General features: G+C 64.2%; 472 protein-coding genes, 5 tRNA genes and 3 pseudogenes (1 of these 480 only partly in view). 230 read left to right on the top strand and 250 right to left on the bottom strand.

What is annotated here, in order from left to right; all coding sequences use genetic code 11:
- Positions 1–102: 102 nt before the first annotated feature.
- From Harman_RS04535 to Harman_RS04460, 16 genes are all read right to left on the bottom strand, one after another.
- Complete coding sequence (locus Harman_RS04535) at positions 103–684, bottom strand: DUF7344 domain-containing protein (protein ID WP_137682611.1); 582 nt, start codon at positions 682–684, stop codon at positions 103–105.
- 113 nt (positions 685–797) lie between these two features.
- The gene (locus Harman_RS04530) at positions 798–1,274 is read right to left on the bottom strand and encodes a type IV pilin (RefSeq protein ID WP_137682610.1); all 477 of its coding nucleotides are present in this window, start codon (positions 1,272–1,274) and stop codon (positions 798–800) included.
- 194 nt (positions 1,275–1,468) lie between these two features.
- Complete coding sequence (locus tag Harman_RS04525; RefSeq protein ID WP_137682609.1) at positions 1,469–3,253, bottom strand: Na(+)/H(+) antiporter subunit D; 1,785 nt, start codon at positions 3,251–3,253, stop codon at positions 1,469–1,471.
- Positions 3,253–4,932, bottom strand: a complete 1,680-nt coding sequence (locus tag Harman_RS04520) for a cation:proton antiporter (protein ID WP_137682608.1) — start codon at positions 4,930–4,932, stop codon at positions 3,253–3,255. Before Harman_RS04520 ends, Harman_RS04525 begins: the two co-directional genes overlap by 1 nt.
- Positions 4,929–6,431: a monovalent cation/H+ antiporter subunit D family protein gene (locus tag Harman_RS04515; RefSeq protein ID WP_137682607.1), complete on the bottom strand. Its 1,503-nt coding sequence runs from the start codon at positions 6,429–6,431 to the stop codon at positions 4,929–4,931. The genes Harman_RS04520 and Harman_RS04515 overlap by 4 nt, the downstream gene beginning before the upstream one ends.
- Entirely contained in the window at positions 6,424–6,780 is a 357-nt protein-coding gene (locus tag Harman_RS04510) for a cation:proton antiporter subunit C (protein WP_137682606.1), read from the bottom strand. Before Harman_RS04510 ends, Harman_RS04515 begins: the two co-directional genes overlap by 8 nt.
- Positions 6,780–7,253, bottom strand: a complete 474-nt coding sequence (locus Harman_RS04505; protein WP_137682605.1) for a Na(+)/H(+) antiporter subunit B — start codon at positions 7,251–7,253, stop codon at positions 6,780–6,782. The genes Harman_RS04510 and Harman_RS04505 overlap by 1 nt, the downstream gene beginning before the upstream one ends.
- On the bottom strand, positions 7,250–7,795 hold the full coding sequence (locus Harman_RS04500; protein ID WP_137682604.1) for a DUF4040 domain-containing protein: 546 nt from the start codon (positions 7,793–7,795) through the stop codon (positions 7,250–7,252). Before Harman_RS04500 ends, Harman_RS04505 begins: the two co-directional genes overlap by 4 nt.
- Positions 7,792–8,112, bottom strand: coding sequence for a monovalent cation/H(+) antiporter subunit G (gene mnhG / locus Harman_RS04495; protein ID WP_137682603.1), 321 nt, complete (start codon positions 8,110–8,112; stop codon positions 7,792–7,794). The genes Harman_RS04500 and mnhG overlap by 4 nt, the downstream gene beginning before the upstream one ends.
- Positions 8,109–8,384, bottom strand: a complete 276-nt coding sequence (locus tag Harman_RS04490; protein WP_137682602.1) for a cation:proton antiporter — start codon at positions 8,382–8,384, stop codon at positions 8,109–8,111. Before Harman_RS04490 ends, mnhG begins: the two co-directional genes overlap by 4 nt.
- A complete protein-coding gene (locus Harman_RS04485; protein WP_235007168.1) occupies positions 8,377–9,417 on the bottom strand; it encodes a monovalent cation/H+ antiporter subunit E in 1,041 nt (346 codons plus the stop codon). The genes Harman_RS04490 and Harman_RS04485 overlap by 8 nt, the downstream gene beginning before the upstream one ends.
- Positions 9,418–9,557: 140 nt before the next feature.
- The gene (gene coaBC, locus Harman_RS04480) at positions 9,558–10,736 is read right to left on the bottom strand and encodes a bifunctional phosphopantothenoylcysteine decarboxylase/phosphopantothenate--cysteine ligase CoaBC (protein WP_137682601.1); all 1,179 of its coding nucleotides are present in this window, start codon (positions 10,734–10,736) and stop codon (positions 9,558–9,560) included.
- A gap of 51 nt (positions 10,737–10,787) precedes the next feature.
- Positions 10,788–12,353 (bottom strand): DUF7519 family protein, encoded by a 1,566-nt coding sequence (locus Harman_RS04475; RefSeq protein WP_137682600.1) that lies wholly within the window; start codon positions 12,351–12,353, stop codon positions 10,788–10,790.
- Complete coding sequence (locus tag Harman_RS04470; protein ID WP_137682599.1) at positions 12,350–13,675, bottom strand: DUF58 domain-containing protein; 1,326 nt, start codon at positions 13,673–13,675, stop codon at positions 12,350–12,352. The genes Harman_RS04475 and Harman_RS04470 overlap by 4 nt, the downstream gene beginning before the upstream one ends.
- A complete protein-coding gene (locus Harman_RS04465; RefSeq protein WP_137682598.1) occupies positions 13,672–14,418 on the bottom strand; it encodes a DUF7269 family protein in 747 nt (248 codons plus the stop codon). Before Harman_RS04465 ends, Harman_RS04470 begins: the two co-directional genes overlap by 4 nt.
- Complete coding sequence (locus Harman_RS04460) at positions 14,418–15,527, bottom strand: DUF4129 domain-containing protein (RefSeq protein WP_137682597.1); 1,110 nt, start codon at positions 15,525–15,527, stop codon at positions 14,418–14,420. Before Harman_RS04460 ends, Harman_RS04465 begins: the two co-directional genes overlap by 1 nt.
- Positions 15,528–15,628: 101 nt before the next feature.
- Between Harman_RS04460 and Harman_RS04455 the strand changes: the two genes are divergently transcribed.
- Positions 15,629–16,684 (top strand): M48 family metalloprotease, encoded by a 1,056-nt coding sequence (locus tag Harman_RS04455; protein WP_137682596.1) that lies wholly within the window; start codon positions 15,629–15,631, stop codon positions 16,682–16,684.
- 6 nt (positions 16,685–16,690) lie between these two features.
- Here the strand turns inward: Harman_RS04455 and Harman_RS04450 are convergent, their stop codons facing one another.
- Positions 16,691–17,437 (bottom strand): NAD(P)/FAD-dependent oxidoreductase, encoded by a 747-nt coding sequence (locus tag Harman_RS04450; RefSeq protein ID WP_137682595.1) that lies wholly within the window; start codon positions 17,435–17,437, stop codon positions 16,691–16,693.
- A 155-nt stretch (positions 17,438–17,592) separates the two neighbouring features.
- Here Harman_RS04450 and pan1 point away from each other — a divergent pair, with 155 nt between their 5' ends.
- From pan1 to Harman_RS04420, 6 genes are all read left to right on the top strand, one after another.
- Entirely contained in the window at positions 17,593–18,807 is a 1,215-nt protein-coding gene (gene pan1, locus Harman_RS04445; protein ID WP_137682594.1) for a proteasome-activating nucleotidase Pan1, read from the top strand.
- Positions 18,808–18,935: 128 nt separating this feature from the next.
- Positions 18,936–19,517 (top strand): DUF420 domain-containing protein, encoded by a 582-nt coding sequence (locus tag Harman_RS04440; protein ID WP_137682593.1) that lies wholly within the window; start codon positions 18,936–18,938, stop codon positions 19,515–19,517.
- A 64-nt stretch (positions 19,518–19,581) separates the two neighbouring features.
- Entirely contained in the window at positions 19,582–20,805 is a 1,224-nt protein-coding gene (locus Harman_RS04435) for an HD domain-containing protein (RefSeq protein WP_137682592.1), read from the top strand.
- 21 nt (positions 20,806–20,826) lie between these two features.
- On the top strand, positions 20,827–21,852 hold the full coding sequence (locus Harman_RS04430) for an amidohydrolase family protein (RefSeq protein ID WP_137682591.1): 1,026 nt from the start codon (positions 20,827–20,829) through the stop codon (positions 21,850–21,852).
- Between the two features lie 33 nt (positions 21,853–21,885).
- Positions 21,886–22,341, top strand: coding sequence for an SHOCT domain-containing protein (locus tag Harman_RS04425; protein WP_137682590.1), 456 nt, complete (start codon positions 21,886–21,888; stop codon positions 22,339–22,341).
- A 75-nt stretch (positions 22,342–22,416) separates the two neighbouring features.
- Positions 22,417–22,896 carry a universal stress protein gene (locus Harman_RS04420; RefSeq protein ID WP_137682589.1) on the top strand — a complete coding sequence of 160 codons (480 nt, stop codon included), beginning with the start codon at positions 22,417–22,419 and terminating at the stop codon, positions 22,894–22,896.
- 23 nt (positions 22,897–22,919) lie between these two features.
- On the opposite strand, the gene Harman_RS04415 is transcribed toward Harman_RS04420, so the two are convergent.
- The 4 genes from Harman_RS04415 to Harman_RS04400 form a co-directional block, all read right to left on the bottom strand.
- Positions 22,920–23,867, bottom strand: a complete 948-nt coding sequence (locus Harman_RS04415; RefSeq protein WP_137682588.1) for a biotin--[acetyl-CoA-carboxylase] ligase — start codon at positions 23,865–23,867, stop codon at positions 22,920–22,922.
- 63 nt (positions 23,868–23,930) lie between these two features.
- Positions 23,931–25,775, bottom strand: coding sequence for an acetyl-CoA carboxylase biotin carboxylase subunit (locus tag Harman_RS04410; protein ID WP_137682587.1), 1,845 nt, complete (start codon positions 25,773–25,775; stop codon positions 23,931–23,933).
- A gap of 140 nt (positions 25,776–25,915) precedes the next feature.
- Entirely contained in the window at positions 25,916–26,221 is a 306-nt protein-coding gene (locus tag Harman_RS04405) for an acc operon protein (RefSeq protein ID WP_137682586.1), read from the bottom strand.
- A 2-nt stretch (positions 26,222–26,223) separates the two neighbouring features.
- Positions 26,224–27,774 carry an acyl-CoA carboxylase subunit beta gene (locus tag Harman_RS04400; RefSeq protein ID WP_137682585.1) on the bottom strand — a complete coding sequence of 517 codons (1,551 nt, stop codon included), beginning with the start codon at positions 27,772–27,774 and terminating at the stop codon, positions 26,224–26,226.
- A gap of 141 nt (positions 27,775–27,915) precedes the next feature.
- On the opposite strand from Harman_RS04400, the gene Harman_RS04395 reads away from it, so the two are divergent.
- A complete protein-coding gene (locus Harman_RS04395) occupies positions 27,916–28,539 on the top strand; it encodes a uracil-DNA glycosylase family protein (RefSeq protein ID WP_137683130.1) in 624 nt (207 codons plus the stop codon).
- 31 nt (positions 28,540–28,570) lie between these two features.
- On the opposite strand, the gene Harman_RS04390 is transcribed toward Harman_RS04395, so the two are convergent.
- Positions 28,571–29,356, bottom strand: a complete 786-nt coding sequence (locus Harman_RS04390) for a helix-turn-helix transcriptional regulator (protein ID WP_137682584.1) — start codon at positions 29,354–29,356, stop codon at positions 28,571–28,573.
- 224 nt (positions 29,357–29,580) lie between these two features.
- Here Harman_RS04390 and Harman_RS04385 point away from each other — a divergent pair, with 224 nt between their 5' ends.
- The gene (locus Harman_RS04385; RefSeq protein ID WP_137682583.1) at positions 29,581–30,561 is read left to right on the top strand and encodes a DMT family transporter; all 981 of its coding nucleotides are present in this window, start codon (positions 29,581–29,583) and stop codon (positions 30,559–30,561) included.
- Positions 30,562–30,586: 25 nt separating this feature from the next.
- On the opposite strand, the gene Harman_RS04380 is transcribed toward Harman_RS04385, so the two are convergent.
- A complete protein-coding gene (locus tag Harman_RS04380; protein ID WP_137682582.1) occupies positions 30,587–31,924 on the bottom strand; it encodes a sodium-dependent transporter in 1,338 nt (445 codons plus the stop codon).
- A gap of 164 nt (positions 31,925–32,088) precedes the next feature.
- Between Harman_RS04380 and Harman_RS04375 the strand changes: the two genes are divergently transcribed.
- A complete protein-coding gene (locus tag Harman_RS04375; protein ID WP_137682581.1) occupies positions 32,089–33,144 on the top strand; it encodes a sensor histidine kinase in 1,056 nt (351 codons plus the stop codon).
- Between the two features lie 9 nt (positions 33,145–33,153).
- Here Harman_RS04375 and Harman_RS04370 read toward each other — a convergent pair whose 3' ends face one another.
- Together Harman_RS04370 and Harman_RS04365 are read right to left on the bottom strand one after the other, a co-directional pair.
- On the bottom strand, positions 33,154–33,864 hold the full coding sequence (locus Harman_RS04370) for an SDR family oxidoreductase (protein ID WP_137682580.1): 711 nt from the start codon (positions 33,862–33,864) through the stop codon (positions 33,154–33,156).
- 95 nt (positions 33,865–33,959) lie between these two features.
- A complete protein-coding gene (locus Harman_RS04365) occupies positions 33,960–34,916 on the bottom strand; it encodes an NADPH:quinone reductase (protein ID WP_137682579.1) in 957 nt (318 codons plus the stop codon).
- 224 nt (positions 34,917–35,140) lie between these two features.
- On the opposite strand from Harman_RS04365, the gene Harman_RS04360 reads away from it, so the two are divergent.
- Positions 35,141–37,396, top strand: coding sequence for a methyl-accepting chemotaxis protein (locus Harman_RS04360; RefSeq protein ID WP_137683129.1), 2,256 nt, complete (start codon positions 35,141–35,143; stop codon positions 37,394–37,396).
- Positions 37,397–37,398: 2 nt separating this feature from the next.
- Positions 37,399–38,109 (top strand): sensory rhodopsin II, encoded by a 711-nt coding sequence (sop2, locus tag Harman_RS04355; protein ID WP_137682578.1) that lies wholly within the window; start codon positions 37,399–37,401, stop codon positions 38,107–38,109.
- Between the two features lie 189 nt (positions 38,110–38,298).
- Here sop2 and Harman_RS04350 read toward each other — a convergent pair whose 3' ends face one another.
- Positions 38,299–38,625 (bottom strand): hypothetical protein, encoded by a 327-nt coding sequence (locus tag Harman_RS04350; protein ID WP_137682577.1) that lies wholly within the window; start codon positions 38,623–38,625, stop codon positions 38,299–38,301.
- A 147-nt stretch (positions 38,626–38,772) separates the two neighbouring features.
- Complete coding sequence (locus Harman_RS04345; RefSeq protein WP_008310442.1) at positions 38,773–39,732, bottom strand: transcription initiation factor IIB; 960 nt, start codon at positions 39,730–39,732, stop codon at positions 38,773–38,775.
- A gap of 265 nt (positions 39,733–39,997) precedes the next feature.
- Between Harman_RS04345 and Harman_RS04340 the strand changes: the two genes are divergently transcribed.
- Both Harman_RS04340 and Harman_RS04335 read left to right on the top strand, forming a co-directional pair.
- Positions 39,998–40,522: a hypothetical protein gene (locus Harman_RS04340; protein ID WP_137682576.1), complete on the top strand. Its 525-nt coding sequence runs from the start codon at positions 39,998–40,000 to the stop codon at positions 40,520–40,522.
- Complete coding sequence (locus tag Harman_RS04335) at positions 40,519–41,244, top strand: RNA methyltransferase (RefSeq protein WP_137682575.1); 726 nt, start codon at positions 40,519–40,521, stop codon at positions 41,242–41,244. The genes Harman_RS04340 and Harman_RS04335 overlap by 4 nt, the downstream gene beginning before the upstream one ends.
- Positions 41,245–41,248: 4 nt before the next feature.
- Here the strand turns inward: Harman_RS04335 and Harman_RS04330 are convergent, their stop codons facing one another.
- Positions 41,249–43,723 (bottom strand): bacterio-opsin activator domain-containing protein, encoded by a 2,475-nt coding sequence (locus tag Harman_RS04330; RefSeq protein ID WP_137682574.1) that lies wholly within the window; start codon positions 43,721–43,723, stop codon positions 41,249–41,251.
- A 301-nt stretch (positions 43,724–44,024) separates the two neighbouring features.
- Here Harman_RS04330 and Harman_RS04325 point away from each other — a divergent pair, with 301 nt between their 5' ends.
- Together Harman_RS04325 and Harman_RS04320 are read left to right on the top strand one after the other, a co-directional pair.
- Positions 44,025–44,522: an HTH domain-containing protein gene (locus Harman_RS04325; protein ID WP_137682573.1), complete on the top strand. Its 498-nt coding sequence runs from the start codon at positions 44,025–44,027 to the stop codon at positions 44,520–44,522.
- A 115-nt stretch (positions 44,523–44,637) separates the two neighbouring features.
- The gene (locus Harman_RS04320) at positions 44,638–45,057 is read left to right on the top strand and encodes a DUF7344 domain-containing protein (RefSeq protein ID WP_137682572.1); all 420 of its coding nucleotides are present in this window, start codon (positions 44,638–44,640) and stop codon (positions 45,055–45,057) included.
- Here Harman_RS04320 and gatE read toward each other — a convergent pair.
- Complete coding sequence (gatE, locus tag Harman_RS04315) at positions 45,054–46,925, bottom strand: Glu-tRNA(Gln) amidotransferase subunit GatE (RefSeq protein WP_137682571.1); 1,872 nt, start codon at positions 46,923–46,925, stop codon at positions 45,054–45,056. The two genes, Harman_RS04320 and gatE, sit on opposite strands and share 4 nt — an antisense overlap.
- An 88-nt stretch (positions 46,926–47,013) precedes the next feature.
- Between gatE and Harman_RS04310 the strand changes: the two genes are divergently transcribed.
- Positions 47,014–47,811 (top strand): DUF7537 family lipoprotein, encoded by a 798-nt coding sequence (locus Harman_RS04310; protein ID WP_137682570.1) that lies wholly within the window; start codon positions 47,014–47,016, stop codon positions 47,809–47,811.
- 34 nt (positions 47,812–47,845) lie between these two features.
- On the opposite strand, the gene Harman_RS04305 is transcribed toward Harman_RS04310, so the two are convergent.
- Positions 47,846–48,142 (bottom strand): DUF5789 family protein, encoded by a 297-nt coding sequence (locus Harman_RS04305; RefSeq protein ID WP_137682569.1) that lies wholly within the window; start codon positions 48,140–48,142, stop codon positions 47,846–47,848.
- 159 nt (positions 48,143–48,301) lie between these two features.
- On the opposite strand from Harman_RS04305, the gene Harman_RS04300 reads away from it, so the two are divergent.
- Positions 48,302–48,805, top strand: a complete 504-nt coding sequence (locus tag Harman_RS04300; RefSeq protein ID WP_137682568.1) for a GNAT family N-acetyltransferase — start codon at positions 48,302–48,304, stop codon at positions 48,803–48,805.
- A gap of 133 nt (positions 48,806–48,938) precedes the next feature.
- Here the strand turns inward: Harman_RS04300 and Harman_RS04295 are convergent, their stop codons facing one another.
- Positions 48,939–50,345 carry a class II fumarate hydratase gene (locus Harman_RS04295; RefSeq protein WP_137682567.1) on the bottom strand — a complete coding sequence of 469 codons (1,407 nt, stop codon included), beginning with the start codon at positions 50,343–50,345 and terminating at the stop codon, positions 48,939–48,941.
- Positions 50,346–50,692: 347 nt separating this feature from the next.
- Between Harman_RS04295 and Harman_RS04290 the strand changes: the two genes are divergently transcribed.
- Genes Harman_RS04290 through Harman_RS04275 form a run of 4 tightly spaced genes read left to right on the top strand, consistent with a single transcriptional unit; the run spans position 50,693 to position 54,045 of the window.
- Complete coding sequence (locus tag Harman_RS04290) at positions 50,693–50,893, top strand: hypothetical protein (RefSeq protein ID WP_137682566.1); 201 nt, start codon at positions 50,693–50,695, stop codon at positions 50,891–50,893.
- A 7-nt stretch (positions 50,894–50,900) separates the two neighbouring features.
- Complete coding sequence (locus tag Harman_RS04285) at positions 50,901–51,965, top strand: carbohydrate ABC transporter permease (RefSeq protein WP_137682565.1); 1,065 nt, start codon at positions 50,901–50,903, stop codon at positions 51,963–51,965.
- The gene (locus tag Harman_RS04280) at positions 51,962–52,891 is read left to right on the top strand and encodes a carbohydrate ABC transporter permease (protein WP_137682564.1); all 930 of its coding nucleotides are present in this window, start codon (positions 51,962–51,964) and stop codon (positions 52,889–52,891) included. Before Harman_RS04285 ends, Harman_RS04280 begins: the two co-directional genes overlap by 4 nt.
- Positions 52,892–52,908: 17 nt before the next feature.
- Complete coding sequence (locus tag Harman_RS04275; RefSeq protein WP_137682563.1) at positions 52,909–54,045, top strand: ABC transporter ATP-binding protein; 1,137 nt, start codon at positions 52,909–52,911, stop codon at positions 54,043–54,045.
- 84 nt (positions 54,046–54,129) lie between these two features.
- Here the strand turns inward: Harman_RS04275 and fen are convergent, their stop codons facing one another.
- Both fen and Harman_RS04265 read right to left on the bottom strand, forming a co-directional pair.
- Positions 54,130–55,110 carry a flap endonuclease-1 gene (fen, locus tag Harman_RS04270; RefSeq protein WP_137682562.1) on the bottom strand — a complete coding sequence of 327 codons (981 nt, stop codon included), beginning with the start codon at positions 55,108–55,110 and terminating at the stop codon, positions 54,130–54,132.
- Positions 55,111–55,201: 91 nt separating this feature from the next.
- Positions 55,202–55,750, bottom strand: a complete 549-nt coding sequence (locus Harman_RS04265; RefSeq protein WP_137682561.1) for a GNAT family N-acetyltransferase — start codon at positions 55,748–55,750, stop codon at positions 55,202–55,204.
- Between the two features lie 133 nt (positions 55,751–55,883).
- Between Harman_RS04265 and Harman_RS04260 the strand changes: the two genes are divergently transcribed.
- Positions 55,884–56,297 carry a DUF3054 domain-containing protein gene (locus Harman_RS04260; RefSeq protein WP_137682560.1) on the top strand — a complete coding sequence of 138 codons (414 nt, stop codon included), beginning with the start codon at positions 55,884–55,886 and terminating at the stop codon, positions 56,295–56,297.
- Between the two features lie 34 nt (positions 56,298–56,331).
- Here the strand turns inward: Harman_RS04260 and Harman_RS21400 are convergent, their stop codons facing one another.
- The gene (locus tag Harman_RS21400) at positions 56,332–56,499 is read right to left on the bottom strand and encodes a DUF7331 family protein (protein ID WP_200830821.1); all 168 of its coding nucleotides are present in this window, start codon (positions 56,497–56,499) and stop codon (positions 56,332–56,334) included.
- A 478-nt stretch (positions 56,500–56,977) separates the two neighbouring features.
- On the opposite strand from Harman_RS21400, the gene Harman_RS04255 reads away from it, so the two are divergent.
- Entirely contained in the window at positions 56,978–57,211 is a 234-nt protein-coding gene (locus Harman_RS04255) for a hypothetical protein (RefSeq protein WP_137682559.1), read from the top strand.
- 136 nt (positions 57,212–57,347) lie between these two features.
- A complete protein-coding gene (locus tag Harman_RS04250; RefSeq protein ID WP_137682558.1) occupies positions 57,348–58,355 on the top strand; it encodes an ornithine cyclodeaminase family protein in 1,008 nt (335 codons plus the stop codon).
- 19 nt (positions 58,356–58,374) lie between these two features.
- Here the strand turns inward: Harman_RS04250 and Harman_RS04245 are convergent, their stop codons facing one another.
- The 3 genes from Harman_RS04245 to srp19 all read right to left on the bottom strand — a co-directional run bounded on the left by Harman_RS04245 (position 58,375) and on the right by srp19 (position 60,030).
- Positions 58,375–59,454, bottom strand: coding sequence for a presenilin family intramembrane aspartyl protease PSH (locus Harman_RS04245; protein ID WP_137682557.1), 1,080 nt, complete (start codon positions 59,452–59,454; stop codon positions 58,375–58,377).
- Between the two features lie 73 nt (positions 59,455–59,527).
- Entirely contained in the window at positions 59,528–59,755 is a 228-nt protein-coding gene (locus tag Harman_RS04240; RefSeq protein WP_137682556.1) for an H/ACA ribonucleoprotein complex subunit GAR1, read from the bottom strand.
- Positions 59,752–60,030, bottom strand: coding sequence for a signal recognition particle subunit SRP19 (gene srp19 / locus Harman_RS04235; protein WP_137682555.1), 279 nt, complete (start codon positions 60,028–60,030; stop codon positions 59,752–59,754). The genes Harman_RS04240 and srp19 overlap by 4 nt, the downstream gene beginning before the upstream one ends.
- 122 nt (positions 60,031–60,152) lie before the next feature.
- Here srp19 and Harman_RS04230 point away from each other — a divergent pair, with 122 nt between their 5' ends.
- Entirely contained in the window at positions 60,153–60,920 is a 768-nt protein-coding gene (locus tag Harman_RS04230; RefSeq protein WP_137682554.1) for a CAP domain-containing protein, read from the top strand.
- Positions 60,921–61,484: 564 nt separating this feature from the next.
- On the opposite strand, the gene coxB is transcribed toward Harman_RS04230, so the two are convergent.
- The gene (gene coxB / locus Harman_RS04225) at positions 61,485–62,246 is read right to left on the bottom strand and encodes a cytochrome c oxidase subunit II (protein WP_137682553.1); all 762 of its coding nucleotides are present in this window, start codon (positions 62,244–62,246) and stop codon (positions 61,485–61,487) included.
- Positions 62,247–62,388: 142 nt separating this feature from the next.
- On the opposite strand from coxB, the gene Harman_RS04220 reads away from it, so the two are divergent.
- The 5 genes from Harman_RS04220 (at position 62,389) to Harman_RS04200 (ending at position 66,679) form a co-directional block, all read left to right on the top strand.
- A complete protein-coding gene (locus Harman_RS04220; RefSeq protein WP_137682552.1) occupies positions 62,389–63,780 on the top strand; it encodes a heme o synthase in 1,392 nt (463 codons plus the stop codon).
- Positions 63,777–64,478 carry a DUF7546 family protein gene (locus tag Harman_RS04215; protein ID WP_137682551.1) on the top strand — a complete coding sequence of 234 codons (702 nt, stop codon included), beginning with the start codon at positions 63,777–63,779 and terminating at the stop codon, positions 64,476–64,478. Before Harman_RS04220 ends, Harman_RS04215 begins: the two co-directional genes overlap by 4 nt.
- A 31-nt stretch (positions 64,479–64,509) precedes the next feature.
- Positions 64,510–64,749, top strand: a complete 240-nt coding sequence (locus Harman_RS04210; protein WP_137682550.1) for an Rdx family protein — start codon at positions 64,510–64,512, stop codon at positions 64,747–64,749.
- Positions 64,750–65,000: 251 nt separating this feature from the next.
- Positions 65,001–65,942, top strand: coding sequence for an ABC transporter ATP-binding protein (locus Harman_RS04205; RefSeq protein WP_137682549.1), 942 nt, complete (start codon positions 65,001–65,003; stop codon positions 65,940–65,942).
- The gene (locus Harman_RS04200) at positions 65,939–66,679 is read left to right on the top strand and encodes an ABC transporter permease (RefSeq protein WP_137682548.1); all 741 of its coding nucleotides are present in this window, start codon (positions 65,939–65,941) and stop codon (positions 66,677–66,679) included. Before Harman_RS04205 ends, Harman_RS04200 begins: the two co-directional genes overlap by 4 nt.
- Before the next feature lie 20 nt (positions 66,680–66,699).
- On the opposite strand, the gene Harman_RS04195 is transcribed toward Harman_RS04200, so the two are convergent.
- The gene (locus tag Harman_RS04195; protein WP_137682547.1) at positions 66,700–67,239 is read right to left on the bottom strand and encodes a protein-tyrosine phosphatase family protein; all 540 of its coding nucleotides are present in this window, start codon (positions 67,237–67,239) and stop codon (positions 66,700–66,702) included.
- 154 nt (positions 67,240–67,393) lie between these two features.
- Here Harman_RS04195 and cofD point away from each other — a divergent pair, with 154 nt between their 5' ends.
- The 5 genes from cofD (at position 67,394) to Harman_RS04170 (ending at position 70,961) form a co-directional block, all read left to right on the top strand.
- On the top strand, positions 67,394–68,386 hold the full coding sequence (gene cofD / locus Harman_RS04190; protein WP_137682546.1) for a 2-phospho-L-lactate transferase: 993 nt from the start codon (positions 67,394–67,396) through the stop codon (positions 68,384–68,386).
- The gene (locus Harman_RS04185; protein ID WP_137682545.1) at positions 68,386–69,132 is read left to right on the top strand and encodes a tRNA-dihydrouridine synthase; all 747 of its coding nucleotides are present in this window, start codon (positions 68,386–68,388) and stop codon (positions 69,130–69,132) included. Before cofD ends, Harman_RS04185 begins: the two co-directional genes overlap by 1 nt.
- Positions 69,105–69,968, top strand: a complete 864-nt coding sequence (locus Harman_RS04180) for a triphosphoribosyl-dephospho-CoA synthase (protein WP_137682544.1) — start codon at positions 69,105–69,107, stop codon at positions 69,966–69,968. The genes Harman_RS04185 and Harman_RS04180 overlap by 28 nt, the downstream gene beginning before the upstream one ends.
- Entirely contained in the window at positions 69,965–70,579 is a 615-nt protein-coding gene (locus tag Harman_RS04175) for a DUF447 domain-containing protein (RefSeq protein WP_137682543.1), read from the top strand. Before Harman_RS04180 ends, Harman_RS04175 begins: the two co-directional genes overlap by 4 nt.
- 190 nt (positions 70,580–70,769) lie before the next feature.
- Complete coding sequence (locus Harman_RS04170; protein WP_004516807.1) at positions 70,770–70,961, top strand: 30S ribosomal protein S17e; 192 nt, start codon at positions 70,770–70,772, stop codon at positions 70,959–70,961.
- 63 nt (positions 70,962–71,024) lie between these two features.
- On the opposite strand, the gene Harman_RS04165 is transcribed toward Harman_RS04170, so the two are convergent.
- Both Harman_RS04165 and Harman_RS04160 read right to left on the bottom strand, forming a co-directional pair.
- Positions 71,025–72,086 carry an Mrp/NBP35 family ATP-binding protein gene (locus Harman_RS04165; protein ID WP_137682542.1) on the bottom strand — a complete coding sequence of 354 codons (1,062 nt, stop codon included), beginning with the start codon at positions 72,084–72,086 and terminating at the stop codon, positions 71,025–71,027.
- A gap of 120 nt (positions 72,087–72,206) precedes the next feature.
- Positions 72,207–72,506: a hypothetical protein gene (locus tag Harman_RS04160; RefSeq protein WP_137682541.1), complete on the bottom strand. Its 300-nt coding sequence runs from the start codon at positions 72,504–72,506 to the stop codon at positions 72,207–72,209.
- A 220-nt stretch (positions 72,507–72,726) separates the two neighbouring features.
- Between Harman_RS04160 and Harman_RS04155 the strand changes: the two genes are divergently transcribed.
- The 32 genes from Harman_RS04155 to Harman_RS04000 all read left to right on the top strand — a co-directional run bounded on the left by Harman_RS04155 (position 72,727) and on the right by Harman_RS04000 (position 100,192).
- Positions 72,727–72,811: transfer RNA gene (locus tag Harman_RS04155), tRNA-Ser, on the top strand.
- A gap of 21 nt (positions 72,812–72,832) precedes the next feature.
- Positions 72,833–73,366, top strand: coding sequence for a 30S ribosomal protein S13 (locus Harman_RS04150; RefSeq protein ID WP_137682540.1), 534 nt, complete (start codon positions 72,833–72,835; stop codon positions 73,364–73,366).
- Positions 73,366–73,881: a 30S ribosomal protein S4 gene (locus tag Harman_RS04145; protein WP_004516803.1), complete on the top strand. Its 516-nt coding sequence runs from the start codon at positions 73,366–73,368 to the stop codon at positions 73,879–73,881. Before Harman_RS04150 ends, Harman_RS04145 begins: the two co-directional genes overlap by 1 nt.
- Positions 73,878–74,267 (top strand): 30S ribosomal protein S11, encoded by a 390-nt coding sequence (locus Harman_RS04140; protein ID WP_004516802.1) that lies wholly within the window; start codon positions 73,878–73,880, stop codon positions 74,265–74,267. Before Harman_RS04145 ends, Harman_RS04140 begins: the two co-directional genes overlap by 4 nt.
- 3 nt (positions 74,268–74,270) lie before the next feature.
- The gene (locus tag Harman_RS04135; RefSeq protein ID WP_137682539.1) at positions 74,271–75,050 is read left to right on the top strand and encodes a DNA-directed RNA polymerase subunit D; all 780 of its coding nucleotides are present in this window, start codon (positions 74,271–74,273) and stop codon (positions 75,048–75,050) included.
- Between the two features lie 104 nt (positions 75,051–75,154).
- Positions 75,155–75,239 (top strand) — tRNA-Leu (locus Harman_RS04130).
- Between the two features lie 24 nt (positions 75,240–75,263).
- Complete coding sequence (locus Harman_RS04125) at positions 75,264–75,614, top strand: 50S ribosomal protein L18e (protein ID WP_004516800.1); 351 nt, start codon at positions 75,264–75,266, stop codon at positions 75,612–75,614.
- Positions 75,611–76,048 carry a 50S ribosomal protein L13 gene (locus Harman_RS04120; RefSeq protein ID WP_137682538.1) on the top strand — a complete coding sequence of 146 codons (438 nt, stop codon included), beginning with the start codon at positions 75,611–75,613 and terminating at the stop codon, positions 76,046–76,048. The genes Harman_RS04125 and Harman_RS04120 overlap by 4 nt, the downstream gene beginning before the upstream one ends.
- Positions 76,042–76,440, top strand: a complete 399-nt coding sequence (locus Harman_RS04115) for a 30S ribosomal protein S9 (RefSeq protein WP_004516798.1) — start codon at positions 76,042–76,044, stop codon at positions 76,438–76,440. The genes Harman_RS04120 and Harman_RS04115 overlap by 7 nt, the downstream gene beginning before the upstream one ends.
- 12 nt (positions 76,441–76,452) lie before the next feature.
- Positions 76,453–76,653 carry a DNA-directed RNA polymerase subunit N gene (locus Harman_RS04110; protein ID WP_004516797.1) on the top strand — a complete coding sequence of 67 codons (201 nt, stop codon included), beginning with the start codon at positions 76,453–76,455 and terminating at the stop codon, positions 76,651–76,653.
- Positions 76,650–76,823 (top strand): DNA-directed RNA polymerase subunit K, encoded by a 174-nt coding sequence (locus Harman_RS04105; protein WP_004516796.1) that lies wholly within the window; start codon positions 76,650–76,652, stop codon positions 76,821–76,823. The genes Harman_RS04110 and Harman_RS04105 overlap by 4 nt, the downstream gene beginning before the upstream one ends.
- Before the next feature lie 2 nt (positions 76,824–76,825).
- A complete protein-coding gene (gene eno / locus Harman_RS04100) occupies positions 76,826–78,031 on the top strand; it encodes a phosphopyruvate hydratase (RefSeq protein WP_137682537.1) in 1,206 nt (401 codons plus the stop codon).
- On the top strand, positions 78,028–78,834 hold the full coding sequence (gene rpsB / locus Harman_RS04095) for a 30S ribosomal protein S2 (protein ID WP_137682536.1): 807 nt from the start codon (positions 78,028–78,030) through the stop codon (positions 78,832–78,834). The genes eno and rpsB overlap by 4 nt, the downstream gene beginning before the upstream one ends.
- Positions 78,835–78,938: 104 nt before the next feature.
- Complete coding sequence (locus Harman_RS04090; RefSeq protein ID WP_137682535.1) at positions 78,939–79,322, top strand: DUF5518 domain-containing protein; 384 nt, start codon at positions 78,939–78,941, stop codon at positions 79,320–79,322.
- A gap of 66 nt (positions 79,323–79,388) precedes the next feature.
- Positions 79,389–79,769 (top strand): DUF5518 domain-containing protein, encoded by a 381-nt coding sequence (locus tag Harman_RS04085; protein WP_137682534.1) that lies wholly within the window; start codon positions 79,389–79,391, stop codon positions 79,767–79,769.
- 71 nt (positions 79,770–79,840) lie between these two features.
- Complete coding sequence (locus Harman_RS04080; protein WP_137682533.1) at positions 79,841–81,178, top strand: cytochrome P450; 1,338 nt, start codon at positions 79,841–79,843, stop codon at positions 81,176–81,178.
- A 294-nt stretch (positions 81,179–81,472) separates the two neighbouring features.
- On the top strand, positions 81,473–83,668 hold the full coding sequence (locus Harman_RS04075) for a PAS domain S-box protein (RefSeq protein WP_137682532.1): 2,196 nt from the start codon (positions 81,473–81,475) through the stop codon (positions 83,666–83,668).
- A 64-nt stretch (positions 83,669–83,732) separates the two neighbouring features.
- Positions 83,733–84,716, top strand: coding sequence for a mevalonate kinase (gene mvk, locus Harman_RS04070; protein WP_137682531.1), 984 nt, complete (start codon positions 83,733–83,735; stop codon positions 84,714–84,716).
- Positions 84,713–85,465, top strand: coding sequence for an isopentenyl phosphate kinase (locus Harman_RS04065; RefSeq protein WP_137682530.1), 753 nt, complete (start codon positions 84,713–84,715; stop codon positions 85,463–85,465). Before mvk ends, Harman_RS04065 begins: the two co-directional genes overlap by 4 nt.
- A 158-nt stretch (positions 85,466–85,623) precedes the next feature.
- A complete protein-coding gene (locus Harman_RS04060; RefSeq protein ID WP_137682529.1) occupies positions 85,624–87,159 on the top strand; it encodes a hypothetical protein in 1,536 nt (511 codons plus the stop codon).
- A gap of 265 nt (positions 87,160–87,424) precedes the next feature.
- Positions 87,425–88,771, top strand: coding sequence for a ribonuclease J (locus tag Harman_RS04055; protein ID WP_137682528.1), 1,347 nt, complete (start codon positions 87,425–87,427; stop codon positions 88,769–88,771).
- Between the two features lie 4 nt (positions 88,772–88,775).
- Positions 88,776–89,816 (top strand): geranylfarnesyl diphosphate synthase, encoded by a 1,041-nt coding sequence (gene idsA3, locus Harman_RS04050; RefSeq protein WP_137682527.1) that lies wholly within the window; start codon positions 88,776–88,778, stop codon positions 89,814–89,816.
- Positions 89,817–89,904: 88 nt separating this feature from the next.
- Positions 89,905–90,834 carry an ArsA family ATPase gene (locus Harman_RS04045; RefSeq protein ID WP_137682526.1) on the top strand — a complete coding sequence of 310 codons (930 nt, stop codon included), beginning with the start codon at positions 89,905–89,907 and terminating at the stop codon, positions 90,832–90,834.
- A 112-nt stretch (positions 90,835–90,946) separates the two neighbouring features.
- The gene (locus tag Harman_RS04040; RefSeq protein WP_137682525.1) at positions 90,947–92,686 is read left to right on the top strand and encodes a glutamate--tRNA ligase; all 1,740 of its coding nucleotides are present in this window, start codon (positions 90,947–90,949) and stop codon (positions 92,684–92,686) included.
- A 152-nt stretch (positions 92,687–92,838) separates the two neighbouring features.
- The gene (locus Harman_RS04035; RefSeq protein WP_137682524.1) at positions 92,839–93,210 is read left to right on the top strand and encodes an Hsp20/alpha crystallin family protein; all 372 of its coding nucleotides are present in this window, start codon (positions 92,839–92,841) and stop codon (positions 93,208–93,210) included.
- 96 nt (positions 93,211–93,306) lie between these two features.
- Positions 93,307–94,272 carry an alpha/beta hydrolase gene (locus Harman_RS04030; protein WP_137682523.1) on the top strand — a complete coding sequence of 322 codons (966 nt, stop codon included), beginning with the start codon at positions 93,307–93,309 and terminating at the stop codon, positions 94,270–94,272.
- A gap of 49 nt (positions 94,273–94,321) precedes the next feature.
- A complete protein-coding gene (locus Harman_RS04025) occupies positions 94,322–94,651 on the top strand; it encodes a 4Fe-4S dicluster domain-containing protein (protein ID WP_053966083.1) in 330 nt (109 codons plus the stop codon).
- Between the two features lie 194 nt (positions 94,652–94,845).
- Complete coding sequence (locus Harman_RS04020; protein WP_137682522.1) at positions 94,846–95,700, top strand: electron transfer flavoprotein subunit beta/FixA family protein; 855 nt, start codon at positions 94,846–94,848, stop codon at positions 95,698–95,700.
- Between the two features lie 2 nt (positions 95,701–95,702).
- On the top strand, positions 95,703–97,367 hold the full coding sequence (locus Harman_RS04015) for an electron transfer flavoprotein subunit alpha/FixB family protein (RefSeq protein ID WP_137682521.1): 1,665 nt from the start codon (positions 95,703–95,705) through the stop codon (positions 97,365–97,367).
- Entirely contained in the window at positions 97,360–99,021 is a 1,662-nt protein-coding gene (locus tag Harman_RS04010) for an FAD-dependent monooxygenase (RefSeq protein ID WP_137682520.1), read from the top strand. Before Harman_RS04015 ends, Harman_RS04010 begins: the two co-directional genes overlap by 8 nt.
- Positions 99,022–99,032: 11 nt before the next feature.
- Positions 99,033–99,392, top strand: coding sequence for a hypothetical protein (locus Harman_RS04005; protein ID WP_137682519.1), 360 nt, complete (start codon positions 99,033–99,035; stop codon positions 99,390–99,392).
- Between the two features lie 68 nt (positions 99,393–99,460).
- The gene (locus Harman_RS04000; RefSeq protein WP_137682518.1) at positions 99,461–100,192 is read left to right on the top strand and encodes a GNAT family N-acetyltransferase; all 732 of its coding nucleotides are present in this window, start codon (positions 99,461–99,463) and stop codon (positions 100,190–100,192) included.
- 4 nt (positions 100,193–100,196) lie between these two features.
- On the opposite strand, the gene Harman_RS03995 is transcribed toward Harman_RS04000, so the two are convergent.
- The 5 genes from Harman_RS03995 to tmcA all read right to left on the bottom strand — a co-directional run bounded on the left by Harman_RS03995 (position 100,197) and on the right by tmcA (position 105,865).
- Complete coding sequence (locus Harman_RS03995; RefSeq protein WP_137682517.1) at positions 100,197–101,168, bottom strand: LLM class flavin-dependent oxidoreductase; 972 nt, start codon at positions 101,166–101,168, stop codon at positions 100,197–100,199.
- Between the two features lie 79 nt (positions 101,169–101,247).
- Positions 101,248–102,849: a class I adenylate-forming enzyme family protein gene (locus Harman_RS03990; RefSeq protein WP_137683128.1), complete on the bottom strand. Its 1,602-nt coding sequence runs from the start codon at positions 102,847–102,849 to the stop codon at positions 101,248–101,250.
- A 123-nt stretch (positions 102,850–102,972) separates the two neighbouring features.
- Positions 102,973–103,137, bottom strand: coding sequence for a hypothetical protein (locus tag Harman_RS21395; RefSeq protein ID WP_200830820.1), 165 nt, complete (start codon positions 103,135–103,137; stop codon positions 102,973–102,975).
- Positions 103,134–103,631 (bottom strand): DUF456 domain-containing protein, encoded by a 498-nt coding sequence (locus tag Harman_RS03985; RefSeq protein WP_137682516.1) that lies wholly within the window; start codon positions 103,629–103,631, stop codon positions 103,134–103,136. The genes Harman_RS21395 and Harman_RS03985 overlap by 4 nt, the downstream gene beginning before the upstream one ends.
- Positions 103,628–105,865 (bottom strand): tRNA(Met) cytidine acetyltransferase TmcA, encoded by a 2,238-nt coding sequence (gene tmcA, locus Harman_RS03980; RefSeq protein WP_137682515.1) that lies wholly within the window; start codon positions 105,863–105,865, stop codon positions 103,628–103,630. Before tmcA ends, Harman_RS03985 begins: the two co-directional genes overlap by 4 nt.
- 88 nt (positions 105,866–105,953) lie before the next feature.
- On the opposite strand from tmcA, the gene Harman_RS03975 reads away from it, so the two are divergent.
- The 6 genes from Harman_RS03975 to Harman_RS03950 all read left to right on the top strand — a co-directional run bounded on the left by Harman_RS03975 (position 105,954) and on the right by Harman_RS03950 (position 108,923).
- The gene (locus Harman_RS03975; RefSeq protein WP_137682514.1) at positions 105,954–106,967 is read left to right on the top strand and encodes an NAD(P)H-dependent flavin oxidoreductase; all 1,014 of its coding nucleotides are present in this window, start codon (positions 105,954–105,956) and stop codon (positions 106,965–106,967) included.
- A gap of 212 nt (positions 106,968–107,179) precedes the next feature.
- Positions 107,180–107,542 carry a 50S ribosomal protein L7Ae gene (gene rpl7ae / locus Harman_RS03970; protein WP_137682513.1) on the top strand — a complete coding sequence of 121 codons (363 nt, stop codon included), beginning with the start codon at positions 107,180–107,182 and terminating at the stop codon, positions 107,540–107,542.
- An 11-nt stretch (positions 107,543–107,553) separates the two neighbouring features.
- Positions 107,554–107,781 carry a 30S ribosomal protein S28e gene (locus Harman_RS03965; protein ID WP_004516764.1) on the top strand — a complete coding sequence of 76 codons (228 nt, stop codon included), beginning with the start codon at positions 107,554–107,556 and terminating at the stop codon, positions 107,779–107,781.
- Between the two features lie 2 nt (positions 107,782–107,783).
- Positions 107,784–108,131: a 50S ribosomal protein L24e gene (locus Harman_RS03960; RefSeq protein WP_137682512.1), complete on the top strand. Its 348-nt coding sequence runs from the start codon at positions 107,784–107,786 to the stop codon at positions 108,129–108,131.
- Positions 108,131–108,595, top strand: a complete 465-nt coding sequence (gene ndk, locus Harman_RS03955) for a nucleoside-diphosphate kinase (RefSeq protein ID WP_137682511.1) — start codon at positions 108,131–108,133, stop codon at positions 108,593–108,595. Before Harman_RS03960 ends, ndk begins: the two co-directional genes overlap by 1 nt.
- A gap of 70 nt (positions 108,596–108,665) precedes the next feature.
- On the top strand, positions 108,666–108,923 hold the full coding sequence (locus tag Harman_RS03950) for a glutaredoxin family protein (protein ID WP_137682510.1): 258 nt from the start codon (positions 108,666–108,668) through the stop codon (positions 108,921–108,923).
- Here the strand turns inward: Harman_RS03950 and Harman_RS03945 are convergent.
- The 11 genes from Harman_RS03945 to Harman_RS22130 form a co-directional block, all read right to left on the bottom strand.
- Positions 108,896–109,609, bottom strand: a complete 714-nt coding sequence (locus tag Harman_RS03945) for a hypothetical protein (RefSeq protein ID WP_137682509.1) — start codon at positions 109,607–109,609, stop codon at positions 108,896–108,898. The two genes, Harman_RS03950 and Harman_RS03945, sit on opposite strands and share 28 nt — an antisense overlap.
- 48 nt (positions 109,610–109,657) lie before the next feature.
- Positions 109,658–110,062: a peptide-methionine (R)-S-oxide reductase MsrB gene (msrB, locus tag Harman_RS03940; RefSeq protein ID WP_137682508.1), complete on the bottom strand. Its 405-nt coding sequence runs from the start codon at positions 110,060–110,062 to the stop codon at positions 109,658–109,660.
- 35 nt (positions 110,063–110,097) lie between these two features.
- Positions 110,098–110,171, bottom strand: a tRNA-Thr gene (locus Harman_RS03935).
- A 32-nt stretch (positions 110,172–110,203) separates the two neighbouring features.
- A complete protein-coding gene (locus Harman_RS03930) occupies positions 110,204–110,671 on the bottom strand; it encodes a GNAT family N-acetyltransferase (RefSeq protein ID WP_200830819.1) in 468 nt (155 codons plus the stop codon).
- Between the two features lie 80 nt (positions 110,672–110,751).
- Positions 110,752–111,327 carry a CBS domain-containing protein gene (locus Harman_RS03925; RefSeq protein WP_137682507.1) on the bottom strand — a complete coding sequence of 192 codons (576 nt, stop codon included), beginning with the start codon at positions 111,325–111,327 and terminating at the stop codon, positions 110,752–110,754.
- A gap of 67 nt (positions 111,328–111,394) precedes the next feature.
- A complete protein-coding gene (locus Harman_RS03920) occupies positions 111,395–112,168 on the bottom strand; it encodes a GTP cyclohydrolase III (protein ID WP_137682506.1) in 774 nt (257 codons plus the stop codon).
- A 95-nt stretch (positions 112,169–112,263) separates the two neighbouring features.
- Entirely contained in the window at positions 112,264–112,599 is a 336-nt protein-coding gene (locus Harman_RS03915) for a DUF7344 domain-containing protein (RefSeq protein ID WP_137682505.1), read from the bottom strand.
- Between the two features lie 55 nt (positions 112,600–112,654).
- A complete protein-coding gene (locus Harman_RS03910) occupies positions 112,655–112,954 on the bottom strand; it encodes a DUF5785 family protein (RefSeq protein ID WP_137682504.1) in 300 nt (99 codons plus the stop codon).
- Positions 112,955–113,005: 51 nt separating this feature from the next.
- Positions 113,006–114,268 carry a PGF-pre-PGF domain-containing protein gene (locus Harman_RS03905; RefSeq protein ID WP_137683126.1) on the bottom strand — a complete coding sequence of 421 codons (1,263 nt, stop codon included), beginning with the start codon at positions 114,266–114,268 and terminating at the stop codon, positions 113,006–113,008.
- Between the two features lie 267 nt (positions 114,269–114,535).
- Positions 114,536–114,922 carry a hypothetical protein gene (locus tag Harman_RS03900; RefSeq protein ID WP_137682503.1) on the bottom strand — a complete coding sequence of 129 codons (387 nt, stop codon included), beginning with the start codon at positions 114,920–114,922 and terminating at the stop codon, positions 114,536–114,538.
- Between the two features lie 57 nt (positions 114,923–114,979).
- Entirely contained in the window at positions 114,980–115,180 is a 201-nt protein-coding gene (locus Harman_RS22130; RefSeq protein ID WP_137683125.1) for a zinc ribbon domain-containing protein, read from the bottom strand.
- Between the two features lie 278 nt (positions 115,181–115,458).
- On the opposite strand from Harman_RS22130, the gene Harman_RS03890 reads away from it, so the two are divergent.
- Entirely contained in the window at positions 115,459–116,193 is a 735-nt protein-coding gene (locus Harman_RS03890; RefSeq protein ID WP_137682502.1) for an SOS response-associated peptidase, read from the top strand.
- A gap of 23 nt (positions 116,194–116,216) precedes the next feature.
- Here the strand turns inward: Harman_RS03890 and Harman_RS21925 are convergent, their stop codons facing one another.
- Positions 116,217–116,342 carry a hypothetical protein gene (locus tag Harman_RS21925; protein WP_268812787.1) on the bottom strand — a complete coding sequence of 42 codons (126 nt, stop codon included), beginning with the start codon at positions 116,340–116,342 and terminating at the stop codon, positions 116,217–116,219.
- Between the two features lie 120 nt (positions 116,343–116,462).
- On the opposite strand from Harman_RS21925, the gene cysK reads away from it, so the two are divergent.
- Positions 116,463–117,389: a cysteine synthase A gene (gene cysK / locus Harman_RS03885; protein ID WP_137682501.1), complete on the top strand. Its 927-nt coding sequence runs from the start codon at positions 116,463–116,465 to the stop codon at positions 117,387–117,389.
- A gap of 34 nt (positions 117,390–117,423) precedes the next feature.
- Here the strand turns inward: cysK and Harman_RS03880 are convergent, their stop codons facing one another.
- Entirely contained in the window at positions 117,424–118,035 is a 612-nt protein-coding gene (locus Harman_RS03880; RefSeq protein WP_137682500.1) for a translation initiation factor IF-2 subunit beta, read from the bottom strand.
- Positions 118,036–118,132: 97 nt separating this feature from the next.
- On the opposite strand from Harman_RS03880, the gene Harman_RS03875 reads away from it, so the two are divergent.
- Complete coding sequence (locus Harman_RS03875) at positions 118,133–118,522, top strand: DUF7344 domain-containing protein (protein WP_137682499.1); 390 nt, start codon at positions 118,133–118,135, stop codon at positions 118,520–118,522.
- Positions 118,523–118,530: 8 nt separating this feature from the next.
- Complete coding sequence (locus Harman_RS03870; RefSeq protein ID WP_137682498.1) at positions 118,531–119,247, top strand: DICT sensory domain-containing protein; 717 nt, start codon at positions 118,531–118,533, stop codon at positions 119,245–119,247.
- An 82-nt stretch (positions 119,248–119,329) separates the two neighbouring features.
- On the opposite strand, the gene Harman_RS03865 is transcribed toward Harman_RS03870, so the two are convergent.
- The 4 genes from Harman_RS03865 to Harman_RS03850 are packed head-to-tail and all read right to left on the bottom strand — an operon-like array spanning position 119,330 to position 124,633.
- Positions 119,330–120,442 (bottom strand): CapA family protein, encoded by a 1,113-nt coding sequence (locus Harman_RS03865; protein WP_449271437.1) that lies wholly within the window; start codon positions 120,440–120,442, stop codon positions 119,330–119,332.
- A 47-nt stretch (positions 120,443–120,489) separates the two neighbouring features.
- Positions 120,490–121,581, bottom strand: coding sequence for an ABC transporter ATP-binding protein (locus tag Harman_RS03860; protein WP_137682496.1), 1,092 nt, complete (start codon positions 121,579–121,581; stop codon positions 120,490–120,492).
- A 25-nt stretch (positions 121,582–121,606) separates the two neighbouring features.
- On the bottom strand, positions 121,607–123,496 hold the full coding sequence (locus tag Harman_RS03855) for an ABC transporter permease (protein WP_137682495.1): 1,890 nt from the start codon (positions 123,494–123,496) through the stop codon (positions 121,607–121,609).
- Between the two features lie 12 nt (positions 123,497–123,508).
- Positions 123,509–124,633, bottom strand: coding sequence for a thiamine ABC transporter substrate-binding protein (locus Harman_RS03850; RefSeq protein WP_137682494.1), 1,125 nt, complete (start codon positions 124,631–124,633; stop codon positions 123,509–123,511).
- Positions 124,634–124,780: 147 nt separating this feature from the next.
- Here Harman_RS03850 and Harman_RS03845 point away from each other — a divergent pair, with 147 nt between their 5' ends.
- From Harman_RS03845 to Harman_RS03825, 5 genes are all read left to right on the top strand, one after another.
- Positions 124,781–125,437, top strand: coding sequence for a sugar phosphate isomerase/epimerase family protein (locus Harman_RS03845; RefSeq protein WP_137682493.1), 657 nt, complete (start codon positions 124,781–124,783; stop codon positions 125,435–125,437).
- 52 nt (positions 125,438–125,489) lie between these two features.
- Positions 125,490–126,602 carry a pyruvate dehydrogenase (acetyl-transferring) E1 component subunit alpha gene (gene pdhA, locus Harman_RS03840; protein ID WP_137682492.1) on the top strand — a complete coding sequence of 371 codons (1,113 nt, stop codon included), beginning with the start codon at positions 125,490–125,492 and terminating at the stop codon, positions 126,600–126,602.
- A gap of 42 nt (positions 126,603–126,644) precedes the next feature.
- Positions 126,645–127,367: a hypothetical protein gene (locus Harman_RS03835; RefSeq protein WP_137682491.1), complete on the top strand. Its 723-nt coding sequence runs from the start codon at positions 126,645–126,647 to the stop codon at positions 127,365–127,367.
- 175 nt (positions 127,368–127,542) lie between these two features.
- On the top strand, positions 127,543–128,868 hold the full coding sequence (locus Harman_RS03830) for a divalent metal cation transporter (RefSeq protein ID WP_137682490.1): 1,326 nt from the start codon (positions 127,543–127,545) through the stop codon (positions 128,866–128,868).
- Positions 128,865–129,419 (top strand): hypothetical protein, encoded by a 555-nt coding sequence (locus tag Harman_RS03825; RefSeq protein WP_137682489.1) that lies wholly within the window; start codon positions 128,865–128,867, stop codon positions 129,417–129,419. The genes Harman_RS03830 and Harman_RS03825 overlap by 4 nt, the downstream gene beginning before the upstream one ends.
- Positions 129,420–129,452: 33 nt before the next feature.
- On the opposite strand, the gene Harman_RS03820 is transcribed toward Harman_RS03825, so the two are convergent.
- The 3 genes from Harman_RS03820 to Harman_RS03815 all read right to left on the bottom strand — a co-directional run bounded on the left by Harman_RS03820 (position 129,453) and on the right by Harman_RS03815 (position 132,262).
- Positions 129,453–129,845, bottom strand: a complete 393-nt coding sequence (locus Harman_RS03820) for a DUF7475 family protein (RefSeq protein ID WP_137682488.1) — start codon at positions 129,843–129,845, stop codon at positions 129,453–129,455.
- Positions 129,846–130,114: 269 nt separating this feature from the next.
- Positions 130,115–130,270: a hypothetical protein gene (locus Harman_RS21390; protein WP_200830818.1), complete on the bottom strand. Its 156-nt coding sequence runs from the start codon at positions 130,268–130,270 to the stop codon at positions 130,115–130,117.
- 75 nt (positions 130,271–130,345) lie between these two features.
- Positions 130,346–132,262, bottom strand: a complete 1,917-nt coding sequence (locus tag Harman_RS03815; RefSeq protein ID WP_137682487.1) for a beta-CASP ribonuclease aCPSF1 — start codon at positions 132,260–132,262, stop codon at positions 130,346–130,348.
- Positions 132,263–132,534: 272 nt separating this feature from the next.
- Here Harman_RS03815 and Harman_RS03810 point away from each other — a divergent pair, with 272 nt between their 5' ends.
- Together Harman_RS03810 and Harman_RS21385 are read left to right on the top strand one after the other, a co-directional pair.
- Positions 132,535–133,017, top strand: a complete 483-nt coding sequence (locus Harman_RS03810) for a hypothetical protein (protein WP_137682486.1) — start codon at positions 132,535–132,537, stop codon at positions 133,015–133,017.
- Positions 133,018–133,601: 584 nt separating this feature from the next.
- Positions 133,602–133,757, top strand: a complete 156-nt coding sequence (locus Harman_RS21385; RefSeq protein WP_200830817.1) for a hypothetical protein — start codon at positions 133,602–133,604, stop codon at positions 133,755–133,757.
- A 6-nt stretch (positions 133,758–133,763) separates the two neighbouring features.
- Here the strand turns inward: Harman_RS21385 and Harman_RS03805 are convergent, their stop codons facing one another.
- Positions 133,764–134,822, bottom strand: a complete 1,059-nt coding sequence (locus Harman_RS03805) for a twin-arginine translocation signal domain-containing protein (RefSeq protein WP_137682485.1) — start codon at positions 134,820–134,822, stop codon at positions 133,764–133,766.
- Positions 134,823–134,924: 102 nt separating this feature from the next.
- Between Harman_RS03805 and Harman_RS03800 the strand changes: the two genes are divergently transcribed.
- Complete coding sequence (locus Harman_RS03800) at positions 134,925–135,404, top strand: hypothetical protein (RefSeq protein WP_137682484.1); 480 nt, start codon at positions 134,925–134,927, stop codon at positions 135,402–135,404.
- A gap of 13 nt (positions 135,405–135,417) precedes the next feature.
- On the opposite strand, the gene Harman_RS03795 is transcribed toward Harman_RS03800, so the two are convergent.
- The 3 genes from Harman_RS03795 to Harman_RS03785 form a co-directional block, all read right to left on the bottom strand.
- Complete coding sequence (locus tag Harman_RS03795; protein ID WP_137682483.1) at positions 135,418–136,683, bottom strand: DUF7405 family protein; 1,266 nt, start codon at positions 136,681–136,683, stop codon at positions 135,418–135,420.
- A gap of 81 nt (positions 136,684–136,764) precedes the next feature.
- A complete protein-coding gene (locus Harman_RS03790) occupies positions 136,765–137,268 on the bottom strand; it encodes a winged helix-turn-helix transcriptional regulator (RefSeq protein ID WP_137682482.1) in 504 nt (167 codons plus the stop codon).
- Positions 137,265–137,600 (bottom strand): DUF7471 family protein, encoded by a 336-nt coding sequence (locus Harman_RS03785; RefSeq protein WP_137683124.1) that lies wholly within the window; start codon positions 137,598–137,600, stop codon positions 137,265–137,267. The genes Harman_RS03790 and Harman_RS03785 overlap by 4 nt, the downstream gene beginning before the upstream one ends.
- Positions 137,601–137,681: 81 nt before the next feature.
- On the opposite strand from Harman_RS03785, the gene Harman_RS03780 reads away from it, so the two are divergent.
- The 3 genes from Harman_RS03780 (at position 137,682) to proS (ending at position 140,830) form a co-directional block, all read left to right on the top strand.
- Entirely contained in the window at positions 137,682–138,404 is a 723-nt protein-coding gene (locus Harman_RS03780) for a hypothetical protein (protein ID WP_137682481.1), read from the top strand.
- Between the two features lie 97 nt (positions 138,405–138,501).
- The gene (locus tag Harman_RS03775) at positions 138,502–139,278 is read left to right on the top strand and encodes an SAM hydrolase/SAM-dependent halogenase family protein (protein ID WP_137682480.1); all 777 of its coding nucleotides are present in this window, start codon (positions 138,502–138,504) and stop codon (positions 139,276–139,278) included.
- Positions 139,279–139,375: 97 nt separating this feature from the next.
- The gene (gene proS / locus Harman_RS03770) at positions 139,376–140,830 is read left to right on the top strand and encodes a proline--tRNA ligase (RefSeq protein WP_137682479.1); all 1,455 of its coding nucleotides are present in this window, start codon (positions 139,376–139,378) and stop codon (positions 140,828–140,830) included.
- A 79-nt stretch (positions 140,831–140,909) separates the two neighbouring features.
- Here the strand turns inward: proS and Harman_RS03765 are convergent, their stop codons facing one another.
- Both Harman_RS03765 and Harman_RS03760 read right to left on the bottom strand, forming a co-directional pair.
- Entirely contained in the window at positions 140,910–141,614 is a 705-nt protein-coding gene (locus Harman_RS03765) for a YciC family protein (RefSeq protein WP_137682478.1), read from the bottom strand.
- A gap of 144 nt (positions 141,615–141,758) precedes the next feature.
- The gene (locus Harman_RS03760) at positions 141,759–142,715 is read right to left on the bottom strand and encodes a patatin-like phospholipase family protein (RefSeq protein ID WP_137682477.1); all 957 of its coding nucleotides are present in this window, start codon (positions 142,713–142,715) and stop codon (positions 141,759–141,761) included.
- Between the two features lie 402 nt (positions 142,716–143,117).
- Here Harman_RS03760 and Harman_RS03755 point away from each other — a divergent pair, with 402 nt between their 5' ends.
- The 3 genes from Harman_RS03755 to Harman_RS03745 all read left to right on the top strand — a co-directional run bounded on the left by Harman_RS03755 (position 143,118) and on the right by Harman_RS03745 (position 149,278).
- Positions 143,118–143,531 carry a CBS domain-containing protein gene (locus Harman_RS03755; protein ID WP_137682476.1) on the top strand — a complete coding sequence of 138 codons (414 nt, stop codon included), beginning with the start codon at positions 143,118–143,120 and terminating at the stop codon, positions 143,529–143,531.
- 153 nt (positions 143,532–143,684) lie between these two features.
- Complete coding sequence (gltB, locus tag Harman_RS03750) at positions 143,685–148,235, top strand: glutamate synthase large subunit (protein WP_137682475.1); 4,551 nt, start codon at positions 143,685–143,687, stop codon at positions 148,233–148,235.
- A gap of 59 nt (positions 148,236–148,294) precedes the next feature.
- Positions 148,295–149,278, top strand: a complete 984-nt coding sequence (locus tag Harman_RS03745) for an NAD-dependent epimerase/dehydratase family protein (RefSeq protein WP_137682474.1) — start codon at positions 148,295–148,297, stop codon at positions 149,276–149,278.
- A 9-nt stretch (positions 149,279–149,287) separates the two neighbouring features.
- Here Harman_RS03745 and Harman_RS03740 read toward each other — a convergent pair whose 3' ends face one another.
- The gene (locus tag Harman_RS03740; protein WP_137682473.1) at positions 149,288–150,358 is read right to left on the bottom strand and encodes a TrmB family transcriptional regulator sugar-binding domain-containing protein; all 1,071 of its coding nucleotides are present in this window, start codon (positions 150,356–150,358) and stop codon (positions 149,288–149,290) included.
- Positions 150,359–150,622: 264 nt separating this feature from the next.
- The gene (locus Harman_RS03735) at positions 150,623–153,226 is read right to left on the bottom strand and encodes a glycoside hydrolase family 3 protein (RefSeq protein ID WP_137682472.1); all 2,604 of its coding nucleotides are present in this window, start codon (positions 153,224–153,226) and stop codon (positions 150,623–150,625) included.
- Between the two features lie 150 nt (positions 153,227–153,376).
- Here Harman_RS03735 and Harman_RS03730 point away from each other — a divergent pair, with 150 nt between their 5' ends.
- Positions 153,377–154,435 (top strand): NAD(P)-dependent glycerol-1-phosphate dehydrogenase, encoded by a 1,059-nt coding sequence (locus tag Harman_RS03730; RefSeq protein WP_137682471.1) that lies wholly within the window; start codon positions 153,377–153,379, stop codon positions 154,433–154,435.
- Here the strand turns inward: Harman_RS03730 and Harman_RS03725 are convergent.
- Positions 154,432–154,950 (bottom strand): hypothetical protein, encoded by a 519-nt coding sequence (locus Harman_RS03725; RefSeq protein WP_137682470.1) that lies wholly within the window; start codon positions 154,948–154,950, stop codon positions 154,432–154,434. The genes Harman_RS03730 and Harman_RS03725 overlap by 4 nt on opposite strands.
- A gap of 111 nt (positions 154,951–155,061) precedes the next feature.
- Positions 155,062–156,873 carry a S9 family peptidase gene (locus Harman_RS03720; protein WP_137682469.1) on the bottom strand — a complete coding sequence of 604 codons (1,812 nt, stop codon included), beginning with the start codon at positions 156,871–156,873 and terminating at the stop codon, positions 155,062–155,064.
- Positions 156,874–156,989: 116 nt separating this feature from the next.
- Here Harman_RS03720 and Harman_RS03715 point away from each other — a divergent pair, with 116 nt between their 5' ends.
- The gene (locus Harman_RS03715; RefSeq protein WP_137682468.1) at positions 156,990–158,048 is read left to right on the top strand and encodes a glycosyltransferase; all 1,059 of its coding nucleotides are present in this window, start codon (positions 156,990–156,992) and stop codon (positions 158,046–158,048) included.
- A 40-nt stretch (positions 158,049–158,088) separates the two neighbouring features.
- Here the strand turns inward: Harman_RS03715 and Harman_RS03710 are convergent, their stop codons facing one another.
- Positions 158,089–159,828: a Na+/H+ antiporter NhaC family protein gene (locus Harman_RS03710; RefSeq protein ID WP_137682467.1), complete on the bottom strand. Its 1,740-nt coding sequence runs from the start codon at positions 159,826–159,828 to the stop codon at positions 158,089–158,091.
- A 101-nt stretch (positions 159,829–159,929) separates the two neighbouring features.
- Between Harman_RS03710 and Harman_RS03705 the strand changes: the two genes are divergently transcribed.
- On the top strand, positions 159,930–161,795 hold the full coding sequence (locus Harman_RS03705; RefSeq protein WP_137682466.1) for a DEAD/DEAH box helicase: 1,866 nt from the start codon (positions 159,930–159,932) through the stop codon (positions 161,793–161,795).
- Positions 161,796–161,822: 27 nt separating this feature from the next.
- Here the strand turns inward: Harman_RS03705 and Harman_RS03700 are convergent, their stop codons facing one another.
- The 6 genes from Harman_RS03700 to purH form a co-directional block, all read right to left on the bottom strand.
- Complete coding sequence (locus Harman_RS03700) at positions 161,823–163,316, bottom strand: globin-coupled sensor protein (protein ID WP_137682465.1); 1,494 nt, start codon at positions 163,314–163,316, stop codon at positions 161,823–161,825.
- Between the two features lie 133 nt (positions 163,317–163,449).
- A complete protein-coding gene (gene folP / locus Harman_RS03695) occupies positions 163,450–165,915 on the bottom strand; it encodes a dihydropteroate synthase (RefSeq protein ID WP_137682464.1) in 2,466 nt (821 codons plus the stop codon).
- Between the two features lie 130 nt (positions 165,916–166,045).
- Positions 166,046–166,771 carry a hypothetical protein gene (locus Harman_RS03690; RefSeq protein ID WP_137682463.1) on the bottom strand — a complete coding sequence of 242 codons (726 nt, stop codon included), beginning with the start codon at positions 166,769–166,771 and terminating at the stop codon, positions 166,046–166,048.
- A 42-nt stretch (positions 166,772–166,813) separates the two neighbouring features.
- Positions 166,814–167,353: a hypothetical protein gene (locus tag Harman_RS03685; protein ID WP_137682462.1), complete on the bottom strand. Its 540-nt coding sequence runs from the start codon at positions 167,351–167,353 to the stop codon at positions 166,814–166,816.
- Positions 167,354–167,389: 36 nt separating this feature from the next.
- Positions 167,390–168,376: a formate/nitrite transporter family protein gene (locus Harman_RS03680; RefSeq protein ID WP_137682461.1), complete on the bottom strand. Its 987-nt coding sequence runs from the start codon at positions 168,374–168,376 to the stop codon at positions 167,390–167,392.
- Between the two features lie 77 nt (positions 168,377–168,453).
- On the bottom strand, positions 168,454–170,034 hold the full coding sequence (gene purH, locus Harman_RS03675; RefSeq protein WP_137682460.1) for a bifunctional phosphoribosylaminoimidazolecarboxamide formyltransferase/IMP cyclohydrolase: 1,581 nt from the start codon (positions 170,032–170,034) through the stop codon (positions 168,454–168,456).
- A gap of 144 nt (positions 170,035–170,178) precedes the next feature.
- Between purH and Harman_RS03670 the strand changes: the two genes are divergently transcribed.
- The 5 genes from Harman_RS03670 to Harman_RS03650 all read left to right on the top strand — a co-directional run bounded on the left by Harman_RS03670 (position 170,179) and on the right by Harman_RS03650 (position 175,644).
- Positions 170,179–170,733 (top strand): hypothetical protein, encoded by a 555-nt coding sequence (locus Harman_RS03670; RefSeq protein WP_137682459.1) that lies wholly within the window; start codon positions 170,179–170,181, stop codon positions 170,731–170,733.
- A 269-nt stretch (positions 170,734–171,002) separates the two neighbouring features.
- Positions 171,003–172,070: a zinc-dependent alcohol dehydrogenase family protein gene (locus tag Harman_RS03665; protein WP_137682458.1), complete on the top strand. Its 1,068-nt coding sequence runs from the start codon at positions 171,003–171,005 to the stop codon at positions 172,068–172,070.
- A gap of 96 nt (positions 172,071–172,166) precedes the next feature.
- Positions 172,167–173,549 (top strand): adenylosuccinate lyase, encoded by a 1,383-nt coding sequence (purB, locus tag Harman_RS03660; protein WP_137682457.1) that lies wholly within the window; start codon positions 172,167–172,169, stop codon positions 173,547–173,549.
- 76 nt (positions 173,550–173,625) lie between these two features.
- Complete coding sequence (locus Harman_RS03655; RefSeq protein ID WP_137682456.1) at positions 173,626–174,933, top strand: MFS transporter; 1,308 nt, start codon at positions 173,626–173,628, stop codon at positions 174,931–174,933.
- Positions 174,934–174,999: 66 nt separating this feature from the next.
- Positions 175,000–175,644 (top strand): phosphoribosyltransferase, encoded by a 645-nt coding sequence (locus Harman_RS03650; protein ID WP_137682455.1) that lies wholly within the window; start codon positions 175,000–175,002, stop codon positions 175,642–175,644.
- 25 nt (positions 175,645–175,669) lie between these two features.
- On the opposite strand, the gene Harman_RS03645 is transcribed toward Harman_RS03650, so the two are convergent.
- Complete coding sequence (locus tag Harman_RS03645; protein WP_137682454.1) at positions 175,670–176,800, bottom strand: M20 family metallopeptidase; 1,131 nt, start codon at positions 176,798–176,800, stop codon at positions 175,670–175,672.
- A complete protein-coding gene (gene lysA / locus Harman_RS03640) occupies positions 176,800–178,035 on the bottom strand; it encodes a diaminopimelate decarboxylase (RefSeq protein WP_137682453.1) in 1,236 nt (411 codons plus the stop codon). The genes Harman_RS03645 and lysA overlap by 1 nt, the downstream gene beginning before the upstream one ends.
- A 346-nt stretch (positions 178,036–178,381) precedes the next feature.
- On the opposite strand from lysA, the gene Harman_RS03635 reads away from it, so the two are divergent.
- A complete protein-coding gene (locus Harman_RS03635; RefSeq protein WP_137682452.1) occupies positions 178,382–179,500 on the top strand; it encodes a bactofilin family protein in 1,119 nt (372 codons plus the stop codon).
- A gap of 27 nt (positions 179,501–179,527) precedes the next feature.
- Here Harman_RS03635 and Harman_RS03630 read toward each other — a convergent pair whose 3' ends face one another.
- From Harman_RS03630 to dapA, 4 genes are all read right to left on the bottom strand, one after another.
- Positions 179,528–180,055, bottom strand: coding sequence for a hypothetical protein (locus tag Harman_RS03630; RefSeq protein ID WP_200830816.1), 528 nt, complete (start codon positions 180,053–180,055; stop codon positions 179,528–179,530).
- Positions 180,056–180,390: 335 nt separating this feature from the next.
- Positions 180,391–181,221 (bottom strand): 2,3,4,5-tetrahydropyridine-2,6-dicarboxylate N-succinyltransferase, encoded by an 831-nt coding sequence (locus Harman_RS03625; RefSeq protein ID WP_137682451.1) that lies wholly within the window; start codon positions 181,219–181,221, stop codon positions 180,391–180,393.
- 321 nt (positions 181,222–181,542) lie between these two features.
- The gene (dapB, locus tag Harman_RS03620) at positions 181,543–182,292 is read right to left on the bottom strand and encodes a 4-hydroxy-tetrahydrodipicolinate reductase (RefSeq protein ID WP_137682450.1); all 750 of its coding nucleotides are present in this window, start codon (positions 182,290–182,292) and stop codon (positions 181,543–181,545) included.
- Complete coding sequence (gene dapA / locus Harman_RS03615) at positions 182,289–183,209, bottom strand: 4-hydroxy-tetrahydrodipicolinate synthase (protein ID WP_137682449.1); 921 nt, start codon at positions 183,207–183,209, stop codon at positions 182,289–182,291. The genes dapB and dapA overlap by 4 nt, the downstream gene beginning before the upstream one ends.
- A 458-nt stretch (positions 183,210–183,667) precedes the next feature.
- Here dapA and Harman_RS03610 point away from each other — a divergent pair, with 458 nt between their 5' ends.
- Entirely contained in the window at positions 183,668–184,165 is a 498-nt protein-coding gene (locus Harman_RS03610) for a LabA-like NYN domain-containing protein (RefSeq protein WP_137682448.1), read from the top strand.
- A 136-nt stretch (positions 184,166–184,301) separates the two neighbouring features.
- Here the strand turns inward: Harman_RS03610 and Harman_RS03605 are convergent, their stop codons facing one another.
- Positions 184,302–184,484 (bottom strand): hypothetical protein, encoded by a 183-nt coding sequence (locus tag Harman_RS03605; protein WP_137682447.1) that lies wholly within the window; start codon positions 184,482–184,484, stop codon positions 184,302–184,304.
- A gap of 588 nt (positions 184,485–185,072) precedes the next feature.
- On the opposite strand from Harman_RS03605, the gene Harman_RS03600 reads away from it, so the two are divergent.
- Entirely contained in the window at positions 185,073–185,540 is a 468-nt protein-coding gene (locus Harman_RS03600; protein WP_137682446.1) for a PUA domain-containing protein, read from the top strand.
- 43 nt (positions 185,541–185,583) lie between these two features.
- Here Harman_RS03600 and Harman_RS03595 read toward each other — a convergent pair whose 3' ends face one another.
- Positions 185,584–186,534: an AEC family transporter gene (locus Harman_RS03595; protein ID WP_137682445.1), complete on the bottom strand. Its 951-nt coding sequence runs from the start codon at positions 186,532–186,534 to the stop codon at positions 185,584–185,586.
- Between the two features lie 145 nt (positions 186,535–186,679).
- Here Harman_RS03595 and Harman_RS03590 point away from each other — a divergent pair, with 145 nt between their 5' ends.
- From Harman_RS03590 to Harman_RS03575, 4 genes are all read left to right on the top strand, one after another.
- Positions 186,680–187,072, top strand: coding sequence for a nascent polypeptide-associated complex protein (locus Harman_RS03590; RefSeq protein WP_137682444.1), 393 nt, complete (start codon positions 186,680–186,682; stop codon positions 187,070–187,072).
- A gap of 1 nt (position 187,073) precedes the next feature.
- Entirely contained in the window at positions 187,074–187,796 is a 723-nt protein-coding gene (locus tag Harman_RS03585; RefSeq protein ID WP_137682443.1) for a methyltransferase domain-containing protein, read from the top strand.
- A gap of 76 nt (positions 187,797–187,872) precedes the next feature.
- Positions 187,873–188,082: a hypothetical protein gene (locus Harman_RS03580; RefSeq protein WP_137682442.1), complete on the top strand. Its 210-nt coding sequence runs from the start codon at positions 187,873–187,875 to the stop codon at positions 188,080–188,082.
- Between the two features lie 2 nt (positions 188,083–188,084).
- A complete protein-coding gene (locus Harman_RS03575; RefSeq protein WP_137682441.1) occupies positions 188,085–188,465 on the top strand; it encodes a hypothetical protein in 381 nt (126 codons plus the stop codon).
- On the opposite strand, the gene Harman_RS03570 is transcribed toward Harman_RS03575, so the two are convergent.
- The 3 genes from Harman_RS03570 to Harman_RS03560 form a co-directional block, all read right to left on the bottom strand.
- A complete protein-coding gene (locus Harman_RS03570) occupies positions 188,446–189,054 on the bottom strand; it encodes a hypothetical protein (protein WP_137682440.1) in 609 nt (202 codons plus the stop codon). The two genes, Harman_RS03575 and Harman_RS03570, sit on opposite strands and share 20 nt — an antisense overlap.
- 9 nt (positions 189,055–189,063) lie before the next feature.
- Positions 189,064–189,390 (bottom strand): transcription factor S, encoded by a 327-nt coding sequence (locus Harman_RS03565; protein ID WP_137682439.1) that lies wholly within the window; start codon positions 189,388–189,390, stop codon positions 189,064–189,066.
- A gap of 89 nt (positions 189,391–189,479) precedes the next feature.
- Positions 189,480–190,586: a DUF7139 domain-containing protein gene (locus Harman_RS03560; RefSeq protein WP_137682438.1), complete on the bottom strand. Its 1,107-nt coding sequence runs from the start codon at positions 190,584–190,586 to the stop codon at positions 189,480–189,482.
- A 157-nt stretch (positions 190,587–190,743) separates the two neighbouring features.
- Here Harman_RS03560 and Harman_RS03555 point away from each other — a divergent pair, with 157 nt between their 5' ends.
- A complete protein-coding gene (locus Harman_RS03555; protein ID WP_137682437.1) occupies positions 190,744–191,031 on the top strand; it encodes a DUF5789 family protein in 288 nt (95 codons plus the stop codon).
- A gap of 148 nt (positions 191,032–191,179) precedes the next feature.
- A complete protein-coding gene (locus tag Harman_RS03550) occupies positions 191,180–191,377 on the top strand; it encodes a hypothetical protein (RefSeq protein ID WP_137682436.1) in 198 nt (65 codons plus the stop codon).
- A 76-nt stretch (positions 191,378–191,453) separates the two neighbouring features.
- Here the strand turns inward: Harman_RS03550 and Harman_RS21380 are convergent, their stop codons facing one another.
- The 8 genes from Harman_RS21380 to Harman_RS03520 all read right to left on the bottom strand — a co-directional run bounded on the left by Harman_RS21380 (position 191,454) and on the right by Harman_RS03520 (position 199,721).
- Positions 191,454–191,618, bottom strand: coding sequence for a hypothetical protein (locus Harman_RS21380; RefSeq protein ID WP_200830815.1), 165 nt, complete (start codon positions 191,616–191,618; stop codon positions 191,454–191,456).
- A gap of 89 nt (positions 191,619–191,707) precedes the next feature.
- A complete protein-coding gene (locus Harman_RS21375) occupies positions 191,708–191,872 on the bottom strand; it encodes a hypothetical protein (protein ID WP_200830814.1) in 165 nt (54 codons plus the stop codon).
- Positions 191,873–191,976: 104 nt separating this feature from the next.
- Positions 191,977–192,747 (bottom strand): creatininase family protein, encoded by a 771-nt coding sequence (locus Harman_RS03545; protein WP_137682435.1) that lies wholly within the window; start codon positions 192,745–192,747, stop codon positions 191,977–191,979.
- A gap of 78 nt (positions 192,748–192,825) precedes the next feature.
- Positions 192,826–194,550 carry a glycoside hydrolase family 13 protein gene (locus Harman_RS03540; protein ID WP_137682434.1) on the bottom strand — a complete coding sequence of 575 codons (1,725 nt, stop codon included), beginning with the start codon at positions 194,548–194,550 and terminating at the stop codon, positions 192,826–192,828.
- A 4-nt stretch (positions 194,551–194,554) separates the two neighbouring features.
- Positions 194,555–196,258 carry an alpha-glucosidase gene (locus Harman_RS03535; protein WP_137682433.1) on the bottom strand — a complete coding sequence of 568 codons (1,704 nt, stop codon included), beginning with the start codon at positions 196,256–196,258 and terminating at the stop codon, positions 194,555–194,557.
- Positions 196,259–196,344: 86 nt separating this feature from the next.
- Positions 196,345–197,427 carry a M24 family metallopeptidase gene (locus Harman_RS03530; protein WP_137682432.1) on the bottom strand — a complete coding sequence of 361 codons (1,083 nt, stop codon included), beginning with the start codon at positions 197,425–197,427 and terminating at the stop codon, positions 196,345–196,347.
- A 131-nt stretch (positions 197,428–197,558) separates the two neighbouring features.
- A complete protein-coding gene (locus Harman_RS03525; RefSeq protein WP_137682431.1) occupies positions 197,559–198,518 on the bottom strand; it encodes a nucleoside hydrolase in 960 nt (319 codons plus the stop codon).
- Positions 198,519–198,644: 126 nt separating this feature from the next.
- A complete protein-coding gene (locus Harman_RS03520) occupies positions 198,645–199,721 on the bottom strand; it encodes a polymer-forming cytoskeletal protein (protein ID WP_137682430.1) in 1,077 nt (358 codons plus the stop codon).
- 196 nt (positions 199,722–199,917) lie between these two features.
- On the opposite strand from Harman_RS03520, the gene Harman_RS03515 reads away from it, so the two are divergent.
- On the top strand, positions 199,918–200,763 hold the full coding sequence (locus Harman_RS03515; RefSeq protein ID WP_137682429.1) for a DUF7537 family lipoprotein: 846 nt from the start codon (positions 199,918–199,920) through the stop codon (positions 200,761–200,763).
- A gap of 24 nt (positions 200,764–200,787) precedes the next feature.
- Here Harman_RS03515 and Harman_RS03510 read toward each other — a convergent pair whose 3' ends face one another.
- Positions 200,788–202,242: an alpha,alpha-trehalose-phosphate synthase (UDP-forming) gene (locus tag Harman_RS03510; protein ID WP_137682428.1), complete on the bottom strand. Its 1,455-nt coding sequence runs from the start codon at positions 202,240–202,242 to the stop codon at positions 200,788–200,790.
- A 342-nt stretch (positions 202,243–202,584) separates the two neighbouring features.
- Between Harman_RS03510 and Harman_RS03505 the strand changes: the two genes are divergently transcribed.
- Entirely contained in the window at positions 202,585–203,277 is a 693-nt protein-coding gene (locus Harman_RS03505) for a 6-hydroxymethylpterin diphosphokinase MptE-like protein (RefSeq protein WP_137682427.1), read from the top strand.
- Between the two features lie 15 nt (positions 203,278–203,292).
- Here Harman_RS03505 and Harman_RS03500 read toward each other — a convergent pair whose 3' ends face one another.
- On the bottom strand, positions 203,293–204,291 hold the full coding sequence (locus tag Harman_RS03500) for a TIGR04024 family LLM class F420-dependent oxidoreductase (protein ID WP_137682426.1): 999 nt from the start codon (positions 204,289–204,291) through the stop codon (positions 203,293–203,295).
- Between the two features lie 242 nt (positions 204,292–204,533).
- Between Harman_RS03500 and Harman_RS03495 the strand changes: the two genes are divergently transcribed.
- Both Harman_RS03495 and Harman_RS03490 read left to right on the top strand, forming a co-directional pair.
- Positions 204,534–204,866: a DMT family transporter gene (locus tag Harman_RS03495; RefSeq protein WP_137683122.1), complete on the top strand. Its 333-nt coding sequence runs from the start codon at positions 204,534–204,536 to the stop codon at positions 204,864–204,866.
- Between the two features lie 42 nt (positions 204,867–204,908).
- Positions 204,909–205,589, top strand: a complete 681-nt coding sequence (locus Harman_RS03490) for a haloacid dehalogenase type II (protein ID WP_137682425.1) — start codon at positions 204,909–204,911, stop codon at positions 205,587–205,589.
- A 12-nt stretch (positions 205,590–205,601) separates the two neighbouring features.
- On the opposite strand, the gene Harman_RS03485 is transcribed toward Harman_RS03490, so the two are convergent.
- Complete coding sequence (locus Harman_RS03485; protein WP_137682424.1) at positions 205,602–206,759, bottom strand: dihydropteroate synthase; 1,158 nt, start codon at positions 206,757–206,759, stop codon at positions 205,602–205,604.
- 122 nt (positions 206,760–206,881) lie between these two features.
- Here Harman_RS03485 and Harman_RS03480 point away from each other — a divergent pair, with 122 nt between their 5' ends.
- Positions 206,882–208,069: a sensor histidine kinase gene (locus tag Harman_RS03480; protein ID WP_137682423.1), complete on the top strand. Its 1,188-nt coding sequence runs from the start codon at positions 206,882–206,884 to the stop codon at positions 208,067–208,069.
- Between the two features lie 105 nt (positions 208,070–208,174).
- Complete coding sequence (locus Harman_RS03475) at positions 208,175–209,191, top strand: phosphotransferase family protein (RefSeq protein WP_137683121.1); 1,017 nt, start codon at positions 208,175–208,177, stop codon at positions 209,189–209,191.
- Here the strand turns inward: Harman_RS03475 and Harman_RS03470 are convergent.
- Positions 209,188–210,072 carry a carbohydrate kinase family protein gene (locus tag Harman_RS03470; protein ID WP_137682422.1) on the bottom strand — a complete coding sequence of 295 codons (885 nt, stop codon included), beginning with the start codon at positions 210,070–210,072 and terminating at the stop codon, positions 209,188–209,190. The genes Harman_RS03475 and Harman_RS03470 overlap by 4 nt on opposite strands.
- 168 nt (positions 210,073–210,240) lie before the next feature.
- Here Harman_RS03470 and Harman_RS03465 point away from each other — a divergent pair, with 168 nt between their 5' ends.
- The 3 genes from Harman_RS03465 to Harman_RS03455 are packed head-to-tail and all read left to right on the top strand — an operon-like array spanning position 210,241 to position 213,537.
- Positions 210,241–211,734 carry a hypothetical protein gene (locus Harman_RS03465; RefSeq protein ID WP_137682421.1) on the top strand — a complete coding sequence of 498 codons (1,494 nt, stop codon included), beginning with the start codon at positions 210,241–210,243 and terminating at the stop codon, positions 211,732–211,734.
- The gene (locus Harman_RS03460; RefSeq protein WP_137682420.1) at positions 211,731–212,414 is read left to right on the top strand and encodes an ABC transporter ATP-binding protein; all 684 of its coding nucleotides are present in this window, start codon (positions 211,731–211,733) and stop codon (positions 212,412–212,414) included. The genes Harman_RS03465 and Harman_RS03460 overlap by 4 nt, the downstream gene beginning before the upstream one ends.
- The gene (locus Harman_RS03455) at positions 212,404–213,537 is read left to right on the top strand and encodes an ABC transporter permease (protein WP_137682419.1); all 1,134 of its coding nucleotides are present in this window, start codon (positions 212,404–212,406) and stop codon (positions 213,535–213,537) included. Before Harman_RS03460 ends, Harman_RS03455 begins: the two co-directional genes overlap by 11 nt.
- Here Harman_RS03455 and Harman_RS03450 read toward each other — a convergent pair.
- The 12 genes from Harman_RS03450 to Harman_RS03395 form a co-directional block, all read right to left on the bottom strand.
- Entirely contained in the window at positions 213,534–214,046 is a 513-nt protein-coding gene (locus Harman_RS03450) for an HTH domain-containing protein (RefSeq protein ID WP_137682418.1), read from the bottom strand. The genes Harman_RS03455 and Harman_RS03450 overlap by 4 nt on opposite strands.
- Positions 214,047–214,748: 702 nt before the next feature.
- Positions 214,749–215,822: a methionine synthase gene (locus Harman_RS03445; protein WP_137682417.1), complete on the bottom strand. Its 1,074-nt coding sequence runs from the start codon at positions 215,820–215,822 to the stop codon at positions 214,749–214,751.
- Positions 215,823–215,824: 2 nt separating this feature from the next.
- The gene (locus Harman_RS03440) at positions 215,825–216,823 is read right to left on the bottom strand and encodes a 5-methyltetrahydropteroyltriglutamate--homocysteine methyltransferase (protein ID WP_137682416.1); all 999 of its coding nucleotides are present in this window, start codon (positions 216,821–216,823) and stop codon (positions 215,825–215,827) included.
- 62 nt (positions 216,824–216,885) lie between these two features.
- Complete coding sequence (locus Harman_RS03435) at positions 216,886–217,521, bottom strand: HemK2/MTQ2 family protein methyltransferase (protein WP_137682415.1); 636 nt, start codon at positions 217,519–217,521, stop codon at positions 216,886–216,888.
- A 1-nt stretch (position 217,522) separates the two neighbouring features.
- Positions 217,523–218,380, bottom strand: coding sequence for a 16S ribosomal RNA methyltransferase A (locus Harman_RS03430; RefSeq protein WP_137682414.1), 858 nt, complete (start codon positions 218,378–218,380; stop codon positions 217,523–217,525).
- 38 nt (positions 218,381–218,418) lie between these two features.
- Positions 218,419–218,991, bottom strand: a complete 573-nt coding sequence (locus Harman_RS03425) for a DUF655 domain-containing protein (RefSeq protein WP_137682413.1) — start codon at positions 218,989–218,991, stop codon at positions 218,419–218,421.
- 173 nt (positions 218,992–219,164) lie between these two features.
- On the bottom strand, positions 219,165–219,521 hold the full coding sequence (locus Harman_RS03420; RefSeq protein WP_137682412.1) for an RNA polymerase Rpb4 family protein: 357 nt from the start codon (positions 219,519–219,521) through the stop codon (positions 219,165–219,167).
- On the bottom strand, positions 219,518–219,808 hold the full coding sequence (locus tag Harman_RS03415) for a 50S ribosomal protein L21e (protein ID WP_137682411.1): 291 nt from the start codon (positions 219,806–219,808) through the stop codon (positions 219,518–219,520). The genes Harman_RS03420 and Harman_RS03415 overlap by 4 nt, the downstream gene beginning before the upstream one ends.
- A gap of 113 nt (positions 219,809–219,921) precedes the next feature.
- Entirely contained in the window at positions 219,922–220,188 is a 267-nt protein-coding gene (locus Harman_RS03410; protein WP_137682410.1) for an elongation factor 1-beta, read from the bottom strand.
- Between the two features lie 2 nt (positions 220,189–220,190).
- Complete coding sequence (locus tag Harman_RS03405) at positions 220,191–220,370, bottom strand: HVO_2753 family zinc finger protein (RefSeq protein ID WP_137682409.1); 180 nt, start codon at positions 220,368–220,370, stop codon at positions 220,191–220,193.
- Between the two features lie 74 nt (positions 220,371–220,444).
- Positions 220,445–221,044: a DUF2391 domain-containing protein gene (locus Harman_RS03400; RefSeq protein ID WP_137682408.1), complete on the bottom strand. Its 600-nt coding sequence runs from the start codon at positions 221,042–221,044 to the stop codon at positions 220,445–220,447.
- Positions 221,041–221,913 carry a 3-hydroxyacyl-CoA dehydrogenase family protein gene (locus tag Harman_RS03395; protein WP_137682407.1) on the bottom strand — a complete coding sequence of 291 codons (873 nt, stop codon included), beginning with the start codon at positions 221,911–221,913 and terminating at the stop codon, positions 221,041–221,043. Before Harman_RS03395 ends, Harman_RS03400 begins: the two co-directional genes overlap by 4 nt.
- Before the next feature lie 144 nt (positions 221,914–222,057).
- On the opposite strand from Harman_RS03395, the gene Harman_RS03390 reads away from it, so the two are divergent.
- Positions 222,058–223,026 (top strand): sugar phosphate isomerase/epimerase family protein, encoded by a 969-nt coding sequence (locus tag Harman_RS03390; protein ID WP_137682406.1) that lies wholly within the window; start codon positions 222,058–222,060, stop codon positions 223,024–223,026.
- A 93-nt stretch (positions 223,027–223,119) separates the two neighbouring features.
- The gene (locus Harman_RS03385; RefSeq protein WP_137682405.1) at positions 223,120–223,833 is read left to right on the top strand and encodes a TIGR00266 family protein; all 714 of its coding nucleotides are present in this window, start codon (positions 223,120–223,122) and stop codon (positions 223,831–223,833) included.
- A gap of 25 nt (positions 223,834–223,858) precedes the next feature.
- On the opposite strand, the gene Harman_RS03380 is transcribed toward Harman_RS03385, so the two are convergent.
- Positions 223,859–224,239 carry a CBS domain-containing protein gene (locus Harman_RS03380; RefSeq protein ID WP_137682404.1) on the bottom strand — a complete coding sequence of 127 codons (381 nt, stop codon included), beginning with the start codon at positions 224,237–224,239 and terminating at the stop codon, positions 223,859–223,861.
- 102 nt (positions 224,240–224,341) lie between these two features.
- Here Harman_RS03380 and Harman_RS03375 point away from each other — a divergent pair, with 102 nt between their 5' ends.
- Both Harman_RS03375 and Harman_RS03370 read left to right on the top strand, forming a co-directional pair.
- A complete protein-coding gene (locus Harman_RS03375; protein ID WP_137682403.1) occupies positions 224,342–225,451 on the top strand; it encodes a Gfo/Idh/MocA family protein in 1,110 nt (369 codons plus the stop codon).
- A gap of 45 nt (positions 225,452–225,496) precedes the next feature.
- Positions 225,497–226,678 (top strand): redox-regulated ATPase YchF, encoded by a 1,182-nt coding sequence (locus tag Harman_RS03370; protein WP_137682402.1) that lies wholly within the window; start codon positions 225,497–225,499, stop codon positions 226,676–226,678.
- 30 nt (positions 226,679–226,708) lie between these two features.
- Here Harman_RS03370 and Harman_RS03365 read toward each other — a convergent pair whose 3' ends face one another.
- The gene (locus Harman_RS03365; RefSeq protein WP_137682401.1) at positions 226,709–227,638 is read right to left on the bottom strand and encodes a hypothetical protein; all 930 of its coding nucleotides are present in this window, start codon (positions 227,636–227,638) and stop codon (positions 226,709–226,711) included.
- A 77-nt stretch (positions 227,639–227,715) separates the two neighbouring features.
- Between Harman_RS03365 and hisD the strand changes: the two genes are divergently transcribed.
- Together hisD and Harman_RS03355 are read left to right on the top strand one after the other, a co-directional pair.
- A complete protein-coding gene (hisD, locus tag Harman_RS03360; RefSeq protein ID WP_137682400.1) occupies positions 227,716–228,987 on the top strand; it encodes a histidinol dehydrogenase in 1,272 nt (423 codons plus the stop codon).
- A 59-nt stretch (positions 228,988–229,046) separates the two neighbouring features.
- The gene (locus Harman_RS03355; RefSeq protein ID WP_137682399.1) at positions 229,047–229,421 is read left to right on the top strand and encodes a HesB/IscA family protein; all 375 of its coding nucleotides are present in this window, start codon (positions 229,047–229,049) and stop codon (positions 229,419–229,421) included.
- Here Harman_RS03355 and Harman_RS03350 read toward each other — a convergent pair whose 3' ends face one another.
- The 7 genes from Harman_RS03350 to Harman_RS03320 all read right to left on the bottom strand — a co-directional run bounded on the left by Harman_RS03350 (position 229,422) and on the right by Harman_RS03320 (position 233,208).
- Positions 229,422–229,622, bottom strand: a complete 201-nt coding sequence (locus Harman_RS03350; RefSeq protein ID WP_004516608.1) for a dodecin — start codon at positions 229,620–229,622, stop codon at positions 229,422–229,424.
- A gap of 47 nt (positions 229,623–229,669) precedes the next feature.
- Positions 229,670–230,329 carry a hypothetical protein gene (locus Harman_RS03345; RefSeq protein WP_137682398.1) on the bottom strand — a complete coding sequence of 220 codons (660 nt, stop codon included), beginning with the start codon at positions 230,327–230,329 and terminating at the stop codon, positions 229,670–229,672.
- Positions 230,326–230,946, bottom strand: coding sequence for a hypothetical protein (locus Harman_RS03340; protein ID WP_137682397.1), 621 nt, complete (start codon positions 230,944–230,946; stop codon positions 230,326–230,328). The genes Harman_RS03345 and Harman_RS03340 overlap by 4 nt, the downstream gene beginning before the upstream one ends.
- Positions 230,947–231,005: 59 nt before the next feature.
- Positions 231,006–231,920: a metal-dependent hydrolase gene (locus Harman_RS03335; RefSeq protein ID WP_137682396.1), complete on the bottom strand. Its 915-nt coding sequence runs from the start codon at positions 231,918–231,920 to the stop codon at positions 231,006–231,008.
- Positions 231,921–231,987: 67 nt separating this feature from the next.
- Positions 231,988–232,521, bottom strand: a complete 534-nt coding sequence (locus Harman_RS03330) for a mechanosensitive ion channel domain-containing protein (protein WP_137682395.1) — start codon at positions 232,519–232,521, stop codon at positions 231,988–231,990.
- 24 nt (positions 232,522–232,545) lie between these two features.
- Complete coding sequence (locus Harman_RS03325; protein WP_137682394.1) at positions 232,546–232,878, bottom strand: DUF7116 family protein; 333 nt, start codon at positions 232,876–232,878, stop codon at positions 232,546–232,548.
- 90 nt (positions 232,879–232,968) lie between these two features.
- Positions 232,969–233,208, bottom strand: coding sequence for a DUF5816 domain-containing protein (locus tag Harman_RS03320; RefSeq protein WP_137682393.1), 240 nt, complete (start codon positions 233,206–233,208; stop codon positions 232,969–232,971).
- A 72-nt stretch (positions 233,209–233,280) separates the two neighbouring features.
- On the opposite strand from Harman_RS03320, the gene Harman_RS03315 reads away from it, so the two are divergent.
- The gene (locus Harman_RS03315) at positions 233,281–234,639 is read left to right on the top strand and encodes a bifunctional metallophosphatase/5'-nucleotidase (RefSeq protein WP_137682392.1); all 1,359 of its coding nucleotides are present in this window, start codon (positions 233,281–233,283) and stop codon (positions 234,637–234,639) included.
- 32 nt (positions 234,640–234,671) lie between these two features.
- Complete coding sequence (locus Harman_RS03310) at positions 234,672–235,118, top strand: universal stress protein (RefSeq protein ID WP_137682391.1); 447 nt, start codon at positions 234,672–234,674, stop codon at positions 235,116–235,118.
- On the opposite strand, the gene Harman_RS03305 is transcribed toward Harman_RS03310, so the two are convergent.
- Positions 235,088–236,161 (bottom strand): mechanosensitive ion channel family protein, encoded by a 1,074-nt coding sequence (locus tag Harman_RS03305; protein ID WP_137682390.1) that lies wholly within the window; start codon positions 236,159–236,161, stop codon positions 235,088–235,090. The genes Harman_RS03310 and Harman_RS03305 overlap by 31 nt on opposite strands.
- 77 nt (positions 236,162–236,238) lie before the next feature.
- On the opposite strand from Harman_RS03305, the gene Harman_RS03300 reads away from it, so the two are divergent.
- On the top strand, positions 236,239–236,973 hold the full coding sequence (locus tag Harman_RS03300; protein WP_137682389.1) for a proteasome assembly chaperone family protein: 735 nt from the start codon (positions 236,239–236,241) through the stop codon (positions 236,971–236,973).
- Positions 236,974–237,098: 125 nt separating this feature from the next.
- Positions 237,099–237,293: a zinc ribbon domain-containing protein gene (locus Harman_RS03295; RefSeq protein ID WP_137682388.1), complete on the top strand. Its 195-nt coding sequence runs from the start codon at positions 237,099–237,101 to the stop codon at positions 237,291–237,293.
- 13 nt (positions 237,294–237,306) lie between these two features.
- On the opposite strand, the gene Harman_RS03290 is transcribed toward Harman_RS03295, so the two are convergent.
- Positions 237,307–237,528, bottom strand: coding sequence for a hypothetical protein (locus Harman_RS03290; protein WP_137682387.1), 222 nt, complete (start codon positions 237,526–237,528; stop codon positions 237,307–237,309).
- A 46-nt stretch (positions 237,529–237,574) separates the two neighbouring features.
- On the bottom strand, positions 237,575–238,426 hold the full coding sequence (locus Harman_RS03285; protein ID WP_137682386.1) for a translation initiation factor eIF-2B: 852 nt from the start codon (positions 238,424–238,426) through the stop codon (positions 237,575–237,577).
- 90 nt (positions 238,427–238,516) lie between these two features.
- Between Harman_RS03285 and Harman_RS03280 the strand changes: the two genes are divergently transcribed.
- Positions 238,517–238,945: a type IV pilin gene (locus tag Harman_RS03280; RefSeq protein ID WP_137682385.1), complete on the top strand. Its 429-nt coding sequence runs from the start codon at positions 238,517–238,519 to the stop codon at positions 238,943–238,945.
- A 36-nt stretch (positions 238,946–238,981) separates the two neighbouring features.
- Here Harman_RS03280 and Harman_RS03275 read toward each other — a convergent pair whose 3' ends face one another.
- The gene (locus Harman_RS03275; protein WP_137682384.1) at positions 238,982–240,076 is read right to left on the bottom strand and encodes a DoxX family protein; all 1,095 of its coding nucleotides are present in this window, start codon (positions 240,074–240,076) and stop codon (positions 238,982–238,984) included.
- Between the two features lie 133 nt (positions 240,077–240,209).
- On the opposite strand from Harman_RS03275, the gene Harman_RS03270 reads away from it, so the two are divergent.
- From Harman_RS03270 to Harman_RS03250, 5 genes are all read left to right on the top strand, one after another.
- Entirely contained in the window at positions 240,210–240,689 is a 480-nt protein-coding gene (locus Harman_RS03270) for a GNAT family N-acetyltransferase (RefSeq protein ID WP_137682383.1), read from the top strand.
- A gap of 39 nt (positions 240,690–240,728) precedes the next feature.
- On the top strand, positions 240,729–241,907 hold the full coding sequence (gene priS / locus Harman_RS03265) for a DNA primase small subunit PriS (protein WP_137682382.1): 1,179 nt from the start codon (positions 240,729–240,731) through the stop codon (positions 241,905–241,907).
- Positions 241,904–242,869, top strand: coding sequence for a hypothetical protein (locus Harman_RS03260; protein ID WP_137682381.1), 966 nt, complete (start codon positions 241,904–241,906; stop codon positions 242,867–242,869). The genes priS and Harman_RS03260 overlap by 4 nt, the downstream gene beginning before the upstream one ends.
- A gap of 102 nt (positions 242,870–242,971) precedes the next feature.
- Positions 242,972–244,141, top strand: a complete 1,170-nt coding sequence (locus Harman_RS03255; protein ID WP_137682380.1) for a hypothetical protein — start codon at positions 242,972–242,974, stop codon at positions 244,139–244,141.
- A 61-nt stretch (positions 244,142–244,202) separates the two neighbouring features.
- Complete coding sequence (locus Harman_RS03250; protein ID WP_137682379.1) at positions 244,203–244,634, top strand: hypothetical protein; 432 nt, start codon at positions 244,203–244,205, stop codon at positions 244,632–244,634.
- A gap of 39 nt (positions 244,635–244,673) precedes the next feature.
- Here the strand turns inward: Harman_RS03250 and Harman_RS03245 are convergent, their stop codons facing one another.
- Positions 244,674–245,756, bottom strand: a complete 1,083-nt coding sequence (locus tag Harman_RS03245) for a S1C family serine protease (protein WP_137682378.1) — start codon at positions 245,754–245,756, stop codon at positions 244,674–244,676.
- A gap of 173 nt (positions 245,757–245,929) precedes the next feature.
- On the opposite strand from Harman_RS03245, the gene Harman_RS03240 reads away from it, so the two are divergent.
- From Harman_RS03240 to Harman_RS03230, 3 genes are all read left to right on the top strand, one after another.
- Positions 245,930–246,193: a hypothetical protein gene (locus Harman_RS03240; protein ID WP_137682377.1), complete on the top strand. Its 264-nt coding sequence runs from the start codon at positions 245,930–245,932 to the stop codon at positions 246,191–246,193.
- A 145-nt stretch (positions 246,194–246,338) separates the two neighbouring features.
- Positions 246,339–248,921: a heavy metal translocating P-type ATPase gene (locus Harman_RS03235; protein WP_137682376.1), complete on the top strand. Its 2,583-nt coding sequence runs from the start codon at positions 246,339–246,341 to the stop codon at positions 248,919–248,921.
- A gap of 75 nt (positions 248,922–248,996) precedes the next feature.
- A complete protein-coding gene (locus Harman_RS03230) occupies positions 248,997–249,716 on the top strand; it encodes a metal-dependent hydrolase (protein ID WP_137682375.1) in 720 nt (239 codons plus the stop codon).
- Here Harman_RS03230 and Harman_RS03225 read toward each other — a convergent pair.
- Positions 249,713–251,065 carry a PAS domain-containing sensor histidine kinase gene (locus Harman_RS03225; protein ID WP_137682374.1) on the bottom strand — a complete coding sequence of 451 codons (1,353 nt, stop codon included), beginning with the start codon at positions 251,063–251,065 and terminating at the stop codon, positions 249,713–249,715. The genes Harman_RS03230 and Harman_RS03225 overlap by 4 nt on opposite strands.
- 361 nt (positions 251,066–251,426) lie before the next feature.
- Here Harman_RS03225 and Harman_RS03220 point away from each other — a divergent pair, with 361 nt between their 5' ends.
- On the top strand, positions 251,427–251,669 hold the full coding sequence (locus Harman_RS03220) for a hypothetical protein (RefSeq protein WP_137682373.1): 243 nt from the start codon (positions 251,427–251,429) through the stop codon (positions 251,667–251,669).
- A 93-nt stretch (positions 251,670–251,762) separates the two neighbouring features.
- Here Harman_RS03220 and ilvD read toward each other — a convergent pair whose 3' ends face one another.
- Positions 251,763–253,490: a dihydroxy-acid dehydratase gene (gene ilvD / locus Harman_RS03215; protein ID WP_137682372.1), complete on the bottom strand. Its 1,728-nt coding sequence runs from the start codon at positions 253,488–253,490 to the stop codon at positions 251,763–251,765.
- A 120-nt stretch (positions 253,491–253,610) separates the two neighbouring features.
- On the opposite strand from ilvD, the gene Harman_RS03210 reads away from it, so the two are divergent.
- Positions 253,611–254,576 carry a beta-ribofuranosylaminobenzene 5'-phosphate synthase family protein gene (locus Harman_RS03210; RefSeq protein ID WP_137682371.1) on the top strand — a complete coding sequence of 322 codons (966 nt, stop codon included), beginning with the start codon at positions 253,611–253,613 and terminating at the stop codon, positions 254,574–254,576.
- Positions 254,577–254,675: 99 nt separating this feature from the next.
- A complete protein-coding gene (locus tag Harman_RS03205) occupies positions 254,676–255,779 on the top strand; it encodes an NADH:flavin oxidoreductase/NADH oxidase (RefSeq protein ID WP_137682370.1) in 1,104 nt (367 codons plus the stop codon).
- Positions 255,780–255,785: 6 nt separating this feature from the next.
- On the opposite strand, the gene Harman_RS03200 is transcribed toward Harman_RS03205, so the two are convergent.
- From Harman_RS03200 to Harman_RS03180, 5 genes are all read right to left on the bottom strand, one after another.
- Complete coding sequence (locus tag Harman_RS03200; RefSeq protein WP_137682369.1) at positions 255,786–256,796, bottom strand: DUF368 domain-containing protein; 1,011 nt, start codon at positions 256,794–256,796, stop codon at positions 255,786–255,788.
- A gap of 108 nt (positions 256,797–256,904) precedes the next feature.
- Positions 256,905–257,156, bottom strand: a complete 252-nt coding sequence (locus tag Harman_RS03195) for a DUF7127 family protein (protein WP_137682368.1) — start codon at positions 257,154–257,156, stop codon at positions 256,905–256,907.
- Positions 257,157–257,267: 111 nt separating this feature from the next.
- On the bottom strand, positions 257,268–257,756 hold the full coding sequence (locus Harman_RS03190) for a hypothetical protein (RefSeq protein ID WP_137682367.1): 489 nt from the start codon (positions 257,754–257,756) through the stop codon (positions 257,268–257,270).
- A gap of 60 nt (positions 257,757–257,816) precedes the next feature.
- On the bottom strand, positions 257,817–258,296 hold the full coding sequence (locus tag Harman_RS03185; protein WP_137682366.1) for a hypothetical protein: 480 nt from the start codon (positions 258,294–258,296) through the stop codon (positions 257,817–257,819).
- Positions 258,296–258,928 (bottom strand): twin-arginine translocation signal domain-containing protein, encoded by a 633-nt coding sequence (locus Harman_RS03180; RefSeq protein ID WP_137682365.1) that lies wholly within the window; start codon positions 258,926–258,928, stop codon positions 258,296–258,298. The genes Harman_RS03185 and Harman_RS03180 overlap by 1 nt, the downstream gene beginning before the upstream one ends.
- Positions 258,929–259,090: 162 nt before the next feature.
- On the opposite strand from Harman_RS03180, the gene Harman_RS03175 reads away from it, so the two are divergent.
- The gene (locus tag Harman_RS03175; RefSeq protein ID WP_137682364.1) at positions 259,091–259,621 is read left to right on the top strand and encodes a hypothetical protein; all 531 of its coding nucleotides are present in this window, start codon (positions 259,091–259,093) and stop codon (positions 259,619–259,621) included.
- 138 nt (positions 259,622–259,759) lie between these two features.
- Here the strand turns inward: Harman_RS03175 and Harman_RS03170 are convergent, their stop codons facing one another.
- Positions 259,760–260,650, bottom strand: coding sequence for a DMT family transporter (locus tag Harman_RS03170; RefSeq protein ID WP_160140674.1), 891 nt, complete (start codon positions 260,648–260,650; stop codon positions 259,760–259,762).
- 296 nt (positions 260,651–260,946) lie between these two features.
- Here Harman_RS03170 and Harman_RS03165 point away from each other — a divergent pair, with 296 nt between their 5' ends.
- Complete coding sequence (locus Harman_RS03165; RefSeq protein ID WP_137682362.1) at positions 260,947–262,329, top strand: ATP-binding protein; 1,383 nt, start codon at positions 260,947–260,949, stop codon at positions 262,327–262,329.
- On the opposite strand, the gene Harman_RS03160 is transcribed toward Harman_RS03165, so the two are convergent.
- Positions 262,330–263,691: a phosphoribosylamine--glycine ligase gene (locus Harman_RS03160; protein ID WP_137682361.1), complete on the bottom strand. Its 1,362-nt coding sequence runs from the start codon at positions 263,689–263,691 to the stop codon at positions 262,330–262,332. It abuts the gene before it with no gap.
- Between the two features lie 122 nt (positions 263,692–263,813).
- Here Harman_RS03160 and Harman_RS03155 point away from each other — a divergent pair, with 122 nt between their 5' ends.
- Positions 263,814–264,086 carry a DUF7553 family protein gene (locus tag Harman_RS03155; protein WP_137682360.1) on the top strand — a complete coding sequence of 91 codons (273 nt, stop codon included), beginning with the start codon at positions 263,814–263,816 and terminating at the stop codon, positions 264,084–264,086.
- 288 nt (positions 264,087–264,374) lie between these two features.
- Positions 264,375–265,193, top strand: a complete 819-nt coding sequence (locus Harman_RS03150) for a winged helix-turn-helix transcriptional regulator (protein WP_235007150.1) — start codon at positions 264,375–264,377, stop codon at positions 265,191–265,193.
- Here the strand turns inward: Harman_RS03150 and Harman_RS03145 are convergent.
- The 7 genes from Harman_RS03145 to crtD form a co-directional block, all read right to left on the bottom strand.
- Complete coding sequence (locus tag Harman_RS03145) at positions 265,190–265,513, bottom strand: transcription factor S (RefSeq protein ID WP_137682359.1); 324 nt, start codon at positions 265,511–265,513, stop codon at positions 265,190–265,192. The two genes, Harman_RS03150 and Harman_RS03145, sit on opposite strands and share 4 nt — an antisense overlap.
- Before the next feature lie 32 nt (positions 265,514–265,545).
- The gene (locus tag Harman_RS03140) at positions 265,546–266,253 is read right to left on the bottom strand and encodes a hypothetical protein (protein WP_137682358.1); all 708 of its coding nucleotides are present in this window, start codon (positions 266,251–266,253) and stop codon (positions 265,546–265,548) included.
- Positions 266,246–267,127, bottom strand: coding sequence for a hypothetical protein (locus Harman_RS03135; protein WP_137682357.1), 882 nt, complete (start codon positions 267,125–267,127; stop codon positions 266,246–266,248). The genes Harman_RS03140 and Harman_RS03135 overlap by 8 nt, the downstream gene beginning before the upstream one ends.
- Before the next feature lie 133 nt (positions 267,128–267,260).
- Entirely contained in the window at positions 267,261–268,097 is an 837-nt protein-coding gene (locus tag Harman_RS03130) for an RAD55 family ATPase (protein ID WP_137682356.1), read from the bottom strand.
- A 66-nt stretch (positions 268,098–268,163) separates the two neighbouring features.
- Positions 268,164–269,045 (bottom strand): bisanhydrobacterioruberin hydratase, encoded by an 882-nt coding sequence (gene cruF / locus Harman_RS03125; RefSeq protein WP_137682355.1) that lies wholly within the window; start codon positions 269,043–269,045, stop codon positions 268,164–268,166.
- Positions 269,038–269,922, bottom strand: coding sequence for a prenyltransferase (locus Harman_RS03120; protein WP_137682354.1), 885 nt, complete (start codon positions 269,920–269,922; stop codon positions 269,038–269,040). The genes cruF and Harman_RS03120 overlap by 8 nt, the downstream gene beginning before the upstream one ends.
- A gap of 3 nt (positions 269,923–269,925) precedes the next feature.
- On the bottom strand, positions 269,926–271,413 hold the full coding sequence (crtD, locus tag Harman_RS03115; RefSeq protein WP_137682353.1) for a carotenoid 3,4-desaturase: 1,488 nt from the start codon (positions 271,411–271,413) through the stop codon (positions 269,926–269,928).
- A gap of 196 nt (positions 271,414–271,609) precedes the next feature.
- On the opposite strand from crtD, the gene Harman_RS03110 reads away from it, so the two are divergent.
- A complete protein-coding gene (locus tag Harman_RS03110) occupies positions 271,610–272,785 on the top strand; it encodes a M24 family metallopeptidase (protein WP_137682352.1) in 1,176 nt (391 codons plus the stop codon).
- Between the two features lie 3 nt (positions 272,786–272,788).
- Here the strand turns inward: Harman_RS03110 and Harman_RS03105 are convergent, their stop codons facing one another.
- Positions 272,789–272,938: a rubrerythrin-like domain-containing protein gene (locus tag Harman_RS03105; protein WP_137682351.1), complete on the bottom strand. Its 150-nt coding sequence runs from the start codon at positions 272,936–272,938 to the stop codon at positions 272,789–272,791.
- A gap of 206 nt (positions 272,939–273,144) precedes the next feature.
- Between Harman_RS03105 and Harman_RS21370 the strand changes: the two genes are divergently transcribed.
- On the top strand, positions 273,145–273,306 hold the full coding sequence (locus Harman_RS21370; protein WP_200830813.1) for a hypothetical protein: 162 nt from the start codon (positions 273,145–273,147) through the stop codon (positions 273,304–273,306).
- Between the two features lie 44 nt (positions 273,307–273,350).
- On the top strand, positions 273,351–273,560 hold the full coding sequence (locus Harman_RS03100; protein WP_137682350.1) for a ribbon-helix-helix domain-containing protein: 210 nt from the start codon (positions 273,351–273,353) through the stop codon (positions 273,558–273,560).
- 19 nt (positions 273,561–273,579) lie between these two features.
- Here Harman_RS03100 and Harman_RS03095 read toward each other — a convergent pair whose 3' ends face one another.
- Positions 273,580–273,990: a hypothetical protein gene (locus Harman_RS03095; RefSeq protein ID WP_137682349.1), complete on the bottom strand. Its 411-nt coding sequence runs from the start codon at positions 273,988–273,990 to the stop codon at positions 273,580–273,582.
- Between the two features lie 47 nt (positions 273,991–274,037).
- Positions 274,038–274,718 carry a hypothetical protein gene (locus Harman_RS03090; protein ID WP_137682348.1) on the bottom strand — a complete coding sequence of 227 codons (681 nt, stop codon included), beginning with the start codon at positions 274,716–274,718 and terminating at the stop codon, positions 274,038–274,040.
- 119 nt (positions 274,719–274,837) lie between these two features.
- Here Harman_RS03090 and Harman_RS03085 point away from each other — a divergent pair, with 119 nt between their 5' ends.
- Positions 274,838–275,524: a VOC family protein gene (locus tag Harman_RS03085; RefSeq protein ID WP_137682347.1), complete on the top strand. Its 687-nt coding sequence runs from the start codon at positions 274,838–274,840 to the stop codon at positions 275,522–275,524.
- A gap of 122 nt (positions 275,525–275,646) precedes the next feature.
- The gene (locus Harman_RS03080; RefSeq protein ID WP_137682346.1) at positions 275,647–275,925 is read left to right on the top strand and encodes a hypothetical protein; all 279 of its coding nucleotides are present in this window, start codon (positions 275,647–275,649) and stop codon (positions 275,923–275,925) included.
- A 33-nt stretch (positions 275,926–275,958) separates the two neighbouring features.
- Here Harman_RS03080 and Harman_RS03075 read toward each other — a convergent pair whose 3' ends face one another.
- Positions 275,959–276,261, bottom strand: coding sequence for a DUF5779 family protein (locus Harman_RS03075; RefSeq protein ID WP_137682345.1), 303 nt, complete (start codon positions 276,259–276,261; stop codon positions 275,959–275,961).
- Positions 276,262–276,404: 143 nt separating this feature from the next.
- Between Harman_RS03075 and Harman_RS03070 the strand changes: the two genes are divergently transcribed.
- From Harman_RS03070 to pfkB, 12 genes are all read left to right on the top strand, one after another.
- Positions 276,405–277,649, top strand: coding sequence for a LeuA family protein (locus tag Harman_RS03070; protein ID WP_137682344.1), 1,245 nt, complete (start codon positions 276,405–276,407; stop codon positions 277,647–277,649).
- 345 nt (positions 277,650–277,994) lie between these two features.
- Positions 277,995–279,752 (top strand): biosynthetic-type acetolactate synthase large subunit, encoded by a 1,758-nt coding sequence (gene ilvB / locus Harman_RS03065; protein WP_137682343.1) that lies wholly within the window; start codon positions 277,995–277,997, stop codon positions 279,750–279,752.
- An 8-nt stretch (positions 279,753–279,760) separates the two neighbouring features.
- Complete coding sequence (gene ilvN, locus Harman_RS03060) at positions 279,761–280,348, top strand: acetolactate synthase small subunit (protein WP_137682342.1); 588 nt, start codon at positions 279,761–279,763, stop codon at positions 280,346–280,348.
- Positions 280,341–281,372: a ketol-acid reductoisomerase gene (gene ilvC, locus Harman_RS03055; RefSeq protein WP_137682341.1), complete on the top strand. Its 1,032-nt coding sequence runs from the start codon at positions 280,341–280,343 to the stop codon at positions 281,370–281,372. The genes ilvN and ilvC overlap by 8 nt, the downstream gene beginning before the upstream one ends.
- Complete coding sequence (locus tag Harman_RS03050; protein ID WP_137682340.1) at positions 281,365–281,628, top strand: hypothetical protein; 264 nt, start codon at positions 281,365–281,367, stop codon at positions 281,626–281,628. The genes ilvC and Harman_RS03050 overlap by 8 nt, the downstream gene beginning before the upstream one ends.
- Complete coding sequence (gene leuC, locus Harman_RS03045; protein WP_137682339.1) at positions 281,625–283,046, top strand: 3-isopropylmalate dehydratase large subunit; 1,422 nt, start codon at positions 281,625–281,627, stop codon at positions 283,044–283,046. Before Harman_RS03050 ends, leuC begins: the two co-directional genes overlap by 4 nt.
- Positions 283,043–283,687, top strand: a complete 645-nt coding sequence (gene leuD, locus Harman_RS03040) for a 3-isopropylmalate dehydratase small subunit (protein WP_137682338.1) — start codon at positions 283,043–283,045, stop codon at positions 283,685–283,687. Before leuC ends, leuD begins: the two co-directional genes overlap by 4 nt.
- Positions 283,688–283,949: 262 nt before the next feature.
- Entirely contained in the window at positions 283,950–284,690 is a 741-nt protein-coding gene (locus Harman_RS03035) for an HFX_2341 family transcriptional regulator domain-containing protein (RefSeq protein WP_137682337.1), read from the top strand.
- A gap of 105 nt (positions 284,691–284,795) precedes the next feature.
- Positions 284,796–285,557: a response regulator gene (locus Harman_RS03030; RefSeq protein ID WP_137682336.1), complete on the top strand. Its 762-nt coding sequence runs from the start codon at positions 284,796–284,798 to the stop codon at positions 285,555–285,557.
- Positions 285,558–285,937: 380 nt separating this feature from the next.
- Entirely contained in the window at positions 285,938–286,921 is a 984-nt protein-coding gene (locus tag Harman_RS03025; protein WP_137682335.1) for an isocitrate/isopropylmalate dehydrogenase family protein, read from the top strand.
- An 89-nt stretch (positions 286,922–287,010) separates the two neighbouring features.
- Positions 287,011–287,772, top strand: a complete 762-nt coding sequence (gene glpR, locus Harman_RS03020; RefSeq protein ID WP_137682334.1) for an HTH-type transcriptional regulator GlpR — start codon at positions 287,011–287,013, stop codon at positions 287,770–287,772.
- On the top strand, positions 287,769–288,677 hold the full coding sequence (pfkB, locus tag Harman_RS03015; protein WP_137682333.1) for a 1-phosphofructokinase: 909 nt from the start codon (positions 287,769–287,771) through the stop codon (positions 288,675–288,677). Before glpR ends, pfkB begins: the two co-directional genes overlap by 4 nt.
- A 38-nt stretch (positions 288,678–288,715) precedes the next feature.
- Here pfkB and Harman_RS03010 read toward each other — a convergent pair whose 3' ends face one another.
- Together Harman_RS03010 and Harman_RS03005 are read right to left on the bottom strand one after the other, a co-directional pair.
- Positions 288,716–289,843 carry a hypothetical protein gene (locus Harman_RS03010; RefSeq protein ID WP_137682332.1) on the bottom strand — a complete coding sequence of 376 codons (1,128 nt, stop codon included), beginning with the start codon at positions 289,841–289,843 and terminating at the stop codon, positions 288,716–288,718.
- 3 nt (positions 289,844–289,846) lie between these two features.
- Positions 289,847–290,629 carry a class I fructose-bisphosphate aldolase gene (locus tag Harman_RS03005; RefSeq protein ID WP_053968421.1) on the bottom strand — a complete coding sequence of 261 codons (783 nt, stop codon included), beginning with the start codon at positions 290,627–290,629 and terminating at the stop codon, positions 289,847–289,849.
- 119 nt (positions 290,630–290,748) lie between these two features.
- Here Harman_RS03005 and Harman_RS21365 point away from each other — a divergent pair, with 119 nt between their 5' ends.
- Complete coding sequence (locus Harman_RS21365) at positions 290,749–290,898, top strand: DUF7557 family protein (protein WP_200830812.1); 150 nt, start codon at positions 290,749–290,751, stop codon at positions 290,896–290,898.
- Here Harman_RS21365 and Harman_RS03000 read toward each other — a convergent pair.
- Entirely contained in the window at positions 290,895–291,350 is a 456-nt protein-coding gene (locus Harman_RS03000; RefSeq protein ID WP_137682331.1) for a DUF5799 family protein, read from the bottom strand. The genes Harman_RS21365 and Harman_RS03000 overlap by 4 nt on opposite strands.
- A gap of 180 nt (positions 291,351–291,530) precedes the next feature.
- On the opposite strand from Harman_RS03000, the gene Harman_RS02995 reads away from it, so the two are divergent.
- Positions 291,531–292,814, top strand: a complete 1,284-nt coding sequence (locus Harman_RS02995; RefSeq protein ID WP_137682330.1) for an FIST signal transduction protein — start codon at positions 291,531–291,533, stop codon at positions 292,812–292,814.
- Between the two features lie 55 nt (positions 292,815–292,869).
- Here the strand turns inward: Harman_RS02995 and Harman_RS02990 are convergent, their stop codons facing one another.
- Entirely contained in the window at positions 292,870–293,265 is a 396-nt protein-coding gene (locus Harman_RS02990; protein ID WP_137682329.1) for an OsmC family protein, read from the bottom strand.
- 152 nt (positions 293,266–293,417) lie between these two features.
- Between Harman_RS02990 and Harman_RS02985 the strand changes: the two genes are divergently transcribed.
- Positions 293,418–293,789: a hypothetical protein gene (locus Harman_RS02985; RefSeq protein WP_137682328.1), complete on the top strand. Its 372-nt coding sequence runs from the start codon at positions 293,418–293,420 to the stop codon at positions 293,787–293,789.
- A gap of 52 nt (positions 293,790–293,841) precedes the next feature.
- Positions 293,842–294,696, top strand: coding sequence for a UbiA family prenyltransferase (locus tag Harman_RS02980; protein ID WP_137682327.1), 855 nt, complete (start codon positions 293,842–293,844; stop codon positions 294,694–294,696).
- A 46-nt stretch (positions 294,697–294,742) separates the two neighbouring features.
- Here the strand turns inward: Harman_RS02980 and Harman_RS02975 are convergent, their stop codons facing one another.
- Positions 294,743–295,402, bottom strand: coding sequence for a DnaJ domain-containing protein (locus Harman_RS02975; protein WP_137682326.1), 660 nt, complete (start codon positions 295,400–295,402; stop codon positions 294,743–294,745).
- Between the two features lie 129 nt (positions 295,403–295,531).
- On the opposite strand from Harman_RS02975, the gene Harman_RS02970 reads away from it, so the two are divergent.
- Together Harman_RS02970 and Harman_RS02965 are read left to right on the top strand one after the other, a co-directional pair.
- Positions 295,532–296,080, top strand: coding sequence for a DUF1684 domain-containing protein (locus Harman_RS02970; RefSeq protein WP_137682325.1), 549 nt, complete (start codon positions 295,532–295,534; stop codon positions 296,078–296,080).
- Between the two features lie 68 nt (positions 296,081–296,148).
- Positions 296,149–297,009 carry a CPBP family intramembrane glutamic endopeptidase gene (locus Harman_RS02965; protein ID WP_137682324.1) on the top strand — a complete coding sequence of 287 codons (861 nt, stop codon included), beginning with the start codon at positions 296,149–296,151 and terminating at the stop codon, positions 297,007–297,009.
- A 60-nt stretch (positions 297,010–297,069) separates the two neighbouring features.
- Here Harman_RS02965 and Harman_RS22125 read toward each other — a convergent pair.
- Positions 297,070–297,186: pseudogene (locus tag Harman_RS22125) on the bottom strand (arsenic resistance protein); the annotation flags it as partial.
- A gap of 138 nt (positions 297,187–297,324) precedes the next feature.
- On the opposite strand from Harman_RS22125, the pseudogene Harman_RS21730 reads away from it, so the two are divergent.
- Positions 297,325–297,546, top strand: a pseudogene (locus Harman_RS21730) (hypothetical protein); the annotation flags it as partial.
- A gap of 494 nt (positions 297,547–298,040) precedes the next feature.
- Here the strand turns inward: Harman_RS21730 and Harman_RS02950 are convergent.
- The 3 genes and pseudogenes from Harman_RS02950 to Harman_RS02940 all read right to left on the bottom strand — a co-directional run.
- A pseudogene (locus Harman_RS02950) lies at positions 298,041–298,385 on the bottom strand (transposase); the annotation flags it as partial.
- A 330-nt stretch (positions 298,386–298,715) separates the two neighbouring features.
- Positions 298,716–300,074: an NAD(P)/FAD-dependent oxidoreductase gene (locus Harman_RS02945; protein ID WP_137682323.1), complete on the bottom strand. Its 1,359-nt coding sequence runs from the start codon at positions 300,072–300,074 to the stop codon at positions 298,716–298,718.
- A gap of 95 nt (positions 300,075–300,169) precedes the next feature.
- Positions 300,170–300,691 carry a response regulator transcription factor gene (locus Harman_RS02940; protein WP_137682322.1) on the bottom strand — a complete coding sequence of 174 codons (522 nt, stop codon included), beginning with the start codon at positions 300,689–300,691 and terminating at the stop codon, positions 300,170–300,172.
- A 206-nt stretch (positions 300,692–300,897) separates the two neighbouring features.
- Between Harman_RS02940 and Harman_RS02935 the strand changes: the two genes are divergently transcribed.
- Positions 300,898–301,851, top strand: a complete 954-nt coding sequence (locus tag Harman_RS02935; RefSeq protein ID WP_137682321.1) for a D-2-hydroxyacid dehydrogenase — start codon at positions 300,898–300,900, stop codon at positions 301,849–301,851.
- Between the two features lie 6 nt (positions 301,852–301,857).
- Here the strand turns inward: Harman_RS02935 and asd are convergent, their stop codons facing one another.
- Positions 301,858–302,895, bottom strand: coding sequence for an aspartate-semialdehyde dehydrogenase (asd, locus tag Harman_RS02930; protein WP_137682320.1), 1,038 nt, complete (start codon positions 302,893–302,895; stop codon positions 301,858–301,860).
- Between the two features lie 68 nt (positions 302,896–302,963).
- Positions 302,964–303,398, bottom strand: coding sequence for a hypothetical protein (locus Harman_RS02925; protein WP_137682319.1), 435 nt, complete (start codon positions 303,396–303,398; stop codon positions 302,964–302,966).
- 217 nt (positions 303,399–303,615) lie between these two features.
- On the opposite strand from Harman_RS02925, the gene Harman_RS02920 reads away from it, so the two are divergent.
- The 3 genes from Harman_RS02920 to Harman_RS02910 all read left to right on the top strand — a co-directional run bounded on the left by Harman_RS02920 (position 303,616) and on the right by Harman_RS02910 (position 305,571).
- On the top strand, positions 303,616–304,656 hold the full coding sequence (locus Harman_RS02920) for a tyrosine--tRNA ligase (protein WP_137682318.1): 1,041 nt from the start codon (positions 303,616–303,618) through the stop codon (positions 304,654–304,656).
- A gap of 12 nt (positions 304,657–304,668) precedes the next feature.
- Positions 304,669–305,361 carry a class I SAM-dependent methyltransferase gene (locus tag Harman_RS02915; RefSeq protein WP_137682317.1) on the top strand — a complete coding sequence of 231 codons (693 nt, stop codon included), beginning with the start codon at positions 304,669–304,671 and terminating at the stop codon, positions 305,359–305,361.
- A gap of 139 nt (positions 305,362–305,500) precedes the next feature.
- A tRNA-Gly gene (locus Harman_RS02910) sits at positions 305,501–305,571 on the top strand.
- A gap of 292 nt (positions 305,572–305,863) precedes the next feature.
- Here the strand turns inward: Harman_RS02910 and Harman_RS02905 are convergent.
- Positions 305,864–306,178, bottom strand: coding sequence for a hypothetical protein (locus Harman_RS02905; RefSeq protein WP_137682316.1), 315 nt, complete (start codon positions 306,176–306,178; stop codon positions 305,864–305,866).
- A 387-nt stretch (positions 306,179–306,565) separates the two neighbouring features.
- On the opposite strand from Harman_RS02905, the gene dinB reads away from it, so the two are divergent.
- Entirely contained in the window at positions 306,566–307,927 is a 1,362-nt protein-coding gene (gene dinB, locus Harman_RS02900) for a DNA polymerase IV (RefSeq protein WP_137682315.1), read from the top strand.
- Between the two features lie 6 nt (positions 307,928–307,933).
- Here dinB and Harman_RS02895 read toward each other — a convergent pair whose 3' ends face one another.
- Positions 307,934–308,281: a hypothetical protein gene (locus Harman_RS02895; protein ID WP_137682314.1), complete on the bottom strand. Its 348-nt coding sequence runs from the start codon at positions 308,279–308,281 to the stop codon at positions 307,934–307,936.
- Positions 308,282–308,392: 111 nt separating this feature from the next.
- On the opposite strand from Harman_RS02895, the gene Harman_RS02890 reads away from it, so the two are divergent.
- Together Harman_RS02890 and Harman_RS02885 are read left to right on the top strand one after the other, a co-directional pair.
- Entirely contained in the window at positions 308,393–308,656 is a 264-nt protein-coding gene (locus Harman_RS02890) for a hypothetical protein (protein ID WP_137682313.1), read from the top strand.
- A gap of 106 nt (positions 308,657–308,762) precedes the next feature.
- Positions 308,763–310,616: a helicase HerA domain-containing protein gene (locus Harman_RS02885; RefSeq protein ID WP_137682312.1), complete on the top strand. Its 1,854-nt coding sequence runs from the start codon at positions 308,763–308,765 to the stop codon at positions 310,614–310,616.
- Between the two features lie 27 nt (positions 310,617–310,643).
- Here the strand turns inward: Harman_RS02885 and tpiA are convergent, their stop codons facing one another.
- Positions 310,644–311,291 (bottom strand): triose-phosphate isomerase, encoded by a 648-nt coding sequence (tpiA, locus tag Harman_RS02880; RefSeq protein ID WP_137682311.1) that lies wholly within the window; start codon positions 311,289–311,291, stop codon positions 310,644–310,646.
- A gap of 138 nt (positions 311,292–311,429) precedes the next feature.
- Between tpiA and Harman_RS02875 the strand changes: the two genes are divergently transcribed.
- The gene (locus tag Harman_RS02875; RefSeq protein ID WP_137682310.1) at positions 311,430–311,990 is read left to right on the top strand and encodes a response regulator; all 561 of its coding nucleotides are present in this window, start codon (positions 311,430–311,432) and stop codon (positions 311,988–311,990) included.
- 1 nt (position 311,991) lies between these two features.
- Here Harman_RS02875 and Harman_RS02870 read toward each other — a convergent pair whose 3' ends face one another.
- From Harman_RS02870 to hisC, 4 genes are read right to left on the bottom strand one after another with little or no spacing between them, the layout of a single operon-like run.
- Positions 311,992–312,522, bottom strand: coding sequence for a multiprotein bridging factor aMBF1 (locus Harman_RS02870; RefSeq protein ID WP_137682309.1), 531 nt, complete (start codon positions 312,520–312,522; stop codon positions 311,992–311,994).
- Between the two features lie 41 nt (positions 312,523–312,563).
- Complete coding sequence (locus tag Harman_RS02865; protein WP_137682308.1) at positions 312,564–313,172, bottom strand: CDP-alcohol phosphatidyltransferase family protein; 609 nt, start codon at positions 313,170–313,172, stop codon at positions 312,564–312,566.
- Positions 313,169–313,675 carry an adenylate kinase family protein gene (locus Harman_RS02860; protein WP_137682307.1) on the bottom strand — a complete coding sequence of 169 codons (507 nt, stop codon included), beginning with the start codon at positions 313,673–313,675 and terminating at the stop codon, positions 313,169–313,171. The genes Harman_RS02865 and Harman_RS02860 overlap by 4 nt, the downstream gene beginning before the upstream one ends.
- Positions 313,672–314,754, bottom strand: coding sequence for a histidinol-phosphate transaminase (gene hisC / locus Harman_RS02855; RefSeq protein ID WP_137682306.1), 1,083 nt, complete (start codon positions 314,752–314,754; stop codon positions 313,672–313,674). The genes Harman_RS02860 and hisC overlap by 4 nt, the downstream gene beginning before the upstream one ends.
- A 257-nt stretch (positions 314,755–315,011) precedes the next feature.
- Here hisC and Harman_RS02850 point away from each other — a divergent pair, with 257 nt between their 5' ends.
- The 3 genes from Harman_RS02850 (at position 315,012) to Harman_RS02840 (ending at position 316,885) form a co-directional block, all read left to right on the top strand.
- Positions 315,012–315,710, top strand: coding sequence for a chemotaxis protein CheC (locus Harman_RS02850; RefSeq protein WP_137682305.1), 699 nt, complete (start codon positions 315,012–315,014; stop codon positions 315,708–315,710).
- Between the two features lie 58 nt (positions 315,711–315,768).
- Positions 315,769–316,221 (top strand): transporter, encoded by a 453-nt coding sequence (locus Harman_RS02845; RefSeq protein ID WP_137682304.1) that lies wholly within the window; start codon positions 315,769–315,771, stop codon positions 316,219–316,221.
- Between the two features lie 85 nt (positions 316,222–316,306).
- Positions 316,307–316,885 (top strand): metal-dependent hydrolase, encoded by a 579-nt coding sequence (locus Harman_RS02840; protein ID WP_137682303.1) that lies wholly within the window; start codon positions 316,307–316,309, stop codon positions 316,883–316,885.
- Here the strand turns inward: Harman_RS02840 and Harman_RS02835 are convergent.
- The 3 genes from Harman_RS02835 to Harman_RS02825 all read right to left on the bottom strand — a co-directional run bounded on the left by Harman_RS02835 (position 316,882) and on the right by Harman_RS02825 (position 319,074).
- Positions 316,882–318,513 carry a GMC family oxidoreductase gene (locus tag Harman_RS02835; protein WP_137682302.1) on the bottom strand — a complete coding sequence of 544 codons (1,632 nt, stop codon included), beginning with the start codon at positions 318,511–318,513 and terminating at the stop codon, positions 316,882–316,884. The genes Harman_RS02840 and Harman_RS02835 overlap by 4 nt on opposite strands.
- Before the next feature lie 171 nt (positions 318,514–318,684).
- Positions 318,685–318,758 (bottom strand) — tRNA-Arg (locus Harman_RS02830).
- Between the two features lie 76 nt (positions 318,759–318,834).
- The gene (locus tag Harman_RS02825; RefSeq protein ID WP_137683119.1) at positions 318,835–319,074 is read right to left on the bottom strand and encodes a twin-arginine translocase TatA/TatE family subunit; all 240 of its coding nucleotides are present in this window, start codon (positions 319,072–319,074) and stop codon (positions 318,835–318,837) included.
- A 587-nt stretch (positions 319,075–319,661) separates the two neighbouring features.
- On the opposite strand from Harman_RS02825, the gene Harman_RS02820 reads away from it, so the two are divergent.
- The 4 genes from Harman_RS02820 to Harman_RS02805 all read left to right on the top strand — a co-directional run bounded on the left by Harman_RS02820 (position 319,662) and on the right by Harman_RS02805 (position 321,762).
- The gene (locus Harman_RS02820) at positions 319,662–319,907 is read left to right on the top strand and encodes a hypothetical protein (protein WP_137682301.1); all 246 of its coding nucleotides are present in this window, start codon (positions 319,662–319,664) and stop codon (positions 319,905–319,907) included.
- Positions 319,908–319,976: 69 nt separating this feature from the next.
- Entirely contained in the window at positions 319,977–320,444 is a 468-nt protein-coding gene (locus Harman_RS02815) for a redoxin domain-containing protein (protein ID WP_137682300.1), read from the top strand.
- A gap of 44 nt (positions 320,445–320,488) precedes the next feature.
- Positions 320,489–321,301, top strand: a complete 813-nt coding sequence (locus Harman_RS02810) for an HD domain-containing protein (protein ID WP_137682299.1) — start codon at positions 320,489–320,491, stop codon at positions 321,299–321,301.
- Positions 321,302–321,363: 62 nt separating this feature from the next.
- Positions 321,364–321,762 carry a hypothetical protein gene (locus Harman_RS02805; RefSeq protein ID WP_137683118.1) on the top strand — a complete coding sequence of 133 codons (399 nt, stop codon included), beginning with the start codon at positions 321,364–321,366 and terminating at the stop codon, positions 321,760–321,762.
- Positions 321,763–322,133: 371 nt separating this feature from the next.
- Here Harman_RS02805 and Harman_RS21920 read toward each other — a convergent pair whose 3' ends face one another.
- The 5 genes from Harman_RS21920 to Harman_RS02785 all read right to left on the bottom strand — a co-directional run bounded on the left by Harman_RS21920 (position 322,134) and on the right by Harman_RS02785 (position 326,511).
- Positions 322,134–322,262, bottom strand: a complete 129-nt coding sequence (locus tag Harman_RS21920; protein WP_268812786.1) for a hypothetical protein — start codon at positions 322,260–322,262, stop codon at positions 322,134–322,136.
- Between the two features lie 259 nt (positions 322,263–322,521).
- Positions 322,522–323,445: a DMT family transporter gene (locus tag Harman_RS02800; RefSeq protein ID WP_137682298.1), complete on the bottom strand. Its 924-nt coding sequence runs from the start codon at positions 323,443–323,445 to the stop codon at positions 322,522–322,524.
- A gap of 7 nt (positions 323,446–323,452) precedes the next feature.
- On the bottom strand, positions 323,453–324,289 hold the full coding sequence (gene surE / locus Harman_RS02795; RefSeq protein WP_137682297.1) for a 5'/3'-nucleotidase SurE: 837 nt from the start codon (positions 324,287–324,289) through the stop codon (positions 323,453–323,455).
- Positions 324,290–324,325: 36 nt separating this feature from the next.
- Positions 324,326–325,780, bottom strand: coding sequence for a small ribosomal subunit Rsm22 family protein (locus Harman_RS02790; protein WP_137682296.1), 1,455 nt, complete (start codon positions 325,778–325,780; stop codon positions 324,326–324,328).
- The gene (locus Harman_RS02785) at positions 325,777–326,511 is read right to left on the bottom strand and encodes a prephenate dehydrogenase/arogenate dehydrogenase family protein (protein WP_137682295.1); all 735 of its coding nucleotides are present in this window, start codon (positions 326,509–326,511) and stop codon (positions 325,777–325,779) included. Before Harman_RS02785 ends, Harman_RS02790 begins: the two co-directional genes overlap by 4 nt.
- 162 nt (positions 326,512–326,673) lie before the next feature.
- Between Harman_RS02785 and Harman_RS02780 the strand changes: the two genes are divergently transcribed.
- The gene (locus tag Harman_RS02780) at positions 326,674–327,447 is read left to right on the top strand and encodes a fumarylacetoacetate hydrolase family protein (protein ID WP_137682294.1); all 774 of its coding nucleotides are present in this window, start codon (positions 326,674–326,676) and stop codon (positions 327,445–327,447) included.
- A 26-nt stretch (positions 327,448–327,473) separates the two neighbouring features.
- On the opposite strand, the gene Harman_RS02775 is transcribed toward Harman_RS02780, so the two are convergent.
- Positions 327,474–328,358 carry a halocyanin domain-containing protein gene (locus Harman_RS02775; RefSeq protein ID WP_137682293.1) on the bottom strand — a complete coding sequence of 295 codons (885 nt, stop codon included), beginning with the start codon at positions 328,356–328,358 and terminating at the stop codon, positions 327,474–327,476.
- Positions 328,359–328,596: 238 nt separating this feature from the next.
- Here Harman_RS02775 and Harman_RS02770 point away from each other — a divergent pair, with 238 nt between their 5' ends.
- Positions 328,597–328,959, top strand: coding sequence for a winged helix-turn-helix domain-containing protein (locus Harman_RS02770; protein WP_137682292.1), 363 nt, complete (start codon positions 328,597–328,599; stop codon positions 328,957–328,959).
- Positions 328,956–329,258, top strand: coding sequence for a DUF7521 family protein (locus tag Harman_RS02765; RefSeq protein WP_137682291.1), 303 nt, complete (start codon positions 328,956–328,958; stop codon positions 329,256–329,258). Before Harman_RS02770 ends, Harman_RS02765 begins: the two co-directional genes overlap by 4 nt.
- 22 nt (positions 329,259–329,280) lie before the next feature.
- Here Harman_RS02765 and Harman_RS02760 read toward each other — a convergent pair whose 3' ends face one another.
- Positions 329,281–329,850 carry a halocyanin domain-containing protein gene (locus Harman_RS02760; protein ID WP_137682290.1) on the bottom strand — a complete coding sequence of 190 codons (570 nt, stop codon included), beginning with the start codon at positions 329,848–329,850 and terminating at the stop codon, positions 329,281–329,283.
- Between the two features lie 156 nt (positions 329,851–330,006).
- On the opposite strand from Harman_RS02760, the gene Harman_RS02755 reads away from it, so the two are divergent.
- Entirely contained in the window at positions 330,007–331,533 is a 1,527-nt protein-coding gene (locus Harman_RS02755) for a cryptochrome/photolyase family protein (protein ID WP_137682289.1), read from the top strand.
- A gap of 12 nt (positions 331,534–331,545) precedes the next feature.
- On the opposite strand, the gene Harman_RS02750 is transcribed toward Harman_RS02755, so the two are convergent.
- From Harman_RS02750 to Harman_RS02730, 5 genes are read right to left on the bottom strand one after another with little or no spacing between them, the layout of a single operon-like run.
- Entirely contained in the window at positions 331,546–332,250 is a 705-nt protein-coding gene (locus tag Harman_RS02750; protein WP_137682288.1) for a DUF2270 domain-containing protein, read from the bottom strand.
- Positions 332,243–332,632, bottom strand: coding sequence for a helix-turn-helix domain-containing protein (locus Harman_RS02745; protein WP_137682287.1), 390 nt, complete (start codon positions 332,630–332,632; stop codon positions 332,243–332,245). Before Harman_RS02745 ends, Harman_RS02750 begins: the two co-directional genes overlap by 8 nt.
- A gap of 39 nt (positions 332,633–332,671) precedes the next feature.
- Positions 332,672–333,136: a DUF6691 family protein gene (locus tag Harman_RS02740; protein ID WP_137682286.1), complete on the bottom strand. Its 465-nt coding sequence runs from the start codon at positions 333,134–333,136 to the stop codon at positions 332,672–332,674.
- Positions 333,133–333,606 (bottom strand): YeeE/YedE family protein, encoded by a 474-nt coding sequence (locus Harman_RS02735; RefSeq protein WP_137682285.1) that lies wholly within the window; start codon positions 333,604–333,606, stop codon positions 333,133–333,135. Before Harman_RS02735 ends, Harman_RS02740 begins: the two co-directional genes overlap by 4 nt.
- A gap of 1 nt (position 333,607) precedes the next feature.
- The gene (locus Harman_RS02730) at positions 333,608–334,798 is read right to left on the bottom strand and encodes an MBL fold metallo-hydrolase (protein ID WP_137682284.1); all 1,191 of its coding nucleotides are present in this window, start codon (positions 334,796–334,798) and stop codon (positions 333,608–333,610) included.
- A gap of 173 nt (positions 334,799–334,971) precedes the next feature.
- Between Harman_RS02730 and Harman_RS02725 the strand changes: the two genes are divergently transcribed.
- The gene (locus tag Harman_RS02725) at positions 334,972–335,241 is read left to right on the top strand and encodes a sulfurtransferase TusA family protein (RefSeq protein ID WP_137682283.1); all 270 of its coding nucleotides are present in this window, start codon (positions 334,972–334,974) and stop codon (positions 335,239–335,241) included.
- A complete protein-coding gene (locus Harman_RS02720) occupies positions 335,238–335,786 on the top strand; it encodes a DsrE/DsrF/DrsH-like family protein (protein WP_137682282.1) in 549 nt (182 codons plus the stop codon). The genes Harman_RS02725 and Harman_RS02720 overlap by 4 nt, the downstream gene beginning before the upstream one ends.
- Here the strand turns inward: Harman_RS02720 and Harman_RS02715 are convergent.
- The 3 genes from Harman_RS02715 to Harman_RS02705 all read right to left on the bottom strand — a co-directional run bounded on the left by Harman_RS02715 (position 335,775) and on the right by Harman_RS02705 (position 340,941).
- Positions 335,775–337,529 carry an ABC1 kinase family protein gene (locus Harman_RS02715; protein WP_137682281.1) on the bottom strand — a complete coding sequence of 585 codons (1,755 nt, stop codon included), beginning with the start codon at positions 337,527–337,529 and terminating at the stop codon, positions 335,775–335,777. The two genes, Harman_RS02720 and Harman_RS02715, sit on opposite strands and share 12 nt — an antisense overlap.
- Positions 337,530–337,581: 52 nt before the next feature.
- Complete coding sequence (locus tag Harman_RS02710; protein WP_137682280.1) at positions 337,582–340,221, bottom strand: heavy metal translocating P-type ATPase; 2,640 nt, start codon at positions 340,219–340,221, stop codon at positions 337,582–337,584.
- 129 nt (positions 340,222–340,350) lie between these two features.
- Positions 340,351–340,941 (bottom strand): winged helix-turn-helix transcriptional regulator, encoded by a 591-nt coding sequence (locus tag Harman_RS02705; RefSeq protein ID WP_137682279.1) that lies wholly within the window; start codon positions 340,939–340,941, stop codon positions 340,351–340,353.
- A 157-nt stretch (positions 340,942–341,098) separates the two neighbouring features.
- On the opposite strand from Harman_RS02705, the gene Harman_RS02700 reads away from it, so the two are divergent.
- From Harman_RS02700 to Harman_RS02690, 3 genes are read left to right on the top strand one after another with little or no spacing between them, the layout of a single operon-like run.
- Positions 341,099–342,178 carry a metal ABC transporter substrate-binding protein gene (locus Harman_RS02700; protein ID WP_137682278.1) on the top strand — a complete coding sequence of 360 codons (1,080 nt, stop codon included), beginning with the start codon at positions 341,099–341,101 and terminating at the stop codon, positions 342,176–342,178.
- Between the two features lies 1 nt (position 342,179).
- A complete protein-coding gene (locus tag Harman_RS02695) occupies positions 342,180–342,977 on the top strand; it encodes a metal ABC transporter ATP-binding protein (protein WP_137682277.1) in 798 nt (265 codons plus the stop codon).
- A 41-nt stretch (positions 342,978–343,018) separates the two neighbouring features.
- On the top strand, positions 343,019–344,047 hold the full coding sequence (locus tag Harman_RS02690; protein ID WP_137683117.1) for a metal ABC transporter permease: 1,029 nt from the start codon (positions 343,019–343,021) through the stop codon (positions 344,045–344,047).
- A 9-nt stretch (positions 344,048–344,056) separates the two neighbouring features.
- Here the strand turns inward: Harman_RS02690 and Harman_RS02685 are convergent, their stop codons facing one another.
- The 4 genes from Harman_RS02685 to Harman_RS02675 form a co-directional block, all read right to left on the bottom strand.
- Positions 344,057–344,764 (bottom strand): TMEM165/GDT1 family protein, encoded by a 708-nt coding sequence (locus Harman_RS02685; RefSeq protein WP_137682276.1) that lies wholly within the window; start codon positions 344,762–344,764, stop codon positions 344,057–344,059.
- Positions 344,761–345,456 carry a metal-dependent transcriptional regulator gene (locus Harman_RS02680; protein WP_200830811.1) on the bottom strand — a complete coding sequence of 232 codons (696 nt, stop codon included), beginning with the start codon at positions 345,454–345,456 and terminating at the stop codon, positions 344,761–344,763. The genes Harman_RS02685 and Harman_RS02680 overlap by 4 nt, the downstream gene beginning before the upstream one ends.
- Before the next feature lie 82 nt (positions 345,457–345,538).
- Positions 345,539–345,688: a hypothetical protein gene (locus Harman_RS21360; protein ID WP_200830810.1), complete on the bottom strand. Its 150-nt coding sequence runs from the start codon at positions 345,686–345,688 to the stop codon at positions 345,539–345,541.
- Positions 345,689–345,818: 130 nt separating this feature from the next.
- The gene (locus Harman_RS02675) at positions 345,819–346,067 is read right to left on the bottom strand and encodes an MTH865 family protein (protein ID WP_137682275.1); all 249 of its coding nucleotides are present in this window, start codon (positions 346,065–346,067) and stop codon (positions 345,819–345,821) included.
- A 115-nt stretch (positions 346,068–346,182) separates the two neighbouring features.
- On the opposite strand from Harman_RS02675, the gene Harman_RS02670 reads away from it, so the two are divergent.
- Positions 346,183–347,541 carry a PQQ-dependent sugar dehydrogenase gene (locus Harman_RS02670; RefSeq protein WP_137682274.1) on the top strand — a complete coding sequence of 453 codons (1,359 nt, stop codon included), beginning with the start codon at positions 346,183–346,185 and terminating at the stop codon, positions 347,539–347,541.
- A gap of 35 nt (positions 347,542–347,576) precedes the next feature.
- On the opposite strand, the gene Harman_RS21355 is transcribed toward Harman_RS02670, so the two are convergent.
- The 7 genes from Harman_RS21355 to Harman_RS02640 form a co-directional block, all read right to left on the bottom strand.
- Complete coding sequence (locus Harman_RS21355; protein ID WP_200830809.1) at positions 347,577–347,747, bottom strand: hypothetical protein; 171 nt, start codon at positions 347,745–347,747, stop codon at positions 347,577–347,579.
- A 2-nt stretch (positions 347,748–347,749) separates the two neighbouring features.
- Positions 347,750–347,977 (bottom strand): zinc ribbon domain-containing protein, encoded by a 228-nt coding sequence (locus Harman_RS02665; RefSeq protein WP_137682273.1) that lies wholly within the window; start codon positions 347,975–347,977, stop codon positions 347,750–347,752.
- A gap of 199 nt (positions 347,978–348,176) precedes the next feature.
- The gene (locus tag Harman_RS02660; RefSeq protein ID WP_137682272.1) at positions 348,177–348,767 is read right to left on the bottom strand and encodes a DJ-1/PfpI family protein; all 591 of its coding nucleotides are present in this window, start codon (positions 348,765–348,767) and stop codon (positions 348,177–348,179) included.
- Between the two features lie 66 nt (positions 348,768–348,833).
- Entirely contained in the window at positions 348,834–349,628 is a 795-nt protein-coding gene (locus Harman_RS02655; protein WP_137682271.1) for an HAD-IIA family hydrolase, read from the bottom strand.
- Positions 349,629–349,747: 119 nt separating this feature from the next.
- Entirely contained in the window at positions 349,748–351,133 is a 1,386-nt protein-coding gene (locus Harman_RS02650) for an ATP-binding response regulator (RefSeq protein WP_137682270.1), read from the bottom strand.
- 81 nt (positions 351,134–351,214) lie between these two features.
- On the bottom strand, positions 351,215–351,889 hold the full coding sequence (locus tag Harman_RS02645; protein WP_137682269.1) for a DUF2071 domain-containing protein: 675 nt from the start codon (positions 351,887–351,889) through the stop codon (positions 351,215–351,217).
- Between the two features lie 77 nt (positions 351,890–351,966).
- A complete protein-coding gene (locus Harman_RS02640; protein WP_137682268.1) occupies positions 351,967–352,668 on the bottom strand; it encodes a YqjF family protein in 702 nt (233 codons plus the stop codon).
- A 116-nt stretch (positions 352,669–352,784) separates the two neighbouring features.
- Between Harman_RS02640 and Harman_RS02635 the strand changes: the two genes are divergently transcribed.
- The gene (locus tag Harman_RS02635) at positions 352,785–353,285 is read left to right on the top strand and encodes a macro domain-containing protein (protein WP_137682267.1); all 501 of its coding nucleotides are present in this window, start codon (positions 352,785–352,787) and stop codon (positions 353,283–353,285) included.
- Between the two features lie 5 nt (positions 353,286–353,290).
- On the opposite strand, the gene Harman_RS02630 is transcribed toward Harman_RS02635, so the two are convergent.
- From Harman_RS02630 to Harman_RS02610, 5 genes are read right to left on the bottom strand one after another with little or no spacing between them, the layout of a single operon-like run.
- A complete protein-coding gene (locus Harman_RS02630) occupies positions 353,291–353,584 on the bottom strand; it encodes a hypothetical protein (RefSeq protein ID WP_137682266.1) in 294 nt (97 codons plus the stop codon).
- A gap of 57 nt (positions 353,585–353,641) precedes the next feature.
- The gene (locus Harman_RS02625) at positions 353,642–354,619 is read right to left on the bottom strand and encodes an aldo/keto reductase (protein WP_137682265.1); all 978 of its coding nucleotides are present in this window, start codon (positions 354,617–354,619) and stop codon (positions 353,642–353,644) included.
- A 43-nt stretch (positions 354,620–354,662) separates the two neighbouring features.
- Positions 354,663–355,751: an ABC transporter permease gene (locus tag Harman_RS02620; RefSeq protein ID WP_137682264.1), complete on the bottom strand. Its 1,089-nt coding sequence runs from the start codon at positions 355,749–355,751 to the stop codon at positions 354,663–354,665.
- Positions 355,744–357,621 carry an ABC transporter permease gene (locus Harman_RS02615; RefSeq protein WP_137682263.1) on the bottom strand — a complete coding sequence of 626 codons (1,878 nt, stop codon included), beginning with the start codon at positions 357,619–357,621 and terminating at the stop codon, positions 355,744–355,746. The genes Harman_RS02620 and Harman_RS02615 overlap by 8 nt, the downstream gene beginning before the upstream one ends.
- Positions 357,622–358,524, bottom strand: a complete 903-nt coding sequence (locus Harman_RS02610; protein WP_137682262.1) for an ABC transporter ATP-binding protein — start codon at positions 358,522–358,524, stop codon at positions 357,622–357,624.
- Between the two features lie 60 nt (positions 358,525–358,584).
- On the opposite strand from Harman_RS02610, the gene Harman_RS02605 reads away from it, so the two are divergent.
- The gene (locus Harman_RS02605) at positions 358,585–359,016 is read left to right on the top strand and encodes an SRPBCC family protein (protein WP_137682261.1); all 432 of its coding nucleotides are present in this window, start codon (positions 358,585–358,587) and stop codon (positions 359,014–359,016) included.
- 21 nt (positions 359,017–359,037) lie between these two features.
- On the opposite strand, the gene Harman_RS02600 is transcribed toward Harman_RS02605, so the two are convergent.
- The 5 genes from Harman_RS02600 to sucC form a co-directional block, all read right to left on the bottom strand.
- Positions 359,038–360,063 (bottom strand): sensor histidine kinase, encoded by a 1,026-nt coding sequence (locus Harman_RS02600; RefSeq protein WP_137683115.1) that lies wholly within the window; start codon positions 360,061–360,063, stop codon positions 359,038–359,040.
- 247 nt (positions 360,064–360,310) lie between these two features.
- Positions 360,311–360,547, bottom strand: coding sequence for a transcriptional regulator (locus Harman_RS02595; RefSeq protein WP_137682260.1), 237 nt, complete (start codon positions 360,545–360,547; stop codon positions 360,311–360,313).
- Positions 360,548–360,792: 245 nt separating this feature from the next.
- Complete coding sequence (locus tag Harman_RS02590; protein WP_137682259.1) at positions 360,793–361,785, bottom strand: sensor histidine kinase; 993 nt, start codon at positions 361,783–361,785, stop codon at positions 360,793–360,795.
- 351 nt (positions 361,786–362,136) lie between these two features.
- Positions 362,137–363,009: a succinate--CoA ligase subunit alpha gene (gene sucD / locus Harman_RS02585; protein ID WP_137682258.1), complete on the bottom strand. Its 873-nt coding sequence runs from the start codon at positions 363,007–363,009 to the stop codon at positions 362,137–362,139.
- Complete coding sequence (gene sucC / locus Harman_RS02580) at positions 363,006–364,154, bottom strand: ADP-forming succinate--CoA ligase subunit beta (protein WP_137682257.1); 1,149 nt, start codon at positions 364,152–364,154, stop codon at positions 363,006–363,008. The genes sucD and sucC overlap by 4 nt, the downstream gene beginning before the upstream one ends.
- Positions 364,155–364,385: 231 nt before the next feature.
- Here sucC and Harman_RS02575 point away from each other — a divergent pair, with 231 nt between their 5' ends.
- Positions 364,386–365,168 carry an NAD-dependent protein deacylase gene (locus Harman_RS02575; RefSeq protein WP_137682256.1) on the top strand — a complete coding sequence of 261 codons (783 nt, stop codon included), beginning with the start codon at positions 364,386–364,388 and terminating at the stop codon, positions 365,166–365,168.
- A 7-nt stretch (positions 365,169–365,175) separates the two neighbouring features.
- Here the strand turns inward: Harman_RS02575 and Harman_RS02570 are convergent, their stop codons facing one another.
- Entirely contained in the window at positions 365,176–365,601 is a 426-nt protein-coding gene (locus tag Harman_RS02570; RefSeq protein WP_137682255.1) for a DUF5793 family protein, read from the bottom strand.
- Between the two features lie 102 nt (positions 365,602–365,703).
- On the opposite strand from Harman_RS02570, the gene Harman_RS02565 reads away from it, so the two are divergent.
- From Harman_RS02565 to Harman_RS02540, 6 genes are all read left to right on the top strand, one after another.
- On the top strand, positions 365,704–366,204 hold the full coding sequence (locus Harman_RS02565) for a TIGR04206 family protein (RefSeq protein ID WP_137682254.1): 501 nt from the start codon (positions 365,704–365,706) through the stop codon (positions 366,202–366,204).
- Between the two features lie 144 nt (positions 366,205–366,348).
- Positions 366,349–367,971 (top strand): type II/IV secretion system ATPase subunit, encoded by a 1,623-nt coding sequence (locus Harman_RS02560; protein WP_137682253.1) that lies wholly within the window; start codon positions 366,349–366,351, stop codon positions 367,969–367,971.
- Position 367,972: 1 nt separating this feature from the next.
- Positions 367,973–370,420 (top strand): type II secretion system F family protein, encoded by a 2,448-nt coding sequence (locus Harman_RS02555; protein WP_137682252.1) that lies wholly within the window; start codon positions 367,973–367,975, stop codon positions 370,418–370,420.
- Between the two features lie 38 nt (positions 370,421–370,458).
- The gene (ligA, locus tag Harman_RS02550) at positions 370,459–372,123 is read left to right on the top strand and encodes an ATP-dependent DNA ligase LigA (RefSeq protein ID WP_137682251.1); all 1,665 of its coding nucleotides are present in this window, start codon (positions 370,459–370,461) and stop codon (positions 372,121–372,123) included.
- Between the two features lie 63 nt (positions 372,124–372,186).
- Positions 372,187–372,933 carry an MBL fold metallo-hydrolase gene (locus Harman_RS02545; protein WP_137682250.1) on the top strand — a complete coding sequence of 249 codons (747 nt, stop codon included), beginning with the start codon at positions 372,187–372,189 and terminating at the stop codon, positions 372,931–372,933.
- A 77-nt stretch (positions 372,934–373,010) separates the two neighbouring features.
- Positions 373,011–373,565 carry a DoxX family protein gene (locus Harman_RS02540; protein WP_137682249.1) on the top strand — a complete coding sequence of 185 codons (555 nt, stop codon included), beginning with the start codon at positions 373,011–373,013 and terminating at the stop codon, positions 373,563–373,565.
- Positions 373,566–373,653: 88 nt separating this feature from the next.
- Here the strand turns inward: Harman_RS02540 and Harman_RS02535 are convergent, their stop codons facing one another.
- Together Harman_RS02535 and Harman_RS02530 are read right to left on the bottom strand one after the other, a co-directional pair.
- Complete coding sequence (locus Harman_RS02535; RefSeq protein WP_137682248.1) at positions 373,654–374,760, bottom strand: DNA topoisomerase IV subunit A; 1,107 nt, start codon at positions 374,758–374,760, stop codon at positions 373,654–373,656.
- Between the two features lies 1 nt (position 374,761).
- The gene (locus Harman_RS02530) at positions 374,762–377,152 is read right to left on the bottom strand and encodes a DNA topoisomerase VI subunit B (protein WP_137682247.1); all 2,391 of its coding nucleotides are present in this window, start codon (positions 377,150–377,152) and stop codon (positions 374,762–374,764) included.
- A 139-nt stretch (positions 377,153–377,291) separates the two neighbouring features.
- On the opposite strand from Harman_RS02530, the gene gyrB reads away from it, so the two are divergent.
- From gyrB to Harman_RS02515, 3 genes are all read left to right on the top strand, one after another.
- Positions 377,292–379,220: a DNA topoisomerase (ATP-hydrolyzing) subunit B gene (gene gyrB, locus Harman_RS02525; protein WP_137682246.1), complete on the top strand. Its 1,929-nt coding sequence runs from the start codon at positions 377,292–377,294 to the stop codon at positions 379,218–379,220.
- Entirely contained in the window at positions 379,217–381,667 is a 2,451-nt protein-coding gene (gene gyrA / locus Harman_RS02520; protein WP_137682245.1) for a DNA gyrase subunit A, read from the top strand. Before gyrB ends, gyrA begins: the two co-directional genes overlap by 4 nt.
- Before the next feature lie 201 nt (positions 381,668–381,868).
- Entirely contained in the window at positions 381,869–382,915 is a 1,047-nt protein-coding gene (locus tag Harman_RS02515) for an FAD-binding oxidoreductase (protein WP_137682244.1), read from the top strand.
- Here Harman_RS02515 and rocF read toward each other — a convergent pair whose 3' ends face one another.
- Together rocF and Harman_RS02505 are read right to left on the bottom strand one after the other, a co-directional pair.
- Complete coding sequence (rocF, locus tag Harman_RS02510; protein ID WP_137682243.1) at positions 382,916–383,830, bottom strand: arginase; 915 nt, start codon at positions 383,828–383,830, stop codon at positions 382,916–382,918.
- Positions 383,831–383,886: 56 nt separating this feature from the next.
- Positions 383,887–384,804 carry an NAD-dependent epimerase/dehydratase family protein gene (locus Harman_RS02505; RefSeq protein WP_137682242.1) on the bottom strand — a complete coding sequence of 306 codons (918 nt, stop codon included), beginning with the start codon at positions 384,802–384,804 and terminating at the stop codon, positions 383,887–383,889.
- Between the two features lie 110 nt (positions 384,805–384,914).
- On the opposite strand from Harman_RS02505, the gene Harman_RS02500 reads away from it, so the two are divergent.
- Together Harman_RS02500 and Harman_RS02495 are read left to right on the top strand one after the other, a co-directional pair.
- Entirely contained in the window at positions 384,915–385,448 is a 534-nt protein-coding gene (locus Harman_RS02500; RefSeq protein WP_004515710.1) for an Rrf2 family transcriptional regulator, read from the top strand.
- Between the two features lie 136 nt (positions 385,449–385,584).
- A complete protein-coding gene (locus Harman_RS02495) occupies positions 385,585–386,754 on the top strand; it encodes an NAD(P)/FAD-dependent oxidoreductase (protein WP_137682241.1) in 1,170 nt (389 codons plus the stop codon).
- A 204-nt stretch (positions 386,755–386,958) separates the two neighbouring features.
- On the opposite strand, the gene Harman_RS02490 is transcribed toward Harman_RS02495, so the two are convergent.
- The 5 genes from Harman_RS02490 to Harman_RS21350 form a co-directional block, all read right to left on the bottom strand.
- Positions 386,959–387,783 (bottom strand): nucleoside phosphorylase, encoded by an 825-nt coding sequence (locus Harman_RS02490; protein ID WP_137682240.1) that lies wholly within the window; start codon positions 387,781–387,783, stop codon positions 386,959–386,961.
- Entirely contained in the window at positions 387,780–388,166 is a 387-nt protein-coding gene (gene cdd / locus Harman_RS02485; RefSeq protein ID WP_137682239.1) for a cytidine deaminase, read from the bottom strand. The genes Harman_RS02490 and cdd overlap by 4 nt, the downstream gene beginning before the upstream one ends.
- Before the next feature lie 64 nt (positions 388,167–388,230).
- Complete coding sequence (locus tag Harman_RS02480; RefSeq protein WP_137682238.1) at positions 388,231–389,598, bottom strand: phosphopentomutase/phosphoglucosamine mutase; 1,368 nt, start codon at positions 389,596–389,598, stop codon at positions 388,231–388,233.
- Positions 389,599–389,728: 130 nt separating this feature from the next.
- A complete protein-coding gene (gene psmB / locus Harman_RS02475; RefSeq protein ID WP_394347810.1) occupies positions 389,729–390,442 on the bottom strand; it encodes an archaeal proteasome endopeptidase complex subunit beta in 714 nt (237 codons plus the stop codon).
- 102 nt (positions 390,443–390,544) lie between these two features.
- Positions 390,545–390,715 (bottom strand): hypothetical protein, encoded by a 171-nt coding sequence (locus tag Harman_RS21350; protein ID WP_004515716.1) that lies wholly within the window; start codon positions 390,713–390,715, stop codon positions 390,545–390,547.
- Positions 390,716–390,988: 273 nt separating this feature from the next.
- Between Harman_RS21350 and Harman_RS02470 the strand changes: the two genes are divergently transcribed.
- The 3 genes from Harman_RS02470 to Harman_RS02460 all read left to right on the top strand — a co-directional run bounded on the left by Harman_RS02470 (position 390,989) and on the right by Harman_RS02460 (position 392,240).
- Positions 390,989–391,360, top strand: coding sequence for a DUF555 domain-containing protein (locus Harman_RS02470; RefSeq protein WP_137682236.1), 372 nt, complete (start codon positions 390,989–390,991; stop codon positions 391,358–391,360).
- 71 nt (positions 391,361–391,431) lie between these two features.
- Positions 391,432–391,974, top strand: coding sequence for a CBS domain-containing protein (locus tag Harman_RS02465; protein WP_137682235.1), 543 nt, complete (start codon positions 391,432–391,434; stop codon positions 391,972–391,974).
- 86 nt (positions 391,975–392,060) lie between these two features.
- Entirely contained in the window at positions 392,061–392,240 is a 180-nt protein-coding gene (locus Harman_RS02460; RefSeq protein WP_137682234.1) for a hypothetical protein, read from the top strand.
- A gap of 16 nt (positions 392,241–392,256) precedes the next feature.
- Here the strand turns inward: Harman_RS02460 and purM are convergent, their stop codons facing one another.
- The 3 genes from purM to Harman_RS02445 all read right to left on the bottom strand — a co-directional run bounded on the left by purM (position 392,257) and on the right by Harman_RS02445 (position 395,570).
- Complete coding sequence (gene purM / locus Harman_RS02455) at positions 392,257–393,273, bottom strand: phosphoribosylformylglycinamidine cyclo-ligase (protein WP_137682233.1); 1,017 nt, start codon at positions 393,271–393,273, stop codon at positions 392,257–392,259.
- Positions 393,274–393,351: 78 nt separating this feature from the next.
- A complete protein-coding gene (locus Harman_RS02450) occupies positions 393,352–394,038 on the bottom strand; it encodes a site-2 protease family protein (protein ID WP_137682232.1) in 687 nt (228 codons plus the stop codon).
- The gene (locus Harman_RS02445) at positions 394,038–395,570 is read right to left on the bottom strand and encodes a TraB/GumN family protein (RefSeq protein WP_137682231.1); all 1,533 of its coding nucleotides are present in this window, start codon (positions 395,568–395,570) and stop codon (positions 394,038–394,040) included. Before Harman_RS02445 ends, Harman_RS02450 begins: the two co-directional genes overlap by 1 nt.
- Positions 395,571–395,817: 247 nt before the next feature.
- On the opposite strand from Harman_RS02445, the gene Harman_RS02440 reads away from it, so the two are divergent.
- From Harman_RS02440 to Harman_RS02430, 3 genes are all read left to right on the top strand, one after another.
- Positions 395,818–396,093: a PadR family transcriptional regulator gene (locus tag Harman_RS02440; protein WP_137682230.1), complete on the top strand. Its 276-nt coding sequence runs from the start codon at positions 395,818–395,820 to the stop codon at positions 396,091–396,093.
- A gap of 56 nt (positions 396,094–396,149) precedes the next feature.
- Positions 396,150–396,593 (top strand): acyl-CoA thioesterase, encoded by a 444-nt coding sequence (locus tag Harman_RS02435; RefSeq protein ID WP_137682229.1) that lies wholly within the window; start codon positions 396,150–396,152, stop codon positions 396,591–396,593.
- 66 nt (positions 396,594–396,659) lie between these two features.
- The gene (locus Harman_RS02430) at positions 396,660–397,115 is read left to right on the top strand and encodes a hypothetical protein (protein WP_137682228.1); all 456 of its coding nucleotides are present in this window, start codon (positions 396,660–396,662) and stop codon (positions 397,113–397,115) included.
- On the opposite strand, the gene Harman_RS02425 is transcribed toward Harman_RS02430, so the two are convergent.
- Positions 397,116–397,673, bottom strand: coding sequence for a class I SAM-dependent methyltransferase (locus Harman_RS02425; RefSeq protein WP_137682227.1), 558 nt, complete (start codon positions 397,671–397,673; stop codon positions 397,116–397,118).
- A gap of 78 nt (positions 397,674–397,751) precedes the next feature.
- On the opposite strand from Harman_RS02425, the gene Harman_RS02420 reads away from it, so the two are divergent.
- The gene (locus tag Harman_RS02420; RefSeq protein WP_137682226.1) at positions 397,752–397,931 is read left to right on the top strand and encodes an HEWD family protein; all 180 of its coding nucleotides are present in this window, start codon (positions 397,752–397,754) and stop codon (positions 397,929–397,931) included.
- 129 nt (positions 397,932–398,060) lie between these two features.
- On the opposite strand, the gene Harman_RS02415 is transcribed toward Harman_RS02420, so the two are convergent.
- Positions 398,061–400,877, bottom strand: coding sequence for an oligosaccharyl transferase, archaeosortase A system-associated (locus Harman_RS02415; RefSeq protein ID WP_137682225.1), 2,817 nt, complete (start codon positions 400,875–400,877; stop codon positions 398,061–398,063).
- A gap of 96 nt (positions 400,878–400,973) precedes the next feature.
- On the opposite strand from Harman_RS02415, the gene aglG reads away from it, so the two are divergent.
- Positions 400,974–401,909, top strand: coding sequence for a glucosyl-dolichyl phosphate glucuronosyltransferase (gene aglG / locus Harman_RS02410; protein WP_137682224.1), 936 nt, complete (start codon positions 400,974–400,976; stop codon positions 401,907–401,909).
- A 3-nt stretch (positions 401,910–401,912) separates the two neighbouring features.
- On the top strand, positions 401,913–403,106 hold the full coding sequence (locus Harman_RS02405; protein ID WP_137682223.1) for a glycosyltransferase family 4 protein: 1,194 nt from the start codon (positions 401,913–401,915) through the stop codon (positions 403,104–403,106).
- Here Harman_RS02405 and Harman_RS02400 read toward each other — a convergent pair.
- The 3 genes from Harman_RS02400 to Harman_RS02390 are packed head-to-tail and all read right to left on the bottom strand — an operon-like array spanning position 403,094 to position 407,309.
- Positions 403,094–404,449 carry a sulfatase gene (locus Harman_RS02400; protein WP_137682222.1) on the bottom strand — a complete coding sequence of 452 codons (1,356 nt, stop codon included), beginning with the start codon at positions 404,447–404,449 and terminating at the stop codon, positions 403,094–403,096. The genes Harman_RS02405 and Harman_RS02400 overlap by 13 nt on opposite strands.
- A gap of 35 nt (positions 404,450–404,484) precedes the next feature.
- Entirely contained in the window at positions 404,485–405,927 is a 1,443-nt protein-coding gene (locus Harman_RS02395) for a lipopolysaccharide biosynthesis protein (protein WP_137682221.1), read from the bottom strand.
- Positions 405,924–407,309 (bottom strand): sulfatase, encoded by a 1,386-nt coding sequence (locus Harman_RS02390; protein ID WP_137682220.1) that lies wholly within the window; start codon positions 407,307–407,309, stop codon positions 405,924–405,926. The genes Harman_RS02395 and Harman_RS02390 overlap by 4 nt, the downstream gene beginning before the upstream one ends.
- Before the next feature lie 96 nt (positions 407,310–407,405).
- On the opposite strand from Harman_RS02390, the gene Harman_RS02385 reads away from it, so the two are divergent.
- The 4 genes from Harman_RS02385 to Harman_RS02370 are packed head-to-tail and all read left to right on the top strand — an operon-like array spanning position 407,406 to position 411,815.
- Entirely contained in the window at positions 407,406–408,278 is an 873-nt protein-coding gene (locus tag Harman_RS02385) for a hypothetical protein (RefSeq protein WP_137682219.1), read from the top strand.
- Between the two features lie 48 nt (positions 408,279–408,326).
- Complete coding sequence (locus Harman_RS02380) at positions 408,327–409,295, top strand: alkaline phosphatase family protein (protein ID WP_137682218.1); 969 nt, start codon at positions 408,327–408,329, stop codon at positions 409,293–409,295.
- Between the two features lie 45 nt (positions 409,296–409,340).
- Positions 409,341–410,675 (top strand): sulfatase-like hydrolase/transferase, encoded by a 1,335-nt coding sequence (locus Harman_RS02375; RefSeq protein WP_137682217.1) that lies wholly within the window; start codon positions 409,341–409,343, stop codon positions 410,673–410,675.
- 42 nt (positions 410,676–410,717) lie between these two features.
- On the top strand, positions 410,718–411,815 hold the full coding sequence (locus Harman_RS02370; RefSeq protein ID WP_235007144.1) for a glycosyltransferase family 4 protein: 1,098 nt from the start codon (positions 410,718–410,720) through the stop codon (positions 411,813–411,815).
- Positions 411,816–411,817: 2 nt separating this feature from the next.
- Here the strand turns inward: Harman_RS02370 and Harman_RS02365 are convergent, their stop codons facing one another.
- On the bottom strand, positions 411,818–412,660 hold the full coding sequence (locus tag Harman_RS02365; protein WP_137682216.1) for a TrmB family transcriptional regulator: 843 nt from the start codon (positions 412,658–412,660) through the stop codon (positions 411,818–411,820).
- Between the two features lie 249 nt (positions 412,661–412,909).
- On the opposite strand from Harman_RS02365, the gene aglJ reads away from it, so the two are divergent.
- Entirely contained in the window at positions 412,910–414,004 is a 1,095-nt protein-coding gene (gene aglJ / locus Harman_RS02360) for an S-layer glycoprotein N-glycosyltransferase AglJ (protein WP_137682215.1), read from the top strand.
- Position 414,005: 1 nt separating this feature from the next.
- Here the strand turns inward: aglJ and Harman_RS02355 are convergent, their stop codons facing one another.
- Positions 414,006–414,332 carry a DUF5789 family protein gene (locus Harman_RS02355; RefSeq protein ID WP_004515179.1) on the bottom strand — a complete coding sequence of 109 codons (327 nt, stop codon included), beginning with the start codon at positions 414,330–414,332 and terminating at the stop codon, positions 414,006–414,008.
- 46 nt (positions 414,333–414,378) lie between these two features.
- Positions 414,379–414,729: a winged helix-turn-helix transcriptional regulator gene (locus Harman_RS02350; protein WP_137682214.1), complete on the bottom strand. Its 351-nt coding sequence runs from the start codon at positions 414,727–414,729 to the stop codon at positions 414,379–414,381.
- 136 nt (positions 414,730–414,865) lie between these two features.
- Between Harman_RS02350 and Harman_RS02345 the strand changes: the two genes are divergently transcribed.
- Together Harman_RS02345 and Harman_RS02340 are read left to right on the top strand one after the other, a co-directional pair.
- Positions 414,866–415,285: a DoxX family protein gene (locus tag Harman_RS02345; protein WP_137682213.1), complete on the top strand. Its 420-nt coding sequence runs from the start codon at positions 414,866–414,868 to the stop codon at positions 415,283–415,285.
- Positions 415,286–415,399: 114 nt separating this feature from the next.
- Positions 415,400–417,058 carry a rhomboid family intramembrane serine protease gene (locus tag Harman_RS02340; RefSeq protein ID WP_137682212.1) on the top strand — a complete coding sequence of 553 codons (1,659 nt, stop codon included), beginning with the start codon at positions 415,400–415,402 and terminating at the stop codon, positions 417,056–417,058.
- Here the strand turns inward: Harman_RS02340 and Harman_RS02335 are convergent.
- The 8 genes from Harman_RS02335 to Harman_RS02300 form a co-directional block, all read right to left on the bottom strand.
- Entirely contained in the window at positions 417,055–417,681 is a 627-nt protein-coding gene (locus tag Harman_RS02335; protein WP_137682211.1) for an METTL5 family protein, read from the bottom strand. The genes Harman_RS02340 and Harman_RS02335 overlap by 4 nt on opposite strands.
- A 50-nt stretch (positions 417,682–417,731) precedes the next feature.
- Positions 417,732–419,279 (bottom strand): sensor histidine kinase, encoded by a 1,548-nt coding sequence (locus Harman_RS02330; protein WP_137682210.1) that lies wholly within the window; start codon positions 419,277–419,279, stop codon positions 417,732–417,734.
- Positions 419,280–419,372: 93 nt separating this feature from the next.
- Complete coding sequence (locus Harman_RS02325; RefSeq protein WP_137682209.1) at positions 419,373–420,446, bottom strand: hybrid sensor histidine kinase/response regulator; 1,074 nt, start codon at positions 420,444–420,446, stop codon at positions 419,373–419,375.
- Between the two features lie 2 nt (positions 420,447–420,448).
- Entirely contained in the window at positions 420,449–420,895 is a 447-nt protein-coding gene (locus tag Harman_RS02320; protein ID WP_137682208.1) for a response regulator, read from the bottom strand.
- Positions 420,888–422,819, bottom strand: a complete 1,932-nt coding sequence (locus tag Harman_RS02315; RefSeq protein ID WP_137682207.1) for a PAS domain-containing sensor histidine kinase — start codon at positions 422,817–422,819, stop codon at positions 420,888–420,890. Before Harman_RS02315 ends, Harman_RS02320 begins: the two co-directional genes overlap by 8 nt.
- 60 nt (positions 422,820–422,879) lie before the next feature.
- The gene (dph2, locus tag Harman_RS02310; protein ID WP_137682206.1) at positions 422,880–423,926 is read right to left on the bottom strand and encodes a diphthamide biosynthesis enzyme Dph2; all 1,047 of its coding nucleotides are present in this window, start codon (positions 423,924–423,926) and stop codon (positions 422,880–422,882) included.
- Between the two features lie 54 nt (positions 423,927–423,980).
- Positions 423,981–425,297: a methyl-accepting chemotaxis protein gene (locus Harman_RS02305; protein ID WP_137682205.1), complete on the bottom strand. Its 1,317-nt coding sequence runs from the start codon at positions 425,295–425,297 to the stop codon at positions 423,981–423,983.
- 78 nt (positions 425,298–425,375) lie between these two features.
- Positions 425,376–425,909, bottom strand: a complete 534-nt coding sequence (locus Harman_RS02300) for a hypothetical protein (protein ID WP_200830808.1) — start codon at positions 425,907–425,909, stop codon at positions 425,376–425,378.
- Between the two features lie 128 nt (positions 425,910–426,037).
- Between Harman_RS02300 and Harman_RS02295 the strand changes: the two genes are divergently transcribed.
- The gene (locus Harman_RS02295; protein WP_137682204.1) at positions 426,038–426,436 is read left to right on the top strand and encodes a YlbF family regulator; all 399 of its coding nucleotides are present in this window, start codon (positions 426,038–426,040) and stop codon (positions 426,434–426,436) included.
- Positions 426,437–426,595: 159 nt separating this feature from the next.
- Here Harman_RS02295 and Harman_RS02290 read toward each other — a convergent pair whose 3' ends face one another.
- Positions 426,596–427,045, bottom strand: coding sequence for a universal stress protein (locus tag Harman_RS02290; protein ID WP_137682203.1), 450 nt, complete (start codon positions 427,043–427,045; stop codon positions 426,596–426,598).
- Between the two features lie 167 nt (positions 427,046–427,212).
- On the opposite strand from Harman_RS02290, the gene Harman_RS02285 reads away from it, so the two are divergent.
- The 3 genes from Harman_RS02285 (at position 427,213) to Harman_RS02275 (ending at position 430,253) form a co-directional block, all read left to right on the top strand.
- A complete protein-coding gene (locus Harman_RS02285) occupies positions 427,213–428,046 on the top strand; it encodes an MBL fold metallo-hydrolase (protein ID WP_137682202.1) in 834 nt (277 codons plus the stop codon).
- 173 nt (positions 428,047–428,219) lie between these two features.
- Positions 428,220–429,317, top strand: a complete 1,098-nt coding sequence (locus Harman_RS02280; RefSeq protein WP_137682201.1) for a hypothetical protein — start codon at positions 428,220–428,222, stop codon at positions 429,315–429,317.
- Positions 429,318–429,356: 39 nt separating this feature from the next.
- A complete protein-coding gene (locus Harman_RS02275) occupies positions 429,357–430,253 on the top strand; it encodes a hypothetical protein (RefSeq protein WP_137682200.1) in 897 nt (298 codons plus the stop codon).
- A gap of 12 nt (positions 430,254–430,265) precedes the next feature.
- Here the strand turns inward: Harman_RS02275 and Harman_RS02270 are convergent, their stop codons facing one another.
- The 8 genes from Harman_RS02270 to Harman_RS02235 form a co-directional block, all read right to left on the bottom strand.
- On the bottom strand, positions 430,266–431,207 hold the full coding sequence (locus Harman_RS02270) for an ABC transporter permease (protein WP_137682199.1): 942 nt from the start codon (positions 431,205–431,207) through the stop codon (positions 430,266–430,268).
- Complete coding sequence (locus Harman_RS02265) at positions 431,204–432,187, bottom strand: ABC transporter ATP-binding protein (protein ID WP_137682198.1); 984 nt, start codon at positions 432,185–432,187, stop codon at positions 431,204–431,206. The genes Harman_RS02270 and Harman_RS02265 overlap by 4 nt, the downstream gene beginning before the upstream one ends.
- A complete protein-coding gene (nosD, locus tag Harman_RS02260; protein ID WP_137682197.1) occupies positions 432,174–433,568 on the bottom strand; it encodes a nitrous oxide reductase family maturation protein NosD in 1,395 nt (464 codons plus the stop codon). Before nosD ends, Harman_RS02265 begins: the two co-directional genes overlap by 14 nt.
- Positions 433,565–434,353, bottom strand: a complete 789-nt coding sequence (locus Harman_RS02255) for a hypothetical protein (protein WP_137682196.1) — start codon at positions 434,351–434,353, stop codon at positions 433,565–433,567. The genes nosD and Harman_RS02255 overlap by 4 nt, the downstream gene beginning before the upstream one ends.
- A 30-nt stretch (positions 434,354–434,383) precedes the next feature.
- The gene (nosZ, locus tag Harman_RS02250) at positions 434,384–436,366 is read right to left on the bottom strand and encodes a TAT-dependent nitrous-oxide reductase (RefSeq protein WP_137682195.1); all 1,983 of its coding nucleotides are present in this window, start codon (positions 436,364–436,366) and stop codon (positions 434,384–434,386) included.
- 1 nt (position 436,367) lies between these two features.
- Complete coding sequence (locus Harman_RS02245) at positions 436,368–436,877, bottom strand: plastocyanin/azurin family copper-binding protein (protein WP_137682194.1); 510 nt, start codon at positions 436,875–436,877, stop codon at positions 436,368–436,370.
- A 170-nt stretch (positions 436,878–437,047) separates the two neighbouring features.
- Positions 437,048–437,776, bottom strand: coding sequence for a YqjF family protein (locus tag Harman_RS02240; protein WP_137682193.1), 729 nt, complete (start codon positions 437,774–437,776; stop codon positions 437,048–437,050).
- A gap of 81 nt (positions 437,777–437,857) precedes the next feature.
- The gene (locus Harman_RS02235) at positions 437,858–438,583 is read right to left on the bottom strand and encodes a DUF7260 family protein (protein WP_137682192.1); all 726 of its coding nucleotides are present in this window, start codon (positions 438,581–438,583) and stop codon (positions 437,858–437,860) included.
- A 786-nt stretch (positions 438,584–439,369) separates the two neighbouring features.
- Here Harman_RS02235 and Harman_RS02230 point away from each other — a divergent pair.
- Entirely contained in the window at positions 439,370–440,692 is a 1,323-nt protein-coding gene (locus Harman_RS02230; RefSeq protein ID WP_137682191.1) for an aminotransferase class III-fold pyridoxal phosphate-dependent enzyme, read from the top strand.
- Between the two features lie 359 nt (positions 440,693–441,051).
- On the top strand, positions 441,052–441,510 hold the full coding sequence (locus Harman_RS02220; protein WP_137682189.1) for a MaoC family dehydratase: 459 nt from the start codon (positions 441,052–441,054) through the stop codon (positions 441,508–441,510).
- Between the two features lie 71 nt (positions 441,511–441,581).
- Here the strand turns inward: Harman_RS02220 and Harman_RS02215 are convergent, their stop codons facing one another.
- Both Harman_RS02215 and Harman_RS02210 read right to left on the bottom strand, forming a co-directional pair.
- Entirely contained in the window at positions 441,582–442,619 is a 1,038-nt protein-coding gene (locus tag Harman_RS02215) for a tyrosine-type recombinase/integrase (RefSeq protein ID WP_137682188.1), read from the bottom strand.
- The gene (locus Harman_RS02210; RefSeq protein ID WP_137682187.1) at positions 442,616–443,023 is read right to left on the bottom strand and encodes a DUF5805 domain-containing protein; all 408 of its coding nucleotides are present in this window, start codon (positions 443,021–443,023) and stop codon (positions 442,616–442,618) included. Before Harman_RS02210 ends, Harman_RS02215 begins: the two co-directional genes overlap by 4 nt.
- A 1,139-nt stretch (positions 443,024–444,162) precedes the next feature.
- Between Harman_RS02210 and Harman_RS21915 the strand changes: the two genes are divergently transcribed.
- Complete coding sequence (locus Harman_RS21915; protein ID WP_268812785.1) at positions 444,163–444,285, top strand: hypothetical protein; 123 nt, start codon at positions 444,163–444,165, stop codon at positions 444,283–444,285.
- 591 nt (positions 444,286–444,876) lie between these two features.
- On the opposite strand, the gene Harman_RS02205 is transcribed toward Harman_RS21915, so the two are convergent.
- Positions 444,877–445,228, bottom strand: partial view of a hypothetical protein gene (locus Harman_RS02205; protein ID WP_137682186.1) — the 3' portion only. The gene runs 77 nt beyond the window's last position; only the last 352 of its 429 coding nucleotides appear in the window; its start codon lies beyond the right edge, outside the window; the stop codon is at positions 444,877–444,879.

Raw genomic sequence — 445,228 nt, 5'->3', positions numbered from 1 at the left:
CAAGGCTGGCTGTACCACCGGATTTCGAGTTCGGGGTGATAGGATAATTCAGCAGCGAACGAAGCAAACGAAACTACGCAGCGGACGAAAATAATACGCGTTTCAATCGTGAGACTCGGACTCTTGGGCCACGTACTCGGTTAGTGTTATCTCACGACCCACGTAAGTGTGATAGCCCGCGGAGATACTGAGGACGACAGCGATTAGTGTCGCCCAGACCAGCGGTGGAATGACCGTGAACGGATAGACGCCGACCCAGAGGATTGTGACGATTGCCAGACTGACCGCACCGAGCGAGAGGTAGTACTCGCGCCAGGGGAACTCGCTTCCCGGCACGATTTCGAGGTACACAGTGAGATCTTCGGTCTGTGCGGTTCTGGAGATTGTTCCACTCTCGGAATCGTAATCAATGATACCCGTTTCGTGCATCCGCGGGAGATGCGACTGCTGTAACGTGGTGTAGACACGCTTTCGCTGCGTGCTCGTGACATCGGTGTTCGGACAGTCGTACTCCTGAGCCGCGACGTGCGAGGCAAGGTCACCGAGTTGTACCGGCCCGTCGTGTTCTCTGAGATACTGAAGCACATATCGACGCCGTTCGTTCTGCAGAACGTCGAATATTTCACCTTTTGAAAGGTCGTCATCCGAGTCAGTGGAATCCGACCGCTCTATCTGCTTACTCATGTAATGTCCTCCAATTCCCACCACCCATAGTGAGGAATACAGAGAAAATCAGGGTGTTCATCAGTTATAAACTCACGGATTTTAGCCTCGGAAAAAACGAACCGTACGCGAGTTTATGCGCCTGGTCCGGTTGCGGTGGCAAGCGTGGCGGAACTGTCGCCGGTGGCTGATTCATAGACGACACTGAAGTCGTAACTGTCACTGTCGACAGCAACTACTGCTCTGTCGCCGGCTACAACTTTACTATTACTACTCGCAGCATAGCTGGGCCACTCTTGGTTATTACCATTTATGTCGGCGCTCTCAGCGTCACCAACAGATGCGCTGGTATCGAATCCGCTTCCTCTGAAGTAGAGGTTACTTGCTGTGATTGAGTCACCGCCATCGTGGGTCACGTCAACCTCACCAGCTCCTGAATCGTAGTCCGTACTAAAGCTAGCCTGCGGAGCCGTGTTACTGACCTGATCGCCCAGACCGAGGACGAACGTTGCGATAACGGCCGCGAGGATGACCGTAATTGCGACCATCAGGATGACCCCGATGACCGGCGAAACCGCGTCGTCGTCGTTGAAGAATCGTTTGAGTTCCATGGTTGTGTCCGCACGTATCAACAGGTACCCCTGTTATGCCGTGCTTATCGAAGGGTGGCTATGGAGATATATAAGTCTGCACCTGTATTATCAGAGACTGTAATTACCACTCTGGTGGAAACCGTACAAGCAGTCAGAAGAGGCTATTTTGTCGCAGTCTGAGATGCTGTTCTCAACTGATATTCTTGGAGGAGCTACGAGAGCGCTAACAGCGCAATCGTGACAAACACCGCGAGGATGAGGATACTGAGCCCGATGCCGGCTCGCATCGGATGAACGAGCCCGTCATCGTCGCTGAGACGCGCGATCACGTCGTTCGGGGCCGTCGCCGTGTGGATGACGACGGCCGTCGTTTTGACTACGGCGCGGTCCACAGCGGCGTACAGTTCGGTCACGCCGACGACGAGCCCGCGGGAACCATAGAAGATCGCGGGATTATACAGCGAATCGATGTCCGGGACGCGGCCGAGTTTCGACAGCGGCTTCTTCGTCACCGCGAAGCCGATCAGTCCAGCGGCGGCGAGCCCGAGCCCTTCGATGATGTGGGGAATGGTGTAGGTCGTATACGTGTGCTCGCCCACCGCTGCCTCAGCGGTCACGTCGAAGGGAAGGATGGCGAACAGTGCCGTGTCATACACACCGTAGACGACACAGAGCGCAGCCACGGACACCATGGCGATGCTCTGGCCGCGGTTCGCGTCCGGAACGCTACCGTCATACGAGCCGTGGAAGAACGCGTAGTAGCCGAACTTGATGAACGACATGAACGTGCCGACGCCACCGATGAGCAGCATCCACTCAAGCGTCGTTCGGTGGTCGAAGTACAGCGGCCCGTGAGCGAACTCGTAGTGGCTGCCGGCGATGATGATGCCCTTGCTGACGAAGCCGTTGAAGCCGGGGAAGCCGGCGATTGAGAGGGCAGCGACGGAGAACGCGGCCGCGGTGATCGGCATCTCGCGGGCGAGGCCGCCGAGTTTCTTCAGGCTCTCCTCGCCGGTCCGGTAGATAACAGCGCCGGCGGTCATGAACAGTAGCCCTTTGTAGAGGATGTGGTTGAACACGTGGGCGAACGCGCCGGCCTGTGCCAGCGGGACACCGATGCCGACGCCGGCGACCATGTATCCGACCTGTGACTGGATGTGATAGGAGAGGAGCCGCCGCATGTCGTTTTGGAACAGCGCAAACAGCGCGCCGAAGATAGCCATTCCGCCGCCCATGTATGCGATAGCCTCGTGGCCGTTGGGGAACGCCCGGTACATCCCGTAGACGCCGGTCTTGGTCGTGAACACACAGAGGAAGACGCTGGCGGCGATGTGCGGGCGCGGGTAGGTGTCTGGCAGCCACGCGTGCAGGCCGATGAAGCCGACGTTGACGCCGATGCCGATGGCGGCCAGCGCGGCGGCCAGTCCGGTCGTGATGCCGGCCGTCTCCGGCCCGCCTGGCACCGACGCGAACAGGAACGTCTCCACCTCGACGTAGTGGCGGAGAATCGCGGCCATCAACAGCGTGCCGCCCAGGCCGTGCAGTAGCGCGTACCGGAAGCCGGCCCGGACCGCCTTGCCGCCGTAGTGCCACACCAGTAAGGTGCTGGTGACAGCCATCAGCTCCCAGAAAAAGATGAGCGTCAGCCAGTCGCCGGCGAAGACGGCCCCGAAGCTGGTCGCCACGTACGAGAGGGCGTAGCCGGTCTGTGTGGTGTCAGCGTCGCTCGCGTAGGAGTAGAGGACAGCGACCGCGGCGATGAGCCCGAAGATGATGCCCATCAGCCGCGAGAACGGGTCGACGTTCAGCAGCACGGCCTCGAACCCGAGGAACTGTGTCTGGAGATGTGCCCCTTCGGGTACCATGACCGCCCACGGCACCGCAAGCGCCGGCACAAGCGCACCGACGGCGTGGCCGGCCCGTCGCGGGAGCCGGGAGACCACGACGGCCAGCGCGAGCAGGACGACGACCGGTGGAACCATCGTCAGCGTCGACATCAGACGCCCACCCCCGGAAGGTTACCGACGATGGTGTCGACGATTCGCAGGAAGACGGCCGTGTACGGCATCGTTCCCAGTAGGAGCGACAGCGTTGCTGCGGTCAGTATCGGCCCGAGCATGAACCACGTGCTCTCGCCGCCGCGCCAGCCGCGGTCGTCCCAGCCACCTTCTGGTGGGCCACCGTGGTGCTCGTGATCCTCGCGGTGCATCCCCAGGTGGTCGACGTGTTGTGGGTCCGGAACGGCACTCTCGTCAGCGTGGTCGTGGGCGTCGTCGTCCGAACCGCCGTCGGCTCGCACGTCGCCCCGGCCACCGAGTGGCGCTTCGAGGAGCGGCTTCTGGTCGTGGTCCTCCGGCGATTCGAAGTACGCCTGATAGACGATGGGCCAGAAATACGCGATGTTGAGCACGCCGGAAACCAACAGCGCAGCGGCGAAGATGAGCCCGCCATCGAGGCTCAGCGCCCCGATGACGAGATACCACTTGCTGACGAACCCGGCCACAAGCGGAATCCCAGCCATCCCGGCCGCGGCGACGGCGAAGGCGGCCATCGTCAGTGGCATCCGCGTCCCGATGCCGGCCATGTCGCTGATATCGTCAGTATGCGTTTCGACGTGTATCGCGCCGGCACAGAAGAACAGCGTGAGCTTCATGAACGCGTGGGCGGGGATGTGGAGCAAGCCGCCGGTCAGGGCTTGCCCGTGGAGCAGTCCCAGCCCCAGCACAATATACGAAAGCTGGCTAATCGTCGAGTACGCCAGCCGTCGTTTGAGGTTGTCCTGTCTGAGGGCGATGATGCTTGCGGTCAGGAGCGTGAAGGCCGCAATCGCGGCCAGCGGGAGACCGACGCCGAGTTCCGCCATTGTCTCAGTGCCGAACACGTCCAGCACGACGCGAGCGATGCCGAACACGCCGCTTTTGACGACGGCGACGGCGTGCAGCAGGCCCGACACCGGTGTCGGCGCGACCATCGCATCGGGGAGCCAGGAGTGCATCGGCATGAGCGCCGCCTTGACGCCGAAGCCAGCCGCCAGGAGGGCGAACGCGGCTCTCGCCAGCGTCGGGTCAGCCGTCGCCAGACCTTCGAGACCACCGGGCGTGAACGCCGTCGTCCCGGCAAGGACGAACACCAGGACGGTCCCGCCCAGCACAGCGACTCCGCCGCCAAAGGTGTACGCGAGGTATTTTCGGCCGGCGGCGCGGGCCTCGTCCGTTTCGTCGTGAGTGACGAGCGGGTACGTCGAGACGGTCAGCAGTTCGTAACAGACGAACAGCGTCAGCAGGTTCGACGCGAAGGCGACGCCGATGGCCGACGCGAGACTGGCGGCAAAGGAGGCGAAGTATCGCGTCTGCGCGTGTTCGTCCAGTCCGCGCATGTAGCCGATGCTGTAGAAGCTCGTGACGATCCACAGCAGGCTCGCGAGCAGGCCAAACAGCAGTCCCAGCGGGTCGACGCTAAATGCCAGTTCGATACCGGTGGCGAACTGCCCGACGACAAACTCGTACTCTGTCCCGTTCAGGACGCCGGGGACCATGCTCGCAATGATAGCGAACTTTGCGAACGCGACGGTCAGAGTTACCCCCTCTCGCAGATTTGGCCGGCCTTTGAGCGAGAGAATCACGGGGATAGCCACCGCCGAGACGAGTATTGCCAGGATGGGTCGGAATTCAGTCATTGGTTTAGAATGGGGAGAAGCGTGTCTTCGAGCACCTGTTCAAGCGCCGGGACGGCTGCGGTCAGCGCGACCGCGAGGACGGCCGCGAGGACGACGACGGCGACCATCCCGAACGAAACCGCCTGTCCGCTCCCGTCCGTGACGGGGGCATCTTCAGGCACGCCCTCCTCCGCGTGGATGGTCGCCTCGGCGAAGTAGAGCCGCTCGACGAGGCGGGCGAAGTACGCCAGCGTCAACAGCGTACTCGCCAGCAGGACAGCCACGACGGGCCAGATTTCGGCGTTGACCGCGCCGAGGACGATGTACCACTTCCCGACGAAACCGACCGCTGGCGGGACGCCGACCATCGCAAGCGAGAGCACAGAAAAGGAGAACGCCGTGAGCGGGACGCGGCTCCCCATCCCGGCGTAGCCGCTGATGGTTGTCGCGCCGGTTTCGCGCTCGATGATGCCCGTCGCGGCGAACAGCCCGCCTTTCATCACTGCGTGGCCAAGCAGGTGGACTGTTGCGCCAACGACGGCCATCGGCGTCGCGATGGCGAATCCGGCGATGACCAGGCCGAACTGCGACACCGAGGAGTACGCGAGCATCCGCTGGACGCTGTTCTGTGACACCGCCAGCGCGCTACCGGCGACGATGCTCACGCAGGCCAGGCCGACCAGCGCCCAGCGAGCGACGGGCACGGCCGTCAGGAACTCGGCGGTGAACACGGAAAACAGCAGGCGGGCGAGCGCGTACGCCGACACCGTCGAGACGAGCGCCGAGATGAACGCGCTTACGGAGTCCGGCGCGTTCGCGTAGGCGTCGGGCTGCCAGGTGTGCAGCGGGAACAGGGCGACTTTCACCGTCAGCCCGCCGACCATCAGCCCGAACGCGGTCAGGACGAGCGTCGAGTCGTAGGCTGCCATCTCCCCGAGCTTGGTCGCCAGGTCGGCCATGTTGAGCGTGCCCGTCGCTGCGAGCAGGTATCCGACGCCGAGCAGGTACAGCGAGGCCCCGACCGTTCCGATGATGAGATACTTGAGCGCGGCGACGGCGGCGCTCGCGTCCCGACCGCTCGCTACGAGGCCGTAGGCCGCCAGTCCCGTAATTTCGAGGAAGACGTAGAGGTTGAACACGTCGCCGGTGACGGTCATTCCCGTCAGCCCGGCGACCAACAGGAGGTAGAGGCCGTAGAAGGAGTTCGAGTGGGGCCCGGCCTCGCGGGCGTAGGCGAGCACGCCAAGCGAGACGACGGCCACGAGCAGGGCGACGGCCCCCGACAGCCCGTCGACGACGAGTTCGATGCCATACGGGGCGGCGAAGCCGCCGACCGCGTAGGAAACGGTGCCGCTCGTGCCGACGGTCCATGCGAGCAGTCCGGCCAGGCCGACCTGTCCGATGAGCGTCAGCGTCGCGATGGGCCACCCGGCCCGGTCGCTCACGAGGCTGGCGACCAGCGGCACCGCGCCGCCGACAATCGGCAGGACGACCAGCAACACGGGGATCTGTTCAATCATAGTAGAGCTGTTTGAGTTTGTCTTCGTCCAGCGTCCCGTACTCCGTGTAGATGCGGATGATGAGCGCCAGCGCCACGGCGGTCAGGCTCACCCCGACGACGATAGCGGTCAGGATGAGGACGTGTGGCAGCGGGCTGACGTAGGGACCACCACCCTCCTCGATGATCGGCGGGTTCCCGCCGGCCCGGAACGCGAGCGTGATGAAAAACAGGAAGATGCCCGTCTGGAAGATGTTCATTCCGATGACTTTCTTCACGAGGTTCCGCGATTCGATGAGCATATAGAGACCGATACCCAGCAGGAGCATCACCGCGAAGTAGTTGTAGTGTGAGTCGAGCAGTTCGAGCATTAGTTCTCACCCTCCGGGGAGTCGACGGCGTGGCCAAAGCCGGCCGCAAGCAGGAAGAAGAGGCCGATAGCGACGCTGGCGACGATGCCACCGATACCGAGTTCGACGAGTTCGATGCCGTAGGCGGTCGCGTGCGAGACGAACTGTTCGTACAGGTGGTATTCGAGGAAGTTCCCGCCAAGCAAAATCGTTCCCAGGCCGATGGCCGCGAATACGAGCACGCCGCCGGAGGCCAGCGCGGCGACGACGCGCACGTCGACCCACTCCCGCGCCGCATCGATGCCGTAGGCGAAGGCGAGCATCATCACAACCGAGCCGGCGATGACGCCGCCCTGGAAGCCGCCGCCGGGAGAGTTCGCCCCGTGGAACATGACGAACAGGGCGAAGGTGAGCACGAACGGCGCAACGAGTCGCACTGTCGTCATGATGATCGTACTCTCGACGTACAGCCCGGTTCGTTCGTCGCTACTCATGCGAACACCTCCTGTCTGAGGACGGTCAGTGCCGCCACGCCGGCCGAGAAGACCACGACGGCCTCACCGAGGGTGTCGAACCCACGGTAGGCCGCGAGCACGGCCGTCACCGCGTTGTGGACCTCCGTGTCCGCGTACGCGTTTTCGATGTAATACTGCGTCACCTCGCCGCTGACGACGGGGTTTGCCGCACCGTCTGCCCCGACAGCAGGGAGCGACGGGACCGTCGCAAGCATGACGACGACGAACGCGCCGACCAGGGCGATAGTTCGGACGCTGATCGGTTCGAACAGACCGTTCTCCTGTGGCCGAACGGTGTTTGCCAGCGCCAGAATAAACAGGATCGTCATGATGCCGGCCCCGACTGCCGCCTCAGTCAGCCCTACGTCAGGGGCTTCGAGCATCACCCAGATGATGGAGATACCGAGGCTGTAGGCGGCAAACGCCATCAGCGCCGCCAGCACGTCACGGAGTACTGCCGCGCCGATGGCACAGCCCAGCACGAACACCAGCAACACCGCCTCGATGAGTGACAGGCTCATGACTCCCCCTCCTCGTCGCCGGCTGTCCACGGCTCGATTCCCTGGTCCTGTGCCGCCCGGGCGATGGCGTGGGCGGCCGTCGGGTTCGTCAGAAACATGAACACAAGCAGGAAGACCGCCTTGATCGTCGAGAGGTCGGTCTGAATCGCGAGCGCGGCGGCCCCGATAGTGAGGACAGCCCCCAGCGTGTCACTCTTCGATGCCGCGTGGGCACGCGTGTACACGTCCGGAAGCCGGACGATACCGATTGCGGCGACGCCGCCGAAGAAGGCCCCGACCAGTGCAAGGGCGACGATAGCCCATTCCATCGGCGTCATAGCACACCCCCGTGTTCGACGTTGAACTTCGAGAACGCTATCGAGAGCAGGAAGTTCAACAGGGCGTACACGAGCGCGATATCGAGGAACAGCGGCTTATCCAGCGCGCCGGAGACGAGCGCGATGGCGATGACGGTGTTTGTCCCCATCACGTTGACCGCGATGACTCTGTCGTGGTCCGTCGGTCCCGCGAACACGCGGTACAGCGACACGAGCGCGAACAGGACGAACGAACTGGCGATTGCCAGCAGTGCCGTCTCGAACTCAATCATCGTCGGCCACCTCTGGCTCTCCGACCTCGCTTTCCGTGTCGCTGTCCTCCCCCTGTCCGCGTTCGCGCGGCGAGGGAATCGCCGCGGCCTCCCGGCCGTAAAAGACGAACCGGACGGCCCGTTCGAGGCCGCCACCGAACAGGTCTTCGCGCGCGCTGCCGGTAAGTGAGTGGATGTCGAACGCCTGCTCGGAGACGCTGACGGTGAGCGTCCCGGGCGTCAGCGTGATGCTGTTTGCCAGCGTCGTCACCGCGGCGTCGCCCCACACCGCCGCCTCCAGATCGACCATCTCTGGGTCGATTGGTAGCGACGGATGCAAGACCACGTAGGCGATTTGGAGGTTCGCGACCGCGATTTCCTTGAGGAGGTACGGGACGTATATCGCCATCCGGGCCAGCTGTTTCGGAATCCGGGTCAGCGACGGCTGGCGACTGAACGCGATGGGCGCGAGCAACGCAGTGACGATAGTCGCGGTTATCGCGCCAGTGAAGAAATCCAGCGGCTTGTACGAACTCAACAGGAGATAAAACAGGTACGACGCCCCGAACACGGTGAGATACTTCGGGAGCGTCGCGGCGCGAGCGAGCGCGGTCGACCGCGCCGGCCGCTCGACGGGTGCGGTCTCAACCTCGATATCGCCTCGGACGAGTTCGACTTCGAGCGGCCGGAGCATCGGCGTCGTGCCGCCGGGGTTGAACTCCGGATCGAGGATTACTCGCTCGATACCGTGTTCCTCGGCGTAGGCCAGTATCACGTCAGCGTAATTACCGGGACTGAACAGGTAGCGATCGGCTCCGATGACGCCCGTTTCTACGTCGAGGTTTGATGGCCGTTCAGCACCCAGATCTTCGTCGAGCCAGACCTCGATGCGGTCGAGCAGGTCTTTTGCCTGGCCGAGTTCCGACTGGGCGTCCGGGTCGACGGAGCGCGTGCTTGCGACAGCGACGAGGTGCAGCGACACCTGTTGCTGTCCCTCTCTGGCCGCCGATTCGGCCTGTTCGACGGCGTAGGCAACGGTGTTCCGGACCGTCACCGAATCGGCTACCGGCACGAGCAGGCGACGGGGTGGTGGTGCAGTCACAGTCTCTGTTTAAAAACTCCGAATAAGCGGTTTGTCGGGCTATACTGTCGTTATCGGACCGGAACCACGGAACACGCAAAACTATTTCGTAATCAGTTACGCGCTCGCTCGTCGCTGGACAAATGGGCACTGAGGTCGTCCGCGACACAAGCGCCGAGGCCCTGTTTGTCCCCGACGTACTCCGTGGCCGTGTCGCCGTCCACGAGCAGAGCACGCGTCTCGTCGCTTCCCATCACGCTCGCGTCGTTTGCGACCACGAAGGCCAGCCCGGCCCGCTCGCGGATCTCGCGGGCACGCTCGATCAGCGTCTCGTCATCACCTTCGCTTTCGACTTTGAAGCCGACGATAGGGAGATCCGGGTGGTCCGCTCGAACGGTGTCGATGAGTTTCGGCGTCGGTTCGAGCGTCAGCGTCAGCCCTTCCTGCCCGCTCTTGATCTTCTGGGGAGCCTGCTCGACGGTGTAGTCCGAGATGGCGGCCGCCGAGACCAGCGCGTCGGCCGAATCGGCGACCCGGCTCACGGCCTCGGTCATCTCCGCGGCGGATTCGACCTGCTCGACGGCGGCGTAGGGAACGTCTGGTCCGTCGTGGACCAGCGTCACGTCGGCCCCGCGGACGTAACAGGCCCGCGCGACTGCACGCCCGGTCTGGCCCGAGGAACGGTTCGAGAGCGTCCGCACTGGGTCGACCGACTCGGTGGTCGCGCCCGCGGTCACGACGACGTGCTTGCCCGACAGTGACCGGTCGCCGGCGGCCCGTGCGGTCGCCGTCACGATGGCCTCCTCGGTGGCGATCTTGGCCTTTCCCTCCTCGATTCGTGGGTCGACGAACTCGACGCCCCAGGACTCGACGCGGTCGATGGCGTCCAGCACGCCGGGGTGGTCGTACATCGGTTCGTGCATCGCCGGCGCGATAACGACCGGCACGTCCGCACCGAGGGCGGTCGTCGCACACGTCGTTACCGGGGTGTCGTCGATGGCCGCGGCGACCTTGCCGACGGTGTTTGCTGTCGCCGGCGCGAGCAGGAGTACGTCCCCCCAGCCCGAGCGCCCGCAGAGGTCGACGTGCTCGACGCCGCCCGTGATTTCCGTGACGGTGTCGGTGTCCGTCGCGAACGAGAGCGCCCACGGGTGGATAATCCCCGTAGCGCTGTCGGTCATCACGGCCCGGACGGACGCCCCCTGCCGTCGGAGTTCGTGTGCGAGTTCCACCGTCTTGACGGCCGCGATAGACCCCGACACCCCCAGGACGACGTTGACTCCGGTCAGCATACCCGCCGGTTCGCGGTGCGGGGGTAAAAGCCCCTGTCTCTCCGGCGGGGCTTAGTCGCCATCGTTGGCGGACGGGTCGCCCTGCTGGCCGCCCCTGTCGCTGCTCAGGCGTGGTCCGTCGTCGTGTGCGTTCAACGCCAGGGTGAAGGCCCCTATCGCCAGCAGGACCAGTCCCAGTGCAACCACCGAACTGAACGAGAGCCCGGTCGCCGTGGTCGGAACCGCCATCGGGATGAGCACGTACCTGACGAGCATCACGAGCAGGATTGCGCCGCCGAGGACGGCCGCGGTTCCGGTGACGTGAACGAACTCGCTGTCCGTCGTCTCGGCGTCCCGTCCCAGCTGGTAGCCGATACTGCTGGCGTGGACGCCGCCATCCCAGACCAGCAGCGCCGCCCCACACCCGACGAGCACGAACAGCGGTGCGAGGCCGCGTTCGGCCGCGACCAGCGTCGTGCCAAACAGCAGCGCGCTCCCGGCCGCGAACCCGGTCACCCGTCGTGAGAGGAGATCCGCCCGGGCAATTCCGGTCAGCAGCCTGATGAGGGCCCGGAGTGCGACGACGGAAATGAGGACGCCGAGGAGAAGGACGGTAGCCGAACCGTAGTGGCCGGCATTGCCGAACGTGGGGGCTACGTGTCGCGTCACGCCGGCGGCCGTCAGTACCAGCGCATTCAGTAGCAGTACCGCGGGGACTGCGATACCGCCGGCCTGTCGCGCGAGCGACCGCCCGGGGCTGTCTCCGAGCCACTGCAGCAGCCACTGTCGGAGCTGTTCGGCGACGAGCAGCCCCAGCAACCCCAGACACCCGACCGCGAGCGGGAGATGAAGCGGGCCACTGAGTGCGACCCGAAGCACCGGTCCGAGCACCGGAAGGGTGGCGAGGAAGCGGTCGAACAGCCCCTGGGCTGTCGGGACGAACGCCACGAGCAACTGCAGGCCCACGGCGGCTTTGATCGGGAGGTCGATGTCCCACCAGCTCGTCCCCACCAGGGCCAATCCGTCGAGTGCCCGGTCGGTCGTTGCCGTGGGTGCCGGAATCCATGACTCCAGCACCACAGCGGCTCGGTCCAGCAGTAACAGGGCGAAGAGGAACCCGGCCTGCAGCGTCACGAAGCCAACGAGCGGATGCATCGAGAACCCAGTGATGACGCGGACGAGCACCCACGGCAGCCTGACGGCCGCGGCGACACCGCAGGCGATTGCGACACCGATGCCGACGAGCAACACCACGAAATTCTCTTCGAGCGTCTTTGTGAGTTCGTCCGGTTCGTCAGCCGGCGGCACCAGCCCGCTACTCGCGTCGATGACGACGAGTGTCGCGCCCAGCGAGAACCCGAGAGCCACACTGAGCGACCAGTAGTCGTCAGCCAGCAGCGCGGTCCCACAGATCACGGCCGCGCCGATGACGACGGCGACGCTGCCCCCGGCGATCCGTGTGTGGTCATCGCTCCGGAGCGCCCACGCGCCGGCGGCGATACAGAGCCCGCCGACGAGGCCGGTCAGAACCGGTATCGGGTCACCCACGGCGACGCCGAGGCCGAGGGCGACGAGCACCGAGACCGTTCCGGCCAGCGCCGCGCTGGACGCCGCCGGTCGGCTGTCGAGTTCGGTCATGCCCACCGCTCCGTTGCGCGGATGAGTGCTTTGGCGAGTGGTTCCGCGGGCGTCCAGTCGACGACTCGAACCGTCCCCCGGAGGTCGTCGAGGCGGGCCGTTCGGTCGATTCGCTCGACGGTACAGCCCGGGCTGTCCCCGGTCGTCATGTCCGGGCTGACGACCGTGACTGCGTGCCCGTACGCGGCGAACCGCTTCGCCGCCTCGGCCGCTCGGTCGTCCAGCAGCGGCGTACAGAACACGATCTGGGACTCGCTCGGTATCGAGCGGTCCAGCGTCGCTACCGCGTCGCCACCGTCGGCGATGCCGTACTCGTCTGCCATCTCGGTCGGCGACCGCATCCGGGGGGCGCGGGTGTCCGTGTCGAACAGCCATGGATTGCGGCTCGACGACGAGCCGTCGGTTGATCCGCCGGCAACATCACCCAGGAACCCCTCTAACCGCTGCTCCTGTGCCCGATTGGCCGACGGCTGGAGCGTCTCGCAACTGTCGTAGACGGCGGCCCCCACGCGGTTATCCATGTCAAGCAGCGCCGAGCCGACCTGCTGGGCCGCGTAGGCACAGAACTGGACGGCGGTGGGCGCGTTCGCCTCGCTCGCGACGGCGTGTCGCGAATCGACGAGCGCCACGACAGTGGCCGCTCGCGTCTCCTTGAACTCGACCGTCGCCAGTTCGTTCGTCTTGGCGAGGCGGTTCCAGTCGACCCGGCTCATCGGGTCCGCGGACTGGTGCTCGCGGATAGCGTAGAAGGCGAGCCCGTTCCCGCCGGCGTCGGTCGGCACCCGTCCGGACTGCGCGAGCGTTTTGCCGGAGAGCGAGACGGTGTTCACGTCTGCACTGCACGACACCGTCGTCTCGACGGCCACCTGCTCGGCGAACTCGACGGTTCCGGTCAGATTCCGGCAGACCACCGCCATGTCGGTGAAGGCGTGGTCGCCGCGCCGGGCTTCGACGGTGTAGGTGACCGACTCCGACGCGCCGGCTTCGAGATGGGTGCCAAAGCGCGGGGACCCCTCGACCACTTCCAGCCGCTCCGGAACGCCGTCGAGGACGCGAACGTCGGGCAGGGTCGTCTCCCCGTCGTTCGTGAGCGTCACCGTCACCGTCACTTCTGAGCCGGGGAGCGGGTCGGTCGGCTCGATGTGCCGCTCGACTGTCAGCGTCGGCTCCGGGTCACCGATGGCCGCCTGATAGGCCGCATACACCAGCGCCACCGCCGCGACCATGAAAACCGCTGGGGTCCCGGTGACGATGCCGGCTCCGCCGGCGACCAGCGCGGCCGAGACGCCGACGTTGCGCTGGGTCGTCTCGCGCGTGGTCACGCGCGCTCACCTCGCTGGAGCCGGCGTATCTCGGCTGTCGCGGCCTCGACTTTCCGGTCGAACCCTTCGCCGCTGGCCCAATCCCGAAGCTGCACCTCGATGGGCGGGTCGGGAGCCTCCGGGCCGCCGAGGAAGGCGGCCGCCCGACGGTCCTCGGTCCATGACCCATTGCGGACTGCCCGGGCGGCCTCCTCCGGCGACATGTCCGTCGTCTCGACCAGCACCTGTCGTACGGTCTCACGGAGCCTGTTCCGGACTTCGGACGCGTAGCTCGCTTCGAGTCCGCTGTAGGGGTCGACGCGGCCATCGATTTCCGACAGCAGATCGTCGATTTCGTCGCCGACGAGGTCGTCTGGTTCCGCCTGCGTTGTCTCCGGCTCCAGTAGCTCGTCGAGCAACTCCTCGGGCTCGTCGTCGTCGCCGTCGTGATACGGGTCCCGCGGTTGGCTCCCTTTCACCGGCGGCAGGTTCGAGTCTCGCGTCCGAACGACGGAGTACAGGCCGAAAAGGCCGATGACGGCAGCGCTGATACTTGCGACGACCCGGATGCTCCGGGTCGTCCCGCTGTCGACCTTCGGCAGGACCGAAGGGAAAGTCACGACGAACACCGCGCCGGCAAGCGCGGCGAGGCCCAGCAAGCTGTACTGGACGACCCTGCGTCCCGGTGCCGGGCGTTCGACGCTGACATCGATCGTTTCCCGGGCGGTTTCGCCTTGCCCGTCTTTTGACTCCACGTCGCTCATCAGTCCTCACCGCCCCCGAGGACCTGTCTGAGCGCGTCACGTGCCGATTCGGTTCGTTCCGCGGTGGGCGATTCTCCGCCGTATGTGACCTCCCGAAAGAGGACGGTCAGCCGGCGCACGGGTTCGGCCGGGAGCCCGCTGTCGATGGCCCGGCGGGCGTACTCGCCGGGCGTCGCCGTCTCGGGGTCCGACACGGACACGCGGTCAGCCAGCAGCGCCCAGGCGTCCTGAATCGACAGCGAATCGATATCCGGTCCGTCGTCCGTCTCTGTCGCGGCAGTGGTCGTCGTCCGCTCGGTCGTCGAGTCAGACGAGCCAAACAGCGATGGGCTGTCGAGACCGCTTCGAACCGAGGTGAGGAAGCCGCCGCTCCCGCCGAGGCCGCCGAGTGCCTTGAACGGGGTAACGGAAAGCGACCCAAGGGCACTCGGCAGTCCGGCGACCCCCCGCAGTGACATCGTTCCGACTGACCCAATGCCCGTCGCCAATCCGGTCAGGACGCCGCTGGAGACGGTGCTGACACCCTTTCCGACCCGTGCGAGGGCCGACGACCCCGAGAGCAGGGCGGCGGTCGTCACCTGTGGAATCCGGCCGAAAGTCCGCCCGACCGCGCCGCTCGAAACCGCCCCGGCGACCGTTCCGACCAGTTTGTCGACGACCGGGAGAAGGGTCCCGGCGGCTGTCGAGCCGTCGCGGTCCTCCTTCGATGCCGCCCGAATGACGCCGACAGCGACGAGACCGAACCCGCCGATCAGCGCCAGTCCGAACAGTTTCACCAGCAGCGGAGAACCGCTATCAGCGTCTCCTCCGGGTGTATCAGTTGCCGCCTCCGTTTCCGTCGGCGTTGCTGTCACGGTCGACTCCGCCTCGTCGTTCGTCGCCACCGGGGTCGGTGTCGCCGCCCCGTCGCTTGTCGCTACCGGCGTCGGCTCACCGTCGCTGTCGTCTGGCGCTGTCCCGTCGGGCGTGACCGGCCCGCCTGCCCCGCTGTCGAGTGGCCCATCTGAGCCGAACTCGACGCCGAGCGCGCCGGGAAACAGCGCCGTGCCGAACAGGACCGCAACTGCACAGAGGAGGGCGAGGGCGGCACGTACCAGCTTCGTTGACACTACGAGGGGGTTTCCGGCGGTGGAGTAAATATCTTCCCTCACCACCGACCCGTCGGAGCAGAAAACCTTTCATTCGCTGTGGGTATAGCTGAACCAACCCTATGCGGACACTGACCCGCCGGATGCTGTGGACCCTCCTGCTGCTCCTCGCCATCGACGTTGCGGTGATCGCCACTGCGGCGGTACTCCTGACGCCCTGGCTCGCCCCCGTGCAGGACGCCGTCGCGGCCCGCCTCCCGTTCGGTGGCGCGTCGGCGCGGATCGCCTGGTGGCTGGCGGTCCTCGTCCCGGCGCTCGTGGCGTTCGTCTGGGCACAGCTTCGCTACACGAGCGCCCAGACGATGGCCGAGGTCGACGCCCGCATCGTCGGCCCCGAGGAGTACCCCGACCTCCACGAGCGGGTGCAACGGCTCGCACAACTGGCCGACCTCACACCGCCGCAAGTCGCCGTTGCGGAGGCTGCCGTGCCGAACAGCTTCGCCGTCGGAACCCTCGGCGGGGCGACAGTCGTTGTCAGCGAGGGGCTGCTGTCGACGCTCGACGGCGACGAACTCGATGCGGTGCTGGCCCACGAACTCATGCATATCGCCAACCGCGACGCGACCGTCATGACCCTAGCCAGCTTCCTCCCGTCGCTGACCAACGGCGAGTACGACCCGCTCGATGACCTGTTCCCGGGCGGGAGTCGCTACGTACTGGGGCTGCTGGCGCTCGGTCTCGCGTACGTGTTCAGCGCCCGGGTGCTCGACGCCCCGTTCGGGAGCCTCTCGTTCACGCTGGGGTTCCTGTTTCTGTTCGCGGTGACGGTGTTGTTCGGTGGTGTCGCGCTGGGCGTGTTCACCGCGCCCGTCGTCGTCCTCGGACGCTCGCTCTCTCGCGCTCGGGAGTTCGCCGCCGACCGGAGCGCGGCGCAGTTGACCGGGAACCCTGCCGCGCTCGTCACGGCGTTGGAGACGCTCGACAGCGACGGCGACCGCCCGGGGACCGACAAGCGCACCGCGTCCGCGGGCGTCCGCGGCCTGTGCTTTCTCCCATACGGATTTGATACGGAGGCGTCGACCGACTCCCTGTCCGTCGAAACGCGGTCCCATCCGCCGACGGCCGAGCGGATCGAGCGACTGCAGTCCGTCGCACGCTCGCTCGAAACGGCGTCATAGTCACTATCAGTCTGACAGCTCGTCCTCGTCGACGCTCGGATGCATCGTCGGCTCGCCCGGCATCGGCTCCTCGAAGTACCGCTGCATGACTTCCAGTGACTCCTGTTCACGCTTCTTGCGCTCCGCTTCGTCGATCTCCTCACAGCCCGGCGGAACCGGACGGTCGCGCCCGGTGAAATACCCCTCCGGAGCGGTCCAGTCGTGATAGAAGTCAACGTCGGAGTCCTCCAGCAGTGTGAGTCCGACCTGTGCACCGTGGCCAGCGGCAACGATTGTCTGGTGGTGCTGCTCGGCCAGCCGGCCGGCCGCGTACAGCCCGTCGACCTCTGTTCGGCCCTGGTCGTCGGTCGAGATGAACTGCTTCGACCCGCGGTCGACGAGCGAGATGTCTAGCCCCGCCAGATACGACGGGTCCGACCAGGACGCGGCGATGAGGTACGTCGCGTCGTAGGACTCCCCGTCGGCGCAGGTCACCTCGAAACCGCTGTCGGTTTGTTCGACCTGTTCGGCCTCGCCGTCGATGAACCAGACGCCGGCACGCCGCGCCTGTGCCCGCATGAGTTCGAGCAGGAGCCGCGGGTTGATTCCGGCGGGGAACCCGGGGAAGTTCTCCAGGTGTGCGTTGCGGTTCAGTATCGACTCGCCCGTCGAGATGATTCGGGTCGATAGGTCGGCGCGAGCGGTGAAAATCGCCGCCGAGAGACCGGCGACACCCCCGCCCACGATGATGACTTCCTCGCGTTCGCTTGGCATGGACGGGTGTTCCGAGCGGGGGCCAAGAAACGTGCCGGTTTCGGACCCACAGACGGGAAGCGGCCAGTAGCGGCCCCCACGGCGCTCACGCCGGGCGATACAGTTTCTGGCACTACCCGAAGCCTCATAACGATACACCTACTAAAGGCGTCGTAATGACCGACACCGTCGACGAGGTCGACATGCCGTACGACGATGACGCGTCTCAGCAACAGAAGATCGAGGCGCTGCAGGAGCGGCTGGAGGTGCTCGAATCCCAGAACGAGGAGATGCGCGACAAGCTGCTTGACGCGAACGCTGAGAACAACAAGTACCAGCAGAAGCTCGAACGGCTCACACACGAGAACAAGAAGCTCAAGCAGTCGCCGCTGTTTGTCGCCACCGTCCAGGAGCTGTCCAGTGACGGCGTGATAATCAAACAGCACGGCAACAACCAGGAGGCCCTGACAGAGGTCACCGACGAGATGCGCGAGGACCTCGAACCGGACGACCGCGTCGCCGTCAACAACTCCCTCTCTATCGTCAAACAGCTCGACGACGAGACCGACGTTCGCGCCCGCGTGATGCAGGTCGATCAGTCGCCGGATGTCACCTTCGCCGACATCGGCGGCATCGAAGAGCAGATGGAGGAGGTCCGCGAGACCGTCGAGATGCCGCTGAAGAGCCCCGAGATGTTCGAGGACGTGGGCATCGACCCGCCAAGCGGCGTCCTGCTGCACGGCCCGCCCGGCACAGGGAAGACGATGCTGGCGAAAGCGGTCGCCAACGAGACCGACGCGACGTTCATCAAGATGGCGGGCTCAGAGCTGGTCCACAAGTTCATCGGCGAGGGCGCGAAGCTCGTCCGTGACCTGTTCGAACTGGCCCGTCAGGAAGAGCCCGCCGTCGTCTTCATCGACGAGATAGACGCCATCGCGGCCAAACGCACCGAATCCAAGACCTCCGGCGACGCCGAGGTCCAGCGGACGATGATGCAGCTGCTCTCTGAGATGGACGGCTTCGACGACCGCGGTGACATCCGCATCATCGCGGCGACGAACCGCTTCGACATGCTCGACCGCGCCATCCTCCGCCCCGGTCGCTTCGACCGCCTCATCGAAGTCCCGAACCCCGACAAGGAGGGCCGTGAGCAGATCTTCAAGATCCACACCCGCAGCATGAACGTCGCCGACGACGTGGACTTCGAGGCGCTGGCCGAGGAGATAACGGATGCCTCCGGTGCTGACGTGAAAGCCATCTGTACCGAGGCCGGGATGTTCGCCATCCGCGACGACCGGACCGAGGTCACGATGGCTGACTTCCACAACGCCTGGGAGAAAATCCAGCAGGAGGACACCGACGACGAAGAGGTCTCCCGGACCTTCGCCTGAGTTCGGTACCGCTTCCACGCTGACTTTTTTCTGTTCTCCGAACCGGGAGCCGCTGCTCCGAGTCGCAACACCGCTGTTGTTCTCGCCCGTTTCAGAACACAGTTACCACTCCGGGCCGGAGTCCGAGTATGGCCGTCGCAGACAGACTCCAGTCGCGTGCCCGCGCTCGTCCGCGACTCGTCACCGCCGTCGTCTCGGTCGTTGGCTACGCGCTCGTGTTCGGCGCGTTCGGCGGCGTGTTGCCGCTGCCGGAGTTCTCGCGGGACACCGTCATCCTGCTGGGTGACGCAATCGCCGTCGTCAACAGCATCGCGCTGCTGGCAATCGTCGTCGGCGTCTACTTCATCAAGACCGATCAGGTACAGAAACACCGCACGGCGATGCTGACCGCCTTCGCCCTCATCATGGCCTTTCTGGTCCTGTACATCCTCAAGGTCGGCGGCGGCTTCGAGAAGGAAATCGTCGCCGAAGGGGCCGTCTGGACCGCGTACATCGTGATGCTCGCCGTCCACATCCTGCTGTCTGCGGTGTCCGTCCCCGTCGTCGTCCACGCGGTCGTCCTCGGGCTGACCCACTCCCCGGCCGAACTCAGGGAGACGGTGCACGCCCGCGTGGGTCGCATCGCGGTCTCCGCCTGGGGGCTGAGCCTCTTTCTCGGCCTCGTGACGTACGTCATGCTGAACCACATCTACGGCTGGGTCCCGCGCTAGGGACGGCGATTGTGGCGCGTATGGTGGCGAACGGTTTTGCCGGCCGCTTTCGTAGGCCACGGCAATGACCACGATCAAAGACAGCGTCCACGACCACATCGAGGTCCAGGGGGTCGCCGCAGCGCTGCTCGATACGCCACCGGTCCAGCGGCTCCGACACATCTCACAGCTCGGCACGGTGACGCTCGTCTACCCCTCGGCGAACCACACTCGATTCGAGCACTCGCTGGGGGTCTACCATCTCGCGGACCGGGCGCTGTCCCATCTCGGCATCGAGGGCCAGCAGGCCGAACGGGTCCGTGCCGCGGCGTTGCTCCACGACGTGGGACATTCGCCGTACAGCCACAACGTTGAGGCACTCATCCACCGTCGGACCGGGAAGTACCACGACGACGTGGACGAACTGCTGGGTGAGGGTCCCGTCGCGCGGGTCCTCTCGGAACACGGCCTCAATCCGGACCGCGTGGCCGGACTGGTCGCAGGGGAGGGCGAACTGGGCCAGCTTGTCTCCGGGGAACTGGACGTGGATCGGATGGACTATCTGGTCCGTGACGCCCACCACACGGGCGTTCCCTACGGGACCATCGACCACGAGCGGCTGGTCCGAGAGCTGAGTTTCGTCGACGGCGAACTCGTGCTGGACGAGGGGAACGTCCAGACGGCCGAGTCGCTCCTGCTCGCGCGAGCGCTGATGAATCCGACCGTCTACCAGCACCACGTTGCCCGCATCGCCAAGTCGATGCTCAGGCGAGGGACGGAGAGGCTGCTCGCCGCGACGGACGCAACGGCTGAGACGCTGCGAAGGTGGGACGACAGCGACCTGCTCGTGGCGCTGCGTCAGTGTGAGGCGACGGCGGCGTACGCCCGGCGGCTGAGCCATCGGGACCTGTACAAGCGCGCCGTCTGGGCGGAGCGACAGGCCGTGCCCGACGAGGTGCTGGCGGCTGACCACGAAGCGGTCGGAACGATGGAGGAGACGATTGCCGACGAAGCGAACGTCGACAGCGACGCTGTCATCCTCGATATCCCGCCCGAGCCGTCGATGACCGAGTCGAGCAGCCGCGTCCTCGTCAACGGCGAGGTCCGCCGGCTCGGCGAGCAGTCGACGCTGGTCAACGCTATCCGCGCCGCCCAGCGTGACCAGTGGCGGCTCGGCGTCTACGCCCCGGAAGCCGAGAGCGAGCGGGTCGGCGCGGCGGCGATCCGCGAACTGGGACTCGACCTCGACGGAGCCAGGGTCCGGGACGTGCGGCCGGGTATCCACGCGACCCTCGATGAGTTTAACTGAGAGAACGGGCGAACAGCAAGTATGATTCTCGAAGGGACGATTCTGACGGGGCGGTCGTTCGAGGCTGTCGAGGGCCGCGTCGTCGTCGAGGATGGGGAGATAACCGCGGTCGAGGAGGCCGCAGTCGACAGCGACGACATCGTGGTGCCGTCGTTCGTCAACGCCCACACGCACATCGGCGACTCCATCGCCAAGGAGGCCGGTGAGGGGCTCTCGCTGGAAGAACTGGTCGCGCCACCGGACGGGCTGAAACACCGCCTGCTTCGGGATGCCAGTCAGGACGAACTGGTCGCTGCAATGGCACGGTCGCTATCGTTCATGGAGCAAGCCGGGACCGGCGCGTTCATCGAGTTTCGGGAGGGCGGCGTGGAGGGCGTCCGCGCGATACAGGACGCGCTGGCTGGGTCGGACCTCGAAAGCGTGATTCTCGGACGTGAGACGACAGACGCGATGGAGCTGGCCGACGGGTTCGGCGCGAGCGGGGCCAACGACAGCGAGTTCGGGGCGGAACGGCGCGCTACGCGGGACGCCGGGAAACTGTTCGGCATCCACGCAGGCGAGGTCGACAGTTCCGACATCAACCCCGCGCTCGACCTGGATCCGGATTTCCTCGTCCACATGGTTCACGCTGAGGATCTACACCTCCAGCGGGTCGCGGACAGCGAACTCCCGGTCGTCGTCTGTCCCCGGTCGAACATCGTCACGGACGTGGGCCGCCCGCCGGTCGAGGAACTGGCCGAGCGGACGACGGTCGCGCTCGGGACGGACAACGTCATGCTCAACAGCCCGTCGATGTTCCGCGAGATGGAGTTCACCGCGAAGCTGTACGACCTCTCGGCCCGCGAGGTGTTGCGGATGGCGACCGTCAACGGGGCCGAAATCGCAGGGCTTGGCGGCGGCCTCATCAAGACCGGACAGCCAGCACGCCTGCAAGTCCTCGACGGGGACTCGGACAATCTCTCCGGTGCGCGAAACCCGGTTCGGGCCGTCGTGCGCCGAGCGGGGGCGGCCGACGTTCGCCGGGTCCTCTATCCAGCGGCAGACTAATTCTTATCACTTTGGGAACAGTAATTCTGGGTGATGCCCTCCACCACTGACCGCGCCCTGAGTACGCCGCTGAAAGTGCTGCTGTACGGCCTATTAGGGGTCGTCTCGTTGATCGTCGTCCTCACTGTCGTGAGTTTCGTGTTCGAACTGGTGTGGGGCTTGATCGGCCTCCTGTTCGGGATCGTCTCCCTGGCCGCCACAATCGGAGTCCTGGCGGCTCTCGGCTACGCTGTGTACTGGCTCGCGTCGACCGTCATCGGTGGAGACGATGAGACGGCGTCGGCCACCGACGTATCACAGGCGCGGGGAACCGATGCGGCGGGGACGACCGGAGCCGACGGACCAGACCCCGTCGAACGGCTCTCCGAGCGCTACGCCAACGGGGAGATAGCCGAGGCCGAACTGGAACGCCGACTCGAACGGGTCCTTGACGACCCGTCGGCCGACGACGCCACCGCCGAGTTCGAACGGGAGCGAGAGCTGAACTGAGCTGACTGTCCGACATTTCTGGTATGTGCTATCAGTTACCAAACTACTATGCGCTCGGCCGGTCAACATGACAGTATGTACGACCGGATACTGGTACCGACTGATGGGTCTGCGGGCACACGAGACGTACTCGAACACGCTGAAACGCTCGCGACGGCCCACGACAGCGAGATTCACGCGCTGTACGTCGTCGACACCGGTCGGTTCTCGACGCTCCCGCATGAACCGACGTGGGAGAGTGTTACCCAATCACTCCACCGCGAGGGCGAGCAGGCACTGGACATGGTGAGGCGACTCGTTGCCGACGATGTCCCCCTCACCCGGGCCACGTCTGAGGGGAGTCCGAGCCGGGAAATCGTCGATTACGCGGGCCAGCACGACTGTGATCTCATCGTCATGGGGACCCACGGCCGCGGTGGCATCGACCGCCTGCTGCTGGGGAGCGTGGCCGAGCGGGTCGTCCGGTCGGCCCACGTCCCGGTCGTCACCGTGCCGGTAGAGACAACTTCGGAGGACGTGCCGGAAGGCGAACAGCCCGCGGGCGTTCCCCAGTGAGCCCGCTCGCTGCGTCGGCGTTCTCACTCCGCGAGCGGCCGGAGATGCTCGCAGTCGCCCGCTGAAACGATCTCGGTACCGGATTCTGTTTCGATGACGAGCGCACCCGGGAACTGGATGTCGACCGCTTCGCCCTCGACAGTCCTTGACGGCGTCTCGACACGGACCTGTTTTCCCAGTGTCGTTGCGTACTCACGCCAGGCGTCGAGCACGCTCTCGGGATCCTGTCGTAGCGCGTGGAACTCCTCTAGCAGTCGCTGCGTGAACAGTCGTCGGTCGACCGGCTCGCCGCGTTCGGCCGAGAGACTCGTCGGGTTCGCTTCGTCGGGGAGGTCCGCGGGGTCGACGTTCGCGTTGACGCCGATACCGACGACGACCCACGAGACGCGGTCGGCCTCGCCCTCCATCTCGGTGAGGATGCCGACCAGTTTCCGCTCCGTGTCGCCGTGGCGGACGAGCACGTCGTTGGGCCACTTGATACCGGCCTCGACGCCGGCTTCGCGGGCCGCCCGCGTCACTGCGACGGCCGCCGCGAGCGTAAACACCGGCGCGTGGGCCATCGGCACGTCGGGCCGGAACAGCACTGAGAGCCAGACCCCGCCGCTGGGCGAGTGCCAGTCGCGGTCGAGCCGGCCCCGGCCCCCTGTCTGTTCGTCGGCCAACACCACGACATTCGACGTGCCCTCCCCCGCCAGGTCCCGAGCGCGTGCGTTCGTGCTCGGAATGCTGTCGTGGTACTCGACGGAAAACGGTGCGTCGAGGCCATACTCGACCGCGCTCGCCCCGAACTCCGGCACTGAGTCGAGGACGTAGCCCGCGTCGTCGCTGCGGATCTCGAATCCCTCGTCACGGAGCGCTTCCACGTGTTTCCAGACCGCAGAGCGGGAGATGTCCAGCTCATCGGCGAGGGCCGGCCCCGACACGGGACCGTCCGCCAGCGCGTCGAGCACCCAGTGGCGTGTTTCGTTCATGTGCGGGGCTTCGACCGGCCGGAATAAAAGGCGTCTGCAGACGGCGAGACAGCGCTCGCTAGCTCACCCAATCACAAAGAGCAAGTCGCCCATGTCGACGGATTCGCCCTCGCTGACGGCCACGTCGTTGATGGTGCCGCCGCGCTCGGCGACGATGTCGTTTTCCATCTTCATCGCTTCCAGCACGCAGAGGACATCGCCGGCTTCTACCTCGTCGCCTTCCTCGACGTTGACCTCCAGAATCGTGCCCTGCATCTCCGCGGCGACTTCCTGGCCCTCGGCGGCGCTCGCACTGCCGCCCCCGCTGTCGGAGCTACCGCCGCCCTGTGGTCGCTGTGGCTGGTTCCCGCCGTCGGCGTCCACGTCGCCGACGTTAATGGGCGGTGCGCCGCGCTCCTCGAGGTCGACCTGGAAGCGCTTGCCGTTGACCTCGACGGTGAACTCCCGCTCGACGACTTCCTCGTCCTCACCCTCGTCGGATTCGGTGACGGTGCCCCACTTCTCCTGGGCTTCCTCGACGCGGGTGCGGTCGAGTTGCTCGTCGAGGTACTTCGTGGTGTGCGTGCCGCCCACGAACTTCTCGTCGGTGAGCATCAGGCGGTGGAACGGGATGACGGTCGGGATGCCCTCGATGTCGAAGTCTTTGAGCGCCCGTTTCCCGCGCTCGATGCACTCATCGCGGTCCCCGCCGTAGGTGATGAGCTTCGCAATCATCGAGTCGTAGTCGGTGACAAGATCATCGCCCTGCCTGAGTGCATCGTCGAGGCGGACGCCGATGCCGCCCGGCGGGTCGTAGGTGTCGAGGCTGCCGCCGGTCGCGGGGGCGAAGTCGTCGGCGGCGTTCTCGGCGTTGATGCGGAACTCCATCGCGTGGCCCTCGATCTTCACGTCGTCCTGTGCGAAGGTGATCTCCTCGTCCATCGCCACCCGCAGTTGCCACTTCACGATGTCGATGTCTGTGATCTCCTCGGTGACGCAGTGCTCGACCTGAATGCGGGTGTTCACTTCGAGGAAGTAGAAGTTCGCGTCCTCGCCGAGCAGTTCGCCGGGTTCGCGGTCGGTGTCCTCCTCGACGAGGAACTCGACGGTCCCGGCGTTGTAGTAGTCGGACTCGCGGACGCCGCGACGGGCGGCGTTCCCGATCTGCTCGCGGAGATTGTCGTTCAGCGCGGGTGATGGTCCTTCCTCGATGACCTTCTGGTGGCGGCGCTGGAGCGAGCAGTCGCGCTCGCCCAGGTGGCGGACGTTGCCGTGGTGGTCGGCGATGATCTGGACCTCGATGTGGCGGGGGTTCTCCAGGTAGCGTTCGAGATAGACGGAGTCGTTCGAGAAGTACGCCTCGCCCTCCCGTTTCGCGCTTTCGAGTTGCTCCTCGGCCTCCTCGGGGTCGTGGACGATCTTCATCCCGCGGCCGCCACCGCCCCCTTCAGCCTTAATGGCCACCGGGAAACCGTTCTCCTCGCCGAACTCGACGACCTCCTCGGGGTCCTCGACCGGGTCGGTCGTTCCCGGGACGATGGGCACGTCGGCCGACTGCATGATCTTGCGGGCTTTCGTCTTCTCGCCCAGCGCTTCCATCGACTCGCTTTCGGGCCCGACCCAGGTGACACCTGCCGTCTCCTGAACGCGCTCGGCGAAGTCGGCGTTCTCCGCGAGGAAGCCGTACCCCGGGTGGATGGCGTCGGCGTCGGCCTGCTTGGCCGCGTCGATAATCGCTTCCTGGTCGAGATAGGAGTCGGCGGCACGGGCCGGGCCGACGTTGTACGCCTCGTCCGCATACCGGACGTGCCCGGAGTGCTTGTCGGCGTCAGAGTAGACGGCTACCGTGCCGATGCCTAACTCCTCGCACGCGCGCATGACGCGCACCGCTATCTCCCCACGATTAGCGACGAGCACCTTATCGAACATACGCCCTCATACTGAGAGTCGGCCCATAAAACTATGCGCAGAAAGGGGCGAATCTTTCATATAAAATTGTGTTAGTATGGTGCACACACGCAGATCTAGTCAGCGCACGGCCAGCGGACTGACAGAAGGACTGCTCGCGGTCAGAACCGCTCGGTTCGCCCGGCGGCACTCCAGGGGTCGGTCGGCGCGTCGGAGCGTACTCGAACGGACCGTCTTTGCGTGGCTTCGACGCGCCCGGAGAACGACCACTGCTTGCCGTCCCAGGAGTCCCCGTCGTCCGCTGCGGCGGCCGCCGCTGCCGCTGCGGCCGCGCGCTGGCGGTCGGTGAGGTGTGCGCCGACGGCGACGGCGATGGCGGCCGCCTCGTCCGTCGAGGCGTCATCGAGCTGTGCGGCGATTTCCGCGACCAGTTCGGCGTCGACCGCCGAGTCTGTGTCAGTCGCCATCGTTACAGTGGGATGTTCCCGTGCTTACGGTCGGGCTGGTCCTTTCGCTTCCCTCGGAGGAGGTCGAGGTCGTCGATGAGCCGCGGCCGGGTCTCCTGGGGTTCGATAACGTCGTCGACGAAGCCGCGCTCGGCCGCCGTGTAGGGGTTGGCGAAGGCGTCGCGGTACTCGTCGATAAGCTGTTGGCGGCGGGCCTCCACGTCGTCGGCGTCTTCCAGTTCGTCGTCGTAGAGCACGTTCACCGCGCCCTGTGGCCCCATCACGGCGATTTCGGCGGTGGGCCAGGCGTAGTTCATGTCCGCGCCGATGTGCTTCGACGCCATCACGTCGTAGGCCCCGCCGTAGGCCTTCCGCGTGATGACGGTCACGAGCGGCACGGTGGCCTCGGAGTAGGCGTACAGGAGCTTCGCGCCGTGGTTGATAATGGCGTTGCGCTCCTGGTCCTTGCCGGGCATGAACCCGGGCACGTCGACGAACGTGAGAATCGGGATGTTGAACGCGTCACAGAACCGGACGAAGCGCGCGCCCTTCCGCGAGGCGTCGATGTCGAGCGTCCCGGCGTTGACACGGGGCTGGTTGCCGACGATGCCGACGCTGTGGCCGTCCATGCGGGCGAAGCCGATGACGATGTTGCGAGCGAAGTCCTCGGCGACTTCGAAGAAGGAATCTTCATCGACGATACGTCCGACGACATCCGTCATGTCGTAGGGTTTCTGTGGCGCGTCGGGGACGGCCGTCTTCAGTTCCTCGTCCTGGCGCTCGGGGTCGTCCCAGGGGTCGACGCGGGGCGGGTCCTCGACGTTGTTCTGGGGGAGGTACGAGAGGAGATACCGGATGTCGTCCATCGCCTCCTTCTCGTCGGCGGCCGTGAAGTGGGCGACGCCGGACTCGGAGGCGTGGGTCTTCGCACCCCCGAGTTCGTCGAAGCCGACTTCCTCGCCGGTCACCGTTTCGATGACATCCGGCCCGGTGATGAACATATGGCTGGTCTCTTCGACCATGTAGACGAAATCGGTAATCGATGGGGAGTACACTGCACCGCCGGCACACGGCCCCATAATCGCCGAAATCTGCGGGACGACGCCGCTGGCCTGCTGATTGCGGTGGAAGATGTCGGCATAGCCTGCCAGCGAGTCGATACCCTCCTGAATCCGCGCGCCGGCGGAGTCGTTCAGGCCGATGATGGGCGCGCCCGTCTCGATGGCCTTGTCCATCACCTTACAGACTTTCTGTGCGAACGCCTCGCCCAGCGACCCGCCGAAGACGGTGAAGTCGTGGGCGAAGACGTACACCTGGCGGCCGTCGACCTTGCCGTAGCCGACGACAACGCCGTCTCCCGGTACTTTCTTGTCGGCCATGTCGAAGTTCGTCGAGCGGTGTTCTCGAAGTGAATCGATCTCAACGAAGGTGCCCTCGTCGAGGAAGTAGTCGATGCGCTCGCGGGCGGTGAGTTTCCCGCGGTCGTGCTGGGCCTCGATCCGCTCCTCACCACCGCCCCGCTCGGCCGCAGCTTTTCGTTCTCGAAGGTCCTCGACACGGTCATCGTGGCTCACGCGATATCACTTCTCCCGGACCGGAGCATATCCGACTCCTTGCGGGCATCCGAGAAAAGCGTTATCAAAGTTAACCATTATTTGCCGTATTCGATGGCCGAAACCGGCGGAGTTTTGGGTGATGGCACGCTCCCATCGCGCGTGAAGAACGTCACGGCCCGCCAGCACAACCCCTTCGGCTTCGACGCACCCTGTGAGCCGTTCGTCCCGGGGTACGGCGACGCCAACGCCCACTTCCACGTCATCGGCGACCATCCGGGTATCCACGGTGGCGCGGTGTCCGGCGTCCCGTTTACCGGCAATGCCGCGAGCGAGCGACTCCAGCGGGCGCTCGTCACGGCCGGACTCCTGCGCGAAGCCGGCGACCCGCCGACCGTCGAGAAGACGTACCTGTCGTATCTGTACATGTGCGGCGGCGACCCGCCCACAGAGACGGATTACGACGACTTCGAGCCGCTGTTTGACACAGAACTCCGGGCGATCACCGCCCACGTGCTCTTACCCGTCGGCGAGCGCGCCACCAGACACGTGTTCGCGAACACGACGGCCGAGCCGACCGACTCGATAGATATGGACGCCCGCCACGCAACGGAAGTCGTCGGGAGCGGCTGGCTCGTCTACCCCATCAAAGAGCCCGCGGAGTGGACCGACGACGACGAGACGGCCCTCGTCGATGCGCTGACTGCGCTGTTAGAAACCGACTACCGCCGCGAGGCGGACCTCGGGCGGTTCATGCCGGGTGAGGACCCGTATCTGGTCCGGTAGCTGACGGTCGACGTTTTACAGCGAGGCGGAGTCACAGCGACCCCGAGAGCGGCTCCGCGGACTCCCAGTACGCCTCGAACGTCTCGATGGCCCACTCGCGGACGGCCGGTGCAGTCGTGTCGAGAGACGCCTGCAGGACGCCGCTGTCGTCCCGCAGCAACAGGTGGACCACGTCGTCGGCGATCATCACCGCGAGTGGCACACCGTCGGTCCGGACCCGGAGCGACGCGTCCGGTTCGGCACGCAGCGATTCGAGCCGATTTCGGAGCCGGTCGTCCGCTGTGAGCGCGTCAATCGCGCCGGGCGAGAACACGCCCGAGAACCGCTGTCCCCCGGTAGCCACCCGCTCCTGAACGACCCGGATCGTCTGGTCGTTGAACGCATGCGAGAACGTCCGGACCTCCTCGGCGTCCCGCAGCAGGTCCAGCAGCCGCTGGACCGGCGCGTTCGGGCGCGTCTGGCTCGGGACGGTAATCGTCGCGTCGGCCAGGTGCCGCAGGTCGAACTCCATCTCGTCGGTGGGGAGATACTGGACGATATCGCGCAGTCCCCGCTCGGTTTCGAGGATGTCCAGCAGGTCAGTGAACCCGTCGGCGACGATACGGCCCGTCGCCGTGGCGACGTACTCGCCGCCCGTCCGGCGTATCCACGACCGTTCCTCGAAATCCGCGATGATCCGCCCGAGCGTCGCCTGCGACGCGCCGGTTTCGGTCGCAAGTTCCCCGCGCGAATGTGGCTCCGCTGCCAGGAGGCGTAACACCTCGACCCGGTTCGACGAGAGCGCGAGGAACTCGATCTCTTCGAGCGCCGATTCCATACCGCCGCGTTGGGCACTGCGTCCTAAAGTACTTTCGCAGCATGAAATGATTTCACACCGTGAATGTTCGTCACGGGTGTTTGGCCGTTTCGCGTTATGTAATATTTTCTAAACGGCCCTATAAGCCTCGATCCCGTACCGTAGAGTACGATGACTCAGGTTTCTCTATACGTTCTCTCTGTCGGCTGTGCAGTCGTTTCAGAAATCATATACGAGGTGGGGCGATGATTTCACGCCGCACGCTCGCCTTCGCTGCGGTCGCCAGCGTCCTGTTCGGCGGCACCTTCGTCGGCGCGAAGGCCGGCCTGTCGTATCTCCCGCCGCTTCTGTTCGTCGCGCTTCGGTTCGACATCGCCGCCGTTGCCCTGCTCGGTTACGTCGTTGTGACGCGGTCCCGGGCCGAACTGGTCCCGCGGACCCGCGGCGACGTACTGGCGATTCTCTCGACGGGTCTGTTCGCTATCGGCCTCGCAAACGCGCTGCTGTTCGTCGGCCAGCAGTCCGCCACCAGCGCGGTGGCTGCCATCGTCTTCAGTCTCAACCCGATTCTGACGCCGGTCTTTGCCGCTATCCTGCTCTCCGACGAGCGGCTTTCGGCCCGCGGTGGGCTCGGCATGATTATCGGCCTGCTCGGCGTCGGCCTCGTCGTCAGCCCCGATCCGGCGATGCTCCTCAGCGGTGGCATCGGCAAGCTCGTCCTGTTCGCTGGCGCGGCCAGCGCGGCGCTGGGCAGCGTCCTCATCCGGTGGTCCAACGGTGGCCTGTCGAGTACGGTCCGGACGGCGTGGGCGCTCCCCGTCGCGGCTGTTCTCTGTCACGCGTTGAGCGTCGGCATGGGCGAATCAGCGGCCACGGCAGTCTGGTCCCCCACGGCTATCGCCGCCCTGCTGTACGTCGGCATCTTTGCCGGCGCGGTCGCCTACATCGCCTACTTCGGCCTGCTCGATGTGACTGGTGCGATCCAGGCCAACCTCATCTTCTATGTGGTCCCCGTCGTGTCGACGCTGGGCGGCTGGGCCTTGCTCGGCGAGGCCATCACCTCGACGGCGGTCGTTGGCTTCCTGACTATCTTCGCGGGATTTGCGGTGCTTGGCAGCAACTCGGTCGATATCCATTCGCTGTTTTCGGACGGCACCAACGAGACAGACGCCGCGACCGAAGGGTTTGGACTCCCCGACGAACCGCGCGGGGTTGAGTCCGACTAAGCTGAAAACTGAAGCTAGACGCTGTTTATATCGGCGGGATGATCGCGGGGTCCTCAGCGAGGAACAGCGTCTGCAGTCCCAGTGCCAGCGTCAGGATGACGCCGAGGATGACCACCGTCCGGACCATCCAGAGCCAGGTCGGGCCGAACGCCCGGAGGCCGCCCGTCCCCTGCCGGAGCTCAGCAACTGCGTTCGAGGAAAGGACCCAGCCGACGAACACTAGGATCAGCAGTACCGACAGCGGGAGGAACAGCTTGTACGCGAGCGTATCGAACCAGCCAAACCACGCCAGGTCCCAGGCTGACGGCAGACCCAGAACGAACAGCCCAACCCCGAGCAGTGCTGCCAGTGGGACCCGCGAGTACGACGTGTTGTCAACGCCATAAGAGACGACAACTTCGAGAAGGCTAATGGCGGAGGACACCGCGGCGATGAGGACAACGCCGAAGAACACGACGCCGAGGAGTCGCCCCCCGGGGAGCTGTGGGAACGCCGACGCCATCGCAACGAAGATAGCCGACGGGCCACTGGTGTCGGGGCTGACGCCGATGGCGAAGAGAATCGGGAACACGACGAGCCCCGCAAGCACACCGACGAGCGTGTTCGTCACGACGATGATGCCCCCATCAACCGGGAGGCTCTCGTCGTCACCGATGTACGAGGAGTAGGTGATCATGGCCGCCATCCCCAGTGAGAGGGTGAAAAACGCCTGTCCGACTGCGAACGGGATCAGGTCGCCGGCATTCGCGGCCAGCGTCGAGAAGTCCGGCGAGAGGAAGTAGCTGTAGCCAGCCCCTGCCCCGTCAAGCGTGGTAACCCAGGCCGCCATCCCGAGCATGAGGACAACGATGCTGGGGACCATCACTTTCGTCGCTTTCTCGATACCGTCCTCGACACCCACTGCGACAATGCCGACACAGATCAGCAGGAACAGCGCCTGTCCGGCGATGGCCTCTGGACCACTGGAGATGGCGCCGAAGTACTCCGCGGAGTTGCCGAAGTATGCACCCGTCGCGCTGCCGAGGATATACCGCATGACCCACCCCCCGACGACGTTGTAATACGAGAGAATCCAAAAGCCCGTAAAGACACCCAGGCCACCGACGATTCGCCACTGCTTGAAGCCGAGTTCGGCGAACGCGTCGACGGCATTGCGGTTCGTTCGCCGTCCGATGACGAACTCCGCCAGCATCGCCGGGAAGCCGATGAGCAACACGGCCGCGAGATAGAACACCAGGAACACCGCGCCGCCGTTCGTCGCGGTCTTGAACGGGAACTGCCAGATGTTTCCGAGCCCGACTGCGCTACCGATGGCTGCGAGGATGAACCCGAGCCGTGACGCCCACGTCTCTCTGTCACTCATTGTGACGCCGGATATTCCTTTGGCGAATAAAACCACCGTGATTCTCGTCCGCGGTACCAGTCGGTGGTACCGGTGCGGAAACGTCCCCTTCGAACCCGAACAGTATCAACCGAGAGAATCGCGGTGATACCTTTTTGCCGGTCGTTTCCCGACAGAGGGTACACGTGACTACGAAACGTATTCTCGGGTGCGGGACGCTTACGCTGACCGGCGGAGGGATGGGACTGGTGTCAGCACGGCAGTTGATTGGCGTCACAAACGGCCTCGTCGAGACGGTGATCGCGGTGTTTGGCTTGTTGATCGGCCTCGGATTTCTCGCGGGTAGCGGTGTCCTGCTCCGCAGCGATCTCCGGACGAAACACGTGCTCAGAGTCGCCGGCTGGAACCTCCTCGGCATCGTCGCAACGTCCGCCGTGCTGGTGCTGATTCTGCTCTACCAGCGGGCCAGCGGGGCGACGCTCCTCGCGCCGCTTTTCAGCGGGACGATCATCGTCGGCGTCAGCGCCACCGCGCACGTCCTCATCGGTGTGAACGATGTCCGGCGGATACGGGCGCGGAACCTCGCGCGCCAGCGGGAGAAGACGACCGTGATGAACCGCCTCATCCGCCACGACCTGAAACACAGCGCGCAGGTGTTGCTCGGGCTCGGCGACGCCCTCGCCGGCACTCCGAACCCGGACGTGGACGACATCGGGGGCCGCGTCCGAACGGTGGGGGCTGACCTCGCCGAGATAGACAGTCAGGTCGAGACGGTGACCGACCTCATCGAGACCGACGAGGTCAATCGTGAGCCGGTGACTATCGGCTCTCTCATCGAGGACTCCGTCGCGGAGCTGCGACCGCAGTTCCCCGACGCTACAGTGACCGTGCGCACTGACGAGTCCGTCCGTGCGTTGGCCGGCGATCCACTCGCAATCGCACTCAGTGAACTAATCGAGAACGCGCTGGTCCATGGTGGCGACCCAGCGACGGTAGACATCCATGTCACGGCCGAGCGAAAGACCGTCACGGTGTCGGTCAGCGACGACGGCCCCGGTATCCCGGAGAGCGAGCGTGACCTGATCAGCGGCGACCAAGAGGTAACGCAGCTAACCCACAGCAACGGACTGGGGCTGTGGCTGTCCAAGTGGGTCGTCGAGGCCTACGGCGGCACACTCGAATTCGGCGCGGACGACGACGACGGCGCGACGGTCACACTGCGACTCGACAGGGCGGACTAACTCTCTGGGTCAGGCCTCGCCGTACACTGGCACTGCCGCGCCGCTCGTGACCGTAGCGGCGTCTGAACAGAGGAACAACAGCACGTCCGCGATGTCTTTCGGATCAACCCACTTTTCGAAGTCGGAGTCGGGCATCATCTCGCGGTTCATCGGCGTATCGATGACGCTCGGCATCACGGCATTGGCTCGCACCGTCCCGAGATTCTCTTCGGCGATGGTCTCCGTCAGCAGTCGGACGCCGGCCTTCGACGCCCGGTAGATGCCGTCGCCCTCACCACCTTCCAGCGACGACCGCGCCGAGACGGAGACGATTGCCCCCTCCGTTTCCTGCAGGTGTGGCACGGCGTGTTTCGACGCCAGGAACATCGTCTTCAGGTTCACGTCGAAGAGGAAATCGAACGTGTCCGCGTCCGTCTCGTGGATCGGTGTGCCGCCGCGCCAGGTCCCGGCAATGTTCAGCAGGTAGTCCAGTCGCCCGTGTTCGTCGATGACTGCGTCGATGGTCGCGGCAACGTCGTCCTCGTCGCTGAGGTCTGCCTGGTAGAAGTCCACACGGTCGGGCTCGGCCAGCAGGAAATCCTCCGTGTTCGGCTCGATAATGTCGCTGCCACAGACGGTCGTGCCGGCCTCAACGAAGGCGTTCGCGACTGCGCTGCCCAGCGCCCCGCCGACGCCGGTGACCAGTGCTACCTCGCCGCCGAAGTCAAATTCGACTGACATACTCGTGTCAACAGTTGGCGCGCCGATAAAGGTCCGTCTCCAGTCGTCCGGGACGGGTCTCGAACACCGACGGCGGCCCGCTTGCGGCGGCAGCGCTACAGCGTAACGACGAGTTTGCCGAGGAAGCTGTCGTTCAGCACGTCCTCGTGGGCCCGGGAGACCTCGTCGAGGTCGTAGCGGCGGGCGACGACTGGCGTCAGTTCGCCGTCGGCCATGAGCGTCGCCAGCCGGGAAAGCACTGCGCCGAACTCGGGCGTGTTGAACATCGAGACGTGGTGGACACTGAGGGCTTTCGCCCGGCAGCGCGGGACGTTCTCGAAGGTCGCCGCGAGGTCGGTGTTGCCGATAGCGGCGATCCGAGCGCCCTGGGCGGCCACCTCGGCGTCGAACGCGAGGTAGTCGTCGAGCCGGTGGTCGAGAATCACGTCCGGTGCGCCGGCGTCGACCACTGCATCGGCGAGGTCGTCACGGCTGTAATCAAACACATCGTCTGCGCCGAGGTCGGCCAGTTGACTGTGGTAGGTCGGCGAGGCGGTCGTGGTGACCTTGGCCCCGTTTGCCGCCGCCAACTGGACTGCGAGGTGGCCGACGCCGCCGCTGCCGCCGTGAATCAGCGCCCGTTCGGCCGGTTCCAGCGAGCAGGCGTCGACGAGCGTCTGCCAGGCGGTGACGCCGACGAGGGCGACGGCTGCCCCCGCCTCGGCGGACACCCCTTCTGGGAGGTGCGCCAGATGCGACTCGGGGACGGTGACGTACTCCGCACAGGTCCCCTGAAGCCAGTTGCCCAGCCCGGTCGCGAACGCCCGGTCGCCCTCGGTGAAGTCGACCACGCTCTCGCCGGTCGCGGCGACGGTCCCGGCACAGTCGGAGCCGGGAGTCCAGGGTAGCTCGCCCGGTTCGTAGTCGCCGGTTCGGAAGTACGTATCGACCGGGTTGACCGCCGCGGCCTCTACTTCGAGCAGGACCTCCTCGGGACCTGGTGTGGGTCGGTCGATGTCGTCGACGCGGAGCACGTCCGCCCCGCCGTACTCGTGGAATCGTACAGCGCGCATTAGGGAACTGGTCACGTGGGATCGGGAAAACATTTCCCCACGGGAATGCTGGCGTGTGCCGTATCGTGGCACCGATTTCGGCGCTCCGGCGAAGCTGCTTATCAGCCATGAAAATTGCGTAACAACCCTTTATTAGCGGCTTTCCATAACACTGGACGATGGAATCAGATAGGGGCTCGCCACTCCCGAGTTTTATTGCCGGCAGTTACGCTGCCAGACTCGGGGTGGCGCTTTCGTTCGCGATAATTATCATTATCGCCGTCGGTGTCCTGACAAGTGTTCAGGCGTCCGCGACGTTGGAGGAAGACGTTACGGACGACATCACAGCACTGTCAGAGACACAGGCCGCACAGTTAGATGACTGGCTGACGACATCGCGGCGGAACGTCCGGTCAACGTCGCGACTCCCCGTATTTACCGAGGGGACAGGCACGGAGAAACAGCAACGACTGGAGCAACTACACACGAACGAGGAGTTGCCACCCGGTGTCGTCGCGGTTCACTATCTCGACACCGAAACGAACGAGATCCGGGCCAGTTCGAACCGGGATTTCATCGGCGTGAACGCCGCAGACCAGGGGGCTCCGTTCGCCACGAACCCGCCGCAGTTCGACAGCCCCGACGACACACACGTGACGGAACCGTTCTCCGTGTCGGTCGTCGATCACCCGGTAATCGCCGTCGTTTCGCCGATTCCAGGGGAGGACAACCGAGCGCTCGTGTATATGATCGACCTCCGCGAGAAGGCCGACCAGGTCTCGAACCAGCGTGAGGGGTCGTTCACCACGGTCGTCAGCACTGACGGCGAGTTCGTCTCGCACCCAAACACCTCGATGATCGGCGCGACCGCACCGATCTCGCAGATGGAGTCGAACCCGCTTGGGACCCTCGAACCCGGACAGAGTTCCTTCCATGAAACTGACAGTATGCTGATGGGGCTCACCCGACTCGAATCCCAGGACTGGGTCGTCATGGTCCATTCGGACCCGGCGGTCGCCTACGCGCTGAGCGACCAGATCAACTCCGACCTCATCGGACTCATTCTGCTCGCCGTCGTCAACCTCGGCCTCATCGGGGTCACGATTGGCGGCAACACCATCGCTTCGCTCCGGCGGCTCTCCGCGAAGGCCGAAGCGATGGCCGATGGCGACCTCGACATCGACCTGGAGACATCCCGTGAAGACGAGTTCGGGACGCTGTACGGGGCCTTCGACAATATGCGGACGAACCTCCGCACACAGATCTCTGAGGCCGAAACCGCCCGTGAGGAGGCCGAACAAGCGAAGGAACGGGCGGAAACCGCCCGTGAGGAAGTCGAGTCCGAACGCAACGAGATGGAGGCGCTGACCGGCCATCTCGAACTCAAGGCCCAGCAGTACAGTGACGCGCTTGAGGCCGCTGCCAACGGCGACCTCACCGCCCGGGTGGAGACGGACAGTATGAACGAGGCGATGGCCGAGGTCGGCGAGGACATCAACACGACGCTGGATGCGCTCGAAGACACCATCGCGGACATGAAGGCGTTCGCGACGAACGTCATCCAGTCCAGCGACCGCGTCAACTCGAACGCTGAACGGGTCGACCAGGCGAGCAAACAGGTGTCGAAGTCTATCAACGAGATTTTCGAGGGGACGACCGAGCAAAACGAGGGACTCGAATCGGCGGCCGCCGAGATGCAGAACCTCTCGGCGACCGCCCAGCAGGTCGCCTCCTCAGCACAACAGGTCGCGACCACCTCCCAGTCGGCCGCCGAGGTCGGTGAGGACGGCCGTGAAGCCGCACAGGAGGCCATCGCGGAGATGAACGCTATCGAGGACGAGACCGGCGAGACCGTCGAGGAGATCAACGCCCTCGACGACGAACTCGACGAGATCGGCGAGATCGTCGGCGTCATCACGAAGATCGTCGAGCAGACGAACATGCTCGCGCTGAACGCCTCCATCGAAGCGGCACACGCCGACGGGGACGGCGAGGGGTTCGCCGTCGTCGCCGACGAAATCAAGGGTCTCGCAGAGGAGACAAAGGAGGCCGCTGCCGACATCGAACAGCGTATCGAGGGCATCCAGGAGCAGGCCGGCGACACCGTCGAGACGATGGAGTCGACCAGCACCCGGATCACCGAAGGCGTCTCGACGGTCGAGGAGACCGTCGATGCGCTGGAGACTATCGTCGAGTACACGGAGGAGGTCGACACCGGCATTCAGGAGATCGACCGGGCGACCGAGGAGCAGGCCCGGACCGCACAGGACGTGATGGAGACCATCGACGACTTGACGACGATCAGTCAGCAGACCGCGACGGAGGCCGATACCGTGGCCGGCGCGGCACAGGACCAGTCGGCGTCTATCGACGAAGTGTCGGATTCGGCGACGGAACTGCGCCAGCGGGCTAACGATCTCGAATCGCTTCTGGACCGCTTCACCGTCGAAAACTCGGCCGGGACGGACACCGACAGCACCGCCGCGGTGGGGGACGACTAACAATGGCAACGATAACCACCTGGTTTACGCTGGGACTACTGGGCGAACTGCTCGGGACGGCCGTGCTGGCCTATGGCTACACGCTCGTCCCCGAAGAGACGCGAAAGCGGTACCTGCTGTTGGTTGCGATTCCCGGTATCGCAATCGTCGCCTACGCGCTGATGGCGATGGGCTTCGGATCGATTCAAACTGAGGGCCACGCAGTGTACGTGATCCGCTACGTCGACTGGCTGTTGACGACCCCGATCAACGTCCTGTTCCTGGCGCTGCTCGCCGGCGCGAGCCGACAGGACACGGTGAAACTCGTCGTCCTGCAGGCGCTGACTATCGTCTTTGGCTTTGCCGGCGCGGTCACGCCGTCGCCGGTCAGCTACGGGCTGTTCGCGGTCGGTGCGGCACTGTTCGGCGGCGTCATCTACCTCCTCTACCGGAACGTCGCGGCGGCCGCGGAGTCGACGCTCTCGGACGTGGAGATGAGCCTCTACCGAACGCTCCGGAACTTCGTCGTCGTCCTCTGGCTGGTGTACCCGGTCGTCTGGCTGGTCGGCGCGCCGGGGCTGGGACTGATGGACGTGGAGACGGCGTCGCTCGTCATCGTCTACCTCGACGTGGTCACGAAGGTCGGCTTCGGCCTCATCGCGCTGCTGGCGATGATGAACCTCGGATCAGTTAGCGAGACTGGCGAGGAAACGATGGCAGTCGCGGACGATTAGCGAGGGGCCCGAACAGTGCGAGGGACGCGAACGAAGTGAGCGGCCCTCGACAATGCGAACGGGGAACGAAGTGACCCGTGAGCGGTGAACGGATCTCGCAGGACCGCGAGCCGCGACGGAAGTGATCCGTGAGCAGTCCCGTTTCGGGAGTGAGTCACTGCACGCTGATTTTATTCGACGGAGTCAGGATTAGTCCTCAGTGCGGGTCTCAGTGGCGTCTGATTCGTCAGTCGCGTCAGCCGCTTCAGTCTCAGCGATGGTGTCGAGCGCGTCAGGAAGCTGGTTCTCGATGAGCCAGAACGTCAGTCGGTAGACGCCGTAGCCGAGCACGACGAACAAGACCAGGTCGATGAGATACAGTTCGAGGAACTCGATGAGCGAAATCTCGTTGAGCGCGAGGTCGCCGGAGAGGATGAGAAACTCAAGCGTGGCGACGACGAACAGCGCAGGGGCAAAGAGAACCACCAGTCCGATGACGAGACGGACGATCCACTTTTGCGGGTCAGCCGATGACATACCGACAGTATCGCCGTCCAGACGGATAGTTCTGTACGACGGCAGTGGCGACAATAGCTGGCATCGGAGCCGGGCTGCTCGACACAACTGACCCACGACTACCGGTCGCTCGTGAGCGCCAACAAAAGGGAGGTGAGTGCTATCCGATCAGTGGATGCCCATCGCTTCGATCTGCTCCTGATACCGGTTTCGGATGGTGACCTCAGTCACCTGGGCCACGTCGGCGACCTCGCGCTGGGTCTTCTTCTCGTTACAGAGCAGCGAAGCGGCGTAGATGGCCGCAGCGGCGTAGCCGGTGGGTGATTTCCCCGAGAGCAGGCCCTGCTCGGCGGTGGTGTCGATGATCTCGTTGGCCTTGGACTGGACCTCCTCGGAGAGTTCCAGTTCGGAGGCAAAGCGCGGGACGTACTGCTTGGGGTCGACCGGCTCCATCTTCAGTTCGAGTTCCTGAGCGACGTAGCGATACGTCCGCCCGATTTCCTTCTGCTCGACGCGGGACACGTCCGAGACTTCCTCCAGACTGCGGGGGATGCCTTCCTGTCGACAGGCCGCGTACAGGCAGGCGGTGGCGACGCCCTCGATGGAGCGACCGCGGATGAGGTCTTCGTTGAGCGCTCGCCGGTAGATGACCGAGGCGACTTCCCGGACCGACCGGGGGACGCCCAGTGCGCTCGCCATGCGGTCGATCTCCGACAGCGCGAACTGCAGGTTCCGTTCGCCGGCGTCTTTGGTTCGGATGCGTTCCTGCCACTTCCGGAGGCGGTGCATCTGGCTCCGCTTCTCCGAGGAGAGCGACCGACCGTAGGCGTCCTTGTCCTTCCAGTCGATCTGTGTGGTCAGCCCCTTGTCGTGCATCGTCTGGGTCGTGGGGGCTCCGACGCGTGACTTGGACTGGCGTTCAGAGTGATTGAACGCCCGCCACTCCGGCCCGCGGTCGATGTTCTCGTCCTCGATGACGAGGCCACAGTCCTCGCAAACGAGCTCACCGCCGCCGTCGCTGGATATGGACTCCGACTCACACTCGGGACAGGTCTGCTGGCCCGTGCTCTCGGACTCCTCCTCGCGTTCCTCCTGGTCAGAATCCCGCTGGCGCGTCGGCCGTTCCATGTGTTCTTTTACGGAGAAAAGCCAATCACGTATAAATGTTTGGGCGAGGCCGACAGTTTTGCCTGATTTGACCCCCAGTCAGGAAGGCTAGGTGGAATAATGATGTTAAATTTAGCTAGAACTGTCTATGTTTCGAACTATCGGCGGGTGTAACCGGATACGAACCCCCTGTCTCTCCGCGGGACGGCGGTGGAACGCGGCTGGCCCGACATCGCTCGACCGGCATATCGCGCTCTTTTAGTCCGGGACTCTCCCACCCTGACGTATGAGCAAGGTCAATATCGGGCTTCGGGGCTGGCGCTTCGACGAGGACGTGCTCGGACCGGACGGACGGGTCCGCCCGCTCAAGACGATGGAGCCGGAGACCCGCCAGCGGCTACTGGTGCTCGCAGAGCGGGTGGTCGACCCCTGTGATGCCTGCTGGCTGATTCACGGCGACGAGGACATCGAACAGTGCAACGTCGCCGACGCCATCTACGGGGAGCCGATGGGCGAGGTGGTCCTCTGTTCGGACCACGAGACGGACTTCATCTACTGGTTCCGCGAGGAAGGCGGCGAAGCGTACGCCGGCGATACCGACCTGGCGTCGGCCTTCCACGAGTGGTTCCGTGATGGGAACCGCGCCCCCGAGGACTACGCTGGCCTCGAACACGTCGAAGAGGACCCGACAGCACTGCCGGAGGCTCCCGACAGGGACGAGGCGATTCCGGGCCTCGAAGAGGAAGTCGAGCAGATGGACCAGGAGGACCTCGACGCGATTGATATGGACCTCAGCGACCTGGACGTATGATTTCGGTCGCCGTCGTCGACGCGGAGACGCCGGGCAACGTCGGGACCATCGCCCGGTCGATGAAGAACTTCGGCCTGTCTGAACTGCTACTCGTCGACCCGCCGGAACTGGACCCCGACGGCGAAGCGTACGGCTTTGCCGGACAGGCCCGGGACGACATTCTCCCGAACGCCCGGACGGTGACGTTCGACGAGATCGTCGAGAACTACCACACCGTCGCCTGTACGGCGACGACGAACGAGGACCCGGCCAACCACGTCCGGTATCCCGCGACGACGCCGGCCGATCTGGCCGACTCGCTTCGGGATGTGGACGGCGATATCTGCGTCGTCTTCGGCCGCGAGCGGGTGGGACTCTCGAACGACGAACTTGCCCGACTAGACGTGATCTGTTCGATCCCGGCCAGCGAGTCCTATCCCGTTCTGAACCTCGGTCAGGCAGCGACTATCGTTCTGTATGAACTCCGTGACCTGACCGTCTCGGAGACCCAGCACCCCGAGGAACTGCACACGCTGGCTGCGAAGCCGGCCGTCGAGGGACTGCACGCGGAGTTCGACCGATTCCTGCGGGCTATCGGTCATCCCGAGGAGAAACAGCACAAGGCCCGGCGGCTGTTCCGTCGGGTCCTCGGACGCGCCCAGCCGACCGGCCGCGAGACGAAGACCCTCCGGGGCCTGTTCCGGCAGGCGCGACAGCGCATCGAGCGCGCCGAGGACGACTGACCGGCTAGGTGAGCCCTTCGAATCCGGTTTCGGAGTCGAACAGCGCGCCGATAACGGCGTCGTGGGCCTTCCGCAGCCGGTAGTGAAGCGTCGGCGCTGAGATATCGAGGGCAGCAGCCAAGTCCTCGGCTGAGCTCTTTCGGGGCCAGTCGTAGTACCCGCGTGCGTAGGCTGTCTTGAGTGCGGCGGCCTGTTTCGGCGTCAGCCCGTCGCGTATCCGCGTCTGGAAGTCCGTGGCCGTCGAGACTGGCTGGTCGACGTACTGCTTGCTCCGGAGTTCCGTCCCAGGCGCGGTTTCCCGAATTGCCTCGACGACGGCGCGAATGTCCACATCCGGTGCCAGCTCCGCCGAAAAGCGCAGGTCACCGTCCGCTGCGACGGCCCGCGTCACGGCTCCACCGTAGTCCGCGAGGGTGTCAAGCGGTGACGCTGATATCTCGTCGACCGTGACTTCGAGAAGCGGCGCTCGGTTCTCCGCCGCCGCCTCGACGACGGTACAGGAGGCGACCGACGGTATCTCCCGAAGCGCCTGACACACCAGATCAGTCTCCGCACCGCTGACGCGAACGTAGTAGAGGCAGTTCCCGGCACTGGTCGGAACACGCCGTTCGAGCGTGACCGAGCAGTCGAGGTCAGCGGAGAGCCTGGCAAAGATGCCGTCGGAGTCCGGTGTCAGAAACTCCAGTTTGACAGTCGTTGCCGCCAAGAGCGACTGCTGACTGTGAACGCGCTGGATAGAGAGCGCGATGAGCCGGCCCAGGTCGGCGAGGATGTCCGACTCCCGACAGCCGATTGTGGCCCCAACCGGCGCGTACACCAACAACACGCCGTACGTGGTCTCGCCGGTCGTTAAGGGGATTGCCGCGACGGCGGAGCGGTCCGCGAGGAGGGGGCGGTCCGCTTCGGCGGCTGACGCCGTCGAAACGGCGGTGATGTCCTCGACGACCTGTACCTCGCTGGAGTCGATAGCGTCTATCGCGAGCCCGTGCTCCGCGGGCGAAATACTGTCCGGCGTCACTTCACCCAGCCCGGCGGATGCACCCAGTGCCACTGCCGTGTCGCTCTCTCTGGTCCCGGTCCAGACGGCGCGGTACAGGTCTGATTCGGTGAGGTGCGTACACACCGCCGATTCGATTTCCTCGCGGGTCTGGGTGTCCTGAAGCGCCTTCGCAATTTCGCGGCCCAGAACATTGAGCCGCTGGGCCTGTTCGAGTTCGTCGCGCTGGCGTTCAAGCTCAGTCTGGCGGTCCTTGTGTGCGGTGATATCGCGTGCGACGAGGATGGCGCTTTCAGGGTCGTACGCGCGGGTTTCGAGCGGCGCGACCCGCGCCTCGAACCACCGGTCGCCCGAGGGAGTCTGCAGTTTGTACTCCACGGACTGCAACGACCCGGTTTGGAGCGCCGTCCGAACGGTCGCGAGCAGCGAGTCGGCGGTGTCGTCCCCGAGTGCATCGTGCAGCGTCTGGCCGGCAAGCACGTCGGTGTCATCAACGAGCACCATCGTCTCGGGGTCGGCCAGACAGTCGAGCACCCGCCCTTCCGCGTCGATGACGAAACTGGGGTCGGGGAGGGCCGTGCTCAGGGCGTTGCGCTGCTCCGTGCGGCGGTGTCGTTCGAGTTCATAGCCCGCCCAGTCGGCGAGTATCCGGACGAACGTCAGGTCCCACCGGGTAAACTCAGTCTCTCGGGGCTCTAATCCGTAGAAACAGAACGTCCCGTACACCTCCCCGTCAACGACGATGGGCGCGCCGATGTAGCTCGCAATACCCCACTCCGGGTCGGCGAGTTCCGGGGCGTCCGCTTCGACATCGCGGAGTGCAAGCGGTTCGCGGTGTTCGACGACGTGTCTGCAGTTCGGGAGTTCGTCGATGCTGACCGTGGTGCCCGCATCGAGGTCGGCAGACGGCGGGGCCGTCACCGCTTCGAACACGTACTCGTCCCCGTAGACCCGGGACAGCGTCCCGAAAGCGGTTCCGAGCACGTCTCGACCGAGCTCTAACAGGGCGTCGAGTTGCTCTTCGAACGTTCGGTCCACGTCGGTACAGATGTCGTAGGCGGACTCCAAGGTCGATTCCCGCTGCTTCCGGGCCGTGATATCGATGTGTGCGACGGACGCGTATCGGGACCCGCCCACGGTGAACGGGGCGACATACAACAGGAACCACCGGTCCATCGACGGGGAGTGACACGGGTATTCGAGTTCGAATGTCGGCTGCTCGCCGGCAAGGACGGCCCTGATGCCGTCGGCTGCCTGTCGTGCGCTCGCGTCGTCCGCCATCTCCGTGATGTCGAGATAGTTCACCCCGAGCGTGTCCGGCGTCATCTGAATCCCGTTTGCCCGGCCGAACTCGCTCCAGGTCTCGTTCGTCGAGAGAATCACCCCGTCGGCGTCCACGATAGCGAACATGATAGGTACGGTATCGATGGCCGGGCCGTACAGGGCCGCGACATCGTGACTGTCGACGACACTTGGTACCATACACATACTGCGACGGCGGGCCACTTAACGCCCGACGTTTAGTTACAAATTTAATATTTACACACTTAGACAGAGGTGCATATAGACGTTGAATAATATTGCTTTCCGGACACCCATCCTAATTTACATACGAAACGTGATTGGTTCTCGGTGGCCGTGTCACCACAGCTACCTACCGAACAAGGTACAACCCGTATATATCACCCACTACTTCGAGTCTTCCTGATAGATTCTAGGCCCCTAGAGGGAGTGCTTAGGACGGTTACCGGAGTACCGATGCACACGAAACCTACGCCCCACCATGGAGCCCACCGCCAATACAGTCCGCGTCGAATTGTTCGTTCGGTCGCTGTGTCCCGAAGACGCGACACGGCAACAGAACCACGTCATCGATCAGTTGCAGGCTCTCGAAGAAGCCGGCCGCATCGACGACCTGTCGATACTGGTCTGGGGTAGCCGGATAGCACCGGCGCTCGCACAGCGGACGGCAGCAGGACGGGAGCTGTTGGACCGTCTCACCATGTTTGAACAGTGGGAGCGAGATTCTGGTGCCTCGCTGGACGCCTTCGATTGGCACCACGCGGTGACGAACATGGCCACAGATGAATCTGTAGACATCATCACGCTACCGACGATTGGCCTCGCCGAATACGTCGACGGCGACCTCCGCCATGTCGCGCCCTGCACGCGAAACGGGACCGTCTACCGCGTCGCCGACCGCGTCAACCGCCTCGCAGAGACAGCACAGCCCACGGACGAACCAGAACACAGGCCTGAAACCGTACTGGAGAGTCCCTGAACACCATCTCAGTATCGCGGCACCGCCGCGTAGCATGCAAGCGGACACGCTATGCTGTCACAGGAAACCACGCTCGAACCCCCACGTTCCAACCCATCACGAAACCCCCACAGATATGAACCCCGCCCAGACTGAGACACACGAACCGATGCCGATGGACGACCGGCTGTCGCTCCTCTCCTCGCGCTATCGTCGGTACCTCCTGTACGCGCTTTCCCAGTACACGACGCCGGTCTCGCTGGCAGTGCTGACGGACACGGTCACCGAAATCGAATACGGGACGCCGGTCGAGGAGTACCGCGACGAGCGCCTCGATATTTACACGGCGCTGTATCACAACCACCTCCCACGGCTGGTCGACGCTGGCGTCATTCGGTACGATCAGTCAGAAGACACGGTCGATGTCGGACCGAACGCACCGGCGCTCGTACCCCTGCTCGAATCGACGCTCGAACACGACTGCTCCAAGGGCAGCGATAGCCTGACACGGGAATCCGTCGAAATAGCTGCGTTGAAATCTGACCGGACAAATTAAGCCCGCTTCTGGATCTCCGAGCGCAACACGTCACTGACCGTATCGCCGTCGGCCTTGCCACGGAGCGCGCCCATGCATTCGCCCATCAGCGCCGAGAACGCGCCCATCCCCTCCTCGGCGACCTGGTCCTCGTGGCGCTCGACGACCTCGGCGACAGCGTCCCGGACCTCCGATTCGTCGACGCCGCCCAGCCCCTCCTGTTCGACGGCTTCCTCGGCCGTCAGCGACGGGGTCTCTGCGAGCGCCGTCAGGAGGTCTTCCATTCCCTCGCGGGGCACGTCCCCGCCGTCGACCAGGAGAATCGCGTCCTGTAGGTGCTGGTCGGTGAGGTTCTCGACGGGCACGTCGTCGCGGCGGAGTTCGGTCAGCGTCGACTCCAGCGTCCCGGCGGCCAGCGTCGGGTCGACGCCGGCCTCCGCCACCAGCGCCTCGAACAGCGGCCATCGCTGGCCGTAGGCGACCTGCTCGGCGAGGCCGGAGCCGAGGTCGAACTCGCTCTCGTACCGGTCGACCTTCTCGGTGAGCAGTTCCGGCGTCTCGACTTCAGTCACGTCAGGCTCGACAGGTGGCACGTCCGTTTCGGGGTACATCCGCGCCGCGCCGGGGAGCGGGCGGAGATATCGGGAGGTGGCGTCCTCGTTGGCGTCGCGGGTCTCTTCGGGGACGCCCTCCAGCGCCGTTTCAGCCCGCTCGGCGACGGCGTCGATAGCCAGTTCGGCGGTCTCGGGGTCGTCGGCGACGAGGGCGACGGCGTCCTCAGGACCGGCCCCGACGGCGTCCCGCAACGCCTCGACTTCCGCCTCGGTGACGCCGTAGGCCGGGAGTTCGTCGGTGTGGAAGATACCGCCCGCGCCGTGGCGCTTGGCGTGGTCGGACAGTTCCGTCCCGAGCCGTCGGTCCGGCTGAATCTCGCGGCCGACGAGGCCGTCGAAGCCCGAAAGTAGCAGTCCCTGCACATCGCCGCCCGAGGCGAGCGCGCCTTCGATGACGCCCGAGTCCGTGTCCTCGAACACTTCGGTCACGTCCTGTGGCTCGCCGATGGCGGCGTCGCGCTCGCCGAGTTCCTCGGCGATATCGAGCAGTTCGACCTGCCGGCGGACCTCGTTGCGGACCAGGTCGTCGATGTCGTCGAGGCTCTGGACGCCCTTCAGTTCGATGCGTGCGCCCTCCTCGATGGAGACGTTCACGTCCTGCCGGATGGTCCCGAGGCCGCGCTTGACTTTCCCGGTCGAGCGCAGCAGCATGCCGATGCGTTCTGCGGCCTCGCGGGCCTGCTCGGGCGAACTGATGTCCGGCTTCGTCCCGATTTCCACAAGTGGGATTCCGAGCCGGTCAAGCGAGAAGCGAACACCGTCGTCGGTCTCTTCGACGCGCTGGCAGGACTCCTCCTCAAGCAGCATGTCCTCGATACCGACCGGACCGTCGCCGGTCTCGATGGCCCCGTCGTTGGCGACCAGCATCGACCGCTGGAACCCCGTGGTGTTCGAGCCATCGACGACGATCTTGCGCATGACGTTCACCTGGTCGACGACGTTCATATCGAGCAGTTGCGCGATTTCGAGTGCCGTCTCCATCGCCTCGCGGTCGACGCGGTGGGGCGGCTCGTCGTCCTCTTCGACGAGACAGGTCGTATCGTAAGCCAGGTACTCGAACTCCCGGTCGACCATGCTCTCCTCCAGCGCCGCCTCGTCGATCTCCCCGAGTTCGCTCTTGGTCGGGTGGAGATAGCGGGTGAAGGAGCGCCCGCTCTCTTCGGGCTCGCGGATCGTCGTCGGACAGTCACAGAACAGCTTCGTCGCGGTGTCGAGTTGCTGGTGGATCTCCAGGCCGGCGACCAGCCCCAGCTCCTCGTAGTCGTACTCGGTCATTGTCGAGGTGTCCGGGACCGGGGGCCAAAAAACGCACCCTTCCCGCGCTCGCCGCCGCGCTTTTGGCAGTCTCTCCCGCAGTGTCAGTATGCGCTGGCTGTCGACGGTCGCTCTCGTCGTTCTCCTGTCGACAGCCGGCTGTAACGCCTTCGTCGGCACTGACACCCCCGACCGGGGTACTATCACGCCAGCGCCGGTGCCGACTGCGACGGAGCCGGCTACGGCAGCCACGCCGGACCCGCCGCCCGGCGTTACCACGGACGGCCTTGAGAACGTCGCCCTCCTCTCGGCCGCCCACCAGCAGGCGCTCAACGGGACCAGTTACACGCTGAACGAGGGGTACAACGAGTTCAGTACCGGCCGGAACGACACCAGTTCCGTCCGGCGAACCGAAACCATCGCGGTCGAATCACCGACGCGGTACCGCGACGAGATGGTTCGACTGACGACCGGTCCGAACGGCACCGTCGAGCGATACGAGCAATCGACCTTCGCCGACGGTACCAACTGGTACGAACGTCGTGACAACGGCACCGTCGAGCGCCAGCGCGGCACGGTCCGCTTTGGCGGCGACAAGTACGCCTACCGGGCGACGTTTTACCTGAACCAGTACGCCGTGGTGAACCGGAGTTCCACGACCGTCGTCACCAGAGACGGCAGACGTATGTATCGGATTCGGGGCACCGGCGGCGAGATTCCGACGAACGAGCGACTGGAGGGGTTCCGCGTCGAACTACTGGTCGAACCCGACGGCCTCGTCCGCCAGTTTGACGTTCGGTACCGCACCGAGGACCGCGTCGTTGCGTACCGGTTCTGGTACGAGCGCGTCGGCGAGACGACCGTCACCCGGCCGGCGTGGCTGAACGAAACCGCGCCGGGGAACTGACCCAGACCACGGCCAGCACTGGGCAGGAATCGAGTTACAGCCTGTCGGTCTCGATCCGAACCTCGTCGGTTCCGGCGGTGCTTCCGGCCCGGTCGTCGTAGTACTTCTGGCCGATGAAATTGTCGTCGAGGTTCCCCACAAGCGAGTTATACAGCCCCTCAGAACTCTCGTATTTTGTTTCGCCGGTTCGATTTAATACCTCACTCACCCGGACGGAGTCGCCGTTCTGGGCGACCAGTTTGACATCGCCGAGCTGCTGGACGACGGTGGTGTGGTCGGCGGGGAAATCACAGGCTTGGTCGAACAACTGCAACGTTTCGGAGTAACGCATCGATGTCGTATCTCTCGTAATCATAATTAAAAAAGATTATGAATTCTGGCTGTTGTGTAGTCGGTTCCGCAGGCCAGACTCGGGTGTCGGGACAATACCTGATATTTCACCCCCACTCGACTGGGAAAACATATCCCAGACTATGCCATATGTTTTCACATGTCAGTCAGAACGGCAACTCCGGACGACGTGACGGCCATCAATCGGATTGCGAGGGCGGCCTGGGAGACGGACTACCCGGACATCCTCACCCGCGAAACGGTCGAAGACGGTGTCAGCGACTGGTACTCACCCGAGCAGATCGAGTTGGAACTGGTCGAATCCCAGACACTGCTGCTCGTTTCCGAACGCGACGAGTCAGTCGTCGGGTTCGCACACGCGACGTGGCACGAGGCCGACCGCGAGGGGTACATTCTCCGGTTGTACGTTCATCCGGATCATCGACGAGCGGGAATCGGCCAAGCCCTGTTAGAGCGGACCTGCGAAGACCTGTTCGAGCGCGATATCGAGCGGATCAACGCGATGGTGCTCTCGGCGAACGAGCCCGGAGCCGAATTCTACGAGCGGTTCGGGTTCGAGTTCGCCGACGAGAATGACACCGAAATCGGCGGCGAGCGCTACCCCGAGAGCCGGTATGTTCTCGCCGACGAATCACGGGTTTGAGAGTGGGGCGACTGTTCGCGTCGTTGCCGCGCTCGGGCGCGGCTCCCGCGTGACGGTCGCACTCCTCGCTGCTCACGGGTCCCTTCGTTCCCCGTTCGTGATTTCGAGGAAGCGACCGTAGGGAGCTTCCTCGCTACTCCTCACCCAAAATCCCGCGCTTCGTCATTTTCTCGGGATCGAGCACGTCGTCGACTTCGTCCTCGTCGAGATACCCCTCTTCGAGGACAACCTCGCGGATGGTCTTCTCCTCGGCGAGGGCTTTCTTGGCGACCTTGCTCGCCTTGTCGTAGCCGATGGCGGGGTTGAGTGCCGTCGCCAGCGCCATGCTCTGCTCGACGCGCTCGGCGCAGTGGTCGGCGTCGGCTTCGAGTTTGGCGACGAACTTCTCGCCGAACACCGCGCTGCTGTTGGCGATGAGCTTGGCCGACTGCAGGAAGTTCGAGGCCAGCACGGGCTTGTAGAGGTTCAGGTCGATCTGGCCCTCTGCCGCGCCGGCCGAGACGGCGGCGTCGTTGCCGACGACCTGCTTGTGGACCTGATTGACCGCCTCGGCGACGACGGGATTGATCTTCCCGGGCATGATGGAGGAACCGGGCTGGTTCTCCGGCTGGTCGATCTCGCCGAGTCCGTTCCGGGGGCCGGAGGCGAGCAAGCGGAGGTCGTTGGCGATCTTGTTCAGCGAGCCGGCGACCGTCCGGAGCGCGCCGTGGGCCTCGGACATCGCGTCGTGGGCGGCCTGGGCCTCGAAGTGGTTGTCGGCCTCGCGGAACTCCAGACCGGTCTCCTCGCTGATGTACTCGGCGGCCTTCTCGGGGAACTCGGGGTGGGTGTTCAGCCCGGTCCCGACCGCGGTCCCGCCGAGTGCGAGCTCGGCCAGGCGGCCGTGGGTGTCCTGCACGCGGGAGATGCCCTTCTCGACCTGCGTGCGGTAGCCGGAGAACTCCTGGCCCAGCGTCACTGGCGTCGCGTCCTGAAGGTGGGTTCGGCCGGTCTTGACGACATTCTCGAACTCCTCCTCCTTTGCTTTGAGTTCGTCACGCAGCGTCTTCAGGCCGGGAATCACGTCCTTCTCGACGGCCTCCAGCGAGGCGACGTGCATCGCCGTCGGAATCACGTCGTTGCTGGACTGGCCGAAGTTGACGTGGTCGTTCGGGTGGATTTCGCGGGTCCCGATGTCGCCGCCGTACAGCTCGGTGGCGCGGTTGGAAATGACCTCGTTTGCGTTCATGTTCGAGGACGTGCCCGACCCGGTCTGGAACACGTCGACGGGGAACTGGTCGTCGTGCTCGGCGGCGATGACCTCGTCGGCGGCCTCGACGATACAGTCCGCCTTGTCTTCCGGAATCGTTTCGAGGTCGCGGTTTGCCTGCGCAGCTGCTTTCTTGACGACGCCGAGCGCACGGATGAACCGCCGCCCGAAGGTCACGTCGCTGATCGGGAAGTTCTCGACAGCGCGCTGCGTTTGGGCCCCCCAGTACGCGTCGGCTGGCACCTGCATCTCACCCAGACTGTCCTGCTCTGTCCGGTACTCGTCGGTCATACGTCCGGGGGGTGGTTCGCCCGGTCGTAAAACCCACCGGTACGAGTCGGGACACCACTCGCCACAGCCCCGTGACTGACGGGCCAGTCACCGCGAAACGCGACCGAAAGACGGAGACCGGGCGCTCAGAACCCCTGACTTGGATAAACGTGTATTATCATTCGGAAATATTAAGTAGAATCTCTCTCCACTTACCATGAGTTCGACGCCACAGAGACGTTCATGACTGATGCCCTCTGATGCTCGGTGACGGTGGTGTGTTGCTGCCGTCGTCGGCTCTCGGGGCCCGATGGGACACCGACGGACGTGACACACCGTGAACGCTCGCAGCCGGTGTACCCGCCGCGTTGCAACCGCTCGCCCGCTCGGCACGACGACGGGATGGCACACCCGTCACGCCGGCGTCGACGCCGCGACCGGCAGCCTGTGTTGGTGCGACAGGCTTGGCCGGGTCGCGCTTCGGCGCGCGTGCGGGCTGGCGAGTCTATGTGACTGACGACACATCCGTCGGGACGATGGACGGCGAACTCACGTCGGCGAACGACTGACACAACCATGCGCGAGATACTCAGCAGACTCCTCGCCACCGGAGGTAGGCTCCGGTCGGCGGTATCGAGAGACGAATCGGACGGTGACCAACTGGCAACAGACGGGGGGGCGACGGTGAAGACGACTCGGGGCGACTCGCTGCGGAACTCACTGCCGATCGAGTGGGAACTCATCGAATCCGCCCCGTTCTGGCTTCCGCCAGTCCTGTTTGCGGGCTTTTTCGTCTACGGCGCTATCGCCTGGAACTTCCTCCTGTCGCTGACCGATTACAGCGGCCTGGGCGGCGCACAGTACGAGACGTTCGATTTCAGCATGTACACCCGCATGCTGAACGACGGGACGTTCTGGCAGGCGGCACAGAACACGGTGGTGTTACTGGTCGTGTTCACTGTCCTCTGTCTGGCGCTTGGCCTGTTCGTGGCCATCCTCATCGACCAGCAGATACGCTTCGAGAACACGTTCCGGACGATATACCTGCTGCCGATGAGCCTCTCGTTCGTCGTCACCGCGACGATGTGGGCGTGGGTGTACAACGCCCGTAACGGCGTACTCAATCAGCTCTTCCGACTGTTTAATCTCGAAGGGGCACTCGTGGGCCTGCTTCGCCCGGCAGGGGTCAACGCCGAAGTCGTTCAGTGGCTGTCCTGGAATACGACCGCCCTGGCGGCGGTCATCTTCGCGCTCATCTGGCAGTTCAGCGGCTACGCGATGGTCGTCTTCCTCGCCGGCCTCCGGGCGATCCCGACCGAACACTACGAGGCTGCGCGGGTCGACGGCGCGTCGACGATTCGCATGTACGCGCGAGTCATCATCCCGCAGCTCCGCGCCTCCGCGGTGTCGGCGTCGGTTGTGCTGATGGTGTTCGCGCTGAAGGCGTTCGACTTCATCTACGCGCTCCGTGGCTCGCAGCCGGGAGCGAACATGGATATTCTGGCGACGATGATGTATCGGGTCGCGTTCGACAGTCTCCAGTGGGCGTACGGGTCGGCCGTCGCTATCGTGCTGTTTGCCCTCGCGCTGCTGGTCATCGGACCGTACCTCTACAGCGAATACCGACGGGGTGAACTATGAGTATCAGAGACGGCGGTTTCATCGACGAACTCCGCAGTACAGAGAACAGCCGCATCGGACTGTACGCCATGCTGTTGGCCGGCATCGTCTTCTACCTCTTCCCGGTGGAGACGGCCGTGATGACGATGTTCAAGACCGAGAGCGCGTTCGCACAGACGCTCCCGTTCGCGCCGCCGGGCGCTGACGGCTTCACGCTCGAAGCGCTCGCGACCGCTTGGAACACGCTCCGGCCGGGCCTGCTGAACTCCCTGCTGATGGCGATTCCGGCGACAATCGTGTCGGCGCTGCTTGGCAGTATGACCGCGTACGGATTGACGACGATTAGCTGGCGCGGCCAGGTCGCCGTGGTCGTCCTCATCATCGCGGGTATCTTCATTCCCTACCAGGCTGTGCTGGTCCCGCTGGCACAGTTCTGGTTCCAGGTGCTCCCGGGGCTGCTCAACGGCTTCGTCAACACCGTCTTCGGCTTCATCACGGGCGGCAACTGGCAGTATCCAAGCCGTAACGGCTACGTGCAGCTGCTCCAGCTGTCGATCACCCACGCGGCCTACGGAATTCCGATCTGTACGCTGCTGTTCCGGTCGTACTACCAGAGCATCTCCGACGAGATGATCGAGGCCGCTCGCCTCGACGGCGCGAGCGCGTTCAGCATTTACCGCAACATCATCCTTCCGCTGTCGCTGCCGATGTTCGCGGTGACGCTCATCTACCAGTTCACGCAGGTGTACAACGACCTGCTGTTCGCGCTGGTGCTCATCAACGAGCCGGCCTCGCAGGTGGCGACCCAGCGCCTCGCGGCGCTCACTGGTGGGGTCGTCCAGTCGTTCAACACCACGATGGCAGGTGCCATCGTCGCAGCACTGCCGACGCTGCTCGTCTACATCGTGTTCGGCGAACAGTTCGCGAAAGGCGTCGCTGGAGAGTAATCACGGAGGTATTCACAATGGCACAACTCACACTGGACGAGGTAACGAAGACGTTCCAAGACGACGACGGCGAGATTGTCGCGGTCGATAAAGTATCAGTCGACATCGAGGACGGCGAGTTCCTCTGTGTCGTCGGCCCATCGGGCTGTGGGAAGTCGACGACGCTGCGAATGATCGCTGGACTCGAAGACATCACGCGCGGCGAAATTCGGCTCGACGGACAGATAATCAACGACCAGCCACCGGCACGTCGGAACGTAGCGATGGTGTTCCAGTCCTACGCCCTGTACCCGCACATGACCGTGCGAGAGAACATGGCCTTCGGGCTGGAGGAGTCGACGGACATGCCCGACGACGAGATCAACGAGCGCGTCGAGCAAGCGTGTAAGGACATGGGCATCTTCGAGCTCATCGACCGCAAGCCCGGCGAACTCTCCGGCGGCCAGCAACAGCGTGTGGCGCTGGGACGTGCTATCGTCCGGGACCCCGAAGTGTTCCTGATGGACGAGCCCCTGGCGAACCTGGACGCAAAGCTCAAAGCCGAGATGCGGACCGAACTCCAGGAACTCCAGCAGGACCTCGACGTGACGACGGTGTACGTCACCCACGACCAGACGGAGGCGATGACGATGTCCGACCGCATCGCCATTCTCAACGACGGCGTCCTCCAGCAGTGTGCGACGCCGCTTGAGTGTTACCACGAGCCGAACAACCTCTTTGTCGCGGGTTTCATCGGCGAGCCGTCGATGAACTTCTTCCCGATGACCCTGGAGGGGTCGACGCTACGGGGCGAGTGGTTCGAGTACGAACTCAGCGACGAGACGGTCGCCGCAGTCGAGGGGACGACCGACATCACACTGGGCATCCGGCCTGAAGACATCGAGTTCGTCCAGGGCAACGGCCCCAACGTGTTCGATTCGACGGTCCACGTCGTCGAGCCACGTGGGAACGAGAACACGGCCCACCTACAGTTCGACGAGTCGATGGACGACCAGTTCATCGCCACTGTCGGCGGGATGAAACAGCTCAAGGCCGGCCAGCGCGTCAAAGTCCGCTTCCCCGAGAACGCGATCCACCTCTTCGACACGGAAAGCGGCGAGGCCATCCGGAACCGCAAGCTCGACGAGATCGAAACGGTCGAATCGGTCGTTTAACTCCGTATTAAGCGGCTTTTTCACGGTTCGTTTCCGCCGCCGCTGTAAGTTACTGGTCGGCCAGTCTGACCCGCTACAGCCCCGTCACGCCCAGCGGTCCAGGCCGGTCTGGACGACTGACTCGTCGATGCGCTCGAAGCCGCGAGCGACTTCGTCGGCGTCGACCTCCCACTGCTCGGTGACGAACGCGCGGGCAGAATCGATGTCCGGTTCGATGCTGTCCGGAATCTCGTAGTCGTCGGTGACCGCGGGGTCCAGAAACAGGTTCCGGATGCGGTCAGCGTGGTCGATGTGTTCGTCCCGGGCCTCCAGCACGGCGTAGAGGTCGCCGTGTTCGTGGAGTTCCTTGACGGCAGTTTTGGGGCCGATACCGGAGATTCCCTCGTTGAAGTCCGTCCCCATCAGGATGGCGGCGTCGACCAGTTGCTCCCAGGTGAGGTCGTGCTGGGCAAGCGTCGCTTCGAAGTCCATTAGCTCGGGATCGCCTTTCGACGTGATCTGGCGGAGCGTCATCGGCGCGCCAAACAGCAGCGCGTCGTAGTCCTCGGTCCCGACGTAGTCCACGTCGCCCCGGCGGGCCATCACCGACGCCTGGCCCTCGCCTTCCGCCGGGGCGTCGACGATAGGCACGTCGAGCAGTTCCAGCAGGTCCCGCGTCGTGTCGACGATGGTGTCGGTCAGGCGCTGGGTCCGGGAGTCCAGTTTCGCCACGCGGGTCGAATCGCCCGCCTCGCGGGCTTCCTCCAGTTCCGACTCGTATTTCTCGCGTTGCTCGCGGCGCTTCTCGACCTCATCGTCCTTGAGATCGGTGACCGCGCCGTCGAAGACGAACACCGGCGTCATGTCGTGCTCGAAGAACTTCGGTAGCCCCTGGATGACGCCGATGAGGTTCGCTACCTCCTTGCCGTCGCCCGTGGTGTATTTCGACTCGCTGGTGAATTTCACCGTCGTCGTCAGGTAGCGATAGAGCCAGTTGTGGGCGTCCACGGCGACAACGCTCCCACCGAGGTCGTCAAACGACACGTCAGACAGCGCTGCGAGCGACCGTAAATCAGCATTTCCCATTGGCAGGGGTTCGGGCGACAGCGGTTTGAATCTCCCGGAGACGACCTGCCACGCCGTCGGCATTGCTGACAGACCGTTGCAGTCACCCCACTCAGCCGGTCGGCGCGGACGGCTGCTCGGCCCAGTCGTCGAGAACCGGCGGCGGGTCGGCGTCGGCCTTTGCATCGAGGAACGACTCCTCTTCGGGTGAGAGATCTCGCGCCCGAAACAGGTCCAGCCCGGCCTGATACCGGTCGGTACTGCGGTCACCGGGCCAGACGAGGTCGAGTTCGGCTATGCCCGACTCCGCGCCGCTGAAGCACAACCCGGCCCGGTAGGCGGCCTGGTAGGAGAAGGGGTTGTTGACGCCGATGGAGACGCGCTCGAAGCCCCGCTCCGTGGCCTGCTCCCGGACGAACCGAAGGAGGCGAGCGCCAAGCCGGTCGCCCTGCCGGTCCTGCCGAACTGTGATGTATCGGATACAGAGGGCGTCGGGGTCGGTCCGGTCGGCGTCGAACGCGGCCGCGGCCACGACGCCGTCGTCCCCGACGACGGCCTTCCCGGTCGAGGTCATCACGAACTTGCCCGCGTACGCGAACTGCTCGTGGTCAAGTCGGAGTCGGTGTCCGTCCTCGGGCCAGCCGAGCAGTGTGAACTCCATAGTCCAACCCAACAGGGCCAACACTGTAATCGGTGGTGGTCCGGGCCGCGTCACGGCAGGGTCGTTCGGGGCACACGCCAACCGGTGTCACCGAATCCGGGAGAGCGAAGTATCCGGAGCCGGAACGGCCTGTATGAGCGTCTCGACGGTGGGGAACGGTCGTATCGAACTGTCCGCCCGGACGGCGCTGGTGGCCGTCGGCGACCTGCTGGCGATTGCGCTGTTCGTCGGGGTCGGCGAGCTGACCCACGGTATCAATCCGGTACTCAGCCCGGGCCGGTTCGCCGGGACGCTGACGCCGTTTTACGTCGGCTGGCTCCTCGTCGCGGGACTCGGCGGCCTCTACACCGCCGGTGCGACCGAGACTGTCCGGGCGGCGGTCGGCCGCGCTATCGTCGGGTGGGTTCTGGCAGTCGGAATTGCCCAGGGGCTCCGGTCGACAGCGGTGTTCCCCGGTAATGCCGCAGTGACCTTCGCACTCGTGTCCGTGGTCGTCGGTGGAACGTTGCTGATGCTCTGGCGCGGTGCAGTCGCAGTCGCAAAATAAGCGTCTGCCGCGTGGGCGCAGTGGCTGTGACCGACTATCGCATGCCGTCGACTTCAAGCGACTCTGTGGACTGAATCCATGCCTGGTGGTTCTCTCGGTCGTAGATTACGAACTCCTCGTCGCCGATGTTCAGTTCGGCGTATCGTCGTTCTTGGTCGTCGGTCGCGGCGCCCGTCGTGTTGTCCGTTGCGTTCGTGCTCATTGTCTCGGTTGGAAGTCGGCGTTACCGTCTTTCTCCGCCTCAACGTATCCTGGCACACCTAATAAGCGCACGGACCCAGTTATCACCGGAAAAAATAGGGACCATTACTACTCCACGTGCACCCTAATCTAGTTCTCAAATTCTGAAAATTGGGTGCTGATGGGTTTTATCCCACAAATCAGACTACCAGTGTCGAAGTTACCAAACCGAGAGTACTAGACACTGTTTAACATTGTCCGTGGCATATCTCACATATTAAATCGGTCCGCGGGCCAGCGCCACTGGGACAGATTCGCCCTTATATTGTCAACAACTCACAGGAATTAGTACATATTAATCTTTTCCCCATATCCAACTCATAACTTATGAGAGTGTTATACAACGGGTACTGAATAAATTTGTAGGGGCCATTGAATGTATCAATCCGCATTTTAGGGAAACATTCATATAGCCCTCTACCGTAGAATAATTCATACTTATGACGGGTTATTACGACATCATTCTCGGACTCATTCCGCTCGCCATGGCCGGCATCAGCGCTACCCTGTACGTTGCCGGGATCGGACTTACGACGGCGATTCCGATGGCCTCTGTCGTGACTGTCGGCCTCATCGGCCATGCGATGTTCGTCCGTGCTCCGGTTGACCCGGTTTCGAACGAGGCGTCGACCCAGCAGAGCGCGCAGTCAGAGCCGCTTCAGACAGCGGACTGAGCGTCGTCTCACCCGTCTACTCTCCTGTTTTTGGATTACCGTCGCTGACTGTCAGGCGTATCTACGGCCGTGACGGGGTTTCGGACCTTGTCCCATCGCCGGACAGTATAAGGGCCGGGTGGTCGAACGTCGGGGTATGACATCGGATGCGACAGCGCTGTTCCTGCAAAGTGACGAGGTCGCTGATCTCGCTGCCCCAGCCGAGTACGTCGATACCGTTCGGGAGGGGTACCGCCAGCGGGGCGCGGGTGCCCCGGCAACGCCCAGAACAACGCTGTTCTCGGACGACCCCGCGGGCATGTTGACGGGCTATCTCGCGATTCTCCCGGATACCGGCGCGATGGGCGGATACACCTACGCCGCCGGCTTCGGCGGGCGGGACGCACACTTCGCGCTTCCGATCTTCGACGCCGACAGCGGCGAACCGCTGGCCGTCCTCGACGGTGCGAGCATGAACCCCCACAAGACCGGTGCCGCTGGGGCCGTCGGTGTCGACGCGCTGGCTCGCCGTGACGCCAGCGACCTCGCAGTCATCGGCAGTGGTGCACAGGCCCGCGGACAGGTCCGAGCGACGGCGACGGTCCGTGAGTTCGACCGCATCGAGGTGTACTCGCCGACGGCTGACCACCGGGAGTCCTTCGCCGCGGAGATGAACGACGCACTGGACCCGACGGTCGCGGCCGTCGCCTCTCCTGCTGCGGCAATTGAGGGGGCCGATGTCGTCATTACGGCCACCGACGCGAGCGAACCGGTGTTCGACGGCGACCTGCTTGAACCGGGGACCCACGTGACCGCGATGGGGCAGTACCACCCCGAGAAGAACGAACTGGACGCGACGACGATCGAACGCGCCACGTACGTCCCGGACCTGCGCGAGCGGGTGACACAGGACGCCGGGTCGTTCATCAACGCACTCGATGCGGGCGTCATCGACGAGGACCACGTCCACGCGGAACTGGGCGATATCGTCGCCGGAAACGCTCCCGGTCGACAGTCACCCGAAGAGATCACCGTGTTCGACTCCGGCGGGACGGCCATCGAAACCGTCGCTGCTGGCCATCTACTGTACGAGCGAGCGAAGGCCGAAGGCCGCGGTGAGGAGATCGAGTTCGCGCCCGCGAGTCAGGCCCTGACGGGCCGGTAGCGGCGGCAGGCCTCGCCAGTTAGAGGTACGGCCCGAGACCGAGGGCATCAACTAAACTGATGCCCGCGACGAGCGCGCCGACGATGTAACCGGCGATGGTCCCGCCGTTCAACAGTGGGAGGCCCGCGTGCGCACGCCCTTTTAGTACCATCCAGAGCAGTATCGCCAGGCCGACGTAGGAGCCGGCCATCGCGGTCAGGGCCGGCAGCGGCACGCCGAACACCGTTAGCACGTCCGCCGAGGCGAAAAACGCGGCGCTGGCGACGAGTATCGACGGGATAATGGCGTCACCGAGGCCGATAAACAGTGCGTCGCGCTCCAGCGGATCGGCGTGGCTGTCGTCTGTTTCTTCGGTGCTCTCGGTTTCGGAAGCGGCTGCAGCGCCCGTCGGCTGGCTCCCATCGGCGACTGCCGGACCGCCGGCGTCAGTGTCGGGGGCGTCGGTCGCCGGTTCGTCGTTTGACTCGTCTTCCGCCATCGGATCCGGCGTCGTCGCGTCGAGGTACGAGTACGACAGCGTCATCGGGATCACGAGGACGACGGGGACCTTGAGGTCCATCACGCCGGAGGCCAGCGTGAGCATGTGTTCGGTCCCGTAGACGCTGATGGCGTCGTACACCGCGAGTACGGTCAACAGGACGAGCGCCGGCAGAATCCCGAAACTGATGCCGAACAGGCCCGCGGCGGCAGCCCCCATCACCGCGCCTGCGGCGTCGATGACGTACCACTCGGGGTAGAGAAGCAGTGCCGCCCCCAGACCCAGCGCCAACGCGACGGCAACGACGTTGAGGCCGGCATAGGTGAACACCGGCGGGACCAGTACCTGAAACACGTACAGGGAGAGCCAGGCCGCGGAGAAGACGATGAGGTCGCGGATGAGCTGGTCCACGTCGTAGCGGAAGGCGAGCAACATGACGACAGTCGCGACCAAAATTGCCCCGATATACATGAGGCTGTTCGTGGGGTCAGAGGGGTCCTCGACGGCCTGGTAGCCGGCCGACTCGAAGGGCTGGACCAGCGCCAGCGCGCCGAGTTGGACGAACAGGAAGATACCAGCGATGAGGCCACAGCCGCCGAGGATTCGCCACCGTCGCTCCATGCACACACGTCCTGCAGGAACCGGTTTGAGCGTTACGAAGCGCGTGTAGACGGGCGCAGGTGGCTGGTGGGACCTACCGCGCGTACAGGACCGTCCCGACCAGTGCCGGGAGATGTACGTCGTCGTTTGGCGAGACGGCGAGATAGGGACGGTCGACGGGACCGAAGACATCGACGACGGAACCCACGGTGTGTAGTTCCTCGTCGACGACGGCAGTCCCCACGGACGCGTACTCCTCGTCAGGGGCTCGGACGATAGCTAACCCCTGTGCGACCCGCGAGACGGTGCCGATGCGTTTCATTCACGCAGCGCCTGCATGTAGGCCGCCACGGCCCCGAGTAGGTCGCTTTTCGTCGCGTCGTCGGCGTCCTTGACAACGACCCGTCCGCGGGCCTCGTACTCCCGCGGGTACGTCTTGTCCCGTTCGATGACCGCGTCGTAGCCGACCTGCTGGACGGCCTTGGCGATCTCGTCGACAGTCGGCTCCTCGACGGCCAGATCCAGTGGAACGCGACGCCCGTCGCTGCGCGAGCGGTCCGCGTCGAGCGCCACCGGCCAGATAACGTTCTCGACCATACCGGGAGTGGCCGCCCGTGGCATATATGGGTTATCGTCACCGCCGACAGTCGCAAAAATGAAAACCAAATGAACTATATGAAGAATTAAACTTACATGTCTCTGTAATCTATCCGTGGTATATGGTAAAGAAAGGGTTACTTGCTGTCGCTGCCGTGGTACTCCTCGTGGTTCTAGGGACGGGGGTTCTTATTGGCGCACAGTTTGCGGGCGGAACGGCGGAGACGACGGCACAAACAACCGATCCACAGAGTGACGATAACGACGGTTCGACGGCGACAACGAGCAGTAGTACTACGTCAACACCGACGCCGACGCCGGAGGCGAACGGGATGGCCACACCAACCCAAACAGCGGCCCCGAAACAGGAGTCAATTCCGGCACGGGAGTTCAATGCACAGAACATCTCCGACTACATCCGTCAGTATCTCAACGAGGAACGCGAGGCCGCTGGCGTCCCGACGTTCGAATCGGGGCTCAAGACGGAGAGTGATCTCAACGAGATGGCAAAGAGCCACAGCGAGCAGATGGCTATCGAAGGGAAGGCGATCCACAAGATAGACGGTGTCTCCAGCAAGGACCGCTACAAGAGTGCCGGCCTCTACGCCCGGTGTGAGTTTAATTCTGCAGAAGGTGACTACATTGAGGATCCGGACCGGAACAGATTCGAGGCAGTCGAGAAGACGGTTGCCGGACAGCCCTACGAGGAGGGCGGTGAAGAGAAGTTCCATGCCACGGATAAGGCGGTCGCCAGGAAGATCGTCGACGACTGGATGGCGTGGCCGGACTACCGCGAACGGCTCACGCTCCGCAACGCTAACCTCGTCGGTATCGGCGTGAAGATAACCGAAACCGGTAACGTGTACGCGACCGCTAACATCTGCGGCTAACGGCTGGACAGAGTGACTGACACGGTGACCGTTCTGCTGGTCGCGTGTCAGTGAGCGTTGTTTTGCCGCCACAGTCCCACATCTCTGCTCGGTACGCCATGTTTGTCGTCCAATCGAGCACTGTCAGCAGTGCCCACGCTTGCTCTCTGCGGTGAATCGCTCGTATATAGACGCAGGACTCAATCGGCCCGTCGCGGTGAGACCCCAACCAGTACGGATTGCGTCACGGAGAACTGGTCTCGGACCTCGCTTTCTGAGACAGATAGAGCGCCAGGCCGACTATCCCAAACACCTCGTATGCAATACCTCGAATTTTCGGCGAGGGTAGAGTGCCCTTCGTTGCGTCTCCGTAGATATAGTACCCGACTGTCGGCCAGAATACGAGGAGGGACAGACCAGCGCGGACGAGGACGCCGGTGTACTGGGTTCTCCATGGGTAGAAACAGCGACCAGCAGTAAAAGAGACCCGCTACAATTTACAGCCGTATGATGCAGGCAATTCCCGGCCTGCTGAATAACAGACCGTCGCATAACTCGACGACACTCGAAGAGAGAAAGAGCCGCTCAGTTACCGCTCGATTCGGTGCTGTTCTGGGAGCTTTGCTGTTCTGCCAGCCAGCTCTCGTACTCGTCTTGTGGGACGACTTCAACGGTTCCGAGCATGTTAGAGTGGCCCGAGCCACAGTACTCGGCGCAGTAGAGCTGGTACGTGCCGGTGTTGTCGACGTTGGTCCGGATGCGGTTGTACTGGCCCGGGAAGGCGTCTGCCTTCAGTCCGAGTCCCGGGACGTGGAACGCGTGCAGCCAGTCAGTCGATGTCACGCGTATGGCGATGTCCTGGTTCGCCGGAATCTTCATGTTCGTCGTGGTGGTCACGTTGGCCTCGCCATCCCAGCTGGAACCGTTGTAATAGAACGTCCAGCCGTAGCGCTGGGCTTCTACGACGACGTGTTCCGTCTCTCCGTCCTGCAGTGCGGCCTGGTCACCGGCCTCGGCGGTGACGTACGGGCTGGCCATCACCTGGTAGGAGGCGACGCCGACGAACAGGAGAATGATCGCCGTCGCGATGGTCCACGTGACTTCGAGGCGGCGGTTCTCCTGGGTGGGAAGCGCCTCTTCCTGGTTACGGAATCGCCAGACGGTGTAGATGAGAATCCCTTCGACGAGGACCGTAATCGGGATGGCGACGTACAGGAGGTTCATATTCAGCCCCCAGATGAGGCTCTCCGTCGTCGAGTCCTGAATCTGCGCGGCGGCCGGCTCGGCGGCGAGCGCGAGCAACGCCACGCCGAACAGAGCGACCAGACCGGCACGTTTCCGGGTCATGGATTCGGGTTAGGATTTCGGGGATAAATAACTGCTGTCTTCGCCGCAGTCGCCGGATTTTCGGAAAACGCACACCCGAACATCTCCGGACAGAGCCAGCGGAATCGCATGGTCTAAGTGGACAGCACCGAAGTATAGGACAATGGCAGAGAGCCGGACCTTCACCGGATTGCTCGCCGCGACCGCCGTCGGCGTGTACCTGCTGGTTCTCGCCGGGGCAACGACGACACTTACCGACGCGGCGGCGGCCTGTACCACCTGGCCGCTGTGTGATGGCCCGGTCGCGGTGACGAACACGGCTCTGTTAATCGCCTGGGGGCACCGACTCGTCGCGGCAGCCGTCGGACTGCTCGCAGTCGTCACAACTGTTGTCGGGCTGCGGTCCGGCTGTCGCGGTCGCGTCAAAGCGGCTATTATTCTCGGGGTCGCGCTGTATCCGGTCCAGATCGCGCTCGGAGCCTTGGTCGCAACGAGCGGGGGTGCGGCGATGCTCCCCGGCGCTCACCTCGCTGTGGGTATGGGCATCTTCGGCTCGTTCGTGCTGGGTCTGGCCTGGCATCTCGAAGCCGAGACGGGTAGCGACGACGAGGACCCCGTCGAGGACCCGTCGCTCGCACCGGAACCGGTCGACGACACGCCCGACCGGACACCGACGCTGACTACCCGACAGCGGATCGTCGGGACCGCCTTCGCCTACTTCCGGCTAATGAAGCCCCGGCTGATGTGGCTCCTGTGTCTGGTCGCCGCGGCCGGGATGGCACTCGCCGCCGGCCAGACGCTCACCGTCCGGACGGTGCTGCTCACGCTCGGCGGCGGCGTCCTCTCAATCGGCGCGTCGGGGACGTTCAACCACGTGCTTGAACGCGACATCGACAAGCGGATGGACCGGACCTCGGACCGACCCATCGCGACCCACCAGATTCCGGTCCGGAACGCGCTGGCCTTCGGCCTGCTGCTCTCGCTTGCGTCGCTGGGACTGTTCTGGCAGGTGAACGCGCTCGTGGCGGTGCTGGGGCTGACTGCAATCGTGTTCTACAGCGTCATCTACACGCTGGTGTTGAAGCCAAACACCGTCCAGAACACTGTCATCGGCGGGGCCGCCGGCGCGCTGCCGGCGCTCATCGGCTGGGTCGCCGCCGACGGCTCTGTCGGCCTGCCGGGCGTCGTCCTCGCGGTCGTCATCTTCCTCTGGACGCCGGCGCACTTCTACAACCTCGCGCTCGCGTACAAGGACGACTACGAAGCGGGCGGTTTCCCGATGATGCCTGTCGTCCGCGGTGAGACGGAGACACGCAAACACATCGTCTACTACCTCGGCGCGACGCTCATCGCCTCGGGGGTTCTCGGGGTACTCACGTCGCTTGGCTGGCTGTTCGCCGCCACGTCGGCGCTGCTGGGTGCAGTGTTCCTCTGGGCCGTCGTCCGACTGCACCACGAGCAGACCGAAGCGGCAGCGTTCCGGGCGTTCCACGCGTCGAACGCCTACCTCGGGGCGGTCCTGATCGCCATCGTCGTCGACGCACTCGCACTATGAGCACTCCGACAGCGACCTTCAGAGATGCGATCCCGGACACACGCTCGCTGGTGACCTGGGCAGCCGTATTGAACGCGGAGTTCATCCTCATCCTGGGATACGTCGTCAACACGGCGCAGCCGGCAACGGACCCGTTCCTCCTCCTCTTCCCGTTCATCTGGCTCAACATCGCCGGCCTCGTCTTCCTGCGAGTACGCCCGACACTGGCCGACCGCCGGCGAACGCTGCTCAGTGCAGTCATTGCCCTGGGGTATCTGCTCGTGCTGGGGTACGTCGGAGGCGTGTACGGCACCGGCGGCCAGGGGACCGGTTTCCGTCTGGTCACGCAGGCCCCGCCCGGGTTCTCGCCGACGGTCGTGTTCAGCGGCGCGACCCTCAGCGCCGTGCTGATTCCCTGGAAGGTCGCCGGCTACCTGGCGCTTTCCTACCTGGTGTTCGTGACCGTCATCGACGCGAGCGGCGGAGCGCTGGGCGGCATCGTCGGCCTGTTTTCTTGTGTCTCCTGTGTCCTCCCGATTATCGCGTCGATACTGGGCGGGTTCGTCGGCGTCGGCGCGACGCTGTCCCAGGCGGCGCTGGCCCAGTCGTACGGCCTTTCGACGGCGGTATTCGTCATCTCAGTCGCACTCCTGTATGGCGTCCACCGCTTCGACGTGACTGTTGTCGGGCGTCTCCGGTCGCTGGTTGGCCGGCCATAGGACTTTCAGACTGCCGCCCGTGGGGACAGCTATGAGCACTGTCGAAATCGAATACTGCGTCCCGTGTGGGTTCCGCGAACGAGCGATCACCGTCCAGCAAGCGGTCCTGTCGGGGCTAGAGCGGAACCTTGACAGCGTCCGTCTGGTCATGGGTGACCACGGTGTGTTCAGAGTCAATGTCGACGGCGAAACCGTCTACGACAAGGCCGAGAGCGGTTCGGAGTTCGATGTCGACGCTATCGTCCGCGAAATCCGTTCACACGTCGTGTAACACCACTCGCTTAAACGGCTATCTGTCACTTGCACCCACACTGCACACGACAAGCTATTTATTGGTTTGCTGTGACACTATTGACACATGGCGACGAAAACCGAATTCTGTGACCACTGCGAAGACACCCAACCAGTCGTCACGGACAAGCCGTGGCTCCCGGCTGTCTGTCTGCGATGCGGGCGCAACGTGTAACCCGCTGACCGCGCGAGAACGGAACTGCTTTCGGCGACCCGACCGGACGACGGCGCATGGACGAGGTACTGGTCGCGTCGGATGTCGGGCGGCGCTACGGCGATACGGTCGCACTTGACGGCGTTTCACTGACGGCGACCGCTGGGGAAGTGCTCGCGCTGGTCGGCCCCAATGGTGCCGGCAAGACCACGCTCGTGCGGGCGCTGACCGGAACGACGGACGCCACCGGCGAGGTTCGGCTGTTCGGCCAGTCTCCCACGGCGGTCGCCCGCGATAGGATCGGCCTGCTGCCCCAGTCGTTTGACCCCCACGAGCGACTGACAGCGCGGGAACTGCTGGAGTACTACGCCGGCCTGTACGACGACACTCGTGATGTCGAGTCGGTCCTCGACGATGTCGGTCTGGCTGACACTGCCACGACAACCTACGAGAACCTCTCGGGCGGCCAGCAGCGCCGGACCTGTGTCGCCACGGCGCTCATCAACGACCCGGACTTGCTGGTGCTGGACGAGCCGACCACCGGCATCGACCCGGCCGGCCGGCGCGACCTCTGGCGGCTGTTAGAGGGGCTTGCCGACCGCGGCGTGACGATACTCGTCACGACACATTACATGGAGGAGGCCCAGCGGCTCGCGGATCGCGTCGGCCTCCTCGCCGACGGCGAACTCATCGCACTGGATTCCCCGGACCAGCTCGTGGCCGAACACGGCGGCGATAGCCAGCTCATCGTCGACGGGAGTTTCGACGAAGCCGCTGTCTCGGCTATCGATTATCCCGCAGAGATGAAACTGCGGAACGGCCGCCTAGTCGTCTACGGGATTCGTCCGGAGTCAATCGGCAATATCACCGAGCACCTGGGGCAGGCGGACATCGAGTACGACAGCCTCACCTGGAAACAGCCGGACTTGGAGGACGTGTACCTCGAACTCACCGGGACGGCCGTCGGCCAGCGCGGCGAACCCCGGCGGACCGATCCAGCGATAGGTGGTGTCCAATGAGCCGACTGGGCCGGCTCACATCGGAGACGCGTGCGGCGTCGCTTGCCTTCCTTCGACGGCGGACGGCCGTCTTCTTCACGTTCTTCTTCCCGGTCATCATCGTCGTCATCTTCGGCGTACTGGTCCAGACCCAGCCGGGTGGCGGCGGGCTGTTCACGGAGCCGCCGAGCTTCTACGCGCCGGGGTATCTGGCGGTCGTCGTCCTGTTTACGCCGCTCTCGCGCGTCGGCAGTGAGGTGGCCCGCCACCGGGACGGGAACCGCTTTGAGAAACTGGCGACGACACCGCTGACTCGGACCGAGTGGCTGCTGGCACAGACGCTCGTCAACGTCGTCATCATCGGTATCGCCGGTCTCCTGATTCTGGGCTTGATGGTATGGCTGACCGGCGCGACCATCCGTCCCTCTGTCCTGTTGCTCCCCTTTGTCGGCCTCGGTGTCGCGCTGTTCTGTGCCGTCGGTGCGATGCTTGGCAGCCTCGCGGACTCACAGGACGGCGTCATCGCGGCGAGCAACGGCCTGGCGCTCCCGCTGCTCTTTCTCTCGGAGACGTTCGTCCCACAGACTCTCTTGCCGGCGTGGCTGCCGACCTGGCTCTCGCCGCTGACGTACTTCTCGCGGGGCGTCCGTGCCGCGACGACTGGGACCGGTGATGCACTCGGCCCACTCGCCGTGCTCACAGTCTGTGCTATCGTCGGTTTCGTCGTTGGCGCGCGACTCCTCCCACGGACGGATTGAGCGTTCTGAGAGTGATTTTCCTATAAGCGTGCAACGGACGACAGCAGCTCGGCCAGTTCGTCTTCTGTCGCGTTCCCCGATTTGACGGCCTCCTCGGGGTCACGCCCCATCTCTTGGACGGTCTCGATGGCGCGGTCGGGGCCGTAGTCGTAATGATACACCAGCCACGCGGCGAGTACCTGTCCGGTGCGGCCGATGCCGGCCAGACAGTGCACGAGGACCCGTTCCTGTGCGTCACGGGCGTCAACGAGGAACGGCAGAATATCGTCGTGGAGGCGGTCTTCGGGGATGAGTTGGTGGTCGGGGACCGGTACGTGGCGGACTGACGACACGCCGAAGGCCTCCCGGTAGCGCTGGATGTTGGCCCCAGCGTCGTCGAGTTGTCGGCCGGGAAGCAGACAGCAAATCCGCTCGATGTCGTGTGCCTGCATGTGTGTGATCCAGTCGTCGATAGCGTCCTGATGCGTGGCTGCTGTATGCCAGCCTGGCGCACAGGCACCGTAGACGTACTCCTCATTGGAGGTTGCAGGCGCGAAGCGGTGTGGATTCACGATGGGCATAGCACCCGTTGTCCCCGCTATCCGGCGGACCCCCTTCACTCTACCCACCCAGTTCTCAGCTGTGATTCTCCGGATTCGGGCCCGACATCTGTTCTCCAGTTCCGACCGGTAGCAGTGGCCACGTTTATACTGTCAGTTCCCCCTACGTCGAAACATGGTGACGTTTCTCGCCGGCGGGACGGGCACGCCGAAGCTTCTCGCCGGTGCCGACGACGTGTTTTCGCCGGCGGCGACGACTGTCGTCGCCAACACCGGCGACGATATCGAGCTCGGGGGCCACCTCGTCTGTCCGGACCTCGACACTGTTCTGTTTCTGGATGGTGGCGTCCTCGACAGAGAGACGTGGTGGGGGATCGACGACGACACCGCCGAGACACACGCCGAACTGACGCGGCTTGCCGACGCCGCGGGACTAGAGGCGGGACCTCGATACCTCTCCGACGACGCACAGACAGCCGGGCGTGATATCGCTCGCTGGCGGCGCTTTTCCGGCGTCGCGGAGTTCATGCATATCGGTGACCGGGACCGCGCGGTCCACGTCACGCGGACCTCGCTGCTCGACGAGGGCCGAACGCTGACCGAGGTGACGCGCACGCTCGCCGACGCGTTCGGGCTGGACCGGACGCTGCTACCGATGAGTGATGACCCCGTGGCTTCCATCATCCATACGCCGAGCGGCCCGATGCACTTCCAGGAGTGGTGGGTCGGCCGGAACGGCGAGCCGCCGGTCGAGGACGTGGAGTTTCGAGGGTCCGAGGCGGCCGGTGCGACCGACGCTGTCCTGACGGCGCTCGATGACCCGGTCGTTATCGGCCCCTCGAACCCAGTGACCTCGCTTGGGCCAATGCTCGCTATCGACGAGATTGAACGCGCGCTTCACGAGACATCCGTCGTTGCCGTTTCGCCGTTCATCGAGGACACGGTATTTTCGGGACCGGCGGCCGACCTGATGGCTGGCGTGGGGCTGGAGCCAAGCACTGCGGGCGTGAGCGAAGCCTACCCCTTCGCCGACGCGTTCGTCCTTGACGATGCGGATTCGACGCCGCTTGACGTACCGGTCGTCCGAACCGACACCTCTCTCGACGGGGAGGCCGATGCCGAACGGGTGGCCCGCGCCGTCGAAACCGCCCTCTCGGAGGTGGCCTGATGTTCGAGCCGCGAGTCGCCCTCGCGAGTCTGAGCGGCGAGGCCGACGCGTCGTGGGCCCACGCGGTCGAATCTCATGTCGGGTGTGCGTTCCTCGGCGGTATCGCACTCGACGAGCGGACCCGCGAGGCCGCCCGAGCGATGGTCGACCGCGACCGCTCCGAATTTCTGCCCGACGACCCGGTTGCGTTCATCGACGAGCAGTTGGCTACGCTTGCCGACGCGCCGTTGCGTCCCGCGTTCAACGTCCGGAGTGCGACAGTCGATCCTGTCGAGCGTGCCGCCGCTGTCTGTCAGCGCCACGACGCCATCATCGAGATCAACGCCCACTGCCGACAGGACGAGATGTGCGCTGCGGGGGCGGGTGAGTCACTACTCCGGGAACCGGATCGGCTGGCCGAGTTCGTGGAAACTGCGGCGTCGAGGGGGGCGACCGTCTCGGTGAAAGGACGTGCTGAACTCGATGGAGTCTCGCTCCCAGCTGTCGCCCAGGTCATCGAGGACGCCGGCGGTGACATGTTCCACATCGACGCGATGGACTCGGAGCCGGTCGTCGACGACGTGACCGGTGCCACCGACCTGTTCGTCGTTGCGAACAACGGTGTCAGGGGCCGGAAGACAGCACGAGAGTACCTCTCATACGGCGCGGACGCGGTCAGTGTCGGGCGGGCGAGCGACGACCCCGAAACGCTCCACGCCGTCCGAACGGCGACGAGTGAGTGGTTCGCTCAGGAGGTGTCCCCGTGAGCGAGCGGTCGGTCGCACAGAACGCCCAGCTGGCACTGTTGCTTGAGGTCACCGGCACGCCAAAGCCCGGCAATGTCGACCGCGAGCGGGAGTACGACGACCTCCGGTTCGAGCATTTCATGGCCGGCGCTGTGGGTGTACGGTCGGGACTGGATCGGGCGGCCGCTGGTGACCCTATCGGTCCCGCATTCGAGACAGCCGTCGACGGGATGGCTGGCCAATCAGCCGGGAACACTCAGTTTGGAGCCTTGCTGGTACTCACGCCGCTGGCGGCCGCAGCGAGTGATGGGCGACTGTCGCCATCTGGTGTGGACGCCGTGGTCCGTGAGACGACCGTCGACGACGCGGCGGCGTTCTATCGGTCCTTCGAGCACGTCGACGTAGCCGTTGACGACCCACCGGACGGGCTGGAACCGCTCGACGTTCGCCGCGGGAGCGACGCGATTCCGGAACTCCGGGCGCGTGAGCTGACGCTGTTCGACGTGATGGCGGAAAGCGCTGATGTCGACGGCGTGGCGGCTGAGTGGGTGTCCGGCTTCGAGCGCGTGTTCGAGGCCAGCGAGATGTTGCTGGATGGGTCGGGACCCGTTGCCGACCGCGCGTCTGACGTGTTCATTGAGCTTCTCGCAGACGAGCCGGACACGTTCATCGTCACGCGACAGAACTGCGATACTGCCGCGGAGGTTCAGCGGCGGGCACAGGCCGTTCTCGACGGTGAGGAGGATGCGACGGCGCTCGCCGAGGAGTTTGTCGAGCGGGACATCAACCCCGGAACGACCGCTGACCTGGTTGCGGGCGCGCTGTTCGTCGCGCTGGAACGGGGGCTCGACGTGTGACCGACGACTCGCCGCCACATGGCGCTGACGCACAGACAGCGTGGCCCGTCGCCCTTTCCGGCGTTACTGAGACGGTCGTCACCACGCTGGGGCCAAACGAGCGCTGGAACGTCGCCGCGCTGGGTGTCCATGCGCCCGACGGTGACGGACCAGCCACGGCGACGACGTGGGGCCGGACCCGGACCTGGCGGAACTTCCGGGAGAGTGGTGGCGGCTACGTCCAGTTCACGCGCGACCCGGTGGACTTCGTCGAGGCGGCGCTGTCGGTCCGCGAAGAGGACGAGCCAATCCTTGACAGCGCGGACGCGTGGGTTGAGATCGAGGTTGAGCAGCGCGACTCCGGAACAGAGGGCGATACACAGTGGGTCGAGTGGGCGCTTCATCCTGTCGACAGCGCCGCCGAACGGCGTGTCGTCCCGACGACGAACCGCGGCCACGCCGCCGTCGTCGAGGCAACGGTGGCGGCGTCGCGGCTGGACGTGCCGAGCTACGACCGCGAGACGCTGCTGGAGCGGCTCGCGTACTTCGAATCCGTGGTCGAGACGGCCGGCAGCGAGCGCGAGCGAGCGGCATTCCAGCGCGTTCGTAAGCTAGTCGACGCCGAGTGGTAGCAACTTCACACGGAATTGGGGGCGAACAGGCGACACACCACAGTCAGTGACAGGCTGTGTCACACTCCTGCGGGACCTGCCACAGCGACGGTCAGCGCACGGCAGCGGTTGGTTCCGTCCCTCCTGATAAACGTTCGCGTGCGGGGTCTGTTCCGAACCCTTTTTGAGTGCGACCAAGCAAGTAGCGCGCATGGCAATCAAACCCGCCTACGTCAAGAAGACCGGGACGCTCCTCATGGAGCGATACCCCGACGCCTTCGGTGCCGACTTCGAACACAACAAGGATGTCGTCGAGGAACTGACCAACATCGAATCGAAGGGTGTGCGCAACCGCATCGCCGGCTACGTCACCCGGAAGATGAACAACCCCGTCGAAGCGTAACGCGGTTCTTTCTCTCTGTCTCTCGCGGTCCCTGAGCTGTTGCTATTTCTGACTCTCGGACTGCTACTGCTCGGGCTGGGCAGCCTGACTGTCGCTTTGTCGTTTCCGGTGGATGATGCCCTGCATGTTAGCGGTACGGGCGGCGATGTCGCGGAACGACTCGCCGACATCGCTGTTCTCGTCGAGGACGAGCGGTTCGCCAGTAGCGCCGCCCTCTCTCACTTCGGGATCGAGCGGAATCTCGCCGAGGAACGGCATCTCCGTCTCGTCGGCGAACTCGCGGCCGCCACCGCTGCCGAAGATATCGTGCGTGCCACCACAGTCCGGGCAGACAAACGAGGACATGTTCTCGACGATGCCCAGTACCGGCGTCTCGTGGCGGCCGAACATCCGCAGGCCCTTTCGGGCGTCGTCGAGGGCGACTTCCTCGGGCGTGGTGACGATGACGGCCCCGGAGACGGGCACCTGCTGGAGCATCGTCAACTGCGTGTCGCCGGTCCCCGGCGGCAGGTCAACGACCATGTAGTCGAGTTCACCCCAGAGCACGTCGTCCCAAAGCTGCGTGAGGACGTTGTCGACCATCGGGCCGCGGAAGATGACCGGGTCGTCCTTGCCGACGAGGAAGTCCATGCTCATCAGCTTCATCCCGTGTTTCTCGACCGGGATTATCTCCTCGTCCTCTGTCGCGCGCGGCTGCTCGTCGGCGTCGAGCATCCGCGGGACGTTCGGACCGTACACGTCGGCGTCGAACAACCCGACGCGGGCACCGAGTCGTGAGAGGCCGGCGGCGAGATTGACTGCGACCGTCGACTTGCCCACGCCACCCTTACCTGAGGCGACCGCGATGACGTTCTTGACCTGCGGGAGCGGGTCTTCAGCCTCTGGGACCCCGCGGTCGACGCTCGCGGAGAGGTCGATCTCGCGGTCGATGTCGCCCAGCGCCTCGCGGACCTCGTTCGCCATGCTCGTCTCCGTCGGCGAGTACGGCGCACCGAGCGCCAGGTCGATGCTGACTGCCTCGTCGGTCACGTCGACGCTGTTGACCAGCCCGAGCGACACGATGTCGGCTCCCAGATCAGGGTCCTCGACCGTTCGCAGGCGCTCGCGCACGTCATCTGTATTCATGCCCAGGAGTAGGTCCCGGAGGTGCGATAAGGATTGTGACACCGCAAACGCGGCGGCCTTCGCTTGGATTCGCCGGCCAATACCGGAAATTCCCGGGTTCCCGCGTGCGCACAGCAGTCTCTATGGGTGTCGGAACACGTAGACGCTGTCGTCGTCGAACTCGGCGCGCAGTTCGCCGTTGTCGTTGTCAAACACCAGTCGGTCGGGCGTCCCCGCGAACGAGTGTAGCGGCATACCCGTGTCGACCGTGCCGTCGGGAGCTATTGCGACGTGGGCTCGGCTACCGAAGTCGGCCCGCAGCGTTCCGTCGTCCGCCTCGGTGACGGCCTCGGGTCCCGCGAACTGTTCCAGTTGGTCACGGACTGCTGCCCGGTCGGTCGGGTCCACACTGATACCGCCGTCGCTGATACGTTGGCGCATGTCGAGACCGACAGAGTCCAAAGGGGAATATATTGGGCCGGAGTTTCGCGAACGCCGTGCTGCTTGCTATTACATGTCTTGGCTGGTATGCTGGAGACTCACGCGGCCGGCCCCCTTCGTTGCGTTTAAATACAACCCCGGAATAGAATCGGATAGACTCGTGTAGGGGGACCGGCCCCCGAGTCCGCGTGCTGCGGGCGCGAGTGTCATAGAAAAGCGTGTCGTGGTAGCCAAGCCTGGCCCAAGGCGCAGGGTTGCTAACTCTGTGGCGTACAGCCTCCGGGGTTCGAATCCCCGCCACGACGCTCACCCATCAGTACCTACATATGAGTGCAGAAGACCCCAACGCGGGCGAGGACGCGGATGCCGACGAGGAGGAGGACATCCGCTATTTCGTCCGTATCGGACAGACAGACCTTGACGGGACGAAATCCGTCGAGCGAGCACTGACAGAACTGAACGGTATCGGCCACCGGGCCGCCCGAATTATCGCCCAGAAGGCGGATGTCGACCGGCGCGCGGTCTTCGGCAAGCTCGATGACGATGTCATCGAGCGCGTCGTCGACCACGTCGAGAACTTCGCTGACGAGGTGCCCGAGTGGATGGCCAACCATCAGAAGGACTACTTCACCGGTGAGACCACCCACGAGACCGGCAACGACCTCCAACTCACCCGCCGGCAGGACATCAACCGCATGAAGATGATCGACTCCTACCGCGGTGTCCGTCACAAGCGCGGCCAGAAGGTCCGTGGACAGCGCACGAAGTCCACCGGCCGGACGGAGGGGACCATCGGCGTCAACGTCGAGGCGATCAAGGAAGAGCAGGCTGAGGAAGCCGCCGCGGAGGATGACGAATAATGGCGCTTGGTTCGAACACGAAGTTCTACGAGACCCCGAATCATCCCTTCCAGGGCGAGCGTATCGCCGACGAGGCCAACCTCATCGGCCGCTACGGCCTGAAGAACAAAGAAGAGCTCTGGCGCGCACAGTCCGAGCTGCGTGGCTACCGCCGCGAGGCCCGGAAGCTGCTGGGCAGCGCCGGCGAGCACGAAACGGAGGCCGAGGAGTTCCTCGCCCGACTCAAGCGCTACGGCATCCTCAACGAGCAGGACCAGCTCGACGACGTGCTGTCGCTTGACGTGACCGACGTGCTGGAACGTCGCCTGCAGACGGTCGTCTACCGCAAGGGCTACGCCAACACGCCCGAGCAGGCACGCCAGTTCATCGTCCACGGACACATCGTGCTGGACGACGCTCGCGTCACCCGACCCGGCATGACGGTGGAAACCGCCGTCGAGAGCTCGGTCGGCTTCGACGAGCACAGCTCACTGTCGGACGAACTCCATCCTGAGCGCGCGGAGGCCCAAGAATGAGCGAAGAAACCGAAGACATCTGGGGCATCGCCCACGTGCACGCATCGTTCAACAACACGATCATCACCATCACCGACCAGACCGGCGCGGAGACGCTCGCAAAGAGCTCCGGCGGGACGGTCGTCAAGCAGAACCGCGACGAAGCGTCGCCGTACGCGGCGATGCAGATGGCCGAGGTCGTTGCGGAGAAAGCCCTCGACCGCGGCGTCGAAGGCGTCGACGTTCGGGTCCGTGGTCCTGGCGGCAACCTCCAGACCTCGCCCGGTCCGGGTGCGCAGGCGACGATCCGCGCACTCGCCCGAGCAGGACTGGAGATCGGCCGCATCGAGGATGTCACGCCGACCCCGCACGACGGCACTCGTGCACCCAAGAACTCCGGATTCTAACCAATGACACAGGACTACGAGGTTGAGTTCGTCGAACGCGGTGAGCGCGAGGCCCGCATCCTCGTGCGCGGCATCACGCCGGCGTTTGCCAACGGCATCCGGCGAGCGATGGTCGCGGACGTGCCGACGTTCAGTATCGACACGGTCCGCGTCATCGAGAACACCAGCGTGATGTTCAACGAGCAGATCGGTCTCCGATTGGGACTGGTCCCGCTGACGACCGACCTCGACGACTTCGAGATCGGCGACGAGGTGACGCTGTCGCTGTCCGTCGACGGGCCGGCCACGGCCTACTCCAGTGACCTCGTCTCCTCGGACCCGATGGTCGAGGCGGCCGACGACAACATCCCGATCATCGACCTCAAGGACGGCCAGCGCCTCGAAGTCGAGGCCGACGCCGTCCTCGACACCGGTCGGGAACACGCCAAACACCAGGGCGGCGTGGCCGTCGGCTACCGACACCTCCAGCAGGTGGAGGTCGTCGGCGACCTCGGCGAGTTTGAGGACGACGACCCGAACATCCTGCGTGGCGTCATCGAAGAGCAGGCGGCCGAACACGCCGCCGGCGACGCCACCAACGGCGAACTCGTCGCGACAGACGAGTTCGACAACGACCTCCGGAACCGCTACCCCGGCAAAGATGTCGAGGTTTCGGACGTGCCGAACGCGTTCGTGTTCCACGTCGAGACGGACGGGTCGTTCACCGCTGAGGAACTGGTCCTGCGCGCGGTCGAGACGCTGCGTGACCGCGCGACCGAACTGAAAGACGCAGTCCAACTGTAACGACACAATGTCCCGATACAACTCCACGGCGCCGATGACCGCCCGCTCCCCGAGCGCGAGGACCGAAAGGGGTTTTACGGGGCACGCAAAACGAACAATCGCGCGCAGGGATAGCCAAGTTTGGCCAACGGCGCAGCGTTCAGGGCGCTGTCCCGTAGGGGTCCGCAGGTTCAAATCCTGCTCCCTGCACTTTTCCTACAACGGAGGAATCAAATGAGCAAGACGAACCCGAGACTCAGTAGTCTCATCGCCGACCTGAAGTCAGCCGCCCGCAGCTCGGGCGGTGCTGTCTGGGGCGACGTCGCCGAGCGCTTAGAAAAGCCACGGCGCACACACGCGGAAGTCAACCTCGGCCGTATCGAACGATACGCCCAGGAAGACGAAACCGTCGTTGTGCCCGGCAAGGTGCTTGGCTCCGGTGTCCTGCAGAAGGATGTCACCGTCGCCGCCGTCGACTTCTCCGGAACCGCCGAGACGAAGATCGACCAGGTTGGAGAGGCTGTATCACTCGAACAGGCAATCGAAAACAACCCAGAAGGCTCCCACGTCCGGGTGATCCGATGAGCGTCGCAGAGTTCGACGCGGATGTCATCGTTGACGCCCGCGACTGTATCATGGGCCGTGTCGCATCACAGGTCGCCGACCAGGCCCTCGACGGCGAGACGATCGCTGTCGTCAACGCCGAACGCGCCGTGATCACCGGCCGAGAGGAGCAGATCACGGAGAAGTACAAGAAGCGTGTCGACATCGGTAACGACAACGGGTACTTCTACCCCAAGCGACCGGACGGCATCTTCAAGCGCACCATCCGTGGCATGCTGCCCCACAAGAAGCAGCGTGGCCGCGAGGCGTTCGAGAACGTCCGTGTCTACCTCGGCAACCCGTACGACGAGGACGGCGAGGTTCTGGACGGCACGTCGCTTGACCGACTGTCGAACATCAAGTTCGTCACGCTGGGCGAGGTCAGCGAAACACTTGGAGCGAACAAGACATGGTAACGAACACGTCTGGTAAGAAGAAGACCGCCGTCGCCCGCGCGACCGTTCGCGAGGGCGAGGGCCGCGTGCGTATCGACTCGCAGCCGGTCGAACTCGTCGACCCCGAGCTGGCGCAACTCAAGATGCTGGAACCGTTCCGCATCGCTGAGGACGACCTCCGCGGCGAGGTCGACGTGGAAGTGTCCGTCGAAGGTGGCGGCGTCATGGGGCAGGCAGACGCTGCCCGAACCGCCATCGCTCGCGGGCTCGTCGACCACACCAACGACGCCGAACTCCGTGACGCGTTCATGGAGTTCGACCGCTCGCTGCTGGTCAACGACGTTCGCCAGTCCGAACCCAAGAAGTGGGGCGGTCCCGGAGCGCGGGCCCGCTACCAGAAGTCCTACCGCTGAGGTGATTCAAGCATGATGGTACCGGTCCGGTGTTTCACCTGCGGCAACGTCGTCGGCGAGCACTGGGAGGAGTTCAAGGCACGCACCCGCGAGGCCGAGGAGCCCGAGGACCCGGAGAAGGTCCTCGACGAACTCGGCGTCGAGCGGCACTGCTGTCGCCGGATGCTCGTCTCGCACAAAGACCTCGTCGACATCGTCTCACCTTACCAATGAACGCACAGGAAAGCCGCTACGAGAAGGCCCGCAAACTCGGCGCACGAGCGCTGCAGTTGGCCCACGGTGCGCCTGTGCTCATCGAGACGGAACACACCCAGCCGATCCTCATTGCAGCCGAGGAGTACGACGCTGGCGTCCTACCGTTTACGGTCAACAGGAGTGACTAACGATGACGCTCATCACTGACGTACGACTCCGCCGCGTTCTCGACTCGCGTGGCAACGCGACCGTCGAGGCCGACGTGCTCACCGAGAGTGGGGGCTTCGGCCGTGGCAAGGCACCGAGTGGTGCGAGCACGGGCGAGTACGAGGCTATCGAACTCCCCGCCAACGAAGCCATCGCCAACGCCCGCGAGGAAGCGCTCCCGCGGCTCATCGGTGAGGTCCACGCCGGGAACCAGCGTGATGTCGACGCAGCACTCCACGCCGCCGACGGCACCGACGACTTCTCCGGTATCGGCGCAAACAGCGCGGTCGCCATCTCGATGGCTGCCGCGAAAGCCGGCGCTGACGTGCTGGGCGCACCGCTGTACCAGCACCTGGGCGGCACCTTCCGGGGCAACGAGTACCCGACGCCGCTTGGCAACATCATCGGCGGCGGCGAACACGCCGCGGATGCGACCAACATCCAGGAGTTCCTCGCGGCCCCCGTCGGCGCACCGAGCGTCGAGGAGGCCGTCTTCGCCAACGCCGCGGTCCACCAGGAGGTCCATGACATCCTGGCCGACCGCGACCTGCCAGCGGGCAAGGGCGACGAAGGGGCCTGGGCACCGTCCATCTCGGACGACGAAGCGTTTGAGATCATGGACGAGGCCGTCGAGACCGTCGCCGACGACTTCGGCTTCGCAATTTCCTTTGGCCTCGACGTGGCCGGTGCGGAACTGTACGACGCCGAGGAGGACGGCTACGTCTACGACGACGGCGTCAAGTCCACCGAGGAGCAGATCGAGTACATCGCCGGGAAGGTCGAGGAGTACGACCTCGTCTACGTCGAGGACCCCCTCGACGAGAACGATTACGAGGCCTTCGCGGACCTGACCGCACAGGTCGGTGACCAGACGCTCGTCTGCGGTGACGACCTGTTTGTCACGAACGTCGAGCGCCTCCAGGCCGGCATCAACGCCGACGCCGGCAACTCCATCCTGATCAAGCCGAACCAGATCGGGACCCTGACCGACGCTGTCGACGCCATCGAACTGGCGACGGCAAACGGCTACGAGTCCGTGGTCTCCCACCGCAGCGGCGAGACCGAAGACACGACGATCGCACACCTCGCTGTCGCCACTGACGCACCGTTCATCAAGACCGGCGCGGTCGGCGGCGAGCGCACAGCCAAGCTGAACGAACTAATCCGTATCGAGGACAACGCAGTATGAGCGGCAACGAAAAAGAAGGTCTCGACGCGTCAGACTCCGACTTCGACCCGTCCGACGAGGACGAGGACGAAGCGGTCGACGCGGAGACCGAAACGGAAGCCGAACAGCCCGCCGACGACGCCGCCGAGGCGACAGAGGCCGAACCAACCGATGCCGACACGGAGGCCGACGAGGCCGCCGGCCCGCAGCTGGACGAAGATGTCATGCCTGACGAGCAGTCCGAGGCCGACCTCCTCATCCCCGTCGAGGATTACCTCGGCGCTGGTGTCCATATCGGGACCCAGCAGAAGACCCAGGACATGGAGCGGTTCATCCACCGCGTCCGGACCGACGGGCTCTACGTGCTGGACGTCTCGATGACCGACGAGCGCATCCGCACCGCCGCGGACTTCCTGGCTAACTACGAACCGGAGCAGATCCTGGCCGCGTCGTCGCGCCAGTACGGCCGATTCCCGGCCGAGAAGTTCGCCGAAGCGATCGGCGCGCGCGTCCGTACCGGCCGGTTCATCCCCGGCACGCTGACCAACCCCGACTACGACGGCTACATCGAGCCTGACATCGTGGTCGTCACCGACCCCATCGGTGACGCCCAGGCTGTCAAGGAGGCCATCACGGTCGGCATCCCGGTCATCGCGATGTGTGACTCTAACAACACCACGTCGAACGTCGACCTGGTCGTCCCGACGAACAACAAGGGGCGCAAGGCGCTGTCGGTCGTCTACTGGCTGCTGGCCAACGAGACGCTCGACCGCCGCGGTGCCGAGCCGACGTACGGACTCGACGACTTCGAGTCCGACATCTAACGTCGCTGCTGCTTCGTTTCGTTTTCCGGCCCGCCGACCAGCGAGTGGCGACGCCGGTGTCGCCAACACAAGACCTACCACGAGGCCCGGAGAAGCACCGGGAAATGGGAGAGGGAGACACGTTCGTCAACGCCGTCATCGGAGCTGTTGCAACCGCCCTGCTGAGCGGGTTCGTCCCGCTCGCGCCGTTACTCGGCGGTGGAATCGCCGGCTACCTCGAAGGGGGCGGACGAGACGACGGGGTCCGTGTCGGGTTCCTGTCCGGCGTCATCGGGCTGGCGGTCTCGCTGGTCTTCTTCGCGGTCGTGTTCGTCTTCCTGACCGCGTTCCTGGCGATCGTTCCCGACGCGCTCGGCGTATTCGGCGCGATGGGGCTACTCGTACTCGTCGTCGGAACGATCATGACCGCCGCGTACTTCCTCGGCCTGAGCGCGCTCGGGGGCTGGCTGGGCAACTACGTCAAGTACGACACCACCATTGGCGACTGAGCGGGCAGCCCTGCGGCCCGAAACCGTCGATACCTACATCAACGGGGAACCCACTACGAGCAACGCATGCGCGAGTCGGTGACCAACGCCGGTATCGGGGCGCTCGTCACGATTGCCCTGTCGTTCGTTCCGTTCTCGTCAGTGGCCGGGGGTGCCGTGGCCGCGGCGAATCAGGGTGGTTGCTACCGGACGGGTCTCTGGCTGGGGACGCTGGCCGGCGTCTGTGCGATGGTGCCGCTGCTTGCCCTCTTTATACCGGCGCTGTATATCGCCGGCCTACTCGGGTTCGGAATTCCGCCCGGAGCGCCGGGGTACGACCTGTTCCTGGCGCTAGTCTTTATCTTCTTTCTGCTGTACACGGTGGGCTTGAGCGCGCTTGGTGGCCTCGGCGGCGTCTGGATTGTCGGGCACACCGACTGGAATCTGGACGCCGACCGCTGGCTCTGAACCCGCTCGATAGTTTCTATACCCGGTGATTTGGCATGCGGTTCAAACGTGTCCGACTCTAACAAGGGGTAATGTCAAAGACGCCGCCCGGACCGAAGGGCGAACCGCTGTTCGGCAGTAGCCGCACGTACGCTCGGGACCCGTTCCGGTTCATCTCGGCACTGGAGCAGGCTTACGGAAACGTCGCCCGCTTCGATATGGGGCCGATGGACACGGTCATGCTGTGTGACCCGACGGCAATCGAGCGCGTGCTGGTCTCGGAGGCCGATCAGTTCCGCAAGCCCGACTTCCAGGGCGACGCGCTGGGGGACCTGCTGGGCGATGGCCTCCTACTGAGCGAGGGCGAGACGTGGGAGCAACAGCGGTCGCTCGCAAACCCCGCGTTCTCGATGGCGCGGCTGTCGGGGATGGCCGACCGCATTACCGGCCACGCGGAGGACCGGATTGACGACTGGGAGCACGGCGATGTCATTGACGCCGAGCAGTCGATGACGCGGGTCACGCTGGATGTAATTCTGGACCTGATGATGGGCGTCGAACTCTCCGAGCAGCGGGTCCGGACCATCGAGGAGCAACTGTTGCCGCTGGGCCAGCGGTTCGAACCGGACCCCATTCGGTTCGCCATGCCCCAATGGATGCCGATGCCCGACGACGCGGAGTTCAACCGCGCCGTGCGGACGCTCGATGAGGTGCTGGACGACATCATCGAAGTCCGCGAGGATTCGCTTGGGACGGTGGAGGACGGCCCGATGGACTTCCTGTCGGTGCTCCTTCGCGCCCGCGACGAGGGGAACCAGTCGCCCGAGCAACTGCGCGACGAGATGATGACGATGCTGCTTGCCGGCCACGACACGACGGCGCTGACGCTGACCTACACCTGGTTCCTGCTGTCGGAACACCCCGAAGTCGAACAGCGGGTCCACGAGGAACTGGACGCTGTCATCGGCGACGACCGACCGGGGATGGAACACGTCCGCGACCTGGAGTACCTCGAATGGGTGATTCAGGAGGCGATGCGGCTCTACCCGCCGGTGTACACTATCTTCCGGGAACCGACCGCGGACGTGACCTTGTCGGGGTATGAGGTAGATTCGGGAACGACACTGATGGTCCCCCAGTGGGGCGTCCACCGCTCCGAGCGGTTCTACGACGACCCCGAGACGTTCGATCCGGGGCGCTGGACGCCCGAGCGAGCCAGCGAGCGCCCGCGGTTCGCCTACTTCCCGTTCGGCGGCGGCCCGCGCCACTGCATCGGGAAGCACCTCGCCATGCTCGAAGCCCAGCTCATCACCGCGACGACGGCCAGCCAGTACCGACTGGAGTTCCAAGGGGAGACCCCCTTGGAACTGCTGCCGTCGCTGACGGCCCACCCGAGGCAGGACATGTCGATGCGCGTGCTGGAACGGTAGCTATGGCCTGGACCAACAGCCACACTGAGTCCCGGGGAATACCCCATAGCAGCGCCACAATCGTTTAGTGGCATAATCACTCTGTGATTGTAAGGACAGTCGAAAGCGGTCCTGTGGCCGACCAGCGCTACACCCCGACGCCCCGTTTCCGAGCGTTCCGGATCGGCCCACACCCGCGTTTCGATGATAGAGTATCATGGCACCCATACGTTCGAGCCACGAACTCACCGAGACGGTCAGCGGCGGTGACGACACTGGCTATGCTGGAATTGCGGACCTAGTGGAGGGCGTCGGATGACGCTTGTCCAGTCCCACGAAGCGACTGACCGAATCCGCGTGCTGCATGTCGACGATGACCCGGCGATCGGTGAACTCGTCGCGGCGTTCCTCGAACGCGAGAACGATCGGTTCGAGGTGCAGACGGTGACCGACGTTGCCGATGCCGAGGACGCGTTGGCTGACCGCAACGTTGACTGTGTCGTCTCGGACTACGACATGCCCGAGCGCAACGGCATCCAGTTTCTCGAAGCCGTTCGCCAGGATTATCCCGACCTTCCGTTCATACTCTACACCGGTAAGGGGTCAGAAGAGGTCGCCAGCGAGGCGATTTCAGCGGGCGTGACCGACTATCTACAAAAAGGGAGCGGACAAAACCAGTACGCCGTGCTGGCGAACCGCATTACGAACGCTGTCGAACACCACCGGTCACAGCAGGCGCTCAGCGAGCAGAACCGCAGGCTTCGAAGCTACGAGCGGATGGTGAACTCGATGCGGGAGACTGCCTGCATCTACGACACGGACGAGCGGTTCAAAATCGTCAACGAGGCGCTGGCGGAGTGGTACGGCATGAGCCGGGACGGACTGATAGGGCGCAAAAGCCTCCTCATCCCCCACATCCGCTCTGAAACCGAAGACGGCACTGACCCGTTTCAGGAACTGCTCGACGGGGAGCGAGACGAGTTCCGTGGGGAGACGGCACCGGATTTCCCGGACCAGGGCCACACGATAATGGACTACCGGCTGACCCCACTGAAGGTAGATGGGTCGATAGAGGGAGTCGTCGGGGTGGCGCGTCACATCACCGACCGGAAAGAGCGCGAGCGTGAACTTCACCAGATTGAGCGTCGGTACCAGGCGGTTTTCAACGACCCGCAGCTCCTCACCGGGCTGCTTGCGACCGACGGGACCGTGCTTGAAATCAACCAGACGGCGATGGAGTACGTCGACGCCACACTTGCAGACGTACAAGGGATGCCGTTCTGGGAGACGCCGTGGTTCGATCACTCCACGGACGTACAACAGTCCGTCCGGGAGTGGATCGACCGCGCTGCGACCGGTGAGTACGTTCCGTTCGAAATCGGCCTCGTTCGTCCGGACGGCGACCCCTACACGGTTGAGGGCGTGTTCAGACCGGTCACGAACGACGACGGGGATGTCGTCTCGCTGCTCGTTTCCGGACGTGACATCACTGAGCGCAAGGACCGTCAGCGCGAACTGAAACAGTACGAGGCGTACTTACAGGAGTCGACCGACATCATCACCGTGCTCGACGAACAGGGGACCATCAAGTACGAGAGCCCCTCCGTGTCGCGGATTCTCGGCTACGACCCCGGAGAGTTGACTGGACAGAACGGGTTCGATTACATCCACCCGGACGACGTGGACAGTCTCCTAGAGACGTTCCGTGACCTCCTTTCGAACCCGAACGGGACCGCCACAGCCGAATGTCGGTTTCGAACCGCTGCCGGCGAATGGCGCTGGCTCGAAATCCACGGGACGAACCAGCTCGACCACGATGCCATCGGCGGCATCGTGACGAACAACCGCGATATCACCGAGCGCAAACAGCGCGAACAACAGCTCAAAGAACAAAACAAGCGGTTAGAGGAGTTCGCGAGCGTCGTCAGCCACGATCTCCGAAATCCGCTGACAGTGGCCCAGGGCCGGTTAGCACTCCTGCGAGAGGAGTGTGACAGCGACCACCTCGACGACATCGAACAGGCACACCAGCGGATGGACGCGCTGATCGAGGACCTGCTGGAACTCGCACGGGATGGCATGTCGCCGTCCGAGACGACTGCGGTCGACCTCGCTGATTTCGTCCGGAGCTGCTGGCAAAACGTCGAGACGGAAGCGGCGACACTCGTCACCGACATCGATCTCGCTGTCGTTGCCGACGAGAGCAGGCTCCGACAGCTGTTCGAGAACCTCATCCGGAACGCAGTCGAACACGGCGGCGACGAGGTGACCGTCACCGTCGGGGAACACGACGGTGGCTTTTACGTCGAGGACGACGGTCCTGGCATCCCCGAAGACGACCGCAAGACGGTGTTCGATGCCGGCTACTCGACGAGCGCAGAGGGGACGGGGTTCGGATTGCGCATCGTCGACCAGGTCGCTGAAGCCCACGGCTGGCAGGTCCGGGTAACCGAGGGACGTGACGGTGGCGCGCGGTTCGAGATTACCGGCGTCGATGCTGCCGCTTCGTAGTCGCCTGTCCCACGCGCCCTGCCACTCCGAAAACGCCTAACGCCCTGGGTGCACACGAGCGGGTATGGTCACGTCGAGCGCTCCCGGGAAGGTGTACCTGTTCGGGGAGCACGCGGTCGTCTACGGCGAGCCGGCGGTCCCCTGCGCTATCGAGCGGCGGGTACACGTCACGGCAACCGAGATCGATGAAGGGTTACGCATTCACGCGAACGACCTGCAACTGGACGGCTTTACCGTCGAGTACTCCGGCGACGGGGAGAGCCACCCGGACGTGGATGTCGCCGAATCGCTCGTCGAAGCCGGCATGGGATACGTCAACGAGGCGGTGGCACAGGCCCGCGACGCCGCCGATGCACCGGCGGCGGGCTTCGAGATATCAGTCGAGGGCGATATCCCGCTCGGGGCTGGGCTTGGGTCCTCGGCCGCGCTCGTCGTTGCAGCCATCGACGCGGCGACTAGAGAACTCGGCGTCGAACTGCCGGCAAGTGAGATCGCCGACCGCGCGTACCAGGTCGAACACGAGGTCCAGGACGGGCAGGCCTCCCGCGCGGACACGTTCTGCTCGGCGATGGGCGGGGCAGTCCGCGTTGAGGGCGACGACTGCCGGCGGCTGGACGGTATCGACACTCTCCCCTTCGTCATCGGCTACGACGGTGGGGCCGGCGACACCGGGGCACTGGTGGCCGGCGTCCGGGACCTCCGTGACGAGTACGACTTCGCTGCCGACACCGTCGCAGCAATCGGTGATGTCGTCCGCGAGGGCGAGGCGGTGCTTGGCACGGGCGACTACGAGACGCTGGGGGAACTGATGGATTTCAACCACGGGCTGCTCTCGGCGCTGGGCGTCTCCTCGCGGTCGCTGGATTCGATGGTGTGGGCGGCCCGCGACGCCGACGCCCACGGCGCGAAACTCACCGGGGCCGGCGGCGGCGGCTGTATCGTCGCGCTGGACGAGACCGACGACGCGCTCACGGCGCTGAAGTACACGCCGGGGTGTGAGAACGTCTTCCGTGCCGAACTGGACACCGACGGGGTCCGGCAGGAATGACGGTCGTTCTCAAACTCGGCGGGAGCGTCATCACGGAAAAAGACGAACCCGAGACGGTCGACCGGGCGGCCCTGTCGGCTGCGGTGACAGCCATCGTCGAGTCGGCAGTCGGCGACGACATCGTCATCGTCCACGGCGGCGGGAGCTTCGGCCACCATCACGCCGCCGAGTACGGCGTCAGCACGACCGCGGGGACCCACAACGTGGCCGGCGTACAGGCCATCCACGGCGCGATGTGCCGGCTCAACGCCGCCGTCGTTGATGCACTCACCGACCAGGGAGTCCCGGCCGTCCCGGTCCACCCGTTCTCGGCGGCCACGCGCGACGCCGACGGTGCCCTCTCACTGCCGACGGATCAGATCACGACGCTGCTGGACGAAGGGTTCGTCCCAGTTCTCCACGGCGACCTCGTCGCGCATGCCGGCGAAGGGGCGACAGTCCTCAGCGGCGACGAACTGGTCGTCGAACTCGCGCCCGCAGTCAACGCGGACCGCGTCGGCGTCTGTTCGACCGTTCCCGGCGTCCTCGACGAGGATGGGGCTGTCGTCGACAGCATCGAATCGTTCGACGCGGTGGCAGCGGTGCTGGGTGAGAGCGATGCGACGGACGTGTCAGGCGGGATGGCCGGCAAGGTCCGTGCGCTGCTCGCGCTCTCGGCCCCAGCAGTTGTGTTCGGTCCCGACGCACTCCCCGCGTTTCTCGCTGGTGAGAGTCCCGGGACGACTATCACCGGTGACCGCGGGGACTGACGGACCTGCTTGCCCCCTACATATCGCTAATCGGCCTGTAGATCGCTCAGACTGGCCGATAAACCGATCTTGTTAGTCACCGGATCCAGACAGGTAAACTAAATACCACTTCGTCAACCGTCGTAACATATTTGTCCTCTGTTATCAATTATGCGACTATGTCTGCAGTAGGTCTGACCGACGTTTATCGATACGGAACGAAGTTTTTCGGGACATTGCTCGTTGTCGCCGGCGTCGGTGGCGGCCTCATCGCTGTCGGATATGTTCTGATACAGAACGGCACACTCAGCTCGCTGCAGGGGAACGCGGGCTATCGCGCGATACTCGGCATCGCCGTCGGCGCGCTCGGCGGGTTCCTGTTGCTCTCCGGCCTGTTCGGGCTGGTGCATAAACTCGTCGCCGACGCGACGATGGCGGGCGCGCTCGCGGCACAGACGGCCCAGCCTGATGGGAGCAGTGAGGCAACCGGCGAGTCCTCGGCGAGCGAGCAGGCGGCAACCGGGGCAGCCACCGGCAGTGCTGCGACCGCCGCCGAATCGGACGCTGGAGCCGAGGACGCGGTCCCCGAGCCAGCGGGGTCCGAGAAACCGGCTCCGGAGCCAGCGGATCTCGATCCACAGGAGACGGAGCCTGCCGATGGTCCGGAACCCGCCGAGCCGCCGACAGCCGAATCCGATGTATCGGCACCGGTCGCTGACGCCGACCCGGATGCCAGTTCCACTGATCAATCGGAGATGCATGCGTCGCCACAGCCTGAAACAGAATCTCAGGCAGCAACACCGCCCGACGTGTCCGATACTGCGGCGGCTGAACCGGGGACGGCGGCGGCCGACGACACGCTGTCGGACGATGACCCGCTGACAGATGACCGTCCGGCGGCGGACGACGACGCGCAGGTGACCGATGACCCGCTGACGGACGCTTCTCCGGCGGTAGAGGAGGACACGCCGCCGACACCGACGGCTGACGAGACGGTGCCCCAGGCGACAGACGACAACTCGATGCCGTCAGCCACGGCGGAACAAGACGACCAGCTATCGGACCACCAGCCGGCGGAAACCGGTGCCGGGTCGGCACCGGAGACTCCCACCGGCGATTCGCCCCTGTCGAAACCCCCCGCCGACGCGGACGCGCCAGCGTCCCAGTCCGACCCCGGCGAGCAGTCGGACCGCGACCTGCTCGAACAGGATCCCAATGCGGAGCCGGAGTCAGGTACAGAGCCACAGGAGTGGACCCCGCCGGACCCCGAGGAATTCGACACACAGAGCGAGGAGCCGGTGTCTGCCGACGACTGGGGAGCTGACGAGTCGTCGGAGACAGACGACTGGGAGCCCGAGGCCGGTGACGCTACCGGGACGGCGGGGAGCGACGACACGGCGACTGATGACGCGGGCCAGCGCGACGCCGTGACAGAGGACACGCGACTGTTCGACGAGTCTGGGGACTCGGACGCACCGAGTGGTCCGCGGACGACTGATGACCTGTTCGGCGGCGGCACTGACGACGAGCCAACCAGTGACCGGGTCGATGAAAGCGGACAGACGGAGACGGGGCGACTGGATTCGGACGCACCTGTGGACACGGACGAATCTGTGGACACCGACGAGGACTCGACGCTCGCGGAGGACGGCATCACCGGTTTCGATGTGTCTAGTGACGACGACCCGCTTTCGGACGCGTTAGACGACGAGTAGCGACAAACCCACACCGTTTTAAGAAGCGCCGTTGTAGTCCGGAGTAACCGAGCGCACGGCCGCCCGCGGACTGCGGGACTGGCGGCCGGCAGACGGCGGATGTAAGTTGCGGGACGGAAGTCCCTCCCACTGCGGTTGCACAGGCTACGGGCGTACCCGACTGGCCTGGAGCGCCGACGCGGACGAGGTCGCTAACATTGCAGATACCGTCGTTGCCGTGCCCCACCGCAGACCCGCGGCCGGCTTTCCACTCGGAGCTACAACCATGGAAGTCGAAATCGCGACAATTGGCGGTTACGAGGCTGTAGGCCGACAGATGACGGCCGTCCGTGCAGGGGACGACGTCGTCATCTTCGACATGGGCCTGAACCTCTCGAAGGTACTGATTCACGACAACGTCGAGACCGAACGGATGCACTCGCTGGACCTCATCGACATGGGTGCCATCCCGGACGACCGGGTCATGTCCGACCTGGAAGGTGACGTGAAGGCGATCGTGCCGACACACGGCCACCTCGACCACATCGGCGCAATCTCGAAGCTTGCCCACCGCTACGACGCACCCATCGTCGCCTCGCCCTTTACCATCGAACTCGTCAAACAGCAGATCAAGAGCGAGGAGAAGTTCGGTGTCCAGAACGACCTCGTCAAGATGGAAGCCGGCGAGACGATGTCCATCGGCGAGCGCAACGAGCTGGAGTTTGTTAACGTCACACACTCCATCATCGACGCCATCAACCCCGTGCTCCACACACCGGAAGGCGCTGTCGTCTACGGGCTTGACAAGCGGATGGACCACACGCCGGTGATCGGCGACCCCATCGACATGAAGCGGTTCCGCGAGATCGGTCGCGAGGGCGAGGGCGTCCTCTGTTATATCGAAGACTGTACGAACGCCGGCCGGAAGGGCCGCACCCCCTCTGAATCCGTCGCTCGCCGCCACCTCAAAGATGTCATGACGAGCATCGAGGACTACGACGGCGGTATCGTCGCGACGACGTTCTCAAGCCACATCGCTCGTGTCAAAAGCCTCGTTGAGTTCGCCGACGACATCGGCCGCCAGCCGGTGCTGCTGGGCCGCTCGATGGAGAAGTACTCCGGCACCGCCGAACGACTTGACTTCGTCGACTTCCCGGAGGATCTTGGGATGTACGGCCACCGCAAATCCGTCGACCGAACGTTCAAGCGGATCATGAACGAGGGCAAGGAGAACTTCTTCCCCATCGTCACCGGCCACCAGGGCGAGCCCCGCGCGATGCTCACACGCATGGGCCGCGGCGAGACGCCCTACGAGCTAGACGACGGCGACAAGGTGCTGTTCTCGGCCCGGGTCATTCCGGAGCCGACCAACGAGGGCCAGCGCTACCAGTCCGAGAAACTGCTGGGTATGCAGGGCGCTCGCATCTACGACGACATCCACGTGTCGGGCCACCTCCGCAGCGAGGGCCACTACGAGATGCTCGACGCGCTCCAGCCCCAGAACGTCATCCCGGCTCACCAGAGCCTCGAAGGGTTCGCACCGTACGTCGACCTCGCCGAAGACATGGGCTACAAGGCCGGACGGGACCTCCACATCACCCGCAACGGCAACATGATCCAGCTCACAGAGTAAATCGATGTCCGAACGCCATCAGCAGGTCGAAGACGCGATTGTCGCCCGACGGGACCGGGTCAACGACGCCCTTCCCGAGGACCTTCCGGTCACGAAGCCGGACCACCTCTACGAGGCGTCGCGCTACTTGCTGGACGCTGGCGGGAAGCGACTCCGCCCGACAGTCCTGCTGCTGGTCGCGGAGTCGTTGCTGGATGTCGACCCGCTGACGGCAGACTACCGCGAGTTCCCGAGCCTTGACGGCGGGCAGGCCGATGTCATGTCGGCCGCCCTCGCTATCGAGGTCATCCAGACGTTCACGCTCATCCACGACGACATCATGGACGACGACGCGCTCCGCCGCGGGGTGCCCGCCGTCCACAAGGAGTACGACCTCTCGACGGCGATTCTCGCCGGCGACACGCTGTACTCGAAAGCCTTCGAGTTCCTGCTCGATACGGGCGCGGCCCCCGAGCGGACCGTCGACGCGAACAAGCGACTCGCAACGACGTGTACCCGCATCTGTGAGGGGCAGTCGCTGGACATCGAGTTCGAGCAACGTGATGTCGTCACGCCCGAGGAGTACCTGGAGATGGTCGAACTCAAGACGGCCGTGCTGTACGGCGCGGCCGCCTCGATTCCGGCCACGCTGCTGGGGGCCGACGCGGAGACAGTCGAGGCCCTGTACAACTACGGGCTTGACGTGGGCCGGGCGTTCCAGATTCAGGACGACCTGCTGGACCTGACGACGCCCTCCGAGAAACTGGGCAAGCAGCGAGGCTCGGACCTCGTCGAGAACAAGCAGACGCTGGTGACGCTGCATGCCCGCCAGCAGGGCGTCGACGTGGGCGACCTGGTCGATACGGACTCCGTCGAGGCTGTCTCGGAGGCTGAAATCGACGCGGCCGTCGAGCGCCTGCGTGAAGTGGGCTCTATCGAATACGCCCGCCAGACTGGCCAGGACCTCATCGCCAGCGGGAAGCAGAACCTCGAAGTCCTGCCGGACAACGAGTCGCGCTATCTGCTCGAAGGCATCGCGAACTACCTCGTCGAGCGCGACTACTAACGGCGGTCCGGGGACCTGTTTTTCCGCGTTTTCCGACCCTGAATGGTGCTGGTCAGCTACTAAGACCGACCAGTCCTAACACTGTCACGTGACCCGATTCCTCCTCTACGGCGGCAAAGGCGGCGTCGGCAAGACGACCGTCGCCGCGGCGACCGGCCACCGGCTGGCCGAAGCGGGCTACGAGACCCTAGTCGTCTCCACCGACCCCGCGCACTCGCTTGCCGACGCCGTCGAGACGGCCGTCGGCGGCGACCCCACGGAAATCAGGTCGGGACTGTGGGGCGTCGAGGTCGACCCACAGACCGGCATCGACCGCTACCGGTCGCTGTTCGAGGCGCTGGCGGCGGAGTTCGACGACGCCGGCATTCGGATGGACGAGGACGAGATCGCCGAACTGTTCACCTCCGGCGTGATGCCCGGCAGCGACGAATTGGCGGCCGTCGAGGGCATGGCGACATATATCGAGAGCGACCGCTGGGACCGCGTGGTGTTCGACACCGCGCCGACCGGCCACACGCTCCGCCTGCTCGACCTGCCGTCGGTGATGGACCGGGGTGTGGCGACGGCGATGGATCTCCGGGACCAGGTCCGCCGGAAGGTCACCACCGCTCGGACCATGATGTTCGGCCCGATGGCGAGCCGGCGCGACGACGGCCCGGACGACTTCACCGCGATGCGCGAGCGGATGGAGCGGGTCGGCACGGCGTTGCGGGACCCCGAGCGGACGGCCTTCCGGGTCGTCACCATCCCCGAGACGATGGCCGTCCGCGAGACGGAGCGGCTGGTCGGGAAGCTCCGGGAGTTTGACGTGCCGGTGACGACGCTGGTGGTGAACAAGGTCATCGAGGACGCCGGCGACTGCAAACGCTGTCAGGGGAAGCAGGCGGTTCAAGAAAAGTCGATTGCACAGCTCCGAGAGTCACTGCCCGACCTTGATATCTGGACGGTCCCGGACCAATCCGGTGAGGTGACCGGAATCGAGGCCCTTGAGAAGATAGGGCCGCATCTCGGTGGGTGAGCAAAGCGGCGTGCAGTAATGAGCATCCGCACGAGCGAAGCGAGCGAGGAACGGCGACGCTGAAAAAGGTGGTCCGACGGCGTTTTGACCCTCGCAGTCGCAGGTTCCGGTAATGGACGACGAGCTGCGAGACCGAATCAGGGAGGCGGCGGAGACGAACGCCCTCCTCAACGCGGTCAAACACGACAGTGAGGCACAGGTCGGGGCGATAATGGGACCGCTCATGGGCGAGAACCCGGCGTTCCGCGAGCACGGCGACGAGATTCCGGGAATTATCGCGCCGGTCGTCGAGCGCGTCAACGGCATGGACGCCGAGGAACGCCGCGAGCGCCTGGCCGAATTGGCCCCGGAAAAGCTCGAAGAACTGGAGAGCGAGGATGAGGGCGAGGACCACCCGTTGCCGGACCTGCCCAACGCTCACGACTACGACACCGTCCGGATGCGGGTCGCACCGAACCCCAACGGCCCGTGGCACATCGGCCACGCGCGGATGGCCGCTGTCGTCGGGACGTACAAGGAGCGCTACGACGGCGAGTTCATCTGCCGCTTCGACGACACCGATCCCGAGACCAAGCGGCCGGATCTGGACGCTTACGACGCAATTATCGACGCCATCGACTACCTCGGCTTCGAGCCGGACGACGTGGTCAACGCCAGCGACCGGGTCGAGACCTACTACGACTATGCCCGGGAACTCATCGACAAAGGCGGGGCCTACACCTGCTCGTGCCCGCAAGGCGAGTTCTCGGACCTGAAGAACAACGGCGAGGCCTGTCCCCACCGCGAGAAGGACGCCGAGACCACCCGAGCGGAGTTCGAGGCGATGGTCGACGGCGAGTACGACAGCGGCGAGATGGTGCTGCGGGTCCGGACTAACATCACCCACAAGAACCCCGCGCTACGGGACTTCGTCGCCTTCCGGATGGTCGACACGCCACACCCGCGCGAGACGGCGGCCGACTATCGCTGCTGGCCGATGCTGGACTTCCAGAGCGGGCTGGACGACCACCTGCTGGGCGTGACCCACATCATCCGCGGCATCGACCTGCAGGACTCCGCGAAGCGCCAGCAGTTCGTCTACGACTACTTCGGCTGGGAGTACCCCGAGGTCATCCACTGGGGCCACGTCCAGGTCGACGCGTACGACGTGCCACTCTCCACCTCAAGCATCGCCGAACTCATCGCAGACGGCGACCTCGCGGGCTGGGACGACCCGCGAGCGCCGACCGTTGCCAGCCTCGAACGGCGCGGTATCCGCGGGGAGGCCGTCGTCGACGCGATGATCGAACTCGGGACCTCCACGTCCAACGTCGACCTCGCAATGTCCTCGATCTACTCGAACAACCGCGACCTGATCGACGACGACTCGGACCGGGCCTTTTTCGTTCGGGACAGCGACGACCACGGTGGCCTCGTCGAGCGCCAGATTGTCGGTGGCCCGGACACCGGCGAACCGCCGCTGCACCCGGATTACGAGGATCGCGGCCGCCGGGAGATTCCGGTGACCAGCGGCGTCGTCGTCGAGGGCGACGACCTACCGGACCACGGTGAGCGGGTCTGGCTCAAGGGGTACGGCTGCGTGCGCCACACCCGCGACGCCTTCGAGTACACCGGTGACGACATCGACGCCGTCCGCGAGCAGGGCGTCGACGTGATTCACTGGGCACCCGCTGACGGCCCCGAACTCCGCCTGCGGACCATGGACGGGGATGTGTCGGGCGTGGCTGAACCCGGCCTGCTCGACTACGACGCCGACGACGTCGTCCAGTTCGAGCGCATCGGCTTCGCCCGCCTCGACGAGGTTGCAGACGACTCGGACACAGAGTCCGTCGCGTATTTCGCCCATCCCTGACACGGTCGCGCCGTCGGCTCGTTTCGCCCCGATACCGCTTCCGTCTCATGGTCTTCGCGAATGCGGTATCTGGTGTGTTATCATCTGTCAAAATTAGCAAAATTTTTGTCGAACCGCAACACTAGTGTCAACTGGATACGAGGTGATGGCCAATGGCACTGCCAACAACCACACCGAGTTCCTGGATGCGCGGTCTCGATCTTCCGTCCCGCCTGTTCGAAACCGGTAGCGACGACTACGAACTGTACGAGGAGGACGACGAGTTCGTCCTCAACGTCGAACTCCCAGGCTTTGACGTCGGAGATATTGATGTCTCCTGGGACGACGGCATGTTGAACATCGCCGCCGAACGCGAGGACGAACAGCGCGGCGAGCGCCGAACGTATCACCGACGCTTCCGGTTCCCCAAGCGCGTTGACGACGAGCGCATCGCCGCGAACTACACGAACGGCATCCTCGAAGTGCGCCTGCCCGTCGAGACGGGCGCGACGGCCCGCGGCAAGCAGATCGAGATCGAAGGCTAACCGTCGGGCCACAGGCGTACCGCTCGATAACTGCGTTCTCTCTTTGTTCAGCGGAATAGCGTCGGGCTTAAGCCGGAGACGGCCCGACTGCAACCCGTGACAGACCCCGCTCCCGAGTCGGTAACCGTCCAGCGAGACATTCCGTTCCACGAGGCGGACGGTGAGACGCTGACGCTCGACCTGTACGACTCGCCAGCGACCGGCGGCCCGAAACCGGTCGCCGTGCTCGTCCGCGGCGGCGCGTTCACGTTCGGCGACAAGGGGGAGTTTGCCCGGCACGCGCTCGACCTCGCGGCGGAGGGCTTTCTCGTTATCGAGCCCCAGTACCGCCTCGCACCGGAGTGGACGTTCCCGGCGGCGCTGGTCGACGTGAAGGCCGCTATCGAGTGGGCCAGAACGGAGGGGGAAAGCTACGGCGCGGACACTGACCGAATCGTTGGCGTTGGCCACTCGGCGGGCGCGAATCTCGTCGTTCTGGCGGCGTTGACAGCGGACGAACCCGGGTTCGAACCCGAACTGTACCCCGGGGCGTCCTCGTCGCTGTCGGCCGCCGTCGGCTACGCCGGCGTCTACGACTTCCACGCCATCGACACCCCCACTGACGTTGAAGCAGACGCACCCCACCGAGCGTATCTCGGCGGCCGACCCGACGACGAACCAGCGGCCTACGAACTCGCCTCGCCGGTCGCACAGGTGGACACTGACGCGCCGCCGACGCTGCTGCTTCACGGCACCGAGGACAGTGTCGTGCCGCCGTCCCAGTCCGAACTGCTAGCCGACGCGCTCGGACCGATGACAGACGTGGTTCACGAGACGGTCCCCGCCGACCACGGGTTCCCGTTCCACGGAGCCCACTACGACGACGTGTACGAGCGGACCGTCGAGTTCCTCCGGCGAGTCGGCATCGCTGGCCCGGACACCGCCGACGCGACTGGCCGGACCGAGGACGCTGGTTTGCCCGGTGGCGATCCGCCGGGACCAGCTGACGGTATCGACGGCTCGGGACCGATAGACGGCAGAGACCCGAACGGCCCGGACCGCCGCGATGGCCCGGAGTTCTGACGCACAGGTCGAAACGTTAAGTATCTCGCAAAAGTGAGATAAGATACCAATGGCCATAGACCCGGAGTTCGAGGAGAACCGCGACGTTGTCGAACAGCACGACGGCCACGACGTCTGGGGGCCGGTCGAGGAACCCGAGGAGCTGGGCATCCACGGCACACACGTTGCCGTCGACTTCGACATCTGTATCGCCGACGGCGCGTGCCTGGAAGACTGCCCGGTCGATGTCTTCGAGTGGGTCGACACGCCCGACCACCCGGAAAGCGAGATCAAGGCCGACCCCGCGCACGAGGACCAGTGTATCGACTGCATGCTCTGTGTCGACGTGTGTCCGGTCGACGCTATCGACGTGGACCCAGGCCGGGCCGGTCGTATCTAAGCCGGCAAAGCCGCTGTTTTCGCAAGATAGCTGTATTCCTGGCCTGACAGATCAACGGCCGTAGCAGCCGGTTCGGTTGCCTCCAGAGCGCTGTCCGCATCTGCCCCACTGCCCTCGACCTATCACACAGAATTGTAAACATACATTTATTATCTTTTCCTGTGTGATATACGCTCACGAGGGTCGTGATACATATGCACACAGTCGTCATGACGAAGGGCGTTCCGGACTTCCGCGAGGGACAGGTATCGTTCGACGAGGAGGGGCATCTCGAACGGGGGAAGACACCGACGGTGATGAATCCCAACGACAAGCATGCGCTCCGTGCGGCGTTCCAGACGAAGGTGCGCAATGGCGGGCACGTCTCACTGATGAGCATGGGGCCGCCGGGGTACAAAGAGGTCCTGCAGGAGGGGATGAGAGACGTGTACGCCGACGACCTGTATCTCCTTTCGGACCGCGAGATGGGGGCCGCGGACACCTGGGCCACCGCGATGACCGTCGCCACCGGCCTGCAGAAACTGGCCGACCAGCCCGACCTGGTGTTTGCCGGGTTCAAGACGGCTGACGGTGAGACCGGCCACACCGGACCACAGACCTGCTGGTGTCTGGACTGGCCGATAATCACTCACGTCCTCTCGCTTGATATCGACGAGGACGCCGGTACGGTCCGGGCAAAACGGCTGGTCGACGGCGACATCTCCGAAATCGAGACGGTCGAAGCGCCGATGCCGTGTTTCATTGTCGCGGACCCGGAGTTCGAACCGACCTACCGGCGGGCCAGCCACCGGCTGAAACACAAGGACCTCCGCGAAGAGACCCAGGAGCGGGCCGAGGAGTACGAGGAGTCCCTCACGGTCTGGGACCACGAGGACCTCAACCTCGACCCGGACTACATCGGCCTGGACGGCTCGCCGACTATCGTCTCCGGCGTCGATCCGATTCCGAAGGCCCCCTCCGAGCGGGAGGCGACGATGATTGAAGCCGACGACAGCGAGGCGCTGGAACCGGTACTGGATGAACTGACGCCGTACGCGGCAGGTGACTGACCATGCCTGATATCGACCCCACAGAACACGAAATCGCCGAGCTAGGCCCGAAGATCAAGGACATCGACGACGCCGACGAACTGCGGGCAATGCTGGAACTGGAGGAAGCCGGCGAGGACCGAGTCCCGGTCAAGACGCTCATCGAGGACCGCATCGAGAAAGTCGAAAGCGAAGACGACGGCGACATCGACCCGGAAACCGTCGACCTTTCCGACCTCACGGTCGCCGACGTGGCGAACATGGTGCGAGATGTCGACGACGCCGACGTGCTTCGGGATTTGCTTGAACGCGAGAAGGCGGGCGAGGACCGCAAGACGGCCAAATCACAGATAGAGGGCCGCATCGAGTCCGTCGAAGGAACCGAGGAAGCCGAGGGCGAGGAGGCGACGGAGGTCGAGTACGTCCCGCCGGAAGAGAAATACCCCGAACTCGACCACCCGACCAACGACAAGCAGTGGGTCGAGGGCACCGTCGGCGCGGAGTACCGCGACATGTGGGTGTACTGCGAGACCCAGGCCGGCGAACTCGTCGATGTCTCGAAGGAGATGCTCGGGAAGGCCCGAGAGCTGATGGACAGCTACAACGAGGACTATGACGAGGACGAGCGCGTCGTCGCCGTCCTCATCGGGGCCGACGCGGGCGACCACGTCGAAGACGTTATCGCCTACGGCGCGGATCTGGTGGTGTATCACGAGGACCCTCGTCTAGAGCGGTTCCGCCACCAGCCATACACTGAAATCTTCTGTGACATGGCCCGGGCCGGCGGCGACCTCGCCGCCAAGGGCCGCGAGGAGGTCGACTGGAAAGCGTACCACGAACCGCGTTACACCGTCTTCCCGGCGACAAACAACGGCCGGGACCTCTCGGCGCTGGTCCAGGGCGAACTCGACTCCGGGCTGGCCTCGGACTGTTCGGGGCTGTACATCGAGAACGCGATGATTTCGAATCCCGCGAAAGTCGGCACCGCCGGTGACAAAAAGGAGTTCGAGCGCGTGCTGCACATGAAGCGTCCGGACTTCTCCGGGTTCGAGTACTCGACGATTCTCTGTATCGACAAGCCCCACCGGGACTTCCACCCACAGGGTGCCTCGGTCATTCCGGGGAGCTTCGAGATGCCCGACCCCGACTTCGAGCGCGAAGGCGAGGTCGTCGATTACGAGATGGAGTTAGACGACGACTGGTTCAAAGTTGAGGTCGAGGAGTACGACCGCCTCTCGGGCGGCGTCGACCTCACCGGAAACGACGTTGTTGTTGCCGTGGGTCGCGGCATCGGCGACGACCCGACGGAGGGCATCGAACTGGCACTTGATCTCGTGGACGCCTTCGACGACGCCGACCTGGGGCTCTCACGCGGCGTCATCACCTCGTCGTACTCCTTCGACGGGCACGTCGAGCAGTACGTCACCGAGGAACGCCAGATCGGCGAGTCCGGGCAGGAGGTCGAGCCGGACGTGTACATCGCGGCGGGCATCTCCGGCGCGATACAACACAAGGTCGGCTGCGACGAGTCCGACACCATCATCGCCGTCAACACCGACCCGGACGCGGACATCCGGGACTTCTCGGATTATCTCATCGAGGGGGACCTCTTCGAAGTGCTGCCGCAGTTGACCGAGGCGGTCGAAACCGGTGAACTGGGCGCGATGATGGAGGCCAGTGATGACTGATTCCTACGAGGAGTACGAGGCCGTCGTCGTCGGCTGTGGCCCGGGCGGGGCTGCTGCGGCGGCGACCCTCGCCCGGAACGGCGTCGAGACGCTGGTTCTCGAACGCGGCGTTGACGCCGGTTCGAAGAACGTCTCGGGCGGACTCATCTACGCAGAGGAGTCGGCCCCCTACACCATCGACGGGCTGTTCCCGGACTTCCGCGAGGAAGCCACGGAGCGGCCGGTGTCCGAGAACATCATCCACAACATCGCCGGCGAGAATGTGAAATCCTTCGACATCGGCGATTTGCACCACCACGACACGGCGTGGGCCGATTCCGTGTTGCGCCGGAAGATGGACTCCTGGCTCGCCCAGCAAGTCCACGAGCGCACCCGCGAGACCGGCGGCGGCCTGCTGACCGAGGTCCACGTCACCGGCCTACTGCGCGAGCGAGGCGAAATCGTCGGTGTGACGACCGAGGAACTGGCCCCCATCAAGGCCGATATCGTAGTGGCCGCCGACGGCGTCAACTCCGAACTCGCCCGTGACGCCGGGCTGATGGACTGGGAGGAGCCAGAGGAGTGGTTCCAGGGTGTCAAGGCGGTCGTCGACATGGAGCCAGAGATCATCAACGACCGCTTCGACGTGGCACCGGACGACGGCGCGGCCCACCTGTTCTCGGGCGACCTGTTCGACGGCGTCCGCGGTGGCGGGTTCCTCTACACCAACGAGTCCTCGCTGTCTATCGGCACGGTGTTCCACCTCGACTCTATCGCCGAGGAACGCGCTGAGCCACACGAACTGCTCGACAGCCTGCTCACGCATCCGCTCATGGCCCAGTGGCTCGGTGACGAGTACGACGAGCGCGAGTACAGCGCGAAGCTCGTCCCGGACTCGAAGAAGGCGGCCCACCCCTCGCCGCACAAGGACCGCCTCGTGCTGGTCGGCGACGCCGCCGGCCAGATGCAGGCCCAGGGGCCTATCATCAAGGGCATGAACCACGCCGTCACCGCCGGGGCGCTGGCTGCCGAGGCGTTCGCCGATGCTCGGGCGCGCGGTGACCCGTCACAGGCCGGCGAGCTGTACGAGAAGAAGCTCCACGACGAGGGCGTGATGGACAAACTCCGTCCGACCGGGTACAAGGTGTTCGGACGGCTCGGCGAGGTCGGTCCCGTTGACGACCTCTCGAACGCCATCGCAGACTCCGCTGTCGGCCGGTTCGGCGTCCGGGCGGCCTCGGAGCTGCTCGAACGGGCCTACTCGTCGCCGCGCATGGTGTCGATGATTCCCGACACCAAACTGCCCTACGTGACGCTGCCGACGGTCATCGCAGAGGAACTGGGCGAGCCGGTGACCGACGAGAACACCGTATCGCCGCCGGACCTGGCCGACCGTATCGGCGACCTGACCTACGACGTGGGCGACCCCCACATCGAACTCCTCGACAAGTCCTTCGAGGCGTCCGGCACCGCCGTCACCGCCTGCCCGGTCAGCGCGAAGGACTTCGGCGGTGGCTGTTACCGCGACGAGATGGTCCAGACGAACGGGAGTCAGGAACACCTCGTGAGCCTCGACACACAGCCCTGCGTGGAGTGTGGCACCTGCGCCATCGTCGCTGACACCGAGTGGGAACACCCCGCCGGCGGGAAAGGTGTCGAGTTCAACGAGGGCTGATCCGTTCGGCGATGAGCCGCCAGTACGGCGACCGCATTCAGGACCTTTCCCGCCGGGCCGAGCAGGTCCGCGAGTCGCTGGACCCTGACCCGCCGGATGACGAGCGCGCGATGGAGATTCTCCGGGAGGGATTCGGTCCGACGGTGGCTCTGTACTGCGAGGCCCGCACGGGCGGGTCATGGGTTCGGTTCTCCGACGCGGAGTTCGAGCGACTGGAGCGGACGATGAACGACTGGCTGGACTGTTATGCCGCCTGCTACGGGGTGGAATTAGCCGGCACCTACTCTGTCAGGGCGGCCGCCGAATTACTTGTGGATACGCACAACGCTCGGGACGTAGCGGTGCTTCTGACCGGCGTTCCGGAGCAGTAGAGAGTCTTTACCGAGACATACATGGTTTTTGATAAAGGATTAAGTACTGTCTCGTGGTAACGGATACCATGGAGCTAACAGAGCCGCTGCAGTTCGACCACGAGGACAGACGGGACATCTACGAGCACGTCGAATCGCACGGGTCTGTCGAGCCCAGAGCCGCCCGGTCGGCGCTACAGATGGATCCGCGACCCTTCGGCCATCACGTCGCGATACTCAAACGCGACGGCATGCTGGAGGAAATCGATGGCGAACTCCGCGTTGCCTACAACGACACTGTTGAGGAGGTGTTCGAGGCCGACGACATCGAGTTCACCATCCGACAGGCCCGCCAGGAGGACCTGACCGGCCTCGTCGGGGCTATTCGGGCCGCCATCGGCGGGGGCGAGTACGTCGATGCGGAGACCGTCGCCGACGTAGTGGACAGTGAGGGCGTACTGCTTCGGCACAACGAACTGGAGTCACGCATCTTCTTCGTCGCCTGCATCAACGACGATGTGGTGGGCTGGGTCCACCTCAAACATCCCGAAGTCGAGAAGCTCCGTCACACCGCGGAGCTGACGCTGGGCGTCCTCGAACAGTACCGCGGCCACGGCATCGGCTCCCAGTTGCTCGCCCGGGGCACCGAATGGGCGGCGTCGAACGGCTACGAGAAGCTGTACAACTCTATTCCCTCGACGAACGAGGACGCCATCGAGTTCCTCGAAACCCACGGCTGGGATATCGAAGCCGTCCGCGAGGACCACTACAAGTTCGGCGACGACTACGCCGACGAGGTGATGATGGCGACCGACCTGTAGCGCCCTATTTCCCCAGTTCTCGAATCGTCTTCCGAGCCAACTCTCCGTCGACCTGCTGTGGCACAGTTAGCAGGAGCTTATCGAGGACAGCCCTGTCCGCGACCGCATCCCGTTTCTCCCGCGCCTGTTCCGGCGTCCCGGCGATACCGAGATCAGCCGTCATCTCGTCGGTGACGAGGTCCGTCGCCTCGCCGCGATCTCCCGCCTGCCAGGCGTCAGCGATGCGTTCGGCGCGGTCCGGATACGTCTCCGCCACCGCACGGCGGTACCCCTCGCCGCTGCCGACGTAATAGGCGATATGCTGCCGGAGTTCCTCTGTCGCCTGTTCGGCGTCCTCGTGGACCACCGCCGGCACGTACGGCGCGACGGTGATCTCGTCGGGGTCGCGGTCGGCATCGCGTGCGGTCTCGGCGATGTACTCGAACGCCGAGTCGAGTTCGGAGAACGGGATCATGTGCGGGAGCCAGCCGTCGCCGAGTCTGGCGACGACTCGCCTATTTGCCGGGCCGAGGGCGGCGTGATACACCGGCACGTCACGATCGAGCGGCGGGACGCCGTTTACCGACACCACCTCGCCGTCGTAGCTCACCCGCTCGTCGTTCGTCATGAGCTGTTTGACGATGTCGATGGTTTCGTGGGCGCGACGGACCGGCCGCTCGAACTCCATACTGTGCATGTTCTCTATCGACCGGGCCGTGCTCGTTCCAAGCCCCAGCACCGCCCGCCCGTCCGAGACCCTGTCGAGGGTCGTCGCCGTCATCGCCAGCACGGCCGGCGACCGCGAGAAGACGTTGAGTATGGCCGTCCCGAGTTCGATATCGTCGGTGCGGGCCGCGATGTCCGTGAGTTCGACGACCGAGCTGGCCCCCCACAGTTCGTTCAGCCAAACCGAGTCGTAGCCGTGGGCCTCGGCCTCGACGGCCAGGTCGATTGTGCTGTGGTCTTCGACGCGTGGCACGACGACTCCCAGATGCATGGTCCAATCGACCGCCGGAACCCTAATAAAGAATCGTGTTAGTCTTGCGACGGCGGGTGGTTCTCCGTCTCCGATGGGTTCATTCTTGGCCGATCATCCGCTCTTGCTCGTTCCAGTACTCCTCGCGGAGTTCATACTTCTGGATCTTGCCGGTCGCCGTCTCAGGCAGCGAGTCCCGGAAGTCGACGCCGGCGGGGACCTTGTAGCTCGCGACGCGGTCCCTGAGGAAATCGAGTATCTCCCGCTCGGTCGGGTCGCTGTCGGCCGTCGGGACGACCAGCGCCATCGGCGTTTCGCCCCAGTCTTCGCTCGGAGCCGGAATGACTGCAGCCTTCAGAACATCGGGGTGGTCGTACAGTTCGTCTTCGAGTTCTATCGAGGAGATGTTCTCGCCGCCGGAGATGATAATGTCCTTCCGGCGGTCCATGATCTGTATCATCCCGTCCTCGTCCCACGTCGCGAGATCGCCGGTGTGGAAGTAGCCCTCGACGCGGTCCGAGAAGGCCTCCTCGGTGATCTCGGGCTTGTTGAGATAGCGGTCCATCACCTGGTTACCCTGCACCACGACCTCGCCGATAGTCGTCCCGTCGCGTGGTACGTCGGTACCGTCCTCGTCGACGATTCTGATGTCGGTACACAGCGCCTCCGAGCCCTGCTTGACCTTGATTTCCCGCCCTCGCTCGGCAATGCGCCGCGGGGAGTTGCTGGTCGTGATTATCGGGGCCGTCTCGGTCAGGCCGTAGATGTGGATGATGCGCCAGCCGAACTCGTCCTCGACGCGCTCGATGGTCGCCGTCGCCGGAGCGCTGCCGGCCGTGGCGATTCGTACGTCGCGGTCCCCCTGCGTCTCGATTTCGCCGTCGTTGGCCCGGTAGTGCTGGATGAGCTTGTTCAGCACGGTCGGCGCGCCACACATGAACGACACGTCGTACTCGCGGACCCGGCGGAAGGTGTCCGCGGCGTCGAAGGTCCGCTGACAGACGTGGGTTCCGCCGGTACCGGTGATGGCGTAGGTGTGGCCCCAGCCGTTGCAGTGGAACATCGGCAGCGTCCAGAGGTACGTGTCGTCGTCCCGGACCTCCATATGCTGATTGAGCACGAGCGCGTGCCAGCTCTCGGTTCGGTGGGTCCTGACGACGCCTTTCGGGTCCCCTGTCGTTCCGGAAGTGTAGTTGATGCTGGCGTCGTCGTCCTCCGAGATGTCAGGCCGGTCGGGCTCGGCTGTCGGGTGGCCGTCCAGCAGCCCGCTGTAGTCCTCCCACTCGCCGTCGATGCGGTCGGCCTCGTAGCCGATGAACGTCTCCACGGGAACGTCGTCGCGTACCGGCTGGACTTTCTCGGCGAAGTCGTAGTCGGCGATTACTGTCGAGGCCGCACAGTCGTTCAGTATATACTCGATTTTCGCGGGGTCGAGCCGGTAGTTCAGTGGGACGAACACCGCGCCTAGCTTGTTCGCCGCGTACAGTGTCTCGATGAAGTAGTGTGTGTTCGGCGCGAGGATTGCTACGCGACTGCCGTCTGTGACTCCCCGTTCGGAGAGCGCGTGTGCCAGTTGATTGACCCGCTCGTTCACTTCTGCGTACGTGTAATCGGTGCCGTCGTGGGCAACGACGCCAGTCACATCGTCGTAGATGTCGGCTGCACGGTCGATGAAGTCGGTGGTGAGCATCTCACGTTTCATGGTAACATGACCCATTTGCCACGTTCACGTCCAATTATTATTATATTTTCTTCATAACAAGTCCCCTAGTCTCTCCCGTCGGTTCCGTCGTGGGCACCAATCTGATGCAGTGACACGCCACAGCTACGGCCACTTGTCCTCGTGGCCGTCCATCGGTGCGGGGACGACGCCGTCTTTCTGCGCCCAGACGCGGGCGTGGCCCGGGCAGACTTCGCGGTTAGCGTCCCAGGGAATGTGGAGTTCGACGGCGGCCTCGTTCTCACAGCCGTCCTCGGCACAGCGGGTCATAGCACCGCGACGGCAACCATCGTGACCAGTATCGACGCCGTCAGCAGGGCCTGGACGACACCAGAGGCCAGCATACCGATTGTTGTGACGAGCGCGGCCTTTGCGCTCCCACGGATGTCGTCCTGCCGGTAGAACTCGACGACGAACACCGTGCCGGCGACACCAAGCAGGATGCCGAGCGGGCCGGTGACGAAAAAGAGGACGAGCGCCACGACGCCGGCGAGCACTGCCGTCCAGTTCGACGCCCCGCCGACGCGCGCTGCGACGGCCCCGCCCGCGATGTCGACGGCCCACGTCAGCAGGCCGACCAGCGTCAGCAGCGCCAGCAGGACCGTTCCGGGCTCGGTCATGCCGCTGGCGACCCAGTAGAGATAGACGCCGGCGAGCGAGACGAGCGCGCCGGGGACCTGGGGCGTGATGCTGCCGATGACGCCGCCGACCAGTAGCGCGAACGCAAGCACGAACAGCAGCGTTTCGAAGCCGAGCAGGCTCATTGGTGTCTGTCGAGTTCCTCCTGTACCCAACGGTCGCCGTACAGACGCGTCAATCTTTCGACTATTCCCCCGAGCGTGCGCATACACTCCCGCTCGGAGACGAACGCCAGTTCCTCGGTGACAGCCGACCAGGGACGGCCCTGCAGGACCTTGCGGACGAGCAGGCGTTCCTCCCGCGCTGAGAGGGCAGTTGGGTCGGCCGGGTCCGAGAGGTGTCGGCGGGCGAGGTCGCGGAACGGAGCGGGATTCGTGTCGAGAATCGACGCGCCGCCGGGGACGCCGGCAATCAGTCGCCACTCCCACGCAGAGAGCGAGAGCGTCGGCTCCCAGTCGGTCGCGCGAAGCACTGTCCGAACCACGTCGGGGTCACAGTCGTCGAGCGGGTCTGACAGCACCGCAGCGATGCGGTCCCGGAACCACCCACCGTGGCGCGTCGCAAGCGCCGCCCCGTCGTCTGAACACGGGTCGAGCATCACGACGGAGTACTCGCCGCTGGTCGCGTTCCGCGAGGTGGCGAGGTGGACAGTACTGTAGCCGTTTCGCGTCCAGAAGCGGACGAGGTCCGGCGTCGCGCCGTAGCCGACGCCCAGCCAGTCCACTCGCTCGGCGAACTCCGCTTTGATTTCCGAGAGGAGTTTGGAGCCGAGTCCGCGGGACCGGACCGCGGCATGGGTCGCGATGCGGAGGACCCGCTGGCCGACCGGAACCCCGGCGGCTTCGTCCCGGAGCTGTGTCGACAGCACGTCCGGAAGCATGTTCCCCCGGACACGCCCGCCCTCGTACATCGTGGCCCGTGTTTCCGCTGAGAGGCCACCCTCCTGCGCCAACAGCGCGACCGCGACGACGTGACCCTCGTGGGTCAGCGCCCGGACGGTGAGGTTCGGCGCATCAAGCAGTCGAGCGAGGTCCGAGGGCTCCGTCCGGTAATGCGCCAGCACGAGCAGGCCGAAGACCTCCCGAAGCAGGTGTTCGTCGGCACGCAGGTCCGCGGCCGATAGCTGCTGATACGCGATGGTGTCCGGCGTCGCATCCGAGATAAGCTGGTCGACCGGCGGGCGGGCGTCCAGCAACAGCGCCCGGAACGCCCACACCTCCACGGGGTCGGCGTCGCTGTACCGGATCGGCGTTGTCATCGACATGTCGGTGACGGCGTGGCCGCTTTCGGCCAGGCGGTCCCGGAACCGCACGGAGAAGCCCCGGCCCGCCCCCTCGTACCCGTGAACAGTTGTGGTGAAGGCGACCGCCGGTGCGTCAAGGAACTGCTCCAGCCGTCGGACTGGCAGGGCCGCGGCCTCGTCGACGATGACCACGTCGGGGTCGTCCAGAAGCGTCGCGGCCTCCTCCGGCGGCGCGTACCGCACACAGCCCGCGCCCGCAAGGTCGAGTCGCTGGGGTTCCGACGCCCGGTCGCGTGTGAAATCGACGCCGAGCGTCTCCAATAAGTCCGCTGCCCGCGTGAACACCTCGCCGGCGCTCCGGTACTGCGGCGCTGTCACCAGCACGTCCCTGCCTTCCGTGGCGAGATTGCCGGCGGCCAGCCCGGCGGCGCTGGATTTCCCCCGGCCCCGGTCGGCTTCGACGACGACCGCTTCGCCGCCGGCCTGCAGCGTCTCGAACGCCTGGACTGCATCCCGCTGGTCGTCGGTGAGACACTGGGCGTAGGTCTCGGGGCGAAACTGCGCGTCGGCCGGCGGGATCGGGACGGGAACTGGGCGGCTCGGTGGCGGATTCGTCAGCCCGTCCTGCTCGACGGTGTCCGTATCAACGTTGACGATGGCGATGCCCCGGTGCGCTCGCAGCGTCTCCACGAACCGCCGGCGGAAATGACCGGTCACGTCCGCGACATCGAACGGCGGGACCGCAAGCGATTCGCTGAAGCCGTCGCGTTCCTCGGGCCACTCGTTCAGCGGCGGTGCGAGGAGCACGTAGAGACCGCCGCCGTCAACCGCACCGACGGTCCGCCCGACCGCGTCCGGCCGCAGTTCCTCGTGGGCGTCCAACACAACGGCCGTCCGGGTCCGCCCCAGCAATTCCTCGGCGCGGGACTGTTCGTGGTGTTCACAGTCGAGGAACGGCTCCGGGCCGACGACGGTCGTCTCCGCGCTGGGGATGGCTGCCGCGTCCAGCGCTGCCGCTGCCCGCTCCCGCGTTCGGTCGGGGTCGCCCGCCAGCACGAGTAGTCGCCGCTCGTCTGCGCGGCGGGCTTCCGCTCGGAGCGACCGCGCGATGTCCATACCGGTGGTGGCGGACGAGCCAGTATGGACCTGACGGTCACGGTGCTACCCAGGTACGCTTTTTATTGGACCGACCGCAGTGGCCGGCATGGATTCCCTCCAAACTCCACTCTGTGGCCAGGTCGGTATCGAGCATCCAGTCGTCCAGGCACCAGTCGGCAGCGTCTCAACCCCAGACTTGGCCGCGGCTGTCGCGGAAGCGGGCGGCCTGGGTATGCTGGCGATGTCGTGGCGCGACGCCAACGCGATTCGGGAGGCGTACACGGCAGCCACTAACGCGACCGACGGCGTCGTCGGCGTCAACGTCGTCCTCGACGAGTCGACAGGTGTCCTATCCCCGTCGGAATGTCTCAACGCCTGCTTGGACGCTGGCGCGTCGGTCGTCTCGTTTTCCTTCGGTGATGCAGCGCCGTACATCGACCGGGTTCACGAGGCCGGCGGCACGGCGATGGTGACCGTGGGCAGCGCTGCCGAAGCACAGGCGGCCGTCGACGCCGGAGCCGATATTATCGTCGCACAGGGCCGCGAAGCCGGCGGCCACGTCCAGAGCGACGTGACGACGATGGCGTTGCTCCCGCGAGTAGCCGACGCGGTTCCCGTGCCGGTCGTCGCAGCCGGCGGTCTCGGCGACGGTCGCGGCCTCGCGGCGGCGCTGACGCTTGGAGCCGACGGGGGCTGGTTCGGGACCCGGTTCGTAGCGACCGAGGAATCGGGCGCTCACGCATCATACCGGGAGCGCATCGTTGACGCGTCCGAGACCGCGACACGGCTTACTGACCTGTTCGACCGGGGCTGGCCGGACCAGCCACACCGGGTGCTTGAAACCGACGAGGTCAGGCAGCAGCGCGGGGCGGCTTCGGATGCGGTCGACGACGACAACGACCCCGAACGGGTCGCTCGGATGCCCGATGGCGAGCCAATCAGTCGGCTTGCTGATATGCCCCCGCTTGCGGGCATGTCCGGCGATGTCGAAGCCCTGCCCCACTATGCTGGTCAGAGTGCCGGCCTCACACAGGACGTACGACCCGCCGGCGAGGTGGTGACCCGACTCGTTTCGGATGCGAGGGCTGCGCTGGCCGATGCATCGGCGGCCATGGAATAGCAGACCACCCGACAACACCCGTGTGCCGGCCTGGCACGCGATTTCGGCTTCGAAAGCGCTTTTAGGGCCGGTGGCACAGAATGGGGTACAGCCTGCGCCGAGTTGATGATGCTCCCAGCCTTTTCAGGATACACACCACCACGGTGTGACGGGCCTCGCGGCCCGGACACGGCGGGGGAGCCTGAGCTCGCGCGCAGGAGGTGAACATACAAATGCCAGTATACGTAGATTTCGACGTTCCCGCGGACCTCGAAGACGACGCCCTCGAGGCGCTCGAGGTCGCCCGGGACACAGGCGCGGTAAAGAAGGGTACAAACGAGACGACTAAGGCCATCGAGCGTGGCTCCGCTGAGCTCGTCTTCGTCGCCGAAGACGTTCAGCCCGAGGAAATCGTCATGCACATTCCGGAACTCGCCGACGAGAAGGGCGTCCCCTTCATCTTCGTCGAGCAGCAGGACGACCTCGGACACGCCGCCGGGCTCGAAGTCGGCTCGGCCGCCGCAGCTGTCACCGACGCTGGTGAGGCTGAGGCCGATGTCGAGGACATCGCCGACAAGGTCGAGGAGCTTCGGTGAGGTGACCTCGGATGAGCGCTGAGGAATCCGAAAGCAGCGGTTCCACGCCCGCCGAGGTTATCGAAGTCGTGGGCCGGACGGGGATGCACGGCGAGGCCATGCAGGTCAAGTGCCGCATCCGCGAAGGCGAGAACCAGGGGCGCATCATCACGCGCAACGTTCTCGGCCCGGTCCGCGAAGGTGACGTGCTCCAGCTCCGCGAGACGGCTCGCGAGGCCGACACCATCGGAGGGCAGTAACCATGCCCCGGACACGCGAATGTGACTACTGCGGCACGGACATCGAACCCGGCACGGGCACGATGTTCGTCCACAAGGACGGTGCGACCACGCACTTCTGTTCCTCGAAGTGCGAGAACAACGCCGACCTGGGCCGCGAGGCCCGCAACCTCGAATGGACCGACACCGCCCGCGGCGAGGCCGGCGAGGTCGAGGATGAGGTCGAAGACGTGGCAGCAGATGCCGACGTTGACGAGGCTGAAGCGGAAGCAGACGCCGAGGAAGCAGACGCCGAGGAAGCAGACGCTGACGAGGCTGACGAGGCTGACGAAGATGTCGAGGACGAAGAAGCCGAGGAGGCTGAGGCCTGATGTCCGAACACGAGCGCACGTTCGTGATGGTCAAGCCCGACGGCGTCCAGCGCGGCCTCATCGGGGACATCGTCTCCCGCTTCGAGGACCGCGGCCTGAAGATGGTCGGCGGCAAGTTCATGCAGATCGACCAGGACCTCGCCGAAGAACACTACGGCGAGCACGCGGACAAGCCGTTCTTCGACGGGCTGGTCGACTTCATCACGTCCGGTCCCGTGTTTGCGATGGTCTGGGAGGGCCAGGACGCGACCCGGCAGGTCCGCAACATGATGGGCGAGACCGACCCGGCTGAGTCCGCCCCCGGAACCATCCGCGGCGACTACGGTCTCGACCTCGGTCGGAACGTCATCCACGGCTCCGACCACGAGGACGAGGGCGCAAACGAGCGCGAAATCGCGCTGTTCTTCGACGAGGACGAACTCGTCGACTGGGACAAGATCGACTCGTCCTGGCTGTACGAGTAACGCCACTCTGTCGACTATCGCGTTTTTTCGAACACAACCATCTTTGAGGGCGGCGTCCGTACCGACAGCTATGAGCCTGACGCTCTACCAGCTCGACGGCTGTCCGTACTGTGAGAAGGTCGCCGACCGCCTGGACGAACTCGACATCGACTACGACAGCGTCTGGGTCGAGGCGTTGCACTCTAAGCGAAACGAAGTAAAGCGGGTCTCCGGCCAGCGGGGCGTCCCGGTGTTAGTCGACGAGGACCGCGGCGTCACGATGGCTGAGTCCGACCGTATCCTCGAATTCATCGAGTCGACTTACGCGCCCGAGGCCCGGTCGGCGTAGGCGTACTGGGCGGCTGCCCCGACGGTCGCAAATACGAGCGGGAAGAAAAACAGCAGCAACAGGAGCCACGGCACGGCGGGTGCGGCCTGGCCTTGGCCCCCGCCTTCGAACACGATCGTCCGGACAAACACGAAGCTCCCGGCGAAGCCGGTGACAACGTAGCCAAAGCTGAGTCCGGTTCCGACGAGCGCCGCCTCTTCGAGTAGGCTATCTGTCCGAGCAGCGCCGCGGTAGCGCTCGAACAGCGCGCCGACGACGAGTAGTGAGCCGACGGGAATCAGGAAATAGACGATGGGCGGGACACTCGCTCCCTGTGCACCGTACAGGAGATTCCGCGCGGCCGACCCGTACACCTCTGCATCCGTTGCCGTCACCAGCGTCGGCACATGGTGGGCGTTGTACAGCACGAATCCGTACTGGACCAGCCGGTCCGACAGTTCGGGAAGGTCGACTGACGACGGCCCGACGAGAAACAACAACGCGACAAGCAGGTACTCGACGACCAGCGTTCCGGCGGCGACGCCGGCCGCCCGGAGCCACGGAAACGTTCGGAGACTTTCTTTCAGCAGATGGCTCTCCGGCTGTGGCTGCTCGGCAGTGGCGGTCGGTGGCTCGTCGACCAGCGACTCGCCGACCGGTCCGGTTCCGGCCCCTTCGTCAGTCGCGTCGTCGGCGTGGTCAGTCACGTCTAGCCGTATCAACTTCAATGACGGAAAAAAGGGTTCCGGTGGTCGTTATTCCGATTCGAAGTCAAGCGCCGCGCCGTTGATGCAGTACCGCTTCCCGGTCGGCTCCGGCCCGTCGTCGAACACGTGGCCTAGATGCCCGCCACACTCGGCACAGACGACTTCCGTTCGCTGCATTCCGTGGCTGTTGTCCGGCTGGGTTTCGACGTTGCCCTCCTGATACACGTCCCAGAAGCTCGGCCAGCCGGTCTCGGAATCGAACTTCTCGTCGCTGGCAAACAGCTCCGTCCCACAGCCGGCACAGGTGAACACGCCCTCGTCTTTCACGTCGATGAGGTCGCTGCTGAACCGCGGCTCCGTCCCTGATTCACGGAGGATTCGGTATTCCTCATCCGAGAGTATTTCGCGCCACTCCTCGTCGTTGTCCGGGATTTCGCGTTCGGATTCACTCATGAGCTTTTGTACGTGTCCCAGCGGTAAAAACGTAGAGCCAGGGGTGGGATTTGAACCCACGAACTCTCGATTACAAGTCGAGTGCTTGGACCACCCAAGCTCCCCTGGCGCGGTTGCATACCTCGGTTGTGTGGGGACCGTTTAGAGAGTATCGTTTTCGGTCGGCTTTTCGAGTTCGATCCGGTGTGGCGCGTAGCCGTGTGCCCGGTAGAACTGTCGGGCCGCTTCGTTGTCCGCCATCGCTTCCAGGGCAAGGATGTCCGCACCGGTGCTTCGGAGCCGTTCCTCTGCCGAACCGAGCAGTTCGCTGCCGATCCCCTGGTTCCTGTAGGCGGATTCGACGAAGATATTCTCGATGATGCCCCGCCGCTCGTCTTGCTCGTAGCGGCCGCTGTCGATGGTCACCATGACGAATCCGACACTCCGTCGGTCCACGCGGGCGAGAAGAACGTTCTCGGCGACGACACGCTGCACGATGGTTTCCCGGACAGCAGTCCGGTTCCGGTCACCGAACAGGTGCGACCCGTGCGCGCGCTGGCCCGCCGCCAGCTGGACCCACAGGTCGACGATGGTGTCCACGTCCTCCATCGAAGCGGTGACGATTTCCACGGTAACACTCCGTGTCGTACGGTCAAAACAGTTCGGCTGCGGGAGCTATCGGAGGTGTTCACACGGCGTGTGCGAGACGGTCAGACATCCCGACAGTCCGCACAGAGGAGCTGCCCGTTGAACGACGCCAGTTCGCGTGTCAGTGTACCACAGGCAGAACAGATACCCTGGCTGTCGAAGGAGTCCTCCGCGGCGGACTCCATCCCGTCGGTCGTGGCCTCCTGGCCGGTCGTTGCGACCTGACGGACCTCTTCGACGACCTCCGTCGATTCGCTTTCGAGCCGTGCCGTCGAGAGGATGTCGTGTTCGGTCAGCGTGCCGAGTGGCTCACCGTCTGCCATGACCAGCAGGAACTCGGCGGACCGGGTCGCCATGCGGTCCCGGGCTTCCGGAAGGGTGGCGTCCGGGTCGACTGTCGGAATCGACTCCCGCATCACGTCGCCGACGGTGGCGGTGTCCGGGTCGCCGCCGTCGACGATGTACGCCAGCACGTCTCTATCGGTTGCGACGCCGACTGGTTCGTTCCCCCGCAACACGAGGATCGACTGCTGCTCCTCGCGGATCAGTAACTCCGTCGTTTCGAGGAGGTCGTCGGACTCGCTTGCCCCGACGTACTCTCGGTTCATAACCTCCCGCACAGTGACCTCGCCGTTCATGTGTATTGTTATCACACGACCGGTCTAAAAGATACCTCCACTACGCTTATGTCGCGGGGTTCGTAACTTACTCTGTTGTCGCTGTCTCGATGGTGACGGCGTCGCCGGTCGCCCGACAGGTCTCTAAGGCGTGCTTTGCGTCCATACCCGCCGTAGCGGCCGTCCGCCCGCGTCCGACGCCGACTTTCAGCTCTACGTCGACTTCCTCGCGGACGTGTTCGATGGCGTCGTGATACTCCGCTTCCCCTAGGTCCGGACAGACCGCGATGACGTTGTCGCCGCCGACGAAGAACGACAGCGAGTCGTGGGCCTCGCGCATGTACTTCATGAGCGACGCATAGCCCTGCTCGATCCGGATGAACGTGTCGAACTCGTTGAGCTGGTCGGTGTACTTCCCCGTGGCGTCGTCGACATCGAAGTGAGCCAACTGAACGTCCGACTCGGTCCGGAACTGCTCGTCGATAGTCTGTCCCCGTAACACTTCACGCCGGCCCTTGTCCTGTGCGCTGCCGGCCTCTTGGAGCTGTTCCGTCGCCGTTCCCAGTGCCGAGACGGGCGTCGTTCCCGTCGCGACCGAGAGGCTCATCGTCACCGGGTAGCGGTTGCCGACGGATTCCTGAATGAGTGCGTGTGCCTCCTCGTCCAGCCCGTTTGTCACGGCGATCATGTTGTCGAACCGGGAGAAGAAGATGTAGCCGTCGCGGTTTCCGAACAGTTGGGCGAGATCGGCGTACAGCCGGGACTGGAGCGTCTGGAGGTCCACTTCACGGCGGGGCTCAGGCGTCACAGTCCACGGCCCGTAGTTATCGATCTGTATATGGGTGATCTGGGTGTTGGTCACTGTCTACGGACCGTTTGGAAGCTAATGGTATTGCTCTGTCGGAATTCACCCGGAGAGCGGTCGCTCGGTCCGCCGAACCTGACGCGAAGTCCGTTTCAGTGTCGTTCTGTCGGTACCGCGTCGGGGCGCTGTATCTCGACGGTTCCGACCATCGAGTCGTAGGCTACAACACCGGTCGCCGTTAGCTTCGGCAGGTGTTCAGTGAACAGTTCCTCGGTGAGTTCGTCCCGGTCGGTGTCTGGCACTGCTGCTGGCTCGATGTCACGCTCGGCCGCCAGAACCGCCGCCGCGAGTTCGCTCACGACGATGGGTTCTCCACGATCAGCCAGTATCGAGAGCGCGCGGCGGCGGATATCGTCCGACAGCAGGTCCTCGATGACCTCCTCGGGAAGTCCCTGCCCACTGGGGCCTGTTGAACGTGTCGTCGCCATACGCGAGGCTACACCGGCCTCCTACAAGTATGTGTCGTGTACCCACACCACACAGTCAGGCGTGTTCGAGCCTGTACGGCCACCAGTCTGCCTCGCGCAGCGCGCGCCCGAGGGCTTTATGGAAGTCCGGGAAGTCCTCGAACTCCTCTTGGTCGACGTATTCGAAGATGTCCGCCACGCTAACGACCGTCTCGTAGTCAATCCGAACCGGATGATCCCCGTACTGGTCGACGTACTCCGCAGCAGTCAACGGGAAGTCCTCGTCCTCGTCGACTTTCTTCGCCAGCACAGCGTGGCCGTACTTGCGTCGGCCCTCGCTTCCCTCTTCACCGTCCGGATCGTGTGGCCAGTCCATACGCGGTTCTCTGGACACTGGCACAAAAAGGGTTTCTCTCCCCGGCTACCGTTAGAAGCCGCTGTCGTTGCGACTACCACCCTGGAAGAGAACGATAACGACGCCGAACAGGAGTAACGCCCCGACGAGGCCGCCGATGACCAACATTGTACTGACGCCCATGACTGTCGCCGGGAGCGGCCCGATACCGCCGTCCTCGCCGTCAACCGCGGGCTCGGTCTGGACCGCCGGCTCCGTCCCCGTCGGCTCCGAATCCGGCACTGCGCCGCCGTCGTTTTCGTCGGTCTGGAGCTGGCTCTGGGTTATCCGTACCTCGCCGGCGTCGACATCATTGAAGCCGATTTGGTACTGTCCCGCTGTCGTCATGACCGTCGACAGCGTCACTGTCCGTTCGGCGTCCGCTGGCACAGTCACCGACGTTTCGTTGACGACTTCGCCGTCAACTAGCATCTGTGCGTCGTACGTGCCCCCGGCGCTGCCGGTGTTTTCGACGGTTCCGCTGACACTAACTCGATGTCCGTCCGCCGCCTGTTCGCTGACGACTGACGTTCGCATTACGGAGAACGACGGCTCGATTCGCCCGATGGCGTAGGCTGTCGCACCCGTGGTATTCGCCTCGTAGATGACACGGTCTGGCTGCTCCGCGATGACGGTCGTCTCGGCGGCTTTCCAGGACCCGTTCACACGATGATACACACGGACATCCGACGAAGCGACTCCGGCCGACTGGAGTGTCGAACGAGTCAGCGCGAACTGCATCGACGACGGTTCGACCTCGTTAGCCGACCCAGCAGTCACTACGCCGAACACCGATGCGTCGTCACCTGACGGAACCGGGATGTCTGCCGTGCTGGGATCAGTGTACTCGGTCACATCCTGCGTGAACGACTGCTGTGACGGGGTGACTGTCCAGGACTGTACGGCGAAGGACTGGTTTGTCGGCTCCGATACGTTCATCTCGTAGGGTTCGTCCGTCGGGACTGCACCGGCACGGATTTTGAACTGTCGCGTGGTCGCGTCCGTTCGCGTCGTCTCGACGATAGCCGGCTTGACACTGACGGTCCCAGCCGACTTCTCCGTACCCCCCCTGACTGTTATTCTGTACGTCCCGGGGGTGTCGAACTGTATCTCCCGTGACCGATTGACCGACGAACCGGCGTCGGCGACCACCCGTTCAGTCGTTCTTGTCGTTCCGTTAACCCTGTACTCGATAGTCGTCCCACCGCCCGAGCTACCGATGTTATCAACCGTTGCTGTGACGTTTACCGATTCACCGATCAATATCGTGTTGGCATCTTTCGACGCGTCGGACACGATTAGAGCTGGTACAGCAGCAGCAGGCCCTGCTGCCGTCGCTGCGAGGAGGAGGGCAACGACACAGACGGCAAGGAGGCCCGGCAGGTGCTGTCTTGGGGACCTATCTTCGCGTACCATAGTTCAGATATAATTTGGACCATCGACATAAAACCGCCCGGTTGATTCGGTTCAGTAAACTGTCCCTACGAATCGGAAGGCGGTGAATTCTGTAATCCCCCCATGGTTCGTAAGACGGTTTTGAGTCCGCGTGAACTGGCAACACGGTCACTGCCCGTCGACGTGTCGCCTTACCGACCACGACTGCCCCCCGGTGGCCCCACACAGGCGTTCGAAGAACCGTTGCAGCCCGTCAGATTCCGTCGTCGGCAGGACGTGCAATCGGACCGTTCCGTCGCGGACGGCGACGCGGAACACGTCGGTCGTCTCCTCGTCACGGACCAGCCACAGCGGCATCGGCAGGTCGTGGAAGTCGCCGTAGCGGTACGGCCCGTTTGCGAGGATGCCGACGACGGTGTCGGCGAGTTCCGGCGTTGCCCGCTCACCCTCCGGCGTGAGCCGGAACTCCGTCCCGCCCTCGTATTCGACCCCGCTCCCGTGCGGGAAGCGCCGCTGTGGGTGGGCCGGAATGGCGAACGAGGGGTCCGTGGTCATCTACCGAGTGGTTAGGCGTGATACAAGTTAAATTCGCGGGCGGTGACTGGGTGGGAGTCACCCGCCCAGAAAGAGGTCGACGACGACATCACCATCGGGACCGCGGTAAAATTCCGTGTATCCACAGTTCGCACAGGAGACGGCTTTGAATCGCCGATTCTGTACGTCAAAGAGCTTTGTGAGCCCTGCTCCGGTCGTCGCGATTTCATCGACTTCAGCCGTTTCGTGGCCGCACTTCGGACAGCCTGCTTCGTCCATATCCAGCGTCTCCTCCGCACCAATCTGTTCTAGTCCGTCCTCGGGCGGACGGGCATCGTCCAGTGACGACTGACAGGAGCGACAATACGACCAGGATCTGGCGGCCTTCGACCCGCAGGACGCACAGTAGACGAAATCGTCCTCAGTCTCCTCGTTGTCCGCGGGACCATTCGGCGGCATACACATGTATTTTTGTGGGCATGCCAAATGGGTTACCCACAGCGAACTAGTGGCCCGCGACTGCCAGATTTATCCGCCAGCGGCTCCTGTATTCGGCTATGTGCGGCCGCTACAGTCTGTTCGCGTCCCGTGAGGACATCGAGACGCGGTTCGACGCCGAGTTTGCCTTCGAGTTCGAGCCCCGATACAACGCCGCCCCCAGTCAGGACCTCCCCGTAATCACCGGCGAATCGCCCGGCACGGTGCAGCGGATGGAGTGGGGACTGATTCCGTCTTGGGCCGAGGACCGAACGGCCCACGGGCACATCAACGCCCGCGCTGAGACGCTGACCGAGAAGCGCTCATTCGCCGAGGCCTACGCATCACGGCGCTGTCTGGTCCCCGCAGATGGGTTCTACGAATGGGTGGAACGGTCGGGAGAGGGACCGGAAGCCGGCGGTAAACAACCCTATCGCGTGGCCCTGCCGGATGACGACCTGTTCGCCATGGCGGGGCTATACGAGCGATGGGAACCGCCACAGCGCCAGACCGGGCTGGGTGAGTTCGGCGCAAGCGGTGGCGATACGAGTAGCACGGACGATGCGGGCGGCGAGGACGACCTCGTCGAGTCGTTCACGATTGTGACGACCGAACCGAACGATGCCGTCGCGGACCTCCATCACCGGATGGCCGTCATCCTCGACCCGGCCGAGGAGTCGACGTGGCTGCGTGGCAGCGCCGACGAGGTGTCCGCACTGCTTGACCCCTACGACGGCGATATGCGGACCTATCCGGTATCATCGGCGGTCAACAGCCCCAGCAACGACTCGGCGGAACTCATCGAACCGATCTGATAGCCGACGACTGGACTGTGGTGTTACTCGCTGGGTGCGTGCTGTCGCTTGAACTGGTGGACCATCTTCCAGAGCGTTTCTTCGCTGACCTCGTTTTCGGTGGCGGAAAGCTGGCGGTACAGACCCTCAGAGACGGTGATCTTGGGCATCACTGAGAACGTTATCTTGAGATAACATAAACTTCTGGAGACTCGAAACCGAGTGAATGTATTCGACCCGCAGTATTCCGGGTACACAGTTACGGCGACCACTCGCCTTCGGTCCGATGTATGCAGTCGTACGCCCAGCGAGACGACGGTACTGTCGCGTCCAGTGTGACCGAGCTCATCGGCGACACGCCGCTGGTCTGTCTCGACACCTTTGCGGACAATCTGCTCGGGAAGGTCGAAGCGGCCAACCCCTACTCAGTCAAGGACCGAATCGCGCTGTATATGGTCGAGGCGGCTGCCGAGTCCGGCGACCTCCCCGACGACGGGACCGTCGTCGAAGCGACCAGCGGCAACACCGGCATTGGACTGGCCGCCGTCTGTGCCGCGCGGGGGTACGACTGCGTGCTGACGATGCCCGAATCGATGAGCGAGGAGCGCCGGCAGTTGCTCTCGGGACTCGGCGCGGACCTCGAACTTACACCGGCCGACGGCGGCATGAGCGGCGCAATCGAGCGCGCGAACGAACTCGCGGACGCGCCGGGCACCGTCCGCCCCCGGCAGTTCGAGAACGAGGCGAACCCGCGAGCCCACCGCGAGACGACCGGACCGGAAATCTGGGCCGACACCGACGGCGACGTGGACGCTGTCGTCGCTGGCGTCGGGACCGGCGGGACGATTACCGGCATCTCGGAGTACATCGAAGAGGAGGTGGGCGCGGATCTCACTTCGGTCGCCGTCGAACCGGAACAGTCGAAACTGCTCTCGGCGGACGACCCGGATAGCCACGACATCCAGGGCATCGGTCCCGGGTTCGTTCCGGATATCCTCCGGCGAGACCTCATCGACGAGGTGCGGACCGCGAGCAAGCAGGAGTCCGTCGACGCGACCCATCGACTCGCCAGCGAGGAGGGGATCATGGTCGGCATCTCCTCGGGCGCAGCGCTGCACGCGGCCACGGAGTACGCCACCGAGAACCCCGACGAGACGGTGGTCGTCGTCTTACCGGACACCGGCGAACGATACCTCTCGACGGATCTCTGGGACTAGGCGAAGCGTCGCTACGTCGCGGAGAAAACCGCTCTTATGCGACCCGACCGAACGCCAGCGTGCCGCTGATGCTCTCGATGTAGGCTTCGACGACCTGGCCTTCGCGCGCACCGGAGACGAAGATCGTGTACTTCCCTTTCTCCGCGACGCCGTCGCCCTCGCGGCCGGTACCGGTGATCTTGACCTCGTAGGTCTCGCCCTCTTCGAGCGTGGGTCGGTCCTGCTGTGCGTTCGAACTCGCGCCCTTGGCGACCGGGCGGAACGCACCACAGGCCTGACAGCGCAGCATGTCGACGCCGTCCTCGTTCTTGAGGACAGTGTCGGGCAGGCCACACTCGGAACAGGTGACGTACTCGGCGACGTACGCGTCGACAGCAGCATCGAAATCAGCGGTGTCGAACGACCCGTTGTAGCGGGCCTCGCCGCCGTCGAACTGGCCGTTGGTCCCGAACTCGCGCTGGATGGCTCGGTGGAGATGCTGTGGGTCGCGCGAGACGGCGTCCGCGATTGCCTCCAGGTTCGTCAGGCGCGTGAACGCCCCGTCTGTCTGGCCCTCGGGATCCGGAATCGACAGCCGCTCGCCGGCTTCCCGTGGCTGGTCTGGTAGCACGTCGTACGCACGCTGTAGGGCGGACTCGTAGTTCATACGGTACAGACGGCGCTGGCACGTAAATGGATTCCGTCACGCTCATCGGACCTTAATTTTCAGTTACATTAATACGGCACGGTGTGAACTAGTTCGTATGGACCGGCATCACAACCAGGAGGCGACGGTGACTAACAACCGGCTCACCGCTCAACGGCTCGATACCCTCTTGGACGTGCTCTCGTCGGAGCCGCGCCGGATGGTGGTCGCGTACCTCCGTGAACACGGCTCGGCATCGGTCGACGAACTCACCGACGTGGTCGTGGGCTGGTCGCAGGCGCGAGGGGAGCGTGTTGCCGATGATACCTGGGAACAGACACGGACGGTTCTCTACCACAATCACCTTCCGGCGCTCGCTGCGGTGGATCTCGTTGCGTACGATGTCGACGAACAGACGGTCGAGATAGCGCCGCTGTCATCCGCGACGACCGAGTTGCTTTCGACGGTACAGGAACTGGAACACACCCTGACGGACAGCGCAAACTGACCGCTCCGATGCCAGTGCGCCAGCTCCTCGACCGCTTCGCCGGATCGGCGGTGACGATGACGGTGTACGGGTCGGAACCGGACCCCGATTTCGTCGACCGGCTCGAATCCCAGCGGATAGCGGTCGACTGGCAAGCGCTCCCTGCCCCCGATTCCGAGTCGTTCGTCGTCGTCCGGCAGGCCGGTCAGTTCGCTGGGGCTGTCCGGCTGGACGTGCTTCGGGGGTTCCTCTCCGAATCTCCTCTCCAGCGACGCGCCAGAACCCTCCCTGACCCGGACGAGGATGTGCAGTTGCTACTCTCGTCGCTCACGAACACGGTACTCCCGTCGTTGGAGCGGGGATCGCTGCTCGCCACGGCCCACGAGTTCGAGGACAGGGCCTACCGCATCGGACGGGGGACCCTGCGGGTGAGCTTCCAGTCGCTGTCGACGTTCCGCGCCCAGGTCGACCGATACCGGACACTTGCCGCCGACACCGAACTCGACATCCACATCTACGGCCGGGACGACTGGGACCCGCCGGCAATACCTGGCGTCACTGTCCACACGATATCCGACGACGAGTTCGCGCGGCTCTGGCTGCTTGCCTTCGACGGGAACGGGAACGCCACCGACAAGTGCGCGCTCGTCGCCGAAGAAACCGACTCCGGGCAGTACCGGGGCTTCTGGACGTACGACCCTCCCGCAGTCGACGAGATCTTGGCGTCAGTCGCGACATCGTTTTGAGTCCGGTGACTGCCGGCGTCTCGGCGGGCCACAGCCGCTTACCGGTAGCAATGTATCGGAAGTGGCAGTCGGGGTTCGGCCGCTACTCGTCACACGTCAGCGGCACCCGAAGCCCGTCGCCGTCGCGCTCGATTGTTGTCTCGAAAGCCCGAGACCGTTCTCGCAGCGTCGCCCGGAGCCACTCCGCCACCCCTTCGTCGGCGCGCCCGACCTGCGTGTACGCGTTCTCGACCGGCGTGAGTTCGAGCGCAACCAGCGTCCCGTCTTCGATCCGGAGTTCGAACAGGAAGCTCCGGTCGTTGCGGTAGCCGTCCTTGATCGCGTAGTCGTCGACGAAATTGCCGGTGTCGTACATGATGGGCCGGCCGCGGTACACCTCGATGCCCTGGATGACGTGGGCGCTGTGGCCGTGGACCACGTCGACCCCGTGGTCGACGAGCCAGTGGGCGAATTTCCGACGCGTCTCGGTCGGTTCGGTCACCCAGTTCGGCCCCCAGTGGGCAGTGACGACGAGCAGGTCGGGGTCGGCGTCCCGGGCCGCCGCCAGCGCACCCCCGACTCGGCGGCGTGTCAGCGGGTGGTTCGGGTCAAGCGGTGCGTAAGCCGTACCGGGACTGTCGCGGCCGGCGGCGTAACTCGGAGACTGGTCGGTGACGGCGACAACGGCGACCGAGAGGCCGCCGATTTCGACGAACGCCGGCTCGAATGCGTTCTCTCGGCTCTCTCCGGCCCCTACTGCGGCAATTTCCTCACCGCGCAGATGGGACGGCGTTTCGATGAGTGCCTCGGGTCCGAAATCCAGCAGGTGGTTGTTCGCCAATCCGGCACAGGAGACGCCGGCGCGGTCCAGGGCGGACACGGCCCAGTCGGGACTCGCCCGGAAGTGGTAGGTCCGACCGGGCCGCGGCTCGCCGCGGTCCGAGATGCAACATTCGAGGTTCGCTACCAGGCCGTCAAGCGACTGCAGGCGGTCGAACATCGAGCCCCAGACGGCCGTCGGGCCGTCCGGGTCCGCGCGCCAGCGTTCGTCGACGCTCCGACCCAGCATCACGTCGCCGACGAAGCCGATGCGCAGCGACTCGTCGGTCGGAACTGACGGCGGACACGACACGCTCGCGTCCGTTTCGTCGCGTACACAGCCCGGGAGGGCGGTGAGTGCGGCCCCGGTCAGCGCGGCACGTCGGGTCAGTGGCACGCTGGGTCTCATATGACCCGGAACCGCCTTGAATCTCCGGGCAACGACTACCGTCCGGCGGTGACAATATGCGCGTCGGCGGGATCGAAGCCGACCGTCACCGTCCCCTCGGGCAGTTCCTCGGTCCGCAACAGGAGTTCCCGGCCGTCCCAGTCGAGGTGGACGCGGGTGGTCTCGCCGAGGAACTCGGCGCTGGTCACCGTCGCGGGCATCGCATTCTGTCCGGTATCGACCGCGAGACGTTCCGGCCGGATACAGAACGTGAGTCGGTCGCCTATGGAAACCGCATTTGCACTGTAGTCGCCGTCGAGGGCTACCGAGAGCGTCCCGCCGCCGACCGCCACGTCTGCGAGGCGCTGGTCGTTCCCGCCGTCAGACTGCACCGCCGTCACCTCGCCGCTGAGGACGTTGTTGTCGCCGACGAACGTTGCGACGAACTCCGTCGCCGGTTCGCGGTAGATCGTCCTCGGGGGCGCGACCTGTTCCGGCGTCCCGTCGTGCATGACGGCCACCCGGTCCGAGACCGCCAGCGCCTCCTCCTGGTCGTGAGTGACGTAAATCGTCGTAATGCCCAGTTCCTGCTGAATCTCGCGGACCTGCACACGGAGGCGTTCCCGGAGTTTCGCGTCGAGTGCGCTCATCGGCTCATCGAGGAGGAGCACGTCGGGACCGGGAGCCAGAGCGCGGGCCATCGCCACCCGCTGTTGCTGGCCGCCCGAGAGCGTGTCGGGGTCCCGGTCCGCCATGTCGCCGAGGTCCACCAACTCCAGCAGTTCCCGCACCCGCTCGGCGTCGCTGCCGCCACCGGGCGGGTCGGTAAAGGAGAGTCCGTAGGCGACGTTCTCCCCGACGGTCATGTGCGGGAACAGGGCGTAATTCTGGAAAACGACGCCCACGTCGCGGTCCTCCGGCGGGACGCCGGTGACGGACTCGCCGCCGAACCGGACTTCACCCCGCGTCGGGTCCTCGAAGCCGGCGATGAGCCGCAGTGTCGTCGTTTTCCCACAGCCCGAGGGACCGACCAGCGTGAAGAACTCACCTTCACGCACAGACAGCGACAGGTTCTCGACGGCGGTTGTCTCGCCGTAGCGTCTGATGACCCCGTCGAGTTCGACCGCCGGCGTGCCGGTTCGGTCCACGGCAGCACTGTCCGAGAGGGGCTCCTTAGAACCCAACGTCGTCACCCCCCAGCCGGTCGATGAGCAGGAAGCTCGCGCTGGTGACCACGAGCAGGACGACACCCATTGCGGTCGCGGGGCCGAGCCGGCGGCCGATGAACCGCTCGATGGCGATGGGCATCGTGAACTGGTTCGTTCCCGATGCGAGGACGATTGTCGCCGAGAACTCCCCAATGGAGATGGCGAAGGCGAAGGCGGCCCCGGCGACGACGGCCGGCCATACTAGCGGGAGTTCGATGTCCACGAGCGCTCTGGCCCGCGGCGCGCCGAGCGCGCGGGCGGACTCGACCAGCGTGTGGTCGATGCTTTCGAGACCGGGCGCGACGGTCCGGACGACGAACGGGTAGCCGGCGACGGCGTGGGCGGCGATGATGGCGAAGCCGCCGCCGACGGCGATGCGGGAGCCGCCGACCTCGACGCCGAAGACCAAGCCTCGGAGCAGTCCGAGGCCGACGACGATGCCGGATACGGCGAGCGGGGCCATCGCGACGGCGTCGACGACCTTCCGGCCGCGGTAGTCCCGCGTCGTCAGCACGGCCACGACGACGCCCATCGGCAGCGCGACGGCGAGCGAGGTGACGCCGAACAGAAGCGAGTTCCGGACGGCGTCCCACGGCTGGACCTGGAACGACGCGCCGGTCGTCTGCCGGTCGATGAGGAACTGGTAGTTCGCCAGCGTCAGCCCCTCCGGCCCACTGAGGCTGGCGAGTACCATGCTCGCTATCGGTGCGACGAACACCGACAGCGCGACGACGGCGTAGACGGCAAGCCCCAGCCTGGGGAGCAGTTCCCGGACCGAGAGCGACGGCGGCGTCAGCGGCTGACGGGGCAGCGGGCGAATCCCCCGCGACCGGACGGTATGCTTTGCTTCGTAGCGGAGATAGGCGTACAGCAAGCTCAGCGAGATACCGAGTTCGATGAGCGCGAGCGCGGCGGCTTCGGCGTACTCCAGATCGCGGATGAGCCGGTAGACGAACACCTCCACCGTCGCTAGCTGGAAGCCGCCCAGCGCGAGAACAATGGGGAACGTGCTGAAGGTGAACACAAACGTCAGCGCCGCGCCCATCAGCACTGACGGGTACAGCTGCGGGGCGACCACATCGCGGAATGCTCGGAGCGGGCTCGCACCGAGGCTCCGGGCCGTCTCAACTGCGCTGGCGTCGACGGACTCCCAGGCGGCGGTGGTCACCCGAGCGACGAGCGGCGCGTTGTAGAAGGCGTGGGCGATGACGACGGCTTCCAGCGTGAACAGGAGATTGACTTCTCCCAGACCGAGCGCGCCGAGGACGGCGTTGAGCGTCCCGTTCCGGCCGAAGGTGGCGACGAAGCCGACGCCGACCATTATCGACGGCAGCACGAACGGGAGAATCGTCAGCGACCGGAGCGTCCGCCGGCCGGGGAACTCGTAACGGGCCAGCAGATACGCCGCCGGCAGGCCCAGAGCGACGCTGGCAACGGTCGACAGCGCCGCCTGGTACGCCGTGAAGCCGATGACGCCAAGCCGTCGGTCCGGCGAAAGAATGGCTTCAATGACGGCCCCGACCGGTTCGCCGGCGAGCAACCGTGCCGGCTCGCCGAGGTAGAACGGGTCCCGCAGTATCGAGACGAACACCTGTCCCGTCCAGCGGCCGTCGACGAGAACGCTGTCGATAAAGACTGTCGCCACCGGGTAGTAGAAGATGCCGAGCAAGAGCGCGATAGTGGCGACCGCGAGCCCGACGATGGCCCGCCGCTCGACGCTGTTGCGAATGGCGCTGCGTCGCTCTCGGGTCGCACTGCTCGCCGTCGCTGTCGCCCCCTTGTCGTTGTCGCTGGCAACGCTGTCGCCACCCGTCCTGTCGTCGCCATCGGAATCGCCGTCGAAATCTCGGGCCACAGTCGGTCGTCGTTAGTTCGAGGCGAACTGCCGCTCCCAGTCGGAGATCCAGCCCGAGACGGAGCCTTTGAGTTCGTCGTAGCCGAAGGTGACCGGCTCCGGGGGCTCTTGTGCCAGTTCGGCGTAGTCCTCGGGGAGGTCGGCGGATTCGGTCGCCGGGAACTGGACGTTCCGGACGGCGATTTCGCCCTGAATCTCCGGGCGCAGCAGGAAACCCATGAACTCCCGGGCAAGAGCGGGGGTGTCCGCGCCCTCGAAGACCGACATCCCCTCCGGGTTGGCGTAGCCCTGGTCGTTCAGGAAGCGGATCTGGTGTTTCTCCATGTTCGCGTCGTTCTGGTCGGCGAACACCTGATCGGTGGAGTAGGAGACGACCATCGGCGCTTCGCCGCCCGACCACGCGCTGTAGGCGTCACTCCACGACCCGAGGACCCGAACGTCGTTGTCCTGCAGGTCGCTCCAGTAGTCCAGATAGCCGTCGGGGCCGAACTGCTTGACGGTGTGCAGCAGGAACGCCCGTCCGGTGGCGGAACTGGCGGGGTTCTGCGTGATGAGGTCGCCAGCGTGTTCTTCGGCCAGCAGACCGTCGAACGTTTCCGGCGCTGTGGTCGCGGTTCCGTCGAACACCAGGCTGATGTAGCCGGTGTCGTAGGGGATTGCCCGGCCGTCGGGGTCGAACTGCAGGCCCGGTTTGATGTCGTCCTGACCCGCCACGTCGCCGACCTCGGCGAACAGCGGGTCGTCGAGGTTCTCGTCGACCCGGACGAGGTGGTCGGTGTTCAGCCCGAGGTACATGTCGGCCTCGATATCGACGCCGGCGTTCCGGCGCTCGATGTAATGGTTGAGTTCGTTGCTCGGCGTCTGCCAGACGAGGCGGGCGTCGAACGCCTCCTCGAAGCGCTGTTTCACCCACGCGCCCGGACTCGTCGACGGTGAGTCGATGAACGCGCTGTAGGTCCCGACGACGAGCGTTTCCTCGGCACCGCCGGCGTTGCCGGTGGTCGTTCCGTCCGCAGTCGACTCGTCCGTGCTCGACCCTTCGGTGCTCGACTCGTCGGAGCCGCCCAGTCCGGCACAACCAGCGAACGAGACGGAAACCGTCGCGCCGGCCGCTGTCAGGAACGAACGTCTATCCATTACTCCGTGGTCACACCCAGTGGTACTTAACCCCGCTGTTCCTGCCTATTCAACTCTCTGCCCCCGTCCGCTTTGTAATTGGCCTGCTGGCACGCTCCGCCTCGTGAGCGCCATCGTTTTACTACCGGCCGTCGCGGGACCCGATACATGCATCTCGTCGGCAAATGCCCGCCGTCCCCGGACGCTCTCGCCGCGGCGGCCGACAGGGGGTTCGACAGCGTCGAACTCCATCTGCGGCCGTCAGATCTCGATAGCGTCGAGGCGACGGCCGAGACAGTCGAACGCTCCCCGGTCACGGCGCTGTCGGTCCACACACTCCACGCCCGCCCGGACGATCCCGAGCCGTTTCGGCAGAGTGACGCCCTGGCCGACCGGCTCGACGCCTATCTGGTCGTTCACAGCCAGTACGCCCAGCACACGCACACGGAGCAGTTGGACGCCTACGACTTCTCCGCGCCGTACGGCTACGAGAACAACCCCGGTATGAGTGGCCATTCGTTGCGGAACCTCGTCTTGGACCGCGGCCACGACCTCGTTCTCGATACAGCTCACCTGTATATGGCCGAACCGGCGTATCTCGACGCCCTTTCTGGCCTGCTTCGGGAGTATGGTGACCAGATTCAGGTCGTGCACTTCACTGACGGCACGTCGCTGGAAGACGGGCTGGCGTTCGGTGACGGCGATATCCCGCTCGAACGGACCGCCGACGCTCTCGATGCGCACTTCGACGGAGCCGTCGTCCTCGAAGTGATGCCCGACGACCAGGCCGATGCCCGTCGTCGCGTCCTGGAGTGGTTCGACTGACCAGAATCGAACACAGCTTTTTGCTCGTCCGCTTCGAGTGTGGTGATACGACATGGCAAACGACGTGCTCGACAGGGCGTACGACGACCAGGTGCAGGCGCTGGACGCTGACGGCGAGATCGTCGACCCCGACCTCGTTCCCGATATCGGCGACGAGGCGCTGGTGTCGATGTACCGCGACATGCGCTTTGCCCGCCGGTTCGACGAGCGGATGATTAGCCTCCAGCGGCAGGGCCGACTCGGCACCTACTCGTCGCTGGCCGGCCAGGAAGGAGCGCAGGTCGGCTCGACGTACGCGCTGGCCGACGAGGACACTATCTTCTACCAGTACCGGGAACACGGCGCGCTCGTCGCCCGCGGACTCCCCTGGGAGTACGTCCTCTACTGGATGGGCCACGAAGCGGGCAATGCCGCCATCGGCGACGTGAACGTGTTCCCGCTGAACATCTCTATCGGCGCGCACCTCCCTCACGCCGTCGGGTGGTCGTGGGCGGCAAAACGCAAAGGCGACCAGCGGGCGGGTGTCGTCCACTTCGGCGACGGAGCCACCAGCGAGGGGGACTTCCACGAGGCGATGAACTTCGCCGGCGTGTTCGAGACGCCGACGGTGTTTTTCTGCAACAACAACCAGTGGGCCATCTCGGTTCCGCGGGAGCGCCAGACCGCCAGCGAGACGCTGGCACAGAAAGCCGACGCCTACGGCTTCGACGGCGTGCAGGTCGACGGCATGGACCCGCTGGCGACCTACACTGTCACCGAGGCCGCCCGGGAGCGGGCGGTGGGAGCCGATGGAGGGAAGCAGGAACCCATCTTCATCGAGGCCGTCCAGTATCGCTTCGGCGCGCACACGACCGCCGACGACCCGGACGTGTACCGGGACGAAGCGGAGGTCGAGCAGTGGCGCGACCGGGACCCGCTGGACCGCCTAGAGCAGTTCCTCAGAAACTGCAATCTGCTGGACGACGAGCAAATCGAGGTGATGGATGACACTATCAGCGAGCACCTCGGCGAGATTATCGACAAGGCGGAGGCCCACGCTGCCGACCCGACGGACCTCTTTGCCGACGTGTACGCGGAATCGACATCGAACATCGACGACCAGCGTGAGTACTTCGAGGACCTCCGCGAACGCCACGGCGACGACGCGCTGCTCGAATCGGAGTAGCCGACCGAGTCTGTTATTGCCGTCCCGCCGTTTCCGTCCACTGTGACAGAGTGGCCACCGGCCGACCCCGCCGACGCGACAGCCGTTGCACAGCAGCGTGACGAACTGGTCGCGGCGGTCCGTGACCACGCCGGACAGGTCGCCTACCAGCTCGCCCGACTCCAGGGCGGCGACTACGGGCAGGCGGACATCGAGACCGACCGCGGCGAGTGGACCGTCAAGTACGAGGGCGGCGACCTGGAGTACCTCCGGTTCTCGCCGTCCCGCGGCTCTGACACCTACGTCATCTCGACCAAACAGCCGCCGGAACCGGAGCCACTAGCCGACGCGCTGGCCGACTACGACGCCTTTGTCGAGGGGTTCAACGACTACGTCGCATCGCTGGACGGCGTGCTCGACGACGTGTCGACGGAGTTCCCGGAAATTGCGACGACCGACGGCGTCGTCGCCGAGCGCGACCGCGTCCTCGGCCGCATCCGGGAAATCTGTGACCGGATCGCCCGGGAACTCCAGCGCTACGAGGGCGGCGACTACGGGACCTTCACCGACAGAATCGGCGGCACACGCTGGGAACTCAAATGGGACACCGACGGGGCGTCGTATCTCCGCGTCGGCGGGAGCAACGGCCTCTACCTGCTCTCACAGTACGAACCGCCCTCGGCCGCCGACATCCGCGAGTACGCCCCGCAGTTCGCTGATTTCGTCGAGGCGTACAACGAGCACGTCGAGGAGCTGGAATCGGACCTCGGAACGGTCAAACTCTGAGGCGGCTCAGTCCCCTGTCGACTGCGGGAGCATTCCGACCGGTGAGCGGATAGTATGTCGAACCGGCCAGCGCTGTCGTTCTCGCGTAACCGCTGCACGGAAGTCGAATTACTTCAGAATACCACTGAAAGATATGTCGGCAGAGTTTTGAGGGGGAACCGCCCAAGCCGAAGGTATGAGTCGTGCCGAGTCAGTCGAGAATTCGGCCGTTAGCAGGGGAACAGTCGGTGACTACGTCGATGCGATGGGGCCGTCCTGGATTGCCGGCGCAATTGCCGCCGGTCCGGCGACCATCGCTAGTCTCGTCACCGCGGGGGGTACCTTTGGCTACAGCCTCCTGTGGGTCGTCGTCCTCTCAGCGGGTGCGGGAGCGCTGGCGCAGTATCTTTCGATGCGACTGGGGCTGCTGACCGAGCGGGGTATCGTCGCCGTCGTCGAGGACCACCTCGGTGAAACGTGGGCGTGGCTGCTGGTCGGCGACGCAGTGCTTGCGGCCGGTGTCGCACAACTCGTCATCATGAAAACCGTCGCCACGGTCTCGGCGACGGTGACTGGTATCGACGCGCGAATCTGGGGCGTCGCCTGGGCGCTCGTCCTCGCGGCGGGGCTGGCCGGCGGCGGCTACCGGTTCCTCGAACTGGCCGCGAAGGTCCTCGTCCTGCTGGTCGTTGTCGCGTTCGTCGCCAGTCTGTTCGTCGTCCCCATCGACGCCGGCGCGGCGGTGGCCGGACTGATTCCGTCCGTGCCGTCCGGGAGTGCGCTGGTCGCGGCCGGCATCCTCGGCGGCGCGGTCCACATCACGCTCATCACGATGCACTCCTACACGATGCGGGCCCGTGGCTGGACCCGCGAGGACTACGACCTCGCGACGGTCGACGTGGGCGCGTCCATGCTGGTGGCCTTCGGTATCTACAGCCTCGCTATCTTCCTGGTGACCGCGAGCGTGCTCACCTCCGGGGACCTGACGACGGTCGGCGCTGCGGAGGCGCTGGGGCCGCTCGTCGGCGACAGCGCCCGCTGGCTGTTCCTGCTCGGCCTCTGGGGCGCTGCCGTGTCGACGCTCGGGGGCAACACCATCGTCCCGCCGTTTCTACTCGCCGACAAGCTCGGCTGGGGTACTACTATCGAAGACAACCGCTACCGCGGGCTGCTCGTCGCCGTCGCGCTGCTCTCTGCGCCGGGCGCATTCATCGGCGGGAACGTGCTCGGCCAGCTCGTCCTCGTGCTCGCGCTCGGCACCGTCGGCACACCGTTTGTCATCGCCCTCGTCCTCTATCTCCTGAACTCCGACGCGGTCCCGGAACGGAACTCGCTGGCCGCCAACATCGGTGGGCTGGCCCTCATCGCTGTGTCGGGCGGACTAGCCGCGAACTTCGTCGTCGAACAGCTCGGCGGCGGTATCGGCCCGCTCTCCGGATTCGTGCTGGCGTTTGCTGTCGCCCTTGGGCTCGCAATGGCCGGCCTCGGCGGGAAGTTCCTGCGGGAGGAACTCCTGGCGTGACCGGCGTCGAGTTCCCGCTTTCGGGGTCGACGCTCGTCACTGGTCCCTCGAACACCGGCAAGACGCGGACGACCGCGGCCGCCCTTGACGCTTGGCTCGACCGCGAGGGGACCGACGGCGTCGTCGTTCTCGATTTCGCGCCCGAACTCGAACGGGACGGGACGATACTGGGCGGTCGCCTTGACCGGTTCATCACCGTGCCGGAGGCGGTCTGGCTCGGCCGGATCGACGCCAGCGCGCCCCGCGCCGAGAGCGAGACGGCAGACCAGGCGGTCGCACTCGCCCGGGAAAACGCTCGCCGTGCCGAGGAGCAGATGGACGCGCTACCGAAAAATCCGCGTGCGGTGTTCGTCAACGACGCAACCATCCCGTTTCAGCATGAAGCCGCAACGGTCGGCCAGCTCACCGAATACTGTGACAGAGCGAATGTGGCCGTCCTCAATGCCTTCGACAGCAACGAACTGGGCGTCGATAACCCGGTGTCCCGAACCGAACGGGACGCCCTTGCGAGGCTCCGGCACTGGGCCGACCGGACCGTCGACCTGTCGTAGCGGCCCGCTCGTGGCGAGTTCCGATACGTTGCGTTAGCTCGTCACTGCCGTATCAGTCTGGTACAGATAGGCCGCCGCGGCGGCGAACACGACCTCGGAGACCTTGGACGCGATAGCCATCTGATTGACCCGTCCACCCATCACGAAGAAGGCGGCGACCTGTGCGAGTGCGAAGACGATAGCGACCAGATACAGTTCCCGCCGCCAGTATTTGGTCAGGTACAGTATGATACCGCCGATGAACCCGAGCCCGGCCAGTATGAACAGGATCCCCTGCACGGTATTGAACTGCAGAACCATCGGTGCCAGTGAGAGGTGGATGTACGTCGATACCAGCGCCGCGAGGATCGCGACGATTGGGACGATCCCCGATGGGAGGCCAGTGAATAGCGACTGTGCGCCCGTGTTTGAATCAGTTGCTGACATGTTTCGCTACATGATAATCAGCAGTTAGTAGGCAGAAAAGGTTTGTGAAGGGAGGCACTATTTGGACGCAAATCCGCCATACGTCGCTGGTATTTGAACTATATCGTGGGCATCGAGGGAGTCGATGGTACAGACTCGATTTGCGTTTCTCTCTGGGTAATACTAGAACACATACGAAACCCAATATATGTAGGGGCGGCGTCACTGGGTGTGACTTCCGCCACTGAACGGTCCCGTAAAAACGCCTAGCAGTGGGTACCCGTTGTCACTCACCGGTTCCACTCGTAGAACCACCACGCGCCGCCCAGCGCCATCAGTCCGATCCCGAGCGTCGAGGTCGCAGGCTCCGGGATAATGAACAGTACGAGTCCAATGAGTACCATCCCGATCGGTTCGAGTTCGTCGAAATACTTGATGAGGTCCATACTCGGGGTTCACTGGCCTCCCGTATAGAGGTTCGTCCAACTGTCGGGGGCAGCGAACCGAGAACAGCGACCGACTCAGCGGAAGCGGAACGTTTCGAGGTTCTCCGGCGCGAAGGTCCGGATGTTCTGACCGTGGTACAGCGACGAGGAGAGGTCCTGTGTCGCGGATTCGTCGCCGTGGACACAGAGGATCTTCTCGGGGCGGGGGTTCATCGTCTTCACGAAGTTCTCCAGGCCCTGCCGGTCGGCGTGCCCGGAGAAGCCGTCGACGGTCTCGACGGTCATCTCCAGCGGGACGGTCTCGCTGCGTCCGCTGGCGCCGACGGGCACCTCGTCAATGCCCCGCTGGATTCGGTTGCCGAGCGTCCCCTGGGACTGATAGCCGACGAGGGCGATCGTCGAGTCCGGGTCGGGACCGAGCTGTTCGAGCCAGGACAGCGCGGGGCCGCCGGTGAGCATTCCGGAGGGCGAGAGGACGATGCAGGAATCGCCGTCGGCGATCTCCTCCCGTTCCGCGTCGCCGCCGTCGATGTGGTTGAACTGGTCGGCCAGGAACGGGTTCCGGTCTTCGTCGAAGATACGGTCTTGCAGACCGTCGCGCAGGTACTCGGGGTAGGTCGTGTGGACGGCTGTCGCCTCCCAGATCATCCCGTCGAGGTGGACCGGCATCTCGGGGATGTCGCCCTCCCGCATCGCCTCTTCGAGGACGAGCATGAGTTCCTGTGACTGGCCGGCGGCGGCGGTCGGTATGAGGACCTTCCCGTCGCGGTCGTAGGCGTTCTGGACGATCTGTTTGAGCTTTCGCTCCGAGTCCTCCTGGTCGGTCTGGTAGTCGTTGCGGCCGCCGTAGGTCGACTCCAGCACGAGCGTCTCGACTCTCGGGAAATCGTTGACCGCGCCGTCGAACAGGCGCGTGTCGTCGTAGTGGATGTCCCCGGAGAAGGCGACGTTGTACAGACCGTCGCCGACGTGGAAGTGACACACCGACGAGCCGAGGACGTGGCCGGCGTTGTGCAGCGTCAGCTTGATGTCGGGCGCGATATCGGTCACGTCGCCGTACTCAAGCGGAATGGTGTGTTTGATCGCCTCCCGGACCATTTCGGAGTCGTACGGCGGCGTCCGACCCTTATCGGCAGCAGTATCCAGATAATCGAGGGTCAACAGCCCCATCAGGTCCCGTGTCGGCTCAGTACAGTAGATGGGGCCGTCGTAGCCGTACTCGAACAACAATGGGACCAGCGCGGAGTGGTCCAGGTGCGCGTGGGTCAGGACGACGGCGTCGATACCGTTGGTTCCAGCCCCGAACGCCTCCGGGATGTCCAGATATGGCTGGTCGCCGTTCGAGCCGGGCTTGCTGCCACAGTCGACGAGGATCCGCGTGTCCGGCGTCGAGAGGATGAAGGCGGCGCGGCCCACCTCCCGACAGCAGCCAAGCGTCGTGATACGGACGTACTCGTCGTCGGACATCGGCTCGCGGTGGATCTGCCGGCCGACGCGTTCGAGGATGTCCCGGCGGTCCTCCCGCTCCTGTTTGAGGAAGTTCCGGACGTTGTCGACCGTCGAGGACTCGATTGGCGGCGTTCGAACGACCTCGGGCGTCCACCCGACCTCTTGTGTGATGTCACGTAGCGTCTCGCCGCGACGGCCGATGACGACGCCGGGCTTCTGGGCCTGTACGACCACCTCGCCGGTATCGGCGTGGAAGTTCAGGTCTACAACGCCGGCTTCCTCGGGGATGAGGTTCCGAATCGCCTCCTCGGCCTCGGCTGGCGGGGTCAGTACGTCCGGATCCGGGCGGACCGTGATTCGTTTGCGGAGTTTCGACGCGAGTCGGCGAACGAGATCACTGTTGGCAGCGAACTCCTTCGGGTCCCGCGTGTATATGACGAGTTCCGGACCCTCGTAGGTGACATCCGAGACGGAGATCCGGGGCGGAACTTCGTCGTCGATCGTTGCCTTCACGTCTTCGAGTTGTTTGTCTACAGTACTCATAGCTCAAAACGGGGTGCCATCCCGCCGTCCACGGCTGGTGCGGGCCGACCTGGAGCCGCGGGATGTACGCTCTCTAATAAAGTCATCAGTTATCGGTGAGTTGCCTCCGGACGTGGAGAGATGTCCGGAAAACCGTCCTCTATTCGTCAGTATTCCCCTCGTGTTATAAAAGCCTTCGCAATACGGCGGTCCGGATGTGAGCCGTCGTGGGTGAACTTCAGCCCGCTGTGTCGTGCCACAAGGGGTAAACCAGAACCGTGTGAGTGGCCGACATGCAGCTGACACCCGAAACTGTCGCCGAGGAGTATGAGTGGGTGCAGGAACGCGATGACGCCGTCGTTCCAGTAATCAACGAAACGCGAGCCCATCTGGGCGACCAGTTCGGCGTCGATGTCGACACGCTCACGGCAGCGGAGTACACGGCCGCCATTGACGACGTGTTCGCCGACGGCGATCGCGCAGTCAACGTCGCTGCGCTGGTTCGTCTGCTTCGAGATCTAGATGTCGAGGGCGACTACCCGGGCTTTGTCGTCGACGAACTACTGGGCCGAGAGCTAGCGGCCATGATTGCCGGCGAGCAACCGCTTCGTCTGCTCGCGGAGGCCACCTTCCACGTCGCGGACGTGCGAACGCACGGCGACGACACAGAGACCGCTGGGGCTGATGACCTCGACGCCGCGCTCGCGGCCGGGGTCCAGACGCGGGTCCCGGGTTGGCCGTGGCAACAGGAGGAGAGTCCGTTCACGGTGGAATAAGTTCGGCCGAGAATATCGACATTGTACTCGTTGTTTTGGTCTGCCTCCAAATTTATAGCTTGAAAATAATTTATAGAATGTCTATTTGGGAAATAAATATTACTCAAGAAGATAAGACTGGTAACTACATAGACAGTAAAATACATGTTTGGTGAGCAGATTCCTGGTCAGTGTCCAAAATGTGGATCAGTAGATGTCCGGATAAACAAGGTACCACCGTCCTCTCACGAACGGGGGGACAAGTGGAGCATCCGTGCGGAGTGCCCCGACTGTAGCGACTACACTGAGTGGTTCGACTAAACCACAGGAGATAGACACGCGGCCCTGCCGCGGAACGGAACATTTGCTGTGGTAGCTACTGGTGAGTGGTCGCGTACAGCCATGGATCGCAGTTAGTCATGGCAACAGACTGAACCCCGTTCACTGTGAAGTAGCTCCCGATTCCCTTGGCTAACTGATATGTGCTATATCATGCATGAATACCCCTATCGACCGAAATATATGGTAACTCACTAAATCCGATTTAGGGAAAGTAACATTACGGATGGGGCGGGAAGTGACACTTAGCGGAGGAATCCCACCAGATGTCCAGTTCCAAGATACCGGGGCAGTGCCCGAACTGCGGTTCGGTGAACGTCAGCGTGGTCAAGATTGCACCGTCGGACCACAACCGGGGAGACAGTTGGGCGACCCGCGTCGAATGCGACGAGTGTCCGGACTACGTCGAATGGATCGTCTGAGCGCGGTTAGCTGCCGGAAAACGAGAACGAGGGCGTCGTCAGGAACGCCGTCTCGTACCCCTCGTGACGGGACACCTGTGGCGGGGCGACGATATCGACACCGACCGACGGCTCCTGCGTTGTTGTTTCGACCGTTGCGCCGTAGTGATACCCGAGTTCGGGATGGACCGCGGCGGTCAGCGCGTCCTCGAACACCTGTTCGCCGTCGGCGTCCACGGTCCCATCGAGCGACATCATCGGGAGGGGAACGCGATTGTACGGCGTCCGGGCCGAAACGGCCAGATACGACTCGTCCTCGTCGAGGAACACGGCGTCCCGGAGCCACGTGACGGCGTAGACGCCGTCGCTCCCTTTGTCCGTTCCAAGCACCGTCCCGGGCAGGGCCGACACTTCGGGGACCTGCGAGGTCGGGATCATGTCCATGTTCATCAGGTCGACCGCCGCGCGCTCGCCCTGTGTGTCTGGGAACTCCTCGAAAGCGAGTTGGTCGCGGGCGCTCTGTGAGAAGTCGAACTCGACCGTGGTCTCACCGGCCTCGTCGAACCGGCCCTCGAAAGCTCCCAGTCGGCGTTCGCTCATCCCGTTGACGCGGACCGAGAGCTGGTACACGCCGTCGCCGTCGAGCGCGTAGTTGTCGCCGTAGTGAAACCCCATGTTCTGGGAGATCATCGGCCACGGGGACTTGTCGGCGACCGTCTCGCCGTCGCGCTCGATGGTGATAGAGAGGCCAGCAGACACCGGGAGGACCATCTCGGTTTCGGGGTCCCAGACGGTCGCCATCAGGTGAACGCTGTCCTCGCTCCGGATGTCGACCTTCTCCGCCGTCGTCCCGGTGACTGTCCAGAAGCGGTGGGGGAAGGAGTAGCTCAGCCCGACCATGTACTCGCCCGCCTGTGCCATCCCGGCCATCCCCATTCCCTCGGCGTGGGTGGGACGGTACGTGGCGTCGGGGCGGTCCTCGACCAGCGGCGGTGCGCGCGTCGATTGGGAACTCAGCGAGCCACACCCCGCCAGGACTGTCGTGCCGGCGAGACCGGCACCGGCGAGGAACTGCCGTCGATTCATGCTCCGGGTTTGGGCCCTCACTTGAAAGACCGTTCTGGTACGGGGATCGAAACCATCGGGAGACAGCACAAGACACTTGTCGATAGTTACGACATTCCTGGTATGTCCTCCCGAACTGCCTGCCTTGTGGTCCTCGGTGTTGTCGTTCTGGCTGCGGGATGTCTTGGTGGCCCGTCATCTGGACCGACAGAGCCGGCGACCACGACTGAGGCGGCGACTCCGACTGGGACTGTCGAGTTCCATGACGGTCCAAAAGACCGACCCGACCGGCCCGCGACGCTAAACGAGTCGTCCGTCCGCGAGTTCGTGTCCGAATACGAGTACCGTCACGTCTACAACGGCCTGTGGCAGGGCGAGTACACTCAGATGACCCTCGGTTGCCGCATCGACGCCGTCACCGAGCGCTCGTGGGGGTACGATGTCATCGTCACCTGTACGGGGTCCTCGACGGCTGAACCGCCAGCCGATTCGACAGCGACGGAGGGGGTGATAGCGGACTACTTCACACAGTCGTACCGCTACAGCGTCAGCGCCGACGCACTCGCCCGTGAGTCAGTCGAGAACCGCGACCCGGTGTCCTGACGACACCGGCCGGTTAGGCCGGGTCGGCCGGCGGAAGCGCTCGCAGCGAACGTGGCGGGAGCAAATAGTTCCCGCGCCGTCTGACCGTCATGTACTGGAGGATACCGTTGTTCACCCGCTGGCCGACGGCGGAGTTCTCGGCCACGTCGGTCCCGTTCATCGCCTGTTTCGTCTCGACGAAGTCGGCGATAGACTGCTGCAAGGAGAGGAAATGGACGCTCGCCTCGCCGCCGTCGGTCGAGTCGAAGTCGCGGCGGAGAAGCAGCGGCGAGTCGTCCTCTCTGGCCCGCGAGAGTTTCTGTGAGTGTCCGACGACCCCCTCTCTGCGACCGCTGTCGACCACATCTTCGGGGCAGCCGTCGATCCCGCTGTCGGTGCCGAGGTTCTCGCCGACGCCCTCCACTTTGTCCTCGGCGGCGTGGGCCGGACAGAACATCTTCGAGACGCGCTGGTCCCGGGAGTCCTGTTCGTACCACTGCTGGAGCTGCAGCCGGATTTTCGAGAGGTGCTGAGTCGCGCCGCCGGCGAACGGCCCCGAGTCGACCGTCACGCGGTCCTCGGAGGCCTGGTTCCCCTCGAACCCGGATTTGAAGCCCATGAACAGCGGGGCCTCCTCGGGGACCGGCTCGGAGTCGGGAATCCCGTCGGCGTCCTGGTGCTCGGCGGGCAGGCCGGCCCCGACAAAGCCCGTCCGGCGCTCCGCCTCGCTTAGGACGCCGTCGAAGGTCGCAGTCATTTCGTGGTCGTTGGCGGTGTCGCGCCGGCCTTTCAGCGCTTCCTCGGCCTCGATGACGACGCGCTCGTCGTCACTGGCGAGATGCAGCAGGGCGTCAGGCGTGTCGAGTTCGGGGTCCTCGAAGGGGGCCAGCGCCGCGGGTTCGGGAAGGTCGACGCCGGCTACGTCGGCTTCGAAGCGGTCGAAGTAAGCCGGGCTGTAGCCGAGCGTGAACAGCAGCCCCTCGTTGCTCCACTCGTAGGCGCGTTCGAGGTCCCGGAGCGCCGTTTCGACCTGCTCGCGGTCGGCATCGGTCGGGGTCTCGTCGCCGGTGTAATCAAGCAACAGGAGGACGTGATGGCGCGACAGGCGGTGGTTCCCCGCGTCGTCGGACGCCAGCGCGGCGTTCCAGGCGTGCTGGCGGTCCGGCAGTGACGAGGGGTCGTCGGTCCCCTCGGGTACTGCCCCTGACCCGCGGTCGAGACAGGCGGCCAGCGCCGCGGTCCCGCCGATGGCGACGGCGCTCTTGGCGAACTCGCGTCGGGAGATCCCGCGTTCAGTCATCACCCTTCCTAGGGACTGCCCATCCAATTGGATTGTGGTACGGGACTCGAAAGCGGTGGGGCCGCCGTAGCGGTCGTCGAGTCACCCGCTCTCGAAGAGCCGGTCGAGCAGTCGCGTAAACCGGTCCGATAGGCGGTCGGTGGCTGTGGGGTCGACCGCCGCGAGTAGTTCGACCGTCGACTCCGGCCGACAGAGCGCCAGCGTCACCTGTCCTCCGTCTCGATGCTTCTCGACGATGTCGTGGTCGACCAGGCCATCGAGATGGTGTTCGAGCGTGCTCCGGGCGACATCGAGGTGGTCGGCCACCTCACCGGGGCGGGCCGTTTCGCGCTCGATGAGCGTGACGAGGATGTCCCTGGCAGTCTCCCGCCGGAGGAAGGCGATGGCACGGCGCTCCCAGAGGTCGAACGACGCCGCGTAGTAGTGCGTGCGTCCGTTGACCGACTCACTGTGAACGCGGTCGAGGCGGGCCAGATGGTACTGGACCTGTCCCGTTGCGAGGTCAAGCGCCCGGGTCAGTTCCCGGAAGTGAACGCCGGGGTGGGACTCGATATGCCGGTAAATCCTGGCTCTGGTGTCGCTCATAGCCCCTCCTCGTCGAGCCGTTTCTCGACTGTCCGAGCGTAGTACACCGCGCCGAGGACCAGGAGAACAAAGAGGGTATCGAGCGCATGTTCGAGGAGATGATGGGTCGGCGCTGAGACAATTGCGAACTCCGATAACAGCGCGATGAGCGGTCGGGCGAACAGGGCAGTGAGGGCCAGGAGAATCAACAGGTACGCACGGGTCCCGCGCTGTCGGTACGCGAGCAGGGCGAGTCCGCACAGTACCGCCCCGGCCACGGCGGAGAGGCCAACGACGGCGGCGATGTCCAAACTTCCGCCGCCGGCGTGGCCCCCAATACTGAGCGCGTTCATCATGGTCTCGATACGGTACCGATGTGCCTCAGTCGTTCGGTTTTGCGCGGCTTTTTTATCGGACCGCTGAGATGTGGCGGTATGGACCAGATCGGCTTCATCTGCGAGCCTGAGCATCCGGTGTTCGGTGCCGTCGCAGAGCGGCTCTCCGCTCGGGGGTTCGACATCCAGTTCCTCCGGCCCGGAAACCCGGTGTCAGAAGCCGATATCGACGATCTGGCCGCGCTCGTCAACACGACGCTCCGGCCCGAATCGTTCAGCGCGCTCCGGTACGCCGACAGGGTCGGCGTCGAAACGTGGAACGGCTTCCTGCCGACGACGGCGCTGTCTTGTCGACTCGTTGCCCTGCACGGGCTGGAACAGGTCGGCTGTCAGGTACCGTCCGTCTGGTTCGAAAAGCCCGACTGCGATTACATCGCTCGGACCCGCTACGCTTGGGACGGCGTGCCGGCCGACAACGACGAGGGCGATTTCTACCAGGCCCGGGTCCGGGCGGAGCCGGTCGAGTACAAGTACTTCGCTGTCAACGACGGCCGGGAGACCCACCTGCGGGCGGTGCAGGTCCGGTCGGAACTGTCCGGACTTGACCACGTCATCAGTGAGGACACCGTCGAGGTGACGCTCGCGGCCCGCGTCCGGGAGCTGCTGGACCGATTCGGCGCGCGCGCCCTCTGCGTCGAGTTCGTCGAGGGCGAGGAGGGGTTCTACGCACAGGCTGTCGACCCTGTCCCAGGATTCTCCGGCACGGGGATGGAACGCCGCGTCGCCGACTCTATCGCCTCGCTGACGACAATCGGGGCCTGATCGGACGGTGCCGCCGGATGCAATCGACGCCACATCCCCTGTTACCAAGGCACAAGATTATACAGGCGCACCGACGTGGTAGCGACCAGAGCCTTACATGAGCACGTTCGTTCATCTCATCGCGGACTACGGCCCGTCAGACCCGGCCTTTTCGGAGGTCGTCCACCGTCTCACCGCCGCGGACCCGACTCTCTCCGTCCAGTCGACCGAAATCCAGCCGTTCTCCACCGTCGCCACGGGCTTTTGGATCGCACAGCTCGGCATTCACAACCCCGCATTCGACGACCTGCTGCTATACTCGAACACCGCCCCGCGAACGACGGAATCGACGCCGGAGCGGGCCGACACCGGCGGGGCACTGTGCTATCTCGAACTGGACAACGGCGTCCCCGTCGTCGCCGTCGACGCCGGCTACAACCTCTCGTTTATCACCGACCGGGCCACGACGTTCCGCGAGATCGAACTGCCGGCCGACACCGGCCAGTTTCGGTCGCGGGATGTGTTCCCGCGCCGGGTCGCCGAGATCGCCAACGGGAACCGCTCCTCGCTCGGTACGGAGCGGTCGCTCGACAACGTGCCGGCCCCGCCCGAGTCCGTGGTCTGTCACGTCGACGGCTACGGGAACGTCAAGACTGGTATTCGGCAGTCGGCGTTCTCGCCGGGGAGCGAATCGGTCGTCGTCGAACTCAACGGTGAGTCCCGGGAAGTCGTCGTCCGGGACGCTGTATCAGACGTTCGGGAGGGGACCCTCGCCATCGTCCCTGGTTCGGCGGGTGGGGGCGACCCCTATCAGGAACTGTTCCTGCGTGGCGGGTCCGCCGCGGACGCCTTCGGTGAGCCGGAGCCCGGCGACGAACTGACGGTTCGGACCTGACAGCCCCGGTCGACGCCGACTATCGGCCTCGGTCGGCATGCCAGCGACCAACCACCCTTCGGGGAGTTTATTAGCGCCGTGGGCCACGACACACCTAATGAGTGGCGAGCAGGAACTCGGCATTACCGAGAGCAAGGAGCATTCACCCGGCGAGTGGTACGCCGAGGTCGTCCAGAAGGCCGGCCTCGCGGACTACGCCCCCATGGGCGGGTTCATCGTCACGCGCCCCCGTGGCTACGCAATCTGGGAGCGCATCCAGAACAACCTTGACGGCTGGTTCAAGGACACCGGCGTTCAGAACGCCTACTTCCCGCTGTTCATCCCCGAGAGCTATCTGGAGAAGGAGAAAGACGTTGTTGAGGGGTTCGACCCCGAGGTCGCGTGGGTGACCCACGGCGGCCACGACGAACTCGAAGAGCGCCTCGCCGTCCGGCCCACGAGCGAATCCATCATCGCGCCGTTCATGGCCCAGTGGACCCGCTCGCACCGGGACCTCCCGATGCGGCTAAACCAGTGGTGTTCCGTCGTCCGGTGGGAGGCCACCGAGACGAAGCCGTTTTTCCGCACCAAGGAGTTCCTTTGGCAGGAGGGCCATACCGCCCACGCCGACGAGGACGGCGCGTGGGAGGAGACGATGACCCGCCTCGACCAGTACGCCCGCCTCTACGAGGAGGTCATGGCGATGCCGCCGCTGAAGGGCCGCAAGCCGCCCCACGATAAGTTCCCCGGCGCGCACACGACGACGACCATCGAGACGCTGATGCCCGACGGCAAGAGCGTCCAGGCCGCGACCTCCCACTACCTCGGGACCTCCTTCGGCGAGGCGTTCGACATCACTTACGCCGACGCTGACGAGGAAGAGAACACGGCCCACACGACCTCCTGGGGGCTGTCCTGGCGTGCGATGGGCGCACTCATCATGACCCACTCCGACGACCAGGGCCTCGTGCTCCCGCCTGCACTCGCGCCAGACCAGGTCGTCGTCGTCCCCATCTGGCAGGAGGACAACCAGGAGGAAGTCGTCGATTACGCCGCCGACCTCGCCGCAGAACTCGACGAAGCCGGCGTTCGCGTCGAACTTGACGACCGCGAACACCGCAATCCTGGCTTCAAGTACAACGAACACGAACTCCACGGCGTCCCGCTGCGAGTCGAAATCGGCCCCCACGAGGTCGAGGACGGGGAAGCCACGCTCGTTCATCGCCCCGACGGCGACACCGAGACGGTCGACCGCGACGGCATCGCCGACACCGTCACGGAGCACCTCGACACCGTCCACGCGAAGCTCTACGCCGACGCCGAGGAGACGCTAGAGGGCGAAATCCGCGAGGCCGAGTCCCGCGAGGAGATTCTGGGCACCATCGGCCAGCACGGCGGCTACGTGAAATGTGGCTGGTGTGGCGACGAGGACTGCGAGGAACCGATCAAAGAGGCTATCGCGGCCGAAATCGTGATGGTCCCGCTCAACCGCGACGAGGAGCCGATTCACGATGACTGCGCCATCTGTGGTGAGGAGGCGGAGGAGACGGCGTACTTCGCGAAGAGTTACTGATGGGACAGCGTTCGTTCCTGAGGGATACTTCTGGAAACTGTTTGATTGCTGTCCTCGGTCGCTATTTGTCGTCAGCCGGTCACGGGCTGGGCTCGTCTGCACCGTCCGTGTCGGTCACGTCGCCAGTGTCACGGTTTTCGAGGTAGATGCGAGCAAGCGAGAGCTGCGCTATCGGCGTGATGACCGCTTGAACAGGCAATGCGACGAGGCCGACCCAGACAAGCGTCATCTGGCTGTACTGCGGCAACGACTCGAATCCGCCAACGGCTACCAGGCCGAACAGGTATGCGGCTATAGTTATCATGCCCGTGATGAGCTGGATGGCAAGAATCTTCCCGAGGTCACCCTCAGTCAGGTCCCAGCTTGTCTGCATGCTAGCTCCGATCCCGCGCTGGTCGATCACACAGGCAGCAGGCGCGAGACTGAGCTTGAGCAAGAAGTAGAAGCCCGGGATGACTAACAGGAATAGTCCAAACACCGTGCCGATACCAATGAGGAGGGCGATCACGAACAGGTGTGGCAACCGGGTGAGGACGGACCGGATGGACTCGTTAAGAGAGGGACGGTGATTCGTGACCATCTCGGCAGCGTAGAGATGGATGACTCCCGCGAGGACGAGACTCAGTGGGAAGGTGAGGAGATTGCTCCAAGAGATGACCTGCGATACAGTGCTAACAGCGTTGACGACAAGCGAAATGCCGATCAGTGCTGGGGCCGCCCGGAGCCACCCGGCGGCCGTTCCTAGCGTTGCAGTCGCGTTCTTTCGTTCGACAGTGGGGACCATGCGCGAAAATCATATTGAGTGACAGAAAATAGGTTCGGTCTCCAGAACCAGTGGCGGCTTCGCCCCTCAAGTCGATGATGCTAATCCAGCGGGAGGAAACGCTAAAAATCCTGTAATCCGGCGGTACAGTGTGCGTGTCAGCAGCTACGAGAGGTGATTCAGAAACTCACCGGCTTCGGTTCGACCCTGTTCGATGAGATCTTCGATGAATCGCGGGTCGCGGTCGCGTTTCGAGGCTGCTTGCAGTTCCTCATCGAAGCGAAGCCATCGTATCTCGACGTGCTTAAACTCATCCGGGAGATACCCCTTGTCGACCCATTCGTTGACTTTTCGGACGAAGAACAGCTCCTGGTTCAGCGAGAGATTCCCGGACAGCTCTTGGCGGCGATCTGAGATTTCCGCCAGCGACGTTGGCCGTTCCTCGCGGGTCTGTGGTTCGATCTGGATAATCCAGATTTCGTCGGGTTTGGGCCGACCACTGGTTAAGAACTCCCGAATCGGTGGATTCTGAGAGAACAACCCGTCCCAGTGCCAGTGGCCGTTCAGTTCGACGGCCTTGTACAGCAGCGGGAACGCGGCCGAGGCCAGCACTGTCTTCGGCGTGATGGCATCGTCGGTGAACGTCTCGAACACGCCGCTGTTGACGTTGACCGTGCCGACGGTGACGTGTGGCGGTGCCTCGTCGGCCAGGGTATCGAACTCGTCGAAATCGATGTGGCGGTCAAGCAGCGACAGGTACCAGCCATGGCCCGGCCGGCCCGGCGTCGCGTAGGGAGAGACATCGGCCACTGGAACCATGGAGTTTTCAAACCGCCTCCGCCAGACGAGCGCCTCATTCAGCAGGAACGAGGGCGGCGTCGTGGCGGCGACATCACACCAGACATCCTCCAGTAAGTCCCTGGCGTAGTCAGAGCCCTCACCGAGCAGTCCGTACCAGGCCGTGACCGCACAGAGCGCGCCGCCGGAGGTGCCACTCAAGCTGACGAAATCGTACTCGGCGTCGACCGCCGGGAGGAGCCGTTGCAGAGCGCCGGCGGTGAACGCGCTGTGACTACCGCCGCCCTGGCAGGCGATGGCGACGCTGGTGCCATTACTAGACATGCGTCTGTGCTGATACGAACGGCCTGCACAGATAACTGGCGACCGACTACACGACGCACCGACCAACTGAAGGAAGGATGGGGTCGGGGAGCGTGTGACGTTTTCCTCCGTGCCCCCGATGAGCACTGCTGTCCCTATGTATATAAATCGCCGTCAGACTACAGTCATACAAACGCCAAACGGCGAACAGATACCGCCGTGAGAACTCGGATTTCTGATTGAACAGCGGTCTTCGGCGGTGAACTAATTTGCGAAGACGCCGCCGATACGAACGGTCTGTTCGATAACATCAGCGTTTGATATATTAAGACCTTATATATTTCTGCCAGGCTGGTTATATCGTGATATGGCTAGATATCCGGGACCGACACGGTTATATATTGAACCATGTTACCAGATACCATGGATGACCTGTTTGTCGGGCGAATTATGTCTTCACCTGTAACGACCGTTGCCGTCGACGCGAACGCGAAGGCAGTGGCTAAACGGATGCTCGATGAGAACATCAGCTCCGTCGGTGTCGTCGATGCGGACGCCAAACTGGCGGGGATTCTCACCTCGACGGACTTTGTCGAGATCGCCGCAGAGGGCGGCGATCCGGATGACCTGGCCGTCTCGGCGTTTATGAGTAGGGACTTGGTTACGGTCACGGCGAACGACCCCGTCGAGACGGCTGCAAGCCTGATGATGGACCACGGTGTCCATCACCTCCCTGTGGTCGATGAAACGGAAGGTGTCGTCGGAATGGTATCGACAACTGACATTACTGCCTACGTTTCCGGTATCGAGGAGCCGGCTGCGCCGATGCTCGGCTGAATCTCGGACGAACCGCCAGCCTGCGGCCGCTACACATCACCCATGATACAGACCGAACAATCGTGATAAATATATATGCCTTAATGTGGGGTTAAACAACACTAATACCATTAGGAGTACCCTCTTATAGGGGCACGCCTAGTCGTGAAACACATGGTTGAGCGACAGACAGGTCTCTCTGCAGGCGACGCCGGGCTTGCAGATCCCACGGACGAGCGGTCGAACTGTGGTGTCGGGGTCGTTATGGACCTCGACGGCCAGAGCGACCACTGGGTTGTATCGGACGGACTCGAACTCCTCGACAACCTCGAACATCGAGGGACGACAGGAGCCGAGCAGGACACGGGCGACGGAGCGGGCATCATGCTCCAGATCCCCCACGAATTTTTCGCTGCCGAAGTCGACGCCGACCTCCCACCTGCCGGTGAGTACGCCGTCGGCACGCTCTTTCTCCCGAAGGACGACGACGAGGTCGCCGGGAGCCTGAAAGACCTCGTCGAGACGGAACTCGCCGCAGAGGGCCTGGATGTCCTCGACTGGCGCGACGTTCCCACGGACAACAGCGACCTGGGCGCGACGGCGCTCGAATCCGAGCCTGACATCGTCCAGTTTTTTGTCACCTCGGCGACGGGCAAGACCGGCGATGCCTTCGAGAACCAGCTGTATGTCGGCCGCCGGTCGCTCGAAAATACCATCGAGGAAGAGAAACCGTCGGGCCACGAGCGATTTTACGTCGTCTCGCTCGCAACCGACGTAGTGGTGTATAAGGGCCTGCTCAAGGCCGAACAGCTCGAAGATTACTACCCCGACCTCGAAGACGAGCGGATGCAGTCGACGTTCGCAATGGTGCATGCCCGCTTCTCGACGAACACGCTCGGCGCGTGGCATCTCGCACACCCCTACCGCCGTGTCATTCACAACGGCGAGTTCAACACCATCCAGGGGAACATCAACTGGATGCGCGCTCGGGAGACAGACATCCAGAGCGACGATTTCGAGGGTGACTTGGAGAAGATTAAACCCATCATCGACGACCCCGAGCAGTCAGACACTGCGAGCGTCGATAACGCGCTCGAACTCCTGCTCCAGGGCGGCCGTGACCTCCCGCACGCGCTCCGGATGCTCATCCCCGAAGCCTGGCGCGGCGAGATGAACGACGTGACCGGCGACCGGCGTGACTTCTATGACTACCACGCCTCGCTGGTCGAACCCTGGGACGGCCCGGCGCTCGTCGCGGCGACGGATGGCGACCGCATCGGAGCCGTGCTGGACCGCAACGGCCTGCGCCCGTGTCGCTACGACATCCTTGAAGACAACACGCTCGTGATGTCTTCGGAAGCCGGCGCGCTGGAACACGACGCCAGCGAGATCAGTGAACGCGGCCGGCTCCAGCCCGGGCAGTGCTTCCTCGCCGACCCCGAGGAGGGCCGCGTCATTCCCGACGCGGAAGTGTTCGAGGATATCACCGACGACAAGTACGGCGAGTGGGTCGCCGAGGAACAGGTCGATATCGACGAGGTGGCCGACCGCGAGGACAACGAGCCCCGGGACCCCTCCGACGCCCTGCGGAGCCACCAGGCCATGTACGGTTACACGTACGACGAGGTGGACCACCTCATCGAGCCGATGGCCGAGAAGGGGAAAGACCCCGTCGGCTCCATGGGCGATGACACGCCGCTGTCGGTCCTCTCACAGTTCAACCGCCCGCTGTTTACCTACTTCAAGCAGCTGTTCGCGCAGGTGACGAACCCGCCGCTTGACTACATCCGCGAGGAACTCGTCACCTCGCTTGAGTCCCGGCTGGGCTACCAGCGCAACATGCTCGACGAGAGCCAGGACCACGCCCGCCAGCTCGTGCTTGACTCCCCGATTCTCACCGACGAGGAGACGGAGTCCATCAAGGACCTGGATGCAAACGGCATGTCCACGAAGGTCCTCGACATCACCTACGAGAAGGACGGCGACCTCCGCGAGGCTGTTGAGGACGTGCGGGCCGAGGCCGACGCCGCCGCGAAGGAACACGATATCCTCGTGCTCTCGGACCGTAACGCCGGCGAGGACCGCGTGCCGATCCCGAGCCTGCTGGCGGTCGGTGGCATCCACCACCACCTCGTCCGTAACGGTCTCCGCAACCACGTCGGACTCGTCGTCGAGTCCGGCGACCCGCGGGCCGTCCATCACTTCGCGACGCTCATCGGCTACGGGGCCGGCGCTGTCAACCCCTATCTGGCCTATCAGACCATCGAAGACCTGGTGGCCGGACCAGACGGCGCGGACCTGGCCGACGCCATCGACGCCTACATCACCGCCGTCGAGGACGGCCTCCTGAAGACGATGGCAAAGATGGGTATCTCCACGGTCGAGTCCTACCAGGGTGCCCAGATTTTCGAGGCTGTCGGCCTCTCCTCCGATTTCATCGCCGAGTACTTCGAGGGAACGACCTGCCGGACCGAAGGGATCGGCATCGAGGAAATCGAGGACGACCTCACCCAGCGCCACGAAGTCGCCTGGAGCGAGGAAGAACCCGACATGCCCCGGCAGGGCGAGTACGAGTTCCGCTCGAACGGCATCCACCACCAGTGGAACCCCAACACGGTCGGCAAGATTCAACAGGCCGTCCGCATGGGCGACTACGACACGTACAAGGAGTTCGCCGAGCTGGTCAACGACCAGAACGAGGAGCTCCAGACACTCCGTGGCCTGCTTGAGTTCGACTCCGACCGCGAGTCCATCCCCATCGAGGAGGTCGAACCGGTCGAGGATATCGTCGAACGGTTCGAGACCGCAGCGATGTCGCTCGGGTCTCTCTCGCCCGAGATGCACGAGAACAACGCCATCGCAATGAACCGACTCGGGGCCAACGCCAACACCGGCGAGGGCGGCGAGCCGCCTGAGCGGTTCGACACCGAGAAGGAGTGTACCACGAAGCAGGTCGCCTCCGGCCGCTTCGGCGTCACCTCCGATTACCTCGCGTCGGCCGACGAACTCCAGATCAAGATGGCCCAGGGTTCGAAGCCCGGCGAGGGCGGCCACCTGCCCGGCAAGAAGGTCAACGAGATGATCGCCCACGTCCGCTACGCCACGCCGGGCGTCGGCCTCATCTCGCCGCCGCCGCTGCACGACATCTACTCCATCGAGGACCTCAAGCAGCTCATCCACGACCTCAAGGCCTCGAACCCCGAGGCCGATATCAACGTCAAGCTGGTCTCCGAGGACGGTATCGGGACCATCGCGGCCGGCGTCGCCAAGGCCAACGCCGACGTGGTCCACATCTCGGGCCACGACGGCGGGACCGGCGCGTCGCCGAAGACCTCCATCAAGAACGCCGGCCTCCCGTGGGAACTCGGTGTTTCGGAGGCCAACCAGATGCTTCGGGCGACCGGCCTGCGTTCGCGCATCAAGGTTACGACCGACGGCGGCATGAAGACCGGCCGCGACGTGGCCGTCGCCGCTTTGCTCGGTGCCGAGGGGTACACCTTCGGGACCGCCTCGATGGTCACCTCGGGCTGTGTGATGGCCCGGCAGTGCCACGAGAACACCTGCCCGGTCGGCATCGCCACGCAGAACGAGAACCTCCGCGAGCGGTTCCCCGGCGAGCCACAGCACGTCATCAACTACATGACGTTCGTGGCCCAGGAACTGCGGGAGATCATGGCCGAACTCGGCTTCGAGACGGTCGACGAGATGGTCGGCCGTCCGAGCGTCCTCAAACAACGCGACGACGTGACCCAGCCCAAGGCCCAGAAGATCGACCTCTCGTCGGTCATCGCGGAGCCGGCCGACAACGACGGCCGCTACAAGCAGCGCGAACAGACCCACGAGGTCGACCAGCAGCTCGACTGGGACCTCATCGACGCGGCTGAGGGGGCTATCTACGACGGCGAGCCGGTCGCCATCGACGCCGACATCAGCAACGTCGACCGCGCAGTCGGGGCGACGCTTTCGAACCGCATTTCCCGTGAGCACGCCAGCGACGGTCTCGCTGACGACACTATCCGAGTCGACTTCAACGGCACGGCCGGCCAGTCCTTCGGCGCGTTCCTCGCACAGGGCGTGACGATGGAGCTGACCGGGACCGCCAACGACTACGTCGGCAAAGGGCTCTCGGGTGGGAAGCTGATCCTGAACACGCCTGACAACGCCCCCTTCGACCCGACGGAGAACATCGTCATCGGCAACGTCGCGCTGTACGGCGCGACTCAGGGCGAGGCCTACGTCAACGGCATGGCCGGCGAGCGATTCGCCGTCCGCAACTCCGGGGTCAAAGGCGTCGTCGAGGGCGTCGGCGACCACGGCTGTGAGTACATGACCGGCGGCGCTATCGTCGTGCTGGGCGAGACGGGCAAGAACTTCGCGGCCGGCATGTCCGGCGGCGTTGCCTACGTCTATGACGCCGACGGGACCTTCGCGGAGAAGGCAAACACTGGCATGGTGTCGCTGTCCGATACCCTCGAAGGGAAGGACCGCCAGATGATCACCCGACTCGTCGAGAACCACGCCGCCTACACCGACTCCGACCGGGCGGCAGAACTGCTGGAGAACTGGGACGCTGGACTGGAGAACTTCACGAAGGTGATGCCCGATGCCTACGCCGAGGTCATCGCCGACCGCGAGCGTGACGACGTGCGCAACGAACCACCGGCCAAGGCCGCCCCGAGTGCCGAGGCCACTGAAGCGGACTTCGCCGCCTCCACTGACGACTGAGTCGTCACTGAGGACTGCCGACGCACCGTTTTTTTGATGCTGCCGGAACAGGGACGGGCATGGACAGCGTTCTCGTCATCGGCGGCGGCAGGTTCATCGGCCGGCACACGGTCACCGAGTTCCGCGACGCGGGTTACGACGTGACGATGCTCACCCGCGGGCAGCGCCCGAACCCGTTCGCGGACACCGACGTTGCCCACATCGAGGGCGACCGGCGCGAGCAGGCCACGCTCGAAACAGCGCGCGAGCGGGTCGACCCGGACGTAGTCGTCGACTGCGTGGCGTACTTCCCGACGGACGTGCGGGTGGCGACTGACGTATTCGCTGATGTCGATGCGTACGTGTACGTCTCAAGCGGCGCGGCCTACGGCGTCGAGCGGACGCCAAAGCGGGAGGGAGAAACGCCGCTTGCCGGCTGTACCGACGAGCAGGCCACGACTGACAGCCGAGAGACCTACGGCCCGCGCAAAGCCGAGGGCGACCGCGAGGTGTTCGCCGCCGCCGAGGACGGCGTGCGGGCGATGAGCGTCCGGCCGACCGTCGTCTACGGCCCCCACGACTACACCGAGCGGTTCGCCTACTGGGTGAACCGGGTTGCCGAGTACGACCGGGTAGTCGTTCCCAGCGACGGCCTCAGCCTCTGGCAGATGGCCTACGTCGAGGACGTGGCGAGTGCGCTCCGTCTCGTCGCGGAGCGGGGAACGGCTGGCGAGGCGTACAACGTCGGCGACGAGCACGCGCCGACGCTCCGGGAGTGGGTCGACCTACTCGCCAGCGTCCACGAGACTGCAGTCGAGACTGTCGGCGTCGGCGAGCGCGAGCTCGCGGCGGCGGGGTTAGACCCTGGCGATTTCCCGATCTACCGCGACTCGCCGCATCTGCTGTCGACAGCGAAACTACGTGGCCTGGGCTGGTCGTCGACGCCCCACGAGACGGCGCTGGCAGTAACCGTCGCCGAGCATCGGGAGAACGGCCGGACTGGTCGGGAGTTCGGGCCTGACCGGGATACGGAAGCGGCGCTGCTCGACCGCCTAACTGACTGACAGAGAATACTACGCTCGGCGCAACGTCGTGTGCTTGACCTCGTAGTCTTCGAGGAACGCGCCGTACCCGCCGACGGTGAGCCGCTCCTGTCCCGTGTCGACGACCAGCGAGTTCTCGAAGCCGAAGTCGCTGTTGCTCGGTTCGAGGAGGTTCTGGCGGACATCGACCACGTCGCCGGTTATCACTTCGAAGTCGTCGTCGGAGCCCGTCGGCCGGGCGTACAGGTCGGCGACGACCGACTCCCCAGCCCGGAGCGCGAGTGTCGTCGTGAACACGACGGGGCGGAACATGTCGTACCGAACGGGGAGGCTGGGGGGTCGGGAGACCAGCACTTCCTCGCCGATGGGCCAGTAATTGCCTAGATAGGAACCAACGAGCACTGCGGCGACGGCCTCCTGCGTGAACGTGATCGCGTTCGTCTCGTCGTGATCCCAGCTGAGCATCGTCGACGGGGAAACGAGTCCGCGCTGCTGGTCCGTCGCGAGTAGCGACGGCGCGCCGTCGAGGCCGAGTCGAACCGCATTGGCGACGCCGTCCAGTTCCAGGGTCATCGACTGGGCGTCGTAGCCCGACAGCGTCAGGAGTACGAGGATACCTCGTTCGCGGGCACGGCGCAGCGGCTCGCGGAGGTCGGGCAGTCGGCGTGCCGGGAGTTGGAGCACGACCTCGCAGTCGGCGGCGTCGATGTGTTGCTCCAGTCGCTTGACGATAGTCGGCCGGGATTTGACTACCTCGAAGGAGTTGTCGGCAGTCGAATTGTCCTCATACCGGGATTGGACCGCCGTCTCAAGTGTGTCGAGTTCGCGTTTCAGCGCACCGAAGGCCTCCGACGGGGGCGTCGCACGGATGACTGTCGGCGTCCGGTGGTCGTCGACGGTGACGAAGCCGTCCGCGGCCAGCGAATCACAGATGTCGTACACGTAGCTCGTGGAGACCCCCGCCGTTTCAGCCACCGTCCGGGCCGTTGCCGGTCCCTTTTCCACGACGGCGAGGTACGTCTCGGCCTCTGTCTCGGAGAGTCCGTACTGCTGGAGTCGGTCCCGAACGGTCGCGCTCGGCTGGCGTGTGGAGTCAGGCATGGTGAGCGGGTCAGAGCGTGTCGGCTGGTCCCATATTACGGGGTCGCTGTGTCAGATTCTGTCACCGAAAGTATATAATAATTAGTGAGAGTGAGAACGGGCCGAAGTGTATCGACACGGGGTGGTGCTCTGTGGTCCAGCTTGTGGCCGGGAACAGCAGCGGGTTCGGTCGCGGTACCCGCCTCATACTGTTGGCTGTCCCTAATTCAAGATACTTGCCACCCCGGGGTGGCAACATTCTTCACAGACGTACAGCCGACAGTATCAGGAGCTGTGTCGAACCTCATCGAGGAGGTCGACAACGTCCTCCATCGTCGGGTCGCGGTTGCTGCTATTCCCGGTCCCATTGCCATTGTTTCCGCTGCCGTTCCCACTATTTCCGTTGTTACCATTCCCATTACCCCGACCGGGATTGCCTCCCGACCCGTTCGGAAGGCCCGGAACGGGGTCCGGGTCGGTAATGCTCGCCGTGTTCTGGACAGTCAGCGTCGTCGTCGGGCCGTCCTGCCCGACAGTGAGTTCGTACTCGCCGGCTTCGACGACCTTCGGGGCGAGTCCGAGCACGTCACCCGGCACGACTTCCAGCGCCGTCAGGTCGGCAGTCACATCGACCGTGGTCGATTCGCCGGAGTCCAGTGAGACGCGCTCGTAGCCCAGCAGTCGGCGCATCGGCTGGAGTACCGAGCCGTAGGATTGGGTGTTGAACACTTCGACGATGTGCTCGCCGGCCATCTCCCCGGTGTTGGTCACCTCGACGCTGACGGTCACTTCGGACTGATTAGCCGGGTTGCCGACGGTCGGCTGTGTGACCGAGACGGTCCCGTACTCGAAGTCGGTGTAGGAGAGCCCGTGGCCGTACTCGAAGATGGCTGTGTTGTCCGTCGCACCCGTCGATGTCGGGTCGTACCGGTTGTACTGGACGGGCGTAGTGCCGACGTTCTCGGGCCAGCTGAACGGGAGCTTGCCCGAGGGGTTGTACTCGCCGACCAGCGTCTCGGCGATGGCAGTCCCGCCGTCGCTGCCGGGCTGGCCGGCAAACAGGAGGGCGTCGAGCTGGCTGAAGGTGTCCGGAGAGCCCCGCGGCGCGCCGGCAAGCATGACGCCGATGATCGGGGTCGAATCGTCGGTGGACTCGACGACGGTATCGAGCAGTGCCTGCTGGGCCTCATCAAGTACCAGTTCGTCCCGGTCGCCAAAGCCTTCGTTGTGGGTCCCTTCGCCGATGACCACGACGACGGCGTCGGCGTCGGGCGCGGCCGACTCGACCTGTGATTGTTGCTCGTCGGTGAAGTCGAAGTTCCCGTTCTCGTCGCTCTGCTGGTCATCACCGTCACCCTCGCCGTTGAACCAGGTCGTGTTCTCGTAGGACGTGGGGACGTGCGTGAGATCCCCGACGCGGGATTGCAGTTCTTCTTCGAGGAGATTCTGGCGGGGATACGGGCCGCCGGCGCTGGCTCCCTGCCAGCCGAGCGTCCAGCCGCCGTGTTGCATCAGCGCGCGTGTGTTGTTGCCGTCGCCGTCGACACCGGGGCCAGTCAGCAGGACGCTCTCGTCGCCCGATAGCGGGAGCGTGTCCTCGTCGTTTTTCAGGAGGACCAGTGACTCCTTGGCCATCGTCTCGGAGGCCTCCTGTGCGCCGCCGAGTACGTTCCCGATGCGGGACTCGTCGACCGTCGGTTGCTCGAACAGGCCGAGGTCGGCCTTCAGTTCGAGAATTCGTCGAACCGCTTCGTCGATGCGCTCCATGGGGATCGCGCCGTCCTCGACGAGGCCGACCACGGTGTCGATGAACTGCACCGGTCCCGGTGCGCTGCCGCCGTTGCCGATCATGTACATGTCGACGCCGGCGTTGATGGCCATCTCCGTCGCCGTCTCGAAGTCCGGCGCGTAGTCGTGGTTCGTGATCATCCGGTTGAGGTCGTCCCAGTCAGAGACGACCATCCCCTCGTAGCCGTAGGTGTCCCGGAGCAGCGTCGTCAACAGCCAGTGGGAGGCGTGGGCCGGGACCCCGTTTATCGCGCCGCTGTTGACCATCACTGTCCCGGGCTCGGCCGCCAGTGCCTCCCGGTACGGCGGGAAGATATTCGTCCGGAGGTCGCGCATGGATGTCGAGGCCGGCGCGCGGTCGTTGCCGTTGTTCGGGATGGAGTAGGCTGCGAAGTGCTTGACACACGCCGTCAGCCGGTCGTCGTCCTCCAGTGCCCGCGCCCGGACCCGCGAGACATCCCCTTCGAGTTTCGGGTCCTCGCTGATGCCCTCGAAGAAGCGGCCCCAGCGGGGGTCCCGCTGGAGGTCCGTCGTCGGGGCGAACGTCCAGTGTGCGCCCATCGACGCCGTCGAATCGCTCGTGTGGCGTTCGGCCTCTTCAATCAGACTCAGGTCCCGCGTCGCACCCATGTTCAGCCGCTGGGGGAACACTGTCGCGCCCTCTAGCAACCCGTTCCCGTGTGTCGCGTCGACGCCGTAGAGGAACGGGATGTCGTGGTCGGCGTTCTCTAAGTTGTACTCCTGTAGGGCGTTGATGCCCTGAACCACTTCGTTACCGTCGAAGCTCGGCGGTTCGGCCCCACCGGAGAGAATCGACCCGATGCCGAGTTCGCTGAAGTACTCGCCGACAGTGTCGACCCCGAAGCTGTCGGGAACGTTCGGGTCCTCCGGCTCCGCCTCGAAGGAGCTGATCGCGACCTGTGTCATCTGGGCCGCTTTCTGCTCCAGTGTGAGGTCCTCGATGAGTGTGTCCACGTCCGCTTGCGCCGCGGCGGTCCCAACACCCGCGCCGGTCGCGGCGGCTGCCGTGGCCATCCCGGTCGCTTTCAGAAACGTCCGCCGAGACGCTCGCATGCCGTCGTCAGTCGTGTCATGTGCCATGACAGACGCACCCAAACAGGGATGTTAATAATTGTTTTTGGAAAACTTGTATGAGATACTTGTCAAAAGATTTGCTCACGGATCGCTATCGAGCCCTGACTTATCCTGTGCATCTAAACTGTTTTCACGCGTGGCCGGGGACAGGCTACCATGTTCGAGAAACGTACCTGGATCCGCCTGCCCCGCAACGTCGTGGTCGGGCACGGGGTCCTCGGGCAGACAATCGAGGCCGTCAGCGAGCTCCACCTGACCGGCCGACCGCTCGTCGTCTCCAGCCCGACGCCACACGATGTCGCCGGCAAGCGGGTCGTCGCACAGTTCGAAGACGAGGGGTACGACCCCTCCGAGATCGTCATCGAAGAAGCCAGTTTCGACGCCGTCCAGCGCGTCATCGACCACGCGAGCGACATCGACGCCGGCTTCCTGCTGGGCGTCGGCGGCGGGAAAGCCATCGATATCACGAAGATGGCCGCCGACGACCTGGGACTGGGTTTCGTCTCGGTCCCGACGGCCGCTAGCCACGACGGCATCGTCTCCGGTCGGGGCTCGGTCCCTGAGGGCGATACGCGCCACAGCGTCGCCGCAGAGCCGCCGCTGGCCGTCATCGCGGATACCGAGGTGCTGGCGGAGGCCCCCTGGCGGCTGACGACCGCCGGCTGTGCTGACATCATCTCGAACTACACTGCGGTTCGGGACTGGCAACTCGCCCACCGCCTGAAAAACGTCCACTACTCGGAGTACGCCGGCGCGCTCTCCCAGATGACCGCCGAGATGCTCGTCGAGAGCGCCGACTCGATAAAACAGGGGCTAGAGGAGTCGTCCTGGATTGTGGTGAAAGCGCTCGTCTCTTCCGGCGTTGCGATGTCCATTGCCGGCTCCTCGCGCCCGGCCAGCGGCGCGGAACACCTGTTTTCCCACCAGTTAGATCGGCTCGTCCCCGACGGCGCGCTCCACGGCCATCAGGTCGGCGTCGGCTCTATTATGACCGAGTACCTCCACAGCGGCCAGAAAGGCAAGTGGAAAGACGCCAGAGACGCACTGGCGGCCATCGGCGCACCGACGACGGCGGATGAACTCGGCATCGACGACGAGACGGTGATCGAAGCGCTGACGACGGCCCACCAGATACGGGACCGCTACACGGTGCTTGGCGACGGCATGAGCGAGGAGGCAGCGATAGAAGCGGCGACAGTGACCGGCGTTATCTAAACCAGTTCAGCGACTGCGACCTCGCCCGAGTCGTCCCAGCGAAGCGACGCCTCGGCTTCGCCGGCCGCCTCCGCGGCGTCGCCGTCTTCGAGCGCGGCGCTGTTGATCTCCGCGTCGAAGACGATGCTGAGCCGATACACCGTCTCGGCGTCCGGGTCTGACTCGTTTCGCACGCCACAGATAGTGGCCCGGACCGCGTCCCGAATCGTACACGCGACGCCGGCCGTCTCCGAGACGACCCGCTCGACCGCCGTCGCCGGCCGCTCGGCTCCCTGTGTCTGACCCTGTGGGACCTCCCAGGACCCGTCGGCGTCGCTGAGCAACACGTCGCCCGACTCGTTGTGGACGAACGCGTGTACGTCGACCTGTCCCTCCCGCGAGCGCTCGACGGCACGCTGGTACGCCGCTGCGTCCACTGAAAAGGTGGTCTGGTCCACCGGCGTCGAGCCGAACTCCTGTTCGAGACGGGCGAGGCGCTCCTGCACCCGCGCTCGCGAGCGCTCGGCTATCTCCATACGAAACGCTGCTTCGGGAACACCATAAAGCCGCCTGAACGTTTTCGCCGACTGAAACACCCGTATAAAAACCCTGCAGTGCCACCGTCCCCGGTTCTCACTCGAAACCGTTCAGACGTGTTCGTCGAGGAACTCCACGACAGCGGTGTAGGCCTCGATGCGGTTCGCCCGCTTGCTGATGCCGTGGCCCTCGTCGTCGAAGACGAGTTTCTCCACGGGAACGCCCTGCTCGGCCGCCTGCGCTGCTATCTGCTCGGCCTCGCCGACCGGGACGCGCGGGTCGTTGGCCCCGTGGAGGACGAACAGCGGCGCGGCGATGCGGTCGACGTTGTTGATCGGGGAGATGGATTCGAGGAACTCACGGTCCTCATCGAGGGAGCCGTACTCGGCTTCACGGAGTTCGCGCCGCCAGTCGCCGGTGTTCTCTAAGAACGTCACGAAGTTTGCGATGCCGACCACGTCGACGCCGGCGGCCCAGAGCTCGGGATACTCCGTCAGCGCCGCCAGTACCATGAAACCGCCGTAGGACCCGCCCATCGCCACGATTCGGTCGGGATCGACCGCCGGGTGGTCGTGGAGCCAGTCGACGCCGGCCCGCAGGTCCTTCACCGAGTCCATCCGCTTTTCAACGTCGTCGAGGTGCGTGTAGGCCTTCCCGTAGCCGGTTGAGCCGCGGACGTTCGGCTCGAAGACAGCGTACCCCCGCGAGAGGAAGTACTGGGTCAGGCCCGAAAAGGACGGCCGGCGCTGGCTCTCCGGGCCGCCGTGGATGTCGACGATGACGGGCGTGTCGCCGTTGTCTCTGGCCCCGTCAGCGGCGGCCGCCGGTAGCGAGAACAGCGCCGGAATATCTCTGCCGTCGAAGGAGTCGAACCGGACGACCTCGGGTTCGATGAACGTCTCGCGCGGGATGCCGGCGGTCGAGGCGGCCGTCCACTGCTCGCTCTCGCCGGTCTCGGCCTCGACGACGAACACGTTGGTGTTGACCGTGCGCCCGGTGACGCTGACGGCGAAGCGCTCGGCGTCGGGTCCCCAGGAGACGCCCCCGGCCAGTCCGCCCGGCAGGTCCGGTGTCGGGAACGTCTCGATGTCCGTGGGACCGGTCAGTTCGCCGACGGTGAGTTGGTTGTAGCCGTCGACGTTGCGCGAGTACGCGAGGCGGCCGCTGTCCTTGTCTAGCGCGACCCCGTCGATGTTCCACTGGTCGTCAGAGCGGACGATATCGAGGTCGCCGTCGAGCGAGAGGCGAGCCAGGTCGAGCGTGTCGCTCTCGGCGTCGGTGACGAGATACACTGCTTCGCCTTCCGGCCCCCACGACGCGCTGGTGTAGCGGACGTTCCCCTCGTGTGGCGTGAGATGGGTCAGCTCCCCACTGTCGATGTCCAGCACGTAGATGTCCTGGTCGAAACTGGAGTGGGCCTCGCTGACGAGCAGGTGCTTTCCGTCGGGCGAGAAACCACCGACTGAGAGCCAGCCGTCGCCCTCCCAGACGAGTTCTGCCGCATCGCCGGTCACATCGCGGTCCTGCACGTAGATGTCGAACACGGCCTCGTCGCGGCGGTTCGACGCGAAGGCGAACTGCTCGCCGTCGGGCGACCAGCCGCCCCAGCGGTGTTTCGCGTCGGGCATGTCTGTGAGTTCGTGGACGTGCCCGTCCGCGTCGAGCCGGTACAGCTGCGCCCGCTCGTTGCCGCCCTCGTCCATGCCGAAGACGAGTTCCTGGCGCTCGGGCGAGTAGTCGACGAAGCTCACGCTGTCGTCGTAAAAGGTCAGCTGCTCGGGCCAGCCGTGGGGTTCGGTAAGCGACCAGGCCTGGGCGACCCCGGTCGTGTTCATCAGGAAGGCGAGCGTGCCGTCCGGTGCGAACGAACTGCCGTAGGCGCTCCGGACGTTCAGATAGCGAGAGAGGTCGTACGCAGTCACGGCTTGAGGGAGGGCAGGGATCGGCAAAACCCTTTGCGAGCCGACCAGTGAACTGCTGGCGTTCGCCGTCAGCCGCGAACGGGTGGATTTTTGAGCGGTCACGTCGTCGCCCCTGTATGCGTGTCGCGGTCGTCGCCATGGAGACGAGTCAGTACCGGGACACTGTGGGCCGGACCCGGCTGGAGCGGGTGGCTACCGAACTCGCCGACGCCGGCCACGACGTGACCGTGTTCTGTTCGCAGTGGTGGACGGGGTTCGACAATCAGCGCGAACGCGACGGCGTTACCTACCGCGCTGTCACCGTCTCCCCGACCGTCCCCTCCTTCTGTGTCCGACTGCCGGCCATGCTCGCACGATACCGCCCGGACGTGGTCCACGTCCATCCGACGCCGGCGTCGGTCGCGCTGGCGGCCAAGACCGGCGCAGCGCTGTCGCGTGCGCCGCTGCTCACGGAGTGGTTCGGCGACGAGGACGTGCCCGAGAGCCGCCGGGCCGACCTCGCGCTCCGCGCGTCGGACTGTCTCATCACCCCCTCCGAACTCGTCCGCACGCGGGTCCGCGAGCGGGGGGCGACGGCGGACCAGACGGCGATTCTCCCACAGAGCATCGACATGGACCTCGTTCGGGAGACTGAGGCCGACGAGGAAATCGACGTGGTGTACGCCCACCGCCTCGATGGTAGCGCGAACGTCGAGTCGCTGCTGCTCGGGCTGGCGGAGCTCAGACAGAAAGGCTGGTCGGCGACGATTATCGGTGACGGCCCGGAGCGAGCCCACTACGAACAGGAGGCCGCCGACCTCCGCATCGACGACCGCGTGACCTTTGTCGGTGCGTGTGACATTGAGGAGCGCGTCTCGATATATAAGGGCGCGCACGTGTTCGTCCAAACGGCGTTCCGGGAGTGTTTCGCCACCGACCTCCTCTGGGCGATGGCCTGTGGCTGTATCGGTATCGTGGAGTACCAGGCCGAATCCTCGGCTCACGAACTCATTGAGCAGCGCGACCGCGCGTTCCGGGTGACGAACCCCCAGGAAATCGCCGACAAGATCGCCGAGTCAGCCGACTTCGAGCGACAGACCGTCGACGAGTCCTGCGCCGAGTTCGATCACGCGCACGTTCGCAGCGAGTACGAGCAGTTATACGAGAAGCGTATCGAAGACCACGGCTTGTTGTAACCAAATTCCGCGTTCTGACGGTGATGAACTGTTCTAGCGGTCAGTACGGAATGATGTGGAACCCTTCCGGGAGCACCAGCCCGAACACGAGAAACAGCGCCGCCGCGACGCCCGCCGCAATGAGGGCGTAGGGCGCTTGACTCCTGACGTGGACCATGTGGTCGCTTCCGCTCGTCGACGACGCCAGGACGGTCGTGTCGCTGATCGGCGAGGTGTGGTCGCCGAAGATACCGCCGCTGAACACCGCCCCGAGGACGAGCGGGAGGTTCGCGCCCGTCGAGAACGCGAGCGGGATAGCGATTGGGAACATGATGCCGTAGGTCGACCACGACGACCCGTCTGAGAAACTGACGAACGAGGTCACGAGGAAGATCCCGACCGGGATGATAAACGCCGGTACGCCGCCGAAGACGTTCGTCACGAACGACGAGATGCCCAGTATCGACACCGCGTTCTGGATGGAACTGGCGAACATCAGGATGACGGCCGCCAGGAAGATGCCCTTGAACCCGACCAGCATCGCATCAGTGGCATCGTCGTTCGAGGGGATATCGCCCTTCCAGCGGTACAGCAGGAAGGCGACAATCAGCGCCGAGAACGACGCGAGACCGAGCTGGACGCCGCCGATGTTGAACGCCCACGGGCCACTCGGCGGCGCGATCAGTTGCCAACTGCCAAGCTGGAGCAGCGTGGTCCCCATCCCCTCTTTCCCTTCGACGAAGATGACGGGGCTGGCCCGCCAGAACATCGCGCTCAGCCCGACAACGATCATGGTCAGGATGGGCCAAGCGAAGTTCTTCCAGTCCGGCGTGGCGGTCTCGGACATCTCGTACTCGTCCATCTCTTCCGATATCATCGGGTCGGCGTCGTCGCCGACGACCTTCCCCTCGGTTCTCGCGCGGGACTCCTCGACGCCCATCTCGTAGAGGTTGGGCACAACCTGCCAGGCGACCAGTCCCGCGAGCGCGAGTGCGATCCACGAATAGAAGCCGGTAAACAGCGTGTTGAAAAACAGCGGCCAGACGGCCCCGGTCGCGGCGGTGACCTGGTCGCCGCCGGTGTTCACGAAGTTGGCCATGCCCGACGGGAGCGTCCCCTGTTGCTGGGCCTCGACGAGCCCGCTACCCATGAAGCCGACCATCGCGGCACCCCAGGTGGAGTAAAACGCCAGCCGGGAGGCCGGCGACCCAGCGGAGTCGACGTAATACGCGAGCTTGGCCCGCGACACGTCGAACTTGTCCGTCAGCGGGCGCATCATCGAGCCGACCACGAGGCAGTTGAAGTAGTCGTCGATGTGGATGGCGATACCCGCTAAGAAGGCGGCCTTCTCGGCGTCTGCGGCTGAATCCGCTCGCGCCACCAGTGCCTCAAGTACGCCCTGAATCGCCCCGGCCCGTATCATCAGTCCGATCAGCCCGCCGATGGCGAAGATGGCGAGCAGGACGTTCTTGACGTACCATTCCCCGAACAGCGGGGCCGTGGCGATTATTTCGGGAACGAGCTTCAGCCCGAATATCGCCCCGAGTGCGATGCCACCGACGCCGACCGTCCATGGACTCCCGTCCTCGGCCTGTGGCTGGACAGTCGCCACGTCGCCACCGGCGGTGATGAGGTCCGACGGGACCCCGACCGCCTGGGGGTGTAACGCGCCGACCAGAACGCCCGTGACGACGATACCGACGAACAGCCCGATGAGGGCGTCACGAGTGTACCAGGCCAGCCCGATGGCCACGAGCGCGGGGACGATAGACCACGGTCCGGCAGCGATTCCCTCAACCATGCCGGCAGGTCCGGGTGGCGCTACATTAATGTACGTATTCGAGCCGGCGGTCGGGCCGGACAGACGAAACCCGTTTGAGCGTCGACCACCTCCATCCGGTAGTGACAGCCGAGGAGCCAGCCGACCGAGACGACGACTCGGACCCCGCCACGGAACTCGAACTCGACGCCGTCTACGACGCCATCGACGCCGTCGGCCGCCCGCATCTGACGGCGACGGAACTCTCCCGGAAGACGGACTTGACGCCCGACCAGGCGCGGGCGGCACTGGAGCGTCTCGCCGCCGACGGTGACATCGAGCGCCAGGACGTGACCGAGGTCGAGTCCGTGTGGTACCCGTCAGATATCGCCGAGGTGACTGACCGCGAGCGCGTGGTTCTCTTTCCGGACCGCCGGGAAGTGGTCGTCGAACACCCTGAGCAGTTTACCCGGGCGCAGCTCTCGCAGTTCGCGCGCCTGCAGGACACCAACCGCTCGGGCGGCTACGTCTACGAACTCCGCGAGGAGGACATCTGGGCCGCGCCCCACGAGTCCTTGGAGGATCTTCTGGCGACGATGCGGGACGTGCTGGGCGAGCGCTCGCCCCACCTCGAAGAGTGGGTGACGAGCCAGTGGGAGCGCGCCCGGAAGTTCCGCCTGAAGACCCACGAGGACGGCTACGTCGTCCTCGAAGCCGAGAGCGACGACCTGATGGGCAACGTCGCCCGACAGAAGCTTGACGACGACCACCTCCGGGCCCCCATCTCAGACTCGGAGTCGTGGGTCAACGAGGACGCGACTGCCGAAATCAAACGGACACTGTATGAAGCGGGCTATCCAGTCCGGGACGACCGGGACCTGGAGACCGGCGACGCCATCGAGATGGACCTCCTGTTGCGCCTGCGGGACTACCAGCAAGACTGGGTCGAGCGGTTCACCGAGCAGGGGTCGGGCGTGTTCGTCGGCCCGCCGGGGTCGGGCAAGACGGTCGCCGCGATGGGCGCGATGGCCGCCGTCGGCGGCGAGACGCTCATTCTCGTCCCCTCGCGCGAACTCGCAACCCAGTGGCACGACGAACTGGTCAGACACACTTCCCTGACCGACGACGACATCGGCGAGTACCACGGCGGCGAGAAGAACATCCGACCAATAACTATCGCCACGTACCGCACCGCCGGGATGGACCGCCACCGGAAGCTGTTCGACCAGCGCAAGTGGGGCCTCATCGTCTTCGACGAGGTCCACCACGTCCCCTCGCCGATTCACCGCCGGAGCGCGGACCTCCAGACCAAACACCGGCTGGGCCTCACCGCGACGCCGACCCGGGAGAGCGACGACGAGGAGGAGATATTCACGCTCATCGGCCCGCCAATCGGCACGGACTGGGGCAAACTGTTCGACGAGGGCTACGTCGCTGAGCCGGAGGTCGAAATCCGGCTCGTCCCGTGGGGTAACGAGACCGAGCAGTCCGAGTACAGTTCCACGTCGGGCCACGACCGCCGGCAGGCCGCGGCCAACAACAGCGGCAAAATCGACGAAATCCGGTACGCACTGGCCGAGAACCCCGCCGCGAAGGCGCTGGTGTTCATCGAGTACCTCGACCAGGGCGAGGCAATCAGTGAGGCCATCGATGTTCCCTTTATCAGCGGCGAGACGCCACACGCCCGCCGGGAGAAGCTGTTCGACCAGTTCCGGCGGGGCGAACTGGACACGCTGGTCGTCTCTCGGGTCGGCGACGAGGGCATCGACCTCCCCGACGCCGAACTCGCTATCGTCGCTTCTGGACTCGGTGGGTCCCGCCGCCAGGGCGCACAGCGGGCCGGGCGGACGATGCGCCCCGCTGGCGACGCCCGAATGGTCATCCTCGCCACGCGGGGCACGACCGAAGAAGACTTCGTCCGCCGGCAGATGCGCCACCTCGCCTCGAAGGGCATCCGCGTGACGGAGACGGAGGCCGAGGCGGTCGAGCCGCCCGAGCCAGAAGAGTAAGTCAGACGCGCTGGCTACTGGTCGAAGCTATTCCGTATCGGTATCGAGTCGCCGCGCGGTCTCGGCCACGTCCTGAATCTTCGCCGTCTGTTCTTCGTTCGTCGCCGCGAGGTCGTCGAGCTGTGCCGACATATCCTCGATGCCGCTCGACAGTTCGTCGATCATGCTAGCGACCTCCTCGGTCGAGGCCGCCTGATCGTCGGTCGCCGCCGACACCTCCTGAATGCCCTGTGACGCCTCGTTGACCGCCGACACGATTTCTTCGAGCCGTTCGGCCGCTGCCTCGACCTGCTCGATGCCCTCTGTCACCTGCTCGGTGACGGTTTCGAGGCTCTCGACGGCGTCGACGGTCTCGTCTTGAATCTCCGTGACGGTATCCTCTATCTGGTTCGCGTGTTCCTGTGAATCGCCCGCGAGCGTCTTGATTTCGTCGGCGACGACGGCGAACCCGTCGCCGGCCTCCCCGGCGCGTGCGGCCTCGATAGAGGCGTTCAGCGCGAGCATGTTCGTCTGGTCCGCGATGTCGTTTATCACCTCGACGATGTCGTCGATCTCGTCGGCCTGCTCCCGGAGACCGGCGATGTCGGTCGAGACCGCATCGACGGCGTCATCGACATCGTTCATCACCGACGCAGCTTGCTGTGCGGCCTCGTTCCCGCGTTCGGCCTTCCGTTCGGCCGACGTGCTGGTACTTGCGACCTCCTCGGCAGTCGAGGCGATTTCCTCGATGGTCGCGCTCATGTCCGCGACCTCGGCCGCCACTTCGTCCATCGACTCGGACTGGGTCTCGGCAGTGGCGTTGATCTGCTGGTTCGTCTCGGCGACCTGTTCGGCCGAGGCGCTCAGTTCGTCGATTGGCTGCTGGAGCCCGTCTTCGACTTCCCGCATCAGTGCTTGCTGGTCGTCGATTGCCGATTCCAGCCGCTTGCTGTAGGAGTCGATGTAGGTGTCCATCGCCACCTGCTGGTCGAGATTGAGGAGCTTGAAGACGGAGAGCGCACGCGATTGCATTTCTTCGAGCGCCTCGTCTCGGTCGGCATCGCCCGATTGCAGGTCATCGACGATTGTCCGCAAGAAGTGTTTGAAGTAGATGCTGTAGGCCCCGAGATAGATTTTCGGCCCGAGGTCGAGCATGTCGTGGATCTTCCCGATGCGGGCCCTGTTCTCGAAGTACTGCTTGTCGTAGCTCCCGGCGACGAGGTCGCGGAGATATTGCGCCTGGGTCTGCTTGAGCTGGTCGACGGACTTGGTGGACCGCCCGAAAATTTCGAGTGTCTCGTCAAACGACTGGAGGTGGTCATAGAAATCGTCGACGACAGATTCGGCTTGGGCGTTCGTCTCGTCTGCCATCGCGGTGAGATGGTCGACATCCGAGTCGTCGAATCCGGTGAACTCCTTGCGCCAGTGAATTTCGCTAGCGTCTAGCCCAATTCGGTCGGTAAGCGTCGTCCCATCGACGCCAGACCTCTCAGATTCAGTGATACGCTTTCGAGAGCCCGCACTCTCGCTTTGAAATGCCATGCCGGGAGTCAAACGACGTGGGGGTTATATGTTCGCTTCTGATTCTCACCATTGAGAAAAATAAATCAGCAGCGCGAACTCTGGGATTGCCCGTCGTTGTCGGAGCTCTCGCAGCGGATTGTTCCTGTTCGGGTCAGTCCTCGAACTTCTGTGGATTCTGCGTTGCCTCGGCGACCCGAACCGCCGCGACGTTCTCGGGCACGTCGTGGACCCGAACGATGTCGGCCCCCCGCTCGGCCGCCAGCGTCGTCCCGGCGATAGTCGCTTCCAGGCAGTCGCCCGCCTCCTGGCCCACCAATCCGAACAGCGACTTGTGGGAGTGGCCGACCAGAATCGGACAGCCAAGCGCCTCGAACTCCGGGAGGTGGTCGAGCAGTTCGAAGTCCTCCGCGGGCGACTTCCCGAAACCGATGCCGGGGTCGACGATGATCTGCTCGCGGTCCAGCCCGGCCTTCTCCGCGAGCAGCACGCGCTCGGTCAACTGATCGATGCAGTCCTCGACCACGTCGTCATAGTGGATGTCGCTGTCGGGGTCGACCGGCGTTTCGATGGAGTGCATCACGACGACGGGCACGTCGTACTCGGCGGCGACGAGTCGCATTTCCGGGTCTTCGAGGCCGGACACGTCGTTCAGGATGTCCGCGCCCGCATCGAGTGCCGCCCGAGCGACGGGGGCTTTCCGCGTGTCGACGGAGAGCGCGACATCCAGGTCCGAGAGCGCCTCGATGACCGGGACGACGCGGTCGATTTCCTCTTCGACGGATATCGGTTCGGCCCCGGGCCGGGTCGACTCCCCGCCGATGTCGAGAATGTCTGCACCGGCCTCGACCATCCGCTCGGCGCGGGTAACTGCGTCCTCGACGGCGTTGTACTCGCCGCCATCGTGGAACGAATCCGGCGTGATGTTACAGATGCCCATGACGGCCGTGCCGTCGTCCCAGGGGTGGACCGTCGATGTGTCGGGCTCGGGTTGCTGAATTGAGAGGGCCGCCCGCAGTTCGTCGGCGAACGAGGCGAGTCCGTAGGGCTGGCCGTCCAGTTTCTCCGCGAGGCGCTTGTACTGGGCCATCGTTGCCATCATGACTACGTCGAGGGACTCCTCGTCCTGGTCGTTCAGGCCGGAGATGGCACACTCCCCGCCCAGGGACAGCAGTTCCTCCTTGAGGTACTGGGCCTGTCGCGGCTGGACACGGGTTCGCAGAACCCGGTGGATGCCCTTGCCCCGCATCCGCCAGGCTCCGGCGTCGGTGACGTGGGCGTCCGCGATGGTCTGGCGGGCCTCCGCCAGCGAGTCGACCTGTTTGGGGATTAGCGAGCGCGACCAGCGCGTGCGGGCCTCACGGACGGCGTACAGCGACCCCGTCACGAGGACGGCATCGCCCGGGTCGGCAGCGTCGAGTGCGATACCGAGCGCGCCCGCCACGTCGTGGCGCGTCTCGACTGTCGCGTCGGTCGCCGTCTCCACTGCGGTTGCGACGACGTGGTGGGACTCCGCGCGGTCTACGTCGGGCTGGCAGGCGACGACGTGGTCCGGGTCCGGCAGCGCCGTTGCGATGCCCTCGTGGTCCTTGTCGACCATCGCGCCGATGACGACGTGGAGGTCGTCGTAGTCGAACGCGGACAGCGTCTCCGCGGTCCGGGCGATGCTCCCGGAGTTGTGTGCCCCGTCGAGGACGACCAGCGGCGACTCGTTCATCACCTCGAACCGGCCGGGCCAGTGGGCGTTTCGGAGGCCGCGTTCGATATCTGCCCGTGAAACGTCCGCGACCTGCCGGCACAGCGTAGCCGCGATACCGGCATTCTGTGCCTGGTGTGCGCCTAGCAGCGGAAGGTGCGTCTCGACCGACCAGTCTGGCCCCTCGACCGAGACCGCCGCTTCCAGTCCGTCGCGGCCGCCGTAGCGGACGGCCACGTCGGTCGCTGTCTCGTCCTCGCTGTCCTCGTCAGCGCTCCCGACTGTAACGACATCGCCGGCCGTCTCGCGGACGGCGGCGAGCGCGTTGCCGGTCGTCCCGGTCACCAGTGGGTTGCCGTCCGGAGCGACGTGGGCCTTGTCGTGGGCGATTTCCGCGACAGTGTCGCCGAGGATATGGGTGTGTTCGAGCGTCACCGACGTGACGGCGCTGGCGACGGGGTCGACCACGCTCGTGGCGTCGTACCGGCCGCCGATACCGACTTCCAGCACCGCAACGTCTACGTCTTGGCGGTCGAACTCCCACAGCGCCATCGCCGTCAGCGTCTCGAAGAAGGTGGGCGAGTCGTTGGCTGCACCCCGTTGGGTCACGTACGTCCGGACTGATTCGACGAACTCGACGAGGGCGGCCTCGGAGAGCTTCCGGCCGTTGATACGGATTCGCTCGCGCACGTCGTCGAGATGCGGTGACGTGTACAGCCCGACATCGAGGCCCGCTTCCCGAAGCGTTCGCTCGACCATCCGCGCGGTAGAGCCCTTCCCGTTGGACCCCGCGATCTGCACGCAGCGAAGCCCCTCCTGTGGGTCACCGAGCGACGAGAGCAGGTTCCGCGTGGCATCGGTACCGGGTCGCGAGGCGAACCGGCGCAACTCGAAGAGGAAGTTCGCGGCCTCGTGGAACTCCATGGTCGGGCTATCGGAGCCGCTCGCTTTAGCCTGTCGGACTGTTGTGTCGGTGTGTTCGGCAGAGAGGCCGCCGTGAACAGCCCGCGATCCGTTCGCCTCTGTGCCCGCGGTTGCGGACCTGAGTCAGGGGTTACGCCCGGTCGCTACGGTCACGCGTGGCCCACCGGCCAATCGCGCTCGAAAGAATCAGGAACGCAGCCCCCAGCAGCGGCGCGGGATCGATTTTCGCCTCCGGCCGCTCGTCGGTGTCGGTCTCATCCGCCTCTGTCTCCTCTTCTCCAAAGGTATCGGTCTTTGTCTCAAACCCAGCCACGTCAGACTGCTCCGTCTCCAGTCCGGTGTCTCGCTGCCGGTTCTCGGACTCGGTCGGTGTCGCCTCCGAGGCCAATGCCGTCTCCTGTGTTCCCGGGGTCGGCGTGTCGTCTGCGTCTCCCGCTGGTGCCGTCAGTTCGAAATCCGAGTCTGTCGGCGAGGGCGTGTCAACGGCTGATTCCGACGGGGCTGGCGTATCGACTGCGCTATCAGTGTCCCATTCCGTCGTGTAGTCGTCAACGTCTTGGCCATCCGTGTCGTCAGCGTTTCGGCGGCGGTACCACCAGAGGCCGGCCGTCGCCGCGCCCAGCGCGATCAGGGACAGGCCCGTGCCGAGCAGGCCCCACTGTCGCCACAGCGACCCGAGTCGATCCGTCAGACCGGGGCCATCAGGCTGGGAATCGTCGGCGCTGTCCGGTCCCGTCGGTGGTGGCGTTGAGACGGCGGTGGCGTCATCGACAACGGCGACGCCGGGAACGGCATCGAGTGCCGAGGCGACGGCGTCCCGTTCCACCTCGACTTCGAGGAACGTGGGAGTGTCCATAGCGGCCCTGTCGTCGGGCGGCCATGTAAAACCCGCTCAGTGTTATTCCCGGGCGGGTTCACGTTCGGTGTCGGTCGCCGAGGCCCGTACCGATTCAATATCGATCTCGGAGGCGTCCAGCGGTTCGGCATCCGACTCCTCAGCCTCGCCGAGCAGCGCCTGCAGTTCCCGCTCGTACTCGCCCTCGGAGAGTTCTCCCTCGACGTATCGTTGCGTCAACTCCTCGTGGCGCTCGTCAACCGTCGGTTCGGGCGGTTCGAACACGTCTGAGAGGGCGAGCGACGCGAACGGCGGGAGTACCGATTCGAGACTAGCAAGCCCGGCAGCGACGCGCTGGCTCTTCGGTATCGACGCTTGCCGCGCCAGTTCGCGGAACAGTGCGACCGAGAACACGATATCGACGCCCATCAACAGCAGCGTGCCAAGCAAGAACGTCCCAAAAGTCTGGACGACTGCACCACCGCCGAGCAGCGCCCCGAATGTCGCAACGACGCCCACGATGCCCAGACCAACAGCTCCCAGCGTGGTCAAGACGACGGCGGCAAACAGAAGCAGCAGGCGGTTGTTCTTCACCCAGCTCACACCATCGATAGCCGGAGCGCGTTGAAATGGTTTGTGTCAGGAGTCGTCGTCTCTCGATCCCGGATCACTTCGAGGGATTTCCTCGGTCGCTGGCACGTATGAGCGACCGGAGGCCGACCACCCGCCCCAGAGCCATTCACGGATGGTTAGCTGCCGTTTTCGCCCTCCCTCGCGGGCGGTTTCCAGCCGCCGTTCGGTCGTATGGAAGTAGTTGACAACAGTCACGAGGGCGACACCGCCGACGGAGTTACCCACAAGCACCGGCAGGACGAACTCCCAGAGGCCGACAGACAGCGCCAGTTCCCCAATGAAAACCAGATAGAACATCTCCGTCGCGGAGACGACGACGTGATAGAGGCTTCCGAACGGAATCGCCAGGAACGAGATGTAGATCAACACGAGCCGAGAGATGCTGTCCCGCAGCGAGTAGTCGACCCAGACGACACCGGCGACGATGAGGCCGGCGAACACCGCCTTCGAGAACAGCGTAATCTGTGAGGTTTCGATGGCCTTCTGGGCGAAGCCGGCAGCAGCTGTCGCCGCGTCATCCGAGAGCACGTCGGTGAACGCCAGCGCCGCCGCGCCGAGCATCCCGCCGAAGACGTTTGATACGAGGACGACGACCCAGATACGGAGCAGCGACGGGAGGCTCGCCAGCCGTTCGAGGACGAGCGCGACTGGCGGGAGCGTGTTCTCGGTGTAGAGCTGATAATCGCCGAGAATGATGAAGACGAACCCCAGCGGGTACAGCAGCGCACTCAGTATCGGGTCGCCGCCGGTTTTCGCGTACAGCGACGCGTACAGCATGAACGTCACCGTGATAGCGAACCCGCCCGCGATGCCGGCGAAGAACAGTTCCCGGGACCCGACTGTCACCTCCTCGTCGGCCGCGACGATGATACGCTGGAAGATCTCATCGGCGGAGAACCGGTCCCGGATGACACTACCACCCGCCGGCGCACCGCTCCGAGACACGTCCACAGCGTCGCGGACAGCCTCCTCCCTGTCGTTGTTGTCTGCCATCGACAGCGGGTTCAGAACCCTCCGAAAAACCTCTTTCGTTGGAATGTGGCCGGTACTTGCCGTCGCTGTCTCCGGGCTTAGTCGTGGCGGAACGACCGCTGGCCGGTGAACACCATCGTCATGTCGTGTTCGTCCGCGGCCTCGATGACGCTGTCGTCGTTCTTCGAGCCGCCGGGCTGGATGACGGCCTCGATACCGGCGTCGGCGGCCTCCTCGATGCCGTCCGGGAACGGGAAGAAGGCGTCCGAGGCCATCACCGCCCCCTCGGCGTCTTTGCCCTCAGCGTGCTCGTCGGCCTTCATCGCGGCCAGCCGGACGGCGTCGACACGGGAGACCTGTCCCATGCCGATACCGACGGTCTCGGTCCCCTTGGCGAAGAGGATGCCGTTGGACTTGACGTGTTTAAGGGTGTGCCAGGCGAACAGCATCGACTCGACCTGCTCGTCGGTCGGTTCGCGCTCGGTGACGACCTCCAGGTCGTCGGCCGAGAGGTGCTGGGTGTCCCGCTCCTGAACGAGTCGGCCCCCGACGAGGGGCTTCTCGGTCAGGCTGTCCGTGACCTCGAAGTTCTCGTTTACATCGAGAACGCGGAGGTTGTCCTTCTCGAACAGCACGTCGAGCGCGGCGTCGGTGTAGCCGGGCGCGACGACGACCTCCTTGAACGAGTCGATAATCTGCTCGGCGGTGGCGGCGTCACACTCGCGGTTCAGCGCGACGATACCCCCGAACGCGCTCATCGGGTCCGTCGACAGGGCCTTCCCGTAGGCGTCGGCCACGGAGTCGGCGGTCGCACAGCCGGCCGGATTGGTGTGTTTGATGACGGCGGCGGCGGGCTCCTCGAACTCCTTGATGAGGTTCAAGGCGCCGTCGGCGTCGTTGTAGTTGTTGTACGACAGCCCCTTCGCGCCCTCGTTGAGCTGGTCGGCATGGACGACACTGGCCTCGGAGACGGTCGTATCAGTGTACAGCGCGGCGTCCTGGTGGGGGTTCTCCCCGTAGCGCAGGCTCGACGCGAGGTCGTCCGAGACGACCCGCCGGGCGGGGAAGTCGCCGCCGTCGTCGCCTTCGACCGAGACGGTGCCCGAGTCCCAGTCGACGGTAACGCGGTCCTCGGCGAACCACTCGACGACGCGCGGGTAGGCGGTGAACTCGCCCTCGTAGAGCACACGCTCCTTGAGGCTGTCCTCGTCGTCGCCTTCGAAGACGGGGATCGGTTCCTGCGTGACGATGGGGCCGCCGTCGACGCTCTCGTCGACGACGTGGACCGTGCAGCCAGTGACCTTCACGCCGGCGTCCAGCACCTGCTCGTGGGCGTTTGCACCGGGGAAGTTCGGCAGTAGGCTCGGGTGGACGTTCAGCGTCGTCGGCGTGCTGTCGAGGAACGTCTCGCTGAGGATGCGCATGTAGCCGTCCAGCGTGACGAGGTCGAAGTCGTACTCCGAGAGCGCGTCGAGAACCCGCTCCTCGTGGGACTGGCGCGATTCGTCCGCGTCGCGCTCGACGACTTCGGTCGGGATGCCGCGCTCGGCGGCCGCTTCGAGCACCGGCGCGTCGGCGTCGTTAGTCAGGACGACGGCGAAGGACGCGCCGCCCGGGGCGCGGTCCGCGATGTTCATGAGATTTCGGCCGCGGTTGCTGGCCATACCGGCGAGTTTCATGTGCGACCGACGGACCGGCCCGTGCAAAGTTGTTGCGAAACCCCCGCCCACCCCGTCGCGTGCGACCGGGCCACACCGAGCGTCCCTAACCAGCGGCGTGTGCAGGTCCGGTGTGCATTTGTAGCCCGCCGCCAACTCGCCGGTATGGCGAAGCTACGGTGTCAGCGCGTGGGTGCGGTCGCCGCCGTCGGTGGTGTCGTCTGGATCGGTTGGGCCGTGGCGCTGTCCATGACCGAGCAGACTGCGACGAGTACACCTGTCCTGGCCGGAATCATCATCTCCGCACTCGGTGTCGTCGCCGGCCACTACGCTGTCGAGGACTTCTACGGCGCACGGATGAAACGGCCCGGGACAATCGGCGCGTGGGTCGGCGCGCTCGGTGGGCTCGTCTTTGCAGTCGGCCAGCTTTTCCGCCTGCTCACCGGCGGCGGCGAGGCGATAATCGGAATCGGCGTACTCGCGCTGGTCGGCGGGTCGGTGCTGGTCGCGGTCGGCCTTGTCAGGACCCGCATCCAGCCGCCGTGGCTGGGCGTCCTGCTGGGGTTCGGAACTGTCGTGTTCCTCGGGTTCGACATCCAGCCCGCGACTGCGACCGTCTACGGCCTCGCGTGGGCCGCGCTCGGACAGGACCTCTACCGGTTTGACCCGCCGGATGGCCGCTTCGGTGACGCTGAGGGCGACTACGGCTGGCTGGGCTGAGCGGATGCCGTTAGCGGGCACGTTCTCGGTCCGCCTCCGCGCGCCTCTGCGGCGCTTCCAGGTCGATCGAAACAGATAGAAAGCAGACATATAGCGGTGCGTAACCGGCTCCGGAAGTCGAAACGTCGTTCTCAGTCAGGAACTCTGACGTGTAGACTTGATACTATATGTCCCACAAAATAGTGGGTAGCGGAGCTGCTGCCCCGTATCAATCATGTTATAAAGAATCCATAATTTTAATTAATGAGATATTCTACATATTACTTGTAATGCAAGCAGTACTACTAGAAGAGTTTCAGGAACCGCTCACAGTACAGGATGTCGAACGCCCCGAGCCCGAGCCGGACGGTGCCGTCGCCGAGGTCATCGGCTGCGGTATCTGCCGGTCCGACTGGCACTGCTGGCAGGGGGACTGGGACTGGTTCGGCTACCGGCCCGACCCGCCACACATCCTCGGCCACGAGCCCACAGGACGTATCGTCTCCGTCGGCGAGGCTGTCGAAAACCTTGAGGAGGGACAGGAGGTCGCCATCCCGTTCAACTTCGCCTGCGGGAACTGTGACCTCTGCCGGAACGGACGCGAGAACATCTGCGAGAACCACGTCGGCCTCGGGTTCATGAACCAGGCCCCCGGCGCGTTCGCCGAGGAGGTCCACATCCCCAACGCCGAACTCAACGCCATCCCGCTCCCGGACGGCATCGACGCCGAGGCGGCCGCGGGCTGTGGCTGTCGGTTCATGACCTCGTTCCACGCGATGGCCCACCGTGCACCCGTCAGCGCCGGTGACGACGTCGTCATCCACGGCTGTGGCGGCATCGGGCTCTCCGCGGTCCACATCGCCAACGCGCTTGGCGGCAACGTCATCGGGGTCGACCTGATGGACGAGAAACTGGACCGTGCGGAAGCCCTCGGCGCTGTCGCCACCGTCAACGCACAGGAGGTAGACGACCCCGCCAAGGAAGTCAGAGACATCACTGACGGGGGTGCCGACGTGTCCGCGGACGCGCTGGGTATCGCGACCACCTGCCAGAACGCGGTGAACTCGCTCCGCAAAGGCGGCACGCACGTCCAGATCGGGCTTACCACCAGCGATGAGAAGGGGATGGTCTCGCTCCCGACCGACGAGTTCGTGGCCAAGGAAATAGACTTCAAGGGGTCGCTCGGCTTGCAGCCGTCGCGGTACAGCGAGATGCTGGATATGATCGAGTCGAGCAAACTCGATCCAACCGCGCTGGTCGAGGAGACGGTCGACATCCACCAGGTGCCCGACGAACTGGCCGCGATGAGCGACTACAACACGGTCGGCATCCCGGTCTGCAACGAGTTCAGCAACTGACGGTCCCTTCCTCCGGTCTTTCCCCGTCGCCGTGCCCTCGGGTCGCAGTTGGGGGAGAACGACACGCTTTTTCGCGCCTCCCGCGCACACTCGGGTATGACCGAAAGAGGGCCACTGACCGCCGTCTCGCCCCTCGACGGCCGATACGCCCGCTACACCGAACCGCTCGTCCCGTACGCCAGCGAGCGGGCGCTGATGCGCGCCCGCGTCGAAGTCGAAGTCGAGTATCTCATCGCGCTCGCCGACCTCGACGCCACGCCGCTGTCCATCGACGACGACCAGCGCGCGACGCTCCGGGCGCTGTACGAGGCATTCGACGACGAGGACGCGAGCGTCGTCAAACAGCTCGAAACCGAGGGCTACGGCGACTACGCGGCGACCAACCACGACGTGAAGGCCATCGAGTACTTCATCCGCCTGGGCATGCCCGAGGACCTCGACGCCGCCAACTGGATCCACTTCGGGCTGACCAGCGAGGACGTGAACAACCTCGCCCAGCGGCTGCTCGTCAAGCCCGCCGCCGAGGAGGTGCTGGTGCCCGAACTCCGCGAGATTCGGGACGCGCTGGTCGAGATGGCCCACACCTACGCCGACGTGCCGATGCTCGCTCGCACGCACGGTCAGCCCGCGACACCGACGACTTTCGGTAAGGAAATGGCCGTCTACGCCTCCCGGCTGGGCCGGGCCATCACACGGGTCGAACGTGCCGCCGACGCCCTCTCCGGCAAACTGGCCGGCGCGTCGGGGACCTACGCGGCCCACGTCGCCGCCTACCCCGACGTTGACTGGCCGGCCTTCGCCGAGGACTTCGTCGCCGACCTCGGGTTGGAGCACGAACCGCTGACGACGCAGGTCAACCCCTGTGACGACCTCGCGGTGCTGTTCGACGCGCTGCGTGGCGCGAACAATATCCTGCTGGACCTCGATTTGGACGTGTGGCTCTACGTCTCGGACCGCTATCTCGGCCAGGAGACCGTCGAGGGCGAGACGGGATCCTCGACGATGCCTCACAAGGTCAACCCCATCGACTTCGAGAACAGCGAGGGGAACCTCTCGAAGGCTAACTCTGACCTCGTCTTCCTCGGCGATTACGTCACGAACTCCCGACTCCAGCGGGACCTCTCGGACTCGACGGTCAAGCGCAACATCGGGGCCGCCTTCGCCCACTGTCTCATCGGCTACAGCAAGTGCCAGAACGGGCTGGCGAAGGTCGTCCCCAACGAGCAGGTAATGGCCGACGACTTGGCCGCGACGCCCGAGATAATCGGCGAGGCCGTCCAGACGATCCTCCGCCGCGAGGGATACGCTAACGCCTACGAGCAGGTGAAAAAGGCGACCCGAGGCCGTGAGGTCACCATCGAGGACTTCCACGAGATGTTCGCGGACCTCGACGTGAGCGACGAGGTCCGGGCCGAACTGGAAGCGCTGACGCCGGCCGACTACACGGGTATCGCGGAGCAGCAGGCCGACGGCGTCTGAGGGGACCACACCGGCCGGCAGGCTCTCCGCTGGCGAACGCAACTATCAGGAGTGTGGCCGCCTTCATAGGCGATAGATGGTCCTCGGAACCGACTCGCGAGTCCTGACGCTCGCGTTCGCCCGGATGGCGGACGCGCTCGGCAACTCGTTTCTCATCATCGTCCTTCCCCTGTATATCGCCAGCGGGCAGGTCTCACTGGCCGGTATCGCCGGCGAACAGGTACTCGGGTTCACACTCCAGACCGAGACGCTCATCGGCTTGGTGCTGTCGCTGTTTGGCCTCCTCAATAGCTTCGGCCAGCCCTTTACCGGACGGCTCTCGGACCGGACCGGCAAGCGCCGTATTTTCGTCCTCACGGGGCTGGTCCTCTTTGCTATTGGCAGCGCGGCCTACCCGTTTCTCTCCTCGTACTGGACGGTGCTGGCCGCGCGGGCGTTTCAAGGACTCGGAGCGGCCTTTACCATCCCGGCGACGGTCGCGTTGGTCAACGACTACGCGGCGAGTGATGCCGAGCGTGGCGGAAATTTCGGCGTGTTCAACACGTTCCGGCTCATCGGCTTTGGCTTCGGACCGATCATCGCCGGCGTCGTCATCACGGGCGGCCTCGCCGCGAGCGAGGTGGTGACCTACCGGCTCGCCGGCACTGCCGTCTCCGGCTTCACCGCCGCCTTCGCCGTCGCTGTGTTGGGCGCTGTCGTGAGCTTCGTTCTCGTGTGGGCTCTGATCCAGGACCCGCCGGTCGACGCCGAGGCCAGCAAGAACCTCTCGATAGCCGTGTTCGACCGGGACGGTGAAGGGCTCGACTCGGTGTTCGTCCTCGGCGTCGGCACGTTCATGATGGCGACCACCATCGCGCTGTTTGCCACCCTCGAAGGCCCGATTCGGATGCGGCTCGACGAGTCGACGCTGTTTTTCAGCGTCCAGTTCGCCGCCGTCGTCATCGCCAACGTCGTCTTCCAGGTCCCCATCGGGCGAGCGAGCGACCGCTTTGGCCGCCGGCCGTTCATCGTCGCCGGGTTCGTCGTTCTCGCCCCGTCGGTGTTCGTCCAGGGCCTCGTCACGGACCCCTGGCTCATGCTGTTGGCCCGGTTCGTCCAGGGCATCGCTGTCGCGCTCGTGTTCGCCCCCTCGCTCGCGCTCGCGGGTGACCTCGCCGGCGCGCGCGGGTCCGGGACGACGCTGTCGGTCCTGACGATGGCGTTCGGCCTCGGCGTCGCTGCCGGGCCGCTGGCGTCGGGGCTGCTGTACAACTTCGGGTCGTTCAGCACGCCGTTTACCGTCGGAGCCGCCCTCGCCCTCATCGCGCTCGTTCTGACGTACACACAGGTCGAAGAGACGCTGGCGGTCGACCGCGACCCCGGCCAGCCAGCGGCACAGGATTGACTCCAACGGGCGAAATTGGCATCTACAATCGGAATCGTTACCATGCGTGATTCCGTACCTTGTGGTATGTTTGCAGACCGCTCGGATGCAGCGCAACAGCTCGTGGCCGCGCTGCACCGGCGGGATGTCGCCGGTGATGTCGTCGTCGCGCTCGCACCGGACGGAATTCCAGTCGGAAGCGTGGTTGCCGACGCGACTGCCCTCCCGATGAATGTCATCGTAATACAGCGCATACAGGCTGCGAACCACCCGGAGTTGACCATCGGGGCCGTCGCGCCGGGCGGGTTCTCGTGGATAAACAGCCCAATGCTGCGGTTTCTGGACGTGAACTGGGAGTACGTTCAGGAGGCCAAGACCCATGCGACCGACACCGTCGAGACCCGAGCGGTCGCCTACGGGGAGACGTGGGGGCCGCTGGACGTATCCGGCAAACGGGTTCTGCTGGTCGACGACGGGATTCCGACGGGTGCGGCGATGCGCGTCGCCACGCAGCGTCTGCGGAAGGCGGGCGCTGACGAGGTCATCGCCGCTGCCCCCGTCGCACCGCCGGACGTACTCGAAGAGGTGCGGCGCTGGACTGACAACGTCGTCGTCCCGCTGCAACCCACGGCGTTCCAGTCAACCGCGGACTACTACGAGGAGTTCAGCCACATAACTGACGAGGAAGCGACGACAGCGCTGTCAGACATCGTCCAGACGCGGTCGGCGTAAGGAGAATCGGCGGCAACTGCCAGTCTCAGACAAGCCGTTCGACTGTCTCCCGCACCGCTCGCGCGGCCGTCCGAACCTCCGAAAGACGGACGTACTCGCGTTTCGAGTGGGCGACCGCGCCAACCCCGTCGCTCAGTTCGCCAGGGCCGAACACGACGGTCGGACCGTGTTCCGCGAAGTACGAGGCCTCCGTCGCGGCCCCGAACTGCCGGACCCCGCCGCCGCTGGCTTCCTGTAGCGTCCGGACCAGTTCCGCGTCAGCGTCGGTCGCAAACGCTTCGGGGAACGGCGTGTCCGGGCGGATGAGTTCCACGGTGAGGCCCATCGAGTCCGGGAGCCACTGTTCGAGATGGGCCTGCAGGTCGGCACAGAACGATTCGCTCGTCTCCGGCGGGACGCTCCGCCGGTCGAACGTAATAGTGCATTCGGCCGGGACCTGATTAGTCGCCTCACCGCCTTCCACCATCGACGGGGTGAGGATCGGGTAGCCGAGCGTCTCGTGCTCGCCGGGGCCTTTCTTATCGTCGTAACTCTCCATCGCCTGTAGAATCGGCGCAGCGGCCCGAATCGCGTTGTGGCCGCTGCCGGGGTCGGCGGCGTGGGCGCTCTCGCCGTGGATAGTGACGGTGCCCTCGAACTGCCCGCGGGCGGCCGTACACACGTCGAGGCCGGTCGGCTCCCCGACGATGTAGCCGTCGGCGTCGACGGTCTCTGCGAGGTGTGCGCCGCCGGTCTGTGTCGTCTCTTCGTCGGTGGAGATCGCCAGCGTGACCCGGCCGTCGCCGGGCGTGACGGTGAGAAACGCGTCCAGTAGGGCCGCGAGCGGCCCCTTCGCATCACAGGCCCCCCGACCACAGACGATGTCGCCCTCGCCCTCGTCACCGCCAGTGCCATCTACAGCCTCGTCCAGTCCCGGCGGCTCCCGCCGCCGCTCGTAGGGCAGGTGCGGCGGCACGGTGTCGATGTGCGTGTTGAGCAGGACGTGAGTCCCGTCGTCGCCGCCGCGGGACGCGACGACGTTGCCGAGGTCGTCTACCTCGGGGTGTTCGCCGGCGTCCTCCAGCGTGTCGACCAGCAGCGAGCGCATGTCGTCGACGCTCTCGTGAGAGGGCGTCTCGACGGCCCGCCGGTGGAACGAGGGGATGTCGAACGCCATCACTGCTCCATGCGGGTCACGTCCGCCAGCGTCTCGCGCTCCCGCACGACCCGCGTCTCGCCGCCCTCGAAGGCGACTTCGGCCGGTCGCGGCTGGGAGTGGAACTGGTTTGCCAGTTCGTAGCCGTACGCGCCGGCGTTGCCGATGGCCAGCAGGTCGGTCCGCTCGGGACGAGCGATGGGCCGGTCGGTGCAGAACACGTCGGCGCTCGTACAGCAGGGGCCGCCGACCGACACCGGTTCGCTGTCGCGCTCGGGCGCGGTGACGTTCCGAATCGGGTGGTAGGAGCCGAACATCGCCGGCCGGATGAGCGTTGCCAGCGAGGCGTCGACGCCGACGACGGTCGCCGCCGGCGTCTCCTTGATCGTGTTGACTTCGGTCAGAATCAGTTCGGCGTCAGCGACGACGTAGCGGCCGGGTTCGAGTTTGACCTGTGCGTCGAGGTCGCCGACAGCCTCGCGGACCTTCTCGCCCACGACCTCCATGTCCAGTGGCTCGACGGTCTCGCGGTACGGCACGCCGAAGCCGCCGCCGAAGTCGACAAAGTCCAGGGCCGCGCCGTCGGCGATGACCTCCCGGCCCATGTCCGCGACTTTCCCGATAGCGCGGCAGTGGTCGTCGAGGTCGTCGTGGAGGACGCCGCTGCCGGCGTGGGCGTGCAAACCGACGAGGTCGAACCGCTCGCGCACGTCTGCGGCAACATCGGGGACCTCGTCGTAGGGAATGCCGAACTTGGCGTCCTTGCCGGTGGCGACCTTCTCGTGGTGGCCCGTGCCGATGCCGGGATTGATGCGGATGGCGACCCGGCCGTCGTAGCCCCGCTCTTCGAGGCGGTCGAAGGTGTCCCGCGCACCCGCGGTGATGGTCAGTCCCGGGTTTTCGGCGGCCAGGTCGACAGCGTAGTCGAGGTCGCGGTCCGGCGGATTGACGGCCGTGTACTGGAGCGTGTTCGGGTCCGCGCCGGCGTCGATGGCCCGCTGGAGTTCTCCCCAGGCGGCACACTCGATGTCGGCCCCCGTCTCCAGCAGTTTCGAGAGGACAGCCTGCCCGGTGTGGGCCTTCGCGGCGTACATGACGTGGGCGTCGGGAAACGCCGCGGCGAACCGCTCGTAGTTCTCGGCGACGCGGTCGAGGTCGACGACGTACAGCGGCGTGCCGTACTCGGCAGCGACCGCCTCCAAGCGCTCGTGGCTCCAGTCCGCGAGGCGGCGGACCGGCGGCGAGTCGTGGCTCATTGGGGAAACAACGGCGTCGGCGGCTAACAAGGGTTCCGTTTCGGCACACTGCGACGCCCGCCAACGGCGACGAGAACACCGGTCGGCCTGTGAGTGTCGGGGCCGAGGCGATTCCGGCGGCGGGCCGCGATGTCGGTGCGTTGCGGGCAGTGGCCCCGTCGCGGCGACGGTCGAGATGACCCTGATCGGAATGTCTCCAGAGATGTCGAATCACTTCAGTGAACGGTGTCCGATCGATGGCGTCGGCCCCTTCGTTCGCGCGTCCCGGCCGGTATTCACCAACTGTGGTCCAGCCGCTACCACATATCAGCATAGATTTATTGTATTTCCAATACGACTTCCAAGTATGCCTTCCAAGCTCTCCAGCGGCGGCCGCCGGGTCGCCGCGCTAGCGCTCGTATCACTTCTCGTGCTATCAACCGTGACCGGCGTCGCCGCGGGGCAGTCATATCAGGGCGCCGGCGACACAATTGTCGTCGGCGCGGACGAGACGTACGACAGCATCGAGGGCGTCGCCGGAACGATCGTCGTCCGCGGGACGGTGACCGGAGACGTCGCCGCCGCGGCGGGGACCGTCCACGTCACCGAGACCGGTGCGGTCGGCGGAAACGTCGAAGCGGCGGCGGGGACCGTCCGCATCGACGGCACCGTCGGGGGCGACGTGAGCGCCGCCGGCGGCACGATCGAGATCGGCGAGACGGCACGAATCGGCGGGGACCTCGACGCCGGCGCGGGCTTCGTCGCTATCCACGGGACCATCGACGGGACGGTCCGCGCCGGTGCTGAGGAGATTGTCCTCGGACCGACGGCGTCGATCGGCGGCGACGTACGCTACGACGCCGCGACGATCACCCGCGCCCCTGAGGCCGCTGTGACCGGGAGCGTCATCCAAGACGAGAGCATCGGCGACAGCGCCGGGCCGGACTTCGGCGCGTTCGCGTTCCCGTCGTGGCTCGGCGTCATCTACGGCCTCTTCGTGAACCTCTTGCTGGGCGTGATCTTGCTGGCCGCCTTCCCGTCGTTCTCGGCGCGCGTCGCCGAGCGCGTCGGGGAGAATCCGGCAACGTCCGGCGGCGTCGGCCTGCTGACGCTCGTCGCCGTCCCCGTCGTGCTCGTGGTCCTCCTGCTCACCATCGTCGGCATTCCGCTCTCGCTGGTCGGTGCGGTGGCGTTCGGTATCGCGGCATGGGTCGCCGCCGTCTACGGCCAGTTCGCCGTCGGGTCGTGGGCGCTCTCGCTCGCCGACCGCGAGAACCGCTGGCTCGCGCTCGCCGTCGGTCTCGTCGGCTTTGCGATCCTCGGCGCGGTTCCGGTTCTGGGCGGACTGCTCGAACTGGTCGCGTTCCTGCTCGGCCTCGGTGCGCTGGCGCTCACGCTCCGGGAGTCCTACCGGGGCCGCGGAGAGCAGTCCCGTGGCGGTCGACAGACGGCGGTCGACGAGGGCGGTGACGCGACGGCGGCGTGAAGACGGTCGACGGAGCGGCGACGACTGTCACGCCTCGCTCGCCACGCTCCCCGAGGCGTCGCGAGTCCTGACCGCGGCGTAGATCCAGCCGAGGAGCAGGCCGTACGCGAGGTGGGCGACGCCCACCGACGCCACGACGACGAGGCTCCCGAGCATGCCCGGCAGCGGGACCAGCGGCTCGGGGAACGACTGGACGCCCAGCGCGCTCATCGAGACCGGGAGCAGGAGGCCCGTCGAAAGCAGGCCGATGGCGGCCGCGAAGACCACGCCGGCCGCGACGCTCTCGCCGACGGACTCGATCTGGCCGTGAAACACCGGCCGGGTGACGACGAACGCGAACAGCAGGCCCGCGAGAACGCTGTTCAGCAGATGGACGACCCACCCGCCGACGACGGTCGGCCACCCGTACAACGCCCCGATAAAGGGCATGAGGTTCGCGCCGGCGTGAAAGACGATGCCCATGCCGATACCGGCAACCAGTCCGCTCGCCGCTCCGGCGATCCATCTGAACCGTATCAGGCCCGCCAGCCGAGTCCTAGTGTGTTGCTGGCTCATGCGAATATGTTTAGTTCATGGTATCAAATAACAGTCGATAGTGTGGACCCGGTAATGTCGCCTTACACGTTCGCTTGCGACTGTTGGCTGTGAGAATCAGGTTTCAGGGTTTCTTGACAGGAATGCGGCACTTGCTTTCTCCTGTCCGAAGATACGCCTCGGACGCGGCTTGGCGCACGTCTGACGAGGCGTAAAGCACCGTAACTGCTCGCGGGTCACGCTGTTCCCCGCTCACACTTCCGGGGGCCGCTCACTGTGTTCGCGCGCCTCGCTACTCACGGCTCGTTCCACTCACCGTTCGCGTATCGAGATTCTTCGCTGCGCTCAGAATATCGCTACTCCCGAAGCGCGTCTTCTCTTTCCGTCGCTTCCAGCGTCTCCTCTTCAACGTCAGTCGCCACCACAGCGGGCTTGTACGCGCCGCCGGGAATCAGGTCGTTCTCGCCGACCGAGGAGTCGACGAACCGCTGGAACGCGCGCCGCTCGGGCGGCAGTTCGCCGTACAGTACCTCGTCCTCGACGAGGTCGTAAACGGGAATCCGGGGCGTCAGGAGCGTGTTCTCGCCCACAATCGACCCCTCGCCGACGACGAAGCCGCTGGTGACGCGACAGCCAGCGCCCAGCGACACCTCGTCCTCGACGATGACCGGGGCGTTTTCGACCGGTTCGAGGACGCCGCCGATGAGCGTGTTTGCGCCGAGCTTGACGTTCTCGCCGATCTGGGCGCAGGAGCCAACGGTGTCACAGGAGTCCACGAGCGTACCGTCGCCGACGTACGCCCCGATGTTGACGAAGGAGGGCGACATCATGATGCAGTCCTCGCCGAGGTACGCGCCCCGGCGGATGGTCGTGCCGTCCGGTGTGTTGCGAGTCCCGCGCTCGCCGAGGTCCGCGGTCTCCCGCAGCGGGAGCACGTCGTGGTACTTGACACCACCGTACTCCCGGGCGACGGTCTCGCGCAGGCCGAAGTTCAGCAGAATACCCTGTTTGACCCAGGCGTTTGCCTCCCACTCGCCGCCTGACTTCTCCGCGGCGCGGACCTCGCCGGCTTCCAGCGCCGCAAGGAACTCCTCAAGTACGGCGAGATGCTCGTCAGTCGCGTCAGTCGCTGACAGGCCGTCCTGTTTCCGTTGCCAGAGGTCGTCGATGTCGGCTTCGAGGCTCATACAACCCGGTTGCGACGCCGGGGGCTTACTTACCGGGGTTTCGAAATGGCTGTGCTACTGTGACTCATTCCGCTGGTCGTGTCTCGCTCTTAGTCTGATCCGCGGCCGGGGATGTAGCCGCATTCCTGGCACATGCTGATTCGTGGGGCCGTCGCTTTGAATTCACTTGAACATCGCGGGCAGTCGGTCGCTGGCAGTTGTACGTGTTGGTTCGTAGCCATACGCGACAGTCGGCGGTTCTGACGTATAAGGCTACCCGTAATATTGAGAGAAGTGTTCGTGTGTATATTATCTCATATTAATACTGGCGGTTCCGCCCGATCAGGCGTCCACGACCTCGCTGAAGTCGTACCAGCCGGCGTCGCGGCCGACGAGCCACGTCGCCGCGTCCAGCGCTCCCGCAGCGAACACGCCCCGGTCCTCGGCGCGGTGAGACAGCGAGAGGACTTCGTCGTTGCCGGCCAGAACCAGCTCGTGCTCGCCGCGGATGTCGCCGGCCCGGCGGGCGAACACGCCGATTTCGTCGTCCTCGCGTGGGGCGTGCCCTTCTCGACCGTACACCGGTTCCACGTCGCGCTCTTCCTGAATCACGTCGAGGATGCTGTTGGCGGTCCCCGACGGCGCGTCCACCTTGCGGTTGTGGTGGGTCTCCATCAGTTCGAGGTCGTACTCATCGAGCGTCCCGACAGCCTCCCGGACAAGTCGCTGGAGGACCTGAATCCCCTGAGAGAAGTTCGTCGCCTTCAGTAGCGGAATCGACTCGCTGGCGTCTTTTAGGCGAGCCATTCCGTCCTCGTCGAAGCCGGTGGTGCCGACGACCATCGGGACGCCCGCTTCGACACAAGCGTCGGCGACGGTCAGCGCGCCCTCGGGAACGGCGAAGTCGACCACGACATCCACGTCGTACTCCCGAAGCGCCTCGGCGGCGTCTTCCGGGCGGACGACCGGGACGCCGTCGACCGCGTCCGTGTCGCTGGTGGCGAAGCCGACCACGACCTCGCTGTCGGTGGCGGCCTCGATAACGGCCCCGCCCATCTGGCCGGTGACGCCGTTGACCGCCACCCGTGTCATCGCTCGGCCTCCGCGTACTCGTCTTCCAGGTCTTCGGTTTCGAGCGTCGCCAGCACGTCACGGAGGTGGTCGAGGTGTTCGTCGGAGAGGCGAGTGAGCGGGGAGCGGAGATATGCCGGGCCGTAGCCCCGAATTCGCATGGCCTCCTTGACCGGAATGGGGTTGGTCTCGACGAACAGCGCGCGGAACAGCGGGCCGAGTTCGTGGTGAATCTGGCGGGCGCGCTCGAAGTCGTCGGCCAGCGCCGCGCCGACCATCGCGCAGGTGCGCTCCGGTTCGATGTTGGCCGAAACGGAGATACAGCCGGTGCCGCCGACCGACAGCATCGGCAGCGTCATCCCGTCGTCGCCGGATAACACGGCGAAGTCCTCCCCCCGGGTCCGTTCGATGACCTCGGAGATCTGGCCCATATCGCCGCTCGCGGCCTTGTACGCCTGGATGTTCGGATGTGTGGCGAGTTCGACCGCCGTGTCCGGTTGGATGTTCTGGCCCGTCCGCGAGGGGACGTTGTAGACGATCTGTGGCAGGTCGACGGCATCGGCGATGGTCGTGTAGTGGTCGATGAACCCCTGCTGTTCGGGCTTGTTGTAGTACGGCGAGATGAGCAACAGGGCGTCAGCGCCGGCCTCGGCGGAGCGTTGGGACAACTCCAGTGCTTCCTTGGTGTTGTTCGACCCCGAGCCGGCGATGACCGGCACGTCGTCGACGGCGTCGATGACCGCTTCGACGACCTCGATGTGTTCGTCGTGTGAGAGCGTCGCCGACTCGCCGGTCGAGCCGACGGGGACGAGCCCGTCGACGCCGGCCGATTCGAGCCGCTGGGCGTCCTCTTGGAGTGTTTCGAAGTCGATACTGCCGTCCTGGTGGAACGGCGTGCACATCGCCGGGTACACGCCGCGGAAGTCGATAGCTGTCATTGCTGAGTGTGTGGTGTCGCTGTGGGTTAGGTTGTCCGGTCCGTGACTGTGGGGTCGCCGGCCGATGCCGGCGGCTGCTGTCTGTCAGGTGTTCCGACCCGAGACGGAGTCGCCACGTCCGCCACGAGCCACTAAAACGTCGGTTTGCGTTTCGCGCGGACGACGCACTCACCGGGTGGCCACGGGGCAGTTCCGGACTGGTGGCGTCGTCGCATGGTCGAGTAACCTCGTGTGATCGACTTAGCTTTTGTGTTCCCGCTGTGGGCTATCACGGCATCTCGGAGCTACCACCGAAACATTGTTTCGCCCGATACGAGAACTCATATCGCGCCACGGGTCCGATCACCCCACGAATAGCGCTGTCGTATTCACACTAGCTGATACATTGCGGGATAGGTATGGCTATATTCCACTTTTTTATCCCGAAAGCATATTCCGGGCGATAGCCAACACCTGATATGACAGTTTCACAGCCGGGACAGCGCGTGGCCGTACTGGCCGACGCGCAAAACCTCTATCACACTGCCCGGAGTCTCTACTCGCGGAACATCGACTACGAGGCACTACTGGAAGAGGCCGTCGACGGCCGCGAGCTGACCCGCGCTATCGCCTACGTCATCCGAGCAGATTCGCCCGAGGAGGAGACCTTCTTCGAAGCACTGGTCGATATCGGTTTCGAGACGCGTATCAAGGACATCAAGACGTTCCAGGACGGCTCGAAGAAGGCCGACTGGGATGTCGGGATGAGCCTCGACGCCGTCTCGCTGGCAAATCACGTCGATACGGTAGTGCTCTGCACCGGGGATGGGGACTTCGCTCGCGTCTGTCGGTATCTCCGTCACGAGGGCTGTCGCGTCGAAGCCATGGGCTTCGAGGAATCATCCTCGGAGGACCTCAAAGCGGCTGTCGACGGGTTCATCGACATGAGCGAGGACTCCGACCGGTTCCTGCTGTAGCGCGCCATTGCGCAGGCGGTCGCTCCGCTCTGATGCCCACCCTTTGGTCCGGTTCACCAGACTCAGATTTTCCGGTTGGTGGACTCACGTCTGGCCGTGCTTTGGTGTCGACAACGCAGAAGCCCAATAGTAGCGATTAGACCGGGCGACCGTCTTCTGACGTTCCAACGAGGAGCGCGCCTGCGGCCATCCCCAGTGCAGCCACGGCCCCGGCGGCGGCCGGGATGCCGATGTCGATTGCGCCTGTGCCAAGAATAAGCACGGTACTGACTGCCAGCAGGACCGCACCCAGAATCACTTTTCGCGTGTCCGTAGCCATATCACCCGTCTCTTGGAAGTCATCCGGTATAAATTTCCCCAAAACCGCCCGACGAGAGTGTGTTACAAGACACCAATAAGCATATACTTATTCGAGAGTGACCATCGTTCCATTCACTGGCCGTTCTTGACCTGGTCACCTGCATAACTGAAGCAGCATATACATCCGCTCGTAGTTCCCCAGTTCGGTTGGGTCACACAGATGACGTGTCGTCGCTTGATGACGAAACCCGTTGTGTCGGGATACCCTCGCGGCTGGCCGTCACAGGGCAGCCGCGAGATGGAGACCCACCGCAGTTCCAGGCATCGTGGTCGGTCCCTAACCGCGAACTAAACAGAGGCACACGCCCCGCGTACTCGGGACGGGGCACCCGACGGAGCGAACCAATGGCATTCCGGTTCATGCTCCGTCACTCCACAGCGCCGAACCGTTGATTCGGATCGGACGGGGGGAGTGGCATTCACATCACTTGACTCTCTTGCCCGCTCGTGGTTCGGGCAGCCACGGTCGGGCACGGTTCTCATTTCAGACTGGCCGGGCAGAGACGGAACCGAAAGGCGGTTTATCACCCGGCATCGAACACGGGCCATGAGTGACGACGAGTTCCGTGGGCTCCGGCGCGCGGCCGACTACCAGTTCGGCGGCGGTGGCGGGACGGCGCTGTTTGCCGGCGCTGACGCCCTCGACGTAACACACACCAGTTCTGGCCGCCCGCGCCAGATCCACACCACGGACGGCCGCGTCGCCACGTACGGTGATGACGGACGGTTCCGACTCGGTCTCGCCGGCGGGAGCCGACTTCTTGATGCCTTCGACGCGCCGCGCCACCGCGTGGTCGTCGGCGACGAGAGCGAGCCGTTCATCCGCGAGGGCCGCAACGCCTTCGCAAAGTTCGTGCAGTCCGCCGACAGCGCCCTCCGCCCGGGCGATGAAGCCCTCGTCGTCCACGAGGACGGCACTCTGCTCGCCGTCGGCCGCGCGGAACTGCCCGGCAGCGGCATGGACGACTTCGAGACGGGGATGGCCGTGAAGGTCCGGCAGGGTGCAGAAAAGTAGGATACGCTGCCTGACAGACTGCCTAATACCGTTTCAGCGACGGTCACAGCACCAGCCCGGACTGCAAGAGCCAGACTAACACTGTGACCGTCACCGCGCTGACGACGGTCGTCAGGAACACCGTCGCGCTCACGAGTTCGCCCGGCGAGTCCTCTCCAGCCTGGTGACTGAATGCGCCGACGAGGATGAGCGTCGTCACGCCGGTCGGCGTTGCGAGCAGGAGGACGACCACCCGCGCGACGGTCTGGTTCTGGAAGCCGACGGCCAGTACCGCGCCGAACGCGACCACTGGGGCCAAAAGGAGTTTCATCGCGCTGGCGACCCCGACAGACCGGAAATCGCTGTCCCCGTCGACGTTCGATAGCTGGATGCCGAGAATGAGCAACATCACCGGAATCGAGGCGTTGCCCAGCAGTTCGAGCGTCTGCATCACCGTCGACTCCGTGGGCGGCACCGCGTTGAGCCAGCGCAGTCCCAGCGCGGCGACGACGGCGTAGACGAGCGGGACGCCGAACACCCGTCGCATGTCCGCGAGCGGGCTGCCGCCGCTGCCCCGGGCGGCGATGTATATGCCGACAGTGTAGAGCATCACGCCCTGCAGCGCGGTCACGAGAACGGCCGTACTGCGCCCGGTCGCGCCGAAGGCGAAATCCGCCAGCGGGATGCCGTAGTTCCCGGTGTTGGGGAAGATAGTGACGAGAACGAACGCACCAAGCAGGGGTTCCGAGTGCCCTGTGAGGCGGCCGACGCTCTCCGCGAGAAGGAGCATCGCCGCGGTGAACAGACCGACGGCGAGGACGACGCTCAGAATCGTGCTGCCGGCCAGCGTTGACGTGGTCAGGCTGTGGACCACCAGCGCGGGCGCGAGGACGTACACCGTGATGGTGTTGAGCGCGTCGGCATCGGTGTCTTTCACCCGGCCGAGCGCGAAGCCGGCCGCAGCGACGACGACGACCGGGAGAATGGCCGTGGCGAAGATCGACAGCAGTGACACGGTGGGGATGGACAGCCGAGCCTTAGAACCGTTACGAAGCCGCGGGAGCGTGCCGGTTTCGGCCACCCGACGGAGCTGTCCCGAACCGAACGCTGGCCGAGTCCGGGTCGCTACGCTTTTCTGCCCTGCCCCGCCAGTCCTACGTATGTTTGGCGGAGGCGGCGGGATGAACCCGCGCAAGATGAAACAGATGATGGAACAGATGGGCATCGACATGGACGACATCGATGCACAGGAAGTAATTATCCGCACTCCGGACGAGGAACTCGTCTTCGATGACGCGGAGGTCCAGCTGATGGAAGCCCAGGGCCAGAAAACGTACCAGGTCGTCGGCGACCCGGAGAGCCGCGAACTCGGCTCAGGTGACGGTTCGACCGCAACGACCGAGGACGCCGACGAGGACGGTAGCGACTCCGGCGTCGACGAGGACGATGTCGAACTCGTTGCCATGCGAGCAGGCGTCGACGAGGACACCGCGCGGGAGGCGCTGGAAGCCAACGACGGCGACCTCGCGGACGCGGTCGACGAACTGGAGTAACGTGGCGTATCTCTTCGTCCACGAGGACCGCGAGTACCTGCTGGACCCCGGCGAGCGCTTCGAGTCCGACCTCGGCATTCTGGAGGTGCCCGAGGACGTGGAACCGGGCGATGTCGTCGAGACGCATCTGGGAACGGGCTTCACCGTCCGTCGACTCCGCGGTCCGGACCTGTTCACCCACCTCGAACGGACCGGTGCGCCGATGATGCCCCGCGACGTGGGGCTGGTCGTCGGTAAGACCGGCGTGGCCGCCGCTGACCGCGTCCTCGACGCAGGTACCGGGACCGGTATCCTCAGTGCGTACATGGGCCGTATCGGCGCTGACGTGGTGACTTACGAGCGCGACCCCGACTTCGCCGAGGTCGCGCGCCAGAACATGGAGATCGCCGGCGTCGCCGACAGCGTTGAGGTTCGGACTGGCGATATCACTGACGACCTCGACGACCTCTCGGGATTTGACGTGTTGACGCTCGATACCGAGGACGCACCCACTGTGGTCGAGCGAACGCCCACGCTGCTGGACCGCGGCGGGTCGCTGGCGGTGTACTCGCCGTTCGTGGAGAACACCCGCGAGGTCGTGGAGACAGCCAGCGAAGTCGGCCTCGAGGGGATCGAGACGCTGGATACCATCCAGCGGGAGATGGACTTCGACGACCGCGGCTCCCGTCCCTCGACCGGTGGGGTCGGCCACACCGGATATTTGACGTTCGCGCGCCGGCCCTGAAACCCCTGGCCGAGCCGGGCGACCCCTATTCGTTGGGTGCTGTTTTGAACTGTCTATAGCCCGTCAATTCGCTTGCATGAGTGAAACAGAAACGCCGTCGGAGACGACAACCTGGCCCGATCTCGCAATCGGACTGTACGACCGCTTGACCGGACGCAACGCGGAGATAACATACGACTTCGACGACATGGAGGTCGATGTTCCGAGCAAGGCCGGCGAGGACGCCGATCACGCCCGGTGGCGGGTTGACGGGACGCTCACTATCACGACACGCGACAACGAATAACAGTGACCGCCACGGCGACGACGGTCGGTGACCTGTTCGCCGTCATCGAGCGCCGACCGGACCTCCTGGTCGACGCCGACCTGACCGTCGAGAAAGACGGGACCGCGTTTGCCGTCCGTGGGTACGACGACCTCGTCGCCGTCGACCTGCCCTCTTTCGGGGCGGCGCTGGAGCTCTGGCGAGACCGACCGGTCGAGAGGACGGACGCCGCCGCGGCACTGGCCGCAGTCGGACTGACCGCCGAGATTCGCGTTCGCGGAGCGCCCGTCGTCAGACTCGGTTCGGACGCCGTGCCGAGCAGGCTGGCAAACCGGCTCGGTCTCGGCCCGCTCGAACTCCTCGCCGACGGACTGCTCCTGGCGCTTACGCCACAGCGCGGATGAGGTCTAGCAGTTCGGACTGGTAGTCCGATGGCGTCCGCCGGAGCGTTTCCGACGGATTTTCGATGGCAAGCAGTGACGACAGCGACTGGTCCGGATACGCGCCGGCGGCGATGCGGAACCCGTCGCCGTGCCAGACGCCCACCCAGCCGGTGATCGACAGCGTCACATCGACCGCTTCGAGGTCGAGCGATGCGCTGTAGGTCCGAAGTCGAGCGCGGTCGCCGCTGTCGACGCGGACCCGCTCAGTTCGTCCGCGGTCAATCGACTCGAACCCCCTGTCGGCCAGTTCGTCGGCGAAGGCCGACTGCGCCTCCGAACGGACCGTCGGCAGAATCATCGCCGGTCCGATACCCGGCGCAAGCGACGGGGTAAACGACAGGGCGGTCGCGAAAAAGAATCGCCACTGGTGGTCGAGTCCAACCGCGTCCCGGACCGCCTCGCGTGTCTCGGCAGCGTCGTACACCTTCGTCGCGCCCTCGACGCGAGCCGTGGGCAGTTCGAAGACGGTTTCGACGCTCTCGTCGACAAGCTCCCAGCCGCCGTCGCGCAGCCGGTCCGTCGGCACGTCCGGGAACGCTGGGTCAGCCACGGGCCGGCCTCAGTGGTCGTCCTCGCGCCACTTGTGCTCGCACTCGGTGCAGGTGAAAAAGCGCGTCTCGGACTCGTCGGCCGCGCGAATCTGCTTCATCTCGTAGAAGGCCCGCTCGTTGCCACACTCGGGGCAGCGGGCACCCGTCGTCGGCCCCATGTCTTCGGCGTCGACTTCGGAGGTGTCGACGACTTCCGACTCCTCCTGGCCCTGCGTGGTGACGGCCATCTCCTGTTCGGTCTCGGCGTTCCGAGCCTTCTCGTACCCGCAGCTGCCACAGACCCAGCGTTCGTCTTCCGTTTTCATCATCGAACCGCATTCGTCGCAAAACTCCATTGTAGTACCACCGTTTGCCTGCCGACCGTGTTAAACGCCCGGGTTCGCCTTCGACAGTCAGCCGTGCTGTACGGAAGCGATAACGGATCTCAGTCGTTGCGAACCCACGCCGAGCAGGCGTCCATATCGTCCATGACCTCGCCGTGGAACGAGCAGTACGGCTCGATGTCGCCGTCCTGCATCACGTACTGGAAGTGCCGACAGTTGCCACAGTAGGTGTCCGGTTCGCCCTGATGGACCGCTGTCTCGGTAATCGCGTCGTGGCCGGTCGTCGCCGTCCCGCCGTCGGTCGACGTGGACGCTTCCGGGCCGGCTTCAGCTATCGTCGGGTCGAGCGCGTTCTCTGAGGGGCCGGAGCGTCCCGTCCCGTTCGAGGAAGTGTTCCGCCGACCGCTGTTCGAGCGAGCCGACGTATCGGTGGCCGCTTGACGGTCCGATTGTCGCCCCGTCGCCGTTCCGTTATCGGACTGTCGCTGGGACTGTGCAGTGCGGTCGGACCGCGTATCGCCCGTCGGTTGGCGACTGCGGCCGTTGGCCGCGCGCGTATTTCCCGAGCGCTGTCCAGTTCCGCCGTCACTGACAGCGCCGTCGTCGGCCGTCCGAGGTCGGTTTGTCTGCGTCTCGACTGCGCCGTCCGGGTCCTGTCCGAAAAACCCGATGCCGCCCAGTCCCGGGATCGTCCGGGCTTCTTCGACGAGACGAATCGTTCCCTCCTCTGTTACCTCCATACGCGCCGTTCCGCCGGGGTCGTTGCGCGTCTTGAACGTCGCAAGCGACGCGAACAGACACCAGAACGTCGTCACGATGCCCGCGAAGTAAACACATCCCGTCAGCAGTGCCAGCAGCGGGTCACTGCTGGTCCAGTTGTAGGGGTACAGCGACTGGAACAGCCCGACGCCGACCATCGCGACGCCCGTTCCGCCGAGAGCCGTCAGCCGAATCCGCCGGCTCGCCGGCAACACCGCGAACACGCCGAGGATGACCGCCGGAAGCCCGAGCCCGGCGATGATTCCGGCGATCCGCCTGGCTGCGTAGGCGTCAAGCCCGTATCTGTTGCCGACCGTCGTCGTCGCGAGCGCAATCGCCCCGACGAGTCCGGCGGCCCCCGCGAGAAACAGGGCTGTCCCGACGAGTTGCTGGCGACGCGATGCGACGCGCCCAACCTCCCCTTCGTACACGTCGGTGAGACTAGTCATGCTCTATACTACCGTTACATCCGATAAAACTACCCGTCAGACAGACGCGTGACGCGGGCACGCGCGAGCAGAAGCGCGGACAGGCTCGGTGTCGTGACGCCGCTGCCACGCGAGTCGTTCCGAAAGCACTAATCGGACCCGCGGGCACAGTTCGAGTATGAGCGACGACGAAAGCGAAGACGCGGACGAGCCGGCTGTTGAACTCGGCGACGGCTCCGACGTTACCGGTGCGCCGCTGGCCCGCGTCTCGGCGCGGCTCACCTGGGGCATTGAACACAGCACCATCGTCGACCGCGAGGGCAACACGATGATCCGCACGCCGGACGGCCCACAGGAACTCGCAACGGTGCTTGAAGACGTTGACGTGCCGTACTTCGCCGACCGTCAGGAGTTCGAGAGCGCGGTCCGGGATGTCATCGGGACCGGTCCAATCCCGACCGAGTGACGAGTTAGGTCCCGCCACGTGCGCCACATGACCTGCGTCCGCCGCGGGCGATTTGACGCCGTGGCCGGTTCGCTACCGCGGCGTCCCTGCGATATTTTATCGAGTGTCAATCGCTGGGTTTGATACCGGCTGTTACGGACATGGATTCATGTTCCGTCGCGGTCTCTCCTGGAAAGAGACAACTGCGTTCGCTATCTGGGGTATCGGGGTTGTGATTGTTCTCCGGTTTCTGTACGACGTACTCGGCGTCGACGGCCTGGAGTTAGCTATCGCGGCTGTCGTCCTGTTCTTTGGCTCGTTCTACGCCGTTTTCATGCCAGTCTGGCGGCGGTTCACCGCGGAATGACTCGGGCGGGACCGCCCGTGGCTACTGGTTCAGTTCGCTATCGTGCCGCCGAAAAAGGTGCGTACGACCGGGAACGTTATCGCATGTTTTCAAGCGCGTAGACGGTGTCAGACATCAGCCACTCCGTCTCGCAGTCGGCGTGTTCGATGCTGAGCGCGTTGAACGTCTCTCGTCCGTCGTCGACCGTTATTTCGAACGCTCGGCTACGCAGCGACTCCGGATGGGGACGCGGTGGGGACACACCTACCTCTCATAGAGTGGGACCGATAAACGAGTCGATTCCGGTCGAGAGCGCCGGAACGGACCGATTGGCCGCCGTCTGTCGGTTTGTCAGGAATCGGCCGACTCGCTCGCTTCGGCTTTGCCGCGGCGCTTTCCGAACAGGTACGCAGCGACGATGAGCGCGAGTGGGACGATGAGAAATATTCCCATCATGATGAGGAGGATGAACAGTTCAATGGCTCCGGGCATGCCGGGGAACAGGAGGAGGGCCATATCCCACCTACACCGGCCTGTCGCAAAAATCCAACCCACGGGACGGTCTACGGGAGTGACGACGCCGCCGAACGGGTCCATCCTCACACTCTAGCGGTCCTGTCTTAGACGTGTTTCTTCGGCAGCAGGTCCTGGAATGCCTGGGCATCCAGCCACTCACAGAGCCTGACGAGCTGTTCGGTCGCGGCCTCGAACATCTCCGCGCCCTTCTCGGCCGAGGCGTCGGTCTGGTCGCCAAGGACGCCGTTGTCGGTGTTGTCGGCGGCGTCGTAGAAGGTCCGCGAGCCGAACTTTTCCGTGTCCGCCGCCTCGACGCTCGGGACGCCGCCGTCGCGTGCGTCTTCGAGGCGGTCGCCGTGAACCAGTTCGGACCGCAGGTGCTGTATCATGGATGTCTCTTTCGGGCCGCCGTGTGGCCCGTTCTGCTCGAAGAGGTCGTCCACGAGCTCCGGGATGCTCTCGTTCCACATCCACTCGATGGCGTACAGCACTTCGTCGTCCCGGAGTCGGCGGCCGACCTCACGGAGGTGTTCGACGTTGCCGCCGTGGGCGTTCACGTAGATGACCCGGTCGATGCCGTGGTACGCCAGGTTCCGGGTGAAGGATTCGACGTAGTCCCGAAACACCGGCGCGTCGACCCACATCGTCCCGTTGAACTGTCTGTGGTGGGGGCTCACCCCGACGTTGATAGTCGGCGTACAGAGATAGCCAGTCCTGTCGGCGGCTTCACGGGCAAAGGCTTCCCCGATGAGGTGGTCCGTCGCCAGCGGGAGATGCGGTCCGTGTTGCTCGGTCGACCCGAGCGGGACCAGTGCCAGCGACTCGGTTTCGAAATACTCGCCGAGGTCCGGCCAAGTCTCGTCGGCAAGATACATACGATCTGGTGGTGACGGGCGCGTCTTCAATCTGTGCTTCTTTCGGGGACGAGACTAGCCCGGACCGACGAGGGAGACTCAGTCGAACAGCTCGTAGACGCGAGCCTCGTAGGGTGCCAGCGTCACCGTCCCCGGGTCCGCGTCGTCGTGGTCGTAGTTGCTCTCTACCAGCGTCGCGTCCACGTAGTCGACCGGGAGGTCGACGGTCTCGGTGTCGCCGTCGAAGTGCAGGACGACGAGCATTCGCTCGGTTCGGTCTTCCGTCGCAAGCGACCGCGTGTAGGCGAAGACGCTCTCGTGGTCGGGCAGCAGGCCCATGTAATCACCGTACACCAGCACGTCGCGGTCCGAGCGCAACTGAATGAGCCGTCGGTAGTAGCTGTAAACGGAGTCCTCGTCCGCTCGCTGGTCGGCGGCGTTGACCGCCTCGTAGTTCGAATTGACCTGAATCCAGGGATCGCCATCGGTGAAGCCGGCGTTGTGCGAGTCGTCCCACTGCATCGGCGTCCGGGCGTTGTCGCGGGTCCGGTAGCCGACGATGTCTTTCACGTCGTCGTAGTCCTCGACGCCGTCCCGGTCGAGCAGTTCCCGCGCGTGGTTGATGGCGTCCACGTCACGGAGGTCGTCCATCGTCTCCCAGTCGGCGTTGGTCATCCCGAGTTCCTGGCCCTGGTAGATGTAGGGCGTCCCGCGGAGTGTGAGGATGAACGTCCCCAGCAGCTTCGCCGACTCTCGGCGGTAGTTCTCGGGGTCGCCGTAGCGGGAGACACTCCGGGGCTGGTCGTGGTTCTCCCAGTAGAGCGTGTTCCAGCCGTCCGCCGCCAGTCCGTTCTGCCAGCGGTCGGTGAGACGTTTCAGCTCCGGCAGGCTCCAGTCGCCGACGCTCCAGCGCTCCCCGTCGTCGTAGTCCAGCTTCGTGTGCTGGAAGTGAAACGCCATGTCCAGCGGGCCGTCAGCGCCGGCGTACTCGCGGGCCGACTCGACGGTCAGTTGGGGCATCTCGCCGACGGTCATCACGTCGTAGTCCGACAGCACTTCCTCGTCCATGGCTTCGAGATACGACAGCATCGCCGGTCCATCGATGAAATGCTCGGCCCCGATCCACTCGCTGTCGGGGTCGCCGTCGGGCAGCCCCTTGACTTTCGAGAGGAGGTTGATAACGTCCATCCGGAAGCCGTCAATACCCTTCTCCAGCCACCACTCGATGGTGTCGAAGATGTCCCGTCGAACGGCGTCGTTGCGCCAGTTCAGGTCCGGCTGGGAGGTGTCGTACAGGTGCAGGAAGTACTCGCCGCGTTCAGCGTCGTACTCCCAGGCGGAGCCACCGAAAAAGGACTCCCAGTTGTTCGGCGGCGTTCGATTGCCGTGCTCGTCCGTACCGCCATCCCGCCAGATGTAGTAGTCCTCGTATTCCGGGTCGCGCTGGCGGGACTTCTGGAACCACTCGTGCTGGTCCGAGGTGTGGTTGACGACGAGGTCCATGACCAGTCGCATATCCCGGTCGTGGACTTCCGCTAAGAGCGCTTCCCAGTCGGCCATCGTTCCGAACTCGCCGTAGATCGCCTGATAATCGCTGATGTCGTAGCCGTTGTCCTTCTGGGGGGAGTCGTACACCGGATTGAGCCAGATGACATCGACGCCGAGGTCGGCGACGTAGTCCAGCCGTTCGATGGTCCCCCGTAGGTCGCCGATACCGTCCCCGTCGCTGTCGTTGAAACTCCGGGGGTAGATCTGGTAGACGACCGCTTCCTTCCACCAGGCTCTGTTCAGTTCGTCGTCGGAGAGCATCTGAACTGTCGTCATTGTCCTATGAGAGTTCGTAGAGACGCGCCTCGTACGGTCGCAGGTGCAGGTCGGTGCCCTCGTGGTGGTCCGTGGCATCGTCCGATCCGTCCAGTTCGTTCCCGAACAGGAACGAGGCGTCGGCGTCGACCGGGACACAGACGCTTGTCTCTGCCGGTGAAACGTTCAGTACGACGAGTACGTCGTCCACGTCGACCGCCGGGTCATCGAGCGTCCGCCGGTAGGCGTACACCGACTCGTGGTCGGGGAGTAGCAGTTCGTACTCCCCGTAGACGAGTACGTCCAGGTCACTCCGCAGGTCGATGAGGTCACGGTAGTACGACAGGATTCCGTCCTCGCGTGCTTCGGCCGCAGCGACGTTGATGTCCTCGTAGTTCGGATTGACTTTTATCCAGGGGTCGCCGTCGGTGAAGCCGGCGTTTTGCGAGTCGTCCCACTGCATCGGCGTCCGAGCGTTGTCACGCGAACGGAACTCGACGACATCGCGGGCCTCGTCGTAGTCCTCGATGTCGCCCGATTCCAGAGCGAGTCGGACACGGTTCGTCGCGTCTGCGTCTCGCATCTCCTCGAAGGACTCCCACGGACAGTTCGTCATGCCGATTTCGTCACCCTGGAACAGGAACGGCGTTCCCTGATGTGTGAGCAGGAGCGTCGCCAGCAGTTTCGCCGATTCCTCGCGGTAGTCCCCGTCGTCACCGAAGCGGGAGACGATTCGGGGCTGGTCGTGGTTGCCCAGATAGACCGTGTTCCAGCCGTCGAGGTCGGTCTGCCACTCGGCCATCACCGCCTTCAGGTCGGGCAGCGACCAGTCCTCGATTGACCACCACCCGTCCTGCTGGTCGAGTTGCATGTGTTCGAAGTGAAACACCATGTCCAGCGGTCCGTCAGCGCTGACGTAGTCGCCGGCCGTGTCAACGTCGATGTCGACACACTCGCCGACGGTCATCGAGTCGTAGTCGTCGAACGTCTCGGCGGCCATCTCGTCGAAGAACTCCTGTGTCCGGGGGCCGTCAGCGAAGTGCTCGATGCCGACCCACCCTGAATCCGGGTCGCCGTCGGGGAGCCCTTCGGGCTTGGAGATGAGATTGATAACGTCCATCCGGAAACCGTCGATACCCTTCTCCAGCCACCACTCAATCATCTCATAAATGTCCGACCGAACCTCGGGATTTTCCCAGTTCAGGTCCGGTTGCTTCTCGTGGAACAGGTGGAGGTACTGCTCCCCCACCTCCTCGTCGTAGGTCCACGCGGAGCCGCCGAAACCGCTGGTCCAGTTGTTCGGGGGGACAGGGTTACCGTCCTCGTCCCTGTCGCCCTCGCGCCAGATGTAGTAGTCGCGGTACCCGTCCTCGTCCCGGCGTGAGCGCTGGAACCACTCGTGTTCGTCGGAGGTGTGATTGACCACGAGGTCCATGACGAGTCTCATGTCACGGTCGTGAATCTCCGCCAGCAGTTCCTCCCAGTCATCGAGTGTGCCGTACGCCTCGTGGATGGCGCGGTAGTCGCTGATGTCGTAACCGTTGTCAGCCTGCGGTGACTGATATACGGGGTTGAGCCAGATGACATCGACGCCGAGGTCGGCGACGTAGTCCAGTCGCTCGATGATACCCTGGAGGTCACCGACGCCGTCGCCGTCGCTGTCGTTGAAGCTCTGTGGGTAAATCTGGTAGACGACCGCTTCCTTCCACCAGGCGCGTCCTGCGGTCATACACAGAGGTAGCCTGACGTTTTCCTTAAAGCTACGGGTTCATACAACACCCGTTGTAAACGCCTTGGGAGCGGTTTCCAGCGTCGCTACAGTTCCAGTACCGTGTGTCGCGGCAGTTCGAGATCGTAGCCGACAGCCTCGACCGTCTCGGTCGGCCAGTCGCCAGTCGTCGACAGCAGTTCGACATCCTCAGCTGTGACGAGGTGTGTGTCCTCGCTCTTCGCGCCGGCGATAGTCGGATTCCAGGCGTAGCCCTGGGGCAGCACGATCTCGGCCTCGTGGCCGGGCGTGGCGATCCACTCGCGGCCGGCGAACCCCGCAGCGCCGCCCTGGTGGTGGTTCTGCCACTCGCCTTCCCAGCCGACCTCGGCGTAGGCGTCCTGAACGGCGGCGAACACGTCACCCGCTGTGCCGCCCTCCTGGCCGACCGCCTGTGTCGCGGCCAGCGCCGATGTCTCGACTCTGGTGGCCTTGCGGGTCCGCTCCCCGAACCATTCCGGCGGATCGAACGCGACCGCGCGGGTAGTGCTGACGTGCAGGCCGTTGCGCTGAGCGGTCACCGACATGAGCGCGTAGTCGCCGAGTTCGGCGTCGGTCGACGTGTAGTGTCGGTAGGACTGCGCGCGCTCTGCGCTGCCGACGAGGACGACCGGCGTGGCGATGCCTCGGCTTTCGAGCTCCCGCCGCAGCCCCGCAGTCACGTCGAGTTCGGTGTGTGACGGCTCCACGTTCCGCGCGACGGTCTCGACTGCTTCCGCTGTGTCCCGACCGAGTTCACGGTACTGCTCGATCTGTGCGTCGGTCAGGGGCTGGCGGAGCTGTGTGGCGTCGACCGACTCGAAGCCAGCCACGTCGAAATCCGCCGCCGCAGGGGTCGGACTCGCTTCTGCCACGGCGTCAGCCAGCGACTCCGCGTGCCAGTCGAACGTCTCCACGGCCACATCGCTGTCGAGTTCCTCGTCGAGCAACCGCTGCGCTTCGATGTTGTCGGTGACGACTCGAATCTCGTCGCCATCATAGCCCGCGGCGGCGACGCCGATGTCGCCTTCTCGGTCGACGACGTTGTTACCGCCGCCGGTGAGCCACGCGAAGGAGTTCGGTCGGGCGAACCATACGGCTTCCAATTTCGCTGTCTGGAGGTACTGGTCGAGACGGTCTGTGAGCGTCATGCTCCGGACATGACACCCATCGGTAGTAAAATCCAAGGAGAGCATTCGACAGCAGGGACGGCTATGACAGCACACCGGAAAATGGAATCTGCGGTGCGGCACCGTTCACAGATAGGCCTCCGGCATCCCACTTACTCTGGCAGGCCGGCGTCAGGGTCCCGAGACCGGAGTAGCGAGTACATGACCGACTCGAAGGCCTCGCTGTCGACGGATTCCACGACGCGCGTGTTCGGCTCCCCGTCGGTCACGCCGTTGACATCGACGCTCGTGTAGCCGCGGGTGAGGCCCTCACGGTCGTCCACCGCGACGTGATACGTCGACACGTCCTCTCGAAGCTCCGGATACGCCAGCAGCGCGGCAGTGACGCTGTCCGGGAGTGCCGTCCATCCGGGATCGTTGGGGCCGTCGCTATTGAACGCCCGGGCTTTCTCCGTTACCGACTTGAAGAACGACGCCAGTTCAGTGTCGAAGGCCGAGACGGTTTCGAACTCCGATGGCCCGAACACCGCGTCCCGGAGACACAGCCCCCAGTCGACGAGCGTCACCTCGAAGGCATCGAACACGCGTTTGGCGGCGTCAGGATCAACCCAGAGATTGAACTCCGCGGCGGGGGTGACGTTCCCCTCACAGTTGACGTTCCCGCCCATCACCCACACCTCATCGACGAGGTCTGGAAGCTCGGGCTCGCGGGCGTACGCCAGCGCCAGATTGGTCAGCGGCCCGATACAGAGCAGCGTGATTTCCCCTGGGTTCGCTCGACAGCGCTCGATGATCTCGTCAGGGCCGAACCCTGCCGCCGACTCGATGTCGGTGTCGGGAAACAGGTCTCCGCCGAGGCCGTCCTCGCCGTGGATATACGTCGCGTGTTCGAACTCCTTGGCAAGCGGCTGTCTCGCGCCCTCGTAGACGGGTACGTCGCGGGAAGCAGCGAGACCGAGCGTGTACTTCGCGTTCTCGACTTCCCGGTCGAAAGGGACGTTCCCGGCAACGACTGTGACCGCCTCGACAGCAAGCCGGTCACTGAGACAGGCTAGCAAGATCGCTTGGGTGTCGTCGCCCGCTGTGTCCGTGTCGATGATGACGCGTCGCATAGCACAGCATCTCAGCACTGGATAAAGAGTTTCCGGGCCCACAAACAGTGGCACATCTCTCAGGCGGCCACGGAAACGCCACCGCTCAGCGGGCTCTCGGTTCGCAGAAAGACCGCTACCGACCGGCTACTCCGTCGCTTCGGCCTCTGTGTCCGCGGACTCCCCGGCCTCTGTGTCCGCGGACTCCCCGGCCTCTGTCCCGTCCGCGTCACCGTCGTCACCGGCAGCATCCCCGTCGTCGGGAGCGGCGTCGTCCGCGCTGTCGTCGCGCTGTGTCGTAGATGGCTCCGTAGTGTCAGTGTCCCCTTCGAGAGATTCGGCCATCTCGGCCATCGCGACCGCGGATTCGTCGGGCCGGTCAAGCACCGACTCGGTGTGCATCCGCATCTCCTCGCTGGTGCGGATCGTCCCATCGACCGTCGCGTTCTCGTGGAGTTCGACGGTCGTCCCGGAGATGTCGCCCCAGATCTTCGCGCCTGGGCCGACGCGGACGGTGCCGCTGCGAGTCGTCACGTCCCCTTTGATCTCCGTGCCTCGGCCGACCACGATATCGTCCTTCGCGCGGAGGCTCCCGAAGACGACCGTGTCACGGCCGACTTCGAGGGACTTCGCGCGGATGTTGCCGTGGAGCCGGCAGTCGTCGCCGACCGTCGCCGGCGTCGAGACGCGCCAGGCGTCGTCCGAGACGCTCGCACCGCGTGGAATGAGGACTGGGTCGTGCTCGTCGTCCCCGTCGTTCAGCATTTCGTCGATGACTTCCTCGGCCGCGTCCTCCTCGCCGATTCGGAGGAGCTGTGAGAGGTAAACGAACAGGAAGACGATGGTCGGCATCGGGTTGCGGATGACGATCCAGCCGTTCGCCTCGAACCCGTTCTCGATGTCCACGTCGTCGCCGATGTCCAGGTCGCCCGCGACCCGTAGTTCGCCGCCGATATGCACCCGTTCGCCGATGTAGGCGTCCTCGCCGACCAGCACGTTGTCCGCCACGTCACACCACATGTCGAGCCGACAGTCACCTTCGGCTTCGATGTGGCCGCCAAAGCGGACCCGCTCGTCGGCGATGACCGTCCGCCCGCGCACGCCGAACTCCACGGTGGACTGGCCGCCGACGATGACATCACCGTCGGTCACCAGATCGTGTTCCTCGACGGTCGTCCCGTCGGGAATGTCGAGTTCGGATAGCGGGTCGGAGCCGAGAGGCACGGTTTACATAGCGGTTTCGTCGGTCTTAAACCCTCATGAAGCGCATGACGGGCGTCTGACGCTGGTCGGACGGAGCGACACGAAACGGATAGCTGATGCTCTGGCCACCATGACCAGTCCAGCAAACCCGCTACCAGCGAGAACGTGACAGCTGAACGGCCATAACGAACTACTCCGTCGATACAGTGACTCCGGTATGCCACTCGAACGACGCCATCTCTTGGTTGCACTCGTAGTTCTACTGACAGCCTCCGCCGGCTGTACCGGCCTACTCGGCTCAGGGCCGGAAACCGGCGGGACAGACACCGGCGGAACGACGACGCCGGCGGACGGCAACGGTCCCGCGCCGGGGTCCTCCGGGTTTGACGCGGCGGCTATCGAACGCGGCCACTTCGAGACGCTGTCCGACTCGTCGTTCACCACCTCGCTGTCCTTCCAGCTCTCGACGGTCCGCGACGGCGAGAACCGGTCGGTGTTCATCAACCGGACGGTCGCCATCGACCGCGAGAGCGACCGGTCGCTGTCGACAGGCGAACTGGTCCAGGCCACCGGCGACACGCTGGCGACAACGACCTACACCACCGATGAGGCCACCGCCGAGCGCCGGATTCTCACCCGCGGCGACGACACGATGACGGACTACCGCTCTGCATCGGCCCCATACGAGGGCGAGGTCCAGCCCGTCAACGAGAGCAGCGTCATCGACCGCTCGCTGTTGCAGTCGCTGGGTTCGGATATCAACTGGAGCTACGCCGGAACAGAGACGGTTGACGGCGATAGCGTCTCGCGGTTCGAAGCGGCTGGGAGCAACGTCACCGGTTTCGCAGCCGACGATGCCGTCTCGACGAACGTCTCGGCCAACGGGACGACACAGTCGGCCAGTGCAGCCGTCCTCGTCGACGAGGACGGCGTCGTCCGAATGTTCGAGTACAGTGTGACGACCGAGCGGGAGGGTCGACCGGTGACGGTGACGCTGTCGCTCTCCGTCTCGAAGGTCGACGACACCACCGTCGCGGAACCGGACTGGCTATCGGAGGCGTAGGACCGGAATGGTCGGGCAGTAGGATCATTTGAGGACGCTGAACTGCCTAGCGACCCACTCAGAACTGTCGAGTGCAGCGACGCTGTTCTGAAGCTGTTCTAGCCGGGTGCGGGTTTCTGCCGTATCGAGTTCCAGCGCCGCTTCAACTGTGTCCGCAATCGCGGCGATGTCGTGTGGGTTGACCGTCAGCGCGCCGTCGAGATGCGTCGCCGCGCCGGCCAGTTCGCTCAACACGAGCGCGCCGTCGCCGTCGACGCAGGCCGCCGGGTACTCGTGGGCGACGAGGTTCATCCCGTCTCGGTGAGGCGTCACGACCGCGACTTCTGCGGCCCGGTACAGGCCGGCGAGCGTCTCGTTGTCCAGTTGGGCCTCGGTGTAGACGATGGGTTGCCAGTCGTCGGTCCCGAAGCGGTCGTTGACGCGCTCGACGGCGTCGACTACGTCCGCTCGATACCGGCGATAGGCGGCAATTCCCTCCCGCGTTCGGCTCGCTTTCTGCACGTAGGTAAACTCTCCACGGAGGTCCGGCCGACGCTCCCAGAGATGCGCCAGCGCTTCGATGCGCTCCGGAATCCCCTTCGAGTAGTCGAGGCGTTCGACGCCGAGCGCGAGTCGAATCGAGGGGTCCGAGCGGCTGTCGCCCAATACGGTGTCCCGGATACTGGCCACGTCAGCGGCCCGTGCCCGTTCTCGGACCGCTTCGACATCGACGCCGAGCGGATTCGCGACTGCTCGCGTCTCGTGGCCGTTGTAGGTCACGCTGCCGGTGTCGGTGTTGACGGTCGCCGCCGGGAACGCGCTGTCGACACAGTGCAGGAACTGCTCGGCGTAGGCCGCCGTGTGGAAGCCGACCACGTCACAGGCCAGCAGCCCGTCGAGGAGCGCGTCGCTGTGGGGACAGTGGCTGAACACTGACGGTGCGGGCCAGGGGATATGCCAGAACTGCAGCAGCGTCGCATCCGGCCGCTGCTCCCGGACCACTCTGGGGGCGAGCGCTAGATGGTAGTCCTGAAACCAGACTGGCTGGCCCGCGTCGGCGACTGTATCGACGGCCTCGGCGAACTGCTCGTTGACAGCACGATACTGCTCCCAGTAGGCGGGTTCGGTCCACATTCGGCCCGTGTCCTCGTGACAGAGCGGCCACAGCACCTGGTTGGCGTAGCCGTAGTAGTAGCCCTGGACGGCCGCGTCGGAGAGCGGGACGCGTTTCAGGTCGTATGCGGGGTCCGACGGCGGGACCGTGACGATGCCCTCGTCGGCGACGGCCATATCCGCGTCGCCGCTGGCCCAGGCGACCCAGGTGCCGCCCCGTGACTGCATCACCGGGTCGAGCGCGCTCGTCAGCCCGCCAGCTGCGGACCGGACCCGTATCTCCCCATCGTCGTCCCGCTCGTGACTGTACGGTTCGCGGTTCGAGACGACCACCAGCGAGTCCGGAACTGCCCCGTCTCGCACGTCCGTCGAGAGATCCGGACCCATTTGCCCCCGGTAGGGACCGCCCCGTCTTGAGACTGTCGTGGGCTATTGACTCCTGTGAACAGCGTAACAAGTCGTCTCAGCCTGTGACAACCGTCTCTCTGTCTGACGGTAAGAGAAAACTTATACCGGAGGCCTCGAAAGACAGGGGTGAAAGCCGAAAGGGCACCCGGGTAGGGGTACACGGACGTGCCATTTCGGCTCAACTCGGTTTATCTGGACACTAATCCGATAGCGACAGCCACGCCGTGTGGCGGTTCGAAGCGAATCCGGGAGCCACCGCTCCCTGACACAGCGAGGGTGAACAAGACAAAAGCCCGTCCACGGCGTGGTCTCTGACAGGACATGGAGTTTCGCACCTGGGAACCAGTGTACGAGGCCGTCCTCGATGACTTCGGCTATCCCCGCGACGGCGACGAACAGGCCCGCGACCAGTTCGTCGATCTGCTCGGCGACGCCGGAACCTACGACCCGGACGACCTCGGACTCGACGGCGCGACGGTGGCCGTTGCTGGCGCTGGGCCGTCACTCGAAGCCGAAGCCAACCGGGCGGCTGCCGCCGACGTGGTTCTGGCGGCGTCGACGGCTACCGACCGCCTCCGGGCGGAAGGCGTCGCCGTCGACTGTATGGTCACGGACTTGGACAAGAACGCCGACACTGGACGAGAACTGACCGCAGAAGGAACGCCGGTCGTCGTCCACGCCCACGGCGACAATATCCCGGCACTGGAAGAGTATGTTCCGGCTTACGACAGCGAGTTCGTCGTGCCGACGACGCAGGCCACCCCTGCCCCGCCGGTGCAAAACTACGGCGGATTCACCGACGGCGACCGCGCCGCGTTCCTCGCGGACCACTTCGGTGCCACATCGCTGGTGTTCCCCGGCTGGGACTTCGACGACCCGGCCGTGACTGCAGAAAAGGCCCGGAAACTCAGGTGGGCCGAGCGCCTGCTCTTCTGGCTTGAACAGCGCCGCGGGGAGCGCTTCGACGTGCTCGACGGCCGACGCGACGCCATCGAGTCGGTCGGCGGCGATTGACCCCAGTCGCCGGGCTCAGGGCGCTAACACGTCGATAGTCGTATCGATAGTCTCCCGGTCAGCAGCGCGGGGGAAGGTGATGTTGACGGCGTCGACTCCCTCGATGGCCTCGAACTGCGCCACGCGGTCGCGACACTCCTCGGGCGTGCCGGCAGCGGCAATACTGTCTAGCAGGCCGTCGCCGATGGCATCGGCGGCAGCCGCTTTCTCGCCCGACCCCCACTGCTCGGCGATTTCGTACGCGGTGTCCTCGTACCCCTGGCGGGCCAGCGCGTCGCGGTAGAACGTCCCCATGCCGCCGATATAGAACGCCACGTGCTGGCGGGCCAGTTCGCGGGCCTGTTCTCGGTCGGCCATCGCACAGCAGGTCAGCGACAGCGTCACCCGCTGGTCAGCCCGGTCGCGGTCGCCGAGGTCCGCCCCGTGCTCGAAGTCTTCCAATCGGTCCCGGAGGCCGTCCGCGGTCAGCATCAGCGCGTGCCACCCGTCGGCGAAGCGCCCGGCGAGTTCGACCGACTTCGGGCCGAGGCCGCCGGCGTCGACGGACGGCGCGGGTTCGGGCGGTTCACAACGAAGTCGGAACCCCGACAGCGAGAAGATGTCCCCATCGTACTCAACCGACTCGCCGGAGAGGACCTGTTTCATGATCTCGACGGCCTCCCGCGTGTACTTGAGCGGCTTCTCGAACTCTCTGCCGTGCCAGCCCTTGATGACGATGGGGCCGGACGGGCCGACGCCGGCGCGGAAGCGGCCGTCCGACACTTCCTGTAGCGTCGCTGCGGTCTGACCCAGCAGCGCCGGCGACCGCGAGTACACGTTCAGGATGGAGGACCCGAGGCCGACTGTCGACGTGCGCTCGGCGATGCTGGTCAGCGTCGTCACTGCATCACGTCCCCACGTTTCAGGGAGCCAGACCCGGTCGTAGCCGCTGGCCTCGGCCTGCTGGCTCATTTCGACCAGCGTATCGACCGAGGGCTGTGCAGCGACCGGGAGATACATGTCCCGCGCTGTCATCTGTCGTCCCCCACGGACCGAGCAGCGACCAAAACGGTTGCCGGCGGGGCCTGAAACGGATGGTCCTCTGTCATGGCTCGCAGTGGGGTCGCACGGCGGATAAAGCCACATGAGAGGGGGAGTCTGGCCCGTTGTCCGCGGTTTATTCACCGGGACTGTGAGCGCATCGGCAGTGATTCGACAGTCGGTCCGCCACAGTCGAAATGTCTAATATCTGTCCACAGGTGTCGGCGAATGTACCCGTGAATCCCTATGCCCTCCTCGGAGCCGCTATCGTGTCCGAACTGCTCGGGACAACGTCGTTAAAACTCTCAGAAGGATTCTCACGCCCGGTGCCCAGCCTCGGCGTCGTCCTCGGCTACGGCCTGGCCTTCTACCTGGTGTCGCTGACATTGGAGGACCTCCCCATCGGCGTCGTCTACGGTACTTGGGCCGCACTTGGTATCGTCGGCGTGGCCGCCATCGGTATCGTCGTGTTCGATGAGCCTATCGACATCGCCGGCGCTGTCGGTATCTTGCTCATCATCGCCGGCGTGTATTGTGTCAACGTCCTTTCCGAGATGTCTGCACACTGAGCGGCGACCGGCTATATGTGGCCGCCGGTTCTACGTGTGCCTATGCCGTTCGACCCGGACCACGTGACGACGATTACGTTCGACTCGTACAGTACCATCGTCGATGTCGAGGCGGCCCAGAAAGCCCTGGCCGACCGGGTGGCTGACCCCCAGCCCGTCTCCCGACTCTGGCGCTCTCGCTCGCTCGCCTACACGTTTCTCGCCAACCAGATCGACGCCTACAAGCCCTTCTACGAGATGAACCGCGACGCACTCCAGTACGCGCTGGAGGTCCACGGCGTCGATATCACGACGGAGGAACGCGACGAGATTCTCGCAGTCTACCACGAACTCGACGTGTTCGACGACGTGCGTGACGGCATGAACAAGCTCTACGACGCTGGCTACGACCTCTATGTCGTCTCGAACGGCAACCCCGAGATGCTCGAATCCATGGTCGATTTCGCCGGCATCGGCGGCCTGCTCGAAGACACCGTCAGCGCTGACGAGATTGAGACGTTCAAGCCGGCAGCGGAACTGTACCGCCACGCAGCGGAGCGAACGGAGACGGATATCGAAGACATCGCCCACGTCACTGCGGGGTACTTCGACGTGTACGGCGCGATGCACGCGGGGATGCAAGGTGTGTGGGTCAACCGCGACGACGGCCCGTGGGATTCCTTCGCCGGCGAACCGGACCTCACTATCGGGTCGTTCCACGACCTCCACGACGAACTGGCGTAACGACAGGCCGGGTTAGACGCGCCGGGACAGCGAGGTCCGCAGTTCGCCAGCAAGCTCCCGGTGGCCGTCCTCGGCGAGGCTGTCGGCGACGACCTTCAGCGCGGCCGCGGAGCCACCGACGTAGCGCCCGCCGCTGTCTTTCTCGACCAGCACTACGTCGGTCACCTCGGCGACGGCGCGGAGGCTCGCGCGGGCGTCGTCGGTCAGGTCGCCGAGCAGGAACGTCAGCGTCGCGCCGTCGTCAGTGCCGCCGGCGACCGTCTCGCCCAGCGACTGATGCCGGGCCACCTCTCGGAGTGTTACGTCGGTCAACTCCGCTACGGTGTGGCCAGGCTCGGTTTCGGCGCGGGTCGTCCGTTCGTCGCCCAGCGCGTCGGCGACCTTGACCACGTCGTAGGTCTCGCGGGTGTCGTGCGTGCGGATAATGTGCGAGCCGCGTTCGACTTCCATCGTCGCTGCGGCGAGCGAGACGGCCAGTTGGTTCTCGGTCTCGGGCTGGTCGGCCAGGTCGCCGAGGAAGTCCTCGCGGTTGGTCGCGGTGAGCATCGGTCGGTCGAAGGCGCGAAACTCCCGGAGGCGGCGGAACATCTCCCAGTTGTCCGCGAACTCCTTGCCGTCGTACCAGCCGCCGAAGGCCGGGTCGATGATGGTCTTGTCGGTAAAGCCGTCGCGCTGGAGCGCCTCGAAGATGTCGTCGATGGTCTTCAGCGCGCCGGGTCGAGCCAGATCCGGCGGGCTAGCCATCTTCACGACCGGCATGTCGTGGTCCTCGATTACGCCTTTCATGTCCGGGTCGGCGAAGCCACACACGTCGTTGATGAGGTCGAAGCCGTGCCCGATGGCTTCCTCGGCGACTTCGGCGTACCGAGTTTCAAGCGAGAGCGGCACGTCGGCGTCGAGTTCGTCGACCAACGGTGCGACCTCTTGGAGCCGGTCTTTCTCCATCTCGACCGGCTTGGACTCGTATTTGGGGTTGGCCGACTGGAGTCCCACATCGATGATATCTGCGCCGGCGGGAACGAGGTTCTCCTCGATGGCATCGGCGGCCTCCTCCGGGTCCAGATACACGCTCGGCTTGTACCCGGAGTTCGAACTCATATTTAACACGCTCATGACGCGAGTCGGGTGGCCGTCGCCAACCGGGAGGCCGTCGATTTCGACCGTTCGCATACCGCTTCGTGAGGACTGTGGATACAAAGACCCCGCGACATCGGCGGGGCGGCTTATCACGTTCACCCTCAGTGACACCGGATCACCTGACTTTATGTACTATCTTGCATGAATTATACGGGATGGGTGGGGAGTCAATGGTCGCGTTCGACCTCGATTCGTTCGAGGATGTAACACAGCGGTTGATCGCCGCGGAGTCCGAGCGGGAAATCTGTGACATAGCGATTTCGGAGATTCCGTCGGTGTTCGACGTATCGCTTGGGGCGCTGTGGCTGTACGACAGCGACGCTTCGGAACTCCAGCTGGCGGCGTCGACAGAGCGGGCGGACGAAGTGTTCGACTGGCCGGTCACCTACCGTCCAGGTAACAGCCTCTCCTGGGAGGCATTCGAACAGGACGAGGTGCGGACGTACTCCGAACTTGACGCCGAACGGAGCCAATACAACGCGGATTCGTCCGTCAGCAGCGAGATAATCCTCCCCATCGACGACTACGGCGTCATCAACATCGGCTCGCTCACTGCGGTCGAGTTCGACGACGAGACGGTCCGGCTCGCCCGGATGTACGCGACGCACATCCAGGCTGCGTTGCAGAAAGCCGAGCGCGAGCACGATCTCCGCGTCCAGCGCGACCGGATGGAGCGGTTCATCGGTGTCGTCTCCCATGACCTGCGGAACCCACTCCACGTCGTCAAGGGACGGCTCGAACTCGCACGCCAGACCGGTGACCTGTCCCATCTCGAAGACGCGGAGCAAGGGGTCGCTCGTATGGAGACGCTCATCGACGACCTGCTGACGCTCGCCAGGGAAGGGTACGCCGTCGACGAGCGGACTGCTGTGGCCCTTGAGACCCTTGCTAAGCAGACCTGGGAGATGGCCAGAACGCGTGACGCAACGCTGTCGGTCGAGGCGTCGATACCTGTGTTTGGCGACGAGACCCGCCTCAAACAGGTGTTCGAGAACCTCTTTCGGAACGTGGCGGACCACGCGGGCGAGGACGTGACCGTCTGGGTCGGCCCGATTGTCGAGGACGACACAGCCGAGACAGGGACCGTCGGTGAGCAAGGCAACGACCAAGTGACCGGTTTCTACGTCGCCGACGACGGCCCCGGAATCTCGCCGGACGAACTGGCGGACGTGCTGTCGGTCGACCGGCTAGCCACCGGTGATACCGGCCTCGGCCTCTCTATCGTCGCACAGATCACCGACGCCCACGGCTGGGACCTCTCGGTGACCGAGAGCAGGGCCGGCGGCGCACGCTTTGAAGTAACAGACGACACCAGACCGGTTTCGCCGTTTCACTCCTGGTGACCGGTTGACCAGGTGACGACGGCCGACAGGGCGTCTCCATCGGCGGCGTCGCTGTCGCCGATGGGATTGACAGATTTATTTGGTCGCCGCATATACGGTATGCCAGTGCAGACTCCGGAACAGGCCATCGAAGCCGTGCTGAACGAGTCGGGACCGGACTACGAGGGGTTCCGGTTCGAGACCCCGGGTGGCGGTCATCAGAGCGATGTCTACATGGTGACGCTACGTCACAACGGTGAGGCGTACGAGGTGGTGGTGAAGTTCAAGCCGCCCGGGGATGTCCCGTTCGCCGTCGAGCCCTGTCTCCACGACTTCGTCGCCAGCCGGACTGAGGTCCCCGTTCCGCGCATCCTTGTCTACGAGGACGACCCCGACGCCGACGTGCCACCGTATTTCGTGACTGAGCGCATCCACGGCGAGAACCTGGCCGAGGAGTTCGCCGGCCTCTCGACTGAGGACCGCGAGCGGGTGCTAGCACAGGCCGGCCGAATGCTGGGTGACATGCATTCCGAGATCGGATTCGAGGCGTTCGGTCGGCTCACGCTCCACGACGACCGAATCATCGTCCGGGACTGGATGGGCAACTGGCGGGAGTACTTCGAGACGCTCACCAGATCCCACCTCGCACACCTCGATGGAACGCCCTTCGAGGACCTGACCGAGCGAGCGCGGGCCCACATCGAACCGGCTCTTGAGATGGTGCCGGAAGACGGCGTCCCCCGACTGGTTCACGACGACTTCCGGCCGGCGAACCTGATGTTCGACCCGTCGGCGGATGCGCCGGTTACGGCCGTCCTCGACTGGCAGGACGTGCTCGCGGCGCTACCCGAGTACAACCTCGCACAGACGGAGTTCCTGTTCATCGATTCGTCGTTTCAGGACCCGGAACTGCAAACGTCGCTCCGGACGGCGTTCCGCGATGGGTACCGTGAGATGCGCCCGATGTCGTTCGACGAGGGCTACGAGCGGCGACGGCCCCTGTATCAGCTCTCGACGCTCCTGTGGCGGATGGCCGGCTTCGAGGCCGTCTTCGCTGACGAGTCCGGTCTCGCCGTCGCTCGCGCCGAAGCCCAGTACCGCCAGCAGTTCGAGCGGCTCGTCGAGGAGATCCAGGCGGATTAGGGCGTCTCGGTCTCAGAAGGTGGCCCGTCGTCGACCAGTTTCCATACTGATTCCCAGTCGAGCGACGCCTGTGCGCCGGTCGACCGGGTTGCGAGCGCGCCACACGCGTTGGCGACGGCGAGCGCCCGCTTCGGGTCGCTCTCCTGTGCGTTGGCGAGGAGGTATCCGGCGGCGAAGGCGTCTCCCGCGCCAGCGGTGTCGACCGGTTCTATCGGATACCCGGCGTTCGTTATCGTCCGCCCGTCCGTGTATGCCGTTGCACCGCAATCTCCGTGTTTGACGACGACTGTCGGCACTGTCTCGAAAAGCCCGCTGTCCCTGGCGTGGTCGGCCTCCGGGCCGTTACAGAACAGGATCTCGACATGTCGGAGCACCGCAGAGTAATCCCGAAACGGGAGCCGACGGCCGGGATCGAAGCTCACTGGAATATCCGCAGTCGCGGCGTCGCGTGCGAGCGCCGCGGCTGTCCCGGGGTCCTGACCTGTCAAATGGAGGTGATCCGCTTCGGCCAGGGTTTCCGCCGGGAGATTCGACGGCCCGAACGCCTCGTTGGCCCCGTCGTTTCCAAGCACCACCACATCGCCGTTCTCGTCCACGATGAGGTACTTCACCGCTGTCGGCTCGTCAGCCTCGACCAGCAGCGTTTCGACGCCCATCGCCGCCAGTTCGCGCCGAGCCTTGGTCCCGTGGTCGTCTGGACCGACGCTACCGAGAACTAGCGGGTCGGCATCAAGCCCGGCAAGCGCGACAGCCACGTTCGCCGCGCTCCCACCGCTAGACTGTGCCCGGTCGGTAATGCGCCCCTCGCCGTCGGGCTTCGGGAGCTGATCGACGTGGAGCGTCACGTCCCAGTTGACGTGGCCGGCACAGATGACACGCATGTTCACCGCTGGGAGGGGCGCTGTGATAGCAGTTTCCCACCGGGGCATATACAGTATATTTAACATTGATCGGGACGGACCGGCGCACATGGTAACGGTCCCCGATAGCGTCCTCCCGATGAGTGGTTGGGCCGGCAGACGACTACTGCAGGTAGAGGTGATTGCGTGATGCGCCGCGGTGTGGCTGTACTCGCGTGTCTGGTCGTCGTCGGCTCGCTGCCGCTCTCGGTCGCCGGCGCGAGCGTCAACGCATCGATCTCGAACGTCGAGGTGTCGCCGTCGTCACCAGCACCGGGCGAAACCGTCACGTTCGAGACGACGGTGCGAAACCTCGAGAACAGCGACGCCCCGCTCGAAATCAACGATATCGCGATCCGAAAAGCAGGTGGGAGCGGTATCACGGAGTACGAACGCGTCTCGGATCTGGGTTCGATTTCGCCGGGCAGCACGCTGGAAGTGCCCCTGACTGCCTCCTTTGAATCGTCGGGGAGCAAGGACCTCCGCGTCATCGTGTACGGTCGTGACCGGGGGAACGGCAACAACGTCGAACTCAGATACCCGGTGAAACTGAACGTTCAGGAGCGGCACCCGCAGATGGACCTCTCGGTCAACGACTCCGTCGCCGGCATCGAATCCAGCGGCGAAGTCACCGTCGCAAACGGCCTCGACTCTCGGATAACGAACGTCGAAGTCGCCGTCGAGGGCGAGGGCGTCGAGATGACACAGAGCCGAACGGTCGAATCGAGTATCGCGGAAAACGGGTCGATGACCGCCCCGTTCCGGTTCCGGCCCGACTCCGCCGGCGAGCACTCGCTAACTGCGACGCTCAGCTACACGATTGCTGGCGACACCACGCGTAACACGACCCGAACGACGGTCATCGAGTCGGATCCGCTCCGCAACAGCGTCGAACTCGACACCACCGCAGTCGGTAGCGGTACCGATCGCGCACTGCGTGTCGCCGTCTCAAACGGGGCTAACGCCCCGATAACGGACGTTATGGTCGCGGCAGACTCGGAAAACGCGACGTTCCAGCGCGTGCTGCTTGAGAACGTCTCAGCCAGTACGACTCGCCAGGTGCGGCTGAACGCCACCCTGGACGAACCTCGTGCGGATGCCACTGTCACGGCCAACTACGACCTCGGCACCGAGACGGAGCAGGCCACCACCGAAACGACGATCCGGTCGGTCCCGGGAACGATAGATCTCACCGGTCTCGATGTCGTCAGACAGGGCGGCAGGCTCCAGATATCGGGGAGTGCGAGCAACGTCGGATCGACGGATGCCGACAGCGTTCTGGTGAGCGTCGTCGATACCGAAACCGTAACGCCGGCCACGCCGGGCCGCGATTACTTCGTCGGCACGGTCCCGGACAGCGACTTCGTCTCCTTCAACGTCTACGCCCGCACGGAGGGGAACGCCACGTCGGTGCCACTGGAGGTAACGTACCTCGTCGACGACACGCGCAAGACACAGCGGTTCGATGTGGCTATCGATCAGATGGGCGGGGCGGCACAGCAACCGGACCAGGACGGCGGCAACGAGGGCGGGAGCCAGAACAACATGCTGCCGGTGTTCGTCGCCGGCGGTCTGGCGCTGCTGGTCGTCGTCGGTGTCCTCGTGCGCCGGTACCGCCGCGGTGACGACGATATCGAGGTATGACGGTCATCGACGCACAGGGGCTGGTCAAGCGCTATCGAACCGGCGGCCAGACCCTGTACGCACTGGCGGGCATCGACTTCGCGCTCGAACCCGGCGAGTTCGTCTCGATCATGGGCCCCAGCGGGAGTGGCAAGACGACGTTGCTAAACATCCTTGGGCTGCTGGATACGCCGACGGAAGGAACCGTGCTGCTGGAAGGGCAGGACGTGACCGGACTCGGTGACAGCAAACGGACCTCGCTCCGCAAACAGACGATCGGCTTCGTGTTCCAGCATTTCTATCTCTTGCCGACGCTAACTGCCGTCGAGAACGTAGAGGTCCCGCTGCTGTTGGACAGCGATCCAGGGGTCACGAAACGGGCTCGAACGCTCCTGGAGCGACTCGGACTCGGTGAGCGACTCGACCACAAGCCAGACGAACTCTCCGGCGGCCAGAAGCAACGCGTCGCCATCGCGCGCTCGCTCATCAACAGCCCGAAGGTCGTACTCGCCGACGAGCCGACGGGTAACCTCGACAGCGAGACCGGGCGGCAGATACTCGACGAGTTCCGCCGTATCGCCGACGAGGACGACGTGGCAATCGTCGCAGTCACCCACGACGACCTTGTCAACGAATACGTCGACCGGACCGTCCATCTGGTCGACGGCACCATCGGGAGGGAACGGAAGAATGGCGGGTAGGTTCTTCCCGGCCGCGCTGATGGCGCGGCGCAACCTCACGCGGACGAAGATGCGGTCGCTGCTGGCGTCGCTCGGTATCGTCATCGGTGTTGTCGCAATCGCCTCACTGGGGATGTTCGGTGTCGCCCTTCAGTACTCCTTTACGCAGAACCTCGGCGATGTCGGGAACCAGCTCACGGTGTACCCGAACTCCGGCGAGAACGTCACCGAACTCACCGAGCGCGATATCCGTGCGATCCGCCGGGAGGCGAGTGCAACAGCAACCGTCTCGCCGGTGATGACGCGTGTGGAGCCGGTGTCGTACAACCGCGGTGATCCGGTCCGGGAAACCATCTATGGCGTCGAGAATCCGGCTGAGTTGTACGAGGCCCAGGAGGGGCGGGTCTCCCCGTTCCGGACCGGTGCACTCGTCGGGTCGAGTGTCGCGGATGAACACGATCTCCACCCGGGGAGCCAGATTACTGTCAACGGCACTAACGTTCGTGTTCAGGCCGTCCTCGAAGAAGGCGAACCGTTCTCCTCGACGAACCCCGACAACCGGGTCATCATGTCGACGAACTCCTTCAGCCAGCGCGGCTACTCGGAGGTGTACGTCATCGAGTCCACCGGGACAGCGGCCAACGAAACGGCCATGGGGATACGCGAATCGCTCAACGAGCGCGAGGAACGGGTGTTCGTTCAGGAACTGGGCTCTATCGTCGACACCATCGAACAGCAGTTCCAGATCATCAACACCGTCCTCGCCGGCATTGCGTCGATCTCGCTGCTCGTGGCCGGCATCTCCATTCTCAACGTGATGTTGATGTCCACCGTTGAGCGCCGGGAAGAGATCGGCGTCCTCAGAGCGGTCGGCTACCAGAAGCGGGATGTCCTCAAAGTGATGTTGATGGAAGCGACGCTGCTTGGCGTCCTCGGCGGCATCGCTGGTGTCGTTTTGAGTATCGGTGCTGGACTCGCCATCAATCACTACGCCGTCGGTGACGCGATGGCCGTCTTCAGGCTGCCAAACGCCTGGTACGTCGGCGCGGCGTTCACCTTTGGGGTGCTGACGAGCATCGTCAGCGGGCTGTATCCGGCCTGGAAAGCAGCGAGCGAAGAACCGGTCGACGCCTTGCGCGGTTAGACTATCGCGTCGACGCCCGGTTCTAGCAGCGGTTCGGTTCGGTCAACCGACAGCGAATCGAACTGTGCGAGCCAGTTCTCGTCACCGCGCTCGAAGGCCTCCAGCGCGTCACCGACGGTGTAGGTCCGTTCGTCGTCCGAACACGGGAACACGCCCTCCAGGTCGTCGCCGTCGTAGATCGCCAGCGAGACGACCGGGAACACGACCACGTCGTCGACGCGGTCCATCCCGACGTAGCTCCGATTCCGTCGCTCGAACGCCGGCTTGAGCGAGTGGCCGTTCCGGTCCGCCCAGTCCTGGAACTCCTCGTAGGTCTGGATGGCTTCCGAGCGCTTGTCCTCCGCCATCGTCCTGATCCGCTGCCATTCCCCGGCGACCATCGACTCGCTGAACACACCGTTTGCCTCCAGTCGCTTGACCCGATTGAGCACCTGCTGCTGTGCGTCGAACGTGCCGTAGGTATCGCCCCGAAGATACAGTTCCGCCCGAAGGTGTGTGTCCTCTGTCATAGGTTCTCGTCGCTAGCTTCTCCGGAATCCCTCAAAACTCTTTCCCAGATATACCTGCTAGCAATTGGCATGAATTTTGTTGCGGGAAAATGGGGTATCAAGCTCTCTGTACCCATAATATAGAGAATTTACCTGAATACGGAAGCCCCTTATATTATTGGTATTTCAACAGATGTTTTCTGCCCGAGTCGATGGGTAGTTCGATATCTGTCGAATAAATCTGGTTTCTGTTTCCTTCTGTTTAGGCGGTTACTTCGTAGAATTATAAGATTCTGTATGTTTAGCGGATCGGGGCCTTGCTGTTCAAGCAGCCCCGTTACGAACACCTTTGGCTCTCGCCCAACGGGGTTCTGAAAGAACCGCCAGAGACTGTTCCGGTCTCGGGCGTCGCGTGTCGCTGTTACTTTTGCCGGTTCAGGCCCCGCCGCGCCCGAGAATCTTCGATAGCTGCCGAAGTCGTGACTCGCTTGCGTCGAAAATAGACGTACTCGGGACGGGTTCTCGCTCCCGATGGTCGCTCAAACCGTGCACTTCGTTAAAACAACGTTGCTCGCGGTTCCACCGCTTGCTTTTCCGAGTGCCGCTCACTACGTTCGCGCCCCTCGCTGTTCGCGGCCGGGACCGCTCACCGATTCGTTGTCTCGCGGCTCACTCCGTTCACCGCTCGACTCTCCGAGACCCCTCACTACGTTCGGGCTCTCGCTAGTCGTCCGCGCTCGCTTCTGCACCACTCGCAACAACGTCAATTTCGCCGGCGTCCAGTTCTTCTTCAATTTCGCGGGCCGCCTGCACCATGTTCTCCATCTTGCCGTAGGCGACCTCACGCGGCAGGAGCTTCACGCCACAGTCCGGCGAAACGGTGAGCCGTTCCGGCGGGACGACCTCCAGCCCCTTCTTGATGTTCTCCTTGATTTCCTCGACGGATTCGACCTCTGCCGTGTGTGCGTCCAGCACGCCCATGGCGAAGTCCTTCGTGAACTCGTGCTCTTTGAACACGTCGAGCTGGTCGTAGTCGCCGTTAGCGAGTTCGAGGTCGTACTCGTGGACCGGGTAGTCCAGAATCTCGGGGTAGATGCGCGAGTAGTCGCCGTAACAGACGTGCAGGCCGAGGCGCACGTCGTCGGGAATCTCGTCGACGATACGCTCCAGACACTCGCCGACGATAGCGTGGTCGTCCGGCGTCGTGGCGAGGGCCGGCTCGTCGATCTGGATGTAGCGAGCGCCGGCCTCGACCAGCGCCTCGATCTCCTCGTTGACGAGGTCGGCCAGCTCGTAGGCTAGCTGTTCCTCGCTGTCGTACACTTCGTTGAACGACCAGTTCGCTAGCGTGTAGGGGCCCGTAATCGGGACCTTGACCGGGCGCTCGGCGACCTCGTCGGTGAACTCGAACTCTTCGACGAGCCACTGCTCGCCGTACTCGACCTCGTCGGCGACGCTCGGCTTGTCGAAGTAGTTGTGGCCCCACACCTTCACGCGGCCGTTGAATTCGTAGCCGTCGATGCGGTGGGCGAAGTACTCCACCATCTCGTTGCGGCGCATCTCGCCGTCACAAATGACATCGAGGCCCGCGCGCTCGTGTTCGTGGGTGATGAGACGCGAGGCGTCGTCTTTCGATTCTTCCCACTCGTCTTCGCCGAAGTCGGCGTCCTCGTCCTCGAACAGCTCCCGGGCACGGTCGTGCCACTTGGGCTTGGGATAGGAGCCGACGACGGTCGTCAGCAGGAAGTGGTCGTTCGGGTGGTCCGCCGGTTTGAACTGGTCTCGTGGTCCTGTCATTGTTATGCCTCCGCCGCCTCCAGGTCCGCGGCGTTTGCGAGTGCTTTGAGCTTGTCTTCGAACTTGTTCACCGGGAGATAGAACGTTTCCGTGTTCGCCGTCGCGTACACGGTGTCGTAGGCGGTGTTGGTCTGCTGTTCGAACCAGTCGATGCGGTCCCGAATCGTTTCGGGGGACTCGACGAGCGTGTTCTGGCCGTCGACGACGCCAAGCGCCACGTCGTCTTTCGTGCCGTACTCCTGAACGTTGTAGACGGTCTGGTCGTGGTTGGCGACGAGGTCGAAGCCGATGGCGTCGACGCCGGCGTCCATCAGGTGCGCGTAGGCCTTCTCCTCGATTGCGCCCCAGTACGTGTGGGCGACGACCTCGGCGTCGGCGGCCGAGGCGACGGCGTCGATGGCGTCGGCGGCGCGTTCGTCCTCGCCGTCGGCCGGCGCGTTCTCGACCAGCGACGGCTCAAGCAGGAACAGCGTCTCCACGTCGGGGAAGGACTTCACTTCCTCAACGAGGAAGTCGGCGATGGCGTCGAGGAACTCGGCGTCGTCGCCGTAGTACTCGTCGGTCGCGAGGTCGGCCAGCGAGTACGGGCCGGGGAGGACGGCCTGCAGTCCCGAGTCGACGTGGTCGGCTGCGGCACCGAGGTCAGCGGCCACATCGCCGCCGTCAGCACCGAGATCGCCCTGCACGACCGGCTCTCGGTAGAAGTTGTTGTTGTCGTAGTAGCGGACGATGCCTTTCGTCTCCACGCTGTCGTGGACCGCGAGCGGGTGCGCGAGCATATCGTCCCAGCGGAGCTGGCCCTCGACGACGCGGTCGAGACCGGCGTCCTGTTGAATCGAGATGACTTCTTCGCGCGCTTCGTCGTAGGCCGCGACGATTTCGTCGGACTCGTCGCCCGAGATGAGGTCGGTCTTCTGGTGGCCCTTCAGATCTGCCAGTTCGTCCTTGGCCCAGTCCGGGAGCGGAAAGAGCCCAGGCGTCGTGGCGATTACCTGTGTCATTGCTGTGGAGTAGGAAATGACGGGCTTTAATATTTCCTATTCAATATAATGCTTGACAGTAATCAAGATCGGTAGAACCGCAAGACGACGAGTGCTTCGTATGGGTGTTTTTCACTCGCAAGCTTCTCGCTCGCCAGGCCGTATTCGCTCGCGTACGCTCGCACTGCGTCCGGGTCAGTGAGGCTGCTGACGAGCATGAGCGCCTCGCCGCCTGGGGCCAGCACGCGCTCGACAGTTTCGAGAAACGGATCGACGAGCCGGCGGCCGTCATCGCCGCCCGACAGCGCGTGTTCCATCCAGTCGTCCCACTCCTGTTCGGGCGGCGTCGGCAGATAGGGCGGATTGAACGCCACGAGGTCGAACACGTCCGCTTGGAACGGCTCGACGAGGTCTCCGCGAACGACCGGGACGCCGTTGTCGGCCGCTTGCCGGCACGCCAGCGGACTCACGTCAACGCCGACCGCCCGCGCACCGGCTTCTGCGAGCGTCGCGGCGACGTAGCCGGAGCCAGTCCCCACATCGAGAACGGTATCGCCCGCGTCCACTCGCTCGCGGGCCGTTCGGGCCAGCAAGTCCGAGTCCTCCGCGGGCTGGTACACCGATTCCACGCCGCGCTGGTCGGCCAGCGTGGGGCGTTCGGTGTCGCCCTGCTCCTCGGCCGCATCTCCCTCTCCTCCGGCGTCGGATTCCTCGCCCATCTCAGGCCTCCGGCTGGCCGACTTCGTAGGCGAGCGTCGCCAGCGTGGCGAAGTCCGCAGGGGTAAGCTTCCCGGCTCGGGCGCTCATGAGGTCTTCATCGGCGGCCTCGACAACTGCGTCGGGGTCGCCCAGCCCGGAGATGTGGGCCGTGTTGCGGACGGCGTTTCGCATCGTCTTCCGGCGCTGGGTGAACACCGCCTTCAGGAAATCCATGAAGAAGTCGTCGCTGGGAACGGTGTAGTCGGGTTGTCGCGGCGTCGTTCGGACGAGCGCGCTCGTGACGCGCGGCTGCGGGTCGAACGCCTCCGGCGGCACCGTCTCGACGACCTCCACGTCGGCGTAGTGGCCCGCCGTGACCGACAGCCGGCCGTAATCGTCTGTCGCGGGCTCGGCGGCCATCCGCTCGGCGAACTCCTGCTGGAACATCAACAGGAGCGGGCGCTGCTCCGGCAGGAGTCGAAAGGCGATCTCCGAGGACGCGCCATAGGGTAGATTCGAGATGCTGGCGGTGAATTCCGGCAGGTCGATGTCGAGTGCGTCCCCCTCGATGACGGTGAGGTGGTCGGCCGCTATCTCATCGGCGAACTCCTCGCGGAGGTGGGCCGCGAACTCCGGGTCACGTTCGATTGCGGTTACCCTCTCAGCCGCCGCGAGCAAACGGTCCGTCAGCGCGCCCGGACCAGCACCGATTTCCAGTACATGCGAGAGGTCAACGTCCGCGTCTGTCGCGTACTCCGGAATACGGTCTAGGACCCGGTCGTCGACGAGGAAGTGCTGGTCCTTCCGGGTATCGGCCCGTTTGCCGGCCCGCCGGACGAGTGCGTCGGGGTCCCGAGTCCCTGTCTCGGTCGTAGTCATTAGCGAGCCGTAGCGGGTCGCGGTAGAAAAGGGTCGCCTTACGAGGACTGTTCCTCGCGCCGGACGAACAGCCGGTATTTGAGGTCGTCGTCCTGTAGCTCTTCGAGTATCCGCTCGACAAGCGTCTCTTTGGGGCTGTGGAGGCCGCTGACGCGCTCTTCGAGGTCTTCGAAGCTCTCGAAGGGCTTTCGCTTGCGCTCGTCGAGGATCGTGTTCCGGAGCTTCTTCCCGATGCCCGGCAGGAGGTTCAGCTGGTGGAGGCGCAGCGTGATGGGCTGGGCGTCGTTGTAGAAGTCGACGAACCGCTGTTCGTTCGCCTCGACGATCTCTTCGACGGCGTAGTCGAGTTCCGAGCGCGCCCCGCTGGGAATGTCCTCGAACTCGACTTCCGTCACGCGGCCGAACTCCGTCAGGTCCACGCGGTCGCCAAAGGCGATGTCTTCGGTCCCGTCGTCGAGTTCGAGTTCGTAAATGTAGAACTCCTCGACATCGAGGGCGTACGCAAGCGGCTCCTTCTGGTGTTGTGGCCGGTCGTCCCCGGGCCGCCCGTGCGGAAGGACATCGAGGACAGCCGCCGTCATAGTGTCGCCGCCGCTCTCCGATTCAGTCATGTCAGGCAGTACGAGCAGAGCACACTTAATGGCGGTGGATGGCTGGGACCGATTCACGGGATGGCGCCGCCGTCGGTCGAAACGCATCGGAGTGCGCGACACTGACCACTGCTGGGTCGCCGTCGATGGAAAGAAAAAAACCGGTACACAGCCGAACCGAGGGCTGTCGGTCGTTACGCGTACTGCTTGACGATATTGAGAATTTCGTCGAGTTCGTCGCCGTCGAGCGTGTAGCGCTCCTGGGCGAACACGGCACGGAGCTCGTCCCGGTCAAGTGGCCGCAGGTTCGCGATCTTGTAGGCCGTCGGCGTATCGACCTTCTCGAGTTCTTCGAGGTCCTCGACCAGCTGTAGCGACTCCTCAGGGTCGAGAACGGCAAAGCGGTTGACGTGCTCGATGGCCCGCTTGAGCTCGTAGCGCATCTCGCGGTCCTCCTCGGCCGCGCGCTCCATTTCGAGGTCTTCGAGTATCTCCTTGGTCTCCGCAACCGTCAGGAACTCCTCACTGACTTTTTCTTTAAATATCGTCATTCTTGCCGGCGCAGGTGCGCAGCGGTGACGATGATTGTCTTTGCCTTGCCACCGTCGACGATGTCGACCTTGTACGCGTCACCCTGCTCCCCTTCGACGGTTCCGGTCTGGCCGTCGAACCGCGGGTGGAAGCGTCCGTTCGGCACGGACGGGTCGATCTTGAGGTGGACTTTCTCGCCGGTGTCGAACTCTTCGACGGCACGCTGTGGCGGCGAGGTGCCGCGGTCGCGGGGCTTGTTCTTGAGCTTGTCTCGCGTTCCTTCGAGGGGTCCGTTTGAACTAGGCATTCTTGCTCCCCGCTAATCCGGTCGCCCTAATAAAACGTGCGTTCCGTGGCCGTCGCTGGTCACGCTCTTGCAGTCGCTACAGGCGCGGTTGGAAAACTACAGCGACGAGTCGATTACAGGCGACCGGTGCTCTCGACGGAGACCGACTCGACATCCTCGACGTTCGCGAAGGCCTCTTCGACGGCTTCCGTGCCGCCGGTGTCGTCGGGAACGATGACCGTCGGCGTCAGCGCGACGAGGCCGAACGCAACGTCCTCGCGCTCGAACCCGTTGATCTTCGTACCTTCCGGAAGCACGCCCTCGAGACGCTCCTGCAAGTCGTCGAGGTCGACTTCGGGGCTTTCCGGCATGACCTTGATCTTGGCTGCTACTTTCCCCATTGTTATGGTCCCATGAAGCCGCAGTCAGGGCATTTGTAGAGGTTGCTCTGCTTCCGGCAGGTGGCACAGCGGTAGATCTGCTGGCCACAGTCCGGGCACTTGAACGCGGCGGCGTTCGTGCCGGCGATGTTGATGCCACACGAGACGCACTTGCGCGCCCGTTTCTGTTGGCTCTCGCTCATACCACCCCGTATCCGACCGCGGCTTTTAACGATTGCCAAACGCGGCCGCCACCGCGAGAAGGGGTGGCATGGTCCTAGTTCCCGGGCAGGATGTCCCCCAGCGCAGCGCCGATAGCCATCGGAACGAACGCCACGGCACAGATACAGGCCGACTCGTAGATGACGGCGGGGTCCGACGACCACTCGACCATTCCCCAGCCGGTCAGCAACGCGACGGAGACGACCATTGCAGTCCCGGTGACGCCGACGAGCCGCCGCGGGATGATTCCGAGAATCGGATTGGCGACGCGCACGTCCTGGAAGTCGGCGACGTACAGAATCGAGATGACCAGTCCGACGGCGATGATGAGCGTCGCGGCGAGATAGAGCGGGTGCTGAGCGATGTGCAGCCCTGAGTCGACGGTCCCGCCCTCGACGGCCATGGGAATCCCGAACAGCAGCGAGCCAAGCAGCGCCTCCGCGAGGTCGGACCGACCGAACCCCCAGACGACCCGACCGAAGGTCGCGGGCTCGTGGTCCTGGGAGTCCGCAGCCGCGCGCATCGCGTCACGGACCTGCTGTCGCTCGTCCTCGGAGTCGACGAGCTGTTCCAGCTCCTGGAGCTCGTTGAACAGGGCCGCGAACTCGTCGTCTTCGTCGTCAAACTCGGCCGGTGGTGCGTTCTGCTTGCTCATCGGTGCTCAGGTTCGCTGTCCCGCGTCGGTACCGCCGGGTCCGGGTCGGCTCCGGTCACCGGCTCGCCGTCCTCCCAGACGTAGAACCCCTCGCCGGTGACAGCGCCAAGCTGACCGTCTTCGACCTTCTGTCGGAGCAGCGCCGGCGGTTCGAACCGCTCGTCGAGCCGTTCGGCGAGGTCCGCAAGCGCCGCCAGCACCGTCTCCAGCCCGTGTTTGTCAGCACGGACGAGCGGCCCGTCGCGATCCGGCCTGCCGCGCTCGAATGTCCGGTCGATGTCCCGAACGGTGGCGACGCTGTCTTCGACCATCCGAATCGCTTCGGCGATGGTGGCGAGTTCGAGCCGCAACGCGGCAAAGCCCGGCGTGTCGCGGACGACGACCGGCGTCGCGTCCACCCCCTCCACGAAGTCCACGGTTCGGTCGCGGGTCGCTGCCGTCGTCTGCTCAGCGATAACGACTTCGACAACATCGCCATCGGGCGGGTCAACGAGATTGAGGCCGACCGCTCGGTCCGGACTCCGCAGGCCGGCGGCGACGGCAGTTACCCTCAACGACGTGTCGCTGACGGCGATCAGCGTTTCGTCCTCGACCATCGTCTCCGTCTCGGCGACCAGTTCCCGGTGGCTGTCCGTATCGCCATTAGTCGCGTCGATAACAATATTAACCCCGCTGACGGCGCTTTCGAGTCCGGTCGTCCCGTCGATACCCGCCGATGTGTCTCCGCCGAGGGCGTGTCTGATCTCGTCGACGCGGTCCATCACGTCGGTCGCGTCCGTCCCGCGAAGGCGCACCGCGTGGCCTGCACGGATACAGCGCTGCGCGATATCCCGCCCCCGCTGTCCGGTCCCGAGTACGGCCACAGTCATGACAGTACCACCGCGCTCCCAGGGCTAATCATTTACGCCGGCTACTGTCGGTCGCTCTCTCCTGGCCGCCGGATGCCGCTCCTGATCCGGACCGATATCGGTATCGGCAGTACGCTTTTTTCCATACCGTCTGTATCACCAGCCATGGACATCGGTGTACTGACAGTTCCCCTAGGCGGACAGTCGCTCGATGAAGCACTGGCGTATCTCAGCGACCTGGGTGTAGATGCGGTCGAACTGGGGTGTGGCGGCTTCCCCGGCGACGACCACCTCGACCGGCAGGCATACCTCGACAACGAGGAGAAGCAGGCCGAACTGCAGGCGCTGCTCGACGACCACGACCTCCGGGTGAGCGCGTTGGCGACTCATAACAATCCGCTGCATCCCGACGACGAGCGCGCCGCCGAAGCGGATACGGAACTTCGGGAAGCGATTCGGCTGGCCGACCAGCTCGACGTGAACACGGTCACGGGCTTTTCGGGCCTGCCCGCCGGCGGTCCCGACGACAAGGTGCCGAACTGGATCACCGCGCCGTGGCCCACCGAACACGCCGACGCCCACGAGTATCAGTGGCGCGTCGCCGACGAGTACTGGTCGGACCTCGCGGCCCACGCGGGCGCACACGACGTGGATGTGGGCATCGAGATGCACCCGAACATGCTGGTGTACGAACCCCGCGGCCTGCTCGAACTCCGCGAGCGGACGAACGACCGCATCGGCGCGAACTTCGACCCGTCGCATCTGTACTGGCAGGGCATCGACGTGACCGAGGCCATCCGCCTGCTCGGCGAGCACGACGCCATCCACCACTTCCACGCCAAGGACACGAAAGTGTACGAGTCGAACGCCCAGGAGAAGGGCGTGCTCGACACCGCACCGTACACGGACGAGCCGGACCGGTCGTGGCTGTTCCGCTCTATCGGCTACGGTCACGACGAGTCCCACTGGAAGGACGTGGTGTCGACGCTGCGGATGGTCGGCTACGACGGCGCGCTCTCCATCGAACACGAGGACTCGCTCACCAGCGCACGCGAGGGACTGGAGAAGGCCGTCGACGTACTCGATCGCGCCGTCTTCGAGACCCAGCCCGGCGACGCCTATTGGGCTGAGTAAGCAATAGCACTATCAACGCGGCTTTTTCGGCACGTAGGCTTATATGGCGTCTGTGAGATACGCCAACTGGACTACCGTATCCAGTGACACGTTATGGATATCGAACTCACGCACAAGCCCTCGTACACGCACGTCCGCGTCGACCTCGACAGCGGGGAATCTATCCTCGCCGAGCCGGGCGCGATGGTCAGCCACTCGCCGACAATCTCAATCGAAACCACGACGAGCCGGGACGGCCTCCTCAGTTCCGCGAAGTCGATGCTGGGCGGCGAGTCGCTGCTCGCAAACGAGTTCACCGCCGAGGGCGGCTCCGGCATCATAACCCTCGCGCCGCCGACGCCCGGCGACGTTCATCATCACGAACTCACCGGCGAGACGCTGTACGCCGTTGACGGGGCGTTTCTGGCGTCCGACCCAAACATCGACATCGACTCGGAGTTCGGCGGTATCAAGTCGATGCTGGCCGGCGCGAGCATCACGCCCCTGGCGCTGAAAGGGACCGGAAACGTCCTCATCGAGGCCTTCGGCGGCCTGGAGACTGTCGAACTCGACGCCGGCGAGTCCTACACCATCGACAACGACCACGTCGTCGCCTGGGAGGAATCGGTCACGTTTGACGCCCACCGCGTCGGCGGACTGAAGTCGACGCTGCTCAGCGGCGAAGGGCTTGTAATGGATTTCACCGGCCCCGGAACAGTCTGGTACCAGACGCGGGGCCTCGACTCGTTCACCTCGGCCATCGCCGACGCATTGCCCGGAACGGGTGACAACGACAACGATGCGTCCGGGCTGGACGACTTCATCTAGCTGGCGAGCGTCGCCCGGGTCCGCTTCAGGACAGCGCCTGCGTGATGTCCGTCGATGACACCATACCGACGTAGTCCTGATGTTCGTCAATGACCGGGAGGTGCTTGATGTCGTAGGTCGTCATCATCGCGGCGGCCTCGCCCAGTTCAAGCGAGGTCGTCACGCGCTCGACCGGCGAGGTCATTACGTCGCCCACGGTCGCCGTCGAGAGGTCCTTTCCGGCCGCGACAGCGTCGACGATGTCGGTGGTCGTGATGATGCCCGCCTGTGCCCCCGGAACGAAGATGCCGTTGATGTTCTGCTCCCGCATCTGCGTCGCTGCTGATTTCACGGTTTCGTCGGCGGAGATCGTCTCTAACGGCGTCGACATGATGTCCTCGATACGGACGGACGTTTCAGTTGCCATGGGGTGTCAACGCAGGCATCCGGTTTTGTCTTTTCCCTCGGCCCGGCCCGCTGCCCTGCCGTCACCCCGAGCGTTATTTCGGCCCCGGGTGAACAGCCGGGTATGACACTCGATGTCGGAATGCTCGGCTATCGCTTTATGGGCAAGGCCCACGCGAACGCGCTGGACCGCCTCCCCATGTTCTTCCCCGAAGCACCGGCGGTAAACAAGGACGTTCTCGTCGGCCGCGACGAGGACGCGCTGGCCGAGGCGGCCGACCGCCTCGGGTTCGACCGGATTGCGACGGACTGGCAGGACATCGTCGACGAGGTGGACGTGTTCTACAACCTCGGCCCGAACCACGTCCACGCCGAGCCGTCAATCGCGGCGCTTGAGGCTGGGACGCCGACATTCTGCGAGAAACCGCTCGCGCCGACGCTGGATACAGCGGAGGACATGGCCCAGACCGCTGCCGATGCCGACGTGCCCGCGGGCGCGGCGTTCAACTACCGCTTCGTCCCGGCAATTCAGTACGCGAAGGGACTCATCGACGACGGGGAACTGGGCGAGATTCACCACTTCCGCGGGCAGTATCTCCAGGACTGGCTGGTCGACCCCGACGCGCCGTGGTCCTGGCGCAACGACGAGGAGGTGGCCGGCAGCGGGGCGCTCGGGGATTTGGGTTCGCACACGGTCGACCTGGCCCGGTTCCTGCTCGGCGACGCCGCCGGCGAGATAACCGACGTGAGCGGCCACCTCCGGACGTTCACCGAGGAACGCCCCGTGGAGGGCAGCGACGAGACGCGCCCGGTGACCGTCGACGATGCCTACAGTGCACAGGTCGAGTTCGAGAGCGGCGCAATGGGGACGCTGGAGGCCTCTCGCGTCGCCAACGGCCACAAGAACGCCCACACCATCGAAATCGAGGGGTCGAAAGGTGCAGTCAAGTTCGACCTCGAACGCCTGAACGAACTGGAGGTGCTCACCGAGGGCGACCGCGGCTTCCAGCAGGTGCTCGTCACCGACGCGGACGACCCGTACGTCGACCACTGGTGGCCCCCCGGCCACGTCATCGGCTGGGAGCACACGTTCGTCCACGAGAACTACGAGTTCCTTTCGGCCGTGGCCGAGGGCGGCGACCAGGAGCCGTCCTTCGCCGACGGACTCGCCGCACAGCGGGTCCTCGATGCTATCGAGCAAAGCGACGAGCGCGGCGAGTGGGTCAGCCTCTAGGGTCGAACCGAAACCCCCTTTCGGCGGCCACTGGTAGGTGCTGGCATGCTCTCTATCGCGCTGGCCGGCAAACCGAACGCCGGCAAGTCTACTTTCTACACGGCGGCGACGATGGCCGACGTGGATGTGGGGAACTACCCCTTCACGACCATCGACGCCAACCGCGGGGTCAGCCACGTCCGAACGGAGTGCCCCTGTCTCGACCGCGAGGAACGCTGTGGTGACGACAACTGCCGGGACGGCAAGCGCTACGTCCCGGTGGAACTCATCGACGTGGCCGGCCTCGTGCCCGGCGCACACGAGGGCCGCGGCCTCGGGAACCAGTTCCTCGACGAACTATCGACCGCAGACGTAATTCTCAACGTCGTCGACGCCTCCGGCGGGACCGACGCCGAGGGCGAACCCGTCGAGGTCGGCGACCACGATCCCGTCGAGGACGTTCACTTCATCGAGGCGGAGATGGACCTCTGGCTCGCCAGCATCGTCGAACGCAACTGGGAGTCCATCGAACGGCAGTCCCGCTCGCCGGACTTCAAACTCGACGAGGCGCTGGTGGACATGCTGGCCGGCGTCGGGGCCTCCGAACTCGACGTGGCGCGGACGCTGCGGGACCTGGAGTATCCCGAAGACCCCATCGCCTGGACCGACGAGCACCGCGAGGCGCTGGCGACGGAGATACGACAGCGGACGAAGCCACTCGTCGTCGTCGCGAACAAGGCCGACATCGCCCCCGAGGGGAACATCGAGGCCCTGCAGGAAGCTGCCGACGTGGTCGTGCCCGCGACGGCCGACGGCGAACTCGCGCTGCGCAACGCCGCCCAGGCCGGCGTCATCGACTACGACCCGGGGGACCCGGACTTCGACATCGTCGGCGACGTGAGTGACCAGCAACGCGAGGGGCTGAACCGCATCCGCGAGGTCATGGACCAGTGGGGCGGCACCGGCGTTCAGGGCGCGATGGACACCGCCGTCTACGACCTGCTGGATCACCTGACGGCCTATCCCGTCCAAAACGAGACCCACTGGACCGACGGCCAGGAAAACGTCCTCCCCGACGCGTTCCTCCTGCGCCGCGGGGCAACACCCAAGGACCTCGCCTACGCCGTCCACTCGGACATCGGCGACGGTTACATCCACGCCGTCGACGCCCGCGAGAACCGCCGTATCAGCGACGAAACGGAACTCGAAGAAGGGGCAGTCATCAAGATCGTCAGCGACGCGAACTGAGGGGTCTGGCCCACGACTGCTCTCTCGTTCTTATTCCGGCAGCAAGTCCCGCAACGTCGTCCGAATATCTTCACTGCCGGGACTCTGTGGCACCTGCCCGAGCACGTCCCGGCCGAGTCGGTCCGTCGCCGCTGGGACCGAAAGCTCGTCCAACAGACTCCCGTACTTCAGCGCCAGCCGCGGCGACACGTCGAACAGCAGGTCGCGCTTGCCGATGAGTGAGTGGGTTATCGACAGGACTTCCACGGCCCGGTCGACGTACTGCTGTCTCGCGTCGTCGTCGCCGCCGTATTCGGCGAGGGCAGCCAGCAAGAACCGCTCCAGTTCGGCTTCGCGGTCGTGGAGCGCTGGCGGGTCCGAGAGCATCGTCGTCCCATCGGGCCGTTCCGGAAGCATGCTCCGGCGGGGCGCGTACGAGAGGACAGCGCCGGTGGTGGGCGTGGTCGCGGCGGGGAGTGGCACGGACAGCCGCTTCGAGGGGTTCGTGTCGGTGAAGACGACGTGCAGGTTCGCCGGGTCGCCACGCACCGGTTCGTCCCACCCGTCGGGGGTGTGCGTGTAGCCGCGCCGGAGTGCTTCCCGTAGCGTTCGCGGAATCCGTCCGCCTTCGCCCTGCAGTTCCAGGTGAAGGACGACGGGGCCGTCACCGCTCTCGTCGATGAGAGACCACAGATCCGGGAGTGCATCCGCAGCACCGGCAGAGAGTTCGTAGCAGGCAGCGCCTTTTTCTGCGGCCAGCAACCGGGCGAGCGTGCTGCCGCGCCAGCCGGTCAGGTCGGCCACGTAGAACCACGGAAGGCTGTGTATCGGGCCGACTGCGGCGTCGCCGGCCGCCGGGTCGATAGTTGCCGGCACTGTCTCCAGGTAGCTCTCGATCGTCTCCAGTTCGGGCGCGAAATACTCGGTCGTCGCCGGAGGGAGGTCGGTCGTCCGGCGACGATGGTCGTCGGGTGAGGCCATAGGCGGTGTAGGCCCGAGTGTCGGAAAACGCTGACGAGAAGGGAAACCCGTTTTTTGCCCCGCCTCGAACCCGGTGTATGAACGTACGGACGATAGCCGACCTGGGTCCCGACGAGCGGGCCGCTTTCTTCGACCGTGACGCCGGCGTCGACGCCGTCAGAGACGACGTACGAGATATCGTCTCGCAGGTCCACGAGGAGGGCGACGTGGCGCTCCGGCGCTTCGCCGAGGAGTTCGACGACGTGTCGGTGGGTAATATCGACATCACGGACGCCGCCGAGCGGGCCTACGAGGAAATCGACGACGACGTGCGCGAGGCCATTGAGGACGCCGCGGCGAACATCCGCGCGTTCCACGAGCGGCAGGTCCCCGAGGACTGGCGCGACGACTTCGAGGGGAGAGAACTGGGCCGTCGGTACCGCCCGCTGGACAGCGCTGGCGTGTACGCGCCCGGTGGGACCGCAGCGTACCCCTCCAGCGCGCTGATGGGCGTCATCCCGGCCAAGGTCGCAGGCGTCGAGCACGTCGCCGTCGCCACCCCGCCGGCCGAGGAAGTCAACCCAGTGACGCTGGCCGCCATCCACGTCGCCGGAGCCGACGCGGTCTACCAGGTCGGCGGCGCACAGGCCATCGCGGCGCTGGCCTACGGAACTGAAACCGTGAGCGCGACAGACATTGTCGTCGGTCCCGGTAACCGCTGGGTCACGGCGGCGAAGGCGGAGGTCCGCGGCGATGTCGCCATCGACTTCCTGGCCGGCCCCTCCGAGATTATGGTCGTCGCCGACGGCGACGCGGGCCCGGACCTGGTCGCGGCGGACCTCGTCGCCCAGGCCGAACACGACGAAAACGCCTCAGTCGTCGCCGTGACTGACGACGAGGAACTGGCCGAGCAGGTCACGGCCGCTGTCGACGAGCAGGTCGATGGCCGAGAGCGCGAGGCGGTCATCCGCGCCGCGCTCGACAACGACGCCTCCGGCGTCTTGCTCGCTCGCTCGATGAGCGAAGCGGTCCTCTTCGCCGAGGAGTACGCTGCCGAACACCTCTCGATTCAGGCCGACGACGACGAATCGCTCCTCGAACGAATCCCCTCCGCAGGGTCCGTGTTCCTCGGCCCGTACAGTCCCGTCGCCGCCGGCGACTACGCAACCGGCACGAACCACGTCCTGCCGACCGGCGGCAGCGCACGGGTCACCGGCGGCCTCTCCGTGGACACGTTCGTCCGGTCGACGACGGTTCAGCGGCTCTCCGAGGATTCGCTGGACGATATCGCGGACACGATTACGACCCTCGCCAAGGCCGAGGGGCTGGAAGCCCACGCCGAGAGCGTCCGCAAGCGGTTCGAGGACTAAGCGCGGACGACCTCGCCGCCGGCGTCACTGTTAACACGTTCGGGCGTCCACGTAAGTGTATGAGCAGCACAGCGGAGGACGGCGACCCTGAACTCGGGGGCGAGGACGTGGCCGTCACCGAGCAGGCAGCGGCGGAGGCACTGGATCTCCTCGAAAGCGAGGGAATGGATGTCGAGGAGTCCGGGCTTCGCTTATACGTCCAGCAGGGCGGCTGTGCCGGCCTCTCCTACGGGATGCGGTTCGAGCACGCACCCGAAGACGACGACGAAGTGTTCGAGCGCAACGGACTGCGCGTCTTCGTCGACGACGCCAGCATCGACTACATCGAGGGGTCGGTACTGGACTACGAGGGCGGCCTGCAGGGGGCCGGGTTCCACGTCCAGAACCCGAACGTAGTCAGCGAATGTGGCTGTGGCGAGTCTTTCCGGACGTAGCTACTCTTCGAGTTCGAACGCCACGACAACCTCGGCCTGGTACTCGCGGCCCTCGACACTGGCGATTTCGACGCCGAGTTCCTCCACTTCGACCCATTTGAGATTGTCCAGTGTCGCCTCCGCGCGCTCGATGGCGTCGTCAGCGGCTTTGTCGAAGCTTTCCGAACTGGTCCCGATGAGTGTGATTTTCTTGAAAACCATATGCGTGCCAATTGTTCACATGGGAATGATATAAAAGTACGGACAGGTCACTGCGACTGCCGTTCGAGCCACGTCCCGACGTGCCCGACTACGTTGGTGAGGTGGGCGGTCCCCCAGATAGCCACGATGATCGCGCCGATAGCGTCGAACACCAGATCGAGCATCGTATCGCTGAGCCCGAACTGTGTCAGAATCGTGTCGTTCCCGGTCGCTGTTGCGGCCAGCGTAATGGAGAACTCGATGACCTCCCAGAACACGCCAAATGCCATCACGAACAGCAGCAGGAACACGAACATGAACCGCGGGGGAATCGAGATCTCGTCGGTGTGTTCATCAAGCGCGCGGACGGTCGTGTAGCCGACCGCTGCGACGACTGACGACGAGAGCGCGTGGGTGAAGTGGTCCCACCACCAGATAGTGACGTAGAAGTTCTCCTCGGCCCCCGGGAGTCCGACGGTCCCGAGCGCGTGGAAGAACGCGGCCGCCGTAATCCACAGCGTCAGTGCCGGGTCGAGGACGATGTCGTAGTCCCGTTCCAGCAGCGCCGGGAGTTGCGTTACCGCGATAGCGACGGCGGAGTTGACGATGATGCCAACGTTGCCCCGCTCGATACCGACCGCGAGCAGGCCGACGAGTGCCAACGACAGCACCCGCGAGAGGAGCTGCTGTGTCGACGTGCTGACGCTGAGGCGGTCACGTACTCTCATGCGTCCGGCCGGACCTCCTCGGGGACGCGGTTGGTCCCGACCTGCTGGCGCACGTAGTACGCGAAGACCACGCCGGCCCCGACGCCGGCGATGGTCGATGCGACGAACTCCCACATCAGCGCCTCCTCGATGACGTGTTCGGACACCGTCGGGTCGAGGATGAAGGTGGTTCCGAGGAACTGGTCGACCACCCAGCGGACGACCGCCCAGACACCGGCGGCGGCCATCGTGGTGATAGCGACGAAGACGACGGCGAACCGAGGGGTCATCCGGACGGGCGTAAACAGTTGGAGTTCGACGGCGAGGATGAGCGCGATGGCGGCGACCGAGAGATAGGTCGCGAGGTTTCCGGTCACCGAGAGCGTCGCGAAGACGCGGCCGACGACGGGTAACGCCGCCAACAGGAGAACCTCCCACGGGAGCATCGCGTACCGGTTGAGTAGCAGGACCGGCGGGAGCAGCGCCAGTGCCGCTACCACGGCTGCGAACCCGGCCCACAGCAGGTCACCTTGGACAGCACTCGTCACCGAGACGGCGGCCAGCATGACGACGATACACCACGCCGCAAGCGCGTTGACGCGCCTGTCCCGGACCAACTGCGTTACGTCTCGGCTCATACCACGTGGAGTGACGCGATTCAAAAAACCCTATCGACCGCCAGTGTGACGCGGCCCCGTCAGATAGCGCCGTAGGCCATCGCGTATGCGACCGCGGCGATAGTCACTGCCGCAAGGCCCGTCACGAGCGTCTCCAGCCAGTCGACGCCGTGGCTGAACGGTCGGACCGGAGCCCCGATGGCCCCCAGCGCGAGGACGCTGAACACGAAGTGCGCCGACCGTTCGAGCGTCGGGGCGGGCAGGAACAGGACGGCCGCCGCGTAGCCAATCCCCAGCGCCGCCCGCGGGCGGACGAGTTCGGTCAGCGTGTATCCGCGGAGGTGGACGTAGGTCCACACCGCGAGCCAGACCGTCGCGAGTTCGATGGCGAACGCCGCCAGGAGGTGCGTGGTCGGGTCGGGGTGGAGTAGCACCCGTTCGGCGACGAGCGTCACGTCGAAGGGGTAGAAAAACGGCGGCGGGCCGCCGGTAAAGAGGTCACCGAACGGGTGGGTGAGCAGCCCCAGTAGCGCCAGCCCGGTCACCGTCCGGGGGCTGATATCACGGGACGTTGCGAACGTGGCGACGGCGAGCGCGGCTGCGACGAACACGACCGTTACGAGTGCCGCGACGGGGCCGCTGAGTGCGCCTGTGAGCGCGACGAGTGCCGCGCCGATAGCCACCGACGCGGTTCTGGCTGGCCGCGATTCGGTCGCCCAGAGCCCGGCTGCGACGGCGAGTGCGGTCCCCAGCAGGAGCGAGTGCGTCGGTCCGCGGTGGACGACGTTCGCAGTCTCCCAGAAGCCGTCCGCCGTCAGGTTCTCGGCGGCTCCGACGAGCAACCCGAACGGAGCGTAGACGATGTCAACGTCGGGCGCTGCGGCGAACAGACCGGCGACGACGCCCAACTGGACCGCCCGCTCGCGGGAGAGCCCCAGCCACCAGGCGGCGAGGGCTCCGAGGGCGAACGCGAACAGCGCGTGCCCGACGAACATACGCTACGTACGATAGCGATAGGCTTAAGTATCGCGTGTGAACGGGTAGCGCGGCGCTCGGCCCCGCTCAGGACCCAGAATCGACTTTCGTCCAGCGTTCTTCGATGGCAGCATTAGCTCTGACGACGGTATCGCCATCGACTCGAAACCGCGTCTTCCGGAGTTCGATGGCGGCCACCTCACCGGTGGTATCGCCGGCTTTGATCGTGTCGCCGGGATTGAAGTCCGGATCACGGAGGAGGTACACGCCCGCGACGGCGTCTTTGATCATCTCAGAGAGCGCATAGGAGACGCCGAGGGCGAGGAACCCCGTCGCCGTGCCCAGCGACGCGGCGATGGCGGTCAGGCCGACGATAGAGAGGAAAGACAGCGCCACGCCGAACCACAGGAACACGAGTACGAGGACCCCGAGGAACTGTCGGTACACGGGCGACTCGCCAGGTAGCGACCGCTGTAGCACGGCCCGCACACCGTACATGATGAGTTTGATACCCACCGCCGCGACGGCGAGAAAGACGAATCCGGTTATCAGACGCGGGAGCGCGTCGACGATGTTCGAGACTAGCTGTTCGAGCGCTCGATTGATGACACCGACTTGCACGCCGGATGGTGGGCGGAGAGCTCCCTAAGTGTTGGTGTCAGCCGGTACGGCTGTGTCGCCGGGATACCGGACCACCTCGTAGGTGCCGTCTTCGGTAACGCCGATAACGGCCCAGTCGTACGATACGTCCCGCCGGTCGAGACGGCGGCTGAGATGCGTCGCCTCGCCCGTGCGTGTGACGAAACAGCGCAACTCACCGCCGTCGGGTATCGGGTCCTGCGAGTCGAGCACTGAGACAGTGACGACGCGCCAGTCGCGTTCCGCTCGCAGTTCAGTACCAGTGCGCGACACGGTGTATCCGAGATCGTCGAATATCGACCGAGCCTGCTCGTCGAGTGATGTGGTAACGGCCCCCATCTGAGAACCAGTACCACTGGCTGTCTCATAAACGTTCCCACTAACCAATAGTTTGACAAGTATTGTCAGCGGCGACGCTCGAACCGAGCGTTACTCGTGGGCGGCGTCCCACTCCTCAGCCTTGCGGAGGTTCGAACAGTCGTTACAGCGGATGCGTCCCATTGAGTCCATAGCGTTATTGAACGTCTCGCAGTTGCTACAGAAGTAGCCCCAGCGGTGCTCGCGGTTCGCATCCCGGTAAACGACGTGAAACGCGCCTTTCGTGCCGATGTCGCCGTCGCTCCTGTCGACGTACAGCGTCTCGCCGTCGGGACCTTCGAGTGCGTCCATACGTAGTCATGACAGGCCAGCGGCTAAATCACTGCGGAAGCCATTTGTGGCTGGTACCCCTGTAGTGTGGGTGTGAGTCCCCGGATCATTCACTACTCCGACGTGGAGAAGGCCTACGACACACCCGAGCGGATCGGGCGGTTTGCGGGGACAGTGGCCGCCGCCGACGGCCCGGACACGCTGGTGGTCGGTACTGGAGACAACACCGGTCCAGGGGTGCTGTCGCTGGTCACCGACGGTGAGCAGTCGCTCGACCTCTTTACCGCGCTGACCCCCGCCTTCGAGACGCTGGGCAATCACGACTTCGACCACGGCCTCGACGCGACACGTGACATCATCGCCAAATCGCCCCAGACGTGGCTGACCGCGAACGTCCAGCAGGACGGCGACCGCTTCGCCCGTCGATTGACCCGGCCGTGGGCAAGTCGGACCGTCGACGGGCAGCAGGTCGGCTTCGTCGGCGTCACCGACCCCGACACGGCGTCGGCCAATCCACAGGCGAACACGCTGACGTTCACGGACCCTCTCGAAGCCGTCGCCGAAGCGGCCGCGGCGCTTCGAGCGGACGGGGCAGATATGATTGTCGTGCTGTCGCACCTGGGACGCACCGACGAGCAACTGGCCCGCGCCTGTGATGTGGACGTGATTCTCGGCGGGCACGTCCACCAGCGCCGCATCGACCGCATAGACGGGACGCTGCTCACTAGACCGGGAGCCAACGGCCGGGCTGTCGTCGATATCGACCTTGGAGGAACCGAACCGACCGCGCGATTTCACGAGACGGCAGACGGGCCGGTCGACGACCGCGTCGCGGCGGCTATCGAGGACAGGCTCTCCGAGGCGGGGCTGGACGAGGTCGTCGGCCACGTCGCGGAGCCACTGGACCGCAGTCAGGCGACAACCTACGGCGGTGAGTGTCGGCTCGGCAACCTCGTCGCGGACGCGTACCGGTGGGCGACCGGCGCGGACGTGGGGCTCCAGAACAGCGGCGGGCTTCGGAACGACACGGTCCCGCTGACTGGGGCGCTGACGGTCGCTGACCTGATGTCGGTCGTTCCCTTTGAGGAGCCCCTGACCGTCGCCGAACTGACGGGCTCGGAACTCCGGACGCTGTGTCGGCAGGCAAGCGGGCAACAGGTCGAGTTCGGCGAACCGGACTGGTGGCACGCCCACTTCAGCGGCGTCGAACTGGTCTGGAACGACGACACGCAGACTATCGAGCGACTGCAGGTGGACGGGCGACCGGTCCGTGACACCGAGACGTACACGCTCGCGACGAGCAACTACCTCTACTACACGGAACTCGAGTTCCCGGTGTTGACCGAATCCCACCGGGTCAGCGTCGCTGCGGTGCAGTACGAGGCGCTGGCCGACTACGTTCGGGAGGCGGATATCGGACCGACCGTCGACGGGCGGCTCACTCGCCGCTAGCGATTTAAACCTCGGCACGGTACCTTTCGCCGATGCCACAGGTCGTCGTCCCGGTCAGATACCCACTCTCGGAGAACTCCCGAGCCACGCTCGCTGAGGCCATCCAGATCGCCGACGAGGAAGACGCGGACCTCACCGTGTTACACGTCAATCTCTATCAGAACAGCCACCGGGTCGACCGGACGGAACTCAAACGCGCCGTCGAACAGTCGTTCGGTCACGTCCCGCGGACGCGGTACGTCGTCCGGTCGGGGATGCTGGTCGAGGAGACGATTCTCGACGAGGTCGCCGCACAGGACGCCGATATCGTCGTCATCGGGAGCAAGCAGGCGAGCCGCTGGCGACAGATGATCCGGCGGCTGGTCGACGACCCCGATGTCGAACAGTTCCTCCGCGAGGAACTCGATTGTGAGATCGTCACGGTCGAGCCGGACGCCCAGTCGACCCGTCACTCATCGGCGAACTCGTCGGGGTCCTGACCGGGCGGTACGGGCGAGTCGCCGGTCGTCGTGGAGGGCCGGTCGATGCCGTCCAGCCCCTCCAGCCCGTTGTTGAGCGAGACGTTCATTTCCCCGCTGGTGTCGTCGAAGTACAGATGCGAGTGCGGGTAGGCGATTTCGACGTTTGCGTCCTCCAGTCGCCGCCAGATGTTCGTCTGGACGCGTGAGCGGGCAGCGAGCAGTTTGTACGGCTCAGTGACCCAGTACCGCAGCGTCAGCAACACGCCGTGATCGGCGAACTCGTTGATGTACGCCGTTGGCGATGCGGGGTACCGGGCCGCGCCGACGCGGATGTTTGGCCCGCCGGAGATGACGTTGTCCACCTCTCTGGCGGCCTCCTCGATGAGGCTTCGCGCGACGGTAATGTCGCTCTCGTAGGTGACTAACACGTTGAGTCGAAGCCGCGTCCGCGAGTCCTCCGCCGAGTAGTTGACCACGTCGCGCTGTCGTATCTCACCGTTGGGGATGACGAGAAACGTGTTGTCGAGCGTGAACATCTTCGTGTGCCGGAGCGTGATATCCTCGACGAACCCCTGCTGGCCGCTGTCGACGAGTTCGATCATGTCACCGATCTCGAAGGGCTGGTCGGCCAGCAGGAAGATTCCGGAGATAAAGCTCCCGAGGATCGGCGCCAGCACCACACCGACCACGGCCGAAAAGATAGCGACGGACAGGCCGATATCGGTCAGTTGCAGGCCGTAGATGTTCAGGATTGTCAGCAACGCGAGGACGTACACGGTGACGCGGATGCCACGCAGCGCTGTGCGAGTGAGACTCGGTCGCCGGAACTGCTGGGCGACGCGGCGACCGAGCAGACGGACGAGAAGTCTAGAGGCGACAACTGCCAGCGCGATGACGATCAGGGACTCCCCGATGTTCGCTACCCACATCGGGATCTCGAAGGGCAGCAACCCACCGATGTCAGTGGCTACGTCCGTCGCGGTTTCGGTCGCCACTCCGGTTGCGGTTTCGGTCGGCATTGGAGTGGCCTCCTGCAACGGCCAGACAGGGCCAAAACGCATGACCGGGATTCGACGCCGCCACGAGAAAAGGGTTCCCCTCCCGAACTACTTAGCCCCCGCCGCCCGTGTACTACGATATGTCTCCAGATGATATTTCTGTGGTTCTCTCAGACGACCGACCGCCGGTCGACACGCTGGCGGTCGGTGTCTCGGAGTACGGCCTTGCTGGGCTCACGGCCGTCGATTATCTGACCGACCAGCACTCGATGCAGGAGGTCGGCCACCTCCGGACGCCGGGGCCGCCGTTTATCACCCCCTTCGAGAACGGGACCCCGAGACACCACACGCGGCTGTACGCCGACGAGGAGGCGTCGTTTGCCGTCTTGGTGGGCGAGCGGTTCGTCCCGCCGGCCCAGGCCGGGGCACTCGCCGAGGCTGTCGTGACCGCCGGGCGAAAACTGGACGTTTCGAACATTACGATGCTCACCGGCGTTCCAATCGCACACGGGCCGGACGACCACGCCCCCTTCTACATCGCAACACCAGCGTATCAGGCGGCGTATCTCGACGACACCGACATCAGGCCGATGGGGAACGGGTTCCTCGAAGGGCTGAGTGCGGAACTGGTCACCCAAGGCATCGACGACGCCGTTCCAACGGGCGTGTTCACGACGCCGACTCACCCGCAAGCGCCCGACGCCGCGGCCGCGATACGACTGCTCACCGCGCTCAAAGAGACGCACGCAATCGATATCGACACCGGCCCACTGGAGGCCTTCGCCGCGAACATCGAGGCCCACTACCAGGCACTCGCAGAGCGGATGGAGGCAGCCAATACTGACCAGCCATCAGATGACCGAATGTATATGTAATAATCTAATATAGCAACAAACGTTAGTATTTATAACTCAGAAAACAACACTATCTCTGCATTGTGGGTGAATAATCAAACAGTTAGCCGACAAGTTTTTCACCGTACAGCGCGTTCTTTTCTCTGATGACCTCCACCGAAATCTATACGACCTGTACGGTCGATTCCGACCCGCCACCGCAGACGCGGACGAAGACTGCGCTGTTCTGTCCCGACTGCGGTCACGAGAGTGCAGTGACGGGCGACTGGACAGTCGAAGGAACCGAGAACCGCTTGCGACTTCGGTGTCCGGACTGTGACACCGTCGTTCAGCAACGGTAGGACCACTACGTAATTACGTCTCATCGGTTGTCGACGAGGAATTTTCAGGGTTCTCAGCAGGCGGATTCACTTTGATGAACTCAACGACGAGATACACCATTGAGACGATGGCCAGTATGAGCAAGTAGCTCGCTTCTGAAGGACTCTGCAGACTCACTCCGACAGTGGCAATGGTTGCAACGAGTACGGCAGTACACCGACGAATCGTCTGACGGAGGAGGGCAGTGTCATCCATACCTGGATTGTTCACTGCCAGCAACAAGAAAGTGCAACAGTCCGTGTCAGTACTCGTGAATCCCGTCGTCGGTGACGACCGTATCCAGCAGGTGCGTCGGCGTGGCGTCGTAGGCCGGGTTCGCCACCTCGAAGCCGTCTGCGGGTTCTCGGAGCACCTCAGACGGTGACCGGATCTCGTTTTCGAAGGCGAAGGCCCCGTCGACGTACTTCGCGGCGGACCCGACGACCGTTACCGGCACGTCGTTATCGGCTGCGGCCGTCGCAATCGGGTAGGTGCCGATGCGGTTGTACAGCGTGTCGTCGACGATACAGTCCATCCCGACGAGCACGCGGTCGATCTGTGGCATGAAGTGGCCGGCGGCGCTGTCGACGATGAGTGTCACGTCGATCCCGTCCCGTTCGGAGAGGTGGCGAGCCATCTTCCGGCCGATGAAGCGGGGCCGGGACTCGGTGACGTACACCTCGAAGCTGTGACCGGCCTCGATGGCGTCGTCGATGGCAGCGAGGACTGTCGAGGAGAAGTCATGCGTCAACAGCACGTCGTCGTCGGCGATTTCCGACACCGCGCGCGCAGCGGCCCGGTCTTTGGCCGACTCCACCGAGTCGATAACGTCGTCGATAGCCTCGATAGTCAGTTCCTTGGCTGTCGCCACGTTCTCGGGCTCTGCGTCCGAGACGGCGTTGACGATCCGGTGTTGGGTCGTATGGAGGGACGCGTGCGAAGGGTTTGCCCGCCGGAGGGCGCTGCTGTTCCGGTTGAGCGAGCGGAGGTAGTCCTCGACCGTCGGATACTCCCTGTCAGTCAAGACTCGGAGCGCCTGGGCGGCTTTGACTGCGACCACAGAGGAACTGTGTGTCTGCATCTCCGAGATCTCCTCGACAGTCTCGTCTATCATACGGGTGGCTGTGAGTTGCGCCGATATGTGTCTTCCCCTCGCTGCCGAACAGCATTTAACGCCGTCTCACATTAGGTGGGGTAGACGGCTATGGGACGGTTCAGCACTGACACGGTCGGAATGACTGAGGGGATCGGCGTCGCCGTTCTGGTCGGACTGACGCTGCTCGTCACAGCGATTGTCGGGCTGAACGTCCTCGTCATCGAGGACGACGACGGCGGCCCGCAGGCGAACTTCTCCTATGACTACGTCGAGGACAACGAACTGCTCATCGTGACACACGAACGCGGTGACGAGTTCGAAGCCGGGAACATCGAATTCGAGGGGCCGAGTAAGACGGTCACCTGGGCGAAGCTGGCCAACCGGGACCCCGACGCGACAATCGGTCCCGGCGACATTGCCCAGTTGAGCAGCGGCAGCGCCTACGAGCGGCGGGTGAGCGCACGGGACACGATCACGATCTACCACAACGCGAGCGGGAACCGGACCCAGCTGGACCAGTGGAACGGCGCGAACTGAGAGCGCGCATCGCAGCAGTCGATGCCGCGGACCGTCTCAATCCGCCGAAACGACGGTCTCCCGGTCGGTCTCGGCCGGCCGACCGAACCAGTCATCAAAGGAGAGCGGTCCCGCGCCCATCGTGAACACCGCCGAGGCCATCCCGAACAGCGTGATGTGAGCGAGCACCGGGTCGTCCGGCAGGCCAAACAGCGTCGTCGTAAACAGGACGAAGGAGACGGCCGCCGCCCCGCGGGTCATGAAGCCGAAGATCAACACCAGGCCGACCGCCACTTCGGTCAGGCCAGCGCCGAGCACCCACATGCCGGGGTCGACGGGCACGACGGCGGTGAGGTCGTACTTTTCGACGACCAGCAGCGCCTGGCCGGGCTCGGCGAGCTTCTGAATCAGCCCCAGATAGACGAAGGTCACGCCCATGCCGACCCGGACGATGACCGGGACGTACTCGCGGTAGGGGGCCGTCACCGAGTCGAGGAACCCCTTGAGGTGATGCACCGGATCGACGCGGCCGTAGTAGGTCCCGTCGGTGCTAGCGACCTGCTGGAGCATGTGGTCCGCGCTCGGGCGGCCCCCACCCAGGAGGAGCAGGGCCAGAAACGCCGGCACGTACTCCATGGCGAGAATCACGCCACCATCGACGCTCAGCGCCCAGCCGTAGGTCACCAACCCGATTGTGGTGACGATGCGGGTCGCCAGCCCGAACAGGATAGTAAACCCCAGCCCGATAAACAGCGCCCGAACGAACGGGCTCGTGGTCGGGTCGAACGTCACCGTCGGGGCGAACAGATATCCCTGGAACCCAGCGCCGACGAGGGGCAGTCCCACGCTCAGTCGGAGCATCCACGGCACGAGGTCCGCGTAGCTGGCGAGGAGGTTTCGCAGGACAACGATGTCTTTGACGGTCGGCCGGACCCAGAGATACGCCGCGAGGCCGACGGTCACGGCTAGTCCTGAGACGCCGAAAATAGTCGCATTCAGCGGATCGGAAAGGACGGACAGCGCGAAGTTGAGCGCATCTAGCGCGTCTCCCGGCCCCTCAGTCACGTAATCGACGTGTCCTGCCGCGGGTCGTGGAAGGAGCGTGAGCGCGAGCGCGATCGTCCCGGCTGTACTCGGTATGCGCGTGTCCATGCCTGAGAATTCGTGGGCCGGATACCTAACACTGTTTGTCCGTTTAGTACTGTTTGGACCGTTCGACGGGGCTCCCAGAACCCATCTCTGTAGGCGGTGGAATTATATCCACGCCTCCACTACTTATACGGCAGTGAGCGTCAACATCGAAACACAGATCGTCGAACGCGGGGACGACGAACACGTCAACGCGGCGTGGCGGCTCAAGGAGGACATCCGCGAGTCCGACGGGGTACTCCGACAGCGACGGGGGTTCTTCCGCGACGCCTACCGGCGGTCGACCACCTATCTCTACATCGACCGGTCGGAGGACCGCCTCATCGGGTTTGCCGCGGTTCGGCGGGACGGCTACATTCTCTTTCTCGCAGTCGACGACGAGTACAGGGGCCACGGCTTCGGCAAACGGCTCGTCGCCCGCGTCGCCGAGGACTACGGCAGCGTGACCTGTCACGCCCGGGCGACGAACCGGGAGGCAATCGGCTTCTACAAACACATCGGCTTCGAGATCCGGCGGCGCATCGACAACTACTACGAGGACGGCGGCGATGCCTACTACCTCAAACTCGGCGAGGACACGATTACGGACAAACTGTCGAAGTTCCTGCGCAGTTAAGCGAACGCTTTTCAAGGGACCTCCCCAACGAGGTAGCCGATGGAAGAGCGGACCCGCGCGTACCTCCGTGGCCGGTTCGGCGACCACTACCGACAGGCGTCCGTAACGCCGCCGCCGGCCGCCAACGAACGCGAATGGGGATTCATTCCGTGGACTGAGGGACCCGGCGAGACGATGGTCCGCCATCGCTCGCTGCTCGACCTCGGTGAAATAGAGGACTTCCTCGGCCGCCGGAAGCCCCGCCACGTCTACTTCTCTGCGGGCCGCTACGACGAACCGAGCGCCTCTACCATGTCGGACAAGGGCTGGCGCAACTCCGACCTCGTGTTCGACCTCGACGCCGACCACCTGCCGAGCGTCGTGCTGGGCGAGGACAGCTACGCAGAAATGCTCGAAAAGTGCAAGGACGCGCTCCTGCGACTACTTGATTTCCTCGAAGACGACTTCGGCTTCGAGGACCTGACGGTTGTCTTCTCCGGCGGCCGCGGCTACCACGTCCACGTCCGCGACGAGCGCATCCGTCACCTCGAACGGGACGCGCGCCGGGAGATCGTCGATTACGTTCGTGGCATCGGCCTTGAGTTCGACGAACTCGTCGACGAGGAGTCCGTCGCTGGCACGGCCGGCCGGTCCAGTCCGGCACAGAAACGGACGCTCTCGACAGAAGGCGGCTGGAGCGCTCGCGCGCACCGCCACATGCTCGCTGTCGTCGACGAACTGCTCGCGATGGAGGAAGCGGACGCACTCGACCGACTGCAGGAGTACGACGGTATCGGCGAGGGGAAGGCGACGGCGGCGCTGAACGCCGCCCGGTCGAACTACGAGCAACTGGAGGCCGGCAACATCGACGTGCATCCGGCGTTCTACCAGCTGGCGAAGATTTTGCTTCACGAGGTCGTCGCGGCGGACAACGCGCCGATTGACGAACCGGTGACGACGGACACGAACCGGCTCATCCGCCTGCCCGGCTCGCTACACGGCGGCAGCGGGCTGGAAGTCCAGCGTATCGACCGCGAGGACCTCGATGCGTTCGACCCGCTGGTCGACCCCGTGCCCGACACCTTCCGGGGCCACGACATCACTGTCGAGGTGACCGACGGCGGCCTCGTGGAGCTAGATGGCGATAGCTTTACACTGGAGGCGGGTAATCAAACTGTACCAGAGCACGTGGGCGTGTTTCTCATGGCCCGTGGCCGCGCTGAGAAGGGGAAAGAATGAACGTAGACGAGCTACAGTCCGTCCAATCGCGCGAGCGCCAGACCGACCAGCTCCAGCAGCTGCGCGAGACGTTCTACGAGGATGCCGGCCAGTTCATCCAACAGCTCCGGGAGGAGCGCGACCGCGCGGCCGAGCGCGCCAAGGACCCGTTCGACTCGCCCGAGGTCAACCGCCTGACCGACGACATCAAGACCGCCGAACAGACCGTCGAAGCCGTCTACGAACGGCGAGTCGGCAAGATCGTCAAGATGGCGTCGCTGGCTGCAGCGGACATGCCCACCGAGGACGACGGCCTCACGCGGGAAGAGCGGGACCTGTTCGAGACGATGGTCGAGGCCATCGAGTCCAACCGAGGTCACGTCCTCGACGTGATTGCGGGCGAGGCCCCGACCGGGACGGTCGGCGACGAACCGGACTCGGACGACCGGGAAGTCCCAGACCCGGAACCCCACCAGGAAACAGGCACGCCGGACACGGTATCGGCCGACGAGTCTGACTCGACAGCAGCCCCCGAACCGGGCGTCGACGCGGCCGACATGATGGGCAGCGGCGGCGACCAGTCGCCGCCAGCGCCACCCGCGGAAAGTGACGAGCCGACGCCACCAGCCGACATGGGAACGGAGGGCAATTCCGCTGCCGGCGGCCAGGCAGACCCGGCGGACGCGCCGGGTGGCGACGACGTTCCTGTACCACCGGCTGAAGCCGGTTCCGACACTGGACCGGCAGGCGACCCGACACATACCGATGGCGGCCAGCAGCCGCCGACAAGTGGAGCAGCCGAACGTGATGCGCCGGAAACCGCCGACGTGGACCGGCGGACGGTCCGCATCACGGACGACGTGGGCGAGATATTCGGCGTCGACCAGCGCGAGTACGACCTCTCGACGGACGACGTGGTGACGCTGCCGGCCGACAACGCCGACCCGCTGGTCGAACAGGACGCCGCCGAGCCGCTCGAATAGCGCTTCGGCGAGCACTCAGATTTGCGCTCTCTCCCGTAGCCTCCTACAGAGACAGCACCGCCAGCAACACTTATGATACCATATTTATATTAATACATCATCATGAGAGGGGCCTTCGCTGTTACCTTCGCAGCCGTCGTGGTGCTCGCGGGCTGTTCCGGGTTTTTCGGAGACGCGCCCGAAACGACGACACCGACAGAGACGGCGTCGGGGGGTGTCCCACCGACGGAAACTGCAGCTGTGACGGAAACAGCAACGCCGAGCCAGACGCCGCCTCCGACTCCGACCGCCACAGAGACGGAACCGCCCGACGGCGAGCAACAGCTCGCGCCCGGGGTCACGCGAGAGGGCATCGTCAATCCCGTCGAACTGATGAGCGCCCACCAGCGCGAGCTGCTCGCCGCGGGCTACGAAATCAACCAGACTGTTGTAAGCACGTACAACGGATCGGTCAGCAACCGGCTCGTCGTCCACACCACCGCCGGTCCGGGTGGGGAGATAGCCTACCAGAACGGCACGTCCTCCGGCTACGACGCCGACGGCAACGAGACCGTCACGGGGAACGCCATGTGGCTGAACGCGACGGCGATGGTCACCAGACACGTCGAGGCCGGGAGCACGACCTACCGCGTCCAGCCGCGCCTGTACCCGCCGGAATCGCTCATCTGGTACAGCGGACTCCAGCGCGACATCCAGTTCGCCGCCGACGACTACGAGGTGACGAGCGTCGACCAGCGAGACGGCGTCCGCGTCGTCACGCTGGAGGCGGCAATCGATCGCGTCGATGACGACGACATCGACGACACGACCTCGACGCTCCAAATCGACGAAAACGGCGTCATCAGGGACGCGGAGACGGAGGTGAACTACGGGACCGGAAACGTCTATCACACGGACTACGCAGTCGAGCGGGTCGGCTCGGAGCCGCCGGCGCGGCCCGCCTGGTTGGACGCCGTCCCGCCGAGTGCGTCCCTGGAAATGGACGTGTTCCGCTTCGACGAGACCAGCGCCGAGCTGGTCCACACCCACGGGGACGCCGCGCCCGCTGGCTCAATCGTCACGGTCGTCTCGAACGGGACGCTGTACGAGGCCACGTTGGACGAGCCGTTCCGGGACGGAACGCTGTCCCTTTGGATCGACGCGGACGACACGCTTCGGATGACGAGCGAGCGCCCCAGTTCGGACGCTGCCCGCGAACTGGGACCGGTCGTTACTGTCACCGTTCGCGCACCGGACGGCGGGGAACTGTTCTCGACGAGCCTCGCACGCTGAACACCGCGTTGCAGACGGTTTGTCGTCGGTGTATTTATATCCAGTCGCCTAGCTGACACGCATGAACACGTACGTCCGCATCGTCGTCGCCCTGCTGCTTGGCGCGTTCGCGTTCGCCGTGACGACTGTCGCGGTGACCGCCGGCTTCGAGCCCCAGATAGAGTTCTCGCTACTCATCGGCCTCCCGATGGGCGTATCGGCCGGCCTGACCGCGCTGTTTGCGGGGTACGTCCTGCTGTTGCACCGTGACCAAGCCGCGCTGGGGACGGTCTCCAAGCGGGCGGTCCGCCTTCGACTGGCTGCACTGGCGGCCGTCGCGGACTTCGTCGTCGTCACGGCGGTCGGGGTCGGGCTCTACGCGTTCGCAGATGCGAGTATCGGCATCGGCCTGTTGGTCGCAGGGCTCCCAGTAACATTGGTGCTCGCCGCCGGGGTCGGCTATCTGGTGGTCGACCGCGACCGAAGCGAACAGGCCGGGCCCCGGACGCAGTAATCCGCAGCACGCAAGCGGTCAGGTCCGACAGAGAATCTCCTACGGCTCCGGTCTGGTCCCGAGCGTGAGTTCGACCGTCTCCTGCGTTCCGTCACGTTCGACCAGCACATCGACCGTCTCGCCGGGGCTGGTCTCAAGCGCGAGGAAGCTTCCAAGCGCCTGCCGCGTCGGTGTCGGCGTGTCGTCCATCTGCCGGACTACGTCACCGCCGGTGGGGATCTCAGTCCCGGAGATCGTCGTGTCGCCGTCGCTCCCCTGCAGGACGCCCGCCGATGGGCCGTTATCGACCACACGGGTGATGTACACCCCGGATCCGGGATCCAGATCGTTCGCCTCGGCGATCCGCGGGGAGACGCTCTGGAGTCCAACACCCATGTACGGATGGTCGTAGTCGCCGGTCTGGATGAGCGACGGGACGACGCGCTGGGTGAGCGGGGCCGAGATGGCGAACGCGACGTTGTCGCCGCCGCCGGAGTTGATGACGCCGACTACGTCACCCTCCAGCGAGACCAGCGGGCCGCCGCTGTTGCCCGGATTGACCGGCGCGTCGGTCTGGACCGCGTCCGCGATGGAGAAGTTGTTCGCGCTCTGGAGCGTGCGGTCGACGCCGCTGACGATGCCCGCCGACACAGAGCCGGACAGTCCGAACGGGTTCCCGATGGCGACGACTTCCGTCCCAACTGTCGGCTCGCTGGCGACGAACGACAGCGGCGTCACGTCCGGCGTCGAACCGATTCGCAGGACAGCCAGATCACTGTACACGTCCGTACCGACGACAGTGGCCGAGCGCCAGCCGGTGTCAGCAAAGCGGACGTAATACTCGCTCCCGCCGGCGACGACGTGTTCGTTCGTCACGATGTGCTCGTCGTCGATGAGGAAGCCACTCCCTTGCCCACCGGCAGTGGTCTCGGCGTACACCCTGATCGAGACGACGGCGTCAGCGACCTCCTGGTACACGTCCGTGTAGACGCTGTCGGACTGGTCGGTGGCGGCCTGTGACGACTGGTCGGCGGAGTCTTCGGACGACTCGCTTCCCATCCCGGGAGTCTGGCAGCCGGCCGTGGCGGCGACGGCCGTGCCCAGTGCGCCGAGCATCGCTCGGCGTGAGAGAGACTGCTCCATACCCCTCCGTAGGACTGAGCCGCGAAAAAGCCACGGTTGCCACTCGACCTGAGAGCGGAGTCGACAGGTCCTGAGAAGCGTCTGTCGGGGCCGTCCAACTGCGTTGTTCAATCTGACAGCTGGCAGTGGTTTCGGGCACAAACTACAATCGTCCCGGTATCATACGGGGGGCCATGGCAGAGGATTCATCGGGAACGACCACGCCGACACCGGGGTTCGTGTTGCCCGGCCTGCGCTGTGGCGTAGAGATGGCGCTCGTCGGCACAATCGTGTTGCTCATCGGGCTGCCGACGGAGGAGCCGATACGGCTCGGAATCGTGTTGCTGTCGGCGCTGCTGGCGATGACCGTCGTACTGTTCTGGGCGGTCGGCCGGCACGTGCGTCGCTGGATTCGCTACGCGCAGGGGAAGCCGACGCGGAACACGCCGTTCGACTGAGCGTAGCGTCTGACCCAGGCCGGACTGCAGATCAATCTATCCCGGCTGATTTAATAATAGATCTGGGGCGTTTTATTAACTAATCCCACTGTAGGCCGTTATTTTAGCAGTTGAATTAATAAGACAGGGTAGCCTAGATCCGGTAATGACCGAGTCCGATGGCTGTTCGGATGGCGGATGTGACGGCGCGAGTGCCGACGGTCCCCCGACGGCGACGGACTCACGTGACGGGGTGGGCGTCGCACAGTTGTCCGTCCCGGAGATGGACTGTCCCTCCTGTGCGGGAAAAGTGGAATCGAGCGTCCGCGAGCTGGCGGGCATCGAAGCCGTGGACCCACAGATAACGACGGGTCGGCTCACCGTCGAGTACGACGAAGAGGAGACGAACGCGGCCGCGATTACGGAGCGTGTCGAAGCAGCGGGCTACACCGTCGCGGACGACGGCAGCGAGACCGTGCGGTTCAGCGTCCCGGAGATGGACTGTGCCTCGTGTGCCGGCAAAGTCGAGAGCGCGCTGGGGGACGTTGCCGGGCTCAGAGCCGTCGAGACGCACCCGACCACCGGGACGGCCGTCGTGACGTACGACCGGAACGCGACGACGGAGAGCGATATCGTGGCGGCCATCGAGAGCGCCGGCTACGAGGTCACGGAGACGACTGGCGAGGGCGAGACGACCGGCCAGCCGGACGAGAACGGCTCGATCTGGACCAGTCCGCGGGCGCTGAAGACGTGGGTCAGCGGCGTGTTCGTCGCCTTGGGCCTCGTTTTCTTCCTGGAGTTTTTGCTCCCCGGCGCGAATGCACAGGTCGGCAGCGTTCTCGGATCGCCGCTGTACGTCGACGATATTCTGTTCCTCATCGCCGTGGCGACGGGCGGCCAGGAAATCCTTCGTGGCGGCTACTACTCCCTGCGGAACCGGAACCTGGACATCGACCTGTTGATGTCCATTGCCATCCTCGGCGCGCTCACCGCGAGCCTGGCCTTCGGCGAGGCGCTGTACTTCGAGGCCGCGACGCTGGCGTTCCTGTTCAGCGTGGCGGAGCTACTGGAACGGTACTCGATGGACCGCGCGCGGAACTCTCTGGAGGAGCTGATGGACCTCTCGCCCGACGAGGCGACGGTCAAGCGCGACGGGGCCGAGCAGGTCCTGCCAGTCGACGACGTGCAGGTCGGTGATGTGGTCGTCATCAGACCCGGCGAGAAGATTCCGATGGACGGCGAGGTCATCGACGGGACCAGCGCGGTCAATCAGGCACCGATCACCGGCGAGAGCGTCCCGGTCGATAAGACTGAGGGCGACGAGGTGTACGCCGGGACCATCAACGAAGAGGGGTATCTGGAAGTGCAGGTCACCGCGGCAGCAAGCGACAACACGCTCTCGCGCATCGTCCAGATGGTCGAGGACGCCCAGTCGAACAAGACCGAGCGCGAGCAGTTCGTCGAGCGCTTCTCGTCGTACTACACGCCGGTCGTCGTGGCCTTCGCCGTCCTCGTGACGCTGGCGTCCCCCGCCGTACTCGGGGTGGCGTGGTCGACCGCCGTCGTGCACGGGCTGACCCTGCTGGTGCTTGCCTGTCCCTGCGCGTTCGTCATCTCGACGCCGGTCTCCGTCGTCTCGGGCATCACCAGCGCCGCAAAAAACGGCGTGCTCATCAAGGGCGGGAACCACCTCGAAGCGATGGGGGCGGTCGACGTGGTGGCCTTCGACAAGACGGGCACGCTGACGAAGGGCGAACTGACCGTCACCGACGTGCTTCCGCTGAACGGGAACACCGAGGAGGAGGTCCTGCAGTGTGCCCGCGGCCTCGAACAGCGGAGCGAACACCCCATCGGCGAGGCTATCGTTGCGGAGGCGGGGGCCGCCGGCGTCGAGAGCGCCGACATCGACGACTTCGAGAGCATCACCGGCAAGGGCGTCCGGGCGGACCTCGACGGGACGCCCCACTACGCCGGGAAGCCGGGCCTGTTCGACGACCTCGGGTTCGACCTCTCGCACGTCCACGCGACCACCGACGGCGGCGTCGTCACGCAAACGGCCCAGCAGCTCTGTGAGCGCAACAACTGCCTGGACCTGCTCGCGGACACTGTTCCCGAACTCCAGGCCGAGGGGAAGACGGTCATTCTCGTCGGCACGGACGAGGAGATAGAGGGCGTCATCGCCGTCGCCGACGAGGTGCGCCCGGAGGCGAAAGCCGCCGTCGCTCGCCTCCGAGAACTGGGTGTCGAGCGGACGGTGATGCTCACCGGCGACAACGAGCGCACGGCCGGAGCTATCGCCCGGGAGGTCGGCGTCGACGACTACCGGGCCGAACTCCTGCCCGACGAGAAGGTCGCCGCTATCGATAGCCTCGTAGAGGATTATGATGGCGTCGCCATGGTCGGCGACGGTATCAACGACGCGCCGGCGCTGGCGAGTGCGACCGTCGGCGTCGCCATGGGGGCCGCCGGCACGGACACGGCCCTCGAAACAGCGGACATCGCGCTCATGAGCGACGACCTGTCGAAGCTCCCGTATCTGTACGAACTGGCGAATGACGCCAACGGTGTCATCCGGCAGAACATCTGGGCCAGCCTGGCAGTCAAGGCCGGCCTCGCCGTCGCCGTTCCGTTCGGCCTCGTCCCCATCTGGGCGGCCGTGCTCGCGGGCGACGCCGGGATGACGACCGCCGTGACCGGCAACGCGATGCGGCTCTCGCGGGTCCGGCCGGAGAACGGCAACGAGGCGTAGGGCGGTTCTGTCGCTGTCGTCCGCCCCGGCCCCACTGAGGTATTAAGTGGGACCCGCGAGTAGCCAGTATCCGGTATGGAACTCACATGGTACGGCCATTCGACGTGGCACGTGACAGTCGACGACACCGAGTTACTCATCGACCCGTTCTTTGACAACCCCAAGACGGACACCGACCCGGAGGAACTTGACCCCGACTACGTGTTGTTGACACACGGCCACGCCGACCACATCGGCGACGTGGACCGCTACGAGGGCTGCGGGCTCGTGGCGACGCCGGAAATCGTCGAGTACTGCGAGGACAACTTCGGCGAGTTCGACGCTGTCGGCGGCATGGGGATGAACCTCGGCGGGACCGTCGAAATCGGTGACGCCTTCGTCACGATGCACCGGGCCGACCACACGAACGGCATGGACACCAGCTACGGCACGAGCGGCGGGATGCCGGCCGGGTTCATCATCTCGGACACGAAGCCGACACAGGTCAGCGACGAGGAGTCGACGACGTTCTACCACGCCGGCGACACCGGCCTCATGACGGAGATGCGCGATGTCATCGGGCCGTTCCTCGAACCGGACGCCGCCGCAGTCCCGGCCGGCGACCACTTCACCATGGGGCCGATGCAGGCCGCCGTCGCCGTCGACTGGCTGGATGTCGACCACGCGTTCCCGATGCACTACGACACGTTCCCACCAATCGAGATCGACACACAGGACTTCGTCAACGAGGTCAAAGGCACCGGTAGCAACGCCGAGGTCCACATCCTCGACGGCGACGAGACGTTCGAACTCTAGTCCGGTCCTTCCACGTCGGTGACGGTGAACCGAGCGCCGCCGTCCTCGCTTTCACCCACGGACAGCGACCAGCCGTGTTCTTTCGCGATCCGGTTGGCGATGTAGAGCCCGAACCCGCTGTTCTGTTTCTCCGATGCATAGCCCGCCTCGAACACCCGGTCCGGCGGCGACGCGTCGACACCGGGGCCGTCGTCCGCGACGAAAAAGCCCGACGACGTGGCCCCGACGCGAATCGCAACGTCGGGGCCGCCGTGTTCGACGGCGTTTGAAAGCAGGATTTCCAAAAACAGCCGCAGCGATTCCGCGTCCGCCAGCAACTGACGCTCGGACGTGACTTCGAGCGACGCCGTTTCGAGCGACAGCGAACTCCACACGTCCCAGACGACCGTCGACAGCCACAGCTGTTCGAGTTCGAACTCCAGGGAGTCACTCGAAGCGAGTGAGACGACCTTGTCGACGATACCGGAGAGCTGGTCAATAGAGTCCTCGACGGCGTCGATGTGCTCGTCATCGACATCGATCTGCGAGAGATGGCCGGTCGACACCTGGAGTTCGTTTCGGAGTTCGTGTGCGGCCAGAAGCGCCACCTTCCGGAGGCGTTCGTTTTGCTGTCGGAGGAGGCGCTCTCGTTCCCGCTGGTCGGTGATGTCCTGCGTGATGCCGATGAGGCCGGCCAGCTCACCGGTCTCGTCGTACCAGGGGACTTTCGAGGTCCGGAGGTGTTTCCCCATCGACGGCGAGAACTCGTGGATGTCCAGTACGTCGGTTCCGTCGTTGATGACCTGCAGGTCATCACCCCGTGCCGCATCCAGATACGTGGCCCCGGCGGGAAGCCCGTCTTCGTCGCGCCGGCCGAGCAGTTCCGGGGGTGCGTACGACGAATCGTTGAGCAGCAGGTAATGTCTGTCTGAATCTTTCACGTACAGATGTTCGGAGTACCGTTCAAACATCGTGGCGAGAATAGTTTCTGGGCGAGAGGCCGGGCGTGCGGCCAGCGTCTCGCTGCTGTCGAGTGCTTCACCGACCGCGGCCGCCAGCGCCGGCGATCCGAGAGCGTCGTCGGCAACCGTTCGAATGTGATCGCCTCGATCCGCTTCAGTGCCGTACATAATCACGGGAAGGTCCGGGTAGAGGCCGGTGGCCGCCTCCGCCAGATGTCCGCCCGCCATTGCCCCACACGTCACCGGGACGACGAGACAGTCAGTCGCCGTGCGCAGCAGTGTCGTATCGACACACTCGGGTTCGGTCGTCTGGACCGTCGCGTCGATTTCCGCCTGTTCGAGGGCCGCTTGTAGCTGCTCACCGGCGGCACCATCAGAAGCGACGAGGAGGACAGTCGGCAGGGCCATCAACACGCCCATCGTTTACATTGCGATGATAAATAGGTTTAGCAGTCATGATGCAGGTGGAACGGACAGCAAATCCGGGACGGCCCGGTCGTCAATACCGAACGCCGACCGCAAACAGGTGACGGCCGAATCAAAAGTGGAGCGGTGACACCCCGTGGAAGGGGTCCCGTCAGTGCTGCAGTGGGACGTTCCTCACCCCACATAGGGACAACGAATTGATATGTTATAAAACCACACAGCATTTGTCGGACGTATTACGTATTAGCGTCTGCGCTGTGACTGTCTGTCATCGGTGTGTCGTCGTGATGTGTGATTGAAACGAGTCATAACACCCGAGTATCCGGACGCCGTACGGGCGGATGTGTCCGAAACGTACGTGTGTGCCCGATGCCAGGCCGCCGTCGAGCGGGACTTCGAGGTTCGGTCGATCATCAGGACCTGCGACGAGTGCGGCGAGAACGGTCGCTTTCTCCACAAGGCGCTGGTCGAATCCCTCTCCGAAATCGCCACGGAGAACCGACCGGAGGGCTGGGAGCAGATGACACTGGACGAGCGGTTCGAAGCGGCGCTCAAAGAAGGGCTCATCACGATTACACGGAAGTGAGTCCGCGCTGCCGCTGTGGCGAGTCCGTCCAGTTCTGACGGCGGCCCGGCACGTGTGCCGAGCCGCTCGCGCTCGCCGAATGCTACTGGCTTCTCAGTCCCACTTCGCGCCGGGGTTCGTCACTGCACCGTTTGCGGCGGAGCCGAAGTCGTTGTGGTACTTCGCAAGCACGCCGCTCTCGTAGTTGGGTTCGGGGTCCCAGTCTTCGAGTCGCCGTTCGATCTCCTCGTCACTGAGGTCGACCGACAGTTCGTGGTTGTCGATGTCGATAGTGACGGTGTCGCCGTCCTCCAGCGCGGCGATTGGGCCGCCGACGAACGCCTCAGGTGCGACGTGGCCGATGGAGAAGCCACGGGTCGCGCCGGAGAAGCGGCCGTCGGTAAACAGCGCCACATCCTCGGCGTGGCCCTGACCGGCGACGGCCGAGGTCACGCCCAGCATCTCGCGCATGCCGGGGCCGCCCTGGGGACCCTCGTTGCGGATACAGATCACGTCGCCGGACTCGACGTGGCCTTCCTGCACGTACTCCATAGCCCCCTCTTCCTGCTCGAAGACGCGGACCGGGCCCTCGTGGTGGAGATGGTCCTCACCGGTGATCTTGATGACCGAACCGTCGGGCGCGAGGTTACCCGAGAGGATGCGGATCGCGCCGCGCTCGTGGATCGGGTCTTCGACCGTGTGGAGGAAGTCCACATCGAGGTCTTCGATTGCCGGCGGGTCGATGCGGTCGAGTTCTTCCTCGATTGTATTGCCCGTGACCGTGAGTTCGTCGCCGTGGAGCAGGCCGGCGTCGTTCAGCGCCTGCAGGACGACCGGGACGCCGCCGACCTCATGGAGGTCGTTCATCACCTTCTCGCCGCCGGGCTGGAGGTCGGCGATCTTGGGCGTCCGGGCGCTGATCTCGTTGAACGTCTCGATGTCGAGGTCGATGCCCGCCTCCGCCGCGAGCGCGAGCAGGTGGAGGACGGCGTTGGTCGACCCGCCGACCGCGACCTGCAGGGCGATGGCGTTCTCGAAAGATTCGCGGGTGAGGAAATCGGAGGGACGACGGCGTTCCTGAACCACTTCGACGGCGAGTTCGCCGGCCCGGCGGGCCTCCTCGTAGCGGGACTCGTGTTCGGCTGGCGGGGAGGCTGACCCCAGCGGGGCGAAGCCGAGCGCTTCGGAGATGGAGGCCATCGTGTTCGCGGTGAACATCCCGCCACAGGAGCCGGCACCGGGGCAGGCGTGGCGTTCCATCTCGTCGAGTTCGCCCTCGCTCATCTCGCCGTCGGCGACCGCGCCGACGCCCTCGAAGACGTTCTGGATGGTGACCTCGCGGCCGTCGTGTTCGCCGGGCATGATCGACCCGCCGTAGAGGAAGACGCTGGGCAGGTCTGTCCGGATGGAAGCCATCATCATCCCGGGCATGTTCTTGTCGCAACCGCCAATGGTGACGATGCCGTCCATGCGCTCGCCGAAGGTGACGAGTTCGACCGAGTCGGCGATTATCTCGCGGGAGATGAGCGACGCCTTCATTCCCTCCGTCCCCATCGAGATGGCGTCGGAGATTGTGATGGTCCCGAACTCGATTGGCATTCCCTCGGTGTCGTCGATACCGTCGTAGGCAGCATCCGCCACGTCGTCCAGATGGACGTTACACGGCGTGATGTCGGCGGCCGGGTTCGCCACACCAATCATCGGCGAGGACAGGTCCTCGTCGTCGTAGCCCATCGCGCGGAACATCGCGCGGTGCGGGGCTTTATCGTATCCCTCCGTCACCTCGGTACTCCGGAGTTCCGGGTCCTTCTCCGGACGCTCGTGCCGTTCCTGCTTGCTCATATTTGAGCGTCGCCGTGAGCAACCTTAAATAACTTGTACTCGCGGTAACGTCCCACGTGGAGCGCGGCGAAACCGACCGGTGACAGTAGCTTCTTTTCCGTTGGGGACCTCCGCCGCCGTATGCCGACGGTCACGACCGCCGCGCGACTCCACTTCGGGTTTCAGAACCTCTCGCTCGCCCACGAGCGCCTCTACGGCGGCGTCGGGCTCGCGCTCGACGAGCCGCGGCTGATCGTCGATGCACAGCGTGCCGAGACGATCCAGTGTGACGACGCGGCGGCCGAACCGTACGTCCGGCGTGTCGTCGACGCGCTCGATGTTCCCGGTGCAGCCGTCTCCGTCGAGGAGCGCTTCCCGCGACACGTCGGCCTCGGAAGCGGGACACAGCTCTCGCTGGCGACGCTCATCGCCGTCGTCAGAGCCTACGACCGGACGGCCGATGCACGGACACTCGCGCCGCAGCTGGGCCGGGGCGGTCGGAGCGGCATCGGCGTGGCGGCGTTCGAAACAGGCGGCTTCGTCGTCGATGGCGGCCACCCGACTGAGCGGTTCACCGCCGAGCCGCCGGCCGAGGGCGACTGGGACGTACCGCCGGTACTCGCCCACCACGACGTTCCCTCCCACTGGCGGTTCGTCGTCGTCGTGCCGGACACCGACCCCGGACAGAGCGGAACCGAGGAGGACCAGAGCATGCGGCAGGCCGTCGAGCGCGCGGACCCCGGCATCGCCGACGAGATATCGACGCTGCTGACCCGGCGGCTCCTTCCTGCAATTGCGACGAGAGACCACAGCGACTTCGGCCACGCCGCGGCGCGGCTGGGCCGGCTCAACGGCGCGTGGTACGCCGACGAACAGGGCGGCGTCTACCGTCCGCCAGCGGGCTCGCTCGTCGATTCGCTGTCGAGCGTCCCGGTCATCTCCGGGGCCGGCCAGAGCTCCTGGGGACCGACGGTCTGGGGGCTGACGACGGCGGACCACGAACCGGAGGCCCGCGAAGCCGGGGTGTTAGCACTCGATGAAGCCGGCGTCGAGGGAACGGTCCGCGTCGTTGCGCCCCGGAACACCGGGGCCTCGCTGACTGAATAACGGGTCGGACGCGCGGTCTTTCGATTCGCACCGCCAAAACTAACCACGACTCTTGCAGCCGCCAGTGCGGTTATCCGTCTCGACGGCAAACCCCCGCCGATGACTGCACTGTTCTCACCGCTGGAACTCCGTGAGACGACCGTCCCGAACCGCGTCATGGTGTCCCCGATGTGCCAGTACTCCTGTGAGGCCCGCGACGGCCTCGCCACTGACTGGCACCGCACCCACCTCGGCTCCCGCGCCGTCGGCGGCGCGGGGCTGGTCATGACCGAAGCGACGGCTGTCGAAGCCCGTGGCCGCATTTCCCCGGAGGACCTGGGCATCTGGAGCGACGAACACGCCGCGGCGCTGGAACCGATCACCGACTTCATCAGCGACCAGGGCAGCGTGCCGGCCATCCAGCTGGCCCACGCCGGCCGGAAGGCCGCCACCTCGCGGCCGTGGGAGGGCCACGACCCGCTCCAGCCCGACGAGGGCGGCTGGGAAGTCATCGGACCGAGCGACGACCCCTGGCCCTACGAGGACGGCGAGGCCCCGCCGACGACGGGGCTCGACCAGGACGGCATCGAAGAAGTCATCGACTCCTTCCGCGCGGCCGCCGAGCGCTCGCTGGACGCCGGCTTCGAGGTCGCCGAGGTCCACGCCGCTCACGGCTACCTCCTGCATGAGTTCCTCTCGCCGGTGACGAACCACCGCGAGGACGACTACGGCGGTGACTTCGAGGGGCGCACACGGCTGACCCGGGAGATCACCGCCGCCGTCCGCGAGGTCTGGCCCGACGACAAGCCGGTGTTCGTTCGAATCTCGGCGACAGACTGGCTTCCGGACCGCGACTCTTGGACCGTCGACGACTCAGTGCGACTAGCCGACCGGCTGGCCGATGTCGGTGCAGACCTCATCGACGTGAGCGGCGGCGGCATCCACCCCGAGTCCCGGCCGGAGTACGCCGGGCCGAACTACCAGCTCCGGTACGCCGAGCGCATCCGCGAGGAAACCGAATCGGACATCGCCGTCGGCGCGGTCGGCGGCATCACGACACCCGAGCAGGCCGAAGCCGTCATCGCCAACGACCGGGCTGACATGGCAATCGTCGGCCGCGAGCACCTCCGGGACCCGTACTTCACGATGACTGCCGCGAGGGAACTCGACGCGACCGACGAAATCGAGGGGCCGCCGCAGTACCGCCGCGCCTGGGGTTTCTGAACCGCCCTATACCTTATCGAGGTCGAGGTCGACGGCGTACCAGTCGAGCACCAGCAGGAAGGCCGCGCCGATGGCGGCGGCGGCGATGAACGCGATGAGCACGTCGGTCGAAAAGCCGACTTCACTCCGGACTTCCACGACGGGGGCGCGGAGCGCACCGACGACGAGCGCGACGAGGAAGGCCAGCGTCGCCCGGCGGTTGTAGTCCAGCGCGCGACGGACGACGCGGGCGATAGTGAACAGGCCGACCAGGCCACCGAGGATGAACGTCACGACCGGGATGGCGGTGGTGGTCACGTCTTCGACCGTCCCGCCGGTGGCGAGCGCGATGAGGGCGTCCACGAATTCGGTGAGCGCCGTCGACATCCTGTCGTACTGCCCGAGAATGATGAGCAACAGCGACCCCGAAATACCGGGCAGAATCATCGCGCTGACGCCGATCATACCGGCGATGAAGACGAGCACGAGACTACCGCCGTCGGCGGCGGTGTTCGAGACGCCGGAGACGACAAAGGCAAGCAGGAAGCCAACGACCCCGGTCCCGATCTGGAACGGCGAATCGACCGTGAGACTGCGCAGTAGCACGACTGCTGAGGCCGCGATGAGCCCGAAAAAGAAGCCAAACAGGAGTGCTGGCGTCTCCTGGCTCGCGATATGGACGATGCGGGTGACGATAACGACGGCGACGCCGACGCCGGCAACGAGCGAGAGGAGGAACCAGATGTCGACCTCGATGAGTTCCGCGAACGCACCACGCAGGTCAACGCCGCCGTCTAACGGGCTAAGAGCGCGGAGGAAGCGGATTATCCGACCCGGCGTGACGGCGGTGATCGCGGCGATGAGTCGCTCGTAAATACCGGCGATGAGTGCGATTGTGCCCCCGGAGACGCCGGGGACGCCGTCCGCACTGCCCATACAGAGGCCGATGAGAAACGTTCGAATCCACGCACGAAGCGGTGGCACCGAGCCCCGAATCGTTGGCTGGTCGATCGGGTCCCGGTCGGGAGGGGGAGTCATCACTGAACGCTTCCAGCATCACGCTGAAATCCCTTGTGGAGTCCCGTCGTGATGCCTTCCTGTCATGTACTACAGGGCTGCGGTCGAGCGTATCCCGCTCCGAACGTCTCAGTTCCGATGCTCTAGCGTGAGCACGCCGTTCCTGAGTGTCCGGGCCGCGCCGGCGGCCGGCAGGTCGATATCGAACTCCGTCTGGAGGTGTGGGGCGTCGACAGCGACGATTGCCTCCGTTCCGATAACGTCGACTGTCACGTGGTCGTCGCTGACCTGTAAGGAATCGAGGTCGACGGCGACCGTCCAGCCGTCGTCGTGGTCGGTATGCGAAACGTGCAGCGGCGACCGGTCAGTTTGTGCGTCCATTCGTCACCCATGGGTACGTGTTACACACTTAAATGTCCACGTTCGGCGCGTGCCAATTCACCCTAAATCTGTGGACCACTTGATACAGCAGGCCAATCACAGCAGGCAAGATTATGCGTACAGAACAGTTTCTACCACGAGCCGGACGAGCGCTAACCAGGTGACCTGAACGACCGGGGCCAAGAGGACCGCTGCCGTTGCCCGGGTTGGTCGACCCTCAGCACGTGCCGCCACCCCGTACATCACTGTCAGCGACGCCACGAACCAGAGGAACAGCCCGAGGTCATAGACGCCCGTCTCTGTGCCGGTCAACGCCCGGGGGAGGTAGTAGTTGACCACACCGAGATACACCCCGAGTATCGCGGCCCCTGAGCCGAGAAACCCCCAGACGGCGAGGGCGGCTATCCGCTGGTACGTCGCCGCTCGGAGGTGAAGATACAGCAGTGTCGCGGCCACGGGTGCGGTCACGAGTATCGGAACCGGGCCGGCGCGAACGAACAGGAACTGGTCGACCAGATGAGCGACGAGTCCGAGGCCGAGAGCTACCGCCGCGGGCACCAGCGATATCCGTGACTGTGTCCGATGTCTGAGTTCAGTCATACAGAAATGCCGGATGACAGGGGCAAATAGATAGGGTGTGTCGCTGTTCCTGCCCCGCACTCATCGGGCGAACACGAGGACCGCGGCGACGACGGTCTGTCCGAGCGGTACGAGCGCCAGCAGGGCGACCGTTCGGACGCCCCGCTGTCTGGCGGCAACAGCTGCGAGGCTGGCGGGCACGAGACAGAACCCGGCGTACAGCAGTCCGGCAAACAGCAACTCGAACCCAGGAAAGCGAGGCTGTGCCGGAAACCCGAGGACGAGGACAACTAGCACAGCAAGCGCCAGAACAGAGGTCACAAGCACCCAGCTACCGACGCCGACCAGGCGAAGCGGACCCGCAGTGGGGCGCTCGTGAACGAAGGCGGCCACGGACGCCAGGGCCGGCGCGCCGGCGTAGATGACCGGGTACCAGAGCCCGGATGCAAGGACAGCCAGTTCCTGTGCGAGCGCCAGCACGAACCCGAGACTACCGATGACGACGCCGGCGAGTTTCGCTCGGCGGCGACCGACAGCCGACACGTTATCCGCGGCTGGCATCACTGTGTCTCGACTTCGACCGTGATGTCGTCGATGTAGTGGGTCGCGTCCCCCTCCCAGATGACGCTCGTTCCGAGCGCGATGTAGAGCGTCCCCGTCGAGAGTTCGGGTGTCGTCCACTCGAAGGTGTACTCCCGCCAGCCGTCGGCGAGCCACAGCGGTTCCCGGAGCCCGCCGTACGGCGTCTCGCCGAGGTCCGTGGTGTTCACGCCGGGCTGTGGGAAGTCCTCCTCGACCTCCGGCGGCTCGGGTCCAAGCCGCATCACTGCGTCCCGCAGCGTGTTGAACGACTCCGACTCGCTCCAGAACTGGGCGCTGGCCGTTATCTGGTAGGCCTGTCCAGCCTCGACCGAGACGGGGTGGACGCCCCACGTCACGCCGTCGTCGTAATCGCCCTCGTTCCAGATTCGGAGCGACCGGTCGCCGGACGCCGCCTCTTCCTCCGAGACGCCGAACTCCCACTCGAACTCCGAGAGTTCGACCTCCGGGCCGATAGCCGCGCCGCTCTCCCAGTCGCCGAGGCCGTCCTCGAACCCTTCCTCGAACGCCGGCCCTGTGGATCCGCCCGTACACCCGGCAATAGTCGCGGCACCGGCCATTGCGCCAGCCCGGAGCAGATCACGGCGTAACATTGTCTTGATTGTCATGTCGGGCGCTTATAATCGGTGGGGTGGCCCGAGCAGGTCCACGTCAGTTGTCCGCTGACGACGACACGACTCCGCGACCCGGCCTCTCAGAACGTGTTTCGAGGTATCAATCCCAAAAAATACCCACAACCGCCTGCTACCGGGCGTATGACACTGTCGAGGCGGACCGCGCTGGTCGGCATAGCTGGGGTACTCTCGGCGGGCTGTTCGGCACCCGGTGGCGACGGAGAGACACCGACACAGCCCGGTGAGACTCCCCAATGTGACCCGGCTGATGTTTCACGACCGCCAGTGGCGACGGGGACCAACATCGAGGGGCGAGCCTACCCGCAGAAACCCGAAACGCTGTCTACCGAGTCTATCCTGTTGTATCTGGACGACTTCGAGACCGCCTTCGCCTGGAATCGCGTGCTACAGACTTCAGAGACCGTGACGAGTTTGAGCGTCGACAATCTGAACGGGTTCTGGCCCGACGAGACCGGTGACGGCTACCTCGCCGCCAGCGGTATCCGCGTCAGCTACAGCACTGAGGCGGGGTCGGCGAACGAGCGCGAATACGTCGCTAACTACTTCGTCTCCCCCGGCCCGGTGTACCGCTACGAATCGACGAACGACCCTGCGACACCCGAACCCGAATCCGAAGAAACCCTGCTCGTCCAGTGCGGGGCAGGTACCTAAGAGAGTCCCTTTCCGCGGGACGAGCCCTTGGATGGGGCCGCATCGAGATTGCGCTCCTCTTCGGTGGGGTAGTGCTCGCGCTCCCGTACGTTCTGTGAGCGAAAGCCCGACCGGGGCCGTCGACGATAGCCGGCAGCGTCAGCCCTGCACGACCAACACGACGCCGGCGACGACGAGCACTGTCGCTCCGACCAGCCGCACCGTCACGTGTTCATCGTCCTGCAGAAAGACCGCCGCGCCGCCGACGACGAACAGCGTGCTGGTGCCCAGAACGGGGGTGACGACACTGACCGGCGTCCGGACGAGTGCTGCGTAGTACGACAGCAGATACACGGTGTTGGCGACGCTCGCCACGATGAGCCAGCGGTTCACATCAAGCGAGTCCGGTCGGCTACCACGCACCGCTCGCCAGAGAAGATACAGCCCGAACCCCGCGGCCGCCGCGGCCACGCGGACGGTCACGCCCATCAGCGCCGATGTCCCCTCTGCGAACCCCAGTTTCGTGAATATCGGGTCGATACCGAGAAGCAGTGCGGCGGTGAGCGGAAACGCCAGGGATACCCAGAGCTGTCGTCCGGTGGGGGCCGTCGGGCTGTCCCGCGATTCGAGGGTGACCGCGACGCCGCCGGCGATGAGGAGGACGACGCCGCCCAGAAGTGTCGCTGTCACCTGTTCGTCGAGGACGAGGACGGCAGCGCCGACGGCAAACAGCGGGAGCAGTGCTTTCAGCGGTTCGGTCCGGCTGGCCCCGAGGCGGGCGATGCCGATGAAATAACAGTACCGAGCTACCAGCGAACCAAGCAGCCCCGAGACGGCAAAGGCCCCGAGCGAGACTATCGTGACGTTGTACCCTGGATATTCGCTGATGCCTGCCACGGGGACCAGAACGAGGAGATTCACGGCGTACATGACCCCGATGACCGCCGAAATCGAGTGGGTCTTGGTCCCGAGCCGAACGGCGAGGCTCTGAACCGCGAGACCGACAGCCGCCAGCACTGCGAACCCGACACCCACGAGAGAACTCAGCATCAGTACTGGACATTCAGGTTCCCGTGGTTTGACAGTTCGGAACCCGCTGGCTGTGTGGTTGCACCGCGAAATGGCGTCGCTGCGGTCACTGCCAGCACCACCCGACCGATACTTCTGCAGATCTATCTCAAAGTCTGAGTAGAGGCCTTCAGGAGGCCAAAAACCCGTATTGTGTGATCCTGGTCTTTGACCTGTCCTGTCATTCTGTCCCAGTGGCCCAAATATGAAATCTATATTTCTGAAATCGAAATTTCCAAAATCGGGAATTCTATTTATGCGGCGGTACATCTAGATGCATGGATCAATTCGTTGACCGGACCCTCGAACTTGAGCAACTAACAGGCTGCTACGAGTCCGAGACGGCAGACTTCGTCGTCATTTATGGACGCCACCGACTCGGGAAAAGCGAACTCGTTCGCCAGTCCATCGCTGATCGGGACGATGCCGTCTACTACCAGGCAGTTGAGTCCACGGCACCGAATCAACTCGAACAGTTCGTCGAGACAGTCACTGCGCAGTTTCCGTCGTTGCGCAACGTTCGCCGTGACTGGGAGGTACTGCTCGAAGAACTGGGGGAAGAGAACGCTGTCGTCGTCATCGACGAGTTCCCGTTCCTCATCGAGGAGGACGAATCGCTTCCATCCCGGATACAACGCGTCTGGGACATGGAACTACAGGAGTCGGGGATGACACTCGTGCTTGTCGGCTCCTCGATCAGCGTTATGGAAGACAAGGTCCTCTCCGGCAGCGCACCGCTGTATGGTCGGCGGACAGAGACGATTGACCTCACGCCGCTCTCCGTTGCCGACGCACGCCAGTTCTTCCCGGAGTATGACCCCGAGACTGCTATCACTGCGTGGTCAATCTACGGGGGCACGCCGTACTACCTCCAGACTATCGACCCCGACCAGCCGTTAGGAACGAACGTCACGCAGGCGATTCTGTCAGAACGCGGTCTGCTGTTCTCCGAGCCTGAGTTCTTGCTCCGGACCGAACTCCGACAGCCGAACACGTACTTCAGTATTCTCCGTGCGCTCGCTCATGGGCGTCGCACTCCGAACGAGATCGCGGGCATGGCCGGCGTGGATTCGGGCTCGCTCAGCACGTACCTCCAGAAGCTTCGGCGACTCCGCCTCGTCGAACGCCATATACCGGTCACCGAATCACCGACATCGTCGAAACGGGGCCGGTATCGCATCGCTGCACCACTGTTCCGGTTCTGGTTCCGGTTCGTGTATGGCAACCAGGACCAGATTCGATTGCTCGGCGACGACGCGTACGAGGAACTCGTTGCACCTGACCTGGCTGATTACGTAAGCCCGCTGTTCGAGCGTCTCTGCCAGCAAGCGCTTCCGGCCCTCATTGACCGACAGTTCCGGGATGTCGGGCAGTGGTGGTTCAAAGAACACGAGTTGGATGCCCTCGGGCTCACAGACGAGGGGCTCGTTGCAGGCGAGTGTAAGTTCACATCCCAACCCGTGAGCGAGGGTGTTCTCGCCGACCTCGAACGAACGGCGTCAGAGGTACGGTGGTCAGAAGAGCCAGCAGACGGGAAAACCCTGTACGTCTTGTTCAGTCGCTCCGGGTACACTGCTGATCTTGAAAACACCGCTGACACGCGCGATGATGTGCGCCTCTTCGAGTTGTCTGATCTCATCACTACTGATAGCGACTCGTGATTACGGCCCGAGATACCCCCACGCCTGCAACCGGTCACCGTCACCGTCGATCCACCGCTCTCCGATGTCGTCCCGGTAGTACAGATTCGGGATAATGATATCATCGACGCGCCCGTATGCCTGCTCGCGCGCCGCCTGCATCGTCTCGCCCTTGCCCGTGACGACCAGTGGCATCCCGCTCTCGCCAGCTACACGCCATTGGCCGTCGACCGCCGCTCCCGGCTCGCTTCCCTCGCCGGTCGCGCGTTCCGTGCCCTCAACGGGCACGCGCTTCGCGTCCTCGATGTGGATACCTTCGCGGCTGTCGGACGCAAAGACGACCGCGGCGTTGCGGGAGTTCTCGTCGTACGTTTGCTCGTCGTCGAACGGGAAGGGTGGCAGGACGACCCGAACCGCGATCTGATACCCCCGGTGGACTTCCAGGCCCGGATCGCGTCCGTTCGCCAGATCGAGGAAGAACTGCCCCGTTTCTGACTCAAAGGACTCCTCTTGCAGCGTGATTGTCGGATACCCGAACCGGGGTGTAAACTCCAGCGGATAGATGCCGGTGTCGTTGACGATGCAGTTGAGGTCGATGCTGCCGACGTACCCCTCATCGGCCAGCCACCCCTCCAGTTTCCCGAGCGTCGCCGTGAACAGTTCGTTTCGGCCCGCCCAGAACATCGAGGTCCCCATCTCCCCGGTCGATGGCCCGATGTTGCCCGGAAACAGCTTCTTGTGCTCGAAATTGAAGTTGATCGGCTCAATGAACGACTCGCCGTTGAAGAATCCACAGACGGCGACCTCGACGCCTTCGACTTTACGCTGGAGCTGAAACCCCTTCATCCGGTGGCCCCACGCCTTTTTGTACGCCTTCAGCACGTCCACAACATCACTCCCGTCGTCCTCGTTGCCGACGTAGAGGAGTCGCTTGACGTTTTGTACCTCTCCGAGTGGTTTGATGACGTACGGTGCAGGGTTCTCTTCGACGTGCTGGATGCCAGCGTCGAAGTCTTCGAAGACATGGTGTTCGACAGTGGTGACACCGTTGTCTTCGAGAACTTCCATCGCGTAGCCGCGGTCTTCTTCGAGCGTGTCCGTATTCGGCGTCCCGCCGACGACAGCGTGGCCCTCGGCTCGAAGGTCCTGTGCAATCTCACCAGTGCCGATATCGCTGCCAACCCAGATGTCGTCAAGGATAATGACATCGGCCCAGTCAAGGTCGCCCCGCCAGTCGTCGGTTTTCTGGACGAACCCGTCGGCGATCTCCTGATCACTGTCGGCTTCGATGTAGTACCGAACGTCGTGGCCTTCCTTCGAGACCTGCCAGGCGATGTCGCCGATGAGGGCCGCGTCCAACGAACAAAAGAGGAAGTTTGCCATGGTACGTCTGCGAGCGGACGCGGGGTAAGCGTTGCTTGTCCACTCGATGCCCACTGACATAGTTAAATAAACCCGCTCCCGTAAGCCGAATCGTTTTAGTCCCCATCTGTGAATCTCCACGTATGACACGCGACGAACTCGCATCCGCGAGCGAACTGCTTGAATCGGCTGCTGAAGACACTGACAGTGATGACGCACGCGAGCGTCTCACCGAACTCGCCGAGCAACTCGACACCCTGGCGACTGACGAGCACGGCCCCGACCACGGCCGTCTCGCCCGCATCCAGTCGGCGCTCAACGACCTCAGTAGCGGCGACGCCGGAGACGTGACTGGTGCCATCGAGGACGCCGACGACCAGATCAACGAGTACCGGTCCGACCTCGAAGGGGTCTGATACGGATTCACGCGAACCGGAGTGGCTTTCTGCGACGAAAAGACAGTTCTCACGAGCGACGGGTTCCTCCGATTCGGTTGCTGTTTCCTCGCCGGCTGGCTTGATTCGGGTGTTGCGTGGTTGCGTTCCGCCGAGCACGCAATCGATAGATGTAGCCGGACATACATCTAAATAACATCATAATTAATGTTTGTTCCTAACAAAAAGCTTTTGACATATCCCGGTGTTCAGTTCAGATGAGTATCAGGTTAGGGGGTTGAGTAGTGTCTCCCCAACGTGGTGATACCAATGAGCAAATCAACGAAGGGCCGAACGGTCCCCAAATCGATGCGTCACAAGCAAATACTCGACGTTGCGGCCGAGAATCCCGAGGCCTCCATCGCCGAGCTTGCGTCGGAAGTTCCGAGTGCGACAACGGACCTCGTCGAACGTGTCCTCGAAGAACACGGCGATCCGGCAGAGGACGACGAACCGAACGCGTCCGAGCAGTCGTCCGGCGACCAATCGTCAGCGCCCCAGTCGCTTCCGGACCCCGATGAGCTCTCGTCGACCGAGTACGAGACGATCAAAGCGATTCGGAAACACCCGACCGCGTCCCAGCGGGATCTCGCCGAGAAACTCGGCGTGACCGCCTCGACAGTGAGCAACCGCGTCAACGGGATCGCCGGGTTCGACTGGGCGAACCGCGAGGCGTTCGCCAACGCTGTGCTCGGCGACACAGAGCCCGAAGGGACCGAGTCGACAGCGAGCCCGGACGAACCCGAAACGCAGTCGTCAGACTCCGAACCGACCGAGTCCCCCGACGGAGCAGACAGACGGGCGTCAGAATCCGAGCCCAAGACGGACGACGGCGACTACCCGCCGCCGGAGACCGCGACGGCGGCCGGCGAAGTGAACACCACCATCACCACGTTCCAGTCGACCGTAGAGGACCTCTCCGAGCAACTGGCCGAGCTCGAAGGCCAGGTCGAAACTGTCGCGGACGGCGGCGGTTCCCCGCAGCCGTTTCAGGACCCGGAACTCGTCCACAAAGTCGTCCATGCGTGTCTGAACTCCGAGAATATCTCCGAGGAAGAGGAACTCAGGATACTGGATTCGCTACTTTAGTTGTACTCGCGCCATCGGTGGCCACAGTCCTGACACTTGAAAAACCGCGTCGGCGGTTCGTCGGCTGACCCCGTCTGTTTGATCGTGTACCACGCTTTCCCGTGGCCGCACTCCTCACAGGTCACGTCGTCGGCCGTCGGCTTCCCCTCGAAGTTCGAGCCCTCTTCGGTCTCGATCAGTTCGTCGCCGCTCTGTTCGGCCGTGCTGACGAACTCTTCCGCGCGGTCCTCGTCTTTGGTAACTCGCGTGCCACAGGACTGACAGACCATCTCGTCACCGTCAGCGTGCATCATCGAGCCACAGTCGTCGCAGAACTGCATACACGCCCGTCGGACACCGAGGCAAAAAGCCGTTACTGCTCGCGCTCGATCTCGTGTTGCTCGGCGACGACCGGACAGTTCAGAAGCCGGACCGTCTCCATGTCGAGAAACTCCATGATCTCGGTCCCGTCGTTCGTGCAGCGGGCGTTGGGTGGCTCGGAGAAGTGCTCGCACTGCTCGCAGTAGCGGTGTTTCGACACCTCCGCATAGCGACTCTCCGACAGGTCCTCACTGTCTCCGTCCTCGGCGATTTCCGCCCACACCTTGTCGGCGTCGATATGGTCGACATCGACCCGCTCGAACGCGCTCTCGCCGCTTCCGAACGGGTCCTCGCCAGGGCCGTCCATCCCCGAGAAGGGGTCTTCCGGGTCCGTCGACGACCCCAAACCGGCATCGTCCGTCTCGGTTACCGAGTCCGAACGGAACTCCTCGGTATCGACGGCCGAGAGGAGGTCGTCAGCACCGTCTCCAGCGGGATCCGTTTCGGGCGTCTCGGACGCTGATGTGTCACGTGACTCGCTTCCCGACCAGCCGTCGTCGGCTGACTGGTGTGACTCTGTCAGGTCGGCCGCATCGTCCCCGAACGGGGGCGCTTCCGGCGGCTCTGACGTGTCGGCATCCGTCTCGGTTTCCGGGGCTTCTTCGCTGTCAGGCCCCTCTCCGAGGCGCTCGAACGGGTCGCCCTCGCGGTCGTCGCCAGGGTCGAGCTCCTCGAACGGATCTCGCTCGTCGTCACTCATCGCTCTCTCCCGGGCCGAGCTGTGCCGCGGCCACCAGCCGTGCCTTCGAACGGATGATGCCGCCCTCGGGCCGCACGTCCGACACTGTCGCGTTGCAGTGGGGACACTGGGGTTCGGTCAACAGCCCGATTTCGACCTGCTCGCTGCAGTTCGAACACCGGGCCGTCGAGATGTTTTCCTGTGCTGCCGCGCGTTTCAGTCGATCGACGGCTTTCTGGTTCTGGTCCCGCCCGCCCTGGTCGTCGCGGAGGTCGCTGACGACCCAGGCGACGCGGGTGAGTTTGTCCTCGACATCGTCCAAGCGGTCGTCGAGCTCACCGATGTCGTCGAGCTGGTCGTCCTGTGTGTCGAGCGATTCGGTCACGTCGTCCCGAAGCGCGTCGATTTCCGTCTCCAACCCCTCGATATCTTGACTGAGCGCATCGATGCGGTCGAACTCCTCGTGGCTGTGGTCGGCTGGCGCTTTCGCGTCGGTCTCCCGTTTGACCTGCACGACGCGCTCGCGAACGTCGTCGATTTTGGCCTGAAAGTCGGCTTCGAGCGCGTCGAACCGCTCCGCGAGCTGGCGTTCCACCGTGTCGACGATATCGGGGAGGCGGGAACTTACGGCGCTTTCGGTCGCCGCTTCGACTGACTCCGCTAGCCGCTCGTCGACGGCCGCGGCGACGACGGCGTCGAGTTCGTCCGCTGGCGGGTGGGCCACGTCATCGATCCCGTCGTCGAACTCGGCCGAGGCCCTGTATGCGGCCAGTAGTTGCTCCATGACGACCTCACGCGGAACGTCAAGCGTCTCGGCCTGCTCGGTCAGCCACTCGTCTAAATCTGTGGATAGCTCGACGTGGACTCCCCCGTCTTCGGTCGACTCGGAGGACATTACGACACCATTGAGGAACAAGCCTGATAAGGGTTTACCGCCGATTTCAGATACCGAGAGCGGGAGCGAGCCGTCGACACGCCGCTCATTGTCCTTTCTCGACGGTTACAGGCAGCCGTACCGCCCGCTATCGTTATCGAATCTTGCGCACGTCGCTGATGTCGAAGCCGGCCTCGCCCAGTTCCGTCTCGAACTGGACGATGTCCTCGTCCTCGATCTGTGAGAGGACGCCGCGAAACTGCCGGACGACGAGGGTTCGCGCCCGGGAGGAGCCGCCCGACTCCCATGCGAACTCCATCGTGCCGTGGGAGGCGTCGACGAGCTGGCCGTGGCGAACCGACGACAGCGTCTCGTGGTTGATATGCAGGAGGATGAGACCGCCCCACTGGTGGGCCGCCTTCTGGATGCCCTGGACGAGCGAGCTGATGTCCGACCAGTCGATTTCTTCGCCCATCGCGCTGACCAGATCCGACAGCGAGTCGATGACGACGAGGTTGTTCGCCGCCACCTCGTTCAGGACCATGCCGAGCGTGCCGAGCAGGTCCTCCCGCTCGTGGCGCGCCCGGAGGTCGGTGATCGAGGCGGTTTCGCTGGCGTACCAGTCTCGCGGCACTGGACTGATGTGGAAGTACCGCTCCGAGAGGTCGTGGAACTCAACGGCCTGGCTCCCCTTATCGACCACCTCGTCGCTCATCGCCAACCGCATCTCGTCGACCAGTTGCGATTCGCTTGCGGTAAAGGAGATGTAGTGGACCTCCTCGGGGGCGACGGCGTCGGCCGAGAGGTCGCCGTAGTAGAGGTCGTGGCGCTCCTCGTCGACCTGCTGGAGTCCGTTGATGAGCGCGCTCGTGTGCATGAACTCCCGGGACCCGGCGCCGGCCTCGCCCGAGAGCAAGACGACGCTCCCGACAGGTGCCCCACCGTTGATGATGGAGTCGAGCTGGCGGACCCCGAACGGGATTCGCTCCATACGTCCACCTACCTACGCGGTCGCTTAAACGCTTGGCCTGCCACAGACGACAGCGGTTTCGGCGAGCTACCGCCAGACGGCCCGACCGAGCCGCGTCTCCGAGAGATCGAAGTCGAAGCGGTCCGTCCACAGCAGGCCGGCACCCAGCAGCGCCGCCAGACCGACCGGCACCCAGTTCGCGTAGAAGAGATTGATACCGCCCCACAGCAGGATGAAGCTCACGAGATCATCGAGCATGAACGGACAGTCTTTGAGCCGCTGTCGGAGGCCCGCGCGGTCGAACCCGAGGTCGAACAGCAGGACGGCGACAGACCCCGAGAGGAGCCACCCCGCGTAGTTCTGCCACGGGACGCCGTAGAACTGGGCCACGTCGTAGGTCCAGAAGCCGATAGCGACCGCGCCGGGGTCGAGCACGAGGTCGACGAGCATGACCGTCGAAAGCGTCGCCAGCAGCCGCACCGCGGTCGACGCCGCACGGTCACCGAGCAACAGCAGGACGAGCAGGTAGGCATTCAGGACCAGCGGGAAGAAAAACACCGGGAGCCCGAACGGTACCTCGCCCAGCAGCATCGGGCCGAGGTCGACGCCGTAGGTAAACTCTCCGTAGGGCCAGCCGGTCCTGACGCCGACGAGTTCGATGCCATAGGAGTACAGCGTCAGCGCGACCAGCGCTAGCCCGGCCCGGCGATCCACGAGCGGGAAGACGCCGGCCACGAGGGGCAATCGCATCACGAACGTGCCAAAGAGGACGAAGTAGGGGTTGAACGCGAGCGGGTCCGGGAGCAGGCCCTCGGCGCTGGCAAGCAGCGTAACCGCGCCGACGAGCGGGAACACGACGGCAATGGTAAAGCGGTTCTCGGTGACGAATCGGTCGAACCGCGCGGTCGCGTCGCCTCTCGTCTCCGGCAGCGCCCACCCCGCCAGTTCCCAGTCTTCGCCGTCAGCCATACAGCATCACCCACAGGGCGATGAGCGTGAACACCGTGCCGACGACGGTGTTGATTGCCGGGTACCACCAGTAGGCTTCCTCGATGTCGACGCCGATGCCCAGAATCCCGAACACGAGGCCGGGGTAGACGAGCAGTAGCAGGCCGAACACCCAGTGGGTGTAGGTGAACACGAACGCGGCCGTGAGCCAGCACATCACGCAGTAGTAGTAGGTGTTCGACTCGCCCAGGAACGTCGCCGTCGTTTGGATGCCGGCCTCGCGGTCGGGTTCGATGTCCGGAATCGCCGAGAAGGTGTGCATTCCCATCGCCCAGAGCCACGCGCCGGCGACGGCCGGCGCTGGCGGGGCGACGCCTTCGATAGCGGCGTAGGCGATAACGCCGGGCAGGATGTACAGGCCGTTGGAGATAGAGTCCAGAAACGGCGTCGTCTTGAACCGCAACGGCGGCGCGGAGTACTCGACAGAGAGCACAAGCCAGGCGAGCAAGGCCACGACGCCAAGCATCGGCAGGCCAAGGACGAACGGGAGCGCGAGTGCGCCGCTGGCGACGACGATGGCTGTGACGACGCTGTTCCCGCGGTAGCTCACCTCCCGGCCCTCGTCTTTTTTGGGATTGTGCTCGTCGATGTCGGCGTCGAAGATGTCGTTGACGCCGTAGAGGAACACGTTCGCGGGGATGGTGAAATACAGGAACAGCGCGATTGCCAGCGGCGCAAACAGTTCCCCCGGCCCGTCGGCCGCGTAGCTGACGCCGACGATGACCGGGCCGCCGAGGTACAGCCAGAACCGGGGTCTGGAGAGGCGCAACAGATACCCCACCAGCGTCTCCTCCGGCGGAATGACGGCGTCGATGCGGTCGGTCGGGAGTTCGGGCATTACTCAGGCGGTATCCTCGATGAGCGCCTTCGCAGTGTGTTCGCCGCTGATGAGACACATCGGCACGCCGATGCCGGGCGTCGTGAACGACCCCGTGAAGTAGAGGCTGTCGACGGCCGACGAGCGGTTGTTGGGCCGCAACAGGGCCGTCTGGCGGAGCGTGTGGGCCAGCCCGAGAGCCGTTCCTTCGGTAGCGTTGTATCGCTCGCCGAAGTCGGAGACGGCGAACTGCTTTTCATAGACGATGCGGTCGCGCAGGTCGACGCCGGTGTTGTCGGCGATGTCGGCCAGGACTTTCTCGCGGTACTCTTGGCGGATTTCGTCGCCGTCGTGCAGGCCCGGCGCGATGGGAACCAGCACGAACAGGTTCGAGTGGCCGTCGGGGGCGACGCTGTCGTCGGTCTTCGAGGGGACACAGAGGTAGTAGGCCGGATCGTCGGGCCATGCGGGGTCTTCAAAGATGTCATCGAAGTGGGGGTCCCAGTCCGTCGGCAGGACGAGCGTGTGATGCTCCAGGGGCTCCACGTCGCCCTCGACGCCCATGTACATGAGGAAGGCAGACGGCGCGTAGGTCTTGTCGTCCCAGTAGTCGTCGTCGTATTGGCGCTCGTGGTCGGGCAGGAGTTCCCGTTCAGCGTGGGCGTAGTCGGCGTTGACGACCACTTCGTCGGGATGGGTCGTCTCGCCATGCACCGTCTCGACGAGAAAGCCCTGCTTCCGGCGAGCGATTTCATCGACCTCGGCGTCGGTCTCGTAGGTGACGCCGAGTTCCTCGCCGAGTTCGACGAGGCCGTCGACGACCGCGCCGACGCCGCCGTCGGGGTAGTAGACGCCGAGGTTGAAATCGACGTGGCTCATCATGTTGTAGAGGGCGGGCGTTGTCCGGGGCGAGCCGCCGAGGAAGACGAGCGTGTACTGCATTATCTGCTGGAGCTTCGGATGCTCGAAGTAGTCCTCGACGTGGCCCTGCATCGAGCCGATGAGCTGGAGGCCGACCGGGGCCGCGGTCATCACATCGAGATCAATCCAGTCCCGCAGCTCCGAGCGGTCCTCGTAGACGAACTTGTTCATCGCCGTCTCGTAATGGCGCTCACTCGTTGCGAGGTACTCCTCGAATGCCTCGCCCGCGCCGGGCTCGTACGCCTCGAACTTCCGGGCCATCTCCTCGTTGTCGCCGGTCACGTCGATGCGGTCGCCGTCTTTGAAGAAAATCCGGTAGTGGGGGTCGAGCCGCTGGAGGTCGTAGTAGTCGCGTGGCTCCTTGCCGAAGTACGCGAAGAAGCGCTCGAACACGTCGGGCATCAGATACCACGACGGCCCCATGTCGAACCGGAACCCCTCGGCCTCCAGCCGGGAGGCACGGCCGCCGAGTTGCTCGTTTTTCTCCAGCAGCGAAACGTCGGCCCCCGCGTCCGCCAGGTAACAGGCAGCGGAGAGGCCGCCGATGCCGCCACCGACGACAGTCACATCCTCACCGGACAAGTCACTCATTACCAGTACAGAGGGGCTGGAGCGTGAATAAATGGGCGGCCAAACTACATCGGTATGGCACCCGTGGCCACACAACAGGGTGCGATGTCATGGTCACTCACGGTTGCTTCATCCCGACAGGAGAACTGTCCATCACCGGTTCGCTGAGTCGACCGAGTGGGAGACGTATATGGGGATGGGGACCCGACTGGCAGGCATGGAACCCGATCTCTCGGCACTGGACGCATATCTCGACGAGGCCGGCGTTGACGGCTACCTCCTCGACGCTGATTCCGAGGTCTCCGACCAGTACTACCTCTCGGGCTTTGACGCGCCGGACCCGTTCATCACGCTGTACGACGGCGACACGCACCTCCTTTTCCCGCGGAGTCTGGAGTTCGGCCGCGCCAAGCGCGAGTCGCGGGCCGACACCGTCCAGCGGTACGTCGACTTCGACCACCAGAAAAAGGTCGAGGAGTACGGTCCCGACGAGGCTGTCTCGCACGTCCTTGCGGATTTTCTCGCGGCCTACGACGTTGATAGCGTGGCCGTGCCGCCGCGGTTCCCGCTTCGAACTGCGGACGGCCTGCGCACACGCGGCGTCGACGTGACGGCGGACACCGACGGCATCGTCACGGAGATCCGGGCAACGAAAACTGAGATTGAAGTCGACCACATCCGGACGGCACAGCGGGCCAACGAGGCGGCGATGGCGGCCGCCGAATCGCTGCTCGAAGCGGCGGACATCGCGGCCGACGACACGCTCGAACTGGACGGGGAACCGCTGACGAGTGAACGCGTCAAAGAGGAAATCGAGGTGACGCTGCTTCGCAACGGCTGCTCGCTCGACGAGACAATTGTCGCCTGCGGGGCGGACGCCGCGGACCCCCACGACCGTGGGAGCGGCCCGCTTGTCGCACACGAGCCTATTATCATCGACATCTTCCCGCAGGACAAGGCGACGAAGTACCACGCCGACATGACCCGGACGTTCGTGAAAGGCGAGCCCAGCGACGCGGTACGGGAGTGGCACGACCTCACAGAGCGCGCGATGACGGCTGCCTTCGACGCGCTGGAACCCGGCGCGACCGGCGCGGACGTACACGACGCCGTCTGTGACGTGTACGAGGACGCCGGCGAACCGACGCTGCGCGACGACGAGCGAACGGAGACGGGGTTCATCCACAGCACGGGCCACGGCGTCGGACTCGATGTTCACGAACTCCCGCGGCTGTCGCCCAACGGCGGCGAACTCGAACCGGGCCACATCGTCACCATTGAGCCCGGCCTCTACGACCCCGAGGTGGGCGGGGTCAGAATCGAGGATATCGCCGTCGTCACTGCTGACGGGTACGAAAACCTGACCGAATACGAAATCCAGTTAGCCGTCTGAGCCTCAGAGCCGCTCCATCTGGCCGCCACAGGACGGACAGGCCGCCTTGGCGTCTTCGGTCCGAGTGCCACACAGCGTACATTCATAGCGCATGCCTGTCGAGTCGCCACCGTCCGTGTCGAGTAGTCCCGACAGTCGGGGTAGCAGTTTCATTCTGGGCACCGTTTGAAAATACGGTATTTCTTTTCATAACACTTGTTACCACACTTCAGTATCTTACACCTCTTCATCATGAACATTTATTATGGATGGGTCGAAAGGTGGTGGTACCCTATGCTTGTATCCGACGTACGCCTTTCGCGCCGACCCGCCACCGCACCGCCCACGAACCACAGACCTCGACCCACACGACCCCCAGGATGACAACACGAATCACGACCCCCCGAAACGACGACTCGTACCCGACAACCACGCTGCCCTTCGACGACGCGGACAGTTCTCGCCGCGCGCCGAAGATGTTCTCGCCGACGAATCACGCCACGATGGGCCAGTTCGACACTGAGGCCACGGACCCGCGCTGAACTGGGTCACAACGCATATCCCGCCGGCACGCCTCCGTCCCGACATGTCCGATTACACTACGGTGTCGATTCCGAAGGACCTCGCGGAGCGTGTCGAGGAGACGATAGAAGGGACGAGTTTCTCTAGCACTTCGGACCTCGTTCGGTTCCTGCTCCGGAGCATCGTCGTCCAGCACCAGCGGGAAGGCGAACTGACCGAAGCGGAGTTCCAGGACATCACCGACCAGTTGCGGGACCTGGGCTACTTGGAATAACTGCCCGAGGTACGGTGCGCTATTGCGGGTACTTCTCGGGCGGTTCGATATCCAGAATCGTGACCTCCCGCTCTTGTCCGGCTCTGTCAAAGGCACCGAGGGCGTCGGTGTCCCACGGGGGAATACCGACGAAGATCACCTCGTGGAGGTCGTCGGTTTTGCTGACGCCCATGTACCCGTCGGGATGGGAGACAAACCGACCCTGCGTCTGGCCGGCCGGCGTGCCCAGGTCGACACCGAACACCGCATTGACAGAGGCCCCGGCCGAGGGGAGATAGAAGTCGGTGAACACCGGCGTCTCCTCGGGCAGGTCCGCATCGGGGAGCTCCCCGGCCGGCGTAACGGCCAGCGAAATCGTCACGTCGTCGGGTTCGGCCTCGCTGGCGAGCCGTAACAGCGTCTCGACGAGTCCGCGTGTGACGTAGACCACGCTATCTTTTCGCACGGGTCGGGTAAAACGGCGTCGTTTGCGTCAGTTTAGCCGAGTACGAGCGACTTGAGGTTCTTCGCGTACAGGCCCGGTGTCCGGCCGCGCGACCCGCGGAGCGCGTACGCGATGGCCTCGGTGGCGTCCTCCATCACGCCGTGGCCGTGCCCGACCAGCGCCCGTTCGGGGTCCAGCCGGGCGAGTTTCTTCGGCGGGAACAGGCGCAACATCGGATGGACACCCAGTCGCTCGTCCCCGGCGAGGAAGTAGTCGGCCGTCCCGAGCGCCTCGGGGAGCACCAGTGTATCGTCCTCGTCGCCGTACAGCGCGGCCTCCTGCCAGAACGAGTTATCGATGATTTTGTGGACGCCGTAATCCGTCTCCGGCAGTTGCCGATGGATGCGTTCGACCGGCGCGTCAATGTCGGCTTCGACGCCGGACATCCACTCGGGGATATACACCGGCACGTCGTGGCGGTTCGCGACGGCAGCGCTGTCGCGCTTGTGCCGGTCCAGCAGGATAACAACCCCCGCGACCTCGCCGAAGTCGGCGAACAGGTCGTCGATGTCGTCGACATCGACCGGGTCGACGACGAACACGCCGGTGTCAGTCGAGAGCACGTGGCTGGCACGGACCATCATCTCGTCGGGATAGGCAATCCAGCTTGCCCCGCGGTCCCAGCGGTTCGTCTCCACCCACTTGGTCGCCGAGTCGTCTCCGTTGATTGGCATACCTGTCGTACGGGCCAGACAGGAATAAATGGTCGAGAACAGGACAAGACAGTCTCGGCGTTGTGTCACCGCCGGGCGGCGTCCACAGCGGCTTTGTCGGTGGCGGTCGAAGGACGAGTATGCTCTCTTCGCCTGCCTGGGTCACGCTAGAGGTGAAGTACCCGGACCGTGCGACGGCGTTCTACGAGGCCTTCTTGGAACTCGACGTACGCTCGGAGACGCCGGAGGAAGCCGTGCTCGCGGCCGGCGACACCGAACTCCGGCTCCGCGCGCCGGGAACGGTTCCCCGCGGCGGCCTGCACACCCACTACGCGCTCACGATTCCCGAGCGGGAGTACGACCACTGGTACGACCGACTGGACGAGCGCTTTGACCTGGTCGAGCACACCTTCGGGGACGCGCGGTCGCTGTACTTCTATGACACCGAGGGCAACTGCGTCGAACTCGGCGAGCGGGCGGTCGACGGTGACGGCGTCACGGGGCTGTTCGAACTCGTCCTCGAAGTCGAGGACCTGCCGGCGGCGTTGGAGTTCTACACCGCGCTGGGGTTCGAACTGGTCGACGACGGCCGCGACGAAGGCCGGGTCAGGCTGTCGACGGGCGACCTCGACCTGGAGCTGTGGTCGCCACGACTTGGTATCGCTGACGCCCGCGGCGGCGTCCACGTCGACTTCGGCGTCGTCGCCGAGGACCCGAAATCGACGGCCAGAGCGGTTGCCGACGACGCACTCGCCGTCACCTCTGTCGAGGAAGGCGTCCGCATCAGGGACCCGGACGGGCACTACTTGACGCTGGTGTCCGAGTAGCGGTCGCGGGTGTCGGGACGAAGCCGCTGGGCTCGGATATAATGACCTCCCCTATACTAGTAGCCGTATAGACCCCTCATAGGCAGGTTCTTTTCGTGTCGGCGGCCACCCCGTAACTGAGGATGGCCCCAACTGACGCCGGGACTGAGCGCAATGTCCCGCCGAAGGCAACCTTGTTCTGTCCGGACTGTGGGCACCAGAGTCGGTACGACGGCGACTGGATCACTGTTCAGAACCGCCGCGGGACCCATTACCGCTGTCCGGACTGTCACACCGAGATCACGACCAGAATGAGCCACACCGACGGGCGCTCCCCCCGTTTTCTCGACGACTGCTGGCACGCGTGGGACCACGGTGTCCGCGTGTGGCACGGACTGCTGCAACGATTGCTCTCGCCGTAAGCATCTCTCTCGCCAGGGAGCCTGTAACACCACTCAATCAAGCCGTTCGGAGTTGATGCTGACGCCCGGCGGCGTCACGACGAGAAAGCCACGGAAATGCATCAGTTCGCCGCCGGCCTCCCGGACTGGGCGGGCGAACCCGGCGGCGAGTTCGTTCAGGTCGCCCTCGACGTTGAGGACCAGCACGGAGCCGTTCTCGATGGTGGATATCCACTGCTCGGGCGGCTCCGACCCGTCGAGGACACCCAGCACGACCCGGTTGCTGCCCGCGCCGTCCCGGTCGTCGTCCATCTGGTCCTCCACGGCCTGCAGGTCCAGCCCCTCGAAATCGCTCATGCCGATATCAACGCCTGAAGTAGCAAAAATCCTCCCCACCTGTCTGACGCGCGGCAGCCGCGATGGCGGCGATAGCCGTGCTCGGCAGCGCCGGACCATGTGTCGTGTCCACGTGCCACTGGATTCATAGACAATTATAAATAGTGGAAGCGACCAGATACAGGTGCTTATGTCCAACAACGAGGGCACGTCGGGATCTCCGGCGGATCGAGTTCTTCCAGGGCACACTGGATTCCACGTCTGAGATTACAGACGCACGGATTTTCGACACCACGCTGCGCGATGGTGAGCAGTCACCACGCACGTCGTTCAACTACGAGGACAAACGCGAGATAGCCGCGCTGCTCGACGAGATGGGGACCCACGTCATCGAGGCCGGGTTCCCCGTCAACTCCGACGCGGAGTTCGAGGCAGTTCGGGACATCGCCGAGTCCACGCGAGTGACGACCTGCGGACTGGCGCGTGTGGTCGAGAAAGACATCGAGGCGGCCTTGGATTCGGGTGTGGACATGGTCCACACCTTCGTCTCGACGTCGGACGTACAGTTGCAGGATTCCATGCACGCGACCCGCCAGGAGGCGCTCGACACCGCCGTCGACTGTGTCGAGATGATCAAAGACGCGGGCGTCGAGTGCATGTTCTCGCCGATGGATGCGACTCGGACTGACGAGGACTTCCTCGTCGAGGTTATCGAGGCCACGTCCGCGGCGGGGGCGGACTGGATCAACATTCCGGACACGTGTGGGGTCGCCACGCCGCGGCGGTTCTACGACCTCATCGAGATTGTCGACGACTGCACCGACGCCTACATCGACGTGCACACGCACGACGACTTCGGGCTGGCGTCGGCCAACGCCATCTCCGGCTTCGAGGCCGGAGCCAGCCAGGCGCAGGTGTCGGTCAACGGCATCGGCGAACGCGCCGGCAACGCGGCCTACGAGGAGGTCGTGATGGCACTGGAGTCGCTGTACGATGTCGACACCGGAATCGACACCACCCGCATCACGGAGCTGTCGCGGATCGTCGAGGAGAAATCCGATATCGGGGTGCCGGCGAACAAGCCCGTCGTCGGGCGCAACGCCTTCTCCCACGAGAGCGGCATTCACGCCGCGGGCGTCATCGAGAACTCCGACACGTTCGAGCCGGGCGTCATGACCCCAGAGATGGTCGGGGCCACGCGCGAACTCGTACTCGGCAAACACACCGGGGCCCACTCGGTACGGGAGCGGCTCGTCGACGCCGGCTACGATCCGACCGAGGCCGAGGTTCGGGAAGTGACCCGCCGCGTCAAGGAGTACGGCGCGGAGGAGCAGGTCACCATGTCGGTCCTCGAACGGTTCGCCGAGGAGATCGGCGTGACCGAGGAGAGCGAGGAGGTCCGGGCGTAGGCCCATGCCCTCGCCTCCGGCCGTCACTACGAGCCAGCAGCCACGGGTGACCGCCCGGTCCCGCAACAGCGTTCGACAGCAGTTATCACAGAACGTTTATTATTCGGGACGAACTGCTTTCGGACGTGATGACCGCGGCCGCTGGGCGTCAGGTTCGACCGTTCGCCAGCACCGCGACCGCTATTCTCGGCGCGCGTATTGTAGGGGCCCTATAGCCCCTCACTTCACATTTTCATATCCGGTCGAATCGCTTCGCCACAACACCACAGAGTCACCAGTCATGCACGCAGCACACACATTACCGCGGTATCGAACGCAGACACGAACAGACGGAGGGATGGCACGATGAGCGAACGCGCATCAGTTCCCAAAGAGGACGAGGACGCCGAGTCCGAAACCGAACAGGAACCGGTCACGACGGGCGCACAATCGGTCATCCGCGCGCTGGAAAACGCCGGGACGGATTACGTCTTCGGCGTTCAGGGCGGCGCGATTATGCCCGTCTACGACGCGCTGTACGACTCCGACATCAACCACGTCACGATGGCCCACGAGCAGGGCGCTTCACACGCGGCGGACGCGTACGGGATCGTCACCGGCGACCCCGGCGTCTGTTTCGCAACCTCGGGCCCCGGCGCGACGAACCTCGTGACCGGCATCGCCGACGCGAACATGGACTCGGACCCGGTCATTGCACTGACCGGCCAGGTCCCGACGGAGTTCGTCGGCAACGACGCCTTTCAGGAGACCGACACCGTCGGCATCACCCAGCCCATCACGAAGGAGAGCTACTTCGCCGCCGACTCCGACACTGTCGGTGACAACGTCAGCGAAGCGTTCGCGCTCGCCGATGCCGGCCGGCAAGGGCCGACGCTCGTGGACCTCCCGAAGGACGTAACCCAGGGCGAGACCGAGGTCGAACCCGGGAAACCGGAGACGCCGGACACCTACGACGTGCCCGAGGAGGCCGACGACGCGAACGTGCAGGAGGCCGCCGAGGCGCTGTCTGAGGCCGACCGCCCGGTCATCCTCTCAGGTGGCGGCGTCATCAAGGCGAACGCGTCGAGCGCGCTCCGGGAGTTCGCCAAAGAATACGAGATTCCGGTCATCACGACGATGCCCGGTATCGGGAGCTTCCCCGAGGACCACGAACTTTCCCTGGAGTGGGCCGGCATGCACGGCACCGGGTACGCCAACATGGCGATTACCAACACCGACTGCATGCTGGCTATCGGGACGCGCTTCGACGACCGCCTGACCGGCGGCGTCGACTCCTTCGCACCCGATGCGGATATCATCCACGTCGACATCGACCCCGCCGAGATCAGCAAGAACATCTACGCCGACTACCCGCTCATCGGGGACGCCCGGGAAGTGCTCCGGCAGCTGTTCGATGCGATGCCGCGTGCGCCCGACGCCGACGAGTGGCGCGAGCAGTGCCAGGAGTGGAAATCGGAGTACCCGATGACCTACGAGATGCCCGAGGATGAGCCGCTGAAACCGCAGTACGTCGTCGAGACGTTCTCGGATCTGACGCCGGACGACACCATCGTCTGTACCGGCGTCGGCCAGCACCAGATGTGGGCCTCCCAGTTCTGGGAGTACACCGAACCCCGGACGTGGGTCTCCTCCCACGGCCTCGGGACGATGGGCTACGGCGTGCCCGCCGCCATCGGCGCGAAACTCGCCGCGCCGGACCAGGAAGTCGTCTGCTTCGACGGCGACGGCTCGTTCTTGATGACCGTTCAGGGCCTCTCCGTTGCGGTGCGTGAGCAACTCGATATCACCTACGTCGTTCTGAACAACGAGGCGGTCGGGATGGTCCGCCAGTGGCAGGACGGCTTCTACGAGGGCCGCCGGATGGCCTCGGAGTACCCGTGGATTCCGCAGTTCGACAAGCTGGCCGAGGCCTTCGGCGCGCGCGGGTTCACGCTCGAATCGTACGAGAACGTCGAGGAAACGATACAGGAAGCACGCGACTACGACGGGCCAAGCGTCATCGACGCCCACATCGACCCCGGGGAGAACGTCTTCCCGATGGTCCCGAGTGGCGGTGACAACGGCCTGTTCGCGCTCGAAGAAGACCATCTGGACCAACTATGACAGGAGGCATGCCAGGCCCCGCGCCGGACGAACGGATGCGCCCGAAGGGTCGACGCAACACGCAGGGAATCCGCGTCGACCCCGAGGCCGAAGTGACCCACGAACCGCGGCAGGCGGTGCTGTCAGCCCTGGTTAAACACCGACCGGGCGTCCTCTCGGAGGTGTCGGCGTTGTTCAGCCGGCGGCAGTTCAATATCGAAAGCCTCACCGTCGGCCCGACTGTCGACGAGGATACAGCCCGGATGACGATCCTCATCGAGGAGCCGGAACCGGGGATCGATCAGGCGAAAAAGCAACTGCGGAAGCTCGTGCCCGTCGTCTCCGTCAGGGAGCTCGAAGGCGAGTCCGTCCGGCGGGAGCTCGCGCTGGTGAAAGTCAGCGGCGAGAAGCCCGACGACGTGAACGCCGTCGCAGACATGTACGACGGGCAGGCCGTCGACGCGTCGACCGATTCGGTCACCGTTGAGATCACGGGCAGCAAGCAGAAGATCGACGCCGCCGTCGAGGCGTTCAAGCAGTTCGACGTGCAGGAGATCGTGCGAACCGGGGCCGCCGCACTGGAACGCGGCCCGAAAACATTAGAGAAAGATGTCTGACGAATTCACCACCACAGTCTACTACGACGAAGACGCTGACGTATCGACACTCGACGACGAGACCGTAGCCGTACTGGGCTACGGCTCACAGGGCCACGCCCACGCGCTGAACCTCCACGAGTCAGGTGTGGATGTGGTTGTCGGCCTCCGGGAGGACTCCTCGTCGCGGGCCGACGCCGAAGACGCCGGCCTCCGCGTCGAGGCCCCTGACGTGGCCGCCGCCGAGGCGGACCGCGTCGTGATGCTGGTCCCCGACACGGTCCAGCCGTACGTGTACGAAGCCATCGAGGACGGACTGGACGCCGGGGACACGCTCCAGTTCGCCCACGGTTTCAACATCCACTACGGCCAGATCGAGCCGCCGGAAGATGTGGACGTGACGATGGTCGCGCCCAAGTCGCCGGGCCACCTCGTGCGCCGGACCTACGAGCGCGGCGAAGGGACGCCGGGTCTCATCGCGGTCTATCAGGACGCGACAGGCGACGCCAAGGAAGAGTCACTGGCCTACGCGAAGGGCATCGGCTGCACCCGCGCCGGCGTCATCGAGACGACCTTCCAGGAAGAGGTCGAGACGGACCTCTTCGGCGAGCAGGCCGTCCTCTGTGGCGGCGTCACCGAGATGGTCAAGGCCGGCTTCGAGACGCTGGTCGACGCCGGCTACGCGCCGGAGATGGCCTACTTCGAGTGTCTGAACGAACTGAAGCTCATTGTCGACCTCATGTACGAGGGGGGCCACATGGGCATGTGGAACTCCGTCTCCGACACCGCCGAGTACGGCGGCCTGACTCGCGGCGAGGAGGTCATCGACCGCGAGGGGATGGAGAAGATCCTCGAAGAGGTCCAGAACGGCGAGTTCGCCCGCGAGTGGATCAACGAGAACCAGGCCAACCGGCCCGCCTACAAGCAGTACCGCGACGCCGAACAGAACCACCAGATCGAGGAAGTCGGTGGTCGCCTGCGCGAGCTGTTCGCGTGGGGCGAGGACGCCGACGCTCAGAAGGAAGAAGCACCCGCAGATGACTGACGACAAACCAACAACAGACACGAGCGAATCGACAGACTCGCGCGAGACGATGCGCAGCGTTCAGCACACCCACCCGAAGACGAGCGCGACCTTCGGCGCGGTGTTTCGCCGCGGTCCGGTCGTCGCCGCCGACGGTGGCGAGCGCGACGGCGAGGAGACTGACGAGACGATGGAGGATATCGACCACGAGGCACCCGGCGAGGGCGTCACCCGCGCCTACGAGCGCGGAACCGAAGGACGGGACGAGACAGTATGAGCCGAGGCACGTTATACGACAAGGTATGGGACCGACACAAAGTCACGACCCTGCCCAATGGGCAGGACCAGCTGTTCGTCGGGCTCCACCTCATCCACGAGGTCACCAGCCCGCAGGCCTTCGGCATGCTCAAAGAGCGCGGCCTCGAAGTCGCACGCCCGGACCTGACCCACGCGACGGTCGACCACATCGTGCCGACCGCGAACCAGGACCGGCCCTACAGCGACGACGCGGCCGAGACGATGATGGCCGAACTCGAAGAGAACGTCCGGGACGCCGGCATCCAGTTCTCTGACCCAACGACAGGTGACCAAGGTATCGTTCACGTCATCGGCCCGGAGCAGGGCATCACCCAGCCCGGCAAGACAATCGTCTGTGGCGACAGCCATACCTCCACCCACGGCGCCTTCGGCGCGCTCGCGTTCGGTATCGGGACCAGCCAGATCCGGGACGTGCTGGCGACCCAGACCATCGCGATGGAGAAACAGAAGGTCCGCAAGATCGAAGTCACCGGCGAACTCGACGAGGGCGTCGAAGCAAAGGACATCATCCTCGAAATCATCCGCCGACTCGGGACCGAGGGCGGCGTCGGCTACGTCTACGAGTACGCCGGCGAGACTATCGAGAACCTCGACATGGAAGGGCGGATGTCCATCTGTAACATGTCTATCGAGGGCGGCGCTCGCGCGGGCTATGTCAATCCCGACGAGACCACCTACGAGTGGCTGAAAGACACCGACTACTTCCAGGAGCACCCCGAGAAGTTCGAGGAACTCAAACCCTACTGGGAGTCCATCCGCTCGGACGAGGACGCCGAATACGACGACATCGTCGAGATCGACGCCGGCGAACTGGACCCCGTCGTCACGTGGGGGACCACGCCTGGCCAGGGCATCGGTATCGACGACCCGATTCCCGAGCCCGAGTCGCTGGCCGACGACAAGGTCGACACCGCCCGGCGCGCCCAGAAGCACATGCGCGTCGAACCCGGCGAGACGATGGAAGGCTACGACATTGACGTGGCCTTCCTGGGTTCCTGTACGAACGCTCGACTGCCCGACCTCCGTCGCGCCGCCCGCATCGTCAAGGGCCGCGAGGTCGACGACGACGTGCGAGCGTTCGTCGTCCCCGGCAGCCAGCGCGTCCAGCGCGCCGCCGAGGAGGAAGGCCTGAAGGACATCTTCGAGGACGCCGGCTTCGAGTGGCGCAACGCCGGCTGTTCGATGTGTCTCGGCATGAACGAGGATCAACTGGAGGGCGACGAGGCCTGTGCCTCCTCCTCGAACCGGAACTTCGTCGGCCGCCAGGGCAGCAAGGATGGCCGGACCGTCCTGATGAACCCACGGATGGTGGCCGCCGCAGCCATCACCGGCGAGGTGTCTGACGTGCGCGACCTGAAGGAGGTGAACTTAGCGTGAGCGACCCGACTGAGGACATCCCGTCAGTCGACTACGTCGAAGGGTCTGGCATTCCGATTCGCGGCAACGACATCGACACGGACCAGATCATCCCGGCGCGGTTCATGAAGGTCGTCACCTTCGACGGCCTGGGCGAGTTCGCCTTCTTCGACCTGCGGTTCGACGACGAGGACAACGAGAAGGACCATCCGTTCAACGAGGAGCGATTCCAGGACTCGAACGTGATGGTCGTCAACGCCAACTTCGGCTGTGGCTCCTCCCGCGAGCACGCGCCGCAGGCGCTCATGCGCTGGGGTATCGACGCTATCATCGGCGAGTCCTTCGCCGAAATCTTCGCCGGGAACTGTCTGGCACTCGGCATTCCGACAGTCACCGCCGACCACGAGACGATCAACGCGCTCCAGCAATGGGTCGACGACAACCCCGACGGCAACATCGAAGTCGACGTGCGGGCGGAGACGGTCACCTACGGTGACAACGAGGTCAACGTCAGCGTCGACCGCGCCCAGCGCGAGGCCCTCGTCGAGGGCAACTGGGACACGACGGCGCTGATGAAGGCCAACCGGAACGCTATCGAGGAGACGGCCTCGCAGTTGCCGTATCTGGACCAGACGCGGTCGGATATCGAAGCGGACGACTAACTACGAGGACCGCTTCGCGTGTCCGAGGCATAGGCGTCCGGTTCGCAGAAGCGGACGATTAGCGCGAGGGCGCCCCGCGACCTCGGTATGCGCGAACGGCGACGCCGTGAGCGCCAGAGCGCCGCTTCGCGTGTCCAAGGCGTAGGCGTCCGGTTCGCAGAAGCGGACGACTAACGCGAGGCGCAGAGCGACCTCGGTTTGCGTGAACGGTTTTTGTCTCGACTATGGTAAGACCAATAGCTGTGCGAGGCGCTCTTCCCACATGGACCAGATTCGGGAGATACACATCGCGCCGCTGGGGCACGAGCGCGACCGGATTGCCGAACCGATCCACCAGCACAACGCCGATGAGGTGTACCTGCTCACAGCGACGACGGACCCGGAACGGCTGACACCGTACCAGCAGGCACTCGTGGACGAACTGGACGACAACGGCGTCAACGTCGAACTGTACCAAGCGGATTTACACGACCTCTATGACGTGCTAGCGGTCGTGACGACACTGACCGCCGACCATCCCGAGGACATCGTGCGCGTCAACGTCTCCAGCGGGCCGAAGGTGGCGGCTATCGGGAGCGCCATCGCGTGCATGGCAACAGCGGCCACAGCGTACTACGTCCACCCCGAGGAACACGTCCCGTCAGTTTCGTCGGAACCGCTCACTCGCGGGATGGAGCGCGCGGAGGTCCTGCCATCATATCCCATCGAAGCCATCTCCCGCGACCAGGTCGCTGTCCTCGACTACCTGAAGCGGACCAACACGGACACGTACACCGCCAAGAAATCGGACCTCATCGAGTTTGCCGAAGACGCCGGGCTTTCGTTCATCGACGATGCGGACCCGGCAAACGACAAGGCGAAATTCGCGCTGTTAAACGCCAACATCATTGATCCATTGGTCGAGGACGGGTACATCGCGGTCAGCGATGTCGGCCGGACGAAACAGGTCGAACTGACCGAGACCGGCGAGAACGTCCTCCACGCGTTCCGGCACAAACTATGACGTGGCTGCAGTCTCTGTCACTCACATACGCAGAACACGTATAAACAGAACCCAACCCTTTCGTAGTTTCACACCATAATTAATTATACTTGGGAACCATCCCGCATGAACCACGTCTCGATAGATGCTATCACGGTGCTCCATCTCGACGACAATCCGAACTTTAGCGAGATCGTTTCGGAGTTTCTGGAACGAGAGGACACGGCGTTCTCGGTAGTGACTGCGACGTGTGTCGATGAGGCGCTGACGGTGCTGCACGACAACTCGATAGACTGCATCGTCAGCGATTACGATATGCCCGACAGGGACGGGCTAGATTTTCTGGAACTGGTCAGAGATGACTACCCCGACCTGCCGTTTATTCTGTTCACCGGCAAGGGGTCAGAGGAAATCGCGAGCCAGGCGATCTCGGCCGGCGTCACTGACTACCTGCAGAAAGGGACCGGGACGGAGCAGTACACCGTGCTGGCGAACCGAATCCAGAACGCGGTCCGGAGCGTTCGGGCCGAAACCGCGGTGCAACGCACGGAAGACCGGTATCACAATCTCGTCGACACTGCGCCGATTCCGATTCTCCTCTTTGACCGTGACTGGGAAGCGCTGTACGCGAACGAGGCAGCTGTGGCGTTTCTCGATGCGGACTCCTTTGCTGAGATCGCGGGCAAAAAGGCGAGTGACTTTCTCCACCCCGACGAGCGGGAGTCGGCCAGAGAGCGGTTCCAGCAGTTGATGCGTAACGACATCTCCGCTCCGCAAAAGGAGTACCGCGTGGTGACCGCCGAGGGCGACGTAAAGACAGCGACAGTCGCCACTGCCCCCGGCTACTACCGCGGCGAGAAGGTCGCCCAGGCGATGCTGTATCGGTAGTCGGACCGCGTGCACGTCGCTCATCAGTTTCTCCGGCCCGTTTCAGTTCGGTGCTCCTGTCGCTGTAGCCCTATTGTATCAATAGTTTAGATAGTATCTACTGTATAATTAGTATTGAGATAGAATATACATAGCTCTCATCGCTACGAGTAGTTGCGCACGGGTCGCCAGCGATCCTCCCCGATTCGCTTCGGCCCTCCACACGCTCACGTCGTCCGCTGGTCACCCGTGCCATTCCCCTGTGTTGTGCCTGTTTCCGGTCCATACGCCGCGTTATATGATGCTGACTCCGTCCGCCGCTGGTCGGTTTGCGTGGCTGCAGCCGGAACCGACACGCCGGAACCGAACCACTTTCACCGGCCGCCCCCGTCTCACCGGCAATGACACACGAGATAGCCGTTATCCCCGGTGACGGAATCGGACAGGAGGTCACCCCCGCTGCGGTCGAGGTACTGGAAGCCATCGACGCCGTCGATTTCGACTTCGTTGAGGGCGAGGCCGGCGACGCCGTGAAAGGCGAGACCGGTGAGGCACTACCCAACGAGACACGGAAGCTAGCAGCTGATGCCGACGCGACGCTGTTCGGCGCGGCCGGCGAAACAGCGGCCGACGTTATACTGCCACTTCGACAGGTCGTCGGTTCGTTCGCTAACGTCCGTCCAGCTCGGTCCTACCCCGGCCTCGACGCCGTCCAGCCTGACACCGACATCGTGTTCATTCGGGAGAACACCGAGGGCGTCTACAAGGGCATCGAGAGCGAAATCGCCGAGGGCGTCACCACCTGTACGCGGGTCATCACCGAAGACGCCTCCGAGAAGATCGCCGAGTACGGGTTCAGCTACGCCAAGCAGAACGGCTACGACGACGTGACCATCGCCCACAAGGCAAACGTCATGCGCACCACCGACGGACTCTTCCTCGATACCGCCTCGGCGGTCGGCGAGGACCGCGACGCCTCCTACGACACCGCGCTCATGGACGCGCTCGCGATGCATCTCGTCATGAACCCACAGGACTACGGCGTCGTCATCTCTCCGAACCTCGCCGGCGACATGCTGTCGGACCTCGCCGCCGGCCTCGTTGGCGGTCTCGGCCTGCTGCCCTCGGCCAACATCGGCGAGGAGAACGCGCTGTTCGAACCGGTCCATGGCTCCGCGCCGGACATCGCCGGTGAGGGCATTGCCAACCCCTCGGCGATGATCCTCTCCGCCGCGATGTTGCTCGATCACCTGGGGTACGACGAGCAGGGCGACGCCGTCCGGTCGGCCGTCGAGCGCGTGCTCGACTCGGGTCCCCGGACGCCGGATCTGGGCGGGGACGCGTCCACCGAGGACGTGACCGCGGCGGTCATCGACGAGCTGTAGCCGCTTTTGTTGGCCGATCTTTGGTCAGAAACAAGCACAACTCCAATAGAAAGAGGTAAAACCGAAGCGAAACAATCACAGCCGAGAGAATGCTCCCGGCCGAGCGAAAGCGCACTATCGTGCAGTTGGTGACAGAGCGAGACGGTTGTTCAGTGTCGGAGTTGGCCGCGGAACTGGAGTTCTCGAAGGCAACGATACGCCGTGACCTCCGGGACCTGGAGTCGCAAGGCCGGATAAAACGGTCTCACGGCGGCGCAGTACCGGCGTCCTCCGCGGGGACCGAACGACCGTACGGCCAGCGCGAGGTCGACCACTACGCGGAGAAACAGGCTATCGGCGACCGAGCCGCACAGGAAGTCCGCGAGGGCCACGTGGTCTGTTTCGATGCCGGCTCGACAACGATGGAGGTCGCCCGCGCGATTCCGGACACGGACTACGTCGCGGCGACGAACATGCCGGAGCTTGCCACTGAAGTGGCCGAGCGAGATGTCGACGCCAAACTCACCGGCGGGAGCCTCCGACCGCGGACCCGGGCACTCGTTGGCCCGATGGCCGAGCGAACCATCGGGCGAATGAACTTCGATCTGTTGTTTCTGGGGACGAACGCCCTCGACAGCGCTGCCGGGCTGTCGACGCCCAACGAGGACGAGGCGGCCGTCAAGGAACTGATGGTCGAGCGCGCCCGCCGAGTCGTCCTGGTTGCCGACGCGTCGAAGTTCGGCGACCGGAGCTTCGTCAGCTTCGCCGACTTAGACCAGGCCGACTTGCTCGTTACCGACGCCAGCCCGTCGGGCGCACTCGCCACAGCACTCGCGGACGCAGACGTAACCGTCGAAGAGGTCAGCACATGATTGTCACCGTTACCTACAACCCCGCAGTCGACCAGACGATTCAGTTCGACGAACAGATGGCCCCTGACCGTGTCATGCGGGCCGAGGATGCGCAGTTCGACGCCGGCGGGAAAGGCATCAACGCCGCACAGTTGCTCACCGCGATGGACCGGCCCTGCGTCGCAACGGGACTACTGGGCGGGTTCACCGGGACATTTATTCGGGAGACGCTGCAGGACGACGGCGTCGAGACGGCCTTCGTCGACGTGGACGGAACGACCCGGCTCAACACCACCGCTATCGCGGCCGCCGAAGAGTACAAACTGAACCAGGCCGGCCCGACTGTCGGCGAGTCGGTCGTCGACTCGCTGCTCGAACAGGTGCGAGCGCAGTCTCCCGACCGCGTGCTCGTCGGTGGGAGCCTGCCGCCAGGGCTGTCCCCCGACGCTATCGACCGCATCGCGGCCGGCGGCGACTGGGAGACAATCGTCGACACCGGGGGCGACATTCTCCGGGAACTCGACGCTCAGTACGGGCTCTGTAAACCGAACCGCGCCGAACTCGGCGACGCGACCGGGGCCGATGTCTCCACCGTCGAGGGGTGTGCGGACGCGGCGGAGGCGTTCCGGGAACGGGGCTTCGACCGCGTCCTGGCCTCCCTCGGTGCGGACGGTGCTGTCCTTGTCGGCGATGCGGGCCGGCTGTACGCCGAAGCGCTCGACATCGACGTGGTCGACACCGTCGGAGCCGGCGACGCGCTCCTCTCAGGCGTCCTGAGCGCCTGGGAGGCCGGCGCGGACGACGAGACGGCACTCCAGACCGGCGTCGCCGTCTCCTCGCAGGTGGTCCAGCGGGCCGGCACGGCCGTTCCCGACCTGAGCGATATCGAGACGCTTCGGGACAACGTGACGGTTCGGCGGCTGTAGCGGGCAAAAAAAGCGTCGTAGAAATCGGAGACCGCGGCTCAGAACTTTTCGAGGTAGTCGTCGACGAACGCGCGCACGTCAGTCAGCGACGGCTGATCGGCGGTCCGGACGAAGTAGCCGGCGACGGCGTTGCCGACGACGACGGCGGCCGCGGGCGGGAGGCCAGCAATGAGTGCGAGCCCCAGCCCGGCGTTGAAGTGGTCGCCTGAACTGGTCGTCAGCTCCGGGTCCGAAACGGCCGGGACGGCGACGCTGTCGGTGCCGTCCGCGGAGACGACGACCGAGCGTTCGACGCCGTGACCGACGAACCAGGTCGGCTCCAGCGCGTCGAACACCGCCTCGGCGTCCTCGGTGAACGACCACTCGGCCTCGCCGGCGTAGGCGTCCGCGAGGACGCCCGTCTCGGCCCGGTTCGACGAGACCACCACGTCAGTCACCTCGTCTAGTCGGCCGATGGCCTCACGGCCGGCGCGCAGACGGTCGGCATCGAGCTTCCGCACGTCGCCGGGGTCGACAAGGACGGTCTCCGGTGGGTCCTCGATGTCGTCCCACAGGTCACGGAGCCCATCGAAGATGGTCGGCAGGTCCGGCGTCTCGGACCAGTAGCCGGTCCCGAGTAGGCGCGCGCCGTCGAGCTTCTCGGCCAGTCGCTCGTGGCCGAAGGCCGCGTCGAGTTCGGCCCAGTCCAGGGCCATCGTGTCGCCGATCTCGGTGAGCATGAGCTTCCCGTCGTCGAACTCGACGGCGTCGGTGACGCCGGGTTCGCCCAGCGAATGGAGGTCGTACTCGCCGAACTCCGCCTCGAAGGCGTCGTGGACCGGGTCGCCGTACATCCCAATCATCACCGGGTCGAACGACCAGACGCCGAAGGCCCGGGCGAGGTGACTGGTGTGACCGCCGGTTCGGTTGCCCTGCTGGAACCACTCGAAGGAGAGAGAGCTGTCGGCTGCGACGGAGCGTTCGATGCGGTCGCCGAAGCTCTCCAGCGTGGCAAGGCGTTCGTGGCTCTCGGGGTCGATGCGGTCAGCGACGACCTCCCGAACGCGGTCGAGGTAGCCGTCGAAGCCGAACACGACTCGTCCGGTGTCGAAAGCGCCGGGAAGCGCGTCGCTGGACGGCAACGCCTCGTCCGCCGCGGCGACGGCTCTACGCGTCTGCTCGTCCATAGCCTACAGCACGTCGTCGGCCGTCGCGTCCTCGAAGATGACGCCTTCGAGCTTGTCCAGAATGTCGTAGGGGTCATCGCGCTGCCAGACGTTGCGGCCGACGGCGAGGCCGGCGACGCCGACATCCATGCAGTCCTCGACGAGTTCGAGGAAGTCCCGGTCGGATGTTTTCGACCCACCGGAGAGCAGAACGCGGTTATCAGCTGCCGAGCGGACAGCATGGGCCATCGCCTCCTTGTCACGCGGGTACTTGACCTTCGTGAAGTCGGCTCCGAGTTCGAGGCCGATGCGGGCCGCGTAGGCAATCGTTGACGGACTCCGGTGTTCCTTGATGGCCTGGCCGCGCGGGTACGACCACATCGCAATCGGCAGGTCGTGGTCGCGCGCGTTCTCTTGGACCGGACGGAAGTCCTCGAACATGTCGGTCTCGCGGTTGACACCCGGGTAGATGGTGTAGCCAATGGCGTCGGCACCGAGTTCGGCGGCGTAGTCGACGGACCAGTTCTGTGGCGAGTACGGGTCGCCCATCCAGAGGTCCGACCCGCCGTTGAGCTTCGCCAGCAGGTTCACGTCGTCCTCGTAGCTCGGGTAGTACGTCTCGGCCAGCCCCTTGCCGACGGCCAGGGCCGTCACGGCGTCGTGGGTCGCCATCTCGAACACTTCGCGGGGATCGAGGCGCTCCTCGACGCCGCTGAACTGCTTGGGACCGTGTTCCAGCCCGTGGTCGTGTGCCAGCACGAGCGTCTTGTCGTTCCGTACGAGCGGTGAGTCTCCCAGTGGTCGCATGTGGTATGTTCCTACCGAGAACGACCATTAACCGTTTTCGGTTCTGATTTGTTACTACTGTTCGCGTTCGTTTTTGATCGTGGGCGGGAATTAAGTACGTTCCAGTGAAAGGTTCGTGTATGCTATCCGTGGAATTGGACGCGGAAACGGTGGACCGCCTCGACGACCTTCGTGTCGAAGACGAATCCTACGACGACATCGTGACGGAACTCATCAACATCTACGAGGCCGAGGAGCTAACGCTGTTCCACGGTGGCGAACAGTACTAACTCCGGGCCTGCTTACAAACAGCGTCCCAGCGCCCGTTGGACTCCAGTTTCTCCTGTAGCTTCTCCGCGTACTCCTGTGCCAGACGAGCCGCTTCCTCCTCCTGTTGCTTGTTCCCGCCGCCGGACCCGCCCAGGCCCAGGGCGTCCTTCACGCCCGAGAGCAGGCCGCCGCCGCCCGAACCGCCGCTGTCCCCGCCAGGACCGCCCCCGCCCATCGGACTCTGGTTCGCGACCCGTTCCATCTCTGGCATGACACTGGACAACTTCGATGTATCGGCCACGATCCGAGCGGCGTCGGGGTCGTCCGGGTTCTCGATTTCGAACTCGACGGCGGTCATTACAAGGCCCCACTGCTGGCTGGAGAACGACGATGCCTTGACCTGTTCGTTGAACCGTTGATCGACCGCCATCCGTTCGCCAGCGATGCGGTCGGTCCAGTCTGAGTCACTCATACCCAGGTGTTTGCGGGCCGGCGGTATGAGCGTTTCCCGCTCCGAGCGGCGGTGAGGTCTATGACCGTGTGATAAGTAGCTGGCTGTAATAGAGTCCGTAGAATCATAGTACTAGGATTTATAATGGTAGTCATAACGCTTCCAACAGATTAACACGGTTCCCCGAAAGAACTCGGGTCGATGACTACAGAGTTTGGGACGGGGCAAGCGACGGGGGACGCCGGTGACGCCGCCGCGATGGACGCCATCCGGGAAGCGATGACCGACATCTCGGCCGACGAGCCGGATTTCTGTCAGATCTTCTGCTCGCCGACGTACGATTACGATGCGGTGCTGTGGGGCGCTCGGAGCGTTATCGGCTCGGAACCCGAAATCGTCGGTTGTTCGTCTTCCGGCGAGTTCATCGAGTCCGGGTCGGGGAACGGCACCGTCACGGTCGGCGTCGTCTCGTCGGACTCGATGCGGTTTTTCTCCAGTATCTCGACGGAACTCGGCGACGATCCCGAGCGCTGTCTGTTTGAGGCCGTCCACGACCTCCCTGCGAAGGAGGACCCCGCCGTCGACGGGTACCCACACCGGACGGTCATCAATCTCCACGACGGGATGGCCGGGATCGGGAATAAAGTCACCAGGCTCACCGAGCAGTACCTCGACGGCGAGGACACGCCAGTCGTCGGTGGCTCGGCGGGTGACGATCTCCAGTTACAGGAGACGCACGTCTTCCGGAACGGGCGCGTCGAGACTGATGCCGTCGTCCTCGTGCTGATCGCCTCTGAAGACCCGCTTCCGGTAACGGTCAACCACGGTCACGAACCGATCTCCGAGCCGATGACGGTGACCCGCGCCGAGGGCAGCACGGTGTACGAACTCGACGGCCGTCCGGCCTTCGAGGCCTGGCGGGACGCGATCCGCGAGGACGCGATGGAGACCTACGACATTGACGTGGATGAACTGCAAGCGGGGTCAGACGACCTCGTACTGTTGCTCGGCCGCTACGAACTCGGTATCGAGTCGGAACCGGAAGCGGACACGGACGGACTTGCCTCCCGCATCAAGAGCTTCATCGAGAGCAAGCTCATCTCGACGAAAGGGTACAACATCCGGTGGCCGGGCCATACAACTGACACCGAGGGGCCGCTTGATTTCGCCGTTGCCGTCTCCGAGGGAACGGAGGTCCGAGTGACACACAGCAATAAATCCGATCAGGTGTATGCAGTGCGGAACGCCGCGACTAACGCCGTCAATGAACTCGGCGGGGGAAACGTCGCGGGTGGGTTCGTGTACGACTGTGCCTGCCGTGCGATGATTCTCGGCGACGACTTCGATGACGCCGTCGACACGATTCACAGCGCCATTGACGCGCCCTTCGCCGGTTTCGAAACGTACGGCGAAGTCTGCTCGGCCGACGAGGATTACACTGGCTATCACAACACGTCCTCGGTCATACTGCTGTTCCCGGAGTGACGACTACAGGACTGCTGCCGCGGAAAAGTCACGGATACTCCCTGTTTCCGCCCGCTTAGACGCCAGATTCGATGCTGATGTCCGCGTGGAGTTCGTCCTGTAGCGCCGAGTGGACGTGACAGATGTCCTCGGCGAGTTCGACGATGTCCTGCTCTTCGTCGGCGAGGGACTCCTCGACCTGGACGTGGAAATCGATGGACTCCAGGTCGTCGTCCTCGTCAAGGTCTGCGGCGACTTCTACGTCGACGGCACCGATGTCCTCGTGGCCGTACTTGTCGGCGGCGACCCGCAGCGCCGGGATGTAACAGGAGGCGTAGTCGGCGGCCAACACCTCGTTGGGCGACGGCCCGTTCTCGCTCAGGGCGTCGACGATAAGTTCCCACTCGCCGTTGATGACGCTCTCTACTGTGTAGCCCTCTTCACACGTGCTTTCGACTTCGATGTCTGCCATAGCATTCTGGGGGTCACAGCCCTCCCCCTAAACGTTTCCTGCGTGGAATTCGGTCGTGCCTGGTGTTGCTCCACAGCGATTGTCTCCGTCCATTATTGTGTTCGGGTTTGGCTGCCGAAAGATAATACATCTTCAGCCCGTATCCGCGGGCAATGGAACACCTCGCACCGTCGAACGTCCCGGTGTACGCCACGCGGGAGCGCCAGCGCGAGATCTGGGAGCGCTGTCGGGACCGGGGCCAGCCGGTCCTCGCTGTTCGGGACGCGACGCGGGGGTTCATCGTCCGGTACGACCTCCAACACCTGTCCTACGAGCTTTCCGACGACACCGTCCAGGCGCTTCGTGACCGTGTGCGGTCCCGCCGGCCGTACCCGACGACGACGGACCCGATCTCCGAGACCGAGGGCGTCGGCGGTGAGGCAGGCCCGGTGTCCGGTGAACTCCACGCAGACACCGAACAGGCCGCCAGAGAACTGGCCTCGCACATCTCGGGGTTCGTCCTGGACCGGTCGAACTGGCGGTAGTACCGAAACAACGCGGATGGGGCTTTTTGCCAGAGCCGCGCCTTGGGTTCGTATGGCAGTCGCCCGACACGAACACGGTCCGGTTGCGGCCCTGAGTGCCCTTGCGTCGCAGGTCCATCCGGTGTTTATGCTGCCACCACTCGCTACCTCGCTGTTCGGCGGGCTGCTTTCCGGCGGGTTCTGGCCGCTGGTGGCCGCGCTCCACGCGGGCGCGATGTTTTTCGCCGTCTACACGGCTCACGTCAAGGACGGCTACGTCGACTTCCACGTCCGCGGCGAGGACGACGACCACCCACTCACTGATTCTGGCTGTCGCATGGCCCTGGTCGGTGCTGGACTCGGGTTCGCGCTCTGTACGGCGGCGCTCTGGCTGCTGGTCGGTCCCGGCGCGGCGCTGTTGACGGTCCCGACTTGGGTCATCGGCTACACCCACGCGCCGCAACTGGATATGCACCCCGTCGGGGCGACGATGGGCTACCCGACGGGCATCGCACTGGCGTTGCTGGGCGGGTACTACGCGCAGGTGACAACGCTGTCCGCGCGCGCCGTCGGCCTCGCGGCCGTGTTCCTCCTGTTGCTGACCGGCATCAAGATAATCGACGACGAGCAGGACTACGACTACGACCGGTCGATACAGAAACGGACTGTCGCTGTCGTGCTGGGACGGACCCGCGCCCGACAGTTCGCGCTCGGGCTGTTCGGGGCTGGACTGCTCGGCATCGTCGGCCTGTCCGTGGCGCTGCCTGGCATTCCGCCGAGCGCTGCGGCGGCCGCGCTCGTCTTCGGAGCGGTCGCGGCCATCGCCCAGCGGGGCGACCCCGAGACCGCGACGATGCTGCTGATTCGCGGGTCGTATCTCTTGTTGGCCGTCCTCGTCACCGCTGTCTGGTTCCGACCGCTGGCCTGAGTCAACGCTGTTCGAAACCGCTCCCGCCGGAACCACAACCGGTCAATCAGCCCGAGATCCGTGTGAGGACGTGGGTCGCGGAGATGACCACCGATATCATCACCATCGAAACGGCCATGACGACGGCGACGACCGGCGAGAGATCCCCGGTGAGGCCGCCGATGCCGAGCAGTACGGCGGCGGTGACGGAACAGACAAGCAAGGCGAGATGGACGAACAGCCATGGTCCGACGCGACGGAGCGACGTACGCAGCGTCTCGACGCTCGTCGGCTGTGTCGGTCGGACTCGCTGGCCGGGCTTGTAGTAGTCCGTTGCGGTCCCGTAGCCCGTGCTGCCGCCGCGAGTCTGTGTGGGCCGCTGTGTCGCTTTTGCCGTCGCCCCGCCCGCAGTTTCCGTGTCGGTCCGCTGGTCGACGTACTGCTGTGCGATGTCGCTGACACCGCCTGTGGCTGTGCCGCCGTCCGCGCCGCCGTCGACGTACTCGCTGACGTACGCGTCGTGGCCGAGCCGGTCGTAGCGCTCTCGCTCGACCTCGTCGGTGAGCACGTCCTTTGCCCGTGTGAGTCGCTTGAACCGCTCTTCGGCGTCAGGGTCGTCACTCACGTCCGGGTGGTGGGTCTTCGTCTGCTCCCGGTAGGCGCGGACTATCGTCTCTTCAGTGGCATCCGGGGCCACCCCCAGAATACCGTAGAACGTCGCTTCCATACACACCCCTGTGTGTTCGTCCGGTCGAACTGGACATATAATAAAGTAGTCACTCTCTCACGCCTCGATATTGTCCATCACCGTCGCCGAGTCGCCGGACTGAAACTGCCCGGGCACTACGGTTCGAGTATGGACATAGACAGCGAGGAGTGGGCGGCGCGACTCCGGGAGAACCGGGCCGAGAAGGACCGCTTCTTCGCGGAGCACCGCCAGTCACCGATTCCGCCGGACGAGCGCGACGATTTCGACGGGCTCAGCTACTTCGACCCGGACCCCAAATATCGGGTCGAGGCGACGGTGACCGTCCACGACACGCCGGAGTCGGTCGACCTAGAGACGAGCGACGACCGAACGGTCCGCTATCTCCACGTCGCGACACTGTCGTTCGACCTGGACGGCGAGACCCGGACCCTCCACGCGTTCCGGCAGGCTGCCGACGAGTCCCGGACGCTGTTCGTTCCCATCCGGGACAAGACGACCGGCCAGCAGACCTACGACGGCGGCCGATACATGGAATTGGAACCCGACCGCGACCTGAGCGACGGCGACGAGATCACGCTGGATTTCAACCTCGCGTACTCGCCGTTCTGTGCCTATAGCGACACCTTCTCCTGCCCGCTCCCGCCGGAGTCGAACTGGCTCGACACCGCGGTGACCGCCGGCGAGCGGATCGACTGAGGGTTCCCGACAGTTACGGCGGCGACATCAAACGAATTGTTTACACATCGCCACGACCAAGGCGGCGTATGGCAACGGCGACCCGCAAACGGCAGGTCCTACAGTCCCTCCAGTACGGTTTTACGCTCTTTTCGGCGCTCTTGTTGGGTGTACTCGGGCTCGGATTCGGCTCGATATTGCTGGCCATCGTTGCTGTTGTCCTGTCTTTCGGGGCCGGAATACAGATAACGACAGTACAGACGCTCGTGCTGGGGCTGATAACGATTCAGGGAATCGGCTGCCCGGTCATCGCGTTCACGTACATCAAGCTCAGACCGGTGATCAGAGCGAAACTCCGCGAATACTTCTCTTACCAGACAGACAGCAACGAATTCAGCATTGGCATTTCCGTGCCGAGTCTCCGTGAGGCCGGTATCGTCGTTCTGGGCTATTTCAGTGCGATGGGCGGGCTCGTGGTGGTGGCGGTCATCATCACGGCGCTGGTCTCGATGTACGGGGTCGAGCCGGCCTCAAATCAGGCGGCTGAGGTCGGGATGGCGAATCCGGATCTCCTCCTCCTGTTGATCCCCGCCTCGTTCCTCCTCATTGGCCCCGGCGAGGAACTGCTGTTCCGCGGTGTCGTTCAGGGTCGCATCCGGGACCGCTTCGGTCCGATCACGGGCGTCGGTATTGCGAGCGTTATCTTCGCCAGCATCCACTACCCCGCTCTCAGCGGCGGGTCGGTCACGGGGAAACTCGTGTCTATAAGCGCCCTCTTGCTCCCGGCGCTCATCCTCGGTGCGACCTACGAGTACACGAATAACATCGTCGTGCCCTCGCTCATCCACGGCGCGTACAACGCGACGCTGTTTACCGGGCTGTACGTCAGCGTCAAATACAGCGATGAACTCTCGTCCGCTGCGGGAGTTCTCACTGGTGGCGGGTTCTGAACGATGTCAGCAACGCCGTAGTATCCGACGAAAGTGGCGACGTTCGGTTCGGGAACACGTTTCCAGCGCACTGCTTGCACCCGGCTGTCCGAGTCCAACACCGATTGCGAGCAGGACAGCAACGGCGTACAGCCCGGCCTGATTGTACTGAATCCACTCTTTCGAGACCCCAGTCATGATGCGGTTGTAGCTGGCATGATATCGGTGTATCTCTCCTCATCGCAGGCAACGTAAGTCCACATCGACAGCGGACTGACGGACCCGGCGGTGTTTCTGATATGTCATTAAAACGCTACCCGGGGACCACTACCGGGCGAGTACGTCGGATCGATGGATGCACTCGCACCCGAGGACATCGCTCGGACGATTACCTTCGTCGTGACGCAACCCCAGCGTGTTGACATCAACGAAGTGTTGATTCGACCACTTGACCAAGTCCAGCCGTACCGTCGGATCGTACGAGTCCGTCGTATCCTGCCTTCACGGTCGGACGACCGCCAACTGCTACCCTCGTGGCTGGCACAGATTCACTCATAAACACGCTTTCCTGATAGCATCGGACCTAACTCGTATATCAACTAAGGGCAGAGCGGGTACAACAGTGGACATCACCGACGGCATTATTTTGGCTCTGTTGAAGTCCTAGTGAATCGACACCTATCCCGCTATGCAGTTGTTGGGTAGAACTGCGAACCGATCGCCGACTCTGGCACAGCTTTTTATTTATCCGATAGCATTTCCCGAGTATGAATGACCAATTCAAGTGGGGGATAGGAGCTCTCATTCTTGGCGCAGTCGGTCTTGCTCTTCTCGGAATTACTGGGGCATTTCAGAACCCACTTGGGCCAGAGATACAAAACAGACCAGTTAATTTGGTTGCAATTGGTGGTAGCCTGCTTCTCGTTATCTCTGGAGTCGCAACAGTCGTACAATCCCGACGGCCTGATTAGCGTGCCAGCTCTGTAGAACGTTCAGAGTGCCCTGTCGATATTGTGAGTGAGACAGGCGACAACGAGTTCACGGAACTGCTTTCACCAGAGTCGTGAGCGGACGAATGCGCCATATTTCCGTTTAATGCGAGACTTTACTATCTCGTTCTGACTACGTTGCCCATAGAGGTCGGCGTCCAACTGGGAGTTCCACGCCTTGTGGAGCGGCGAAAATTCTCGGTGCTTGATGACCGGACGAACACCATCTTCGCGGGCTAACGCGCGAATCTTCTGGTCGTCATATCCCTTGTCACCGAGGGGAATCTCTACGTCATCGGTATTCCGCTTCATGAGCGACGGTGCGATCTGTGAGTCGTGTTTTCGGGTCGTCGTCACGTGTAAGTCGATGATTGCGTTCGACCTCGTGTCTACGAGGAGCTGCGACTTTCGGAGGGCCTGCATTCAGTCAAACTATCGGGCGAACCTGTAACTCTCTGAGGATTTCAACAGAGCCATTATTTTCAAATAATTCTACTATTGTATCTGAAATGTACGCCCGGAACACTAACGTCCGGCATCATCCTCGGCGGTGTGCCATGTCAGCCGGCAAACCCTCGTGCCGGGCGGGTCGCCGTATCCGGCGACCGGGTGCGGTGTGAACCGCGGTCATGTCGCGTGCCCGGGTTCTCCGGGTCGTCATCGTCCCAGTAACGGGTCTCAGCCGGGGATTAAAGGCACGCATCCGTAGTTCGCCGGTCGCACACCTAAGGCTGACGTTCAGATTGCGTAGTCGTCCTCGCGCAACTGGACGTACTTGCCGTTGCGGTAGGAGAACTTCCCCCACTTGTACCCGAGGACCATTTTGATGCCGTTGAGGCCGCCCCGGAGCGCCGCGTCGGCCTTGATGCCGCGGGCGTCCATCAGGTCGTTGGCGGTCCTGAAGGCCCGGTCCCAGTCGTCGGGTCGCCAGTCCCGAACCATGTCGGCGAAGGTGGCGTTCCGGAGGATTTCGTCGCCGATGGCGTCGTGCCAGGCATCGTTGTACCGTTCGAGGCTGTCGGTGGCAGCGAGGCGGCCGGCGATTCGCCCGGTGCGAACGGCGACGTGGTCGCCGCCCTCGTGGAACGCCGAGGTGGTCCCCATCGCGCCGCCGGCCACGGCGATGCCAGCGCCCACCGGTGATTCAATTGGGCGAGTCGAGGAGATGGGGTACGTTTCTGTTCCCTTCGATTTCCCGCGGTCCTCGACAAGCGGGAAGTCCTCGAGGTCGTACGCCTGGAACTCCCGTTCGAGCAGCCGCTTGATGTATTGTCTGCCCTGTGGGATACTGTCGTCATCCTGTCTGAGCAGGTCCCACTCGCTGGGGTCGTAGGTGTCGATGTCCAGCCCGATGGGCATCGTCAGGCCGATACGAGCGACGGGGGCGTCGTTCGGGAAGATCCACGGGTACGCCGTATGGCCGGGCATGATGCCCCACCAGAACTCGATGAACTCCGGCGTGAACAGTTCCTCGGGCATGCGGCGGTGCTCCTGATAGGCGATGTGGTTCACCTTGTTCGAGGGCATGATGTCGGCCATCGTCTGCCCGGCCGGGAGGAACTGGTCAAGCGTGCCGCCGGTGACAGTACGCTGTGGGCCGTCGGCGAGAATCACGTATTCGGCGGCGATATCCTCGCCGTTTGCCAGCCGGACGGTGTGGTGGGGTGAACTCCGAAGGTCGGATTCGACACCGGTGACGCTGACGCCGACCCGGTAGTCCGCACCTGCCGCTGTCGCCCGCTCGCGGAGCCAGTCGTCGAACCGTGCGCGGTGGAAGGTGATGCCGAAGCCGTCGGCGCTGGAACTGATACCGGTCTCGGTGAGCGTCATCTCCGTCGAAGGACCGTAGAACTTCGCCCCGTCGAGTTCGCTCAGCACAACGTCTTCGGGGAACTCCGACCGCGGAATACCCATGATGTCGAACCAGTAGTCCAACAGTCCGGCGGCGTCCGTCGAGTCCGGCCCCGTCCCCTCGCGGTCGGCCCGAGGGACCCCCTTTTCGAGGACAACGGCGTCGGCCCCGTGGTCGGCTGCAGCCTCGGCCGCCGACGACCCGGCCGGGCCGCCACCCACAATGGCGACATCTACGTGTTCCATACCCGCTACGGCGTCCCGCGCCCGCTAAAACCTATTGTCTTCGGTCGAATCAACGGTCTGACTCCCTAGCGTGACCGGACTGAGGTCCCTTCGGGTTACGGTCCGGTCCTCGCATCGGCGAAGGCCACACCGTGTTTTTCTAGTCGCTCAACGGCCCGTTGGTACGCCTCGCTCTCGGCAAGCGTCGTCGCTCGGACAGCGTCGGCCACCGTAGCCCGTCGGTCGGCGAGTGCGAGTAGTTCCCGGCGTTCGCTCTCATACCCACACCGGTCCTGAACCATCGAAAGCGCAGACATCAGTGTCTCCTGGTCGGCGGGTTTCCTGAGATAGGTATCGACAGGGATATCGAGAATATCTACGTCCGGCTTGGCACTACTTATCATCACGAGACCGGGGGTGGCCGACCGGTCCTGCAGTTTCGAGGCGACCGCCGTTCCGTCCAGTTTCGGCATCTGGCGGTCAAGCACCACCGCGTCGACAGCGTCGTCGATCCGCTGAAGTCCTTCGAGGCCGTCTGCAGCCTCGACGATGTCGTACTCCTCCGGGAGCCAGAGCTTGTACAGTTGTCTGTAGTCCCTGTTGTCGTCGATTACCGCGACAGTCGTTCGATTCCCCATTCCTTGCGTGCCCTACAGTGAGGTCGTACAAATAAATTAACTATTCCAGTAGTGAGTGTAACGTGATACTTACGCTCCCCAGACAGGAATTACGAATTACCTGTCGAACAACCAACTGTTGATTTGCCGCGAGACGACGCCGGCATTGTTTTGGGGTCGCCGCGCGGAGCAGACGATATGGTTCCACGCGACACAGGAGGGGTTCGATGGCCGATATCGTCGTGACACGCTACGACGTTCACGGAATGCCGGTCGAGCAGTACGTGACAGCGCTCCGGGAGCGACTGCCGGAGTGGGACATCGCCGTCGCGGAGACGCCCCAAGAGGAACGGGAGTTGATCGGGGACGCGACGGTGTTGACCGGCAACGACCTCTCGCCGGCACTGGTCGATGCTGCTGACTCGCTGAAGCTGTTTGCAGGGACATACGCCGGATACGACCACCTCCCGCTTTCAGAACTCGCGGACCGCGACATCGCGCTGACGACGGCTTCGGGCGTCCACGGTCCGAACGTCGCCGAGAACGTCGTCGGGTCGTGGCTCGCCTTCGCCCGGGGCTTTCTCACTGCCCGTCGCCACCAGCGCAACCACGTCTGGCAGTCGTTCCACACCGACGACTTCGCCGGGAGTCGGGTCTGTGTGGTCGGTCTCGGCGAAATCGGCGAGGCCATCGTCGACCGCGTGCAGGGGTTCGACGTGGAGACTGTCGGCGTCCGCTACTCGCCGGAGAAGGGCGGCCCGACCGACGAGGTGTACGGCTTCGACGAGATCCACGAAGCCGTCGTCGACACGGAGTACATTGGGCTTGCCTGCCCGCTGACCGACGAGACAGAGCACCTCATCGACGAGGAAGTGTTCCGGACCATGCATCCCGAGACGGTGCTCACCAACGTCGCCCGCGGCCCGGTCGTCGATACGGACGCGCTGGTCAGTGCGCTCCAGCGCAACCACATCGACGGCGCGGCCCTGGACGTGACCGACCCCGAACCGCTGCCCGGCGACCATCCGCTGTGGGACTTCGAGAACGTCCTCATCACGCCACACAACGCCGGCCACACGCCGAGTTACTACGAGCGACTGGCCGATATCGTGGCGGAAAACGTCCGGCAGGCCGAGCGAACCGGCGAATGGGACGGACTCAGAAACCAGATCGACCTCTGAGAAGCGTTAGAGGTAGCCGCGCTTGTTCAGCAGTTCGCCGTTCAGCACACTCGCGCCCGCCGCGCCGCGCATCGTGTTGTGCGCCAGGCAGTTGAACTGGACGCCGTCAGTCGTCTCGCGGAACCCGCCGACTGCGACGCCCATGCCGTTGTCGATGTTCCGGTCGAGTCGGGGCTGCGGGCGGTCCGGTTCTTCGAACACCGTGATGAGCTTCTCCGGCGAGGACGGCAGGTCGACGCCGGTAACCGACTCCATCGCGGCCTCGGCGTCGGCCGTGGAGATGTCTTCGGCCGTGTCGGCCCAGACGTTCTCCAGGTGGCCGTCGAGCGTCGGGATGCGGTTACAGGACGCAGCCACGTCCATCTCGTTGAGGTGGACCTCCGCGCCGTCGAACGAACCGAGCAGTTTGCGCGATTCGCTCTCCATCTTCTGCTCCTCGCCGCCGATGTGCGGGATAGCGTTGTCGATGATTTCCATCGACGAGACCCCGGAGTAGCCCGCGCCGGAGACGGCCTGGAGCGTGGAGACGCGCACGTCGGTCAGGTTGAACTCGCGGTCAAGGCCGGCAAGCGGCGGGACCATCGTGATCGTCGAGCAGTTCGGGTTCTTCAGCAGCGCGCCGTCCCAGCCGCGCTCGTCGCGCTGGACCTCCAGCAGGTCGACATGGTCGGCGTTGACCTCGGGGATGATGAGAGGCACGTCCTCATCCATCCGGCCGTTCGAGGAGTTCGAGGAGACGACGTAGCCGGCCTCACAGAACCCCGGTTCGACTTCCGCGCCGACGCTCGACGGGAGCGAGGAGAAGATGAGATCGACATCGTCGGGCACCGACTCCGGGTCGGTGGCGTGGACTTCCAGCCCGGCCACGTCCTCGGGAATCGGGGAGTTGACGCGCCACTTGGCGGCCTCCTTGTACGTCTTGCCGGCGCTGGATTCACTGGCAGTCAATGCGGCGATTTCGAACTCGGGGTGGGGGTCAAGCAGTTGGATAAGTCGCTGCCCGACTGCGCCCGTCGCACCGAGTACACCTACGCGTACAGTCATCGGTTGACACACGGCTGTGGGTGGTCAAAACAGTTTGGATACGGAGTGATACCGCTGCCCTCGTAGGATTACTCATCACTGGTATCCTCGAACACCCACTCGATGACGCGGGCCTCCACGAGGTCCCGCTCCTCGACGTAGGGGTCGTCGCGGTTTGCCAGCGTCTCCGCGGCCTCGGCGCGCATCTCCGCCTCGATTTCTGTGTGGTCTGGCTCGTCCCGGATGTCGTTCAGCAGCGCCTCGAAGTCTTCCCGGAGGTCGAAGGAAGCTCGGGCGGCGTTACACCGGGACAGCGGGCTCATTCCGGTCTCTAATACGAGGTCCCGCACCGTCTCCCAGTCCGAGTCACAGAAGTAGATGGACACCTCGCCGACGATGTCCTGCCAGGCGATGGGGTCGGCGTGCTTGAGCAGCGGGACCGCCCGCGGCGGCAGGTCCAGACGGGTCGCAGTGTCCGGGTTGCCACACAGACAACACGCCTTCTCCGTCTTCCCCGTGTACATGTACGGGTATTGGACTGCGCGTATTTGGACCCATCGCAGGAGGGCGGTCACTCGTCGGTGATGTGGGGCTACGGTGGCCTCAGACCCGGTGACGTACTCGGACGGGAGCGATGCCCGCCATGGCTGTGCCCTACTATTATAAAACAGTACGCCCCTCCTCGACACGTCGTCACACCGGACAGGAACGTTTTAATCGCCGGACCGGCCACACATCGGTATGGATACCGCCGAGCGACTCGATCTGGTGACACAACACACGACAGAGGTCGTCACCGAGGAGGAACTGCGGACGTTGTTCGAGGACGGCGACCCGTCGGCGTACATCGGCTACGCGCCGACCGGCGAGATGCACATCGGCCACTTCACGACGATGCGAAAGCTTGCGGACTTCTTGCGGGCCGGCGTTGACGTGACGGTGCTCATCGCCGACCTGCACGCCCACCTCGACGACAACAAATCGCCCTTCGACCTGCTTGATGCCCGCTCGGCCTACTACGAGACGGCCATCGAGGGCATGATTGAGGCAGCCGGCGCAGACCCCGAAGACGTGAGCTTCGTCCGCGGGACGGACTTCCAGCTCGACGAGGACTACACGCTGGAGATGTACCGGATGGCCGCCGAGACGACCATCTCGCGCACCCAGCGCGCGGCCAGCGAGGTCGTCCGCGAGTCCGACAGCCCGAACCTCGGCGGACTCATCTACCCGCTGATGCAGACGCTCGACGTGAAGGCGCTGGACGCCGACATCGCCTACGGCGGCGTCGACCAGCGCGGCATCTACATGCTCTCCCGCGAGATTCTCCCCGACCACGGCGGCGAGTCGCCGATATGCCTGTTCGCGCCGCTCCTGTCGGGCCTCTCCGGCGGCAAGATGAGCGCCTCCGACGAGGCCTCGAAGGTGAACCTCACCGACAGCCCCGACGAGGTCGACGAGAAGATAAACCAGGCGTACTGCCCGGCCGGCGAGGTCGAGGAAAACGGCGTGCTGGAATATCTCAATCACCTCGTCTTCCCGATTCTGGCGGTCCGCGACGAATCGTTCGTCGTCGAGCGCCCGGAGGAGTACGGTGGCGACCTCACCTACGAGACCTACGACGAGGTCGAGTCAGACTTCGTCAGTGGCGAACTCCACCCCGCCGACCTGAAGCCGTCCGCTGCCAGCGCCATCTCGGACGTGATTGACCCGGTCCGGGAGCGACTGAGCGACGAGGAGGACCTGCTCGCCGAGGCCTACCCCGACAAGTACGGCGCGGAGTGACACCGATTCTCGATGCCGTCCCCCGACCAGAGCGCCAGCGGTGAGACCGACACCGAGCCATCGCGGGCCGCCGTCCGCCGGACCTACGAGGATATCGGCGACCACTTCTCGAAGACCCGCGAGTACGCCTGGCCGGAGGTCGAATCGTTCGTCGACGAGGCCGGCGGTGTCGAGACGGCGCTCGATGTCGGCTGTGGCAACGGCCGCCACGCGGAACTGCTCGCGGAGACGGCAGACGCTGTCGTCGGCCTCGACGCCAGCCGCGCGCTCCTGCGGGCGGCGACCGACCGCGTCGGCGACGACGTTGCGCTGGTCCAGGGCGATGCGACCCGCCTCCCGCTCGCCGCTGAGTCCGTCGACCTGGCGGTGTACGTCGCGACGCTGCACCACCTCCCGTCACAATCCGCCCGCCGCGCCAGTCTGGACGAACTTGCCCGCGTGCTCGCGCCGGACGCTCGGGCGCTCGTCAGCGCGTGGAGTACGGCCCACGACCGCTTCGACGCCAGCCCCGACGCGGACGAAGGCTTCGACACGACCGTCGACTGGACGCTCCCCGGCGGTGAGACAGTCCCGCGGTTCTATCATATCTACGCGCCGGCCGAGTTCGAGCGCGATGTCGCCGACAGCGACCTCCGGCTCGTGTCACTGGAGCTGTCAAGCGGCAACTGTTACGGGGTTGTCGAGCCGGAAGGGAAACGCACTTAATTGCCTTCCATCTATGGACGTGTACGTTCGCACTCGGGTGGAACGCAGTCCATTTGGCCTGTGTCCAAGCGAGTGAGCGGCGGTGGTGAGCAAATCCGACGGATTTGCGAACCTCGCCGCGAGTGAACGGTGTGAACGAGCGGCGGTGGTCTAGTGGTAGGACCTGAGCCTTCCAAGCTCATGGCCCGGGTTCAAATCCCGGTCGCCGCATCCTGCGAGGAACGGACGTGACGAGCGGATGCTGTACAGAGGGATTTGAATCACGCGAGACGAGTGAAACGAGTCTCGCCATCGGGTTCAAATCCCGGCCGCCGCATACAACCTTCTACCCATCAATTACAGGCAGTACGGCATAAACCGGTTGAAACCAGTGATAGCTCATGGCCCGGTTCAAATCCTAGCCGCCGCATTCTACAGCCCACAAAAAATTAGCCGCTGCGCTGTCCGGCGCTTGAACGTCGCTGCGTTCGTTCTCAGACAGGCTAACCGCCAGCCGACCCCGTTACTCCGGTTCGACGGCGGCCTGCTCGAATTCCTCCCAGTCGTCGCCCATCCACTCCTGTAGGCGGTCGGTGACGCCGGCGAAGTCCTCACCGTCCTCGAAGGACTCGACGACGACCCAGCCGTCGCCGTCGCGGTCGTAGCCGAGGCTGTAACCTCGGTCGCCGTTGATGATGACGACGAATGCGGCCACCACGTCGAGGTCGGGGAAGAACCCAACCGGGGCGAACCCGTAGTCGTCGTGCTGGGCTTCGAGGGCCGAGATCTCGCTCGTCGAGAGCGGTCTGTCCGGGAGTGAGTCCGTCAGTTCCGTCATCATCTGGCAGTCATGGAAAGAGAACTGAAAGCGTTTCGAGCACAGATCAGCCCAGCGCAGGTCAAAATGTGACTCAGTTGTAACCTCGGGCAACATTGAAGTACAACCATGTCTTTTGTTAACATGGAGCTTCCGACGCTCCCGGCGGGAACGACCGTCGTACCATCCGGGATTGGCATCGGCGGACGACAACTCGTCGGTGGAGCATGGCCACTCCACCGACTACGTATCGTTTCGAAACCAACGGCGCACGGAGCATTTGACACCCCCACCCCACCACCTTCCCTGCTCCCGTTTTCGCCGTATTTTTGACATACTGGGTCGGTACTGACGTGACAGTCCCAGCGAGGCCGGAGGGGTTTTCTACCAGTACGCGTAGCTTCGGGTATGGACGCCGCGCGGCTCCCTGGGACCAGCGGCCCCGAACAGATCGTCGCGCACGTCGACATGGACTGTTTCTACGCCGCCTGCGAACAGCGGCGGGAGCCGGCACTCAGGGGCGAGCCGCTCGTCGTCGGGATGGGCTACGAGAACGGCGCGACCCACGGGGCCGTCGCCACCGCGAGCTACGAGGCGCGGGCCTACGGCGTCGAGTCCGCGATGGCGATCTCCGAGGCGCTGGAACGGCTCCCCCGCAAAGTCGAGGCAGTTGAGGACCCGGATCTGGATGTCGAGGAGGCCGGGTACTACCGCCCGGTAGATATGGACTTCTACGAGTCCGTCGCCGCGGATGTTCGGGACATCCTCCACGCGGAAGCGGATGTCGTCCGCGAGGTGAGTATCGATGAGGCGTACCTGGATGTCACCGATCACCTCGCCTGGGAGACCGTCGAGTCGTGGGCACAAGAGCTGAAAGACACTATCGAGGCGGAGGTGGGCGTGGCGGCGAGCGTCGGCGTCGCGCCGACGATGAGCGCCGCGAAGGTAGCCAGCGACCGGGACAAGCCGGATGGCCTCGTCGTCGTGGAACCCGGAACCGTCCGGGAGTTCTTCGCCGACCTGCCCGTCGAGGATGTCCACGGCGTCGGCCCGGTTACCGCCAGGGAACTCGATTCACTCGACATCGAGACCGCGGGCGATCTGGCGGCCGCTGACCCTGAGTTGCTGTCCGACCGCTTCGGCGAACGCGGCCGCGAGATACGCCGCTACGCCCGCGGCGAGGACGAGCGGTCGGTGACGCCGAAAGGCGACCCCAAGAGCCTCTCGCGGGAGTCTGCCTTCACCGACGCGACGGCCGACATGGAGGCCAAATGCCGGCAGGTCCGTACCCTCGCCGACGCCGTCGCCGACCGCGCCAAGCGGAAGGGCGCGCGCTACCAGACGATCGGCATCAAGGTCGTAACGCCGCCCTTCGATGTGAACACGCGCGCCCGTTCGCTCCCCGGCCCGGTCGAGGAGCCCGACCTCGTCAGGCGCGTCGCGCTGGACCTCCTCGGGGAGTTCGACGACGACCCGGTTCGGAAGGTTGGGGTCCGGGTTTCGAACCTGGATTTCTCGGCCGGCGAACAGGCCAATCTGGACGGGTTCGGCGGTGACTCAGGTACTGGCGGGGCGACCCACAGTTCAGTGGCTACCAACGGCGCAGAGACACCTGCGGGTGAAACCGATGAAGGACAGGTCGGTCTCGGGACGTTTGCGGAAGCCGACGGGAGCAGCGAGAGCGCTGCAAATGCAGCGAACAAAGGGCCAGACGCCGAGGATGAGCGAATTTCACTCCCGGCCGGCCAGACCACGCTCGCGGATTTCTAATCGCTCTCAGGCGACACCGTGTTCCAAATTCTCCAGAAGTTTCCCGACGAACAAGCCCGCTCGCGGTGAGATGGTGTCATCCGCTGAAACTTCTGTCGGGTGCGCTGCCAGCGTCTCGACGAACCGCTGGCTGTGAGTCATCGCGTGTAACATGTCGACCACGTCGACCACCAGTCCCTCGTCGCTGGTATCCATACCGGCGTAGCGCTCTTTCTCAGCCTCGGAGTAGGTAATCGTCCAGGCCGGGCCGCCGGCGGCCGCGACGATGTCGTCGAGCGGTGCGACTTCCAGCGGGCCGTCGTCACTCCCGACGTACACCGTTCCGTCCTCGACGAACGTCTCGTATCTGTCCATGGACAGCCCCGGCCACCGAACGGATGTCACATGGTGTGCCACCACAATAGCCGTTACCCCTTGCGGAGCCAGGCTGAACGTTTTTGTCGAGTGAAACGTTACTGTGCGGGTGTGAAACGGTTCTATCTTTTTTATGTGTGTTTAGCGACGTATGGTGCAGTTTTCGGGCTCAGTGCAGTGTCTGCAATCGTTGCTGGGGATTCGAGTTTACCGATAGTTTTGGCAGGCATCGCCGGTCTTGGGATGGTCATTGGGTCACTGTACGAGATGGTTACAGGCTCCACAGCGGCGTTCAATATCGGTGACCTGGCCTTCTGGGCGGTGGTCGTGGGTACTGTTGTCATCCTCTTTCTCCAGGTGCCTAAGTTAGTCTGACTTCGGAACTGGTAGCACGGGGAACCCATTCCGAACCTGTTTCACAGTTGATGGTCGTCTGACGGAGAGTTATGGGGCGTGAGCGTCTCCATCTTGACAGAAACGCATGGCAGAGACCGAACAGATAACTGTCGCGACAACGAGTGCGGGACCGGGTGGGACCGGGGAGCCGGGCGAGACTGTCAATCTCCCGGTGGTGGAACTGCTGACCGGCCGGGGGTTCATCACCGGCAAGAGCGGATCCGGGAAATCGAACACGGCGAGTGTCGTCGCCGAGAAACTGCTTGACAACGGCTTTGGCCTGCTCATCGTCGACATCGACGGCGAGTACTACGGCCTGAAAGAGGAGTACGAAATTCTTCACGTCGGCGGCGACGACGAGTGTGACATCCAGGTCACAGAGGACCACGCCGGCAAAATCGCCTCGCTGGCGCTGGAACAGAACGTCCCTATCATTCTGGACATCTCCTCGTTCCTCGACGAGGAGGAGGCCGAGACGCTGCTGACCGAGGTCGCCAAGCAACTGTTCGCCAAGGCCAAAAAGCAGAAACAGCCGTTCCTGATGCTCGTCGAGGAGTGCCACGAGTGGATGCCCGAAAAGGGGTCGATGGGCGAGGTCGGGAAGATGCTCATCAAAATCGGGAAGCGCGGCCGGAAACACGGGCTGGGTATCGTCGGCATCAGCCAGCGTCCGGCAGACGTGAAGAAGGACTACATCACCCAGTGCGACTGGCTGGTCTGGCACCGCCTGACATGGAACAACGACACGAAAGTGGTCGGGCGCATCCTCGACAACAAGTACGCTGACGCCGTCGAGGACTTAGACGACGGCGAGGCGTTCATGATGAACGACTGGGCCGAGCAGGTCCGCCGGGTCCAGTTCCACCGCAAGCAGACGTTCGACGCCGGCGCGACGCCCGGCCTCGACGACTTCGAGCGGCCTGAACTCAAATCCGTCAGCGACGACCTCGTCTCCGAACTGGAGACCATCAGCGAGGAACAACAGGAGACGGAGAACCGTATCAAGGAACTCCGCGAGGAACTGGACAAGAAGAACTCCCGCATCGCCGAACTGGAGGCGGAACTGCAGGACGCCCGGGACCTCTCGCGGATGGCCGAGCAGTTCACCGAGGCCATGTTGAGCCAGGCCGAGGATTACAACCCAGGCCGGACGGAACAGGAGAAGATGCGCCGCCAGCGCGAGCGGTTCGCTGACTCCTCGGATTCAGATAGCGAGACAGATGCCGACAGCACCCGCGACGAGCAGCCCCCGGAGCCGGACGAGACCGCCGACGCCACGTCCGGCGGCGGATTCGGCGACGCATTCAGCGCCTTTGCCGCGGACGGGGCCGCGATGAACGGCGGTAGCGCGGATGACGAAGTAGCGACGGACGACAGCACCGTGGACGGCGAACCGACATCGAACGGTCACGCCGCAAACGCCGACGTAGCAACGAACGGAGCGAGCGCAGACGACGGTGCGGTGGCCGTCCCAGTGAACGGGCAGGCTGAGACGGACACCGCTGACGCTGACGACGCCGCGCTGAAAGCGGCCATCGCAGAAGCTGTCGAAGCCGAGGAATCGAGCGGGGAGACCGACTCTCCTGCCGGCGAGAGCGACGACTTCGACGGTCCCGCTGTTTACGGTGACTTGCGGGCCGATATCGAGGAGCTAGAGCGAAAGACCCGGCGGATGCTGGCGTACTACCGCGAACAGGGACCCGGGACGCCGCTGAACGCCCATTTCTCGGCGGGCGGCTCCGGCGACCGGACGGCGGCCTACGCGCGAAACAGGGAACTCCGGCTCCGCGGGCTGGTCGAACACGTCGGCCGCGGGAAGTACGACGCTCGACTGACGGACCTGGTCCGAGAAGAGAGCGACGGCCGACTCGACGAGGACGAAGTCGAGTCAGTTGTCGCTCGACTCGAATCGGCGTTTTTAGACGGCGACAGCGACTGAAAAGTCAGTACCGCGATACCGGCGATTTTACAGCAACGGTTCGACGAGGTCTTCGAGCGCCGCACGCGGGTCATCTGCCTTCGCGACGCCGCTTGCCAGCAGGACACCGCTTGCGCCGAGATCGCTCGCGGACACGAGGTCTTCGCCCGTCGAGATGCCAGCGCCACAGAGCACGTCCACGTCGCCGTTGACGCGGGCGGCGGCGTCGACTGCGCCGGTCACGATGTCCGGGTCGGCCTTGCTGACGGGCGTGCCGGTGCCGATGAGTTCCGGCGGTTCGACGGCCACGCCGTCGGGGTCGAGCGCAGCGGCCGCGCCGATCTGTGCGGGGTTGTTCGCACAGACGATTGTTTCGAGGTCCGCGCGGTCGGCGGCGTCGAGCGCGCCGTCGATGTCCGCGAGCTTGAGTCGGTTCTCGGAGTGGTTCAGGAGCGTCCCGACAGCGCCGGCGTCCGCGGCGGCTTCGGCGAGGGTACTGCCGGTGTGGCTGCCGTGTTCGACGGCGCTGATGTGCTGCGCCCACGTCTCGACGCCGGTTTCGGCAACAGCGCCGATCTGTGCGGCCTGTGGTGCGACGGCGACGCGAACGCCGGAGTCGTCGCTCACGTCGGCAGCGGCTGTCGCTACCTCGACCGGATCACACGGGTACGCCTTCAGATTAACAAGGACGAACATACCGAACCCACCGGCTGCTGTCGGGAAATAGATTGCGAAGCCGCCGCTGGGACGAGGGCACCCGCCTCCGTCGGTCAGATCCGCCGCTCGGGGGAGACAATTATTACTGTCCAGACGAGAGAAGAAACGAGACAAGCCGTGACAGCAGGGGATGACGACACACCGACCGTTCTGATTGTCGAGGATGAGCAACACCTGGCCGATCTGTACACTGACTACCTCAGCGACCAGTATCACGTCCAGACGGCCTACAGCGGTGAAGAGGGGTTAGAGATGCTGTCGTCCGACATCGACGTGGTGCTGCTCGACCGCCGGATGCCAGTCGTCTCCGGCAACGAGGTGCTCGCACAGATCGAAGAACAGGGCCTTCGCTGCCGCGTCGCGATGGTGACCGCCGTCGATCCGGACTTCGACATCATCGAGATGCGCGTCGACGACTACCTCGTCAAGCCCGTCACCCGAGATGACCTGCAGGAGGTCGTCGACCGACTGTACAAGATCCGGGAGTACAACGAACGCCTCCAGAAGCTAACCTCGAAGAAGCTCAAGCGAAACGTCCTCCGCGTCGAGAAAACCGGACAGGAGCTACAGGACAGCACGCGGTATCAGCAACTGCAGGACGATATCGAAACCATCTCGGCGAACGTCGAGTCGCTCGCGGACGAACTCGATGTCGAGAAAGACGACCTGCAGCTATGATCTAGTCTTTCCGCTTTACGACATCGCCGAGTGTGTACTCGCCGTCGCTACTGCCGCCGGACCACTCGGTCTCGTCGGCGCTGCCGCCGGCGCTCAGCGAGATATCGAGCGCGTTTTCGAGTTTCGACTGCACCTCGTCACTGGGCAGGGAGTTGCCCTGTTCGAGCTTCCGGATGAGGCTCGCCTTCTCGTTGAGTTGCTTGGCGAGTTCCTCTTGACTGAGACCCTGGGACTCTCGACCCTTGCGGATTCGGTCGTGGTAATCCTGTGCGATCTCGTCCATCTCGTCGAACATGTCCCGGCGACGGCCGCCGGAGCCGCCACCACCCGATGAACTCGATGTCGAGGACGAACTCGACGACGATGAAGACGAAGACGACGTTGAGTACTTCGTCGACGTGGAGGACGTTTCCTCCGTCTTGACCTCCGTGCCGAAGTCGGTACACTCGTCGCAAACGTCGAGTTCGGCCCCTTCGATTTTGACGCGGTTCGGAGACGAAACCTCCGTCCCGCACATCTCGCACTGAACCATACCGACGGCTTGGACTGGGCGCGGTATAAATGGTGCGCTGACTACTCCAGCGCTCTCATCGCGTGATAGAACCGCTGGGCGGCGGTGACGTGGCCGACGACGGCGAAGACGACGAGCAGCCAGCCCACGAGTGTCAGCCCAGTCAGCGTGGTTTGGACGAATGCAGCCACACCGGTCACGATACCTACGAGCGCAAGCCGGTCGGCGCGACCGAGCAGGCCGCCGTAGACGCGGTCGAGGCCGACCGCTTGTGCCTGGGTCCCGAGATAGGAGGTCATCAGGACGCCGGTGACGGCGGCGATGCCCAGTTCCCACTGGCTCACGCCGGCCGCGAGGCCGACGATGATGCCGATGTCGGCGTAGCGGTCCAGTACGTGGTCGAGCAGGTCGCCGCCGGAGGAGGCGACGTTCAGTTCCCGCGCGAGCGCGCCGTCCACGAGATCGAGCCAGCCGTTCAGGAAGACCAGCACTGCGCCGCCGAGATACAGCAGCGGGTCACGCGTCGCGACAGCGTACACCCCGCCGGCCCCCAGCGCGAGCAGGAAGGCGATGACGCTGACGCCGTTGGGCGAGAGGCCAGCGACCTTGGCCGCGCTGACGAACGGCCCGAGCGCGCGGTCGGCCAGCGGGCGGAATTTATCGAGCGTCATAGCCAGTCGATGTAGGAGACGGTCCCCGCACTCGGCTCGCGCTCGCCGTCCACGACGGCGCTGATTTCACTCGCCACCTCGTCGGGGTCCCGGTCCGTCGTCTCGATCTCGTAGACGGACTCCATGCCGTGTTCCTCGACGGATTCCCCGAGAATTACATCGAGGGCTTCCGACTCCGCGTTCTCGTAGGCCTTCGAATCGTCGTCGCCGCGCTCCCGGAGCCGTTCGACGATGGTTTCAGGGTGCGCTCGCAGCACAATCACGCGGTCAGCCTCGAAGTGATGTGCGAGGTGGGACTCGAACAGCACGTCGTCGCGGCCATCGAGCCACTCGGACAATTTGTCGAGGTCCGCGACGAGGCTCCCGCGGTCCTCGTCGATACCCGTCGAGAACCCCTCGTCTTTGATGACATCGTTGAGATGGAGCACGTCGAGGTCGGTGTCGAGGCACTCCGTCGCCGTGGTCTTGCCCGTGCCCGGCGTGCCGGTGACGGCGACTCTCACGCCTCGACCACCTCGATGACCTCGTTCAGCACCGAGACGGCACGCTCGGTGTCCTCGCGGGTCCCGCAGGTAATTCTGATGCATTCGGGCAGCCCGAACGAGGAGCAGTCGCGGATGATGATACCCCGCTCCTGGGCGGCGTCCGCGACGGCTGAGGCGTCGCCGACCGCAGCGAGGATGAAGTTCCCCGCGCTGTCCCAGGTCGGTGCGTCGAGTTCCTCGGCGATGTATTCGCGGGCCCACGCGGCGGTGTCGACGGAGCGCTCGACGTGGTCGTCGTCCTCAAGCGCCGCCAGCCCGGCCCGGCAAGCGAGTTCACTGGCCGAGAACGGCGTGTTGATACGGGCGTAAGCGTCGGCCCAGTCCTCGGGGACGACCGCGTAGCCGAGCCGAACGCCGGCGAGCCCGTAGGCCTTAGAGAAGGTCCGCAGGAGCGCTACGTCGTCGCGGTCGTCAAGCAACGGCCGCTTACTCGGCTGCTCGGAGAACTCCCCGTAGGCCTCGTCGACGACGACCAGCGTCTGTTCGTCGGTCTCCTCGGCGATTGTTCGGACCGCGTCGGTCGAAAACTCCGCGCCGGTCGGGTTGTGTGGGCTTGTGAGGTAGACGATGCGCTCGCCGTCGTAGTCTTTCAGGACGGTGTCGGCGGTCTGAGCGAAGTCGTCGGCCTTCGAGAGCGTGTACTCGGTGACCTCGCCGTGGTGATAGCGGGCGCTCATCGCGTAGTACGCGAAGCCCGGCGACGGGACGAGTACGTCCTGTCCGGGGTCAAGCATCGCTCGGGCCAGACAGTCAAGTGCGCCGTCGCCGCCGTTGCTCAGCCACACCTGTTCCGGCGTTACGTCCCACTTGTCAGCCAATTCGTCAACGAGGTCGGCGTGGGAGGCCTTCGGATAGGAGTGCATCCGCTCGGCCGCGCCGCGGATCGCTTCGACGGCTTTCGGACTCGGGCCGTACATGTTCTCGTTCGACGCCAGCTTCACCATGTCGTCCGGGTCGAGACCGAGTTCCCGGGCGACCTCCTCGATACCGCGACCTGCCCGGTAGACAGTGTGAGCGGAGAGGTCCCGTGGTTCCATGGCTGTGCAAAACGGACGGGGCGGCTTAAGCGTGCTCACATCGGGCGTGGCCGCGGCTCTCCAGTTAGTCTCGCATAGAAATCCGCTGGCGGCCTCCCGTGTGAAACCCGTCGATGACGGGTGAGACACGGAATAGCACGCTCCCCATCGGAGCCGTGTCAGCCAGTGGTAATGAGCGTTACGGTGGGCCACCGCTCCGTCATCGGGTTCCGGTCTGACCGAAAACGGTAACATACCGTAGATCATGATTGTGTCCAATGCCGCTTCTCATCGATATCCGGAAACTCACACTCATCACCAGACTCATTCAGGACGGAGCCGAGCAGGTCGCCGACTCGCTGGCGACGCTGGCCGGCGTCGACGCCGCCGTCGAAATCAAGAGCCTCTCGTTCGTCCAGCCGGAGGACATCGCCACGGAGATGGGCGGGGGGACCATCTACAGCGCCAGAGTTCGACTGACAGAGCCGCCCTACGGCGTCTTTCTGATGACCTTCGAGACCGAGACAGCCGCCGAGATCGCGGAGCTGATGACCGGCTCCAGCGTCGATGACGGGTTCACACAACTGCACGAGTCCGCGCTCCAGGAGATGTGCAATATCCTCACGTCGGGATTCATCGACGGTATCGCGAACACGCTGGACGCGACCATCAACATGGGGACGCCGACGGTCGTCCAGGACGACGCGACCGAAATCGCCGACAAGGCCCTCTCGCACGTCCGCCGGGACTCGCTGACTATCGTGCTCGACTCGCTTGTCGACATCAAGGAGAGCGACGTGGCGTTCTCGCTTCGCATATTCCTCATCCCCGACCCCGGCTCGTTCGTCCATCTCATCGACCAACTGGACTACGACGTTGACCGCGAGACACACATCTCGGCGGACACCGACGCCGTCAAAGAACTCGACATGTCCGCCGACGTGGACGCGCTGGACGCCCTGGACACACAGGAGTGACAGCACACGGCGAGCGCGAACCCACGACGTTGAAGGGGGTCGCGTCCAACCGCCGTGTATGAGTGTCGTAAACGCGGCTATTTTCGGGGTCCACCTGATATTCGCCGCGCTGTGGGCTGGTACCGTGTTGTTCATGACCTACGCCGTCCTTCCGACGGCGCTGAACGGCGACTCCTCGCCGGGGCCGCTGTCGGCCATTACCGGGAAGCTCCAGACGGTCTCCCGGACGAGCGCGCTGCTCCTGCTGCTGACCGGCGGGCACCTGGCTGCGACCCGCTACACCGCCGAGTCACTGACGGGGACCGGGCGCGGCCATCTCGTTATCACGATGGTCGTCCTGTGGTTCTTGCTTGCCGGTCTCGTTGAGGTCGGCGCGTCGAAACTCGCCGACGGCTTCGACCAGCAGAAGGTCCGCGAACCGGCCCGGAACGCGCGCCCGTTCCTGCTCGGTGCCTCTGTCGTCGCCATCCTGCTCCTGCTCAACGCCGGCGCGATTCTCGGCCTGTACTGAACGGCCGACGCACCGAATTTGCTGATTCGACTGTGCACATCCTGTATCAGCAGATACAAATCACTATCCGGCGTACTGAATCCCAATGTGGCCGTGGGGACACCTCGCCGTCGCTTATCTCGTCTACGTCGTCTACACTCGCCTTGAACCGACCCGTCGACAGACTGCGGCGACACTCACCGCGCTCGCGGTGGGATCGCAGTTCCCGGACCTGATCGACAAACCGTTCGCCTGGACTTTCGGCGTCTTGCCGTCGGGCCGGTCGCTGGCTCATTCGCTGTTCACGCTTCTCGTCCTCGCCGTCGTCTTGCACCGGCTCGCCGTCCGCTATCGCCGGACGGACCTCTCGACGGCGTTCACGCTCGGCGCGTTCGCGCATACGCTGACGGACATGAGCCCGACCGCGGTAGCGGGGCTGGTCGGCGGCGATCTGACACAGGTCCAGTGGCTGCGCTTTCTCGTCTGGCCGCTCCAGCCTCCGCCGCCATACGCCACCGATACCTCCTTCGTCGAACAGTTCGCCTCGCTCTCGTTCGAGCCGTACGTCCTGTTCCAGTTCGGGCTGTTCGGCCTCGCCGTCGCTGTGTGGCTCGCTCACGGCGCACCCGGGCTCCAGTCGGTCACTCGCCGGAGCAAGGCAGCCGTCACCGAATCCGCGGATTAAAGCCGCTCAGAAACGTGGTCGGCACACTTCAGTGCGAGTGCAGCGATGGTCAGCGTCGGGTTCATCGATCCGGCGCTGACGAACACCGACGAGGACGCGATAGAGAGGTTCGGAACGTCGTGGGCCTGTAGCTGTGGGTTGACCACGCTCTCCTCTGGGTCGGTCCCCATCCGCGTCGTGCCCATGTGGTGGTACGCCGGCCCGGTGTTCTTGGGACCGACCGTCCAGGAGATGTCGACGCCCAGTTCCGACAGCACGGCGTGTTGAATCTCGTTCGCACGAGCGAGCGACCGCCCCAGCCGGTCGCCCCACGACCACTGGATGTCCGGCACCGGGTTCCCGTGGTCGTCCGTCGTCGACGTGTCCAGCGTCACCCGGTTTTCCTTCCGCGGCGGCTGGCCGACCAGCCCGCCCATCGCGATGCTGTTGCCGTAACTCTCTCGGAGACTCGACAGCAGCGTATCGCCCCACTCCTCCCCGGAGAGCGCGAGTTCGACCGGCGACGGGCCGGCGTAGTTCAGAAACTCCAGTTTCAGCGGCGACAGCGCCTCGTCGGTGGCGTCGACTACTGTTTCGCCGTCCGCGACGCGCTCGACCGCTTGTCCGGGGTCGTCGTAGAACTGGTGGCACTCGCTCGTGAGAAAGCCGATGTGGTTCTGGCGCGTTTCCTGATCGAGCGTGCCGCCAGCGCCCGCAAACAGGTGATCCATGAAGTAGTGGCCGACGAGCCCGGACCCGTTGGCCAACCCCTCGGGGTGGTCCTCACTCGCCGACAGCAGGAGAAGCCGCGGCGTCTCGACGCCGCCCGCCGCGATGACGAACTCGCGGGCCGTCTGGCGGTGTTCCGTTCCGTCCGGCGTCGCGTAGACGGCCGCCTCAGTACGGCCCTCACGGTCGGTCTCGAAGCGCTGGACCGGAGCACGGTCGATGACCCTGGCCCCCTCGTCTTCGGCGTCCTCGATGTGGACGCTGGCGTCGTATTTCGCGCCGGAGGGACACACCGGCTGGCAGGTTCCGTAGCCGACACACGGCCCCCGGTCGTCGTACGGCTCGGAGTTCCGGGCGTTGGGCACGGAGTGCATCGTGATGCCCAGTTCCTCGCAGACCTCCGCGAACAGCGAGTCGCTGTACGACGGCGGGAAGCCGGGCAACGGATATGGGCCGTCCCGCGGTGGCGCGAAGGGGTTGTCCGCGTCGCCGGCGACCCCCAGCGCCCGCTCGGCATCGGCGTAATAGGGGCGCAGGTCGTCGTAGCTGATCGGCCACGCTGGGTCCTCGGTGTCGTGGCTCCCGTCGAAATCCGAGGGATGCAACCGCATCACCATCCCCTGCCAGTGCAGCGTCGACCCGCCGACGCCTTTCACCCGGGAGACGTTCAGCGGGTAGTACCGCTCGCCGCTGGTGCTGAACGCGTCGCGGTCGCCGCCCATGCCCCACACTGAACCGTGGTCGCCGGGCCGAATCGCCTGCTCCATCTGCTGTTCGCGTTTCGACCTGTCGAACCGCGGCCCAGCCTCTAACACGACCACGCTTTCCCCGTCGCTGGCGAGTTGGCTCGCGACGAGTGCTCCTGCCGGTCCGGCCCCGATGACGCACACGTCCGCCCGCTCGGACGGCTCCCGATCCATCTCAGCCGGAGTTAGGTAAGCCTAAACTTATACGTTGGCATCTCAGGTGCTGTGGATACTGTGATTCAGTTTGTTCGCTGTACGGCGTGGCGGGACTGAGCGAAACCGAAGGTTTCGCGAGGGTCGCCACGGCCGCGAGTGTGTTTCGAGCGGACACGAGAAACCACGAAGCGGGCGTGGCGGGATTCGAACCCGCGTTCTAGGGGTTAGGAACCCCTCGCCCTGGTCCACTAGGCCACACGCCCTACCGGATGGTCGATGGATCGGCGAAAAGCCCTTTCGTTATCACTACAGAGCGCTGAAAACGGAGAAGTGGTCCAGTTACGTCTCGGTTTCCGTCGCCGTCTCGGTCGACTCGGCCGAGTCCACGGTGGATGCGTCGGTTCCCTCTTTAGTGCCGCCCTCACGCATCTCTTCAAGCTCTTGCTCGACTTCTTCGCGCCCCTTCTGGAACTCGCCCATGGCTTCGCCGGTCGACCGTGCTAACTTTGGAATCTTGTTCGCACCGAACAGCAGGACGGCGATGAGGAGGATGACCATCATCTCCGTCGTCCCGGGCATCCCCGGGAACAGTATTCCGATTGTCGCTGACATTGTATCCGAAGGTTACGTGGTTGCTATTATAACCTTTTTGCCTCCTTCAGGAGGGGCTGCCAGGCGTTTCGCTACTCTCGGGACCTGCGCTACAGCATTTCAGTGCCGCACCAGTCCCGTCGCCGGGTTTTGAACCGCTTCCGACGACTAGGCCGGCGAGAAACGTGCAGTGACGGTCTATGACGGGAAGCACCAATCGTCCACGGCCGCAGAACCGGGCTCGCCGGGAACCGACGGCGAAGCCCGGAACGGGGGGAGTGGGATGTGGTGTAGAGGGGGCAACGAGACACCGTGTCCCTGGCCGTACGGTGTCCCTGGCTTGACACTGCAATTGACAGACAGGCCGCTACGTGTCTATGGGAACAGGCCGATAGCTGGTAGCTGTCCGGTACATGACTTCTGTTGTCCGCACACGGGTTCGCACCCGCAGTACTGTCTATGCAGTAGTGTCAATTTATTATACGTTTGTTAAACCACAGCTTACCGAGTACAGCGTGGGCGAAACACTGCCTTGCCCGGAGATATAACTACTGTCGGGTGCTCAGGGATACCAAATGCCGGCTGAGAGTCACACGATGGAAGTCAGAAGCGGGGAAGAGGTAACGGTTCGACCGATCAAACCCGTCGGAGAGGATGTCGTCAGAGTCGATATCGAAGCCGATGGCGTTTGGCGGCTCGATATCACGCGCGAGGGAGAAATCGCAGATGTCGTCACAACTCGTGACGCGGATGGCACGCTTGCGGACCGCGAGCTCCCAGAGTGGATCGACGAAGTGACGGCGAAGTTCGCGCAGTTTTAACCGGGGAAAAAACACCAGCTCTCGACCGCGTCGGAAAGGGTTTTACCGGACAGGGTACAGGTCGCCAGTATGGTCTCAGTCGGAGACGACGCACCAGATTTCACTGCACCGGTCGCAAACGGCGACATCGATGAGATAACGCTGTCCGAGGAGATCGGAGACGGACCGATTGTCCTCGCGTTCTTCCCGGGCGCGTTCACAAGCGTCTGTAGTCACGAGCTAAACACGTTCCAGGACCGACTCGACGAGCTCACTGAGGCGGGGACGACGCTGTACGGCGTCAGTATCGACACGCCGTTCGCACAGAACGCGTTCCGGGACGAACTCGGGATCGAGTTCGACCTCCTCAGCGACGCCGGCCGTGAGATCGTCGACGCCTACGACATCTCGATGGATTTCGAGGCACTCGGCGTGCCGAACGTGGCCAAGCGAGCCGTCTTCGTTGTCGACGAGAACCGGGAAGTCACGTACGCCTGGGTCAGCGACGACCCCGGCGTCGAACCGGACTACGACGAGGTCATCGACGCCGCCACCTGACCGCGCCGGGGGGATTTTTCGCCGTGGGTTGTCTGGGTTGTGGTATGAGCGTTGACCGAGACGACACCAGCGGCCGTATCTATGACCCCGATGAGGACCACGCGTTCCCGGACGGGCGGCTGAACGCAGTCCTCGACACCGTCACGTCTGACGAGGAGATCCAGGCGTATCTCGAAGCCCAGAACGTCAATCCCGTTGCGCGCAAGCGATACAACGACCATGGCGCAAAACACATCGGCATCGTCCGGAACCGAGCGCTGTGCCTGTATGACCTCCTCAAACAGGGCGGCGTCGAGTTCAACGGCGCGGCCGACCACGGGCTCGACGAGGCCGACGAGGCCGTCATTATCGGGCTTGCGGCGACGCTGCACGACATCGGCCACGTCGTCCACCGCGATGCACACCCGTACTATTCGATTCCGCTCGCGGCCGATATCCTTGATGACCTGCTCGATGAGTTCTACGACGTTCGACAGGCCGTTCAGGTGAAAGGCGAGGTGTTACACGCGATTCTCTGTCACCACACGGAGGAAAACCCGCTGACGCTGGAAGCCGGCGTCGTGCGCGTCGCCGACGCGCTGGACATGGAACGGGGTCGCTCGCGCATCCCCTACAAGCGCGGCGGCCGCGGCATCGACACCGTTTCCAGCCAGGCTATCGAGACGGTGACGCTGAGCCCCGGCGATGACTATCCCGTCCTCGTTGAAATCGCGATGAACAACGCGGCCGGCGTCTATCAAGTCGACAACCTCCTGAAGGCTAAGCTCACCGATTCCGGGCTAGAGGAGTACGTCCGCATCGTCGCGCTCAACACCCGGGAAGACGGCAACCAGATCGTCGAGCGAATCGAGCTCTGAGACGGACCGACACAACGGTTTTGTACCGGGGTTCCCTAGCTGTGCCCATGAGTCTCACACCCATGGATGAGCCACGGGGTGCCCGAGGCAGGACGGACGACGGCGACGTGCCGTCACCCTCGCTTCTGGAACGGGCCAGGCATCGCGTGCGCTCAGCCATTGAGACTACTTCGATTGGGGAGCGATGTCTCCAGTGGCTCGATACACGTGGTCGAGACAAGCCACAATCGAAGATCCACACCGATGGATTCGCTGACGATGTCGTCGCGCCGCCGGAGTGCCCGCCGATAAGTGACCTTCCGACGCGGTCACGGCCGTTTACGTACCCGACGCGGAATCACGCGGAGAGCAACACCGTCGATCTCATCGCTATCGAATCCGGGGACCGACTGACGGTAACACATCCCGACAATCCGAAGGCGAAGATTTCATCTGACGTGTGGGAATCCGTCGAGCAGTAAGCTCTGCATCTCGTCTTTTCGTCATTGCGGCGATAGCCGAGAAAACATACCCGTACCACCCTCGCAAACATTGGGAACTGACCCGTCGTTCCGATCAAAGGTCGTACTGCACGATATCGCCGGAGCCACAGGCCGGACAGGTCGCCCCACCCGTTTCGAGAGTGGTCCCACACTGTCGACATTCCAGATGCGACGGCTGTCGAGTCCCCACGACCTGGCGTAATCGCTTGATCATGTGTTTCGGCAATGGGCCAGAGAGACATATAACCGGGCAATCCATGGCGGAAGTGAAAACCGCACGACTGCGCGGTGGTTTCGATGGGGCCGTCAGCCGAACGTCAGACGCCACTGTCCCGGCAACTCTGCCCCGATTACGCGCGGGCCTGCTTGCGGCGGTCCCGCTTGCCGGACGCGTACAGCAGCGCCATGAACAGACCGATTGCGAACAGCCAGCCCACCACCAGCCAGACCAGTATCGACGGGACCCCACTCCCAAGCATGACTTGTTAAACGACCTGCTAATATTTAATTAATCGTACTGTACCGAAGATGGATCCAATGTGAAACGATAGATTGACCCTTCGATAGTCGCTCGGAACGGCGTAAGTCGGTCCCTACGCTACTTCTTCGACAAACTGTGGGTGCGCTGTTTGTGGTCGGCGGTAACCGTGCACAAGTTGTTGGACTCGGTGCCGACGGGGACGACATTGCTGCGTTCCTCCGGGACGTGTCTGTAACGGAGGACCACGGCGACTGAGCTCAATCGCTACGATTTGGCGTCCCGTTGAACCGCGCGACCTCGTCCCGCAGCGCGTCCCGTTTCAGGAGCGCGAACCCGACGAGGATACAGCCGAACCCGACGCCAGTGAAGACCGTCGGCCGCTCACCGAGGAAGAGGAGACCGGTCACGGCGGCGACGACCGGCGCGGCATAGGAGACGAGGTTGATTTCGATGGGGCCGAGCCGTTCCAGCAGGTCGAAGTAAATCAGGAACCCCAGCGCGCTGGCGACGACGACCAGATACAGCAGGGCCAGTCCCGCCTCAATTGTCCACTGCACGTCGGCGACTGACTCGGAGAGACCGACGCTGACGCCGTGCATGAGAACCGCCCCCAGCAGCATCGACCACGCCTCCATCGTCTCGATTTCGAGGTCGTCGTCGAACCGCCGGGTCAACACGCTCCCGAGCGCAAACGACGTGGCCGCGAGAAACACCAGGAACAGCGACACTGTCCGTGGGTCCAACAGATTGCTCGGGTCGGGGTTGCTGAGGACGCCGACGCCGACGAAACCGACGAGCAGACCGACGATGCCAAGCGGCGTGAGCCGCTCGTCCGGGAGGAATGCCCGGGCGAACCCGGTCGTCAGAATCGGCGAGAGGCTCACCACGATTGCGGCGGCGGCGCTGGTGGTCTCCTGTTCGCCGATGAACAGGAAGATGTGATACGCCGCGATCAGGAGCGAACCACCGATACCCACGACGATCCAGTCGGCCCGACTCCGGGGGACCCACTGGTCTGTGGCGTACACGGCATACCCCAGCATCAGCAGGCCGGCGAGGTCGTACCGGAACGCCGCGAACAGGACCGGCGGGAAGTACTCCAGGCCGGCTTTGATGGCGGTGAAGGCGCTGCCCCACGCGACGGCGAGCGCGACGAAGAGGATGGCGTTGCGGAACCGCATCGACGACTCAGTCGGCCGCCTCGCCGTCGGCTGACTCGTCGTCCGCCGCTTCGTCGTCTCCCGGCTCGTACGTTTCGGCGAGGGCGTCAAGGGCCTCGTGGTGTTCCGTCGTGTGTGGCGCGGTCAGCGGCGAGACGCTGACCTGTCCGTCGACGACGGCCCGGCGGTCGGTCCCCTCGGGGTCCGGGATGTCGCCCTCGGCCATGTGCTCCCAGATGCGGTCGTGGAGCGTCACGGCGTCATCCTCCCGGACGGCGTCCATCTCGTAGAGGTGCGAGGGGCGCGTGACCGACATCGGCGCTTCGCCCCACTCAGCGACGGGCGCGTTAACGTTCAGGTAGTCACACTGCTCGAACACGCCGGCGTCGACGGCGTGGTCGGCGAGATACGTCGTCGCCCGTGCGGCCTCGCCGTAGCTGTCGCCGTTGGCTTCGATATCCGAAAACGCGGCGTCCTCGCGGACCGGGATGTACATCGAGACGGCAATCGCCGGCACATCGAAGAAGGTGGCCTCCACGGCGGCGCTGACGGTGCCCGAGCGGCCCAGCACGTACGCGCCGAGGTTCGCCCCGCGGTTACAGCCCGCGACGACGAGGTCGGTATCGGTGACGAGCGCTTCGAGTCCCGCCACGACGCAGTCCGACGGCGTCCCCTCGACGGCGTAGCCGAGCTCGTGCTCGTGGACGGTCACTTCGTGGGAAATAGCCCGACCGACCGCGCTCTGGTCTTTCGCCGGGGCGACCGCGGTCACGTCGCCGACTGTCGAGAGACCGTCGTACAGCGCCCGGAGGCCGGCGCTCTCGATGCCGTCGTCGTTCGTCAGCAGAATCGTCGGCTCGTCCATACGCTCCGTCAGGTCGTCGGCGAGAAAAGCCCACCGCTAGCGGGCTCGGTCGACGACCGTCTCGCCGTCGACGACGACGTTGTAGGCTTCCTCGTCGTCGTTCCACAGCACCAAGGCGTTCTCGAAGGACAGCAGGTCGCCGTAGTCGGCTTTCCGGAGGTCTTCGTTCAGTATCGACGACTCGGTGAGGACAGCGAAGTGGTCGACCTGCTGACTGCCGTCGCCCAGCAGATACAGCGGGTTCGTACCCTCGCGTTCGGCGAGGTCGTGGCTGAGTTTCACACCCAGGAAATTCACCCGGTCGGTGACGTAGTTCTCGGCGTCGGCCATCGGCGCGTGGATGCCCCGGTCCGGCGTCACGTCGTGTTTTCGCTTGCCGTCCGTCCGCAGGACGCTGTAGGCGTACTGTACGTCCGTGTTGACGAACTCGCCGGTCCCGCCAGCGGGGTCGTCGAGGCGCTGTTGCATCGTCGGCACCTCGATGTCGGGCTTGCGGTCGAACGACCACGACTCGCTGTCGGGGGACTGGTGGGGCCAGAGTCGCACCGTCGGCCCGTACACCGTCGCCGGGCCGCCATCCGCCACTTCACGCTCGACTTTCCGGAGCTGTATCGCCGTGTTGCGGTCGGCAGGGGCCAGCGCCAGCAACGTTCCGTCGTCGGCCAGCGACTCGACGTACCGATAGAGGGTCGCGGCCGCGTCGTCGAGTTCGCTGAGGACGTTGCCGAAGATGATGAGGTCGTACCCCTCGTCGGTGCCGTCGTCGGCACCGCCACCGCTGTCGTCGCCACCGAGCGGCGACGACGGCTCGAACTCCTCGGCGAGCGCCCGGTGAATCTCCCAGCGGATGTTCTGGCCGCTGTCCTCCAGCAGGTGTTCAAGCACGTCCGCGGCGGCGCTGGGTTCGACGGCGTGGTAGTCAAGCAGGGCGTCGTCGGGCAGCAGGTCCCGCAGTGCGAGCGCCGGGCCTCCGACGCCGGCCCCCACGTCCAGCACGCGGAGCTGGGACGGGAGCAGGCCGTCCGCGGCGAGGTCCGCGAGGACGTACTTCGCCACGGCGTAGTAGTCGGGGAGGTGGTAAACGGCGTAGCCAAGCGCCGTCAGTTCGTCGTACTCGACGGCCTGGCCCTGGAGGTAGCGTTCCTTGATGTCGCGGATACGCTCCCGTAGTTCGTCCCCGCGCTCGCCACTGTGCCAGTCCGGGCCGCCCCACTCTGTCAGCAGGTCCATGACCTGCTGTTCGTAGCGGTCGGGGAACCGCTCGACGCCATCGAACGCTACCGAGAGGCGGCCTTCTGGTGCCGGAACGAAGGTCCCGTCATCCTGCTCGACGATGCCCAGGTCGAACGCCTCCTCCCGGAGCACCTGCTTCACGACGGCGGGGTGGGGCTGGCCCTCGACGTACTCCTGTAACTCCTCGGGGTCAAGCGGCCGGACGTTCCGGAGGTACTGCGCGTTCTCGCGTATCTGCGTGCGGGTTTCCTGATTCATGAGAGTTGCTCGTACAGCTGTTCGAAGGTGTCCGCGTCGGCGTCGGCAATCTGCCGGGCGGCGTCGGCGACCGCGTCCGCGCCATCGAAGGCGTCCTGAATATCTGCATACACCCGCGGGTCGCCGCCGGTGACCTGTTCGACGAGGTCGAACAGGCCCGCCGAGATCGGTGTCTGGAACCTGTCAGGCACGTCGGCGGCGGCCATTGCGAACGCGAGGACGGCCGCATGGGCGCTGGCCTGGACGGTCTCCATGGCCTCGTCGTGTTCCGCCGCCGTCGTTTCGAAGCAGTTGTTCCCGGCCTCGGCGAGTGCGTCGACCACGGCGTCGGCCTCGGGTCCTGCTGCGTCGGCGACGACGGCGACGTTCCCGGGCGCGTTCTCGGGGGCAAACAGCGGATGCAGACTCAGCCGCTGGCCGTCGGGTACGACGTCCCGCATTGCGGCGATGGGGCCGGCCATGCTCCCCGTCACGTCGACGATTGCGCCCGTGGCCAGCGGCGCGAACTTCTCGATGGCCGTCTCGGCGACGGGCATCGGCACCGCAATACAGACCACGTCGAAAGTCTCACTGGCGTCGCTGGCGACGGCGCGCCCGCCGACCGCGTCGGCGGCGGCTTCGGCGGCCGACCGGTCGACATCGGTGAAGGCGACGGACGCGTCGGCGTGGGTCCGGACTGTGCGCGCGAACCACCGGCCCATCGCGCCGGCACCGACGACGAGAACGTTCATCGGCCCAGCGTAGCCCGGCCCGTCTCAAAAGCCGTTCGGTCACGTACCCGACGGTCGGGCCACCGCAGGTGACGATTCGCAGGTAGACAGCCGTCGAACAGCCTGCTACGGTCCGGTTTCCCCTCCTAAACGCTTATCTGTCGGCCCTGAGAGAACGATGACATGAAGCGCGTTCGATTCCGTGATACCGCGGGGAACGTCCGCGGCGGTCGCTGGACCGTCGAGGACGGCGAGCCGGTCGTCACCGCCGCCGCCGGACCGTACGGCCGCATCGCCTTTGGCGACGAGTCCTACGACCCCGACGAGGTGGACATTCTCCCGCCCTGTGAGCCGACGAAAGTCGTCTGTATCGGGCGCAACTACGCCGACCACGCCGAGGAGATGGACTCGGACCTCCCGGACAGGCCGATGCTGTTCCTGAAGGCTCCCAACGCCGTCGCCTCGCATGGCAAGCACCTCACGCTGCCCTCGGGGAAAGAGCGCATCGACTACGAGGCCGAACTCGGCGTCGTCATCGGCGAGCAGTGCCGGAACGTCAGCGAGTCGGGCGCGATGGATGTCGTGGCGGGGTACACCTGCGTCAACGACATCTCGAACCGCGACGACCAAGAGATTGAGCAAAACTGGGTCCGCGGGAAGGCCTTCGACAACGCCTGTCCTATCGGCCCGCTCGTCGCCACGCCGGAGCACGTCCCCGAGGACGCCAGCATCGAACTCCGACTGAACGGCGAGACGAAACAGTCCTCCTCCCGCGAGCATCTCATCTTCTCGGTTCCGGAACTCATCGCGGAGATCACGTCGTACATGACCCTCGAACCGGGCGATGTCATCGCCACTGGAACGCCCGAGGGTGTCGGGCCGATGGAGGACGGCGACGAGGTCGAAATCGAAATCGAAGGAATCGGGACGCTCAAACACAGCGTCAAGATTCCATAACGGGCCGACGCGACGACTTCTGCGGGCTACTCTACGACGACTGTCCCTCTCATTCCAAGTCCCTCGTGTGGTTTACAGGAGTACAGATAGGTTCCGGTCTTCTCGAAGGTGTGCTCGTAGGCGCTTCCCTCATCGACGACGAGGTCCGAGTCGAGCGGCCCGTCACCTCTGGAGACGATGTTGTGTGGGCCGCCTTTTCCGGTCCAGTCCCAGCGGACGGTCGTTCCGGTCGTAATTTTCAATGCTGGCGGGTCGAATGCGAACTGACCGCCGTTGCCTTCCGCTCCGGCGGTTACAGTCGCGGTGGCAGTATCGGTGCGGTCACTGATGCTGCCGTCGAAGTTACTCGCATGTGCGAGCCACTCGTCGACTTTTGAATTGCCCGATTTTGGGGGCTCTTTGACGATAACTGCGCCTTTCATGCCGTCATCGCGGTGTGGCTCGGAGACGTAGCGGTACTCGCCGGTCTCCTCGAAGACGAAGTGATACTGAGTCCCGGGCTGGGCGTTCGTCCGGCCGCTGTCAAAGGTGCCGTCCAGAGCGACCACGTTCTGTTGGCCGCCGTGTCCGGTCCAGTCCCATCGGACATACGTTTCCGGCGGGACCTCGAAGACTGGCGGGTCGAACGCTAGTCCTTCGTCAGTCTCCGCACCGACCATAATCGTCGGTCTGGCGGCCGGCCCGTAGCGGTATGGCTCACCGTCGTAGCCGTTGGCGTCGGAAAGCCAGTTGTCGAGGGACTCGGGTGTTGATGACGGTGTCGCCGTCTCCGTGGGTGTTGTGGTGGTAGTTTCGGTCCCGTTCTCGCCTGCTGAACCAGTACTGCCCGAAGAGACGCAGCCAGCGGTGGCGGCGAGTGCTGTTAGGCCTGTGCTAACGAGGAACTGTCTGCGAGTGGAGGGCGGTCGCATGGCACGCTAGCCGTTGTCATTCCGGGATAGAAAAGGGGGTGTCCCCTTTCCAGATTCTGGAAACGAACAATCGCCCTTTATCTAACGGTGTTTTATGTTCTCGACATCGGTCGGGTACTGGGGTCCGGGTATCGACAAACGCCGGGGCAACGGTAACCCACAGGATTCACGTCGCTGCGCCGTCACATCGGAATCGAACCCAGAACCACTCCGGCTGTCCCCCTGAGAGGGTCCCTCCGTGGCACACAACGACGCGAGCGAGACACAGGCGCTGTTTGACGCCCTCGCCGACCCTGACTGTCGCGACATACTCAGGGTACTTGACGAGCCGCTGCCAGCCAAAGAGGTCGCCTCGATCTGTGACCTGCCCCAGACAAGCACGTACCGGAAGCTCGAACAACTGAGCGAGGCCGACCTGGTCGCCGAGGAGACGGAGGTGCGCGCCGACGGCCATCACGCGACCGCGTACGTCCGGGACTGTGACGGGGTGTTCGTCGGCATCGACGGTGACGGCGCGTTCGATGTCGATGTCCTGCCGGCCGAGGAGCGGCCGAGCGACCGGCTCGCGCACCTGTGGTCTCGCGTCAGCGAGGAACTATGAACGGAGACATTCCACTCATCGTCATCGGATTCAAGACCGTCACGGTGTTGCTCGGCGGGCTCATCACCTACTTTGCCGCCCGCGCGGCGTTGAAAACGAGGGCAACCGGACTCACGTATCTCGCCGTCGGTTTCGCGACCATCACTGTCGGGTCGCTCATCGCTGGTATCGCGGACCAACTGTTTGGCCTGCCTACCAACGCTGCACTGATCTTCGAGAACGCGCTTACCGCAGTCGGTTTCGCTGTCATCGCGTACTCGCTGTACGTTACCAGTCGCTCAACGCTACTAAAACGATAAAAACTGGCCGCTAACTGTCGGGTTATTCGACGACGACTGCGCCTTTCATCCCCAGCGCGACGTGGGGCACACAGTTGTAGAGGTAGGTACCGGTTTCTTCGAACGTGTACTCGTAGGTGGTCCCTTCCTCTGAGACAGCCGATCCAGAGTCAAGCGGGCCGTCGCCCTCGGAGACGACGTTGTGGCCGGCCCCTTCGCCGGTCCACTCCCAGACGACCGTCGTTCCGGTCGAGACTTGCACGGCTGGCGGATCGAACGCGAACGCCCCGCCGTTGCCTTCGGCCCCGACGGCAACTGTCACCTCGTCCTGGTCAGTCATCACGACCATAGCGCCGTCGAAGTTCGACGAATCGCCGACGTAGTCCGCGACCTCGCTCGGTGCTTCAGCGGTCTCCATCCCACCGCTGCTCTCGGTGGTCTCCTCCGCAGGTTCGGTGGTTTCCATCTCGGTGTCGCCGCCGTCAGAGCCGCTATCGCCGTCACCGCTACTTCCGCCATCGCCGCCGGACCCGCCACAGCCAGCGAGTAGTCCAGCGCCTGATACGGCCGCCGTCGTGCGGATGAACGTCCGCCTGTCGAGGTCGTCTGTCATGCAGCTAGAGTTATGACTGGGTACTTATAAGGAAGTCGTTTCTGTCGTTTAGCTGGGAACAATAATTGGGGTTTGTATCGCTCCGCACCGACACAGTTCGGTCCGGGATTGATGCGGATAGGCCCCATACTGCCCAATGGGAGTGTCTGTTGATAGATGACTGTTTGGCTCCGTGGCGACCATCTCACCCGGCGGGCCGGTCCCGTCGCTCGCCGGCCCGACGAGTCCGTACTCCTGATAGAGGCGAAGTCGTTCGCTCGGAAGCTGCCGTACCATCCACACAAACTGGTCCTGCTGTTCAGCGCGATGCGGCATTTCAGGGAGGACCTGCGGGCGGACGGCCGGAGGGTCCACTACCGCCAGGTAGCGACCTTCGAGGACGGACTGGTCGCACACTTCGATTCCAATCCGGACGACACGCTCGTGACGCACCGACCACAGACCGAGTCCGCACGGAACCGGCTCGAATCGCTGGTGACTGAGGCCGGTGGCACTGTCGAGTTCGTTCCCGACGAGCGGTTTCTGTGCTCACCGGCCCAGTTCGACGACTGGGCGGGCGACGGCCGCTACCGCCACGAAGACTTCTACCGGTTCATGCGCCGCGAGACGGGGTATCTGATGACTGACGGCGACCCGGTTGGCGGGGAGTGGAACTACGACGACCAGAACCGGGAGACCCCACCCGATGGGTGGACACCAGCGGAACCCCGGGAGTTCGAACCGGACAGCGTGACTCAGGCGGTTATCGAGTGGGTCGAAGAGACGTTCGAGGGCGGCTACGACCAGCGCCCGTACGGCGGCGACTGGGCCGATCCCGAGCCGTTCCGCTGGCCGGTCACCCGCCGGCAGGCCGTCCAGGCTTTGGATCACTTCATCGAGGAGCGGCTGGCCGAATTCGGACCATACCAGGACGCCATGCTGGGCGCGGAGTGGGCCATGAGCCACAGCCTGCTCTCCACGTCGCTGAATCTCGGTCTCCTGGGTCCCGCTGAGGTCATCGAACGGGCTATCGCCGCCTACGAGGACGGTGATGCGCCCCTGCACAGCGTCGAGGGGTTCGTCCGGCAGGTCCTTGGCTGGCGCGAGTTCCTCCGGCACGTCTACCGCCGAGAGATGCCTGCTCTGGCTGAGGCGAACCAGCTCGGCGCGAGCGAGCCCCTGCCTGAATTCTACTGGGACGGTGACACCGACATGGCCTGTCTCTCTGACGTGGTCGACGGCGTCCGGAAGCGGGGCTACTCCCATCACATCGAGCGGCTGATGGTCCTTGCCAATTTCGGGCTCATCTACGGCGTCGAGCCGGTCCAGCTCAATCAGTGGTTCCACGCCAGCTACGTCGATGCCTTCCACTGGGTGACGACCCCGAACGTCGTCGAGATGGGGCTGTACGGTGCGGGCGTATTTGCCACCAAGCCCTACGCCTCGTCGGCTAATTACGTCGACAAGATGAGCGACTATTGCTCGGGCTGTCCCTACTACAAGACGAAGACGACCGGCGAGGGGGCCTGTCCGTTCAACGCGCTGTACTGGGACTTTCTGGACCGCAACGAGGACAGCCTCCGGTCGAACCACCGGATGGGGCTGATGTACAGCCACGTCGACAATAAGGGCGACGAGGAACTCGATGAAATCCGCGAGCGGGCCACAGAAATCCGGGAGCTGGCCGAGACTGGCGAACTTTGACGCTCCCGTGATTCATTCGTCCACCCAGTCGTTGACGACGTACTCGCGGAGTTCCGACCGCGAGTGCCAGGTCCGGGGGCGAACAGCGATGATGACCGCTCCCAGATAGGTGAGCGCGACAGCCACGGTGACCACCGTTCCGGGGACCATACCGATACTCGCGCTCGCCGGCCACGGTCCCGACTCGGCGAAGGCGGTCACGCGGATGAGCCACGCGGCCGCCACGACCGAGACCAGCGCGAGGTAGACACGCCTGAGCCGATGGGCCAGCGCTTCTTCGAAGGGTACTTTCAGCGTTGGCTGGTTGTAATCCGCCCGTAGCTTCTCTCGCCAGGCGTGGTCTTCGACATCGCTGCTCGGATCGAGTCCCTGTGCCCAGACGTTCTGCTGGATGAGCCTGACCCGGGAGCGCCACACGTCGAACCCACGGTAGCGGTGGGCCTCGATACCCAGGAACGCCGCCAGCGTAATGAGTCCGACGAGGATGAGATAGTGGGGGTTTCCCGGGTCGGAAAAGGCCCATGTGAGGATGGCGGCGATGACGGTCACGGCCCAGTTCGTCGTGCGGTCGAGTCGCTCCCGCCAGCGGGTCATCCGGTGGACCTCGCCCCGATAGAGGTGGGCCATCGACGAACTGGGTCCCATCTCCCGCTCGAACAGACCTGCACCGAGTCGGCGCTCTCGTTCGCCGTCCGGCGTGAACTGGTCGTCAGTCATCTTCGACGCGCTCCCCGAACTTCCGGCGGAAGTCGCTGATGAGCTGGCCCATCATCGCGTAGTAGTCGTTGAGTTCCCGTTGCATCTGGTCGGCCACCTCGTCGGGGTCGGCGGCGTCGTAGACGTGGTGGTAGCCGCTGCCCTCGCCGCTGACCTGCTCTTGAACGACGAGGTCTGCGTCGAGGAGGCGCTGCAGTGACCGGTAGACGGTCGTCCGCTCGCGCTCGACCTGCTCCGCGAGTTCGTCCACAGTCACCGGCTCGTCAGTCTCGACGAGGCGCTCGAAACAGGCCCGGTCGAGGTCGGTGAGGTCGTGGAAGCACTCAAGCAGGTAGTCGCACTCGAACTCCTCAGACAGCATCGTGCGAATCGGCTCAGGCATATCGGAATTCTCCCCACGGGTCGCTGATAGTGGTGTCGCTCACGCCGCTTCCTCCGTTGGGTGGCCGGCCCCGCTCGACAGCGACCGAATATAGCCCTGCAGGTACGCGCCAACGAACATCCCGAGAACGCCATAGAGGATGGGAAGGTTGCCGACACCGAGGCTGGCGTACGCCGCCCCCGGGCAGATTCCCGAGAGCCCCCAGCCGACACCGAATATCCCGCCGCCGAGGACGATGTTCCGATCCAGCGTCTTCAGCCGTTTGCCGAATTCGGTCCCCGTTAGCGGAGCACGGCGGCCCGTTCGGCTCAAAACTGTGAACGCCGTCCCGGCGACCAGACTCGCTCCACCCATGACGAACAGGAGGCCGAGGTCCGAAAGCTGGAGGAACCGGAGGACGACCTCCGGCCGGTACATCTGGCTGAGACCGAGGCCGAAGCCGAACACGACGCCACCGACAAGTATTGCGGGGAGGAACAGCGGGTGGCGACCGCTGTCGCTCACGGCGACACCCCCAGTGCTTGCACGGTCAGAGCCGTACCGACCGCGATGCTCACGAAGACGCTGACATTGAGCAGCGACGCCTCTGAGAGGGAGCCGACGCCACAGACGCCGTGGCCCGAGGTACACCCCTTGCCCACTCGCGTGCCGATGCCGACGAGGACGCCCCCGCCGAGCAGCCGCCACCACTGTACGTCCGTCGTCCAGCCGAACTCACCGAACGCGAGGCCGTACAGCGCGCCGCCGAGGACGATGCCCAGCGTGAACACGACCCGCCAGTCGCGGGTCGCAGTGAAGCGGAACTGCTGAAACCGGGGGAGACCCGAGACGTACGAGAGCGTCGATTCGAGGAACGTGCTCGCGCCGGCGGTGATGCCCGTCGCCCCGTAGATGACGACCGTCCCAGCGCCGATGAGTAAGCCACCGAGGAGGTAGTGGGCAATACCGTTCGGGAGCAGGGTCTCTGGCCCCATCTCAGTCCCCCTGCATAGTGTCGGCGCTGGCCGCGCAGTTGTTCGGCCCACGCTCCAGTTCGGCGACCAGGTCGTCGGCGACCCGGCGCTGGCCCAGGTTCGTGGCGATTATCTCCTCGTAGTTGGTCGGCCGCGGCGGCATGTCACGAAGCACGCGCTCGACGAACCCCTCACGGTCCAGCGTGAGCACGTCCAGCGAGTCCACGAGGTCGCCCAGCGTGGCCGTGAAACTGCCGTCGGCCGCGCGCGTCGTCCCCTCGCTCGCGTGTCCCGGTGCAACGATGGTGGCTTCGGGCAGCGCGAGGACACGCTCCTGCAGTGTTTCGTACAACTGCCCGGCGGCAGCCGGTGCGCCGTCGGCCCCGTCCTCTAGATCCGGCCGAGCGACGCTGTCGACGAACAGCCCGTCGCCGGTCAGCAACACCGTGTCCTCGACCAGGAACGAGGTCATCCCGCTGGTGTGGCCGGGCGTGTGGACTGCCTCGATGGCGACCGATCCGACCGAGACTGTTTCCCCGTCGCCAATCGTCCGGTAGGGACCGTCGTAGTCGATGCCCCGCTGGACCGCGCTGTCGGGAACCATCGCCGTAACGCCGTGGTCGCGCTGGAGCGCGCGGACTCCGCTGATGTGGTCCGCGTGGACGTGTGTGTCAACTGCGGCGACCAGGTCCGCTCCGTGGTCCTCTGCGGCCGCGACGTAATCGGCAGCGAAAGCCCGGAGCGGGTCGACGACGACCGCCTCGTCTCCGGAAACGACGAGATAGGAGAGACACCCCGATGCGGGCCGGTGGAACTGGACGACTGTCGCGGCCGTTTCGACATCGAGCACCGTCGAGGTGAGAACACGCTCCCAGCCTTCCATGCCGTCCGCTACGGCGACGACACCATCGACCCCGGCATTGTCGAGACGGTCAGCCACGAACCGACTGGACTCCCCTTTGGCACAGACCGTGTACAGCGGCCGCGTATCCGGGAGTGCGGCGAGACTGTCCGCCGTCACGTCGTCAAGGAACTCGTAATACGGGACGTTCGCGAACTCGACATCCGGTCCGTCGATTCGCCAGTCGTCCACCGAATCCGGCGAACGCGTGTCCAGGATACCAATCGGTTCGCCATCTGCGAGTTTTTGAGCCAGTGCCGCTGGCGCAATCGTCTCGACTGTCTCCGGAATCTCGAACGGTTTGTCGGTCATTCTGTACGCCCTGTAGCCGCCAGACGTACAAAAGGCCTTTGATAGAATTGTGCAAAATATACAATAGTATCGAACGCCACCCTTTCTCAGACCCACAAAAAGGCCCAAATAACGCTTTACAATCCGAAGAGCTTATTCGATTGTACAATATATTGTGTTGTGAGTACAATCCAATGGCAACCAACAACGACGAACTGGCTGTTGCGAAGACGCTAGACGTGACGGGAGCGTCGTGCCCGATGCCCGTGGTCAAAACGAAACAGGCCGTCGACGACCTTGCAGTCGGCGAGGTGCTGGAAGTCCTGGCAACCGATGCCGGCAGCGTCAGTGACATCGCGGGCTGGGCATCGACGCTCGATTCCGTCGTACTGCGCGAACAGACCGAATCCGAAGACGACGGGACGACGGTCTATCACCATCGCATCGAGCGGGTGGACGCATGAGCAGCGACGCGGCGACGCCCGAGCAGTCGCTCGAACAGCGCGTGGCCGACCTGGAATCCGAGGTAGCGGCGCTGGGTGCAGACGAGCCGACGCGGATGACGATCATCGCGACGAAAGGCTCACTCGACATGGCCTACCCACCGCTCATCCTGGCGAGCACGGCCGCCGCTTTCGGCTGGGACGTGACGGTGTTTCACACCTTCTGGGCGCTGGACATCCTCCACGAGAAGCGCTCACGCGAGCTTCAGGTCAGCGCCGTCGGCAACCCCAGCCTGCCCATGCCAAACATTCTCGGGGCGCTCCCCGGCGGTGACTCGCTGACTACCTGGTACATGAACAGAGAAATCGACGCTAACGGGACGCCGACTATCGAGGAACTCATCGACACAGCACTCGATATGGGCGTCGACTTGCAGGCCTGTGAGATGACGACTGAGCTGTTCGACTACGATACCGACGTGTTCTACGACGGCGTCACGACCGGTGTGGGTGCGGCAACAGCGCTTGAACACATGGCCGACGCCGACATCCAGTTACTCGTCTAATTCGGGTGTGTCGGCCGCCTGCCGCTGTTGCATCTCGTGGCGGGTGAACTGTGGCGTCGACAGCGCCGGCCCGCTGCGCCGCCGGAACGACCACGCGAGAACTCCGAGCACTGCGGCGCTCCCGCCGAGCGCGAGTCCGGCCGCCTGGATGCCGTCCACCGTGTAGAGATACGCACTCAGCGGGATTCCGGCGCTGGCGACGATACCGAGCAGGAGCCGCTTGGCGAGCACCCGGCTCAGCCCGTCGCTGTCTTTCAGTACCGTTTTGACGAGCAGTTCCTCCCGCTCGGCACGGTCGAGTGCGTCCTCCAACTTCGGCGCGGTCCGCACTGCCGACCGGGTCGCGTCCGTGACGGTCTCCTGAATTTCCGTCTTGATCTGCTCTTTGACATCCTCACCAGCGCCCTGCTCCATCACGTACTCCGAAATTATCTCGATGAAGTCAAAGTCGGGGTCGAGTGTGCGACAGACACCCTCAAGCACCGTCGTCACGCGGACCACCAGCGCGAGGTCTTGAGGCAAGCGCATCGGGAACTCGTACAGTTGCGTCTCGAACTGGCCGACCAGTTGCTCGATGCGGTACTCGCTGATGTCCTCGCCGCGGAACTGCTCGATGACGATCTCGAAGGCCTCCCGCATCACCTCGCGGTCGGCCATCGGATCCAGTGCCCCCATCTCGACGAAGGCGTCCATCACGCGGTCCACGTCGTCGGTCGCCAGGCCGACGTAGAACTCAAGCAGTTGATCCTGCGTTTTGGGGCCGAGATAGCCGGTCATCCCGAAATCGTAGAAAACCAGCGTCCCGTCTGGCTGGACCGCCAGATTACCGGGATGGGGGTCGGCGTGAAAGAGGCCGTCCTCGACGATCATCTGGATGTACGCCTCTTCGAGACGGCGGACCAGTGCCGGGCGGTCGATGCCCAGTTCGTCCAGCCGCTCCACGTCGTCGATTTTCACCCCGTCGAGATACGTCATCGTCAGCACGCGGTCCGTCGAGTGGCTCTGGACGACATCCGGGATGGCGACATCGTCGTCGTTTGCGAAGTTGTCGCCAATCTCCCGGAGCATCCGCGCTTCGTGGCCGTAGTCCATCTCCCGGCGGACCGTCGCCGCGAACTCTTCGGTGAGGTTCTCCAGCGTGAACGCCTGGCCCGGGTCCGCGCCGTAGGTGAGTATCGGCAGCAGCGTCGACAGCACCCGAAGGTCGGACTCGACGCGTGTTCTGATGTTGGGCCGCAGCACTTTCACGGCGACCCGCTGGCCGTCGATCCGCGCTTCGTACACCTGCCCCAGCGAAGCCCCAGAAATCGCCGTCGTGTCGAACTCCTCGAACAGCGCGTCGATGTCGTCGCCGAGTTCCTGCTCGATGACTGGTTCGATAGTCGCCCACGCATCCGGCGGGACGTTGTCCTGTAGCTCTGATAGCACCTCGACGTAGGCACGCGGCAGCGCGTCGGGCCGCGTGGACAGCATCTGCCCGAATTTGATGAACGCCGGGCCGAGGTCGACGAAGGTGTCCTTCAGATAGCGTGCGCGCCTGGTTCGGGTCTCCGGCGCAACTGTGCGAGACCGACCGAACAGGAGGAACCGCTTCCGGTCCCGGCCCCACTGCCAGAGCAGGGGGACGAACTGCCAGACGATGACCAGCGCGCGCCAGAGGGCACGAAGTCGGACGCCGATCCCCGCCGGCTGTGACACTGGCTGTCCCGTCGGCTCGTCGGCGACACGCTCCTCGGCAGTCACTGTCGGCACGTGAGGCCCGGCGACAAATGAGTCTGCTGGAGACGGTGCCCGCTCAGCGACGGAGGAAGCCGAGCAGGCGATACGCCGAATCCGGGGTGTACTGGCGGAACGCGAGGCTGTTTGCGAGCACAGACACGGACGAGGCAGCCATCGCGGCGGCGGCCAGCGCCGGCTGAAGCAGGCCCAGCGAGGCCAGCGGAATCATCACGGTGTTGTACCCGAGCGCCCAGAAGAGGTTCTGCTTGATCTTCCGGAGCGTCGCCTCGGAGATTCGGATGGCCTTCACCACGTCCGCGGGGTCGTCCCGAAGCAGCGTCACGTCGCCGGCCTCAATTGCCACGTCGGTCCCCGAACCGATGGCACAGCCGACGCTTGCGGCAGCCAGCGCGGGCGCGTCGTTGACGCCGTCGCCGACCATCATCGCCTGGTCGCCGTCGCTCTGGAGTTCGTCGACGGCGTCGGCCTTGTCCTCGGGGAGTACGTCGGCCATCACGTTGTCGGGGTCGATACCGACTTCTTCGGCGACGGCGCGGGCTGTACGCTCGTTGTCGCCGGTGATGAGCCAGACGCCGAGGCCGCGCTCGCGCAGGCCGCTGACGGCTGCCTTCGCGGACTCCTTGACCGTGTCGGCGTCGGCGACGACGCCGATGAGGCGGTAGTTCGGTTCGCCGTCGCTGTCTTCTTCGGCCTCGTCAGCCAGTGCGACCAGCATCGCCGTCTTGCCCTCGCGTTCGAGCGTGTCCATCCGGTCCTCCGCCGGTTCGATGTCGACGCCGGCCTCGGACAGCAGTTTCCGGTTGCCGACGAGAACGCGGCCGTGGCGCGTCGTCGCTTTCACGCCCTGGCCGGGGACGTTCTCGAACGCCTCGGGGTCCTCGACTTCGATGCCGCGGTCGCGTGCGCCCTCGACGATGGCCTCGGCCAGCGGATGCTCGCTGGCGTGTTCGGCGCTGGCGGCGACTTCGAGGACGAACTCCGCGGTCAGTTCGCGCTCGGGCTTGAGCGTTCCGCCGTCGGCGGCCGGGCCGACGACTTCTACATCTGTGAGTTCCATCTCGCCTTTCGTCAGCGTCCCCGTCTTGTCGAAGACGACGGTGTCGACCTCGTGGACGCGTTCGAGTATGTCACCGCCCTTGAACAGGACGCCGTTGCGCGCGCCGATAGCCGTCCCGACCATCGTCGCGGCGGGCGTCGCCAGCCCCAGCGCACAGGGACAGGCAATCAGGACGGCCGAGGCGAAGACGACGACGGCGAACTCGCTCACGCCAACGCCGGCCGGGCCGCCCGCGGCCAGCCCCCACAGCGGGAGCGTGTCGACGACGGCGGCCAGCGTCTCCGGCGCGAACGCCCACAGCACCGCCCAGAGGACGGCGTTGCCGATGACCGCCGGGACGAAGTACGCCGAGATGCGGTCGGCGACGTTCTGGATGTCGGGCTGGCGGGACTGGGCCTGCCGGACCCGTTCGGCGATCTGCTGGATGGCCGTCTCCGAACCGACCTTCGTCGCCTCGATTTCGAGGACGCCGTTCTGGTTCACCGTCGAGCCGATGACCTCGTCGCCCTCGCCTTTCTCGACCGGGACGGACTCGCCAGTCACCATCGACTCGTCGACCGCCGAGTCGCCGTCCACGACGACGCCGTCCGTCGGAATCTTCTCGCCCGGTCGGACTTTCAGTCGGTCGCCGACCTCGACCTCATCGACCGGGATTTCTTCCTCGCTGCCGTCGTCGCGGACGACCGTCGCCGTATCGGCCTCCATCTCAAGCAGCTGCTGGATGGCGGCCCCGGCCTGGCTCTTCGAGCGGGCTTCGAGGTAGTTCCCGAGCGTGATGAACACGAGAATCAGCGCGGCCGTATCGAAGTACAGCCCCGTGCTCGCGATGAGCCCGGCCAGCGCGGCCACGGAATAGACGTACGCCGTCGAGGAACCAAGCGCGATGAGCACGTCCATGTTGGCCCGGCCGTTGTTGACCAGCGCCTTGTAGGAGTTCTCGTAGAAGGGCTTGCCAAGCAGCATCTGGACCGGCGTCGCCAGCGCGAACGCGACCCAGCCCTGTGGCACTCCCAGAATCGTATCACGGATGAGACCGAGCGAGAACAGGTGGTCGGCCATGAACAGCAGGAGCGGGGCCGAGAACACTGCACCGAAAAGCGTGAGACGGAGTTGTCTGCGCGTTTCCTCGTTTCGCGCGGCGGCGCGGCGGTCAGCGCCGGACTGTTCGCTGCCAGTGTCGCCGTCACTTCCGCCGTCGCCGCTTCCGCCACTACCGTCCTCCCTCACTGGCGTGTAGCCGGCGGACTCGATAGCGTCGTAGAGGTCCGAGCGCGACACGTCGGCCGGGTTGTAGGTGACCTGGCCCTCATCGGTGGCGTAGTTCACGTCGGCTTCGATGACGCCCGCGGTCCCTTCGAGCGCCTCCTCGTTGGTGTCTGCGCAGTTCGCACACGACATGTCTGTGATGCCGATGGTCACTGTCTCCGTCGCCACGTCGTAGCCGGCGTCTCGAACGGCGGCGACGATGTCGGAAAGCGTCACCACGTCGGGGTCGTACTCGACGCTCCCCTCGTCGGTGGCGTAGTTCGCGTCGACGGACGCGACGCCGTCGAGTTGGCCCACCGACTCCTCAATCGTGCTCGCGCAGTTGGCACAGCTCATCCCCGTCAGTTCGAGCCGAGTGGTCCGGTTACTCATCTTGTCTTGTTATACGGCTCCCCCGTTCATGCGGTTTGTCCCTTTAATTCGAAAGGCGAAATCAGACATTCCGTTTGAATCCGAGGGCAGACTTCTAAGAACTAATCAATCCAAAGCGATAGTCACAGCTCAGGCCCCGTCTTTCAGTGACTCGTACTGATCGACGAACCGCTCTGCACAGGAGCCACAGCAGAAGTAGTACCGCTCACCGTCGAGCGTGCGCTGCTCGCCCTCCTCGTCGACTGTGTTGCCACACTCCGCACAATCGGGCGCGAACTCCGCCCCGCCCAGCCCGGCGGTCCACTCGCTGTCCGCGATTAGCCGGACCTCGTAGCGGTCCACGCCGTCGAGGTCGACGTGTTCGGCCAGGAGTTCGCTTGCATCGGACTGGGGGACAGTCGCCACCAGAACCACTCGGCCGCTGGCGGTCCGATAGACCCGCTCGACAGTGTCGGCGTCATTGACCGACGACGCGATGTCTGCGGCCCGCCCCGGTTTCGCATCGACCTCTATCAGGACCGGCACGCCGGCCTGCAGCAGCGAGCGGTCGATATCGACGGTAAATCCCTGTATCAATCCCATTTCCGAGAGCCGGTCGACGCGGTCGGAGACCGCCGGTGGCGAGAGGTCCACCCGCTCAGCGATGTCGCTGTAGGGCCGTCTGGCGTCTTCGAGGAGGAGTTGGAGAATCTCGTGGTCGGTGTCGTCGAGTCCGGGCATATCGGACCAACTTCGAGCGCCGGCTTATGCGTTATGTCCGCCCGTGTCTGTGGTTCGTCCGAAGTATCGGGTCCGAACAGCGAACTAGATTAGATTAGTCTAATTATAGTATTAGATGCTAACAACTATATACTTCTGCGATAGCAATTCACACATAATGAATATCGAATCCTACGGCGAGCCGTCGCGAGGACTCACCCGCAGGCAGGCACTCGCTGGCGGTGCGGGAGCGCTTGCGTCCGGGTTCGCCGGCTGCCTGACCGGCGGTGGGGCCGAAGCGTCTACAAGCGACGACAGCGCAAGCGGCGCGGACGGGCCGGTCGCGGTCGCGTCCTTCTTCAGTTTCTACGACTTCGCTCGTGAGGTCACACGCGGGACGCCGATAACAGTCAAGAATCTCATCCCGACCGGCCTGCACGGCCACGGCTGGGAGCCGGACGCGAGCATCACGCGGGAGATCATCGACGCGGATGCGTTCATCCACGTCGGCCCGGACTTCCAGCCGTGGGCTGACCGGGCGATTCAGACGCTCGAAGACGACGATGTGGATACAGACCTTATCAACGTCCGGGAGGGCATCGAACTCGAAACGCTCGCGGCGAGCCTGGACCGCGACGAGGAAGGAGTCGGCGAGAAACGCGGCAGAGACCCGCACTTCTGGCTCGACCCACAGCGCGCGAAACAGTCGGTCGACAACATCGCCGACGGCCTGGTCGCGCTGGCACCGGACGCCGAAGAAACTCTCCGGGACAACGCCGAGACGTACAAATCCGATGTCCTCGACCGAATCGACGCGGACTACGCAGCGATTTTCGACCGGGCCGACCGGAACGTCGTCCAACTTGCGGCGCACAACGCCTTCCAGTACATCGGATCACGGTACGGTGTCCAGATGCGCCCGCTCGTGGTCAACCTCGCGGCCAGCGGCGATGTGAAGCCCTCGGATATCACCGAGGCGAAGACAGTCATCGAGGACAACGACATCCGGTACATCGGGGCTGGCGTGTTCGAGACCCGGAAGCCAGCAAAACAGTTGCTCGCCGAAACGCCGGTCGAGGCCTACTACCCGGTGACGCCCTACGCCGGCGTCCGCGAGGAGTGGGTCGAGAACGACTGGGGCTACGAGGAAATCGCGTACAACATCAACATGCCCACGTTCCAGGTCGTCCTGGGGACCAAGTCACCCGAGGAAGCCGGTCCCGAGGGCTGGAACGAGCAATGGCGGAACTTCGAATAGAATGCAATCACAGGACTCTACAGCGGACGGAGCACAGGCCGACGACGCCGCCGGTACAGCCGACACCGGCGGGGCGGTCGTCCACCTCAACGACGTGCGTTTCGGCTACACCGCGACGCCCGTGGTCGAGGACATCTCATTCAGTATCGACGCCGGCGAGTACGTGGCCGTTGTGGGACCGAACGGGTCGGGCAAGTCGACGCTCATGCAGTTGCTGCTCGGCCTGCTTGAACCGGACAGCGGCACCGCTCGACTGTTCGGCGAACCCGCGACAGCCTTCGACGACGGGACGCGAATCGGCTACGTCGCCCAGCAGGCCAGCGCGAGCAAGGACATGCCAATCACTGTTCGGGAAGTCGTCAAGATGGGTCGGTTCCCCCACGTCGGCTTCGGTCGCCTGTCCGAGGGAGACTGGCGCGCCGTCGACCAGGCGCTGGAGACGGTCGGCATGACTGCCTTCGCCGACCGCCGGATAACACAGCTCTCCGGCGGGCAGCGACAGCGGGCGTTCATCGCGAGAGCGCTGGCCGGCGAGGCCGAACTGCTCGTGCTGGATGAACCGACGGTCGGCGTTGACACCGAATCCGTCGACGCCTTCTACGACCTGCTGGCGTCGCTGAATGCAGGCGGCATTACGGTCTTGCTCATCGAACACGACCTCGGAGCGGTGACCGAACACGCCCAGCGCGTCATCTGTCTCAACCGCGAGGTGTACTTCGACGGACCGACCGACGAGTTCACCGACAGCGAGGCGCTAGCCCGAGCGTTCGGAGCCGGAATGACGACGGGAGCGGACTGATGACTGTCGATATTCTCGCAGTTCTGACGGTCCTTGCCGGGATGCTGCCGGCCGACGTGGCTTCGTCCGTGGTCCTGGCGGAAGCGAGCCCGGCTGCCGCACCGCTTGCAGTTGGCGGCGCAGTGTCCGACGCCTTGCTGGTCGTCCTCGAAGCCTGGTACTGGCTGTTGCGGCAACTGTACGGCGTGACTGGGTTTGATGTCATCAACCCCGACTACACATTCATGTACCGGGCGTTGCTCGTCGGACTCTGTATCGGCGTTATCGCGCCACTCATCGGGACCTTTCTGGTCCACCGACAGTTGGCGCTCATCGGCGACGCGCTGGCGCATACGGCCTTCGCCGGCGTCGCCGTGGGACTCTTCCTGAACGGCGTCTTCGAGTTCGGTATCTCGCCGTACCTCACCGCCGTCGTGGTGGCGATCATCGCGGCGCTACTCATCGAACTCATCTCCGAGGTGACTGACGCCTACAACGACGTGTCGATGGCTATCGTCTTGTCGACGGGATTCGCCCTCGGCACGGTCCTCATCAGCCTCAACGCCGGCGGGCTCGCGGTGGGTATCAATCAGTACCTGTTCGGGAACCTCTCGACGGTGTCGGCCGAGAACGCCATCATCATGCTCGTTCTGTTCGGCATTATCGTGGGCGTCGTCGGCCTCACCCGGAACCAACTGCTGTACGTCACGTTCGACGAGACGGCCGCCGAGGTGGCCGGCCTCCCAGTGGACTGGTACAACCGGCTCATGGTCATGCTGACCGCGCTGGTCGTCGTCGGTGCGATGCAGATTATGGGCGTCATCCTCGTCGCGGCGATGCTGGTCGTGCCGGTCGCCGGCGCGACGCAAGTGTCGCGGAGCTTTTCGGAGTCGCTGCTCGTCGCTATCGTCCTCGCGGAACTCGCCGTCCTGCTGGGCATCGGCCTGGCCTACTACGGCGGCGCGACCGCTGGCGGCGTCATCGTCCTCGTCGCTGTCGGCATCTACGTCTGTACCGTCGTCGTCGGGAAAGTCCAGACAGCTATGGAAACAGAGCGGACGCCGGACGTAGACACGATAACGAGCGATTAGGCGACCGACTTACGCGCTCGCCAGTTGCGCTATCGACGACACCATCGTTTCCCACAGCGAGAAGCCCATCGTCACGCTCAGAGCGAAGTCCGCGGCGAAAAACAGGAACAGCCCAGCGCCGACAAAGTGGGCTGTTCGCAGGTCGAAGCGGTGCGCGAACCGGTGGAAGAACAGCGCGTTCGCCAGGCTCACCGGAATGATAGCGAGCATCTCGCCTGCCCAGATAGCGCTTGCCTGGGCGCTGTACTGGGCGGCGAGCGTGATCGTTATGAGCTGGGTCTTGTCGCCGAACTCACCGAAAGCCATCATCGCGAAGATAGGCAGGAAGCCGCCGAGTTTGTTCGGGACCTGCCAGTCAGTTACCGGCACGCGAACGTCTAACTGGCCACCGTCGGTGGTGAAGCCCGATGCGGGTTCCTGTTGCTCCGCGTCGGCCGCCGGCGCACTGCGGAGCAGTAATATTGCGAATAGCAGGAACATCCCGGCAGTGAGACTTTCGAGGACGATACCGGGCAGCAACGACGTGATCGTGGACCCGAACCAGATCTCCAGTGCCGTCCAGCCGGCGAAGGCCGTCCCTGCCGCGCTGACCACGAGGAAGGGATTGAACCGTGTCGACAGGCCGGCGATGATGAACTGGACTTTCTCGCCCGGGAGAACCGCCAACTGCGCACCGGCCGCTATCGCGACGACTGTCAGCCACGTCACGTCGCTCATGCCTTGGTCACTCCATCACCGGCCTGTTCTGCCTCCGGTGCGCGGACCTGAATCGCGTCGGCGATCCGATCCGGTAACGACACTGACGAGCCACTCTCTAGCTGGACCGTCACCATCCCGATGGGGGCGACTTCCTCGACAGTCAGCACTGTCCCCGGTGTGATGCCGGCGTCGGAGAGGTACGTGAGTTCGTCGGGGTCCCGGTCCCGGACCCGCGTGACTTCGAGTCGGCCCCCCTCCCCGTGTTCTGACAGCGCCGTCGCGGAGTCGTCGTCGATAGGGTCCAGCGAGTCGCTGGGGATCGGGTCCCCGTGGGGGTCGAACTCCGGCTCGTCGAGGACGGCCGCGACCCGGCGCTCGAACTCTTCGCTGATGTGGTGTTCGAGCACCTCGGCCTCCTCGTGGACCTCTGCCCAGTCGTAGCCCAATTGCTCTGTCAGGAACGTCTCCAGCAGGCGGTGATGGCGGATGATCTCTAACGCCACTGTCTCGCCTTCCGGCGTCGTCTGGACGCCCTTGTACTTCTCGCGTTCGATGAGTCCGCGGTCGGCCAGTTTCTCGACCATACTGGTGACCGTCGGGGCCGTGACATCCAGCGTCTCGGCGATAGTAGAGGGAGAAATCGGCGGGTCGCCGTCCCGCTCCAAGCGATAGATCGCCTTCAGATAATCCTCCATCTTGGCACTCAACATACACCAAATTAGACACATCTAATGCAAAAGATTGGCGGTTCCAACAACTTTGTTTCCGCCGGTCACATCACGTCGCCTGTTATTACTCGTCTGCAGCGTACGTTTCACGCCGGTGGCGGGTCAACAGCCACAGGAACAGATAGCCGATCGCACCCAGTACGAACAGCGTCGCGGGAATAAGAAAGGGTCCGAACGTCCGAACGAGCGTCTCGATTCCCGACAAACCGACCATATCTCGGCTATGGACGGTAGCCTGATAAACCGCAAGGTCTGGCGAGCGGGGCTCTCGGACCGATTCGGCTGGTGCTACACGGACTGTGGCGCAAAATCGGAACAGAGTGTCCGAGCCCGGTTGGCCCCGATCAGATCAGGTCCTGGTCTTCGAGCGACGACATGACATCGTCGACGAAGTCGTCGACGCTCTCGTAGGGGAACTCCCCGTCCAGTTTCGTGTTCAGTTCCATCGCCGTCATCGAGAAGTCGCCGGACTCGAATTTCGTCGACGGGCCGCTGGGCAGCGCCGGAACGAGGTCCATCGGACTGGAAATCGGGTAGTCTGCTTCCTCGAATGCTTCGACGAACTGCGAGCGGAGCTCTTCTTTGTCTACCATGGGCGGACGTTGTGCAAGAATTAGTATAAAAGGTTCGACATCGGTACACTCTACCATTGTTTTGAGTTTATTCGGGGAGTGCAACGTTGATGGACTCGCGCGCCGTTGGGTCTGTATGGAGCGCCCCTCCCGCCGGCGATTCATTCAGACCGGACTCCTGATCAGTGTCGGCCTTGCTGGGTGTGCTACTCCCGGCGGCGACGAGAGCGACGGCGAAACAGCCACTGGAAACGGCGGGGTGGGAACCGATGGAGCGACGGCCGGGAGCGACGGAACACCGGCAGCGGATGCCCTCGATTCGCTCGAACTCGGCGTCGAAACACTCGCCAGCGGACTCACCTCGCCGGTCGGCGTGTCGGTCCCGACAGAGGGGACCACGTACGTCGTCGACCAACCCGGACAGTTGTATCGGGTCACCAACGGCGGCGACCTCGAAGTGGCGCTCGATATCCGGGACCGCGTCGTCGACGTGAGCGGCTACGACGAGCGCGGACTGCTCGGGGTCGCGTTCCACCCTGACTTCGACGGGAACGGCCGGGTGTTTTTGCGGTACAGCGCCCCACAGCGTGAGGGAACACCCGACTCGTACTCCCACACGTTCGTCCTGTCGTCGTTCCGGGTAGATGACGGTTCGTTTGACCCCGACTCCGAGCGGACAGTACTTGAGATTCCACAGCCACAAGCCAACCACAATGCGGGGTCCATCGCGTTCGGCCCGGACGGGTACCTCTACGTCGGTGTCGGCGATGGCGGCGGCGCGAACGATCAGGGCACCGGCCACGCTGACGACTGGTACGACGCCGTGCCGGGCGGCAACGGGCAGGACGTGACCGAGAATCTGCTCGGGAGCATCCTCCGGATCGATGTCGACAGCGACGGCGACTCGCCGTACGCGGTTCCGGTAGACAATCCACTCGTCGACGGCGACGGCCTCGACGAACAGTACGCCTGGGGCTTTCGCAACCCCTGGCGCTTCTCCTTCGGCCCTGACGGCCGCCTGTTTGTCGCCGACGTGGGACAGAACGAGTACGAAGAGGTGAACGTCGTCGAGCGCGGCGGCAACTACGGCTGGAACGTCCGCGAGGCGACCCACTGTTTCGGGGCCGATGAGTGTCCCGGCAAAACGCCCGACGGCGATCCGCTCGTCGACCCGATTATCGAGTACCCACACGAGGGTGGAGAAGTGTCCGGCATCTCCGTCATCGGCGGGTACCTGTACGACGGGGCGGACGTGCCCGCACTGGACGGCCACTACGTGTTCGCCGACTGGCGGGCCGACGGGCGACTGTTCGTCGCACGAGAGCGCGACGACGGTCTGTGGCCGGTCACGGCCGTGCCAGTCGCCGACGATAGCTTCGGCTCGAACGTCCTGTCCTTCGGCCGAACCCCGGCGGGAGAGCTACTCGTCTGTACGACCGACGCCGGCGGCGTCAGCGGCGACAGCGGTGCCGTACACCGGGTCCGAGAGGCGTAGCTCGGCGGTTCGGACCGGCAAGCGGTCCCGCTTCGCTACCGGACTCGGCTGTCATCGTCCGTATCGCGCCGGGCCAGCCGCTCGGCCGTCTCGCGGTCCGTCTCGACGCGCTGGTCGCGCTCGCTACGGACCAGCGCGTACAGGACCAGCGGCGCGGCCAGTGCGAACAGCAGGACCACGAGGAACAGCCCAGTACCAGCGGGCATCGTCAGCCGAGGAAGATATCGGCCAGATCACTGCCCGCGGACCCGGTGTCCCGGTACAGCTCCGAGTAGCCGCAGTTCGTACACGTGACGACCTGGAACTGGTTCGTCTGGATGTCGAACATCTTCGAGAGGCCGCCGCCGGTGGTCGAGATGCTACCCACGTCAGTGCCGGTGTGGCCGCACTTCGGACAGCCGCGGTCGTCGTCTTCCGTTCGTGTATTGGAGGGCATTGCAGTCGGCCTTTCGTACCCCGGTCTAACAAATCTGGTGCTACCCTGTCGACAGTTCTGAGGCACTGAACCGCAAAACGAGGCGGGAGAATTCAGTGGTGCACTATGCCAGAACCCACCCGCCTCAACGGAGGGAAACGCGCACGTTATTTGTTTGTTATGAATCGCTCAATCCTGCATCGGTCGGCTGACGGGTCCTCTAGTCGTCGGCCGGAATCGGGTCGCCGTGGGACACCTCGTCGCCGAGCAGGTCCATGAACTGCGCAAGCCACTCGGGGTGGTCGGGCCAGGCCTGGCCGGTGACGAGGTTGCCGTCGGTGACCACTTCGTCGACCCACGAGCAACCGGCGGCCTCGCACTCGGCGCGACAGGCCGGGTAGGATGTCATCTCATAGCCGTCGAGTACGTCGGCGGCGGCGAGAATCTGCGGGCCATGACACAGTGCCGCGACGGGCTTGTCCTCCTCGAAGAAGTGCCGTACCGCATCAAGCACCTCGTCGTAGGTCCGCAGATACTCGGGGGCGCGGCCACCGGGGACACACAGTGCGTCGTAGTCGCTGGGATTCACGTCGGCCATCGTCGCGTTCAGGACGAAATCGTGGCCGCGGGACTCCATATAGGTCTGGTCGCCGCGGAAGTCGTGTATCGCTGTCTTGATTGTTTCTTCGGCCTCCTTGTCGGGACACACCGCATCGACCTCGTGGCCGACCATCTGCAGCGCCTGGAACGGCACCATTATTTCGTAGTCTTCGCCGAAATCGCCGACGATCATGAGGATGTCTTTGCCCATCGGTATCACCGGGCAGTAGTACGCACGCTGTCGAAATAAAGCCGAAGGTGAATTACCACTTCTCTGTCACACGTCGAGCGACGAGAGTACCTGCTCGATGTCCGCCAGCGAGTCGATGACGTAGTCGGGGGTGACGGCACTCCGTTCCAGCGCCCGCTCGTCGGTCACGCCGGTCCGGACGAGGACTGTCGTCATCCCGTTCCGTTCGCCCATCGCAATGTCCGTCTCCAGTCGGTCACCGACGACCAGACAGTCCGCCGGCGCACAGCCCAGCCGCTCCAGCGCCGCCTGGACGGCGATCTCGGACGGTTTGCCGAGTATCCGGTCCGGGTCCCGCTCGATGACGCCGGAAATCGCGTTGATTATGGCCCCAGAACCAGGGACCGGCGCGCCGTCCTCCCCGGGGAAGGTCCGGTCCGGGTCCGTCCCAAGGAAGGCGGTGTCGTCGTCGATGGCCCGGAGCGCGTCGACCATGTCGCTGTAGTGGAAGCCGTCGGTCCAGGAGGCCAGTAGGACCTCCGTTTCGACGGCGTCCCCGACCAAGCGTGCGTCTGTTCCGTCGACTAAGTTGCACAGCTGATCGCTCCCGATGACAAAGACGTTGTCCCCCGCGTGGGCCTCGTTGAGGTACTCGCGGGTGACGACGCCTGAGGAACAGGCCTCACCTTTGCGGGCGTCGACGCCCATCCCTCGCAAGCGCTCGACGTACTCGCTGCCGTCGTGGATGGGGTTGTTCGAGAAAAAGCAGAGCCGCAGGCCTCGCTCTCTGAGTACATCAATTGCCGACGCCGCGCCCGGCAACAGGGTGTCGCCGTGGTATACCGTCCCATCTAGGTCGACGATGACCCCCTCGACTGTCATTACCGCTACTCGGAGCCCGGCAGTGAAAAGTCCGTCTCATAGTGAGTATTGTAGATTATTTCCGGATAGCGCCGCCCCTGGGGTCGGCGCGTCCCGGTAAATCGCTCCAATACTCACTATCAGTCGTGCAGTTCGACGCTGGTCACCTCGAAGCACGCCCCGCCGCTGTCGCTGTCGGTCAGCGACACCTCCCAGCCGTGGGCCTCGGCGACCTGCTCGACGATGGCCAGGCCGAACCCGGTTCCGTCCTGGGTCGAGGAGTACCCCATCTCGAACACGTCGTCGGCGTCGCCGTCGACGCCCGTTCCGTCGTCCGCAATGTAGAAGCCCTCTCCCGACTCCAGCAGCCCGACTTCGATCTCGACCTCGCCGTCGTTGTGTTCGATAGCGTTCCGGAACAGGTTCGCCAGCAGGTCCTGAACGCGCCCGCTGTCGGCCGCGAGTTCCGCGCTCGACTCGACCGACATCGAGGACTGTTCGGCTTCGATCCAGGTCCACGCGGTCGACGCCAGCGTCGACAGCTCAGTCTCCTGTGGGTCGTTGACAGTTCGGCCCTGCCGAGCCAGTGCGAGCACGTCCTCGATGATACAGCCCATTCGGTCCAGCGACCGGTCGATTTTGGCGACCAGTTCGGCCTCTTCGCTGTCTGCTGGCTCAGTGAGCAGGTCGACCGCGCCCTGAGCGACGTTCAGCGGGTTCCGGAGGTCGTGGCTGACGACGCTGGCGAACTCCTCCAGTCGCTCGTTCTGGCGCTCCAGTTCGTGCTGGCGTTCGACGCGTTCAGTGATGTCACGCGAGACCAACTGGAACGTATCGATCTCGCGGTGGCTGTCCACGGGGATGAACTGGTTTTGGTAATGGCGCCCGCCGACGGCGTCTTCCGTCCGCGTCGCAGTGCCGCTCTCGACCGCGTTCCGGCCGGCCTCGACGCGCTGTGTCGCCGCCTCGCTGTCCATCACATCGTCAAGTGTCTGCCCGATGAGTGTGTCGGGGTCGTCGTCCAGCCAGTCGGCCATCGAGGGGTTCACCGAGAGGATGGTCCCGTCAGTCGTCAGATGAACGATACCGTCGGGGGAGTCTGCGACCAACGACTCGAACTTCCGGCGAGTGCGCTCCTGGGAGACGACATTCTCGATTCGGTTTGCCAGCCGGCCGTACTGCTTGTCTTCGACGACTTCGAGCTTCAGGAGGTAGTCGGCGACACCCGCCTTGATAGCCGCGCTCGCCGTCTCCTCGTCTCCCCGCCCGGTCAGCAGAATAAACGGGATGGACGAGTTCGTCTCCCTGATCGACTCAAGCAGTTCCAGGCCGTCCATCTCGGGCATCTCGTAGTCGCTGACGACGCAGTCGAACCCTTCCGCGTCGAGCCGGTCCAGTGCTTCGTCGGCGCTATTTGCGGCGACCGAGTCGATGTCGTGCTGTTGGGTGAGCGTGTCAGCGGTCATCTCCGCGAAAAAATCGCTGTCGTCGACGACTAACGTCCGTATATTGTTTTCAGATGTCATGTGGGCGGCGGGGTCCTTGTCACCCCAATGGGCTGTCCCTACTTATATTTCAAGGGAGCGAGGTCGCCCGTGAGACACCCGTTAGCGCGGTATCGGTGGCGCTATCGATACCTGGACGCCGGGACTGTGGTGGACCAGTGGGTCCGATTCGCTCGCAGATATATCAACCGACGGAAATACCGACCCAGTCACGGTGGCGTCGACGCGGTCGAGCCGCCACGGGTCGTGACCGACGCTGCCGACGAGGCGCGTTCCGAACCGACCGGTCGTGAAGTACCGCTGCCGGTCGACGAGAAACGAGGCCAGCGAATCCGGCGGGATCGCAACTGGGTCACCCGTGACCGTGTACCGGCACTCGAACAGCCGCCGCTCGCCGGCATCGAGGACCCGTCGTCGGTCGGTCGTCGGGAGCGTCCGCGGGATGGCGTCCCCGACGGTGATCCGAAACAACTCCGAGACCGCCGTCGCTGTCCGACTGTCGTCGCCGAACAGCGCCAGCACGCAGACCCCGCGCTGGCCGCTCGGCCCGCGGACGTAGGTCCGCACCGTGAGCAACTCTGACGGCCCGGCGATCTCGACGCCGAACGTCTCGACGCGGTCGACGGTCGCCGCGACGGCCGACACCCAGGCGTCGCCGTCGCTCGTTTCGACGGTGAGCCAGTCGGGAACGGCCGCCTGCACCGCTTCCTCGGCAACCGGCCAGTGACAGAAACACACGTCGTCGAGGGTGACCTGCAGCGGGCGAAGGGCGACCACACCGTCACTGGGGGCGACACGCTAATCAGTGTACTGGGGGTGACACCTCAGTCGGTGTCCCGGGGCCAACACGTGAATCAGTGTCCCGGCGCGGCATCCCTCAGCCGGCGGAGTCGTCCCGCCGTCACCGGAATCTCGTCGCAGTAGTGGACGAGCGGGTCGCCGTCGGGCCTGTCGAAGCCCGACGCGGCGAACAGCCCGTTCGTCTCGATGTCAGCCTGCCCTTCTTGCAGTGGCCAGGGTTCGTGATCGATGTCGGCGTAGTACACCGTTCCGTCGTCGCTCGCGGCGTAGAAGCGATACCGTTCCACCAGGAACGACTCCAGGGAGTCCGGTTCGGGCGTCTCCGGTGGCCCCGTCGGCCCGTAGGTGGCGTGGAAATCCGCCGGCGGCGCACGCGAACTGGTCCGACGACTCTGGAACTCGACGCTGTCGCCATCGGCACGTATCTGCATCGACGCGCGATAGTACGACAACTGGAACAGCTGCCGGGCCAGCGTGACGCTGAGCCGGTCGTCGGCGTCGAGGTTGTAGAAGTACACGCCCGGCGTCCCGTCAGCCACCACGTAGGTCCGGAGATTTAGCTCGCCGAAGGACCGACCGATTGGACTACCTCGCGGCCTGATGTCGGCCATTTGGAACGGGACGACACTGAGCCACGCCCGCCCGTCGTACGTGTCAACGGCGAGTCCGTCGGGCAGCGTCGCCCCGACGATTTCGGGCTCGACGGGCCAATGCATGAACCCCACGTCCTGCCACGTCATCGTCAGCAGGTCCATGTCGGTTTGTAGGGACCAGATGGGTTTCTGCCTGGCGTGGGGTTCGGTAGCAAGCCAGCAAGAGGCCACAGTCCCTCGGCACTAAAACTTTGACCGCTCCGCTCCCAGCATCGCGCATGGAGTTCGAGGTAATCCAGGGCGACATCGCTGCACAGTCGGCGGACGCACTGGTCAACGCGGCCAATACGAGCCTGCGGATGGGCTCTGGCGTCGCCGGGGCGCTCAAACGCGCGGCCGGGTCGGGGCTCAACGACGAGGCCGTTGCGAAGGGGCCGGTCGACCTCGGCGGCGTCGCCACGACCGACGCCTACGACCTCGACGCCGAGTATGTCATCCACGCCGCCGCGATGCCGCCGGGCGGGCAGTCCACCGCCGAGAGCATCCGGAACGCCACCCGAAACGCGCTGGCGGAAGCTGATGCACTGAACTGCGAGTCGCTGGTCCTTCCGGCGCTGGGCTGTGGCATCGCTGGCTTCGATTTCGAGGACGGCGTCCGAATCATCTGTGAGGAGATCAGCGCCTTCCAGCCCGACTCGCTAACGGACGTACGGCTCATCGCCTACTCCGAGGACGACTTTGTAGAGATACGGCGGGTCGCGGCCGACGTTCGCGGCTGACCCAGCTACAGCAAGTGTACTCGTCCGGCACGCCATTCCCAGGCCACCTCCAGTACGATCCAGCAGACGAGCCAGACCGCGGCGAAACTGAACACCAGCCACGTCGAGCCGAGATACGACGACGGCCCGGCGACGGCTTGGAGCCAGGGATAGACCTGCACACCGACGACGAGCGTCGCGACCAGCCCCAGTATCCCGCTTATGTAGTGTTCGACTGTGTTACCTATCGAACAGACACAGGCGTCACTGCCTGCTGTCTCCTCGATTGTCTCGCTGCTCGGTCCCCGAGCATTGGTCATTGTTACCTCTCCTCAACCTAGGACTTCATCACACAGCGATTTAACCGTTTCGTCGGTTCACTCGTGACCCGACACCCGCACCGGCTCGTACGGCTCTTCCAGCCACTCCACGTCGCTTTCCGAGAGGTCTATCTCCAGCGCTGCCACAGCTTCTTCGAGGTGGTCGAGGCTACTCGTGCCGATAATCGGTGCATCGACCCACTCCTTGTCAAGTACCCACGCCAGCGCAATCTGTGCCATCGACGCGTCGTACTCGTCGGCCAGTTCCTGCACGCGCTCGTTGACCTCGTAACCGTTCCCTTCGTAATAGGGGTGTTCGCGGGCATGGTCGTCAGTTTCGCCCCGTACCGTCTCCTCGACCTGCTCGTGCGGTCGGGTGAGATACCCCCGGGCCAGCGGACTCCACGGCATGACGCCGACGTTCTCCTTGTCACAGAGCGGGAGCATCTCGCGTTCCTCCTCCCGGTACAGGAGGTTGTAGTGGTTCTGCATCGTCTCGAACCGCTCCAGGCCCTCGCGTTCGCTCGTCCTGAGCGAGTCCGCGAACTGGTGCGCCCACATCGACGACGCGCCGACGTAGCGCGCCTGCCCGCGCCGGACGGCGTCGTCCAGCGCTCGGAGCGTCTGCTCGATGGGGGTGTCGTAGTCCCAGCGGTGAATCTGGTAGAGGTCGACGGTGTCCATCCCCAGCCGCTCCAGTGAGTTCGATAGCTCCTGCTCGATGGCCTTCCGCGAGAGCCCGCCGGAGTTGGGGTCGTCCTCGTCCATCTGGAAGTACCCCTTCGTCGCGACGACCTGACTGTCGCGGTCGTAGTCATCGAGGACCGTCCCGAGGACGCGCTCGGACTCGCCCATCGAGTACATGTTGGCCGTATCGAAGAAGTTGATACCGAGGTCGATGGCCCGCTCGATGACCTCGCGGCTCTCCTCTTCGTCGAGCACCCAGTCGCGCCACTCCGAGGTTCCGAAGCTCATACAGCCCAGACAGAGCCGGCTGACCTCCATGCCGGTCGACCCGAGTGTCGTGTACTCCATGGTCGGATTCGCGGGCGCATCGGCGAAAAAGGTTCGGCGTGGGTTACAGCGCCTCTGCCGCGACCCGTCCGATGTAGAGCCGAGCAGCGGCGTAGCCCGCAATCGCCAGCACGACTGCCCCGCCGACGTGGGCGTAGGTCAGTAGCGTCGGACTGTCGACGGCCAACTTCGCCACCGTCGTCGCCGGATGCTCCGGGAGGAGGACGGCCCCGCCGAACACCACGAGAGTGAGCACGGAGAACAGCAACTGCGCCGGGCGACGGTTCTGGAGCGTGATGCCCAACAGGACCCCGAGCGTCACGACGACGACGGTAACGGCCGTGATGAACAGTAGAATTGCCGCCGGGTTCGAGACGGCGATACCGTTCGTGGACAGCAGCCCGAGCCACAGCAGCGCTTGTGCGGGGGCCAGCAACACCATGCCCAGGGCCTTCCCGTCGATGATGTCGAGCAGCGACACCGGGGCCACGCGGAGCAGTTCCAGCGTCCCGCGTTCGATCTCCTCGGTGACGGTGTCGACGGCCACTGAACCGCTGATAAAGGGCGGGAGGAACAGCAACAGCGGAATCAGGATGGTGTAGGTGAACCCGAAGTACTGACTCGCGCTGACAGTGTCCGGGAGCGGGACGGGCGGCTGGTCGAGGTACGGCGTTCGCTCCAGGCGCTCCTGGCGCTCCAGCCCGCTGAGCACCCGGCGAACTTCGACGACGATGAGCGTCGACCGAATGCTCCCTTCCGGTACGACGGCGGTGACCTGTATCTGTTCCCCCGGCCCGCGCGTCGACGGCACGTACTCGCCACGAAGTATCGCGTCCACTCGGCGCTGATTGAACGCCTGCTGGGCGGCGGCTTCGTTTTCGAACGCGGTGACGCTGGTCCCGTCCTGTTCGGCGGCCGCAGCCTCTAGTTCCTCGCGGGCGTCGCCGGTGACGGCCATCTCGACCTCGCCGGCCGCCACGGAACTGGGGTCATACAGCGATGTGAGGCCGACGACGAGGAACGAGGAGAAGCCGGCGACAAAGAGCTGGATGAGCAGCGCCAGCACGATAGTCTTCTCGCGGGACAGCGACCGGATGTCCCGCCGGGCGACGACCACTCGGGGGTCGCGCCAGAGGGGGCGGTCCTCAGACAAGGGTGCTCACCACCGCGAAGTTGTAGGCGAAGTGGATGACGATAGCCAGTCCCAACCCGCCGAGGTAGGCCCGGCGGCCACGGCTCGCACCGACCGACGAGATGGCCGCGGTCACCGTATGCAGCGCAAGCGGGAGCAGGAACAACAGCCCTGCAACCCACAGCGGCAGGCCGGCCGGCAGCGTTGCGCCTTGAAGCGCAGCCTCGCCGATAGGCAGACTCTCTAGGTCGGACAGCCTGGCGATAAGCAGCCCTTTCTCCCCGATGAAGAAGCCGAGGCCGGAGAGCGCGCCGACGCCAAGCGCCGACCGAAGCGTCCGCTCATAGCGGGCGTGCTCGTAGCCGGCATAGACGTGCAGGCTCTTTGCGAGTTCTTCGATGATGACGATGACACCGAGAACGAGGACGATGCCGAGCGACTGGTTCGTCCCAAAGATGTTCAGCGACACGGAATCGAGGACGAACAGGAACGCGATAGCCGCCAGTTCGGCGACGATGACCAGCGGCAACAGGAGAACGCTCATCTTCAGCGCGCTCCGTCGGGATCTGATACCACCGGCCAGCGCGTCGAGCACCTTCAGCGGGATCGGCCGCTGGGTGAACATGTCCTCCTCGCGGTACAGTCCTGCCCCCAGCCCGAACAGCACCAGCCCGGTCAGTAGCGGCGGCAGCGTCGAGAAGACGAACGACGAGAGGCCGACCGACTGCCCGGTCAGGTCGAGCACGACCAGTGTCAGCGGCGAGATGAGCGCGATCGGCGTCACGTCGGTGAAGATGGCCGGGACGAACGCATAGGAGGTCAGCGTCACCGTTATCGTCACCGTCACGAAGGTGAGTTCCTTGAACGAGCGGGCGAACATCGCCCCGCAGAACGTCGCCGAGAGGAACAGGACGACGAGCGGGACCACCGCCAGCACCGCGACGTAGCTCCCCGCCGGCGCGATGTTCCCGAACCGCAGCGCTGCGGTGATGAGCGCCGTCACGCCGACGGCTCCCAGGAAGTACGGCAGGGTCTTCCCGCCGATGATGTCCCCTCGGGAAGCGGGCGTCACGAGCAGGAGTTCCCCGCGACGGTTCAGCCGTTCTGAGAGCATCGACGACCCGTAGGCCTGGATGACGAAGTTCATCGGGACGATGTAGAGAAAGGCGAGCACGAGCGACTCGAAGGGGAACGGCGGCGAGATGTCCGAGGGGGTGCCGCCTTGCACGTCGCCGGTCAGCCGCGCGCCGATAGCACCGAGGTTCGCGCCGCTGCCGCCGGTGGCTCCGTCACCGCCGCCGCTCGCTGCCGAGCCGTCGCCGTTACTTCCGCCACTGCCGCTCGTGCCTGAACCGTCCCCGTTGCCGGTGCTCGATCCGCTCCCGTCCGAGCCCGACCCGCCACTGCCGTCGTCGCTTCGGGGATCAAGCTGGCTGCTCCCCGACTGCTGCTCGTAGACGAGCGTCACTGACACCGGGAACGCGGCGGTCCCGTTGTCGTCCCGGGCGAGCGTCCGGTCGTTGTACCGCGCCGTGCTATCGCGGAGTTCAGTGAGGGCAGCACGCTCTTTGGCCGTCCGTGGAACACTCCGGAGCGTGGTTCCGCGATACAGGAGTTCCTGCTCGTGTCGCTCGATTGCAGCGGGGTCAGGCTCGCGGATGTCGAAGGTCCGATCATCGGCCGCGACGCCGTAGTACGGGCTGTCGTCGTCGACGCCGATGCGGTAAATCCCGTCGTCCATGCCCGCGCTGCCGCCACTGACAGCTATTGCCGCGACTGCACCCATCGCAACGAGGGACAGCGCCATCACGACGATGGTTCGCTTGTCGACGCCGCCGGCGTTTTTTGTGACTTCCCACTTTGCGACGCGCAGGAGCTTGTCGAGCTGCATCTACTCCGCGTCCTCCTCGACGTATCGCGTGCCGCGGGTCCCGGCCTCGGCGACGTTGAGGAACACCTCCTCCAGGCTGGATTCCTCTGTCCGTATATCGACCACGTCACCGCCGTTCGACTCCGCCTGTTCGCGCGTCTCCTCGACGGCGTCCATGCTCTCGACGACGCGCTTGTACGACCCGTTTTCCTGCACCGCGTCGGGCACGTCGACGGTCGTGTAGACGTGATACCGCGTGTGGCCGTACTCGGCCTGCAACTGTTCGAGATCGCCGCGGGCGACGATCTCGCCCTCGTTCATGATGACGACACGGTCACAGATGGATTCGACGTGAAAGAGGTTGTGTGCCGAGAAGACGATGGTCTTGCCTTCCTCCGCCAACTGCTCGGTGAACTCGATGACGTAGTTCGTCGTCAGCGGGTCCAGCCCCGACGCCGGCTCGTCGTAGATGAGCACGTCGGGGTCGTTGATGAGCGAGCGCGCGATGGCGACCTTCCGTTTCATCCCCTTGGACATGTCGCCGAGCTTCCGGTCGCGGTGTTCGAGCTCCAGTTCGTCCAGCGTGTCGTGCATCCGCTCTTCGGCCACGTCCGGCGGTACGTCGTAGAGATCAGCGAAGAACTTCAGATAGGAGAGCGGCGTCATCTCCTCGTACAGCGGCGACTCCTCGGGGAGAAAGCCCAATTTCTGGCGCATCTCGGCCGTTTCGGTGTCGAGGCCTGCGATTTCGGCGGTACCACTCGTGGGCTCCAACAGTCCGGCAAGCATCTTCAGCGTCGTCGTCTTGCCGGCCCCGTTCGGCCCGATGATACCGAACACCTCGCCGCGGTCGACCGAAAACGAACTGCCCTGTACAGCGACGAAACCGCCATACTCCTTTCGAATATCCCGGGCGTCAATCATCTTGCGAGTGGTTGTGAGTGAACTAACCTATACCTTGGCTCCGCCCTATTGCTTCTGATAATGGCACTCGATATCGGTGCGAGCAGCGTCTCGCTGGATCAAACACCGGACGGTCGGCGACTGGTCGTCCGCCGCGACGTGGCCGCGTCTGTCGATACCGTGTGGGACGTGCTGACCGACACGGACTGCTGGTCCGACTGGGGACCGTCGGTCACAGCCGTCGAGACGGACAACCGATACATCTCCGCGGGGTCGACCGGCCGCATTCGCGTTGCCGGTGCGGTGTGGCTCCCTTTCGACGTGACAGCGTGTGCGCCGTATCGCTGGACGTGGGACGTTGTGCGGCTCCCCGCGACGGGTCACTTCGCCGAGGAACGCACCGACGGCTCCGTCGTCGGATTCGAGATCCCACCGCTTGCGACCGGCTACGTGCCAGTGTGTGCCCGGGCGTGCCAGCGGATCGCGACTATCGCAACGCGGCGAAACGAGTAGGCAGCTGCTGCAGCACCGCTGTCAAGACTGTATCGGTGTCTGGGACCGCGTCGCACCGTTTTCCTCGGCGTTCGCCACCGTCGTGACGCCCGTAATCTCGAATCGCGTCCCGCCGCCGTCGCTCTCGGCCACGTCGATCTCCCAGCCGTGAGCCCCGACGATGCGCTGAACGATTGCCAACCCCAGGCCGCCTTCGCCGTCCGTGGTCGAGTAGCCATCATCGAGCACCGCGTCACGCTTTGCGGGCGGGATTCCGGAGCCGTTGTCCGCGACGTAAAACCCGCCCTCCATCTCGCCGACGCGAACCGTCAGGTCAGTGCCGCCGTGTTCGATAGCGGTATCGGATTCCAACCGGTTTTCCGTGGAACCATGCTCCACGGCGTTCCGAAACAGGTTCTCGAACAGGTGACGAAGCCGATCCGGGTCGGCATCGATGACGATTGTCGCCTCGTTTTCGAGCGTCGCGTCCGCCGTCGGCACGGCGTCCCAACAGCTATCGACCAGGTCTGTGAGATCGACGGCCTCTGTGTCGCTGATGACGTGGCCGCTCCGGGCCAGCGTCAGCGTCCGGCCGATGAGCGTCTCCATCCGGTCCATCGCAGCAGCGGCCGTATCCAGGTGTTCCGAGTCGTGTTCGTCACGTGCGAGTTCGAGGTTCCCCGACGCGACGTTGAGCGGGTTCCGGAGGTCGTGTGCGACCACGGCCGCGAACTCGTCGAGCCGTTCGTTGCGCTGTTCGGCGGCCTCCCGCTGGAGCCGGTGTCGCTCGCTCTCTACGGCACGCGAAATCGCACGCGCTTCGAGGATACCCATCATGAGACAACCAAAGCCGCCGATCGTAGCTGCAAACAGACCCCATCCGATGGTGTCTCCCAGTGACCCTGGCGGCCACGTCAGAATCATCGCTATGTTCAACAACAGAAAGGAGACGAGGCCTCCGGTGAACCAGGTCCCGATCCGCTGGTACCGGTCCGAACTGATATCCGAAGTGGTGAGCCAGAACCCGCCGACGATGATCGCCGCTGCGAACGGCACGACGGCCAGCATGCTGACCACGAAATCGGCCGTGAGAACAGATGGAAGCCCACCACCAGTGAAATAGAAGTAATTACCGACGCTCCCGAGAAGAAGCAGCCACCCGATTCCCTGAATAACGGACGGTAAGCGGGTCGAGCGACGATCTGGAGCTATCACGTCGGCACCGATTTGTTACGTGGACATTTACGTCTGCTGGCTATCTTGATATTCAACAGCACTGTTCTGAGCATCCGGACCTCGTCGCACCGCTTGTGGCTTACTGGTTGGTTACGCGTGCGTCCGATACTTTGTGGATATCGTCGTCGATCCCGGACCCGTCACAGTCTTCGTTTGGACACCGATAGTGCCAGCCGTCCTCCGTGGCCGCTCGCTCCGTGAATCGATCACCGCATTCGTCGCAGTAGAGCTGCCCGTCCGAGCAAATATCCCGGTGGAGTTCGAGTTCGAGTTCTGTGCTAAATGTCCGCTTGCAGTTCCGACAAATATGAGGCATATTCGAAACTACAGATTCATCCCTTATAGCGATACCGGAACGTTCACGGCCGCTTCTTTCCGTTGTCGGAAGGTTAGGGTCGCCCGCCGTCCGTCGGTTTTCGGTGGTTCGTACATTTCAGCTCCTGTATAGTAATGGCCGGCAGAACTGGTCAGTCATCTACACATCTCAGCATCAGGCGGTTCGGAACCCGACACTGGCAGTGGACGTTCTTGCTTGTCACATTTAGCTCAGTAAACAAACCGCTAGGACGTGGTCACGTCGATGCGCGTGCCACCGGACTCGCTCTCCCCGACCGTCACCGTCCAGCCGTGGGCTCGTGCCGCGGTGTCGACGAGGAACAGCCCGTACCCTTCTCCGTCTCGCGTCGTCCCGAAGCCCTGGTCGAACACGTCCTCGCGGTCCGACTCGGGGATTCCGGGACCGTCATCGGCTATGTAGAACCCCGAATCGGTGTCGCCGATGGTGACGGTCACCGACTCCTCGCTATGTGTGACCGCGTTGTCGAACAGTTCACGAAGCAGGAGTTGGAGCCGGTCGGTTTCGGCGTCGATAGTGGCGTCTGTCGCTACTTCCAGCGTCGCGTCTTCGTAGCTCGCAGCAGCCCAGACTTCTCTCGCTACGTCCGAAAGCGAGAGCGGCTCCGTCTTCGAGACCGGGCACGCGATGCTCCCGATGCGAGAGAGGTCGGTGAGCAGCGACTCGACTCGATTCACTGAGCGAAGCAACGCTTCTTCGTGGGGTTCGCCGATATCGAGCAGTTCCAGCCGACCCATGACGACGTTCAGCGGGTTCTTCGCGTCGTGTGAGACGCCGCTTGAAATATCGTCCCACTGTGCAGCACCGACGCGCCAGTCCGTCGGCCACCGGGTCGCGTATGCTTCGAGCCGCGCGGCCAACAGCGACGACGGCATTGCTGTGTCGACGTAATCAGTGACGCCGGCCCGGAGCGCCTCAGTGACTCGGTCCGGATCGGGGTCGGCCGCGACCAGTACTATCGGAACCACGGCCCCTGCCGCTCGCAGTTGTTCGAACACCGCAAGCCCGTCGCAGTCGTCGCTATCACTGATGACGACACTTCTGATATTTCCTTCGGCCAGTCGGTCCTGTACGACGCTCGGCTCTTGAACGGCCTCGGCTCTGACACCATCCGCTGTCAGTTCGTCGGAGAGCGCTGCAGCCATAGCAGTCGCTTCGGTACCGGCAACGAGATGGACGGTCCCGCGAGCAGGCGTCATCTTTTGGCCCTACGAAAACGGGTACCAAGAAACCGACGGTGGCCTACAGCAGGTCTTCGACGTGGTCGGCGACTTCCTCGGGCGTGTCACCGACCGGAACGCCGATAGACTCACTTCGTTCCACGGCTCGCATCGCTCGCCGTGCCACGGCGGGGTCTCCCACTGGTCGACCTCGTTCCGTTCGTCTATCGAGCCCTCGCTCGCTCGGCTCCACGGCTCACTTCGTTCGCCGTATCGCATCGAGGTCTCCCGTCGGTCGACCTCGTGTCACTCGCGAGGACGCCGTTGTCCTTCAGTGCAAACTGTCGAGATCGATTAGAAAATATTCGTCAGAAACCGTCTGACCCGTCGCTACAGCAGGTCTTCGACGTGGTCGGCGACTTCCTCGGGCGTGTCACCGACCGGAACGCCGTTGTCTTCTAGAGCAGTGATCTTCGACTGAGCGGTTCCGGTGCCGGAGCCGGAGACGATAGCGCCGGCGTGGCCCATCCGCTTTCCGGGCGGGGCCGTGCGGCCAGCGATGAAGCCGGCGACCGGCGTGTCCATGTGCTCGCCGATGTAGCGGGCGGCCTCCTCCTCGTCCTCGCCGCCGATTTCGCCACACATCACAACGGCGTGGGTGTCGGGGTCGGCCTCGAACTGTTCGAGCGCGCCGATGAAGTCCGTCCCGATGATCGGGTCGCCGCCGATACCGATGGCCGTCGACTGGCCGATGCCGCGGTTGGTGAGGTTGTCGACGACCTGGTAGGTCAGCGTCCCCGAGCGCGAAACCAGCCCGACGTTCCCCTCGGAGAAGATGTTCCCCGGGAGGATGCCGAGCTTGGCGACGCCGGGCGTGATGACGCCGGGGCAGTTCGGACCGACGAGGTGCGTGTCGGTCTCCTGGAGTTTGCGGTAGACCCGCGCCATGTCCTGGGTCGGGATGCCCTCGGTGATGGCGACGACGAGGTCGATGCCCTTCGCGTCAAGCGCCTCGAAGCAGGCGTCGCCAGCGAAGGCCGGCGGCACGAACACGACGGCGGCGTTAGCGTCTTCCTCGCGGGCCGCGCCCTGCACGGTGTCGTACACCGGCACGCCGGCGACCTCCTGGCCGCCCTTGCCGGGCACTGCACCGGCGACGACGTTCGTCCCGTACTCCAGCATCTGTTCGGTGTGGAACTTCCCTTCACCGCCGGTGATTCCCTGTACGACGACGCGCGTGTCTTCGTCGACTAGAACACTCATGCTTCCACCTCCTTCGCGTACTCGACTGCACGCTGGACGGCGTCCTCCAGCGTGTGCTCAACCGTGACCAGGTCCTCGTTCAGAATCTCCATCCCTTCCTCGGCGTTGGTCCCCGCGAGTCGGACGGTGACCGGCTTCGGAATCTCGTCGAACTGCTCTAGGGCCTGGTTGATGCCGTTTGCGACCTCGTCGCCGCGGGTGATGCCGCCGAAGATGTTGAACACGACCGAGTCGACGTTCTCGTCGGAGAACACCATATCGAGCGCGTTGGCGATCCGGTCGGCCTTCGCGCCGCCGCCAACGTCGAGGAAGTTGGCGGGCTCGCCGCCGTAGTAGTCCACGAGGTCCAGCGTCGTCATCACGAGGCCCGCGCCGTTGCCGATGATGCCGACGTTGCCGTCCAGTCGGACGTAGTCGAAGCCGTACTCGTCGGCCTTCTGTTCGAGTTCGTCACCCTCTGCGGCCTCTTCGCCCATCTCGGCGATTTCGGGCTGGCGGAACAGGGCGTCGCCGTCGATGTTCATGACGGCATCGGCCGCGATGACCTCGTCATCGCTGGTGATCATCAGCGGGTTGATCTCCGTGTCAGCGCCGTCGCGGTCGTCCCAGAGCTGGTACAGCGTCGTGAGAACGCTCGCCACGTCGTTTGCGACCGCGCGGTCGACGCCGGCCTCGTAGACGACTTTGCGGGCCTGGAACGGGTGCATTCCGAACGCGGGGTCGATGTGCTCCCGGGCGATGGCGTCGGGGTCTTCCTCGGCGACTTCCTCGATGTTGACGCCGCCCTTCGTCGAGACCATCGCAACGGGCCGGCCCTCGTTGCGGTCCATCGTCACACCCACGTACAGCTCGTTGACGAAGTCGACGGCTTCCTCGACGAGCACCGTCGAGACGTGGTAGCCCTTGAGGTCCATCCCGATGATGTCCTCGGCAGCCTCGCGAGCCTCCTCCTTCGACTCGACGAGCTTGATACCGCCGGCCTTGCCGCGGCCGCCCACGTGTACCTGTGCCTTGATTGCGACCGGATATCCGATTTCCTCGGCCGCGTCGACGGCCTCGTCCACTGTCTCGGCCAACTGCGATGCGGGTGTTGGAATCCCCGCGTCAGCGAAGACCTGCTTCGCCTGGTATTCGTGCAAGCGCATGTCATACAGACACGCGAGCGGTGGTAATTTAAATCCGTCTTTCTCGCCTCGTGACAGCGCGGGATTCGCTCCGGCAAATCGTGGGAAGGTGTCACGATTCGGGACACAATTATGTAGGAATATACAGATCAGCCCAACAGAATATTCGGATATTGAGATTATTCCTGCTGTTGCCGTTCACGACACACTCGCGTCCGACAGACCCACGGCATCGCACTGCGAAGCGGAGGTATGGTCGACGACAGGCACGGAACCGATGGCGTCGCCGACGAGACACTCGATGCCGTGGCCGATGCGCTCCGGACCGCCGAAACGGGCGTCGCACTCACCGGCGCGGGCGTCTCGACGGCGTCTGGTATCCCTTCCTTTCGCGGCGACGACGGCATCTGGGAGCGCCACGACCCGGCGGACTTCCACCGCCGCCGACTCGACGCCGACCCGGCGGGCTTCTGGGCGGATCGCCTCTCCCTTCGGGAGGCCATCTATGGCGATTTAGACCCCGAACCCAACGCCGCCCACGAAGCGCTGGCGACGCTGGAATCCGCGGGGCACCTCGATGGCGTCCTCACGCAGAACACCGACGGCCTACACGACGCTGCGGGGACGGACCGAGTCATCGAACTACACGGGAACCACCAGCGTGTGGTCTGTGACGACTGTGGCGACCGCCGGGACGCCGAGGCGGTGTTCGAGCGGGCCGCCACTGACGGCGACCTGCCGCCGCGCTGCGACTGCGGCGGCATCTACCGCCCCGACGTGGTGCTGTTCGGCGAATCGCTCCCGGACATCGCGATGAACGAGGCCCAGCGGCTTGCCCGGGACAGCGACGTGTTCCTGGCGATTGGGTCGTCACTGTCGGTTCGTCCGGCGTCGCTGTTGCCGAAAATCGCGGCGGAGGCGGGTAGCACGCTGGTCGTGATAAACTACGAGGAGACGCCGCGTGATACCGAGGCCACGCACGTCTTGCGGGCGGATGTCACGGGGGTGCTTCCGGCGATTGTCGAGCGGGTGTAGCGCCTCGTTACAACTCGACGCCGCCGGGGATCAGGCTCTGCCCGCGCAAGAGGCTTCCGTCGGGATCGTAGACGAGCAGCGTCCGCATCTCGTATGTCCGTGACTCGCCCTCATCGTCGGTAAGTCGGATAGTGAACTGCGGGTCGTCTTGCGCGTCCGCCGTAGAGACGAGCGCATCGATATCTTCAGTCGGCGCTGTCGCCTCGAAGACGTACTCGCCGGTGAGGCGGTTCGTCAGCGAGAGCACGCCGTCGCTATCGGGCTGGCGACGGAAGGTCACGTCGATCTCTTCGCCGTCGAGTGTCCCGCCGTCTACTTTGTCGAGGCGTTCGCGGAGCGCTCCTGTCGGCCCATCGTACTCGATTGCGATCGTCGGGTCGTCGTTGTCGGCGGCCGAAGCCTGGATATCGACGGTGAAGTAATCACGCCTCATTCCGGTGTCTAACAGTTAGTCGCCCGACCAAATGAACGTAACGGCGCACCGACTGTCGGTATCGGTAGCTTTTACCGGACCGGCCTTCCCTCTGACAGTAGCATGGCCTGGGTGAAATCAGAGTACGCCGGCGAGTTCGCGGTGCTTGCGACGTGGCTCGTGGGACTGGCCCCGTGGTCGGTTTCGCTGTTCGAAATCGAGGGTGTGACCGTCATCGGGTTCCGGTTTCTCCCCTTCCGGTTCCAGTTCATCTTCGGCGCGACGCTGCCCGGCGAGCGGCCGTTCCTCTGGGCCTGGCAGGTCGCCGGGTTTCAGGGGTCAGAGCCGCTTACGCTCGCCGGCACACTCGGGTTCGCCGCGTTCGCGGCCTTTCTCCTCCCACTGGGCCTCAGCCTCTACTACTACGTCGCTGAGGACCACGTCGAAGCGACCCTCCCGGTCGACCCGGTTCGGCTGTTCGGCGGGCTGCTCGGACTCGTCGGCGTCCTCACACTCGCGGCCAGCGGGCTGTTCATCGCGTCCTTCCCCGGCATCACGGTCCCCGTCGGAGCCCTCGTCGCGCTCGTGTTCGCCTATCTGTTGTTGACTGTCGACCGGGCGTGAGTGACACGGGCCGCTGTCGCGTCTCCCGTTCCCACGGCTGCTGGCGATTATACTGCTGATAATTCGGCGAGCGAATTTAAGTAGGTGGATACGATAGGAGAGGTATATTCCGGGGAGCGCCGTGTCCTCCCCACCTAATCACCGATGTCGAACCCAGAACCCCCCGAACCCGGTGACTTCGTTTCGGACCCGCTCGGCCACATCCAGTCGTGGCTCTCGCGGACGGCGACGGTGCTTTCCGGGTCGGCAGTTCCCACGGCGAACTACGACCCCAACCGCCACGGGACGCTGGTCGAGTTCGACGGTCTCGACGGCTACGACGAGGTCGAACGCTACTGGCTGAACGTCCCGTTCGCCTTCGCCTCTATCAACCACGACCCGGAGCGCGACGAACACCTGTATCAGGTCGTCGAACCCTCGCTTTCCGACATCGAGCGGGAACTGCTCGACCGCCTGTTCGAGGACATCCGCATCCCGCTCATCTACCGCGAGGATGTTGACACCGACCCCGAGCGCGTCCTCGCGGAGGAACTCGAAGCCAGGCTAGAGGAGTACGGCGTCGTCATCGAACCGGAGACGTTCTACCGCCTGTTTTACTACCTGTATCGCTCGTTCCAGGGTTACGGCCACATCGACCCGCTGATGCACGACCCCGACATCGAGGACATCTCCTGTGACGGGGCGAACCTCCCCATCTTCGTCTACCACGACGACTACACCGACATCGAGACGAACATCGTCTACGATGCCGACGAACTGAACGATTTCGTCATCCAGTTGGCCCAGCGCTCAGGCCGGCACGTCTCCGTTTCGGACCCCGTCGCCTCGACGACGCTGCCAGACGGGTCGCGTATCGAACTGGCACTCGGCGAGGAAGTCACGCCGCGCGGGTCGGCGTTCACCATCCGGAAGTACGCCGACGAGCCGTTCACGCCCATCGAGCTGCTTGAGTACGGTACGTTCTCCGTCGAAATGCTCGCCTACCTCTGGCTTGCCATCGAGTCCAACAAGTCGCTCATCTTCGCTGGCGGGACCGCCGCCGGCAAGACCACGTCGATGAACGCGCTGGCGATGTTCCTCCCGCCCCGCTCGAAAGTGCTCTCAATCGAGGACACCCGCGAGCTGTCGCTGTATCACGATAACTGGCTGTCCTCGGTCACCCGCGAGCGGTTGGACGATTCGGATATCACAATGTACGACCTGCTGCGCTCCGCGCTGCGACACCGCCCCGAGTACATCATCGTCGGCGAGGTGCGCGGCGAGGAGGCGATTACGCTGTTCCAGGCGATGAACACCGGCCACACGACGTTTTCGACGATGCACGCGGACTCGGTCCAGACGGTCATCAATCGGCTGGAGAACGAGCCCATCAACGTCCCGCGACCGATGGTCCAGAGCCTCGACATCCTCTGTGTGCAGGTGCTGGCCCGCTCGGGCGACGAGCGCGTCCGCCGTGCGAAGACGCTCGCCGAAATCGAAGGGATAGACCAGCGGACCGGCGAACTGGACTACTCGACGACGTACAACTGGCGGGCCACCGAGGACCGCTTCACCGAGAACAACAGCGAGCTACTGGACGAAATCCGGAATGAGCGTGGCTGGACCCACTCGGAACTGCTCACGGAACTCCGGAACCGCCAGCGGTTCCTCCAGTATCTCCAGTCCGAAGGCATCACCGACTACCGGAAGTTCACGGCGATGGTCAACAAGTATTACGCGGACAAAGAGCAGGTCATGGCGAACATCGACGACGACACGAGAGCCTGACATGGCGCTGAACCCGCTCGGTCTGGCACCGCTTGCCGTTGTCGTCGGGATTCTCGGACTTATCGGCTACAGTACGGTCAACGAGCGCTTCGACCGCACCGTCACGCGGCTGTCTCGCCGGCTCTTTGGCCGCTACGTGGGTGCGTCGCCAAAGCGCGAACGACAGCTCGAAGCCGCCTACGTCGACGAGACCTACCGCGGCTACGCCGCCAGAACGCTGGTGTACGCCTGTGTGGGAGCTGTCGCCGGGGCGATCACCGGCGCGTACGCCATCGGCGGCCTGCTGTTGATTCTGCCGGCGCTGGTGGACCTTGCACAGGGACTCCCCTCGACGATGGTGACCGCCTTCGGCCTGCGCACGTTCGAACTCGTGTTGACGCCGACAGAGACGCTCTACATCCTCATCGGCGGTGGCGTGTTCTCTGGCGGGTCGACGGCGGGTCTGACGTACCTCTATCGGTGGGAACGGCTGAAAAATCAGGCGGACGTGCGGAGCCGGAACATCGACGAGGGGATGGCCCGCACCATCGCCTTCATGTACGCGCTCTCCCGCGGGGGGATGTCGTTCCCGGACGTGCTGCGCGTACTGGCCCGGAATCAGGAGATCTACGGCGATACGGCGAAGGAAGTCGGTGTCGCCGTCAGGGAGATGGACCTGTTCGGGCAGGACATGATCTCGGCGCTCGAACACGTCTCCCGGCGGACCCCCAGCGAACAGTTCAAGACCTTCACGGAAAACCTCTCCAGCGTCCTCCAGAGCGGCCAGTCGCTGGCCCCGTTCCTCCGCGAGCAGTACGAGCGCCATCAGGAACAGGCCGCCGAGCGACAGGAGGACCTGCTCGAACGGCTGGCGACGGTCGCCGAGGCGTACGTCACCGTCTTCGTCGCCGCCGTCCTGTTCCTGATGACGATTCTGCTCGTGTTCGGCCTGACGACGACGGACACGCTCTGGCTGTTGCAGATGATGGCGTATCTCGTCATTCCGCTGGCCAACGTCGGCTTCATGGTGTATCTGGACAGTAAGCTCCAGTCGCTCGGCATCGGCAGTACCGGGACCACTGACGTTTTGGAGCGGTACGAGACGGCGACCCTGGGGAAACCAGGTCTCGGGACCGGCCGGCTCGGCCTGACCGACGGCGGCGTCGCCCCGGCCGACGAGGCGAACTGGCTCCGGCTCCGGTTCTACGACCGCGTCGAATCGATCCGGGACCTGCTCCGCTCCCCCATCCAGTCGCTGGTCTGGAACCCGGTGTACGTCCTCTATCTCGCCGTTCCCCTGGCGCTTGTGTTGCTACTCGTTCGCGCTCCGGCGGCGTTCCAGTCGTCGACGGTCAATATCCGTCTCCTTGACGACCTCGTTATCCAGTCGGTCCTGCTGGTTCTGGGACCCTTTGCGCTCGTCCGATACGTCTACACCCGGCGACTGTCCCGTATCGAGGACGCGACGCCGGACCTGCTCGAACGGCTGGCGAGTCTGAACGAGGCCGGGATGACCGTCGTGGAGAGCCTCCGCCGGGTCCGGGGTAGCGATATCGGCGTGCTCACCCAGGAGATGCACCGCATCTGGGCCGACATCAGGATGGGTGCGAACGTCGACGACGCGCTCGTTCGGTTCGGCCGCCGGGTCCAGACGACGGCCATCACGCGCATCGTGACGCTGCTGACCCACGCGATGCACGCCTCGGGCCAGCTCGGCCCGGTGTTCCGCATCGCGGCCACCCAGTCGCGGGCGGATCTCCGGCTGAAGCGCCGTAGACGCCAGCAGATGATCACGTATCTCGTCGTCATCTACGTCGCGTTCATGGTGTTTCTGGTCATCATCGTCGCCGTTCAGGAGGTACTCGTCCCGAGTCTCCCGTCCAGCGTCCCGATGCCGGCCGGGGAGTCGAACCGCCTCGGCGTCGGCGTCGACCAGTTCGCCCGCTTTGGCCGCGTCGACAAGGCCGCGTACACGCTCGTGTTCTTCCACACCGCCCTCATTCAGGCCGTCCTGACCGGCTTCATCGGCGGCCAACTCGGCGAAGGGACGCTCAAGGACGGCGCGAAACACGCCGCAATTTTGCTGGGCGTGGCCTACGTCGCCTTCATCTTGCTGTCCTCGCCGGTTGCGTCGATGACGGTCACCAGCCCCGCCGTCTCGGGCGACCAGATCACGGTCGAATCGGCGTCGCTCTCGGAGGGCGGGTTCATCGTCGTCCGCCAGTACGAGGAAGACGGACGCATGCTCGGGACCTCCGAGTACCTCCCCTCCGGAAGCCACAGCGACGTACGGATTACCCTCGACAGACCGCCGTCGTCCGGCCAGTCGCTCGTGCTGGTCGCCCACCAGGACACCAACGGGAACCAGCAACTCGACTACCCCTTCGACGGCGGTTCGGGGTCGCCGGACCGGCCGTACGCGTCATCGACAGCCGGCGAGAACGTCACCGTCGAACACACGGTCGAGTGACGCTGGATTTACGGTGCCCAATCGGGTACGGTGGGCTGATGGAGTTCGCCGCCTTCGCAGACCGCGCCGAGGAAATCGAAGCCGAGAGCGCCGACACCGCAATCACCGAGGCGGTGACCGATCTGTTCCAAGCGGCCGGTCCGGACCTCCCGACGCTCGCCCGCTTTGTCCAGGGCCGGGTCTTCCCGGCCTACGAGTCCCGCACGCTCGATATCGGCCCGCGGCTCTGCTACGAAGCTATCGCCCGCGCTGCGGGGCAGAACGTCAGCGCCGACGACGTGGAAGGGCGACTCGCCGACATGGGCGAGATCGGGGCCGTCGCGGCCAGCTACGACCTCGGCGGCCAGCGGGGCCTCGCCGCCTTCGGCGCAGGCGGGGGCGGGAGCGACGCGCTGACCGTCGCCGAAGTCGATGCAACGCTCCGGGACCTGGCGGCAGTTGACGGCAGCGGGAGCCAGGGGACGAAAGTCGACATCCTCTTTGGCCTGTTCTCGCGGTGCTCCCCGACGGAAGCCAGCTACCTCGCACGCCTCGTCCTCTCGGAAATGCGCATCGGCGTCGGCGAAGGGACCGTCCGGGACGCCGTCGCGGCCGCCTTCGACGTGCCGGTCGACGCCGTCGAACGGGCCGTGCAGGTGTCAAACGACTACGGCATGGTCGCCGAGGTGGCCCGCGAGGAGGGCGAGGCGGGACTGGCGACCATCACGCTCGAAGTCGGCCGCCCGGTCCAGGCGATGCTGGCCCAGGCCGGGACGGTGGCCGGCGCGCTCGAAGACTGGGACCGCGCCGCAGTCGAGTGGAAGTACGACGGCGCTCGCGTGCAGGTCCACTTCGACGGCGAGGACGCCCGGCTGTTCTCCCGGAACATGGAAGAAGTCACGAACCCGCTTCCGGAGGTGGTCGAGGCCGTCGAATCGACGCTGGACGCACCGGCGATTCTCGACGGCGAGGTGGTCGCGGTCGACGCGGACGGTGACCCACTTCCGTTCCAGGAGGTGCTGCGTCGCTTCCGCCGGAAACACGACGTGGCCGCGGCCCGCGAGGACGTGGCCGTCCGCCTGCACGCATTCGACTGCCTCCACGCCGACGGCGAGGACCTGCTCGATGCCCCGCTGGAGACGCGCCACGACCGCCTGGAATCGCTGTTCCCGGCCGACAGCGACATTGTCTCGCAGATGTGGCTGTCCGACGACTCCGATGAAATCGCGGACCTGGAGGCGAACGCCCTCGCCGCCGGGCAGGAGGGTATCATGCTGAAGGACCCATCTGCGAGCTATTCGCCGGGCAAGCGGGGCAAGCACTGGCGCAAGCGAAAGCCCGACGTGGAGACGCTCGACTGTGTGGTCACCGGTGCGGAGTGGGGCGAGGGCCGCCGGGCGAACGTCCTCGGGTCGTTCGAACTTTCGTTGCGGACCGACGACGGCTACGCCACCGTTGGCAACGTCGCCACGGGTATCACAGACGCGGAACTGGAGGACCTGACGGAACGCTTCGAACCGCACATCCGCAGTGAGGACGGCCGCGACGTGACCCTTGACCCGGCGGTTGTCTTCGAGGTCGGCTACGAGGAGATACAGGCCTCCCAGTCCTACGACTCGGGCTATGCGCTCCGGTTCCCACGGTTTCTTTCGGTCCGCGAGGACAAGACCCCGGACGACGCCGACTCGCTGGAACGGGTCGACCGACTGGCGGGCGACGGCTAATCAGGGCCAGTTGCGGCAGGTCGGACCGACACGCGTAATGGTCCCCTCTGAGAAGCGGGACACATGACAGTCCGACACGACGGCATCACTGCGGAGTGGCTCGGCTACGCGACGCTGCGGCTGGAAGGCGACGACACGGTCGTCTACTTCGACCCCGGCCGCTACGGCGTTCTCACCGGCGAGTGGGAACCGCATAAAGACGGTATCGGTCACCCACCGACGCAGGACTACGCCCCGAAAGACGGCGATATCGTCTGTGTCACCCACATCCACCACTACGACCCCGACGGCATCCGCCGCGTCGCCAGCGACGACGCCACCGTCGTCGCGTTCGAGGGCATCAACGTCCACGCGACCGACCGCGACCTCGACCGCCTGGCCGACCTCGACTACGAGGTCCGCAAAGTGGGGATGGAGGCAGACATCCTGGTCGACGACGTGCCCATCTGGACGATGCCAGCCTACAACCACGAGGACGGCCCGAACGTCAACGACGATGGCAGCCCGATTCACCCGAAGGGCATCGGCTGTGGCTTCCTCGTCGCCATCGGCGACACCCGCGTGTTCTGGCCCGGCGACAGCGACGTGCTGGACGGCCACGCCGAACTCGACGTGTCGCTGTTCGTCCCCTCTATCGCCAAGAACTACACGATGGACCGCCACAGCGCCGCCGACCTCGCCGAGGAGATGGACCCGGATCTCGTGTTGCCGATGCACTACAACACGTTCGAGTCGCTGGAAGGGGATTCCGGGGCGTTCGCCGAGGACGTAGCGAAACGCGGCGTGCCGGTCGTACTGGACGAGAACTGAGACGGAGTAGTGTCGCGAATTCCTGGTCCGTGTGGGTGGGGGGTACTTATTTATAAATTGTCATTGGAATTGTGACTATGTCTTCAACAGAAGTAGACCTGCGAAGCACAGTCGGCGGATTGACCGCGGAAGGGAAGCTACACACCCTGAGCGTCTGGTTTATCCTGGCGCTCCGCTTGATGATGGGCCTCGCGTTCCTGCAGGCCGGTTCGGACAAACTGCTTGGCGGCGGATTCAGTGCCGCAGGGTATCTCCAGAACGCGCCGGCAGCGAACGGCAGTCCGCTGACAGGTCTCTTTCTCTCGATGGCACAGACGCCCTGGTTCATGGATTTCGTGAACGTCGCAGTTCCCTGGGGGCAGCTGTTTATCGGACTCGGACTGATCGCCGGCTGTCTGACCCGGCTCGCGGCGTTCTGGGGCGCGTTTATGATGGTGATGTTCTACTTCGGCAACTGGGACATCGCCCACGGCTACATCAACGGCGACTTCGCGTACATGCTCGTCTTCCTCTCAGTCGCTGCATTCGGTGCCGGACGGATCTTCGGCCTCGATGCCTACATCGAACAGTACGAAATCAACGGCGTCCCACTTGTCGACCGCTACCCGTGGGCGCGATACGTCCTCGGCTGACCTGTCCGTTAGTACAGCCTAGCCAAGACGGTGAGCGCACACAGCTGTTGAATACTGCGGCCCGCTGGACAGTCCTCCAGTCGCGTGCCTACAGTAGCCCCATCTCGTCCAGCCGCTCGGGCAGATACGTGTCCGTCACGAAGTCCAGCCCTCGAGACGCGAGCGCCTGCTGCTCGGCCTTCTTGTTGATGTCCAGTTGGAGCTCGATCTGTTCCTCCCAGAACTCCGTCTGAAAGCGTGGGTCCTCCAGTTCGCTCTCCAGGGCGTTCACGTCGGAGTCCGACAGCGGGTCCGTCGGCAGTTCGTACTCCACGATGTCCTCCGGGCGGATGCCAATGAACTGGGCCTCGGGGGTCGCCAGGTACTCCGAGAGGTGGGCCGATTTGATGGAGCCGTAGGAGACCGACCCGAAGATGCGGTACGACCACGGGTCACCGTCAGTGAACACCGTGACCGGGAGGCCGAGTTCGTCGTGGAGGCGCTTGATGAGCCGCCGGGTCGCCCGCGCGGGCTGGCCGCCGAGGTGGACGACCAGGGCGTCGTACTCGTCGTCGAAGCCGTTCTCGACGAGGCGGTCGCGCATCCCACCGGTCTCCACGCAGAGGACGAACTTCGCGTCGTTGTCGAGAAACTCGATGGTGTCGGGGTTGTTCGGAATCTGGTAGCCGCCCTGTCCCACGTCGTCCTGACAGTGGATCTCGCGGTCGCCGCGATTGGTCTGCTCTCGGAGGAGCAGCGGTCCCATCACCTTCGCGCCGGACTCCTCCGGGCGCATGTGGAAGTCCTCGCGTTTCACGTCGGAGACGATTTCGAGGTCCTCGATGAGGTTGTTCGACTCGTCCTGCGTGTTGAACTGGGCCTCGTCGAGGTCCCAGGACTCCGAGAGGTAGTACAGTTCACGCAGGGTCGAGGAGCGGTCCTCCTCCAGTTGCTGAGAGAGGAAGTCGATGGTGTAGACCGCCTTCAGAATCTTCTCGGCTCCGGATATCGTCTTCGCTGACCGGGTGGAGTTCCGGTCGCCGTACACCCAGACCTGCTCGTCCTCGTCGAAGACGATGTTTGATTTGGTCCGGGTCGGGATGGTCATCGTCGGGACCTCGCCGTCGGCGAACTGGTCGTAGAAGTCCGCCGCGAGGTCGATGAGTTGCTCGCGCGCTTCCTCGGTGTCTGGTGTGGTGTCTGAATCGGTGCTCATATCAGGCGTTCACCGTGAGTTTCTCGTCTTCGATGCCGTCGACCGAGACGGTGAACTCGGCCTCGCCGGCGACGCTGTATTCCAGCACGGCGGTCTCGCCGGCCCCCACAGTTGGGGACCACTTGACGAACCACTCGCCGTCCATCTCGACGACCGTCGCGCCGTTGGTGTCCTGCGGTTCGGCAGTGACGATGTCGGTCAGTTCCACGTCCGCGTTCGTGTCGTCGTTGTTCTCGATGTGGACCCGGACGGTGCCGTCTTCGACCTCGCGCTCGACGAGGACGTTGTTCATGATGCGGGCCAGCGAGTCGTCGATGTGGAGGTCGTCGTTGCCGGTCACTTCAGTGAGTTTCTCGGCCATCTCCGGCAGAATGGTCGCCAGTTTGTCCTGTTTCTCGCGGCGCTGTTGCATCGACTGGCGCTTGTTCAGGTAGCTCTTGAGTTCGCGGGCGGCCTCCCGGATGGCGAGTTCGATCTCGTCTTCCATCTCGGGGACGTTGGCGATGGCGTCCTTCGATTCGCTGGTGAAGGGAACATTCGTCGAGGCGACGTGGACCATGATGACGGCCGGTCCCTTCGGGATGCCGGAGCCGCCGGGCTGGTCGAGGTTGTAGTTTCGCCAGCGGATGGATTTTACTACGTCCGTCGTCGCACAGGCCCCGCGCTGGTACACCAGCGGGACGCGGTTGGCGAATCGCATCACGTCGACGGGTCCTTCGGCTTCGAGTTCGCCGCCGTAGGCGATGCCGGCCTCGACGATGAACGGGTCGCCGCCGTGGACCGACGCGTCCCGGGTCGATGCGGCATAGAAGTCCGCGTCGAACTCCTTGCGAAGCCCCTCCTCGACCAGTTCCGAACTGATCGGGGAGAGACAGTCCGTCGGCGGCGCGATGATGTCCGTCTCACGCATCGCCGACAGGAGTTCACTGGCCGTGTCGCGGTCGTCGGCGATATCGGCGACTTTCGGTGGCTCTTCCGGAACGCCCTCGGCGGCCGTCCAGAGCGCCTCGAAGACGTTCTCGCGGGCTGTATCCCCGTAGGTGGCGTCGTCCTGCTCCTCGGTCATGTCGGCCGCGCGGTCGATGTAGCCACGGAGTTCGTCGCGAGTCAACTGGTGGCGGCCCTCGTCGGCGAACTTGTCGGCCAGTCGGCTCGCTAGCCCTTCGATTGCGGCGTCGTCTTTGCGTTTCGTCGTCACATCGTCGACGAGGGCATAGAGGTCGGCGGTCAGTTCGTCGGTGACGGCAACCCAGGCGGCGTCGACGGCGTTTTCTCGAACTGTCGCACCGAAGGTGGTGTCGCCGTCGGCCTCGGCCTCGTCGGCGGCTTCGTCGACGATAGATTCGACCTCGTGGTACGCGACCCGGTCGCGGTCGTGGATGGCATCGGAGACGGCGGCGGCGAACGTCGCAGTGGTTTCAGCGCCTTTGTTCGCCACGGCGTCCTCGACGGCGGCCTCGATGTCGGCGTCCTCGTTGACCTTCGGCGGCTGCCAGGCCATGCCGCGGCCGTAGTGGCGGTCGTTGAAGTTCGCGATGACGCTGTCAGCGGTCTTCCCGCCGACGCGGGTGAACTCCTCCTGCATGAATCCCGAAACCGAGTACGAATCCGTCGCTTCGAGCATCTTCAGGAGCGTCCCGAGTTCGACGCCGTGTGGATGGGGGCGAATCTCCTCGGTCTCGTCGGGGAGTTCAGCGCGCTCGGCCCGCTCGAACTTCAGGGACTCGTCAAGCCCCGGTTCGTCGAACTCGATGCGCGCGTGGGGGTTGACGACGGCGGTGTCCTGGATGTAGTCCCGCAGCGTCGAGCGGGCCCGCATGTTGGCCTCCATCTCCAGTTCGATGCGCGTTCCGTGGGGCCGTTCCCACGTCGTCGTCTCGTCGACGCTGATTTCGGGTTCGTTCGTGTCCGTATCGACGATGAGTTCGAAGTACTGGGCCTCGTCCTGGCCCTTCGGCCGGGAGGTGATTTTCGCCGGTTTGCCGGAGGTGAGCTGCGAGTAGAGCACGGCTGCAGAAATCCCGATTCCCTGCTGCCCGCGGTTCTGCTCTCTGGCGTGAAAACGGGAGCCATAGAGGAGCTTCCCGAAGATTTTCGGTGCCTGTTCCTTCGTGATGCCGGGGCCGTTGTCCTCGACGACCAACTTGTAGTAGTCGCCGGACTCCTGGATTTCGACGTAGATATCGGGGAGAATACCGGCCTCTTCGCAGGCGTCGAGCGCGTTGTCGACGGCTTCCTTGACGGCCGTGACGAGCGCCCGGGCCTCCGAGTCGAAGCCCAGCATGTGCTTGTTCTTCTCGAAGAACTCGGCGATGGAGATGGCCCGCTGGGACTCGGCCAACTCCTCGGCGATCCCCTCGCCCTCGCCGAGCCGCGACTGATACGAGGTCATTGTCGTGCGGTACGTACCCGCGTCGGGGTTATAAGGTAATCGCCACCGCGGTGAAAGTGAACGCCGTCGCCCGAAATCACGCTCCCGCGCGCGTGCGGGAGCTTTATACGTTCCCCTGTATTAGCACGGGTAAGTTCCTATGTCAGGAGAGTCTGATGAGTACGGCGCAAAGTCGATCCAGACCCTCGAAGGGCTGGAAGCCGTCCAGAAGCGGCCCGCGATGTATATCGGGTCGACGGACGCTCGCGGTCTCCACCATCTCGTCTATGAGGTGGTCGATAACGCGATCGACGAGGCGCTCGCCGGCTACTGTGACAACATCGACGTAACGATTCACGACGACGGCTCTGTCTCTGTCAGCGACGACGGGCGTGGCATCCCCGTCGACACCCACGAAGAACACGGCCGTCCGGCCGTCGAGGTCGTGATGACGATTCTCCACGCCGGTGGGAAATTCGACAACAAGTCCTACCAGGTCTCCGGGGGTCTCCACGGGGTCGGTGTGAGCGTCGTCAACGCCCTCTCGAAGTGGCTCGAAGTCGAAGTCCGCCGTGACGGCGCGCTCTGGAAGCAGCGCTTCGACCACGGCAAACCGGAGTACGACCTGAAGAAGGTCCGCGACCTCGAACCCGACGAGGAGACGGGGACGACGGTCCGGTTCTGGCCCGACGACGAGATCTTCGAGACCGGCGAGTTCTCCTTCTCGACGCTGTCGTCCCGATTGCGGGAACTCGCCTTCCTCAACTCCGGTGTCGCTATCTCTATCGGCGACGAGCGCGACGGCGAAACGGAGACGTTTGCTTACGACGGCGGCATCCGGGAGTTCGTCGAGTACCTGAACGAGACCAAGGACCCGCTCCACCGCGATGTCATCTACTTCGAGGACGAAGAGGAGATCACGGAGGGACCGGTCCAGGTCGAGATTGCCATGCAGGGGACCGACGACCTCCAGGGTTCGATTCACGCCTTCGCCAACAACATCAACACACGCGAGGGCGGGACACACCTCACAGGGTTCAAAACATCGCTCACACGCGTGGTCAACGACTACGCGACCGACAACAATCTGCTGAAAGACCTCGACGACACGCTCAAAGGCGACGACATCCGCGAGGGGCTGACGGCCGTCATTTCTGTCAAACATCCCGACCCGCAGTTCGAGGGCCAGACCAAGACGAAACTCGGCAACAGCGAGGTCCGCGGGATCGTCGAGTCGGCCATGCACGACGGCCTGGCGACCTTCTTCGAGGAGAACCCCGATACCGCCGAGGCCATCGTCGGGAAGGCCGTCGAGGCCGCGAAAGCACGGAAGGCCGCACAGAAAGCCGAGGAACTCACCCGCCGGAAGTCGGCACTCGACTCGACGGCACTGCCCGGGAAGCTCGCGGACTGCCAGACGCGGGACCCCGAGGAAGCCGAACTGTTCATCGCCGAGGGTGACTCCGCGGGCGGCAGCGCCAAACAGGGCCGGAACCCGGAGTTCCAGGCCATCCTCCCCATCAAAGGGAAGATTCTGAACGTCGAGAAACACCGGCTGGACCGGATTCTAGAGAACAACGAGATACGGAACCTCATCACCGCGCTGGGGACCGGTATCGGCGACGAGTTCGACATCGAGGACCTGCGCTACGAGAAGATCATCCTGATGACCGACGCAGATGTCGACGGAGCACACATCCGGACGCTCCTGTTGACGCTGTTCTACCGGCACATGAAGCCGCTGCTGGAGGCCGGCTACGTCTACGCCTCCCAGCCGCCGCTGTATCGGATTCGCTACCGGGGGAACACCTACGACGCGATGACGGACGCAGAGCGAGACAAAATCATCGAGGAGAAGTGCGACGGCAACCCCACCCAGGTCCAGCGGTTCAAGGGCCTGGGCGAGATGAACCCCGAACAGCTCTGGGAGACGACGATGAACCCCGACAACCGGATTCTCAAGCAAATAACCATCGAGGACGCCGCGGCCGCGGACAAGATGTTCAACGTCCTGATGGGCGACGCCGTCGAACCGCGCAAGGAATTCATCAAGGAGCACTCGCCTGAAGCGGAGTGGGTCGACATATGAGCTCGGACGTACCAGACGACGCGAACGCGCCGGCAGAGCAGATCAAGCACGTCCGCATCGAGGACGAGATGGAGCAGTCCTACATCGACTACGCGATGTCGGTCATCGCGGGCCGGGCGCTCCCGGACGTTCGGGACGGCCTCAAGCCCGTCCACCGGCGTATCCTCTATGCGATGCACGAGATGGGCGTCTCCTCGAACTCCGCCCATCGGAAGTCGTCCTCGATTGTCGGGGACACGATGGGTGACTACCACCCACACGGCGACTCGGCCATCTACGACACGCTCGTCCGGATGGCACAGGACTTCTCGATGCGGTATCCGCTCATCGACGGCCAGGGGAACTTCGGCTCGATGGACGGCGACCCGGCGGCTGCCATGCGGTACACGGAGGCCCGGATGGCCCCCATCGCAGAGGAACTGCTCGAAGACATCGAGAAAGACACCGTCGACTTCTCCAGCAACTACGACGACCGCCTGCAGGAACCGGACGTGCTGCCGTCGAAAGTCCCGAACCTTCTGCTCAACGGCTCGTCGGGCATCGCCGTCGGCATGTCGACCAACATCCCGCCGCACAACCTCGGCGAACTGGTCGACGCGACGGTCCACCTGCTGGAAAACCCCGACTGCACCGTCGAAGACCTGATGGAACACATCAAGGGGCCGGACTTCCCGACCGGGGGCAACATCGTCGGCCGCGACGCCATCTACTCGGCGTACGCGACCGGTCGCGGCCGCCTGCGGGTCCGCGCCGAATACGAGGTCGACCGTGAGGAAGGCCGCATCGTCATCAGCGAACTTCCCTACCAGGAGAACAAGGCCCGCGTCGTCGAGCGCATCGCCGACGACGTGAACGAGGGGAAAATCGAGGGCATCGCCGACCTGCGGGACGAGTCCGACCGCAACGGCGTCCGCATCGTCATCGAACTCAAGCGCGGGGCGAACGTCGACGTGGTCGAGAACCGCCTGCTCGACCACCATCTGGAGTCCACCTTCGGCGTCATCAACCTCTCGCTGGTCGACGGCCAGCCCGAGGTCCTATCGCTGAAGGAGAGCCTCCAGCACTACATCGACCATCGCCGCGAGGTCGTCCGACGCCGCTCCGAGTACGACCTCGCTGAGGCCGAAGACCGCGCCCACATCCTCGAAGGTCGCCTGAAGGCCCTCGAGAACGTCGAGGACGTGGTCGAACTCATCCGCAACAGCGAGGACCGCGACGCGGCTCGGTCCGGCCTGCAGGAATCGTTCGAGTTCTCCGAGGAACAGGCCGCCCACATCGTCAGGATGCAACTCGGCTCGCTCACCTCGATGGAAGCGGCCGAGATCGAAGAGGAGTACGAGGACGTGCAGGACACTATCGACTACCTCGAATCTGTCCTCAACAGCCGTGCGAAGCTCGACAGCGTCATCGCCGACGAACTCCATGAGGTCAAAGACGAGTACGACGACGACCGCCGGACGAGCATCATCGAGGACGAGGGCCAGGTCACTCACGAGGACCTCATCCCCGAGGAGGACTGCGTCGTCGTCATCACCGAGGACGACTACATCAAGCGGATGCCAGTCGAGAACTTCGACCCCCAGAACCGCGGCGGCAAGGGTATTATCGGGGCCGACCCCAAGGAGGACGACCGCGTCTCGAAGGTGTTCCGGGCCAACAGCCACGACTACCTGCTCTGTTTCACCAACCAGGGACAGGTCTACCGGCTCAAGACCTATGAGATTCCGGAGATGTCCCGGACAGCGCGAGGCAAGTCCGCCATCAACCTCATCGACCTCGATGACGGCGAGGAGCTGACCGCCGTCGTCTCCACCGACGAGTTCGAGGACGACGAGTGTATCACGATGGTGACCCGGAACGGCTACGTCAAGCGGACCTGCTGTTCGGAGTTCGAGAACATCCTCACGACCGGCATCATCGCCGCCAAACTCGAAGACGGCGACGAACTCATCGACGTGGAAGTCACCGACGGCACCGGTGACCTCGTCATCGCTACGGAGGCGGGAATGACCATCCGCTTCAGCGAGAGCGAAGTCAGCGAGATGGGCCGTTCCGCCCGCGGTGTCAACGGCATCAAACTGCAGGACGACGACAAGGTTGCGGCGATGGTTGCCACCGACGACGACGACCCGCGGTCGCTGTTGACCGTCACCGAACACGGCTTCGGGAAGCGCACCAAACTTGAGGAGTACCGCACCCAGTCCCGCTACGGCAAGGGCCTCATCGACATCAAGACCGACGACCGGAACGGGCTGGTGTCGACGGCCAAGGCCGTCACCGACGAGGACCACCTGGTCATCATGTCCGAACAGGGCCAGATCATGCGTATCCGCGCCGGCGACGTGTCGCAGGTCGGCCGGAACACGAAGGGTGTGACTATCATGGGACTCGAAGACGACGACCGTGTGGCGAGCGTGACGGTCGTGCCAGCAGATAATAGCGAATAGACGGACCACGCGGCGTCAGACCAATAGTAGCTAGCATACTCGGCGCTTGCGCCGAGTTTCACGCGAATCGCGGAGCGATTCGCGCCTTTTTCCCCACGTTTTTCGAGGAGCCGTCCCCGCAGCGAGCAAAGCGAGCGAGGAACGGCGACGATGAAAAAGGTGGTGGGGCAGACATACAGGTGTCGGCGTCGTACCCCGGTTATGGATCTGCCCAAGCATCTCTCACAGCACGACCGGGCGGCGCAGTTGCCGCTGGTCACCGAGGGCGCGCGGGTGACGCTCGTCGAGCCGATGGACCGCAACCGCAACAACGAGGTGCTGTCTGCGGTCCGGGAGCAGATCGCCCCTGTCGGAGAGCGGTCGTGGTTGGCAGCTGCCCGGAGCGGATCGACAATCCAGTGGCCGGCGTTGCTCGACCGCCTGCGCGATGCCGGGGCGTCGAAACGGCGGCTCGCGCGGATCGAGACGCTGGCCGAGCGCTTCGACCGTCCCTACCCCTCGCTGTTGCGCCTCCGTGTCAAGCCCGACGTGGACCTCGATTTCGCGCCTGGACAGTACGTCACGCTCCGGCTCCGGAACACGCCGCGAGCGTACTCGCTGGCGAACTCCCCGAGCGAGGACGAACTGGAGTTTTGCATCCGGCTGGTCCCCGGCGGAAAGCTCACCAGCGGGCTGTTCGAACGCGTCCGCGTCGGCGAGGAGGTCGTCGTCCGCGGACCGAACGGCGACATGGTACTGGACCCGCCATCGAGCCGGGACATGGTCTTTCTGGCGACCGGGACCGGCGTCGCGCCGTTCAAGAGCATGATCGACTACACGTTCGAGCAAGGGCGGGACGTGGTTGACGGCAAGCCCCGTGACATCTGGCTGTTTCTGGGCTGTGGCTGGGAGGACGACCTCCCCCACCGTGAGCACTTTCGGCGGCTCGACGCCCAGTACAACCACTTCCACTTCGTCCCCACGCTTACGCGCGAACCACTGTTGACCGACTGGGACGGCGCGACCGATTACGTCCAGTCGGTGTTCGTCAACCACGTAAAACGCGACGCCCTGGAGAGCGCGGATCTGCCGGAGCGGTTCGAGTCTGTTCGAAGCCAGCGCCCCCAGTCCGGCGTCGACGCCCGCATCGACCCGTCGAACGTCGAACTGTACGCCTGTGGCATCAGCGCGATGGTGTCGACGCTGGTCCGGGCTGCCCGAAGCGTTGGGATTCCCGAGTCCGAGATGCAGTACGAGGGGTTCGGATAACTACAGCACGCGCTTGCCGAAGGCGCTGGCGACGAGTTCACAGCCCAGTTCGGCGGTACGGTTGTGCTCGTCGAGAATCGGGTTTACCTCGACCATCTCCATCGAGCGCAACTGGTCGTGGTGTTCGGCGACGTACTCCATTGCGATGTGGGCCTCGCGGTAGGAGACCCCGCCTCGGACCGGTGTGCCGACCCCCGGCGCTTCCGTCGGGTCGAGCCAGTCGAGGTCGAGTGAGACGTGCATCCCGTCTGTGCCGTCGGTGGCGATCTCCAGTGCCTCTGCCACGACCTCCGGCGCGCCGCGGGTGTCGATGTCCGACATGGTAAACGCGGTCACGTCGCTTTCGTACAGCCGGCGGCGCTCCCCGTCGTCCACGTCCCGCAAGCCGACGATGACGACGTTCTCCTCACGGATTTCGGGGGTGTGCGCCCAGTCGTGGTCCGCAAACGCCCCGTCCCCGAGGACGGCCGCCAGCGACATCCCGTGGATGTTGCCGCTTGGCGTCGTCTCCGGCGTGTTGAAGTCGCCGTGGGCATCGAACCAGATGACGCCCAGCTCCTCGTCGTCGCGGGCCGCACCGGCCATCGTTCCGATGCCGATGGAGTGGTCGCCGCCCAGCACGAGCGGGAACTGGCCCTCCAGAAGCGTGGCATTGACGGCTGTCGCCACGTCCTCGCACACTTCTTTCGTCTCTCTGAAGAACTTGGCCCGACCGGACGAGAGCCCGCCCGCATCCGGGTCCGACTCCTCCGGTCGCGGCACGGCGATGTCGCCGCCGTCAATGCAGTCGATGCCGGCACTCGCCAGTTGGTCGGCCAGTCCGCCGTACCGGATCGCCGACGGCCCCATGTCGACGCCACGGCGGTCTGCTCCGAGGTCCATCGGAACGCCGAGGATCCGAACCTGTTGTTCCATACCGTCGCTTCCACGGGCCGGCCCTAAATATCAGTGTTTGCCCGTTCGTTCGCGGCTTACGTGTACGGCGCACAGACAAGTTCGATACCCTCTTCGAAACTGATCTCCGGTTCCCAGCCCGTCGCCTCGTGCATCTTCGAGAAGTCGGCACAGGTGTCGTGGACGTACACGTCGTCGGGAATCGGGTTTTCGACGTACTCCGGTTCGATGTCCGTCCCGAGTTCGTCGTTCAGCAACTCGACGACGGTGTTGAAGTCGTAGGCCTCGCCGGTGCCGAGGTTGTACACGCCGTTCAGTTCGTGCTCGGCGGCCATGACGAGCCCGCGGACGATGTCGTCGACGTGGGTGAAATCCCGGGTCTGCTCGCCGTCGCCGTACAGCTTCGGTGCGTTGCCGTTCGCCAGGTCATCGGCGAACTGGGCGATGACGTTGGCGTACTCGCCTTTATGTTCCTCTGCACCGCCGTAGCCCTGGTACACCGAGAAAAAGCGCATCCCGGCCAGCGTGAGGTCGTAGTGGTTCTGGAAGTACTCCGCGTACGTCTCTCGGGCCATCTTCGAGGCCTCGTAGCCGGTGTTGACCGTCACGTCCATGTCTTCCGGCGACGGCTCCGTCCGGCTCCCGTATATCGAGGAGGTCGAGGCGTAGACGATGGTATCACAGCCGTCGTCACGGGCCTGCTCGACCGTGTTGACGAACCCTTCGACGTTCACGCGAGCGCCGTGGGTCGGATTGTCCTCGTGCATCGCATACGAAGAGAGTGCCGCGAGGTGAAACACCACGTCAACGTCGGTCGGCAGGTCGTCGTCGAGAACGCTCCGTTCGACGTACTCTACGTCTTCTGATACGTTCTCCGGCGTCCCGAGGTAGCCGTCGTCGAGCGCAATGACATCGTTGTTCTCGGCCAGAGTGTTCGCAAGATTCGCACCGATGAACCCACCACCGCCGGTCACCAGAACGCGTTGACTTTCCATATCTGTGTCATGTTCTCGACGGAATAAAGTAGTATCGTTTTCGGCGATTCTATGGCAGTTCCAGACGTTTTACCGTCGCATTTAAGGACGGCTATACCGAACAACAAATTATGTCATCTATCGAACTGACACCCAGTCAAAAGAACATTCTACAGGAACTGGTAAATCTCTATCGGGAAAGCGAAAGCGCGGTCAAGGGCGAGGACATCGCCGAGAAGGTCGACCGCAACCCCGGCACGATTCGCAACCAGATGCAGAGCCTCAAAGCCCTGCAACTGGTCGAAGGCGTCCCCGGCCCCAAAGGTGGGTACAAGCCCACCGCAAACGCCTACGATGCGCTCCAGATTCAGGACATGGACCAGGCCGCGGAGGTCCCCCTGCGCCACAACGGCGAACTCGTCGAACACTCGAACGTCGAGGAGATCGACCTGACCAGCGTCCACCACCCCGAGGAGTGTCGTGCGGAGATCCAGCTCCAGGGAACCATGTCCGAGTTCCACGAGGGCGACTCGGTGACGGTCGGCCCGACACCGCTGTCGAAGCTCCAGATCATCGGCACGCTCGAAGGCAAGGACGACACCAACAACAAACTCATCCTCGCTATCGACGATATGCGGGCTCCGGCGGGCGAGCCGGAACACTAATCCGGAGGTTTCTAACTGCTTTCCTGCGGCCACGGCAACGGAGCCGTCTCGTAACCTCCACCATTATCTCTGTAGAATTTTCCACGCTGAGAGCGATTTCAAAGGGTTTGTATCAGTCGGTTGCGGAGTCACCACTATGACAGAGAACGTGGTCGTACTCGGTGCAGGGTATGCGGGGGCTGGGACGATCAAGAGTCTCGAAGACGAACTGAATGGGGAGGTTGATGTTGATGTCACCTGGATTTCTGAGACGGACTATCACCTGGTGCTGCACGAGTCCCACCGCTGTATTCGGGATCCCAGCGTTCAGGAGAAGATCGCCATTCCGGTTCACGAGATCAAGCAGCCCTCGACCGCGTTCATTCAGGACGAGGTTGTGGATATCGACACCGACGCTCAAGAGATTGCCCTCGCCGAGTCCGATACTGTGGAGTACGATTATTTGCTTGTAGGCCTGGGTTCGCAGACGGCCTTCTTCGGCATTGACGGGCTCAAAGAGCACGCGCTGACGCTCAAGAGCCTCGACGACGCGCTCGAAATCCACGACAACATTCAGCAGGCTGCTCGTGAGGCCTCCACCAACGACCCCGCACAGGTCGTCATCGGCGGCGCTGGCCTGTCCGGCATCCAGACCGCCGGCGAGGTCGCCGAGTTCCGCGACGAACACAACGCGCCCATCGATATTCACCTCGTTGAGGGTCTCGATCAGGTGCTGCCCAACAGCGATCCGGAACTCCAGGGTGCCCTGCGCAAGCGTCTGGAAGCGGCCGGCGTGAACATCAAATGCGGGGAGTTCATCGGCGAGGTCGACGAGGAGACGGTCTACATCGGCGACGAGGACGAACTGGACTACGAGGTGCTGGTCTGGACCGGCGGCATTACCGGCCGGGACTGCATGCAGGATGTCGACCTGGACAAGGACGAGCGCAACCACCGCGTCCACGCTGAGGGGAACTTCCAGACCGATGACGAGCGCGTGTTTGCGATTGGTGACTCGGCGCTGATCGACCAGCCTGGCGACCAGCCCGCGCCGCCAACCGCTCAGGCCGCCTGGCAGGCCGCCGAGGTCGCCGGCGAGAACCTCGCTCGCGCCGTGCGAGGCCAGCCGCTCAAAACCTGGACGCACAAAGACAAAGGGACGGTCGTCTCTGTCGGCGAGAAAGCCGTCGCCCACGACGTGATGAACATGCCCATCGAGACGTTTGGCGGGCTACCGGCGAAACTGCTGAAAAAGGCGATTGCCGCCCGCTGGATCAACGACGTGACCGGTGTCGGCCGGGCTGCCAAGGCCTGGCCCGACATGTAGCGAGTACCTTTTTACTGCAGAGGGGTTCCTCGCGCCTCCGGCGCTACGGGAACCCCCCTTTGCAAAAATCTACGCTAAAAACGACCTCCGAGTCGCGCTCTGCGAGCGCGCTCGGAGTGAAACCGCGCCGAAGGCGCGGTATGCTGCTCCCTTCGTCGCCGCACTACAACCACACCCGCTCACACTTAGCGCCAGTAGCGAACCCTAGCGCTCGATAGAGAGACCGGCGTGCCACCCGTCGGAGTCGGCTTCCTCGACAGCGGCGTCCATCTCGGCGAGATAGGAGACGGCGAGGCTGGCACATTTGGCCGCTTTGCGCTCCCCTTCGGTGCGGAACTCACCGGTGACGCGGTTGGCGTACACCGTACAGACAGCGCCGGCCCGCAGGCCGTACAGGTTCGCAAGCGTGAGAATCGTCGCGGCCTCCATCTCGAAGTTGAGGACGCCGGCCTCTTTGAGCGCCGCGATGCGTTCGTCGCTGCCGCTTGCCTCGAACCCCTCGAACCCGGCGCGTGACTGGCCGGCGTAGAAACTGTCCGTCGAACAGGTGACGCCGAGGTGATAGTCGTAACCGAGTTCCTCGGCGGCGGCGACGAGCGCCGAGACGACCCGGTGGTCGGCGCTGGCCGGATAGTCCTCGCGGACGTACTCCTTGCTGGTTCCCTCCTGTCGCACCGCGCCGGTCGTGATGACGAGGTCGCCGATGCTGGCTTCTTCTTGGATGGCCCCGCAGGAGCCGACCCGGATGAACGAATCAGCGCCGACGCGGGCCAGTTCCTCCAGCGCGATGGCGGCTGACGGCCCGCCGATGCCCGTCGAGGTCACGGAGATTGGCGTCCCGTCGTGGGTGCCCGTCGCCGTGCGGTACTCGCGGTGTTCGGCGACGACCTCGTGGTCGTCCCAGTAGTCGACGACCTTTTCGACGCGCTCCGGATTTCCCGGCAGCAGGACGCTGTCGGCCACGTCGTCTTCGCTCACTTCCAGATGGTACTGTACGTCGTCGTTCGGGTCTTCGCTGTCGCCTGTCATTTGTCGAGGTGCTCGCTGGTAATCGTGTTCGGCAGGAGGTCGCCGAGTTCGTACACCGTTGGCTCGTCGCCGTCGGTGATGATTTCGAACGATTCGTCGCAGAACTCGGCGAACGTCTGGCGACACATTCCACAGGGGGTAACGCCGTCGCGCTTGCCCGAGGTGACGGCGACACGCTCGAAGGACCGGTGGCCGTCACTGACAGCCGCGCCGATAGCGACTTCTTCGGCATGTAAGCTGTTGCTGTAGTTCGCGTTCTCGATGTTACAGCCGGTATAGACGCTGCCGTCGCTCGTTTCCAGTGCTGCGCCGACGGTGTACTCAGAGTACGGCGTGTAGGCCGCATCCATTGCGTCTCTCGCTGCGTCGAGGAGGTCGTCCATGCTCTGGGCGTCGGCGGGCCGCGTAGAAATTCTGTCGGTCTCGCCGGCGGTCGGGCGCTCGGGATCAGGCGTCGGCGGCACTGACCGCGGCGACGGCATCCCGAACTGCCTGTGTGGTGTCTGCGACCAGCGCGTCGATGTCGTCGCTCTCGGCGTACACCCGGACGTACGGCTCGGTGCCGCTCGGGCGCACGAGCGTCCACGACCCGTCGTCGAAGGAGAGCCGGACGCCGTACTCGGTGGACACGTCGGCCTCGGGGAACGTCTCGGGGAGACTGGATTCGAGTCGCGCCATCGTCTCGGCCTTGGCGTCGTCGGGGCACTCGACGCTCACCTTTTCGTAGGGCCGCTCGGAGATGACAGCCCGCCTGTCGGCGACGCTCTCCTCGGCAAACAGGCGCGTCAGGACGGCTGCGCTGGCGACGCCGTCGATCCAGCCGCCGAAGGCGGTGTGGATGTGCTTCCAGGGTTCGGCGGCGAAGACGACCTCGGTTTCGTCGGTCGCGTCCGCGCGAACGTCCGCGATACCAACGTGGAGCGAACCGAGGTGGATGCGCTCGACGCGGCCGCCGGCGGCCTCGACACGCTCGTCGATGCGGCCGGAGGCGTTGGGCGTCGTCACGACCACCGGATCCGAGGCGTCCGCGGCACGCGTGTAGTGTTCGGCGAGCATCGCCAGTATCGTGTCCTCGTGAATCACGTCGCCATCAGCGTCGACCACGACGATGCGGTCGGCGTCGCCGTCGTGCCCGAAGCCGAAGTCAGCATCCGTGTCTGCCACGAACCGCCGGAAGTCAGAAAGTGTCTCCGGCGTCGGCTTGCTCTCGCGGCCGGGGAAGGTCCCGTCGACGTTGGCCTCCGTCGCCAGCACGTCGGCCCCGAGTTCCCGGAGGACCTGTGGCGTAGCCACGCTGGCCATCCCGTTCCCGCAGTCGACGGCGACCGTCAGCCCTGACGGGTCGCCCCCGAGTGACTCGGCGTAGGATGCGACAGCGTCTCGGTACTCGTCGAGGTAGTCCACCGACTCCGTATCGCCCCAATCGCGCCAGGCTGTCGGCGTTGAGCCGTCCTCGATTCGCCCCTCGATACGTGTCTCATCGTCGTCGCCGTACTCAGTGCCGTCAGCGAACACCTTGATGCCGTTGTCCGTCGGCGGGTTGTGGCTTGCGGTGATCATCACGCCGTGCCGGCCTTGCGAGGCGTACGCCAGTGTCGGCGTCGGAACGCGGCCGATTCTGATGACCCGTGCACCGGCGCTTTGCAGCCCGGCAGCCATCGCATTGGCGAGCGCCGGCGAGGTCACGCGGCCGTCGTACCCCAGCACGAACGTCTCGCCGTCCCGGCCGGTGGCCTGCCCGACTCGCAACGCGAGGTCCGGCGTCACCTTCGATACGACATCACCGCGGATTCCCGCGGTCCCGAACAGTTCCATACCGGCGATGCGGAAGCCGACCGTATAATTCTCTCGTTCGCACGTCAGTTCAGGGTCGCCGTGTGGGCGGCCGGTCGAGAACTGCGGTGTCCGACCCAAACGGCACAAAAGAGACGGGAAAAGAGTCCGATTACAGCAGTTCGTCGAAGTCGTAGCCGTTGATGTCGACGCCCTCAGCCGTCACGTCGGCGAGGTAGATGCCGTTGCCGGAGCCGGTGTCGCGCTCGGCGGCGGCCTTGATCGAGGCGGCGGCGACTTCCTTGGCTTCTTCGTTGGTCATGTCCGCTTCGTAGCGGTCTTCGAGCGTCCCGTACGCGACGGTGAGCCCGGAGCCGGTGACGGTGTAGTCGTCTTTCATGACGCCGCCGGCCGGGTCGATGGAGTAGACGTGATGACCGTCGTCGTCGACGCCGCCGAGGATGGGGTTGATAGCGAAGAAGGGGCCACCGCGAGCGAAGTTACCGGCCAGCGTCGAGAGGGCCTTCATGCTGATGTCCTCACCGCGTCGGGCTTCGTAGAGGTTGACCTCGGCGCGAAGCGTCCGGATGAACGACTGTGCGCCGCCGACGCTGCCGACGAGGGTCAGCGCCGCCGTCGGGTGGATCTGCTCGACCTTCTGGACGTTCTTGTTCGAGACGAAGCGACCGCCCAGCGAGGCGCGCATGTCCGTCGCGATGACGACGCCCTCGGACGTGCTGATGCCGATGGTGGTCGTTCCGGTCTTGTTCACCTTCTCCGAATCCTGTGTGGACTGTTCGGGGAGCTCGCCGACCTCGGGCGCGTACGGGTCGCTCTGGAACTCCGCAGCAGCCTGGGGTCCAGAAAGCTCCGGCCCCGGAGTCATATCTCGCATTACACTCCGATACCAGTCCGGCGCTGATAAAACCTCTTTTCCTGATGAGCCTGACCGCCACCGTCCGGGCAGGTGTCTATCGGCTGTCCCGTCTTACGCGCTCGCCTGGTCGTAGGCCTCGTTGAGTCCCGAGACGGCCCGGTCCATCGGCAGTCGGAGGCCGAACTGCTCCGTGACCATCGCCACCGGCAGCAGCATGATGCCCAGCAGCAGGGTGAGTTGGTACAGTGCGAACAGCGTTGCGGAGTACAGTCGAGCTACCATCTTCCTCGGTCCATCCAGAGTGAGTCTGGTATATAAGTCTTGTCGCCGACTTTCAGTTATTTATTATAGATAATGAGGAAAAATCGGGCCGCAGTCTTGCGGTTTGCTCAGACCCATGAGATAGTCGGCTGCCATCGGAACGAGCCCCCGAACTGACATAATGGGGGCGTGAGGCAGGCGGCTGGTTCGCATAAGTTATGGAGATAGTTAGGGTGACGTGCGCACCGGGGGCGAATCAAAACTATCGAATAGTCGGGCCACGAGAGTTAGAGTATGAACTACCTCGTGGCGATGGAAGCAGCCTGGCTGGTTCGTGACGTAGACGACATCGACGACGCTATCGGTGTGGCAGTGAGCGAAGCGGGGAAGCGGCTCAACGAGGCCGAGATGGACTACGTGGAGGTCGAGGTCGGCGCGACCGGCTGTCCGGCCTGTGGCGAACCCTTCGACTCGGCGTTCATCGCGGCCGACACGGCGCTTGTCGGACTGGTGCTTGAAATGGACGTGTTCAACGCTGAATCCCCCGAACACGCCCAGCGGATCGCTAAAAGCGAGATCGGCGGCGCGCTCCGGGACGTGCCCCTGAAAGTCATCGAGGTGTTCGAGACCGAAGCTGACGAAGACGAGGCCGAAGCCGAGGCATAGTCCGTTCTCCGTGTGATTCGCCCACCTCGATAGCCGTTGGCTTTTTATATTACCTGTGGTAATTGCTGGATATGGATTTACCGACGCCGCAGGACCTGCGGGAGCGCCGGAACGAACTCGGGCTGACCCAGAGCGAACTCGCAGAGCGGGCTGATGTCTCGCAACCGCTCATCGCCCGCATCGAGGGGGGCGACGTGGACCCGCGGCTGTCGACACTCCGACGGATCGTGACGGCCCTCGAAGAAGCCGAGGGCGGTATCATCAAGGCACGTGACCTGATGAACGCCCCTGTCGTCGGCGTCGCACCGGATGACTCCGTCCATCAGGCCAAGGAGTTGATGGACGAGAAAGGCTACTCGCAGGTCCCCGTCATCCGGGACGGGGCACCGCAGGGACTCATCGGCAACTCCGACATCCGACAGCGCCCCGAGGAAAACGTCGGTGAACTCCCCGTCGCCGAGGTGATGAACGAATCTATCGCGACCGTCGAACCCGACGCTCCCATCGACGAAGTCGACGCCTACCTGAACCACAATGCCGCCGTGATGGTTGTTGAGGGCGGGGAAACTATCGGTGTCATAACCGAAGCGGACATCGCGCGTACGGTCAGCTAACTCCAATTCTCAGAACCGGGAACCGCGATAGTGGGTCCATAATGCGTGTAAGAGGGGCTTAACGCCCAAAACAGTGTCAGGGGTATATGTCCATTCTCACTAACGAGATACGTATCGACATGCCCAATTCCAGCGACCCACTGTATGCCGAACTCGAAAAGGCTCTCGAGAACGCTGAAACCGAAGCCGCCAGATACCACATCCGACAGGCGCTCCAGATGCGAATCGCGGAGGAGACCGCGGGCAAAGACATCCTTTCCGCCTGACTGTATTCCGCTTCTCTTATTCACTCAGTTCGAGACTGCGAATCGCGACCGCTTCCTCGCCCTCGGTGACCGTGCCGATTACGCGAGCGTCCTCGCTGTCGGCGACGATCTCCTCGGCGTCGGCCTCGGGGACCGCGGCGACGAACCCGGTGCCCATGTTGAACGTCCGGTGCATCTCCTCGTCGGTTACGTCCCCTTCTTCTTGAACGAACTCGAAAACAGACTGGGCCTCGAAGGGGTCCGTGATTTCGTACCGGTAGCTTCCCATCCGCGTGAGGTTGGTCCAGCCGCCGCCGGTGACGTGGGCTGCGGCGTGCGTCTCGCTGGCCCGGAGCGGCTCCAGCACTTCGCTGTAGATCCGCGTCGGCGTCAGCAGTTCCTCGGCAATGGTCCTGTCGGGATTTGGCGGGAATGGGTCCGTGTACTCGTGGTCGCGCGTGACCGCTTCACGTGCGAGCGTGAGGCCGTTCGAGTGGATGCCAGATGAGGGCCAGCCGACGATGGCGTCACCTGGCTCCGCTTCGCCGGGGAAGACGGCGTCTTTCGGTGCCAGCCCGGCGCAGGTGCCAGCGATGTCTAGTCCCTTGATGACATCCGGCATCACGGCGGTTTCGCCGCCGACGAGCGCCACACCGGCCCGTTCGGCTCCCGTCTGGAGGCCTGCGCCGATGTCTTCACTCGTCTCCTCGTCCGGTGTCTCGACCGCGAGGTAGTCGACAAAGGCCACCGGCTCGACGCCGGCTGCAATGAGGTCGTTTGCGTTCATCGCGATGCAGTCGATGCCGATAGTGGAGTAGTCGTCGATGGCCTCTGCGACGAGGAGCTTCGTGCCGACACCGTCAGTTGCGAGCGCGAGGTACTGGTCGCCGATGTCGACAAGCCCGGCGTAGTCGCCCTCGAACTCACCGGCTGCGCCGATGAGCGCCTTTGTCGCCGCTTCGCTGGCGTCGATGTCCACGCCCGTTTCCGCGTAGGTCAGCCCCTCCGCATCTTCGCCGTCTGTATCGTCGGTTTCGGATTCGCTATCGGTCATACCCGAGAGCGTGCGTGGCGCGGGCAAAAGAGCGTCGTTCCGGCGTAGGTCGGCGACCTATTCAATTACCGTCTTAGGTCAGGGCATCTGAGGAAGGAACAGCAATCCGACTATTCCGAGCAGAATCGACGGAACCGCCACGACCAGAAACACCGGCGTGCTCCACTCGCGGACTGTTCGGCCGTCCAGCGGGCCGAACGGCAGCATATTGAAGCCGGCGAGCAGGAGATTGATCTGCAGCCCCATGCGGGCAACCTCCCAGAGGAAGCCGCTCGTACTCGACAGGAGCGCCGCGACGAACGGGACGAGAAAGATGACTGCGAGTGCGAGGTTCGTCACCGGCCCCGCGACGGCGATGAGTCCGTGTTGTTTCGCCGTGAGGCGGCCGCGGTGGACGACCGCGCCCGGTGCGGCGAACAGGAAGCCGACGAGGCCGCCCAGGACGGCGAACCCGAGCATCTGGTAGTCGGCCTGGAACGCGGCGATCTGTCCGAAGCGGACGGCGACGATCTTGTGGGCCAGTTCGTGCAGCAGGAAGCCGACGCCGACGGTCAGCAGGCTGACGGCGAACGTGCTGAGGATCTCGCTCGTCGACAGCCCACCGAACTGCAGGAAGACAATACGACGGAACTCACGTTCGAGGAAGAGCGTAAAGGCCAGCCCGAGCGCGAGCCAGGCGACGAGGAGATCTCTGACTTCACGCTGGCTGAAAGTGAGGCCGCCGACGGTCCGGCCTGCGGTGGTCCGCTGTCGTCGGCCCGCCATCAGAGTACCCCCACGAGGATCTGCGTCCCTTCGCGGATACCCTGCCAGAGGAGCCGCGAAACGCCTTCCATCCCGCCGATGTCCGACGAGATGTACGGCAGCAACAGCGGGAAGACGACGTAAGACGCGATTGCGCTCCCGACGTTCGTCAGGGCGACGACGAGGATCAGCCGGAACAGCGGGACCTGACGCATGCGATTGACGAGGTCCAGTATCGGCGACTCCTGGTCGTTGAGGATCTCGTTGAGCGTCGCGATGTCGCTGATGTTGACGGAGATATAGCGCAGTTCGACGTAGCCGGCGAACCAGCCGGCCGCGAGCAGCGGGAACAGGCTCGTCAGCCAGCCAAAGGCCCCAGCGGCGATGGCACTCGACCAGTGTGCGCCGGCCACCTTCGCCAGCCCGCCGGCCAGGACGGCGTTGACGACGACCAGCGCGACGAACAGCCGCAGCAGGACGGCCTGGCTCGCACCGCCGAGAATGAGCAGGCCGAAGAAGACGAGGAAGACGACGCCGAAGCCGTAGCCGACGAGTTTGTACAGCGACACGCGACGGCCGCTTTCGGTGCCGGTGAGTGACTCCATCGGCGGGAGCGTCTCCGGGTTGTCGAGGTAGCCCTCGATACCTTCGCGGTGGCCGGCCCCGACGACGGCCAGCACGTGATAGCCGGCCTCCCGAAGTGCGACGAGTCGGTGGGCGATGAACGCGTCGCGTTCGTCGATCAGTGCCTCTGCGCCGCCGGGTGAGAACTGCCGGAACTCCTCCATCATCGCACTGACCACGTCGGTGTCGGTCAGTTGCTCCATATCGAACTCCTCGACATCGGCTTCGCCCCGGAACCGGGTCAACAGTGCGGCGATTGGAATTCCGATGCCGGCCGCGACGACACAGATGAACAGTAGCGTGTCGAGCAGTCCCTCGACCGTGCCGGCGAGACCGCCCGGCAGGACACCCGAAAGTGTCCCGCCGGGGACGATGAACGGGCCACCGAAAGCCCCGGCGACGACGGCGACCATCCCGCCCAGGACAGCGCCGACGGTCAGTCCGACTGTCAGCGGCGGCCCCATTTCGGCCGCGAGACTGCCGATGAGCTTCAGTTTCTCGACGGCTGTCAATCGCGCCCAGAACCGCTGGACGGTCGTCTGGATGTCTCGGTCGACGAGTGCAACGCCAAGGCCCAAGCGCTCGGCGGTGTCGATCCCCGCCTTCATGTCCGCACCCGGCTCGATGTCGAATCGCTCACCCAGCCGCGTCTGGATGTACGACAGCATCCAGTAGGCGAGGAACTGGAAGACGGTGTTTCCGCGGAGGAGGTCGCTCGCGTCGAGGTCGTCGGGCGTCTCGCCCTTGATCTGGCGATACCGGCCCTCGTCGAGTTCGACGGCGACGATGTCGGGCTCTGTCTCTTCGATCGCTGATTCCACTTCCTGCACGCTGTGCTCGGAGACGTGAGCGGTTCCGACGACATCGACGCGCCCGGACCCTGACGGCTCCGGGAACTCGTCTGCCGCCGACTCCGCGTGTTCGGTCATCACCCGCGTTACACATTCGTTTCCTTTACCCTTGTCGGGTCCGGATGGCTGTCGAGAAACGGACCCCGAAATCATGTTCGTGGTATTGTATGTCTTCGTCAAACGACGACGATATTACCGACTGTTTTGTTAATATAGGCACAAATCTCGTGGTAACTACGGGACGGTAACGGGGTCGACTGAAACCCGACTCTCCGACCGATTCAAAAGACTGATATGTATGGGGTCGAACTGTATCGGATATACGATGTATGACCTGACTGGATTCCAACGGGACCTGCTGTATGTCATCGCAGGACTCGACGAGCCCCACGGGTTAGCGATCAAGGAAGAACTCGAAGACTACTACGAGAGCGAGGTCAACCACGGTCGACTGTATCCGAACCTTGACACGCTCGTCGAGAAGGCGCTCATCGAGAAGGGCGAACGCGACCGCCGGACGAACTTCTACACGCTGACCAAGCGCGGCCAGCGCGAACTCGACGCCCGGAAGGAGTGGGAAGCGCAGTACGTTTCCGCATAACCGGTTTTCGCGGCCTGTTCGACAGACTCAACCCAGGCCCTGGCTAACCTCGGGCCATGCCAACGGTATTGGAAACGTACATCGAGAATCGCTGGATGGTCCAGCCCAACCACTCGAACCACCTGGGGGCAACACACGGGGGGAACGTCCTGAAGTGGATGGACGAACTCGGGGCGATGTCGGCGATGCGCTTTGCCGGCGAGACCTGCGTCACCGCACGGATGGACCAGGTGAACTTCAAGCGGCCGATACCCGTCGGCGACACGGCCCTCATCGAGGCGTTCGTCTACGATACCGGCGACACAAGCGTCAAGGTCCGGCTCCGGGCCGCCAGAGAGAACCCCAAAACCGGCGAGTCCGAATCGACAACGGAGTCGTATTCGGTGTACGTCGCTGTCGACGAGGATAGGAATCCGGTCCCAGTTCCCGACGTGACTGCAGAAACCGACCGCGGCGAACGACTGCGACAGCGTGCCCTGGACGGGGAAGCGAAGCGGTGATGCTGTCGGCTCTACTCACGGGGCGAACATTGTGACCTTTATTCCGCTCCCCCGCCTACCACGACCATGACACTCGATGTCGAGACGCCGGAGCGACCGGCGCTGTCTACTGGCGTCGCTGCCGACGAGTACGACGACGCAGAAGTCCAGGGTGACGAATACCGGCGCGAGGAACTCGCCGAGGCACTCGATGCGGGCGCGTGGGAGAACGCGTTCGAGAAATGGGCCGCGGACGCGTCCCTCGATGCTGACCAGTGGGCAATCGTCACCGATCTGGACCTCATCGAGGAGTTCGACTTCTTCTGGGACTCCTTCGCGGGCCGCGTCGGCTACCACGCCCCGGGCCTGCCCGAGGACTGGCGCGAGCGGGAGATCCACCCGGACATCGACTCCTGGGGTACCGTCTCGGGCATCAACGCCGGCCTGACCGAGTTCGGCCAGGTCGTCTGTGAGGTGCTGGCTGACGAGTACATCGACTGGGAGGCCGAGGAGGTCGGCGCGGACGACCTCCCGGACTTTTAGCTACGCCGGCAGCACGCCCGCTAGCACAAACGTCTCCCGTCGGTCTTCGGCTCGCAGTACCTCGATGCCGGCGTCGGTACAGAACTCGACCGCATCGTCGGCCGCGTATCGCTCCGAACGGGGCGGCCCCTCGTTGCCAGCGCCCGCACGCGTCCAGTCGGCGATGGCCACCCGCCCACCCGGGACGAGCGCGTCCGCCACGGCTTCCATCGCGGCCGGCGATGCAAACTCGTGAAACGTCATCGTCGACACGACGGCATCGAGCGAGTCCGAAAACGGCAGACTCCCGATGTCAGCTGTGACCGGCGATACGTTGCTCGGAAGCCCTTTCTCCCGATAGCGCTCGTGCATCCCTCGCTGTACGTCGAGGGCGTACACGCGCCCGGCCGCGCCTGCGACGTGGTCAGTGTAAAATCCCGTGCCGCTTCCGAGGTCCGCCACGACTGTTGAGGAATCCGGGTCGAACAGCGCCAGCAATTCGTCGACCGAGAGGTACTCGTACCGGCTCGCGTCCTCCAGTTGCGCCGCCCGGTCGATATCGAACGTGTGAAAGCCCATCAGCCATCGGTTCGGGGTCGACGGGCAAAACGGTCAGGGACCGGCAGCCTGATAACGACCCACGCGCTTGCACCAGGTATGGCTGAAATCGTCACCCCACGTACGCGGGAGTGTGAACGGTGTGGACGGGTCGACGAGTGGGACCCGGAGCGACGCAGTTGGCGGATCGTCACCGAGGACGACACCAAGCAGTCCGGTGATCCCCACTGTCTTCACGAGTGGGACATCAACGGCACGTTCAATCCGCTACCTGAGTGACCGCCCGGTCTTTTGCTGTTGTCGCTTCTGTGCAGATACGTCTCCGGTAGAGCGGGTTCCGTACAGGAAACGCGGAAAATCAATTGTGTCGGACAGCCGGCCAGACCGCGATTGGTCGTCGCTACCGCGCTACGTACCCGTCTTTTCAGTCGCTTCTGCCGTCGACGGGGCGCGCGATTCATCGCTGTTCACGTTGCCCTGCTGAATCGTTATCGGCTCCAGCTCGACGGTTGCGGCGGAGTCGTCCTCGCCGATGACCTGTCCTTCGGTGATGTTGGTCGTCCCGATGAAACTCGTCTGTGTTCCGTTGTTGGTCCCGACCGCCGAGAACTGGTACTGGGTTTCGGACCGCACGCTCACGTTCGTGTACCCCTCGTCCGTGCCCCATTCGTCGTACCCAGTAGTCGAGTAGGGGACCGTCATCTCGAAGTTCCCGTTCTGGTCGGTCTGGGTGCGCTGGCGGTAGACGAACGTTTTGTTCGTGGCCGGGTTGCGCATCTGCACGGCGGCCCGCACTGTCGCGTTCGCCGGCCCGGAGCCTTCGACCGTCGCACCGGGGACGCGCTCGAAGATCTTCGTCCAGGCGGAGTGCTGGTATCGCGGACTGTCCGGGAACGCTTCGGTGTCACTGGAGCCGACTAAGCGGTAGTGCTCCATCGCGGGCACCCGTTCGCTGGGATTGTCGCCGTACCCGCCGAGCTGCGATGTCGAATCGCTCTCGACGTACTGGCGAGCCTGTTCCATGCTCTCGAACTGACGGTAGACCCGGCCCTGCTGTTGGCCTTCCGGTTCCTGTTCGTCTGTCGGCGCGCCGCGGTACTGTGCGCCTTGATTCGTCTCCTTTACCTCCCAGTCGACGACGATTGGCTGGGGTTCGGCTGCGCTCCCATGGAACCGGTACAGCCGGGTGACCATCGTTTCGTAGTAGGCCTGCTTTTGGAACGTTATCGACCGGAGACCACTGCCCTGGGGTACGTACATCCGAGTGTAGTAATCACTCCGCTGCACCCCGTCGACGAAGGCCGGTGGCGCGAAGAACTTCCCGCCGATGTTCCCGTTCGTTTCGGCCATCAACCAGTCGACAGCGACGTACCGCGTCTTCGCGTCATCCTCGTCCGTGCTCTCGAGGATATCGTTTGCCTGCGTTTCGTTCTGTGCGACCAGGAACGGTGCTGCCGTGTCCGTTCCCTGCTGGAACGGGTTCGCGTTCGGAACCCGTTCGGCCCGCGTTGTGATCCAGTGCCCGTAGTCCCACCATGACAGGACGCCGTACTGGCCCTGCTGATAGTCGAAGTCCTCCTGTTGCTGATAGGTGCCGTAGTAGTCGAGTGTCGACGAACCGCCGGAGCCGTACGCTCCTTCTGCGGGCGTGTTCGCTTCCATCCACTGGAGACTCTCGTCCCAGTTCTGAATACCCGGTCCGGGACCGGTAGCGCCTGCTTCGACCGGTGCCGTGCCGAGGGCAAACAGCGGGACGACGATGACGATAATCACCGCAAGAATCGTCAGGACCTGATAGTACTCGATGCCGTCGTCAGCGCTGAAATCGAACCAGACGATGAACCGACTGACGAGCATCCCCGACAGTACTGCGATCGGCGCGACGAGGTAGTACGCGAATCGCCGCTGGGTGAACGTCGCGGACAGAATGAACAGCGCCCAGACGACCACGAGTAGTTCTTCCGCGGGAGCGTCGTCGGAGAGGAACTGCTTTCCGAGCAGGATGAGGCCGCCGATCCCAGCGACGATGGTGGCGAATCCGTGTCGGTTGAACAGGACACCGGTGTCCTGTAGCGGTGAGGCTTCGCCGACGGTATCAGCCGTTTGGCTTACCGAGAACCCGAGGACCCGCGTCACGTTGTTCGTGAAGTATCCCCACAAGTCCGGGGTCAACACTGCCATCAGAACGGCCCCGAGAGCGAGGATTCCGAACACGGTCGCAGGATACGCGTACGGACTGTACTCGCGTTGCTCCATAACTCGGGCCAACCACGCCATGAACACGCAGCCGAGACCAACAGCCAGTGCCAGGCCCGGCTGTAGCAGCGATTGCTCGGTTGCTGTGATCTCTAGTACGGTAATCCTAGATGCACTCAGCACGGCGGCGGTCGTCATCGTGATTGCGCCCGCGATGGCCGTGTGTTCCGGGCTGGAGTCGTGGACGTACTCCAGACACAATCGAACCAGGAAGAAGGCACCGAGTATCCCGAGCAGGAGCACACCGGGAGCCCATGTCCAGAGATACAGCGCAATCGCCACGCCCGCAAGCACGGACCAGCTGATAGTATCCCGCAACGCGTCGATGTCCCGCTCCAAGAACTGCTCGTAGATCGGCTTGTCCCGCGCGGCGACGCTGACGGCGACCATGACCCCGAGGACTCCCAGCACCTGAAAGAGCGCTTCAGCGACGTGGTGGTCGGACGAGCCGACTCGGCTCCACTGCAAGAGCGACCCCGTTGAGAACGCGAGCACGGTGACCGCGGTCACACCGCCGACGCGGCCGCCGAGTCGCCGTCCGATGAGGTACGTCGGAATCGCAACGAGCGTCCCGAACACAGCCGGTGCAAACAGCAGCGTCATTGCGACCGTCTGGTCGCTGGGGGAACCGAGACCGATGATCAGGGCGACTGTCGCAACGATCTGGTCGAACAGCGTTCCGAACTGTCCGTTAGTGGTCCCGTACGGGAAATACGTCCAGGGGTCAAACGGCATCGTCGCAGGCCAGTTCTCGACGACGTACTGCGTCGACCGGTAGTGATACCAGGCGTCGTTTCCGCTGAACAGCACCTCGCCGTCAACAATAAAGTTCTGCCAACTCTTGACGCGATTCCACAGCATGAACCCGAGCAGTACCAGGAGGACCGGAACGTGGTACCAGCGCTCGGCCCACTCCAGGGCGGACTCGAGTTCGGGGTTGTCGTCAAGATAGCCCCGTGATTGACTCATTGCACGGAAAAACTGCCAAGGCGCGCATAAGCCTTTTGACCTCCGTGCGGGCCCAGGATGGAAACGCCTAACAGCACCGCTGGCACACCACCGACTATGCGAGTCTCGGTCGTGCTCTGTACGCACACGATGGAGCGATACGACGACTGCCGAGCGGCGGCCGAGAGCGTCTTAGACCAGACCTACGACGACGTAGAACTCGTGTTGGTCTCGGACGGCAACCGAGAAGTGTACGAACAGTACGAATCGGACTTTGGCGACCGGGCCGACGTTCTCACCTACTGTAACGACGAGAACGTCGGCTTGCTGGAGAGCCGGAACAACGGGGCTGAAGTCGCAACCGGCGACGTAGTCGCGTTCTTCGACGACGACGCTATCGCCGACGAGGAGTGGGTCGAGGCCTTAGTCGATGCCTACGAACGTCACGACGCGCTCGCAGTGGGCGGCCGGATGACCCCCGCGTGGGTCGCCGGCAAACCGAGCTTTCTCCCCGAGGAGTTCTACTGGCTCATCGGCGTCACCCACCGCGGGTTCGGCCCGAACGGCGACCCAGACGAGGCCGGCGTCGTCCGCAACACCTTCGGCTCGAACATCTCCTTCGACCAGGACGTGTTTCTCGACCTGGGCGGCTTCGACGACGACATCGGCGGGCGGCAGGGCGAGAAGAACCTCCAGGGCGGTGAGACGGAACTCTGTGCGCGCTTGCGCACCGAGTACGACGAGGGGGTGTACTACACGCCGGACGCGCTCGTCGCCCACAAGATATTCGACTACCGAACTGACCCCGGCTGGCTGTTAGACCGCGCCTTCTGGCAGGGGTACTCGAAGCGCGGAATGGAGGTGTTCGTGCCGGAATCGACCGGCGAGGAGTCCGACTTCCTCGGTGATCTCCTGTTTCGGTTTGCCCCTGCCAGGATCCGTAATCTCGTCCGCTCGCCGTCGGTAGCCGGCGTGTTACAGCTCGTGTTCCTGTTTGCTCTCACCGCCTTCGTCGGCTTTGGTTACCTGTACGGGATGACTGTCTGGGGGTAACAGATGACAGGGACAACACACCGGAACGAAGGCGAGGCAGAGACACGGAAAACGGACCTCCCGAGCGTCTGCGTAGTTACGCATCCGCTTGCCGCCGCCGGCGAGAACGCCACGCGGAGCCTGCTTGACATCCTCTCTGCGATCACGTCGGTCGCACTCGTGACCGCGGACCTGCCCACCGACTCCGAGATCCGCGACCGCCACGAACTGGTCGAACTCACGCAGAAGGGGGCGGGTAACTCGGTGCTAGTCGCCGCCTTCCGGTTCCTCCTGAACCAGCTCCGGATGTGTCGCGTCATCGCCGACCGGGACGAGGACGTGGTGCTCTTCTTCGGTGCCACGTCGTACCTGCTGCCGATTGTCGTGGCTCGGCTGCTCGGGAAGACGGTCCTCGTCGAACCCCGCGGCGACGTACCGTTGACGCTCCGGCTGAACTGGGAACAGCAGTTGCCCGACAAGGTGGCGGCCGGACTCGCCGGCACGGTGCGCGCACTCGAACGGGCCGGTTTCGCCGCGGCCCACGGCGTCGTCACTTACACGCCGGAGATGGCTCGCCAACTGGACCTGCATCCGGAAGCCCCGACGGTGTATCCGACGGGCGCGCGATACGTTCGAACAGACGAGTTCCGCGTTCAACGGCCCTATGCGGACCGCAACCGGGTCGTTGGGTTCCTCGGGCGACTCGACGAGGAGAAAGGGATCCGAGCGCTCGCTTCCGTCGCCGCCGAACTGCCCGACGACGTAACGTTCAGGTTCATCGGTGACGGCGACCTCCGGACGTGGCTGGAAGCCGAACTCGCGTCGGAAATCGACGACGGCACGGTGGAACTCACTGGCTGGGTAGATCACGACGACGTTCCCGCCCAGCTGAACGACCTCTCCCTGCTCGTGCTGCCGTCACAGCCGACGGAGGGGCTCCCGACGACAATCCTGGAGTCGCTGGCCTGTGGGACGCCGGTCCTGGCTTCTCCGGTTTCGGGTGTTCCCGACGTTGTCCGCGAGGGCGAAACCGGCTTTCTCCTCGATTCGCGGGACCCAGACGCTCTCCGGGAAACGATACTCGACATCCTTGCCAACGAGGACCGAAACAGCATCAGCGCCGCCGGGCGTGATTTGATCGAATCGGAATACAGCTTCGAGGCGGCCTGTGAGCGGTACTGTGGTATTCTCGAATCAGCCGCCGGCTACTCGTCGTAACCCAGCCGTCGGAGTCGTTGCTTGACCTCTTCGTCCATGTCCGGGCGCTGGACATCGTCCGCCTGCGTCGCCCGGACGAGTTGCCGGTGGTCATCGAGCTGTTTGCGGAGCCGCCGCTCCTGGGATGGGTGGTCCTCGATGACGTTTACTTGCTCTTCAGGGTCGTCCGTCAGGGCATACAGCTCGTCGGCTTCGTCGTCCTCGTGGGCGATGAGCTTCCACTCGGGCTCTCGAACGCGGATATGCTCATTGCCATCGCTATCACGGTACCCGCCCAGAATCTCGGCGCGGTCCCACTCCCCGTCGAAGACAAGCCGCCGGAGGCTCTGTCCGAACCAGTTGTTCGGAATATCGAGCCCGACGGTATCAACGAGCGTGCAGGGTAGGTCGGTCAGCCCAACCAGCTCGTCGTAGCTTCCCGTATCGTCCCAGCCGTTAATCAAGAGTGGGACGTGGTTTTTCACGTCGAGCAGGCGGGCTCCGCCGAAGTAGCCATGTTCGAGGAAGTGGTCGCCGTGGTCTGCTGTCAATGCCATCACGTAGTCGTCGCCCCAGTTCGACGCAACGGCGTCCATGAGGCGGCCGACCTCCGCGTCGTTGAACTGTATCTCCGCGTCGTAGAGGTCGATGAACGTCTGGTACTCTTCCTCCGTCACCGCCTCGGGCTCCTCGATGAACTTCCTGCGAAGCTGGATAGAGTCGCTGTCGGACACCGGCTCGTCCCGGAACTCGCGCTGGTACTCCTCGGGCGGGAGGAATGGATGGTGGACATCCATGTAGTGCGCCCAGACGAACGACGGCGTCTCATCGTCGCTGTCCTCGATGAACTCAATCGCTCGGTCCGTAATTTCGTCGGCAGGGACGTGATAGGACCCGACGTTGACGCCCTGCGAGGACTCGATGAAATCGTAGCCCCGCTTCAGGAGGGTTAGGAGTCGCCCGTCGAGGTTCGTCTTGGCCCACTTGCGGAGCTTCGAGGTGGTCGACTCGTCGGGCGCCGAGTCGTAGAACTCGTCCCAGCCTCGGTCGTAGCCGAACTGCCCGGAGACGTAGAGATTCGAGTGAAACCCGCCGGTACGGTAGCCGGCACCGTCGAGTACTTCCGAGATAAGCGTCTGTTCCTCGGAGATGCGTTCGTGGCCGCCGTACATCATCGGCGTCACGCCGGAGAGAATACTGGGAAATGAAAAACGGGTGCCACCGACATGCGAGAACGCGTTCATGAACGTGCTGCTCTCTTCAGCATACGCGTCAATATTTGGCGTTGTCTCTCGCTCGTACCCATGGTATCCCACGTGGTCCGCTCGGAGCGAATCGATAGTAACGAGGAGGATATTGTTCATGCTACTGCGTCCGCCAGTGGCACAATTAAGGATTGCTATAGTATCGTTTCCGGCATGAGAAGCAGGGCTTTCGTGCGGACCCGCGCCGAGATGACTACGAGGACGACAGCGTAGACGACCCCACCGAAGCCGGCGAGCAACAGCGTCCCGGGCCGACCTGGGGGGATCATCGTGGAGACCGGTGAGACTGCGGCGGCCATCAGCGCGGCGGCGGCGACCTGCGTGCCGAGCGTCCGGTACGGAATCCGGACGGAGCCGACTATTCCATTGAGCATCCAATAGCCGACCAGCGCCCGAATCACCGATGACAGCGCGGTGGCGATGGCCGCCCCCGTCCAGCCGAGTTGCCAGATGAGAACCGCGTTCAGGATCGCGTTCGAGACGATGAAAACCATGTTAACGCGGAACGCTGCGTCGGGCCTGTCGACCCCGTTGATGACATTTGTGAACTGGGAAGCGAACACGTCAGCAATATACGCCGAGATGAGGATGAGCAACACTGTTGCGCCTTGCTCGAACTCCGGACGATAGAACCGGAGGACTCGGTCGCCGATGACGGCCGCGCCGACGAACCCCGGGATGACGAGGATACCGCTGAACGCCAACGCCTCGTCGAGGTAGTGGACGATACGGTCGTAGCCGTCCGTCGTGCTCAGGTCGCTGACCTCGGGAAACAGCGTCTGGCTGATCGACGAACTCGCGATGGCAAGCATCGATGCGATACCCCACGCCGCCTCGTAGATGCCGATGAGGGATGCACTGACGAAAAACGAGAGAAAGATGGTGTCGAGCCAGCCGAAGACCCGGCCCCGGAGCGCTCCCATCCACGCGTACTTGGCGTAGTCGACGAGGCTCCGGAGCTGAGCGACAGTGGGCAGCGCCGGCCGCCGCTCGCTAAGCGGGAAGGCGGCCAGGGCGGCGACAGCCAGCGACAAGGCGTGGCCCAGCGCGATACCAGCCACACCCATCGCCGCCAGAAGCGCACCGACCTGCAGGGCGGTTCGCGTCACGCGCTCGCCAGCCTTGAGCCAGCCTGTCGTAGCGACTCGTTTCTGCCCCTGCAGGCTCCCCTGTGCCGTGCGGTATGCAACCGTTGCGACCAGCATGACCACGATCTCAACGTCATAGCCGATGAGGACCTGCATCAGCTCGCGGTTACGGGAGACGATACCCCCAAGAAGCTCGCCGGCCGCCAGGACTAGCACGCCGAGTACGCCAGCCATAGCCACGTTGAGCAGGATGCCTCCGCCGATGAATTCCGCAGGACTGTCGCCTTCGCTGATGCGTTTTTTCATCGCATTCGCGACGGCGTTTCCGGGAACAACGAGCCAGAAGAAGCCAAGCGAGACGATAACTGAGTACCGGCCCAGCCCGTCCGCACCAAGCACGACGGCGATGAGCCACGTCGCTGCGAACCCGGCCAGCGAAACGACCACCTGCGAGACGAAATGCGAGAGGGCTGTCTTACCGAGCCTCATTCCATGTAGCCCAGGTCTCGGAGCTGGCGTTGGACCGTGTCGGAGAACTCTTCCTGCTGGCCCTCAGACACCGGCTGGCCGTTCGCTTCAATCCAGTCGGTCAGGGCAGACTGTAGCGACTCGGCAACTTCAGGGTGTGCCTCGCGCACGTCGGTCTCTTGGTCGGCGAGGTCAAACAGCTCCGCACCTTCTTCGCTCTCCTGATAGCGCCACTCTTCTGTCCGGAGCGCGTTCAGCGTCCCGGTGTGGAACGCCGAGTAGTCGAAGTCAGGGTTGTGTGTGAGCAGTTCCTCGTATGTGTTCGGACCCCGCTGCGAGACGGCGAATTCACGGCCCTCCTCACGGAGGTCGACGCCGATGGTATCCGAGCCGTCCACGCCGGCGACTTCGAGCAGCGTCCGCATCACGTCGCTGTGCTGGATGATGTCGTCATCCCCAACAGACAGCGGCTCGTCGAGTCCGTTGATGACGAGCGGGACGCGGGTAACGGCGTCGTTCAGGACGTAGCTATGCGAGAGTAAGCCCCATTCGCCGAACAGTTCGCCGTGGTCCCCGGTCACCACGACGACAGTGTCGCCGAGATCGAGCGAGCGCAAATGTGCGACGAGCCGCCCCACCATCTCGTCTGTGTATGCGATCTCCGCGTCATACATCGCACGGAGCGCGGCCCATTCGGTATCGGTCAGCTCGCAGCCGTTTGCGATGATTTCATCGAGGTTGTAGTGGATCTCGAGTGCACGTTCGGCAGCCTCGCGCCCGGACATCGCAAGGTCGTCGGTGAAGGCATCGAGGTATTTCCCTGGCGGGTAGTAGGGCCGATGTGGTTCGTTGTAATGCAGATAGAAAAAGAACGGCTCAGACTCGGATTCGAAGTCACCCAACCATCGCTTCGCGACGCCGTTCATCAGCAGTGGCGACGCGTGTTTCGCCGTGTCCGTCGTCAGCCCGGCCGAGTGGCTCCGGATGTTCCAGAGGTACGAGGCGAGGGTCTTTGCACCGGCCCGGTGAATCGTTGAGGACGCGAGCCACTGAAACCGATCGAAGCCGCGGTCGAGATTGGTTGCAGAGCTAACATACGAGTTGCGGGACAGGCAGGCCGTCCGGTAGCCGGCGTTGCGGAACCGCTCCGCGATGGTCGTAATACCGTCCGGAACCGCGTTCCCGTCGATGCCGATGTTCGTGTGGGTCGGAGCGTAGCCCGTCAGGATCGCACCGCTGGAGGGCAGCGTAGATTTACCGTGGGCGATGCACGTATCGAACCCGTGGCCCGAGGCGGCTAGGTCGGCCATCTCCGGGGTCGTGTCGCGCTCGTAGCCCCCGATGGTCGTGTGATCTGACCGGAGGCTGTCGAGAGTAATCCAGACGATATTCGGCGTCGACATACAGTGTGGTTTCTGATGATTTGTCCTCCGGTAATTTATATTCCGGTTCCGGATGGAGACGGATGATTTATCACAGACGGTGAGATACCCGAACGCATGCCCGAGAGCCCGACAGCTGACACCAGCGCCAGCGAGCAGCTCTCCTATCGGCTTCGGAAGTGGCTGCTCCAGCGGGCCACCTCGATGGCCGGCGCTGACCAGCACCAGCGAATCGCAGAGGGTGACTGGGACGTGCTGCTCGTTCTCGACGCCTGTCGGCTTGACACCTGTCGGGACGCTGTCGACTGGCCGGTCCAAGAAGTGACCACACCGGCCAGTTGTACCCCGGACTGGCTCGCGGCTGCCGCAGACCGGGGCCTGTTCGCCGGGAAGGCAGTCCTGACTGCAAATCCGCAGTATCAAAAGTTCGAATTCGAGGCCGACTCGATAGAACACTTCTGGCAGAGTCACTGGGACGAGCGCCGCCAGACCGTGCTGCCCGGACCGGTCCTCGATAGAGTCACCGAGCACGTCAGCGGGGACTCGCCACCCGTTATCGCACACCTCCAGCAGCCCCACTGGCCCTACGTCGCGCGAATCGACGACCAATGGGAACTCGCATACCCCGATCTCGGTCCGTGGACGGACGGTGACGAGGAGATAGCTGGCATGCAGGTGGCGATGGCCCGTGGGAAGATCGACGTTGAACGGGCCTACAGCGCCTATCGAGCCTCGGTACGGAGCATCTGGCGGACGCTACTTCCGGCCATCGAGTCGTGGGTCGCCGACGGCCACACCGTCGTCGTCACCGCCGACCATGGTGAGGTGTTCGGCCGCCTCACTGACGCCACGATGTATGAACACCCCTGCAAGGTCGGAATCCGACCGCTGACGGCTGTCCCGTGGGTCGAATTCGATTCGTCCCAACCGGACACGGTCGATGACGGGACTGTCCAAGACCGCTTGGAAGCGCTGGGCTACGCCGAGTAGCCGAAGTAGATAAGTATTAAATGGACACGTAGCAGAATTGAGACAATCATGGTGCTGGTCGTCCTCGGTATCGACGCGCTGGACCCGGAGTTGGTAGACGCTACGGACCACCCAAACCTCACCCTTGACAGCCACCGGTCCATCGAGACGATAAACAGCGTTGAGGGGGAGCCAAGTACCCACGAACTGTGGCCGACGATTATCACCGGGCTCACTCCCGAGGACCACGGGCTGAAACTGGATGACGGCGTGGCCTGGGAGAACCCCCTGCTACGGTACGGGAGCGCGGCTGCGAACTACGTCATCCCCGACGGACTCCAGACCAGAATCGGCGCGTGGCTGCTCAACAACACCGGCGAAGACGCGTTCCGCGTTCCGGCGACCTACTACCAGAAAAACGGGATATCGACGGTGTTTGACGGCCGCGAGGCGGCGACCATCGGTATCCCGAACTACGTCGTCGATCCCGAAAACGAGGACCGAGAGCACAGCCTCCGGCGGAACCTCGGTGACCTGTTCGAACGCAACGGGAACGCCCCGGGGGGCCACACCTCGGCCGACCCAGTGGCGTTCTACGAGCAGTGTCTGGAGATGTCGATGGTTCGCCTTGCCCGGGCGCGAAGAGCGCTCCGGGGTGGGCAAAAAGAGCTTGTTTTCGCGTACACGAGTGGTCTTGACCTCATCGGGCACGTCTCTTATGACCACCCGACGCTCCAGATGCAGGCCTACGGTGAACTCGACGAGTTCGTCGGTGAGGTCGTGGGTGATCTCCGCGAGGACGACGAACTCCTCCTCGTGAGCGACCATGGCCTCCAGGACGGCGTCCACACCCACGAGGCGATGGTGGCGGGCACGTCGCCGCGTCTTGTCGAGGAGATCGATAGCGTCCTCGATGTGCGAGCAGCAATCGAGGCGGAACTGCGCCACCGCGATCACAGCGGCCCGGACGGCGAATCTCTTTCTATAGAGGACAACGACGCGGTGACATCCCAGCTCGAAGACCTCGGCTACATGTAGCACGACGTAGTGAGATTTATACTGGCGACGTGATTCCCGTTACGTGTGACTAGTATTGCCCTGGTCGTGCTGGATACCCTCCGCAAGGACGCCTTCGATAAACACTTCGAGTGGCTCCTGGGGACCAAGTTCAAACACGCCTACGCGCCGAGTCACTACACTGTCCCGTCACACGCCTCGCTGTTCACTGGGCTCTATCCGAGCGAGACAGGCACGAACGCGAATTCCCACCAGTTCACTCCGCCCAACCCCCCGCTCGCCCGCCGACTGCAGGACGAGGGACTGGAAACCCACGCCTTCAGCGCGAACGTCCAGATTTCCAGACAGTTCGGCTGGGACCGGGGATTCGACAGCTACAACGGCTCTTGGAACTCCAAACACGCCAACGCGACCGACGACATCTTCGAGTGGAATGCGTTCATCCGGGAACACCGCGACGAGGGACCACAGCGCTATCTCAAGGCGCTGTGGGCGTGTGTCTCCGGCGACTGCGACACGGTCCCGAGTCTCAAACACGGGCTGGAGATCAAATACCGGACCCATACCGTGTCCGACTCCGGGGCACAGGAGGCACTTTCACACGTCCGTGGGACAGACTTCGCGGACGACGCCTTCCTCTTTATGAACCTGATGGAGGCCCACGGGCCGTACAGACCGCCAGAGGAGTACCGCACGGTAGAGTTCGAGGAAATGCCCGGGTTCGCAGAGTCCGTCCAGGAGGAGCCGGTCGACGAGGACTACGCCGAGACCATCCGGCAGGCCTACGACGACTCGGTTCGGTATCTCTCCGAGAAGTACGAGGAGATATTCGCGGAACTCCGCGATGAATTCGACTACGTGATCACGCTATCCGACCACGGGGAAAACCTCGGCGAGAAGGGGATCTGGGGCCACGGGCTGGGCCTTTATCCGGAACTGACCCACGTCCCGCTCTCGATATGGGGGGTCGACAGTGGGGAGACGCGCGAAGAGGTTGTCAGCCTCATCGACGTTCACCGGACGATACTAGCGATGGCCGGTGTCGGGGACACCGAGTACGAGGGTCGCGGGCGGGACCTTCGGTCGCCAGTAGCGCATGAACCGCAGTTGACGGAGTATCTCGGCCTGAACATGTGGCGCGAACGGAAACTGGAGGCGGCCGGCCAAACCGACGAATACTCGACGTACGACCGGGAGCTGTACGGTATCGCCACAGCCGAGGACTACTACGGGTACGAGGACTTCGACGAGGAGTTCGTCGAATCCGGGACAAGCACTCTCGAAGCCCCCCGTGACCGGATGGACGAGTTGGTCGACGACCTCGATACTTCGGAGGGCGACGACGACATTGCCGTCTCAGACTCGATGATGGAACGTCTCGAAGACTTGGGGTACGCTTGAGGTCGCAACCGTTTTGCCCGACCTCAGCGAAGGCCAATCACCGTGGCTTCGTTGGATATCTGTTTCGTGGTGAACGCGGTCGGCGAAGGGAGCATCCCGGCGGAGATTGCGACGGCGGTGACACGGCACACCGACCACACTGTCGATATCTTGACGTGGTTCAACTCGGGGCAGTTTGCCGGCGAAGAGCTACTGGACGTTCGGTCCCTTGACGCGCCGGATACGGCGCTTGGTATCGATTCGGACACGTACCACCGCGCTGCGCGCATCCTCTCAGAGTACGACCTCGTCCAGGCCCACCACAACCACTCTGCGGCGTTTACAAAGGTCATTGCGCGACGGGTCGGCGTCCCGGCCGTCTCCCGTGAGGGAAATACCCGAGATGGGTTCACCCGGAAGGGCCGGATAGCAAACGGTGTCACTAATCCGCTTGCCAGACGTGTCGTTTGTATCTCCGATAGCGTTTATCAATCGTTCACCCGCTGGGAGCGGGCGATACTGCCCAAAGGAAAGGTTCGGCAGATCCCGAACGGCGTCCACATAGACCGCATCGACGAGACCGCGCCTGCACTACCGGACGGCGTCACCCCAGCGGACGACGCTTTCCTCATTGGGAACGCAGCCATGCTTTACGAACAGAAGGCCCAGGACACGCTGATTCGGGCCGTCGCCGAACTGAACGACCGGGCCGACCGACCGGTCGAACTCATTATTTGTGGCGACGGCCCCGAACGGGCACGTCTGGAATCGCTCGCCGAGACACTCGGTATCCGATCACAGGTCTCCTTCGCTGGTCTGGTCGGGCGCCGAGCCGTCTACGCCATGGCGAAAGCTGTCGACGCCTTTGCGATGCCGTCCCGCTGGGAGGGGTTTTGTTCGGCCGTCGCCGAGGCACTGGCCGCGGAAACCGCGACGGTACTCTCGGATATCGACACGTTCAGAGAACTGTATGACGGCGCGGCGCTGTATCATGCTGTCGACAACGTCGGCGGTCTCACGGACTGCCTGGAGATGCTGTTGACGGACGAATCACGCCGCGAGTCGCTGGCCCAGGCAGGTCGGGACCTGGTGGAAGAAAAGTACACTATCACGGCCGTTGCAAAGCAGTACGGCGCACTCTACGACGACATCGTGGAGTAGTCTCAGTTCGGTCGTTGGGTACTCTCGTACTCCCAGATCAAATCGAAGTACCGCTTCATGCCGGCGACGAACGAGCCGTTGTCCGTAATCGCGGCCTGTCGCATGTGGTTTGGAACCTCGGGCTCCTCGACCAACAGGATCGCCTCACCGCTGTCGTAGTCCATGCTCGGGTCCACGAGTGTCCCGCGCCAGGGGAGCTTCTCCGTGCTGAACCGCAGGTCGACGACGGGATACTCCGCCGCCAGCCGGTCGACGATGTCTGCTTGGACAGCTGCCTTCTCAGCTGGGAGTTCGTCGGGATGGAGGAACAGAATACTGACATCGACGCCGCGGTCGAGGGCGGCTTCGAGGGCACGCTCGACGTTATCGAGGTAGGCGAAGCTGTTTGTAATAACCCGGAGCGTGTCCTCGGCGTCGTCGTACAGCCGTCTGGTCTCGCGTTCGCTGGGTTCCCCAACGTCGACGACGTGGAACAGTTCGGCCGTCGGCGAGATGTCTTCGCTGGCGCGCTCGTATCGCGGTTCGTACTCGGCGAGGAAGGCCTCGCGCTGGGACTCGATATCGGCGGCGAAGGACTCGTAGGACTGCTTGCGGTTCTCGACGGCCCGGTCGAGGATTTCTTCGGGGGCTTTGGGCTGGTACTCCTTGGGGCGGCCGGGGACCACCTTGATGAAGCCGCGGTCGGACAGCGACTCCAGCACCCCGTAGACGCGGGCCTTCGGGATGCCGCTGGCCTCTGCGAGATTCGGGGCCGTCGTTCGCCCGAGCGAAAGCAACTGTTCCAGCGCTGTCGCCTCGTACTCGGTCAGCCCGACCAGGTCAAACACGTCCGCGGGGTCGCTCATACACGCTCATGTGTGGCAGGGGATGTAAAACGCGTCGCCCGTCGCCGGAATCTATTAGTGGGTGGCCGAGGGTAGTTACTCGCAAAGTGAGTAACACGACTGAACGATCCCGGACCGAGGACGAGGACCACCTGGCAGACATCGACGACGGCTGTGGCTGTGCGGAGGTCTGGGAGCATATGAGCGAGCAGCGCGAGGATTGAAAGCAGACCCGCATTTATTTGCCTCCGCGTGGCTGACGTTGGGGCAATGGCCGACCGAGACGACGTTTGTATACTGTTGCCGACATACAACGAGGCCGAGACCATCGAATCGGTCGTGTCCGGGTTCCGCGAGCAGGGGTTCGACAACGTCCTCGTCATCGATGGTGGGTCGACCGACGGGACACAGGACCGCGCCGAATCGGCCGGCGCGCGGGTCGTCGAACAGTCCGGCTCGGGGAAGGGACAGGCAGTCAGAGAGGCGGTAACGCGTCACATCGAGCAGCCCTACGTGCTGATGGCCGACGGCGACGCGACCTACCGACCAGAGGAAGCAGACAGACTCCTTGAACCACTGCTGTCGGGGCAAGCGGCTCACATCATCGGGAACCGCTTTGCGGACATGCAGCCCGGTGCGATGACGAAACTGAACCAGATCGGCAACCGAATCATCAACAGGGCGTTCGAAACGATTCACGGACGGGACCTCACCGACATCCTCTCGGGCTATCGCGCGTTTACGCGGCAGTCCTTCCAGCGGAGTTCGCTGACGGCGTCGGGCTTTGGCATCGAGACGGAGATGGCCGTCGAGTGTGTCAAACACAACATCTCGACGGCGGTTGTGCCGATCACCTACCAGCCCCGTCCCGACGAGTCCGACACGAACCTTCGGCCGTTCCGGGACGGCGCGACGATCATCCTGACGCTGTACCAGATGGCGAAGACGAACAATCCGCTGTTTTACTTCGGAAGCGTCGGCCTCGGGAGCACTGTCGTCGGGTTCGGACTGGGCGCGTTCGTCGCCTACGACTGGGTCGTCAACGGCATTTCACACGAAGTGATCGCGGTCGTTGGTTCCTTCGCCATTCTGCTAGGGATTCAGCTCCTCATGTTCGGCGTGCTGTCGGATATGCTCGTGGCAGTAAACCGCGAGCAGACGCGTCGACTGGAGGACATCGCGGTCCAGCTCACCCGGGAGAACCGGGCCCGGCCGGCGGACGTATTCGACGACCAACAGATAGACGACGCCGACCGTAGCGATGGCGGGCAGCCGGACCACGCCGATACGGGCACATCAGACCGCGTCGAAGACGGCGACGCGGAGACGGAACCGGCAGTGTCGACACACCAGCCCGACGAGTAGCTCAGAACGGAACCAGCGCGCGTAGCTGGGAGAGAATACTGTTTCGCGTCGCTTCCCGTTTCCGCTCGAAAATCGGATGGAGATCGTTGAGCAGTTCCTGCTCGTTGTCGAACTCCGTGGCGTTCGTCTCGTCGAGCGCCTCGGCGACGGTCATCGAGTGGCCGGACGCGTCGAACGGGACCGTGATGTGCCCGGCCGCGTCCCGGACCTCCCTCGCGGTCGCGGGGTACTCGATGTCCACGTCCGACAGGCGGGCGTCGAGGGCCGCGATACCGAACTCGATGACATCTGGCTCGTCGCTGTTATCGGCTGGTGGCCGTACTCCCATTGGTAGAGCGATGGGACCGGGGGATAGAAAAGTCTGTGTTGTCGGGTCAGCTCTCGCAGCCGGCCAGCCACTCTTCGGCCCACTCTTCGATTTCGTCGAACACCGGACAGAGGGATTCGCCCTTTGGCGTGAGCTGGTAGAACGTGGCGACGGGTGCGTCCTCTTCGAGCCGCCGGTCGACAAAGCCCATCTCCTGCAGGTCATCGAGAACCCGCGAGAGGGTGCGCGAACTGGCGTCAGTGGCGCGTTTGAGTTCGTTGAACCGCTGTTCGCCGTTCTGGAGTTCGTGAAGCACGACCAGCCGCCAGCGCGACCCGATCTGTTCCAGCGACTCGATAACGGCACACGGCCCGCTTTCGTCTGCCTCGTCTGCGGCAGTGAATACTTCAGATGACATCGGTGCTACCTGGTATCTTCTTTGTCCGGGAACGTACAAATAGGTTCGGATACGAACCAAGTAACGTAATGAAACCACTAACCACGGTTCGACAGTCTCGCAGCGAAACCACCCGGATTCCGGCGGTGAGCGCCTGATGGCGTTCGAGTCCGCCGGCGCGGGTGAACTGTTCCTGCTGGGCCGACTCCTGTTCGGTGGCGTCCTCGCCTTCATGGGCCTGAATCACTTCCAGAACGCCGGGCAGATGGCCCCGTACGCGGAGGCGAAGGGGCTCCCGGCACCTGCGGCGTCGGTCTACGGAAGCGGCGGGCTGCTTCTCGTCAGCGGCGTCCTCGTCATCCTCGGGGCGTACCCCGTCATCGCGGCCGGGGCACTGGCGACGTTCCTCCTCGTCTCCGCCGTCCTGATGCACAACTTCTGGGCGGTCCCGGACGACCAAGTACAGGACGAGATGACGCAGTTCCTCAAGAACGTCGCGCTCGCCGGCGGCGCGCTGGCGCTGCTTTCGGTGGCCGGTACGTCGTGGCCCTACAGCGTCGGCGTGACTCTCTTCTGAGGCCCCGTCTCTGTCACAATCGGGTTGCTTGCCGCCGCCCGTTCCCGTCTGTCACTGTTCGAGAGTGACACCTGCCGTCATGCATAAGCCGTCCCGTGCCCGAACGGGGGATAGATGATGCAGTCGCTGCCGACACCGGCCGTGCCCGGATGGCTCCCGTGGCAGGAAGCGGTCGTCCTCGCGGTGGTGCTTGCGGTCCTCGCTGGTGTCCGTCGCTTCTCGGAGGCGCGACTCGGGGACAGGATACGGGCACGGCTCCTCCTCGGCGTTCCCTGGGGGACGCTGCTGACAATGGCCGGCGTGCTGGCGATGTATCTATTCCTGCAGGGGGCGTGGTGGCATCCGCGAAACCCGCTTGTCACCCCGTTCCGGACGTGGTCGTACTTCTACCCGTTCGGGATGCTCACCGGGGCGTTCACCCACGGCAGCCAGGGTCACATCACGGGGAATCTCATGGGCACACTGGTGTACGGGACAGTCGCGGAGTACGTCTGGGGACATTACCCCAACAAGCGCGGGGTGCAGACCTTCACATCGCTGCGGACGAACCCGTTCGCCCGGATTCTCGTCGTGCCAGTCGTCATGTTCGTCGTCGGCGTGTTCTCAGCGGTGTTCGCCATCGGGCCGGTCGTGGGCTTTTCCGGCGTCGTGTTCGCCATGGCTGGGTTCGCGCTCGTGACGCGGCCGACGCTGTTTCTCGGCGCGTTTCTCGGAAACAACGTGCTCGACCTCCTGTATTCGGCGCTGCGCTACCCAGTGTCGACGGCGTCGGGCCAGACCCGCTTCGTGACGCCGTGGTGGTCCAACATCGCCATCCAGGGGCATGCAATCGGCATTTTGGCCGGCGTCATCATCGGTCTCGCGCTGCTGTGGTATCGAGACGAACGGCCCAACACGCTCCGGGTGTTCTTTGCGGCGCTCGTGTTCGCCGTCGCGCAGGGACTCTGGGCGGTGTACCTTCCGCTCGGCGGCGGTCGGTTTCGGCTGTTCCGCTGGGTCGGGACGGCGCTGGTGTTCGTTCTCGCGCTCGTCGTCGCCGCGGCGACTCTCGGTTCCGACCGCGGGTTCCGGCCGGGGTTCGACCGTCGCCCGGCCTCGCTCGCAGTGCTGGTCCTGCTCGTCGTCCTCGGCGCACTGAGCCTCGCCGCCGTGCCGACGAACCTCGTTGACCTTCAGGAAGACCAGCTCCCCGAAGACGGTATCGAGGTCAGGGATTACGTGGTGACCTACGACGAGGACGTGCCAAACGCCTATTTCGAGAACATTTGGCTCCCCACCCAGCGAGGGGGCGCGAGCGTCAACGCCAGCGGCGTCATCGTCACCAGCGCGAAGCGGGAGGTCTGGATCGCCGCCGTCCAGCCGGGCCGGCTCGCGATAAACGGCGAGGAACAGGTCACCGTTGGCGGGCCGACATGGCGTGAGTCGGTGTACGCGAACCGAACGGACTGGACGGTACTCGGCAACGACAGCGTCTACCGGGTTCAGCTCAGGCGCGCGGGCGGACAGCCCCGGACAGCCTATACCTCCGAACCATCAACGGCGGACGTGATACTCGATGGGCAGAACGTGACCGTAGCGGCCCGTCAGAACGGGTTCGACGTGGTCGTCACGCAAGGGAACGAAACTGTGGGGCAGGCACCGCTCCCGGCGAACATGACGCGGACGCGAATCGGCGGCTTGACCTTCGAGCGGAACCGCTCGCGGCTGTACGCACGCACCGACGGCACTCGCGTCAAGGTCGCTGAACGCCGCCAGCAAGCGGGGCAGAACTAGGCCCAGTCGATGCGGTACACTTCGGCGGTGATCGCCTGTCGGTCCGACTCGTGGAAGTCGAACTGTCGCGGCAGGTCGAACTCCGTCTCGAAGGCGTGGGTCACCTCGCCACCGTTGTCGGCGGCGAAGGACTCGACAAAGGTCTGGCTCCCCTCGTTGTGAATCGAGTAGGAGACGCCCGCGATAGCCGCCGCCGTTTCGAGAAACCGCCGGTCGGCGTGTTCGTTGTCCGACTGTGCGCCGAAGGGCGGGTTCATGACGACAGTGGTTTCCTCGACAGGGGGACACAGCGGGGCAGCCGTGGCGTCGGCACGGATCCACGACACCGATGTTGTCGACCCGACCTTGTGTTCGTTCCCCCGCGCTGTCGACAGCGGTGCGGGGTCGATGTCCAGCCCGACGACCCGGGCCGGCGACCGCAGCGCCGCGCCCAGCGCCAACATTCCGGTTCCACAGCCGAGATCGACGACAGTGCGGCTCTGGATGTCGCCCTGCAGGTCCGCGGTGTGGACCAGATGCGCCGCCAGGTCCGGCGGCGTCCGGTACTGTTCGAGACTGGCCCGCGGGTTGTCGAACCCGGCGACAACGGCGAGTTGCTGGGCGAGCGCGCTCTTTGTCGGCATCACCGGCGATACGCCCGATTCATTCAAAAACGTTTGGAAATGCGCAGTAGTTATTTCGCCGGAAATTCGACAACGAACTCGCTCCCGCCGAGGTCGCTGTCCTCGACCCAGATATCGCCCCCGTAGCTCTCGACCATCACCGACACGAAGTAGAGACCGAACCCGGTCCCCGTCGACTGGGTTCCCCGCTCCCCCTTCTCGAAGATTGTGTCGCGCTCGTCGGGCGATATCCCAGGCCCGTCATCCGCAATATGCAGGCGGACCATCGAGCCGACACGTTCCGCCGTCACCTCGATTGTGCTGCCGGGACCGCCGTGTTCAACGGCGTTCGTCAGGATGTTTCCGACAACATCGTCGAGGAGGTCGTCGGCCACAACCGTGAGGCCGTCGTCGATGTCTGTTTCAACTGTACAGTCCTCGTCCATCGAGGCTGCCTTGTTCACCGCGCCTTCGATGACTGGTTCCAGTGGCATCGCCTCTGCTTCGGTCAGCCCGTCCTCCGACATCGTGCTCAGGACGCTCCGGACCTTCTGTGTGAGGTCGACGATATCCCGACTCCAGTCCAGAATCGTCTCGGCGTAGGTTGCCTGTGTCCCGTCGAGGTCGTCCGCGAGCGTTTCCGCACGCGCCTCGATGACGGTCATCCCGTTGAGAATGTCGTGTCTGAGGATGCTGTTGAAAAACTCCATCTGCTCTTCGTGGCGCTTGAGGTCCGTGATATCTGTCCCCTCGATGATTATCTTCCGAACAGTGCCGTCGGCTACGACCGGTCTGGCCACGACAGCGGTTGAGATACGCTGTCCGTCTGCCCCGATATGTTCGGCCTCGAACCGGACCGTCTCACCCGCTCTCACTCGCTCGATGGCATCCTGACAACGGCGCGCTACCGCCTCATCGTGGTCCCACCAGGGCGTTTCCCATAACGGCTCCCCGAAGACGGTGTCGTCAGCGTCGATGAACGCAAGTGCCGTTTCGTTTGCTCTGGTGAGGGTCCCGTCGGTGTCGAGGATACCGATGAACGTCTCCGGTGAATTGAACGTCGCTTCGAGCAGTCGCTGGCTTCGCTCGCGTGTATCTAGCGCCCGCTCGCGCTCGATCTCTGCCTCGACCCACTGCGTGAGATGTTCGAACAGCGTCTGCTGCCAGTCTGACCACCCGTCAAGCGGGGCGGAATCGTTGACGAAACACAGCGTTCCGTACACGCCCTCCTGTGGCTGCAACGCTGTGCCGACGTACGACCGCAGGTCGAACCGGTCCTGTGCGGGGTCATCGGTCAGTGTTTCGTCCAGGTCACTCAGGACGTTGATACCGTCCTCCGCAAGCGTGTGTCGGCAGAACGTCTCCGCGAGCGGCGAGGTCATCCCGACCGGAATGCCGTCTGTACTGGCGACTACTTCGTGCTCCTCGTCGGAGACGACTGCGACGTACCCCTCCGAGAAGTCGAGGTGCTCCCGTCCGACCGCCAGAACGGGTTCGATTCGCTCCGCGAACGATGTCCCGCCGGCGGCCATGGCCGCTGTGAGGTCCTGCATGGCCGTGAGATGGCGATCCTGCGCTGTCGAATCGCTGTTCTCGTCACCATCCAGCGGATCACCCATAGCACGTATCTCGACCTCCCCCGAATTGAACATTCGGCTCCGGTTCTCAGGAGCTGAAATGCAGTTGGTCGCTCGTGAGACAGCAGGCCACGCCTACAGCGTCGCCCTGGGAAGTTCAACATAAAACGCGGCCCCGCCGTGTTCGCTGTTCTCGACCCAGATGTCGCCGCCGTAGCTCCGGACCATTGTATCAACGAAGTAGAGGCCAAAGCCCGTGCCGCCGGACTCGGAGCCCTTCTCGCCACGCTCGAAGATGCGCCGGGCCTCGCTGTCAGGAACGCCGTCCCCGTCGTCGGCGATACAGACCGTCACGACGCCCTCCGAGACCGTCGTCGTCACGTCGATTGTTACGTCCTGGCCGCCGTGTTCGACCGCGTTGAGAAAGAGGTTCCCGAACACGTCGTCGAGCAGTTCGTCGGCGACGACGGTGACCGACTGTGGTTCGACGGTGACGGTACAGTCGTCGCTGACCGACCGGGCGCGCTCCGCCGCGGCGGCGAGGACGGTCTGTAGCTCACGGTTTTCGTGGTCCCGCCCGCCCTCCTCGGTGACCGTCTCCAGTACCGCCCGGACCTTTTCCGTGAGCTCGATGAGGTCGTCGCTCCACTGGACGACAGTCGAGGCGTACTCGCGCTCCTCGCTGTCGAGCGTGTTTTCGAGGAGTTCCGCCCGCGCCCGGATGACGTTCATCCCGTTGAGAATGTCGTGTTGGAGAATGCTGTTGAAGAAATCCATCTGGTCGGTCTGGCGCTGTATGGCACGCTGCTGGCGGCTCCTGACGACCGCGTACCGAAGCGCCCGCACGAGCCGGTCGCCGTCCAAGTCCTCTTTCGGCAGGTAGTCCTGTGCGCCACGGTTGATAGCCTCGATAGCCATCTCCCGGTCCTGCATCCCCGTGAGAACGATTATCGGCACTGCCTCGACTATCTCGGTCGCCCGGTCGAGGGTCGGAAGCCCCGTCGACTCCGGCAGGCCGAGGTCAAGCAGTACCACGTCGTAGGCAGCACCCGAATGCTCGGCGACCGGCGCCAGCGAGTCGACGTGGGAGATCGTCACGTCGTCGACGAAATGGGCCACGGCCGGCGAGTTCAGATGATGCTCGACGAGGCGGGCGTCGCCGGGGTTGTCCTCGACGAGGAGCACGTCGAGATGTACTGTCTCGGTCATCGTTACTTCGGCGGCCGCTTGACGACCGTGAGGAAGAAATCCTCGACGCTGCTGACGATGTCGACAAAGCCGTCGAAATCAACGGGTTTGGTCAGGTACGCGTTCGCGTGCAGGTCGTACGATTCGATGATGTCCTCCTCGGCCTCGGAACTGGTCAGCACGACGACCGGGATTCGCCGGAGCGATTCGTCGCCTTTCATCTCTTCGAGGACCTCCTGGCCCCCCTTTCGGGGCATGTTGAGGTCGAGCAACAACAGGTCGGGCCGCGGTGCGTCGGCGTACTCACCGGTCTGGCGGAGGTAGTCCAGCGCCTCGACGCCGTCGTTGACGACGTGGAGATTGTTCAGGACTTTTCCCCGCTCTAAGGCCTTCTCGGTCAGTTTCACGTCGCCGGGGTTGTCCTCTGCCAGCAGGATTTCCACCGGCCGCCCCTCGCTGGAGTCAGTCATCGCTCGTCACCTCCGTTACCGCGGGCAGGGTAAACTTGAACGTCGCGCCGTCGTCGGACGGTTCGACCCAGATGCGTCCGTCGTGACGCAGGACGATTCGCTGACAGACGGCCAGCCCGATACCGGTCCCCTCTGTGTCGTGCGCGCCGGCGCGGTGGAAGATGTCGAACACCTCCTCGCGATCCGCCGCCCGAATCCCCGGCCCGTTGTCCGAGACCGTGAACGTCACCTCCCCGTCGTCTTCGACTGCACTGACCTCGACGTGGGGGTCGACGCCGGCCTCTGTCGCGTACTCGATAGCGTTTTCGAGCAGGTTCTGGAACACCTGGCCGATCTGGTTCGGGTCGGCGTCGACGGGCGGCAGTGACTCCGTCGTGACGGTTGCGTCGACCTCCTCGATTCGCATCTGTAAGGCGTCAAGCGTCCGGTCGAGAACCGTTTCGGGATCCGTCTCCTCGAACTCGCCCGCGTTCGTCTCGACGCGGGAGTACCGCAGCAGGGCGTCGACCATCTCCTGCATCCGGTTCGCGCCGTCGACGGCGAAGGCCATGTACTCGGCGGCCTCCTCGTCTAAGTCGTCGCCGTACTCGCTGTCGAGCAGGTCGACGTAGCTTGAGACCATCCGGAGCGGTTCCTGCAGGTCGTGGGAAGCGATGTAGGCGAACTGCTGAAGGGCCTCGTTCGACCGCTCCAGTTCCGCCTGCTTTGCCTTGAGCCTGGTTTCGCGTTCGATCCGTTCCAGCGCGGCGGCCGCTGTACTGGCGAGGATCTCAAGCAGGAACCGCTCGTCGCCGTCGAACGACGACACGGTCTCTGACCCGATACACAGCAGTCCCTGGTCGTCCAGCGGGAGACACAGGAGCGTCCGCATCGGCATTGCCGGCGCTGCCGGGTCCGATAGCGCCTGGTAGTCCTCGATGACAGTCGACTCACCGTCGTGGAAGATGCGGTGCTCCTCGCTCTCGGGACCCATCGGCGAGAGTTCCGCCGGCGTGTCCACCCCGGCCAGGTCGGCCGCCTCCGCCGTTGCACCGATCGGATAGAGCGTGTCGTCATCGCCGTCGTAGGACCACATCGCGGCGAGAGGGCGGTCGATGATCTGCTGTGCAATTCGCGTCACTGTCTCCGCGGCCGCCGCTTCGGTCCGGCTGTACAGCAGTTCGTTCGTCGCGTCGCTGAGCGCCTCGACGCGCTTCTCGTGGCGCTTGAGGTCGGTAATATCTCGGGCGGCACTGACAACCTGTTTGAGCTGTCCGTCGTCGTCGAACACCGGTCGATACCACGTCTCGAAGACGAGGTCGTCGATCTCCTGTGTCACGCGGACCTCCTCGCCGTCGAGGGCCAGTTCCACAGCGCTGATGATGTCCGGATACTCGCTGTAGGCCTCGAACACCGACACCCCTTCGAGCTCGCCGGGTTCCAGCCCGAGCCCGTCGAGGCCCTTCCCGGCCGAGTACGTGAACACGCCGTCCGGGTCGAGCGTGAACACGACGACGGGGAGATTCCCCATCAGCGTCTGTAGCTGTTGGGTCTGTTCGGTGTGCTTGCGTTTCTGTCTCCGGACAGCTGTCACGTCGTGGATGAACGCCACGACGCGGGTCGTGTCGTCGATAAGCGCTCGTTCGAGCGTAACCTCGACCAGTCGGTCCTGGCCATCTGGCCCCTGGATCGTCCACTCGACACGGACCGAGCCCGACGTAGCTGCCTCCGTTATCAGGTCGTTCGCGTCCGCGGTAGTGTACTCCGACGGACTAAACTCGCCGACGTGCATGCCGGCGATGTCATCGGGGCTGCATCCCAGCAGGTCACCCGCTGCCTGGTTGGCCCGGACGACTGTCCCGGTGTCGGCGTCGTGGACCATAATCGGGTCCGGATTCGCCTCGAAAACGTCCCGATAGATGGCCGCATCCTTGGTAGAAGCCATACGCGGTTTCGCGTACCGGAATACAAGACTGTATTCCCGCGGTTCTCAGCTGTGAGAACGCTACCAGGTGCCGTGGAACGTGTCGAACTCCAGGGAGTCGAGAGGCTTCTCGCCGATGGCGATTTCGTACTCACCGGGGGTGAGCATCGGCTTTTTGAACTGCGGGCCGTCGTCGGTGGTGATGCGGGGACAGCCCGTGTTGACGTAGGCGTCCATCCCGAAGTTCGTCAGTCGGTCCGGCGTCACCTCGTCCATCGTGATGAGGTAGGCGTTCTCGTTGTTCTCGACGATTTCCTCGGCCTTGTCCCAGCGGCCCTGGCCGATTTTCGTACAGAAGATGACGCCCCAGGACTCGGCGTCCATCGCCCGGTGGACCGCGCCGTAGCGCTGTTTCATGAACTTCTCCGTGTCCGCGACGGTGACGACGTTGTTGACCGGGTCCGCGATGACGACGTGTTTCTCGGGGTGTTCCATCGCAAGCCCGAGCGGGTGGAACTTCCCGCCGCCGACATAGAGCATCTGGTCGGCGTCCACGTCGGCGCTGGCGTAGTTACAGCCCAGGACCTGTCCCTCGTGGGTGAGTCGTTCGTCGCCCCGGCGCGTGTGGACGGTGTAGCCCCGCTCTTCCAGCCACTCCCGCATCTCCTCGAACTTGTTCATGTGCTGGGCCGTCGTCACCAGCCCCACGTCGGGGTCTTCCTCGGGGTCTGCGAGCTGTTCCTCGCGGGCCTGCTCCATGATGGGGAAGACATCGACGTTCGAGAACAGCGGCACGTAGATGATCTTGTCAGACTCCTTCATCGGCGAATGGCCGAAGTGGACGAACACGTCCGTCCGGCGCATCATGTAGGTGTCGAGATCACACGCGCCGTAACAGGGCTGTCCCGAGAGCAACACAGTCACGTCGTCAGGGAGGTTCTCCCGGAGGTCGTCGGCCACGGCCGGGCCGCGGCGTTTCAGTCCCTCGGGGAACTGCAGCCCCACCTTCTCTGCATCGCGTTCTTCGACAGCCTCGATAATTCGGTCGAGTTCGTAGTCCCACTCACGGTCGTGTTTGAGCGACAGTCCGGTGTTCCGGAGGTCGCCCTCGGTCCGCTCTTGACTCATTGCAACTGTGTATCCGTTCGAGCGGCATAACCCCCGTGTTTCGCTGAGCGGTAGTCAGTCCATAATCTCGGACAGTCTCCGCTCGACCCGCTCGACGTTCTCCTCTAGGTCCCGGGCCATCTGGTGCTGTGTCTCGTTGGCGTCAGCCAGTTCGTCGATGGACGTGGAAACCTCGGCGGCGCGGTCGGCGATCTCGTCGATCATGCTGGCGATCTCCTCGGCGCTTGCGGCCTGATCGTCGGTCGCTTCCGCGACCTCGCTGATTCCCTGTTCGGTCTCGGACGCGGCGTCGAGGATGGCCTCCTGATTGTCCAGCACCGTCTCCAGGTCGGCGAGGGCCTGCTGTATCGCGTCCGTCGTCTCCTCGACGTTTTCGGCGGTGTCGTCGGCCATCTCGCGGACCTCGCCGACGATGCGCTCGACCTCGTCGGCGTGCTGTTTGGACTCGTCGGCCAGTTCCTTGATCTCGTCGGCGACGACCGCGAACCCGTCGCTGTCGCTGTTGCTCCGCGCGGCCTCGATGTTGGCGTTCAGCGCCAGCATGTTCGTCTGGTCCGCGATGTCGTTGATGACCTCGACGAACTCGTCGATCTCCTCGATGTGGCCCCGAAGTTCCGTCGAATCGGCCGCGACCTGCTCGGCGGACTCGGTCGCATCTTCGACGCGCTCGATAGTTTCTTCGGCCGTCTCGACGGACTCCTCGGCGAGTTCCCTGGCCTCGCCGCTCTGGCTACTCACTTCCTCGGCGCTGGAGGCGATCTCCTCGACAGTAGCGCTGAACCCGGAGACTTCGGACTGTACCTCACCGAGATCGTTGGTCTGCTCGTCGGTCATGTCTTTGATCTCGTCGGACTGCTCGGTGACGGCCGCCGCCGAGTCGCCGAGTTCGCTGACAGCTGACTCCACATCTGTCGCCATATCCGACTGGAGGTTCTGGAGCTCCGCCCGCTGTTCGACGATGTTACTGAAATCGATCAGGAGCTCGACCGCACCGACGGCGTCGCCGCCGGGACCCATGAGCGGGATCGCCACCGCTCGCGCGTGTGCCATCGTCCCGTCGGGCCGCTCGGCGGAGCGGAACTCGTTCTCGCGGACCGGCGTTTTCGTCCTGATGACCTCCTGGGCGAGCGTCTCGTCCTCCCCTTCCGTACCGAACACGTCGTAGGCGTTCATCCCGACGGCCTCACTCGCCGGAAGTCCAAGCATGTCTTCGACCGTGTCGTTCCAGTGCGTAATATCCCCGTCCGCGTCAACGATGAACGCTGCCTCGGGTAAATCTGCGATAAGTGACTCGAATGCATGGAGCCAGAACGTCCCGCTGTCCTCTACAGAGTCCGGTATCAGGTCGCTCGCTGGCGCTGGATTTGTCATTGGTACAGACGAACCCGGATCCGGATTTATCGTTTGCGGCCGATTACAACAGCTGATAACAGACACAGAACGCCGTAGTCAGAGTTGCGTCACAACCACCGGAACGGCAGTTCCGAGGGTCACAACGACGGTGAGAAAGACGATCCACTGGACCAGCACTGAGCGGCTGTCGGTCGTTTCGGTCCAGGCACTCGATGTCCGCTGGATTCCGAACGCCAGCGGAACCGCCAGCGTGACAAACGACAGCGGGATGCCAAGCAGCAACGGCACGGGACCGACACTTGCGTGGACCAGCCGCAGTTCGCGGAACGGAATGAACAGGACCAGGAAGACGACGCCGTAGCTGACGCCGAACAGCATTGACAGCAGGAGATACCGGGGGCGGACGGCGACGCGCCACGGCGGCGTCTGGTCGTCTGGCGCGCCCCCAGACGCGAGAAGGAGGAATCGGCGCACGTCCGGCAAAACGTACAGGAGCGGAATCGAGAGCACCGACCCGGCGACGCCCATGACCGCCGCGATTCCGAACAGGATGCCAAACGACAGCACCGCCAGTAAGAGGATGTAGAGGAAGATGGCGAGGATGGAAGCAATCCCCTCAAGCAGTTGCATGGCCCGTCAACTCAGCGGGAGAACTTGAAGCTCCGGGGCCGTGGTCTGTCGGCCTCACCGCGCCCGCCCTGTCCAGAAAACGCCCGGTTTCGGCAGGCCTATACCGCCCGAGTCCATACTTCGCGGTGATGAGCATCGAGACCGATACCGCCGCTGATATCGACGGTGACCACGTCGAGGCGCTCGCTACAGAGTTCGGCGAGGCAATCGCCGAGCTACCGGTGTACCAGCGATTCAAGGAGACGAAAGACGCCGTCGAAAACCACGACGAGGCCCAGGAGGCTATTCAGGAGTTCGAGCAGATCCGCGAGGAGTTCATGCTCGCTCGTCAGACCGGCAACGCCTCCCAGGAGGACCTCCGGAAGGTCCAGCAAAAGCAGGAGGAACTCCACGACATTCCGGTGATGAGCGACTATCTGGAGGCCCAGAACGAACTCGAACTGCGCCTGCAGGAACTCAACGAAGTCGTCTCCGAGGAACTGGCCGTCGACTTCGGCCAGAAAGCCGGCGGTTGCTGCGAGGACTGACGACCGGTCACGTTTTTCGCGGACGCCGAATCGAACAGCACTGCGTAAGGCGATACTGTCGATAGTCAGTGAGACAGCCGCACCGACAGCCATTGGCTGTCAGTGATATGGTCCCGGTGACAGCTACCGGTCGCCACCGATACCGCTTCGCCGCTTGGGTTATGCTTCGACTTCGGTCTTCACCACGACTGTCGGTCGTTCGGTCAGTCTGAGTACTTTATCCGTGATGCTGCCGAGGAGGCTCCGGTACTCCGCCGGCCGCCGTTTCGTGCCGAGCACGAGTACGTCGGCATCCGCCTCTGTGGCAGTTTCGATGATGGATTCGGCCGGCCGTCCGTGTTTCAGGGTCGTCGTCACGTCAACGCCGGACGCCTCTGCGTCGGCCTGTATCCGGGCCAGTGTCTCCTGTCCTGTCTCTTCGAGGCCGTGCTCCGGCCCCTCCGATTCGTCGACGTACTCGTCGCCGCTGTAGGCCGTGTACACGTCTTCGTCGACGACGTACAGTACATGGAGGGCGGCGTCGTGTGCCGCTGCGAGGGCAATCGCGTGGGATTCGGCGTTCGTCGAGGCCGCTGTCCCATCTGAAGCGAGGAGGATTCGGTCGTACATACAGGTAACGTTTCAGCCAACAGAGGGATAAATCAGGGGCCTCGTTCTCAGACAGCGAGAGACGATCGGGGAGTGCGGCCGACTCGCTGGGGCGACCGGCACCCACGGAGCGACCGCAGGCTGTCGTCTTCGAAACACCTTAGCGACCGGGCGGGGCATGTTCGGACATGACAGTCGAATCCGACTGGGCGGACTGGCTCCCGCGCGCGGTGGAGTCGGCGTCTCCCGACGGACTGGCGATCTGGTATCTTGGCTGTAACGGCTTCATCGTGAAATCGAGCGGCGGCGCGACCGTCTTCATCGACCCGTATCTCGGCATCGGCGATCCCCCACGGACCGTGCGGATGATTCCGGTGCCGTTCAACCCCGAGGACATCACTGAGTGCGACGCGGTTCTGGGGACACACGAGCACACGGACCACGTCCACGGGCCGTCTCAGGCCCCGATTCTCGCCGCGACGGGCGCGGACTACTACACCACCGACAGCGGGCACGAAGTCATCGACGAGGAGGGCTGGATGGACAACTGGAGCGTCACGGACGACCAGCTCCACGAGGTCACTGAAGGCGACACGCTCGAAATCGGCGACCTGACTGTCCACGTCGAACCGGCCAACGACCCCGACGCCGAGCACCCGGTGTCGTACGTGTTCGAGCACGAGTCCGGCACGTTCTTCCACGGCGGCGACGCCCGCCCCGGCGAGTTCGAATCCGTCGGTGAGCGCTACGATATCGATGTCGGCGTCCTCGCGTTCGGGGCCGTCGGGAACATTGACGACAAGGAGACCGGCGAGCCGGTCCGAACGAAGTGGTACAACGACGAGAACATGATTATCGAGGCCGCGAACGAACTCCAACTGGACACGCTCGTCCCGTCCCACTGGGACATGTGGAAGGGGATGACGACGGAACCCACCGTGTTGCACAACCACGCAAGCAGCTTCACGTATCCGTCGACGCTTTCAATTGTTGAAATCGGCGACCGGTTCGATCTCGACTGAGACCGACCTGTCGGTCCCAAGCGTGAGAAATCCGCCGAACGTCCCGATACATGCCCTAATCGTGTTACTGAGATAGATAGTACTATCTTATATTAACCACGGATATCTAGAAAAAAGGCGTAAATGTTGGTCAGGTACGTACCTTTAATACCATTGCTGAGACCATACAGACCATGAGCAATTCGCAAGCCTATGACGAAATCACTGTGGCCTCGGACGGCGTGACAGTGACCAAGCGGTTCGAGGCGGACGAGTTCCCTGTGCCCGCGATTGCGTTCAATCTCACTTCGCGTCGCTCCGTTCCGGTGACGATCAGGCTGGTCGACACCGTCCCGGAAGACGTAGCTGTCGAGGACCTCGGCTTTCACCCGGAGTACGGCAGCGAGTACTGGGACATCAACGAGGACCGGATCGCGTTCGAGAAGGAACTGGAGCCGGAAGCCGACTACACAACCGTTTATGGAATCCGTGCGACGGGAACCGACGATGTCGAGAAGTTCCTGACCGAACCCGAGATAGAGAGTGTCGACCCGCCGCTTGACGAGGACGAGGAGGACCTCGTCGGGGGCGGCGATGACGCCGTTCGGAACGTTATCTCCGGCGAGGCCGACAGCGTTCCCGGCCTCGAAGACGAGGACGACGAGGACATCGAGACGCTGGACCTTTCGGACCCGAACAATCACGATTCGAGCGTCGAAGCCCCCGAAGAGAGCAACGCCGCACCGACAGACTCGGAGGTGCAGTCCGGTGCTGTCGTCGCAACGATGGCCCAGGAAATCCGCGATCAAAACGTCTCCCCGGAGGACGTGAAGCTCCTCAAGCGCGCACTCGATGCCGTCTCTGAGGACGACAACGACACCGGCGGCGTCAACGACGCCCGGATCCAGCGGATCCAGGGCGACATCGCGGACCTCCGCGCCTACACTGATGCCCTCGAAGAGTTCCTCGAAGAGAACGGGACCGGCGAGGATATGATCGAGGAATTCAGTGAGCGTCTGGAATCCTTCGAACAGACACTCGATGGGTTCGAAGACGAGATCCAGTCGGCGACGAACACGGCCACCGACGCCTCCGAACAGGTCGATGCGCTCTCCGATGAGGTCGAGAGCGTCGAGGGCCAGCTCGACGACCTCGAAGACGAGATCGAGGCCGTCCGCGAGGAAATCGGCGAGGGCGAACTCGCCGAGCGGATCGACGAAACCGAGTCCGAGATCGAAGAGCTCAAACAGTGGCGCGAACAGCTATCGTCGGTTATCGGCGGCGGCGACTAACCGAACTCGTTTTACCGGTCCCCCGTCTGTGCCTGCATAATGACGACGACGAGAGTGGCCGTGCCGCGCAAGGGTCGGCCTCTCGAAGCAGTGCTGGAGCGACTCGCCGGGCGTACAGGGACCACCGACCTGGCCGACGAGATAATCTCGACGCTTCGCTACGAGAAGGCCGTCACCAAGGGCAAGCAGGACGCGGTCGCCGACGTGTACCATCGCATCAGCGACTACTCCTCGCTCGAAGAGCCGTCCAAGCCGGAGTACACGCTGCTCCGTGACGACCGCGACGGGATGCCCCGACGGATCGTCTTCGACAGCGTCACCGTCCCGACCGAGTACGGCGATGTCCAGCTGGTCGGCCGCGAGGAGCCGTTCCGGGCGCTTCGGACCCACGAGTTCGCACTCGGGTTCGACAGCGCCGACCTCGTCCTCGAAGAGGTCGTCCAGCTCCGGGACGAACCGCTGACCGCCATCGACGAAATCAACGACCGCATCGACCCGCTGGACACGGACGTGCGGGTCGTAACGGGGCTGGGCGATACGGTGTATCACACGCTGCTTGCGACGCCGGAGGTCACGGATTCCCAGGACGGACCGCTGGATCGGGCCTTCGTCACTAACTACGAGGGCGAGCTCTGTATCTCACCGCGGTACGAGCGGCTCGTCGAGGCGATCCTCGGGACGAGCGCCCTCGATGGCATTTCATTCACGTATCCCACCAACGGCGGCGAGGAAGAGGAAGACATCGCCGAAACGGGGCTTGGCGTCTATCTCACCGTCACTGGCTCGACCGCGCGCGACCACGGCCTCGAACTCGGCGAGCGGCTGTTCCCCAGCGAGACCGTGCTTCTCGAAAACGCCCACGAGCGCACGGAGACGACAAAGCAGGTCGCCAGTCTGTTCGAGGAACCCGAAGAAACGGCGCTGCAGTCGGTCTGAACCGGATTTGCTTCAGAGACGCCGCCGCTGGATGAGCTTCGCGGCGACGCCGACTGGCACGACGACCCACGCCACCAGCGCTGCGGCGACCATCGGCGCGGTCAGCCCGGCCTGTGCCAGCACGCTGCCGAAGCCGCCAGCGACCACGTCCACCTGTGAGAGCGCGAGCACGCGGAAGCAGTCCACGGGGTTGAGGAGTATCGCGGCGGCGATAGCGCCCGAGCCGAGATCGAACCCTGCGACGGCTCCCAGTGCCACCAGGTCGTGCAACAGCGCGACCCACAGCCAGATGGCGAGTGAGACCCCGAGCGCGTGGGTCTTCGTCCGTGCGACTGTCGAGACCAGCACCGCAACGCCGAGCATCGCACAGGCGGTCAGCACCGCTGCGAGGGCGACGGCCGCGTAGGGTCCGACGCTTGCGATACCGAGATATCGGACGGTCAACAGCGCGCCGGGGACGAAGCCGAGCAACATCGCGCCGGACAGCACCGCCGCCCGTCCGATGGCAGTGCCGACGACGACACGGCCTTTCGTGACCGGGAGCGCGAGCAGGAGTTCGAGCGACCCGCGCTCGTCGGCCCCGACGATGGCGTCGTAGCCGACCGCAAGCGCCGTCAGCGGCACGAGGTAGACACCCAGTTCTGCGATGGTCGCGATCACCGCGTCGAAGCGGCCCGGCCCGACAGAACTCGCTCCGAACTGGACCACGGCAGCGGTAAAGAGGCCGAACAGCAACGCCACGCCGAGCGCCCACCGGCTCCGGACCGCCAGCCGGTACTCCCGGCGAGCGATAGTGAGCAGACTGCTGTCGGCAAGCCGGCCGAGCGTCGACTCGTCGGTCCCCTCCGTGGCCGTCTTCTGCTCGGTCCCCCCGTCACGAAGCCGGGCGGTCGGCGCGTCGACGGCAACGCCACCGTCGGGAGCCGGGTCCGTCGATGCCGCGTCCTCGCTCATGCCGGCTCACCTCCCGAGTTCGCTGTTGCTGGCGTCGGCACGTCATCGGTGTCCCGGCTGTCCCCGCCGACCGCCTCGTGGAACGCGGCTTCGAGGCCCGGTTCGCGGACCTCGAACCGGTCGATGGCGTACGCCTCACCGACGGCGGTCAGCAGGTCGTAGGCCTCGGTCGGTGCGGTCTGTGCCCGCAGGTCCGCGCCGGACCGACTGACGGTCGACACCGCCTCGTGGTCCCGCAGTTCGGCCGTTGCGTCGTTCGCAGCGGTCTCGGAACCCAGCGACAGCGACACCGTCACCTCGTCGGCGGCGGCGCGCCGGAGTTCTTCGACTGGCCCTGCAGTGGCAACCTGCCCGTCGGCGATGATGACCGCCTCCGAACAGAGCCGCTGAATCTCCCCGAGGGCGTGCGAGGAGAAGACGATGGTTACGTCAGTTTCGGCCGCCAGGGATTCCACAACCTCGTGGAATGCCCGGATGCCGTCGGGGTCGAGCCCGGCGGTCGGTTCATCGAGTATCAGCACAGCCGGCTCGCCGACGAGCGCCGTGCCGAGGCCGAGGCGGCGGTTCATCCCGTTGGAGTAGCCGCCGACGCGGCGGTCCGCGGCGTCGGCCAGTCCGACGGTGTGTAGGATGCGCTCGACGTGGTGGCTCCGCTCCTCGCGGGGCACCGAGCGCATCCGGGCGTGGAAGCGGAGTATCTCGCGGCCGGTCAGGCTCGGCGGGAAGCCGGCGTGCTCCGGCAGGTAACGTACCCGTTCGCGAACGGTGGTCCCGTCGGTCGGGTCCGCGCCGGCGACGGAGACACTGCCCGCGTCGGGCTTGTTCAGCCCGGTGAGTAGTTTGAACAGCGTCGTCTTGCCGGCCCCGTTCGTGCCGAACACGCCGAGGGTCGCCCCCCGTTCGACGGACAGACTCAGTCCGTCCAGCGCCTGCACGTCGCCGTAGGCTTTCGATACGTCGTCTACGTCAATCACGTTCATAGTAGTGCCTCCAGTTCTCGTGGGGTGGGTCGGTGAGCGGGCGGGCGTCGACGACGCCGGGTGACTGGACGACCGGGACGGACGACTCGGCCAGCCGAACGGCGTCGAAGGCCGGGCTGCTGGCGAACACCCGCGCGGCGGGCTTTTCGGCGGTCACCTGCTGGACGGTCCCGGCCGGCTGGTAGCGGGTGTCGCCGACGCCGTCGTCGTCAACGTCCGTCGGGTTCGCCCGGGACCAGTAGTTCCCGACGCTCTCGTTCCAGTGGACCTGGTCGCTCATGACCGCAAGCACCGGCCTGTTGTTGCGGATGAAACTGTTCTTGGTTACGGTGCCGTCGGTGCTGCCGGCGGCGATGTGGACGCCCACGTCGTTGCCGACGACGAGGTTGCCGATGATGCGGTTGCTGACGGAGTTGTAGACGAACAGCCCGTTCTCGTTGTCGACGAGGTGGTTACCCCGGATGTCCGTGTCGTCGATGCTCTTGACGAGGATACCGTGGCCGGACTGGCCACTGTTGTTGACCGCGACGTTGTCCGCGATGACGAGGTGTTTCGAGACCATCAGCGCGTACCCGACATCGTTGTCGAAGGCGGTGTTGTTCCGCAGATGCGAGTCGTCGGAGTACATGTAGTGGACGCCATAGCGGAGGTCCCACATCGTGTTCTCGCTGGCGTTCACGTCTTTCGCCCAGTTGAAGTACAGTCCATCCCGGACGGTAGTGATCTCGTTGTTCCGGATGACGCTGTCCTCGGTCTTCCAGATCTGGATGCCGTTGCCGCGCTGGGTCAACTGCGTGATTTCCTCGCGGCCGACGAGAGTGTTGTTGCGGACCTCGGCGTCATCGATGCCGTTTAGCCAGATGCCGAAGGTCATGTCGGTCACACGGCTGTCCCGGACGGTAGCCTCGCTGCCGTTGACGAATATCGCGGCGTCATTCGTGGCGGTGTCGAAACCGCTGTTGCGGACCCAGAGGTCAGTCACGGTGACGCCCTGGGCTTCGACTGCGAGCACGTCGCCCTCGCCGTCGCCGTGTAACAGCGTCGACCTGGGACCGCTCCCGGCCAGCGTCACGTTCGGCGTGGTGACGACAAGCGTCTCGTTGAACCGGCCTTCGAGCGTGATGGTATCGCCGGGGTCAGCGGCCTCGACCGCCGCCTGTGCGCTGTCGTACGTCTCGCCGTCGACCGTCGCGGTGCCCTCGGCCGTCGGGGCGCTAAACGAGTCGGTGTCGGGTACGTCAGGGTCAAACGCGAGGTCGTCGCTTCCAGCCTTGTCGGCTGAGTCGGCGCTTGCCATGCCGACAGCCATGACTGACAACACGAGCAGGACCGCGGTACCGACGGCAAATACGCGCTCGAAATCGTGGGACAGTGGGCTCATGAGTGGTCAGAATCTGCCGCGGTGGTCGTCGGGCGGTGCGGGGCGTCTTCTTCGTCGTCGGGATCATCGCCACGGCCGAGACGCTCTCGAACGGCGTTGGGGAGGTTCCCGAGCCCGTCGCGCAATCGCGCCGGGAACTCACCGAAGGTCACCGTCTGGTCGCGGTAGTAGTACGCGACCGCGAGCATTCCAGCAGCCGTGGCGGCCATGTACGCCCCGAGTCCGAACCGGGAGACGCTGGTGATGTTAGCGACCTGGTACTGGCCCCACAGCGGCGGCGTGAAGCCGGAGACGCCCATCACCGGCGCGTCCGGGTCGAGCGTATGCCCGGCCTGCCAGAGCCGGAACTGGATGTCGGCCACCATCACCGTAAACACCAGCACCGTGCCGGCGAACTGGTATTTCAGGCCGCGTTTGAGCTTGTCGGCGGTCGGTGCGATAGCGACGAACACCGACAGCAGCGACACGGCGACGAACGCGAACGGTCCCAGCGACCACTCGGGTACGTCGATGGCCCGCTCCTCCACCGGGTAGTTCGGCTCGATGAACACCGGGTCCGGGAAGTAGAACCCGATGTAGTGGTTCAGCCGGGCCATCTCGGTGAAGTCCCCGGTCAGTCGCGGGTACGCGTACAGCTGCAGGTGCAGCGTGGTACTGGGGTACTGAACCGCGTCGACGCTGATGCGCCACATCGGGAACGCGAGCGCAGCGACGAACAGCAGCGCCGCTACCACGGGGAGGCCCCGTCGTATCTCGCGGAAGTCGTCGAGGGTGGGTCGTTGCATGGCTGGACACCTCCGAAGTGGGTTGTGGCGCTACTCCTCCGCCGGTTCGACGATCATCCGGCTGCGCATCTCCAGGTGCAGGGCGCTACAGAAGTACGTACAGTAGATCCAGTACACGCCGGGGTCATCAGCCGTGAAGGTGACCTCGCGGGTGTCCTGTGGGGCCACGGCGTAGTTGATATCGTGTTCGGGGATGGCAACGCCGTGGATGATGTCCTGCACGCCCTCGATGTTGGTCGTGGACAGCCTGACCTCGTCGCCTTCCTGAACCGTGAAGTCCGGCAGGCCGTACTCCGAGCGCTTGGTCGTCATCTTGACGTGGACGCTGTTGTCGCCCGTGCGCTCGACGCCGGAGTCCTCCTCGGTGATGTAGGTCTCCTCGTAGTCGCTCTTGTCGTACACCTTCTTTGCGTCGATCTTGTCCTTGTGGGCGAACACACAGTCGTGTGGCTCGGGGTAGGCCGGGTGGTCCGCGACCAGTTCCATCGACTCCTCGCCCTGTCCGATGTGGATGAGCTGGTCGTTGTCGGGCATGATGGGGCCGACCGGGAGGAACCGGTCTTTCGAGAGCTTGTTGAGGCTGACGAGCCACTCCCCGTCGGGGTCAGTCGTCATCGCCTCAAGGGCCTGAATATGCCCGGGGTTGTAGTGGACATCTTGCTTCTCGATGATGGGGTCTTCGGACCCTTCGTCCGCTTCGACAGCCGCCTCGATGTCCCACTTGACTGCCTGGGAGTCGATGAACAGCGAGGTGTAGGCGTGACCGTTGCCGTCGAAGGTAGTGTGCAGCGGACCGAGACCGACGCGCGGTCGCCCGGCGACGACATCCTCCGGGTCCGAGGAATCGGCCAGCGCGTCCAGGTCGATCATCGTCACCGTCGGCGAGAGCTTCCCCGCGACGAAGGCGTAGTCGCCGTTCGGCCCGACCTCGACGCAGTGGGGGCTTTTCGGCGTCGGGATGTACTTCACGATGGGGCGGTCGCCCTGGTTGAGCGAACTCTCCTGCGTGCCGTCAACGACGGGGACGCCGTTGACCTCCTCGTAGTTACCGTTCTCGACGGCCTGCTCGATAGCCGGGATGTCGAATGCCTTGACGTTGTCCCGGTCGTCTCTGGTCATCCCCTGGATGTCGGTGGCCTCCTCGCTGTTGTACGCCGAGGAGATGGCCCACCGCCCCTCTTTGCCGGTGTCGACGATGTCGAGGTTGCCGTCGACCTTGACCTGCCACTGGGTCTCCATCGACTCGGGGTCGACGGCGACGAACAGCGACGTGTAGTTGTCCGGGTTCTTCGCGTCGGTACCGTCGTTTGGCAGCGGTGCGCGGAACTCACCGTTGCCCAGCACGTACTTCGTGTCCGGCGAGAGGACACAGCAGCCGTGGATGGCCTGCATGTTCGGCACGTCCGTGATGGCGTCCGTCTCGAAGTACGTGAGGTTCACGCGGGCGATGCGGCCGTTGGCTTTGTCGTTGACGTACAGGTACTCGCCGTCGTAGTCGCCGTCCGTCTCCGAGAGGTTCGGGTGGTGGTTGTCACCCCAGCTGTAGCCGCCGCCCTCCTCCAGCAGTTCCTTGGTGTCGTCAGTGAAACCATACCCCGTCGCGCAGTCGGTGTTGAACACCGGAATGCGGGTGAGTTCGCGCATCGACGGGATGCCGATGACCCGCAGTTCGCCGGAGTGGCCGCCGGACCAGAACCCGTAGTACTCGTCGTGTTCGCCCGGTTCGACCGTGTGGCTCACACTGCTGCCGGATTCTGTCGTCTGGTTGGCCGCACTGCCGTCGCCACCGCCGGTCAGCGCCGAACAGCCGGCGACGGAGCCCATCGCTCCGGCAGCTACGCCGGCTTTCATGAAGTCCCGGCGGCCGAGCGAGAGGCCGGGCAGTCCCAGCGAGATGTCGTCGTCTTCAGCCGCTTCGTCCGGGGACTCGACCTCTGCCAGCACCGAGTCGAGCGTTTCTTCGTATTCGTCGAGAACTTCGTTCGGGTCGCGTGGGGTTTCGTTCTTGCTCATCTCAGACCACCTTGATTTTGCCGACCATCCCGTTCATCTCGTGTGGGATGCAGTAGTACTCGTACGTGCCCGTCGTCTCAAGCGTGACTTCGTAGCTCTCGCCTTCCGTAATATTGCCTTTCTGGCCGTTGCTGTAGCCGTCTTTCGCGGCCTGTTGGGAGTCGAACCCGCCGGAGGCGAAGTACTCCGCGCCGTCTGGGATCTTGTCCTCGTAGGCCGTTACTGTGTGACCGATGGCGCCGACGTTCTCGAAGGTAATCGTCGTTCCAGCCTCGACCTGGATGTTCTTGGGTTCGTATGCCAGGCCGTCTGTCATCTCGACGGTACTGGTTTCGGTCCATTCGGACCCGCTCCCGCCGTCGCTGGATTCGGCAGTTTCGGTAGCCGTTTCGCCATCGCTACTCGATTCACCGTCACCGCCACCGCTGGAGCCGCCGCTCGATGAACAGCCAGCCAGCGCTGCTCCAGCCACGACAGCCAGTCCACGCACGAATGTTCTACGCGTTGCCATGGTAGCTCACGACTGCAACTCGTTGACCTACCTGTATATATAGGGAACCGTGCTCTCATCTCCCAGGAAGCCGGGCGAATATGTTCGTCGGTGTCTAGTGAACCCAGTATCCCCGGCGGAGCTACCGCAGCATCCAGACAGTGGAATTTTCGTCGAACTGCCTGACCCGGTCAGTTGGTACTTTCCGATTCAGCCCCTTTAGTGGACGGCTCACACCGATTGCTCCGGGATGTAACGACATCCAGGCCGGGGCTGTAGTAGTACACCGGGTCCGTGTCAGGCCGGGCGAACCCGTTGGCCCGCAGTAGCGTATCGGTCTCGACGGTCGCCGACGCCGGGTACAGCGTCCACGTATCGTGGTCGACATCGGTGTAGCGAAGCGACCCGTCCGGGGCCTCGGTGTAGAAGCGATAGCGTTCGACCAGGAACTCCGCCAGCGAATCCGCTGTTGACTGGAACGGGCTGTCTGTCGGCCAGTACGTCGCCGTGTACCTGCCCGGACGCGCCCCGGGATGTCGCCGTCGGCTATCGAACTTGACGCGCCCGTCACAGAACTCCAGCGAGATGCGAGCGTAGTAATAGGGGAGGTGGTGGACGAGTCGCGCGCCGACGACGCTTGCCAGCCCCTGTGCGTCGAGACTGAAGAAATAGACGCTGGGAACCCCGTCGTGGGTGACGTACGTCCGAACGTTGATCTCAGGGAGTCGGATACCGAGCGACCGCGGGCATCCCTTCGGTCGGACGGCAACGTTGGTGAAGGGGACGACCGAGAGCCACGCCGCGCCGTCGTATCGGTCGGCCTCGAGTGACGCCGGGAGATGAGCGTCCATGAGATTGGGGTCGACCGGCCAGTTCTCGAACAGCAACTGCCGCCACCCCATCTCTAGAGGGAGGACCATAGGTACTGTTTCGCGCCGTAGCGAGAAGAGTCTCCCGTTAGGTAGACACTAGCCCGCGTGCGGGACTTTGCACCCGCGACCTCAACTGTCAACGGACTCCTGTAACCGTGCGAGACTGGTCAACACCGGATACGTCCAGAGCTGTTCCTCGTACATGTACGCGCAGAAATCGTGGGTCTCGAACCGGTGAACGCTTGAGTGCAGTTGCTCCTGGCGTTCTTGGAGGAGTGTCGTGATGTCGCCCTGGAACGTCTCGCGGTACCATTCCGGGACGACGGTGCTGTCGAGCGTGTCGATGATCTCCCCGAGGTGGTCCCGGTAGTTCTGTATCGATTCCTGTTCGATTTCGACTGCCCGATCGAGTGAGTCCCGTTCGTCGATCGCCTGTTTGGTCGCGGCGACTAGCGAGCGTTTGAGCGGCGGGGAAAATCGAACGTTCGACGCAGGGTGAAACAGTGCTGCGTAGTCCGGTCCGAACTCGACAGCGACGTTCTCGACCAGCGACTCGTCGTACACAGATTCGTAGTGATCGACAGCGAGAACCGTATCAGTGTAGGCGTCCCGCAACGCCTTGACAGGTGCGGACACGGGCCGCTGACTCTTCGTCCCAACGGGGTTGGAGGGCTGTTCGACGGGGTCAACGGCACGAAGCCGCTGAAGAAATTCTTCGAAAGCATCCTGCTCGGCAACAAGCTCCGCATGCTCCTCATCAAGAACATTGAGAGCCGTTTCTACTGGCTCTAGAATGTGATCTCGCCATGTATGCAGGAACCACTGCGTATCGTCCTGCACAGGCGTCGTTGACATACTAGTATCTCGTTCGGTAACAACAATAAGTGTTTTAGTTACCGGACAACACCGCAATGTTCTGGGAGACCATTTATATACTTAGTGATGCTGAGAGAGAGCATGCCCGGGGACTGTCTTGCGGTTTCACACGCCGCTTTCTGGGGGAGGGTCCACCGTTACATCATGTCGACTCTCTAGCGCACCATCGGTGTAGTCATTCCATTCTCGGAGACCGCAGTAGAATATATGAGACCCAGATATCGGGATATCCCCTCATATTTTAGATTCTAATTTCGAAATATCGGTGATAATAGTGTCTTTACAACGAACTATTAGAATATGCCTTCATTTCTACCTTAATTCTCACTATATATGAAGATAATACACCTAGATGGCAATATAATTCTAATATCAACCCCTATTACGACCTATTTACTACCAAATATCGCAGTCTCTTAGGAACCTTCGCCGACTTCTTTCCCTATCGTGGTAATTGGTTTGGAAACCCCAAACCGACGGATTGTGTCCCGAAGTGGTGCTCTCTGGAACGGGGGTTCGAATAACAATCGTACCGTCGTTAGTAGGGATTAGTCCGCCTCTGTACGCACACTCGGTTCGTGTTGGGGTAGACAGCCAGCGACAGCGGTCCCGGTTCATGGGTCTGTCAGCCTTTTGGGCGGCCTATGCTCGTTGGGAGCGACAACCGCGTTGGACTGGGCTCTCGATAGCTACGGCAGACTCACCGACGACTGTTCGAACTGGTCGGCATGGTGATTTATACCACGGGACCGATTACGTTTTCCCATGGACCGCGATACTGTAGAACCGCATGTCGATTCCCTCCCCGGTCCCCGAAGCAGCGAGTGGGTCGCGTACCACCACGAAACGGCTGCCCCGAGTACGTACGTGTACGACTTCGTCTGGGACATCACCGAAGACGCTATCGGCCCGTTCTGTACCGATGCCGACGGGAACGTGCTCCTAGATTTTACGAGTCACGTCGCATCCGCCCCGCTTGGCTACAACAACCCGAAGGTACTGGACCGTGCCGACGAGTTCGATCTGGTCGACCCGCTGAAAATCGCCGGCCAGGATTTCTATGTGAGTACTGGCGGGACGCCAGACGACGCCTCGATGCCTGCGCCCGCCCACTTGATGGACAAACTGACCGCCCTTTCCAGTCACTACGGATTCGATACTGTTTTTCTCTCGAACTCGGGCGCAGAGGCCGTCGAGAACGCGATGAAGATCTGCTACGACAACTGCGAAACGCCGAAGTATGCTATTACCTTCGATGGTGCGTTCCACGGGCGGACCCTGGGTGCGCTGTCGCTGAATCGCTCGAAGTCCGTGTACCGCCGGAAGTTTCCGGAGCTCAGCGGGATCCACGACATCGAGTTTTCGGAGGCCGGCGTCGAGCGCCTGCGAAGCAAACTCGACCCCGATGCCGGTCACATCCCACCCGAAGAGGTGGCCTTTCTGATTCTGGAGCCGATACAGGGCGAAGGCGGCTATCACGTCCCGAGTCCCGAGTTCCTTTCGGCCCTCGATGACCTCTGCCGGGCACACGACATCCCGATCATCGCCGACGAGATCCAGTCCGGGGTCGGCCGTACGGGGGAGATGTGGGCCGTCGACCACTACGATATCGAACCGGATGTCATCACGAGCGCGAAGGCGCTTCGGGTCGGTGCGACGATTTCTCGGTCGGATATGTTTCCGTCAGAGACATCGCGACTCTCCTCGACGTGGGGTGCTGGCGATATCCTGGGGTCGATGCGTGGCGCGCTTACTCTCGCCGCTATCGAGGATCACAACCTGCTCGACCACGCCGCCGAGATGGGGACGTACTTCATGGACCGCCTCCGCATGATCTCTGCCGACCACGCGATGGTCGAGGACGTACGCGGGGTCGGTCTGATGATCGCCCTGGAGTTCGACACGGTTGATCGCCGTGACGCTGTGATGGAAGCCACGCTGCAGCGCGGCCTCCTCACGCTCGGCTGTGGACAGAAATCGCTCCGGCTCCTACCGCCGCTTGACGTTACTGAACGCGAGCTCGAACTGGGGATTGATATCCTCGATTCGGTGTTTACTGAGATTGGCGACGCTGTGTCGTCCCCGTAGTAACTTTCCCGAAGCCACAGCGGAATTCCGCACAGTACTGAAATCCGAATCGACTGAACGTACTCCGTACCGTTGCGCATGTTTGGACTCCCAGAGCGGTTATTTTGTACCGGACGGAGAGATACACAGTCGTGAAAGCGTATTGAGCGGGGAGATTCCAACTAACGACGGATCCTCAACTATCGTCGCCCTTGAAAATCAATGCACATCTGATCGCACGACAGCCGCACGATCAGTGTGTACATCCTTTCAATTGGTACTACAGCGTTCAGTCCGCGCTAAAGGCGAAACTGAGAACGGGCGGTCAGTATCTGTAGGTTTCCAGTGTGATTATGTATCTGCCCCAGCATGGTGGGGGTATGAAATTCTACGAGACCATCTCCGTTGGCGAACAGCGAGAGTTCGGTGAGTTCCAGATCACGAAAGACGAGATCACCGAGTTCGCACGGAAGTACGACCCGCAACCGTTCCATCTCGACGAGGAAGCCGCAAAAGATTCGATGTTCGGCGAACTCGTAGCTTCCGGGTGGCAGACAGCCGCCATCTGCATGCGACTGACAGTAGAGAACATCACCGACGTTGCAACGCTCGGCGGACTCGGTGTCGACAACCTCCGTTGGCACGAGCCGCTACGGCCAGGCGATACCCTTCACGTCCGGACAGAGGTACTCGACAAACGAATCTCGGAGAACCGTGACGACCGAGGGTATGTCACCAGACATTTCGAGGGAGTGACTGAGGACGAAACTCGCGTCATATCGTATGACGCCATCGTTATCGTCAAGCGAGACACTAACGATTCCGATAGTTCTGTATAGCACTATATGATTTATTAGTCTGCAAGCCACCGCCCGGAATCGTCTAATATAGACAACGTCTCGGCTGTGACCTACAATAGCGAGTAGATTTCGGCTACGTACACGTCTCTGACGCGGGTTCCCCATTCGTGAGTGTACGTATCGATAACGTCCTGTGCGACATCGCCTCTGAGATACTTGACGACGCCGCGGTCTCCGGTTCGGTCCCGAAGGTGTGTGGTGAAAAAATGCCGGAAATAATGCGGGGTGACGTTTTCCTCGGCACCGCCGCCGTCCATATACCAGCCGAACTCTCTGGCGTGGGATTCGACAATGTGATGGACCATGTTTGGTGTGAGACGCTTCCCCCAACTGCCGCTTGTCGAGACGAACAACGGCTCTGCCGGTGACTGTGTGTCCGGTCGTATCGCGAGCCAGCGCCGGAGTTCAGCGGCTAGCTCGGGATCGACGGGAATCGTCGTCTCGCGCTTTCGTTTGTTGGAGGCTGTCCGCTCTTCCCCGTTTGTCGCCTCGCCACGGGTCGGGTCTGCGGCAACGAACAGCGAGTCCGGACGCCCCTGTAACCCTGCTCGGACAGGGATGTCCGGCCGTGGGCCGGGAGTGTCGAGATTGAGGTCCTGAATATCGAGGTTACACAACTCCCCGGCTCGCATCCCAGTCTTCAGCAGCGTCACCACAATAGCCCGCTCTAGCGGGTGTGTGATACTATCGACGAACCCGCGCATCGATTGGAGACCTATCTCACGGCGGGTCGGGTCGGTGTTGATCGACTCGTCCATCTCTTCCATCACGAGTGTCATCGGGTTCGACTCGAAGACCCCGACCTGTGTCATGTACGCGAAAAACCGGTGTAGATAGGATGCATACGTCGCCACGGTACTTTCCTCGACAGTGCCACGTAGGCTGTGAACATATGACATACAGTCTCGATGCGAGGCTTCTCGAACAGGGCTGGGCTGTTGGCCGTCACCCAGGAAGGACTCGAAGTCCCGAAGGACACGTTCGTAGGACGCACGGGTTCGGTCGCTCTTGCCGTGATACGTGATGTCGTCAAGGAAATAGCCGACCGGATCCGATTCAGCATCCGACGCAGTCGTATCAGCGCTCATTCGTCTCGAACGTACCCCCCGTGTCGTCCGCTGTACTGCACTTCGTTTTCGGACTGCAGTTCCTGCAATGCATCCTCCAGCCGGTCCTCGATATCGTCAGTGAGCTCGGCGAGCAAGTCGTCCCATTCGTAGTAGTCTCCATCAGCGAGGATGTCCTGGACCCGGTCTTTCAGCGCCTCACCCCCAGGGGTAGCGTCCGGAGAATGGGGTTCCACGGCTCCGTCATCAGTCGCTCCGCTCGATCCGGCCTCTGGCGGCTCGAATCCGCTCCGGCCTGCCTGCACCATCGTTCGAACGAACTCACTTTGGCTCATATCCAGTTCCTCGGCGTGGGCCTGCCACTGTTCTTTCTGATAGGCCGGAATGTACGTCCGAACCGTCGCCCGCTCGCTGTCACTGGCCATACTCCACCCTCGAACGCCGGGAACTTCAATGTAGTCCCAATATTCGAGATAAAAGCCTTTATTTGGGCATATAGCACCCTATATTCACCGCTCAAGCCACTATAATGACAATTGGATTATTAGAACTGGTTGAATAGGGTCACTAGCACAAATACAAGCGAAGCGAGCACTGACATATTGATTGTGGAGTCGTTTCCAGAACTGCATGTCATCCAGTGAGTTGATCGCTGTCCATGAGAGCACTTCAGCATGTGGTCGGGTTTGATCATCTGGGAGGCTAGGTTTCGGACCGCTTCAAAACCCCACCCAGCCGGGTTCTCTCCCTAACCGACTGCGCTCTCCCAAATCCTTTCGTCGCCCGTGTTCTGGCTTCTCAACTATCGCCGCACAGTGTCTGCGTTGGATACTGCACACTGACTGGTTGCCGCCTGAGATACGTCTCCAACTGCCGATCTCCCAGAGATTCATCCGATCCTGACAAACCGTACTTGGTGATTGTTGACACAAATCGAACGAGATACGTAGTGACTATTCCAAAATTCCAAACAATTTCGTCCATTCCGGCGAAACAGGGTTCCTCGATACTATCCGTTGCCGAAGCCCAACACGACGAGTATTGCTGGGAGGGCTATCGGGACCGTCCCATATTCCGTGACTGTGCCGTCTACGTAGCTACGATACCAAACTGTGGTAATACGGTGAATCGATCGTGTATTCCACAGTTTGCGATTGGAGCAACCCAGTCGCTGTCTCTCTGAGACCCCATTGAGTTACCCTACAGAGTTGGGTCCACCAAATTCTCAGTGAATGTCGTACTGGTCTCACAGCCGTAGAATTCGTTCAAATATGTGAAAACAGTCCTCCCTGATCGACAGGGATCGGTGGCCAGTTCAGCTGTCTAGACTAGCGGTGTTGGTATCGGTGTCGAGGAGACAGCATCAGCAACGCTGTACCAGGATTCAAGCTCCAGTCTTGTATTTCGCATGACTGTTTGAGAAACGAGTAGCCCAGATACGGAAGTCTACCCACGAGTCGTAGTGTATGCCACCGAGTCGAAACCCTACTGCATTAGCGTTTCCAGCCTGAAAGGGCCAATATGCACCCGCAACGTCACACGGCCAGACAGGAAGGGAGATCTGATGGCTAACGACGCACTCGTCCTCCTATTCATGATTGCGATTGTACTGGTGGTCATGGTCGTTGGACTTGTCGGGGGGTTCTATCTAGTCAAATATCTCGTCGAATACACGTTTAATTCGTAATCTCGGAGCGGCGAGCATAGAAGCGAAGGTGACGTACGCGACGGATTGGTGGTTCTAACCGACTGTGTGCAACCAATACTCTATCAGAATGTCACTATAGCATCAATTCCTGATGGCCCATGTAAAACTAATAAATCGTATAACGCTATATCGAATTACTATGTGTACTCCCTCAAAGTTCACCGGGAGACATTCAGAATTACAGTTACAGTCAGGCACAGCGTGGTGGTGTCCCATCGTCCAACGCTGCTGGAGGGATACGATCCGGAGGCTACGAGTTCTGAAACCACGTTCGTTCACAAACCACTGGCAGCGTAGCGGTGTACTCCCTTTCGGGGAACGGTCGTTTCGATTTCTCGCGGTGTCGTAGACGTGACAGCTTCGAACGAGACCACAGGTTCCTGTAACAGGTCTCGGTTGGGGTCGTGGTGATATCTGTGGGACACTATCGGAGCGAAAGGAACACCCGCTCACGGGCACTGTGACCGTTTCTTAGGTGGCTTTGAGGAGCTGTCGACGGGACAGCGGGCGATTCATTACTGAAAGCTAATATTTTAGCGGGGTAGATGCCTTCTGTAGGTGAGACAGTCGTCAGTCGGTATCCTTGCCGGTCGCTACCCCCAGGATCGTCGTCTCGGCGTCGAAATAGGACGGGGCGTCAGTGTCCATCTCGAACTCCAGCACTGTTTCGAGGTCACCGGTGCCGTCGGCGAGTTGTTCGGCGAGGTCCGTGTACCCCTCGGTGAGCGTTCGGTACTCGTCGATCTCCGCTTGCTTGTCCTGTGCCCGCTCTTGTTTGGCCTCGATGTCGGCAACAGCTGCTTCCGGATTCTCAGCAAGAGATTCGCTGTCGCCGCTGGTCAACGCCGCACGAGCGTGGGCAGTGTCCTGTTCTATTGCTTCGAGCAGATCGGAAAGCTCCGAGCTGCGCTGTTCCAGATGG

Source organism: Haloarcula mannanilytica, from assembly GCF_005406125.1.
GTDB classification, from domain to species: domain Archaea; phylum Halobacteriota; class Halobacteria; order Halobacteriales; family Haloarculaceae; genus Haloarcula; species Haloarcula mannanilytica.
The sequence above is the reverse complement of the archived record's forward strand: the minus strand, read 5'-3'. Positions and strand labels throughout refer to the sequence as shown.

Coding starts and splice junctions, on each gene's coding strand:
- Harman_RS04535 (WP_137682611.1), bottom strand. CDS start 684: ATGAGTAAGCAGATAGAGCGGTCGGATTCCACTGACTCGGATGACGAC.
- Harman_RS04530 (WP_137682610.1), bottom strand. CDS start 1,274: ATGGAACTCAAACGATTCTTCAACGACGACGACGCGGTTTCGCCGGTC.
- Harman_RS04525 (WP_137682609.1), bottom strand. CDS start 3,253: ATGTCGACGCTGACGATGGTTCCACCGGTCGTCGTCCTGCTCGCGCTG.
- Harman_RS04520 (WP_137682608.1), bottom strand. CDS start 4,932: ATGACTGAATTCCGACCCATCCTGGCAATACTCGTCTCGGCGGTGGCT.
- Harman_RS04515 (WP_137682607.1), bottom strand. CDS start 6,431: ATGATTGAACAGATCCCCGTGTTGCTGGTCGTCCTGCCGATTGTCGGC.
- Harman_RS04510 (WP_137682606.1), bottom strand. CDS start 6,780: ATGCTCGAACTGCTCGACTCACACTACAACTACTTCGCGGTGATGCTC.
- Harman_RS04505 (WP_137682605.1), bottom strand. CDS start 7,253: ATGAGTAGCGACGAACGAACCGGGCTGTACGTCGAGAGTACGATCATC.
- Harman_RS04500 (WP_137682604.1), bottom strand. CDS start 7,795: ATGAGCCTGTCACTCATCGAGGCGGTGTTGCTGGTGTTCGTGCTGGGC.
- mnhG (WP_137682603.1), bottom strand. CDS start 8,112: ATGACGCCGATGGAATGGGCTATCGTCGCCCTTGCACTGGTCGGGGCC.
- Harman_RS04490 (WP_137682602.1), bottom strand. CDS start 8,384: ATGATTGAGTTCGAGACGGCACTGCTGGCAATCGCCAGTTCGTTCGTC.
- coaBC (WP_137682601.1), bottom strand. CDS start 10,736: ATGCTGACCGGAGTCAACGTCGTCCTGGGGGTGTCGGGGTCTATCGCG.
- Harman_RS04475 (WP_137682600.1), bottom strand. CDS start 12,353: ATGACCGAACTCGACAGCCGACCGGCGGCGTCCAGCGCGGCGCTGGCC.
- Harman_RS04465 (WP_137682598.1), bottom strand. CDS start 14,418: ATGAGCGACGTGGAGTCAAAAGACGGGCAAGGCGAAACCGCCCGGGAA.
- Harman_RS04455 (WP_137682596.1), top strand. CDS start 15,629: ATGCGGACACTGACCCGCCGGATGCTGTGGACCCTCCTGCTGCTCCTC.
- Harman_RS04450 (WP_137682595.1), bottom strand. CDS start 17,437: ATGCCAAGCGAACGCGAGGAAGTCATCATCGTGGGCGGGGGTGTCGCC.
- pan1 (WP_137682594.1), top strand. CDS start 17,593: ATGACCGACACCGTCGACGAGGTCGACATGCCGTACGACGATGACGCG.
- Harman_RS04440 (WP_137682593.1), top strand. CDS start 18,936: ATGGCCGTCGCAGACAGACTCCAGTCGCGTGCCCGCGCTCGTCCGCGA.
- Harman_RS04435 (WP_137682592.1), top strand. CDS start 19,582: ATGACCACGATCAAAGACAGCGTCCACGACCACATCGAGGTCCAGGGG.
- Harman_RS04430 (WP_137682591.1), top strand. CDS start 20,827: ATGATTCTCGAAGGGACGATTCTGACGGGGCGGTCGTTCGAGGCTGTC.
- Harman_RS04425 (WP_137682590.1), top strand. CDS start 21,886: ATGCCCTCCACCACTGACCGCGCCCTGAGTACGCCGCTGAAAGTGCTG.
- Harman_RS04420 (WP_137682589.1), top strand. CDS start 22,417: ATGTACGACCGGATACTGGTACCGACTGATGGGTCTGCGGGCACACGA.
- Harman_RS04415 (WP_137682588.1), bottom strand. CDS start 23,867: ATGAACGAAACACGCCACTGGGTGCTCGACGCGCTGGCGGACGGTCCC.
- Harman_RS04410 (WP_137682587.1), bottom strand. CDS start 25,775: ATGTTCGATAAGGTGCTCGTCGCTAATCGTGGGGAGATAGCGGTGCGC.
- Harman_RS04405 (WP_137682586.1), bottom strand. CDS start 26,221: ATGGCGACTGACACAGACTCGGCGGTCGACGCCGAACTGGTCGCGGAA.
- Harman_RS04390 (WP_137682584.1), bottom strand. CDS start 29,356: ATGGAATCGGCGCTCGAAGAGATCGAGTTCCTCGCGCTCTCGTCGAAC.
- Harman_RS04385 (WP_137682583.1), top strand. CDS start 29,581: ATGATTTCACGCCGCACGCTCGCCTTCGCTGCGGTCGCCAGCGTCCTG.
- Harman_RS04380 (WP_137682582.1), bottom strand. CDS start 31,924: ATGAGTGACAGAGAGACGTGGGCGTCACGGCTCGGGTTCATCCTCGCA.
- Harman_RS04370 (WP_137682580.1), bottom strand. CDS start 33,864: ATGTCAGTCGAATTTGACTTCGGCGGCGAGGTAGCACTGGTCACCGGC.
- Harman_RS04365 (WP_137682579.1), bottom strand. CDS start 34,916: ATGCGCGCTGTACGATTCCACGAGTACGGCGGGGCGGACGTGCTCCGC.
- sop2 (WP_137682578.1), top strand. CDS start 37,399: ATGGCAACGATAACCACCTGGTTTACGCTGGGACTACTGGGCGAACTG.
- Harman_RS04350 (WP_137682577.1), bottom strand. CDS start 38,625: ATGTCATCGGCTGACCCGCAAAAGTGGATCGTCCGTCTCGTCATCGGA.
- Harman_RS04345 (WP_008310442.1), bottom strand. CDS start 39,732: ATGGAACGGCCGACGCGCCAGCGGGATTCTGACCAGGAGGAACGCGAG.
- Harman_RS04340 (WP_137682576.1), top strand. CDS start 39,998: ATGAGCAAGGTCAATATCGGGCTTCGGGGCTGGCGCTTCGACGAGGAC.
- Harman_RS04335 (WP_137682575.1), top strand. CDS start 40,519: ATGATTTCGGTCGCCGTCGTCGACGCGGAGACGCCGGGCAACGTCGGG.
- Harman_RS04330 (WP_137682574.1), bottom strand. CDS start 43,723: ATGGTACCAAGTGTCGTCGACAGTCACGATGTCGCGGCCCTGTACGGC.
- Harman_RS04325 (WP_137682573.1), top strand. CDS start 44,025: ATGGAGCCCACCGCCAATACAGTCCGCGTCGAATTGTTCGTTCGGTCG.
- Harman_RS04320 (WP_137682572.1), top strand. CDS start 44,638: ATGAACCCCGCCCAGACTGAGACACACGAACCGATGCCGATGGACGAC.
- gatE (WP_137682571.1), bottom strand. CDS start 46,925: ATGACCGAGTACGACTACGAGGAGCTGGGGCTGGTCGCCGGCCTGGAG.
- Harman_RS04310 (WP_137682570.1), top strand. CDS start 47,014: ATGCGCTGGCTGTCGACGGTCGCTCTCGTCGTTCTCCTGTCGACAGCC.
- Harman_RS04305 (WP_137682569.1), bottom strand. CDS start 48,142: ATGCGTTACTCCGAAACGTTGCAGTTGTTCGACCAAGCCTGTGATTTC.
- Harman_RS04300 (WP_137682568.1), top strand. CDS start 48,302: ATGTCAGTCAGAACGGCAACTCCGGACGACGTGACGGCCATCAATCGG.
- Harman_RS04295 (WP_137682567.1), bottom strand. CDS start 50,345: ATGACCGACGAGTACCGGACAGAGCAGGACAGTCTGGGTGAGATGCAG.
- Harman_RS04285 (WP_137682565.1), top strand. CDS start 50,901: ATGCGCGAGATACTCAGCAGACTCCTCGCCACCGGAGGTAGGCTCCGG.
- Harman_RS04280 (WP_137682564.1), top strand. CDS start 51,962: ATGAGTATCAGAGACGGCGGTTTCATCGACGAACTCCGCAGTACAGAG.
- Harman_RS04275 (WP_137682563.1), top strand. CDS start 52,909: ATGGCACAACTCACACTGGACGAGGTAACGAAGACGTTCCAAGACGAC.
- fen (WP_137682562.1), bottom strand. CDS start 55,110: ATGGGAAATGCTGATTTACGGTCGCTCGCAGCGCTGTCTGACGTGTCG.
- Harman_RS04265 (WP_137682561.1), bottom strand. CDS start 55,750: ATGGAGTTCACACTGCTCGGCTGGCCCGAGGACGGACACCGACTCCGA.
- Harman_RS04260 (WP_137682560.1), top strand. CDS start 55,884: ATGAGCGTCTCGACGGTGGGGAACGGTCGTATCGAACTGTCCGCCCGG.
- Harman_RS21400 (WP_200830821.1), bottom strand. CDS start 56,499: ATGAGCACGAACGCAACGGACAACACGACGGGCGCCGCGACCGACGAC.
- Harman_RS04255 (WP_137682559.1), top strand. CDS start 56,978: ATGACGGGTTATTACGACATCATTCTCGGACTCATTCCGCTCGCCATG.
- Harman_RS04250 (WP_137682558.1), top strand. CDS start 57,348: ATGACATCGGATGCGACAGCGCTGTTCCTGCAAAGTGACGAGGTCGCT.
- Harman_RS04245 (WP_137682557.1), bottom strand. CDS start 59,454: ATGGAGCGACGGTGGCGAATCCTCGGCGGCTGTGGCCTCATCGCTGGT.
- Harman_RS04240 (WP_137682556.1), bottom strand. CDS start 59,755: ATGAAACGCATCGGCACCGTCTCGCGGGTCGCACAGGGGTTAGCTATC.
- srp19 (WP_137682555.1), bottom strand. CDS start 60,030: ATGGTCGAGAACGTTATCTGGCCGGTGGCGCTCGACGCGGACCGCTCG.
- Harman_RS04230 (WP_137682554.1), top strand. CDS start 60,153: ATGGTAAAGAAAGGGTTACTTGCTGTCGCTGCCGTGGTACTCCTCGTG.
- coxB (WP_137682553.1), bottom strand. CDS start 62,246: ATGACCCGGAAACGTGCCGGTCTGGTCGCTCTGTTCGGCGTGGCGTTG.
- Harman_RS04220 (WP_137682552.1), top strand. CDS start 62,389: ATGGCAGAGAGCCGGACCTTCACCGGATTGCTCGCCGCGACCGCCGTC.
- Harman_RS04215 (WP_137682551.1), top strand. CDS start 63,777: ATGAGCACTCCGACAGCGACCTTCAGAGATGCGATCCCGGACACACGC.
- Harman_RS04210 (WP_137682550.1), top strand. CDS start 64,510: ATGAGCACTGTCGAAATCGAATACTGCGTCCCGTGTGGGTTCCGCGAA.
- Harman_RS04205 (WP_137682549.1), top strand. CDS start 65,001: ATGGACGAGGTACTGGTCGCGTCGGATGTCGGGCGGCGCTACGGCGAT.
- Harman_RS04200 (WP_137682548.1), top strand. CDS start 65,939: ATGAGCCGACTGGGCCGGCTCACATCGGAGACGCGTGCGGCGTCGCTT.
- Harman_RS04195 (WP_137682547.1), bottom strand. CDS start 67,239: ATGCCCATCGTGAATCCACACCGCTTCGCGCCTGCAACCTCCAATGAG.
- cofD (WP_137682546.1), top strand. CDS start 67,394: ATGGTGACGTTTCTCGCCGGCGGGACGGGCACGCCGAAGCTTCTCGCC.
- Harman_RS04185 (WP_137682545.1), top strand. CDS start 68,386: ATGTTCGAGCCGCGAGTCGCCCTCGCGAGTCTGAGCGGCGAGGCCGAC.
- Harman_RS04170 (WP_004516807.1), top strand. CDS start 70,770: ATGGCAATCAAACCCGCCTACGTCAAGAAGACCGGGACGCTCCTCATG.
- Harman_RS04165 (WP_137682542.1), bottom strand. CDS start 72,086: ATGAATACAGATGACGTGCGCGAGCGCCTGCGAACGGTCGAGGACCCT.
- Harman_RS04160 (WP_137682541.1), bottom strand. CDS start 72,506: ATGCGCCAACGTATCAGCGACGGCGGTATCAGTGTGGACCCGACCGAC.
- Harman_RS04150 (WP_137682540.1), top strand. CDS start 72,833: ATGAGTGCAGAAGACCCCAACGCGGGCGAGGACGCGGATGCCGACGAG.
- Harman_RS04145 (WP_004516803.1), top strand. CDS start 73,366: ATGGCGCTTGGTTCGAACACGAAGTTCTACGAGACCCCGAATCATCCC.
- Harman_RS04140 (WP_004516802.1), top strand. CDS start 73,878: ATGAGCGAAGAAACCGAAGACATCTGGGGCATCGCCCACGTGCACGCA.
- Harman_RS04135 (WP_137682539.1), top strand. CDS start 74,271: ATGACACAGGACTACGAGGTTGAGTTCGTCGAACGCGGTGAGCGCGAG.
- Harman_RS04125 (WP_004516800.1), top strand. CDS start 75,264: ATGAGCAAGACGAACCCGAGACTCAGTAGTCTCATCGCCGACCTGAAG.
- Harman_RS04120 (WP_137682538.1), top strand. CDS start 75,611: ATGAGCGTCGCAGAGTTCGACGCGGATGTCATCGTTGACGCCCGCGAC.
- Harman_RS04115 (WP_004516798.1), top strand. CDS start 76,042: ATGGTAACGAACACGTCTGGTAAGAAGAAGACCGCCGTCGCCCGCGCG.
- Harman_RS04110 (WP_004516797.1), top strand. CDS start 76,453: ATGATGGTACCGGTCCGGTGTTTCACCTGCGGCAACGTCGTCGGCGAG.
- Harman_RS04105 (WP_004516796.1), top strand. CDS start 76,650: ATGAACGCACAGGAAAGCCGCTACGAGAAGGCCCGCAAACTCGGCGCA.
- eno (WP_137682537.1), top strand. CDS start 76,826: ATGACGCTCATCACTGACGTACGACTCCGCCGCGTTCTCGACTCGCGT.
- rpsB (WP_137682536.1), top strand. CDS start 78,028: ATGAGCGGCAACGAAAAAGAAGGTCTCGACGCGTCAGACTCCGACTTC.
- Harman_RS04090 (WP_137682535.1), top strand. CDS start 78,939: ATGGGAGAGGGAGACACGTTCGTCAACGCCGTCATCGGAGCTGTTGCA.
- Harman_RS04085 (WP_137682534.1), top strand. CDS start 79,389: ATGCGCGAGTCGGTGACCAACGCCGGTATCGGGGCGCTCGTCACGATT.
- Harman_RS04080 (WP_137682533.1), top strand. CDS start 79,841: ATGTCAAAGACGCCGCCCGGACCGAAGGGCGAACCGCTGTTCGGCAGT.
- Harman_RS04075 (WP_137682532.1), top strand. CDS start 81,473: ATGACGCTTGTCCAGTCCCACGAAGCGACTGACCGAATCCGCGTGCTG.
- mvk (WP_137682531.1), top strand. CDS start 83,733: ATGGTCACGTCGAGCGCTCCCGGGAAGGTGTACCTGTTCGGGGAGCAC.
- Harman_RS04065 (WP_137682530.1), top strand. CDS start 84,713: ATGACGGTCGTTCTCAAACTCGGCGGGAGCGTCATCACGGAAAAAGAC.
- Harman_RS04060 (WP_137682529.1), top strand. CDS start 85,624: ATGTCTGCAGTAGGTCTGACCGACGTTTATCGATACGGAACGAAGTTT.
- Harman_RS04055 (WP_137682528.1), top strand. CDS start 87,425: ATGGAAGTCGAAATCGCGACAATTGGCGGTTACGAGGCTGTAGGCCGA.
- idsA3 (WP_137682527.1), top strand. CDS start 88,776: ATGTCCGAACGCCATCAGCAGGTCGAAGACGCGATTGTCGCCCGACGG.
- Harman_RS04040 (WP_137682525.1), top strand. CDS start 90,947: ATGGACGACGAGCTGCGAGACCGAATCAGGGAGGCGGCGGAGACGAAC.
- Harman_RS04035 (WP_137682524.1), top strand. CDS start 92,839: ATGGCACTGCCAACAACCACACCGAGTTCCTGGATGCGCGGTCTCGAT.
- Harman_RS04025 (WP_053966083.1), top strand. CDS start 94,322: ATGGCCATAGACCCGGAGTTCGAGGAGAACCGCGACGTTGTCGAACAG.
- Harman_RS04020 (WP_137682522.1), top strand. CDS start 94,846: ATGCACACAGTCGTCATGACGAAGGGCGTTCCGGACTTCCGCGAGGGA.
- Harman_RS04015 (WP_137682521.1), top strand. CDS start 95,703: ATGCCTGATATCGACCCCACAGAACACGAAATCGCCGAGCTAGGCCCG.
- Harman_RS04010 (WP_137682520.1), top strand. CDS start 97,360: ATGACTGATTCCTACGAGGAGTACGAGGCCGTCGTCGTCGGCTGTGGC.
- Harman_RS04005 (WP_137682519.1), top strand. CDS start 99,033: ATGAGCCGCCAGTACGGCGACCGCATTCAGGACCTTTCCCGCCGGGCC.
- Harman_RS04000 (WP_137682518.1), top strand. CDS start 99,461: ATGGAGCTAACAGAGCCGCTGCAGTTCGACCACGAGGACAGACGGGAC.
- Harman_RS03995 (WP_137682517.1), bottom strand. CDS start 101,168: ATGCATCTGGGAGTCGTCGTGCCACGCGTCGAAGACCACAGCACAATC.
- Harman_RS03990 (WP_137683128.1), bottom strand. CDS start 102,849: ATGAAACGTGAGATGCTCACCACCGACTTCATCGACCGTGCAGCCGAC.
- Harman_RS21395 (WP_200830820.1), bottom strand. CDS start 103,137: ATGACCCGCTGTGCCGAGGACGGCTGTGAGAACGAGGCCGCCGTCGAA.
- Harman_RS03985 (WP_137682516.1), bottom strand. CDS start 103,631: ATGAGCCTGCTCGGCTTCGAAACGCTGCTGTTCGTGCTTGCGTTCGCG.
- tmcA (WP_137682515.1), bottom strand. CDS start 105,865: ATGGACATCGCGCGGTCGCTCCGAGCGGAAGCCCGCCGCGCAGACGAG.
- Harman_RS03975 (WP_137682514.1), top strand. CDS start 105,954: ATGGATTCCCTCCAAACTCCACTCTGTGGCCAGGTCGGTATCGAGCAT.
- rpl7ae (WP_137682513.1), top strand. CDS start 107,180: ATGCCAGTATACGTAGATTTCGACGTTCCCGCGGACCTCGAAGACGAC.
- Harman_RS03965 (WP_004516764.1), top strand. CDS start 107,554: ATGAGCGCTGAGGAATCCGAAAGCAGCGGTTCCACGCCCGCCGAGGTT.
- Harman_RS03960 (WP_137682512.1), top strand. CDS start 107,784: ATGCCCCGGACACGCGAATGTGACTACTGCGGCACGGACATCGAACCC.
- ndk (WP_137682511.1), top strand. CDS start 108,131: ATGTCCGAACACGAGCGCACGTTCGTGATGGTCAAGCCCGACGGCGTC.
- Harman_RS03950 (WP_137682510.1), top strand. CDS start 108,666: ATGAGCCTGACGCTCTACCAGCTCGACGGCTGTCCGTACTGTGAGAAG.
- msrB (WP_137682508.1), bottom strand. CDS start 110,062: ATGAGTGAATCCGAACGCGAAATCCCGGACAACGACGAGGAGTGGCGC.
- Harman_RS03925 (WP_137682507.1), bottom strand. CDS start 111,327: ATGAACGGCGAGGTCACTGTGCGGGAGGTTATGAACCGAGAGTACGTC.
- Harman_RS03915 (WP_137682505.1), bottom strand. CDS start 112,599: ATGGCGACGACACGTTCAACAGGCCCCAGTGGGCAGGGACTTCCCGAG.
- Harman_RS03910 (WP_137682504.1), bottom strand. CDS start 112,954: ATGGACTGGCCACACGATCCGGACGGTGAAGAGGGAAGCGAGGGCCGA.
- Harman_RS03900 (WP_137682503.1), bottom strand. CDS start 114,922: ATGACCACGGACCCCTCGTTCGCCATTCCGGCCCACCCACAGCGGCGC.
- Harman_RS22130 (WP_137683125.1), bottom strand. CDS start 115,180: ATGGACGAAGCAGGCTGTCCGAAGTGCGGCCACGAAACGGCTGAAGTC.
- Harman_RS03890 (WP_137682502.1), top strand. CDS start 115,459: ATGTGCGGCCGCTACAGTCTGTTCGCGTCCCGTGAGGACATCGAGACG.
- Harman_RS21925 (WP_268812787.1), bottom strand. CDS start 116,342: ATGCCCAAGATCACCGTCTCTGAGGGTCTGTACCGCCAGCTTTCCGCC.
- cysK (WP_137682501.1), top strand. CDS start 116,463: ATGCAGTCGTACGCCCAGCGAGACGACGGTACTGTCGCGTCCAGTGTG.
- Harman_RS03880 (WP_137682500.1), bottom strand. CDS start 118,035: ATGAACTACGAGTCCGCCCTACAGCGTGCGTACGACGTGCTACCAGAC.
- Harman_RS03875 (WP_137682499.1), top strand. CDS start 118,133: ATGGACCGGCATCACAACCAGGAGGCGACGGTGACTAACAACCGGCTC.
- Harman_RS03870 (WP_137682498.1), top strand. CDS start 118,531: ATGCCAGTGCGCCAGCTCCTCGACCGCTTCGCCGGATCGGCGGTGACG.
- Harman_RS03850 (WP_137682494.1), bottom strand. CDS start 124,633: ATGGATAGACGTTCGTTCCTGACAGCGGCCGGCGCGACGGTTTCCGTC.
- Harman_RS03845 (WP_137682493.1), top strand. CDS start 124,781: ATGCATCTCGTCGGCAAATGCCCGCCGTCCCCGGACGCTCTCGCCGCG.
- pdhA (WP_137682492.1), top strand. CDS start 125,490: ATGGCAAACGACGTGCTCGACAGGGCGTACGACGACCAGGTGCAGGCG.
- Harman_RS03830 (WP_137682490.1), top strand. CDS start 127,543: ATGAGTCGTGCCGAGTCAGTCGAGAATTCGGCCGTTAGCAGGGGAACA.
- Harman_RS03820 (WP_137682488.1), bottom strand. CDS start 129,845: ATGTCAGCAACTGATTCAAACACGGGCGCACAGTCGCTATTCACTGGC.
- Harman_RS21390 (WP_200830818.1), bottom strand. CDS start 130,270: ATGGACCTCATCAAGTATTTCGACGAACTCGAACCGATCGGGATGGTA.
- Harman_RS03815 (WP_137682487.1), bottom strand. CDS start 132,262: ATGAGTACTGTAGACAAACAACTCGAAGACGTGAAGGCAACGATCGAC.
- Harman_RS03810 (WP_137682486.1), top strand. CDS start 132,535: ATGCAGCTGACACCCGAAACTGTCGCCGAGGAGTATGAGTGGGTGCAG.
- Harman_RS21385 (WP_200830817.1), top strand. CDS start 133,602: ATGTCCAGTTCCAAGATACCGGGGCAGTGCCCGAACTGCGGTTCGGTG.
- Harman_RS03805 (WP_137682485.1), bottom strand. CDS start 134,822: ATGAATCGACGGCAGTTCCTCGCCGGTGCCGGTCTCGCCGGCACGACA.
- Harman_RS03800 (WP_137682484.1), top strand. CDS start 134,925: ATGTCCTCCCGAACTGCCTGCCTTGTGGTCCTCGGTGTTGTCGTTCTG.
- Harman_RS03795 (WP_137682483.1), bottom strand. CDS start 136,683: ATGACTGAACGCGGGATCTCCCGACGCGAGTTCGCCAAGAGCGCCGTC.
- Harman_RS03790 (WP_137682482.1), bottom strand. CDS start 137,268: ATGAGCGACACCAGAGCCAGGATTTACCGGCATATCGAGTCCCACCCC.
- Harman_RS03785 (WP_137683124.1), bottom strand. CDS start 137,600: ATGAACGCGCTCAGTATTGGGGGCCACGCCGGCGGCGGAAGTTTGGAC.
- Harman_RS03780 (WP_137682481.1), top strand. CDS start 137,682: ATGGACCAGATCGGCTTCATCTGCGAGCCTGAGCATCCGGTGTTCGGT.
- Harman_RS03775 (WP_137682480.1), top strand. CDS start 138,502: ATGAGCACGTTCGTTCATCTCATCGCGGACTACGGCCCGTCAGACCCG.
- proS (WP_137682479.1), top strand. CDS start 139,376: ATGAGTGGCGAGCAGGAACTCGGCATTACCGAGAGCAAGGAGCATTCA.
- Harman_RS03765 (WP_137682478.1), bottom strand. CDS start 141,614: ATGGTCCCCACTGTCGAACGAAAGAACGCGACTGCAACGCTAGGAACG.
- Harman_RS03760 (WP_137682477.1), bottom strand. CDS start 142,715: ATGTCTAGTAATGGCACCAGCGTCGCCATCGCCTGCCAGGGCGGCGGT.
- Harman_RS03755 (WP_137682476.1), top strand. CDS start 143,118: ATGGATGACCTGTTTGTCGGGCGAATTATGTCTTCACCTGTAACGACC.
- gltB (WP_137682475.1), top strand. CDS start 143,685: ATGGTTGAGCGACAGACAGGTCTCTCTGCAGGCGACGCCGGGCTTGCA.
- Harman_RS03745 (WP_137682474.1), top strand. CDS start 148,295: ATGGACAGCGTTCTCGTCATCGGCGGCGGCAGGTTCATCGGCCGGCAC.
- Harman_RS03740 (WP_137682473.1), bottom strand. CDS start 150,358: ATGCCTGACTCCACACGCCAGCCGAGCGCGACCGTTCGGGACCGACTC.
- Harman_RS03735 (WP_137682472.1), bottom strand. CDS start 153,226: ATGGCACATGACACGACTGACGACGGCATGCGAGCGTCTCGGCGGACG.
- Harman_RS03730 (WP_137682471.1), top strand. CDS start 153,377: ATGTTCGAGAAACGTACCTGGATCCGCCTGCCCCGCAACGTCGTGGTC.
- Harman_RS03725 (WP_137682470.1), bottom strand. CDS start 154,950: ATGGAGATAGCCGAGCGCTCGCGAGCGCGGGTGCAGGAGCGCCTCGCC.
- Harman_RS03715 (WP_137682468.1), top strand. CDS start 156,990: ATGCGTGTCGCGGTCGTCGCCATGGAGACGAGTCAGTACCGGGACACT.
- Harman_RS03710 (WP_137682467.1), bottom strand. CDS start 159,828: ATGGTTGAGGGAATCGCTGCCGGACCGTGGTCTATCGTCCCCGCGCTC.
- Harman_RS03700 (WP_137682465.1), bottom strand. CDS start 163,316: ATGGCATTTCAAAGCGAGAGTGCGGGCTCTCGAAAGCGTATCACTGAA.
- folP (WP_137682464.1), bottom strand. CDS start 165,915: ATGGAGTTCCACGAGGCCGCGAACTTCCTCTTCGAGTTGCGCCGGTTC.
- Harman_RS03690 (WP_137682463.1), bottom strand. CDS start 166,771: ATGGACACTCCCACGTTCCTCGAAGTCGAGGTGGAACGGGACGCCGTC.
- Harman_RS03680 (WP_137682461.1), bottom strand. CDS start 168,376: ATGGCAGACAACAACGACAGGGAGGAGGCTGTCCGCGACGCTGTGGAC.
- purH (WP_137682460.1), bottom strand. CDS start 170,034: ATGAAACTCGCCGGTATGGCCAGCAACCGCGGCCGAAATCTCATGAAC.
- Harman_RS03670 (WP_137682459.1), top strand. CDS start 170,179: ATGGCGAAGCTACGGTGTCAGCGCGTGGGTGCGGTCGCCGCCGTCGGT.
- Harman_RS03665 (WP_137682458.1), top strand. CDS start 171,003: ATGCAAGCAGTACTACTAGAAGAGTTTCAGGAACCGCTCACAGTACAG.
- purB (WP_137682457.1), top strand. CDS start 172,167: ATGACCGAAAGAGGGCCACTGACCGCCGTCTCGCCCCTCGACGGCCGA.
- Harman_RS03655 (WP_137682456.1), top strand. CDS start 173,626: ATGGTCCTCGGAACCGACTCGCGAGTCCTGACGCTCGCGTTCGCCCGG.
- Harman_RS03650 (WP_137682455.1), top strand. CDS start 175,000: ATGTTTGCAGACCGCTCGGATGCAGCGCAACAGCTCGTGGCCGCGCTG.
- Harman_RS03645 (WP_137682454.1), bottom strand. CDS start 176,800: ATGGCGTTCGACATCCCCTCGTTCCACCGGCGGGCCGTCGAGACGCCC.
- lysA (WP_137682453.1), bottom strand. CDS start 178,035: ATGAGCCACGACTCGCCGCCGGTCCGCCGCCTCGCGGACTGGAGCCAC.
- Harman_RS03635 (WP_137682452.1), top strand. CDS start 178,382: ATGCCTTCCAAGCTCTCCAGCGGCGGCCGCCGGGTCGCCGCGCTAGCG.
- Harman_RS03630 (WP_200830816.1), bottom strand. CDS start 180,055: ATGAGCCAGCAACACACTAGGACTCGGCTGGCGGGCCTGATACGGTTC.
- Harman_RS03625 (WP_137682451.1), bottom strand. CDS start 181,221: ATGAGCCTCGAAGCCGACATCGACGACCTCTGGCAACGGAAACAGGAC.
- dapB (WP_137682450.1), bottom strand. CDS start 182,292: ATGACACGGGTGGCGGTCAACGGCGTCACCGGCCAGATGGGCGGGGCC.
- dapA (WP_137682449.1), bottom strand. CDS start 183,209: ATGACAGCTATCGACTTCCGCGGCGTGTACCCGGCGATGTGCACGCCG.
- Harman_RS03610 (WP_137682448.1), top strand. CDS start 183,668: ATGACAGTTTCACAGCCGGGACAGCGCGTGGCCGTACTGGCCGACGCG.
- Harman_RS03605 (WP_137682447.1), bottom strand. CDS start 184,484: ATGGCTACGGACACGCGAAAAGTGATTCTGGGTGCGGTCCTGCTGGCA.
- Harman_RS03600 (WP_137682446.1), top strand. CDS start 185,073: ATGAGTGACGACGAGTTCCGTGGGCTCCGGCGCGCGGCCGACTACCAG.
- Harman_RS03590 (WP_137682444.1), top strand. CDS start 186,680: ATGTTTGGCGGAGGCGGCGGGATGAACCCGCGCAAGATGAAACAGATG.
- Harman_RS03580 (WP_137682442.1), top strand. CDS start 187,873: ATGAGTGAAACAGAAACGCCGTCGGAGACGACAACCTGGCCCGATCTC.
- Harman_RS03565 (WP_137682439.1), bottom strand. CDS start 189,390: ATGGAGTTTTGCGACGAATGCGGTTCGATGATGAAAACGGAAGACGAA.
- Harman_RS03560 (WP_137682438.1), bottom strand. CDS start 190,586: ATGACTAGTCTCACCGACGTGTACGAAGGGGAGGTTGGGCGCGTCGCA.
- Harman_RS03555 (WP_137682437.1), top strand. CDS start 190,744: ATGAGCGACGACGAAAGCGAAGACGCGGACGAGCCGGCTGTTGAACTC.
- Harman_RS03550 (WP_137682436.1), top strand. CDS start 191,180: ATGTTCCGTCGCGGTCTCTCCTGGAAAGAGACAACTGCGTTCGCTATC.
- Harman_RS21375 (WP_200830814.1), bottom strand. CDS start 191,872: ATGGCCCTCCTCCTGTTCCCCGGCATGCCCGGAGCCATTGAACTGTTC.
- Harman_RS03545 (WP_137682435.1), bottom strand. CDS start 192,747: ATGTATCTTGCCGACGAGACTTGGCCGGACCTCGGCGAGTATTTCGAA.
- Harman_RS03540 (WP_137682434.1), bottom strand. CDS start 194,550: ATGACGACAGTTCAGATGCTCTCCGACGACGAACTGAACAGAGCCTGG.
- Harman_RS03535 (WP_137682433.1), bottom strand. CDS start 196,258: ATGACCGCAGGACGCGCCTGGTGGAAGGAAGCGGTCGTCTACCAGATT.
- Harman_RS03530 (WP_137682432.1), bottom strand. CDS start 197,427: ATGACGCTCACAGACCGTCTCGACCAGTACCTCCAGACAGCGAAATTG.
- Harman_RS03525 (WP_137682431.1), bottom strand. CDS start 198,518: ATGCGACGCGTCATCATCGACACGGACACAGCGGGCGACGACACCCAA.
- Harman_RS03515 (WP_137682429.1), top strand. CDS start 199,918: ATGCCACTCGAACGACGCCATCTCTTGGTTGCACTCGTAGTTCTACTG.
- Harman_RS03510 (WP_137682428.1), bottom strand. CDS start 202,242: ATGGGTCCGGATCTCTCGACGGACGTGCGAGACGGGGCAGTTCCGGAC.
- Harman_RS03505 (WP_137682427.1), top strand. CDS start 202,585: ATGGAGTTTCGCACCTGGGAACCAGTGTACGAGGCCGTCCTCGATGAC.
- Harman_RS03500 (WP_137682426.1), bottom strand. CDS start 204,291: ATGACAGCGCGGGACATGTATCTCCCGGTCGCTGCACAGCCCTCGGTC.
- Harman_RS03490 (WP_137682425.1), top strand. CDS start 204,909: ATGCCGTTCGACCCGGACCACGTGACGACGATTACGTTCGACTCGTAC.
- Harman_RS03485 (WP_137682424.1), bottom strand. CDS start 206,759: ATGCGAACGGTCGAAATCGACGGCCTCCCGGTTGGCGACGGCCACCCG.
- Harman_RS03480 (WP_137682423.1), top strand. CDS start 206,882: ATGGGTGGGGAGTCAATGGTCGCGTTCGACCTCGATTCGTTCGAGGAT.
- Harman_RS03470 (WP_137682422.1), bottom strand. CDS start 210,072: ATGCGTGTCATCTGTGCCGGCCACGTCAACTGGGACGTGACGCTCCAC.
- Harman_RS03465 (WP_137682421.1), top strand. CDS start 210,241: ATGCGCCGCGGTGTGGCTGTACTCGCGTGTCTGGTCGTCGTCGGCTCG.
- Harman_RS03460 (WP_137682420.1), top strand. CDS start 211,731: ATGACGGTCATCGACGCACAGGGGCTGGTCAAGCGCTATCGAACCGGC.
- Harman_RS03455 (WP_137682419.1), top strand. CDS start 212,404: ATGGCGGGTAGGTTCTTCCCGGCCGCGCTGATGGCGCGGCGCAACCTC.
- Harman_RS03450 (WP_137682418.1), bottom strand. CDS start 214,046: ATGACAGAGGACACACACCTTCGGGCGGAACTGTATCTTCGGGGCGAT.
- Harman_RS03445 (WP_137682417.1), bottom strand. CDS start 215,822: ATGACAGGACCACGAGACCAGTTCAAACCGGCGGACCACCCGAACGAC.
- Harman_RS03440 (WP_137682416.1), bottom strand. CDS start 216,823: ATGACACAGGTAATCGCCACGACGCCTGGGCTCTTTCCGCTCCCGGAC.
- Harman_RS03435 (WP_137682415.1), bottom strand. CDS start 217,521: ATGGGCGAGGAATCCGACGCCGGAGGAGAGGGAGATGCGGCCGAGGAG.
- Harman_RS03430 (WP_137682414.1), bottom strand. CDS start 218,380: ATGACTACGACCGAGACAGGGACTCGGGACCCCGACGCACTCGTCCGG.
- Harman_RS03425 (WP_137682413.1), bottom strand. CDS start 218,991: ATGACTGAATCGGAGAGCGGCGGCGACACTATGACGGCGGCTGTCCTC.
- Harman_RS03420 (WP_137682412.1), bottom strand. CDS start 219,521: ATGACGATATTTAAAGAAAAAGTCAGTGAGGAGTTCCTGACGGTTGCG.
- Harman_RS03415 (WP_137682411.1), bottom strand. CDS start 219,808: ATGCCTAGTTCAAACGGACCCCTCGAAGGAACGCGAGACAAGCTCAAG.
- Harman_RS03410 (WP_137682410.1), bottom strand. CDS start 220,188: ATGGGGAAAGTAGCAGCCAAGATCAAGGTCATGCCGGAAAGCCCCGAA.
- Harman_RS03405 (WP_137682409.1), bottom strand. CDS start 220,370: ATGAGCGAGAGCCAACAGAAACGGGCGCGCAAGTGCGTCTCGTGTGGC.
- Harman_RS03400 (WP_137682408.1), bottom strand. CDS start 221,044: ATGAGCAAGCAGAACGCACCACCGGCCGAGTTTGACGACGAAGACGAC.
- Harman_RS03395 (WP_137682407.1), bottom strand. CDS start 221,913: ATGACTGTGGCCGTACTCGGGACCGGACAGCGGGGGCGGGATATCGCG.
- Harman_RS03390 (WP_137682406.1), top strand. CDS start 222,058: ATGGACATCGGTGTACTGACAGTTCCCCTAGGCGGACAGTCGCTCGAT.
- Harman_RS03385 (WP_137682405.1), top strand. CDS start 223,120: ATGGATATCGAACTCACGCACAAGCCCTCGTACACGCACGTCCGCGTC.
- Harman_RS03380 (WP_137682404.1), bottom strand. CDS start 224,239: ATGGCAACTGAAACGTCCGTCCGTATCGAGGACATCATGTCGACGCCG.
- Harman_RS03375 (WP_137682403.1), top strand. CDS start 224,342: ATGACACTCGATGTCGGAATGCTCGGCTATCGCTTTATGGGCAAGGCC.
- Harman_RS03370 (WP_137682402.1), top strand. CDS start 225,497: ATGCTCTCTATCGCGCTGGCCGGCAAACCGAACGCCGGCAAGTCTACT.
- Harman_RS03365 (WP_137682401.1), bottom strand. CDS start 227,638: ATGGCCTCACCCGACGACCATCGTCGCCGGACGACCGACCTCCCTCCG.
- hisD (WP_137682400.1), top strand. CDS start 227,716: ATGAACGTACGGACGATAGCCGACCTGGGTCCCGACGAGCGGGCCGCT.
- Harman_RS03355 (WP_137682399.1), top strand. CDS start 229,047: ATGAGCAGCACAGCGGAGGACGGCGACCCTGAACTCGGGGGCGAGGAC.
- Harman_RS03350 (WP_004516608.1), bottom strand. CDS start 229,622: ATGGTTTTCAAGAAAATCACACTCATCGGGACCAGTTCGGAAAGCTTC.
- Harman_RS03345 (WP_137682398.1), bottom strand. CDS start 230,329: ATGAGAGTACGTGACCGCCTCAGCGTCAGCACGTCGACACAGCAGCTC.
- Harman_RS03340 (WP_137682397.1), bottom strand. CDS start 230,946: ATGAGCCGAGACGTAACGCAGTTGGTCCGGGACAGGCGCGTCAACGCG.
- Harman_RS03335 (WP_137682396.1), bottom strand. CDS start 231,920: ATGTTCGTCGGGCACGCGCTGTTCGCGTTCGCCCTCGGAGCCCTCGCC.
- Harman_RS03325 (WP_137682394.1), bottom strand. CDS start 232,878: ATGGGGGCCGTTACCACATCACTCGACGAGCAGGCTCGGTCGATATTC.
- Harman_RS03320 (WP_137682393.1), bottom strand. CDS start 233,208: ATGGACGCACTCGAAGGTCCCGACGGCGAGACGCTGTACGTCGACAGG.
- Harman_RS03310 (WP_137682391.1), top strand. CDS start 234,672: ATGCCACAGGTCGTCGTCCCGGTCAGATACCCACTCTCGGAGAACTCC.
- Harman_RS03305 (WP_137682390.1), bottom strand. CDS start 236,161: ATGCGTTTTGGCCCTGTCTGGCCGTTGCAGGAGGCCACTCCAATGCCG.
- Harman_RS03300 (WP_137682389.1), top strand. CDS start 236,239: ATGTCTCCAGATGATATTTCTGTGGTTCTCTCAGACGACCGACCGCCG.
- Harman_RS03295 (WP_137682388.1), top strand. CDS start 237,099: ATGACCTCCACCGAAATCTATACGACCTGTACGGTCGATTCCGACCCG.
- Harman_RS03290 (WP_137682387.1), bottom strand. CDS start 237,528: ATGGATGACACTGCCCTCCTCCGTCAGACGATTCGTCGGTGTACTGCC.
- Harman_RS03285 (WP_137682386.1), bottom strand. CDS start 238,426: ATGATAGACGAGACTGTCGAGGAGATCTCGGAGATGCAGACACACAGT.
- Harman_RS03280 (WP_137682385.1), top strand. CDS start 238,517: ATGGGACGGTTCAGCACTGACACGGTCGGAATGACTGAGGGGATCGGC.
- Harman_RS03275 (WP_137682384.1), bottom strand. CDS start 240,076: ATGGACACGCGCATACCGAGTACAGCCGGGACGATCGCGCTCGCGCTC.
- priS (WP_137682382.1), top strand. CDS start 240,729: ATGGAAGAGCGGACCCGCGCGTACCTCCGTGGCCGGTTCGGCGACCAC.
- Harman_RS03260 (WP_137682381.1), top strand. CDS start 241,904: ATGAACGTAGACGAGCTACAGTCCGTCCAATCGCGCGAGCGCCAGACC.
- Harman_RS03255 (WP_137682380.1), top strand. CDS start 242,972: ATGAGAGGGGCCTTCGCTGTTACCTTCGCAGCCGTCGTGGTGCTCGCG.
- Harman_RS03250 (WP_137682379.1), top strand. CDS start 244,203: ATGAACACGTACGTCCGCATCGTCGTCGCCCTGCTGCTTGGCGCGTTC.
- Harman_RS03245 (WP_137682378.1), bottom strand. CDS start 245,756: ATGGAGCAGTCTCTCTCACGCCGAGCGATGCTCGGCGCACTGGGCACG.
- Harman_RS03240 (WP_137682377.1), top strand. CDS start 245,930: ATGGCAGAGGATTCATCGGGAACGACCACGCCGACACCGGGGTTCGTG.
- Harman_RS03235 (WP_137682376.1), top strand. CDS start 246,339: ATGACCGAGTCCGATGGCTGTTCGGATGGCGGATGTGACGGCGCGAGT.
- Harman_RS03230 (WP_137682375.1), top strand. CDS start 248,997: ATGGAACTCACATGGTACGGCCATTCGACGTGGCACGTGACAGTCGAC.
- Harman_RS03225 (WP_137682374.1), bottom strand. CDS start 251,065: ATGGCCCTGCCGACTGTCCTCCTCGTCGCTTCTGATGGTGCCGCCGGT.
- ilvD (WP_137682372.1), bottom strand. CDS start 253,490: ATGAGCAAGCAGGAACGGCACGAGCGTCCGGAGAAGGACCCGGAACTC.
- Harman_RS03210 (WP_137682371.1), top strand. CDS start 253,611: ATGCCGACGGTCACGACCGCCGCGCGACTCCACTTCGGGTTTCAGAAC.
- Harman_RS03205 (WP_137682370.1), top strand. CDS start 254,676: ATGACTGCACTGTTCTCACCGCTGGAACTCCGTGAGACGACCGTCCCG.
- Harman_RS03200 (WP_137682369.1), bottom strand. CDS start 256,796: ATGACTCCCCCTCCCGACCGGGACCCGATCGACCAGCCAACGATTCGG.
- Harman_RS03195 (WP_137682368.1), bottom strand. CDS start 257,156: ATGGACGCACAAACTGACCGGTCGCCGCTGCACGTTTCGCATACCGAC.
- Harman_RS03190 (WP_137682367.1), bottom strand. CDS start 257,756: ATGACTGAACTCAGACATCGGACACAGTCACGGATATCGCTGGTGCCC.
- Harman_RS03185 (WP_137682366.1), bottom strand. CDS start 258,296: ATGCCAGCCGCGGATAACGTGTCGGCTGTCGGTCGCCGCCGAGCGAAA.
- Harman_RS03180 (WP_137682365.1), bottom strand. CDS start 258,928: ATGTTACGCCGTGATCTGCTCCGGGCTGGCGCAATGGCCGGTGCCGCG.
- Harman_RS03175 (WP_137682364.1), top strand. CDS start 259,091: ATGACACTGTCGAGGCGGACCGCGCTGGTCGGCATAGCTGGGGTACTC.
- Harman_RS03170 (WP_160140674.1), bottom strand. CDS start 260,650: ATGCTGAGTTCTCTCGTGGGTGTCGGGTTCGCAGTGCTGGCGGCTGTC.
- Harman_RS03165 (WP_137682362.1), top strand. CDS start 260,947: ATGGATCAATTCGTTGACCGGACCCTCGAACTTGAGCAACTAACAGGC.
- Harman_RS03160 (WP_137682361.1), bottom strand. CDS start 263,691: ATGGCAAACTTCCTCTTTTGTTCGTTGGACGCGGCCCTCATCGGCGAC.
- Harman_RS03155 (WP_137682360.1), top strand. CDS start 263,814: ATGACACGCGACGAACTCGCATCCGCGAGCGAACTGCTTGAATCGGCT.
- Harman_RS03150 (WP_235007150.1), top strand. CDS start 264,375: ATGAGCAAATCAACGAAGGGCCGAACGGTCCCCAAATCGATGCGTCAC.
- Harman_RS03145 (WP_137682359.1), bottom strand. CDS start 265,513: ATGCAGTTCTGCGACGACTGTGGCTCGATGATGCACGCTGACGGTGAC.
- Harman_RS03140 (WP_137682358.1), bottom strand. CDS start 266,253: ATGAGTGACGACGAGCGAGATCCGTTCGAGGAGCTCGACCCTGGCGAC.
- Harman_RS03135 (WP_137682357.1), bottom strand. CDS start 267,127: ATGTCCTCCGAGTCGACCGAAGACGGGGGAGTCCACGTCGAGCTATCC.
- Harman_RS03130 (WP_137682356.1), bottom strand. CDS start 268,097: ATGGAGCGAATCCCGTTCGGGGTCCGCCAGCTCGACTCCATCATCAAC.
- cruF (WP_137682355.1), bottom strand. CDS start 269,045: ATGGCTGACGGCGAAGACTGGGAACTGGCGGGGTGGGCGCTGCCGGAG.
- Harman_RS03120 (WP_137682354.1), bottom strand. CDS start 269,922: ATGCCCGAACTCCCGACCGACCGCATCGACGCCGTCATTCCGCCGGAG.
- crtD (WP_137682353.1), bottom strand. CDS start 271,413: ATGAGTGACTTGTCCGGTGAGGATGTGACTGTCGTCGGTGGCGGCATC.
- Harman_RS03110 (WP_137682352.1), top strand. CDS start 271,610: ATGGAACCCGATCTCTCGGCACTGGACGCATATCTCGACGAGGCCGGC.
- Harman_RS03105 (WP_137682351.1), bottom strand. CDS start 272,938: ATGAAACTGCTACCCCGACTGTCGGGACTACTCGACACGGACGGTGGC.
- Harman_RS21370 (WP_200830813.1), top strand. CDS start 273,145: ATGACAACACGAATCACGACCCCCCGAAACGACGACTCGTACCCGACA.
- Harman_RS03100 (WP_137682350.1), top strand. CDS start 273,351: ATGTCCGATTACACTACGGTGTCGATTCCGAAGGACCTCGCGGAGCGT.
- Harman_RS03090 (WP_137682348.1), bottom strand. CDS start 274,718: ATGCCAATCAACGGAGACGACTCGGCGACCAAGTGGGTGGAGACGAAC.
- Harman_RS03085 (WP_137682347.1), top strand. CDS start 274,838: ATGCTCTCTTCGCCTGCCTGGGTCACGCTAGAGGTGAAGTACCCGGAC.
- Harman_RS03080 (WP_137682346.1), top strand. CDS start 275,647: ATGGCCCCAACTGACGCCGGGACTGAGCGCAATGTCCCGCCGAAGGCA.
- Harman_RS03075 (WP_137682345.1), bottom strand. CDS start 276,261: ATGAGCGATTTCGAGGGGCTGGACCTGCAGGCCGTGGAGGACCAGATG.
- ilvB (WP_137682343.1), top strand. CDS start 277,995: ATGAGCGAACGCGCATCAGTTCCCAAAGAGGACGAGGACGCCGAGTCC.
- ilvN (WP_137682342.1), top strand. CDS start 279,761: ATGCCAGGCCCCGCGCCGGACGAACGGATGCGCCCGAAGGGTCGACGC.
- ilvC (WP_137682341.1), top strand. CDS start 280,341: ATGTCTGACGAATTCACCACCACAGTCTACTACGACGAAGACGCTGAC.
- Harman_RS03050 (WP_137682340.1), top strand. CDS start 281,365: ATGACTGACGACAAACCAACAACAGACACGAGCGAATCGACAGACTCG.
- leuC (WP_137682339.1), top strand. CDS start 281,625: ATGAGCCGAGGCACGTTATACGACAAGGTATGGGACCGACACAAAGTC.
- Harman_RS03035 (WP_137682337.1), top strand. CDS start 283,950: ATGGACCAGATTCGGGAGATACACATCGCGCCGCTGGGGCACGAGCGC.
- Harman_RS03030 (WP_137682336.1), top strand. CDS start 284,796: ATGAACCACGTCTCGATAGATGCTATCACGGTGCTCCATCTCGACGAC.
- Harman_RS03025 (WP_137682335.1), top strand. CDS start 285,938: ATGACACACGAGATAGCCGTTATCCCCGGTGACGGAATCGGACAGGAG.
- glpR (WP_137682334.1), top strand. CDS start 287,011: ATGCTCCCGGCCGAGCGAAAGCGCACTATCGTGCAGTTGGTGACAGAG.
- pfkB (WP_137682333.1), top strand. CDS start 287,769: ATGATTGTCACCGTTACCTACAACCCCGCAGTCGACCAGACGATTCAG.
- Harman_RS03010 (WP_137682332.1), bottom strand. CDS start 289,843: ATGGACGAGCAGACGCGTAGAGCCGTCGCCGCGGCGGACGAGGCGTTG.
- Harman_RS03005 (WP_053968421.1), bottom strand. CDS start 290,629: ATGCGACCACTGGGAGACTCACCGCTCGTACGGAACGACAAGACGCTC.
- Harman_RS21365 (WP_200830812.1), top strand. CDS start 290,749: ATGCTATCCGTGGAATTGGACGCGGAAACGGTGGACCGCCTCGACGAC.
- Harman_RS03000 (WP_137682331.1), bottom strand. CDS start 291,350: ATGAGTGACTCAGACTGGACCGACCGCATCGCTGGCGAACGGATGGCG.
- Harman_RS02995 (WP_137682330.1), top strand. CDS start 291,531: ATGACTACAGAGTTTGGGACGGGGCAAGCGACGGGGGACGCCGGTGAC.
- Harman_RS02990 (WP_137682329.1), bottom strand. CDS start 293,265: ATGGCAGACATCGAAGTCGAAAGCACGTGTGAAGAGGGCTACACAGTA.
- Harman_RS02985 (WP_137682328.1), top strand. CDS start 293,418: ATGGAACACCTCGCACCGTCGAACGTCCCGGTGTACGCCACGCGGGAG.
- Harman_RS02980 (WP_137682327.1), top strand. CDS start 293,842: ATGGCAGTCGCCCGACACGAACACGGTCCGGTTGCGGCCCTGAGTGCC.
- Harman_RS02975 (WP_137682326.1), bottom strand. CDS start 295,402: ATGGAAGCGACGTTCTACGGTATTCTGGGGGTGGCCCCGGATGCCACT.
- Harman_RS02970 (WP_137682325.1), top strand. CDS start 295,532: ATGGACATAGACAGCGAGGAGTGGGCGGCGCGACTCCGGGAGAACCGG.
- Harman_RS02965 (WP_137682324.1), top strand. CDS start 296,149: ATGGCAACGGCGACCCGCAAACGGCAGGTCCTACAGTCCCTCCAGTAC.
- Harman_RS02945 (WP_137682323.1), bottom strand. CDS start 300,074: ATGGAACACGTAGATGTCGCCATTGTGGGTGGCGGCCCGGCCGGGTCG.
- Harman_RS02940 (WP_137682322.1), bottom strand. CDS start 300,691: ATGGGGAATCGAACGACTGTCGCGGTAATCGACGACAACAGGGACTAC.
- Harman_RS02935 (WP_137682321.1), top strand. CDS start 300,898: ATGGCCGATATCGTCGTGACACGCTACGACGTTCACGGAATGCCGGTC.
- asd (WP_137682320.1), bottom strand. CDS start 302,895: ATGACTGTACGCGTAGGTGTACTCGGTGCGACGGGCGCAGTCGGGCAG.
- Harman_RS02925 (WP_137682319.1), bottom strand. CDS start 303,398: ATGTACACGGGGAAGACGGAGAAGGCGTGTTGTCTGTGTGGCAACCCG.
- Harman_RS02920 (WP_137682318.1), top strand. CDS start 303,616: ATGGATACCGCCGAGCGACTCGATCTGGTGACACAACACACGACAGAG.
- Harman_RS02915 (WP_137682317.1), top strand. CDS start 304,669: ATGCCGTCCCCCGACCAGAGCGCCAGCGGTGAGACCGACACCGAGCCA.
- Harman_RS02905 (WP_137682316.1), bottom strand. CDS start 306,178: ATGACGGAACTGACGGACTCACTCCCGGACAGACCGCTCTCGACGAGC.
- dinB (WP_137682315.1), top strand. CDS start 306,566: ATGGACGCCGCGCGGCTCCCTGGGACCAGCGGCCCCGAACAGATCGTC.
- Harman_RS02895 (WP_137682314.1), bottom strand. CDS start 308,281: ATGGACAGATACGAGACGTTCGTCGAGGACGGAACGGTGTACGTCGGG.
- Harman_RS02885 (WP_137682312.1), top strand. CDS start 308,763: ATGGCAGAGACCGAACAGATAACTGTCGCGACAACGAGTGCGGGACCG.
- tpiA (WP_137682311.1), bottom strand. CDS start 311,291: ATGTTCGTCCTTGTTAATCTGAAGGCGTACCCGTGTGATCCGGTCGAG.
- Harman_RS02870 (WP_137682309.1), bottom strand. CDS start 312,522: ATGGTTCAGTGCGAGATGTGCGGGACGGAGGTTTCGTCTCCGAACCGC.
- Harman_RS02865 (WP_137682308.1), bottom strand. CDS start 313,172: ATGACGCTCGATAAATTCCGCCCGCTGGCCGACCGCGCGCTCGGGCCG.
- hisC (WP_137682306.1), bottom strand. CDS start 314,754: ATGGAACCACGGGACCTCTCCGCTCACACTGTCTACCGGGCAGGTCGC.
- Harman_RS02850 (WP_137682305.1), top strand. CDS start 315,012: ATGCCGCTTCTCATCGATATCCGGAAACTCACACTCATCACCAGACTC.
- Harman_RS02845 (WP_137682304.1), top strand. CDS start 315,769: ATGAGTGTCGTAAACGCGGCTATTTTCGGGGTCCACCTGATATTCGCC.
- Harman_RS02840 (WP_137682303.1), top strand. CDS start 316,307: ATGTGGCCGTGGGGACACCTCGCCGTCGCTTATCTCGTCTACGTCGTC.
- Harman_RS02835 (WP_137682302.1), bottom strand. CDS start 318,513: ATGGATCGGGAGCCGTCCGAGCGGGCGGACGTGTGCGTCATCGGGGCC.
- Harman_RS02825 (WP_137683119.1), bottom strand. CDS start 319,074: ATGCCCGGGACGACGGAGATGATGGTCATCCTCCTCATCGCCGTCCTG.
- Harman_RS02820 (WP_137682301.1), top strand. CDS start 319,662: ATGCCGGCTGAGAGTCACACGATGGAAGTCAGAAGCGGGGAAGAGGTA.
- Harman_RS02815 (WP_137682300.1), top strand. CDS start 319,977: ATGGTCTCAGTCGGAGACGACGCACCAGATTTCACTGCACCGGTCGCA.
- Harman_RS02810 (WP_137682299.1), top strand. CDS start 320,489: ATGAGCGTTGACCGAGACGACACCAGCGGCCGTATCTATGACCCCGAT.
- Harman_RS02805 (WP_137683118.1), top strand. CDS start 321,364: ATGGATGAGCCACGGGGTGCCCGAGGCAGGACGGACGACGGCGACGTG.
- Harman_RS21920 (WP_268812786.1), bottom strand. CDS start 322,262: ATGCTTGGGAGTGGGGTCCCGTCGATACTGGTCTGGCTGGTGGTGGGC.
- Harman_RS02800 (WP_137682298.1), bottom strand. CDS start 323,445: ATGCGGTTCCGCAACGCCATCCTCTTCGTCGCGCTCGCCGTCGCGTGG.
- surE (WP_137682297.1), bottom strand. CDS start 324,289: ATGGACGAGCCGACGATTCTGCTGACGAACGACGACGGCATCGAGAGC.
- Harman_RS02790 (WP_137682296.1), bottom strand. CDS start 325,780: ATGAATCAGGAAACCCGCACGCAGATACGCGAGAACGCGCAGTACCTC.
- Harman_RS02785 (WP_137682295.1), bottom strand. CDS start 326,511: ATGAACGTTCTCGTCGTCGGTGCCGGCGCGATGGGCCGGTGGTTCGCG.
- Harman_RS02780 (WP_137682294.1), top strand. CDS start 326,674: ATGAAGCGCGTTCGATTCCGTGATACCGCGGGGAACGTCCGCGGCGGT.
- Harman_RS02775 (WP_137682293.1), bottom strand. CDS start 328,358: ATGCGACCGCCCTCCACTCGCAGACAGTTCCTCGTTAGCACAGGCCTA.
- Harman_RS02765 (WP_137682291.1), top strand. CDS start 328,956: ATGAACGGAGACATTCCACTCATCGTCATCGGATTCAAGACCGTCACG.
- Harman_RS02760 (WP_137682290.1), bottom strand. CDS start 329,850: ATGACAGACGACCTCGACAGGCGGACGTTCATCCGCACGACGGCGGCC.
- Harman_RS02755 (WP_137682289.1), top strand. CDS start 330,007: ATGACTGTTTGGCTCCGTGGCGACCATCTCACCCGGCGGGCCGGTCCC.
- Harman_RS02750 (WP_137682288.1), bottom strand. CDS start 332,250: ATGACTGACGACCAGTTCACGCCGGACGGCGAACGAGAGCGCCGACTC.
- Harman_RS02745 (WP_137682287.1), bottom strand. CDS start 332,632: ATGCCTGAGCCGATTCGCACGATGCTGTCTGAGGAGTTCGAGTGCGAC.
- Harman_RS02735 (WP_137682285.1), bottom strand. CDS start 333,606: ATGGGGCCAGAGACCCTGCTCCCGAACGGTATTGCCCACTACCTCCTC.
- Harman_RS02730 (WP_137682284.1), bottom strand. CDS start 334,798: ATGACCGACAAACCGTTCGAGATTCCGGAGACAGTCGAGACGATTGCG.
- Harman_RS02725 (WP_137682283.1), top strand. CDS start 334,972: ATGGCAACCAACAACGACGAACTGGCTGTTGCGAAGACGCTAGACGTG.
- Harman_RS02720 (WP_137682282.1), top strand. CDS start 335,238: ATGAGCAGCGACGCGGCGACGCCCGAGCAGTCGCTCGAACAGCGCGTG.
- Harman_RS02710 (WP_137682280.1), bottom strand. CDS start 340,221: ATGAGTAACCGGACCACTCGGCTCGAACTGACGGGGATGAGCTGTGCC.
- Harman_RS02705 (WP_137682279.1), bottom strand. CDS start 340,941: ATGCCCGGACTCGACGACACCGACCACGAGATTCTCCAACTCCTCCTC.
- Harman_RS02700 (WP_137682278.1), top strand. CDS start 341,099: ATGAATATCGAATCCTACGGCGAGCCGTCGCGAGGACTCACCCGCAGG.
- Harman_RS02695 (WP_137682277.1), top strand. CDS start 342,180: ATGCAATCACAGGACTCTACAGCGGACGGAGCACAGGCCGACGACGCC.
- Harman_RS02690 (WP_137683117.1), top strand. CDS start 343,019: ATGCTGCCGGCCGACGTGGCTTCGTCCGTGGTCCTGGCGGAAGCGAGC.
- Harman_RS02685 (WP_137682276.1), bottom strand. CDS start 344,764: ATGAGCGACGTGACGTGGCTGACAGTCGTCGCGATAGCGGCCGGTGCG.
- Harman_RS02680 (WP_200830811.1), bottom strand. CDS start 345,456: ATGTTGAGTGCCAAGATGGAGGATTATCTGAAGGCGATCTATCGCTTG.
- Harman_RS21360 (WP_200830810.1), bottom strand. CDS start 345,688: ATGGTCGGTTTGTCGGGAATCGAGACGCTCGTTCGGACGTTCGGACCC.
- Harman_RS02675 (WP_137682275.1), bottom strand. CDS start 346,067: ATGGTAGACAAAGAAGAGCTCCGCTCGCAGTTCGTCGAAGCATTCGAG.
- Harman_RS02670 (WP_137682274.1), top strand. CDS start 346,183: ATGGAGCGCCCCTCCCGCCGGCGATTCATTCAGACCGGACTCCTGATC.
- Harman_RS21355 (WP_200830809.1), bottom strand. CDS start 347,747: ATGCCCGCTGGTACTGGGCTGTTCCTCGTGGTCCTGCTGTTCGCACTG.
- Harman_RS02665 (WP_137682273.1), bottom strand. CDS start 347,977: ATGCCCTCCAATACACGAACGGAAGACGACGACCGCGGCTGTCCGAAG.
- Harman_RS02660 (WP_137682272.1), bottom strand. CDS start 348,767: ATGGGCAAAGACATCCTCATGATCGTCGGCGATTTCGGCGAAGACTAC.
- Harman_RS02655 (WP_137682271.1), bottom strand. CDS start 349,628: ATGACAGTCGAGGGGGTCATCGTCGACCTAGATGGGACGGTATACCAC.
- Harman_RS02650 (WP_137682270.1), bottom strand. CDS start 351,133: ATGACATCTGAAAACAATATACGGACGTTAGTCGTCGACGACAGCGAT.
- Harman_RS02640 (WP_137682268.1), bottom strand. CDS start 352,668: ATGGACCTGCTGACGATGACGTGGCAGGACGTGGGGTTCATGCATTGG.
- Harman_RS02635 (WP_137682267.1), top strand. CDS start 352,785: ATGGAGTTCGAGGTAATCCAGGGCGACATCGCTGCACAGTCGGCGGAC.
- Harman_RS02630 (WP_137682266.1), bottom strand. CDS start 353,584: ATGACCAATGCTCGGGGACCGAGCAGCGAGACAATCGAGGAGACAGCA.
- Harman_RS02625 (WP_137682265.1), bottom strand. CDS start 354,619: ATGGAGTACACGACACTCGGGTCGACCGGCATGGAGGTCAGCCGGCTC.
- Harman_RS02615 (WP_137682263.1), bottom strand. CDS start 357,621: ATGCAGCTCGACAAGCTCCTGCGCGTCGCAAAGTGGGAAGTCACAAAA.
- Harman_RS02610 (WP_137682262.1), bottom strand. CDS start 358,524: ATGATTGACGCCCGGGATATTCGAAAGGAGTATGGCGGTTTCGTCGCT.
- Harman_RS02605 (WP_137682261.1), top strand. CDS start 358,585: ATGGCACTCGATATCGGTGCGAGCAGCGTCTCGCTGGATCAAACACCG.
- Harman_RS02600 (WP_137683115.1), bottom strand. CDS start 360,063: ATGCTGGCCGTCGTGCCGTTCGCAGCGGCGATCATCGTCGGCGGGTTC.
- Harman_RS02595 (WP_137682260.1), bottom strand. CDS start 360,547: ATGCCTCATATTTGTCGGAACTGCAAGCGGACATTTAGCACAGAACTC.
- Harman_RS02590 (WP_137682259.1), bottom strand. CDS start 361,785: ATGACGCCTGCTCGCGGGACCGTCCATCTCGTTGCCGGTACCGAAGCG.
- sucD (WP_137682258.1), bottom strand. CDS start 363,009: ATGAGTGTTCTAGTCGACGAAGACACGCGCGTCGTCGTACAGGGAATC.
- sucC (WP_137682257.1), bottom strand. CDS start 364,154: ATGCGCTTGCACGAATACCAGGCGAAGCAGGTCTTCGCTGACGCGGGG.
- Harman_RS02575 (WP_137682256.1), top strand. CDS start 364,386: ATGGTCGACGACAGGCACGGAACCGATGGCGTCGCCGACGAGACACTC.
- Harman_RS02570 (WP_137682255.1), bottom strand. CDS start 365,601: ATGAGGCGTGATTACTTCACCGTCGATATCCAGGCTTCGGCCGCCGAC.
- Harman_RS02565 (WP_137682254.1), top strand. CDS start 365,704: ATGGCCTGGGTGAAATCAGAGTACGCCGGCGAGTTCGCGGTGCTTGCG.
- Harman_RS02560 (WP_137682253.1), top strand. CDS start 366,349: ATGTCGAACCCAGAACCCCCCGAACCCGGTGACTTCGTTTCGGACCCG.
- Harman_RS02555 (WP_137682252.1), top strand. CDS start 367,973: ATGGCGCTGAACCCGCTCGGTCTGGCACCGCTTGCCGTTGTCGTCGGG.
- ligA (WP_137682251.1), top strand. CDS start 370,459: ATGGAGTTCGCCGCCTTCGCAGACCGCGCCGAGGAAATCGAAGCCGAG.
- Harman_RS02545 (WP_137682250.1), top strand. CDS start 372,187: ATGACAGTCCGACACGACGGCATCACTGCGGAGTGGCTCGGCTACGCG.
- Harman_RS02540 (WP_137682249.1), top strand. CDS start 373,011: ATGTCTTCAACAGAAGTAGACCTGCGAAGCACAGTCGGCGGATTGACC.
- Harman_RS02535 (WP_137682248.1), bottom strand. CDS start 374,760: ATGAGCACCGATTCAGACACCACACCAGACACCGAGGAAGCGCGCGAG.
- Harman_RS02530 (WP_137682247.1), bottom strand. CDS start 377,152: ATGACCTCGTATCAGTCGCGGCTCGGCGAGGGCGAGGGGATCGCCGAG.
- gyrB (WP_137682246.1), top strand. CDS start 377,292: ATGTCAGGAGAGTCTGATGAGTACGGCGCAAAGTCGATCCAGACCCTC.
- gyrA (WP_137682245.1), top strand. CDS start 379,217: ATGAGCTCGGACGTACCAGACGACGCGAACGCGCCGGCAGAGCAGATC.
- Harman_RS02515 (WP_137682244.1), top strand. CDS start 381,869: ATGGATCTGCCCAAGCATCTCTCACAGCACGACCGGGCGGCGCAGTTG.
- rocF (WP_137682243.1), bottom strand. CDS start 383,830: ATGGAACAACAGGTTCGGATCCTCGGCGTTCCGATGGACCTCGGAGCA.
- Harman_RS02505 (WP_137682242.1), bottom strand. CDS start 384,804: ATGGAAAGTCAACGCGTTCTGGTGACCGGCGGTGGTGGGTTCATCGGT.
- Harman_RS02500 (WP_004515710.1), top strand. CDS start 384,915: ATGTCATCTATCGAACTGACACCCAGTCAAAAGAACATTCTACAGGAA.
- Harman_RS02495 (WP_137682241.1), top strand. CDS start 385,585: ATGACAGAGAACGTGGTCGTACTCGGTGCAGGGTATGCGGGGGCTGGG.
- Harman_RS02490 (WP_137682240.1), bottom strand. CDS start 387,783: ATGACAGGCGACAGCGAAGACCCGAACGACGACGTACAGTACCATCTG.
- cdd (WP_137682239.1), bottom strand. CDS start 388,166: ATGGACGACCTCCTCGACGCAGCGAGAGACGCAATGGATGCGGCCTAC.
- Harman_RS02480 (WP_137682238.1), bottom strand. CDS start 389,598: ATGGAACTGTTCGGGACCGCGGGAATCCGCGGTGATGTCGTATCGAAG.
- psmB (WP_394347810.1), bottom strand. CDS start 390,442: ATGACTCCGGGGCCGGAGCTTTCTGGACCCCAGGCTGCTGCGGAGTTC.
- Harman_RS21350 (WP_004515716.1), bottom strand. CDS start 390,715: ATGGTAGCTCGACTGTACTCCGCAACGCTGTTCGCACTGTACCAACTC.
- Harman_RS02470 (WP_137682236.1), top strand. CDS start 390,989: ATGAACTACCTCGTGGCGATGGAAGCAGCCTGGCTGGTTCGTGACGTA.
- Harman_RS02465 (WP_137682235.1), top strand. CDS start 391,432: ATGGATTTACCGACGCCGCAGGACCTGCGGGAGCGCCGGAACGAACTC.
- Harman_RS02460 (WP_137682234.1), top strand. CDS start 392,061: ATGTCCATTCTCACTAACGAGATACGTATCGACATGCCCAATTCCAGC.
- purM (WP_137682233.1), bottom strand. CDS start 393,273: ATGACCGATAGCGAATCCGAAACCGACGATACAGACGGCGAAGATGCG.
- Harman_RS02450 (WP_137682232.1), bottom strand. CDS start 394,038: ATGGCGGGCCGACGACAGCGGACCACCGCAGGCCGGACCGTCGGCGGC.
- Harman_RS02445 (WP_137682231.1), bottom strand. CDS start 395,570: ATGACCGAACACGCGGAGTCGGCGGCAGACGAGTTCCCGGAGCCGTCA.
- Harman_RS02440 (WP_137682230.1), top strand. CDS start 395,818: ATGTATGACCTGACTGGATTCCAACGGGACCTGCTGTATGTCATCGCA.
- Harman_RS02435 (WP_137682229.1), top strand. CDS start 396,150: ATGCCAACGGTATTGGAAACGTACATCGAGAATCGCTGGATGGTCCAG.
- Harman_RS02430 (WP_137682228.1), top strand. CDS start 396,660: ATGACACTCGATGTCGAGACGCCGGAGCGACCGGCGCTGTCTACTGGC.
- Harman_RS02425 (WP_137682227.1), bottom strand. CDS start 397,673: ATGGGCTTTCACACGTTCGATATCGACCGGGCGGCGCAACTGGAGGAC.
- Harman_RS02420 (WP_137682226.1), top strand. CDS start 397,752: ATGGCTGAAATCGTCACCCCACGTACGCGGGAGTGTGAACGGTGTGGA.
- Harman_RS02415 (WP_137682225.1), bottom strand. CDS start 400,877: ATGAGTCAATCACGGGGCTATCTTGACGACAACCCCGAACTCGAGTCC.
- aglG (WP_137682224.1), top strand. CDS start 400,974: ATGCGAGTCTCGGTCGTGCTCTGTACGCACACGATGGAGCGATACGAC.
- Harman_RS02405 (WP_137682223.1), top strand. CDS start 401,913: ATGACAGGGACAACACACCGGAACGAAGGCGAGGCAGAGACACGGAAA.
- Harman_RS02400 (WP_137682222.1), bottom strand. CDS start 404,449: ATGAACAATATCCTCCTCGTTACTATCGATTCGCTCCGAGCGGACCAC.
- Harman_RS02395 (WP_137682221.1), bottom strand. CDS start 405,927: ATGAGGCTCGGTAAGACAGCCCTCTCGCATTTCGTCTCGCAGGTGGTC.
- Harman_RS02390 (WP_137682220.1), bottom strand. CDS start 407,309: ATGTCGACGCCGAATATCGTCTGGATTACTCTCGACAGCCTCCGGTCA.
- Harman_RS02385 (WP_137682219.1), top strand. CDS start 407,406: ATGCCCGAGAGCCCGACAGCTGACACCAGCGCCAGCGAGCAGCTCTCC.
- Harman_RS02380 (WP_137682218.1), top strand. CDS start 408,327: ATGGTGCTGGTCGTCCTCGGTATCGACGCGCTGGACCCGGAGTTGGTA.
- Harman_RS02365 (WP_137682216.1), bottom strand. CDS start 412,660: ATGAGCGACCCCGCGGACGTGTTTGACCTGGTCGGGCTGACCGAGTAC.
- aglJ (WP_137682215.1), top strand. CDS start 412,910: ATGGCCGACCGAGACGACGTTTGTATACTGTTGCCGACATACAACGAG.
- Harman_RS02355 (WP_004515179.1), bottom strand. CDS start 414,332: ATGGGAGTACGGCCACCAGCCGATAACAGCGACGAGCCAGATGTCATC.
- Harman_RS02350 (WP_137682214.1), bottom strand. CDS start 414,729: ATGTCATCTGAAGTATTCACTGCCGCAGACGAGGCAGACGAAAGCGGG.
- Harman_RS02345 (WP_137682213.1), top strand. CDS start 414,866: ATGGCGTTCGAGTCCGCCGGCGCGGGTGAACTGTTCCTGCTGGGCCGA.
- Harman_RS02340 (WP_137682212.1), top strand. CDS start 415,400: ATGATGCAGTCGCTGCCGACACCGGCCGTGCCCGGATGGCTCCCGTGG.
- Harman_RS02335 (WP_137682211.1), bottom strand. CDS start 417,681: ATGCCGACAAAGAGCGCGCTCGCCCAGCAACTCGCCGTTGTCGCCGGG.
- Harman_RS02330 (WP_137682210.1), bottom strand. CDS start 419,279: ATGGGTGATCCGCTGGATGGTGACGAGAACAGCGATTCGACAGCGCAG.
- Harman_RS02325 (WP_137682209.1), bottom strand. CDS start 420,446: ATGACCGAGACAGTACATCTCGACGTGCTCCTCGTCGAGGACAACCCC.
- Harman_RS02320 (WP_137682208.1), bottom strand. CDS start 420,895: ATGACTGACTCCAGCGAGGGGCGGCCGGTGGAAATCCTGCTGGCAGAG.
- Harman_RS02315 (WP_137682207.1), bottom strand. CDS start 422,819: ATGGCTTCTACCAAGGATGCGGCCATCTATCGGGACGTTTTCGAGGCG.
- dph2 (WP_137682206.1), bottom strand. CDS start 423,926: ATGAGTCAAGAGCGGACCGAGGGCGACCTCCGGAACACCGGACTGTCG.
- Harman_RS02305 (WP_137682205.1), bottom strand. CDS start 425,297: ATGACAAATCCAGCGCCAGCGAGCGACCTGATACCGGACTCTGTAGAG.
- Harman_RS02300 (WP_200830808.1), bottom strand. CDS start 425,909: ATGCAACTGCTTGAGGGGATTGCTTCCATCCTCGCCATCTTCCTCTAC.
- Harman_RS02295 (WP_137682204.1), top strand. CDS start 426,038: ATGAGCATCGAGACCGATACCGCCGCTGATATCGACGGTGACCACGTC.
- Harman_RS02290 (WP_137682203.1), bottom strand. CDS start 427,045: ATGTACGACCGAATCCTCCTCGCTTCAGATGGGACAGCGGCCTCGACG.
- Harman_RS02285 (WP_137682202.1), top strand. CDS start 427,213: ATGACAGTCGAATCCGACTGGGCGGACTGGCTCCCGCGCGCGGTGGAG.
- Harman_RS02280 (WP_137682201.1), top strand. CDS start 428,220: ATGAGCAATTCGCAAGCCTATGACGAAATCACTGTGGCCTCGGACGGC.
- Harman_RS02275 (WP_137682200.1), top strand. CDS start 429,357: ATGACGACGACGAGAGTGGCCGTGCCGCGCAAGGGTCGGCCTCTCGAA.
- Harman_RS02270 (WP_137682199.1), bottom strand. CDS start 431,207: ATGAGCGAGGACGCGGCATCGACGGACCCGGCTCCCGACGGTGGCGTT.
- Harman_RS02265 (WP_137682198.1), bottom strand. CDS start 432,187: ATGAACGTGATTGACGTAGACGACGTATCGAAAGCCTACGGCGACGTG.
- nosD (WP_137682197.1), bottom strand. CDS start 433,568: ATGAGCCCACTGTCCCACGATTTCGAGCGCGTATTTGCCGTCGGTACC.
- Harman_RS02255 (WP_137682196.1), bottom strand. CDS start 434,353: ATGCAACGACCCACCCTCGACGACTTCCGCGAGATACGACGGGGCCTC.
- nosZ (WP_137682195.1), bottom strand. CDS start 436,366: ATGAGCAAGAACGAAACCCCACGCGACCCGAACGAAGTTCTCGACGAA.
- Harman_RS02245 (WP_137682194.1), bottom strand. CDS start 436,877: ATGGCAACGCGTAGAACATTCGTGCGTGGACTGGCTGTCGTGGCTGGA.
- Harman_RS02240 (WP_137682193.1), bottom strand. CDS start 437,776: ATGGTCCTCCCTCTAGAGATGGGGTGGCGGCAGTTGCTGTTCGAGAAC.
- Harman_RS02235 (WP_137682192.1), bottom strand. CDS start 438,583: ATGTCAACGACGCCTGTGCAGGACGATACGCAGTGGTTCCTGCATACA.
- Harman_RS02230 (WP_137682191.1), top strand. CDS start 439,370: ATGGACCGCGATACTGTAGAACCGCATGTCGATTCCCTCCCCGGTCCC.
- Harman_RS02220 (WP_137682189.1), top strand. CDS start 441,052: ATGAAATTCTACGAGACCATCTCCGTTGGCGAACAGCGAGAGTTCGGT.
- Harman_RS02215 (WP_137682188.1), bottom strand. CDS start 442,619: ATGAGCGCTGATACGACTGCGTCGGATGCTGAATCGGATCCGGTCGGC.
- Harman_RS02210 (WP_137682187.1), bottom strand. CDS start 443,023: ATGGCCAGTGACAGCGAGCGGGCGACGGTTCGGACGTACATTCCGGCC.
- Harman_RS21915 (WP_268812785.1), top strand. CDS start 444,163: ATGGCTAACGACGCACTCGTCCTCCTATTCATGATTGCGATTGTACTG.